The organism is Flavobacterium sp. 270, assembly GCF_004368785.1.
Taxonomy (GTDB): Bacteria; Bacteroidota; Bacteroidia; order Flavobacteriales; family Flavobacteriaceae; genus Flavobacterium.
Genome location: NZ_SODM01000001.1, coordinates 1,268,771 through 1,730,143 on the forward strand (window position 1 = coordinate 1,268,771; position 461,373 = coordinate 1,730,143).

At 33.1% G+C, this 461,373-nt stretch carries 377 protein-coding genes, 2 tRNA genes and 1 pseudogene (2 of these 380 only partly in view); 198 read left to right on the plus strand and 182 right to left on the minus strand.

Annotation, left to right across the window (positions count from 1 at the left end):
* From EV144_RS05480 to EV144_RS05540, 13 genes are all read left to right on the plus strand, one after another.
* A protein-coding gene (locus EV144_RS05480; RefSeq protein WP_134146893.1) for a RidA family protein crosses the window boundary here: on the plus strand, window positions 1-144 show its final stretch. The gene continues 243 nt to the left of window position 1, outside the view; the window shows 144 of its 387 coding nt (coding positions 244-387); its start codon lies beyond the left edge, outside the window; its stop codon occupies window positions 142-144.
* A 187-nt stretch (window positions 145-331) separates the two neighbouring features.
* Window positions 332-1,561 carry a voltage-gated chloride channel family protein gene (locus EV144_RS05485; protein ID WP_134146895.1) on the plus strand — a complete coding sequence of 410 codons (1,230 nt, stop codon included), beginning with the start codon at window positions 332-334 and terminating at the stop codon, window positions 1,559-1,561.
* 291 nt (window positions 1,562-1,852) lie between these two features.
* Window positions 1,853-2,857 carry a DHH family phosphoesterase gene (locus EV144_RS05490; RefSeq protein ID WP_134146897.1) on the plus strand — a complete coding sequence of 335 codons (1,005 nt, stop codon included), beginning with the start codon at window positions 1,853-1,855 and terminating at the stop codon, window positions 2,855-2,857.
* Between the two features lie 6 nt (window positions 2,858-2,863).
* Complete coding sequence (gene gldI, locus EV144_RS05495; protein ID WP_134146899.1) at window positions 2,864-3,541, plus strand: gliding motility-associated peptidyl-prolyl isomerase GldI; 678 nt, start codon at window positions 2,864-2,866, stop codon at window positions 3,539-3,541.
* Between the two features lie 16 nt (window positions 3,542-3,557).
* A complete protein-coding gene (locus tag EV144_RS05500) occupies window positions 3,558-4,634 on the plus strand; it encodes a peptidylprolyl isomerase (RefSeq protein ID WP_134146901.1) in 1,077 nt (358 codons plus the stop codon).
* Window positions 4,635-4,673: 39 nt separating this feature from the next.
* A complete protein-coding gene (locus EV144_RS05505; protein WP_134146903.1) occupies window positions 4,674-5,813 on the plus strand; it encodes a peptidylprolyl isomerase in 1,140 nt (379 codons plus the stop codon).
* A gap of 210 nt (window positions 5,814-6,023) precedes the next feature.
* Entirely contained in the window at window positions 6,024-6,920 is an 897-nt protein-coding gene (locus tag EV144_RS05510) for an EamA family transporter (protein WP_134146905.1), read from the plus strand.
* Window positions 6,921-7,006: 86 nt separating this feature from the next.
* A complete protein-coding gene (locus EV144_RS05515; protein WP_134146907.1) occupies window positions 7,007-7,363 on the plus strand; it encodes a DoxX family membrane protein in 357 nt (118 codons plus the stop codon).
* Between the two features lie 29 nt (window positions 7,364-7,392).
* On the plus strand, window positions 7,393-8,100 hold the full coding sequence (gene aqpZ, locus EV144_RS05520) for an aquaporin Z (protein ID WP_134146909.1): 708 nt from the start codon (window positions 7,393-7,395) through the stop codon (window positions 8,098-8,100).
* Between the two features lie 54 nt (window positions 8,101-8,154).
* Window positions 8,155-8,397, plus strand: a complete 243-nt coding sequence (locus EV144_RS05525) for a GlsB/YeaQ/YmgE family stress response membrane protein (protein ID WP_134146911.1) — start codon at window positions 8,155-8,157, stop codon at window positions 8,395-8,397.
* A gap of 198 nt (window positions 8,398-8,595) precedes the next feature.
* Window positions 8,596-9,423, plus strand: coding sequence for a sterol desaturase family protein (locus tag EV144_RS05530; protein ID WP_134146913.1), 828 nt, complete (start codon window positions 8,596-8,598; stop codon window positions 9,421-9,423).
* A 121-nt stretch (window positions 9,424-9,544) separates the two neighbouring features.
* A complete protein-coding gene (locus EV144_RS05535) occupies window positions 9,545-9,823 on the plus strand; it encodes a DUF2805 domain-containing protein (protein ID WP_047775685.1) in 279 nt (92 codons plus the stop codon).
* Window positions 9,824-9,924: 101 nt separating this feature from the next.
* Complete coding sequence (locus EV144_RS05540; RefSeq protein WP_134146915.1) at window positions 9,925-11,778, plus strand: PDZ domain-containing protein; 1,854 nt, start codon at window positions 9,925-9,927, stop codon at window positions 11,776-11,778.
* A gap of 221 nt (window positions 11,779-11,999) precedes the next feature.
* Here EV144_RS05540 and EV144_RS05545 read toward each other — a convergent pair whose 3' ends face one another.
* The 3 genes from EV144_RS05545 to EV144_RS05550 form a co-directional block, all read right to left on the minus strand.
* Entirely contained in the window at window positions 12,000-12,443 is a 444-nt protein-coding gene (locus EV144_RS05545) for a hypothetical protein (protein ID WP_134146917.1), read from the minus strand.
* A gap of 425 nt (window positions 12,444-12,868) precedes the next feature.
* A complete protein-coding gene (locus tag EV144_RS24105; protein WP_166670540.1) occupies window positions 12,869-13,042 on the minus strand; it encodes a hypothetical protein in 174 nt (57 codons plus the stop codon).
* 13 nt (window positions 13,043-13,055) lie between these two features.
* Complete coding sequence (locus EV144_RS05550; protein ID WP_134146918.1) at window positions 13,056-15,410, minus strand: GH92 family glycosyl hydrolase; 2,355 nt, start codon at window positions 15,408-15,410, stop codon at window positions 13,056-13,058.
* Between the two features lie 158 nt (window positions 15,411-15,568).
* Here EV144_RS05550 and EV144_RS05555 point away from each other — a divergent pair, with 158 nt between their 5' ends.
* Window positions 15,569-16,189 carry a M949_RS01915 family surface polysaccharide biosynthesis protein gene (locus EV144_RS05555; RefSeq protein ID WP_134146920.1) on the plus strand — a complete coding sequence of 207 codons (621 nt, stop codon included), beginning with the start codon at window positions 15,569-15,571 and terminating at the stop codon, window positions 16,187-16,189.
* Window position 16,190: 1 nt separating this feature from the next.
* Here the strand turns inward: EV144_RS05555 and EV144_RS05560 are convergent, their stop codons facing one another.
* From EV144_RS05560 to EV144_RS05605, 10 genes are all read right to left on the minus strand, one after another.
* Window positions 16,191-16,787, minus strand: a complete 597-nt coding sequence (locus EV144_RS05560) for a GNAT family N-acetyltransferase (RefSeq protein ID WP_134146922.1) — start codon at window positions 16,785-16,787, stop codon at window positions 16,191-16,193.
* 36 nt (window positions 16,788-16,823) lie between these two features.
* Window positions 16,824-17,180: a hypothetical protein gene (locus tag EV144_RS05565; RefSeq protein ID WP_134146924.1), complete on the minus strand. Its 357-nt coding sequence runs from the start codon at window positions 17,178-17,180 to the stop codon at window positions 16,824-16,826.
* 100 nt (window positions 17,181-17,280) lie between these two features.
* Complete coding sequence (locus tag EV144_RS05570) at window positions 17,281-18,459, minus strand: AIR synthase related protein (RefSeq protein WP_134146925.1); 1,179 nt, start codon at window positions 18,457-18,459, stop codon at window positions 17,281-17,283.
* Window positions 18,460-18,612: 153 nt separating this feature from the next.
* Window positions 18,613-20,091: a carboxypeptidase regulatory-like domain-containing protein gene (locus EV144_RS05575; RefSeq protein ID WP_243854619.1), complete on the minus strand. Its 1,479-nt coding sequence runs from the start codon at window positions 20,089-20,091 to the stop codon at window positions 18,613-18,615.
* 79 nt (window positions 20,092-20,170) lie between these two features.
* Window positions 20,171-21,544 carry a CsgG/HfaB family protein gene (locus tag EV144_RS05580; RefSeq protein WP_134146927.1) on the minus strand — a complete coding sequence of 458 codons (1,374 nt, stop codon included), beginning with the start codon at window positions 21,542-21,544 and terminating at the stop codon, window positions 20,171-20,173.
* 63 nt (window positions 21,545-21,607) lie between these two features.
* Window positions 21,608-22,057 (minus strand): curli assembly protein CsgF, encoded by a 450-nt coding sequence (locus EV144_RS05585; protein WP_134146929.1) that lies wholly within the window; start codon window positions 22,055-22,057, stop codon window positions 21,608-21,610.
* Between the two features lie 66 nt (window positions 22,058-22,123).
* Window positions 22,124-22,858: a CsgE family curli-type amyloid fiber assembly protein gene (locus EV144_RS05590; RefSeq protein ID WP_134146930.1), complete on the minus strand. Its 735-nt coding sequence runs from the start codon at window positions 22,856-22,858 to the stop codon at window positions 22,124-22,126.
* 4 nt (window positions 22,859-22,862) lie between these two features.
* Window positions 22,863-23,348 carry a hypothetical protein gene (locus EV144_RS05595; RefSeq protein WP_134146932.1) on the minus strand — a complete coding sequence of 162 codons (486 nt, stop codon included), beginning with the start codon at window positions 23,346-23,348 and terminating at the stop codon, window positions 22,863-22,865.
* Between the two features lie 63 nt (window positions 23,349-23,411).
* Entirely contained in the window at window positions 23,412-24,035 is a 624-nt protein-coding gene (locus EV144_RS05600) for a hypothetical protein (RefSeq protein WP_166670541.1), read from the minus strand.
* A gap of 410 nt (window positions 24,036-24,445) precedes the next feature.
* Complete coding sequence (locus EV144_RS05605) at window positions 24,446-26,635, minus strand: glutamine synthetase III (protein WP_134146936.1); 2,190 nt, start codon at window positions 26,633-26,635, stop codon at window positions 24,446-24,448.
* A 428-nt stretch (window positions 26,636-27,063) separates the two neighbouring features.
* Here EV144_RS05605 and EV144_RS05610 point away from each other — a divergent pair, with 428 nt between their 5' ends.
* Together EV144_RS05610 and EV144_RS05615 are read left to right on the plus strand one after the other, a co-directional pair.
* Window positions 27,064-28,080, plus strand: coding sequence for a glutamine synthetase beta-grasp domain-containing protein (locus EV144_RS05610; protein WP_134146938.1), 1,017 nt, complete (start codon window positions 27,064-27,066; stop codon window positions 28,078-28,080).
* Window positions 28,081-28,367: 287 nt separating this feature from the next.
* Window positions 28,368-29,336, plus strand: coding sequence for a TerC family protein (locus EV144_RS05615; protein WP_134146940.1), 969 nt, complete (start codon window positions 28,368-28,370; stop codon window positions 29,334-29,336).
* A 72-nt stretch (window positions 29,337-29,408) separates the two neighbouring features.
* Here EV144_RS05615 and EV144_RS05620 read toward each other — a convergent pair whose 3' ends face one another.
* The 4 genes from EV144_RS05620 to EV144_RS05635 all read right to left on the minus strand — a co-directional run bounded on the left by EV144_RS05620 (window position 29,409) and on the right by EV144_RS05635 (window position 33,974).
* Window positions 29,409-29,918: a hypothetical protein gene (locus EV144_RS05620; RefSeq protein WP_134146942.1), complete on the minus strand. Its 510-nt coding sequence runs from the start codon at window positions 29,916-29,918 to the stop codon at window positions 29,409-29,411.
* A gap of 88 nt (window positions 29,919-30,006) precedes the next feature.
* Window positions 30,007-30,876, minus strand: coding sequence for an alpha/beta hydrolase (locus EV144_RS05625; RefSeq protein ID WP_134146944.1), 870 nt, complete (start codon window positions 30,874-30,876; stop codon window positions 30,007-30,009).
* A 112-nt stretch (window positions 30,877-30,988) separates the two neighbouring features.
* Window positions 30,989-33,022, minus strand: coding sequence for a M13 family metallopeptidase (locus EV144_RS05630; protein WP_134146946.1), 2,034 nt, complete (start codon window positions 33,020-33,022; stop codon window positions 30,989-30,991).
* 79 nt (window positions 33,023-33,101) lie between these two features.
* On the minus strand, window positions 33,102-33,974 hold the full coding sequence (locus EV144_RS05635; RefSeq protein ID WP_134146947.1) for an AraC family transcriptional regulator: 873 nt from the start codon (window positions 33,972-33,974) through the stop codon (window positions 33,102-33,104).
* A 450-nt stretch (window positions 33,975-34,424) separates the two neighbouring features.
* On the opposite strand from EV144_RS05635, the gene EV144_RS05640 reads away from it, so the two are divergent.
* The 4 genes from EV144_RS05640 to EV144_RS05655 all read left to right on the plus strand — a co-directional run bounded on the left by EV144_RS05640 (window position 34,425) and on the right by EV144_RS05655 (window position 37,358).
* Entirely contained in the window at window positions 34,425-34,826 is a 402-nt protein-coding gene (locus tag EV144_RS05640; protein WP_134146949.1) for a T9SS type A sorting domain-containing protein, read from the plus strand.
* 492 nt (window positions 34,827-35,318) lie between these two features.
* Entirely contained in the window at window positions 35,319-35,723 is a 405-nt protein-coding gene (locus EV144_RS05645) for a T9SS type A sorting domain-containing protein (RefSeq protein WP_134146950.1), read from the plus strand.
* A gap of 485 nt (window positions 35,724-36,208) precedes the next feature.
* Window positions 36,209-36,616 (plus strand): secretion protein, encoded by a 408-nt coding sequence (locus EV144_RS05650; RefSeq protein ID WP_134146952.1) that lies wholly within the window; start codon window positions 36,209-36,211, stop codon window positions 36,614-36,616.
* A gap of 358 nt (window positions 36,617-36,974) precedes the next feature.
* The gene (locus tag EV144_RS05655) at window positions 36,975-37,358 is read left to right on the plus strand and encodes a secretion protein (RefSeq protein WP_134146954.1); all 384 of its coding nucleotides are present in this window, start codon (window positions 36,975-36,977) and stop codon (window positions 37,356-37,358) included.
* Between the two features lie 96 nt (window positions 37,359-37,454).
* Here the strand turns inward: EV144_RS05655 and EV144_RS05660 are convergent, their stop codons facing one another.
* The 13 genes from EV144_RS05660 to EV144_RS05720 all read right to left on the minus strand — a co-directional run bounded on the left by EV144_RS05660 (window position 37,455) and on the right by EV144_RS05720 (window position 48,901).
* Window positions 37,455-38,081 carry a murein L,D-transpeptidase catalytic domain-containing protein gene (locus EV144_RS05660; protein WP_134146956.1) on the minus strand — a complete coding sequence of 209 codons (627 nt, stop codon included), beginning with the start codon at window positions 38,079-38,081 and terminating at the stop codon, window positions 37,455-37,457.
* A gap of 208 nt (window positions 38,082-38,289) precedes the next feature.
* Window positions 38,290-38,670, minus strand: a complete 381-nt coding sequence (locus EV144_RS05665) for a hypothetical protein (protein WP_134146958.1) — start codon at window positions 38,668-38,670, stop codon at window positions 38,290-38,292.
* 190 nt (window positions 38,671-38,860) lie between these two features.
* Complete coding sequence (locus EV144_RS05670; protein WP_134146960.1) at window positions 38,861-39,259, minus strand: SMI1/KNR4 family protein; 399 nt, start codon at window positions 39,257-39,259, stop codon at window positions 38,861-38,863.
* Window positions 39,260-39,420: 161 nt separating this feature from the next.
* Entirely contained in the window at window positions 39,421-41,004 is a 1,584-nt protein-coding gene (locus tag EV144_RS05675) for a T9SS type A sorting domain-containing protein (RefSeq protein WP_134146962.1), read from the minus strand.
* Window positions 41,005-41,296: 292 nt separating this feature from the next.
* A complete protein-coding gene (locus EV144_RS05680) occupies window positions 41,297-42,220 on the minus strand; it encodes a hypothetical protein (RefSeq protein ID WP_134146963.1) in 924 nt (307 codons plus the stop codon).
* Window positions 42,221-42,275: 55 nt separating this feature from the next.
* The gene (locus EV144_RS05685) at window positions 42,276-42,977 is read right to left on the minus strand and encodes a hypothetical protein (RefSeq protein ID WP_134146965.1); all 702 of its coding nucleotides are present in this window, start codon (window positions 42,975-42,977) and stop codon (window positions 42,276-42,278) included.
* A 51-nt stretch (window positions 42,978-43,028) separates the two neighbouring features.
* Window positions 43,029-43,787, minus strand: a complete 759-nt coding sequence (locus EV144_RS05690) for a hypothetical protein (RefSeq protein WP_134146967.1) — start codon at window positions 43,785-43,787, stop codon at window positions 43,029-43,031.
* A 29-nt stretch (window positions 43,788-43,816) separates the two neighbouring features.
* Window positions 43,817-44,023, minus strand: a complete 207-nt coding sequence (locus tag EV144_RS05695; RefSeq protein ID WP_134146968.1) for a hypothetical protein — start codon at window positions 44,021-44,023, stop codon at window positions 43,817-43,819.
* A 19-nt stretch (window positions 44,024-44,042) separates the two neighbouring features.
* Window positions 44,043-45,962, minus strand: a complete 1,920-nt coding sequence (locus EV144_RS05700; RefSeq protein ID WP_134146970.1) for a hypothetical protein — start codon at window positions 45,960-45,962, stop codon at window positions 44,043-44,045.
* 56 nt (window positions 45,963-46,018) lie between these two features.
* A complete protein-coding gene (locus EV144_RS05705; protein ID WP_134146971.1) occupies window positions 46,019-46,906 on the minus strand; it encodes a hypothetical protein in 888 nt (295 codons plus the stop codon).
* 241 nt (window positions 46,907-47,147) lie between these two features.
* Window positions 47,148-48,182, minus strand: a complete 1,035-nt coding sequence (locus tag EV144_RS05710; protein WP_243854620.1) for an AAA family ATPase — start codon at window positions 48,180-48,182, stop codon at window positions 47,148-47,150.
* Between the two features lie 3 nt (window positions 48,183-48,185).
* Window positions 48,186-48,452: a helix-turn-helix domain-containing protein gene (locus EV144_RS05715; RefSeq protein WP_243854621.1), complete on the minus strand. Its 267-nt coding sequence runs from the start codon at window positions 48,450-48,452 to the stop codon at window positions 48,186-48,188.
* 176 nt (window positions 48,453-48,628) lie between these two features.
* Window positions 48,629-48,901, minus strand: a complete 273-nt coding sequence (locus EV144_RS05720) for a helix-turn-helix transcriptional regulator (RefSeq protein WP_134146974.1) — start codon at window positions 48,899-48,901, stop codon at window positions 48,629-48,631.
* A gap of 110 nt (window positions 48,902-49,011) precedes the next feature.
* Here EV144_RS05720 and EV144_RS05725 point away from each other — a divergent pair, with 110 nt between their 5' ends.
* From EV144_RS05725 to EV144_RS05740, 5 genes are all read left to right on the plus strand, one after another.
* Window positions 49,012-49,590: a hypothetical protein gene (locus EV144_RS05725; RefSeq protein WP_134146975.1), complete on the plus strand. Its 579-nt coding sequence runs from the start codon at window positions 49,012-49,014 to the stop codon at window positions 49,588-49,590.
* Window positions 49,591-50,077: 487 nt separating this feature from the next.
* A complete protein-coding gene (locus EV144_RS05730; RefSeq protein ID WP_134146977.1) occupies window positions 50,078-50,704 on the plus strand; it encodes a hypothetical protein in 627 nt (208 codons plus the stop codon).
* A gap of 6 nt (window positions 50,705-50,710) precedes the next feature.
* A complete protein-coding gene (locus EV144_RS24110; RefSeq protein ID WP_166670542.1) occupies window positions 50,711-50,857 on the plus strand; it encodes a hypothetical protein in 147 nt (48 codons plus the stop codon).
* 260 nt (window positions 50,858-51,117) lie between these two features.
* Window positions 51,118-51,681 (plus strand): tyrosine-type recombinase/integrase, encoded by a 564-nt coding sequence (locus EV144_RS05735; RefSeq protein ID WP_134146978.1) that lies wholly within the window; start codon window positions 51,118-51,120, stop codon window positions 51,679-51,681.
* A gap of 96 nt (window positions 51,682-51,777) precedes the next feature.
* Entirely contained in the window at window positions 51,778-52,524 is a 747-nt protein-coding gene (locus EV144_RS05740) for a hypothetical protein (RefSeq protein WP_134146980.1), read from the plus strand.
* 50 nt (window positions 52,525-52,574) lie between these two features.
* Here EV144_RS05740 and EV144_RS05745 read toward each other — a convergent pair whose 3' ends face one another.
* From EV144_RS05745 to EV144_RS05755, 3 genes are all read right to left on the minus strand, one after another.
* A complete protein-coding gene (locus EV144_RS05745; RefSeq protein WP_134146981.1) occupies window positions 52,575-53,351 on the minus strand; it encodes a hypothetical protein in 777 nt (258 codons plus the stop codon).
* A 28-nt stretch (window positions 53,352-53,379) separates the two neighbouring features.
* The gene (locus EV144_RS05750) at window positions 53,380-54,609 is read right to left on the minus strand and encodes a phage integrase SAM-like domain-containing protein (RefSeq protein WP_134146983.1); all 1,230 of its coding nucleotides are present in this window, start codon (window positions 54,607-54,609) and stop codon (window positions 53,380-53,382) included.
* Window positions 54,610-54,774: 165 nt separating this feature from the next.
* The gene (locus tag EV144_RS05755; RefSeq protein WP_134146984.1) at window positions 54,775-58,215 is read right to left on the minus strand and encodes a methylmalonyl-CoA mutase family protein; all 3,441 of its coding nucleotides are present in this window, start codon (window positions 58,213-58,215) and stop codon (window positions 54,775-54,777) included.
* A gap of 293 nt (window positions 58,216-58,508) precedes the next feature.
* On the opposite strand from EV144_RS05755, the gene EV144_RS05760 reads away from it, so the two are divergent.
* The 7 genes from EV144_RS05760 (at window position 58,509) to purU (ending at window position 64,547) form a co-directional block, all read left to right on the plus strand.
* Window positions 58,509-60,071, plus strand: coding sequence for a murein L,D-transpeptidase (locus tag EV144_RS05760; RefSeq protein ID WP_134146985.1), 1,563 nt, complete (start codon window positions 58,509-58,511; stop codon window positions 60,069-60,071).
* 176 nt (window positions 60,072-60,247) lie between these two features.
* A complete protein-coding gene (locus EV144_RS05765; RefSeq protein ID WP_134146987.1) occupies window positions 60,248-60,604 on the plus strand; it encodes a hypothetical protein in 357 nt (118 codons plus the stop codon).
* Window positions 60,605-60,739: 135 nt separating this feature from the next.
* On the plus strand, window positions 60,740-61,612 hold the full coding sequence (locus EV144_RS05770) for a hypothetical protein (RefSeq protein WP_134146988.1): 873 nt from the start codon (window positions 60,740-60,742) through the stop codon (window positions 61,610-61,612).
* Window positions 61,613-61,734: 122 nt separating this feature from the next.
* On the plus strand, window positions 61,735-62,154 hold the full coding sequence (locus tag EV144_RS05775; protein WP_134146990.1) for a cytochrome c oxidase assembly factor Coa1 family protein: 420 nt from the start codon (window positions 61,735-61,737) through the stop codon (window positions 62,152-62,154).
* Between the two features lie 8 nt (window positions 62,155-62,162).
* A complete protein-coding gene (locus EV144_RS05780; RefSeq protein WP_134146991.1) occupies window positions 62,163-62,741 on the plus strand; it encodes a hypothetical protein in 579 nt (192 codons plus the stop codon).
* 121 nt (window positions 62,742-62,862) lie between these two features.
* Window positions 62,863-63,582, plus strand: a complete 720-nt coding sequence (locus EV144_RS05785; protein WP_134146993.1) for a DUF4197 domain-containing protein — start codon at window positions 62,863-62,865, stop codon at window positions 63,580-63,582.
* A 110-nt stretch (window positions 63,583-63,692) separates the two neighbouring features.
* Window positions 63,693-64,547: a formyltetrahydrofolate deformylase gene (gene purU, locus EV144_RS05790; RefSeq protein WP_134146995.1), complete on the plus strand. Its 855-nt coding sequence runs from the start codon at window positions 63,693-63,695 to the stop codon at window positions 64,545-64,547.
* 238 nt (window positions 64,548-64,785) lie between these two features.
* On the opposite strand, the gene EV144_RS05795 is transcribed toward purU, so the two are convergent.
* The 3 genes from EV144_RS05795 to pyrF form a co-directional block, all read right to left on the minus strand.
* Window positions 64,786-66,279 carry a catalase gene (locus EV144_RS05795; RefSeq protein ID WP_134146996.1) on the minus strand — a complete coding sequence of 498 codons (1,494 nt, stop codon included), beginning with the start codon at window positions 66,277-66,279 and terminating at the stop codon, window positions 64,786-64,788.
* 512 nt (window positions 66,280-66,791) lie between these two features.
* Window positions 66,792-67,592 carry an ABC transporter substrate-binding protein gene (locus tag EV144_RS05800; protein WP_134146998.1) on the minus strand — a complete coding sequence of 267 codons (801 nt, stop codon included), beginning with the start codon at window positions 67,590-67,592 and terminating at the stop codon, window positions 66,792-66,794.
* Between the two features lie 174 nt (window positions 67,593-67,766).
* Entirely contained in the window at window positions 67,767-68,594 is an 828-nt protein-coding gene (pyrF, locus tag EV144_RS05805) for an orotidine-5'-phosphate decarboxylase (protein WP_134147000.1), read from the minus strand.
* Between the two features lie 195 nt (window positions 68,595-68,789).
* On the opposite strand from pyrF, the gene EV144_RS05810 reads away from it, so the two are divergent.
* The 11 genes from EV144_RS05810 to EV144_RS05860 all read left to right on the plus strand — a co-directional run bounded on the left by EV144_RS05810 (window position 68,790) and on the right by EV144_RS05860 (window position 75,219).
* Window positions 68,790-69,263, plus strand: a complete 474-nt coding sequence (locus EV144_RS05810; RefSeq protein ID WP_134147002.1) for a Dps family protein — start codon at window positions 68,790-68,792, stop codon at window positions 69,261-69,263.
* A gap of 107 nt (window positions 69,264-69,370) precedes the next feature.
* Complete coding sequence (locus EV144_RS05815) at window positions 69,371-69,556, plus strand: CsbD family protein (RefSeq protein WP_134147004.1); 186 nt, start codon at window positions 69,371-69,373, stop codon at window positions 69,554-69,556.
* 145 nt (window positions 69,557-69,701) lie between these two features.
* Complete coding sequence (locus EV144_RS05820; RefSeq protein WP_134147006.1) at window positions 69,702-70,253, plus strand: helix-turn-helix domain-containing protein; 552 nt, start codon at window positions 69,702-69,704, stop codon at window positions 70,251-70,253.
* Window positions 70,254-70,274: 21 nt separating this feature from the next.
* Window positions 70,275-70,724 carry a response regulator gene (locus EV144_RS05825; protein ID WP_134147008.1) on the plus strand — a complete coding sequence of 150 codons (450 nt, stop codon included), beginning with the start codon at window positions 70,275-70,277 and terminating at the stop codon, window positions 70,722-70,724.
* A gap of 10 nt (window positions 70,725-70,734) precedes the next feature.
* Window positions 70,735-72,519 carry a CHASE3 domain-containing protein gene (locus EV144_RS05830; RefSeq protein ID WP_134147010.1) on the plus strand — a complete coding sequence of 595 codons (1,785 nt, stop codon included), beginning with the start codon at window positions 70,735-70,737 and terminating at the stop codon, window positions 72,517-72,519.
* A gap of 303 nt (window positions 72,520-72,822) precedes the next feature.
* Entirely contained in the window at window positions 72,823-73,221 is a 399-nt protein-coding gene (locus EV144_RS05835; protein ID WP_243854622.1) for a DUF4142 domain-containing protein, read from the plus strand.
* 39 nt (window positions 73,222-73,260) lie between these two features.
* Window positions 73,261-73,908, plus strand: a complete 648-nt coding sequence (locus tag EV144_RS05840; RefSeq protein ID WP_134147013.1) for a porin family protein — start codon at window positions 73,261-73,263, stop codon at window positions 73,906-73,908.
* A 41-nt stretch (window positions 73,909-73,949) separates the two neighbouring features.
* Window positions 73,950-74,102 carry a lmo0937 family membrane protein gene (locus tag EV144_RS05845; RefSeq protein WP_134147015.1) on the plus strand — a complete coding sequence of 51 codons (153 nt, stop codon included), beginning with the start codon at window positions 73,950-73,952 and terminating at the stop codon, window positions 74,100-74,102.
* A gap of 41 nt (window positions 74,103-74,143) precedes the next feature.
* On the plus strand, window positions 74,144-74,428 hold the full coding sequence (locus EV144_RS05850; RefSeq protein WP_134147017.1) for a YtxH domain-containing protein: 285 nt from the start codon (window positions 74,144-74,146) through the stop codon (window positions 74,426-74,428).
* A 34-nt stretch (window positions 74,429-74,462) separates the two neighbouring features.
* Window positions 74,463-74,825 (plus strand): hypothetical protein, encoded by a 363-nt coding sequence (locus tag EV144_RS05855; protein WP_134147018.1) that lies wholly within the window; start codon window positions 74,463-74,465, stop codon window positions 74,823-74,825.
* A gap of 22 nt (window positions 74,826-74,847) precedes the next feature.
* Window positions 74,848-75,219, plus strand: a complete 372-nt coding sequence (locus EV144_RS05860) for a hypothetical protein (RefSeq protein WP_134147020.1) — start codon at window positions 74,848-74,850, stop codon at window positions 75,217-75,219.
* Between the two features lie 422 nt (window positions 75,220-75,641).
* Here the strand turns inward: EV144_RS05860 and EV144_RS05865 are convergent, their stop codons facing one another.
* Both EV144_RS05865 and prfA read right to left on the minus strand, forming a co-directional pair.
* Window positions 75,642-76,973, minus strand: coding sequence for a DUF5723 family protein (locus EV144_RS05865; protein WP_134147021.1), 1,332 nt, complete (start codon window positions 76,971-76,973; stop codon window positions 75,642-75,644).
* A 319-nt stretch (window positions 76,974-77,292) separates the two neighbouring features.
* Window positions 77,293-78,369 (minus strand): peptide chain release factor 1, encoded by a 1,077-nt coding sequence (prfA, locus tag EV144_RS05870; RefSeq protein ID WP_134147023.1) that lies wholly within the window; start codon window positions 78,367-78,369, stop codon window positions 77,293-77,295.
* Between the two features lie 383 nt (window positions 78,370-78,752).
* Here prfA and EV144_RS05875 point away from each other — a divergent pair, with 383 nt between their 5' ends.
* From EV144_RS05875 to EV144_RS05885, 3 genes are all read left to right on the plus strand, one after another.
* Window positions 78,753-79,724 carry a hypothetical protein gene (locus EV144_RS05875; protein WP_134147025.1) on the plus strand — a complete coding sequence of 324 codons (972 nt, stop codon included), beginning with the start codon at window positions 78,753-78,755 and terminating at the stop codon, window positions 79,722-79,724.
* A gap of 454 nt (window positions 79,725-80,178) precedes the next feature.
* Window positions 80,179-81,273, plus strand: coding sequence for a PIN domain-containing protein (locus EV144_RS05880; protein WP_134147027.1), 1,095 nt, complete (start codon window positions 80,179-80,181; stop codon window positions 81,271-81,273).
* Between the two features lie 425 nt (window positions 81,274-81,698).
* Window positions 81,699-82,358, plus strand: a complete 660-nt coding sequence (locus EV144_RS05885) for a hypothetical protein (RefSeq protein WP_134147029.1) — start codon at window positions 81,699-81,701, stop codon at window positions 82,356-82,358.
* A 491-nt stretch (window positions 82,359-82,849) separates the two neighbouring features.
* Here the strand turns inward: EV144_RS05885 and EV144_RS05890 are convergent, their stop codons facing one another.
* Window positions 82,850-83,119 (minus strand): helix-turn-helix domain-containing protein, encoded by a 270-nt coding sequence (locus EV144_RS05890; protein ID WP_243854623.1) that lies wholly within the window; start codon window positions 83,117-83,119, stop codon window positions 82,850-82,852.
* A 99-nt stretch (window positions 83,120-83,218) separates the two neighbouring features.
* Between EV144_RS05890 and EV144_RS05895 the strand changes: the two genes are divergently transcribed.
* From EV144_RS05895 to EV144_RS05920, 6 genes are all read left to right on the plus strand, one after another.
* Window positions 83,219-83,518: a hypothetical protein gene (locus EV144_RS05895; protein WP_134147030.1), complete on the plus strand. Its 300-nt coding sequence runs from the start codon at window positions 83,219-83,221 to the stop codon at window positions 83,516-83,518.
* Window positions 83,519-83,698: 180 nt separating this feature from the next.
* On the plus strand, window positions 83,699-84,298 hold the full coding sequence (locus EV144_RS05900; protein WP_134147032.1) for an REP-associated tyrosine transposase: 600 nt from the start codon (window positions 83,699-83,701) through the stop codon (window positions 84,296-84,298).
* Window positions 84,299-84,410: 112 nt separating this feature from the next.
* Window positions 84,411-84,854 (plus strand): hypothetical protein, encoded by a 444-nt coding sequence (locus EV144_RS05905; RefSeq protein WP_134147033.1) that lies wholly within the window; start codon window positions 84,411-84,413, stop codon window positions 84,852-84,854.
* A gap of 19 nt (window positions 84,855-84,873) precedes the next feature.
* Window positions 84,874-85,353, plus strand: a complete 480-nt coding sequence (locus EV144_RS05910; protein ID WP_134147035.1) for a DUF3592 domain-containing protein — start codon at window positions 84,874-84,876, stop codon at window positions 85,351-85,353.
* 112 nt (window positions 85,354-85,465) lie between these two features.
* Window positions 85,466-87,775 carry a type IA DNA topoisomerase gene (locus EV144_RS05915; RefSeq protein WP_134147037.1) on the plus strand — a complete coding sequence of 770 codons (2,310 nt, stop codon included), beginning with the start codon at window positions 85,466-85,468 and terminating at the stop codon, window positions 87,773-87,775.
* A 228-nt stretch (window positions 87,776-88,003) separates the two neighbouring features.
* The gene (locus EV144_RS05920; protein ID WP_134147039.1) at window positions 88,004-88,480 is read left to right on the plus strand and encodes a DUF6265 family protein; all 477 of its coding nucleotides are present in this window, start codon (window positions 88,004-88,006) and stop codon (window positions 88,478-88,480) included.
* A gap of 370 nt (window positions 88,481-88,850) precedes the next feature.
* Here the strand turns inward: EV144_RS05920 and EV144_RS05925 are convergent, their stop codons facing one another.
* Window positions 88,851-90,011, minus strand: coding sequence for an MFS transporter (locus EV144_RS05925; RefSeq protein ID WP_134147041.1), 1,161 nt, complete (start codon window positions 90,009-90,011; stop codon window positions 88,851-88,853).
* A 254-nt stretch (window positions 90,012-90,265) separates the two neighbouring features.
* Here EV144_RS05925 and EV144_RS05930 point away from each other — a divergent pair, with 254 nt between their 5' ends.
* Together EV144_RS05930 and EV144_RS05935 are read left to right on the plus strand one after the other, a co-directional pair.
* Complete coding sequence (locus EV144_RS05930) at window positions 90,266-92,584, plus strand: TonB-dependent receptor (RefSeq protein ID WP_134147042.1); 2,319 nt, start codon at window positions 90,266-90,268, stop codon at window positions 92,582-92,584.
* Window positions 92,585-92,783: 199 nt separating this feature from the next.
* Entirely contained in the window at window positions 92,784-95,213 is a 2,430-nt protein-coding gene (locus EV144_RS05935; RefSeq protein WP_134147555.1) for a TonB-dependent receptor, read from the plus strand.
* Window positions 95,214-95,359: 146 nt separating this feature from the next.
* Here EV144_RS05935 and EV144_RS05940 read toward each other — a convergent pair whose 3' ends face one another.
* Window positions 95,360-96,346 carry a helix-turn-helix domain-containing protein gene (locus tag EV144_RS05940; protein ID WP_134147044.1) on the minus strand — a complete coding sequence of 329 codons (987 nt, stop codon included), beginning with the start codon at window positions 96,344-96,346 and terminating at the stop codon, window positions 95,360-95,362.
* Between the two features lie 215 nt (window positions 96,347-96,561).
* Here EV144_RS05940 and EV144_RS05945 point away from each other — a divergent pair, with 215 nt between their 5' ends.
* The 7 genes from EV144_RS05945 (at window position 96,562) to EV144_RS05975 (ending at window position 106,868) form a co-directional block, all read left to right on the plus strand.
* Window positions 96,562-98,934 carry a TonB-dependent receptor gene (locus tag EV144_RS05945; RefSeq protein ID WP_134147046.1) on the plus strand — a complete coding sequence of 791 codons (2,373 nt, stop codon included), beginning with the start codon at window positions 96,562-96,564 and terminating at the stop codon, window positions 98,932-98,934.
* Window positions 98,935-99,009: 75 nt separating this feature from the next.
* Entirely contained in the window at window positions 99,010-100,173 is a 1,164-nt protein-coding gene (locus EV144_RS05950; RefSeq protein WP_134147048.1) for a PepSY-associated TM helix domain-containing protein, read from the plus strand.
* 1 nt (window position 100,174) lies between these two features.
* The gene (locus EV144_RS05955) at window positions 100,175-101,308 is read left to right on the plus strand and encodes an alpha/beta hydrolase (protein ID WP_134147049.1); all 1,134 of its coding nucleotides are present in this window, start codon (window positions 100,175-100,177) and stop codon (window positions 101,306-101,308) included.
* 74 nt (window positions 101,309-101,382) lie between these two features.
* Window positions 101,383-102,108, plus strand: a complete 726-nt coding sequence (locus EV144_RS05960; protein ID WP_134147051.1) for a DUF4198 domain-containing protein — start codon at window positions 101,383-101,385, stop codon at window positions 102,106-102,108.
* Between the two features lie 344 nt (window positions 102,109-102,452).
* A complete protein-coding gene (locus EV144_RS05965) occupies window positions 102,453-104,675 on the plus strand; it encodes a TonB-dependent siderophore receptor (RefSeq protein ID WP_134147053.1) in 2,223 nt (740 codons plus the stop codon).
* A 184-nt stretch (window positions 104,676-104,859) separates the two neighbouring features.
* Window positions 104,860-106,182, plus strand: a complete 1,323-nt coding sequence (locus EV144_RS05970; RefSeq protein ID WP_134147055.1) for an APC family permease — start codon at window positions 104,860-104,862, stop codon at window positions 106,180-106,182.
* Between the two features lie 59 nt (window positions 106,183-106,241).
* A complete protein-coding gene (locus EV144_RS05975; protein ID WP_134147057.1) occupies window positions 106,242-106,868 on the plus strand; it encodes a hypothetical protein in 627 nt (208 codons plus the stop codon).
* Window positions 106,869-106,918: 50 nt separating this feature from the next.
* Here the strand turns inward: EV144_RS05975 and EV144_RS05980 are convergent, their stop codons facing one another.
* Window positions 106,919-109,552 (minus strand): valine--tRNA ligase, encoded by a 2,634-nt coding sequence (locus tag EV144_RS05980; protein WP_134147058.1) that lies wholly within the window; start codon window positions 109,550-109,552, stop codon window positions 106,919-106,921.
* Between the two features lie 256 nt (window positions 109,553-109,808).
* Between EV144_RS05980 and EV144_RS05985 the strand changes: the two genes are divergently transcribed.
* Window positions 109,809-110,189 carry a DUF1573 domain-containing protein gene (locus tag EV144_RS05985; protein ID WP_134147060.1) on the plus strand — a complete coding sequence of 127 codons (381 nt, stop codon included), beginning with the start codon at window positions 109,809-109,811 and terminating at the stop codon, window positions 110,187-110,189.
* A 99-nt stretch (window positions 110,190-110,288) separates the two neighbouring features.
* Here EV144_RS05985 and EV144_RS05990 read toward each other — a convergent pair whose 3' ends face one another.
* From EV144_RS05990 to EV144_RS06010, 5 genes are all read right to left on the minus strand, one after another.
* On the minus strand, window positions 110,289-110,768 hold the full coding sequence (locus EV144_RS05990) for a hypothetical protein (protein WP_134147062.1): 480 nt from the start codon (window positions 110,766-110,768) through the stop codon (window positions 110,289-110,291).
* Window positions 110,769-110,885: 117 nt separating this feature from the next.
* Entirely contained in the window at window positions 110,886-112,982 is a 2,097-nt protein-coding gene (locus tag EV144_RS05995; RefSeq protein ID WP_134147064.1) for an OmpA family protein, read from the minus strand.
* Window positions 112,983-112,992: 10 nt separating this feature from the next.
* The gene (locus EV144_RS06000) at window positions 112,993-113,928 is read right to left on the minus strand and encodes a type IX secretion system membrane protein PorP/SprF (RefSeq protein WP_134147066.1); all 936 of its coding nucleotides are present in this window, start codon (window positions 113,926-113,928) and stop codon (window positions 112,993-112,995) included.
* A gap of 30 nt (window positions 113,929-113,958) precedes the next feature.
* A complete protein-coding gene (locus tag EV144_RS06005; protein ID WP_134147557.1) occupies window positions 113,959-116,604 on the minus strand; it encodes a gliding motility-associated C-terminal domain-containing protein in 2,646 nt (881 codons plus the stop codon).
* A 161-nt stretch (window positions 116,605-116,765) separates the two neighbouring features.
* A complete protein-coding gene (locus EV144_RS06010) occupies window positions 116,766-118,091 on the minus strand; it encodes a PDZ domain-containing protein (protein ID WP_134147068.1) in 1,326 nt (441 codons plus the stop codon).
* A 122-nt stretch (window positions 118,092-118,213) separates the two neighbouring features.
* Here EV144_RS06010 and EV144_RS06015 point away from each other — a divergent pair, with 122 nt between their 5' ends.
* From EV144_RS06015 to lgt, 5 genes are all read left to right on the plus strand, one after another.
* Window positions 118,214-119,410 carry a pyridoxal phosphate-dependent aminotransferase gene (locus tag EV144_RS06015; RefSeq protein WP_134147070.1) on the plus strand — a complete coding sequence of 399 codons (1,197 nt, stop codon included), beginning with the start codon at window positions 118,214-118,216 and terminating at the stop codon, window positions 119,408-119,410.
* A gap of 203 nt (window positions 119,411-119,613) precedes the next feature.
* Complete coding sequence (gene folE, locus EV144_RS06020) at window positions 119,614-120,285, plus strand: GTP cyclohydrolase I FolE (protein ID WP_134147072.1); 672 nt, start codon at window positions 119,614-119,616, stop codon at window positions 120,283-120,285.
* A 91-nt stretch (window positions 120,286-120,376) separates the two neighbouring features.
* Window positions 120,377-121,855 carry a cysteine--tRNA ligase gene (gene cysS / locus EV144_RS06025; protein ID WP_134147074.1) on the plus strand — a complete coding sequence of 493 codons (1,479 nt, stop codon included), beginning with the start codon at window positions 120,377-120,379 and terminating at the stop codon, window positions 121,853-121,855.
* Window positions 121,856-121,876: 21 nt separating this feature from the next.
* Entirely contained in the window at window positions 121,877-122,116 is a 240-nt protein-coding gene (gene yidD, locus EV144_RS06030; RefSeq protein WP_134147076.1) for a membrane protein insertion efficiency factor YidD, read from the plus strand.
* 66 nt (window positions 122,117-122,182) lie between these two features.
* Entirely contained in the window at window positions 122,183-123,115 is a 933-nt protein-coding gene (lgt, locus tag EV144_RS06035; protein ID WP_134147078.1) for a prolipoprotein diacylglyceryl transferase, read from the plus strand.
* Between the two features lie 58 nt (window positions 123,116-123,173).
* Here lgt and EV144_RS06040 read toward each other — a convergent pair whose 3' ends face one another.
* The 11 genes from EV144_RS06040 to EV144_RS06090 all read right to left on the minus strand — a co-directional run bounded on the left by EV144_RS06040 (window position 123,174) and on the right by EV144_RS06090 (window position 144,089).
* On the minus strand, window positions 123,174-123,788 hold the full coding sequence (locus EV144_RS06040; RefSeq protein WP_134147080.1) for an acyloxyacyl hydrolase: 615 nt from the start codon (window positions 123,786-123,788) through the stop codon (window positions 123,174-123,176).
* A gap of 84 nt (window positions 123,789-123,872) precedes the next feature.
* Entirely contained in the window at window positions 123,873-126,845 is a 2,973-nt protein-coding gene (gene secDF / locus EV144_RS06045; protein ID WP_134147082.1) for a protein translocase subunit SecDF, read from the minus strand.
* 227 nt (window positions 126,846-127,072) lie between these two features.
* On the minus strand, window positions 127,073-128,008 hold the full coding sequence (mdh, locus tag EV144_RS06050; RefSeq protein ID WP_134147084.1) for a malate dehydrogenase: 936 nt from the start codon (window positions 128,006-128,008) through the stop codon (window positions 127,073-127,075).
* A gap of 114 nt (window positions 128,009-128,122) precedes the next feature.
* On the minus strand, window positions 128,123-130,063 hold the full coding sequence (gene gyrB / locus EV144_RS06055) for a DNA topoisomerase (ATP-hydrolyzing) subunit B (RefSeq protein ID WP_134147086.1): 1,941 nt from the start codon (window positions 130,061-130,063) through the stop codon (window positions 128,123-128,125).
* Window positions 130,064-130,340: 277 nt separating this feature from the next.
* The gene (locus EV144_RS06060) at window positions 130,341-133,073 is read right to left on the minus strand and encodes a M16 family metallopeptidase (RefSeq protein WP_134147088.1); all 2,733 of its coding nucleotides are present in this window, start codon (window positions 133,071-133,073) and stop codon (window positions 130,341-130,343) included.
* Between the two features lie 192 nt (window positions 133,074-133,265).
* The gene (gene asnB / locus EV144_RS06065) at window positions 133,266-134,882 is read right to left on the minus strand and encodes an asparagine synthase B (protein WP_134147089.1); all 1,617 of its coding nucleotides are present in this window, start codon (window positions 134,880-134,882) and stop codon (window positions 133,266-133,268) included.
* A 313-nt stretch (window positions 134,883-135,195) separates the two neighbouring features.
* Window positions 135,196-136,872, minus strand: coding sequence for an asparagine synthase B (asnB, locus tag EV144_RS06070; RefSeq protein WP_134147091.1), 1,677 nt, complete (start codon window positions 136,870-136,872; stop codon window positions 135,196-135,198).
* A gap of 539 nt (window positions 136,873-137,411) precedes the next feature.
* Entirely contained in the window at window positions 137,412-137,861 is a 450-nt protein-coding gene (locus tag EV144_RS06075) for a hypothetical protein (RefSeq protein ID WP_134147093.1), read from the minus strand.
* A 269-nt stretch (window positions 137,862-138,130) separates the two neighbouring features.
* Window positions 138,131-139,885 carry a TonB-dependent receptor gene (locus EV144_RS06080; RefSeq protein ID WP_134147095.1) on the minus strand — a complete coding sequence of 585 codons (1,755 nt, stop codon included), beginning with the start codon at window positions 139,883-139,885 and terminating at the stop codon, window positions 138,131-138,133.
* A gap of 225 nt (window positions 139,886-140,110) precedes the next feature.
* Entirely contained in the window at window positions 140,111-140,974 is an 864-nt protein-coding gene (locus EV144_RS06085; RefSeq protein ID WP_134147097.1) for a PhzF family phenazine biosynthesis protein, read from the minus strand.
* Between the two features lie 100 nt (window positions 140,975-141,074).
* Window positions 141,075-144,089: a tetratricopeptide repeat protein gene (locus EV144_RS06090; RefSeq protein ID WP_134147099.1), complete on the minus strand. Its 3,015-nt coding sequence runs from the start codon at window positions 144,087-144,089 to the stop codon at window positions 141,075-141,077.
* Window positions 144,090-144,444: 355 nt separating this feature from the next.
* On the opposite strand from EV144_RS06090, the gene EV144_RS06095 reads away from it, so the two are divergent.
* Together EV144_RS06095 and EV144_RS06100 are read left to right on the plus strand one after the other, a co-directional pair.
* Entirely contained in the window at window positions 144,445-145,128 is a 684-nt protein-coding gene (locus tag EV144_RS06095; RefSeq protein WP_134147101.1) for a cell division ATP-binding protein FtsE, read from the plus strand.
* A complete protein-coding gene (locus EV144_RS06100) occupies window positions 145,128-146,051 on the plus strand; it encodes a glycosyltransferase family 2 protein (RefSeq protein ID WP_134147103.1) in 924 nt (307 codons plus the stop codon). The genes EV144_RS06095 and EV144_RS06100 overlap by 1 nt, the downstream gene beginning before the upstream one ends.
* Window positions 146,052-146,135: 84 nt before the next feature.
* On the opposite strand, the gene EV144_RS06105 is transcribed toward EV144_RS06100, so the two are convergent.
* The 3 genes from EV144_RS06105 to EV144_RS06115 form a co-directional block, all read right to left on the minus strand.
* A complete protein-coding gene (locus EV144_RS06105; protein WP_134147105.1) occupies window positions 146,136-147,218 on the minus strand; it encodes a glycosyltransferase family 4 protein in 1,083 nt (360 codons plus the stop codon).
* Entirely contained in the window at window positions 147,215-147,619 is a 405-nt protein-coding gene (locus tag EV144_RS06110) for a sugar 3,4-ketoisomerase (protein ID WP_134147106.1), read from the minus strand. Before EV144_RS06110 ends, EV144_RS06105 begins: the two co-directional genes overlap by 4 nt.
* Before the next feature lie 177 nt (window positions 147,620-147,796).
* Complete coding sequence (locus EV144_RS06115; RefSeq protein ID WP_134147108.1) at window positions 147,797-148,900, minus strand: glycosyltransferase; 1,104 nt, start codon at window positions 148,898-148,900, stop codon at window positions 147,797-147,799.
* 48 nt (window positions 148,901-148,948) lie between these two features.
* Between EV144_RS06115 and EV144_RS06120 the strand changes: the two genes are divergently transcribed.
* The gene (locus EV144_RS06120) at window positions 148,949-149,848 is read left to right on the plus strand and encodes a glycosyltransferase (protein ID WP_134147110.1); all 900 of its coding nucleotides are present in this window, start codon (window positions 148,949-148,951) and stop codon (window positions 149,846-149,848) included.
* A 119-nt stretch (window positions 149,849-149,967) separates the two neighbouring features.
* Here the strand turns inward: EV144_RS06120 and EV144_RS06125 are convergent, their stop codons facing one another.
* The 7 genes from EV144_RS06125 to EV144_RS06155 form a co-directional block, all read right to left on the minus strand.
* Window positions 149,968-150,714, minus strand: coding sequence for an acyltransferase (locus tag EV144_RS06125; protein ID WP_243854624.1), 747 nt, complete (start codon window positions 150,712-150,714; stop codon window positions 149,968-149,970).
* Window positions 150,701-152,200: an oligosaccharide flippase family protein gene (locus tag EV144_RS06130; RefSeq protein ID WP_166670543.1), complete on the minus strand. Its 1,500-nt coding sequence runs from the start codon at window positions 152,198-152,200 to the stop codon at window positions 150,701-150,703. The genes EV144_RS06125 and EV144_RS06130 overlap by 14 nt, the downstream gene beginning before the upstream one ends.
* Window positions 152,201-152,204: 4 nt before the next feature.
* Window positions 152,205-153,350 carry a DegT/DnrJ/EryC1/StrS family aminotransferase gene (locus tag EV144_RS06135; protein WP_134147114.1) on the minus strand — a complete coding sequence of 382 codons (1,146 nt, stop codon included), beginning with the start codon at window positions 153,348-153,350 and terminating at the stop codon, window positions 152,205-152,207.
* Window positions 153,350-154,297, minus strand: coding sequence for a GNAT family N-acetyltransferase (locus tag EV144_RS06140; protein ID WP_243854625.1), 948 nt, complete (start codon window positions 154,295-154,297; stop codon window positions 153,350-153,352). The genes EV144_RS06135 and EV144_RS06140 overlap by 1 nt, the downstream gene beginning before the upstream one ends.
* 149 nt (window positions 154,298-154,446) lie before the next feature.
* Window positions 154,447-155,049, minus strand: coding sequence for a trimeric intracellular cation channel family protein (locus EV144_RS06145; protein ID WP_134147116.1), 603 nt, complete (start codon window positions 155,047-155,049; stop codon window positions 154,447-154,449).
* A gap of 182 nt (window positions 155,050-155,231) precedes the next feature.
* Entirely contained in the window at window positions 155,232-156,074 is an 843-nt protein-coding gene (locus EV144_RS06150) for a hypothetical protein (protein ID WP_134147118.1), read from the minus strand.
* 111 nt (window positions 156,075-156,185) lie between these two features.
* A complete protein-coding gene (locus EV144_RS06155) occupies window positions 156,186-156,935 on the minus strand; it encodes an RDD family protein (RefSeq protein WP_134147120.1) in 750 nt (249 codons plus the stop codon).
* Between the two features lie 20 nt (window positions 156,936-156,955).
* Here EV144_RS06155 and EV144_RS06160 point away from each other — a divergent pair, with 20 nt between their 5' ends.
* The 17 genes from EV144_RS06160 to EV144_RS06240 all read left to right on the plus strand — a co-directional run bounded on the left by EV144_RS06160 (window position 156,956) and on the right by EV144_RS06240 (window position 175,736).
* Window positions 156,956-157,921, plus strand: coding sequence for a stage II sporulation protein M (locus EV144_RS06160; RefSeq protein WP_134147121.1), 966 nt, complete (start codon window positions 156,956-156,958; stop codon window positions 157,919-157,921).
* A complete protein-coding gene (locus EV144_RS06165) occupies window positions 157,921-158,874 on the plus strand; it encodes a hypothetical protein (RefSeq protein WP_134147122.1) in 954 nt (317 codons plus the stop codon). Before EV144_RS06160 ends, EV144_RS06165 begins: the two co-directional genes overlap by 1 nt.
* The gene (locus EV144_RS06170) at window positions 158,867-159,640 is read left to right on the plus strand and encodes a DUF4129 domain-containing protein (protein ID WP_134147123.1); all 774 of its coding nucleotides are present in this window, start codon (window positions 158,867-158,869) and stop codon (window positions 159,638-159,640) included. The genes EV144_RS06165 and EV144_RS06170 overlap by 8 nt, the downstream gene beginning before the upstream one ends.
* Window positions 159,633-160,841, plus strand: coding sequence for a DUF4350 domain-containing protein (locus EV144_RS06175; protein ID WP_134147125.1), 1,209 nt, complete (start codon window positions 159,633-159,635; stop codon window positions 160,839-160,841). Before EV144_RS06170 ends, EV144_RS06175 begins: the two co-directional genes overlap by 8 nt.
* Window positions 160,842-160,877: 36 nt before the next feature.
* Entirely contained in the window at window positions 160,878-161,891 is a 1,014-nt protein-coding gene (locus EV144_RS06180; RefSeq protein WP_134147126.1) for an AAA family ATPase, read from the plus strand.
* Between the two features lie 193 nt (window positions 161,892-162,084).
* On the plus strand, window positions 162,085-163,416 hold the full coding sequence (locus EV144_RS06185) for a DUF58 domain-containing protein (protein WP_134147127.1): 1,332 nt from the start codon (window positions 162,085-162,087) through the stop codon (window positions 163,414-163,416).
* A 203-nt stretch (window positions 163,417-163,619) separates the two neighbouring features.
* On the plus strand, window positions 163,620-164,702 hold the full coding sequence (locus EV144_RS06190) for a phosphoglyceromutase (RefSeq protein ID WP_134147128.1): 1,083 nt from the start codon (window positions 163,620-163,622) through the stop codon (window positions 164,700-164,702).
* A 44-nt stretch (window positions 164,703-164,746) separates the two neighbouring features.
* Complete coding sequence (locus EV144_RS06195) at window positions 164,747-165,673, plus strand: DUF2167 domain-containing protein (RefSeq protein WP_134147130.1); 927 nt, start codon at window positions 164,747-164,749, stop codon at window positions 165,671-165,673.
* Window positions 165,674-165,849: 176 nt separating this feature from the next.
* Window positions 165,850-166,638 (plus strand): TrmH family RNA methyltransferase, encoded by a 789-nt coding sequence (locus EV144_RS06200; protein ID WP_134147132.1) that lies wholly within the window; start codon window positions 165,850-165,852, stop codon window positions 166,636-166,638.
* A 211-nt stretch (window positions 166,639-166,849) separates the two neighbouring features.
* On the plus strand, window positions 166,850-169,072 hold the full coding sequence (locus EV144_RS06205) for a RelA/SpoT family protein (RefSeq protein ID WP_134147134.1): 2,223 nt from the start codon (window positions 166,850-166,852) through the stop codon (window positions 169,070-169,072).
* 19 nt (window positions 169,073-169,091) lie between these two features.
* Entirely contained in the window at window positions 169,092-169,634 is a 543-nt protein-coding gene (locus EV144_RS06210) for a hypothetical protein (RefSeq protein WP_134147136.1), read from the plus strand.
* A 182-nt stretch (window positions 169,635-169,816) separates the two neighbouring features.
* Window positions 169,817-170,275: a Fur family transcriptional regulator gene (locus EV144_RS06215; protein WP_026981862.1), complete on the plus strand. Its 459-nt coding sequence runs from the start codon at window positions 169,817-169,819 to the stop codon at window positions 170,273-170,275.
* A gap of 89 nt (window positions 170,276-170,364) precedes the next feature.
* The gene (locus tag EV144_RS06220; RefSeq protein WP_134147138.1) at window positions 170,365-171,636 is read left to right on the plus strand and encodes an adenylosuccinate synthase; all 1,272 of its coding nucleotides are present in this window, start codon (window positions 170,365-170,367) and stop codon (window positions 171,634-171,636) included.
* Between the two features lie 54 nt (window positions 171,637-171,690).
* Window positions 171,691-172,275 carry an NUDIX domain-containing protein gene (locus tag EV144_RS06225; RefSeq protein ID WP_134147140.1) on the plus strand — a complete coding sequence of 195 codons (585 nt, stop codon included), beginning with the start codon at window positions 171,691-171,693 and terminating at the stop codon, window positions 172,273-172,275.
* A 60-nt stretch (window positions 172,276-172,335) separates the two neighbouring features.
* On the plus strand, window positions 172,336-173,814 hold the full coding sequence (locus tag EV144_RS06230; protein ID WP_243854626.1) for a S41 family peptidase: 1,479 nt from the start codon (window positions 172,336-172,338) through the stop codon (window positions 173,812-173,814).
* Between the two features lies 1 nt (window position 173,815).
* Complete coding sequence (locus EV144_RS06235) at window positions 173,816-174,751, plus strand: alpha/beta hydrolase (protein WP_134147142.1); 936 nt, start codon at window positions 173,816-173,818, stop codon at window positions 174,749-174,751.
* Window positions 174,752-174,848: 97 nt separating this feature from the next.
* Window positions 174,849-175,736, plus strand: coding sequence for a L,D-transpeptidase (locus EV144_RS06240; protein WP_134147144.1), 888 nt, complete (start codon window positions 174,849-174,851; stop codon window positions 175,734-175,736).
* A 210-nt stretch (window positions 175,737-175,946) separates the two neighbouring features.
* Here EV144_RS06240 and guaB read toward each other — a convergent pair whose 3' ends face one another.
* The 5 genes from guaB to EV144_RS06265 all read right to left on the minus strand — a co-directional run bounded on the left by guaB (window position 175,947) and on the right by EV144_RS06265 (window position 180,881).
* The gene (guaB, locus tag EV144_RS06245) at window positions 175,947-177,419 is read right to left on the minus strand and encodes an IMP dehydrogenase (protein ID WP_134147145.1); all 1,473 of its coding nucleotides are present in this window, start codon (window positions 177,417-177,419) and stop codon (window positions 175,947-175,949) included.
* Between the two features lie 209 nt (window positions 177,420-177,628).
* A complete protein-coding gene (locus EV144_RS06250) occupies window positions 177,629-179,029 on the minus strand; it encodes a DUF5723 family protein (protein WP_134147147.1) in 1,401 nt (466 codons plus the stop codon).
* The gene (locus EV144_RS06255; RefSeq protein WP_134147149.1) at window positions 179,026-179,574 is read right to left on the minus strand and encodes a hypothetical protein; all 549 of its coding nucleotides are present in this window, start codon (window positions 179,572-179,574) and stop codon (window positions 179,026-179,028) included. Before EV144_RS06255 ends, EV144_RS06250 begins: the two co-directional genes overlap by 4 nt.
* Before the next feature lie 103 nt (window positions 179,575-179,677).
* The gene (locus EV144_RS06260) at window positions 179,678-180,004 is read right to left on the minus strand and encodes a hypothetical protein (RefSeq protein ID WP_134147151.1); all 327 of its coding nucleotides are present in this window, start codon (window positions 180,002-180,004) and stop codon (window positions 179,678-179,680) included.
* 10 nt (window positions 180,005-180,014) lie between these two features.
* Window positions 180,015-180,881, minus strand: a complete 867-nt coding sequence (locus tag EV144_RS06265) for a hydroxymethylglutaryl-CoA lyase (protein WP_134147152.1) — start codon at window positions 180,879-180,881, stop codon at window positions 180,015-180,017.
* 267 nt (window positions 180,882-181,148) lie between these two features.
* On the opposite strand from EV144_RS06265, the gene EV144_RS06270 reads away from it, so the two are divergent.
* Window positions 181,149-181,763: a hypothetical protein gene (locus EV144_RS06270; protein WP_134147154.1), complete on the plus strand. Its 615-nt coding sequence runs from the start codon at window positions 181,149-181,151 to the stop codon at window positions 181,761-181,763.
* Window positions 181,760-182,476, plus strand: coding sequence for a DUF3307 domain-containing protein (locus tag EV144_RS06275; protein WP_134147155.1), 717 nt, complete (start codon window positions 181,760-181,762; stop codon window positions 182,474-182,476). The genes EV144_RS06270 and EV144_RS06275 overlap by 4 nt, the downstream gene beginning before the upstream one ends.
* Here EV144_RS06275 and EV144_RS06280 read toward each other — a convergent pair.
* Window positions 182,462-183,496 (minus strand): quinone-dependent dihydroorotate dehydrogenase, encoded by a 1,035-nt coding sequence (locus tag EV144_RS06280; RefSeq protein ID WP_134147157.1) that lies wholly within the window; start codon window positions 183,494-183,496, stop codon window positions 182,462-182,464. The two genes, EV144_RS06275 and EV144_RS06280, sit on opposite strands and share 15 nt — an antisense overlap.
* Before the next feature lie 188 nt (window positions 183,497-183,684).
* On the opposite strand from EV144_RS06280, the gene EV144_RS06285 reads away from it, so the two are divergent.
* The 4 genes from EV144_RS06285 (at window position 183,685) to EV144_RS06300 (ending at window position 187,851) form a co-directional block, all read left to right on the plus strand.
* Window positions 183,685-184,623, plus strand: coding sequence for a DUF6515 family protein (locus tag EV144_RS06285; RefSeq protein ID WP_134147159.1), 939 nt, complete (start codon window positions 183,685-183,687; stop codon window positions 184,621-184,623).
* A 104-nt stretch (window positions 184,624-184,727) separates the two neighbouring features.
* Window positions 184,728-185,864 (plus strand): formylglycine-generating enzyme family protein, encoded by a 1,137-nt coding sequence (locus EV144_RS06290; protein ID WP_134147160.1) that lies wholly within the window; start codon window positions 184,728-184,730, stop codon window positions 185,862-185,864.
* 124 nt (window positions 185,865-185,988) lie between these two features.
* A complete protein-coding gene (gene pepT, locus EV144_RS06295) occupies window positions 185,989-187,266 on the plus strand; it encodes a peptidase T (protein ID WP_134147161.1) in 1,278 nt (425 codons plus the stop codon).
* The gene (locus EV144_RS06300) at window positions 187,267-187,851 is read left to right on the plus strand and encodes a YdeI/OmpD-associated family protein (protein WP_134147163.1); all 585 of its coding nucleotides are present in this window, start codon (window positions 187,267-187,269) and stop codon (window positions 187,849-187,851) included.
* 291 nt (window positions 187,852-188,142) lie between these two features.
* Here the strand turns inward: EV144_RS06300 and yajC are convergent, their stop codons facing one another.
* The 3 genes from yajC to EV144_RS06315 all read right to left on the minus strand — a co-directional run bounded on the left by yajC (window position 188,143) and on the right by EV144_RS06315 (window position 190,799).
* Window positions 188,143-188,418 carry a preprotein translocase subunit YajC gene (gene yajC / locus EV144_RS06305; RefSeq protein WP_047775458.1) on the minus strand — a complete coding sequence of 92 codons (276 nt, stop codon included), beginning with the start codon at window positions 188,416-188,418 and terminating at the stop codon, window positions 188,143-188,145.
* Between the two features lie 130 nt (window positions 188,419-188,548).
* Window positions 188,549-189,460 (minus strand): transcription antitermination factor NusB, encoded by a 912-nt coding sequence (gene nusB, locus EV144_RS06310; protein ID WP_134147565.1) that lies wholly within the window; start codon window positions 189,458-189,460, stop codon window positions 188,549-188,551.
* 232 nt (window positions 189,461-189,692) lie between these two features.
* Window positions 189,693-190,799 (minus strand): Glu/Leu/Phe/Val family dehydrogenase, encoded by a 1,107-nt coding sequence (locus EV144_RS06315; protein WP_134147164.1) that lies wholly within the window; start codon window positions 190,797-190,799, stop codon window positions 189,693-189,695.
* A 203-nt stretch (window positions 190,800-191,002) separates the two neighbouring features.
* On the opposite strand from EV144_RS06315, the gene EV144_RS06320 reads away from it, so the two are divergent.
* From EV144_RS06320 to EV144_RS06335, 4 genes are all read left to right on the plus strand, one after another.
* Window positions 191,003-192,781: an ABC transporter ATP-binding protein gene (locus EV144_RS06320; RefSeq protein ID WP_134147165.1), complete on the plus strand. Its 1,779-nt coding sequence runs from the start codon at window positions 191,003-191,005 to the stop codon at window positions 192,779-192,781.
* A 68-nt stretch (window positions 192,782-192,849) separates the two neighbouring features.
* Window positions 192,850-193,218, plus strand: coding sequence for a PUR family DNA/RNA-binding protein (locus EV144_RS06325; protein WP_017495419.1), 369 nt, complete (start codon window positions 192,850-192,852; stop codon window positions 193,216-193,218).
* A 139-nt stretch (window positions 193,219-193,357) separates the two neighbouring features.
* Window positions 193,358-194,182, plus strand: coding sequence for an alpha/beta hydrolase (locus EV144_RS06330; RefSeq protein WP_134147167.1), 825 nt, complete (start codon window positions 193,358-193,360; stop codon window positions 194,180-194,182).
* A gap of 20 nt (window positions 194,183-194,202) precedes the next feature.
* Entirely contained in the window at window positions 194,203-194,748 is a 546-nt protein-coding gene (locus EV144_RS06335; RefSeq protein ID WP_134147168.1) for an RBBP9/YdeN family alpha/beta hydrolase, read from the plus strand.
* Window positions 194,749-194,864: 116 nt separating this feature from the next.
* On the opposite strand, the gene EV144_RS06340 is transcribed toward EV144_RS06335, so the two are convergent.
* On the minus strand, window positions 194,865-195,200 hold the full coding sequence (locus EV144_RS06340) for a tRNA-binding protein (RefSeq protein ID WP_134147567.1): 336 nt from the start codon (window positions 195,198-195,200) through the stop codon (window positions 194,865-194,867).
* A 134-nt stretch (window positions 195,201-195,334) separates the two neighbouring features.
* On the opposite strand from EV144_RS06340, the gene EV144_RS06345 reads away from it, so the two are divergent.
* Complete coding sequence (locus EV144_RS06345) at window positions 195,335-196,228, plus strand: alpha/beta fold hydrolase (protein WP_134147169.1); 894 nt, start codon at window positions 195,335-195,337, stop codon at window positions 196,226-196,228.
* A 597-nt stretch (window positions 196,229-196,825) separates the two neighbouring features.
* Complete coding sequence (locus EV144_RS06350; protein ID WP_134147171.1) at window positions 196,826-197,215, plus strand: GreA/GreB family elongation factor; 390 nt, start codon at window positions 196,826-196,828, stop codon at window positions 197,213-197,215.
* A 93-nt stretch (window positions 197,216-197,308) separates the two neighbouring features.
* On the opposite strand, the gene EV144_RS06355 is transcribed toward EV144_RS06350, so the two are convergent.
* From EV144_RS06355 to EV144_RS06400, 10 genes are all read right to left on the minus strand, one after another.
* Entirely contained in the window at window positions 197,309-197,617 is a 309-nt protein-coding gene (locus tag EV144_RS06355) for a c-type cytochrome (RefSeq protein ID WP_134147172.1), read from the minus strand.
* A 94-nt stretch (window positions 197,618-197,711) separates the two neighbouring features.
* Entirely contained in the window at window positions 197,712-198,644 is a 933-nt protein-coding gene (locus EV144_RS06360) for a peptidylprolyl isomerase (protein ID WP_134147173.1), read from the minus strand.
* A gap of 68 nt (window positions 198,645-198,712) precedes the next feature.
* The gene (locus EV144_RS06365) at window positions 198,713-199,855 is read right to left on the minus strand and encodes an MFS transporter (RefSeq protein WP_243854627.1); all 1,143 of its coding nucleotides are present in this window, start codon (window positions 199,853-199,855) and stop codon (window positions 198,713-198,715) included.
* A 153-nt stretch (window positions 199,856-200,008) separates the two neighbouring features.
* Window positions 200,009-200,347 (minus strand): cupin domain-containing protein, encoded by a 339-nt coding sequence (locus EV144_RS06370; protein ID WP_134147176.1) that lies wholly within the window; start codon window positions 200,345-200,347, stop codon window positions 200,009-200,011.
* Window positions 200,347-200,892 (minus strand): NADPH-dependent FMN reductase, encoded by a 546-nt coding sequence (locus EV144_RS06375; protein ID WP_134147177.1) that lies wholly within the window; start codon window positions 200,890-200,892, stop codon window positions 200,347-200,349. Before EV144_RS06375 ends, EV144_RS06370 begins: the two co-directional genes overlap by 1 nt.
* An 11-nt stretch (window positions 200,893-200,903) precedes the next feature.
* Window positions 200,904-201,596, minus strand: a complete 693-nt coding sequence (locus EV144_RS06380) for an aspartate/glutamate racemase family protein (protein ID WP_134147179.1) — start codon at window positions 201,594-201,596, stop codon at window positions 200,904-200,906.
* Between the two features lie 47 nt (window positions 201,597-201,643).
* A complete protein-coding gene (locus EV144_RS06385) occupies window positions 201,644-202,567 on the minus strand; it encodes a Zn-dependent protease (protein WP_134147181.1) in 924 nt (307 codons plus the stop codon).
* A gap of 12 nt (window positions 202,568-202,579) precedes the next feature.
* Window positions 202,580-203,452: a sugar phosphate isomerase/epimerase family protein gene (locus tag EV144_RS06390; protein WP_134147183.1), complete on the minus strand. Its 873-nt coding sequence runs from the start codon at window positions 203,450-203,452 to the stop codon at window positions 202,580-202,582.
* A gap of 36 nt (window positions 203,453-203,488) precedes the next feature.
* On the minus strand, window positions 203,489-203,953 hold the full coding sequence (locus EV144_RS06395) for a nuclear transport factor 2 family protein (RefSeq protein ID WP_134147185.1): 465 nt from the start codon (window positions 203,951-203,953) through the stop codon (window positions 203,489-203,491).
* Between the two features lie 110 nt (window positions 203,954-204,063).
* On the minus strand, window positions 204,064-204,426 hold the full coding sequence (locus tag EV144_RS06400) for a hypothetical protein (RefSeq protein ID WP_134147186.1): 363 nt from the start codon (window positions 204,424-204,426) through the stop codon (window positions 204,064-204,066).
* A gap of 247 nt (window positions 204,427-204,673) precedes the next feature.
* On the opposite strand from EV144_RS06400, the gene trmD reads away from it, so the two are divergent.
* From trmD to uvrB, 12 genes are all read left to right on the plus strand, one after another.
* Window positions 204,674-205,354 carry a tRNA (guanosine(37)-N1)-methyltransferase TrmD gene (gene trmD, locus EV144_RS06405; RefSeq protein WP_134147187.1) on the plus strand — a complete coding sequence of 227 codons (681 nt, stop codon included), beginning with the start codon at window positions 204,674-204,676 and terminating at the stop codon, window positions 205,352-205,354.
* 430 nt (window positions 205,355-205,784) lie between these two features.
* Window positions 205,785-206,135, plus strand: a complete 351-nt coding sequence (gene rplS / locus EV144_RS06410; RefSeq protein WP_134147189.1) for a 50S ribosomal protein L19 — start codon at window positions 205,785-205,787, stop codon at window positions 206,133-206,135.
* Between the two features lie 277 nt (window positions 206,136-206,412).
* The gene (locus EV144_RS06415; protein ID WP_134147190.1) at window positions 206,413-208,635 is read left to right on the plus strand and encodes an NADP-dependent isocitrate dehydrogenase; all 2,223 of its coding nucleotides are present in this window, start codon (window positions 206,413-206,415) and stop codon (window positions 208,633-208,635) included.
* A gap of 136 nt (window positions 208,636-208,771) precedes the next feature.
* Window positions 208,772-211,153, plus strand: a complete 2,382-nt coding sequence (locus EV144_RS06420; RefSeq protein ID WP_134147191.1) for a TonB-dependent receptor — start codon at window positions 208,772-208,774, stop codon at window positions 211,151-211,153.
* Window positions 211,154-211,180: 27 nt separating this feature from the next.
* Window positions 211,181-212,002 carry a DUF4249 domain-containing protein gene (locus tag EV144_RS06425; RefSeq protein ID WP_134147193.1) on the plus strand — a complete coding sequence of 274 codons (822 nt, stop codon included), beginning with the start codon at window positions 211,181-211,183 and terminating at the stop codon, window positions 212,000-212,002.
* A 9-nt stretch (window positions 212,003-212,011) separates the two neighbouring features.
* A complete protein-coding gene (locus EV144_RS06430; RefSeq protein WP_134147194.1) occupies window positions 212,012-212,494 on the plus strand; it encodes a GyrI-like domain-containing protein in 483 nt (160 codons plus the stop codon).
* A gap of 4 nt (window positions 212,495-212,498) precedes the next feature.
* Window positions 212,499-212,942 carry a DUF1572 family protein gene (locus EV144_RS06435; RefSeq protein WP_134147195.1) on the plus strand — a complete coding sequence of 148 codons (444 nt, stop codon included), beginning with the start codon at window positions 212,499-212,501 and terminating at the stop codon, window positions 212,940-212,942.
* Between the two features lie 102 nt (window positions 212,943-213,044).
* Window positions 213,045-213,707 carry a thiamine diphosphokinase gene (locus EV144_RS06440; RefSeq protein WP_134147196.1) on the plus strand — a complete coding sequence of 221 codons (663 nt, stop codon included), beginning with the start codon at window positions 213,045-213,047 and terminating at the stop codon, window positions 213,705-213,707.
* A 147-nt stretch (window positions 213,708-213,854) separates the two neighbouring features.
* On the plus strand, window positions 213,855-214,805 hold the full coding sequence (gene rlmF / locus EV144_RS06445; RefSeq protein WP_134147198.1) for a 23S rRNA (adenine(1618)-N(6))-methyltransferase RlmF: 951 nt from the start codon (window positions 213,855-213,857) through the stop codon (window positions 214,803-214,805).
* Between the two features lie 58 nt (window positions 214,806-214,863).
* Complete coding sequence (locus EV144_RS06450; RefSeq protein WP_134147199.1) at window positions 214,864-215,094, plus strand: hypothetical protein; 231 nt, start codon at window positions 214,864-214,866, stop codon at window positions 215,092-215,094.
* Between the two features lie 113 nt (window positions 215,095-215,207).
* Window positions 215,208-216,143: an alpha/beta fold hydrolase gene (locus EV144_RS06455; protein ID WP_134147201.1), complete on the plus strand. Its 936-nt coding sequence runs from the start codon at window positions 215,208-215,210 to the stop codon at window positions 216,141-216,143.
* A gap of 178 nt (window positions 216,144-216,321) precedes the next feature.
* Complete coding sequence (gene uvrB / locus EV144_RS06460) at window positions 216,322-218,313, plus strand: excinuclease ABC subunit UvrB (protein ID WP_134147203.1); 1,992 nt, start codon at window positions 216,322-216,324, stop codon at window positions 218,311-218,313.
* Here uvrB and EV144_RS06465 read toward each other — a convergent pair.
* Complete coding sequence (locus EV144_RS06465) at window positions 218,310-218,711, minus strand: excinuclease ABC subunit B (protein WP_134147205.1); 402 nt, start codon at window positions 218,709-218,711, stop codon at window positions 218,310-218,312. The two genes, uvrB and EV144_RS06465, sit on opposite strands and share 4 nt — an antisense overlap.
* A 55-nt stretch (window positions 218,712-218,766) precedes the next feature.
* Between EV144_RS06465 and EV144_RS06470 the strand changes: the two genes are divergently transcribed.
* The 4 genes from EV144_RS06470 to EV144_RS06485 all read left to right on the plus strand — a co-directional run bounded on the left by EV144_RS06470 (window position 218,767) and on the right by EV144_RS06485 (window position 222,430).
* The gene (locus EV144_RS06470) at window positions 218,767-219,567 is read left to right on the plus strand and encodes an alpha/beta hydrolase (RefSeq protein WP_134147207.1); all 801 of its coding nucleotides are present in this window, start codon (window positions 218,767-218,769) and stop codon (window positions 219,565-219,567) included.
* 13 nt (window positions 219,568-219,580) lie between these two features.
* Window positions 219,581-220,591 carry a dipeptide epimerase gene (locus EV144_RS06475; RefSeq protein ID WP_134147208.1) on the plus strand — a complete coding sequence of 337 codons (1,011 nt, stop codon included), beginning with the start codon at window positions 219,581-219,583 and terminating at the stop codon, window positions 220,589-220,591.
* Window positions 220,592-220,787: 196 nt separating this feature from the next.
* Entirely contained in the window at window positions 220,788-221,825 is a 1,038-nt protein-coding gene (locus tag EV144_RS06480; protein ID WP_134147210.1) for an aminotransferase class I/II-fold pyridoxal phosphate-dependent enzyme, read from the plus strand.
* 143 nt (window positions 221,826-221,968) lie between these two features.
* Window positions 221,969-222,430, plus strand: a complete 462-nt coding sequence (locus EV144_RS06485; RefSeq protein WP_134147211.1) for a DUF1456 family protein — start codon at window positions 221,969-221,971, stop codon at window positions 222,428-222,430.
* Window positions 222,431-222,574: 144 nt separating this feature from the next.
* Here EV144_RS06485 and EV144_RS06490 read toward each other — a convergent pair whose 3' ends face one another.
* Together EV144_RS06490 and EV144_RS06495 are read right to left on the minus strand one after the other, a co-directional pair.
* Entirely contained in the window at window positions 222,575-223,279 is a 705-nt protein-coding gene (locus EV144_RS06490) for a LytR/AlgR family response regulator transcription factor (protein ID WP_134147212.1), read from the minus strand.
* A 2-nt stretch (window positions 223,280-223,281) separates the two neighbouring features.
* On the minus strand, window positions 223,282-224,322 hold the full coding sequence (locus EV144_RS06495; protein ID WP_134147214.1) for a sensor histidine kinase: 1,041 nt from the start codon (window positions 224,320-224,322) through the stop codon (window positions 223,282-223,284).
* A 223-nt stretch (window positions 224,323-224,545) separates the two neighbouring features.
* On the opposite strand from EV144_RS06495, the gene EV144_RS06500 reads away from it, so the two are divergent.
* The gene (locus EV144_RS06500) at window positions 224,546-225,349 is read left to right on the plus strand and encodes a DUF5694 domain-containing protein (protein WP_134147215.1); all 804 of its coding nucleotides are present in this window, start codon (window positions 224,546-224,548) and stop codon (window positions 225,347-225,349) included.
* A gap of 228 nt (window positions 225,350-225,577) precedes the next feature.
* On the opposite strand, the gene sucC is transcribed toward EV144_RS06500, so the two are convergent.
* Window positions 225,578-226,771 carry an ADP-forming succinate--CoA ligase subunit beta gene (sucC, locus tag EV144_RS06505; protein ID WP_031453708.1) on the minus strand — a complete coding sequence of 398 codons (1,194 nt, stop codon included), beginning with the start codon at window positions 226,769-226,771 and terminating at the stop codon, window positions 225,578-225,580.
* Window positions 226,772-227,185: 414 nt separating this feature from the next.
* On the opposite strand from sucC, the gene gltB reads away from it, so the two are divergent.
* The 14 genes from gltB (at window position 227,186) to EV144_RS06575 (ending at window position 242,245) form a co-directional block, all read left to right on the plus strand.
* Complete coding sequence (gene gltB, locus EV144_RS06510; RefSeq protein WP_134147216.1) at window positions 227,186-231,703, plus strand: glutamate synthase large subunit; 4,518 nt, start codon at window positions 227,186-227,188, stop codon at window positions 231,701-231,703.
* 112 nt (window positions 231,704-231,815) lie between these two features.
* The gene (locus EV144_RS06515; protein ID WP_134147218.1) at window positions 231,816-233,270 is read left to right on the plus strand and encodes a glutamate synthase subunit beta; all 1,455 of its coding nucleotides are present in this window, start codon (window positions 231,816-231,818) and stop codon (window positions 233,268-233,270) included.
* 436 nt (window positions 233,271-233,706) lie between these two features.
* Window positions 233,707-234,927 carry a diaminopimelate decarboxylase gene (gene lysA, locus EV144_RS06520; protein WP_134147219.1) on the plus strand — a complete coding sequence of 407 codons (1,221 nt, stop codon included), beginning with the start codon at window positions 233,707-233,709 and terminating at the stop codon, window positions 234,925-234,927.
* A 345-nt stretch (window positions 234,928-235,272) separates the two neighbouring features.
* Window positions 235,273-236,061 carry a HipA family kinase gene (locus tag EV144_RS06525; RefSeq protein WP_134147220.1) on the plus strand — a complete coding sequence of 263 codons (789 nt, stop codon included), beginning with the start codon at window positions 235,273-235,275 and terminating at the stop codon, window positions 236,059-236,061.
* Window positions 236,058-236,918, plus strand: a complete 861-nt coding sequence (locus EV144_RS06530; protein ID WP_134147221.1) for a hypothetical protein — start codon at window positions 236,058-236,060, stop codon at window positions 236,916-236,918. The genes EV144_RS06525 and EV144_RS06530 overlap by 4 nt, the downstream gene beginning before the upstream one ends.
* A 203-nt stretch (window positions 236,919-237,121) precedes the next feature.
* On the plus strand, window positions 237,122-237,517 hold the full coding sequence (locus EV144_RS06535) for a helix-turn-helix domain-containing protein (protein WP_134147222.1): 396 nt from the start codon (window positions 237,122-237,124) through the stop codon (window positions 237,515-237,517).
* A 110-nt stretch (window positions 237,518-237,627) separates the two neighbouring features.
* Window positions 237,628-238,116, plus strand: coding sequence for a hypothetical protein (locus EV144_RS06540; protein ID WP_134147223.1), 489 nt, complete (start codon window positions 237,628-237,630; stop codon window positions 238,114-238,116).
* Window positions 238,117-238,207: 91 nt separating this feature from the next.
* Window positions 238,208-238,657 carry a hypothetical protein gene (locus EV144_RS06545; RefSeq protein WP_134147224.1) on the plus strand — a complete coding sequence of 150 codons (450 nt, stop codon included), beginning with the start codon at window positions 238,208-238,210 and terminating at the stop codon, window positions 238,655-238,657.
* A gap of 91 nt (window positions 238,658-238,748) precedes the next feature.
* Window positions 238,749-239,111, plus strand: a complete 363-nt coding sequence (locus tag EV144_RS06550) for a hypothetical protein (protein ID WP_134147226.1) — start codon at window positions 238,749-238,751, stop codon at window positions 239,109-239,111.
* A gap of 198 nt (window positions 239,112-239,309) precedes the next feature.
* The gene (locus EV144_RS06555; RefSeq protein ID WP_134147227.1) at window positions 239,310-239,777 is read left to right on the plus strand and encodes a DUF1572 domain-containing protein; all 468 of its coding nucleotides are present in this window, start codon (window positions 239,310-239,312) and stop codon (window positions 239,775-239,777) included.
* 85 nt (window positions 239,778-239,862) lie between these two features.
* The gene (locus EV144_RS06560; RefSeq protein WP_134147228.1) at window positions 239,863-240,189 is read left to right on the plus strand and encodes an ArsR/SmtB family transcription factor; all 327 of its coding nucleotides are present in this window, start codon (window positions 239,863-239,865) and stop codon (window positions 240,187-240,189) included.
* Entirely contained in the window at window positions 240,179-240,679 is a 501-nt protein-coding gene (locus tag EV144_RS06565) for an SRPBCC family protein (protein WP_134147230.1), read from the plus strand. The genes EV144_RS06560 and EV144_RS06565 overlap by 11 nt, the downstream gene beginning before the upstream one ends.
* Before the next feature lie 27 nt (window positions 240,680-240,706).
* A complete protein-coding gene (locus EV144_RS06570) occupies window positions 240,707-241,210 on the plus strand; it encodes an SRPBCC domain-containing protein (protein ID WP_134147231.1) in 504 nt (167 codons plus the stop codon).
* Window positions 241,211-241,375: 165 nt separating this feature from the next.
* Window positions 241,376-242,245, plus strand: a complete 870-nt coding sequence (locus EV144_RS06575) for an alpha/beta hydrolase (protein ID WP_134147232.1) — start codon at window positions 241,376-241,378, stop codon at window positions 242,243-242,245.
* A gap of 132 nt (window positions 242,246-242,377) precedes the next feature.
* Here the strand turns inward: EV144_RS06575 and EV144_RS06580 are convergent, their stop codons facing one another.
* Complete coding sequence (locus tag EV144_RS06580) at window positions 242,378-243,913, minus strand: YifB family Mg chelatase-like AAA ATPase (RefSeq protein WP_134147234.1); 1,536 nt, start codon at window positions 243,911-243,913, stop codon at window positions 242,378-242,380.
* Window positions 243,914-243,992: 79 nt separating this feature from the next.
* Window positions 243,993-244,967 carry a Gfo/Idh/MocA family protein gene (locus tag EV144_RS06585; protein WP_134147235.1) on the minus strand — a complete coding sequence of 325 codons (975 nt, stop codon included), beginning with the start codon at window positions 244,965-244,967 and terminating at the stop codon, window positions 243,993-243,995.
* Between the two features lie 132 nt (window positions 244,968-245,099).
* Here EV144_RS06585 and EV144_RS06590 point away from each other — a divergent pair, with 132 nt between their 5' ends.
* The 3 genes from EV144_RS06590 to EV144_RS06600 all read left to right on the plus strand — a co-directional run bounded on the left by EV144_RS06590 (window position 245,100) and on the right by EV144_RS06600 (window position 251,098).
* Window positions 245,100-248,090, plus strand: coding sequence for an amidohydrolase family protein (locus EV144_RS06590; RefSeq protein ID WP_134147236.1), 2,991 nt, complete (start codon window positions 245,100-245,102; stop codon window positions 248,088-248,090).
* Window positions 248,091-248,134: 44 nt separating this feature from the next.
* Complete coding sequence (locus tag EV144_RS06595) at window positions 248,135-249,442, plus strand: amidohydrolase family protein (protein WP_134147238.1); 1,308 nt, start codon at window positions 248,135-248,137, stop codon at window positions 249,440-249,442.
* A gap of 339 nt (window positions 249,443-249,781) precedes the next feature.
* Window positions 249,782-251,098: an ammonium transporter gene (locus EV144_RS06600; RefSeq protein WP_134147239.1), complete on the plus strand. Its 1,317-nt coding sequence runs from the start codon at window positions 249,782-249,784 to the stop codon at window positions 251,096-251,098.
* A 146-nt stretch (window positions 251,099-251,244) separates the two neighbouring features.
* Here the strand turns inward: EV144_RS06600 and EV144_RS06605 are convergent, their stop codons facing one another.
* The 3 genes from EV144_RS06605 to EV144_RS06615 form a co-directional block, all read right to left on the minus strand.
* On the minus strand, window positions 251,245-253,344 hold the full coding sequence (locus EV144_RS06605) for a protein-disulfide reductase DsbD family protein (RefSeq protein ID WP_134147240.1): 2,100 nt from the start codon (window positions 253,342-253,344) through the stop codon (window positions 251,245-251,247).
* Window positions 253,344-254,654 (minus strand): tRNA lysidine(34) synthetase TilS, encoded by a 1,311-nt coding sequence (tilS, locus tag EV144_RS06610; protein WP_134147242.1) that lies wholly within the window; start codon window positions 254,652-254,654, stop codon window positions 253,344-253,346. The genes EV144_RS06605 and tilS overlap by 1 nt, the downstream gene beginning before the upstream one ends.
* A gap of 227 nt (window positions 254,655-254,881) precedes the next feature.
* Complete coding sequence (locus tag EV144_RS06615; RefSeq protein ID WP_134147243.1) at window positions 254,882-256,168, minus strand: anthranilate synthase component I family protein; 1,287 nt, start codon at window positions 256,166-256,168, stop codon at window positions 254,882-254,884.
* A gap of 208 nt (window positions 256,169-256,376) precedes the next feature.
* Between EV144_RS06615 and EV144_RS06620 the strand changes: the two genes are divergently transcribed.
* The gene (locus EV144_RS06620) at window positions 256,377-257,279 is read left to right on the plus strand and encodes a DUF4349 domain-containing protein (protein ID WP_134147244.1); all 903 of its coding nucleotides are present in this window, start codon (window positions 256,377-256,379) and stop codon (window positions 257,277-257,279) included.
* Between the two features lie 208 nt (window positions 257,280-257,487).
* Window positions 257,488-257,862 (plus strand): DoxX family membrane protein, encoded by a 375-nt coding sequence (locus EV144_RS06625; RefSeq protein ID WP_134147246.1) that lies wholly within the window; start codon window positions 257,488-257,490, stop codon window positions 257,860-257,862.
* A 60-nt stretch (window positions 257,863-257,922) separates the two neighbouring features.
* Here the strand turns inward: EV144_RS06625 and EV144_RS06630 are convergent, their stop codons facing one another.
* The 6 genes from EV144_RS06630 to EV144_RS06655 all read right to left on the minus strand — a co-directional run bounded on the left by EV144_RS06630 (window position 257,923) and on the right by EV144_RS06655 (window position 261,827).
* Window positions 257,923-258,462 (minus strand): lipocalin family protein, encoded by a 540-nt coding sequence (locus EV144_RS06630; protein ID WP_134147247.1) that lies wholly within the window; start codon window positions 258,460-258,462, stop codon window positions 257,923-257,925.
* A gap of 166 nt (window positions 258,463-258,628) precedes the next feature.
* The gene (gene lpdA, locus EV144_RS06635; RefSeq protein ID WP_134147249.1) at window positions 258,629-260,032 is read right to left on the minus strand and encodes a dihydrolipoyl dehydrogenase; all 1,404 of its coding nucleotides are present in this window, start codon (window positions 260,030-260,032) and stop codon (window positions 258,629-258,631) included.
* Between the two features lie 189 nt (window positions 260,033-260,221).
* Window positions 260,222-260,596 carry a hypothetical protein gene (locus tag EV144_RS06640; protein ID WP_134147250.1) on the minus strand — a complete coding sequence of 125 codons (375 nt, stop codon included), beginning with the start codon at window positions 260,594-260,596 and terminating at the stop codon, window positions 260,222-260,224.
* On the minus strand, window positions 260,596-260,910 hold the full coding sequence (locus tag EV144_RS06645; protein WP_134147251.1) for a type II toxin-antitoxin system RelE/ParE family toxin: 315 nt from the start codon (window positions 260,908-260,910) through the stop codon (window positions 260,596-260,598). The genes EV144_RS06640 and EV144_RS06645 overlap by 1 nt, the downstream gene beginning before the upstream one ends.
* The gene (locus EV144_RS06650; protein ID WP_134147253.1) at window positions 260,900-261,145 is read right to left on the minus strand and encodes an addiction module protein; all 246 of its coding nucleotides are present in this window, start codon (window positions 261,143-261,145) and stop codon (window positions 260,900-260,902) included. The genes EV144_RS06645 and EV144_RS06650 overlap by 11 nt, the downstream gene beginning before the upstream one ends.
* A gap of 223 nt (window positions 261,146-261,368) precedes the next feature.
* Entirely contained in the window at window positions 261,369-261,827 is a 459-nt protein-coding gene (locus EV144_RS06655; protein ID WP_134147254.1) for an Lrp/AsnC family transcriptional regulator, read from the minus strand.
* A gap of 349 nt (window positions 261,828-262,176) precedes the next feature.
* Between EV144_RS06655 and EV144_RS06660 the strand changes: the two genes are divergently transcribed.
* Complete coding sequence (locus EV144_RS06660) at window positions 262,177-263,379, plus strand: aminotransferase class I/II-fold pyridoxal phosphate-dependent enzyme (protein WP_134147255.1); 1,203 nt, start codon at window positions 262,177-262,179, stop codon at window positions 263,377-263,379.
* A gap of 169 nt (window positions 263,380-263,548) precedes the next feature.
* On the opposite strand, the gene EV144_RS06665 is transcribed toward EV144_RS06660, so the two are convergent.
* The 6 genes from EV144_RS06665 to EV144_RS06690 all read right to left on the minus strand — a co-directional run bounded on the left by EV144_RS06665 (window position 263,549) and on the right by EV144_RS06690 (window position 272,117).
* Window positions 263,549-265,483 (minus strand): amino acid permease, encoded by a 1,935-nt coding sequence (locus EV144_RS06665; RefSeq protein ID WP_134147257.1) that lies wholly within the window; start codon window positions 265,481-265,483, stop codon window positions 263,549-263,551.
* A 300-nt stretch (window positions 265,484-265,783) separates the two neighbouring features.
* A complete protein-coding gene (locus tag EV144_RS06670) occupies window positions 265,784-268,690 on the minus strand; it encodes an FAD-binding and (Fe-S)-binding domain-containing protein (RefSeq protein WP_134147258.1) in 2,907 nt (968 codons plus the stop codon).
* An 807-nt stretch (window positions 268,691-269,497) separates the two neighbouring features.
* A complete protein-coding gene (locus EV144_RS06675) occupies window positions 269,498-269,782 on the minus strand; it encodes a hypothetical protein (RefSeq protein WP_134147259.1) in 285 nt (94 codons plus the stop codon).
* Between the two features lie 209 nt (window positions 269,783-269,991).
* Complete coding sequence (locus EV144_RS06680; RefSeq protein WP_134147261.1) at window positions 269,992-270,405, minus strand: hypothetical protein; 414 nt, start codon at window positions 270,403-270,405, stop codon at window positions 269,992-269,994.
* Between the two features lie 12 nt (window positions 270,406-270,417).
* The gene (locus EV144_RS06685) at window positions 270,418-270,678 is read right to left on the minus strand and encodes a hypothetical protein (RefSeq protein ID WP_134147262.1); all 261 of its coding nucleotides are present in this window, start codon (window positions 270,676-270,678) and stop codon (window positions 270,418-270,420) included.
* 2 nt (window positions 270,679-270,680) lie between these two features.
* Window positions 270,681-272,117 (minus strand): hypothetical protein, encoded by a 1,437-nt coding sequence (locus EV144_RS06690; protein WP_134147264.1) that lies wholly within the window; start codon window positions 272,115-272,117, stop codon window positions 270,681-270,683.
* Between the two features lie 239 nt (window positions 272,118-272,356).
* Here EV144_RS06690 and EV144_RS06695 point away from each other — a divergent pair, with 239 nt between their 5' ends.
* The 19 genes from EV144_RS06695 (at window position 272,357) to EV144_RS24330 (ending at window position 290,323) form a co-directional block, all read left to right on the plus strand.
* The gene (locus EV144_RS06695; protein WP_134147266.1) at window positions 272,357-273,562 is read left to right on the plus strand and encodes an anhydro-N-acetylmuramic acid kinase; all 1,206 of its coding nucleotides are present in this window, start codon (window positions 272,357-272,359) and stop codon (window positions 273,560-273,562) included.
* 507 nt (window positions 273,563-274,069) lie between these two features.
* A complete protein-coding gene (locus EV144_RS06700; RefSeq protein WP_134147268.1) occupies window positions 274,070-275,641 on the plus strand; it encodes a glycoside hydrolase family 10 protein in 1,572 nt (523 codons plus the stop codon).
* Window positions 275,628-276,947, plus strand: a complete 1,320-nt coding sequence (locus tag EV144_RS06705; protein WP_134147270.1) for an MFS transporter — start codon at window positions 275,628-275,630, stop codon at window positions 276,945-276,947. The genes EV144_RS06700 and EV144_RS06705 overlap by 14 nt, the downstream gene beginning before the upstream one ends.
* Before the next feature lie 22 nt (window positions 276,948-276,969).
* Window positions 276,970-277,311 carry a hypothetical protein gene (locus EV144_RS06710; RefSeq protein ID WP_134147271.1) on the plus strand — a complete coding sequence of 114 codons (342 nt, stop codon included), beginning with the start codon at window positions 276,970-276,972 and terminating at the stop codon, window positions 277,309-277,311.
* 165 nt (window positions 277,312-277,476) lie between these two features.
* Window positions 277,477-277,926, plus strand: a complete 450-nt coding sequence (locus tag EV144_RS06715; protein ID WP_134147272.1) for a GNAT family N-acetyltransferase — start codon at window positions 277,477-277,479, stop codon at window positions 277,924-277,926.
* Between the two features lie 2 nt (window positions 277,927-277,928).
* A complete protein-coding gene (locus EV144_RS06720) occupies window positions 277,929-279,542 on the plus strand; it encodes a glycoside hydrolase family 3 protein (RefSeq protein WP_134147274.1) in 1,614 nt (537 codons plus the stop codon).
* Window positions 279,543-279,665: 123 nt separating this feature from the next.
* The gene (locus EV144_RS06725) at window positions 279,666-280,304 is read left to right on the plus strand and encodes a peroxiredoxin (RefSeq protein ID WP_134147275.1); all 639 of its coding nucleotides are present in this window, start codon (window positions 279,666-279,668) and stop codon (window positions 280,302-280,304) included.
* 226 nt (window positions 280,305-280,530) lie between these two features.
* Window positions 280,531-280,839 (plus strand): thioredoxin family protein, encoded by a 309-nt coding sequence (locus tag EV144_RS06730; protein WP_134147277.1) that lies wholly within the window; start codon window positions 280,531-280,533, stop codon window positions 280,837-280,839.
* Window positions 280,840-280,949: 110 nt separating this feature from the next.
* A complete protein-coding gene (locus tag EV144_RS06735; RefSeq protein WP_017495510.1) occupies window positions 280,950-281,207 on the plus strand; it encodes a DUF6952 family protein in 258 nt (85 codons plus the stop codon).
* Between the two features lie 513 nt (window positions 281,208-281,720).
* Window positions 281,721-282,218 (plus strand): thiol peroxidase, encoded by a 498-nt coding sequence (gene tpx / locus EV144_RS06740; RefSeq protein ID WP_134147279.1) that lies wholly within the window; start codon window positions 281,721-281,723, stop codon window positions 282,216-282,218.
* Window positions 282,219-282,226: 8 nt separating this feature from the next.
* Window positions 282,227-282,601, plus strand: coding sequence for a diacylglycerol kinase family protein (locus EV144_RS06745; protein WP_134147281.1), 375 nt, complete (start codon window positions 282,227-282,229; stop codon window positions 282,599-282,601).
* An 18-nt stretch (window positions 282,602-282,619) separates the two neighbouring features.
* Entirely contained in the window at window positions 282,620-285,070 is a 2,451-nt protein-coding gene (locus EV144_RS06750) for an FtsK/SpoIIIE family DNA translocase (RefSeq protein WP_134147283.1), read from the plus strand.
* Between the two features lie 6 nt (window positions 285,071-285,076).
* Window positions 285,077-285,769 carry a LolA family protein gene (locus EV144_RS06755; protein WP_410501170.1) on the plus strand — a complete coding sequence of 231 codons (693 nt, stop codon included), beginning with the start codon at window positions 285,077-285,079 and terminating at the stop codon, window positions 285,767-285,769.
* A 6-nt stretch (window positions 285,770-285,775) separates the two neighbouring features.
* Window positions 285,776-287,236 carry an LptF/LptG family permease gene (locus tag EV144_RS06760; protein ID WP_134147285.1) on the plus strand — a complete coding sequence of 487 codons (1,461 nt, stop codon included), beginning with the start codon at window positions 285,776-285,778 and terminating at the stop codon, window positions 287,234-287,236.
* 2 nt (window positions 287,237-287,238) lie between these two features.
* On the plus strand, window positions 287,239-288,372 hold the full coding sequence (gene ribB, locus EV144_RS06765) for a 3,4-dihydroxy-2-butanone-4-phosphate synthase (protein WP_166670544.1): 1,134 nt from the start codon (window positions 287,239-287,241) through the stop codon (window positions 288,370-288,372).
* 1 nt (window position 288,373) lies between these two features.
* Window positions 288,374-288,772: an acyl-CoA thioesterase gene (locus EV144_RS06770; protein WP_134147289.1), complete on the plus strand. Its 399-nt coding sequence runs from the start codon at window positions 288,374-288,376 to the stop codon at window positions 288,770-288,772.
* Window positions 288,773-288,911: 139 nt separating this feature from the next.
* Window positions 288,912-288,999, plus strand: a tRNA-Ser gene (locus tag EV144_RS06775).
* A gap of 260 nt (window positions 289,000-289,259) precedes the next feature.
* Complete coding sequence (locus EV144_RS24325; protein WP_243854628.1) at window positions 289,260-289,631, plus strand: hypothetical protein; 372 nt, start codon at window positions 289,260-289,262, stop codon at window positions 289,629-289,631.
* Window positions 289,632-289,753: 122 nt separating this feature from the next.
* Window positions 289,754-290,323, plus strand: coding sequence for a site-specific integrase (locus tag EV144_RS24330; protein WP_243854629.1), 570 nt, complete (start codon window positions 289,754-289,756; stop codon window positions 290,321-290,323).
* Window positions 290,324-290,812: 489 nt separating this feature from the next.
* Here EV144_RS24330 and EV144_RS06785 read toward each other — a convergent pair.
* The 17 genes and pseudogenes from EV144_RS06785 to EV144_RS06860 form a co-directional block, all read right to left on the minus strand.
* Window positions 290,813-291,441 (minus strand): annotated as a pseudogene (locus EV144_RS06785) (IS6 family transposase).
* A 103-nt stretch (window positions 291,442-291,544) separates the two neighbouring features.
* Complete coding sequence (locus tag EV144_RS06790) at window positions 291,545-292,744, minus strand: M28 family metallopeptidase (RefSeq protein ID WP_134147290.1); 1,200 nt, start codon at window positions 292,742-292,744, stop codon at window positions 291,545-291,547.
* Between the two features lie 8 nt (window positions 292,745-292,752).
* Window positions 292,753-294,363 (minus strand): thiamine pyrophosphate-binding protein, encoded by a 1,611-nt coding sequence (locus tag EV144_RS06795; protein WP_134147292.1) that lies wholly within the window; start codon window positions 294,361-294,363, stop codon window positions 292,753-292,755.
* On the minus strand, window positions 294,360-295,874 hold the full coding sequence (locus EV144_RS06800) for a flavin monoamine oxidase family protein (protein WP_134147294.1): 1,515 nt from the start codon (window positions 295,872-295,874) through the stop codon (window positions 294,360-294,362). Before EV144_RS06800 ends, EV144_RS06795 begins: the two co-directional genes overlap by 4 nt.
* On the minus strand, window positions 295,871-296,710 hold the full coding sequence (locus EV144_RS06805; RefSeq protein ID WP_134147296.1) for a zinc metalloprotease: 840 nt from the start codon (window positions 296,708-296,710) through the stop codon (window positions 295,871-295,873). The genes EV144_RS06800 and EV144_RS06805 overlap by 4 nt, the downstream gene beginning before the upstream one ends.
* A 562-nt stretch (window positions 296,711-297,272) precedes the next feature.
* Complete coding sequence (locus EV144_RS06810; protein ID WP_134147298.1) at window positions 297,273-297,605, minus strand: hypothetical protein; 333 nt, start codon at window positions 297,603-297,605, stop codon at window positions 297,273-297,275.
* Between the two features lie 550 nt (window positions 297,606-298,155).
* Window positions 298,156-298,305, minus strand: a complete 150-nt coding sequence (locus EV144_RS24115; RefSeq protein WP_166670545.1) for a hypothetical protein — start codon at window positions 298,303-298,305, stop codon at window positions 298,156-298,158.
* An 858-nt stretch (window positions 298,306-299,163) separates the two neighbouring features.
* The gene (locus EV144_RS06815; RefSeq protein ID WP_134147300.1) at window positions 299,164-299,583 is read right to left on the minus strand and encodes a hypothetical protein; all 420 of its coding nucleotides are present in this window, start codon (window positions 299,581-299,583) and stop codon (window positions 299,164-299,166) included.
* A 429-nt stretch (window positions 299,584-300,012) separates the two neighbouring features.
* Window positions 300,013-300,594 (minus strand): hypothetical protein, encoded by a 582-nt coding sequence (locus tag EV144_RS06820; protein ID WP_134147302.1) that lies wholly within the window; start codon window positions 300,592-300,594, stop codon window positions 300,013-300,015.
* 80 nt (window positions 300,595-300,674) lie between these two features.
* Window positions 300,675-301,421 carry a hypothetical protein gene (locus EV144_RS06825; protein ID WP_134147304.1) on the minus strand — a complete coding sequence of 249 codons (747 nt, stop codon included), beginning with the start codon at window positions 301,419-301,421 and terminating at the stop codon, window positions 300,675-300,677.
* A gap of 42 nt (window positions 301,422-301,463) precedes the next feature.
* Window positions 301,464-301,952: a hypothetical protein gene (locus EV144_RS06830; RefSeq protein WP_134147306.1), complete on the minus strand. Its 489-nt coding sequence runs from the start codon at window positions 301,950-301,952 to the stop codon at window positions 301,464-301,466.
* Between the two features lie 149 nt (window positions 301,953-302,101).
* The gene (locus tag EV144_RS06835) at window positions 302,102-302,719 is read right to left on the minus strand and encodes a hypothetical protein (protein ID WP_134147308.1); all 618 of its coding nucleotides are present in this window, start codon (window positions 302,717-302,719) and stop codon (window positions 302,102-302,104) included.
* A 61-nt stretch (window positions 302,720-302,780) separates the two neighbouring features.
* Window positions 302,781-303,848 (minus strand): HNH endonuclease signature motif containing protein, encoded by a 1,068-nt coding sequence (locus tag EV144_RS06840; protein ID WP_208326835.1) that lies wholly within the window; start codon window positions 303,846-303,848, stop codon window positions 302,781-302,783.
* Between the two features lie 309 nt (window positions 303,849-304,157).
* Window positions 304,158-304,703 carry a hypothetical protein gene (locus tag EV144_RS06845; protein ID WP_134147310.1) on the minus strand — a complete coding sequence of 182 codons (546 nt, stop codon included), beginning with the start codon at window positions 304,701-304,703 and terminating at the stop codon, window positions 304,158-304,160.
* On the minus strand, window positions 304,681-305,103 hold the full coding sequence (locus tag EV144_RS06850; RefSeq protein WP_134147312.1) for a type I restriction enzyme HsdR N-terminal domain-containing protein: 423 nt from the start codon (window positions 305,101-305,103) through the stop codon (window positions 304,681-304,683). Before EV144_RS06850 ends, EV144_RS06845 begins: the two co-directional genes overlap by 23 nt.
* A gap of 213 nt (window positions 305,104-305,316) precedes the next feature.
* Complete coding sequence (locus tag EV144_RS06855) at window positions 305,317-306,594, minus strand: hypothetical protein (protein ID WP_134147314.1); 1,278 nt, start codon at window positions 306,592-306,594, stop codon at window positions 305,317-305,319.
* Window positions 306,594-307,607, minus strand: a complete 1,014-nt coding sequence (locus EV144_RS06860; protein WP_134147315.1) for a nucleoid-associated protein — start codon at window positions 307,605-307,607, stop codon at window positions 306,594-306,596. The genes EV144_RS06855 and EV144_RS06860 overlap by 1 nt, the downstream gene beginning before the upstream one ends.
* A gap of 627 nt (window positions 307,608-308,234) precedes the next feature.
* Between EV144_RS06860 and EV144_RS06865 the strand changes: the two genes are divergently transcribed.
* The 5 genes from EV144_RS06865 to EV144_RS06885 all read left to right on the plus strand — a co-directional run bounded on the left by EV144_RS06865 (window position 308,235) and on the right by EV144_RS06885 (window position 313,047).
* A tRNA-Ser gene (locus EV144_RS06865) sits at window positions 308,235-308,319 on the plus strand.
* Window positions 308,320-308,837: 518 nt separating this feature from the next.
* Window positions 308,838-311,120: an Eco57I restriction-modification methylase domain-containing protein gene (locus EV144_RS06870; RefSeq protein ID WP_134147316.1), complete on the plus strand. Its 2,283-nt coding sequence runs from the start codon at window positions 308,838-308,840 to the stop codon at window positions 311,118-311,120.
* Window positions 311,121-311,231: 111 nt separating this feature from the next.
* Window positions 311,232-311,447, plus strand: coding sequence for an AAA family ATPase (locus tag EV144_RS06875; protein WP_134147317.1), 216 nt, complete (start codon window positions 311,232-311,234; stop codon window positions 311,445-311,447).
* Window positions 311,448-311,582: 135 nt separating this feature from the next.
* Window positions 311,583-311,855 carry a hypothetical protein gene (locus EV144_RS06880; RefSeq protein WP_134147318.1) on the plus strand — a complete coding sequence of 91 codons (273 nt, stop codon included), beginning with the start codon at window positions 311,583-311,585 and terminating at the stop codon, window positions 311,853-311,855.
* Entirely contained in the window at window positions 311,845-313,047 is a 1,203-nt protein-coding gene (locus EV144_RS06885; RefSeq protein WP_134147320.1) for a hypothetical protein, read from the plus strand. The genes EV144_RS06880 and EV144_RS06885 overlap by 11 nt, the downstream gene beginning before the upstream one ends.
* A 416-nt stretch (window positions 313,048-313,463) precedes the next feature.
* Here EV144_RS06885 and EV144_RS06890 read toward each other — a convergent pair whose 3' ends face one another.
* Entirely contained in the window at window positions 313,464-314,360 is an 897-nt protein-coding gene (locus tag EV144_RS06890) for a helix-turn-helix transcriptional regulator (protein ID WP_134147322.1), read from the minus strand.
* 241 nt (window positions 314,361-314,601) lie between these two features.
* Here EV144_RS06890 and EV144_RS06895 point away from each other — a divergent pair, with 241 nt between their 5' ends.
* The 9 genes from EV144_RS06895 to EV144_RS06940 all read left to right on the plus strand — a co-directional run bounded on the left by EV144_RS06895 (window position 314,602) and on the right by EV144_RS06940 (window position 324,707).
* Window positions 314,602-315,585, plus strand: coding sequence for a hypothetical protein (locus EV144_RS06895; protein ID WP_134147324.1), 984 nt, complete (start codon window positions 314,602-314,604; stop codon window positions 315,583-315,585).
* A 27-nt stretch (window positions 315,586-315,612) separates the two neighbouring features.
* Entirely contained in the window at window positions 315,613-316,362 is a 750-nt protein-coding gene (locus EV144_RS24275; RefSeq protein ID WP_208326836.1) for a hypothetical protein, read from the plus strand.
* Window positions 316,363-316,406: 44 nt separating this feature from the next.
* Complete coding sequence (locus EV144_RS06905) at window positions 316,407-316,709, plus strand: hypothetical protein (RefSeq protein ID WP_134147326.1); 303 nt, start codon at window positions 316,407-316,409, stop codon at window positions 316,707-316,709.
* Between the two features lie 103 nt (window positions 316,710-316,812).
* On the plus strand, window positions 316,813-317,376 hold the full coding sequence (locus tag EV144_RS06910) for a hypothetical protein (protein ID WP_134147328.1): 564 nt from the start codon (window positions 316,813-316,815) through the stop codon (window positions 317,374-317,376).
* A 120-nt stretch (window positions 317,377-317,496) separates the two neighbouring features.
* Window positions 317,497-318,357, plus strand: a complete 861-nt coding sequence (locus EV144_RS06915; RefSeq protein ID WP_134147330.1) for a DnaB-like helicase C-terminal domain-containing protein — start codon at window positions 317,497-317,499, stop codon at window positions 318,355-318,357.
* A 441-nt stretch (window positions 318,358-318,798) separates the two neighbouring features.
* Entirely contained in the window at window positions 318,799-319,269 is a 471-nt protein-coding gene (locus EV144_RS06920; protein WP_134147332.1) for an exonuclease domain-containing protein, read from the plus strand.
* Between the two features lie 99 nt (window positions 319,270-319,368).
* Window positions 319,369-321,108, plus strand: a complete 1,740-nt coding sequence (locus EV144_RS06925) for a DUF262 domain-containing protein (protein WP_134147334.1) — start codon at window positions 319,369-319,371, stop codon at window positions 321,106-321,108.
* Window positions 321,098-323,305 carry a DUF262 domain-containing protein gene (locus tag EV144_RS06930; RefSeq protein WP_134147336.1) on the plus strand — a complete coding sequence of 736 codons (2,208 nt, stop codon included), beginning with the start codon at window positions 321,098-321,100 and terminating at the stop codon, window positions 323,303-323,305. The genes EV144_RS06925 and EV144_RS06930 overlap by 11 nt, the downstream gene beginning before the upstream one ends.
* Window positions 323,306-323,963: 658 nt before the next feature.
* On the plus strand, window positions 323,964-324,707 hold the full coding sequence (locus tag EV144_RS06940) for a hypothetical protein (protein WP_134147341.1): 744 nt from the start codon (window positions 323,964-323,966) through the stop codon (window positions 324,705-324,707).
* Window positions 324,708-324,774: 67 nt separating this feature from the next.
* Here the strand turns inward: EV144_RS06940 and EV144_RS24120 are convergent, their stop codons facing one another.
* Window positions 324,775-324,921: a hypothetical protein gene (locus EV144_RS24120; protein WP_165571323.1), complete on the minus strand. Its 147-nt coding sequence runs from the start codon at window positions 324,919-324,921 to the stop codon at window positions 324,775-324,777.
* Between the two features lie 154 nt (window positions 324,922-325,075).
* Entirely contained in the window at window positions 325,076-325,288 is a 213-nt protein-coding gene (locus EV144_RS06945) for a hypothetical protein (RefSeq protein ID WP_134147343.1), read from the minus strand.
* A gap of 122 nt (window positions 325,289-325,410) precedes the next feature.
* Between EV144_RS06945 and EV144_RS06950 the strand changes: the two genes are divergently transcribed.
* The 9 genes from EV144_RS06950 to EV144_RS06990 all read left to right on the plus strand — a co-directional run bounded on the left by EV144_RS06950 (window position 325,411) and on the right by EV144_RS06990 (window position 339,996).
* Window positions 325,411-326,331, plus strand: a complete 921-nt coding sequence (locus tag EV144_RS06950; RefSeq protein ID WP_134147345.1) for a helix-turn-helix transcriptional regulator — start codon at window positions 325,411-325,413, stop codon at window positions 326,329-326,331.
* A gap of 416 nt (window positions 326,332-326,747) precedes the next feature.
* Window positions 326,748-329,057 carry a dynamin family protein gene (locus EV144_RS06955; RefSeq protein WP_134147347.1) on the plus strand — a complete coding sequence of 770 codons (2,310 nt, stop codon included), beginning with the start codon at window positions 326,748-326,750 and terminating at the stop codon, window positions 329,055-329,057.
* Window positions 329,050-329,469: a hypothetical protein gene (locus tag EV144_RS06960; RefSeq protein WP_134147349.1), complete on the plus strand. Its 420-nt coding sequence runs from the start codon at window positions 329,050-329,052 to the stop codon at window positions 329,467-329,469. Before EV144_RS06955 ends, EV144_RS06960 begins: the two co-directional genes overlap by 8 nt.
* Before the next feature lies 1 nt (window position 329,470).
* Complete coding sequence (locus tag EV144_RS06965; RefSeq protein ID WP_134147351.1) at window positions 329,471-332,476, plus strand: ATP-binding protein; 3,006 nt, start codon at window positions 329,471-329,473, stop codon at window positions 332,474-332,476.
* A gap of 4 nt (window positions 332,477-332,480) precedes the next feature.
* Window positions 332,481-332,993, plus strand: a complete 513-nt coding sequence (locus EV144_RS06970) for a hypothetical protein (RefSeq protein WP_134147353.1) — start codon at window positions 332,481-332,483, stop codon at window positions 332,991-332,993.
* Between the two features lie 914 nt (window positions 332,994-333,907).
* Entirely contained in the window at window positions 333,908-335,638 is a 1,731-nt protein-coding gene (locus EV144_RS06975) for a sensor histidine kinase (protein WP_134147355.1), read from the plus strand.
* Window positions 335,631-336,281 (plus strand): response regulator transcription factor, encoded by a 651-nt coding sequence (locus EV144_RS06980; RefSeq protein WP_134147357.1) that lies wholly within the window; start codon window positions 335,631-335,633, stop codon window positions 336,279-336,281. Before EV144_RS06975 ends, EV144_RS06980 begins: the two co-directional genes overlap by 8 nt.
* A gap of 108 nt (window positions 336,282-336,389) precedes the next feature.
* Window positions 336,390-337,649, plus strand: a complete 1,260-nt coding sequence (locus EV144_RS06985) for a Ca2+-dependent phosphoinositide-specific phospholipase C (protein ID WP_134147359.1) — start codon at window positions 336,390-336,392, stop codon at window positions 337,647-337,649.
* A 112-nt stretch (window positions 337,650-337,761) separates the two neighbouring features.
* Window positions 337,762-339,996, plus strand: coding sequence for a T9SS type A sorting domain-containing protein (locus EV144_RS06990; RefSeq protein ID WP_134147360.1), 2,235 nt, complete (start codon window positions 337,762-337,764; stop codon window positions 339,994-339,996).
* Between the two features lie 98 nt (window positions 339,997-340,094).
* Here the strand turns inward: EV144_RS06990 and EV144_RS06995 are convergent, their stop codons facing one another.
* From EV144_RS06995 to EV144_RS07010, 4 genes are all read right to left on the minus strand, one after another.
* On the minus strand, window positions 340,095-341,048 hold the full coding sequence (locus EV144_RS06995) for an aldo/keto reductase (RefSeq protein ID WP_134147362.1): 954 nt from the start codon (window positions 341,046-341,048) through the stop codon (window positions 340,095-340,097).
* 199 nt (window positions 341,049-341,247) lie between these two features.
* A complete protein-coding gene (locus EV144_RS07000) occupies window positions 341,248-342,684 on the minus strand; it encodes a gluconokinase (protein ID WP_134147364.1) in 1,437 nt (478 codons plus the stop codon).
* On the minus strand, window positions 342,672-343,991 hold the full coding sequence (locus tag EV144_RS07005) for a gluconate:H+ symporter (protein ID WP_134147366.1): 1,320 nt from the start codon (window positions 343,989-343,991) through the stop codon (window positions 342,672-342,674). Before EV144_RS07005 ends, EV144_RS07000 begins: the two co-directional genes overlap by 13 nt.
* A gap of 129 nt (window positions 343,992-344,120) precedes the next feature.
* Window positions 344,121-345,236, minus strand: a complete 1,116-nt coding sequence (locus tag EV144_RS07010; RefSeq protein WP_134147368.1) for a PepSY-associated TM helix domain-containing protein — start codon at window positions 345,234-345,236, stop codon at window positions 344,121-344,123.
* Between the two features lie 379 nt (window positions 345,237-345,615).
* Between EV144_RS07010 and EV144_RS07015 the strand changes: the two genes are divergently transcribed.
* Complete coding sequence (locus tag EV144_RS07015; RefSeq protein WP_134147370.1) at window positions 345,616-346,020, plus strand: helix-turn-helix domain-containing protein; 405 nt, start codon at window positions 345,616-345,618, stop codon at window positions 346,018-346,020.
* Window positions 346,021-346,386: 366 nt separating this feature from the next.
* On the plus strand, window positions 346,387-346,965 hold the full coding sequence (locus tag EV144_RS07020) for a hypothetical protein (protein WP_134147372.1): 579 nt from the start codon (window positions 346,387-346,389) through the stop codon (window positions 346,963-346,965).
* Window positions 346,966-347,091: 126 nt separating this feature from the next.
* Here EV144_RS07020 and EV144_RS07025 read toward each other — a convergent pair whose 3' ends face one another.
* Together EV144_RS07025 and EV144_RS07030 are read right to left on the minus strand one after the other, a co-directional pair.
* Window positions 347,092-347,640, minus strand: a complete 549-nt coding sequence (locus EV144_RS07025) for an REP-associated tyrosine transposase (RefSeq protein ID WP_134147373.1) — start codon at window positions 347,638-347,640, stop codon at window positions 347,092-347,094.
* 189 nt (window positions 347,641-347,829) lie between these two features.
* Window positions 347,830-348,942, minus strand: a complete 1,113-nt coding sequence (locus tag EV144_RS07030) for a taurine catabolism dioxygenase TauD (RefSeq protein WP_134147375.1) — start codon at window positions 348,940-348,942, stop codon at window positions 347,830-347,832.
* 269 nt (window positions 348,943-349,211) lie between these two features.
* Here EV144_RS07030 and EV144_RS07035 point away from each other — a divergent pair, with 269 nt between their 5' ends.
* The 11 genes from EV144_RS07035 (at window position 349,212) to EV144_RS07085 (ending at window position 365,000) form a co-directional block, all read left to right on the plus strand.
* Entirely contained in the window at window positions 349,212-349,847 is a 636-nt protein-coding gene (locus EV144_RS07035) for a nitroreductase (protein WP_134147377.1), read from the plus strand.
* A gap of 24 nt (window positions 349,848-349,871) precedes the next feature.
* Window positions 349,872-351,389, plus strand: coding sequence for a pyridoxal phosphate-dependent decarboxylase family protein (locus EV144_RS07040; RefSeq protein WP_134147378.1), 1,518 nt, complete (start codon window positions 349,872-349,874; stop codon window positions 351,387-351,389).
* The gene (locus EV144_RS07045) at window positions 351,370-353,826 is read left to right on the plus strand and encodes a GNAT family N-acetyltransferase (RefSeq protein WP_134147380.1); all 2,457 of its coding nucleotides are present in this window, start codon (window positions 351,370-351,372) and stop codon (window positions 353,824-353,826) included. The genes EV144_RS07040 and EV144_RS07045 overlap by 20 nt, the downstream gene beginning before the upstream one ends.
* Before the next feature lies 1 nt (window position 353,827).
* A complete protein-coding gene (locus EV144_RS07050; protein WP_134147382.1) occupies window positions 353,828-355,150 on the plus strand; it encodes a lysine N(6)-hydroxylase/L-ornithine N(5)-oxygenase family protein in 1,323 nt (440 codons plus the stop codon).
* A 12-nt stretch (window positions 355,151-355,162) separates the two neighbouring features.
* The gene (locus EV144_RS07055; RefSeq protein ID WP_134147384.1) at window positions 355,163-357,016 is read left to right on the plus strand and encodes an IucA/IucC family protein; all 1,854 of its coding nucleotides are present in this window, start codon (window positions 355,163-355,165) and stop codon (window positions 357,014-357,016) included.
* Window positions 357,013-358,419 carry an MATE family efflux transporter gene (locus tag EV144_RS07060; protein WP_134147386.1) on the plus strand — a complete coding sequence of 469 codons (1,407 nt, stop codon included), beginning with the start codon at window positions 357,013-357,015 and terminating at the stop codon, window positions 358,417-358,419. The genes EV144_RS07055 and EV144_RS07060 overlap by 4 nt, the downstream gene beginning before the upstream one ends.
* Window positions 358,420-358,456: 37 nt before the next feature.
* On the plus strand, window positions 358,457-358,699 hold the full coding sequence (locus EV144_RS07065) for an acyl carrier protein (protein WP_134147388.1): 243 nt from the start codon (window positions 358,457-358,459) through the stop codon (window positions 358,697-358,699).
* Between the two features lie 17 nt (window positions 358,700-358,716).
* Window positions 358,717-360,132: an AMP-binding protein gene (locus EV144_RS07070; RefSeq protein ID WP_134147390.1), complete on the plus strand. Its 1,416-nt coding sequence runs from the start codon at window positions 358,717-358,719 to the stop codon at window positions 360,130-360,132.
* Window positions 360,133-360,190: 58 nt separating this feature from the next.
* The gene (locus EV144_RS07075) at window positions 360,191-361,282 is read left to right on the plus strand and encodes a heparan-alpha-glucosaminide N-acetyltransferase domain-containing protein (protein WP_134147392.1); all 1,092 of its coding nucleotides are present in this window, start codon (window positions 360,191-360,193) and stop codon (window positions 361,280-361,282) included.
* A gap of 108 nt (window positions 361,283-361,390) precedes the next feature.
* Window positions 361,391-363,760, plus strand: coding sequence for a TonB-dependent receptor domain-containing protein (locus EV144_RS07080; RefSeq protein WP_134147394.1), 2,370 nt, complete (start codon window positions 361,391-361,393; stop codon window positions 363,758-363,760).
* A 25-nt stretch (window positions 363,761-363,785) separates the two neighbouring features.
* Window positions 363,786-365,000 (plus strand): hypothetical protein, encoded by a 1,215-nt coding sequence (locus tag EV144_RS07085; protein WP_134147396.1) that lies wholly within the window; start codon window positions 363,786-363,788, stop codon window positions 364,998-365,000.
* Window positions 365,001-365,147: 147 nt separating this feature from the next.
* Here the strand turns inward: EV144_RS07085 and EV144_RS07090 are convergent, their stop codons facing one another.
* The 4 genes from EV144_RS07090 to EV144_RS07100 form a co-directional block, all read right to left on the minus strand.
* Window positions 365,148-365,657 carry a PRC-barrel domain-containing protein gene (locus tag EV144_RS07090; protein ID WP_134147398.1) on the minus strand — a complete coding sequence of 170 codons (510 nt, stop codon included), beginning with the start codon at window positions 365,655-365,657 and terminating at the stop codon, window positions 365,148-365,150.
* A 46-nt stretch (window positions 365,658-365,703) separates the two neighbouring features.
* Complete coding sequence (locus EV144_RS24125) at window positions 365,704-365,871, minus strand: hypothetical protein (RefSeq protein WP_166670546.1); 168 nt, start codon at window positions 365,869-365,871, stop codon at window positions 365,704-365,706.
* A 284-nt stretch (window positions 365,872-366,155) separates the two neighbouring features.
* Window positions 366,156-368,084 carry a glycoside hydrolase family 97 protein gene (locus EV144_RS07095; RefSeq protein WP_134147400.1) on the minus strand — a complete coding sequence of 643 codons (1,929 nt, stop codon included), beginning with the start codon at window positions 368,082-368,084 and terminating at the stop codon, window positions 366,156-366,158.
* 11 nt (window positions 368,085-368,095) lie between these two features.
* Window positions 368,096-369,124 (minus strand): aldose epimerase family protein, encoded by a 1,029-nt coding sequence (locus EV144_RS07100; RefSeq protein ID WP_134147402.1) that lies wholly within the window; start codon window positions 369,122-369,124, stop codon window positions 368,096-368,098.
* A gap of 138 nt (window positions 369,125-369,262) precedes the next feature.
* On the opposite strand from EV144_RS07100, the gene EV144_RS07105 reads away from it, so the two are divergent.
* The 3 genes from EV144_RS07105 to EV144_RS07115 all read left to right on the plus strand — a co-directional run bounded on the left by EV144_RS07105 (window position 369,263) and on the right by EV144_RS07115 (window position 375,035).
* Window positions 369,263-370,171, plus strand: coding sequence for an AraC family transcriptional regulator (locus tag EV144_RS07105; protein ID WP_134147404.1), 909 nt, complete (start codon window positions 369,263-369,265; stop codon window positions 370,169-370,171).
* 127 nt (window positions 370,172-370,298) lie between these two features.
* Complete coding sequence (locus EV144_RS07110; RefSeq protein WP_134147406.1) at window positions 370,299-371,702, plus strand: sugar porter family MFS transporter; 1,404 nt, start codon at window positions 370,299-370,301, stop codon at window positions 371,700-371,702.
* A gap of 18 nt (window positions 371,703-371,720) precedes the next feature.
* Window positions 371,721-375,035, plus strand: a complete 3,315-nt coding sequence (locus tag EV144_RS07115; RefSeq protein WP_134147408.1) for a DUF5107 domain-containing protein — start codon at window positions 371,721-371,723, stop codon at window positions 375,033-375,035.
* A 182-nt stretch (window positions 375,036-375,217) separates the two neighbouring features.
* Here the strand turns inward: EV144_RS07115 and EV144_RS07120 are convergent, their stop codons facing one another.
* The 10 genes from EV144_RS07120 to EV144_RS07165 all read right to left on the minus strand — a co-directional run bounded on the left by EV144_RS07120 (window position 375,218) and on the right by EV144_RS07165 (window position 397,122).
* Window positions 375,218-377,485: a GH92 family glycosyl hydrolase gene (locus EV144_RS07120; protein ID WP_208326837.1), complete on the minus strand. Its 2,268-nt coding sequence runs from the start codon at window positions 377,483-377,485 to the stop codon at window positions 375,218-375,220.
* A 67-nt stretch (window positions 377,486-377,552) separates the two neighbouring features.
* Window positions 377,553-379,892 (minus strand): glycosyl hydrolase family 95 catalytic domain-containing protein, encoded by a 2,340-nt coding sequence (locus EV144_RS07125; protein WP_134147412.1) that lies wholly within the window; start codon window positions 379,890-379,892, stop codon window positions 377,553-377,555.
* 51 nt (window positions 379,893-379,943) lie between these two features.
* On the minus strand, window positions 379,944-382,883 hold the full coding sequence (locus tag EV144_RS07130) for a discoidin domain-containing protein (RefSeq protein WP_134147413.1): 2,940 nt from the start codon (window positions 382,881-382,883) through the stop codon (window positions 379,944-379,946).
* A 197-nt stretch (window positions 382,884-383,080) separates the two neighbouring features.
* Entirely contained in the window at window positions 383,081-384,610 is a 1,530-nt protein-coding gene (locus EV144_RS07135; RefSeq protein WP_208326838.1) for a RagB/SusD family nutrient uptake outer membrane protein, read from the minus strand.
* 33 nt (window positions 384,611-384,643) lie between these two features.
* Window positions 384,644-387,667 (minus strand): SusC/RagA family TonB-linked outer membrane protein, encoded by a 3,024-nt coding sequence (locus EV144_RS07140; protein ID WP_134147417.1) that lies wholly within the window; start codon window positions 387,665-387,667, stop codon window positions 384,644-384,646.
* A gap of 529 nt (window positions 387,668-388,196) precedes the next feature.
* Window positions 388,197-389,789, minus strand: a complete 1,593-nt coding sequence (locus EV144_RS07145) for a solute:sodium symporter family transporter (RefSeq protein ID WP_134147419.1) — start codon at window positions 389,787-389,789, stop codon at window positions 388,197-388,199.
* Between the two features lie 3 nt (window positions 389,790-389,792).
* Complete coding sequence (locus tag EV144_RS07150) at window positions 389,793-390,809, minus strand: GntR family transcriptional regulator (protein ID WP_134147421.1); 1,017 nt, start codon at window positions 390,807-390,809, stop codon at window positions 389,793-389,795.
* A 59-nt stretch (window positions 390,810-390,868) separates the two neighbouring features.
* Window positions 390,869-393,073 carry an alpha-galactosidase gene (locus EV144_RS07155; protein WP_134147423.1) on the minus strand — a complete coding sequence of 735 codons (2,205 nt, stop codon included), beginning with the start codon at window positions 393,071-393,073 and terminating at the stop codon, window positions 390,869-390,871.
* An 18-nt stretch (window positions 393,074-393,091) separates the two neighbouring features.
* Window positions 393,092-395,065, minus strand: coding sequence for a sialate O-acetylesterase (locus EV144_RS07160; protein WP_134147425.1), 1,974 nt, complete (start codon window positions 395,063-395,065; stop codon window positions 393,092-393,094).
* 5 nt (window positions 395,066-395,070) lie between these two features.
* Entirely contained in the window at window positions 395,071-397,122 is a 2,052-nt protein-coding gene (locus EV144_RS07165) for an alpha-galactosidase (protein ID WP_243854630.1), read from the minus strand.
* Between the two features lie 456 nt (window positions 397,123-397,578).
* Here EV144_RS07165 and EV144_RS07170 point away from each other — a divergent pair, with 456 nt between their 5' ends.
* Window positions 397,579-400,260 (plus strand): T9SS type A sorting domain-containing protein, encoded by a 2,682-nt coding sequence (locus tag EV144_RS07170; protein WP_134147427.1) that lies wholly within the window; start codon window positions 397,579-397,581, stop codon window positions 400,258-400,260.
* Window positions 400,261-400,334: 74 nt separating this feature from the next.
* On the opposite strand, the gene EV144_RS07175 is transcribed toward EV144_RS07170, so the two are convergent.
* The 11 genes from EV144_RS07175 to EV144_RS07225 form a co-directional block, all read right to left on the minus strand.
* Entirely contained in the window at window positions 400,335-405,047 is a 4,713-nt protein-coding gene (locus tag EV144_RS07175; RefSeq protein ID WP_243854631.1) for a hypothetical protein, read from the minus strand.
* Window positions 405,047-406,753 (minus strand): hypothetical protein, encoded by a 1,707-nt coding sequence (locus EV144_RS07180; RefSeq protein ID WP_134147429.1) that lies wholly within the window; start codon window positions 406,751-406,753, stop codon window positions 405,047-405,049. Before EV144_RS07180 ends, EV144_RS07175 begins: the two co-directional genes overlap by 1 nt.
* Window positions 406,754-406,766: 13 nt before the next feature.
* Window positions 406,767-408,110 (minus strand): PKD domain-containing protein, encoded by a 1,344-nt coding sequence (locus EV144_RS07185; RefSeq protein WP_134147431.1) that lies wholly within the window; start codon window positions 408,108-408,110, stop codon window positions 406,767-406,769.
* Window positions 408,111-408,169: 59 nt separating this feature from the next.
* Entirely contained in the window at window positions 408,170-409,225 is a 1,056-nt protein-coding gene (locus tag EV144_RS07190; RefSeq protein WP_134147433.1) for a hypothetical protein, read from the minus strand.
* A 75-nt stretch (window positions 409,226-409,300) separates the two neighbouring features.
* Complete coding sequence (locus tag EV144_RS07195; RefSeq protein WP_134147435.1) at window positions 409,301-409,582, minus strand: hypothetical protein; 282 nt, start codon at window positions 409,580-409,582, stop codon at window positions 409,301-409,303.
* Between the two features lie 107 nt (window positions 409,583-409,689).
* Window positions 409,690-409,923 carry a hypothetical protein gene (locus EV144_RS07200; RefSeq protein WP_134147437.1) on the minus strand — a complete coding sequence of 78 codons (234 nt, stop codon included), beginning with the start codon at window positions 409,921-409,923 and terminating at the stop codon, window positions 409,690-409,692.
* A 108-nt stretch (window positions 409,924-410,031) separates the two neighbouring features.
* A complete protein-coding gene (locus EV144_RS07205) occupies window positions 410,032-410,367 on the minus strand; it encodes a hypothetical protein (RefSeq protein ID WP_134147439.1) in 336 nt (111 codons plus the stop codon).
* Between the two features lie 90 nt (window positions 410,368-410,457).
* On the minus strand, window positions 410,458-411,207 hold the full coding sequence (locus tag EV144_RS07210; RefSeq protein WP_134147441.1) for a hypothetical protein: 750 nt from the start codon (window positions 411,205-411,207) through the stop codon (window positions 410,458-410,460).
* Window positions 411,207-414,938, minus strand: coding sequence for a fibronectin type III domain-containing protein (locus EV144_RS07215; protein ID WP_134147443.1), 3,732 nt, complete (start codon window positions 414,936-414,938; stop codon window positions 411,207-411,209). Before EV144_RS07215 ends, EV144_RS07210 begins: the two co-directional genes overlap by 1 nt.
* A 2-nt stretch (window positions 414,939-414,940) precedes the next feature.
* Window positions 414,941-420,058: a T9SS type A sorting domain-containing protein gene (locus tag EV144_RS07220; protein ID WP_134147444.1), complete on the minus strand. Its 5,118-nt coding sequence runs from the start codon at window positions 420,056-420,058 to the stop codon at window positions 414,941-414,943.
* Window positions 420,059-420,062: 4 nt separating this feature from the next.
* Window positions 420,063-422,126 carry a fibronectin type III gene (locus EV144_RS07225; RefSeq protein ID WP_134147446.1) on the minus strand — a complete coding sequence of 688 codons (2,064 nt, stop codon included), beginning with the start codon at window positions 422,124-422,126 and terminating at the stop codon, window positions 420,063-420,065.
* Between the two features lie 573 nt (window positions 422,127-422,699).
* On the opposite strand from EV144_RS07225, the gene EV144_RS07230 reads away from it, so the two are divergent.
* Window positions 422,700-425,048 (plus strand): mechanosensitive ion channel family protein, encoded by a 2,349-nt coding sequence (locus EV144_RS07230; RefSeq protein WP_134147447.1) that lies wholly within the window; start codon window positions 422,700-422,702, stop codon window positions 425,046-425,048.
* Window positions 425,049-425,277: 229 nt separating this feature from the next.
* Here the strand turns inward: EV144_RS07230 and EV144_RS07235 are convergent, their stop codons facing one another.
* From EV144_RS07235 to EV144_RS07330, 20 genes are all read right to left on the minus strand, one after another.
* Entirely contained in the window at window positions 425,278-427,197 is a 1,920-nt protein-coding gene (locus EV144_RS07235; protein WP_134147449.1) for a sialate O-acetylesterase, read from the minus strand.
* Between the two features lie 238 nt (window positions 427,198-427,435).
* Window positions 427,436-429,640 carry an endo-1,4-beta-xylanase gene (locus tag EV144_RS07240; protein ID WP_134147451.1) on the minus strand — a complete coding sequence of 735 codons (2,205 nt, stop codon included), beginning with the start codon at window positions 429,638-429,640 and terminating at the stop codon, window positions 427,436-427,438.
* A 12-nt stretch (window positions 429,641-429,652) separates the two neighbouring features.
* Complete coding sequence (locus EV144_RS07245; protein ID WP_134147453.1) at window positions 429,653-431,020, minus strand: glycan-binding surface protein; 1,368 nt, start codon at window positions 431,018-431,020, stop codon at window positions 429,653-429,655.
* 35 nt (window positions 431,021-431,055) lie between these two features.
* Complete coding sequence (locus EV144_RS07250; protein ID WP_134147454.1) at window positions 431,056-432,687, minus strand: RagB/SusD family nutrient uptake outer membrane protein; 1,632 nt, start codon at window positions 432,685-432,687, stop codon at window positions 431,056-431,058.
* A 13-nt stretch (window positions 432,688-432,700) separates the two neighbouring features.
* Window positions 432,701-435,868 (minus strand): SusC/RagA family TonB-linked outer membrane protein, encoded by a 3,168-nt coding sequence (locus tag EV144_RS07255; RefSeq protein WP_134147456.1) that lies wholly within the window; start codon window positions 435,866-435,868, stop codon window positions 432,701-432,703.
* Window positions 435,869-436,442: 574 nt separating this feature from the next.
* The gene (gene fsa, locus EV144_RS07260; protein WP_134147458.1) at window positions 436,443-437,099 is read right to left on the minus strand and encodes a fructose-6-phosphate aldolase; all 657 of its coding nucleotides are present in this window, start codon (window positions 437,097-437,099) and stop codon (window positions 436,443-436,445) included.
* Window positions 437,100-437,831: 732 nt separating this feature from the next.
* Window positions 437,832-439,157 (minus strand): xylose isomerase, encoded by a 1,326-nt coding sequence (gene xylA, locus EV144_RS07265; protein WP_134147460.1) that lies wholly within the window; start codon window positions 439,155-439,157, stop codon window positions 437,832-437,834.
* Window positions 439,158-439,165: 8 nt separating this feature from the next.
* A complete protein-coding gene (locus EV144_RS07270; RefSeq protein WP_134147462.1) occupies window positions 439,166-440,650 on the minus strand; it encodes a xylulokinase in 1,485 nt (494 codons plus the stop codon).
* Between the two features lie 3 nt (window positions 440,651-440,653).
* Complete coding sequence (locus EV144_RS07275) at window positions 440,654-441,664, minus strand: GntR family transcriptional regulator (protein WP_134147464.1); 1,011 nt, start codon at window positions 441,662-441,664, stop codon at window positions 440,654-440,656.
* Window positions 441,665-441,882: 218 nt separating this feature from the next.
* Window positions 441,883-442,917, minus strand: a complete 1,035-nt coding sequence (locus EV144_RS07280) for a glycoside hydrolase family 43 protein (RefSeq protein ID WP_134147466.1) — start codon at window positions 442,915-442,917, stop codon at window positions 441,883-441,885.
* Window positions 442,918-442,946: 29 nt separating this feature from the next.
* Entirely contained in the window at window positions 442,947-444,380 is a 1,434-nt protein-coding gene (locus EV144_RS07285) for an MFS transporter (RefSeq protein WP_134147468.1), read from the minus strand.
* A gap of 318 nt (window positions 444,381-444,698) precedes the next feature.
* On the minus strand, window positions 444,699-445,859 hold the full coding sequence (locus EV144_RS07290) for an endo-1,4-beta-xylanase (protein ID WP_134147470.1): 1,161 nt from the start codon (window positions 445,857-445,859) through the stop codon (window positions 444,699-444,701).
* 112 nt (window positions 445,860-445,971) lie between these two features.
* Window positions 445,972-448,809 carry a glycosyl hydrolase 115 family protein gene (locus EV144_RS07295; RefSeq protein ID WP_243854632.1) on the minus strand — a complete coding sequence of 946 codons (2,838 nt, stop codon included), beginning with the start codon at window positions 448,807-448,809 and terminating at the stop codon, window positions 445,972-445,974.
* A gap of 176 nt (window positions 448,810-448,985) precedes the next feature.
* Window positions 448,986-450,149, minus strand: a complete 1,164-nt coding sequence (uxuA, locus tag EV144_RS07300) for a mannonate dehydratase (protein WP_134147580.1) — start codon at window positions 450,147-450,149, stop codon at window positions 448,986-448,988.
* A 129-nt stretch (window positions 450,150-450,278) separates the two neighbouring features.
* Entirely contained in the window at window positions 450,279-451,016 is a 738-nt protein-coding gene (locus EV144_RS07305) for an SDR family NAD(P)-dependent oxidoreductase (protein ID WP_134147471.1), read from the minus strand.
* 16 nt (window positions 451,017-451,032) lie between these two features.
* Window positions 451,033-453,195: an alpha-glucuronidase family glycosyl hydrolase gene (locus tag EV144_RS07310; RefSeq protein WP_134147473.1), complete on the minus strand. Its 2,163-nt coding sequence runs from the start codon at window positions 453,193-453,195 to the stop codon at window positions 451,033-451,035.
* Window positions 453,196-453,451: 256 nt separating this feature from the next.
* The gene (locus tag EV144_RS07315) at window positions 453,452-454,000 is read right to left on the minus strand and encodes a YbhB/YbcL family Raf kinase inhibitor-like protein (RefSeq protein ID WP_134147475.1); all 549 of its coding nucleotides are present in this window, start codon (window positions 453,998-454,000) and stop codon (window positions 453,452-453,454) included.
* 79 nt (window positions 454,001-454,079) lie between these two features.
* On the minus strand, window positions 454,080-454,925 hold the full coding sequence (locus EV144_RS07320; protein ID WP_134147477.1) for a helix-turn-helix domain-containing protein: 846 nt from the start codon (window positions 454,923-454,925) through the stop codon (window positions 454,080-454,082).
* A gap of 60 nt (window positions 454,926-454,985) precedes the next feature.
* Window positions 454,986-456,014: a LacI family DNA-binding transcriptional regulator gene (locus EV144_RS07325; RefSeq protein WP_134147479.1), complete on the minus strand. Its 1,029-nt coding sequence runs from the start codon at window positions 456,012-456,014 to the stop codon at window positions 454,986-454,988.
* 69 nt (window positions 456,015-456,083) lie between these two features.
* Window positions 456,084-456,521 (minus strand): PepSY-like domain-containing protein, encoded by a 438-nt coding sequence (locus EV144_RS07330; protein ID WP_134147481.1) that lies wholly within the window; start codon window positions 456,519-456,521, stop codon window positions 456,084-456,086.
* 294 nt (window positions 456,522-456,815) lie between these two features.
* Here EV144_RS07330 and EV144_RS07335 point away from each other — a divergent pair, with 294 nt between their 5' ends.
* Both EV144_RS07335 and EV144_RS07340 read left to right on the plus strand, forming a co-directional pair.
* Entirely contained in the window at window positions 456,816-459,014 is a 2,199-nt protein-coding gene (locus EV144_RS07335; protein WP_134147483.1) for a sensor histidine kinase, read from the plus strand.
* Window positions 459,015-459,036: 22 nt separating this feature from the next.
* Window positions 459,037-459,681: a response regulator gene (locus tag EV144_RS07340; protein ID WP_243854633.1), complete on the plus strand. Its 645-nt coding sequence runs from the start codon at window positions 459,037-459,039 to the stop codon at window positions 459,679-459,681.
* Between the two features lies 1 nt (window position 459,682).
* Here EV144_RS07340 and EV144_RS07345 read toward each other — a convergent pair whose 3' ends face one another.
* Together EV144_RS07345 and EV144_RS07350 are read right to left on the minus strand one after the other, a co-directional pair.
* Window positions 459,683-460,597, minus strand: a complete 915-nt coding sequence (locus EV144_RS07345) for a type IX secretion system membrane protein PorP/SprF (RefSeq protein ID WP_134147485.1) — start codon at window positions 460,595-460,597, stop codon at window positions 459,683-459,685.
* A 3-nt stretch (window positions 460,598-460,600) separates the two neighbouring features.
* Window positions 460,601-461,373 carry the 3' portion of an HYR domain-containing protein gene (locus EV144_RS07350; protein ID WP_134147487.1) on the minus strand. Its footprint extends 5,839 nt past the window's final position, so only the last 773 of its 6,612 coding nucleotides appear in the window; its start codon lies off the right edge, out of view; it ends in the stop codon at window positions 460,601-460,603.

Sequence of the window (461,373 nt, forward strand, 5' to 3'; positions counted from 1 at the left end):
ATTACTTCTTTTGAAGAGGTTGCAAGAGCGCACGCTTCTTTTTTTAAAGATGTAAAACCTACAACTGGTTTTTATGAAATCAGCAAACTGGTTGCTCCTGAGTATTTAGTTGAAATTGAATTTACTGCTGTGGTGCAGGAATAATATTTTTTTTTGCCACGAATTGCACGAATTGTTTTTCGGTTGTCAGCCTGAGCGGAGTCGAAGGCTCATGCTGGATCGGGCTTCGACTCCGTTCAGCCTGACAAAAGATTTTTTATTCTTATCAATTAAAGCAAATCAAATTCGTGTAAATTTGTGCAATTCGAGGCAAACCATTTTAAAATCATTAATGACAATTCCAGACTCAAAACAATTAGTGTTAGACCTATTCAAATGGATTATCATTTGTGTTTTGATTGGCTTTTTTTCTGGTTCTGCGTCGGCATTTTTTTTGGTTTCTTTAGAATGGGTTACACAATTTAGAATTCATCACGACTGGATTATCTGGCTTTTGCCAATTGGCGGATTTCTCGTTGGTTTAAGTTATTATTATTGGGGCGAATCTGTTGTAAAAGGCAATAACTTATTGCTTGAAGAATACGAAAATCCCAAGAAAGTAATTCCGTTTAAAATGGCTCCTTTAGTTCTTTTAGGAACCTTACTTACACATTTATTTGGAGGTTCTGCAGGACGCGAAGGTACAGCAGTACAGATGGGAGGCGCAATTGCAGATCAGTTTACGAAGCTTTTTAAACTTGATAATTCAGAACGCAAGATTTTAATTATTTTGGGAATAAGCGCTGGTTTTGCATCCGTTTTTGGAACGCCTTTGGCCGGAGCTGTTTTTGCTTTAGAGGTTTTATATTTTAGTAAAATCAATTTCAAAAGTATTGTCTTAAGTTTTCTTACCGCTTATGCCGCTTATTTTACCGTAGAATTTTGGCAGGTTAAACACACGCATTACAGCATTCCAAATGTTCCGGAAATTACGCTGACCAATTTATTTTATACCCTTATAATCAGCATTTTGTTCGGACTTGCTGCTTTATTATTTTCCAGAAGTACTCATTTTTGGAGTTCACTTTTTTCAAAAATAAAATATCCGCCGCTAAGACCTTTTATTGGCGGTATCTTTTTAGCCGTTGCAATTGCTGGTTTTGGCTTTACAAAATTCTCGGGATTAGGAGTTCCGGAAATTGTAGATTCATTTTCAAATCCAAATCAATGGTACGATTTTCTACTTAAAATTTTATTCACAGGATTTACGCTTGGATGCGGTTTTAAGGGTGGCGAAGTAACACCTTTATTCTTTGTTGGCGCCACTTTAGGAAGCGCTTTATCTCTTATTGTTCCGATGCCAATTGCACTTCTGGCCGGAATTGGTTTTGTTGCCGTATTTTCGGGCGCAACCCACACTCCTATTGCCTGCACGATCATGGGAATGGAATTATTTGGCATTGCTCCGGGAATTTTCATCGCCATTGCCTGCACAATTGCTTATTTTTCTTCAGGTTCTGTAGGGATTTATAAATCGCAGATTGTCAAAGGGGCTAAGTATAAGTTGTACCAATATTTTTAAAATTCCAAAAATTTTAAATTCCAAATTCCAATTGGAATGACAATGCCAATGGCAATATCAATATCAATTGCAATATCAACTCAAAACTTATACTTCCAACTTTCAACTCATAACTTTAACTCATAACTTTTAACTCATAACTTTTAACTCATAACTTTCAACCTGAAACCTGAAACCTGAAACTTTAAACTTTAAACCTAAAACTTCAAACAAAAACCTCAATTCCCTAAAAGTGTGTTAATCTGTAAAATGATTTCAACATTACATTAAAAAAATGTAAATTCGCACACTATGAAAATACAAGATATTCAAGCGATACAATTACTGCTTGCCAGCCCAAAGAAAATCGCCATAATTCCGCATAGAGGTCCAGATGGCGATGCCATGGGTTCTACGTTAGGTTTATACCATTTTTTATTAAAAAACAATCACCAGCCTACGGTAATTGCTCCTAATGATTTTCCTGATTTTTTAGCTTGGTTACCAGGTTCTGAAACAGTAAAAATATTTGAAAAAGACACCGAAAACTGCACCAAAATATTAGAAGAAGCCGAGATAATCTTTACACTAGATTTTAACGCTTTTCATCGTACAGGCGAAATGGAACATACGTTAGCTAAACTAACTGCTCCGTTTATCATGATCGATCATCATCAAAAACCTGATGATTACGCTGCATACATGTACTCCGATACTACTTTTGGCTCTACCTGTGAAATGGTTTATAATTTCATTTCCTTTTTAGGCAAAAAACAAGATATCGATAAAACAATTGCAACTTGTATTTATACCGGAATTTTAACCGATTCTGGTTCGTTCCGTTTTCCGGGAACTACAGGAAACACACACCGTATTATTGCAGAATTAATTGATTTAGGAGTTGAAAACACTGAGATTCCGGTGCTATTGTTTGATAATAGTTCTTACAGCCGTCTGCAATTATTAGGGCGTGCTTTGCAGAACATGAAAATATTTCCAGATCATAAAACTTCGTACAGTTACCTTACACAAGACGAATTGGATTCTTTTGATTATGTAAAAGGAGATACAGAAGGAATTGTAAATTACGGTTTGAGCATACAAGGTATTAATTTTACTGCTATTTTTATTGAAAATAAAGACGAGAAGATTATCAAAATTTCTTTCCGTTCGCAAGGTGGTTTTGATGTAAATCAATTTGCAAGAGATCATTTTAACGGCGGAGGACATAGCAACGCTGCCGGCGGAAGATCGGAAGTTTCGATGGAAGAAACTTTGAAAAAGTTTGAAGATTTAGTAACTAAACTAAAAATATAACCCCAAATGAACTACCTAAAACTAAGCATTTACAGTCTGCTTTTTGCTGTTTTACTGGTTGGCTGTAAACACCACGAAGAAGCTAGGAAACCTATTTCCAGAAGCTCTGGCTCGTTTATGAAAAAATCGGCCGACCGCAACAAAAAATTAGTAGCCAACGAAGAAGATGTTATTAAAAAAATAATAAAAAGTAATCCTAAAACGAAGTATTATGCAACGAGAAAAGGATACTGGCTTTATTATGACGAAAAAAACACTACCGATCTTTCGTCACCAAAAAAAGGAGATATTGCTTATTATAATTTAGAAGTTAAAGATATTAACGGAAAAATTATTTATTCAGAATCAGATCTTGGGCCTCAGACTTATTATGTAGACAAACAAGATATCATGATGGGATTGCGTGATGGTATTAAATTGATGCATAAAAATGAAACTGTTACTTTCTTATTTCCTTCGCATATTGCTTACGGATATCATGGTGATAACAAAAAAATTGGACCTAATCAGTCTTTAATCTGCACGGTTACGCTTCGTAATTTTGTTCCGGATACAGCGCAGCCAACAACTGCGGTACCTGCTACGACTGCAAATGCAACAGGACAGACACCAAAACCTGCAGCGCCGAAACCTGCAGCCGTAAAACCAGCTTCACCAATTAAAAAAGACACAATAAACAATTAAACAAACGTTTTAAAAAATGAAAAAAAGTATTTTATTATTACTATTAGCCGTTACCTCATTTTATTCTTGTAAGGACGAACACAGTAATTTACCAGACGGTTTATATGCTGATATTGAAACCAATAAAGGACATATTATTGTAGAACTTGATTATAAAAAAGCACCTATCACTGTCGCTAACTTTGTAACTTTAGCTGAAGGTAAAAATGAATTTGTAACTCAGGAAAACCTTAAAAACAAACCATTTTATGATGGATTGAAATTTCACAGAGTTATTGAAGATTTTATGATTCAGTCTGGTGATCCGTTAGGAACTGGTTCTGGTGATACTGGATACAAATTTAAAGATGAATTCTCTGATTTGAAATTTGACAAAGCTGGTGTTTTAGCAATGGCTAACAATGGTCCTGGAACAAACAGCAGCCAATTTTTTATTACACACGTAGAAACGCCTTGGTTAGACGGCAAACATACTATTTTTGGACACGTTGTTGAAAAAGGACAAGAAGTAGTAAACAAAGTAATTCAGGGAGATAATATTATTGCTGTAACTATTGTTAGAAATGGTGAAGCAGCTAAAAAGTTTGATGCTGTAAAAGTATTTCACGATTATTTTGCAGAAATCGCAAAAGAGCAAAGCAAATATGCTGGTGTTCAAAAAGAAAAAGTAGCGTATTATGCTTCTATCAGACCTAAAGCTACAAAAACAAGCAGCGGTTTAGAATTTGTAATCACAGAAAAAGGAACTGGCAAAAAACCAGCTGCCGGAGCTAATGTTTACATTCACTATGCAGGTTTTCTAGAAGACGGAACTTTATTTGACTCAAGTATTGCAGACGTTAATAAAACTTTTGGAAAATTTGATGAGCAGAGAGCAGCTCAAAACGGTTATCAGCCAATTCCATTTCAGGCAGGCAAAAAAGACGGTTTGATTCCCGGATTTATTGAAGGAATTGAGCAGTTGTCATTTGGAGACAAAGCTGTTCTTTTTATTCCGTCGCATTTAGCTTACGGAGAAACTGGAGCAGGAGGGGTTATTCCGCCAAATGCTAACATCATTTTCGAAATTCAATTATTAGAAAAACCACAATAAATTCATAAAAATAATCTGTAGACTTAAATTAGAAACACGATGAAATTTAAATTTCTATTTTTATTTTGCTTGGCAGTAGTAAACATTCAAGCGCAAGCGACTAAAAAACCTGCTGCTAAAAAAGCACCAGTAACTAAAACAGCTGTAAAAGCTAAAGCTGCCGTAAATCCAAACGAGGGAATTTTTGCCACAATCTCTACTACAAAAGGAGATATTGTAGTCTCTTTAGAATATGTAAAAGCACCTGTAACTGTGGCTAACTTTATCTCTTTGGCAGAAGGTAAAAATCCTTATGTAAAAGTGGAAAAACTAAAAGGTAAACCATTTTATGACGGATTAAAATTTCACAGAGTTATCAATGATTTTATGATTCAGGGAGGAGATCCAGATGGAAACGGTTCTGGTGGTCCCGGATATTCTTTTAAAGATGAATTTGTAGAAGAATTAAAATTCGAAAAAGGTGGTGTTCTGGCAATGGCAAACTCTGGTCCTGCTACAAACGGAAGCCAGTTCTTTATCACTCATAAAGATACGCCTTGGTTGAACGGAAAACATACTATTTTTGGACATGTAGTTTCTGGTATGGACAATGTAAATAAAATTGTTCAGGATGATATTATGACCAAAATTACGATTACCCGCAAAGGTGCAGCAGCAAAGAAATTTGATGCCGTAAAAGTTTTTAGTGATGATGTAAAAAAACAAGACGCTAAGAAAGGCGAAAGCCAAAAAGTAGTGGCAGCAAAAGCAGCTTATTTTGCAGCTACAAAAGCCAAAGCTGTTACAACTGCTTCTGGTTTAAAATACGTAGTTACACAAAAAGGATCTGGAGCAAAATTGCCTGAAGGATCTACAATCTATTTTCATTACGCTGGTTACTTTGAAAACGGAGATCTTTTTGACAGCAGTATGTCTCAAGTTGCAAAAGCATACGGTAAATATGATGCCAACAGAGATGCTCAAAAAGGATATCAGGCTTTCCCTTTTACAGTTGGTAAAAAAGACGGAATGATTCCTGGTTTTATCGAAGCTTTGGATATGATGACAGATGGACAAAAAACGATTTTCTTTCTTCCTTCAAATCTTGCTTACGGAGAAAAAGGTGCTGGAGGTGTAATTCCGCCAAATACAACTTTGATATTTGAAATTGAAACTTACAACAATCAGCCTGCGAAATAATTATTTCAGATTAAAATAATAAAACTAAGCCGTCAAGATTCATTTTTTGACGGCTTTTTTTATTTCTTCTTTCTGTCAAATTCTTAATTTCAGCATCAATTTAAAACTTAAAATTACAGCAATAATAAGGTTTTTATAGATTTAATATTAAATCCTAAACAAAATAACTTACCTTTGCCGGCTTGATTTTTTTAAACTGAATAAGAAAAGATGTTACAAAATAACGTATTAAAGGGAGTGTTTTTAGTTGCATTAGGTGCTACAACTTACGGAATGTTAGCCACTTTTGTAAAAATGGCCTACTCAGAAGGTTATACAACTGCCGAAGTTACAACCTCTCAATTTGTATTGGGAATTATCGGAATTTTGCTTATTAATGCGTTTCAAAAAGCTAAAAACAAAGAAAAAGTTGTAAAAGCTACTTCAAGAAACATCATCAGTTTAATGACTGCCGGAACTTCTTTAGGAATGACGAGTTTGTTCTATTATCTGGCTGTAAAATATATTCCGGTTTCTATTGGTATCGTATTATTAATGCAGACGGTTTGGATGGGTGTTTTGCTTGAAATGATTTTAGAAAAAAAACTACCTTCTAAACAAAAAGTAATTGCTGTATTTATTGTTCTTATAGGAACAGTTTTAGCAACAAATATTCTTCACAATGAAATTCAGCTGGATTGGCGCGGTATCGCATGGGGAATTTTGGCTGCTGCTTCTTTTACTACTACGATGTTTACTGCCAATCGTGTAGCTACAGAAATTTCGTCTGCACAGCGTAGTCTATATATGCTTTTGGGTGGCGCTGTAATTGTATTTTCGTTTGCTTTTGCAACGCAGGTAACGCCTTTTAATCTTGAAATTTTCATGAAATGGGGAATTGTATTATCTCTTTTTGGTACTATTATACCGCCAATGCTTATGAACGCTGGTTTTCCTTTAACAGGAATTGGACTTGGCAGTATTGTTTCGGCATTAGAACTTCCGGTTTCTGTAACGATGGCTTACGTTTTATTAAACGAAAAAGTAGTCTTTACGCAATGGGTTGGAATTGTTTTGATCATTTTAGCTATTATTATCATGAATGTAAATTTTAAGCGTAAAAACTAGCCCTTTTTGCAGAGCATCAAAAAAACAGTCTTGTAATGTAATAATTGTTAATTTTTTTTATAATTTCGTGATAAAACAATCTTATCATGACTTTACCCTGGCATTTATATTTAATGGCTTTTCTTTATATAATTGCTGGAATCAACCACTTTAAAAATCCTGGAATGTACATCAGAATCATTCCTCCTTATCTGCCTAATCCCAAATTATTAAATAATTTAAGTGGAGCTGCCGAAATTATTTTAGGCATTCTCCTGCTCTTTCCTTCTCTTACACGTATTGCTGCATGGGGCATTATAGCACTATTAATTGCTGTATTTCCTGCAAATCTTTATATGTTTCAAAAGAAAAAAAGAGGTTTTTCTTTGTTAAATTTTATTTTATTAGTACGTTTGCCCTTACAAATTGTATTGATTTTATGGGCATACTTATATACCCTTTAACAATCAAATATTAATTAAATTTATTTACTATGAAAAAATTATTTGCTGAGTTCTTCGGAACTTTTTGGCTTGTTTTTGGAGGTTGTGGCAGCGCAATTTTTGCAGCCGGATATCCCGAATTGGGAATCGGATTTGTTGGAGTAGCACTTGCTTTTGGGCTTACTGTCCTGACAATGGCATATGCCGTAGGACATATTTCCGGGGGGCATTTTAATCCTGCTGTTTCTATTGGTTTATGGGCTGGAGGCAGATTTCCTGCTAAAGATCTTCTTCCGTATATTGTTTCACAATGTGTTGGAGCTATAGCTGCTGCAGGAACGTTGTACACAATTGCTTCTGGAAAAGCAGGTTTTGTCATCGATAATACAAGAGCAGGTGCTTTTGCATCAAACGGTTTTGGGGCTTTTTCACCAGATGGATACTCCATGATATCATGTTTTATAGCTGAATTTGTACTTACTTTATTTTTCTTATTAATAATTTTAGGAGCTACAGATAAATTTGCCAGCACTCCATTTTGCGGAGTAGCAATTGGTTTAGGTTTAACTCTAATACACTTAATTAGTATTCCGATTACCAATACCTCTGTTAATCCTGCAAGATCTTTATCTCAGGCAATTTTTACAGGTGGAGTACCCTTATCGCAAGTTTGGCTATTTTGGGCCGCTCCTATTTTAGGCGCTATAGTAGCTGGATTTATCTACAAGACATTATTACAAAATCATGCGGAAGCATAACATACAATTTTTCCCAAAAAAATAAATTAAATAATCATTTAAAAAAATAACATTATGGCATTTTTATATTTCTTACTTATTGGAGCAATTTCAGGTTGGTTAGCGGGTCAATTCTGGAAAGGTGCAGGTTTCGGACTTATTGGTAATATTGTAGTAGGTATTATTGGAGGTTTCTTTGGCGGATGGCTTGCAGGAAAACTTGGTATTGGCGGAGGAGGATTGCTTTGGCAAATCCTAATTGCTGCTGTAGGTGCCTGGATTTTGCTATTTATTATTAGTTTGATAAAAAAATCATAACAACACAATAGATATACTTTCAATAGTTATCTACTTTTATATTCGAGGAGAAAAAGATTTAAATCTTTTTCTCCTTTTTTTTCGCACAAAACTTCATATCTAAAATGTATCAATTAAGGTACAAAAATGAAAATTCAGCAATAAACCAATATTTATTTCATCAATTTAGTTAAATTTGAGGATATACATTATTAGATTATGAATGAGATTATAAATTATTTCGACACCATTCCGTCTTCTCATCGAAGCCTGATTTTAGTTGGAGGAATCACAATCTTCTGGCTGATAGAAAATACTTTTCCGTTGTTTCAAATGCAATACAGGAAATGGCATCATGCAGGAATTAATTTTTTTCTCACATTTACTACTATTATTGTCAATTTTATTTTGGCATTCATTTTAATTAAAACGGCTGCTTTTACTTCAGAAAATCATTTCGGAATTCTGCAATGGCTTCCTGAAATTCCCATTTGGCTTTACACCATTATCGGTTTGCTTTTATTAGACTTAATTGGAGCATATTTAGTGCATTTTATTCAGCATAAAGTAAAATTCTTATGGCGTTTTCATCTCATTCATCATACAGATACCTGGATTGACACCACAACGGCCAACAGACATCATCCTGGAGAAAGTGTAATGCGCTTTATATTTACCACTTTAGGAGTTCTAATAGTAGGAAGTCCGATGTGGATGGTATTTTTATATCAATCCTTATCCGTTGTGGCTTCGCAGTTTAATCATGCTAATATTTCACTTTCAAACAAATTAGATGTGTTTTTAAGTTACTTTATAGTTTCGCCCAATATGCACAAAGTACATCATCATTATGTACTGCCCTATACAGACAGTAATTATGGAAATATATTCTCTGTTTGGGATCGTCTTTTTGGCACTTTTACAACCTTGCCAAAAGAAGAATTAATTTACGGAGTAGATACGCATATGATGCCGGATGAAAACAATAAATTGAAAAATTTACTGCAAATTCCGTTTCAAAAATCAAGATCTGCAAAAAACAGTTAAAATCATTAAAAAAAGTATCCTAGATCGAACCAACTAATTATTTTTTTTATTAATATTGAATCATAAATTGAAAATCAATCTATTAATCATTAACCTCTACTTTTGAATTAATTTTCACGTGATGAAAAAGAGTAACCGCAAAGAATTGAATTGGGAACAAACTGAAAAACTTGTTTCACTGGCTTTAGAAGAAAAGAATCCATTTGAGATTATCAAAAAAGAATTTGGACTGGCAGAAAAGGAAGTATTGGAGATCTTGAAAAAGAAAATGCCACTTGAAAAATTTGAAATGTGGAAAAAGAAAGCGCTTGCAAATAAACCAAAACCAAAACCCGTTAAAATAGATGATTTTGATGAAGATTTGGATGGTAAGTATTATATAAAAAATAAACTAGACTAAAAAAAAACTCCTGATTTCAGGAGTTTTTTTTATATTTATAACAATATCATGTAACTTTTTTACATTTTGTAAGTCATATGCAAATAACTAAACATAATTAAATGAAAAAAATACTTTACACCTTAGCTCTGGCAGTAACGCTTTGGAGCTGTAAAACAGGTACAGGTGCAGCTAAAAGTAATGTTGTCGAGGTAAACATAAATCTTACCGATGTAAAAGACGATAAAGTCTTAGTAACAGTAACACCGCCCGCAATAAAAACAGACGAAGTTATTTACAGCATTCCAAAAACAGTTCCGGGAACTTATTCTACAGACAATTACGGAAAATATTCAGATGATTTTAAAGCTTTTGATGCTAAAGGAAATGCTTTAACTGTAAAAAGAATTGACGATAATTCGTGGTCAATTTCGAATGCAAAAACATTAAAAAAAGTTACTTATTTAACTGGTGATACTTTTGATACTGAAAAAGGCACTGGTTTTGGTAATGACGACGTTTTCTCACCAGCTGGAACTAATATCAACGCAGGAGTTAACTTCATGGTAAACACGCACGGTTTTGTGGGGTATTTTCAAGATAAATTAGATGTTCCGTATAAAGTTACCATTACACATCCTGAAACACTTTGGGGATCAACTTCAATGAATGATGAAGATGCAAGCAAAACTAGCGATGTTTTTACAACGCCTCGTTATGCCGTTTTGGTAGAAAATCCAATTATGTATTCTAAACCTGATTACACTACGTTTAACGTAAACGGAATGGATATTTTGATTGCTGTTTATTCTCCAACCGGAAAATTTACTGCAGAAAGCATTACTCCGGAAATGAAAACGATGATGACGGCGCAGAAAAACTTTTTAGGAAAAGTAAATTCTACTAAAAAATATACTGTGTTATTGTACTTATCAAGTATGGCAAAAGACGATGCGCACGGTTTTGGAGCTTTGGAGCACCCAACGGCAACGACAGTTGTTTTACCGGAATCTATGCCAAAAGAAAAATTGGTTGAGTCTATGAAAGATGTGGTTTCGCATGAATTTTTTCATATTGTAACACCTCTAACTATTCACTCTAAAGAAATTCAGTATTTTGATTATAATGCACCAAAAATGTCGGAGCATTTATGGATGTACGAAGGTGTAACGGAATATTTTGCAAATCTTTTCCAAATTAATCAAGGTTTGATTAATGAAGGCGAATTTTATACTCGTATTGCCGATAAAATTGAGCAGGCTAAAAGTTTAAACGATACAATGTCGTTTACTAAAATGAGTGCTAATGTATTAGAACAGCCATATAAAGATCAATACTTAAACGTGTATCAAAAAGGAGCCTTAATTGGTATGTGTATTGATATTATCATTAGAGAAAAAAGCAACGGAGAAAGAGGAATTTTGGATTTAATGCATAAATTATCGAATGAATATGGTATCGAAAAACCTTTTAACGATAATGAGCTTTTTGCTAAAATTACACAATTGACTTATCCTGAAGTTGGTGAATTCTTAAACAAATATGTTGCCGGAACTACTCCGATTCCTTACAATTTTTATTTGGCTAAAGTTGGTGTAACCAAAGCTTCTGAGAAAAAACCGGGAGCGGTTTTCTTAAAAGGACAAACACCATATATTAGAGTTGATAAAGCGACTAAAGAAATACTTGTTCGTTCTGATATCGAACAAAATGATTTCTTTAAGAATCTGAACTTAAAACCTAATGACGTTATCGTATCTGTAAACAACAAACCGTATTCTTTAGACAACATTTATGAGTTGATTACTGAAAGTGAAAACTGGAAAGAAAACGATGCTATCACGCTTAAAATAAAACGTGCTGGTAAAGAAGAAACGATAAAAGGTACTGTAAAATTACCATTTGAAGAAACTGAAACTTTTAAAGCTACTGATGCTTCAAAAGAGAAGCTTAAAAATGCATGGTTAAAAGGATAATTTCTTTTAACTCTTAAAATAAAAAAACCGACAAGTGATTGTCGGTTTTTTTGTTGTCAGGCTGAGCGTCCCGAGACTTCGGGAGAAGCCTCTGTTTGCTGAATCACGTTGTGTGAGCTATTTTGCGGGGCTTCTCCCGAAGTCTCGGGACGCTCAGCTTGACAAACTTTATGTGAAAATATCTTTGTCAAAGTTTTAAACTTTGACAAAGATTTATAATCTTATTTCTTCACTGGGAATTTCCAGTCAAATTCGTCTTTGGCATTGATTATGGCACCAACTTCAAATTTTACAACCTCATCAAATTCAGTTTGAAGAATAAACCAGTTGTCTTCGTTGAAGTAGTTTTCGAAAGTATCAAAAGTTTCCTGAGTGTATTTTGTTATTCCTTTTGTGGCTAAATCTTTCTTTACATCGGCAATTTTTCTTCCGATTAATTTGTATCCAAAAACTTCAAGATCATTGCTTGACGCGACTAAATAACCTAATTTCAAGTCTTCTTCCTGATAAAATGTCAATCTGATTTTTAATGCATTGTATACAAAAATCACATTATCATCTTCGTCTTTATAGTTTTTATCAGGTTTTCCTAAAGCAGCCGTTACATCGTTTTGCTTCATTCCGAAAAGCAATTTATCAATTCCTGATTTTAAGTTTATTTTCATGTTTCGTTTTCTTTATTTGAAATGCAAATTTCGTGAAGTTTTTTTGTTCCGCCACGAATTGCACAAATTTTCTCTATTTTTTTATTGTCAGGCTGAGCGTCCCGATACTTCGGGAGAAGCCCACGTGCCAATTGGAGCGCCCTTCTCCCGAAGTCTCGGGACGCTCAGGGTGACAACATTAAAATTTAATAAAGTTTATCATCTTTATCAATTGTCAATACTTGTTATAATTATTATTTAATGCGTCCTACTTTTTTTGCAATTGTTATGTAATCTTCAGATTCAACAAAATCTATAGCTTCCAAGATTGTTTTTTTCAAGGAATCTCTTTCCCTTTCTACAATATTTATCCCAAATTTAGCTATTCTAATTTCTAAAAGTATTTCTCTTTCTAATTTTGATCGAATTTCAACTTCTTTCCTATTTTACAAAAGACTTCCAGGAATTGGTTTATCTTCCGGATCTCTTATCCCTTTTTCTAACGACATTTTTTGAACAAATTCAACTTCATATAAAATTGATTCTTCTTTCGTCATTCTTAAAGTTATAGTTCCGCCATCCATCCAAAACATTACCTCTTCAATTATTATTTCTTCCATTCTAAAAACTCACTTAGTTTTGGTAATTCTTTTTATTAGGCTTCGCACTCATATAAAAAGTAATTTTCCCGCCATTAATAACATCAGAATGTTTTAAGAAAGGTTTAGAAAGTTGTTTTCCATTCAAAAGCACTTTACTCACAAAAACATTTTTATCCGATTGATTTACAGTTTCAACTTCAAAGTTTTTACCATTTTCTAAATTGAAAACAGCATTTTTAACCAACGGACTTCCTAATGCATATTCATCAGAACCTGGGGCAACAGGATAAAAACCTAAACTGCTAAAAATATACCAGGCACTCATTTGTCCGAAATCGTCATTTCCTCCCAAACCGTCGGCTCCGTTACGGTACATTTTTTTCAGAATCATTCTGATTTTATCTTGCGCTTTCCACGGCGAATTAGTCCAGTTGTATAAATACACAACGTGATGCGACGGCTCGTTTCCGTGAACGTAATTACCGATGATTCCTTCTCTGGTAATATCTTCTGTGTTTTCGAAATATTTATCCGGAAGATGCATATTAAACAACGAATCTAATCTTACGTTGAACTTTTCGTTTCCTCCCATCATTTTAATCATTTCGGCAGGATCTTGCGGCACGTATAAACTATAATTCCATGAATTTCCTTCTATAAAACCTTGTCCGTGTGTATCTAACGGATCAAATTCTTTTTTGAAAGTTCCGTCGTTTAATTTCGGACGCATGAAACCTGTTTTGGCATCATAAACGTTTTTATAGTTTTTAGATCTTTCGATAAATTCGTTATAAATATCGGTTTTACCTAATTTTTTAGCAGCTTGTGCAATAGCCCAATCATCATAAGCATATTCTAAAGTTTTAGAAACCGAAGAGCCGTTTTTGTCTTCTGGCACGTAACCCATTTTCATATAATATTCCAATCCATCATAATAAGGAACTTTGGCTGTATTTACACAAGCCTGAAGCGCCTTTTCGGGATCAAAACTCGTATTACCTTTTACAATTGCATCGGCCACTACAGAAACAGAATGATAGCCAATCATACACCAGTTTTCGTTGGCATAATGTGACCAGATCGGCAGCATTTTATGTACACTTTGATTTGCATGTGCCAGCATAGAACTTACCATATCTGTGTTTCGTTTTGGCTGTACAATGTTGAATAAAGGATGCAAAGCTCTATAAGTATCCCACAAAGAGTAACTCGTATAGTTAGTAAAGTTCTCGGCTTTGTGTACATTCATATCCAAACCTTTGTAATTTCCGTCAAGATCCATGTATTCTGTCGGACCTAAAAAGGCATGATACATTGCCGTATAAAAGTTAACTAAATCTTCTTTTTGAATGGTTTCTACCTGAATTTTATTCAGTTCTTTGTTCCAAACTTCCTGACTTTGTTTTTTTACTTTTTCAAAATCCCAGCCTGGAATTTCTTTTTTCATATTTTCTAGTGCACCAGCAGAACTTACGGGAGATAAAGCCATTTTTATTTTGATTTTCTCGCCTTCCTGCGTATCAAAATCAAAAAACAATTTTAGGTTTTGACCTGCCATTTCCGGAAAGTTTTTCGTCTGATCAAATCTCCCCCAAAAACCTCTGTAAACACTTTTTTCTAAAGCAGCTTGTCCGTAGCTTTTAATTGGTTTACTAAAAGACATGGCAAAATAAACCGTTCTGGTTCTTGCCCAGCCATTGGTCTGACGATAACCTGTAATTAATGTATCGTTTTCTACACGAACAAAAGTCCAAACGTTCTTCTTATCGTAATTATAAATTCCAGAGGTCAGGTCTAAAATAATATGCGCTTCGTCTGATTTCGGAAAGGTATATTGATGCATTCCTACACGCGTTGTTGCGGTAAGTTCTGCTTTAATTTTATGATCTTCCAGAAAAACGCTGTAATAAGCCGGTTCTGCTTTTTCTGTTGCATGCGAAAATGCAGATCGATATCCAGATAAAGGTTTTGAAGCAACTCCGGGATTTAATTGTAATTTTCCGGTTGTCGGCATGATTAGAAAATCTCCTAAATCTGAATGTCCTGTACCGCTAAAATGCGTATGGCTGAAGCCTACAATTGTTTTGTCTTCATATTGATAACCCGCACAGTATTTATAAACTTCGCCGTTGTATTTTCCGTTTAATCCGTAGGCAATTGTATCGGTTTCGGGACTTAGCTGCACGCTTCCAAACGGCACTGTTGCACCAGGATAAGTGTGTCCCATTTTGGCAGTTCCAATCATTGGATCTACATACTGAATAAGGTTTTTAAGATTATCGTTTTTTTTCTGTGCATTACTTGTGTAACCAAGTACCAGAATTAATGACCCAAAAAGAAAACTTTTACTTTTTATACTTTTAACCAAGTGTTTTTTTGCAACCATTCTGTGTATTTATATAATTATCAAATTATTATGAAGCAGTTTTGATGTCGAATTCTGCGATAGAAAATTACAATAAAATATGGGTTTTAAAAAATATAAAAATTCCTAAACTAAAATAGCTTTTGAATATCTTTGGTTTACAAAATGACAATTCCATCATGAAAAATTCTATTTTACTACTTTTCTTTTTTTATACAACATTCGGCTTTTCTCAAAAAATAAGCAGTTTTATATTGAATAAAGAACAAATAGTACAGCTAGAAGCTGATGGCTTGAGTGATTTCCCGATTTACAGGGCATATGAGTTTCAGAATAAAACGGGCGTTTGTGAATTGGTTTTATGCGAAAATCAGAAAAGCATTTCTAAAAAAGATACTTTGAATACTAAAATCCAAGCGATTTGTGCTATGAATGATCATGGCGGTTTTAGAGAAAGATGGAGAATTAACGATTTAATTGATACGGCTGAAGCTGAAAAAAATATTTGGTTCTGGACGAAATATTTCAGCGCGCAGGATCTTGACGGCGATGGCTATATGGATCCGGTTATTGTTTATGGAACGAGAGATGAAAATGACGAAATAAAACGCGTTAAAATCATTACGGTTTATAAAGATAAAAAGTATGCAATACGCGCAGTAGAATGCGATTTAGACGATTGCAGAAGTTTTAAAAAAGATGCGAATTGGAAATTGCTGCCACAAAAAATTCAAGTTTACATAAATCAATTGGTGGTAAAAATAAGAAAGGAACAAAATCTTCTTTTGAAAGATGGTTAGTCTATAATCTTTTCTTTAGATTTTCTTTTACGGCATCAAACCATTCGTCTCTTAAGATACTTAATACGATAGAATCGCGACGAACTTCGCTGTTTGCAGTTGGCATATGACTTCTTAAAACGCCCTCTACTTTACAACCGATGCTTTTCATGGCGGCAATACTGCGTTCGTTATTATTATCGGCACGAAATTCTACACGTACCATTCCGAGAGTTTCAAAAGCAAATTGAAGTAATAGAAACTTGCAGTGTTTGTTGAGTCCGGTTCCTCTAAAAGCAGAGCCGTACCAGGTATATCCTAATTGTAAGGTTTTGTATTCTAGATTGATGTCGTAAAAACGAGTGGAGCCAGCGTATTTCTGTGATTTTTTATCGAATACTATAAATGGAAATTCTTTTTTGCTTTCTCTGGCTTTGAGCGCTATATCAATGTAATTGATTAGGTTTTCTTTTCCGTCTGCTCCTACTAAGGAATATTTCCATGTTTCTGGTTCGTTAATAGAAATTTCTAATAAATTTTCGACATCTGATTCTTGCAAGGAACGCAATAAAACGGTTTCGTCTTCTAATATAATATTGGAGTTGAAATCTAATGTCATTTGCTTGAAATTTTTATTTGAAATTAATACTAAAATTTATTCACTCATTTCGTCATAACGTTCGGGAACCTGCGGATCGTACAGCGGACATTTGAATTCTTCCATAACACTCACTAACTGATTCATGGTTTTACCTTCAGTTCCATAGCAGTCAATTTTTACACTTTGTGGCGTGGTTATTACCTGAAATGCTCCTTTTCCGTTTGGGTTTTTCCAGCTGTTTTCATCGACTCTTTCCCATTGCGAAAAAATGGAATTGATTCTGTTTACAATTACTTCTACAGGAAGTTCCTGAAGCCCTTCTACTTCTTGTTTTTCTGCAAGAGCTTCGTAAACTTCATGATGATTTAAGTAAATCTCTTCTATATATCTCCAAAAAAGTAATTCGTACATAATGGGTGTGTTTTTGAAACCATATAAGTTATATAAGTTCATTTAAATAAAAGCACTGCATAACTTAATTAACTTATATAACTTATATGGTTTAATTTTTTTAATACTCGAAAGTTCCGTACTCGCTTTTTATCGTCAGTTTTTTACTTTCTGAAGCTTCTACTCTACCTACGATTTGTGCATCGACATTGAATGATTTTGAAATCGCAATAATGTCTTGTGCAATATTTTCTGGTACGTAAATTTCCATACGGTGACCGCAGTTGAAAACCTGGTACATTTCTTTCCAATCTGTTTTTGACTGTTCCTGAATTAACTTGAACAACGGCGGTACTGGAAATAAATTGTCTTTTATAACGTGTAAATCTTTTACGAAATGTAAAATCTTAGTCTGTGCTCCACCACTGCAATGCACCATTCCGTGAATTTCGTTTGGTGTGTAGGTATCTAAAATTTTCTTGATAATTGGTGCATAAGTTCTTGTTGGAGAAAGTACCAATTGTCCTGCATTGATTGGGCTGTTTTCTACTTCATCAGTTAAATTTACTTGTCCTGAATAAATTAATTCTTCCGGAACAAGAGCGTCGTAACTTTCTGGATATTTTTTAGCTAAATATTTTCCGAAAACATCGTGACGTGCAGAAGTAAGTCCGTTACTTCCCATTCCTCCATTATAACTTTTTTCGTAAGTTGCCTGACCAAAAGAAGTTAAACCAACAATTACATCGCCTGCTTTGATGTTTGCATTATCTACAACATCGCTGCGTTTCATACGTGCTGTTACGGTAGAATCCACAATAATAGTACGAACTACGTCTCCAACGTCTGCAGTTTCTCCTCCAGTTGAGTGAATGGTTACGCCAAAAGATTTTAATTCGTTGATTAATTCTTCGGTTCCGTTGATGATGGCAGAAATAACTTCGGCAGGAATTAAGTTTTTGTTTCTTCCAATTGTTGATGAAAGCAAAATATTATCTGTTGCTCCCACACATAATAAGTCATCAATATTCATGATTAAGGCATCTTGAGCAATTCCTTTCCAAACTGAAATATCGCCGGTTTCTTTCCAGTACATATAGGCCAAAGACGATTTTGTCCCTGCTCCGTCTGCGTGCATAATTAGGCAGTAATCTGAATCCTGAGTTAAATAATCAGGAACAATTTTGCAAAATGCTTGTGGAAATAAACCTTTATCAATATTTTTTATGGCGTTGTGTACGTCTTCTTTTGATGCTGAAACACCTCTTTGTGCGTACCTTTTGCTAGAATCTGAACTCATGAAAATTTGTTTGTGTTGATGTGTGGCAAAGATAATCCCTTTTTTTAATTCTTTGAATGATTCGGATACTTGATTCGCAAAAAAATTCGGCACGCTTTGAGCAATGCCGAATTCCTTCAATAAAATTGGTTATAAAAATTAAGGTTTTATCTTTTATCTCCAGTCGGGCATTGATGCGTTCTGGAATAATGTTGTTCTTGTTGTATTGTCACTTATGCTTGCGGTCTGAATGTTTTGTGCCGATAGTCCGTCGTTTGAGGTATTTACAAAGATAACTTTTGCTTCGTTTGGCGAGAATTTTACATCCAGATCATTAAAACCATTTTCTTTTTTGGTGTCTAATTCTGCTGCTGTATTTGTTGCAACTGTATAGATAAATATTCTGGAATCTAATCTTCTGTAAGTAGAATTTTCAAATCCTGATACATCTCTGGTGTAGGCAATTTTTTTATTATCCACAGAAATACTTATACCGCTTGCCGCTCCGGTTCCTCCAGAAAGTACTTGATAAAGTACATCTCCAGACATGTTTATTGCATATATTTCGACATTGTAACCTGATATATCATTTACTTTTAATACAATTTGAGATCCGTCCTGACTCCAGTCGCATTCTGATATAAATTTCCCATTTGGAGTTTTAAACAATTGTATTAAACCGCCTCCATCTGAATCGATACGGTATAATTTATCAAAATTTGGATAAATAATTTGTCTTCCGTTTGTGCTCCAACAGTAATTAACATGTTCCATATTGAATCCTGCTATTGGAATAAAATTCGTAATTTTTTTCACTTCGGTGCCATCCGGATTCATGGTGAAAATTTGGTTTAAAGATCCGTCAGAACTTATATAAGCGATTTTGTTGATGCTCAGATTTTTTCTGGGTCTGTAACTGTTTACCTCAGCAGAAGATAATTGGAGTTCGTTTCCTGCTTCGTCTGCGGTATATATAACGTTATTGTTTTTTACTTTTTTTACATATAAATATCTCGGATTTGGAAATGCCAAAGTGGTAAAGGAACTTGTTACACTATTTGTTGCTTTATTAATTCCATCATTTGCCGATACCTGCCAATAGTATTTTGTACTGTAACTTAAACCCGAAATGGTAAGTTTCATGTCTTTAAGATCGGCATAGGTTTTAATTTCGTCTGTTGTTCCGTTTTTTACCGTAACGGTATATGTCAGCGGATCTTTTTCCTGATCGGTTGCTGTCCAGGTTAAGTTTACGCTCAACGGCTGCGCTACAGCATTGTCAACCGGCGCGGTAAGTACCGGAATTTCTGGTGGTTTGTTATTGGCAGTTGAGACTTCTAACTCAAAAATAAGCTGCGCTGTCAAATCTTTTTCAACAGTTGCAGGTTCAAATCTGGCTGTAAAACCATCTTTTTGCGCCTGAAAAGAATACTTGCCCATTGGTACTTTTTCTATTACAAAATAGCCGTCTTTGTCTGAGAATACGGTGCTGGAAGTTGGACTAGAAGAAACACGGGCATTTTCTATTCCTTCGTATGTACGGGCATCTACTACTCTTCCTTTTATAGTTCCTGTTCCGTTGTCATCAATTTGCTCTTCACTACAAGAAATCAAAAGCATAAAACACATCAATATTTTTAATCCTATTTTCATTGCAGATTTGATTTTGTTAAACTTATATTGAATTTTTTCTGTAATCGTTTAAAAAACTGGCTCTTGTCTTATGGAGTCTTTATTTTTTCTTGTGCTTGTAATTTTTCGGGAAGTAATACGTCATTCCCATACCAAGTCTCCAGTAATAATCGTCTCTTGTTCCGTTTACGATATAATCAACATTATCACTAAAAGGCAGATTGTATTCGCCGTATAATTTTATTCCTAATCGTCTCGTGGCCATATATTCGACACCGCCTCCAAACTGAATTTTACTATGAAAGTTTTCGTAATCATTATTAAATTCAAAACCGTAGCCTCCATAAACAAAAGGACTCAGAATATCGCGCGGCAAAATGATACATTCGAGATTGAGATCCATAGAAAGATAACCTCTGTCTATTCTTCCTTTGTTTTGAATTTTGAATGCATTGGTTGAAGCACTTAAATTAAGAGCCGGAGTAAAGAAATATTTCAAGGCTCCTCTAATCATCTCCTTTGGCACCGGACTTTTGTAATCGCCTTGTATAATGGCTGTTCCTGCAGAGGCTTCTATTGCAAATCGGGCTCTTTTATCTTCTAAATTTCTGTCGTATAATTGTGCCAGATCGGCTTCGCTTTTTTCTTTATCGTATTCTGATACAAAAGCATCTATTTGGCTTTGAGGTGCATTTACTTCCCAAAGTTTCTCTTTTATTCCGTCTACTATAAGTCCCTGAACGGCTTTTTCTATAGCTTCTGTCACGGCCAACTGAATGGGTTCGTTTCTTGTAAAACCGGTTTCTACTTCTAAAAGTCGGTTTAGATTTACATATCGAAATAAACTAGCGTCTATACTTTGCGATAAAATTGTTTTAGAAACGTAAACGGTGTTTAGAATTTTTCCGTTTGAAGTTGAAACTAATCTTAAATATACCGTTACGCGATCTTGTCTGTATCTTGTAGAAGCGCCGGCGCCAAAATATCGAGCTCCAAAACCTCCGGTAATAATATTGGTATCATACGAAATAATACCGCCTTCTAATAAAACTCCCGCAAAAAGTAACGGTGACAATACGGTTTCATTAGGTTCTGCTTTTACTGCATATTCCTGACGTGTAGATCGAATAATATTTCGCTCGTTTAATAAATTACCCAGATTTTCACGTTCTATAGGAATAAACCATTTTGAGTCTCCTAAGGCTTTTATTAAAATAGAAGTTGCGCCTTGTGTAACTGCGGTACTAAACGTACTTCCCACATCTGTCGCTTTGTATTGCCCTGTCTGGTCTTTAAATTTATATACTCCTACTACGATCTGCTCTTTTGGTTTTGGCATATCTGTTAAATTGGTAGTGGCAGGAGTATTTTCTCCAAAAATAGCTTTCTGAACGCCTACTGGCTGATTAAAATAAGCGCCGCATCCTGAGAATAGGCAAGTTATTAAAAATAGAAAAAGGGGACTTTTATTCATAATTATATATTTTTTAATAATAAAACATGAACTTACTTTTTATATAAATCGAAAATATTGCAACTATTTACCGGGTATGATAACTTGTGTTTGTTCGCCGGTTTCTATATCCAAAATATTGACAACCATTCCTAAATTAGAATTATAAATATCTACAGACAGTGTCCCAAAAACATAATTCCCCGGAGTAAGTCCGGTGCCAGTTCCTGTGCCTGTACCCGTTCCAGTACCTGTGCTTGTTCCAAATTGATTATCAAATAATGAATTTGAAATTCTATTGAGCAATTGATTGTTTAAAGTGCTTTTAAAACGTTCTAAATCTGTCTGCTGTTTGTATCCGTTTGTGGTATCTTCTTTGTAATCATTTTGGGCTTGCGCCGAGCTGAGCATCCATTGATAATTGAAAGTTTCTCCGCCGCTAAAAGCCGGATTTATGGGTTTATAAGCAAGATCTTGTGCTGTAGAAACGGCACAGAAACCCAACACACATAATAGTGAAGCTAAATTTTTCATATTGCTGTTATTTGTTTTTCTACATTAAAAAAGCAGGCGCTTTAGGCAAAAATTCTTTCTCAATTATTAATATTGAGTTATTATTTTATTCTGTTTTTCGAGGTCTTTAAAATACTTAAACGCTTTTGATGCAGCAGATTCTGCCATGTATTTTAAAAAGTCTTCCTCTGGACGGGAAATAAATTCTTCTACTATTTCTCCATCTACCAGAATTGTAATTTTTGTTGTTCTGCCAAAAGTCAATTCTTCCTGAACGGTTACGATTTTTGTTGTATTAATTTTTAGCTTTGAATACTGCGCGTAAAAAAAATCATAAAAATCGTTTCCCAGTTTTGTCTTGGTATCATTGGCTACAATCCCTACCATTTCTATTCCATCTACAGGAATTGATTTTCCGGAATCTGATGCTGTATCTTCACCAAAAACAACACGGTCTTTGCCTATCAGTTCGTTTTTTTCATCATAAATCAATAACAATATTATAATCTCATCTTCTGGTGTAAAATTTACCTGTGTTTTAGAAAGTTCTACTTTTTGAATGGGTTCTAATGTGATTCTTCCGTCTTGTGCGTTATTTGATTTATTCGAGTTTTTTTTGTTTTTTTTGAATACAGTCAATTTGTATGATATATTTTTAAACTCTGATTTTAAGTTTTCTGCAGTTCCTGTAATGGCTAGTAAATTCTCGATTACTTTGGTTTCGATCTTCGCTTTTACTTCTATATGAACTTCCTGAGAAAATCCTAATTCAGAAAAAAAAATAGTAACAAGAGTAATTAGTAAGTTCAAATACTTTTTCATGATGCTATCGATTGAATATGTAAATGGTCCCCGAGTTTCCCGTTTGATTTATTATTAAATCTTTAGATATTGAATTTGAACCGGTACTGATTACCGATAAATTATTGCCATCCTGATTGATTGCCATTGAAGTGAGACCGCGAGAATACATCGAAAAATCACTTATATAATTGTTATTGCCTGTTTGTGTGTAGGACTGATTAATTTCATCAGCTTTTTTGTAGACATTCATGTAGTTGTTATTGCCTGTCTGTTGTGCAGTAACATAAGCGTTGTTGCTTATGATGTTTAAATTGGCCTGATTGTAGTTTCCAATTTGTGCAACAGTTACTATATTTCTGCTTTTAATATATTGATTTACTGTTTGATTTTGATTGCGATTGTAGGTTTCATTGATGTTAAATAAATAGTCACTCATACTCACATCAATTGCTTGAGAGAATATAATCCCGCTGATTAGTAAGGAAATAAAAGTGGCTAAATTTTTCATGATATTAGAATTAAAAAAAGGAAGAACTCAATAGATTAAGTTCTTCCTTTTCTTGGTTTTTTCTTAGTTAGATTGAATCACTATGCTTCCGTTTAAGAAACCAGTCTGAGTAACTGTACTCATATGATCGTTTCCAAATTGTGCAGTAGCAGCAAAGTTACCAGCTCCGTATTGTTGGATGCTAGAAGTGTTGTCCCAGCCCATTTGTAATGTAGCGGCATTGTTAAACAATCCGATCTGATCTGTAGATGCAGTATTGTCGTTTCCGAATTGAATTGTTGTAGAGCCATTAGCAAGACCAAATTGGTTGGTTGTAGCAGTATTAAAGTTACCAACTTGTAATACATCAGAGTTGTTGTAAGCTCCGATTTGAGTAGTTACAGCAAGGTTTCCGAACCAAATTCCCTGAGCAATACTAGAATCGTTATTGTCTCCAATTTGAGTTACTACCGCAACATTTCCTCCTCCTAACTGTCCAACAGTAGATGCGTTGTCATCTCCATATTGTCCTACAATTGCAACGTTAGCAATTCCGACTTGGTCAACATCTGAATGATTAGCAGCTCCTACCTGAACCACTAGTGCTCCGTTTAATAAACCTAATTGGTCTACATCACTTACATTTCCTTGAGCGAATGCTGCACCTACAAATAGCATCGCGGAGATGCTTAAAATTACTTTTTTCATAATAAATATATTTAATTGGTTATTAATACAAATTATTATGTAGGTCATTCAATTTGGGAGGAGCAATTTGGGAGTAATCTGGAGCATTTTTAAACCTCATTTGAAAATAAAATTCTGTGCTTATTTTCTCAATCTCATATTCAAAATTAGAAAACTTCCCCGAAAATTAAATCAGGTATAAATACCTATTTTACAATATCTTAGTATGTTTTCGATGAAATGTAAAACTATCTCGATGAACTACTAAAACGTAAAAAAATATAAGTCAGAATTTAGCTGCTTATTGAAATTTAGCTGCATTTTAACGTAAAGAATTATCAAATACAGGACTTCAAAACCATTATTTTAGCATAATCACAAAAAAAAGCCTGTCTTTTGAGACAGGCTTTTTTAGAAATGTTAAATTATAGTTACTTGGTAAACAATAATTCTCTGTATTTTGTTAGCGTCCAGCTTTCATCATCAACCAATAATTCTAATTTATCACAGTGATTACGAATGTCCTCAAAATAAGGTTTTACTTTATTGCAATATGCTTCTGCCATTTTTTGAGCATCTGTTAATTGATTGGCTGTTCTTCTTTCGTTTGTCATTGCCAATACTTTAGAATTGATTCCTTCTATATGACCAGAAATTTCTTTGATAAGTACAATCTGCTCTTTTGCAATAGTTTCAAATTCTTTTCCGAAGATTTCTTTTAATCCTTTTACATTTTCTATTAATGTATTTTGATAACGAATTGCTGTCGGAATTACATGATTTCTTGAAATATCTCCTAAAACTCTTCCTTCAATCTGGATTTTTTTAGTGTATTCTTCCAATTCAATTTCGTAGCGCGCCTCTGCTTCTACATGATTAAAGATTCCTAATTCGGCAAATAGATCCAAAGCTTGTTTAGAAACTTTAGCTTTAATTGCTTCTGGCGTAGTTTTAAAATTACTTAAACCTCTTTTTGCTGCTTCTTTTTCCCAAGCTTCACTGTAACCGTCACCTTCAAAAAGAATTTTCTTAGATTGTTTAATGTATTCTCTTAGGACATTAAAGATGGCATCATCTTTTTTCATGTCTTTAGAATCTATTAATGTATCTACTTCTGCTTTAAAGTCTTTTAACTGTTTTGCCACAATTGCATTCAAAGTTGTCATTGCGTTGGAGCAGTTTGCGTTTGAACCTACAGCTCTAAACTCAAATTTATTTCCTGTAAAAGCAAAAGGCGAAGTTCTGTTTCTGTCTGTATTGTCTAAAAGTACGTCTGGAATTTTACCCACAACATTCAGTTTTAGATCTGTTTTTTCTTCTGGCGAAAGTTTTCCTGTTGTTACGCTTTCTAATTCTAATAAAACTTTTGACAATTGTGCTCCAATAAATACCGAAATAATGGCTGGCGGTGCTTCATTTGCTCCAAGTCTGTGGTCGTTACTTGCCGTTGCGATAGACGCTCTTAGTAGAGTTTCGTAATCGTTTACCGCTTTTATAGTATTAATAAAGAAAGTTAAAAACTGTAAATTACTCATTGGTGTTTTACTCGGACTCAATAAGTTAACTCCTGTATCTGTCGCCAGCGACCAGTTGTTGTGTTTTCCAGAACCGTTTACACCTTTGAATGGTTTTTCGTGAAATAAAACTTTAAAATCATGACGTTCTGCTACTCTTTGCATTACATCCATTAATAAAGAGTTATGATCCACTGCAAGATTGGTTTCTTCAAAAATTGGCGCTAACTCAAACTGGTTTGGCGCAACTTCGTTATGACGCGTTTTTACCGGAATTCCTAACAACATACATTCTTGTTCTAAATCACGCATGTACGTTAAAGCACGTGTTGGAATTGATCCAAAATAATGATCATCAAGTTGTTGTCCTTTTGCAGAAGTGTGTCCTAATAAAGTTCTTCCTGTCATCATTAAATCTGGACGAGAATTGGCTAAAGCTTTATCAATAAGGAAATATTCTTGCTCCCAGCCTAAAGTAGCCGTTACTTTTTTTACGTTTTTGTCAAAATATTTACATACTTCTGTCGCTGCTTCGTCCATTGCAGATAAAGCTCTCAATAACGGAATTTTATTGTCTAATGCTTCACCTGTATAAGCAATAAATACAGTTGGGATACATAAAGTTGTACCGTATATAAAAGCAGGCGAAGTTGGATCCCAGGCGGTGTAACCTCTGGCTTCGAATGTATTTCTAATTCCTCCGTTAGGAAAACTAGAAGCATCTGGCTCTTGTTGTACCAATTGTGCGCCGCCAAATTTTTCTACCGGATCACTTCCGTCATACGATATATCAAAAAAGGCGTCGTGTTTTTCTGCTGTTGTTCCTGTAAGCGGCTGAAACCAGTGTGTATAATGTGTAACACCTTTTGCTAAAGCCCATTCTTTCATTCCCATAGCAATATAATCTGCCAGTTTTCTGTCTATTTTAGTTCCATGCTGAATGGCATCCCTAACTCCTTTTAAAGCATCCGAAGTTAAATACTGCTTCATTGCTTTTTCATTAAATACATTTGAACCAAAAAGATTAGATTTTCTATCTATTTCTTCAAAATGAACCGGCTTTCTTGTAGCAGCTTCTTGTAAAGCTTGGAAACGTAATGTTGACATGTATATAATTTTTAAAATTCGTACTATTTTTCTATAAAAAAACAGCAACAAATATAAGGAATAAAAAAGCCTGTTTTGAACTTAAATTTTAGATTTTTATGCGAAGATTTTTCAACAGAAGATGCTTTTTATAAAGAATAATGAATTTGTTTTCAAGAAATGTAACATTTTATAGTACTATTCTTCATTAAACAAACAATTTTTCGTAATATACTCTTTAAGAAAAGCATAAAAGTTACCAAATTATTACGAATTTATTTTTTTAAGGTTATAAAAATTGCTTTTTTTGAAATATACCCCTGTCAAAATTGCGCTTATCTAAAAAATAATATGTCGCTAAACAAAATAGCCCCCTATTTTTTACCGCTAGAAAAATTAAATCTATATTTGACCCAACGAAAAAAACAAAAAAATTAATTTATATTATTATGGCTAAAATTAAGTTAGAGTACATTTGGTTAGATGGATATGAACCAACTCAAAATCTTAGAAGTAAAACTAAAGTTGAAGAGCACGAAAATTTCAAAGGAACATTAGAAGAACTTGGTAACTGGTCATTTGATGGTTCGTCAACTAAACAAGCAGAAGGTGGTTCTTCAGATTGTCTTTTAGTTCCAGTTGCAATCTACCCTGATCCAACTCGTATTAACGGATACTTAGTAATGTCAGAAGTAATGTATGCTGACGGAACTCCACACCCTTCTAACGGAAGAGCTACAATTGATGATGATAATGATGATTTTTGGTTTGGTTTCGAACAAGAGTATTTCATCATGGATACTAAAACACAGCTTCCACTTGGATTTCCAGTTGGAGGATACCCTGCACCACAAGGTATGTACTACTGTTCTGTAGGTGGAAAAAACACTCACGGAAGAAAATTAGTAGAAGAGCATGCTGATTTATGTATCGCTGCAGGAATTAACTTTGAAGGTATTAACCAAGAGGTTGCTTGCGGACAATGGGAATTCCAATTATTCGCTCAAGGTGCTAAAAAAGCTGGAGACGAAATTTGGGTTGCTAGATACTTATTAGATCGTTTGACTGAAAAATATGGTTACTATATCGAATATCACCCTAAACCTCTAGGAGATACAGACTGGAATGGTTCTGGTATGCACGCTAACTTCTCTAACAATGTATTGAGAACATGTGGAGACCAAGCTACTTACGAAAAAATTTGTGAGGCTTTCCGTCCTGTTACTGCTGAGCACATCGCGGTTTACGGAGCTTACAATGACCAACGTTTAACTGGTAAACACGAAACTGCTTCTATTCACGATTTCTCTTACGGAGTATCTGACAGAGGTTGTTCAATCAGAATTCCTTTGATGACTGTTCAAAAAGGATGGAAAGGTTGGTTGGAAGACAGAAGACCAGCTTCAAACGGAGATCCATACAAAATTGCTGCTAGAATTATCAAAACTGTTAACTCAGCGCTATAATTTTAAGCTTACAATATATTCAAAAAGTGCTTTCTTAATTGAAAGCACTTTTTTTTTGACATCTCAGTTCGAGCGGAGTCGAGAACTTGCGTGCATTTCGACTTCGCTCAATGTGACAGACTTTGGAAGTTTCGATTAAGTATGAAAGTTTATCAGTTTGATCAGAGTCGATAACTTATGTATATTTTCACTTCGTTCAATTTAAAAATTAGAGAACTTTTTCCTAATAATTAATTTTTAAGTTGAACTTCAAAACCTATCTTTGTAAATCACTAAAAAATTATATCATGATTGTCTGGGGTTTATTTTTATTAGCCGTGTTTTTTATTCTTGCATTAGATTTAGGTGTTTTTAATAAAACGCCGCATATTATTAGTACTAAAGAAGCCAGCAAATGGACATTGATCTGGGTTACATTATCCTTTCTTTTTTCAGGCGTAATTTATTGGCTTTATACTACAGATTATATTGCAAATCCAGATCAATTGAAACCTGCCGTAGCTTCTATGAAGTTTATTACAGGTTATTTAATCGAATTATCTTTGAGTGTTGATAATATATTTGTCATTGCTATCATTTTTGCTTCTTTCAAAATACCTCAAAAATACCAGCATCGTGTTTTATTCTGGGGAATTTTAGGCGCTATTATTTTCCGTGGCTTAATGATTTTCTTTGGAGTTATGCTGATTAATAAATTTACTTGGACGACTTATGTGTTTGGAATCTTCTTAGTTTTTACAGCGGTAAAAATGTTATTTTCTGGAGAAGAAGAAGATTTTCACCCAAAAGATTCCTTTATATACAAAGCACTTGGAAAAGTAATTCCAATTACTTCTGAGACAGATGGTGAGAAATTTTTCATTTCTACCAAAACAGCAAAAAAAGCGGCAACTCCTTTATTTGTTGCTTTAATTGTAATTGAGGTTATGGATGTTCTTTTTGCAGTAGATAGTGTTCCCGCTATTCTTGCTATTACATCAGATCCGTTTTTGGTATTTAGTTCTAATATTTTTGCTATTCTGGGTTTACGTTCTATGTATTTCTTCCTGGCAAATATGCTGGCAAAATTCAGTTACTTAGAGTACAGTTTAGTTGCTATTTTAGCTTTCGTTGGACTAAAAATGTTATTGCATGATTTTATCCAAGTTCCAGAATGGGGCTCACTATTGTTTATAGCCGTATCTCTTTTAGTAGGAGTTCTGGTTTCCCTAAAATTCGGAAAAGAAAAAGAACTTACAGATTTAGATCAGGAATAATTTTCTTGAAATATATAAGCATAAAAAAGGAGATCTAATGATCTCCTTTTTTTTATACTTCTTGAGTAATTATTATAGTTTTACTCTTTTAACTTTACTGTCATCAATATTGTATTTTTTGATAACTGCATTATAATCTGAATAATCAGCTTTAATGCTAGATTTTGCAGTTCCTGAAAAAGCAGCTGGAACAATTACAATTCTAAAAACCTGATCTTGTGTCCAGTCTGAAGATAGAGTATTTAAATTAAAATCTGCTCCTAGAAAAACATTAACTCTATTGATTGTAAAATCATAGTTAAAATCTAGAGCACCACCATCATTCATGTAATATGTTTGAGGCATTAATCTCCAAACATCAGTTCCGCCAGATACAGCATATAAATGATATACCAAAACCACATCTGAAGTATAAATTGCAGGACTTAGAGGAATTGAAACAGCATAACCATTAGCTGAATTAAAATCTACTTCTCTCTCTAGAACTTCACCTATTGTGTCGCCATCGCCACCATCATCATTTGAACAACTAGAAAATGCCATCAATCCAACTACGGCGAATAATGTAAGTATCTTTTTCATAATATATTTTTTTAAGATTTGTATTATAAAGGTATTCCAAAAACCAAACCAAAAAAAGTTTTTGACCGTTCTTTCTTAATTATTTTCTTTATTTTTTAACAACTACCTGATTCTTAAGCAATATTTTGCTAAAAAAAAGTACATGATAAGGCAGTGAATTTTCCCAATATTCCCAAGTGTGAGCTCCTGGACGTTCTGTGTAATCGTGATCTACTTTATTATAAACCAATCTTCTGTGCAATTCTCTGTTAGGTTCAATTAAAAAATCATCAACTCCGCAGTCAATTATTAAAGGAAGTTTGTTTGCTTTTAATTTGTCAAGCATTCCTAAAACTGCATTTTGCTCGTACAGTTCCGTATTACTGCTTTTATCACCAAAAACAGGCTGCATTAATTTTACAACCTGAGCAGATGAATCTCTGTTAAGCATTACTGCCATATCTACTGCACCACTCATACTTCCGGCAGCACAGAATAAATCCGGATGTCTTGCCGACAAATACAACGCACCGTGACCTCCCATAGAAAGTCCAGTTATTACTCTTCCGGTTCTATTGCTTATGGTTCGATACGTTTTATCTACTTTCTGGATTACTTCTTGTGTAATAAAGGTTTCGAACTGACTTTCTTTATTTACCGGACTGTCTAAGTAAAAACTGAACGTTTCGCCTTCTGGCATCACAATAATAATATTGTATTGATCTGATAAGGTTTGAACTAATTTTTTGTTTGGCGTATTTTTTAACCAATCGCTAAAATGTCCGTATGCGCCGTGTAATAAATACAGCACTGGAAATGTGGTTTTACTTTTAGCATACGAATTTGGTAAAACAACCGCAGCTTTATAGGTTTTTCCCATAGCTGTACTTGCCACTTGCAAAGTATCTACTTTTGCTGCGTATGACATTGAGGAAATGCATAAGAAGAAAGCAAATACTAAAATTTTAAAGGTTTTCATATTTTGATTTTTTTTCGATTAAGGAATGTAAATATATTCAAAATAAATTATATGAAAAATCCGACTGCCTAAAGAAAAAAGCAGTCGGATTATATTTCAACCTAAATCGATATTACCAAATTACAACTCTCTCGTTTTCTTTCTGGTACATTTTATCACCTTCTTTTACATTAAAAGCTTTGTAAAATTCAGGAACATTTGCCAAAGGTCCGTTGATTCTAAATTGTTCTGGAGCATGTACATCTGTCGTTATTTGTGTAATCTTAGATTCATCTCTTCTGTTGATCATCCAAGAATAAGCATACGCCAAAAAGTAACGTTGATCTGGCGTTAATCCGCTGATTTTTTCGTTGTTTTTAAATTGCTTCGTTTTCTTAAAAGCTTCGTAGCCCACAACAACTCCGCCTAAATCTGCAATGTTTTCTCCTTGAGTAGCATCTCCGTTTACATGTTTTCCAAGAACTTCAAACTTATTATACTGCGATACAATTAGTTTTGTTTTTGCTTTAAATTTTTTCAAATCTTCAGGAGTCCACCAATTATTAAGATTTCCATTTTCATCATATTGACTTCCCTGATCGTCAAAACCATGCGTAATTTCATGTCCAAAAAATGAACCTCCAATAATACCGTACAATACTGCATCGTCTGGCATACGGCCTTCATAACCTGGCACAATAATATTACAAGCCGGAATTACAATTTCGTTGTTACTTGGGTTATAATATGCATTGTACGTTTGAGGATACATGTGCCATTCTGTTCTGTCAACTGGTTTTCCAAATTTATGAATCATATCTTGATAGTCCCAGCTGTTGGCACTCATTACATTGGCACAGTACGATTTACGATCAATTGTAAGACTGCTCATATCTTTCCATTTATCAGGATAACCTAATTTCATTACAATTTTGCTTAATTTTTTGAGTGCTTTTTCTTTTGTAGCATCACTCATCCAATCCAATTTTTTAATGTGCTCTGCAAATACATCGCGAACATTTGTACCAATTTCTTCTAGTTTTTCTTTTACACCTTTTGGCATATATTCCGCTACATAAACCTGACCTACTAATTCGCCTAAAGAAGTATCGGTTTGGTTAACAACTCTTTTCCAACGTGGTTTTTGTGTACTCACACCATTCATTACGGTAGAGAAGAATTTAAAATCTGCTTTTTCGATATCTTTATTTAAAAAAGAAGCATATGAATTTATTAGGTTCCATTTAAGATACGTTTTCCATTCTTCTGTAGTGTAGCTTTTTAATAAAGTATTAAATGCTGCAAAAAATTCAGGCTGTCCTACAATAACAGTATCGGCTTTAGGAACGCCTAAAACTGCCAGTGTTTTTTTCCAATCTATATTTGGAGTTTGTTTATTAAATTGATCTACGGTAAGTTTATTATAATTTTTTAAAGGATCACGCAGCGCTTCTAACTTTCTTGAAGCATTTGCAAGCTCCGTTTCTAGTTTTAAAATTCCCGCAGCATTTTTTGAAGCTGTCGCTTCATCTTCTCCCATCGATCTCATAATGGTTTTTAAATGAGTCGAATATGCATCTCTGATAGTGACATTTCTTTTGTCTTTTTCAAGGTAAAAATCCCTTTGCCCCATTCCTAAACCGCCTTGAGTAAAGAACACAGCATATTTGGTACTAATTTTATCGTCTTGGGTTACGTAAAAAGAATAAGCAGGACTTGCGCCAACAGTTTGTAAATGTGCAATACCAGCTACAAGACTTTGAACATCTTTTATTTCTTCAATCTTTTTTAATTCTGCATTAAGAGGAGAAAGACCCGCTTTTTCTATCGCGATTGTGTCCATACCAGACGCGTAAAAATCACCGATTTTTTGTTTATTAGTGCCTTTTGCAGCATCTTTATCTAAAGCAGATTTTTCGCAGATATTTTTTATTTGAGAATTAATAGTATCTGTAATAATTCGCATGATACCATTACTGCTGTCGGTATTTAAAATTGGGTTTTTCTTAAACCAGCCGCCATTGGCATAATTAAAAAAATCTTGCGCCGGGCTTACAGTTGTATCACGATTAGTGATTAAAGGATCTGAAAATGCAGTTTCTTTTTTACTACAGCTTGTAAAAGCTGTAATTGAAAGAACCAGAACAGTGGTTTTTATTAAATTCATATGTTTTGTTTGGTTTTGTTAAATCTGGATTAAAAATAATCAATAAAACGAAACAAAACATATAAATTTAGAACTCACATTACTTAATAGTAATCTTGTGTTCGTGACGGTATTGCGAAGCGCTTTTACCGGTATATTGTTTAAAGGATTTACTAAAGTGGCTAAAATTATTAAAACCACTTTCAAAGCAAACTTCATTTATGCTTATTGGTTTTTCTGCCAAAAGTTTTGAGGCGTGAACCAAACGATATTCGTTTACAAATTCAGTAAAAGTCTTATTAGAGATTTTCTTAAAATAACGGCAGAACGACGGCGTAGTCATACTCACCAGATTCGAAACCTCATCTAAAGCTATCGATTCCTGAAAATGATCCTTAACATAATTAAAAATGACATTTATTCTATCGTTGTCTTGTGTCTGTAATTCTAACGAAAAACCATCCGCATTTAGAAGCGTATACTCTTCTGAGGAATCTAATTCGTCAAGAATACTCAACAAGGTCATCAAACGTTCAAACGGAAGTTGGTTTTCCATCATCTCGATTTTCTTTCCGATTTTCTTTTTAGTTTCGCCTCCAAAAGCAATTCCTGCTTTTGCCTGACTCAAAACATTTTGAACCTTTTTCATTTCGGGAACTACTAAAAAATCGTTTCCTAAAAATTCAGGTTTAATATGAATAACAATTTCATTTTTATTTCCTGTTTGTTCATTTGTAAAACCACAATGGGGTAAATTAGAACCTATCAAAAGCAAACTTCCGTTGGTGTAATAAGAAACATGGCTTCCTATTTGTCTTTTTCCTGCCCCGCCATTTATATAAACCAGCTCAATTTCAGGATGATAATGCCATAAATGAGCTTTACTATTGGTTTTTTCTGCGTGTTTAGTGTAGGTAAAAGAACTTCCGTATGAATTAGATATCACTTCAAGAGCAGGGGCAATAGTCTTCATGATAAAATCTTTAAAATATAATAGCAAATTTAACAAAAACACCTAAAATAATTTAAATTTTAACCTATAACGGTTTCGTAAATGAGAATAAATCATTAAAACTGAGATTTTATTTCTGTGAAATTAACACCAAAACCGAGGTTTTTTTTGAGTATCATTTTTTTATCCTGTATTTTTTTTATTAATCGTATTTAATCTGCAGTTTTTATACATATACCCCATTTTTTGTAAGAAAGAAAGACTTTTTAACAGAATCTCATTTTCTGCAAAACATTGAAAAATAGTATCTCAATTAACAAAAACACCTCAAATAATTCAAATTTTAACCTATAACGGTTTCGTAAATGAGAATATAGCACATAAATTGGAAAATTGAGTTGTGCTGAAAAATGGATTTCCGAAGTAATTTTACATCAGAAAAATGAACTAAAAATTTAAACATAGAGAATTATGAAAAAGATTATAAAATTAAGTTTAGTATGCGCGGTGCTTTTATCAGGATTAAGTACTTATGCAATTGATGGTGGCAACGATTTTAACCTTCATGTATTAAAAGGTGAAGGCAGAATAATTACGTTTGCTCTTAATCAAACTCAAAAAGCAAGTTTAAGCATTTATGACAGCAAAGGAAATTTGATTTATTCTGAAAATGCTACTGGTAAAGACGGAATCTTAAGAACTTTTAGTTTAGAAGAATTTCCAGAAGGAACTTATTTCTTAGAAGTTACTGATGCTACTAAAAAAGTAAAATACGAAATCACTGTTGACGAAAACAATTCTGTGTTATCAAGACAAGCTGTATCATCTGTTTATACAGATGCTGCTAAAAATACTGGCGTAGCAGTACGCTAAAAAAGTTTATACTCGTAATACAGTATAAAAGTGAGGTTAGATAGTTAGTAAGTTTAAAAACTTTTAAAGTTTTAAAAACAGCTCTTTGTGGTTATTGAGCTGTTTTTTTTTGCTCTATACTGAACGTATTTATTTAACCGCAAAGAGCGCAAGGAAAAAACATAAAGGTTCGGCAAAGCTTTTATAAACTTTGCGAACCTTTCTGAAAATCTTAGCGCTCTTTGTGGTTAAATAATACATTTTACTTTTCTAAATCTTTAACAAATTGTAAGAAATACGGAAGATTTTACAATACATTAAACTAGAAGAAACATTAAATAATAATAGGTGAATTTAACAAAAACGATTAATTATATTTAAATTTTAACCTATAACGGTTTCGTAAATGAGAATATAGCACACAAATTGGAAAATTGTGTTGTGCAGAAATATCCATTTCAGAAGTAATTTAGCATCAGAGAATTAGAACTATTAATTTAAAAACTGAATGCCATGAAAAAGATTGTTAGATTGAGTTTAGTATGTGCTGTACTTTTTTCAGGAATAAGTACTTATGCAATTGATGGAAATGAAGATTTTAATCTTCATGTAATTAAAATGGATGGAAAAGTGATCACTTTCGCACTTAACAAATTGCAAAAAGCAGACCTATCTATTTATGATAAAGACGGATCTCTAATTTATTCTGAAAAAGCTTCGGGTAAAGATGGAATTTTAAGAACTTTTAATTTAGAAGAATTTCCAGAAGGAACTTATTATTTAGAAGTTGAAGACAATACAAAAACAGTAAGACACGAAATTACAATTTCTGATGATGCTTCTGTTTTATCAAGAAAAGCGGTTTCATCTGTTTATAAAGCAGGTTTTGCTGGAAATACTGGCGTAGCAGTACGCTAAAAAAGTTATACTGCATACAGTATAAAAGTGAGGTTAGATAGTTAGTAAGTTTAAAAACTTTTAAAGTTTTAAAAACAGCTCTTTGTGGTTATTGAGCTGTTTTTTTTGCTCTATACTCAATGTATTATTTAACCGCAAAGCGCAAATGAAAAACGCAAAGGTTTGCAAAGCTTTTATAAACTTTGCGAATCTTGTGAAACCTTAGCGCTCTTTGTAGTAAAAAAAACTATTCGAGTCACTTTTCTAAATCTTTAACAAATTGTAAGAAATATAGAATATTTTACAAATACTTAAACTACACGAAACATTAAAATATAATTACCATTTTAACCAAAACGATAGATATAATTTAAATTTTAACCTATAACGGTTTCGTAAATGAGAATATAGCATCGAAATAAGAAAATAGAGATGTGTAGAAAATTCAACTTCTGAAGTAATTTAGCATCAGAGAATTAGAACAATTAATTTAAAAACTGAATGCCATGAAAAAGAATTTAAAATTAAGTTTAGTATGTGCTGTACTTTTTTCAGGAATGAGTACTTATGCAATTGGCGGGAACGGAGATTTTAACGTTCAAGTGTTACAAGAAGGAAATGGTAAGCTGATAACTTTTGCTTTAAACCAAGTTAAAAAAGCAAACTTAGCAATTTACGACAAAGACGGAGTTTTACTTTACTCTGAAAGTGCAACTGGTAAAGATGGAATCCTGAGAACTTTTAGCTTAGAAGAATTTCCAGAAGGAACTTACTTCTTAGAAGTTGAAGATAATGTAAAAAAAGTGAGACACGAAATTACAGTTACTGATAATGCTACAGTTTTATCAAGAAAAGCAATTTCTTCTGTTTACAAATCTGATTTTGCAAAAAATTCAAGCGTAGCAGTTCGCTAAAAAGTTTAAAAAGTCGAAAAAAAATGTCATTAAGAACAGCTCTTTTACGGTTATAGAGCTGTTTTTTTATGCCCAATTTTAAGTTAAAATTGTTAGAAAATTAATTTATCGAAAATTATTCTTAATAAATTTTAAAGTGGTGATTTTATTGCAAAAAAAAATGTTTCAAAAAAAAACATCCACCAGCCCAGTATTTACGTACATAGCACAAATAAAGCACCGAAAGAGTTTCATTTCAGCAACTTATAGGTTTAAAAAACCTGTTTTTTTGCACAAAATTTAAATTTCTATTTGTAGTTTTACGCGTTCCACTTTAATAAATAACACTTAAAAACAATTAAAAACAATTTAAAAAAACATGACAAAATTCACCAAATTGGGCTTAGTAGCCGCCGTATTTTTGACTACTATTTTAACCTACGCAATGGATGGAAAAGGGGATTATATTTTGAATATAAAAACCGGAAATGGAAAAGTAATGACTTTTACATTGAACAACATCGAAAAATCTATTTTTTCTATTTATGATGAAAACAATAATTTGTTGTACACAGGCGATGCGTCTAACAAATTAGAGATTTCAAAAACTATAAGTTTAGAAGGTTTTCCAGCCGGAACTTATACATTAGAAGTAAAAGAAAATGACAAAGTAGTAAAACATGAAATTAATGTTGCTGCTAAAAAAGTTAAAACAGTAAAACTAGACGAGTCAGTGAACGAGAGTCCAGGTTTTCGTCGCTAACCGCCTTTTTTGCCCAAAAAAGTAAAAGACAGCCTATTTTCTTAGTGCTGTCTTTTTTTATTTAAGATATTATAGTTTAAACAGGGATTTGGTACATTAATAATAAATATCCAAAACAATCTTTTTATTCGAATTATCAATTATTTTTTCGATTCTCGCATAATATTTTTCATTTACCATCGGACAACCATAACTTAAACAAATCGGATTGATTTGTTCTTCGTACGGAACTTTACTGTATTTATGCAAAACAATATTCCTCAAAAAAGCATTATCATTTGTTTTGTCTAAACCATAGAGTTTATAAGCTTTTCCAAATTGTCCGTTATAACTATAACCTATGTAATATTTTCCTAATGAAGTACATTTGGAGTCATTAACATTACTAAATTTTAATTCTCCTTCAAATTTAGTTTCCGAACCAAAACCATGAGCAACCAAACCTTCGTCTATAATTTTATCTTTTTGCAAATCATAAACAAAAAATCGATTTCTTCCGGACATAATTTTCATGTCTATAAAAAAAGCAATTTTCTTATCGTAACCAGAACCACTTGCAATTAGCTTTTTTATTTCTTGAACTCTTTTTGAAAGTTTTAATGCTGTTTCTTTATCCTCTTTCTTGGATTTAATTATTTCTATTTTTTTAGAATTATCTAAAAGTATTTTTAAACTAAAAAGTATAATAATGAGAAGCAGAAAGTAGAGAATTGTTTTTTTCATTTTATTGATTGTCTTAATTGTACAAGTGTTTCCAATAATCTATTTTCTCATGCTAGCGCTCGTGAACGCAATCTAAATCAAATATTTATTTCTAATCTTTTTAACCACTATTCTACTTAATTATTCACATAAGCCAATCTTTGCGTGCACGAGCGGGACGCTCGCGCCAGCGACGCAAACTAGACATATTAAAATTTGTTTGTAATTACTATATTTTGTTAACAAACGTAAGCGCTTCCATATTACTCATATTGGTCATGGACAAAATTCCGTTCTTATTTTCATCAATTCCATTTATTTTAAAACAGAATTCATCTCCATCTTTGTCCATTAAAGTTAAGTATTCAATAGTATCATCAGAATTATTTCCACAGCTATGTGAGATCGTATATTTATACGTTACTGCAAAAATATCCTTGTTATAACTGTAAACCTTTCCATCCTGAGTAAACATCCATTTTATACTTCGGTTTGCATTATTATACCATGTTCCAATAATTTTTTTTGAAGAAGGATCTACACTTTGGCTGTATCCAAAAGTAGTGTGGATTTGAAACAGTAAAATCAAAATTAAAGATAGCTTTTTCATACTTTTTAGTGTTTAATTGTGTGTTTGAATTAACTACATATTTCAGAAATTATTTTCTCTTACAATGAAAAATATTTGAGTATTAAAGGTATAAAATATTTAAACTACTTTTCTGTAACATATAAGACTAAAATATTTTCATGCTAGCGGGACGCTAGCCCCAGCATGAGAATATTTATAAATACATAGCTTATTTATAAGCCCATTCAAAAAAATCTTCAATAGTATCATATGCCTTATAATACTCACCATATAATAAACTACCCTCATAAAAGAATATTCCTTCTCTATTTCTAATAAAGCCAACATAATCGCATCCAAAAGCATAATCGACTATTGGAATGAAGTCATTTTTATCTAAAGAAATATAGATTTCTTTAATTTCATTCATAGGAAGTAAATAACATAAATGTTGATTTGTGTATTCTCTTGTATTTTGTCCATTCATCAATAAATACAATTGAATTAATTCTTCTGAAAAGCCAAAATTAATTATTCTCTCTACCTCCTTAATTTCTTTTATAGAACTTGGTAAATTAATTCCAAATTCTAGATTTTTAAATTTATTGAACCATTTTAAATTATTCATTTTCGCAGCTGGCGTGAGCGTCCCGCTCGTGAACGCAATCTAAATCGATTATTTATTTTTATTTTATTTTTCAAAAGGTAAGTCAATCTTTGCGTGCACGAGCGGGACGCTCGCGCTAGCGGGCAGATCAATTATAAAGTTTTTTATATTCTTGTTGGGTATTATTTTTTTATAATCTTTTTATTTACGGAATAACTTCCATTAACCTTAATTTGCATATTATAAATACCATTTGGTAAGCGTGATATATCAACTTTATTATTTTTGTAATCTGATATATTACTTACAAGCTTTCCGTTTAAATCAAAAACCTGAGCGCTTTCAATAGTGTAATCATTATTTGTATTAATGTTTACAAAATCAGAAGAAGGATTCGGATATACTGATAAAAGGGGTTGTTTATCAATTGATACTGTGCTCAAATTGTTTGCATATTTCCAAAAAACATTATCTTTTCCATAATACAAATTATTTTTATAAACAATTGCATCCCATACATTGTTGAGCGCGCTAATATTTTCTGCTGTGTGCTTATCTTTATTAAATATCCATCCTTTCCTTTCATATTTTTCATCTACTGCCGAAGTAATAAAATAATCATTATTATTAATTGGATAAATAGTTGCAACATTAAAGTCTTCAAAAAATATAAAAGGTCTTGGTGCTGCTGGAGAAAGTTCTTGTAAAGCAGCTATCGAATAATTATTTAAATCCATAGAAAGCAAAGAAGTACCTCCAGTATTATTTGGACCACAGAAAAGTAATGAATTATCCGATTTTACTGCATTTGAAGGGAAAAAATATTTAGAACCAAAACCAGAATAGACTACTGAGGTATTTTTATTTTCTAAATTATATCTCCAAATTTCGATTCTATAGTTATCTGCCGCAAAAAATAAAAAATAGAGATTATTATCTACTTTTATAACAGTACTATAATTCACCAAAGTAGCTTGTGCATTCCATAAACTTGAAATAGCTTTTGTGTTATTTAAAGTTCCATCTGTCTCAAATAAAGAATACCTGCTTACAAAATACAACTTATCTCCATTTTCAATATACTGAGATAATGCTGATGTACCTCCTGGCCCTGATCCATTTCCATCTATTTCTCCAGTTATAGCAAATGTTCCATCAGCTGTTCCGTCACTTCTCCAGACCCTTGAGTTGTTACTAAGATAAGGTTGGAATGTAAAAATAAAAGTATTATTACATTTTCCTTCAAAAGTTACCTCGTTCCATATTGGTAAATTATCTTTTACTAATACAGTACCTTCCGAACTTCCGTCGGTTTTCCAAACTTGTAATATATTTTCTGTTTTAAGTAAAAAATAAATTGAATTTCCTACAGCAGTAATCGTCCAAACCCTTCCTTTTAGAAAATTTGTTACTTTTATCGTTCCGCTTGCTGTACCATCTGTTTTCCATATTTCACCATCAGAGGTTTCATCTTTTCCGATAAAAAATAATTTATCATTTAAAATTGCAGAACGTTTTTTTAGTAAATCCTGACCGCCATTCTCTTTTCCGGGATATATATCTTTAACAAGAGAAGTACCTCCCGTGGTTCCGTCACTTTTCCATAACTCACGCCCTGTATCATCGTTGCCGCTTAAAAAGAAAATATTATCCTTATATTCAATAAATCTTAGAGGAGTAAGGCTATTAAAGGAATAAATCTGCTGTTGGGCATCAGTTTTTGCAATTACAAATATTAAAAGTAATAAGAGTAGTTTTGTTTTCATTCAGGTTGTGGTTAATTATTTATTGGTTTACGAAAGTAAATATATAAGGATTTAAGATATTATTATATTCAAATAGAAGAATTTAAAAATAATTAAATTAAAAAACGCATTCAATTAACTTTAAAAGCTAATTGAATGCGTTTCAAAAAATTATAAAAATAAATATTACATATTCCTTCTATACTGATTAATCCTTATTTTACTAGATATTATAAATATTTTAGTCAACATATAGTCAATATATTCAAAAAAAAATTAAACTTTCAGACCTAACTACATTTTGAATATAAAACTAAATTACCAATAGAAATTCCTTGATTTTAGTGCTAGTATTTTTTAAATTATGCAAGTACGAATGGATTACAGTAAAATGTTTTTCCGTGACTAATTCCATGTCTAGCAATGCTGAATTAACTTCATTTCCAATTTCATTTACTTGTATGGCATCTAAATCTTCTGGCACGTATTCGTAAGCTATCTTAATGAGCGGAACAACAAATTCACTATTTAATTTAGCTCTATCTTTTAGACCTGAACTATCCATAATCGAATTGTCATTTGAAATCTTATCTATTAATTCTGAGTATCTAATAATGAATTCATCATCACCATTAAACTTCCATTTTTTCCTATCTCCTTCCTCAGAAAGTTCGACCTCAGCTCGATGATGACAAATTGAATAATATTTAGTGTATAAAAGTTGACGATATTGATAAAACTTAGCCTCATGATAATTATATTTTTTCATATAGGTTCTAAATTCATCTCGTAAAGATTCCCTGAAATCATAAAGCGTATATAACAATGTCATTAAATTGTTTATTTTCTTTATAGCTTCAATATTAGAAAATCCAATCTTTTTGTACAGGTACTTTATGTCTATAAACTGCAAAAAATCTACCTGAATATCAGGATGAAATACTAATTTAAAATCTCTGTTAGCATTATACGTTTCTAAATCTGTAATTTGCTTTTCAATTGAGCTATTTAATTCAATTAGACTATTTTTAAAAAGTGCCACTTCAGAGTTTTGAATTTCTGAATCTTCAAAATTTTTATCTGACTTTTCTTTTTGATAAACTTTTTCAGCAAGTTTAAAAGCAAAAAAAATGCTTAACCCACTTACTAATAAGGAACTTATTAATGAGAACCAATCAAACCAGTTAGGTGTGCTTTGACTAAAATTTCCAAATTGTAAATTAAAAAAAGAGTTCATAATTCTATTTTATAAATGTAAATTCAAGCTTTTTGAAATAAATCTGGATAATTCTTTAAGCAATTTGATTTGATTTTAACCAATCTACTAACTCTTCATAAAAACTAGTGGAAATATCTCTGTAAGAAACAAATATATCTTTATTTTCTAAGTCATATTTCTTTGTTCTCTCAACTAAGCTTAAAACAATATTAAACAAATTATTATCGAGCTCTTGCAAAGTTTTTAAAACAAAAGTATAGTTATGCTTTTTATTTGTATCACATAAAATAGCTACTAATTTACCAATATAAAAATCAACAACGCTAAAATTTATCGTTCCTCCGATTCGATAATACTTTTTTAATTCATTCAATTCGTTATCGTTACATTTAAAATCATCATAATCTAGCAAAAATTTATCCTCAATAAAACCTAAAGAATTATAAATTTCAAACATCTTTAAATGTTCAAGACAGTTTCCGATATGCTCTAATAGATTGTATGATAATAATCTTCCTAATGTTGCGTTTTGCGCAATAGTTAATTTTAGTGATGATGATAGATAAAATTCTTTATGACTCAAATAAATATGTAATAATTCATGAGTAAATGAATTGGAGCAAATATTTTTATAATCAATATAAATTATTGCTTTATTCCCTTTTACATAAACACCGTACTCCCTATTATCAGATTTATCAATAGATATATCAAATTTATCATTTAACAAATTCCATAAATCAGAATTTCTTTCATCAACTAATTTTTCAATCATAAATTATTTTATTAATAGTTCTAAACAGTATATTTTTACATTCACAATGAATTACCTTTGCCCTTTAGAAGAAATTGCTTGAGTTTTTATATCAAAAACGTGAAAAGCAACATTTGCTTTATTTCTTGTGCGTTTATCATCTGAAATAAAATAATCACAAAATGAACTAAAGTAAGCATGGTTGGAATCCCATAATCTCGCATAATTAGATTTTTCATTGTATTTATCTTTCCAGTACCCGATTAAATCCAACAATTCAAAAACTCCCCCAAATTTATTATGCAAGCCAAAGTTGTCATTATTTGGAAATTGGGCAACTGCATGGTCAATTAATCCTAGTAGTGAGAAACCTCCAAATGCTTCTTTTTTCTCATTAATCTGTTCAACAACTTCAGCTGGATTATAATTATTTAATTTTGTTACATCTATGCCTAATTGATTTCTGAAAACATTTTTTTGCTCTTCACTAATGTTATTTACCATTACTTTCATCATGTCTTGAGCAAATTCTACATCTTTGATAGTTTGATAAACTACAGAAGGTTTTTCAACTTGTTTATACACAATTTTAGAATCCAATTCATGAAATAAATAGTTATTGTTAGTTATCTCAGTAATTGTTCTAAAACGTTGTTGCAGCCTGCTTTTAATTTCTTCAGTACTTCCTTTAATTTCATTCGCCTCCTGTAAATGAGCATGTGAATAAAAAATTTTATTAATATTAGCGTCTACATTATTAATTAAAATTTCTGTAGTAATATTATTCTGTTCAATGTCAATTATAATATTATTATCAAGATAAGCGTTCATATTATCAAAAGTTAGAGTGTTACAAGTTCTTAAATGTTATAATATGTTTCTAATTGAAAACTTTCTATTAATTCTAAATGAGAATTAAGATTTTGTTCGTCAATTTCAATGGTTAAAAGCAAACCATTTTCTTTACTCCTATTCATTTTCGAAAAAACAATATAATCTGTTTTTATTTCTCTAATTACAGGAACTGCCAAATCATAATTTTTAAAATGAATCTGTATTTTTATCATATTTAAATCTTTAAATGTGTCATTTTTTTCTTTTAGGTTTAGTCCCTCCTTTTTGAAAATAGAGGTCTATTTCTTGCGATGCTTTATTTAATCTAAAAGAAGAAACCTTTTTCAGTGCTTTTCTGTCAACTAGGTCTCCTGTATCAAGAAAATATCCTAAAAAATCTATTTCATCGTCTACATCAATGTTTGGATTATTATAAAGAGGTATACGTTTTTCAAGATATTCAATAAAATCATCTTCATTTTCAATTATTTCTGAGAAAATCATTAAATCGAATAAACTACATGTCCATGCAAACTCAATATCCTTTTCAATCACCCCCATAATTTTTAATTCATGGATATTTGCAATATATCCAGAAAGATGCTCCAAAGTAATCGTTATTCTGAAGGTCTTCTTTAATTTATCGACTACAATTATGTTTTTTTTGTCATCATAAAATTCAGGATTAGAATCATCTTGAATATATTTATAAGCTCTGTGACTTTGATATGCACCATATCCTACTGTTTCTGATAATTGTCCACTTAAACTCTTTAAAGCACCACGTTTTGACGGAGCTGATAATCCACCTGCTTTCATTTCTATTATATAGTTCGCTTTATCCGAAACTATTAACAAATCCAGTTCTGTTTCAATTTTATTACCAATCTTATCAACTTGACCAGGTCTGTATTTAAGATTAAGATAAGATAACGAGTTGGGTATAAATTTTGAAAACAATTTAAAAGTCTTGTTTTCCAAGTAATTATCACGTGATTTAGAATATTTATTACCTAAAAACTTTTGTTCATAATACACTTTGTCAGCGTCTAAAATCAATTTTTCAGTAATAGAAAATAAATTATTTGTAAGAACATTAAAGCCAAATAGATAATGACTTCCACCATAAGAAATCACTGGTTTTAAATTAGACTGACTGTCATTCAAAGGCAAACCAGAAAATTTTGGATTTAGAAAATCCAAATTATCTCCAAATTCAATACTAAGAGATTCTACAATTTTTTTATGAATCGGTTTTCGATATCTTATTTTATACAATTCTTCAAATTGAGCTATGTCGTTAATTCCATATCCGCTTGGTTTATTTTGAGTACTAACAAAATCTGGATTGTCTACTAAAAAATTAATCATTGGCTTATCATCCCCCATTAAAAAAGAAGCTATACCCTGAGCTTTTTGCCATTCTTTAAATCTCTCATATGCTTTCCAATGTGGTATGCCATTTTCAAGAATTACACGACAATAATATGAATCCTCTAATTGCAATATAGTTTCTAATATATCCGCTGTGTTAAAACCATAATGTTTATGTAAAAAATCATCATGTCCAGAAAAAAGTTCTTCAAATATGGTATATATGTGTTGCATGTAACCATTTCCACGCATAAATAGAGATTCTAAAATTGTTTTGTAGCGTAGATGATTTTCAATTTCCGAATTTTTAGAATCTACAAACTCCGTCATCACATAGTGATTATATGTTTGTCTTGTACTTAATAACAACTCGATTAATTCATTTAATATTTCAGATGTTGGAGAAACTTTAGGGTTATTTTTTAATGCAGTCGAAAAACTTAGTCCATATTCCACCGCTAATTGTGAAGCTCCATCATCTTCAGAATTATCATGATTAACAAATAAATTATAGCATAATCCACCTAGTAATTGAAAATTGTCATAATTTGAAAAGATTTCAGTAATTCTATCAATTGATACTTTCAGTGTATCCAACAATTGAGGGCGATTTTTTTTTATGCTCTCAATTAGTTCGTTCTGTTGTTCCTGAGTCCTATTTGTTTGTAAAAATACGTTTTTTCCTTGCCTATATACTTTAACTCCATTTGTATTAAACTCTTCATAATTAGAATTAGTTCTTTTTTTCTTAGGAGTTTTCTTTTTATTCTTTGATTTTCTACCACGACTTAAAGGCATACTTTTATAATTTATTATGTTCAAAAAATCTTAACTATCAAAAAAACAAAAACTTTCTATTCGTAATCTTTTTTAAGTTTTGAATATTCAAAAAACTCTACGTGCGCATCATTGTAAATACTCTTAACAAATGTTGTGAATTGAGCTCCATTTACATTACGCAACGAGTCAAAAACTAATACCACAACTAACTTTAAATTTAGGTTAGTTTTAAATAGTTTTTCAAGTTTCTCACTTTGTAATAAAAAATCTTGAATCGATAGTTTTAATTTTTTATCTGATTTATTTGTTTCCCAGTATTTAATTTCTAAAATATATACAGTTTCTTTATTTTTTCCCATAGCATCAAGTTGCAATTTACCATAAGCAGTTGAAACGGAAATGTTTGATTGGAATACTATATTATATTTTAAGCTTAACTCTTGAACAGCCCAGCTTTCTGCATTTTTATGTATTTTCACCAAATCATCCTTAATCATTAGATTATTTTCATTTTGTGACTCAACTATCTTGGGCAATTCTAAATCTGGCGTTATAGGCTCTATACTTTCATTCTGTTCGTTTAAATTATCCTCTAAATCTATAATTTCTTCCTTAATTGGTGCTGTCTCTAAAGTTATGACCTCATCTAACTGCTTTTCATATATACTTTTATTATCTAAAACTTTTATAAAAGAATCATCACCTCTAAAATCACTAGGAGCATACAATTTAGTATGATGAAATATTACAAGTAGAACAAATGCCAAAAGGATAATTACGGGGAATAAAATTATAAACCATATTAAAGGTAATCTTTCTTCTGGCGTTATAAGGTTTGCTATACTTGAACTCAATACGAGACAAGCAAACCCGTAAATGAGCGATACAAATAAAGCTATTATCCCTAATGGGTTCTTTGTTAAACCTTTTGAATTATTCAAGAAATCTCCAATATTATTCATTTTTAATTTTTACAGTTATTATCAAAATAGCTACATTTAGTTGTTAGTTCACACATAGTAAATGTAAGTTTTATCGTAATGCTAATATATAGTATTTTTTAACACTTATAAAGTTTTCGCTTATTGTGTTCATTTTTTAAAAGTGTAAACATTATAAATATGAACAATCTTAATTCCAAACTTTATATTTATTCTGTTTATGGTGTTCATGCTAAAAACGTGAACAACGTGAACATGAACACTATTTTTTTAGATATTTGTTTACGACTCCTAGAGATATACATAATTCTGTAGCAATTTGTCTTTGTGTTTTACCAGATATTGATAATTCTTTAACTTTACCAATTATATTCTCTTTGTCCGTTTTCTTAAATTCTTTCAGATGAGTTCGTTCTTCAGCGTAATTTATAAACTCAAATTCCAGAAAATTTTCAGGTTTTGATATTTGGCAAACACATACATTTTCAGAATCATATATTTGTTCCGTGTTTCTCTGTTTTAGTTGTTTTAAGTATCTCAAACTAGAATCTGAAGAACTCTGTCCAATTGCAAATGCACTATCGCAAAAATTACTTAACATTTTACTTCCAGCTATATCATTAATACTTAAAGGTTTTGACAAATCTCTCTTAGGTGTATGCCCAAGAACCAATATTGATAATTCATGTTTGTTTTTTAATGCTTTCAATTGTTTCATTAATGGCAGTGCATCCTTAGCAGACTCATTTCCATTTTTAAGAAAAGTGATATTGTCTATAATAATTATTTTTGCACCTGTTGAAATAATTGAACGCTCTAAAGAATCACACAGATAATCTTCAAAATCCCTACCATCTGGCACTTCGGCATCACTATTAATTTCTATCCTTATAAAATTGTCATCGAAATCATAATGCTCGCTATAGTCTTTGGAATATCTATTTTCAAATTGCTTAATTGAAAGTTCAAAATCAAAATATAAAATAGCCTGTTTTGGTGAATCTAATTTGAAAGGTGCTATAGATTCATTCTTGGTAATACTATTTCCAATTTGGACAGCAAGAATAGATTTGCCTAAATTTGTATCTGCAAAAAGAATACACAATTCACCTTCGCACCAGAATTCGCCAAAAAGCATTTTGGGAATTGGTATATTCTTAGCCTCTTCAATCCATTGAGTAGCAGATTTAATAGTGAATAATCCAATATTATCATTTAGCCCTCTTGAAACCTTTTCTATCACAGCCACATCGCTTGTTTTAATGCTTAATTCCACTTCTTTACACATATCTACCATGACTTATGAATTAATAGGTTTAACAGCTTCTAATACTTCATGGCGCTTATAGTATACACGGTTTCCTATACCGTAACTTTTTAATTTTCCACTTTTAGTATGTTTCCATAAACTTGTCTTATTAAAAGAAAGAAGTTCACATACTTCATCTCTGGTCAATAACACATTTTCAGCGTTCATTTTTTCTGGAGCTTTTTCAAACATTAGTACTTTTAATGCTTCTGCTAATTGTTCAATTGTAATACCGTTTAATAAGATTTGATTATTCATTGTTATCATGTTTAAGATTATGATGCAAATGAAGATTAGGGTATTTTTAGGGATTCCCTAATTCGTATAATCAAAACAGATAAAATTAATAACCAATTGATTTACAAAACTTAAAACAATAAAAAAAAACCACTTCAAATTAAAGTGGCTTTGAGTTTATGTTTTAAATCAAAAAATTATTTATTTGAAAATGGTTGCAATTCAAAATTAAATAACTCCTGCAATGGTACTTCTAAAGTACGGGCAATTTTAAATATAGTACTAATAGTAGGATTTATTCTGACTGTCTCGATTCTAGCAATTTGAGATAATGTTAATTCGGAACGATAAGCAAGTTCTTCTTGTGAAATCCCCTTTTCAGAGCGTATTTCCTTAAGTCGCTTGGCAAGCAACTGTAAACCTTCTTGGTCGAAGATTAATTTTCGGGTTTTAGCTTCATCTTTTTTCACTTCATCAAAATGAAGATATAAATAACAAAATCATTATAGCACTTGTGCTATAATTTATATATTTGCCATACAATAACAAATAATGTTCACTTTAAAAACCAAAAACACAAATGAGAAAAGTATTTTTCCTAGAAAGAAATCTAAAACTAGATTACAAAATGTTTTATAGATTTTTATTGATACTGATAGTTTCAATTCTATCAGTTAGTTGTAATGACTATCCAGCTGACCTAAAACTCAAGAAAAAAGCAAATGATTTACGATATGATAAATTATCTGTTCAGGCAGACACATCAAAAACCACCAATGATTTTGAGAAATTATTAAATGATTATACCGAATTGAGTAACGATATAACAAGCTTTAACGGTGACTGTCAAAAAAGGGGAATTAGAAGTCGGGATAAACACATTCATGAGGTTCTAAAAGAAATAGCGCATTGCAAACAAGTATTGGCTACAGCCAGCCGATATGACTATGATTCATCATCAACATCATCAAACAGCAGTTCTTATTCGTCAAGCAAAACCTGCTCATGGTGCGGAAAATCTTTCAGTGGAGAGCACTATACTCATTTAGGCAAAATGTCAGATTGCTATAGAACAAATTCCACAACATCAATAGGATATTATTGCTCACAGAAATGTTGCAGTGAAGCCCGTAAGAGCTCATGTCCTACTTGCAGATAATCTTAAAAAGTTACATATTTGATATGATTAGACCATCCTGTTAGGATGGTTTTTGCTTTTAAGGCGTATTGTTTTATAGGAAAAATATTCATATTGCAATTTTAAAAGAGCACGTATCCTAATTATGAGACAATCCCTGCTATCCCAAGAACACCCCTGCATTATGCCCCCCCATGCCTTATCTTTTATGATAAAATAGTTAAGATTTGTAATCTGGTTACCTTTCTTATATTGCCCAAAATACATCTAATTTATATGCTATTATGATGCTGTGAACAGATTTTAATATATATTTTCAGGATTTCGGCATGATTGTATCACTTTGACACAGAAATTATCTAGTCCAAAAAAAATATTTTTCAAAAAAGTCCCAATAAGCTACACTTTGAAGAATTTGTTAGTATTTATTATACAGATGCTTGATTAAAACCCTTGTATGGAGTTCTTGCATCTAAATAACAAAAAATAAATAGGAACAGATTAAAATATGAAATATGAGAATATAATAGAATTTAAAAATACTACCAAAGCCAGTAAAAGTAAAATATATAGATTTTACAATAAGAATGAAGATTTATTTTCAGCTACTATGCTAAAAAATGGAAAGAGAATATTTCCAATAGACCACGCACGCTATTTTAACAGTGAGGTAATGTTTGATGAAAATAAGATTCTCAGACAGGAAAACCAGTCTATGAGAAATTTAATTGATTGTCTGGAAGATAAAGACAGCCTGCAATCTACTTTGTGGCAGATGAATTGGAGTTTCTTCTTTACTGTTGCCTACAAATTAGACCGTAAAAAGAACAGTTGTTTTAAGCAAATGCACGGGGTTTATGATTATTTAGTTGAAAAGTATGGTAACACAACAGATTTAAGAATCTTCTTCACTACTGAACCGTTTACCAACCGAACAGGATATCATAACCATTTTGTAATATATATTGAGGATAAGAAACTACATAAGGAAATTGTAACCGATATTCAAGCATATTTCAGCTACGATAGAATTGATGTGAGCCAATATGATAAATATAAAGCAGGATTGTTTTACATGTCAAAAGATGGTCTGAACGGGGAAGACTGGGATTTTATCAATACCATCAAAAAATAAGTAATCATGAAAATAAAATTAACCTTATCTCAACTAAAAAAGATTCTGGAAAAAGAAGACCTAAAATTTCCAATTATTTTTAAACAGTCAAATTTTACACCCAAACAATTTGGTGAACTTTCAAAATTACTGCAAAATAGAAATCGAAGCTAATTTAAAAAAGTTCATTTCTATATTTTATGTTCACAGTGTTCACGTTTCTATTTATAAACAACGTGAACAAAAAAATCCATAAATACTCAAAAGTTTCACTTCTAATAATAGTGAAACTTTTTAAGTTAACTGAACCCCTATAAATAAAGGGCTGACAAAGATTTGGTAATTCTTGTCAGTAAAAAAGTTTCACTTTTGAGTGTTTTTATTTGTTTTTGAAACTTTTTGTCTGTATTTTTACATTAATAAACAAGAAAGCCATGAGCCTAAAAAATTCTTCTACTACTAGCGATTATTTAAATTTTGATTCGACTTTGAACAAAGCAATAAAAATTATCAAAACCGATAAGAATTTCAAATTAGGCTTTTTGATTGTATTCGGAATAAATGCTGGATTAAGAATATCTGATATATTGGAATTGAAACATGAAGATTTACAAAACAATTCTATTTCTTTAGTCGAATCAAAAACGAATAAAAAAAGAGTAATCAGATTAAACGATAATATTAAAAATGCTTATTCTTTACTAAAAGAAAGATGTTCAGAAAATACAGGTTATGTATTCACCTCAAACCAAAATACAGTTTTTAGCTCTCAATATGTTAATCGTAAATTAAAAGAAATCTTAGGTTCTAAAAATCTAGCAATTTCTACTCACAGTCTTAGAAAAACTTTTGGTCGCCAAGTATGGTCAAACAACAATGAGACAGATAAAGCACTTTTATACCTTAGCGAGCTATTTAACCATTCTTCACCAGCAATTACAAAAAGATATCTAGGAATTAGACAAGAGGAACTAGATGATATTTACATGAATTTGTAAGGCTATTTAATAAAAATATTTATTTTTACTAACTGCAATTAACATAATTTAAAGTTGATTTATAACTTCAATAGTAACATTCCTAAAAAGTTAAACATGAGCACTAAACACGAAATAGACACTTATTCAAAATTAGAACTTGGAGGAACTTTTTTTCTTGAAGAATCATTTCGTTATTTACATACTGCTTTGAAGTCCGAACATAGTTCAATATTATTTTCTGAAGAGTTAAACCTTATTGAACCATCTAAAGAAGACCGTGAAATAATTAACAAAACACACTTACCCGATAATGCAGTTGGAATTTTACAATCAAACATACCTGATGTTCTGACAAATGAAACGATAAGTTTAATGTCAAACGCTTGGCAAAAATCTCAATTAAGAGCAGAAACTGAAAAACACAAATTCGGACTGAATCATAGAATAGACTCAATTGAAATATTAGGTCATTTAAATAATTTTGGTTTCTTTATAGAAACTCTTGTAAATAGACATTTACTCTTTTTAAATCAGACAGGTGTAATTGACGAGTTTAGCTATGCTAGAATTTCCATTTCTAAGATAATGGAACGTTTAATTTATATTTTTAAAGATGATTTAAACAACAATAAAGTTCATTTGAATGAAATCACCAACCTGTTCAGTTTAAGAAATAAGACAGTACATTTTACACCTGACAATGCCATTGCATTGAAACCAAAAATATCGGAGCTGATACAAATATGGAATCAAAGTGTAAAAATTATTAGTAAATTAGAAAAAAAAGAAAAATTTAATGAAGAAAGCTTTTCAAAAAGATTAGAAAAGCACATAGCCGAAATTAAAACTAATTGGACATAAACTCAAGTACACAATATTTTACAAAATTAAAATATTAGCACGAAACATTATCATTCAAATCTAAATCCAACTTTAGCGAGTTTAATCTCTACTAAATCAACTGCTTTCCTTGAATTCATAGGGTTATTCTTACCGCTTACATCATCACGTAGCATTGGATTTATCATTGATTGAATTGTGGATGCCTGTGCTCCTGTAATAGCACTCAGAATCGTAGCCATGCTATTAACCGATGTATTAAAGGGTTGCTTCGTTCTTAAAAAATCAATGATTCCAAGCTTTTCTAAAAAAACTATTTTTGCAGTACTTGTAGTATCACTTAAATCAATAATTTCATCACTTTGTTGTAATTCACCATCATTTTCATGTGAATACCAATCAAGGTTTTCTTCAACTGTTTCCTCATAAAACATTTGAAACATTGTATTGTTTCTTAGTCTTGAATCCTTTGGTAAATCACTTATTTTTCTAGTAAGTAAATCATTGAGAATTTTTGAAAATTTCTTGCTCTCATTCTCTACTTCTTCGACATCTGTTTCTTTATTTTCTTTCAAATGAATCTCAATATATTTATTCCTCCTTTGAACTATATCAGTCTTTTGCTCTCCACGATGATGATTTATATAATAAATATCAGGAACTTCAATTCCATTATCTAATTTTATTTTTTGTATTAATGAAGCCTTATATCTTGCATGCTCACTCATCAAATCGTACAATAACTCCACATCTAAATTATTAGTTAAATCATATATATTTCTTCTAATATCAAATTCAGTTAATTTACTGCTTTCGTTAAAAAATGCTATTAATTTTGAAATACTCATTTAAAATTGTGTTTTATTCTTTCTATTTTCAAAGTGCCAATTTATTAAAATATTCTAACATCTGCGAAGCATTATCATAAGTTGTTTTACCAATATAAGATAAGAACATTGTTTCAGTTCCATGTGCTGTTATATTCATCAATATAGAGGTTGGTATTCTACCGTAAAAATTCGTAGCAAATGACCTTCTACACACATGAGAACTTATAACTTGCCATTTTTCATATTTGCCAACGGTTAGAGTCCTTTTTTCATCAATACGCATTTTACCCTTTACAATTGTATTAATCTTTGCTTCCTTACAGACTTCTTTACAATAGCTATTAAAGTTTTCTAAGTTTATTCTATAAGGCAATCCACTTTCTATTATTTCGATTGCTGAAGGAATCAAAGGAATAGCAACCTTCTTACCAGTTTTCTTTTGCTTTAATTCTATAATTTTCATTCCATTTATATCTTTAATATTTTTTTCAGTAATATCAAGCAAATCACCTGCTCTTTGCCCAATTAAACATCCTAATAACAGCCATTTCCTTGCATTAATATAAGCCTCTCGCTCTAACTTAACATTTTTAATAAGTTCTTGCTCAGCTTCAGTTAAAATAATGATTTCGTCTGGCTCTTTGACTTGTTTGATTGCTTTGATTTGTTTAAACTGTGGATGTGTTGGAATTCCATTTATAGATGCTCTATTAACTACTGCCCTCAATATAGAGATATAAGTACCAATATAATTTATAGAACGTCCTTTAGCTCTATTATACTTTTTAAAGACATCAATAAAATTTAAATCTATATCTCTAATAAGTATCTGTTTTCCTTTTAAATTATCTATCTCATATTTAATTATAAACTTTTTAAGATTTTCTAAATTTTTAATTGACCCCGAACTTAAATTATCACCAGAATTAATATAGGCATCTATAGAATTAGTTAAAATATCTAAATCAACCACTACAACTTTATTATTAAAAAGGTCTATCTGATGTTGCAACCATTCACCAGAAAATATTTGTCCTTTATCAATCGAATTATTATAGGCATCATTAATAAAAACTGATAATTTTTCTAGTTTGAATTTAATTGCTTTCAATTCTTGACTCTTCTGCAACGGCTGTCCTTTATCTTTACTCCAATCATTGGGATTAATAACAAAACCAGTTTTACGCTTCCAAACTGATTCTCTATTTATTGAATAACGAATGTAAATGTTTGCATTTTCATTTTTACTTTGAATAAGATATTTTATAGTTGCCATCCTTTATATTTATTATCTGTCAAATGTAAACAAAAAAAATACACTTTTAGTCAACAATTAGTCAACCAAAAGTGTATTCCGATAAATTCATTAAAATCTAAAAAACAACTAAAGCATTGAAAATACTAGGATTTTATTCACTTTGATTTAGGCGAATTACTCATTTTACATATTCCTTCTATACTGTCCGCCCACTTCAAACAACGCCGAAGTAATCTGCCCCAAAGAACAAACCTTTGTAGCTTCCATTAAATAATCGAATAAGTTTTCGTTTTTAATTGCAGCTTCCTGAAGTTTATTTAAATGCTCGTTTACTTTTGCTTCGTGAAACTGATGTAAATTATCCAACATCGTAATTTGATATTGTTTTTCTTCTTCGGTTGCGCGGATAACTTCTGCCGGAATTACTGTTGGTGAACCTTTTGAACTTAAGAAAGTATTTACACCCACAATTGGGAAATCTCCGTTGTGTTTTAAGGTTTCGTAATACAAACTTTCTTCCTGAATTTTAGAACGTTGGTACATGGTTTCCATTGCACCAAGAACTCCGCCACGTTCTGTAATTCTGTCGAATTCTTGTAAAACGGCAGCTTCAACTAAATCCGTTAATTCTTCGATGATGAAAGAACCTTGAATTGGGTTTTCGTTTTTCGCTAAACCTAATTCTTTATTAATAATCAGCTGAATTGCCATTGCTCTACGAACCGATTCTTCTGTTGGTGTTGTAATCGCTTCGTCGTAAGCATTGGTGTGCAATGAATTACAGTTATCATAAATCGCGTACAAAGCTTGCAAAGTCGTACGGATATCATTAAAATCAATTTCCTGCGCGTGCAACGAACGCCCAGAAGTTTGAATATGGTATTTCAGCATTTGTGCTCTTTCGTTGGCGCCGTATTTGTTTTTCATGGCTTTTGCCCAAATCTTACGCGCCACACGACCAATTACTGAATATTCTGGATCGACTCCGTTTGAGAAGAAGAACGATAAATTTGGTCCAAAATCGTTGATATTCATTCCGCGACTCAAATAATATTCCACGTAAGTGAAACCATTCGAAAGCGTAAATGCCAATTGAGTAATTGGGTTTGCTCCCGCCTCTGCAATATGATATCCAGAAATTGAAACCGAATAAAAATTACGAACGTTTTTGGTAATAAAATATTCCTGAACGTCACCCATTAATCTCAACGCAAATTCAGTTGAGAAAATACAAGTATTCTGCGCCTGATCTTCTTTTAGAATATCGGCCTGAACGGTTCCACGAACTTGCGAAAGTGTTCTTACTTTGATTTCATTATAAACTTCTTGAGGTAAAACCTGATCTCCGGTTACACCCAAAAGCATTAAACCTAAACCATTATTTCCTTCTGGCAGATCGCCTTGATAATGTGGGCGTTCTGTTCCTTTTTCTTTGTATATTTTGTTGATTTTTGCCTCAACCTCTTTTTCTAAATCATTGGCTTTGATGTACAACTCGCATTGCTGATCAATCGCCGCATTCATAAAGAAACCTAACAACATTGGTGCTGGGCCGTTTATCGTCATACTTACCGAAGTTAAAGCATGAACCAAATCAAAACCAGAATATAATTTTTTGGCATCGTCTAAACAGCAGATAGAAACTCCGGCATTTCCAATTTTACCGTAAATATCTGGACGTACATCTGGATCATTTCCGTATAAAGTTACACTATCAAAAGCTGTAGAAAGACGTTTTGCAGGCATTCCCGCACTTACATAATGAAAACGTTTGTTGGTTCTTTCTGGTCCGCCCTCGCCCGCAAACATTCTCGACGGATCTTCGCCTTCACGTTTAAACGGATATAATCCCGACGCAAACGGAAATTCTCCAGGAACATTTTCCTGCAGATTCCATCGCAGAATATCACCCCAAGCTTCGTATTTCGGCAAAGCAATTTTCGGAATCTGTAAATGTGATAAACTTTCAGAATGCGTGGCAATTTTGATTTCTTTATCACGAACTTTAAACGAGTAAACCGGATTTTTGTATTTGTTTACTTTTTCATCCCAATTCAGAATAATTTCCCAATTGTAAGGATCTAAATCCATTTTTACTTTATCAAACTGATTTAGTAAAAGATTTAAAAAAATTCTGTTTTCGTCATGTTCTGCAATTCCGCTTGGCAAAACAGTAGAATCGTCGATACCTGCTTTTATTATTTGAGGAACTTTTCCAGAAACAGATTCTATCGTTTTAAAGATTCCGTATAATTTCTGAGCTACTTTTTGCTGTAAAAGTGCCGTTTCATCATAACTTCTATTATTCTCTGCAATTTCAGACAAATAACGCGTTCTGTGTGGCGGAATCACGAAGATTTTCTCGCTCATTTCTTTTGTGATTTCAAAAGTCGATTTCAAATCAGAATCAGTCTTTTCTACCACTTTATCCATAATCGCTTTATAAAGCGTATTCATTCCCGGATCGTTAAACTGCGAAGCAATCGTTCCAAAAACCGGCATTTCGTCTGGGTTTTTATCCCAAAGATTATGGTTTCTTTGATATTGTTTTTTTACATCGCGAATTGCGTCTAATGCACCGCGTTTATCAAATTTATTTAAAGCCACTAAATCGGCAAAATCAAGCATGTCGATTTTCTCCAATTGTGTTGCAGCACCAAACTCTGGTGTCATTACATATAATGATACATCAGAATGGTCCATAATTTCGGTATCTGATTGTCCGATTCCCGAAGTTTCCAGAATAATCAAATCGTATTTTGCTGCTTTTAGAACCTGAATCGCTTCTGCAACATATTTAGACAAAGCCAAATTCGACTGACGTGTCGCCAGCGAACGCATATATACACGCGGATTATTAATCGCATTCATACGGATTCTGTCTCCTAAAAGCGCTCCGCCCGTTTTTCTTTTCGAAGGATCGACAGAAACCAATCCGATTGTTTTTTCTGGAAAATCTATTAAAAATCGACGTACTAATTCGTCTACCAAAGATGATTTTCCTGCTCCTCCCGTTCCGGTAATTCCTAAAACAGGAATTTTAGAATTCGTATTATTTTGATGAATCTGATCAAAAACCGGTTTTGCAATTTCCGGGAAATTTTCTGCAGCCGAAATCAAACGTGCAATTGCCGTTGGATTTTTATCTTCTATATGATCAATTTCTCCGTTTAATTTATCTCCAATCGGGAAATCAGCCTTTTCAACCAAATCGTTTATCATTCCCTGAAGTCCCAAAGAACGTCCGTCATCTGGCGCGTAAATTCGGGTAATACCATATTCATGCAACTCCGAAATTTCACTCGGAAGAATTACACCACCGCCGCCGCCAAAAATTTTGATATGCCCCGCTCCTTTTTCATGAAGCAAGTCATACATATATTTAAAGTATTCATTATGTCCACCTTGATATGAAGTCATTGCAATTGCATTCGCATCTTCCTGAATCGCGGTATTTACCACTTCTTCAACACTTCTATCATGACCCAAGTGAATTACCTCAACTCCGGTTGACTGAATAATACGACGCATGATATTAATTGCGGCATCATGCCCGTCAAACAAAGATGCTGCGGTAACAATTCTTACTTTATTTTTAGGAATATATGTTTTTTGTTGTTCCATTTTATGAATATGATAATTTTATGAGGGCAATTTACAAAATATTTTAATATTTGAATACTACTCTAACTTTATGTTAGCAAAAAAATAATTGTTTTTTTCTCAATATATAGGTAACAATTTTGATTTGAGATTGATTTAGTTAAAGAAAGCTTAAAGACATGGCAATTTCGCAACATTTAAACAAAATCTAAAAACATGTCTCTCAGCCTACTAAAGTAATTTAGCATTGTAGAAATGTCCCAAATTTTTACCAAAATCTACGTAACCTAAATAGTAACGTAATATTAAAAAAAATGAAAACTTTATCTTCAATCACCGCAATAATTATTTTGAGCTTTTTTATTTCTTCTTTCACCAAAACAGAGAATAATACAAATAAAAAAACTTTAAAAACTACCGTTTACCTTAATGATTCCAATAAAGTAGACGATGAAGTAATCAATGATTTCTTTAGAAGATACTCTGATTTAAAAAAATACAAATCTGACGTTTTGTCTTTGTACAAAAGCAGATCTTTTGGAACAATTTGGTATGACGAAGATCAAATCAACGAATTTGGTACTGTATTGTATGAAAAAGCTAAAAAAACAAATGATTTATCAATCCCTTACCAAAAAGAAATAGATCAGCTTTTTGATTCTTCATCTGAAACCATTTCTAAAACAGATGCAGATATGCTTTTAAGTTCATTATATATAATATATGCTAAAAACAGCATTTCAGAATCTAAGAAAAAAGTTTCTTATGATGCTATGCTTAAAGATTTTATGAATTATAGCACAATCGAAGCATCTACTGAAAAAGAAGATAACTCTTCTAAAGTTACATTTGAGCAATACTACAAATTACAAGATGCTTTAAAACAATATAAAAAATTAGAGAAATCAAATAAATGGAAACCTATTGTGGCAGAAACACCATACAAAGATTTACGTCCAGATGCTGTTTCAAATACAATTGCGCAAGTTAGAACCCGTTTGTATTTATTAGGAGATTTAAAAAATGATTCTAAAAGTGATGTTTATGATCGTGAATTAATGGACGCTGTAATGAAATACAAAGTTCGTAACGGATTTAAACCTAATTACATCCTTGCAGAAGAACACATTAAAGAAATGAATATTCCGGTTTCAGAAAAGATTGCTACTTTGAAGCTGAACATGGAAAGATGTCGTGAAATAGCAGCGCAAATGGCTAATAGTGATGAATATGTTCTGGTTAATGTTCCGTCATACGAAATGATTTATGTTAAAAATGGAAAAGTTCAATTGAAATCCCCTGTTTTTGTTGGAGCACCTTTAACCAAAACAACCATTTTTAATGGCGAAATTGACAGAATTGTTTTTAGCCCATATTGGACAGTTCCACAAAGTATTGTACAAAACGAATTAAGATCTAAAATCGCTGCAGATCCAAATTATCTTGCCGAACATAATATGGAAATGGTAAATGGCCAGGTGAGACAAAAACCAGGACCAGAAAACTCTTTAGGTTTGGTAAAATTCATGTTTCCTAATCCAGATGATATTTATATGCACGATACTCCATCAAAAACTTTGTTTGATTTTGAGAAAAGAACCTTCAGCCACGGTTGCGTAAATTTAAAATTAGCAAAAGAATTAGCGTATGCAATGCTTAAAGATTATCCGGAATGGACTCCTGAAAAAATTGATAAAGCTATGGCAGGAAAAACAGAAAATAGTTTTAAACTAACTAAAAAAGTACCAATCTATATTACCTATTTTACTTCATTAGTAAATGAAAACGGTGAAATTGGTTTCTTCCAAGATGTGTACAATCAAGATAGTGATTTAGATAAAGTTACGCCTCAGCAATCGGTTTCACTTACAGAATAAAATAAAACTATATACATATAAAATGAGAACTTTCTAACTTTTGAAAGTTCTCATTTTTTTGTTTTAAAAAACCTTAAGTTATTGATAAAAAGACTTTTGAAGGTAATTTCATTTTCATGAAAGCTGGAATTTTGCATTATAATTTATACCACTTAATAATTCCAAATTTAATTATCATGAAAACATTGAATATCGATGGATTAACCATTTTTGAAATTAAAGTATTAGTACAACAAGGCGGCAAATTTGTGGCTTTTCCTAATACGGTTTCTGTATTATTAAAAAAAATCAAAAAGACTTCTACTGTCTATTTTATAAGACCTGAAGAAAGTACTTTTAAATATTCGGCTTATTTTTTATTTCTAAATTTAATTATTGGCTGGTGGTATCTTCCCTGGGGGCCAATTTCCCTTATCAAATCTTTATTTTATCTTTTTAAAGGCGGAAAAGATGTTACACTTGATATCTTAGAAATTTTAAACGAAAATTTACCGTTATATAATCCCGATATTCATTATTTACAGACCGCATAATTAATTTCAGTCTTTAAAATATGTCTTAAAATGTGATTTTTAAATCGTTTTTAGACAATTATTTACATCATTTAAAAAGAAGTTTGCAAGTATTTTCAAGTAAGATATTTGAAAATTCTTTTTAATGAATATCAAATGAAAAAACAAATTTTGCTTTTTAGTATTGCCGTAATTTTGCTTACTGCTTGTAAAAACAAACCTTCTTCTGCTCAAAATTTTACCTCTACAAAAAACCTTATCCGGCCTACGCCTCCAAAAAATCAAGGTCCGCCCCGCATTTTATTTATAGGAAACGATCATACCGAATATTTGGTAAGTGCTCCTATTTTGTTTGCAGAATTTTGCAATATCAATAATCAGCCTATGAATGTTGAACAATTGGTAACGATGGGCGTATCACTTCAAAAAGTGTATGATACCAACAAAACAGAAGCAAATCAAAATTTTTCTAATATTGATAAAGATGGAAATTATTACGATTATGTAGTTATTCAGGAATCTACTCCAATAGCATTAGGAGAACTGGAGAATTACAAAGAAAATGTAAAAATGATCGTCGAAAAAATACATAAAAACAGCCCCGACGCAGCCGTATATATTTATGAAGGAATGTCGCCTGTACCATACACCGATTCTGGTTATACCGAAAATTATGAAACAATGCGCAAAAACGCACTTTTGGTAATGGGCTTTATAAAAAATGCCGGTTTATTAAGAGTTGGTGATGCTGTAAAAGATGCTTACGACGGTAAAAATGGCTATAACTATTTGGCAGGAAACAAAGACAATCTGCGTTACGGAAAAAACACACTTCACTTATTAAACGATGGCGGATTTATGCAGGCTATTTTACTTTACGCTACTATTTTTGATAAAAAACCTATTATTCCAAAAAAGCTTTTATTAATTAACGGCACCGACGATAAAGCCGAGATGAGAAAGCAAGAAGTTGCAAAAGCAATCAGTAATCCAAAAGCGTTAGAAGAAATAGCATTTAGCAATCGTTAGAATTACATTCTATTATATTTTAAAATCATCATCGTTTTTATGATGATTTTTTGTTTATAATCTTAATTGTAAATTAGAAGAATAACATTAACTTTCTAAAGTTTAATATTACATTTTTTATTATGCTCGACGATTATTATGAACCTGCAAACAGCTGGTGGGACAAAAACTGGAAATGGTTTGTGCCAACGGGATGTGTAACTATTATAATGCTTTTAGTTTTATTTGCTGCTGAAATTTTACTTGGTGTTGCTTCTATATTGACTGAATCTGATGCTTATAAAGAAGCAATGGATAAAGTACAACATAACGAATTGGTTGTAAAACAATTGGGCAATCCGATTGAAAAAGACGGAATGATCTCAGGAAATATTGATGCGGACGATGATAGTGGAAACTGCGATTTAGAAATTCCGATAAAAGGCCCAAAAGGTGCTGGAGTTTTGTTTGTTACAGCGCATAAAAACGGAAAATGGATATTTGATGAATTGTCTGTTTATGTAAATAAAACGAATACGGAAATTAATTTGCTTAAGAAATAAACTTTCTCATGAATCACTTCTTAAAACTTTGCACTTCTAAAGTTCTATTTTTATTCCTGTTTTTATTTTTAAATTTAAATACAGAAGCCCAAAATAAATACGCTGCTTATACAGATAAAATAACTCAATTTTCAAAACCTTGCAGGATTTTATACCACAATGTTGACAAACAAGGAAACGGTTCTATAGAATTTACAAATCAAAAAAATCAAGTTTTACGTTGTCGCTTTTTTAATCATAAACCGCAAGTTTTGCATGGCGGTATTGTGTATCAGCTTTTTTATTATGAGAAAAATTTACTGCAACGCATTGACTCTTATGATATATCTGGAAAGCCTGCCGGCGAAAGGGAATCTGAAAACGAAGCTGTGACTATTTTTATTATTGAGAAACCAGATCTCTACCACAAAAAGAAGCAAATTATCGATCAGGCCGAAGGTAATATTGATATGAAAGATGACAGTGCCGAAAAAATCATCAGAGTCCAATTTTTAGGTTCTGACAATTTACCGATTAAAGAAGAAAAGCCTTTTTACATTTCAAGTAAAACCTATTGGAATTATAACGATAGAATGTATTGGCCTTAATAAATAATTAAAATGATAACGGCATAATTGTTATTTAACAAAATGTTTATGCTCCCAAAATAAAATTGTGGCTTTGTTTTTGAATAAGTAGTATTTTTGAAACTTATAAAACCCCCAATAAATGAAAAAGATTATAATTTTAGTATTAGCATTTTCGCTTAATTCGTGTGCGCAAGTGCCACAGATTTTAAATCAATTGCCACAAATTGCCTCACAGATTCCGGGAGTTGGCGGTGTAGATATTGCTTCTGGATTAAAAGAAGCCTTAAATAAAGGAATTACACAACAAGTGAGTAAATTGACAGCAGTTGATGGTTTTTATAAAAATGAAGCCGTAAAAATTCTTATGCCTGCAGAATTACAAAAAGTAGATGCTACTTTACGTAAAATCGGATTGAGTTCACTGGCAGATGAAGGTATTAAGGTTTTGAATCGTGCTGCAGAAGATGCTGTTAAAGAAGCAACTCCAATATTTGTATCGGCTGTAAAAAATATGTCGTTTACAGATGCTAAAAATATCTTATTAGGAAATGACAGTGCTGCAACCAGCTATTTACAAGGAACTACAACTACTGCGTTGTACGGAAAATTTAATCCTGTTATTAAGACCTCATTCGAAAAAGTGGGTGCCGATGTAGTTTGGAAAAATATTATAACAAAATACAATACTATTCCGCTAGTGAAAAAAGTAAATCCTGATTTGACTGATTACACAACAAATCAAGCACTTGCAGGAGTTTTTAAAATGATTGCTGTTGAAGAAAAAGACATCCGTAATAACATCAGTGCAAGAACAACACCGCTATTAAAAAGTGTTTTTGCAATGCAGGATGGAAAGTAAGCTCTAAGGTTCTGAGATGCTAAGTTCTAAGATTAAAAACCTTGTCAACTTTGCGTAAATCTTTACGAACTTTGCGCTTAAAAACTAAACCAAAAAAACTAAACCAAAAAATGCAAAAAATAACGATTCTCATTCATTGCAAAGACCAAAAAGGAATTATTGCCGCAGTGACCACTTTTATTGCCAAAGTAGAAGGAAATATTACTTATATCGACCAACATGTTGATGTAGAGCAAAATGTTTTTTTTATGCGTCTGGAATGTGAATTTAGCAATCAGAATAGTAGTCTGGATGTTATAAAAGAAGAGTTTAATCAAACTTTAGCTGTTGATTTTAATATGTCCTGGGATGTATACAATCAGGAACAAAAACCAAAAATGGCTTTGTTTGTGTCTAAATATGATCATTGTTTGTTTGATATTTTGGGTCGTTACAGCGCTGGAGAATTAAGTGTCGAAATTCCGGTAATCATTAGTAATCATAATGATTTACGTTCTATTGCCGAGCGTTTTGATATTCCGTTTCATTGTGTTCCTTTTACAAAAGACAACAAAGAAGAAGGTGAAGCAAAACAAATTGAACTGCTTAATAAATATCAGATCAATTTTATTGTTTTAGCGCGTTATATGCAGATTGTGACACCAAAATTGATTTCGCTATACGAGAATAAAATCATCAATATTCACCATTCGTTTTTACCGGCTTTTCCGGGTGCAAAACCGTATCATTCGGCTTTTAAACGTGGTGTAAAAATTATTGGTGCTACAAGTCATTACGTGACAGAAGAATTAGATGAAGGTCCGATTATCGAACAGGATATTGCACGAGTTTCTCACATTCATTCTGTAGAAGACTTTATTATGAAAGGCCGTGATTTAGAGCGAATTGTTCTGGCGCGCGCTATAAAACTTCATGCAGAACGTAAGACTATGGTTTATAGTAATAAGACAGTGGTTTTTTCTTAAGGTTCTAAGTTGCTAAGGTTCTAAGATACTGAGCTTTTAAATCTTTGAACTTATTTCTTTTGCTCGCAGATTTAGCAGATTAAACGGATTTACACTGATTATATAAATAACAAACCCGACAGATTTAAATCTGTCGGGTTTTATTTTGTTTTAAACTTGAAGCTTTGCAACTCTGAACCTTTGCCTCTTAAAAGAAAAACCTTAGAAACTCAGTATCTCAGAACCTTCAAAAAAACCTTTATCTCGCAGTAATCAATAATCTTGGATCACTGAAGTTATTTACTTCATCCATTGTCATTCCTAAAGCATTTGCAACTCCTTCTCCGTATGCCGGATCGGCTTTGTAGCAATTTCTAATGTGACGAACCTGAATAAATTTCTGTGCTCCTCCTACTTGTCCGGCAGTGTTTTTAAAAAGCAGTTGTTTTTTCTCATCCGTTAATAAACGGAATAAAAGTCCTGGTTGTGTAAAATAATCGTTGTCATCTTCTCTAAAGTTATACGCGTATGCATCACCGTAAATTGCCAATGGCGGTTCTTTTATTTCTGGTGAATCCTGCCATTCTCCAAAACTATTTGGTTCATAATGTTTTCTACCTCCATTATTTCCATCAACACGCATTGCTCCATCTCTGTGGAAAGTATTGTAAGGACATCTTGAAGCATTTACCGGAATTTGGTAATTGTTTACACCTAAACGATAACGGTGCGCATCTCCGTAAGAGAATAAACGTCCCTGAAGCATTTTGTCTGGTGAGAAACCAATTCCGGGAGGAACATGCGCCGGATTAAACGCAGCTTGTTCTACTTCTGCAAAATAGTTTTCCGGATTTTTATTCAATTCGAATTCTCCAACAGGAATTAAAGGGAAATCACCTTTCAACCAAACTTTCGTTAAATCAAAAGGATGGAAACGGTATGTTTTTGCCTGTTCTTCTGACATGATCTGAACAAACATTTTCCATTTTGGAAAATTACCTTCTTCAATAGCACTGAACAAATCTCTTTGGTGGCTTTCTCTGTCGCCTCCAACAAGTTTTGCTGCTTCTTCATCAGATAAATTTTCGATTCCCTGTTGTGAAACTAAATGAAATTTTACCCAATGTCTTTCGTTTTGTGCATTTATGAAACTAAAAGTATGAGAACCAAATCCGTGCATTTGTCTGTACGTTTTCGGAATTCCTCTATCGCTCATTACAATCGTAACCTGATGCAATGCTTCGGGTAATAATGTCCAAAAATCCCAATTGTTATCAGCACTTCTTAAATTGGTTTTTGGATCACGTTTTACAGCGTGGTTCAGATCAGGAAATTTCATTGGATCTCTAAAAAAGAATACAGGTGTATTATTTCCTACCAAATCCCAATTTCCTTCATTAGTATAAAATTTCATGGCAAAACCACGAATATCTCTTTCGGCATCGGCAGCACCTCTTTCTCCTGCAACAGTTGAGAAACGTACAAACATTTCTGTTTTTTTACCAATTTCCGAAAACAAGTCAGCTTTTGTATATTGTGTAATATCATTAGTGACTGTAAAAGTTCCGTAAGCTCCTGATCCTTTGGCATGCATTCTTCGTTCCGGAATCACCTCACGATCAAAATGTGCCATCTTTTCTAAAAACCAAAAATCCTGTAATAAAACGGGGCCGCGAGGTCCTGCAGTTTGAATGTTTTGATTGTCTGGAACGGGAGTTCCTGTTGCAGTTGTTAATTTTTTGTTCGAATCCATATTGCTGATGTTTAATGTTTTATCAAATATACAAACTTATCGTTATCACATTAATAAACAAAATTGATTGTTATTATATTTTAATAATCAAAACTTATTTAACACTGCAGAAAGCTCAAAAAAGGTCTTAATAAATCTTAACTTATGTCCAACAAAGTAATAACAAAACCTTAACATCAAAAGATTCATATATATCTGATCTTTGTAGTGTAATAAACTGGTTATTTATTATTTTGGTTTTGGTTAGTTAAATGATGCCGGCGTCTTCGAGATGCCGGCATTCTTTTTTATATTAAGTTTGTTTTTTGTTTCAAGTTTCAGGTTTCAAGTTTGATATACTTTGAGTTTATTTAACCGCAAAGTCGCAAGGTTTTTATGCAAGAGATTTGAATAAACGCAAAGGTTCGCAAAGCTGTAAATAAAACTTTGCGAACCTTTGCGTAAATCTTAGCGAACCTTGCGGTTGAATACAAGCTCAAACAACTTGAAACCTGAAACCTGAAACAAAAAAACTAATTTCTAAGTCTTTCGTGAAGTAATTTAAAATAAGTAAAGGCTTTAAGAAGTCTGCTTCCGTGCCAGGAGAACATTTCGCCGTCTACAAAAACAGTTTTGGCGTGATGTGTAAAACGTCCGATTTCAAAAGCGTCTTCTTCTTTAAAAGGATAAGGTTCTGATGAAAGGAAAACCAAATCGGGATCGCCTTCTAAACGCATTTTTTTAAGTTCAATTTCTGGATATCGCCCTTTGTCTTCGTAAATATTTTTGAAATGATTTAGTTTTAATAGCTCATTTATATACGTATCATTTCCTGCAGCCATATATGGGTCTTTCCAAATAAAATAAGCTGCTTTTTTAATTTCGATATCCTGAATGTATTTTTTGAATTCGCTTAAAGCGAAAGCCAATTTATCGTTCCATTTTTGGGCTTCGGTTCTGCAATTAAAAATTTGACCGAAATCTGAAATCATCTGAAAATTATCTTCAATAGTTACAATATTGGTTACCCAAACCGGACAAATTGTACTTAACTGATTGACAATTTCTTCTGTGTTTTCTTCTTTATTACAAATGATAATATCGGGCTGTAGTAATTTTATTTTTTCGAAATGAATCTTCTTTGTACCGCCAACAATTTTCTTTGTCGATTTAAGATGATACGGATGTACGCAGAACTTCGTAATTCCGATTATTTTTTCTTCTAAACCTAAATCATACAATAATTCGGTTTGAGAAGGAACTAGCGAAATGATACGTTTTGGAGCTGTTTCAAAAGAATGTATCGTACCAAGTTGATCTGAGATTTGTTTCATTGGGTTTGTTTCAGGTTTTCTTTGTTTCAGGTTTCAGGTTGGATTGTGGTTCAACTGCAAAGTTCGCAAAGGTTTACACTAAGAGCGCAAAGATATTTTCTTTGTGAACCTTGCGAAAACCTTTGCGAACTTTGCGGTTAAATTTTAGTTCAAAGTAAGGCAAAACTTGAAACCTTAAACCTGAAACTTTAAACTAATAATCGAAGCCATTTCTTCCTGCACTTTCAAAGCTTCTTCTCTAGCTTTTTCAGCAAAATCAGTTCCTTTTGAAGCGTAAATAATTGCTCTTGCAGAATTAACCAAAAGACCAATTTTATCATTCATCCCGTATTTACAAACTTCAGATAAGCTTCCGCCTTGAGCGCCAATTCCTGGAACTAGCAAGAAACTGTCTGGAACAATTTTTCTAATTTCTGTAAAATATTCTGCTTTTGTAGCGCCAACAACGTACATTAGATTTTCACTGTTTTTCCATGTTTTAGAAGTTTCTAAAACTTGTTTGTACAATTCTTTTCCGTTTGTGGTTAAAGTCTGAAAATCAAAAGCACCTTCGTTAGAAGTCAGTGCCAGCATAATGGTGTGTTTATTTTCGAAAGCAAGAAAAGGCTCTACAGAATCTTTTCCCATATAAGGTGCAACGGTTACACTATCAAAATTCAAATCTTCAAAAAAAGCTTTTGCATACATACTCGAAGTGTTTCCGATATCGCCGCGTTTTGCATCGGCAATGGTAAATATCTCCGGATAATTTTCGTTGATGTAGTTTATTGTTTTTTGAAGCGAAAGCCAGCCTTTTATTCCATAAGCTTCAAAGAAAGCTGTATTGGGTTTATATCCTACCGTTAAATCGTGTGTAGCATCGATTATCGCTTTATTAAATTCGAAAATTGGATCTTCTGTTTCTAATAAATGTTGTGGCATTTTGGTTAAATCAGGATCTAAGCCAACGCATAAAAATGATTTTTTTTGAAGAATTTGTTCGTGTAGTTGCTGTGTTGTCATATTGTATTTGCTAGTGCGGCAAAATTACAAATAATATTATTGGTTTGCGAATGATTCTTTTTTGCCACGAATTACATAATTAACATCAATTCATTTACTATCACATTGAAGTCCTGTAACATCTGATGATAATTATGTAAGAAAAAACAAAAGCTGTTCTTATATCTTTGAAAAGAACCCTAAAATCAAACAATTATGAGCCTAAATATTGGAATTTCACCTCAGAACTTAAAGAAAAGCACGAGTATATTAGCTACAATTTTATCTAACGAGATGACTTTGTATGTAAAAACCAGAAAGTTTCACTGGAATATTTCGGGAAACAGTTTTATGGAATTACATAAATTGTTTGAAGATCAATATCGAATTCTTGAAGCTAATATAGATGAAGTTGCAGAGCGCATAAGCCAGCTTGGCGAAAAAACAATTGGAACGATGAAGGAGTTTATCGAAAATTCTACGCTTAAGGAATCTCCAAAAGAATATGCTTCGCAAAAACATATGCTGGAAGAACTTTTAGAAAACCACGAACAACTAGTGGTAGAATTTAGAGATTATATTCCTGTTTTTGAGGAAGGTAATAATGATTTTGGGTCTGCTGATTTTATTACAGGATTACTACAGGAACATGAAAAAATGGCTTGGGTTTTACGCCGTTATCAGCATTAAGGAATAAAAAGGTGTGAATTATGCAGCGTTGAATGAAATAAATGTAACAGGAATCCAAGCCATAATTTGCAATTTTACAATACAATTAATATACAAAACAAAACGTCATGAATACTACAGAAATAAAAGGAAATTGGAATGAGTTAAAAGGAAAACTTAAACAAAAGTATGCCGCTCTTACAGATGATGATCTAATGTACGCAGAAGGAAAAGAAGACGAAATGTACGGAAAACTTCAGCAGAAATTAGGTAAAACAAAAGAAGAATTTCATCAAATTCTGTCTGATTTGTAAAACCTTACAACTCAATCAGGAAATACCGTCTAGTACATATTATTAGACGGTATTTTTTTAATAACTTTATTCTAAAATACAATTCTACTCTTTAAAAACACTGTAACCACAAATAAAATAAGTATCTTTAACCAAATTAAAAAAAATGAAACTATTCATAAAGTTCGATATAAATACTATCTGTTCCCTTTATTTAAAACACAATCTGGAACAGCATAATATAAACTTTACTTCTCTTGGCTTTGGAGAAATCGAAATTAATGATAACCTTGACGCAGATGCACTAGAAGATTTAAAAACCAAATTGAGTCCGTGTGGTTTTGAAATCGTTGAAAATCAAAAAAGCGTATTAGTACAAAAAATTAAAGATGCTATTATTGAGCTTGTCTTTATGGATGACAGTAACAATTACAAAAGTTCTGTTTTTCTGGCCGAAAAGCTTAATCACAGCTATGGATATCTGTCAAATGTTTTCTCTGAAGTTACCTATTCTTCTATAGAAAATTTTATAATTTTGCAGAAAATCGAAAGAGCAAAACAATTAATTATTATAAATGAGATGAGTCTTACAGAAATTGCTTTTTTACTAAATTACTCGAGTGTTGCGCATTTGAGTACGCAGTTTAAAAACACAACTGGAATTACGCCGTCTGCTTTTCAGCGAATAATTAAGAAACGAAGAGAAAATTTAAAATAAAAACCCAAATACCATACTAAAATGCAGAAAAACGCATTATATATTTTATTAGCCGATGATGATGAAGATGACCGTCTTTTTTTTAAAGATGCGTTTGAGGAAATCAAAATACAAACTAATGTTGACTTTGTTCATGACGGAATGCAATTAATGGATCATTTACTGAATCCCGATAATAAACTTCCGGATATTTTGTTTCTGGATTTGAACATGCCTAAAAAAACGGGTAAAGAATGTTTGATCGAAATAAAAAAAACAGAGCATTTAAAAGATATAATCATTGCGATTTACTCTACCTCTTCGTCTGAAGAAGATATCGAAGATACTTTTATTCAAGGTGCTAATATTTACATTAAAAAACCAAGCGACTTTAATACACTTAAAAAAATAATTAACGAAGTAGTGACCGTAAATTGGCACTATCATACTTCTGGGTTAAATCGTGATAATTTCCTGCTGCGCCTAAAATAAGAATACCACAATGAAATGGATACCAAATTTTAATTCTTCAAACTCATTGAGAGTTATTTTTGTGATCGCAGTTTTCATTCTGTTATTTCTCTCTTCTATTGCTTACAAACATAACCAGGAATTGAATGAATCAAGCAAACTGGCTATGCATACGTATGAAATAAACATACAGCTGGAAAAATTAATGTCGGCAATAAAAGACGCCGAAACAGGGCAGCGCGGTTATATTATTACTCGTAATGCCCGTTTTTTAACGCCCTATATTTATTCTAGAGATAAAGTAAATACGTCGTTTATTACTTTAAAAAAACTAACTGCTGATAATCCGAAACAGCAGGAAAATCTCAAAAAGTTATTCAAAATAATTATTCAGCGTTTTGTTTCATTTGAGAATTGTCTAAAATACAGCGATCCTAAAACATATGATAAAAGAAAACTCGACAATCATATGTTTGGGGGTCGAATCCTGATGGAAAATATTCGTTTTAAAGTTGACGAAATGATCGATCTTGAGAAAACGTATTTAAAAAACAGACTTAAGATTTATGATGCAGAGATTTCTCTAAGTCCAATTTTCTCTATCTCCTTATTTTTAGTTGCCTTATGTTTTATTTTATTAGCATACAGACAAATCAGCCGTGATTTTCAGCGCTTAAAAATGTTCAACAAAAAACTTTTGATTTCGTCTGGATTGATGGCCGAATCTGAAATTATTGGTAAATTCAGTACTTGGCAATGGGATTTGGATTCTAATAAAATAGATTATTCCGACAATCAATATCGATTGTTAGGCGTTGCACCCAATTCTTTTGTACCTCAAAAAGATTCTTTTCTTCAGTTTGTACATCCGGATGACAAAGAAGCAATTGCTGCTTCTATGGACGGGATTCTTAAAAACAAACAACTTCCTTTTGTTTATTACAAAACTTTGCTTCCAAATCATGAAATCAGGTATTTTAAATCGACAGGAAAATTATTGACGGACCAGCAGGGAAGCAAAATTTTATTGGGAATTAATTTTGATATTACTGATGAGCATTTACTTAATATAGAACTTCAGGAGCGTAACAGAGAATTAGAAAAAAGCAATAAAGAACTGGCTTCTTTTAATCATGTTGCTAGTCACGATTTACAGGAACCGCTTAGAAAAATTCAGACTTTTATTTCTAGGGTTTCAGATGCTGATAAAGCGGTACTTTCTGAAAGCGCAAAAGACTATATTCATAAAATTGAAGTTTCGGCCAAAAGAATGCGTGTATTGATTGACGATTTACTTTTGTTTTCAAGAACCAATACTACCAAAAAAGAATTTATAAAAACTGACTTACAGGAATTGCTAGAAAGTGCAGAATCTGAACTGGGAGAAATTATCACCGAAAAAGGTGCTGTTATTGTAGCTTCAAAACTGCCTAAACTTGCCGTTATTCCCTATCAGATCGAACAGCTTTTTATTAACCTAATCGGAAATTCTTTAAAATACAGTCGTCCGGATATAATTCCAGAAATTACAATTGTAAGCGAAAAAGTAAATTCGGCAGATTATCCAGAACTTTTAGAAAACTCTAATAAGAAATTCAATAAAATTACTTTTACTGATAACGGAATGGGTTTTGATCCTTTATTTAAGGAGACGATTTTTGTTCTTTTTCAGCGTCTGCATTCTAAGACAGATTATCCCGGAACCGGAATTGGTCTTGCCATTTGTAAAAAGATTGTAGAAAATCATAAAGGCCATATTACGGCCGACAGCGTACCGAATAATGGTTCGGTTTTTACTGTATTTCTTCCCGAATAAATCCTCTAAAAAAACACATAAAAAGCGTTATATAAATCCATTATGGGAATTATATAACGTTTATTTTTTATGCTGTAAAGTAAAATCTTTCTTTCATTAGCATCTTTGTAATGTAATACTTAGGAAGTAATAATGACACTAGCGCCCCAATTGAAAGCGACAATTTTTAGACTATTTTTTTTAGGAATTATATTTTTTTTCAGCGCAGCGTGCAAGAAAAATAATCCGATAGAAAGTTCTTTAAAAGCGGAAACTTTTAATAAAAATGAAACCGAAGAAATTGAAGCTTTTTTTCTTATTTCGATGGCAAATGCAAGTAAATCTATTATTTCTAAAAGTAAAATTGCAAAACAAAAATGTTCAGAAATTAAAATACTGGAATTAAGTAATAAAGTTGAAGATCATCAAAATCAACTGTTGCAGGAAGTAACAAATTTGGCCGATAAAAGGCTGGTAATAATTACAGAAATAAACGCAACACACAAAAGAGATTTATACGCTCTTATTGATGCAAGTGGTCCCAATTTTAAAAATACTTATCTGAATTCTATCATCGCTTCTTTAGAAGAACAAATTCAACTTTTTGAATCCATATCTAAAGATACAAATGACAAAGCAATTCTAAAACTAGTACTGCAATATTTACCTGAACAATACAAGCTCTTACGGGAAACGGAGAGAATTAAAAAACAAATATTTTAAAAGCCTTTTAATACATTCAATTAACTAAAATTTTTTACTATGAAAATGCAATCAAATTTTTTATGCGCCTTAACACTTTTTTTAACAGCTTCGTTTGGAATGCTGCACGCTCAGGACACTAATGTAACTACCGAGTTCGGTGTAAAAGGAGGATTCAACATGTCTAATCTTACCGATAATCAAGGTGATGTTGACGACAATAATGTTTTATACGGTTTTAACGCTGGGGTTTACGCAACATTACCTATTTCAGATTTTGTTGCAATTCAGCCAGAGCTTTTATTTACTACAAAGGGTGCCAAATTAGAGTACGATAATGCTTTTGCGAATGGAGACGTAAAATTTAGATTAAACTATATCGAACTTCCTTTATTAGTAAGAGTAAACGTTACCAAAAACTTTAATATTCACGCTGGTGGTTATGCTTCTTATTTAGTAAGTTCTAAAGTAACAGGAGACGGAGCTACAGATGTTAACGAAGATATTGACACCGACAATTTTAACAAATTTGACGCTGGTATAGCTGCAGGTGTTGGTGTAGATTTTAACCCAATCAGCATTGGATTACGTTATAACTATGGTCTTACAACAGTTGGTAAAGAAAGAACAGTTTTAGGAACTACTTATACAGTTCCAGACGCAAAAAACAGCAATTTGACTTTATACTTATCGTATAAATTAAATTAAGAAATACGTAATTAATTATAAACCATATAAAAATAAAAACCATGTCAAACTTATTATACACAATCGCAGTTATTTTGGTTATACTTTGGGCTCTAGGGTTCTTTGTTTACAGCTTTGGAAGCATTATCCACATATTATTAGTTATTGCAATTATTGCAGTTCTATTTAGACTTATCAAAGGTCGCGAAATTTAAATCAACAAATTATTAAATATTAATCCATTAAATCAATTATTATGAAAACTAGCACAACAGTATTAGGAATTTTAGGAGCCGCAGCGGCGGGAGCATTTTTAGGAGTTTTGTTTGCACCAGACAAAGGAGCAAATACAAGAAAAAAAATCTCTGATAAATCTAAAGATTACAAAGATAATCTAAAAGGAAAAGTAGATGAAATTTTGAGCACTATTACTTCAAACGGTAAAGAAATTATCGAAGAAGGAAAATCAAAATTCAATGCTGCTAAAGAAGACTTTAATGCTATTAAAGACGAAGCAAAAACGGTAAAAACGAACTACTAAAAAGTGAATTTTTCAAACCATAAAACCCTATATCATGGAATCAAATGCAACAACACCTGAGAATCTTAATCTTTATGAAAAGGCAGAAGACTATACTAAAACAAGTTTAGAATTAATTAAACTTAAAACTATAGCAGCTGCTGCCGATGCACTGTCTACAGTAACATCAAGAATTGCGGTTGGCGCTGTTGTTGCATTTTTTACCTTGTTCCTTAATATAGGGATTAGTTTATGGCTTGGTAAATTGCTTGGAGAATACTATTACGGTTTTTTTGCCATGGCACTTTTCTACTTAATTGTAGCCGTGGTTATGCACAAAACACAGCATAAATTAATTAAAACTCCTATTGGTAACATGATTGTTTCCAGTATTTTAAAAGAAGAAACTAAAAACTGATTTAAATATTAAAAAGACTCTTATGGGAACTATTTATGACATTAATACCTTAAATCAGAGGATTCAGTTACTAGAAAATCGACAGGACGAAGAATGGTGCGCAATAAAAGATGAGATCGATGATATCAAAGAAAATTTGAAACCTCTAAATCTTATCCGCCATACGGTTGAAGAAATCAACGAAACTGTTGGATTTAAAAGTAACCTGGCACAATCGGCAATGAGCATCGGAATTGGATATCTCGCCAAAAGATTTATAGTCGGGAAAAGCGACTCTGTCTTTAAAGGCATTCTAGGATCTGTTTTACAGCTCGCTGTTACCAAATTAGTTTCTAAACCACATGAATCTTCAAAAGATGAAGAATCATCTCACTACGAATCATCGCAAGAGTAATTGTCTAACTTAAATACCTATTATCATGGAAAAGTTAAATACAATAATTATAAAAAATGGTGTGACCATCTACTCTAACCTATATAAATGTTTTGAATTTACGAGAGTATTTCTAGGAATCTAACTTCTATCATACGTTCTGGAAAAACGGTTGGTAGAGAAAAGACCATTCACTATACATATTTTTTTTAGAGGGACAAAGGTTCAGAGGCACATAGGTGCAAAGGTTCTAGCTCTCTTTTTAAAAATGAAAAAGACTATTTCGCGATTGTGAAATAGTCTTTTTTTTTTAAAGCTACAAAGGGTCAAAGGTTCTGAGGTACTAAGATTCTTTTTGCATATAAGCAAAATAAACCTTAGAAGCTTTCGTACCTTAGACCCTAAAAACCTTTGAACCTTTGTGCCTCTGAACCTTTGTACCTCTAATTAAAATTCTGATATATCGGAATTTTCAAACCCATATAAACATTAAAAGCTTTTGAATTATTCGATAAGAAATTCGTAACAATCGTACCAGAACCAACAAACAACGGACCAGCTCTAAAACCCGCTCCTATCTGCGTACCGCTGTATTGCATATAAGTTATGGGAACATAAAAACTGAATTGTCTTGTTTCATATCTTGGTGTAAGCGAAACTGAATTTGGAAGTATTGCTGCATTTACTTTTTCGGCATTTACCAATCCTAAATCACTGCTTAAATTCAGGTAGAATTTATTATCGATATTCCAGTCAAAGTTGGCATGAAAAGCGGTTGGCAAACTTACCTCTGCCCCTTTCTTTGAAGCAGTTTTGGTGTAGTTTTTATCAAAAAACTCGAAGATATCATCTGCATCATCAATATCAGCCTGAGTAACGCGTCCGTTTAAGTTATAGGTATTTTGTATGGCATCTTTGTAATTAATTTTACCGATATCAGTAACAGAAGCAGCAAATTTAATTTTATATCTGTTTCCTATACAAGTATGGCAGTTGGTACGATATTCATACGTAAAACCCAAATCTACGCCTACGCCTGCAGAACCCGTATCAAATTTTGGATCTTTCCCGTTTTCATAATCATAACTTGCTGCTGTGGTTAAAGTTCCTGTAGAATAATACTCACTCAAAGCCGGATTAACATTGTTTTTATTAAAAGCTACACTTATGTTATTACCGCTGATATATCCGTTTACACCCGACATTAAATATTTTACAGAAATCCCGCCTTTTAAAAAATGATCGTCACGGTCTAATAATACCGTTCCGTAGCTTGCGCCAATTTCTGCCCACGAATTAGTCGCTCCGTTAGGATTTCCGCCCGAAATCATAAAACTATTAGACACATCTATGTCTTTGTTTACCTGATCAAATAATTCTCCGTTTACGTTTACCATATTGGTTACACTTCGTACTCGCGTAAAAACAGCAATACTATGCGCAGGCGTAATATTAAGCATAAACGAAGGGCCTAAAATATCTACAGCAAAATTTCCGTTGTTATTGGCTTTAATGTGTTTATTTGATTCCTTATCAAAATCGTAATCACTGCTTAAAGATTCAAAAAAATTAACGCCGTACAAATCATTTTGTCCTGTGGCACTAATGGAAGAAATAGTGACATCGGCTCTGTACTTTGAATCTACAACGCTTGATGGATTAAATAATACACTCTGAATTCCGGCATAATTGTCGTCCCGAAATCCAAAATACGATTGACTGTTGGCATAAAAAAAGCCGCCTAAAAAGCAGCAAAATAGTAAAGTTCTTTTCATAAAATAATTGGTTGGTTGGTCTTTTTTTAGTTTGAAAGGTTCTAAGATACTAAGGTGGAAAGGTTTTTTCTATATTATAATTCGCTTATTTTTAAATATTTATAAAGTCTAAGAAAATACTTAATTGATAGTCTTGAGACGTGAGAAACTACGTTAAAGGAACTAAGGAACTAAGGAACTAAGCTTCTGAGGCACTAAGGTTTCTATTTTGTGAATATCTATTTTCAAGCAATAAAAAAGCCGAACTTTGTTCGGCTTTTTTATATCGTCAAGGTTAAAAGCTTAGCAACTTACAAACTTACAAACTTAGTACCTCAGATTAGAATACCTCTGACGCTTCCTTCAATTTCTCCATATTGTTTACCAGCTGTAATTCGGCAACAATTTTCTGAATGTCACCATTCATGATATTTCCAAGATCGTACAGCGTAAGACCAACTCTGTGATCTGTTACACGACCTTGTGCGTAGTTGTAAGTACGAATCTTAGCAGAACGGTCACCAGAACTTACCTGAGAAGTACGTTTAGACGCATCTTCAGCTTCTTTCTTAGCCAATTCTTGTTCGTACAAACGAGAACGTAAAACCGTTAACGCTTTATCTTTATTTTTATGCTGTGATTTCTGATCCTGACACTGCGCCACCAATCCTGTCGGAATGTGCGTTAAACGTACAGCAGATTTCGTAGTATTTACAGATTGTCCTCCAGGTCCAGACGAACAGAAGAAATCAACACGAACGTCATTCATATCAATCTGTACATCAAACTCTTCTGCTTCTGGTAAAACCATAACAGTCGCTGCAGATGTATGTACACGTCCTTGAGTTTCTGTCTGCGGAACACGTTGTACACGGTGAACTCCAGCTTCAAATTTTAAAGTTCCGTAAACATCCTCTCCGGTAACTTCAAAAATAACCTCTTTAAAACCACCAGAAGTTCCTTCGTTCATATCTACAACCGAAGCTCTCCAACCGCGGTTTTCGCAATATTTGGTGTACATTCTATACAAATCTCCTGCAAAAATACTCGCTTCGTCTCCACCCGTTCCCGCGCGAATCTCCACCATAACATTTTTAGCATCTTCAGGATCTTTTGGAATCAACATAAATTTGATTTCTTCCTCAAGTTGTGGCAAACGCTCTTTAGCTTCGTCTAATTGCATTTTTGCCATTTCGGTCATATCTGCATCACTTCCGTCGGCAATAATTTCGTTTGCCTCGTCAATGTTTGCAAGAACAAGAATGTATTCTTCTCTTTTGTCAACCAGAGCTTTAATACTTTTATACTCTTGGTTAAGCTGCACATAACGCTTTTGATCTGCAATAACATCGGGCTGAATAATCAAATCCGAAATCTCGTCAAAACGCTGCTTTACATATTGAAGTTTATCTAACATTGTATAATCCCTTTTATTTGGAGTGCAAAATTACGAAATTTTTCTTTATTGTTGATTGTTTGTGGGTTTATGTTTTTTGGGTGATGGTTTTGGATGAAATTTTGTGGAATTATGGTTTTTATTTGGAGCTGTTTTCTGTTATCCGTTACAATCTTTTGTGCCGAACCCCTGCACAAAAGGATTTTCACTTTTATCAGGCTAGGCATTTTGGTTTAATAGGCTTTTTATGATTTCCGCAAAAGTATTGAAATTGAAAGGAATTAGATTTGAGAATTATTTTTAATGCTTTTTTAGTTTATTTATATATTTGAAGAAACAAAGAACGAAATACTTCTTAAAATTTTTATTGACGTGAATTACTAATATAAAATTATTTTAATTTTATGAAATCAATATTTTTAGAAAATAATATAAATAGTGAAATTCTATTTACTCAAAATTTGAGTTCTCAAAATGGAAACGATTGCGAGGTAATTTCAGCCGCAAATCTAGTACAAGCCTTTAGCGGAGAGGTTCGTTGGGGCAGTAGAAATGAAGATAATTCAAAAATAGATTTATTGCTCTCTTTTGATCATCCTTGGAATAGTGGCCAAAGAACATTTCTTCTTACACAAGTAAAATCTGGGAAGTCATATGGCAAGGCCAATACTAAATTTATTAAAATTTATAAAAGAGGAATTCGAGAAGTCAAAGAATCATTAAATAACATTTGTTTAATTTGGTATGATCATGTTACAAAAGAAAACTATTGGGCATATATCCACTATAATACCATCTCAAAAAAAGCTGAGCTAGGCAAAAACCATATACTTACACCTGCAACAAAATTTGAAATTGCAAGATGTATAAACAAAAATATAGCCTTCAATAAATTCAACTCTAGAGGACTAATATTAAACTTTAAAAATAATCTTTTAAACAATATTTCTGAATATAGAAAATACACCAAGCAATTATATAGAAAAAATAAAAAAGTTTTGAATCCTCTTTTTGGGAATATCGAATTCACCAATTACGGTTGGAAACATATGTTTCGAAAAAGTAGATTAAAAAATTATAAAAAGGACTCTCTAACTATAATTCCATATCTCAAACAATTATTACTTCTCCAGCCAGATAGACATTGGATAATTTCTTTTAAAAAACACAAACACAAAGAGAATTTTATTCATTTTTATGAACATATATTAAGATATGAAAACATAAAAAATAATTTAAATGACGATAAATATGAAATTGTGATAAAACTTATTGAAGAAATTGCTTATCCAATTGAATGGAAGAAAGAAAATGTACTTTCCCAAAAAATTTCAAGAAAAGTAGTTTTTAAAAGCTGTAGTTTGAAAAAAGCCTAGCTTGGTGCATATGTGTTCATATAAGTTTAAATTTTGCAACATATAAGTCTTATAAACCAAAAAATGGTACCATTAAGCACCTTCTTTAAAAATGATACAATAGTACCAAACTTATAGAAATTTACTAAGCTTTGTGCAAATATAGATAAAAAACAATAAAATTAAAATTTATAAAACGTTGTGTAATTAAATAGACCCGTTAACGTAGATATTGTCCGTACTAATAGCGTGAATTTATAATCTGTCACCGCAATAATAAGTAAATATCAAATAAAAAAAATAAAGAAAAGTAAATAATAACTTCTTTCTAATAGAGTCTATCTTTGTAGGCATAGATTACAAATCCGGGGCATTAGGTTTGTGATTTATTGTCATGAATCGCTATAAGCAAGTTTCAATTTTAACTAAAAACTCTTAATTAGACCCCATCTTAACAACTAAAACTAGAAATTTTATGAAGATACTTATAGATAGTACTGAATATAAAAAAGATAGAAATTTTAATAAAAAAGACTTGTCTTTAATAAAAGATTTAGGAGATAGAAAACTGATAATCAATCATATTCCTTGGTTTGTTTTTAAAGAATGTACTTCTTCAAGTATATCGGAATCTACTCAAAAAGTTCAAGAAGCTATGTCAGCTTTAAATTCGTTGCCAAGATTGGGACTAGGTAGAAACGAAATAAGTGATTCTGAAACTGTTATTAATCAGTTATCAATCCTAGAAAATAAGATTGCTATTTCAGTTTCAAATCAATGGAGTAATTTTATCAAAACCTCAAATTCTATATTACACAAATTTGACAAAGATGATTCTGAGCCCGTTTTCGAAGATTATTTTTTAGGTAACAAACCTTTTTCATCTTTAAAAAATCGTAATGATATTCCAGATGCATTTATATATCAGACAATAAAAAAAATTAGTAAAAAAGAAAAATTATACATTGTAACAAATGATATAAAATTTAAAGAATCTATTGAAAACTCGATACCAAATACAACTGTTTATTTAAATTTCAAAAATTTGTATGAAGATAAAATATTTAAAAAAGTCTTAGAAACTTATGACAAATTAATTGATAATGAGAAAAAACTAGACTTCATTAATAGATATTTAAACAAATTTAAAACTGAAATTGAAGAAGAGGTTGCTGAATTTATTAATGATATTAACTATTTAGAGTTTTATGATGACAAATTAAAATCAGATGATAATTCAGCAATAATTCATTATATGACTGATCCAAAATTAGAAATTAATTTTACCGAAATAAAAATTATTGGAGAAGAAGCATTTGTACCAATATCAATAGAATGTAATGCTGATATAGAGTATGCGATGTTTAAAGCTGATTATTGGGTTTATAATGATTTACCTAAATATTCCGAAGAAATAAATAAACACTATTTTCGAATAGAAGATTCAGTAAAACTAAAATTAAATCAAATAGTTGCAATTGATTTAGATCATGTTAAAGTTGAAGAAGATGAAGATCAAGGTTTTGTACCTTTTGTATTATATAAATTTGATGAGATTGAAATAGTATAAAAAATCTTGGATATCAAATAGTCAGAATCGCGCAGACATTCCCCCGCTCTACGAAGTGTTTTCTTAGTCATCATCACGATCGCTGTGCAAAGTCTCCCGACTTCGTACCCGTTCCAATATTCGACAACGCAAATCAAATTTTTAATAAATTAAACACTTATAAATATTTTTCAATAATTTGTTTGAATTGAAAATTGAAACGGATTATAGTTGCGGGTACGAAGTCGGGAGACTTCGCACAGCGATGCAATTGTTGCCCACTCTAGCGCGACGCAACTTCATATAGAATTTGATACTTTACTTTGCAAATAATTCCCCTGCCACCAGACCCTAACACATTATCCTTTAATCCTTTTCTCTATATTTGCAAGAAAGGTCAACACTTTATCCTTAGAAATTAAAAAAGCAAACAAAGTGATAAAAATATGGATTGGACAGATAATAAGACATTATTAGAATATACAAAACGCACTAAATGTCAGGAAATATTTCAAGCTGTGTGTGATGAACTTGGTAAACATTATGAAGAAAAAGGATTTAAATATTCGCGTTCACGACCAAAACTAACATTTGAAAAAGGCGATATAAAACTTGTAATTTCATTTTGGTCGAGCAAAAGAAATACACCAGGCAACTCGGTTTCGTTTGAAATTTTACCAGATTTCTACTCCAAACAGGTGGCTAAAACGAGCAATATAAAAGGGTACTTATTTGGGCATACCGGTATTTTCTATCATAAATATACCGACAACCCAAAACAAATATTAGTAAAGCAAATATTTGGAGACGAATTGGAACGCATTGACGAATATAGTACTGAGTCACAAATAATTGAAAACAACTACTGCAACGTTTATGGAATTGACAAAGAAAAGTTTGATGCTATCGTAAAATTTATTGATGATAAAATTATTCCTTGGGTTTCAAAACTTGCAACCAAAGAAGGAATTTTGGAATTAATTACAAATGCAAGCCCTACAAGAATTTGGTCTTTAAACGGAAAAAGCACTAATTCTGACTTTGTAAAATACGTTGAGCTCAATTTTTCAGATATCGATATTAAAAAGAAATTTGATCTGTTATAAATCCGCTCTACGAAGCATCTTTTTATAATTACTACGATCGCTGTGCGAAGTTTCCTGACTTTCGTTACCCGTTCCAATATTCAACAACGCAAATCAAATTTTTAATAAATTAAACACTTCTAAATATTTTTCAATAATTTGTTTGAATTGAAAATTGAAACGGATTATAGTTGCGCGTACGAAGTCGGGAGACTTCGCACAGCGATGCATTCTGAATCGAAAAAACGCATAAAACCTCATTCTGAAAAGAGTTATGACAACAAAAAAGAAAAACTGGCTTAAAATTTTTATAGACAATTTACTTGATTTTATTTTAAATTAAAAAACAAAAAAATACGCAAAAGCCTTAAAACTTTTGCGTATTTCCTTTATATCAAAAAAGAGAAAAACTCTTACTTCCCTCCCAAAAATTTCTCCAAAATATTCAACCTTATCTTTTTCAGCCTGAACCAAACGTTTATAAAGTTCTACAACTTTATCAAACAATATATTTATTCCTCATTTTTAAGATGCAAATCTTTCAAAAGTTCACTTGAAGTTGTATCAAGTGCATCTGCCATTCTAACTAGAAGATTTATAGTAATACCTTGTTCATTTCTTAGAATTCTTCGTATAGTAGTTTCAGAGCAGTTACTTGCTTTAGCAAAACTGCTTTTGTTTCCTGCGTATTTATCTAGGAAAAGTTTATAAATCCTATCGACTACTTCTGCTTCTAATTTATCAATCGCCTTCATAAAACAAAGAAAAAGAAGTAACCTCATCAATTTTAAAAACAAATTCGACTTATAAGTCGAATTTTCTTATATTTGCGTGACATTGTTAAAACAACAAATATTACATTAATTCTAAAACTACAAGCCATGACAGAAAAACTAGAAGAACCAATAAATGATTTTTTAAAATTTGCAACCAATATCAATTATTTCACAAAGTTAAAACCCAATCTTAAAAATCATAATTTGCTTAAAACCGACGTAAACATAACATCTTATAATGAATTAATGCAATCGATTTTTTCTCTGCTCAGGACTAGCATTGCAATTCTAAAAGATGAAAAATCTCAAACCGCTATTGATGCCATGCTTTTACTCGAAATCGCCGTACAGCTTCTGCCAAATGATGAAATGGAATTGTTGGATGAATTGTATAAAATTCTTTGAGGTTAAACCTGACAGGTTTTTAAAACCTGTCAGGTTTGTAACATGGAAAACACTTAACTCTACAAAGTGTTTTAAATATCGCAATCGCTGTGCGAAGTCTCCCGACTTCGTACCCGTTCCAATATTCTACAATGCTTATAATAATTTGTAAGAATTTTTACTATATTCGAACAAAAAAATATGCAAGGCGGATATCAAATAAGAAATAATACTTTACCACATTTTATAACAGCAACCGTTGTAGATTGGGTTGACGTATTTACAAGAAAGAATTACAAAGATGTAGTTATTGAGTCTTTAAATTTTTGCATTCAAAATAAATCAATGCTTTTATATGGCTATGTGATTATGAGCAATCATATTCATATGATTGTACAATCTGAAAAAGGTGAATTATCAGATTTACTTCGTGATTTTAAAAAATTTACTGCTTCAAAAATTTTAGAAAAAATAAAATCTGAGCCTGAAAGCAGAAGAGAATGGATGTTAGAACGTTTTAAACTTGCAACAGAAACACATTCGAGAAACAAAAACTATCAATTTTGGCAATATGGCAATCATCCCGAAGAAATTTACAGCAATAAATTTATGTGGTCAAAATTAGATTATATTCATCTTAATCCTGTTCGTGCAGGAATTGTCGAAAAAGCGTCACACTATATATATTCAAGCGCTAGTAATTATGTTTCAGATATTGGATTAATAAAAATTGAAAAAGCTGATATCCCTACGGTTGATATATTAAATTTAAATAATTTTACAAAATACAATCAATATTAAAGCTAGAAAGTTGTAACGGAATATTGGAGCGGGTACGAAGTCGGGAGACTTCGCACAGCGAAAGTCACGCATCTAATCTCAATTTCTTGATCACAAATTGAAGCAAACCTTTATGGATATCAAAAAAATAAAAATTCAGCCAGAGGAAAACTTTGATAATTTTAGAATTAGTCTTTTGCATTCTTTAAAATTGTTTGACTATAATAAAGACTGTTTGATAGATTTTGATTCCAGAATTAAAAACTACTTTGATAGAAACAAAAATTTAAAAGTCGAAATTGAAGTCGACAAAACTAAATTATACCAAACAATTTACAATAAAAAGTTTTGGAATCTGCCGGATTACAAACAAGAAATTCCAGAAAATTACCCAATGCACGGATCAAATATGGAATGTCAGGCCTATTATGATCCGATTGTTATTGACCCAAAAAAGCACCAGGAAAATATCGAACAAACGCAAAAACAAACGCAATTGCAAGTAAATATTATTCTTGCTGAACTTGATTTTTTGAATCGGATGGAGAATATTGAAATAAAGATAAAAAACAAATAAAAAACAAACCGACATCAGAATGGAATTAAATAAAAATCATGGTATAATTATCTTTATTCCATTTGTTTTCTTTATGTTTTACAAGCCTGCAGTTTGTTTCTTAATTCTCGGAACTGTAGCCTTATATTTTCTATTAAGTAGTATTTTATTCTTAAATAAAATTAAAAAAAGCGGAATTGAAAGTGTTGGAAAAATTGTTTCCTATGAATCAGATAATGAAGGTTACAAAACTCCAATTATCGAGTTTGAAACCGCTGACGGGCAAAACCTTGCCGGCAAACCTTTTTTGCATACTTCAACAGACTTAGATAAATTTCAATCTTATAAAGAAAGAATTGACAAGAACATTAAAATAATTTACGATTCAGAAAACCCTGAAAAATTTATTTTAAAACACAATTCTGTAGGTTGTGGAATGGTATTAATGGGTATCGTTGGTTTGGTTTTTATTTTTCTTTCGATTGGAAGCTTACTGGGATATTTTGATATATTTAATTAGTAATAATTCACTTTGCCTTTTTGTTCTTAACAACCTTGTCCCTTTGTCCCTAAGAACCTTTGCCCCTTTCCTAGAAAATCCTTAATTTCGCTTACTAATCAAGAAAGAGAAAATGAAGGTCTGTATTGCCGAGAAACCAAGTGTAGCACGTGAAATCGCATCCGTTTTGGGTGCCAATACTAAACACGATGGCTATTACGAAGGCAACGGTTATGCTGTGACTTACACTTTTGGGCATTTATGTACCTTAAAAGAACCCAACGATTATAAACCACACTGGAAAAGCTGGGATTTGAACAATCTGCCCATGCTTCCGGAAAAATTCGAAACCAAAGTCGTTCAGAATGCGGGAATCGAAAAACAGTTTAAAATTATAAAAAGTCTTTTCGACAAAGCCGAAGTCGTGATAAACTGCGGGGATGCCGGGCAAGAAGGAGAATTGATTCAGCGCTGGGTCATGAACGAAGCCAATTATAAAGGTGAAATTCAGCGTTTATGGATTTCGTCGCTTACTACAGAAGCGATAAAAGAAGGTTTCGAAAACTTAAAACCTTCCGCCAATTACGATAATTTATATTACGCCGGATTTTCGAGAGCGATTGGCGATTGGCTTCTCGGAATGAATGCCACACGCTTGTACACCGTAAAACATGGCGGTTACAAACAAGTTTTGTCTATCGGACGTGTGCAAACGCCAACTTTGGCAATGGTTGTAGACCGATTTAAAGAAATCGAAAATTTTAAACCGCAGCCGTATTGGGAATTGCAGACTTTATACCGTGAAGTACTTTTTAGTTATGAAGACGGTCGTTTTCTGAAAAAAGAAGACGGGGAAATTCTGGCTGAAAAAGTTAAAGAAAGTGATTTTGAAATTGTTTCGATCGACAAAAAAAACGGAAACGAATACGCACCAAAGCTTTTTGATTTAACAGGTTTACAAGTGTATTGCAACCAGAAATTTGGATTTTCGGCAGACGAAACGCTTAAGATTGCGCAGACACTTTACGAACAAAAAGTAATCACGTATCCAAGAGTTGATACGACTTTTTTACCCAATGATATTTACCCGAAAGTAACAGGAATTCTGCAAAATCTAACCAATTATGCCGAATTAACACAGCCTATTTTAGCCAAAAAAATAAAGAAATCACCAAAGGTTTTTAACGATAAAAAAGTTACGGATCACCACGCGATTATTCCGACTGGCGTACAAAACAATCTGGCTTACAATCAGCAGCAGGTTTATGATATTATTACCAAACGTTTTATTGCTGTTTTTTATGATGATTGTCTCGTTGCCAATACTACAGTAATCGGAAAAGCGGCCGATGTAACTTTTAAAGCCACAGGAAAAGAAATTTTAAAGAAAGGTTTCCGCGTTGTATTTGAAGATCCAAACGCCAAAGAAAAAGAAGCCGATTTGCTTCCGACTTTTGTAGTCGGCGAAAAAGGGCCACACGAACCTTCATTTCTTCAAAAAGAAACCAAACCACCGAATCAATTTACCGAGGCAACTTTACTGCGCGCTATGGAAACCGCAGGCAAACAAGTTGATGATGAAGATTTACGTGAATTGATGAAAGAAAACGGAATCGGGCGTCCGTCTACGCGCGCGAATATTATAGAAACGCTTTTTAAACGTCAGTATATTGTTCGAAACAAAAAGCAGGTTTTACCGACATTGACGGGGATTCAGCTTATTGATACGATTCAGAACGAATTGGTAAAATCGGCAGAACTTACCGGTTCCTGGGAAAAACAGTTGAAAGATATTGAAAAAGGAACTTTTACCGCCAGTGCATTCATAACAAACATGAAACGTATGGTGGAAGCTTTGGTTTATGAAGTCCGCATGGAAACCAAACACGCTAATATTTCGCATGCGGCAACGATGCAGCAACCTGTTGTAAAAGCAGAGAAAAAGAAAACTTCTGGAATTTTGGCAGAAACGTGTCCAAAATGTCAAAAAGGAAATTTAATACAAGGAAAGTCTGCTTACGGTTGTTCTGAATATAAATCGGGATGCGATTTTGTACTTCCTTTTATTTTTTCAGACAAAAAAATTACGGAAAGCCAATATTTAAGATTGCTTCAAAAAGGTTCGACTGTAAATATAAAAGGTTTTAAAACCGAAACCGGAACTGTTGAAGGTTTGATTCGTTTTGAAGAGAATTACAAACTAAAATTAGAATCGAAAAAGACTGAACCAAAGAAAAAAACACAAGAAACATCGGCATCGGATTCTTTAACTTGTCCGAAATGTAAAAAAGGTACAATTCTAAAAGGCAAAACGGCTTACGGTTGCGGCGATTATAAATTAGGATGTAATTTTAAAGTTACTTTTGATGATGTAAGAGCGAAATTAAAAGATCAAAAACCTACTAAGGAATTGGTTTATTCTATTTTGAGTGCTAGTATTTAAGTATTGTTTTTTGCCACAGATTTAAAGGATTAAAATGATTTTTTGTTTCACGCAGATTCTGCAGATTCAAGCAGATTTATTTGATTTTTATATTAAAGAAATCTGCTTGATCTGCTTAAATCTATTTAAATCTGCGTGAAACAAATTCGTGAATATTCGTGCAATTCGTGGCAAACAAAATTTTTCATACTTTAGTACCTCAATACAACATCAAAAAATTCAAAATATATGTTTCAGAAAATTACTCTTTTAGCGCTTTTAATTGCTTTTGTTTCCTGTCAGAAAAAAGAAACTGTAGAAAAAGACAGAATCAAAAAAGCAGATTGGCTTATCGGAAATTGGGAAAATAAATCACCAGACGGATTACTTATAGAAAATTGGCAGAAACTGAATGACAGTACTTTTAGCGCTGCTTCTTACTTTATAAAAGGAAAAGATACTTTGCATTTTGAAAGTATTATTTTGGCTCAATTGGGCGAAACATTAACGTATAAAGCAACTGTAAAAGGTCAAAATGACGACAAACCGGTTGAATTTCCGTCTACAATTTCAAACGATAAACAATTGGTTTTTGAAAATTCAAAACACGATTATCCGCAAAAAATCACTTATACAAAAGGTGCAAATAATACTTTGACAGCTGAAATTTCTGGAAAAATGGATGGAAAAGTGACTACAGAAAAGTTTGTAATGACTAAAAAGTGATTCTTTAAGGGGCAAAGGTTCAAAGCTTCAAAGGTTCAAAGGAAAATAAAATTATATTAATCTCGCAAAGTCGCGAAGCCGCGAAGAAAACTTTACAAACTTTGCGACTTCCAATCGCTAGCGCGAGCGTCCCGCTCGTGAACGGAATCTTGTCTCGTACTGAAAAAAGTTTACATATTTATACCTTAAACAATAAAAAGTAAATCAGATTGCTTCATCTTTTTTTAATCTCGAAAAGTCGCAGAGACGCAAAGAAAAAATTTTAAAGATTTTTAATATCTATGCATCTACGAGCTGGACACTCGCACTAGCACAAAGCTATGCAAAATAAAACTTAGAACCTCAGCATCTCAGAACCTTAGCTAAAAAGCTACTCATTTTCCCCTATCTTATTGACCATAAAGATCATAAGAATACCTAAAACGGCCATTACCAGAAAAGCCCATTTCATGCTTAGGTATTCGGAGATAAAACCCACCATTGGCGGTACTAATAAAAATCCGAGATAACCAATTGTAGATATAGAAGTTAAGGCAGAACCGCTGCTTAATTTTGATGATCTTCCGGCGATGCTAAATACTAGCGGCACCACACAAGAAACTCCAAATCCGATTAAAACATAACCAAAAATTGTTGGATAAGCATAAGGTAAAATAAAACAGATTCCGAAACCTATCGTAATCAAAATGCCGCTGTAAAGAAGGATTTTTTTCGTGCCAAATTTCATTACACCATAATCTCCAAATATACGGCCCAAAGTTACCGCCGTGGCGAAAAAGACAAATGCTGCACTGGTTAATTTTGGAGAAGCTTTTAATATATTTTCAAAATAAATACCGCTCCAGTCGTACATGGTATTTTCGCAAGCCATTGATACAAAACAAATCAGAGCAAATTTGATCAGGTTTTTTTCTGGCATTGAGAAGAACTTCTTTTTTACCGGAACTGGCTCGTTATGAATACTCATTGGATAAAAACAAAACGTAAGCGCCATCATAAAAACGCTTACTCCCAACAAGTGATAGGATGGTGCAATATTTTGTGTTACCATTACATACCCTAAACCTGCTCCCGAAAAAACGGCAATACTCCAAACGGCGTGAAAACGTGTAATAATTGATTTTGGATATAATTTTTGAACTTCGAGAGATTGTGCATTAATGGATAAATTGAAAATATTTCGAGAAGCTCCAAAGATCAACAATACGATAACCAACTGCCAGACAAAAGCAACTAAACCAGGCAAAGAGAGTACAATATTAAACATAATGGCACCTAATAACATAATGTAACGGCTGCTGTATTTGTTTAATAATTTTCCTGTAAAGGGCATTGTAAGCATTAAACCAATCGGAAAAGCAAATAAAACGGCTCCAAATTGGGCTTCGGATAAATGTAATTGGGCTTGTATGTGCGGAATTCGCGATACCCAAGAAGAATATCCAAATCCGGAAAGGAAGAAAAATACAGTATTAGCGATACGAAATCCTCGGGGTGTATTTTGAATTTTTTTAAAGAAAGGTAAAATCATGAAGTGTGTTTCAGTTTACGACTGCAAAAGTAAGACATTTTGAGCGGTAAGTAAGCCCAAATAGGCAAAGAACGTTCTTTAAATGTGCATTTAACATTTTAAAAAAAATACAACATTAAAATAATATTAAAAATTGCATGAAAAATTAATTGTTAAAGCAATATTAAAATTTATATTTGCACTGTTTTTATTAAGTCTAAATAATAATACACTCGAAAGAACAATTTAATAATATCTAAGCCAATTAAAAACCCATGAAATTTAAAACCTTAAAAAATCCAAAGTATTTGTTTTTAGCCAGTATGCTTCTTACTGTCTTTACAATGTTTGGTCAACAAAACAACGGAAAAATAAAAGGAACAATTACAACGTCTGACGGAAAACCAGCTTCTGACGTAAACGTAATCCTTAAAAATTCAAAATATGGCACAACTGCCAACGAATATGGTGCTTTTGAATTTAGTAAAGTAAAAGCTTCTTCTTATACGCTGCAGGTTTCACTAATGGGTTACGAAACTTTGGAACAAGAAGTAACGGTTACAGAAAATGAAACAACTTCACTTAATCTGCAATTAAAAGTTTCGAATAAAGAACTTCAGGAAGTGATCATCAACAACAATAAAATGATCAACAAAAAAACAGATTACGCGGCGAGAATGCCTTTGACTAATCTGGAAAATCCTCAGGTTTATAATGTTGTAAGCAAAGAACTTCTTAAAGAACAAATTGTGGTCGATATTAGAAATGCAGTTCAGAATTCTCCTGGTGTAACTACTAAAATTTATCCTTCGGGCGGACTTGAAATTTCATTTAGAGGTTTCAGTACGGGAGTTAATGCCAGAAACGGAATGGAAAACATGACGGGAAGAAGTTCTATTTCTATTGATAATGCAGAACGTATCGAAGTATTAAAAGGACCTTCCGGAACTTTATTCGGATCTTCTGTTTCTTCTTTTGGTGGTGTTGTAAACTTGGTTACCAAAAAACCTTTTGAAGCCAAAAAAACCGAAATATCATATACTGGCGGCAGTTTTGGATTAAACCGTATTGCTGTTGATATTAATACGCCGCTTACTGCAGATAATAAAGTACTATTTAGATTAAATGCTTCTGCAAACACAGAGAAAAGTTTCTTAGATTATGGTTTTAATAAAACATTCTTAGTTGCGCCAAGCCTTCTTTACAAAGCATCAGACCGATTAACTTTTACTTTAGATACCGAAATTTACAATACAAATAATACGCGTCCGACTTACGGAATTTCGTATGCTGCCGGAATTACAAACCCAACTGATCTTCAGATTGATTACAGGAAAAGTTTATTTCATGATGATTTAGATGCTAAAACCTCATCGGCTAAAGTTTTTGTTCAGGCAGAATATAAATTATCAGACAATTGGAAATCTACAACGCTTTACTCTTACATAGACGAAAATGTAGATCATAGTTACCAATATTATACTTTATGGAATTCACCGACTGAAGTAAAAAGAAGAGTTTCTCGTTTTGGACCAATTGCCAATCAGTTTACTAATATTCAAGAAAATATTAATGGTGAATTTTCTACAGGAAGCATCAAACATAAATTATTAGTGGGTGCCAATTACAGATTTACAAAAGGAACTTTTACTTATGGTACCACCGGCGATATTGATGTTATTGATGTAACGCAGCCTTTTGAACCGATTAGAAAAAGCCAAGCTGATGGGTTAATGTCTCAAATGATGTTTGGCGTTCCAGACGAACAAACGTTTAGTATCTATGCTTCAGACGTAATTAATTTTACAGATCGTTTGTCTGCTATGCTAAGTCTTCGTATGGATAACTTTGTACAGAAAAGGCTGCCAGATACAGAGGGTTATAACCAAACGGCTTTATCCCCAAAATTAGGTTTGGTTTATCAGGTGGTAAAAGATCAGGTTTCTTTATTTGGAAATTATATGAATGGTTTTCAAAATTCTGGCCCGGTAAATCAGCCTGACGGAACTTTATTAGTTTTAAAACCAATTTACGCCAATCAGTACGAAGGCGGTGTAAAAGTAGAAGCTTTTGATAAAAAATTAAGCACAACAATTAGTTATTATAACATTACTATTGATAATGCGACCAGAACAGATACAGACGGTTTTAGCATTCAGGATGGTAAACAAGTAAGTAAAGGAATTGATTTTGAATTAATTGCTAATCCTGTAGCAGGTTTAAACATTATGGCAGGTTATGCTTATAATGACAATCGTATTGTAAAATCATCAGATGCAACAATCGAAGGAAATAAAGCAAGCGGTGCGCCAGAGAACGTATTGAATTTTTGGATTTCTTATAAATTCCAAAATGTATTAAAAGATTTCGGACTTGGTTTTGGAGGAAATTATGTAGACAAACAATATAAGTTTGAAGACGAAAGTTTCTATAGCCCGTCTTATTCTGTTTACAATGCGACTGTATTTTACGATCAGCCAAATTGGAGAGTTGGTGTTAAGTTTAACAACTTAAACAATAAAAAATATTGGGACTCTTACGGAATGGCCCAAACACCTTCTAACGCTGCGGTAAATTTGACGATTAAATTTTAATCCCTATTTTTTTTGTTTTTTTTTGATCCTTATTCTTAACGGAATAAGGATTTTTTTTTGCTTTTTACACACCATTATTTAACAATTTTACGACGGAATTTTCAAAAATAGTGACTGTTAAAATAATATTAATTTCTACATTTGCAATTATTTTTATTTATTCTAAATAACAACAATGAAATTAATTAAAATAAACACCATGAATTATCTTAATCCAAGATTACAGCATTTTGCATACGCAATTTGTTTTTTCTTAATTTTTACCAGCAGCATTTTTGCACAACAAAACTCAGGAAAAATAAAGGGATCGGTAACTACTTCTGACGGAGAACCAGCTTCTGAAGTAAATGTAATTTTAAAAAATTCAAAACATTCTGCTATAACCAACGAAGATGGAGCTTTTGAATTTAACCGCGTTAAAGCGGACACATATACATTGGAAATTTCGCTGACAGGTTACGAAACTTTGGTACAACAGATTATTGTAAATCAAGATGCTACCACTACTTTAAATTTACAATTAACTGTTTCAGACAAACAATTAAAAGAAGTAATTGTTACCAATAATAGAGGAAAAAAATTCCCGAAACAAAGCACTTATGTTTCTAAAATGCCTTTAAAAAATCTTGAAAATCCTCAGGTTTATAATATTGTTTCTTCAGAATTACTAAAAGAACAAGCGATTACAAATTATGAAGATGCTTTAAAAAATGTACCGGGAATTCAGAAATTATGGGAATCTACAGGTCGTGGCGGCGATGGTGGTTCTTATTACAGCTTACGTGGTTTTGAAACTCAGGCCAATGTTGTAAACGGATTACCTGGCCTTACCAACGGAAGTCTTGATCCGGCAAACGTAGAAAGAATTGAAGTAATTAAAGGCCCTTCCGGAACTTTGTTCGGAAGCAGTGTCGTAAGTTATGGTGGTCTTATTAATACCGTAACCAAAAAACCTTACAACGGTTTTGGAGGTGAGATTTCTTATCTTACAGGAAGTTTTGGTCTTAACAGAGTTACGGCAGATGTAAATACGTCTTTGGACGATAATGATAATATTGCTTTTAGAGTAAATGCGGCATACCAGACAGAAAACAGTTTTCAGGATGCAGGATTTCGTACTTCGCTTTTTGTAGCTCCTTCTCTATCCTATAAAGTAAACGATAAACTTTCGTTTCTTATCAATACAGAATTTATGCAGGAAGAAAAAACAACGCCTTCTATGTTGTTTTTAGGAAGAGATGCTCTGTTGCAATATGCCAACTTAGCCGAATTAAATTATAACACAAATCTTTCTTTTAACAGCAATGATTTGGCTATGAAAAATCCGAGATTTAGTCTTCAGGGTCAGATGATTTATAAAATTTCAGACCAATGGACTTCTCAAACCGTATTATCAAGAGGTTCATCTAAATCTCAAGGTTTCTATTCTTATATCTATGATAATGAAGACGGAAATAAAGATTTTGGATTCTGGATTACAAAAGAGCAGTCTCAAACCGTTACGACAGATATTCAGCAAAACTTTATCGGAGATTTTAAATTAGGCAATATGCGTAATCGCGTTGTTGCCGGTCTTGATTATTTTGAAAGAAATGTAATGTACGGTGGTTCTGGATACGGATTATTATACAATCTTACTGCTCAAGGCGAAGTAAGACAACTTGATCCTGATGCTCCAAATTTCCTGACTCAGACTTCTGTTGACAGACTTTTGGCTAATGAACCAGCCGGAAATTACAATCCGCAGGATAAAACATATAGCGCTTATGCTTCTGATGTCTTAAATATTACGCCATCTTTATTAGCAATGGCAAGTTTAAGAGTAGATTATTTTGATACAGAAGGTGATGCAAATGCAGATGGCGACGAATATACGCAAACGACATTTTCTCCAAAATTCGGCTTAATCTATCAACCTGTTTTAGACAAATTATCATTGTTTGCTAATTATATGAATGGTTTTAGAAACATTGCTCCGGGCGCAACTTATGATACTGACGGAAACTTAATCGGATCTCAAACTTTTGAACCAGAACACGCCAATCAATTTGAAGCCGGAATTAAAGCTAATATTTTCTCTGATAAACTTACAGGAACAATTAGTTATTATGATATCAGCGTGGCCAATTTGGTAACAAGTAATCCAATGTTCAGCGCACAAGGCGGTGAAGCAAGAAGTAAAGGTTTTGAATTTGATATGAATGCTAATCCAATTCCTGGTTTGAGCATTATTGCCGGATACAGTTATAATGACAGTAAAATTACAAAAGGAGACGAAGGAAATGTTTGGTTAGATCAAGGAAAAAGACCGTTTTGGGCCGGACCAAAAAACTTGGTAAATCTTTGGGCAACGTACAAATTTGAGTACGGAACTCTTGAAGGTTTCGGATTAGGTTTTGGAGGAAATTATGCCAGCGATAATGCCATTTTGGATAGTAACGTAACTGGTAAATTTGTACTTCCTTCTTATACTGTAATCAACGGATCTGTTTTTTATAATTCGAATAAATTCCGTGTTGCTTTAAATGTAAATAATATCGGAAACAAAGATTACTTCAATGGTGGCTGGTCTACTTTAAACCCTCAAAAACCTAGAAACGTTGTAGCTAGTTTTGCTTATAAATTCTAAGATAATTTGAATTGTCAGGCTAAACAAAGTCGAAGCATTGTCAGGCTGAGATAAGTCGAAGTCCCCGCAAAGCACTTCGACTTATCTCAGGAAAACAAAACAAAAAAAGGGACTAATATAAATTAGTCCCTTTTTTATTAATCTTTTTAGTTTTTCAATTTACTTGGCAGATAGCCTAATGTCTTTTTGAAAGCTACTGTAAAATGATGCGGATTTTTGTATCCTAATTCCTCAGAAACAACACAAATCGGCATGTCTTTTTCTAGTATTAATTGTTTGGCGTATTCCATTCTAACCTCTGTGAGATAATTAAAAACCGTTGTATGAAATACAATTTTAAAGTATTTTTTAATTTTAAAATTATTCAGACCAACCTCCGCAGCGATACTTGCAAGCGTGTGTTTTTCTTTAAATCTGGTTTTTAAGATACTTTCAACTTTCAGAATTTTTACATAATCGCAGGCGCTTAATTCAACATTAGCCGGCAGATTTTCTTCTTCATTAATAATCGTAAATAAATACGAAAGAATCTCTACCATTTTTGATTCTAAAAACGCTTTCTTGATTGCTCCAGAATACGAACACTGCAAAATATCTTCGATTAAAATAGTAAGTTTTGGAGTAATGCTTTTGCTTTTTTCCCACATTACATAAGTCGTATGGTTTGCTATAGCCTCTGCCAATAAAGGAATCGTTGTTTTTAGATTCGGATAAAATAACTTTTCCAGATATTCTCCTGTAAATGTAATTTCGAGTGTTCTTCTCCTTTTGGTTCTATAATTTAAAACCCCTTTTATCTTCGGTAGATAAAATAAATTATAATGTCCCTGCGGAATATAAATTCCTCTTTCCTCTACATTTTCAGGACAATATTCGTTATCGCCTTCCATTTCGATGTGCAGTTTTACAAAAGAAAAATCATGCTCTACTTCTATCGAATATGGGTTTTCTATCGTCAAATCTCTTGCCACAACATGCACTCCATTGAGCATAATATCGGTTATTATGCCTTTTATACCTTTATTATCAAAGTTAATTTTCTTCTCAATAAGATCTTCTTTATTAAACCGGATCGGGTCGTTTACTACAACCGTTTCCTTTTTAAAGATGTCACTCTTCATCATTGTTTTCATCTCTTCCACTTTGTTTTGCGGTATTTTTCATCACACTCAACAACATCATAACTAACTGAATTTACGATAGTTTCACTTAATACCTTTTGCGTTTATAAAAATCCTTTTTGCGTTTATTGTGTTTTTATTAACATATTACTTTTGCGTAAAATTATCAATTTATAACTAATCTAAATAAAAACAACGTGTTTTTTATTAAAACCAATCCAAGAAAAATGTTAAACAAGCCATTATTAGTGATATTATTATTTTGCTTTTCTCTTACACAAGTAACAGCACAGCAAAATACGGGTTCTGTAAAAGGAACCGTAATTACGGCAGATGATCAAAATGCTGCTGCAGTAAATGTTGCCATACCAGAATTAAAAAAATCTGCCATCACAGATGAAAACGGGGTTTTTATCCTGCACAAAATCCCAGCCGGAACCTATCAAATAGAAATAAATATGATGGGACACGCACCGGCAAAACAACAAGTTACAATAAATGCAAACGAAACTGCCGCTGTTTCTTTTCAATTAGAATCTTCTTTAAAACAGCTTCAGGAAGTTGTAGTAGTTTCTGGTGCTAAAAAATTCGCAGAAAAGAAAAGCGAATATGTAGCCAGACTTCCTATAAGCAATCTTGAAAATCCACAAGTTTATACTGTTGTTCCAAAAGAACTTTTTCAGGAACAAATTGCAGTAGATTTTAGAAGCGCCTTAACAACTGCGCCAGGTTTAAGTAACGTTACACAAAGTGTAGGTTCTGGCGGTGTTGGATTAAGTTTAAGAATGCGCGGTTTTAGCGGCGCATCTGCAGCGGGTTCTATTCGTAACGGAATGAGTACAAACTGGGTAACCATGAGTGATCCTGTAAACTTAGAAAGCATTGAAGTTATCAAAGGACCGTCTGCAACATTATTTGGTTCTACATTAACTACTTATGGCGGACTTGTAAACAGAGTTACCAAAAAACCTTTTAATGTAACCAAAGGAGAAGTAAGTTATACTACCGGAAGCTGGGCTCTAAGCCGTACAACAATAGATTACAATACGCCAATTGACGAAGACAAAACGATGCTTTTTAGAATCAATGCTGCCTTAGACAATCAAAAAACATGGCAGGATTATGGCAAAAGCCGCACTTTTATAATTGCCCCATCTTTTACTTATTTAGTAAACGACAGATTAACTCTTGATCTGGATGTAGAAATGTATAATGGAAGCCGTAATTCGACTTACATTGGTTTAGGAAATTTAAATACCGAAACCTCGGGTTATAAAAGTTTTAATGATTTGAATTTTGATTTCAAAAAATCATATTCTACAGACGATTTGCAATCTGAAGCAAAAACTACAAATGTTTACGCTAAAGCAACTTATAAACTTTCTGAGCAATGGATTTCGCAAACCAATTTCTCGAATGCATTTACAAATAATAAAGCCAACTATTTATTTCTTCTAATAAATAACAATCCTGATGCAGCTGGAGCACCTTTATTGCAACGCCGATTAATGAACATCAACAGTGTCTTTAAAACCAGCGAAATACAACAGAATTTCATCGGAACTTTTAATATCGGAAACATCAAAAACCGCTTGTTAGTAGGATTAGATTATACTTATATCGGTACGAATGACAGCAGATGGTTCATCAATTCTTATGATGCTGCAGTAGGAAATCCGTTGACTCCGATAAATGGTAATGCACCTTTTATCAATCCAGAAAAATACCATCAATTAATCGCCGATCAGGATGAACCTTGGGTATTGAACAACAGAGATATGAGAACAACAAGTGTTTATGCATCTGATGTAGTTAATGTTACCGATAAATTGATTGCAATGGTAAGCGCGCGCTTTGATCATTATGAAGATAAAATTGATACTTACAATCAAAATGCGCTTTCTCCAAAAATGGGTTTGATTTATCAAATTGTAAAAGGTAAAGTTTCTGTTTTTGGAAATTACATGAACGGTTTTACCAATGTTGGTCCGTCTGAAACAGATCAAAGTCCAACTAACCCAGTTGATTTTAAATTAGAACAAGCCAACCAATTAGAAGGTGGTGTAAAAGTAGAATTATTAGGCGGAAAACTAAACGGAACTTTAAGCTATTATGATATTAAAGTAAAAGACAAAGTGCGTTATACCGATACTTTTCCGGTACAAGACGGAACCCAGAGCAGTAAAGGTTTTGAAGCAGATTTGATTGCTAATCCGTTTAGAGGTTTTCATGTTATTATGGGTTACGGCTATAACGAAAGCGAATATACTTCTGGAGAAATGAAAGGAAATACGCCTTATGCAGCGCCAAAAAATGTAGCCAATCTTTGGATGAGTTATAAAATATTAGACGGAAAAGCAAAAGGAATTGGCTTTGGTTTTGGAGGAAATACACAAAGTGACAGTTATGCCAACGACGAAAATACATTTACCGTAAACGGATACGCTGTAATGGATGCCACTGTTTTTTATGAAAAACAAAAATTCAGAATCGGTTTAAAATTAAACAACATTGCCAACAAAGAATATTGGACTTCTGATTATTGGTCTAATATGATGCCAACAAGACAATTAGTAGCCAACGTTACTTTAAAATTCTAATACACTATACAATTAGTTGTTGCCAAGCTGGCGTATCTTCATGGGGCGCCGGCTTGGTTTTTATCGTTTTACAATATGTTTGAAAATTCAAAAAAAACTAAAAAAAATTCAAAGCAAAAAAACAACTGGAGCAAACTCAACCACTGGCTTCATTTATGGCTGGGGCTTAGCTCCGGCATTATTGTGTTTATCGTTTCGCTTACAGGTGTATTGTTTGTTTTCTGCGATGATATTATTGATGAATTAGCCTATAATTCCCTTTATGTCCAGGAATTAAAAGAACAAAAATTGACTCCCGAAGAAATTTTAAAAGCTTTTAAAAAACAATTTCCAGATCGTAAAGCAAGTTATTTTATTACCTACCGCGATCCTAAACGAACTATAAAACTAGCTTCTTCTACTAAAGAAAGAGATTTGCAGTTTTCGTGGATTGATCCTTACACAGGAAAAGTCCTGACTTCTGGCAAAGCTTACGATTTCTTTTATGTAATTGCACATATTCATAGCGGACACATTCCGTTTGGAGATACCGGAAATCTTATTGTAGAAATTTCGGTCTGGATATTTCTTATCGAACTTATTACTGGACTTATTCTATGGTGGCCAAAAAAATGGAACCGCTCTACACGACAGCAGAGTTTTAAAATAAAAACAAATGCCAGATTTAAACGTCTCAATTACGATTTACATAATGTTCCTGGTTTTTATAATCTGCTTCCTGCGTTGTTGATTACTATTACAGGATTAATTATCGTAAACAAAACTTTAAACAAAACCACACACAAAATTTTTGATGGTATGCCTCGCGCTTATGCAGCCATTCGCGACATTAAACCAGAATACGACAGTACCAAAACATTTGCGCCTTTAAGTCCAATTATAGAAAAAATGTTTAAAGACAAAGCCGTTGAACAGGTAAAACTTTCTGTTGCAGCAAAAGACAGCATTACAAGTTTATTTGCGGTCGCAGCCGAAGATATTGGCTTAAAAGGTCTCCAGAACGGAAAGACGTTTTCGATTAACAGATATACCGGAAAAGAAATTGAAATTCCAGTAAAAGTCATGAACGGGCTCGATATAGACGACACAACAATGAACCTTCATATCGGATTTTGGGCGGGCTGGATCGGGAAAACATTAACCTTATTTGTTGGTTTAATATGCATGTTCCTGCCCGTAACCGGATTTTTAATTTGGTACGGAAGGCGTAATAAAAAGAAAAAAACTCAATCTGTTTAATATGAAAAAGATCTTCTTACTTCTACTCTGCTTTTACTTTAATACTGCATTCTCTCAGGACAGCATAACTATTGGCAGTAAACATCATATTTTTTCGAAAGCATTAAATGAAGAACGCAATTTCTGGATTTATCTCCCGCCCGATTACAACAATACCAAATTTGCTCCGGCAAAATATCCAGTTGTTTATTTACTCGATGCCGAAAGTAATTTTCATTCCTTTACCGGATTACAGCAGTCTTTGGCAAAAGGCCCGTACGCCATGATTCCGCAAATGATTGTGGTTGGCATTACCAATACCAACCGCACCAGAGATTTAACGCCAACGGAAGCCAATCGACAAGCCTTTTTTGATAAAAGCAAAAAGATGTTCAACCAAAGCGGCGGTAATAAAAATTTCATCACTTTTTTAGAAAAAGAACTTCACCCGTATATAGATTCCAATTACAGAACTTCGGGCTATAATATTTTAAACGGACATTCTTTTGGCGGATTAACGGCAACGAATATTTTATTACATCATACCAAATTATTCAATTCTTACATAATTATCGATCCGAGTCTTTGGTGGGATAACGAAATTATGATCAAAAAAGCAGATTCTATTTTCAATAAAAAAGATTTTGAAAAAAGAAGTATTTATGTCGCCATGGCCAATAAAATTAATATACCGCAGGACACTATGACCGATATGGCGAGAGGAATTAGAAAATTTGAAAATTTATTGAAAGCCAATAAAGCAAAAAATCTTCGCTGGAGTTTTAAATATTACGAAAATGAAGATCACGGCACGATTCCGATTCCGGCAGAATATGATGGCTTGCGTTTTATTTTTAAAGAACATTTGGTTCAGGTAAAACAAGCCGTACAAAATCCTTCATTAGTAGAAAAACAATATAATAAACTATCTCAAGAAACTGGTTTTACATTTTATCCTTCTGAAAGTTATCTGGATTGGATGGGAAATTATTGTTTGGATATCGAAAAACCAGATCAGGCGATTGTCTTTTTTAAATGGGCAGAAAAATATTATCCGTCAAGCAAAAATGTTTTAATTTCTTTAGAAAAAGCAAATCTTAAAGCTCAAAACAAATTAAAAGAAGCCGAAACTCCAAAAGAAGCCAAATTTAAATAGTTTTATTTTTAATTATTCTAAATAAGACTTATGTTTGTAGAAAATATCATTCCAACCATTTAAAACTTGATCTTATGAAATCAAACACTTTAAAAACAATAACATTTTTACTTTTAATGTTTGTTGCCGCACCTCAATTATTTGCTCACGCACTTTGGATCGAAACCAAAGCTACCGGAACAAAAGGAAAAGCTCAGGAAATTTCTATATACTTTGGAGAATTCTCTGAAAACGATATTACAAAAGCAGACAAATGGTTTTCTGATTTAAAAGATTTCTCTTTGGTTTTGGTTAGTCCATCAAAAAAAGAAACTAAACTTTCTACAAAAGCTTTAGATAATAAATACCAGGCTTTTTTTACTCCAGATGAAGATGGCGTTTACACAATCGTAATGCACCACACTGTTGGTGATGTTTACGGAACAATGAAACTAGATTACAACTCTAGCGCAACTGTAGTGGTTGGAAACAAAACAGCTGGAAATTATGCGACTGCAAACAACAATAAAGTGGTTGTGTTTTCTGAAAATGCTGATGTTGCTAAAAAGAACCAAAAAATTTCTGGATTTGCATTGTACGAAGGTGCTGCTGCAAAAGAGACAAAAATTAAAGTTATCGCTCCAAACGGATGGGAAAAAGAATTATGGACAAATGATAAAGGTGAATTTTCATTCACTCCTATCTGGTCTGGAAATTACATGGTTGAATATGCACAAACTGACAAAGCTGAAGGCGAGCATAACGGAAAAAAATATAATGAAATCTGGAAAATGGCTACTTACCAGATTGCAGTAAAATAATATTTTTTTGGATTTATATCTTTAAAAATTAATTTTCAATGGAAAGAAAACCTTGCTTTATCGGCAAGGTTTTTTTATGCCGTTTTATAATTTAGTTTTTAGTTGTTTCAGGTTTCAAGTTTAGTAAATAACCTCTTAATTTGTTATTTCGAGGAATAATAACAAAACCCTACTACACCTATATGCTAATAAGCAAATCAATTAAAAATTCCAAAATCTTAAGACAATCTTAAGACAAAACTAATAGAGTTTTAATGAAGAAAATACGTCTATAAATTTTGTTAAACCCTTTATGTGAATGTATATTTGCAAAAAATTATTTTTATTGAATCTAAATAAATACCATGAAATATACTTTACTAGTTACATTAGGATTAATAAGTTTTGCATCGTACAGCCAGCAATATTCAGGTAGTGAAACTACAGGAACTGTGAGCGATACTGTAAAAAACAAAAAAGGAGAATTACTTGATGAAGTTTTAATTACAAAAGGTAAAGAACCAAAACCTGTAACCGCAGTTCGTTCTGGTTTAAAACCAATGGATAACCCGCAAAGCATACAAGTTATCGGTTCTGAAGTAATTGAGCAGCAACAAGCAGTTCGTTTAAGTGAAGTAATAAAAAATGCAAATGGTGTTTATGTAGGTTCTGCTCGTGGCGGCGCTCAGGAATCATTTTTCTCAAGAGGATATGATATGTCTGCCAATAATATGTTTAAAAATGGTTTTCGTTACAATGCCGGTTCTATTCCAGACGTTTCTGGTTTAGAAAAAGTGGAGTTCCTAAAAGGAGGTTCTGCTTTATTATTCGGAAACGTAGCGCCAGGAGGTGTATTAAATCTGGTAACTAAAACACCATCATTTAAAAGTGGCGGCGAAGTTTCGATGCAATTCGGAAGTTATGCTTTCTACAAACCTTCATTCGATTTTTACGGACCACTTAATAAATCAATTGCTTTTAGAATTAACGGTTCTTACGAAAACTCTGAAAGCTTTAGAGATGTTGTAAAAAATGAGCGTGTATACGTTAATCCGTCTTTACTTTTTGCTGTTAGTTCAAAAACACAGATTACACTTCAGGGAGATTATTTAAGTGCAGACTGGACACCAGATTTTGGAACAGGAATCGTAGGAAAAAATATTCTGGACTTGCCTCGTGAAACTTTCTACGGATCGCTTTGGTCTAATGGTACTACAAAATCTGCCAGTGCTTCGGGATTATTAAATCATGATTTTAATAAAAACTGGAAACTTAACTTTAATAGTTCTTATCAAGCTTATAACAGACAATCAAAATCTACAGCTCAATTATCAACTGTAAAAGATAACGGAGACTGGACAAGACCTTTGGTACAAAACAAAAACTTAGAACAAATAGTTGGAGATCAATTAAGTTTACAAGGAAACTTTAATACAGGTTCTGTAAAACACCAAATCTTTACGGGTGCAGATTGGGAAAATTCATTTGCAACAGCTTATACTTTTGCTTTTAACCCAGCAAATTACGATACTATCAATCTTTATAATTTTGATCCGTCAACACAAAGAAATGATATTCCGAATGCAAGAGAAACTCAAATTGCAAAAACAGAAACCAATCGTTTTGGAGCTTATTTTCAGGACTTAATTTCTATTACAGAAAAAATCAAAGTATTAGCTGGCGTTCGTTGGTCTTGGCAGGAAGCAGAAGTTACTACGTACAAAGAAACGCTTGCAGGAACGGTTCAAACTGTAACTCCAGAAAATGCAGTACCTACAGTTGGTGCTAAAAAATTAGACAATGCTTTTTCTCCAAAATTTGGATTGATTTATCAGCCAAAAAAAGAAGTCTCTTTATTTGCCAGCTACTCTAGCTCATTTACGCCAAATACAGGAACAACTGCTGATTTAAAACCAATTGAACCTTCTATTATTGATCAATACGAAGCAGGTATCAAAACAGATTTCTTACAAGGAGTTTTGAGTACAAACGTTACAGTTTATCAAATTACAAATAGCAATTTAGCACAAACAGCTGAATTTAAAGCTGACGGAGTTACTCCAAATACCGATACTAACGTAAAAACTTTAAACGGAGAAACTAAAAGTAAAGGTGTTGAAGTTGATGTTACAGCAAGACCAGTTGAAGGTTTAAGCATTATTGCAGGTTACAGTTATAATGACATGCGTTACACTAAAACTTCTGGATTAAACGGAAGTACTATTGTAGGAGATCGTTTGGTAAGAACGCCTGCGAATACAGCTAATTTAAGTTTCTTTTACACTGTACAATCTGGATTATTAAAAGGAATTGCTGTTGGAGCAATCGGAAATTATATCGGAGACAGAACTGGAGGATGGAACAATCAATACGATGTTACTAAACCAGGAGGAATCTGGGACAGAGAAATTCCATTAAAAGGTTATACTACAATCGATGCATCAGCAGGATATACCTGGAAAAAGATTTCGATTTTATTTAAAGTATCCAACATTACAAACGAATTAAACTATACCGTTCACGAAAATTATAGTGTAAACCCGATCGCGCCTCGTCAGTTTATGACAAGCCTTCGTTACAAATTCTAAAAGATTGAATTAGATTTTATTTTTCCAAAGCTTTTTCTGCATTTTCATTTTTTGAGAAACAGAAAGAGTTTTGGTTTTTAAATATAAAACCTCATTTAGCCATAAATGAGGTTTTTGCTTTTAATAAAAGAAAGTGTTTTAATTCTTTTTACTTTTGGTGCACTAATAAATATAAAATTCAAACATGTCAGATTACACAAAAAACCAATTAAAAAAAAGTCTAGGATTAAGTTTTAATATCGCGGTATTAATTGGAGGAACAATTGGCGTTGGAATTTTACGAACTCCGGGGGCAATTGCCGGATTATTAGACAATTACTGGCTCATTATAGCTTCCTGGCTTTTTGGCGGTTTATTTGTTTTAATCGGCGCAAATTCTTATGCAGAATTGGCTACAATGCTCCCAAAAGCCGGAGGATCTTACAATTATATCAAAAGAGCATTTGGCGATTATGCCGGCTTTTTATCTGGCTGGTTTGATTATATTACCAATGCAATTCCGCCTGCTTTTTACTGCATCGTAATCAGCGAATACATTATTATCCTCTTTCCAAATCTGGCGAGTTTTTCTACTGTAATTGCAATTTCCTTATTACTTGCTTTTGTGCTCCTGCATTTAAGCGGGGTAAAAAACGGAAGCGCCTTTCAGCAGATTACCAGTTTCTTAAAAGTAATTTGTTTTGTTTGTTTGGTTGTGGCTTGTTTTATGTATTCTGGCGTAAAAGTGCCGGTTATTCAAAAAGACAATTCTTTCTTTCAGATTGGTTTATTGTTTGGATTTTTTAAATCGCTTCAATTAATAATCGGAACTTATAACGGCTGGAACAGCGTTTGCTTTTTTGCTGAAGAAAATGATGATCCGAGTAAAAATATTCCGAAATCATTATTCAGCGGTGTTTTACTGGTTGTTTCTATTTATGTTTTAGTCAATCTCGCATTCTTTCATGTACTTCCAATAAAAGAAATAGCCAAAACCAACCTTCCAGCTGCAGAAGTGGCAAAAGTTCTTTTTGGAGAAAATGGAGCTGTTATCGTTATTGTAATTTCTATTTTTTCATTAATAAGTATTCTAAATGCCTTTATGATGATTCCGCCAAGAATTTTATTCGGATTAAGTCGAGACGGCTTTTTTATCGAAAAAGGAACAAGCGTAAACAAAGGCGGAACACCAATTGTGGCGCTTTTGGTTTCATCCCTTTTTAGTTTATTATTAATCTGTTTTGTCGGTTCTTTCGAAGTCTTATTTTCCTTTGCAGCCTTTACCTCTGTTATCGTTTGGGGACTGGCTTATTTTTCTCTTTTAAGATTAAGAACTACAGAACCAGATTTACCAAGACCTTATCGTTCTAAATTCCATCCGTGGCTGACAATTTTGGCCATTTTGGTTTCAATCGCATTACTTCTTGGTTTTATTTACAGCGATCCAAAAGGGTTTGTAATTATTGTTTTAATTACTTTGGTTTCTTATCCTTTGTTTTTGGTTTTAAGAAAAAAGAAAATCAAATAATACCGATTATATAATGAATTTGAATATTTAATAAAAAACGATACTTTTGTATTTTATATATGAAATATGAACTACAACTTATCATTTCAGGAAAGAGCCAAGTTAAGCATGGAACAATTATCCAAGCAGCAACCAGTTACATTAGCCGAGGCCAAAGCTCAAGCGAAATGGCTCCAGACTTCAAGCACTTCAAAAAACAAGAAACAGAAATTCTAGAAAAATTTGTTTCAGAAAATAACCTTTGGATATTAAACATAGATATTAGTAGTTATGTTTCTGAAGGTGCGGAACAAAAAGTCTATTTAAAAGACGGAAAAAATGTACTTAAATTAAACGACTCTATATATTATACTTCTTGGGTTGATTATTTTAATAATTTATTATTAAACAATTATTTCTTTCCAGATACTGCCTACAATCTTTTAGGTTTTTATAAAGAGAAAGATATATTATATGCTGTTGTAGAGCAGCCTTTTGTAAAAGCAACACAAAAAACTGACCTCAGTTTAGTTAAAGAATTCTTATCTAATAATGGTTTCTTAAATACGAAGAATAATGATTATTTTAATCCTGAACTAGGAATTATTCTTGAAGACCTTCATGATGAAAATGTACTAACTGAAAATGGTATTCTTCAATTTATAGATACTGTATTTTATATTAAAAATACTTTTTATGAAAAATAAAACCCTACAGGTTCTAAACTGTAGGGTTTTAAAATATCTATTACTATATCTTATTTCAATCCAGCCAAACTCTGCTCGATTGTAGCAATTTTTGCTAAAGCATCGGCTTCTTTTTGTTTTTCGTTTGCCAAAACTTTTTCTGGTGCACCGGCAACAAATTTCTCGTTTGCCAACTTAGATTGTACCGATTTTAAGAAACCTTGTGTGTAAACTAATTCTGCATTTAATTTTGCAATTTCAGCTTCAACATCAATATTTCCGGTAATCGGAATAAAATACTCATTTGATTTTACACGGAAAGACAATGCGCCGTCTACTTTATCAGAAACGTATTCTAATGAAGTGATGTTTCCTAATTTGGTTACAACCGAATCAAAATAAGTTGAAGCTTTGTCGTTGTTCACTACTCTCAACTCAATTGTATCTTTAAACGGAATATTTTTGTCTTTACGAATTGTTCTAATTCCGGAAATCACTTCGATTGAATTTTCAAAATCAGCAATTAATTTTGCATCGAAAGATTTTAATTCCGGCCATGTTGAAACTATTAAAGCTTCTTCCGGCGTTCTATCATCGATTAAATGCCAAATTTCTTCCGTAAGGAAAGGCATAAACGGATGAAGCAATTTCAAGTTATTTTCTAACATTTCGATCGCTTTTGCGAAAGTTACGCTGTCAATTGGCTGTTGGTATGCTGGTTTGATCATTTCAAGGAACCAAGAACAGAAATCATCCCAAACCAATTTGTAAATTGCCATTAATGAATCTGAAATTCTGTATTTTTCGAAATTATCTTCGATATCAACCAAAGTCTGCTGCAACTTCGCTTCAAACCATTCGATTGCTACTTTTGAAGATTCTGGCTGCGGGATCGTTTCTGAAACTTCCCACCCTTTTATCAATTTAAAGGCGTTCCAAATTTTGTTTGAGAATGCTTTTCCTTGATTACAAAGTTCTTCATCAAACATAATATCGTTTCCTGCAGAAGCGCTTAAAAGCAATCCTACACGAACTCCATCTGCACCAAATGCATCGATCAAATCTAAAGGGTCAGGAGAATTTCCTAATGATTTAGACATTTTACGACGTTGTTTATCACGTACTAGACCAGTCAAATATACATTTGTAAATGGTTTTTCACCTGCATATTCGTAACCTGCAATAATCATTCTCGCAACCCAGAAAAATAAGATATCCGGACCTGTTACCAAGTCATTTGTTGGATAGTAATATTTAAAATCTGCACTTTCAGGGTCCATGATTCCACCAAAAACTGACATTGGCCAAAGCCAAGATGAAAACCAAGTATCTAAAGCATCAACATCTTGTTTTAAATCTTTTGTTTCAAGTTTAAGGTTTGAAGTTTTTTGTTGTGCTAATTTTAGCGCCTCTTCAATGTTTTCTGCTACAACAAAATCTTCTTTTCCGTCTCCGTAATAATAAGCAGGAATTTGTTGTCCCCACCATAACTGGCGAGAGATATTCCAATCACGAATATTGTTTAACCAATGCGCGTATGTATTTTCAAAACGTTTTGGGTGTAATTTAATATCACCATCTTCTAAAACAGATTTTATAGCTGGCTTAACTAAGTCTTCCATTTTCAAAAACCATTGATCTGATAATCTTGGTTCGATTACGGCTTTTGTTCTTTCAGAAGTTCCAACTTTATTTAAGTGGATTTCGGTTTTAGCCAAAGATCCATTTTCTTCTAATTCTTTTGCAATTTCGGTACGAACAACAAAACGGTCTTTTCCTTGATAATGTAATCCGAAGCTGTTTAAAGTTGCATCTTCATTAAAAATATCAATGATCTCTAAGTTATGTTTTTCACCTAAAGTCTTATCATTCATATCGTGTGCCGGTGTTACTTTCAAACATCCAGTTCCGAATTCTACATCAACATATTCATCTTCAATAATCGGGATTACTCTTCCGCAAATTGGAACGATGGCTTTTTTACCTTTTAAATGTGTAAAACGCTCATCGTTTGGATTGATGCAAATTGCAGTATCTCCAAAAATAGTTTCCGGACGTGTTGTAGCAATCGTCAAAAATTCCTCAGTTCCTTCGATTTTATATTTTAAGAAAAATAATTTTCCTTGTTGCTCTTCGTATATAACTTCTTCGTCAGAAAGAGTTGTTTTAGCTTCAGGATCCCAGTTTACCATTCTGTAACCTCTGTAGATTAATCCTTTGTTGTATAAGTCAACAAACGACCTAATTACAGATGCAGACATATCTGGATCCATAGTAAATTTGGTACGTTCCCAATCGCAGGAAGCACCTAATTTTTTAAGTTGTTCTAAGATTGTCCCACCGTATTTATCCGTCCATTCCCAAGCGTGTTTTAGGAATTCTTCGCGTGTTAAATCGTTTTTATTGATTCCTTCTGCTTTTAATTTCGCTACAACTTTTGCTTCTGTCGCAATAGAGGCGTGATCCGTTCCCGGAACCCAGCAAGCGTTGAAGCCTTTTAGACGTGCTCTACGAATTAAAACGTCCTGAATTGTATTGTTTAACATATGCCCCATGTGAAGGACACCAGTGACATTTGGCGGCGGAATTACAATTGTATAAGGTGTTCTATGATCTGGTTCTGAATGAAAATAATTGTTTTTCATCCAGTAATCATACCATTTATTCTCGATCGTTTTAGCGTCAAATTGTGCTGGAATTGTCATTTACTGTAGATATGTTTAATCGTTAATTTGTTTATTTGTTAATCGCGATTTCAGTTAATTGTTTATTTGTTTATAGTAATTCTAAAGAAAATTTATAATCAATTAAACAGTAACAAAATAACCACAAAAAACTTTGGTTTAATTTTTGTTATTGTTTACAAAAGTAAATAATTAAGTACACTATAAAAAGCGAATTAATAATTTGTGTGTTAATTAAAAGAATGTATATTTACTTACAACTTAAAAACAATTTCAAATGAAAAATGCAGCCTCTTTTATTGCAGTCTTATTGTTTAGTGCAATAGGTTTTGCTCAAAATGGCCCAAAAATTGAATTTGCAGCCCAAGACAACACAATTGATTATGGAAAAATTTCCAAAAGTGATAATGGAGTTCGCTCCTTTGAATTCACCAACACTGGAGACTCACCCTTATTAATTACTGGCGCGGAATCTACGGTTAGTTCTATAATTGTTACAAAACCTGCCGCAGCCGTTATGCCTGGTAAAAAAGGGAAAATCGATGTAAAATACAACATGGCTTCAGGACCAATTCGTAAAACAATTACTGTTGAAACTAATGCTGTTAACTATCCTGACGGAAGAGTTGCCTTAAAAATTAAAGGCGAAGTTTTATAAAAAAATTAAAATCTAAAAAATAGTAAAAGCCGTTTCTTTAAGCAGAAACGGCTTTTTTTATATTAAGTCCTTTTTTCCAAAACTTAAAAGGCTGCATAATTATTTAGATTCACAGTCAACCGTCGAAAATTTATATTTTACGTTATCGAAATCAATTGGTTTATCTTTAACTAAATAGGTTACGCCCATTGTTGTCTGCATTGTTCCGTTTCCTAAAATAAGCTGGCTTTCTCGTTTTAAAAATGCCATCGGATTTTTAAACTTTACACTTTTATTGGTTGCTTCTACAAAGGTGTAATCTGCAAATAATGTATCGCCATGAAATTCTCCGGTAATTTCGCCAATCTTTTGTGATGAAGTAACTTTCATTACCATGTTCCCTGTTAATTTTCCATTTTTTAAAGTATTCAATTTTAAATCAATGGTATCTTTTTCATAGATAGCTTTATAACATTGTGTACTCACCACTTTTTCAGCTTCGGCTTTGGCAGCGTCAGCTTGTTTTGTATTTTCATTTTTTTTACAGCTTTGTAAACTAATGCAGGCTAAAAGCAAACAAGATAAGGCTAGATTTCTCATAATTGATGTTTTAATTCGTTTGTTATTTTTATAAAATTAAAGAAAAAAGAAGGTAAAAAAAAGACTTCTAAATTAAATCTCAATTTAGAAGCCTTTTTTATTTTATTCAAAAGTGTTTTATAAATTCTTAATTACAAATTCACTTCTTCTGTTTAATTCATGCTCTTCTTCTGAGCAAGCATCATCGGTTTTACATTTTATAATTGGCACTGATTCTCCGTACCCTTTTGCTACAACTCTTTTGGCATCGATTCCAGATTCTAATATAAAATCTCTGGTTGAAGAAGCTCTTTTTTGAGACAGGTTTTCATTAAATTTTGCATCTCCCCTAGAATCGGTATGTGATCCTATTTCGATCACCATTTCTGGATATTTTTTCATCAAAGCCACTACTCTGCCCAAAACTACTTTAGATTCTTTACGGATGTACCACATATTGTAATCAAAATAAATAGGATCTGTTTTGATTATCAGACGGTCTTTATCTCTTACAACATCTTTTTCCTGTTTAAGGATTTGTTCTACTTTTTCTTTTTTCTTGATTTCAGCATTTACGATTTGATCTTTTTTAGCCTGAATTTCAGCTTCTTTTAATGCTATAGCATCCAAAGCTTCTTTCTTCTTTTTCTCTTCTGTCAAACGCTGTTCTTCTAATTTTATAGATTCTAAAGATCTAAGTGCCAAAGAACCATCATTTGTTTCGTATCTTATTTTTCCAGAAGTTATTGATTTTGATTCGTTGGTATATTTTTCTTTAAAAGCTACGATTATATATGAGCTTTCGCAGGCAACTGTAAAACTAAATTTTCCATCGGCAAGAGTCGCAACTGTTTCTAATGTCTTTTTATTCCCATCCTGAAGTATTACAGTAGCATTTTCTAAAACTAAATGTGTATCAAAATCTGTAATGGCTCCAGCAATATATTGTTTACAATCTTCAACAATTAAATCTTTCGTTTCTTTAAATTGATAGATATCATCTTTCCCTTTTCCGCCATCTCTGTTGGATGCAAAATATCCTTCTTTTGTATCAGAATCAATATTGAATGCAAAATCATCTAAATTTGAGTTTAACGGAAGACCAATATTTACTGCTTTAGAATATTCTGAACCGTTAATTTCTGAAACAAAAACATCCAGAGAGCCATATCCTAAATGTCCGTCTGATGAAAAATAAAGTTTATTATCTGCAGATGCAAAAGGAAACTGTTCTCTTTTATTGGTATTTACATTTGGACCCAAATTTTTTGGCGTATCAAATGCTCCTTTATTAACATTGACCGAAAAAATATCAAAAGAACCTAGAGTTCCCGGCATATCAGAAGCAAAATACAGTACTCTTTCGTCTGCGCTTAAAGCTGGATGTTCTACAGAATAATTTGGGCTGTTAAACGGAAGTGACGTAACATTTGTCCATTTTCCATTTACTAATTCGGCTTTAAAAATTTGAAGATTCGAAACTTTTTGATCGTTTCTTTTCTTCGTTCCATTTTTAGAATTATTTCTTGTAAAATAAATCGTTTTACCATCTTTTGTAAAAATGGCATTTGATTCGTGCATTCCTGTTTTTAATTCATCAGCAAAATAATGAACAATTGCATCTCCGGAATTTATGTCTTTTAAAGGAATAGTAACTATGTTTAAATATGTTTCATTGTCCCATTTATACTTTTTATCAAGAAAGTTTGGCTTTAACTTTACTCCTGCAAAAACCAAATTATCTTTATATTTTACTGCTCCAAACTCAGAATTTGGGGTATTTATGGCTAAATTTTTAATATCAAAACGTTTCCCGATTGCTGAAACATTTTCTAAAATTTTAATATCATTTTCGAAATTAGCAACATCTTCACTATTGCCAGATTTAGAATAATATTCTTTTAAAGCAGCGTTTGCATCTTCTACACTTCCCGTTGCTTTTAAGGTCTGAGCATATCTAAAATAAATTTCCCTGTCTAAATCTTTATTATAATTTTGAATCAAGAGTCTGTAGTAGCGCTGTGCTTTTACCAGATTATTGGTGTAGTAATAAGAATCTGCAAGATTTTTGATCACTTCTTGTGATGGTTTTTCTTCGGCTAGTTTTTCGTATAATGTAATGGCTTCGCTGTAATACGTCTTATCAAAGAACCTTTTAGCTCTGACCAAATCTTTATCTTGGGCGTTTATAAACTGTATTGAAAATACGAATATAATAACGAGTAGTTTTTTCATATTTTTCATTTTAAAAGAATCTTGGAGATTTATCAAAACCTTTACCTAATAAATCTAAATCAAAAAGCAGCATAATTTCGTGTGTTCCAGAATTAAACTGTCCTAAATTTGAAAGCGTATAATCGTAAGCATAACCTACTCTAAGTGTAGGTGTAACATTGATATTAAATAATGCACTCATTGAATCATCTACTCTGTATGCTGCACCAATTTCAAATTTTTCGTTGTATAAAACATTTGCTGTCAGGTCTACAGAAACTGGAGCACCTTTTACAAATTTTGCCATTACGGCTGGCTTCAGTTTCCACATATTATTAAGCTGAAAAACATATCCTGCAGTTGCGAAAGTGTGTATTTCTTCAGATCCGAATGCATTTACTCCAGAATTCTCTTCAATATGTTTTGATTTTAATAAGTTTGGAGCCGAAATTCCAACATATAAATTATCTCTAAAATAATACGCACCAATTCCGATATTAGGTTTTGTAACATTAATATCCTGAGCAAAAGCGGCATCTGTAGCAGGATCACCACTTTGTAAAACGAACCCGTTAAAATTGGTCTGCATAGATGAAAATCCAGCTTTTAACCCTAATGAAAGTCTATTTTGGCCTCCTAATTTTAATACGTAAGCAAAATCTGCATAGAAGTTATTCTCTTTTTTAGCGCCGTCTCCAATATCATCCGACTGCAGCGATAAGCCGACTTCGACTTTATCGGTTATAGCACTGTGTCCAAAAAATGAATAAGTCTTTGGCGCTCCAACGGCTCCAACCCACTGCGTTCTATACAGTCCACCAAAATTCATCATTGCAGGAACTCCGGTAGCATATGCAGGATTTACAATACTCATATTATACATATAATGTGTGTACTCAGGATCTTGCTGCGCTGCGGCGGGAAGTATATAAAAGAGAAAAGTTATAAAAAATATTATTTTTTTCATTTGAAAAATATATTAGAATGAGGTAAAAGATTATCGATTTAAATAAATACGTCCTTGTTTAGGAGGCTTATTGTCTTTATTAAAATTGATAATATAAAAATAGACTCCGTTTGGAGCTATTCCATGGCTAATACCTTCCGTTTCATAATTTAATCCGTCCCATCCTGGTTTATTTTTATGTCCTTTATACATTCCGTTTCCATATCTATTAAAGATTTCGATTGTATAATCCGGGTATAAAAAGTCAATATTTGGAATTATATAAACATCATTTACCCCATCTCCGTTTGGAGAAAATCCATCTGGAATAAAGAACGGATATTCTGGAGAATTACAATCTGTGAGCGAAATTGTTACTGGAAGTGCTTCAAAAGAAATACAATTTGTAGTTGTTGAAATATCAAATCCATAATAGGTTGCTTTATCAATCAAAGGAGTTGATGATGCCAATAAAGTTCCATTATTTTGAGCATTATACCAAACTACAGTAGATGGTGAATTTGTTTTATTAGACAAATCTAAAATCGTTGGATTGTCTGATCCACAGAACTTTTCTCCATCTATATTTAATTCCGGAGCATCTGTATCATTTGTAACAACCGAAACCATAGATGGTTCTGATGGACAACCTAGTGTAGTCACTCTTACATAATAATTCTCTGCTTGTAATGCTTGTGTATCCGCAAGTGGCGTCGTTGACGTTGCCGATGCATACCATTTATATTGAGCTCCATGTGGCTGTAGGTTTGCAATTGTTGCATTATCTACTTTACAAAACGGTTGTGGACTTACAACTGTTGGAGCAGCAGGAATAGGATATAATGTAAATGGTGTAAATATACCGGTTACACCAATAGCACAGGTCGTGGTATTGTTTTTTAAATTGGTAACAGTAATTGTGGTAGATCCGCTGTTTATGAGTAATTCTGTAGGGAGTTGAAAAGTAGCATTTCCATTTGTTACAGGAGATAAAACAACGGTTTGTGCAACTGCAGTATTACTTCCTGAAAGAATATATGATAAGGTAACATCTGTTAAAGTTCCCAACCCTGAAACTGCTGCCGAAACAGGAGACCCCAGACAAACATTAGAGATTTGCAATCTTAAACCAACTGCGCTAGGCAAAGGATCTATTAAAATTTCTCCGGATAAATTCGCAGCATTTACACAACCTGGTCCACCAACTTGTGTAATCGCTGTAATATTAATAGTTGAAGTTCCACTTTTTGAATTTAATATTCCCGGAACTACAAAATCATTTATTACACCTCCTATAGCTGTTACTCTGGCTATTTGAGAATTAGCGATATTCGCCCCTCTAACATTATAAATAATATCATAAGTACCATCAACAAGTTTGGCAGCATTTGTAATTTTAAGTGTTGCATCTTCATTCTGACAAGTTCTACCTGGTGTAATAACAGCACCTGATAAATCTGGAAGTGGAAATACATTTAAATTATCAGATAGATTATTGATAATATTTTGACAGGCTCTTTGACTATCGGATTTATAAATATTTAAAATCGTTACCGTAAAGACTCCTACTCGTTGAAAATATTCTGACTTAATAGGAAACCTAAGTACCCCATTTACAAAAGTAGCATCTATTATTTCTGTTGCTGCACGAGGTCCATTAACTCTAAAAGTTACTCGATAGTCCCCATCTGGTATAAGAGTTGGACCTCTGGTAATTGTTGCTGAATAATTTGCTGTTGCAATTTCTGTCTCGCATATATCTGACGTAACCTCAAGTCTACTTCCTGTAAAATCAAGTTTTTCTTCAATGCCTATTCTAAAACTTGTAACAGCAATAGGACAAATAGGATTTGTTGAAGGAACTCTATAGCTAAACACATAACTTCCAGTTCCCAATGTATTGTATATTTTTTCTAAGTTCACAAAATGATCTCCTTCATATGTTAGCTCTCCTGTACCAGAAAGCTCAACCCATGTTCCGCCAGAATCTTGTCCGGAAATCGAATTAAATAAATCATAATTTTTATAGTCCGACAGCCCATCACTGGCGCATACCTCAAATGGTTTGGCAACTCCTGATTCGGGAGCTCTAAAAACTGTAACTATTGCAGTTGATGACATAGCAGGGCAAGAGCCTATTGCTCGCATTGTATAAGTAAATTGAAAAGTTCCTTCTAAATTCTTAACATAAAGATTAGAACCTACATTACGATTGAGAATATCATCATGCCATTGTCCATTGGATTGTGGGCTTACAGCAACTCCATTAAAAGCCTGAAAAAGACTAAAATTTTCAACAGCACTACAGACAGATACATTAGGAGAAGTAACTCCTGAATATCCTCCAATAATAACCGTTACTGTAGATTCATTGTCTGTACATCCAGGAATTCCGGCAACGGTATAAGTATAGTTATAAGTACCACTTGCATGAATTAATTGGGCATTTAAAATTCCTGTCGCTGCATCCAAACCTCCGGATTTAAAATCATCTGTCCAAACACCGCCGGCAACTGGTGTTCCGCCTAACAAATTAAATAAATTAATCGTTCTACTGCTTGCTGCAGGAATATCACAAACATCAAAAGGAGTAAAATTATCATTACCTGCACACTGTGCATAAATATTGGATGAAGCAAAAGAGAAAAAAACAAAAAACAAAATTATTCGTAAGAAATTATTGTATTTTTTGACCATAAACTGTAATTTTTCTATAAACATACTAAAATATTAGCGCTATATAAGCAAAAATATGATTTTAACAGTTATTTTTTCACAAATTTCAATCAAATTCTAAAAACAATAATCAAATTCCTCATTTAAATGCAAAAAAAATTAATTATTTCAAATATTCATTTTTAAAGTTCATCTTGTAGTTTAAATCTGAATTTTAGAACCACACTATTTCGTTCTACTTCTAAATTTATCCAAACATCTTCTTCAGATTTTAAAAGATGATTTATTTGTTCTAAGGAATATTTATAAGGTGTTACATTATTAATACTTACAATAATATCTCCTTTCAGCAATCCGCATTTTTCTGCTGCCGAGTTTTTACGAATATTTACAATTTCGTAAATCGGCTTCAACATAAATTTATACTTAAAATCATTACTATTTTTATCATTATAGCCCGCTTCACGCATAGATGTAGCTACCTGTACAGTTTCTAAATGAACGGTTTCCTGAACCCATTGCAATCCATTATGCTGAATAGTTATACCACTTTTATTATAAGTAAAAGGCTCATAGTATTTATTGTTTTTTTTGAGATATAATTTTTGATCTGCATAGTCAAAAATTAAAGTAAAACGTTTTAAAACCTCTCCCCCTACAGATCCTATACGCCCGGGAACCATTTTCACATTTCGCACTGATGCTGAATCAGGAAAAGAAACAATTGGTTTTTTAAAGTCAAATTGATCAATCGAAAACTTATCTATTTTAGCACGATGTCCTTCAATATCACCACTGAATCCTTTTCCTAAAAAATCTGCGAAATTTTTTGCCGGCAATTTAATTTTATCGTTCTTAAAAATCCAAAAAGCATCACTGTTACCAATGTCTATTAGTAATTTTGCAGGCATACTTACAGTATCAACAATGGCAGTTGTACTAATATAAGGTTTTGATCTTTCTATTGTTATTGGAACTGATTTAAATTTCGTATCTATCTTTTTTCTGATATTTTCATTGTTAGAATGTACAATAACTTTCTTTTTTTGATAATTTATTTCGACTAAATTATTTTTAAAAAACTTATAGCCAATAATCCCATTTACTGGAATTCCAATCTGAGAAGACAAATTAAAACTCTGATCTAAAATAATATAAACCAAATGATTATTTGATTTAAGACCATGAGTTTCTAAAATATTGTTAGTCGATTTTAATCCTTCTACCTCTTCTTCACTGCCCAAACCTCTGAGTTTTATTTTTACCACATTATTAAAACTAACTTCTTGTTTTTCTTCCATACTAAACAAAATAGTTTCTTCAACACCAGAATCTAAGAGAAAATTTAATTCAATTCCGTTTACTTTTATTGGAATAAAAATAAGGTTATTGATCATTTTAAATGGTATAACAACCTTATTACTCTTATTTGCAATCAAAAAATCACCTTGTGCAGTAAGAGTAAAAGATAGGAATAACCCAAAAAACAATATGATATATTTTTTCATTGACAATATTTTAATATAAAATTAGTAAATATATTTATAATTGTTAGATTTTTGTAAGTACCCGTATTGTTTACGTTAAATTCGAAAAAAAAATGCAAATTTGCACTTCAATAATAAAGCTCATGCCAACAATTTCACAAAAAGGCAGAAACATGCCCGAATCACCGATACGTAAACTTGCTCCTTATGCAGATAATGCAAAGAAAAAAGGACTTAAAGTGTATCATTTAAACATTGGTCAACCGGATATCAAGACACCCGAAGTGGCCATCGAGGCGGTAAAAAACATTGAGCTGAATATTATAGAGTACAGTCCATCTGCTGGATATGAAAGTTATAGAAAAAAATTAGCGCAGTTTTACCAACGTCAAAATGTAAATGTCAACCCCGAAGATATCATTGTCACTACTGGTGGCTCTGAAGCCTTATTGTTTGCATTGGCCACAATTACAGATCCAGGAGATGAAATCATTATTCCGGAACCTTTTTATGCCAATTATCATGCATTTGCATCATCTACAAGTGCCACTGTAATTCCTGTCATTTCTACAATTGACAGCGGATTTGCTTTACCAAGTATTGAAGATGTTGAAAAATTAATTACACCAAAAACAAAAGCCATATTAATTTGTAATCCTGGAAATCCAACAGGATATTTATATTCAGAAGCTGAGATCAAACAATTAGCAAGTTTGATTAAAAAACATGATTTGTATCTAATTGCAGACGAGGTTTATCGTGAGTTTTTGTATGATGGAGACGATGTTCATTATTCTGTAATGAATCTGGAAGATGTACAGCAAAATGTAATCATGGTAGATTCTGTTTCTAAACGATACAGCATGTGTGGCGCAAGAATTGGTTGTTTAGTTACTAAAAACAAAGCCGTTCTTTCTACGGTAATGAAATTTGCCCAAGCACGTTTGAGTCCGCCAACAATCGAACAAATTGCCTGCGAAGCTGCTATTGATACACCTCAAAGTTATTTTGACGAGGTCATTGCAGAATACAAAAGCCGACGCGATACTTTAATTAATGAATTAAATAAAATCGAAGGCGTTATTGTAACAAAACCAAAAGGAGCTTTTTACTGCATAGCACAATTGCCGATCAAAGATTCTGATGATTTTGCGCAATGGCTTTTAGAAAGCTACAATCTTAATGGTGAAACTGTAATGATTGCTCCCGCTAAAGGTTTTTATTCGACTCCGGGAATGGGATTAAACCAGGTTAGAATCGCCTATGTTTTAAATCAAAAAGATTTAATTACTGCTGTAAACATTCTTAAAGAAGCTCTTTTAGTTTACAACAGTAAATAATAAATAACAAAATACCAAATTGTAAAAGGCAATAACTCATTGAAGTTATTGCCTTTTGTTTTAAAAAAAACACCTAATTAGTTCTATTTTAAATTATATCCAAAAAGTAACCACTAAATAGTAAAAACGATAGAAATGTTTTCCTTTTTATTAATTATCTTTACCTCCTTAAAAAGATATACCCATTATAATTGTAGTTTTTAATGATAAATAACGAAGATTTTTTAGACGAAATAGGAGACAATCACTTTAGCAGCAATGCACAAAACCCTTTAAGAAAGGATGCTTTTGATCTAAGTGATGAAGAAAAAATAGAAAAAATAAAAAAAGATGTCGAAAACATTCTACAAACTCTTGGAATGGATTTGACAGATGACAGTATAAAAGGAACTCCAAACAGAGTTGCTAAAATGTTTGTAAAAGAAATTTTTGGCGGTCTTAATCCTGCAAAACAACCAAAAGCTTCTACTTTTGACAATAATTACAAGTACGGTGAAATGTTGGTTGAAAAAAACATTACCGTATATTCTACTTGCGAACACCATCTTTTGCCAATTATAGGGCGTGCTCACGTGGCTTATATTTCAAGCGGACGCGTTATCGGTCTTTCTAAAATGAACCGTATTGTTGAGTATTATGCAAAAAGACCTCAGGTTCAGGAACGTTTGACAATGCAGATTGTTCAGGAACTTCAAAAAGCTTTAGGTACTGAAGATGTTGCCTGCGTTATCGATGCAAAACACCTTTGTGTAAACTCAAGAGGAATTAAAGACATTGAAAGCAGTACAGTAACGTCTGAATTTGGTGGTAAGTTTAAAGATCCTCAAACCAAAAGAGAATTTCTTGATTACATTAAATTAGAAACACAATTTTAATTTAAATAGATTTCGAAAATAAATCTCGAAAAATACTATCTTTCAAATAACAAATCGATTAATCATAATTAAGATTAAACAATAACATATCATGCCATTATATACAACGCAGTCTCTAAAAATATACAATTCACTTTCGGGTGAAAAAGAAAATTTCAAACCAATCCATGAAGGAAATGTTGGAATGTATGTTTGTGGACCTACAGTTTATAGTAATGTACATTTAGGAAATGTTAGGACTTTTATGTCTTTTGATGTTATTTTTAGGTATTTCCTGCATTTAGATTATAAAGTACGCTACGTTAGAAATATTACTGATGTTGGACATATTGTGGATGATGTTGATGAAGGAGAAGATAAAATCGCTAAAAAAGCACGTTTAGAGCAATTAGAACCTATGGAGGTTGTACAGCGCTATACGGTAGACTTTCATGATATTTTAAAGTCTTTCAACTTTTTACCACCAAGTATTGAGCCAACTGCAACAGGGCATATTATTGAACAAATCGAAATCATCAAAAAAATTATCGATACCGGAATTGGTTATGAAGCCAACGGATCTGTTTATTTTGATGTGGTTAAATATAACGAAACCAATAATTACGGCGTTTTAAGCGGCAGAAATATCGAAGATATGCTTGCTAATACACGTGATCTTGATGGACAATCAGATAAAAGGAATCCACAGGATTTTGCACTTTGGAAAAAAGCAGAACCAGAACACATTATGAGATGGCCGTCTCCTTGGAGCGATGGTTTTCCAGGCTGGCATCTTGAATGTACTGCAATGAGTACCAAATATCTTGGAAATCATTTTGACATTCACGGAGGTGGAATGGATTTAAAATTCCCACACCACGAATGCGAAATTGCACAAAACGAAGCGTGCACAGGTCAATCGCCGGTAAATTACTGGATGCATGCTAATATGCTTACTTTAAACGGTAAGAAAATGGCAAAATCAACTGGAAATAATATTTTACCAGGCGAAATTTTAAGTGGAGACAACAACATCTTAAGTAAAGCTTTTTCTGCTTCTGTAACTCGTTTCTTTATGTTACAGGCACATTACAGAAGTATTTTAGATTTTTCTGATGATGCCATTGTTGCTGCAGAAAAAGGATATAAAAGATTGATGGAAGCTGTTGATGCTTTACCAAATATTACAGCCGGCGCTTCTAGTTCGATTGATTTTTCTTCTTGGAAACAATTGTGCTACGATGCCATGAACGACGATTTTAATACACCCATTTTAATCGCTCAATTGTTTGAAGCTGTTCGTTACATCAATTTATTAAAAGAAGGAAAAGAAACTATTTCTACAGAAGACCTAAATACTTTTACAACAGCAATTAATGCATTTGTATTTGATGTTTTAGGTTTGAGCGACGAGAAAGCAGCAGACAGCAATAATGATAAATTAGAAGGTGTCGTAAATATGCTTATCGGAATGAGAAATCAAGCGCGTGCAGATAAAAACTTTGCACTTTCTGACCAAATTCGTGATCAATTGATTGCTTTAGGCATTCAGTTGAAAGACGGAAAAGAAGGAACCAGTTTTTCGATATAAATTTTCAATTTCTAATAAACCATGAAACTCACAACTCCATTTGTTTTATTAGTCAGGTTTTATCAAACAGCCATTTCGCCATTCACACCAGCGTCATGCAGATTTGAACCAACGTGTTCAAGTTATATGATTGAAGCCTTGCAGATTCATGGATTGTTTTATGGAGGATACTTAGGATTGAAACGCATTTTAAGTTGTCATCCTTGGGGAAAAACAGGATACGATCCCGTTCCAGAGAAGAAATGTTCACACAAACATTAACTTATTATAAAGACGAACTCTACTTTAAATATTTATTTTTACAATACACATAAAATACAAAAACATATGACACACGCCTTAAATATCATTTGGAATCCTTCAGAAGGAATTAATTTAGGATTTTTCATGATTCGTTATTACAGCTTAATGTTCGTAATTGCTTTCGGTTTAGGATGGTACATTATGAAAAAGATTTTCGAACGCGAAAATGAATCTATTGATAAACTAGATTCTTTATTTGTTTGGACTGTTTTAGCAACTTTGGCGGGCGCTCGTTTAGGACACGTTTTCTTTTATGATTGGGAATATTTTAGAAATCATTTACTTGAAATCATTCTGCCTGTTAAATTTGAACCAAAATTTGAGTTTACAGGATATCAAGGATTAGCAAGTCATGGTGCTGCAATTGCCATTATTATTGCGATGTATTATTACAGCAAAATGATTTTAAAACGTCCATTATTATGGATTTTAGATCGTGTAGTTATTCCTGTTGCAAGTGGCGCTATTTTTGTTCGTTTAGGAAATTTTTTCAATTCTGAAATTATCGGACACGAAACAGCTTCTCCATTCGGGATTCGTTTTTTACACGATCAATTTAGTAAAGCTGAAGCCGTAAATGCTACACAAATTCCCAATCCAAAAGACGCATATACTGCAATTGCAACCGATCCAAAATTTGCAGATTTGTTAGCTCAGGTTCCCGCAAAACATCCAACACAACTATACGAAGCATTCTGTTATATTTTTGTATTTGCGATCTTATTTTTCTTGTATTGGAAAACAAATGCAAGACTTAAAACAGGATATTTATTCGGATTGTTTTTAGTTCTTTTGTTTGTAGTACGTTTTATTGTAGAATTTGTAAAAGAAAGCCAAGGTGGATTTGAAAATGAATTAGGCATATTTTCAACAGGACAATGGCTAAGTATTCCATTTATAATTATTGGACTTTTCTTTGTCATTAGAGCTCAAAGAAATCCTTTAGCAACTTCTTAGTTAAGAAAAAGACTAAATATACAAACGCCCAATATTTTAAAAATATTGGGCGTTTTCTTTATAAGAAATACGAAACTCCAAATTCAATATTTTTAGTATTATAACCAGCATTTGTACTGGTAAATCCTGCATTTGAAACATGCCTAAAACTTGGACGCACATCAAATTGTATTCTTTCTATTTTAAAAGAAAGACCTAAAGCCAGAACATCCGCAAAAGCAAAACCATCAGACATTCTTTCTGTTTCTGTATCTGTAATCATTGGCCCGACACTTCCTAATACATATAAAGAAAAACTTTCATTTATCGGTTTTCTGATTAAAAATCCAAGATTAAGCACATATTCATGAATATCTTTTAATTGTGTATATAAAGCCCTCTTTTCAATAAAATTCGGGGTATCTGGTTTAACAAAATAAAGGTTTAGCAATTGATGTTTGGCGAAATTAATTTCTGGTTGTACCAAAATTTCAAATTGAAAATGTTTGGTTTCTTTTAATTTATAATAAAATTGAGCTTTATAAAAATGATTCACAAAAGTGTAATCTTTATTATTGAACTCACTTCCAAATCCGGAATTAAATCCAACGGCAAAATTACGTTCTTTTACTTGTCCATTCATCTGGAATGTTACTAGGAGAAATAATAAACTTAATTTTAGAATTCTAATCATACATCTGTTTTAGAGCATTAAATATAGCACAAAAAAAAGATCCAGTTTTCACTGGATCTTTCTATTATATAAACTAAGGTTTAATTATGCCTTATTGTGTTTGTCTTCGATTATATGTTTATCATCTGCAGAAATTGAATCTACCAATACTGGCGTTGCAATAAATAATGATGAATAAGTTCCTACAACGATACCAACTAACATTGCGAAGATAAATCCTCTAATTGATTCTCCTCCGAAGATAAACATTGTTAATAATACAATGATCATCATTAATGAAGTATTTAATGTTCTTGATAATGTAGTGTTAATAGAAGCATTTACGATATCTTCAAAAGTTCCTTTACGATTTCCGATGATGAACTCTCTAATTCTATCAAATACAATTACAGTATCATTCATCGAGTAACCAATTACGGTAAGAATCGCAGCAATAAAGTGCTGATCCATTTCCATGTGAAAAGGCATGAATTTATAACATAAAGAGTAAATTCCTAATACAAAGATTACGTCATGCGCTACCGCTGCAATCGCACCTAATGAATATTGCCATTTACGGAAAGATACCATTAAGTATAAGAAGATCGCTGCCATTGCACCAAGTACAGCCCAGTAAGAGTTTGTTTTAATATCTTCAGAGATAGAAGCTCCTACTTTAGAAGATTGTAAAACTCCAACTTTTTTACCGTCGAATGTATTCGTAAATTTATCATAAGAAACATTTGGGAAATATTTCGCCAATGCTTTGTATAATTTTTGATTTACTTCTTCATCCACAGCTACACCGTCTTCTTTAATTTTATATTTAGTAGTGATTTTCAATTGATCATCATCACCTAAAATTTTAGCTTCAACCGGAGTGCCAAATGCAGCAGATAATTCGTCTGAAACTGTAGTTGCATCAACTGGTTTTTCAAATTTAACCTGGAATGTTCTTCCTCCAACAAAATCAACACCTTCATCTAATCCGTTTACGAAGAAGATAGAAATTAAACTTACTACAACTACAATAGAAGAGAAGATATAAGTGAATTTTTTGATTTTGATAAAATCAAAGTGGAAGTTAGTAAACCAGTTTTTAGTAATGTTTGTAGAGAAAGTTAAATCTCCTTTTCCAGCAATATTTCTATCAATAAAGATTCTTGCGATAAAGATTGATGTAAACATTGAAGTTACGATACCAATAAGTAAAGTTAAAGCGAAACCTTTAATTGGTCCAGTTCCAAAAATAAACAAGATAGCTCCAGTTAAAACGTGAGTAACGTTTGCATCAATAATAGAACGCATTGCACCGTGCCATCCGTAAGATGTTACTACAGCTTCAGATAATGATTTACCTTCACGTAATTCCTCTTTTGCCCTTTCAAATATAATAATGTTTGCATCTACCGCAGTACCTAAAGTTAATACGATACCTGCAATACCTGGCAATGTTAGCACGAAACCAAAACTTGCCATAATTCCGAATAAGAAAAGTAAGTTTAATAATAAAGCAAGATTAGCGTATAAACCAGCTTTACCATAATAGAACACCATCCATCCGCAAACTAATAAGAATCCAATGATAGAAGAAATTGTTCCTGCATCAATTGCAGCTTGTCCTAAAGATGGTCCAACAACAGTTGATTGAATAATATCTGCTGCAGCTGGTAATTTACCTGCATTTAAGATGTTTGCTAAATCTTTTGTTTCTGCTACATCAAAAGAACCTGTAATTTCAGATCTTCCTCCAGCAATTGGTCCGCTAGTTACACCTGGAGCAGAATATACAATATCATCTAATACGATAGCGATATAACTTTTTTGAGCAAAAGCTCTACCTGTTAATTCTTCCCAAACTTTAGCACCTTGACTGTTCATTTGCATAGAAACAGCTGGTTTACCCATTTGGTCAAAAGTATCTTTTGCATCAGTTACAACACCACCACTCATAGCAGGATTATTGTCTCTGTTACCTTTTAAAGCGTATAATTCTACCGCTTCAATTTCTTTTCCTTTAGCATCTTTTAAAGTTGTTGGTTTACTCCAAACAAATTTAGCATAATGCTGATCAGCAGCTAATAAAACTCTAATTTCTGGTCTTTTAAAATACGCATTGATTACTGCAGTATCTTTTGGAGCAAAATAACCTAAAACTGGTCCGTTACCATTATTGATAATTTTATCAAATAATGGGTTGTTTCCTTTTTTAGTTTCAGTAGAATCTTTAGCATCTGTTAATAAAGCATTCAATGAATCTTTAACAACAGCTTTAGTTTCTGTTTTTTTGATTTCAGTCTTTTTTAAAGCTTCGTTAGTTGCTACTAAAAAGTTTCCGATTTCTTCTATTTTATAAGTTTCCCAGAACTCTAATTGAGCTTTTCCACCTAATAATTTTTTAATTCTATCAACATCCTTAGCACCTGGAAGCTCTACTAAGATTCTTCCTGTTTCTCCTAATTTCTGGATGTTTGGTTGTGTTACACCAAATTTGTCGATACGCTCTCTAAGTACTTTGTAAGCACTTTCTACAGACTCATCAACTTTTCTTTTGATCACTTTTTGAACTTGTGAATCAGACATTTGAAAATCGATTCCGCCTTCTCCTTGTAAACTTCTGTTTGCAAAGATATCTGGTGAAGCTAATTTTGTTGTTCCGCCTGAGTTTGCTTCAAAAGCTTCAAAAAACTTATTTAAATATGTTTTGTTTCCTTCTAAATTTGCCGTAGCATCTGCTAAAGATTTATTAAATACTGGATTTTTAGAATTGTTTGCTAATCCTTTTAAAACGTCTTTAATAGAAATTTGAAGAATTACGTTAATTCCTCCTTCTAAGTCAAGACCTTTGTTTAGTTGTTTGTTTTTTACTTCGTTGTAAGTAAAATCCGTAAAACCAAGATTCAGTACTTTTTCTTTACCAATAGAATCTAAATATTTTAATTCTTTATCAGGATTATCTCCTGCAAAAGCTTTGGCTTCACTTTTGACATTATTAGCCACATAGGTGAAGGAAAGTTGGTAAATACTTACCAATGCAAATAGAATTGCAAAAAATTTAATAAGTCCTTTATTCTGCATTATTACTAAAAATTAATTATGTTTTATTGTTTGTTTTTGTTTTAAAGTCCCATAAAATAAGCCCTGCCTTGATTTTTCTTAACTAAAAAACTAGATCACGAATTACAACATTTTTCTTAAACCGAGCAAATATATAATTTACGAAAAGATTAACCAATTTATTTATTAATTAAATCTCAAAAAAAAGACTGCAAAAGTGCAGCCTTATCTTTTTTTTACCAATTTCATTATACTAAAATCGATTTTAGGGCATCATTCATACCTCTAACCGCATCTGCACTTTTAGCAAATAAAGCTTTTTCCTGCTCGTTTAGCTGAATATCCAGAATTTCTTCTACTCCGTTTTTACCAATTATACAAGGTACTCCGATGCATATATCGTTTTGACCATATTCTCCTTCTACAAAAACAGAACATGCAATCATTTTCTTTTGATCGTTTAAAATACTATCTACTAAATAAGCAACTGAAGCTCCTGGCGCATACCAAGCTGAAGTTCCAAGCAGACCTGTAAGGGTTGCTCCTCCTACCATAGTATCTGCAGCTACTTTTTGCAATACTTCTTCTGAAAGAAATTCTGTAACCGGAATTCCATTATAAGAAGCTAAACGTGTTAATGGAATCATAGTTGTATCTCCATGACCGCCAATAACCATTGCCGAAATATCATTTTGTGGTTTATCTAAAGCTAAAGAAAGATAGGTTCTAAAACGAGAACTATCTAAAGCTCCTCCCATACCAATAATTCTGTTTTTTGGTATTCCGGTAGCTTTTAGAGCCAGATAAGTCATAGTATCCATAGGATTTGAAACTACAACAATTATTGTATTTGGTGAATGTTTTAGTACATTTTCGGCAACTGTTTTTACAATTCCTGCATTTATACCTATTAATTCTTCGCGAGTCATTCCTGGTTTTCTTGGAATTCCTGAGGTAATAACTACTACATCACTTCCAGCAGTTTTAGAATAGTCGTTGGTAACGCCGGAAACTTTGGTATTAAAACCTGTATTTGTGGCACATTGCATAATATCCAACGCTTTACCTTCGGCAAAACCTTCTTTAATATCCAACAATACTACTTCGCTTGCAATTCCTCTATAAGAAATAACATCTGCACATGTAGCTCCAACATTTCCTGCTCCTACAATGGTAACTTTCATATTTTATACTTTATCGGTTATTAATTTATTTGTCTATTCTTTAAAAAGACAATTCGTTTAATTGTCTAGTAAATTTAAACAATTAAACGAATTGGAAATTATTAATCTGATATTTTATGCGTCAATATTTGCATAAACCGCATTTTTCTCGATAAATTCTCTACGAGGCGGTACTTCGTCACCCATTAACATAGAGAAAACTCGATCTGCTTCTGCAAGGCTGTCAATAGTTACCTGACGTAAAGTTCTAAAGTTCGGATCCATTGTAGTTTCCCACAATTGCTCTGCGTTCATCTCTCCAAGACCTTTATAACGTTGAATAGCAGCACTTCCTCCCATTCTTTCGTTGGCTTGATCACGCTGAACGTCATTCCATGCATATTCTTTTTTATTTCCTTTTTTAACTAAGTATAAAGGTGGTGCAGCGATATATACGTGACCTTCTTCGATCAATTCTTTCATGAAACGGAAGAAGAACGTTAATATTAAGGTAGAAATGTGACTACCATCGACATCGGCATCACACATGATGATTACTTTGTGATATCTTAGTTTTTCAAGGTTTAATGCTTTACTGTCTTCTGCTGTACCAACAGTAACACCTAAAGCCGTAAATATATTTCTAATCTCTTCGTTTTCGAATACTTTGTGGTGCATCGCTTTCTCTACATTCAGAATCTTACCACGTAATGGTAAAATTGCCTGAAAGTTACGGTCACGACCTTGTTTTGCAGTTCCACCTGCCGAATCTCCCTCGACCAGGTAAACCTCACATCTTGCAGGATCCTGCTCAGAACAATCTGATAATTTTCCTGGCAATCCACCGCCACCCATAACGGTTTTACGCTGTACCATTTCACGCGCTTTTTTAGCAGCGTGACGTGCCTGAGCAGCTAAGATTACTTTTTGGATAATTACTCTTGCATCGTTTGGATTTTCTTCCAAATAATTTTCAAGCATTTCTCCAACTGCCTGAGAAACCGGAGAAACTACTTCTCTGTTTCCAAGTTTGGTTTTAGTTTGTCCTTCAAATTGTGGTTCTGCAACTTTTACCGAAATAATAGCTGTTAATCCTTCACGGAAGTCATCCCCTGCAATTTCGAATTTCAATTTATCCAACATTCCAGAAGCATCTGCATATTTTTTAAGTGTTCTCGTAAGTCCACTTCTAAAACCCTGCAGGTGAGTTCCTCCTTCGTGTGTATTGATATTATTTACATAAGAAAATATATTCTCTGTATAACTTGTATTATAAATCAAAGCAACCTCAACTGGAATTTCTCCTTTGTCGTGATCCATGCTGATTACGTGAGAAACAATTGGCTCACGGTTACCATCAAGGTAACGAATGTATTCTTTTAGTCCTTCTGTAGAATGAAAAACTTCGCTTTTAAATTCTCCTTTTTCGTCTACTTCTCTTTTGTCTGTAAAAGTAATTGTGATTCCTTTGTTCAAGTAAGAAAGCTCACGCATACGAGCTGACAAAGTATCATAAGAGAACTCTGTAGTTTGAGTAAAAATGGTGTCGTCTGGGTAAAATGTCTGACGTGTACCTCTTTTATCTGTTTCTCCGATTTGTTTTACCGGATATAATGATTTTCCTCTTTCGTATTCTTGTTCGTAGATTTTTCCTTCTCTAAAAACAGTAGATTTCATGTGAACTGAAAGGGCATTTACAACCGAAACCCCAACACCGTGCAAACCTCCTGAAACTTTATAAGAATCTTTATCAAATTTACCTCCGGCACCAATTTTAGTCATTACTACCTCAAGTGCAGAAACTCCTTCTTTTTTATGTAAATCAACTGGAATACCACGACCGTTGTCTTCAACTGTTACAGAACCATCTTCGTTTATTGCAACACCAATAGTATCACAATGTCCTCCCATCGCCTCATCAATAGAGTTATCAACAACCTCATAAACAAGATGATGAAGTCCTCTAACTCCCACATCTCCAATATACATGGATGGACGCATTCTTACGTGCTCCATTCCTTCTAATGCCTGAATACTATCTGCTGAATAATTGTTCTTCTTGATTTCTTCGCTCATATAATTTATTCTAAAAAAATGTAATTATTGTCTAACACGCAAATATATAAAAACGCGGTCTATATAACCACTAAAATACGACTTAAAGCACTTAAGTTATTAACAGAAAACACAATTTAAATTTGAAAAGTTTAAAATTCCAAATTCCAAAATGAGAAAAACGCAAAAAGGAATCTGTTTAATGTAAAAAAATCCGAAACAGTAAAAACCGTTTCGGATTCCTATATTTCCAAAATTGGAATTTGGAGTTTAAAGAAATTGTGATTTTCTTTATTTATTATTTTTTATTAAAATCTCCCGCATAAACAGAAGTCATTTTATCCAGACTTATGTATTTTTTCAAGACTGCATTTACTTCTTCTACTTTTAAGGCTTTTACTTTAGTTTCTAAAGTATCATAATCTTCTAAAACAATTCCATATTGAAGATAAGTATTTACTAAATCCATCAAAGTATAATCACTTCCTAATCTTGTTTTTCTTTCGTTTTGCCAGCTCAATAAATTCGATTTTAATTCATCTGCCGTAAATCCATCTTTTAATGCTTTCGCAACTTCTTCTTTTGTAGCGGTTTCTACAGCATTCTTTTTAGTCGGATTTAGAAAAGCATAATATTGCCAATACGCTACATCATTAGTAATTGGAATATTTACAAAAGATCCTGCTCCATAACTAATTCCTTCTTTTTCTCTTAATCTCATCGGAATTCTTGCAGTCAAAAAACCTCCGCTTCCTAAAATTTCATTCGCAATAAGTAATGCTGGATAATCTGGACTTTTTGTATTCATTTTAAAAGTGATTTTTCCAGTTGCAACAGCATTTTCTTTATCAGGCGTAATATAATCTTTATCTAGTTTTTTAGTATCAAAAAAAGTAGGCTGTACATGTTCGAATTTTGATTTAGAATTCCATTTTCCGAAAGTAGTTTCTAAAATTTCACCCGTTGATTTCGCATCCAAATCACCTACCACAGTTCCTACACCATTATTTCCGCCAAGAATATTGTGATAAAAATCAACAATTTCTGATTGTTTTATGCTCTTGTAAGCATTTATTTGCTCTTGAATTGTTGATGTATAAAAGATACTTCCTTTTGGATATCTTTCAGTCTGCTTTGCTATTTCGGTAAAAGCTATAGATCGAGGATCGTTAAGCTGCGATTCTAAATAGGTATTGTACTCTGCGATTGTTTTTGTCAATTCATTTTCCGGGAAAGTTGAATTTACCAATAGATCATTCAAAATTTCCATTACTTCTTTAAAATTCTCTTTGTAAGTAGAAATTCTAACCGATAAAGTTTGTTCGCTATAATAAAAATCTACACTTGATTTTAACTGATCTAAACGATCCTGAATTTGTTCTTTGGTTCTGTTTTTAGTTCCGGTTTTCAGCAGTTGGGCAAGAATGCCTCCAATATCGGTTTTGCCTTCCAGTTCCTTTTCATTACTTACAGGAAATTTAAAACTTGCCTCTACTTTACCGCCTTTGATTTCTTTTTTAATAAATCCATATTTTACACCGTTGCTCAATTTACCTTCTGTAAGATTCTGTTTCAGATTTTTAATCGATGCTTCAAACGGAGCTGCTTCTTTTTCTAAAGCTTTTCCTTTATACTCTTTGGTTAAAGCAGCAAGTTGTTCATCTGTATATTCTACAGGTTTAACTCTTTGTTCGTCTTTAGAAGGAATAAATATTCCAACTGTTCTATTATTACTTCTAAAATATTTCTCGGCAACTCTCTGAATATCTTCTTTTGTAAGCTTTTCTACTGCATCTCTATACAAATAACCCAGTCTGTAATCTCCAGCTCCAATAATTTCGGTAAGGTTTATAGTGTATGAAATCGTATTGTTTTTTACACTTTCAATTTGTTTAATCAGTTTTGCTTTGGCTCTGCTTACATCTTCATCTGTGTATTTAGTAGAACCTATTTTATCCAATTCTGTTTTTACGATTTCTTTTGTTGCTTTAACATCTTTATCATTTGGAATTGAAACTCCAAAATACATAAAAGCAGCATCTCTTAATGTTGGCTGCCAAGCATAAATACTTGTTACTTTTTGTGTTTCTACCAATGCTTTATACAAATACCCGGAAGGATCTGAAGTTAAAATTTCTCCCAAAGCATCAATTGCAGCGCCATCTTTGTCTGCATAAGGAACTGTATGATATAAAACACCAATATTTTTACTGTCACCCGCCCTGTTAAGCTCTACATATTTCTCTCCGTCTTGTGCCGGTTCAATGGTATAGGTTTTGTCCAAAACTCTCTTAGGTTTTGCAATAGCTCCAAAATACTGTCCTACATATTGAAGCGCTTTTTGCTCATCAAACTTTCCCGCAATAATCAAAGTAGCATTATCTGGCTGATAATATTTTTCGTAAAAAACGCGCAGTCTGTTTGCTTTTACTCTTTCAATATCTTCTTTACTTCCAATGGTACTATTTCCGTAATTGTGCCATAAATAAGCCGTAGAAAGTATTCTTTCCTGCAATACACTTTCTGGATTATTTTCTCCTATTTCAAATTCATTTCGTACTACCGAAAATTCCTTGTCTAAGTCTGTCTGCAAAATAGTAGCATTCACCATTCGGTCCGCTTCCATTTCAACACTCCATTTTAGATTTTCATCATTTGATGGAAAAATTTCATAGTAATTAGTTCGGTCGTACCAAGTTGTACCATTTGCATTTCCTCCTCTGTCAGAAAGCATTTTCTTGATGTCGCCTAAATTTTTAGTACTTTTAAAAAGCATGTGCTCTAATAAATGCGCCATACCTTTTTCACCATAACCTTCATTTCTAGAACCCACACTGTAAACAATGTTTACCACCATATTGCTTTGGGAAGCATCTGGAATAAAAAGGACTTTTAATCCATTATTTAACGAATATTCCTTAACGCCTTCGACATTCTTGATGTATTTTGGTGCTTCGGTTTTTTGTGCATAAACTGAACTCACAGCAACCAATGAGCAGCATAAAATCCCTTTAAGTAATAGGTTCCTCATAAATTATTTTTGGTATTAAATTGTTATTAGCAAACCAAATATAGTATTTTTCCTAATAGAGCAATTGGAGGCAGTAAAGTTTTATAATTTATTTCACACTTTTAAAAAAAAATCCGAAACAGCTAAAAACTGTTTCGGATTATATGAATTTCCAAAATTAGAATTTGGAATTTATTTTTTTGAAATTTAATTCTAAACTGCTATTCCAGATTTAGAAAATTCAACTCCTGCTTTTACGTGAGCCGCATTTGCTCTTCCGCTCGGATCAAGATTTTCCTGCCATTTCGGAATCCATTTACGAACGGTCTGTGCAGCGCTGACTTGTGGATAATATCTATGAAAAATAGAACGATACAAATACGCTTCTTTTGTTGTAGGCGAATTGTATGGAAACTCTGCACTTGCTCTTGCTAATTGCTCGTCTGTAACCTGAGTTGCACAATATTCTATTAATTCGTCCACCCAATTGTATCCAACTCCATCAGAAAACTGTTCTTTTTGTCTCCATAAAATTTCAGAAGGCAAATATGGATTTTCTGGTGTATCAAAAGCTTTTCTTAAAATGTATTTTTCAATACCATCATAAGTTTTAGGCTGCTTTTCTTCTGTTTTAATTCGAATCGTAGCATCCAAGAAATCTTTATCCAAAAACGGAATCCTTGCTTCTAATCCGTGTGCCATTGTTGTTTTATCAGCACGCAATAAATCTGCCGTAAACAATTTCTGAACTCTTTCTATAGTTTCATCTTGAAATTCTTCTTTAGACGGTGCATTTCTAAAATACAAATGTCCTCCAAAAACTTCATCGGCGCCTTCTCCAGAAAGAATAACTTTTACTCCTTTTTCAGCAATTGCTTTCGACAATAAATACGTCGGAACTCCTGCTCTTACTGAAATGATATCGTAAGTTTCTATATGATAAATAACTTTTTCTAAAATCTCAACTCCTTCTTCTACAGAAAAATGAATTTCGTGATGTTCTGTTCCTAAAAATGCTGCCGCTTTTCTTGCTGCAATATTATCTGGCGAATCTGCATGTAATCCTATAGAAAAAGACTGTAGTTTTTGACCGCTTTCAGCATATAATCGAGCTGCAATTGCCGAAGTCAAAGACGAGTCTAAACCACCCGAAAGTAAAACACCAACAGGTACATTACCCAATAAACGTTTGCGTGTAGCTTCAACCAATGTTTCGCGAATTACATCTAAATCTAAAGATTGATTTGCTTTTGAGTGATCTTCGTATTCAGGCTGATAGTATTTTACAAAACCCGTTTTTCCTGTATAATAATGTCCCGGAGGAAAAGTAGAAAATGATTTGCATTGATCTGCAATAGATTTCATTTCAGAAGAAAAATAAATTCTTCCTCTTTCGTCCAATCCATAATACAATGGTTTTATACCAATCGGGTCACGACCAGCAATATAATTGTCTCCGTCTATAACCACAAAAGCAAAATCCCCGTCAAGCAGATTACAAAAATCATATCCAAATTCTTCGTACAAATGCACAATAACTTCAGAATCTGATTTTGTTCTAAAAGTATGTTCTTTTAAAACCGTATTTTTTAATTCCTGATAATTATAAATTTCACCATCATGAACCATCCATGCTTTGTTTGTTCCCTGAATAGGCTGTTTACCAGTTTCCATGTCAATAATAGACAAACTTTCGTGGCAGATAATACTGCCATTTTCCATAATATGTAAATCACGTTCATCAGGACCACGATGCGCCATTCTGTTAGAAAGCTCATTTACGAGTTGCGGGTCTTTTCCTTTACCAATAACGGCCAATATTCCAGACATACTATTCTATTTTTTTATTTTATTTTAATTTTCTTAATACAACCACAAAGAAATGAACCAGTTATAAATTGACTCTATAACTATCATTTAATAAAAACCAAAAAGTATATGGTTATTTTATGTATTCTAATCTTAGTAATGTAACTTGTATTTGGGGAATGCCAAATATAAAAAAGTTAAGTTAAATAATTGCTTAAAATCATTTTTAAGTAATTGAAATAATAGAATTTAACAATTTAAGACAAGAAAAACGTCCCCGAGTAGAGAACGTTTTTCTGAAAATAAATATATACTAATTCTAAAAATTTAATTTTTATGCTTTCGCGTAAGCGTCGTCGTGAACACTTGCAACTGCTCTTCCAGAAGGATCATTCATGTTTTTGAAAGCTTCATCCCACTCTAAAGCAATTTTTGTACTACAAGCTACACTTGCTTCCTGAGGCACACATAATGCTGCTGCATCACTTGGGAAATGTTCTGCAAAAATAGAACGGTAATAATATTCTTCTTTTGAAGTTGGCGTTTGAAGCGGGAATTTAAATCTCGCGTTTGCCAATTGTTCGTCTGAAACTTCTTTAGCTACCACTTCTTTCAAAGTATCAATCCAGCTGTATCCTACTCCATCAGAAAATTGCTCTTTTTGTCTCCATGCCACACTTTCCGGAAGCATATCTTCAAAAGCTTTACGAACAACCCATTTTTCCATCGGGTGTTCTTTGTTGATCATTTTATCTTGTGGGTTGATGCGCATCGCAACATCCATAAATTCTTTATCTAAGAACGGTACACGACCTTCGATTCCCCAAGCAGCTAAACTTTTGTTGGCACGTAAACAGTCGTACATGTGAAGTTTACCTAATTTACGAACGTTTTCTTCGTGAAATTCTCTTGCATTTGGCGCTTTGTGGAAATATAAATATCCTCCAAATAACTCATCTGCACCTTCACCAGACAGCACCATTTTGATTCCCATAGATTTAATAACTCTCGCCATCAACCACATCGGAGTTGAAGCTCTTACCGTAGTTACATCATAAGTTTCTAAGTTATAAATTACATCACGAACAGCATCTAAACCTTCCTGAATTGTAAATTTAATTTCGTGGTGAATCGTTCCAATATGTTTTGCCACAACCTGCGCTGCCGCTAAATCCGGAGAACCATCTAATCCTACAGAGAAAGAGTGCAATTGCGGATACCAAGCATCTGTTGTATCATCAGATTCAATACGTTTTTGTGCAAATTTTTTAGCTACAGCCGAAGTAATAGACGAATCTAAACCTCCTGAAAGTAAAACTCCGTAAGGAACATCACTCATTAATTGTCTGTGAACCGCAGCTTCTAATGCTTCTTTAATAGCAGGAATACTTGTTTCGTTGTCTTTTACAGCATCATAATCTGTCCAGTCTCTTTTGTACCATTGTACAAATTCACCGTCTTTACTTGTCATATAATGTCCTGGAGGAAACAATTCAATTTTTGTACAATATCCTTCAAGAGCTTTTAACTCTGAAGCAACATAAAAAGTTCCGTGCTGATCCCATCCAATATACAATGGAATAATTCCCATATGGTCACGAGCAATAAAATACTCATCTTTATCAACATCATAAATTGCAAATCCGAAGATTCCGTTCATTTCGTCTACAAAATGAGGCCCTTTTTCTTTGTATAAAGCCAAGATTACTTCACAGTCACTTTCAGTCTGAAAGTTATATTTTCCTTCAAATTGTTTACGCAATTCTCTGTGGTTGTAGATTTCACCATTTGCTGCAAGAACTAATTTTTTATCTTCTGTAAACAAAGGCTGCTTTCCTGAAGCCGGATCTACAATTGCCAAACGCTCGTGAGAAAGAATCGCTTTATCATTGCTGTAAATACCGCTCCAGTCTGGTCCGCGGTGGCGAATGATTTTAGACATTTCTAATACTTGAGGTCTTAATGTTTCGGCTTTTTGTTTTAGATCAAAGGCACATACGATTCCACACATAACTAATATATTTTTTTATTATAATTTTTATTTTGATAAGGCAAAGATGCGGTAATGGTTATAATTGAAAAACACAAAACACAATATCAGTTACAAATTAAAACCATAAAATCAATTTTACATATAAAATGTAAAATTTTAACATCAAAAAAAGGCTGAAACTTATAATTTTCAATTCTAACCAATAAAACAAGAGAAAACACAACGTTTACGAGATAAGTTTGAAGTATTTTCTAAGTAATTCAATTTTCATTGAAAAATTATTAGCGAGCCGAGTTTATACTGTACATAAAATGAAGTTTATTTATGTAAGTTGCTTTTTGAATGAAATGTGTTCTCGCAGATTTGGCAGATTTAGGAGATTTTTCTCTTGCTGTTTTCTCGCGATCTTGTCATTGCGAGGAACGAAGCAATCACATTTGCAAAGTCAAGGTATGTGTTATTTTTAGTGAGATTGCTTCGTTCCTCGCAATGACACAAAATGAGAATAAAAATCTAAATCTGCCAAATCTGCGAGCAACAAACCCTATTAAATAAGTTTACAAAACACTTTCAATAGTATAATGTGTCTTATTAATCTCAAAAGTAAACCCAACTTTATTCCCCATTAAATGAGAACCAAGCGGAGACTGCGGCGAAAGCGCAATAACATTTATTCCATCAATTGCAATTTTAGGAAGTGCAACACTTACGTACAGATAAATACCGTTGGCTTTTACTAAACTTCCAGAGATAATATTTTCAGTAGTTTTTGAAGCATCAATTTTATCCAGAATTGCTTTTTGAGCAATAGCTTCTTTCAGTTTATTGGTTAGTTTTTCCTGTTCGATATGCATCATCGACAAAGCCGTTTCGTGTTTATCGCCAGCAGAACCTTTTGCATCGTTTTTAGAATCTTCGGTCAAATTCGTAATCATGTCTCTAAAAACATCAATTCGATCCTGAACCATTTGTAGATAATGTGTATGTATTTTTTGTTTGAATTCCATTTTTTAAAGATACTAAGATTCTAGGCTACAAAGGTGCAAAGGTTTTTTTCCTAGTGCAAAAAAGTCAGCCACGAATTACACCAGTTTTCACGAATTTAAATTGTATTTATTATCTAATATCAAAAAATCTTTTTTAATCCTATAATCGCTGGTAAAAAAATTAGTGGAAATTAGTGTGTAATTCGTGGCCAAAAAAAATAGCCGTTAATTCTAAAATTAACGGCTATAAACCTTAGTAACTTAGTAGCTTAAAATCTTAGTCCCTTAGATTAAAAATCGAATTTATAATTAGCACCTCCTAAAACCTGAAATCCTTGTACCGGATAATTCAGCCATTTTTCATAAGCTTGATTTCCGATATTATTAAGTTTCAGGAAAAAAGTTAAACGCTCACTGTATTTGTAACCTAAATGCGCATTGGCATCAAAATAGCTTTTTAAAGTAATTGGCTCAGCAATTGCACCTAAGTTAAGATTAGACTGCATGTCTTTTCTTTCTCCCACATAAAATACATTTAAACCTGCGTACCATTGTTTCGTAATATTAACATCTAAAGTCGAACTCAATTTCATCGTTGGCAAATTCCAAGCTTCAACACCATTATCTGTATTATAACTGTTGAAAGTTCCGTTGATTCCGAAAGTTACATTTTGCGAAAAATCAGCTTTTAATTCTCCGTAAAAACGAAACGTTCTAATATCCTCATAAACAACTCCAAAAGAGTTTCCGTAAGCATAATTTTCGTTTATTATATCCTCTGTATAATCATTGGCTTTAAACAACGCTTTGTCTTTTTCATTTAGATAAGAACCTGTCAAATTATAATTTACATTGTTTGCTAATTTCCCTTTTAAACCAGCAAAAACAGTATATTGATTATTAGTTGGTCTAATATTTAAAGTCGGCGATAAAAATGGATTTTCAGTCACTAAATCAGCATAAGAATTCTGATTTATACTTCCGTTTACACCTGTATAAAAAATCATCAAATCACCAACCAATTTATACGAAGCGTTTACTTTAGGATAAACATAAAATTTATTCCCACTGTTTTCAGAATCTGCACTGTAAAATAATCCAGCTCCTAATTCAAGAGTCCAGTCATTTTCATGAATTACAAAAGTCGGCTCAATTCCAACATTGGTAAAACTGTATTTTACAGGTTCAATATTATCATGAGCATAATTATTTTCAAACGAACCGCTTACATGATCTACAATAACGTTTGTGCTGATAGCCTGATCCATTACATCAACTTTAAAAGTTGGCTTTACATAAAAGCGATTTTCCGATGAAGAAGAATTATCAGAGAAATGCGTAAATTTTGCTCCAATTTTATTCACGATACTTTCAGTAAATTCAACATTTCCGCCAAAAGTAATTGTGTTATAAGAATGGTTTGGATTAATTCCGTTTACCAAATCAAAACGCTGATCCGGAATAGTCGCTCCAAAATCTACTGGTAAACCATACCAGTTGTATATTTGATTTTGATAACCTAAATCTACATTCCAGGTAATATCACGGCTGTTTACGCCGTAACCCACATTCAGTGCAGTATCGTAAAATTCATCATTCAATTCTACATCTTTAATACCGCCTTGTGATGAATGATGACGAAACATTCCTGCCACATAATCGTTGTTTCCTAAATCCTGATTTACAAACAATTCTGCATTCAGCGTGCTGTAATTTCCAACTCCAACAGTTGCATAATTATTAAACAATCTTTCTTTCTTAGATTTCTCTACACCTTCTGCTTTTCCTTTAGACGGCGTAAAAGTCGACGCTACAGGAACAGACAAAATACTGTATTTAATCGTTTCTTTCGGCTGATTTCCAGTATCGTCAAGCGAAGGAGATTCTTTAACTTTAAAAGCATCAGAAACAGTCGGCGAATATGGTTTTACAACATTTACAGTTTCTGTCCCGATAGTTTCGTCCTTTTTTACCTGCGAAAATGAAAGCTGAAAAACAAACAGCAAAATCAAAATGATGGTTTTATTCTGGAAATTAATTTTCATATTTATTTTTTTTAAAGAGAAAAGAAAATAGAGTATAGAAAATAGATTTCTAAACTATGTGTATATTTTTTCTCTTATTCTATTGTCAATATTTTATTCTATTCTTAAAATCTTTATTCTATTCTTAAAATCTTTATTCTATTCTCTATGTTCTATATTCTAAAATCTGTATTCTATGTTCTGTATTCTTAAATCTAAAATCTACATTCTAAAATTTAAAATCCCTTAGGCTTCCCACTCGCCTTTAGCAACAAATTGTGCTTTTCCTCCAATATTGATATCAAATACATCATTAGTTAATTTTCCATTAAAATAAATTTCAGATGGACGACCGATGTAATCTCCCTGATGATTTGTTAATGCTATTTCCGGCAAATGATACTTTAAAAGATAGGCCTGTAAACACGTACTTGCGCTTCTTGTCGCAGCATCTTCCACTAATTGATTATGCTCAATACACAACATTCTGCTTGTAAGTTTAGAATTTTCTAAACTATAAAAATACAGACCTCTATGCTCTGTTTTGCAATGCTGTTTCAGCCATTTATCTGTCTTATCTTTATCTAAAACTAGATTTTCTAAAGCTCTTTTACTGTTTAAAGGAACAATTACAAAAGCACTTCCTGTGGTAACTTCTTGTATCAGATATTGATTGTCAAAATCATCAATTGTTAGATTGCTGAAAGACGGAAAATCTTCTTTAGCAAAAACATCCCAAAATTTAGGCTGTGCCGCTTTTAACCAAATCACATCTTCTGATTTCTGAATTTGAATGGGTCCAATCGGAACTTCTAATGTCATTTTTTCCGGAGCATTTTCGAATATTTTATTCATCAAAACCCAAGAAGTCCCAATTATTGGATGCCCTGCAAACTGCATTTCCTGAGCAGGAGTAAAAATTCTAATCGCTGCTTTATTATTTTCTTCGTCAAGTTTTGTAATAAATGTGCTTTCTGCGAAATTAATTTCGCGTGCAATTTGCTGCATTTCTTCTGAACTCAAATTTCCTGCATCCTGAAAAACAGCTAACTGATTTCCAGCGTATTTTTTATCAGCAAAAACATCAACTATATAAAAAGGTAAACTCATTTTTTTCTTTTTTTGATAAGAGAGAATAGAATATAGAAAATAGACTTCATGAATTGTCTATAATCTTTATTCTATATTCTTTTCTCTATACTCTATTTTCTTATTTATTAATCGACGAATTCGTTTTTGACTCTTCCGCTTTAATCGCACTTAATTCTTTTTTAGCTTCTTCAACAACATCTGGATAATCAGTAAAATTGTTAATTACGTTATCTAAAATGTACGTTGCCTGATAACTGTCTTTTAATCCGTAGAAGTTTTTCGCCATCAAAACCAAACTTTTTGCTCCGTAATATTTATAAGCAGAATAGTTTTTTGCCAGTTTCTGAACCGAAACATTTGATGCATCAAATTTGCCTTCTTTGGTTTTAAAATACGCATCGTAATACAGCGCTTCTGCAGCTAATTCGCCTTTAGAAGTTGTCGATAATTTCGCGTAAGCCTGTTTTCCTTTTTCTTCATCACCGGTCTGCATAGCGGCGCGCGCTACAATAATCTGTGCGTCTGATTTTACGTTTGCGTCTGCTTTAGGATTTTCTAAAACTTTATCCGCATACACTACAGAATTGTTATAATCTTTTTTATCGTAATAACATTTCATCAGGTTTGCCTGAGCAAAAGTTTTATTTTGCGGAGAATCAGCTTCGTTTTCTAAACGGCTTAAAACCGGAATTGATTTATCACAATCTTTCGCTTTCAAATAAATCTGTGCCAATTTTGATAAAGACTGCTCTGTAAACTCGCTTCTAGACTGACTGATAACGTATTGATAATTGGTACTCGCTTTAGTTTCAGAACCTTCTGCATAATACAATTGAGCCAAATAATAATTAGCCTCAAGTGCATGCATTCCCGATGGAAATTTGCTGATATAACCGCTAAATCCTACAATTGCCTGTTTACTGTTATTTTGACTGTATTGTTTAAATGCACCTTCGTAAGTATCATTATCCAATTCTACATCGGTAACGGCAACGAAATCTAATGTACGAACCCAAGAAGCATATTCATCAACTTTTCCAGAATCAACATAAATTAATCTCGCAGTTGCAACCGCTTCAAGAGCTTCGGGTGTTTTTGGAAATTCTGCCGCTACTTTTTTAAACTTTACCAAAGCCTGTTCATCACGATCTGAATTGTAATAAATCAAACCTTGTTTTAAGATCGATTTTGAAGTAAACGAACCATTTTTAAATTCAGAAATTAATTGATCGTAGGTTTTTATAGCCTGATCATTCTTTTTCTCCGCCACATACGTATTTCCTAATTCGTATAAAACATCATCACGATATTCTGATTTTTTATACATAGCCAGAAAGTTATTAAGCTCTTCTACTTTCTTGCTGTTATTCGACATAAATCCGTATGAAATCGCTTTTTGGTATTGCGCATAATCGGCGTCAACACCTTTTGCCGCAATTGCTTTCGCGTAAGCTTCATTCGCCGCACTGTATTTTGAATTTACAAATCTTGAATCTCCAAGACGTAAATACGAATCATTCAAACGAACTTTATCACTTGGCGAATTAGCAATCTGAGCTTCAAAAGAATTAGCTGCCTGATCGTATTGCTTCAGTTTAAAATACGTGTAACCAATATTATAATTGATGTTTTTGTATTCGTCTGTCGTTTTTGCCGCAGCTAATCCGGCAAATTGTTTGTAGCTTAATAAAGCATTCTGAAAATCGTCTGTAACATATTCAGTTTCTGCTTTCCAGAACGTGGCGCGTGCTGTATACTCAGGTGTTTTTTGTTCGCTTATGGCACTTTTAAACATTTTTCCGGCTTCGGTATAATTCGATTCATTATACAACTCTAAACCTCTGTAAAAAAGTACTTTTTGGTATGCTGCTTTGTTTTCTTGAGTTCTATTTTTTTCTAATAAAACCAATGCTTCTTTGTAGTTTTTAGTCGAAATATAAGAATCAACCAATAATTTTTCAATATCAGATCTGCTGGAATTGTTTGGGTATTTTTTTAAGAAATCAAGCAAAATTCCCGGAACGGTTTGGTACGCATTTCCGATATCGTAACTTACTTTAGCATAATTTAAAGCTGCATCTTCTTGAATTTCTGCATTAAAATCCATTTCAGAAGCGTTTTTGAATGCGTTCAAAGCTTCTTGTTTTTTGCCTGTATTTAAATAACTTAAACCTAAATGATAATAAGCATTTTGTGCAACGAAATCTTTTCCTTCAATAATTTTATTGAATTGAGAAATCGCTTTTTCGTAGTTTTTCTGCTCATAATAAGCATAACCTAATTGGTAAAAATCAGTATTGCTCCATTTTCCTTTTTTACCCGCATACTGCTCTAAATAAGGAATTGCTTTGTCGTATTGTTTTAAATTGAAATAACTTTCTCCGATAATTTTATTCAATTCTGATTTTTCGATTTCGTTTGATTTAGACATTGCTTTTTGTCCCAAATCAATCGCTTTTTGAAAATTTCCAAGTTTGAAATTCATATCAGCCTGATAATACGAAAGTTTCTCTTTGTATTTTTCTTCGCCGGAAACTTCGTCAAAATATTTAGTAGCCTCTTTATAATCGTCTCCTTCGTAAGCCATAAATCCTAAATAATATTTGGCCTGAGAACCAAATTCTGGAGAATTTACTACTTTATTAAAATACGTTGTAGCTTCATTTTTCTTTTTAGCGTTAAAATAACTGTACCCTTTTTGGAAATTAAATTTATCAGATTCCGTTTTGCTCATGTAGCTTTCATCCACTCTATCAAACCATTGCAAAGCTTTTGGATAATTTCCCTGCTCAAAAAAGTATTGCGCAACTTCTATATACGCCTGATTTTGTTTGGTACTTGTTGGATAATCGTCTACAAATCTTTCCATCAAATCATCGGCATTAGACTGATTGGTTCTGATGGCGCAGTTTGCGATGTAATAAGCGCAGTCTGACTTCACTTCTTCGGTCGTGGCTTTGTTTTTTACCGCTTCAAAAATAAGTTGTGCCGAAGCGTATTGTTTGTCATTATATAAAGCCAGTGCTTTGTCAAAATCCTTTAAGTCGTAAGTATATATAGCTGATTTTTGTGCCGAAACTGTGGTCGAAAAAAGGACAATTTGTAATAAAAAGAACCAGAAGAGTTTACGCATTTTAATGTTATTTAGTATTCAAATTTATCATTTTATACCGTTTATAACGAAACGTTTTGAGGTTTTATTATCAACAAATATTTAAAAATGGCAAATTTTACCGCACTTTAAACCTGAAAATATCGGTTCTCAAACTTTATAAACGCATATTTACTTAATTCATACTTTTACAGATTATGAGTCTTAATTCTTTTTGGCTCAAAAACTTACGCGATTTCTTAAAATGAACTTACATCGCTAAATTGGTTTAATTTAAAAAGCCTTTATTTTTTAAAGCTTTTCTTAAGAAATCATTCAAATTTATTTTGAATCCAACCGTTATCTTATTACTTTTACCATTCAAATCAATTTTATTATGTCGCAAACCGTACTATCTCTTAAAGAAGTCACTATATATCAAGAAGGAAGAAAAATTTTATCTCACATCAATTTAGATGTTAATCACGGTGAATTTATCTACATAATCGGTAAAACCGGTTCTGGAAAAAGCAGCTTCATGAAAACCTTATACGCTGATTTACCATTAACAGAAGGCGAAGGACATATAGTTGAGTTTGATTTGGCTACGATAAAAGAAAATGATATTCCGTTTTTGAGACGTAAAATTGGTATTGTTTTTCAAGACTTTAAACTTCTTCCAGACCGTTCTGTAAAAGATAATATGCTTTTTGTTCTAAAAGCTACTGGCTGGCACGAAAAAGATGCAATGGAGCACAAAATTGATGAAGTTTTGGACAAAGTTGGTATGAAAGATTTCGTAAACAAAATGCCTCACCAGCTTTCTGGCGGTGAACAACAGCGTGTTGCGATTGCAAGAGCTTTGCTAAATGACCCAGAATTTATCCTTGCCGATGAACCTACAGGAAATCTTGACCCACAGACTAGTTCTGAAGTTCTTGAAGTTTTAAAAGCGATTAATGCTGCCGGAAAAACCATTATCATGGCAACACACGATTATGCTCTGTTGATGAAATTCCCGTCTAAAACATTAAAATGTGAAGATGAAAGAATCTTTGAAGTAGTTCAGAGAAGCGTGTAATGCTTTCTATTTTAATTCCGGTTTACAATTACAACGCCGTTTCTCTTGTAAAAGAGTTATGGGAACAATGTAATTTTAGTGGAATTAATTTTGAAATTCTTTGTCAGGACGACGCTTCAAATTCTGTAATAAACACTTTAAATCAAGAAATTAATTCTATTTCTAATGGTTCGTTTTTTATAAATGAAACCAATTTAGGAAGAGGAAAAAACATCAATACATTAGCCCAAAAAGCACAATATGATTGGCTGTTAATTTTAGACTGCGATACTTTTCCGGTTCATAAAAGCTTTATTCAAAAATACTGTCATTCCATTTTAAATCAAAAAATGAATATTGTTTTTGGTGGTATTGTTTATGAAGATCCAAAACCTCAAAAAGAACAGCTTTTACGCTGGGTTTACGGACATCAAAGAGAAGCTTTATCTCTAAACCAAAGAAATCAAAATCCAGATTTTACCGCTTTGACTTCTAATCTTTTAATTAATAAAGAAGTTTTTTTAGCACATTCATTTGATGCATCTATTACTAAATATGGCTACGAAGATTTGTGCTTTTTTGCTGTTTTAAAAGCAAATCACTTTGAGATTTCTCATATCGAAAATCCAACTTTTCATCTCAATTTAGAAACTTCAATTCTGTTTTTAAACAAAACCAAAACAGCTCTGGAAAATCTTGTATTGCTTTATAATACGAATAAAATTTCTGAAGAAGAAAGCAAAATAATCAAAGCTTTTGAATTATTACAAAACCTAAAATTGTTACGGTTTACGAATTTTCTTTTTATAAAAAATAAAGATAAAATCGAACGAAATCTACTTTCTCAAAAACCATCTTTATTTTTATTCGACCTTTATAAATTGGCTTATTTCTCTAATCTAATTCAAGATTCTCACTCCTGCAAGGTTTCCAAAACCTTGTAGGTGTAAATACATTTTTTAAGTCCGTACAAACAAATACCTACAAGGTTTTGGAAACCTTGCAGGAAAGAAGAATCTTTATTAAAATTAGGCAATTAGATTTTCCAGAAACAGCTTCCACTGCTCCATTATTTTTGGTGTAGAAAATTTCTTTGTTGTTTCTTTTGCATTGATTCCTAAACGTATTCTTTCTTCTTCATTATCCATTAAAAAAGAAAGTTTTTCGACAAATATTTCTATATTTCCATCTGGAATTAAAAACCCATTTTTGTCATTTTCTATAATAGCTCTTGGGCCAATCGGACAATCAAAAGCGATGCACGGCAAACCAAAAGCCATTGCTTCGAGTAAAACCATCGGGAAACCTTCTGTTCTGGAAGTCATTAAATAAAGAGAAGATTCTAAATATTTCTGCTCAATGTTTTTTACAAAATCAAAGTAATTTATGGTTGAAGTAATACCAAGATTTTGAGCTTCTTTTTCTAAAAAATCAATATCGTCTGAGTAAATATCCAAAGTCCAATCGGGGTGTTTTTGGGCAATTTCTTTCCAAATCAACAATAATCTGTCTAAACCTTTTTCATACGAATTTCGTGCAATAACAAAAGCTTTTTTAGATTGCAAAGAAGAAGTAAATTCTGTTTCTATCCAAGCCGGATTTGGTATTACTTCAATGTTTTTAAGATTCCATTCTTTCAGACTTTCATCAGATAAAGCGACCATTTTGGTAAATTTTCCAGCCGCATAATTTTTAAACCAATATTTCAATTTTAAAAATAAACCAACCTGATGTCTTTTCTCTTCGATAAATTTAGATCCGTGGCATTCAAAAACTATTGGTATTTTAGTTTTAATAATAAATGGATATAAAAAGGCTTTTAACCCATTGTCTGCAACCAAAATTACATCTGGATTTATCTCTTTTACTTTTTGATTTACCGCTTTTTTAAGCGACATAAAAAAACGAAAAGCATTGCCGTTTAAGTTCATATTATGAAAAACTATTTTCTCATTAAACTTATAAAAAGGTAATTTATCCGAAGATTCGTTTTGAGATAAAACATGAACATCATAACCAAAATGTTCAACAAAATAGTTGGCTTTTACAGCCAAAACCCGCGCAACACCACCAGGATTTTTTATTTTGGGAACAATGTACAGCAGTCTCATTTCTTTGAATTTAGAAAAACATCATAATCCCGAATATAATCTGATTCTTCAAAAACATCTGAAGCAAAAACCAGACAAACTGCGCCAGAAGAAAAGTTTTCTAATTCTCTCCAAATTCCTTTCGGAAGATGCAAACCAACATTGGGTTTATTCAATAGAAAGCTTTTTTTATCAGTTCCGTCATTTACCGTAACTTCAAAACTTCCGCTTAAAGCGATCAAAACCTCGTGTTGCTCAATGTGTGAATGTCCACCACGAAAAGCAGAACTTGGAACATCAAAAAGATAATAAACACGCTTGAATTCAAACGGAAGAATTTCGTTTTGAATAAAAGCCAAATTACCGCTTAAGTCTTCTACAACCGGAATTTTGATTAACGATATATCTTGAATTGTAGTCATAATTTTATTTTCCTAATTCTATATTTAACACATAGAAACATAGTCACTGTATGTTAAAAAAAGGCGTTTCACTTGTATACAAACACATAGCTATGTGTGAGAAACGAGTTTCTTTTTACTACCTTTCAAAATCTAAAAAACCTATGTTTCTATGTGTTAAACATTTTTAAGCCTTAATTATTCAATATGTTTTTGCAATAAATCCATCCATAAATCACCTATTTTTTCTAATGAAAAAGGTTTTATGCTTTCGAATGTGTTTTCTTTAATTTCATGGTATAAAACTTCATCTAAAACCAATAAATTCATTGCTTCAGTCAGCTTTTCCCAATTTTGATTTTCGACTAAAATACCATTTTTTAGATTTTGAATCATATCTCTCGGGCCAAAATCACAATCAAAAGAAACAACCGGAGTTTTACATGCTAAAGATTCTAAAATAACATTCGGAAATCCTTCATTTTTACTGCATAAAACCAAAAAACGAGCTCTTTTCATAAATTGAAATGGATTGTTTTGATAACCCAATAAATGTACAAACTCAGAAACTTCGTTTTCTAAAATAATTGTTTTTAGTTTTGATTGATCGCCTTCGCCAATAATCACTAAATGTATATTTTTTTGCGATAAAATAGATTTTCCGTAACTGGAAATTAATTTATCAAACTGTTTAATCTCATTTTCGTATTGTCCGACCGCGAGAATAAAATCGAAATTTAGTTCTATTTCTTCATCCTGTTTTTCGAGAATTTCTTCTAGATAAACGGGATTCGGAATTGTGACTACATTTTTTAATTGATGTTTCTTTTCTATCAGTGATTTCATTTCTTCGCCAAGCGCAACATTTGCCAGACAATGATTATACATTAATCGCGTAAGCCACGAATTATTAGGCATATAATGATCGATCAGAAAACTGTGAATGGTAAAAATTGTCGGCGCATTATAAATAAACCGTGCCAAAATAAGTTCCTGAAGAATCTTGGTTCGAAATCTAAAATCAATAATAAAATCGAATTTATTACTTTGCAAATAATCGTTTAAAGCTTTGAGGCGCTTTGCTTTATTAAATAATCCGTTGCTGTTATTTTTGAGTAAACCGAGATTGACCAATTTTCCTGTGTAGGGAAAACTGACTTCGTTTAAAACAATAATAATATCAATTTCGAAACCTTGTTTTGCTAAGAAAAGAGACAAATTTGCCATTACTTTATCGCTCCCGCCTCCGCTTAAGCGATAACCTATTAAAGCAATTTTCTTCTTTTCGTTCGACAATATCATACTTGATTTCTTATTTTCGTATCAAATATATAACTCTTTAAAAACAATATGCAAGATAATTCATTGGTAACCATTATTTGTTTGTGTTATAATCACGAGAAATATGTTGTCGAAAGTTTACTTTCGGTGATCCATCAGAATTATCCTTTTGTTGAATTGATTATCGTGGATGACTTTAGCAAAGATCAATCTGTGGCAACGATTTTGAAATGGATTAAAGATTATCCGCAAGTTCAATTTATTGCTAATGAAACGAATTTAGGAAGTACAAAATCGTTTAATAAAGCTTTAAAATTAGCCAAAGGTGATTTTATAATTGATTTGGCTACTGATGATGTTTTACTACCAAATTGTGTTTCTTTACAGCTAAAAGCTTTCAAAGAAAGCCCATATAAAAACCTCGGAATTGTTTACGGAAACGCCGAATTAATTACCGAAAACAGCGCATTTGATTCTTATTATTTTCCTGTTGATTCTCAGAAAAAGACAATTGAAAAACGAGAAACGGGCGATATTTATTTAAGTGTTATTTCTGGCGGAAATAGTATTTGTTCGGTTTCTTCGATGGTAAAAAAAGCAGTTTTTGATGATCTGAATGGTTATGACGAAAATCTGGCTTATGAAGATTTAGATCTTTGGATTCGGGCTTCACGAAAATATGAAGTTGATTTTATTGATGAAATTTTGATTCAGAAAAGGATTTCGACTGATTCTTTGGGAACGCATTTTTTCATTAAAAATGATGCAAGATCTAAGAAAATTAATTTCTCTACTTATTTGATTATCAAAAAAGCTATTACTTTAAATAAATCAAAAATAGAACACAAAGCTATTTTAAAAAGAATGCATTTTGAAATGATTTTGGCTTATAAAACAGCTGATTATAAATTGTTATTGAAGTATGTTTTATTGGAAATCAAACAGCGTTTTAAAATATTTTTTGCTTGATTTTTTGTTATTTTTTGTCCCAAGTTTATCATTGCGAGGAACGAAGCAATCTCATTTGCAAGATCAACTTTGTGCTATTATTAGTGAGATTGCTTCGTTGCTCGCAATGACATACTTCACTAAATCGTCAGAAAATCATCTAATTGTTGCTTTTCTCCATGCCAGTCTCTCGTAATATTATTACGGATTAATTTTGCGGGAACACCGCCAATCAAGATATTTTCGCCTAAATTTTTATAATCTTTTGTGCATAAACTATTTGATGCAATCGTACAGAAATTTGGCGTTTGAGTTCCTTTTAAAATGGAAACTCTATTACTTACAAAATTATAGTTTCCGATAAAAATCGGAGCTGATTTCTGAAGTTTTTCACCTGTTTTAGTGTCAATTAAATCATGAAAATTAGTGTCGATAATTTGACATTCGGCACCGAAACGCGCATAATCGCCAAGAATAATTTTTTCGGTACAAATTAGTTTTGCATTTGAGGCCATCGAAGCCATATTTCCTAAAACACAAAGTGCATTTTCGCCCACAAAAACAAAATAATCTTTCCCGAATTGAAACTTTCCTTTAAAAACTAATTTTCCCTGAATTACAATTTCGGCAATTCCTTTGTGAACTGTATTTAATTCGTAAGGCTGTCCAAAACCAATCATTCCTTTCTGAATGTTTCCGTCTATTTGGATTTCACCAATTATAGATGTGAATTTTACTTTTCCGTAAAAGAAAACGGGCAGTTTTTTTGCTGTCGCGAATGGAAACTTTTTGAAATTAAAATACAGTGTTTTGGTCCAGTTTACCGAATAGTAAAATTGGAGTTTGTGATAAAAAGACCGGCATTGTCTGTAACTATTTCGAATCATTTTGATCGCTTTTTTTCTGAATTATGAACATCAGCATTTCTTTTAAATTCATCTTTTTATTGATTTGAGACAAACTAAAACCCAAAGAAACGAAAATCATTACTGTCAGCAAACTGTATTTTACGATTGGATTTTCTATTAACCGAATAAAAAAAGTAAGCAGACAAATGATAAAGCAAAGGAAATACAGTAAATAAAAATCTGCATCAAAATAAAAATCATATCGTTTTTTGGTGATGATTTTTAATCCGATAAAATGAAATAAAAAGTACAGACAAAAACTAAAACCTAAGCCTTCTAAATCGTAAAAATAATATCCTAAAACATTCATTACTAAAGATAAAACATTAAATCCGACGGCAGTTTTTATAAACATTTTAGAATCTCCTTTGGCAATTAAAATAAATCCCATTGACCAGGAAACGGCTCTGAAAAGCATTCCTAAAATCCCGAAACAAACCATTGGGATTATTTCGTTGAATTTCGGCGTATAAATTACTTTGATCAAAACTGGAATCAACGTTAAAAACAGCACAATGATAGGCGTTATAATCAATATTGAAATAAAAGCTTGTTGTTGCACACTTGACCTAATTTTCTCGTTATCAATATTAATAGACGCTAATTTCGGAAAATAATCGGTACTCATTACGGTAAAAATAATTCCGACATAAGAATTGAGCAATGTAAAACCTGCGTTGTAAAATCCGACTTGATCTAAACCTCCGTTTTTGCCAATGTAAATCTGAATTAGATACGTTGATAAAAGCGTTAAAACACTGCTTATAGTCAGCATAAAACCCAATTTTACAATCGATTTACTTTCAAATAAAAAATCTGATTTTGAAATTTCTTCTCGTTCCGTATTTATTTTATTTGAATAATAAAACGAGAAAATTAAAGATGCTAAAGATGCAATTATTATGGTTGGAAGTATGGCATCAATCTTTAAAAACATATAAAACGGAATGGAAAAAAGCAATCCGAATAAATTGCCATACAAATTGGCTTTAGCTAAAAATTGTAATTGTCTTAAACCTTGCAAAACGGCTAATTGTCCGGAAGACAATTGTTTAAACAATACAATAATTGACAGGATAATAAAGGAATAAGTCTGACTTGAATCTCCGAAAGTAATGATGCTTAATAGTTTCGAGAAAAAAATCGTCAAAATCATGCCGAATAATCCGGTAAAAAAAACGATCCTTTTTACAATTTGAATGATTTTAGAAGCGCTTTTTAAATCTTCATTTTTATAGTTTTCCGAGATATTTTTTACTGCGCTGGTTTCGATTCCTAAACCCGAAATACTGCTTATTAATCCTAAAGTAGAATTCAATAAAGCAATTATTCCCATTCCGGCGGGACCGATAAAAACGGCAATTAATTTGGTTCTGATGACAGAAATAAGGATCGAGAAAAACTGAACGCCTCCAAAAAGTGAAGTCGTTTTTAGAATTTGCTGATATGATTTTTTATCAGACACGAAACTAATATTGATTTAAAATCCTGATGATAAAACTCACCTCATCATGCGTTAAAACAGGACTTATCGGCAGGCTTAAAACTTCGTTATGAATCTTTTCGGTAATTGGGAATGACAGCTTATTCCAATCTTTAAACGCTTTTTGTTGGTGTGGCGGAATTGGATAATGTATAATCGTTTGTATTTGATTGTCAGTTAAATATTGCTGTAAAGCTTCTCTATTTTCTGTTCGAATAACAAATAAATGAAACACATGATTTTCTAAAAAATCCCAAAATGGAAGTATTATTTTGTCGTTTTTTATTTCTGATAAATAGCGTTTTGCAATCTTTCTTCGTTTGTTATTATCACTGTCTAAATTCGGTAATTTTAGGTTTAAAAATCCGGCTTGAAGTTCGTCTAATCTTGAATTTACACCAATATATTCGTTATGATATTTTTGTTCTGAACCGTAATTTCGAAGTGAAAAAATTACTTTTGCTAATGCTGTATCGTTTGTTACTACTGCGCCGCCGTCGCCTAAACAGCCCAGATTTTTTCCTGGATAAAAACTGTATGCAATTGCAGATTTTAGATTGTAGATTTTAGATTTTTGATCATCTTTGTCATTTGGAATTTGGGATTTTAAAATATTGGAATTTCCCCCAACTGCTCCATGCGATTGTGCTGCGTCTTCTACAACCAATAAATTGTTTTCTAATGCAATTTTATTGATTTTATCCATTTCTGCCAATTGTCCGTATAAATGAACAGCCAAAATAGCTTTTGTTTTTGGCGTTATTTTTTCTTGAATTAAATCGGGATTTATGTTGTAGGTTTCTAGTTTTGGCTCGACCAAAACGGGAACTAAATCGGCTCGTAAAATGGCTAAAATACTCGCAATATACGTATTTGCAGGAACGATAACTTCATCGCCTTTCTGGAGTTTTCCTAACTCGATATAACCTTTAAAAACCAAAACTAAAGCATCAAATCCGTTTCCAACTCCGATGCAGTAATCGGCTTTGCAATATTTAGCGAAAGCTTTTTCGAATGTTTCCACTTCTTTTCCTAAAATATACCAGCCGTTGTTTAAAACCAATTTCAGTTTTTCTTGAAATGCGGTTTCATACGGTTCGTTTATTTTTTTTAGGTCTAAAAATGGTATCATTATAAACTTATTTTATAAAAATCCTGATTGTAAACGGTACAGCCTAATTCTTGTTTTTGCTTTAAAAGTCCCGTGTGATAGCCTTTTTCATTTTCGTCATTTACGATTCCCATATCAAAAAAGTGTTTTCCTTCGCGTTTGTATTTTTCAATCAAATTAATGAATAAAAAATCAAGTGCTCTTACTTTTTCTCCTTTTTCTGAAGTGGCGCCGTATTGTGATTTTATGACGTTTTCGGTTTCAAAAATGGTAATTCCGGCAATAATTTCATCGCTTTGATAAACAGAAAACTGTTTTATATTTTCGGGAAATTTATGTTGTAATAGAGTGATTTCTTCTTTTGTATGAACTGGTTTTGCTTCGAATTTTTCCAGAAGTCTTGGTGCTAAAATTATTTCCCAAAAGGGAGTAAAATCTTCTTCTTCAACAATATCCAAATCCAGATTTTCGATTCTTCTAAAATGTTTGAGTTTACTTTTTGATATTTCTAAAGGTAATTGAAGATTTACGGCCAGATTCATTTCTTTGTGATGGAGAACTGCATTTCTTTTAAACAGAAAAAAGTCCATTTCGTTATTCCCTTTGGGGAAATAAAAATGCGGAATTGGCTTGTAATAAAAGGTTTCTATTTTATTTTCTTTCAAAAAAAACAAAATCTGATCTAAAATATTCTCAACTTGTTCTGCTTTTAATTTATTTAAAAACACCAAACCTCCGTACGTTAAACCTTGATGAGAATGTACCGAATTTCCGTTTTTATTGGCTGGTAAAACAGCTTTTAATTTTTCATTTTCAAATATTAAAAGCGAAAAATCTTCGAATCGATCTTTATGATATTCCATAAAATCACGCTGAAACAAAAATGTTGCATTTTTGGCATGCGAAATAAAATCATTCCAGATTTCTGCATCGTTTTGATTGTATTTTTTTATGGTATATAATATCAATATGTTTATTTTTTTGCCACAAATTTCACGAATTACACCGATTAATTTGTCGCGTTAAAGTTTTTTCTGTTATTGATTTTTACTTAAAATTCTACTAACTTATTTGAATTAAAGTCTTGTAAATTAGTGAAATTCGTGGCATTCTTTTTCTATTTATGATCAAAGGCTTTTAAATGCCATTTGTATTTTACGGCCATTAATCGTATTGAAATGATTACCAAAGAAGTGGCTAAATATAAAACATCATTGTTTAAGTTTAGTTTTTTCAAAATAAAAAATACAATTCCTCCAAAAATACAAATTGTAGCATAGATTTCTCTTCTAAAAATGGTTGGAATTTCATTACACAAAATATCACGCGTAACACCTCCAAAACAAGCTGTCATGGTTCCTAAAGCGATACAAATTACAGGATGAAGTCCGATTGAAATTCCTTTTTCGAGACCTATTAAAGTGAAAACTCCAAGTCCGATGGTGTCAAACAAAAATAGCGAAGTTCGCAGTTTATCAAACTTCTTTCTGAAAAGAATTGCAAGTCCAAAACCTAGAATAATTACGTAAACATATTGCAGATTAAGCATCCATCCTACTGGCGTTCTGCCTATTAAAATATCGCGAAGTGTTCCGCCGCCAACTGCCGTAACAAATGCAATGATAAAAACACCAAACGGATCTAGTTTTTTATGCATTGCCGTTAAAGCGCCGGACATGGCAAACGCCATCGTTCCGATAATATCTAATAAGTGAAACATTCTTTTTTGAGTTACAAAGGTTCAGAGGTTCAAGGGTACAAAGTTGAACTAAATATGTTGAAAAATCAATTTCAATTTCAAAATTCAATTTCAAAAATCAATGGCAATTTCAAAAATCAATTTCAATGGCAATGTAAAAAATCAAATTTCAATTATAATTTATAACTCATAACTTAATCATTCTACTTTTTAGTATAAATCGGACTTCTCTTCAAAAGATAGGTGATAGAATCCATCCAGCTGTCTTTTAAATTTAGAAAGGGTTTTCTGGTTTGTGAGTAGATTTTATCTGCGTTTTTATACATATCAAAATAAACATTGTAATAGTAATACATTTGTGTATTTGCTGTTGTCGTAGAATAATCGTTTGTTGTTATTTTTTTATTATTGTTGCTCACTTTAGCGTTTCCGGTATCGTATGTTGTCGCTGTAGCGCTTGTAGACATTGTAAAAGAAACTTTTGCTGCGATAATATTATCAACACCAAGAATTTTTTCGAGATCTGCAATTGGTGTTTCATCAATATTATTATGATCAATTCCGGCTTTGTGCAGCAAACTATTTGTGGTTCTTAAATCCTGAACGGTGAGCGGAAAAATATTAGAAGATTTGTCTATTAATTTATTATAAAGATCATTTTGAGCCAATTTTGCCATGTCTTCAGAACTTTGCTGATTGTCTGAGTTTACATAAGGAACTGGCAATACTGCAATGGTATTGGGTTTCATTTCGGCATTGGCAATAACCTGATTTGGCGAAGAATCGGGACTGGTTGTGGCGGCGTCAAAAGTTTGAGAGCGTCCGCTGGCAAAATCAATTCTGGCAATCTGTGATACATCAAGCGAAATTTGTAATGTTTCTCCGGGCAGGGAATACTCAACAGTTTTATCAGACATTTTAGCAATTGTACAATCTATAATCTGATAATCTTTTTTTACTATTCTGTCTAGTTTTTTGGCTTGTGAAAATCCTAAAACAGAGATAAAAAATACGGATATAACGGCTAATACTTTGGTAATTCTCATACTATTTCTAATTAAGTTACACTACTCTTTTTGGCTTTTCGGTTATGCCTTAAACAAATATAAGTATTTAACTATCAATATTATGAGATAAAGAAACAAAAACTGACTTTATTACATATTCTGTGTATAGAAATTGTAATCTTTTAAAATCACGCGAAGAAAATCGCTATTGTTTCCGGATTGATTTTTTATGCCGGTAACGGTTTCAATTTTGGCGACCAATTTATAAATTACTTCCTGATCGTTTTTTGCTTCGGCTTTTAGAAATGTTTCTTTGATAATACGCATATCATTGTCTGATAATTTAATTACCAAAGGATAAGTCGGCACATACGCGTCTCCGATTTCTTCTAAAATCGTATGGCTGATATTAATTTTATTTTTTAAAGTAATAACAGCCGTTCCCGCCGCCATGTCGCCCAATCGTTGTGCTTTTTTACTTGTAATTACAGAAATCAAAGCTATGAGTCCGTATAACGGAATGAGGTTAAAATCAATTATTCTAAAAAACCAACGCGTTAAAAAATCTCCAAAACTAGCTTGATAACCGTCTATTTTAACCACTTTTATATTTACTATTTTTTTTCCGATGGTTTGTCCTTCAAAAATACTTTCCATAGTAATGGAATAGATTGAAATGGGAAAAAGAAGTATGATAATAACGGCTCTACTGGACCAATTGTCTAGATTATCGAATATTTTGCCAAAACTAAAAACATATACCAACAGCAAAATCACAGCCACGATATAGCAGATTTTGATGAACAAATCGATAAAATAAGAACCCATTCTTTCGCCCACAGTTGCGGCTACAAAATTAATTTTAACATTTTGTGTTGTATTTATAGATAATTCTGACATATTTTATATTTTAGCCTATAATGAGAGAGATCGCCTTTATAAAGCAAAATAAAGAAAAATGGCTTGAATTTGAGCAAGCTATTTTTGGTAAAGCTAAAAAAAATCCTGACGAGTTGGCTAATTTGTACATTCAAATGATGAATGACTTGGCTTACGCGCAAACTTATTACCCAAAAAGTAAAACGGTGGTGTACTTAAATCACCTTGCTTCTCAGATTTATCAGAAGATTTACAAAACAAAACGAACGGAAAAAAACAGAGTTTTAGATTTTTTTCTAACAGAAGTACCGCTTCTGGTTTACGAGTACAAAAGATATTTGATCTATGCTTTTGTTTTATTTTTTGCTGCTGTTGCAATTGGCGTAATTTCTGCAAAAAACGATCCCGATTTTGTTCGATTGATTTTGGGTGATGATTATGTAAACATGACGCTGGAAAACATCAAAAAAGGAAATCCAGTGGCAGTTTATGCTTCTGGTGCCAACTGGGGAAGTTTTATCGGCATTACCGAAAATAACCTCAAAGTGGGCGCTACATCTTACTTTTTTGGCATTTTTGGAGGTATTGGAACTTTTTATATCTTGTTGGAAAACTCTGTTATGTTAGGTTCATTTCAGTATTTTTATTTTGAACATAATGTTTTCTGGAAGAGTGTGCGCGGTATCTGGATTCACGGTTCTATGGAAGTTTTTGGAATTGTGATAGAAGCTATGGCTGGATTTATTTTGGGCGCTTCGATACTTTTTCCTAAAACTTTTTCGAGAATGAATTCTTTTAAAATAGGTTTTAAAAACAGTTTTAAAATCTTTTTAAGCACCTTTCCTTTTACTATTGCTGCAGGATTTTTAGAAGGTTTTATCACCCGATATTCGGTTGATATGCCCAATTGGCTCAGCAGTTTTATTATTTTGTTTACGCTGGCGTTAATTTCTTTTTACTATTTGGTTTATCCCTTTATTGTCCATAAAAAAACAACTTCATTATAATGTTCGAACTTCATAAAAAACGAGAATTAAGCGATAATCTGGGAAATTCTTTTACTTTTTTTAAAACTTACGGAAAACATTTTTTCAAGATTTTCTTTGTTGTAAACGGAGGATTTCTACTCTTTTTTGGCGCTTTTATTTATTTGTTCCTCAAAGTAAATTTTGATTCCGTTCGCGATGCTAACGTAAATAACGATCCGTTTAATGCGCTGTTATCTTATTTTAATAATAACGAAGCCGTTTTGATAAGCATGATAGCTGTTTTTGCAGTCGCAATTATCGTTTTATCTTTATTTAATTATGCTTATCCGGTTTTATATTTAAAATTAATTGGCGAAAAAAATAGCAATGATTTTACCATAAATGAGATCATGACAAGCTTTAGACAAAGCATCTGGAAACTGATTAAATTCACAATCGGGTGTGTTTTTATAATAATGCCGCTTTTACTAATCACGCTGATTGTATTAATTTTTCTGTGTTTTATTATCGTTGGTATTCCGCTTATAATGATTTCAATACCTGCATTTTTTAGTTTTCTGAATTTTAGTTTTTACGCATATATCACAGATGACAAACGATTTTTTGAATCCTTAAACCATGCTTATCATTTAGTAAAAGAAGATTTCTGGAACACAATCGGAGCGACTTTTATCATGATGATGATCTTGCAGCTTATACAAGTATCTATTACTTTCTTCTTTTATTTTGTGGGAATTTCTATTTTTATTGCATCACAAATAGGAGCTTCTGGATTTAATAATGTAGAACCTTTTGAACCTTCTCCGCTGATTATTATTTTTATTACGGCTATCGTTCTTTTTATTATGGTATTAAGCAGTGTTTTTAATAACATCCTGATAATCAACCAAGGGATGATTTATTATAGTTTAGAGGCAAAAAATAGAAGTTTAAATACTGAAATTGATTTAATTGGCGACTCTAATGAATAAGTTTTTTATCCTTTTCTTTTTTCTCTGCAGCATTGGTTTTTCTAATGCTCAGGATACTATTGTTAAGGAAGAACCGCCAAAAATTGCCACTGTAAAATATACCGAAAAAGATATTCAAATTGATTCTGAAGCAGTTGAAGCAAAACATTTTAAAACCAATTTTAAGAAAAAATATACCGGCCCAGATTTTACATACGAGTTTAAAACTCCCGAAAAAAACTGGTGGGATCTTTTTAAAGAATGGCTGGCGAGTCTTCTTAGAGATTTATTTAGTCTTGGCACAACCGAAGCTTCTTTAAATTTTGCATCAATTCTAATAAGGGTTGTTGCTGTTATCGTTATAATTCTTGTAATTTATTTTATTGTAAAAGCGCTGATTAACAAAGAAGGTCAATGGATTTTTGGAAAAAATGCCAACAAGAGAACTATTTATTATTCTGATATTGAAAAGAATATTCATCTTTTAGATTTTGATAAATTGATTAAAGAAAGCATTCAGGCTGGAGAAAAAAGAGCGGCAATACGCTATTATTATCTTTGGCTGTTAAAAGTTATGGCGCAAAACCGCTATATCGAATGGGATATCGAAAAAACAAATTCTGATTATTTATACGAACTTCAAAAACCGGAACACAAAGAAGAGTTTACCTATTTATCGTATTTGTACAACTACATTTGGTACGGCGAATTTGAAATCGACGAAACTACTTTTGCTAAAGCAGAAAATAGATTTAAAAATGCTCTAAAAATATTTGGCAATGAATAAGTCTATCAAAATATACATTGCTGTTTTAATCTTTGTTCTCGCATTGATTTTAATTACAGATCGAAACGCTCAAAAGCCAATCGACTGGAGGCCGACTTATTCTGTAAATGATAAAATTCCGTTTGGTTTACATGTTCTGGATCAGGAATCTAAAGGCCTTTTCAAAAATCAGAAAATAGAAAAAATTGCAGCCGTTACGCCGTATGAGTTTTTAGATTCAAAATATGACGAAGATACTTTGGTGCAAGATTACAAGATAAAAGGTACTTTTTTAAACATTTCAGAAGCCAATTCTATAGACGATCAGTCTATGACGGAAATCCTGTATTTTGTATCGCACGGAAATAATGCTTTCCTGAGCATGAGAGAACTTCCGCCAACGTTACTAGATAGTTTAAAAATCAAAGTGAAATCAGATTTTGTGCCCAACGACAGCACCGCACTTTGGATCGCAAATAAAAAACTGAGCACTAAAAAGTACGTTTATGCTTCTGGAGTAGAAGATTATTTTTCTAAAATAGACACGCTAAACACCACAGTTCTTGGATACCAAAACAACGGTAAAAAAGGAAAAAAATTCGTCAACTTTATAAAAGTTCCTTATAAAAATGGAAATTTATACCTGCATACACAGCCTGCGGTTTTTACCAATTATTTTCTGCTAAAAGCAAACCAACATCAATATGCAGAAAATGTATTGTCTTATCTGCCTAAAGGAAATATTTACTGGTACACCAAAAATCCGCAGAATGAGAAGATTTCACAGTCACGTCTGCGTTATATTTTCAGTCAGCCGGCGCTAAGATCAGCGTGGTATATCTTTTTATTTGGAATGCTTATTTTTATGTTTTTTAATGCAAAAAGAAAACAACGAATAGTTCCAATTTTAAAGCCTTTGTCTAATTTAACCGTTGATTTTACAAAAACAATCGGCAATTTGTATTATCAGGAAGGCGATCACAAGAATATAATTGATAAAAAAATCATTTACTTTTTAGAAAAAATCAGAAACGAATTTCTAATTGATACTTCTAAATTGGACGATGAATTTATAAAGAAACTGCATTATAAAACCGGAAAAAGTGAAACCGATATTCAGGAACTTGTATTTTTAATCAATGAACATCGAAACAGTTATCACGGAAGTCTTGAAGAAGATTTAATTCGGATTAACAATGCAATCGAAAAGATTTTACACTAATATTTTATATAGAAATTAAAAGAAAACATACCCATCATGGACGATATTAATACACCAGAAACCGAAATCACAAATGAAAATGTGAATTTTGAAACGAGAATAAACTTAACGCCGCTTTTAGACCACATCAATATCATCAAACAAGAATTGGAAACAGTGATTGTGGGACAGCATAAAATGATCGATCAGCTTTTGGTTGCGATTTTATCAAATGGCCACGTTTTGCTTGAAGGTGTTCCCGGAGTTGCCAAAACGATTACAGCAAAATTATTATCTAAAACACTGAATATTGGTTTTAGCCGAATTCAGTTTACACCCGATTTAATGCCGTCGGATATTTTAGGAACTTCAATTTTCAACCTAAAAAATTCAGAATTTGAATTTAAAAAAGGACCTATTTTCTCGAATCTAATTTTGATTGATGAAATAAACCGTGCTCCCGCCAAAACACAGGCCGCTCTTTTTGAAGTTATGGAAGAACGCCAGATTACAATTGACGGTTCGGCTTATGTATTAGAAACTCCATTTTTGGTAATTGCAACCCAAAACCCGATTGAGCAGGAAGGAACATATCGTTTGCCAGAAGCACAGTTAGACCGTTTTCTATTCAAAATTACAATTGATTATCCAAAATTAAACGAAGAAATCCTGATCATTCAAAGAGAGCATTTGTTGCAGGATCATGGTAAACTTGAAGCCGTTAAAACTGTACTTTCTTCAGAAGAAATAAAAGGTTATCAGGCTTTAATTAAACAAATTAGAGTAGAACAAAACCTATTAGAATACATTGCGAGAATTGTAGTCAATACGAGAGAAAATGCTTTGTTGTATTTAGGAGCTTCTCCCCGCGCCTCGATCGCGATCCTAAATGCTGCCAAAGGTTTTGCTGCAATTAGAGGTCGTGATTTCGTAACTCCGGAAGATATTAAAGAAGCTGCTATTCCTGTTTTACAACACCGCGTTATCGTAGCGCCAGAACGCGAAATGGAAGGAATTACAAGTTCTGAAATCATAAAACAGATTATCGAAACGGTTGAAATACCGAGATAAGTTATGAGTTATGAATTATGTGTTTCCTGCAAGGTTTCCAAAACCTTGTAGGTATCTAAGATTCATCGCAAAAAATAAAAAAACAAGCTGGAAGAATAATACCTACAAGGTTTTGGAAACCTTGCAGGAAACGAAAGATTGAAAAACCTGAAACCTGAAACTTGAAACCTAAAACAACAAAAAAGCAAAACCCTTGAAACTACTTAAAAGTCTATACCTAAATAACTTCTTTTTCTACTTGCTTTTGGGCATTATAGGATTGTTTGTTTGTGCTTTTATTTATCCGAATTTGTACAACGGCGTCTGGTTTATTGTTTTGGTTTTGAGTACATTTCTGGTTTTGGATTTTCTACTTTTATATCTTGCCAAAACCGGAATCGAAGCTTCTAGAATTGCTCCCGAAAAACTTTCAAACGGAGATTTAAATCCGATAAATATTGACATTAAAAACCATTACACATTTCCTATTTTGGTTAAAATTATTGATGAAATTCCGTATCAATTTCAAGTGCGAGATTTCAAAATGATAAAAAATATTAAAGCTTCTGAGCAAAAAGAATTCGGATATGACTTACGTCCGACAGAACGCGGCGAATATTATTTTGGCGCTTTAAATGTTTATGTTTCTTCACCTTTACGATTAATTTCAAGGAGATTTACTTTTGATAAAGACCAAATGGTGCCGACATATCCGTCTTATATTCAATTAAGAAAATATGATTTATTGGCCTTTTCGAATAATTTATATCAATACGGAATCAAGAGAATTCGCCGAATTGGCCACACAATGGAATTTGAACAAATTAAAGAATATGTGCAGGGCGATGATCTTCGAACTTTAAACTGGAAAGCCACGGCAAAGAAAAATGCATTGATGGTCAATCAGTTTCAGGACGAAAAATCGCAGTCGGTTTATATGGCGATTGATAAAGGACGCGTGATGCAAATGCCTTTCGACGGATTGAGTTTGTTAGATTATGCGATTAATTCTACATTGGTTTTATCGAATGTAATTCTTAAAAAACAAGATAAAGCCGGAATTTTTGGTTTTTCTAAAAAGGTAGAAAACAGAGTTTTTGCAGAGAAAAGAGCTTCGCAGATGCAAAAAATATTAGAAACTTTATACAACATCAAAACTGATTTTTTCGAAAGTGATTACAGTCGTTTGTATGTTGATATCAAGAAAAACATCAACCAGAGAAGTTTGATTATTTTGTACACCAATTTTGAAACCATGGACGGTTTAAACCGCCAATTACCTTATTTAAAAGGAATTGCAAAAAGTCATTTATTAGTGGTTGTTTTCTTTAATAATACCGAATTAAACGCCATCATCAACAAAAAAACAGATACCATTCAGGAAGTTTACGATAAAGTTATTGCCGAAAAATTTATGTTCGAAAAACGATTAATTGCCAACGAGCTTAAAAAATATGGAATTCATTCGGTGCTTACACAACCCGAGAATTTGACTTTGGACGCTATTAATAAATATTTGGAAATTAAAGCAAGAGGAATTTTGTAGAATTGTAAAATAACACTTTAACTTCTATTTCATTTAAACTCCAACTTCTCTTCAAAGTAAATTCTTTTAATGACACAGAATAAAAGCTTTCTTTTATGTCCTATTAATTTATAGTTACGATACGTTATCCCGTAAAAATTGATTAATTAAATTAAGTAGTTTTGAAAATTAAAATTAATCAATTTAATTTCAAACTATAAAAAATGAAAAAAGCAATCCTAATTCTGTTCATTTTATTATGCTGGAAATCTCAGGCACAAAAAACCGAAAACATAATTATCATAACTACAGACGGCTTGCGCTGGCAGGAAGTTTTTAAAGGTGTTGATACGGCAATTGCCAATGATAAAAAATTCAATCAAGGTGACAGTACTTATATTTACAAGAAATATTATAGTGCAAAAAGTGAAGAAAGCCGTAAAAAAATAATGCCTTTTTTATGGTCTGAAATTGTGGCAAAAGGCCAGATTTATGGCAATCGCGAGTACGGAAATAAAGTCGATGTTTCTAATCCGTATTGGTTTAGCTATCCGGGTTACAGCGAAATTATGACCGGAAATGTAGATTTACAAGTCAATTCTAATGCTTACAAAGCTAATCCGAATGTCAATGTTTTGGAATTTCTAAACCAACAGCCTAAACTAAAAGGTAAAACTGCAGCGTTTGGCGCGTGGGATGCTTTTGATCGCATTTTAAACGAAGAAAGAAGTGGTTTTCCTGTTATTTCTGCCTTTGACAAAGTAGGTGGAAATAGGCCGACAGCGGTTGAAAAATTATTAAACGAAATGCGTGATAACTCGTTTAAGCCTTTTCATGAAGATGAATGTCTGGACGTTTTTACGCATTACGAAGCTTTAAATGAACTAAAAACCAAAAAGCCAAAAGTACTTTATATCTCTTACGGAGAGACAGACGAATGGGCACATGCAGGACATTACAGATCGTACCTTGATGCTCAAAATCAAGTGGATAACTGGATCAAGGAAATCTGGAATTTTGTACAAAATGATCCTCAATACAAAAACAAAACTACTCTATTTATTACTGTAGATCACGGACGAGGCGACAAAACAAAAACACAATGGACAGATCACGGCGCCGATGTTGTGGGAGCATCGCAAATTTGGTTTGCGGCTATTGGTCCTGAAATTGTGGCTAAAGGCGAAATGAAAAATGAATCTCAATTGTATCAAAAACAATTTGCGCAGACTTTTGCTAAAATTATGGGCTACACTTTTACAGCTTCACATCCGGTGGCAGAAGAAATTCCCGGACTTCAAAAATAATTTTAAAACCAAAAATATAATCAACTAAAACCAACCAACCCAAAATGAAAAAAACCTTATTACTTATTTTGCTCAGCGTTATTTTTACATCAAAAATAGCCGCGCAAAAAGACACACTTACGGCATATTATGAGAAAATTGAAAAATCTTTTAAATATGAATCTGGAAAAATAAAACTTTCCGAAGGCGAAGGAACGCTGAATGTTCCTAAAGGATTTAAATTTTTAGACGGTGCACAGACGCAAAATATCTTAACCAATTTATGGGGAAATCCAGAAGATAAATCGATTTTAGGTTCGCTTGTTCCAGACGGAAAAGGCGTTACGCACAACAACAGCTGGCTATTTGTAATTAGCTATCAAGGTGATGGTTACGTAAAAGATGACGACGCTGATGATATCGATTACGACGATTTGCTTAAAACAATGAAAGAAGATGTCGCTGCAGAAAATACAGAAAGAAAAAAAGGCGGTTATTCTGAAGTACAACTAATTGGCTGGGCTTCAAAACCGTTTTATGATAAAGACACAAAAGTGCTGCATTGGGCAAAAGAACTGCAATTTGGTAAAGACGAAGAACATACTTTAAACTACGATTTAAGAGTTTTAGGAAGAAAAGGAATGTACAATATTTCGGCTGTTGCGGGAGTAAACCAGCTTGCAGAAGTAAAAGCAACTATTCCCGGAATCATCAAAAGTGTTGAATTTGCCGATGGTCATAAATATTTAGATTTTGATGCCGATACAGATACTGTTGCTGCCTGGACAATTGGCGGATTGGTAGCCGGAAAAGTATTAGCCAAAGTTGGATTTTTTGCCATTTTAGCAAAATTCGGAAAAGTGATTGTAATCTCCCTTTTAGCAGGATTTGCAGCAATTAAGAAATTCCTTTTCGGAAAAAAAGATCAGGTTGTAACCCGTCCTGAAGAAGAAACGGCACTTTTGGAAGATAAAAATTCTACTGAGGAATAATTTTTTTTTTTTGCCACGAATTACACGAATTTACACGAATTATTATATAAAATGAATTCGTGTAAATTCGTGTAATTCGTGGCAAACTTTTTCTATAAACCTACAAGGTTTTAAAAATCTTGCAGAAAGCAAAAAACTCTGTACCTTTGCCCCTTTGCAACTCTGTACCTTAAAAAATGAAACAAATCACTTCAATACAAAATCCGTTTATAAAATCACTTGTTTTATTGCAGGAAAAGGCAAAAGCCCGCAAACAAACCGGTACATTTTTAATTGAAGGTTTAAGAGAAATTTCATTAGCCATAAAAGGCGGTTACGAAATAGAAACCGTTTTATTTTTACCTGAATTGGTAACTGAAAGTCAGATTAACAAATTAGTTAATTCGCCAGTTCCATTAATAGAAATCAATAAAGAAGTTTATCAGAAATTAGCATATCGCGATACTACCGAAGGAATTTTGGCTGTAGCCAAAACAAAATCACTGCAATTATCGGATTTAAAATTATCTAAAAATCCGTTGATTTTAGTAGCAGAAGCTCCAGAAAAACCCGGAAATATTGGTGCACTTTTACGTACTGCCGATGCTGCAAATCTCGATGCTGTATTAATTGCAAATCCAAAAAGCGATTTATACAACCCAAATATCGTTCGCTCCAGCGTTGGCTGTTTGTTTACCAACCAGATAGCAACCGGAACAACAGCAGAAATTATTGCTTTTTTAAAAGAAAATAAAATCGATTTTTACTGCGCTACTTTACAAAATTCAACTTCATACCACACACAAAACTTCACAACACCAACTGCTTTGGTTGTTGGCACAGAAGCTACAGGACTAACGCAGGATTGGCGCGACGCTGCAACGCAAAATATCATTATCCCAATGCAGGGAGAAATTGACAGTATGAATGTTTCTGTTGCCGCTGCAATTTTAATTTTTGAAGCGAAAAGACAGAGAGGGTTTTAGATTTAAAGCTGCAAAGGCTCAAAGTCACAAAGTTGCAAAGCATATTGGGTTGAACGAAGCTTCATTTGGCATCTAACAAATCTAAATATTGATGCGTTTTCACCATCAAAAATCTAAAATCTATCCCGAGGCTTCGGGACTAAAATCAACAATCTAAACCCTTGCGTATGTTCTAACTTATTCTTATTTTTAGTACTTGAACTATGCCGTTATGATAGAAATAGATATAGAAAAAGAAAACAAAGCTATTGCGCAGGAATACAAGGAATTACTCCGAATTAGTTACCAAACTTTAACTCCGGCCGACAAAAAACTAATTCGTAAGGCTTTTGACGTTGCAGTGGATGCACACAAAGAACAAAGACGTAAATCTGGCGAAGCGTATATATTTCATCCTATTGCAGTTGCAAAAATTGTTGCTTCTGAAATTGGATTGGGAGCGACTTCTATTGCTGCAGCTTTATTGCACGATGTTGTAGAAGATACTCCTGTTACGGTAGAAGAAATTGAGCGTTTATTTAATCCAAAAGTAGCGCAATTGGTTGAAGGTCTGACTAAAATTTCATTAGTACAAAAAGATTTGAATGCCTCAATGCAGGCAGAGAATTTTAGAAAAATGATTCTGACTTTGAACGATGACGTACGCGTTATTCTGATCAAACTTGCAGATCGTTTGCACAATATGCAGACTATGGATTCGATGGCGGAATACAAACAGACCAAAATCGCATCTGAAACTTTATACATTTATGCTCCTCTCGCCCACCGTTTGGGACTTTATAATATTAAAACTAAACTAGAAGATTTAGGTTTAAAATATACGGAACCGGCTGTTTACAATGATATTGTAAGCAAAATTAGAGAGACAAAAGAAGAACAAGATGCTTATATCAAAGATATTTCGGATGTTTTAAAGAAATCTTTAGACAACGAAAATATCGATTATATCATAAAAGGACGTCCGAAATCTATTTATTCGATTCGTCGAAAAATGCGTGCGCAAAATGTAAGCTTCGATGAAGTTTACGACAAATTTGCGCTTAGAATTGTTTATAAATCAGATCCGCATGATGAAAAATTTGTGGCCTGGAAAATATATTCTATCGTAACCGATCATTACAGACCTAGCCCGAGTCGTTTGCGCGACTGGATTTCGTCACCAAAATCTACGGGTTATGAAGCGTTGCATATTACCGTTATGGGTCCAAAAGGACGCTGGGTTGAAGTTCAGGTTCGAAGCGAACGTATGGATGAAATCGCCGAAAAAGGTTACGCAGCACATTACAAATATAAAAATGGCGCTACAGAAGAAAGCGGTTTAGATGTTTGGCTGAATTTACTTCGTGAAGCATTAGAAAATCAGGAAACCAACGCGGTTGATTTTGTAGAGGATTTTAAAATGAATTTATATTCTAAAGAAATCTTTGTCTTTACACCAAAAGGTGAAATTAAATCGCTGCCAAAAGGGGCAACTTCTTTGGATTTTGCTTTTAGCATTCACTCCGAAATTGGAATTAAAACCAGAGGAACTCGTGTAAACGGACGTTTGGTGCCGCTGAATCACGAACTTAAAAGTGGGGATCAGGTCGAAGTTATTACGTCTGCAAACCAAAAACCAACAGTAAACTGGTTAGAATATGTAACGACTTCGAGAGCAAAAAATAAGATTAAAAACGTTCTTAACGAGAACACCAAAAAAATTGCAGAAGAAGGAAAAGAATTACTTACCAGAAAACTTAAGCATTTAAAAATCACTATAAATGAACAAGTTATCAATGAGTTGGTTAACTTTTTTAAACTTAAAACGAGTTTAGATTTATTTTTTAGAGTTGGAATTGGCGCAATTGAAAATCAGCAGTTAAAAGATTATGCTGCTCAAAAAAGCAATTCTTTTATCAATTTCTTTAAAAATAAAATTAAACGAAATAAAGATACTACTGCCGACGAGGATATTCATAAACCAGTCATCAGCAGTAATTATGATATGCTGGTTTTTGGAACTGAGCATGATAAATTGGATTATAAACTTTCTCAATGTTGTAATCCAATTCCAGGAGACGATGTTTTTGGATTTGTTACTATAAATGAAGGTATAAAAGTGCACAAAAAAGATTGTCCGAACGCAATCGGAATGCAGTCTAATTATGCGTATAGAATCATGAGCGCCAAATGGATAGATTCGTCTCAGGAAGAATTTAAAGCCATTATCAACATTACTGGAATGGACGTTTTAGGTCTTACGAACCAATTGACAAGAGTAATTTCTAACAATATGAGTGTTAATATTCAAAGTATTTCTTTGAGTACCGACGCTGGAATTTTTCACGGTCAAATTGCTGTTATTGTGAAGAATAATACGATTCTGAAGAAAATGATCAGCGCAATCAAAAAAATTGATGGTGTTGATAAGGTAACGCGAGAATACAGAACTTAAGTCTTTATAAAACAATCAAATGAGAAATGACCATTTAAAAATACCGGAAGTATTTTTTGACGAAAAAGGAGAACTTATCATCACGGCTTCTGATTCTTCTTCTAAAAATGATTTTGATTTTTTTAAAGGCAAATCGAACATTATCAATAAAAAACTAAAAACAAGACTTTCTAATTGTACAGAATGGATTGAATTTCCATCGACTCAGGAAATGTACACGATTCTAAACGGAATTGGCAACATCGATAATTTTCTCGCCACTTTTGACGGCGAACCTTTTGAGGGAATGACAGTTCGCTTGTTTAATCCTTTAACAAAATTATGGAGCATTTATTGGTCGGATTCTAATACTGGTGTTTTAGACAAACCTGTAATTGGTTCGTTTGAAAATAAAGTAGGCCATTTTTTCTCTAAAGACGTTTACGAAAACAAAGAGGTAATTCAGGTTTTTCGATGGGATGCAAGAGACGAAAATAATCCGGTCTGGAGTCAGGCCATGAGTGCAGACCAAGGAAAAAACTGGGAATGGAACTGGTATATGTTTATGACAAAAGTGAAATAATGAATTTGTTGGTTTTTTCATAAAAATACACAAATATGTTAAGATGCTTACCGAAACAAGAAAAACAATGGCCCTTAAAAGCCTAAAATAAGTGCATTAGAACTTACTTAATACAGAATTGAAAGTTAAACTTTGATCCTTAAACTTTTATTCATTAAAATAAAAAATTATCTTTGCAGGATATGACACTCATTTCAACTGACAACACTAAAAATCAAGAAATTGTAAAAAATGTTTTTACAATGTATCTTGAGCAAAAAGGGCATCGCAAAACTCCTGAGCGTTATGCTATACTTCAGGAAATTTACGATAGCGAAGAGCATTTTGATATTGAAAATCTTTATATCAAAATGAAAAACAAAAACTACCGTGTGAGTAGAGCAACTTTATACAACACGATTGAGTTATTGTTGGACTGCGCATTGGTTAGAAAACACCAATTTGGGCAAAATCAGGCTTACTACGAAAAATCGTATTTCGACAAACAGCACGATCATATTATCATGACTGATTCTGGCGAAGTTATTGAGTTTTGCGATCCAAGGATTCAAACCATCAAAAAAACTATCGAAGAAATATTTGATATTGAGATTACAAATCATTCTCTTTATTTCTACGGAAACAAAAAACAAAAACAATAGTCCAGGAAAGGCTTTATTTAGAAAAAAAAGAAAATTAACTACATAATCAGTAGGACAACTTAGATTGTCCCAACGCAAATTAAAAAAGAATGACCGTAGATTTATTACTAGGATTACAATGGGGAGATGAAGGTAAAGGAAAAATTGTTGACGTACTTACCTCAAATTATGATATTATTGCACGTTTTCAAGGAGGACCAAATGCAGGACATACATTAGAATTTGACGGAATTAAACATGTACTTAGAACGATTCCTTCTGGAATTTTTCATAAAAAATCAATAAACATCATCGGAAATGGTGTTGTAATAGATCCGGTAGTTTTTCAAAAAGAAATCGAAGGTTTAGAGAAATTCAATATTGATATTAAAGCTAAATTAATCATTTCCAGAAAAGCGCATTTAATTTTACCAACACACCGTTTGCTTGATGCTGCTTCTGAAGCTTCAAAAGGAAAAGCAAAAATTGGTTCTACTCTTAAAGGTATTGGCCCAACTTATATGGACAAAACGGGTAGAAATGGTTTACGTGTTGGAGATATTGAACTAGAAGATTTTAAAGAAAGATACAGAGCATTAGCAGACAAGCACGAAGCTATGATTGCTTTTTACGATGTAGCAATTCAATATAACTTAGACGAGCTTGAAAAAGAATTTTTTGAAGCTATCGAAGAATTAAAAAAATTAGATTTTATTGACAGTGAAGAATATATGTACCAAGCTCAAAAAGCGGGTAAATCTATTTTATGCGAAGGTGCTCAAGGATCTTTATTAGATGTTGATTTCGGAACTTATCCTTTTGTAACTTCATCAAACACTACTGCTGCTGGTGCTTGTACTGGTTTAGGAATTGCTCCTAATAAAATCAAAGAAGTTTACGGAATTTTTAAAGCGTATGTTACTCGTGTGGGCAGCGGACCTTTCCCAACTGAACTTTTTGACGAAGTTGGTGCTACAATGGCAAGAGTTGGTAACGAGTTTGGTTCTGTTACAGGAAGACAAAGACGTTGCGGATGGTTAGACTTAGTAGCTTTAAAATATGCTGTTCAGGTAAACGGAGTAACACAATTAATGATGATGAAAGGCGACGTTCTTTCTGGATTCGAAACTTTAAAAGTGTGTACAGAATACAACTACAAAGGACAAAATATTTCTCACTTTCCTTACAACATCGAACCAGAAAATGTAACTCCGGTTTACAAAGAGTTTAAAGGATGGAAAGCAGACTTAACAGGATTGACAACTTACGATCAATTACCAATTGAGCTAAAAGAATATATTGAATTTATTGAAGCTGAAGTTGGAGTGCCAATCAAAATTGTATCGGTTGGACCAGACAGAAAACAAACAATAACAAAATAATTCCACTAAACGCTCTGATAATCAGAGCGTTTTTTTTTATATAAAATATTTGCCATGAGAAAAAATCCGGAAATTAAAATTACAGATACCAAATTACTATCCGATAATTGGTATGTTTTAAACAAGGTTACTTTTGATTATAAAAAAGAGAATCAACCAGTTGAATCACATATTCGTGAAGTTTACGATCGTGGTAACGGCGCTGGAATCTTACTTTACAACAGTATTAAAAAAACCGTTATTCTAACAAGACAATTTCGTCTGCCGACTTTCCTTAACGGAAATAAAACCGGAATGATGATAGAAGTTTGTGCAGGACTTTTGGATAAGGATAATGCGGAGCAGGCGATTATTCGCGAGACTGAAGAAGAAACTGGTTATCGCTTAAAAAAAGTTCAGAAAGTAATTGAAACTTATATGTCTCCAGGTTCTGTAACCGAGATTTTGTATCTTTTTGTGGGTGAATACGAAGAAAACATGAAAGTTAGCGAAGGCGGCGGACTGGATGCTGAACAGGAAAACATCGAAGTGCTGGAATATACTTTTGATGAAGCTTATACCATGATTGAATCTGGCGAAATTACAGATGCCAAAACTATTTTATTATTACAGCATGCTAAAATAAAAGGTTTGGTGTAAGACAATTTTCATTATTTTAGATTTGAATTTAACTGCTTTATGATGTTCAAATCTAAAATAATGTTTTTTCTTTTTCTTCCATTTTTGATGGTTTCACAAAATAAGAAACTGACAATAAATGAATTAAAACAAGATCTTACTGTTTTTAAAGAAATAAGAGAACAAGCCAATTCTGGTCTTTATAAATACCGGACAAAAAAACAGATTGACAGTATTTATTTATGGGCATTTAATGAAATAAAACAGCCAAAATCCTTACTTGATTTTTATAAGATAATTTTAAAAATCACTGATTTTGAAGGAAGCACACACAATGATACTTCTCTGCCTGATGATTTTGAGAAAAATTACTTTTCCGGAAATGGATTTTTCCTGTATCCCATAAAACTTTTTAATAATAAAATTATTGTCAATTTTAAAAACGCAGCAATTCCTTTAGGTTCTGAAATACACAGCATTAACGGAAATAAAATTGACAAGATTATTCACGATTTTTATAAATATTATACCACAGACGGCTATAATATTACTGGTAAATCTATTGGAATAACTTCTTCTTTTGCTAAATATTTTGTTTTAGAATATGGATTGCAAAAAAGCTTTCTTGTTGAATATTCTCTTCCTCACGAATCTCAATTATTAAGTGCAATTATTGATGGAGTAAATAATGAAACAAGAAAAGAAAACTTCAAAAAACGTTACTCCTTGCCTATTGACAGTCTACAATTTAGCAGGGCTCAAAAAGACAAATATTCTTTTAAAATTCTAAACTCAAATACGGCATTGCTTTCTATACATACTTTTGTAATTGGCCGTAATGCAGAAGACAAAGAACATTTGGCGTATAAAAAATATCTCGACAGCTGTTTTGATATACTTTCTAAAAATACAGCTGTAAAAAATTTAATTGTTGACGTACGAGATAATGGCGGCGGGACTGACCCGAACGATATTTTGACTTTTTCTTATCTTTCACAAAACTCCTATCAGGAAAATGCATCGGCTTATGTAACTTTTCAAAATATTCCTTTTCCCAATTATTATGTTTACGAGGAAACAGAATCTAAAAAACAAAAAGAAGAAAGATTAGATTTTGAAAGTGAATTAAAAGAAGAATTTCCATATTTAAAAGACGGAAAATATTTTCAAAGCCCAAAATTCAATACAATATTACAGCCAGATAAAAATGCCTTTAAGGGGCAGGTTTATTTGCTTATAAGTCCGCGGATTGCTTCTGCGGGTTCCCTTTTTGCTTCATTAGTAAAAGGAAAAACAAACGCCATTATTATTGGCGAAGAAACGATGGGAGGCTATTTTGGGCATAACGGACATACTCCGGTTGAATATGAACTTCCAAATTCAAAAATAAAAACCCAGTTTTCTATAGTAAACTTAGAACAGGATGTTTCTAAAAAGCCAAATCAGATTTTTGGAAGAGGCGTAATTCCAGATTTTGAAGTTCCTCAGACTTTTGAGGATTTTATGCAAAATAAGGATACTCAGATGGATTATACTTTGAAATTAATAGATAAATTATAAAATGAAATTATTCAAAAAAAGATATCTCAAAATACTGCTCTTCGTTTTTGCAATTATGAATGCAATTGCATTTTTGCATGCTTATAAATTCACTCATTTTAAAGAAGATAATACCGAAAAGACAAAAAGCCCTGAAAAATTATCTTCTTTAGAGAAAGTGAAAACTTTATTTTTTGGAGTTAATAATCCCAAATCTAAAAACAGAAAATTTCCACCTCAAAAATACCAGACTTTAAAACTGAAAAGTAATAAAGAAATTGAATGCTGGCTTATTAAAAATGAAAACTCAAAAGGCACTGTTATTCTTTTTCATGGTTATGGCGGAGAAAAATCTTCAATGATTGACAAGTCAAATGAGTTTCAAAAACTTGGTTTCAGCACGATGCTTGTTGATTTTATGGGAAGCGGAAATTCAGAAGGAAATCAAACTACAATTGGTTATAAAGAAGCTGAGGAAGTCAAAACTTCATTTGATTATTTAAATCAAAAAGGAGAAAAAAATATCTACCTTTTTGGAACTTCAATGGGCGCAGTTGCTATAATGAAATGCATTAACGATTACAAAATACAACCTAAAGGAATTGTAATTGAATGTCCGTTTGGCTCTATGTATCAAACCGTTTGTGCGAGATTTAAAAAAATGAATGCTCCAACGTTTCCTATGGCTGGAATTTTATTATTTTGGGGCGGTATTCAAAATGGTTTTTGGGGATTTAATCATAATCCAACTGAATACGCAAAAAACATTAAATGCCCCGTTCTACTGCTTTATGGAGAAAAAGATAAAAGTGTAAGCCGTAAAGAGATAGACGAAATTTATGCTAATTTAGAAGGTGCAAAAACATTAAAAGTTTATAAAAACACGGGACACGAGAATTATTTAAAGAGAAATAAAACGCAATGGATCGAGGATATTAGAGCTTTTATGACATTTTGAAAATAATCAAATGAAAATCAAATAAACAATCCAAAAAATTGTATAACGCTTTTTAAGTACAAAAAAGTGAACTTTATCATAATTAAAACGACCAGTTATGAAAAAGTTATATTACATCTCAAATGCCCTTCTTTTAGTAGTTTTATCTTTATTGATTTCTTGTAATCAATCTAAAACGACTCGTAATGAAAAAGAAACAAAAACTCCAGAACATAAAAAAATTGAATACAAAAAACCAAGTTCTGTTGAATATCATTTTGAAAAAACCAAAGAATGGCTTAAAACAAACGGAGCCGACAGCAGTAAAGTAAGCATTGCTTATGCGGTGAACAGAACAGACAAAAATGGTGTAGCCAAAATGGATTCTATTGTGGTTCCTGCAGATTTTAGCGGTGATTTGGTTTACTATCTTCCTTTTCCGTTACACGTTAGTTCTTTAGAAGAAGTTTCTAAAGTTTTGATATTCTCTTACCCTACACAAACATTTGCTGCTTACGAAAACGGCGAATTAGTATATACCGGCCCAACTAATATGGGAAGAAAAAAAGATCCTACACCAACAGGATTATTTTTTACCAATTGGAAAGCCGAAAAAACAACGAGTACTTTTAATGACGAATGGGATTTAAAATGGAATTTTAACATCGAAAATAAACTTGGTGTTGGTTTTCATCAATATGAATTGCCCGGATATCCAGCATCACATTCATGTTTAAGACTGCTTGAAAAAGATGCCAAATACTTATACAAATGGGCTGATGAATGGATCTTGAAGGACAAAGAAAATGTAAAAGTAAAAGGTACGCCGGTAATTGTTTTTGGAAGTTATAATTTTGACGGTCCAAAACCTTGGTACGATTTAGTAAAAGATGCTAAAGCTTTGAACATTTCAGAAGCTGATATTGATTCACAGGTAAAATCTTTTATAACACAGATTTTAGAAAATCAGAAACTTAGAGAAGCTGAGCAGACTGAAGCATTATAATATTTTTTTTCCTGCCGCGAATTTTACCAATATATCCGAATTACTAGCATTGGGGTAAATTTATGGAATTCGTGGCTTTTTTTATTGTTGTTTTTAATGTCTCGCAGATTTTGCAGATTTAGGAGATTCATTCTACTATTATTGAGTTTAGAAATAAAAAAGGCGTAAGAATTAAATCTTACGCCTTTTGTTTTATAATGAAAGCTTAAATTATCTTGAATAATTTGGAGCTTCTTTTGTAATAGTAACATTATGAGGATGACTTTCTGTAATTCCGCTTGAAGTGATTCTCACAAAACGTCCAGATTCTTGTAAAGTCGGAATATCTTTAGAACCGCAGTATCCCATTCCGGCACGAAGACCTCCAATAAATTGAAGCATACTTTCGTTTAATTCTCCTTTGTAAGGAACACGACCAACAATTCCTTCCGGAACTAATTTTTTAACGTCGTCTTCAACATCTTGGAAATAACGGTCTTTTGATCCTGTTTGCATTGCTTCAACAGAACCCATTCCACGGTAAGATTTGAATTTTCTTCCTTCAAAAATGATAGTTTCTCCCGGAGATTCTTTTGTTCCTGCCAATAATGAACCTAACATTACACAGTCAGCACCCGCAGCAATTGCTTTAGGAATATCTCCAGTGTAACGAATTCCACCATCTGCAATTACCGGAACTCCAGTTCCTTTGATCGCTGCAGCAACTTCAAGAACTGCAGAAAATTGAGGAAAACCAACACCTGCAACGATACGAGTTGTACAGATAGAACCAGGTCCGATTCCAACTTTTACACCATCTGCACCATTTTCAACTAAATATTTAGCTGCTTCCGGAGTGGCAATGTTTCCAACAATTACATCAATTTCAGGGAATTTTGATTTTACTTCTTTTAATGTGTTTACCACACCTTCTGTATGTCCGTGAGCTGTATCGATAATAATAGCATCTACACCAGCAGCAACTAAAGCTTCTGCTCTTTGTACTGCATCACCTGTAACACCAATTGCAGCAGCAACTCTTAAGCGTCCTAAGCTGTCTTTGTTTGCGATTGGTTTTTGAGTTAGTTTGGTAATATCCCTAAAAGTGATTAAACCAACTAATTCATATTTATCATTTACAACCGGTAATTTTTCGATTTTGTGGCCTTGTAAAACTACTTCGGCTTGTTCTAGTGAAGTTCCTTCTGCAACGGTAACTAAGTTTTTACTTGTCATTACCTCAACAATGGCTCTTGAACCATTTTTCTCAAAACGTAAATCACGGTTTGTTACGATTCCTTTTAGGATTTTATTTTCGTCAACGATAGGAATTCCGCCAATTCCGAATTCTTTCATTGCGTTTTTTGCGTCTGCAATTGTAGAAGTCATTGGTAAAGTAACCGGATCAATGATCATTCCTGCTTCTGCACGTTTTACTTTTCTAACCTTCGCTGCTTGCTGCTCGATGGTCATGTTTTTATGTAAAACACCAATTCCGCCTTCCTGCGCCATAGCAATTGCCATTGCACTTTCTGTAACGGTATCCATAGCAGCTGATACTATCGGAACGTTTAGTGTTATGTTTCTTGAAAATTTTGATTTGATACTCACTTCGCGAGGAAGCACATTAGAGTAGTTAGGTACTAATAATACATCATCGTAAGTTAAACCTTCGCCGATGATCTTGGAGTTGTGTGCTATCATTGTTGCAATTTCTAGTTGAATTGCGTGCAAATATAGTGATAAAATTGGCAACTTGTTCACCTGCCTAATCATAAAATTGTATTTACAGGAAAGCGCTTACAAAATAAAAAACTCAATTGAAACCATATAAGTGATATAAGTTCATTTAAATACAGCTCGAAAATAACATGAACTTATATCACTTATATGGTAAAAAAAAATTCTATTGATTAGTCTTCTTTATTTTGAAATACGAAATTGAAACCAAATTGAAATGCTGCACTATTGGCTTTAGAAATATCTTTATATTCCAAAACATTATTAACGAGTGCATAAATATTAAAGCTTCCTAAAGTGCCGGAAAGTCCGAGTCCAATGTTTTTACTTGAAAAAGCGTCTAATGTATAAGTGGCTTTTACGTCTAATTTTTTGAAAATACTGCGTTTGTAAAAAGCGGTTAACGCTAGAATTGGTGATCTTGGTGCCGTCATGGCAAAAAACTGAAGTCCAACATCATTTAAATAACGCTTTTCTATATGACCTCTGCAATTGCAATCTTCATCTGAACGGTATTCTCCAAATGAATATTGAAGAGAAGAATATATTTTTGTGGGTCTCCAAGTGGTATATTTATTATAAAGTGTATCTCTTGGAATTGCTTTATCAAATTCATCGAAAACATTTTCAGGATCATCAGTTCCCAAAAAATCGGGATTTGCACCATTATATTGATACGTTCCTTTGTATTTTAATGTTTCAATATCTTTTGACTGTCTAATAAAACCAATATCAATTACACTGGCTGTAAACTGAAGATTATCTTTAAAATAGTAGGTAATTCCGGCATCAAAACCTAAACCATGACTTCCGTTAAAAAAAGTATTATGTACTACATCTTCGGCAATATTACCTTCGTATTCGTCTTTTGTAAATTTTGAAATACCTGACGTTTTCAACTCCATATCCGAAGATACAATCTGGTTATACAAATTAGGCGTTCCTGCATTCTGACCTGTAAAAACATATCCTGAATTCTTGGTTGAAGTAGCATTTGCACCGCTTTTATAAATTTTTACCCGACCGCCGTAAACAAATTTATCACTTACTTTTTTATGAAAACCTACATGAAATACAGAAAGTACTTCGGCTTTTAAACTAAGATCTCCCAGATTAAAGGATTTTCCGATGTAATTTTTGTTTCCATCTAATGCTAATATTGCAAGATCTTTGGGCATGAACATAAAAAAATCAAATTCCTGATACATTCCAAACGAAATATACGATTTGCTTTCTCTGCCTCCTACTCTAAAACCTCCAGAAAATAATTCTAATTGTTGGTTTGTTATTATTCTGTCTTTGCTGGATGATTTATTAACTACGTTTCGCACCTTATCGTTAAAATCAACGCCGTTATCTGCAAATAAATCGTAGGCAGAAAAACTGCTTGATCCCAAATTGGCTGAAACTCCGGATAAAATCGGAACACCAAAATAAAATTTATACGAAACATCGGCACCAGGATTTACAAGTGATGCCTGCGGAATTGAGGTAAAATTATATAGCACTTCTTTATTCTGAGAAAAAGAAGAAAGCTGGTAAAAGGCAAGTAATACTATTAATACTTTCTTCATTCGATTTCCAGATAGGCTGTTGCACTTGATTTTAATTTTATACGCCCCGTACTATTTTGATTTAACGGAGGACCCGAAGCAATAGTCAGGATAAAACCAATTTTAGCAGTTTGTTTTAATAAATCGAGTCTTTGATTTTCAAATACTTCAGTAGGATATTTTATAACATTAGAACTTCCTACATAAGCCGGAACAGGAAAAGAAATGGTTTCGAGAATATCATCATTTGCATTCAGTAATAATACATCGAGCCTAAATGTTCTGTTAATGGTATTTTCTACTTCAAAATTAAATTCGGCTTTTGTGAGTTCATCTCTAAAAAACCTATTTTTAAAAATATCAAAAGTACTTGTATCATAGATAATATGAGTTCCTCCATCATCCAAAAGCTGATTGGCAGCCACATCAAAATAAGCCAGATTTCCGACTACAACTGGCTCCAATTTTAAATCATTGACCTGATTAAAATCTAAGTCACTGGAACAAGAAAATAAAAATAGGGTGAGAAATAGTAAGCCAGTAGCTTTATTTATGAGGATTCTCATGATAAATTAAATTACTAATAATAATACAGAACTTCATTCTTATAGTATTATTATCCGTGAATAGTAAATTTAGTTAATTTTATTGGTAATAAAAAAAATAAGATTATTCTTTAATATCTATTATAACTATAGAAGGATTTAATATCTTTTCAAGATCATCGATTGTCAATAAATCTTGAATTGTTTTTTCTATACAGTTTCTGGTCAGTTCTTCTACTAATAGATCTGGAGGAATTAAATATAAACCATTAAGATTATTTCCAACATTCTTATCATATTCAGCAGCTGTCTTTACAAAATCATACGTCCAAACATTTAATCCATATTTTCTTCCGTCTTTCATGTAAACATGTATGTTGCAAAAATCACTATCAATTTTCCAATCATCTCCAACTTCTTCAAATTCTAGCCAAAGTTCAAAATCTTTCATAAATCTTTTTTTAATGAAACTTCCCAAACAATTTTGAAGCTTCATTATAAGCACTTTCAAAACTCAAAGAATTTAATCCTGTTGTCTTTTTATTGGCTGTAAAATAAGAGATTAGTTTCTCTGTCGGCATATTTCCGGTTAGTTTATCAGTTGCCATTGGGCATCCGCCAAAACCTTGTATTGCGCCGTCAAAGCGTGTACAGCCGGCTTTTGATGCAGCATCAATTTTCTCAAACCAGCTGTCGGGCGTAGTATGCAGGTGCGCGCCAAATTCTATTTGAGGATATTTCGGAATTAAATTAGAAAAAAGATACGTAATAACTTCTGGTGTTGAACTTCCTACGGTATCAGAAAGTGATAAAATTTTCACGCCCATTCCGGCCAGTTTTTCTGTCCATTGGCTTACAATTTCAACATTCCAAGGATCTCCGTACGGATTTCCAAAACCCATCGAAAGATACGTAACTACTTCTTTGTTTTTTTTATCGGCAATTTCCAGAATTTCTTCTAATGTGATTAAAGATTCTGCAATGGTTTTATGTGTATTTCTCATCTGAAAGTTCTCAGATATAGAAAATGGAAATCCTAAATATTGAATTGCTTCATATTCTGCCGCCAAAGCTGCGCCCTGCGTATTGGCAATTATAGAAAGTAATTTACTTGTTGTCTGCGAAAGATCAAGCTGTGCCAATAACTCGGCTGTGTCCTGCATCTGCGGAATTGCTTTTGGCGAAACAAAGCTTCCGAAATCAATTGTATCAAAGCCTACTCTAAGCAGAGCTTGTATATAAGCAGCCTTATTTTTTGTAGGAATAAAGGTTTTGATGCCTTGCATGGCATCCCGTGGACATTCGATAATTTTGATTTCTTTACTCAAAGCTTATTCTTTTGTAAAGGCTAAGTTAATTCCTTTTTTATAGAAATAAAAGTTATAATTTTCTTTAAATTATCGTATTACTAAATTCTGTAATAGTAAAGGATATTACAATATGAAGTAATAAATGAATGTATTACATATTTCTACAATAGATATAATTATTACCAAATTAAGTAATAACATTGAATATTACACAAAAACGTAATACAAAAAATAATTCCGTATATTTGTAATAGAAGTTTTATTTATTTTTAATTATATTTGAATATGACAAGCGTAATTACAGGCGATATAATCGACTCTAGAAAACAGAAAGAGACTAATTGGGTTGAAGGTTTAAAAAAAATCTTGTCTCCATTTGGAGAAACCCCAAGTCAATGGGAAGTTTATAGAGGCGATGAATTTCAAATCGAAATAAAAAATCCTGAAGATGCATTATGGTCTGCTATTTTGATAAAAGCACATTTAAGAGCTATAAAATTAGACGCGAGAATGAGTATTGGTTTTGGAGATAAAACGCACGATGCCGAAAAATTATCCGAAAGTTATGGCGGTGCATTTATTAATTCCGGAGAGCTTTTTGAAACTTTAAAAAAACAAAAAGTAACTTTAGCATTACGCACAGGCGATGCGCTTACAGATGAAAGATTAAATCTGATGCTACAGCTGGCTTTGACTTTTATGGACAATTGGCTGGTACAATCGGCAGAATTTGTTGCTCTTGCCATAGAAAATCCGGCTTTGTCGCAAGAAGAGTTAGGACAAAAATTAGGCATCAATCAGGCTGCGGTGAGCAGGAGACAAAAACGCGCTCAGTTTGATTTGATTATAAGTTTAGACCGTTATTTTAGAACACAAATAAAACAACTTACAGCCCCATGATTTTATTTATAAAACTACTTTTGGCACATTTATTAGGCGATTTTATCTGGCAGCCCAACTCTTGGGTAGCCGATAAGGAAGTTAAAAAACATAAAAGTATTTATTTGTACCTGCATATTTTACTGCATGGAATTTTGTCTGCCCTTCTGGTTGGAGAAATTCGGTTTATTCCTTATGCCGTTTTAATTGCTGTAATACACGGAATTATCGATTTGATCAAATTAAGTTTTCAAAAAAAGGAAAACAAACGCACTTGGTTTGTTGTAGATCAAATAGCGCATTTTTTGGTTTTAATTGGAATTGTTTTTCTCTATGAAAACAAAACAATAGATGTACTTTGGTTTGGCAGTCAGTTTTGGATTGTATTGACTGGAATTTTATTCATAACAAAACCGACTTCGATTTTTATTAAAATTATTATTTCTATCTGGAGTCCCGAAAACACAGAAAGTCACATTGACAATTCTCTTGCCAGCGCAGGGAATTATATCGGAATATTAGAACGTTTATTTGTATTCGGATTTATCCTGACGGGACATTTTGAAGCGATCGGATTTTTATTGGCCGCAAAATCTATTTTTAGATTCGGAGATTTACAAGAGGCCAAAGACAGAAAACTCACCGAGTATGTTTTAATTGGCACACTGATGAGTTTTGGTATTGCGATCGTTACAGGATTAGTCGTTCAGGCATTGCTTTTACAACTGCTGTAAAACTTTTTTGTTTATTGCTTTTATTAATGCCGGACCTTCGTAAATAAAACCAGTGTATAATTGTACTAAACTTGCACCGGCATTTAGTTTTTCGATTGCATCATCTGCAGAATGTATGCCTCCTACTCCAATAATTGGGAATGCTTTATTGCTTTTTTCAGAAAGAAAACGAATTACTTCTGTAGAACGTTTCGTTAATGGTTTTCCAGACAATCCTCCAGTTTCTGTTTGATTTGCAGATTGAAGACCGTCTCTGGAAATAGTAGTATTTGTTGCAATTACACCCGCAATCTGCGTTGTTTTTACAATATCAATAATATCCAATAATTGTTCGTCTGTTAAGTCTGGAGCAATTTTTAAAAGAATTGGTTTTACTTTTTGAGTACTTGTTTTTTGCTTTTCTACATTTCTGTTTTGCAAAGTCTGCAATAAAGCAGTTAAAGGCTCTTTATCCTGTAAAGCTCTTAAATTTGGTGTATTTGGCGAACTCACATTCACAACAAAATAATCAACGTGATCAAACAAAGCATCAAAACAAATGATATAGTCGTCAACCGCGTTTTCGTTTGGCGTTACTTTATTTTTTCCGATGTTTCCTCCTATCAAAACACCTGAATTCTTTTTTAAACGTTCTACAGCTTCAAGAACGCCACCATTATTAAATCCCATTCGGTTAATAATCGCCTGATCTGCTTTTAAACGAAATAAACGTTTTTTAGGATTTCCTTCTTGTCCAACCGGCGTAACAGTTCCTATTTCAATAAAACCAAAACCAAAATCAGAAAGCTCTTTGTATAGCTTGGCATCTTTATCAAATCCTGCTGCAAGTCCTACCGGGTTTTTAAATTTAATTCCGAAAACCTCACGCTCTAAACGACTGTCTTTTACTTCGTAAATTGCTTTAATAATTGATGAAACGCCTGGGATTTTTGAAATGAATTTTACAAATGAAAAAGTAAAATAGTGCACTTCTTCTGGATCAAAACAAAAAAGTATCGGACGAATTATCAATTTATACATAGTGAGTTGTTGTTATTTTTTCGGTTGCAAATTTAATTATAATACTTGAAAGTGTCCCTATATAGTTTAACACCATAATTAAATTTTATGTGATAAATATTCAAACACAATTACAGGCTCAAAATCACATCGTTTTTGTACGAATCTTACATTTTTTTTATAACTTTATTCTACTTAAAACTCTGACAATGAAAAATTTAAAAACATTACTCAAAAAATCAGCTTTATTCTGTTTGTCTGTGTCCTTTTTTTTAATTTCGACTGAAGGTTTTGGACAACGTAAATTAGGTGGTCACGGCGGCGGCATTCGCAAAAGCGGCAATGCTGCTCAAACAAGACCTGCAAGACAGACAAAGCCGGCAACACAAACCCGACCTGGTGCAAATGGTTCTGGCGTAAACAATAAAGCAACCAGACCTGCAAATTCTGGCAATAGAAACAACACAACTAATATTAATAGAAATAATAACACTATTAATAAAAACGGCAACCGAAATACCAATATTAGCGGTAGAACCCGAAACAACAATAACGTAAACATTAATGTAAACAACAATATCAATGTTCGTAATAATCGTAATACTGTTGTAAGAAGAAACAATACAATTGTTTATGTGCGTCCTCCTTATCGATACGGCGGTTATAGATACAATACTTTTCACCCTTATTATTACCATCCTTATCATCCCTATTATTGGGGGCCGGTTTGGCATCCGTGGGGATTCTTTGTTGCAACATTGGCAGTTACCGCTATTGTTGTTAGTGTAGAGAGCACGCAATATCATTATGATCAGGGAGTTTGGTATTCACCGTCAAGCGGAGGATATACGGCCGTACCCGCACCCGTAGGCGGAACTGTAAATAATATTCCGAGCGGGGCACAAACCGTCAATACCGGAACCGTCAACAATTATTATTACGGAGGAACTTATTATGAAAAAGACGGAAGTTCTTATAAAGTTGTTGCTCCAACAGCCGGAACTTTAGTCGAAAGTCTGCCAGAAGGCGGTGAAGAAGTTACTATAGGAGATGTAAAATACATCAAATTTGGAGAAACTTATTATCAGCCTGTTAAGGTTGATGGCAAAGACAAATATGAAGTTGCTCTTGTTGAGGAAGATAAATAAGTTCTTTCAAAATAATTTAGACAAAAAACTATATATCCTATAGAAATAGTAGAATTTTTATATCTTTGAAAATAAATTTATTTAAAATTTACAATCTAACCATAATGAAAAATAAAACCTACTGGATTATTGCAGTACTTGCCATTTTTATTATTTCTATCGCGTACAGTTTCACCAAACTAAAAACACCGAAAGAAAAAGTAACAGCAATGAATTGTGCCGAAACTCCAACTGTTTCTGGAGAATCTGAATTTAAACCTACAATCGTAAATAAAACTGCTTCCCCATCTAAAGCACCTAAAGGAATGGTTTGGATTCCGGGTGGAGAATTCTCTATGGGAAGTAATGTCGAAGATGAAAGTTTATGCAGTATCAAAGGCGTTACTAAAGATGCAGCTCCTATACACCGTGTATATGTAGACGGTTATTTTATGGATCAAACAGAAGTTACAAACGAAGAATATGCCGCATTTGTAAAAGCTACAGGCTATATTACAGTTGCCGAACAAAAACCCACAAAAGAAGAATTTCCGACTGCAAATGAAGAAGATTTAATAACAGGTTCGGTAATTTTTACTCCAACTGACAGTGCCGTAAATCTGAATAATTTTCTGCAATGGTGGAGTTACGTTGGAGGAACGGATTGGAAACATCCAGAAGGACCACAAAGCACTATAAAAGGAAGAGAAAAATATCCTGTTGTACAAATTGCTTATGAAGATGCTGCAGCTTACGCAAAATGGGCAGGCAAAAGATTACCAACAGAAGCAGAATGGGAATTTGCTGCTCGAGGCGGTAAAACCGGAAATCTTTATGCATGGGGAAATACACTTAAACCTAACGGAAAATTTCAGGCGAATATCTATCAAGGCAACTTCCCTGTCAAAGATGGTGATACTGGAGAAGATGGCTTTAAAGGAATTGCTCCTACTGGACAATTTGCTCCAAATCCTTACGGATTGTATGATATGGCCGGAAATGTATGGGAATGGGTAAATGATTGGTACAGCATTTCTTATTATAGCGAATTAGCCGAAAGCGGAAAAGTAGCTAAAAATCCACAGGGGCCGAATGCTTATAGCGATCCTAATGACCCAACTCAAATAAAAAGAGTTCATCGCGGTGGTTCTTTTTTATGTACCGATCAATATTGTACACGTTATATGGTTGGAACGCGAGGAAAAGGCGAAATACGATCTGCAGCAAACCATCTTGGTTTTAGATGTGTAAAAAGCATATAATTAAAAATAACATTTACCAAACGGATTCTATTTGCTTAGAATCCGTTTTTTATTTAAATTTAGATACGCAGACTTCAATAATCCTGCTAATAAAAATACTTATCTTTGCTAAAAAAACAATAAAATGCAACATATCATAGATCGTTTTATCAGTTATGTAACAATTGATACAGAATCTGATCCGAATTCTAAAACAACACCAAGTACAGAAAAACAATGGAATCTTGCCAATAAATTAGTCGAAGAACTAAAAGCAATTGGTCTCCAAGAGGTTACAATAGATGATAAAGCTTATATCATGGCGACTTTGCCAAGTAATGTAGATCACCAAGTGCCAACAATTGGTTTTATTTCGCATTTTGATACTTCTCCAGATTTTAGCGGTGCAAATGTAAAACCGCAAATTGTGAAGGATTATGATGGAAAAGATATTGTTTTGAATGCTGAAAAAAATATCATTTTATCTCCAAATTATTTCAAAGATTTACTTCAATATAAAGGTCAGACTATCATCACTACTGACGGAACCACACTTCTAGGCGCCGATGATAAAGCTGGAATTACAGAAATTGTTTCGGCAATGGAATATTTGGTTCAGCATCCTGAAATTAAACACGGAAAAATCAGAATTGGTTTTACTCCTGACGAAGAAATTGGCCGTGGCGCGCATCATTTTGATGTTGAGAAATTCGGTGCACAATGGGCGTATACTATGGACGGAAGTCAGATTGGTGAATTAGAATATGAAAATTTTAATGCTGCCGGAGCGAAAATTACTTTTAAAGGAAAAAGCGTTCATCCTGGTTATGCGAAAGGAAAAATGATCAATTCGATGTTGATTGCAAATGATTTTATCAATGAACTTCCAAAAGGAGAAACGCCTCAGGAAACTAAAGGTTATGAAGGTTTCTTTCACGTTCATCATATCAACGGAAGTATCGAAGAAACTGTTTTAGAACTTATTATTCGCGATCATAACAAAGTTAAATTCGAAAAACGTAAAAGTTTAATTGATAAAATCGCGAAGAAAATCAATAAAAAATTTGCAAAACAATTTGGTGAAGATATTGTAATTACAGAGATTAAAGACCAGTATTTCAATATGAAAGAAAAAGTACTTCCTGTAAAATATATTGTTGATATTGCCGAAAAAGCAATGCGCGAATTGAACATCAAACCGATTATTAAACCAATTCGCGGCGGTACAGACGGCTCACAATTATCGTATATGGGATTACCTTGTCCGAATATTTTTGCCGGTGGTCATAACTTCCACGGAAAATACGAATATGTTCCTGCAGAAAGCATCCAGAAAGCAACAGACGTTATTGTAAAAATTGCAGAACTAACTGCTGTTCCAGGAATTTTTGATGCACCCGAAACACCTAAAAGAAAAAGATAATTGGAACCATCCGATAATAAGCACGTTTGGAACAAAGTCAATGGCTGGGAAGAAGAATTACTTTTCCTAAAATCTATTATTGACAAAACTGAACTTACCGAAACCATTAAATGGGGCGGTCCGGTTTATGTTTACAATAAAAAGAATGTTATCGGAATTGGAGGTTTTAAAGATTATTTTACCATTTGGTTTTTTAATGGCGTTTTTCTAAAAGATGAAAAAAAGAACCTCATCAATGCACAGGAAGATGTAACCAAATCATTGCGTCAATGGCGCTTTACTTCTAAAGATCAGGTAAACGAAAAAGAAGTTCTGGAATACATTTACGAAGCGATCGAAAATGAAAAACAGGGAAAAATAATAAAACCGTCCAAAAAAGAAGCAATTGTTTCTGAGCTTTTAAATATAGAAAAGGCAAAGAATCCAGCTTTAGCGGAAGCGTTTCAAAAATTCTCTCCTTATAAGCAATATGAGTTTTTGGAATACATTGAAAGTGCCAAACAAGAAAAAACTAAAATTACCAGAATTGAAAAAGTGATTCCGATGATTTTAGGTAATATTGGTTTGAATGATAAATACAGATAGTAAATTTTAGAGTTTAGTCCCGAAGCTTCGGGATAGATTTTAGATTCAGTTATCCGACTCTTTTGTCATCCTGAGCGAAGTCGAAGGATCGCACAGAAACTCCTCAAAGGTTATTTACACGCTTTACGTCATTGCGAGGAACGAAGCAATCTCACGATCAAAATCCAACTTTAATTAACAAAGTGAGATTGCTTCGTTCCTCGCAATGACATACGTATCAAAAATAAAAAATCCCAAACTCCATTTTAAATTGGAATTTGGGATTTATATTTTATTGGAATTTCTAAAAAATTATGCCTTTTTATTCAAAGCTGCGCTCATTTCCATAGAAATTGCAGAACGCTCTAATTTTAATTTTCCAGACATTGTTTCAATGATTACAGTAGTTTCTGCAAGCTCAACCACTTTACCGTGAAAACCGCTTTTTGTAATTATTTTATCACCTACTTTTAGGCTGCTTTCAAATTCTTTTTCGTTTTTCGCTCTTTTTTGTTGTGGTCTGATCATGAAGAAATAGATTACCACAAACATTAGTAGAAAAGGTGCAAATTGAGTTAATTGTCCCATAAGTTAAATTCTGTTTTTTGATTTATATTAATATATTTTTTTAATTGCTCTTCGACTACGCTCAGAGTGACATCGTGATTGGCTCTTCGGCTTCGCTCAGAGTGACAAAGTAATTGAAATTTTAAAAATCTTACATCAATCCTCTTCCTACTTTTATCATCTTTTTATTGGCAGTCAATTCTTTAACTAAATTATCTAAAATTCCGTTGATAAAAATACTGCTTTTTGGTGTAGAATACTCTTTTGCAATTTCTAAATATTCGTTAAGAGTTACTTTTACCGGAATTGATGGGAATTTTAAAAATTCGCAGATTGCCATTTTCAAAATAATAGTATCAATTTCTGCAATACGATCGCTGTCCCAGTTTGGCGTTTTGTCTTCGTATTCTTTTGCCAAGACTGATTCGTTAAGAACTGTTCTTCTAAACAAGTCTTTTGCAAAATCTTTGTCTTCCACATCTTTATACAATTTTGGAACTCTAAAGTCGTCTGAATCTTCAGTCTTAATAGCTTTCAATTGTTTGATAATGTGTGTGTTTACAACCGGAATATCATCAACCCAAGTCAATTTATCATCTTCCAGATATTCGTATAATTTTTCGTTAGGAACAATTACATCTGCAAACAAATCAATTACAAATTGTCTGTCTTCTTCAAATGTATTCGTTGTAGTGCTCATGTATTTTGCATACAATTCGCTTGATTTAATATCATTCAAAAGCAATAAAATATAATCATCGTTTAATGACCAGTTATTGATTTTACGATTTTCTAAAGCGATACTAAGGGAATTGCTTTCGGCAAGAAGTTGAAAAATTTTGTTATTGATAAATTTTTCGTTTGGATTACGTTCTGCAGCTGTTGCAAGATGTTTTTTGCTTGAAAGATGTAAAAAAACAGATTCTTTTTTGCAAATTTCTATCAACGAAGAAAGCATTATAAGATATAAGTCCTGAATATTATCTATGCTGTAAAAAAGAAATTTTTCTTCTTTTTCCAGATTATCAGAACCGCTTTGATGCATTGCATAAATGGACTGCATTACTTTAACGCGTATGTGTCTTCTATTTACCACCTTGTAAGAACATTTTAAAATTAGGCTGCAAAAATAAGAATTAAAGAGTTTATATTAAAATTTAAACCTATAAAAAACACTATTCGTAATCAATTAAGTTTTATTATAAAAAAAAGTCTCAGTTTTCGGTTATAGTTTTCAGATAATACGAAAAACTATAACCAAAACTGAGACAGAGAATTAAACTATTTGTTTAAAATTATTTTTTGCTGTTCTCGATTTTTCTTTGATCGATACGATTTTGAGCAATCGTAAGCGCAGCTTTATGCGTAGTAATTCCGTTTTTAGCAGCGTAATCGATAATTTCTAAAGTTGTGTTATAGATATTTTCGGTTTTGCTCATAATTTCAGCTTTACCATAATGCTCTAATTCAGCATAAACATTGATAATTCCACCAGCGTTGATCAAGAAATCCGGAGCGTAAAGAATACCTCTTTCAGTCAATCTTGCACCGTGAACATTTTCGTCTGCTAGTTGGTTGTTGGCAGCACCAGCAATAACTTTAGCTTTAATTTTGTTTACCGTATCGTTATTAATTGTTGCTCCCATTGCACATGGCGCGTAAATATCTACATCTGCAGTATATAAATCTTCGCCAGTATAAATTGTAGCATTATATTTTGAAGCCGTTTGGTATAATTTTTCTTCGTTGATATCAGTAATCGTAACCAATGCTCCTTCTTTAGTCAAATATTCAACCAAAGCCTCACCTACGTGACCAATTCCTTGTACCAAAACTTTTTTTCCAGCTAGAGCATCAGAACCAAATTGGCTTTTTGCTGCTGCTTTCATTCCTAAGTAAACACCGTAAGCCGTTACAGGAGAAGGGTTTCCAGAACCACCTCTTTCTTCAGAAATACCCGTAACATAAGGTGTTACATCTCTTACAGTGTCCATGTCTTTAGTTTCCATACCAACATCTTCAGCTGTAATATATCTTCCGCTAAGCGAGTGAACAAATTCACCAAACTTGCGCATTAATTCAGGCGTTTTTTGTGTTTTAGCATCACCAATAATTACTGCTTTTCCACCACCAATATTAAGTCCAGTAATTGCAGATTTATAAGTCATACCTCTAGAAAGACGCAAAACATCGTTTAGAGCTTCCCATTCCGTATTATAATTCCACATTCTAGTACCTCCTAAAGCTGGACCCATAACCGAATTATGAATACCAATAATTGCTTTTAAACCTGTATCTTTGTCATTGCAAAATACAATTTGTTCGTGATCGTCAAAAGATAATTGACCAAAAACAGGATCCATTTTTTGAAGTTCCTTTCCAGTTGCGAAAGTTGCATCCATAGCGCTACTATTTATTTGTTAAAATTATGAATTTGTCAAAAAGACATCTCAAACTTAAACAAAAAATACACATGTGCTAATTTTTTATCCTTATTATAACAATTAAACAATAGATATGTTTTAAATAAATTGTGTTTTATATTACTTTTAATTTAAGGTAATTTATAAAATCGTTTCTTTTCAATATCTAATTTCTTAAAAAAATGAAAGAATTAAGCTATTTAAACAAATACTTCATTAAATATAAATACAGTTTCTCATTAGGAATTTTAATCACCATAATCGCACAAATATTCTTTTTATACACTCCAAAGCTGGTCAGTAAGTCTTTTGATACGATAGAGAGCTACCTTAAATTGTCTGAAAGTGATCAGAAACTGCAAATAATTAGAAATTTCCATAAAGACGAACTGCTTCATAATGTGTACTTAATTATTATAAGCGCTGTTGTTGGGGGAATTTTAACCTTTTTAATGCGCCAGACTTTAATCGTAATGTCGCGTCATATTGAGTTTGATTTAAAAAATGAAGTTTTTAGACAATACGAAAACCTTTCTCAGAATTTTTACAAGCAAAACCGTACCGGAGATTTAATGAACAGAATCAGCGAAGACGTTTCTAAAGTTCGTATGTACGTTGGGCCGGCCGTAATGTACACTATCAATACTTTTATTCGTTTTGCCATTGTTATATTATATATGTACAATGTCTCGCCTTTATTGACTTTGTATACTATTTTGCCATTGCCAATTTTATCGTATTGTATTTTTAAATTAAGTTCAGAAATCAACAAACGAAGCACCACATTTCAACAATATCTTTCTAAAGTTTCAAGTTTTACTCAGGAAATATTTTCAGGAATTAGAGTTATTAAAGCAAATTCACTAGAAGACCAGCATCAAAATAATATGATCGCTCTTGCGGATGAAAGCAAAAGAAAAAGTCTGGATTTGGCGAAAGTGCAATCTCTTTTCGGGCCATTAATGATTGCTTTAATCGGAATTAGTAATTTGGTGGTAATTTATTTTGGCGGTGTTATGTACATCAACGGAACGATCAAAAATATTGGTACAATTGCCGAGTTTATTTTATATGTAAATATGCTTACCTGGCCTGTAGCTTCTTTAGGATGGGTTTCTTCGATGGTGCAAGAGGCAGAGGCTTCTCAAAAACGCTTGAATGAATTTTTGAAAATTGAACCGGAAATAAAAAATAACAACGAAAGCTCGTCTGATATTCAAGGTTTAATTTCTTTTGAAAACGTGAGTTATGTTTATGAAGATACTAATATTGAGGCTTTAAAGAATGTTTCTTTTACGGTTAAAAAAGGAGAAACTTTAGCCATTTTAGGAAAAACAGGTTCCGGAAAATCTACTATTTTATCTTTAATTTCAAGATTATACGATGTTACCGATGGAAAAATTACAATTGATGAAAATGAAATCAGCTCTTTAAATTTAAACGATCTCCGTAATGCTATTGGTATTGTTCCTCAGGATGCTTTTTTGTTTTCGGATACCATTAAAAACAATATCAAATTTGGTAATCAAAACGCAACCGATGAAGAAGTAATTGAAGCGGCAAAAAATGCTGTAGTTCATGATAATATTATTGCTTTTAACAAACAATACGACACGATTTTAGGGGAAAGAGGAATTACGCTTTCTGGTGGGCAAAAACAGCGTGTATCTATCGCGAGAGCGATTATTAAGGATCCTGCAATTTTACTTTTTGATGACTGTTTATCAGCGGTTGACACGGAAACGGAGGAAACGATCCTGAATAATTTGTTTGAAATCTGCAAAAACAAAACGACTATTATTGTAAGCCATCGTGTTTCGTCTGCAAAGAATGCAGATAAAATTATTATTCTGGAAGACGGAAAAATAATTCAACAAGGCTCTCATAATCAATTAATAAATCAAGAAGGATATTATGCAGCGTTATATTTAAAACAACTTTCGGAAAAAGAATTACTTTAAATGTTGCGTAATAGATAAATTTTTATGATTTTTGATTACTATTAATTCCAAAAATGATAGAACGTATTATGAGAGAAAATGACATGTTAGAAAAAGAAGAAATTTTTTCTAAAGTATTACGAGCCGGAAGAAGAACCTATTTCTTTGATGTGAGAGCTACCAAAGCTGACGATTATTATATCACGATTACTGAGAGCAAAAAATTTACTGAAGAAGATGGTTCGTTTCATTTCAAAAAACATAAAATTTACTTATACAAAGAAGATTTTAGTGCTTTCGCCGAAATATTAGAAGAAATGACCTCTTATGTCTTGAACCACAAAGGAGAGGAAGTAATTTCTGAAAGACACCAAAAAGACTTTAAAAAAGAATACGGTTCTGATAAACCAGAAGGTCAGAGAACTAGCTTTACCGATATTGATTTTGACGATATTTAATCCTATCATAACTTTTTTAAAAAGTACGAGTCCAATTGTCCTGCAATTTGGACTTTTTTTATACATTTTCAATTTTAGATTTAATCCCGAAGTCTCGGGATAGATTTTAGATTGTAACTTACTTTCAAAATATTTTAAAATGAAAAAATTACTTCTCTTAATTGCCTTTCTTTCTATAGGATTTTCTGCTTTTGCACAAAAATTAGAATACGAAACAAAATCAAATATTCAATATTATAATGTTACTGCAAATAAAAACGACAGCTATATAAACGAACGTTGTATTCTGGATATTTATTATCCTAAAAACAGTAAAGGTTTTGCAACTATTGTCTGGTTTCACGGCGGTGGTTTAACTGGTGGCAGTAAGGAAATTCCGGAAGCGTTAAAAAATAAAGGCTTTGCAGTTATTGGTGTAAACTACAGATTATCTCCTAAAGTAAAAGCAGCAAAATGTATAGAAGATGCAGCAACGGCAATAGCCTGGGCTTTTAACAATATTGCAAATTATGGAGGCGATAGTTCTTTAATTTTTGTTTCTGGACATTCTGCCGGAGCTTATTTGGCTATGATGAATGGTTTGGATAAAAAATGGCTGCAAAAAGAAGGAATCGATGCGAATAAAATTGCTGGTTTGATTCCGTTTAGCGGACAATGCATTACTCATTTTGAGATAAGAAAAGAAAATGGAATTCCAGAAAAACAGCCTACAATAGATGCTTTTGCACCTCTATTTTATGTTCGTGCCGATGTTCCGCCATTATTATTAATAACGGGAGACCGAGAACTCGAAATGTTAGGCCGATATGAAGAAAACGCTTATATGGCGCGTATGATGAAACTTGTGGGGCATACTCAAACAAAACTTTACGAAATGGACGGCTACGGTCACGGTATGACCGAACCTGCTTTTCCGCTTTTGGTAAATGAAGTAAACAGAATTATAAAAGAACATAAAAATTAACCCTTAATAAATCCACGGCAATGGAACCAAATTTATTGATATTACCCGGACTCGGAAATTCCGGCGATAAACACTGGCAGACTTTCTGGCACGAAAAATTTAAAACTTCTAAAAGAATCGTTCAGGACAATTGGGACGAACCTGTTCGCGAAGAATGGCTGAAAAGGCTCGATGAAGAAATTTCTAAACTCGATTCTCCAACTATTTTAGTAGCGCATAGTTTAGCTGTTTCTTTAGTTTTGCATTGGGCAGAAAGCAATACAAATAAAAATATTGTCGGTGCCTTTTTAGTTGCGCCTGCAGATGTAGATTCACCTGAACATACACCAGAATCGGTTCGAAATTTTGCACCAATGCCAATTTACAAACTTCCGTTTCCTTCTGTAGTAGTGGCAAGCGAAAATGATCCGTACGCTACTTTTGAAAGAAAACAATATTTTGCTACACAATGGGGAAGCGATTTTGTAAATGTCGGTCAACAAGGACACATTAACTCTGATTCTGATTTAAAATATTGGGAAGAAGGACAGCTTATTTTAGAACAATTTATTGCTAAAATAAAATAGTTTTCAAAATTCTCTCTCAATTTATAGATTTGTCAGACTGAGCGAAGTCGAAGCAAGCGCCAATAGGAACGCCCTTCGACTTCGCTCAGGGTGACAATTGCATTTAAAACTGAAAACTAACCAATTCTCAATCCATTATCTATTTTAAAATCGGGAGCTAATAAAATTACGTCTCCATCCTCGCCTACAGCGCCAAGAACCAAACATTCGCTCATAAACTTTCCAATTTGTTTTTTAGGAAAATTAACAACAGCTACAATTTGTCGGTTTAGCAAATCTTGTTTTAAATAGCGTTTGGTTATTTGTGCCGATGATTTTCTGATGCCGATTTCTGAACCAAAATCTATTGTTAGTTGATATGCTGGTTTTCTCGCTTCGGGAAAATCGTTTACTTCTATTATTGTTCCAACACGCATGTCGGTTTTTTCAAATTCACTCCAGGTTAAATCCATTTTTTTTATCATTTTCTACCATTACAAACCTATTAATTTTGTAATTAATACTACTAATTCTATAACCTTTTTCTGCTGCTTAGCTTTTAATTTTACTAGAGAAAAATTTTAAACTAACGTAAAAAAGATATAACATGGAACATACTGAACCAAATGCCTGCATGACAATTAAGGATTTTGAATCGAATTTAAAACAGGTACATACAGATAAATATATAGAAACGGCACAGAATGTAAGACTATATGTAAAAGATTATGGTACAGGAAAACCAGTAATTCTTATTCATGGATGGCCGCTTTCTAACGAAATGTGGGAATATCAAATCGATTTTCTGGTACAAAGTGGTTTTAGGGTAATTGCTTACGACCGACGCGGATTTGGTAAATCTTCTCAGCCTTGGGATGGCTATGATTATGACACGCTGTCTGATGATTTACAAGAAATAATTGAGCAATTAGAATTAACAGATGCGACTTTAGTTGGATTTTCTATGGGTGGCGGTGAAGTAGTTCGTTATTTTAGCCGTCATGGCGGAAAAGGAGTTTCAAAAGCAGCTTTAATTTCTTCTGTTGTTCCTTTTTTATTAAAAACAAATGATAATCCAGACGGGCATCCGAAGGAAAAAAGCGATGCTACGGCATCAGCTTTAAAAGAAGACAGAATTGCATTTTTAGACAATTTCGGGAAAACTTTTTTTGGTATAAATATCATCAATAAACCTTTGAGTACACCACTTTTAGAATATTACAGAGCGCTTTGTTCTGTGGCTTCTCCGCGTGCAACTCTAAAATGTGCTGAATCTTTTTCTTATACTGATTTTAGAGACGAATTAGATTTTGTAAAAGTCCCAACATTAATTATTCATGGTGACGATGACAAAATTGTTCCGATTGATTTAACGTCTAAAAAAGCCGCAGAAGGAATTGCCAACAATAGATATATTGTTTATGAAGGAGCGCCACACGGCCTTTTTTATACCGAAAGAGAAAAATTAAACAATGATTTACTTGCCTTTTTAAATTCGTAAATACTACACATTTATATTTGGTATCCAAAGAACTGCACTTTTAACGAAGTGTGTTCTTTGGATATTTTTTTTACAACCTGCGAAGTTTTATTCCGGAAATTTAAGTCTGTTTTTCATGAAACAGCATGAACACTTTCCAATAGATTACACTTGGTACTGTTGCTCCAGATTTTAATTTAAAGAAGACTGCGTCATCAAATGGAAGTAAACTATTTCCTGCAATTCAAAAAGTTTGCCTATCTTTACCGATCAATTTAGTTATCCTTATGGGGAATATATTATCCTTTACAGCTTTTGGTTTTTCGTTTTCTTTTTCAAGAAAGCCAATTACTGCTGTAATTATTTCGCATAATAAGGCCTTTATTAATTAGGCCTCCGTCTATTCCATTTTTCTTCATTCGGGCGGAGGATTTTTCCAGATTTTAGTTTTTATTTTATTTGAAAGAGATCAATCTCTATCAAATCATGTCCTGTTTTATTGCTTTATGTTTTTCATAGAGAAAATAAATTATAGCTTTTATAAAATCTAAATTATTGGAACCAAACTCAGCGCTGTAAAAACTCAAACAAGCATTAATATTTTAAATAATAACAATTATGAATACAGTAAAACCAATCCCTACATTTTCTTCGGGAGATTATAATCTTCTGAGGGAATTGATTTTGAAAAGTAAAAATTCAACAAACGCTAAAGAAGCCGGACTGCTTTCGCAAGAATTAGACCGTGCTGTAATTAGCAAAGAAGACATTCTTGATGATTCTATTATCCGAATAAATTCTAATATTACAATTGAAGATGTAAAAGCAGGAAAACAAATGAAAATTCAGATCGTACTTCCATCTGCCGCAAATGTAAAAGAAGGAAAAATTTCTATCCTCGCGCCTTTAAGTGTTGCTATTATAGGATTTAAAGAAAATGACGTTGTTGATTGGGAATTGCCTGCCGGAATAAAAACTTTAAAAGTAATTGCTGTGAGCAATTCATAACTTTTTTAAACACCTCCTTGTGACGGTGTTTTTTTATGCTTTATATAAAAAGAAAAAAGCATCCCGATCAAAGAATGCTTTTTCAAATATTTTTTATAATTGCGAATGAATATAATTCGTAATTGATGCAATCTGTGTATCATCAAGTTTCGCTTTTTTCTGCATGCGAACTAAGATTGGCGCCCATTCTTCTTTTGTAAATTTAGTAGGTTCAAACAATTTGTGGCATTTTGCACAATTGTTAGCATACAAATTTTGGCCTTCTGCCAATTCTGGTGTCAATGTTGCAGCTTTTGGTGTTGCTTCAGGAGTTGGTGTTGCTGCAACTGGAGCCGTTTTTTGAGTGCTGCAAGAAACTAGAAATAACGTTATTGCCGCTAGAGTAAAAATTTTTGATTTCATTAGCTTTGTTTTTGAATAGTAAATATAAAAAAATCCCATTCGTGTTACGAATGGGATTTTTCATTTTAAGATAATTTAGAACCTGTCTAATTACTTATTTTACTTCCATTAATTCAACATCAAAAATCAAAGTTGCGTTTGGCGGAATTACTCCTCCTGCACCTGCAGATCCGTAAGCTAAATGAGAAGGAATAACAAAACGAGCTTTGTCTCCAACTTGCAATAAAGCAATACCTTCGTCCCATCCTTCGATAACTTGTCCTTGACCTAATCTAAATTCAATTGGTTTTTTACGTGGGTAAGAAGAATCAAAAACTTTTCCAGTTTCCAAAGATCCTTCGTAGTGAACTGCTACAGTTTTTCCTGCTTCAGCTCTTTTACCATCACCTTTTTGAATCATTTTGTAACGTAAACCACTTTCTGTTTTATCAAAACCAGCAGCAAGTTGTTCCATTTTAGCTTCAGCAGCAGCTTTTTCATTCGCTTCACGTTTTGCACGAGAACCTTCAAAAGTTCTGAAAGCTTCGATAGCATTCCATTTCTGAGCTTCTTCACCTACTCTTACGATTTCTACAGACTCTAAAGCATCACCTTGAGCAACTGCATCAACGATATCTTGTCCTTCTACAACATGACCAAAAACAGTATGTTTTCCGTCTAACCAAGAAGTTGGTACGTGAGTGATGTAAAACTGAGATCCGTTTGTTCCTACACCAGAGTTAGCCATTGCTAAAATTCCCGGACGATCGTGTTTTAGAGTTGGGTGAAATTCATCATCAAATTTGTAACCAGGACCACCTGTTCCAGTTCCAGAAGGACAACCTCCCTGAATCATGAAATCAGGAATTACACGGTGAAATTTTAATCCGTCGTAATATTTATTTCCTTGAGGTTTGATTTTATTTTCTAAGTTTCCTTCTGCCAATCCTACAAAGTTACCTACTGTCCCTGGTGTTAATTCGTGCTCCAATTTTACTAAAATTGAACCTTTGCTAGTATTAAATTTAGCGTATATTCCGTTTTCCATTGTCGTATTTTTTAATTTGAATGCAAATTTACAAATTAATTTTTTATCAATTTGTGGTTTCTATTTTTTTAGTCCCGACGTTTCGGGATTGATTTAGATGTAAGTCCGTGAACTAATAATGATAATAAGGCCAAAACTGCGCCACCAATTGTAACAGCGTGCCATCCTCCCATTTTCCACAATAATAACCCATAAGCAGATCCGGCAGCAGTTCCTAAAAAGCTAAACGACATATATACTGTATTTAGTCTGTTTCTGGCTTCTGGCAGCAACGAATATACTCGGGTTTGGTTTGAAATATGAACGCCTTGAATTCCAACATCTATAAAAACAATTCCGATAATAATTCCGATTACATTTTCTGCCGAGAAATAGAATACAACAAAGCTAATAAACAACAACAAACAGCCGTAACCAACTGCTGCTCTTGAATTTCCTTTATCTCCTAATCTTCCAACCAATGGCGCGGCCAAAGCTCCGGAAGCACCCACAATTCCGAAAAGTCCGATTGTAGCACTGTTAAAATGAAACGGCGCATCGGAAAGCAATAAAACCATTGTGGTCCAGAAAGCTCCAAATTGTGCAAAAGAAAAAGAGTTTATTAAAGTAGCTTCACGCAAAACCGGCTGTGTTTTTATCAGCGTAAAAAGCGATTGCAATAATTGTCCGTACGTACCTTCAAACTGAGGTTTATTAGATGGAAATGTTCTCTGAATAATAAAGAATATTAAAAGACAAATTCCGGCAGCGATATAAAACATTGATCTCCAGCCTAAAATCTGACCAATAAGGCCGCTTAAGGTTCTGGAAAGTAAGATACCCACAAGTAAACCGCTCATGATTGTTCCTACTACTTTACCGCGTTCTTCCTGCGCACTCAAAGACGCAGCCAAAGGAAGAATAAGCTGTGGCACTATCGAAGTTATTCCGATAAGCAGAGAAGCTATTTGTAAAATTAAAAAACTTTTGGCTGTTGCTGCAATAAGTAAAGCAATTACAGAAGCAAAAGTGGTCATTAAAATTTGTTTTTTTCGCTCTATTTTATCACCAAGCGGCGCCATAAAAAACAAACCAAGCGCATAACCTGCTTGTGTGAGATACGTTATCGTTCCGGCATTGGCTTCTGGAATTTTAAATTCGTTGGCGATTAATACAATTAGAGGCTGGCAGTAATAAAGGTTTGCAACTATAAGTCCAGTGCAAACTGCCATAAATAAGACATTCGTTTTGGATAAATTCATTTTGCAAAAATACTATCTATATTTAAAAGATCAGTGTAATCCGCGTTGAAATTTAAAACACGGATTACACTGATTTTTTTCTTTTTTTTATTGAAATTGATATTGTCATTGACATTTAAAATACTATTTCAAAAAATCTTCTCGCATTGGACTGAATACATCGGTAAGCATTCCAGTTTCCAGACAAACTACACCGTGAATTGCATGTGGCGGAATATAAAAACTATCTCCTTCTTTTAAAGTCTGAGTAACACCACTTATGGTTACATCAAATTTACCGCTTGCTACATATGTTACCTGCGAATGATAATGTTCGTGCAAAACGCCAATGCCTCCTTTTTCAAAATGAACATTTACGAGCATTACTTTATCATCAAAAGCCAGAATTTTGCGTTTAATCCCTTCGCCTACAACTTCCCACTCTATTTCGTCTCCTTTTATAAATTCTTTGCTTGTCTGCATTATTTCTTGTTTTTAATTTGATTTTCAAAATTACTAATAAATTCCAGAACGTTTTTCAACGTTTTTTCATCAATAATATTTCCCTGATCGTCTAGCTTTCCTCTTATCCCCTGAATTAAAAGTTCTGTTTCGTCTGTAAATTTAGCTTCGATAGTTTTCATAATTAAGCTTAATTGTTCCTGTCCTTTTTCTCCAGATGCAGAAGCAGTTATTAAACCTACATTTTTATTTGAAAAAACGGTTTTAGAAACGCACCATTCTAAGGCGTTTTTTAAACTTCCCGGCAGACTGAACACATATTCGGGCGTGCAGATTATAACTCCAATTGCATTTTCGATTTTATCTCTTAAAATATTTACCGTTTCCGGAGGATTTTCAGTATCTAAATCAGGATTGAAGTGCGGAATAGTTTCTAAATCTTCAAAAATTTCAACTTCAAAATCTTTATTGATATGTTCCGAAATAAATTTCAGGATTTTAAAATTACTCGAGTTTTTCCTAGTGCTTCCAGAAATGGCGAGGATTTTTTTCTTTTGATTGTTCATTTCAATTTTAATTATGAAACTGCAAAGTTTACCGCAGCTTCAGAATGTATTTTTGTCGTATCAAAAACAGGAACCGAAACGTCTTCCTGACTAATTAACATCGGAATTTCGGTACAGCCCAAAATAATTCCTTCGGCACCATTTTCGATTAATTTTTCAATGATATTCAGATACGCTCTTTTGGTTTGTTCTTTAATTATACCGCGGCCTAATTCTTCTTTTAAAGTCTGTTGAATAAAATCACGTTCGTCTTGCAGAAAAGGAACAATAGCTTCAATGTTATTTTCTGCTAGCTTTTTGAAATAAAAATCCATTTCCATTGTGAATTTTGTTCCCAGCAAACCTACTTTTTTCAACCCTTTTTTATTGATTGCATCTGCAGTTGCGGTTGCCACGTGTATAATAGGAAGATGAATTTCTTTTTCTAATCGATCTGAAACTGCATGTGCTGTATTGGCACATAAAACTATGGCATCGGCGCCGCTTTTTTCTAAGCTTTTGCAGGCATTTAGAAGTAATTCAAAAGTTGCGTCCCAATCGCCGTTGGTATTATTTCGCTGAAAATCATCAAAATTTAGAGAATAAATAATACACTCAGCAAAATTAAGTCCGCCCAGTTTTTCGTTAATTCCTTCGTTTATAAATCGGTAATAATCAATTGTCGAAACCCAGCTGATACCGCCAACAAGTCCTAATTTTTTCATATTCTGTTTCTCTAATTGAGTGTTTATTATGGTTTAAGTTTATTTTTTTATTGAATGCTTTTAAGGTCTTTTTCCATTAATTGCAATTCATCTTTCAAATTATTTCTTTGAAAAAATGCAGCAAGTTCAGTAAGCCTTTTATTGTTATCGTAGTTTATTCCTGAATTTAATTTTCTTTGGCAGACAGAACATAATCGAATCACTTTTGTATCTGTTTCTACCAAACTATTTGTTCCGTTCATGGCGCAGTTTACTTCAACACAATGATGCAGACCAAACATATGTCCGATTTCGTGTGAGCAGATTTTTAGCAGTCGGGACAGGCACAGGTTAAAATTCTCTTCGGTTAATTTTCCATCCTGCAATCTATAAATAGAACTTACACCTATTTTTTGACTATAAGATGCTAATCCGAAAACGTAATTCCATTCGGGTTTAGGATATAAATCTACTTCCGTCAATCCCATTAAAGCAATTCTTTTTTCTGGTTTTTCTTCTTTTAGAATGTCATCCAAAATATATCCTGCTAAAAATTGTTCGTGACCTTCAGTACTAATTCTTCTGGCATTATTAGGAATAATATCATTTGAAGCTTTTTCTGCAATTTTGGTTTCCAATTGAAAAAAGATCGCCAAATATTCTCTAAGTAATTTTATTTGTTTCTTTTGCAAATCGGTAAAATTACCAATTGGTTTTACATAAATAATATTAGAATCTTTGGTTGGAACAATATGTTTTGAATTCATGAATTGCTCAAAACTCTGCCCTTTTTCTTTATGCATATCCAGCCATTGGCCTGCAGTTGGTTTACCTAGCGCAACATCATTATTTTTTACAGCCTTAAAATAAGGAGCTTCTATATAGACTACTTTTTCTTTACGAGGTTGTTTCTTAAGAGGCTGCTTGTCTTCTTTTTTAGAAGAATGACAAGAATAAAAAAGTACGATTGCTAAAAGAAAAAGTTTCCTCATAAATGGTTTTGTTTAGATTAAATTCTTCGAAATAAAATCACAGCTTGTTTTTATAGATTCAATAGCATTTTGAGCAAAATTATTTTCCTGTTCCACAAAAATGTGCTGCATTCCCGATAGTTTTGCTTCTTTAAAAATAGGTTTAAAATCTATAGTGCCTGAACCAATTTCTGTGTTTAAGGTTCGTTTTAATTTGTCCATATCTTTTATGTGCCACATTTTAAAACGGCCCGGATTTTCTTTAAACAATCGCAGCGGATCATTTCCGGAAAATACTACCCAATACAAATCCAATTCAAAAAAGACTAAATCCTTATGAGTTTCTTTGAGCAAAATTTCATATCCAGTAACGCCGTCATGTTTTAAAAACTCAAAATCATGATTATGATACGCTAATTTTAAACCTGCATCTTTACATAATTGTGCGGCTTGATTTAATCTTGAAGCAATTGTTTTATAATCCTGAATGTTTTTTCTTAAAGGCTCATCTACCCACGGAATTGTAAAATATTCATTTTTTAAAATCTTTGCGGCTTCAATTGCTGCCATTAATTCTGTTGTATTTCCATCAGCGAGAAAACTTCCCGAATTATAATGTCCGCTTATCGCTTTCAGGTTATTATTATCTAATATTTTTTTCAGTTCAGACGGAGTCAAACCCCAAAACTGATCTTTGATAGAAAAACCATAAGTTTCGACAGTGGTATATCCCGCCGCCGCTACTTTTTCTAAAACTCCTTTTACATTTTTAGGAAGTTCTTCTCTTAAGGTGTACAATTGTAACCCAATTTCTTTTTTATTCATAGTAAAGGCTAATGATGGTAAAGTTAAAACAGCGACAGCTGCCAAACTGCTATTTTTTATAAAGGTTCGTCTGCTAGTCATTGTGTGGTTTTGAAAGTTTATAAAGTAAATCTAACTTTATTTATGAGATTCTGAATCATCAAAATTATCAAAATAAGTAAAATCTTTGGTGATTTTTCCTTTTTCAATGGTGAAGATGGTGCAAATAGGAAGTTTAAATTTTGTGCTGTCTTTTGCAGTTCCAGTCGAAACAAATTCTACAATAATATGTTTTTCGTCTGACGGATAGATATTTACAATTTCATCATGCAAATCTGGAAAAATAGCATTTAGTGCCGTGTATTTATCAATGGTCTGTTTTCTGGTTTGGGTAATCATTTCTTTTCCGAAAGAAGGATCTTTAAAATCAGATATCGGAGCGTACATAGCGGCCAGCTCTTTCCATTGATGATTGTTGAAGTATTCAAAGTATTGTTTTACTATTTTTTCTTTTGCCGTGGGATCAAGATTCGGGTCTTTTGGCTCTTTGTTACAGGAAGCAAATAGTATTAAAGATAAGAATGCTAAAAATGTTGTTTTCATTACAATTCGTTTTTAGATTATCGAAAGTATTTCGACAGCTAAATTTAGTAAAAAAACAGTAATCAAAAAAAGGCCGAATTTTATTTGTTTAATAAAATTCGGCCTTTTTCTTATTTTGCACTTATGGAATTTTTTCCTAGTAAATCGACTGCGTTAATCTGCTGGGGCGGAAATACTTGTTTTTCTTTTCTCAGAGAAGCTATTTTTCCTTCCTTATTTACATATACATAGGTATAATTCCAATAATTGGAATCGCTTGATTCAGAACTACTATGACGGTTATTATTCGCATAAACCTGATCGGCATATATTAATATCTCGCCGCTTTTTTCATCATCTAAAGTGCGAATCGCTGGTCCCCAGTTTTTGATGAAATTCTGTTTTGTTTTTCCAACCCAATTTTCAGAGGAATTTTGTGTAGTTGAGCAGGATAAGCCCATTAATATGACGGTTAATAAAAGTATTTTTTTCATGATGAATACAATTAGGGGTGAATCTTTTTAATTTTACATTAAAAGTAAATCATTTTTTACAAAAAAATCATACTTCTTTCTTTATCAATATGTTAATAATGAGAATTATGTAACATAATCCGAAAATTGTATAAACTTTTGGTTCGGTTAAAATGAAAATTCTTTTGAACCTGATTCTCATTTTGCAAAATTTTAAGTTCTCAACTATTACTTTGTATCTTTGCGCCAGAACTATTGAAGAAAAAAAATGCGAATTGACATTATAACGATTTTGCCAGAATTATTAAGAAGTCCGTTTGAGGCTTCGATTATGAAACGTGCTATAGACAAAGGTTTGGTCGAAGTTCATTTTCATAATTTGAGAGATTATACAACAAACAGACAAAAAAGTGTAGATGATTATCCGTTTGGCGGTGGTGCCGGAATGGTTATGACGGTACAGCCAATAGATGACTGCATAACGCATCTAAAAAGTCAACGCGAATACGACGAGATTATATATATGTCTCCTGATGGAGAAACTTTGAACCAAAAAATGGCTAACAAAATGTCGATGTATGAAAACATTATCATTTTGTGCGGTCATTATAAAGGTGTAGATCAAAGAGTTCGTGATCATTTTATTACTAAAGAAATTTCGATTGGCGATTACGTTTTATCTGGCGGAGAATTAGGCGCTTTGGTTTTGTCTGATGCTTTAATTCGATTAATTCCAGGCGTTTTAAGTGACGAAACTTCGGCATTGACAGATAGTTTTCAGGATAATTTACTTTCTGGACCTATATATACACGTCCAGCAGATTATAAAGGATGGAAAGTTCCTGAAATTCTTACCAGCGGTCATTTTGCCAAAATTGACAAATGGAGAGAAGATATGGCGTACGAACATACAAAGAATAGAAGACCTGATTTATTAGAAGGGAATTAAATTTGTTTCAGGTTTCAAGTTTCAGGTTTCAAGTTTCAAGTTTTAGGTTTCAAGTTTGAAATACTGGATGATTTAACCGCAAAGCTCGTTAAGGTTTATTATTAAAGCCTTTTAAAAACACAAAGTTCACAAAGCTGAACTTATCTCGCTTTGTGAACTTTGCGAAAACCCTTGCAAACTTTGCGGTTAAACAGACAAACTAAATCGAACTGCATTTCAAACTTGAAACTTGAAACCTAAAACTTGAAACCTAAAACTTGAAACCTGAAACAATTTTAAACCTCATAAAATCAGTCAATTAAAAAATAGAAATTTGAAATTTATTTTGTTTGGAATTTTATTTTTTTTACCTACATTTGCACCCGAATTAGACTAACCTCTGGCGAGATCCGTGAATGTTGCTCTATATAAAAACCATAATTAAATTATCATGGCAGATTTATTAAAATTCGTTCAAACCGAATTAGTTGCTAAAAAAGATTTCCCTGTTTTCGGAGCTGGAGATACTATCACAGTTTTCTACGAAATTAAAGAGGGTGAAAAAACAAGAACTCAGTTTTTTAAAGGAGTTGTTATTCAAAGAAGAGGTTCTGGTAACACAGAAACTTTTACTATTCGTAAAATGTCTGGAGCTATTGGAGTTGAGCGTATCTTCCCAGTAAACTTACCAGCTTTACAAAAAATTGAAATCAACAAAAAAGGAGCTGTTCGTAGAGCTAGAATTTTCTACTTCAGAGAACTTACTGGTAAAAAAGCTAAGATTAAAGATAAAAGAAGATAATCATTTATCTCTTTGTTATAAAAAACTCGTTTCATATCAATTGAAACGAGTTTTTTTTTGTGCTTATTTTTCAAACTAATAAAACTGTAATTTTTTAATATTAAAATCGTCAATTTGACAATTATTTGAGCTCGAAATAACAATCTGTTAATTTGAGTTTTTCTAAATAAAACTCAACCGTTTTCGCTGCTATTTTATTATATTTGCTCCGCTCGTTTTGAGCCGAATACACCTTTACATCGCTGTATCTTGCGATACGACAATAAAAAAAAAAGAAATGACACAGAATTCAAAAATTTATTACACCTTAACTGATGAGGCGCCATTATTAGCGACTTATTCTTTTTTACCAATTGTTCAGGCATTTACTGCTACTGCAGGTATTGCAATTGAAACTAGAGACATTTCGTTAGCAGGTAGAATTTTATCTAATTTCCCTGAAGTCCTGACAGATGCTCAAAAAACTGGCGATGCATTGGCTGAACTTGGTCAATTGGCTACACAACCAGAAGCCAACATCATCAAATTACCAAACATTTCTGCTTCAGTACCGCAATTAAAAGCTGCAATTGCTGAATTACAATCTCACGGTTATAAAATACCTAATTATCCTGAAGAGCCTCAAAACGATGCTGAAAAGGAAATTAAAGCAAAATATGCTAAAGTTTTAGGTTCTGCTGTAAATCCTGTTTTACGTGAAGGAAATTCTGACCGTAGAGCGCCAAGAGCGGTAAAAAACTTTGCAAAAGCAAATCCACACTCTATGGGTGCTTGGTCTGCTGACTCAAAAACTAAAGTAGCTTCTATGTCAAATGGTGATTTCTACGGAAGCGAAAAATCACTTACTGTTGCAGAAGCTAATGATGTAAAAATCGAATTCGTTGGAAAAGACGGCACAACAACTGTTCTTAAAGCAAGTACTCCGCTAAAAGCAGGAGAAATTATTGATAGTTCAGTTTTAAGTGTAATTAAATTAAAAGCTTTTACTGCTGATGCAATAGCTGAAGCTAAAGCGGCAGGTGTTTTACTTTCTGTTCACTTAAAAGCTACAATGATGAAAGTTTCAGATCCAATTATCTTTGGCGCTATCGTTGAAGTTTACTTTGCTGATGTTTTCAAAAAATACGAAACTTTATTTGCTGCATTAAACATCGATACCAGAAATGGTTTAGGTGATATTTATGCTAAAATTGCAGGAAAACCTGAGCAGGCAGAAGTAGAAGCTGCTATTGATCAGGCAATCGCAAACGGACCTGCATTGGCAATGGTAAATTCTGATAAAGGAATTACAAACTTACACGTTCCGTCTGACGTTATTGTTGATGCATCTATGCCGGCAATGATTCGTACTTCTGGACAGATGTATAATAAAGAAGGAAAACAACAAGATACAATTGCAATTATTCCAGACCGTTCTTACGCTGGAATTTATACTGCAACAATCGATTTCTGTAAAAAACATGGTGCTTTTGATCCTAAAACAATGGGAAGTGTTCCTAACGTTGGATTAATGGCTCAAAAAGCAGAAGAATACGGATCTCACGACAAAACTTTCCAAATGAAAGGCGACGGTGTTGTACGTGTTGTTGATAATAAAGGAACTGTTTTAATGGAGCAAAACGTTGAAACTAATGACATTTTCAGAATGTGTCAGGCAAAAGACGCTCCTATTCAGGACTGGGTTAAATTGGCTGTAAACAGAGCTCGTTTATCTGATACTCCTGCTGTTTTTTGGTTAGACGAAAACAGAGCACACGATAGAGAATTGATTGCTAAAGTTGAAAAATACCTTAAAGATTACAATACTGTAAACCTTGATATTCGTATTTTAAATCCTGTTGCTGCAACAGAATTTACTTTAGACAGAATCATCAAAGGTTTAGATACTATTTCTGTAACAGGAAACGTTTTACGTGATTACTTAACAGATTTATTCCCAATTTTAGAATTAGGAACTTCTGCAAAAATGTTATCTATCGTTCCATTAATGAATGGTGGTGGATTGTTTGAAACTGGTGCTGGAGGTTCTGCTCCAAAACACGTTGAACAATTTACAGAAGAAGGATACTTACGTTGGGATTCTCTTGGAGAATTTTTAGCGCTTGGTGCTTCTTTAGAGCATTTAGGACAAACTTTAGACAATTCTAAAGCGATTGTTTTATCTGAAACTTTAGATCAGGCAAACGATAAATTCCTTGCAAACGATAAATCTCCAGCTCGTAAAGTTGGACAAATCGATAACCGTGGTTCTCACTTTTATTTAGCTTTCTACTGGGCTCAGGCTTTGGCTGCTCAAACTAAAGATGCTGAATTAAAAGCGATCTTCACTCCAATTGCTGCTGAATTTGAAGCTAACGAAGCTAAAATTGATGCTGAATTAATTGGTGCACAAGGAAAACCACAAACTCTTGGCGGTTACTACCAGCCAACTCCAGAGTTAGTAAGTAAAGCAATGCGTCCTAGTGAAACATTCAACGCTATTATCGCTCAGATAAAATAGTAAATATTACATTTACTTTATAATACTAAAAGACAGCTTAATCGGCTGTCTTTTTTTATCTTAACTAATGTTTAACAAACGTCGCGCAGTTATATTTAGTAAGAATTCTTAACTATGTAAATTCAAAACCAAGACAATGATTCCAAAAAATATAACCATATTTCTTCTAATTATTTTATCTTCTTTTACGGCCTTTTCTCAGGAAAAATTTACATTAAGCGGCACCATAACCGACAACAAAAATAACGAGACTTTAATTGGTGTAAATATTTATATCCCCTCTCTAAAAATCGGAACTACAACCAACGAATATGGCTTTTATTCGCTAACAATTCCGAGCGGAGAACATCAAATCGAAATTACTTATGTTGGGTATCAAACCATTCAAAAAACAATTACTTTAAATCAAAATACTAAAAATAATTTCGCTTTAAGCGAAGGTGGCGAAGAACTTCAGGAAGTGGTTATTACCGATAATAAAGGTAAAGTCAATATAAAATCGCCAGAAATGAGTACCAACAAACTCTCTATTTCTACCATCAAAAGAATGCCTGTGGTTTTGGGCGAAGTCGATGTTTTAAAATCAATTTTACTTCTTCCGGGAGTTACAAATGCAGGTGAAGGCGCTTCTGGATTTAACGTTCGAGGCGGCGGTGCAGATCAAAACTTAATATTATTAGACGAAGCCACGATATTTAATTCTTCGCACGTATTTGGGTTTTTCTCTGTATTTAATCCTGATGCTATCAAAGATTTAAAATTATACAAAGGCGGAATCCCCGCACGTTACGGCGGAAGAGCTTCTTCTGTTTTAGACATTTACCAAAAAGACGGAAGCAGTAAAGATTTTCACATGAATGGAGGAATTGGATTAATCTCGAGCCGACTTCTTGCCGAAGGACCATTAGTAAAAGATAAAGGTTCTTTTTTAATTGGCGGAAGAGCTTCTTACGCACATTTATTTTTAAAACTCTCAGAAAAAAACAAAGATAATGCGGCTTATTTTTATGATTTAAATACAAAGCTGAGTTACAAACTAAACGATAACAACAGTTTATATCTGTCGGGATATTTTGGTCGTGATGTTTTTAGTTTAAATAAAAGATTTACGAATACTTACGGAAACTCGACCTTAAATCTTCGCTGGAATCATTTGTATTCTGATAAATTATTTTCGAATTTATCGTTGATTTACAGTGATTATTATTACGGACTTGATCTTGATTTTGTAGGCTTTAAATGGGATTCCGGAATTAAAAACTACGATATTAAGTATGATTTTAAACATTATATTTCAGATAAATTCAAACTAAATTATGGCTTAAGCGGTATTTATTATGAATTTAATCCCGGAACGATTAAACCAACTGGAGATGATTCTGGAATTAATCCAGACCAATTGGATAAAAAATATGCTTTTGAGCCGTCTGTTTATTTGGATGCCGAAAGTCAGCTTTCTAAAAAATTAACCGTTTCATACGGATTGCGTTATAGTTTATTTTATCGTTTAGGCTCATCTACAATTAATTATTATAACAATAATAATCCTGTCGTTTTTAATACTGATTTGCAGATTTACGAAAAAGGCACACCGTCTTCAACACAATATTTTGGCAAAAATAAAGTCGTTCAGGATTTTAATAATTTAGAACCAAGATTTGCAATATCCTATCAATTAAATGACGATCAGGCTGTAAAAGCAAGCTACAACAGAATGGCTCAATATCTTCAGTTAATTTCGAACACCTCATCGCCTACTCCGCTTGATGTCTGGATGCCGAGTGACAATTACATCAAACCTCAAATTGCAGATCAGGTGGCTTTAGGTTATTTTAGAAATATCAAAAATGGCACTTATTCACTTGAAGTAGAGACTTATTACAAAAAAATCCAAAACAGATTGGATTATATAGATGGTGCCGATTTAATTGCGAACGACGCTATTGAACAGGTAATTTTAAACGGACGAATGAGATCGTACGGACTTGAAGTTATGTTTAAGAAAAACGAAGGCAAATTTAATGGATGGATTTCTTATACGCTTTCAAAATCAGAACAACAAACGCCGGGAAGAACTCCAGAAGAAACAGGAATTAACAACGGGCAATGGTACAGTTCCGCGTACGACAAAAGACATAATCTAGCGGTTACATCTGCTTATAATTTGAATGAAAAATGGTCTTTTGGTGCTAATTTCGCTTTACAATCCGGACAGCCTGTTACGTATCCAAACGGACAATACGAATATTTAGGCATTACAGTTCCAAGTTACGGATTAAGAAATGAAGATCGTCTTCCTGCCTATCACCATTTAGATGTCTCGGCTACCTTAACACCAAGAAAAAATAAAGACAGAAACTGGAAAGGCGAATGGGTTTTTAGTATTTATAATTTGTACAATCGTCATAACGCCGCTTCAATAAACTTTCAGCAAAATGTAGATACGGGAGCAAATGAAGCTGTAAAAACTTCCATTTTCGGATTGGTTCCGGCGGTGAGTTATAATTTCAAATTTTAAAAATCACTTTCTGTAAAAAGATATATCATGAAAAAAATAAGCTTTTTAATCGTATTTTTTATATCGTTCTTCTTCATAAGTTGTGAAGAAGTGGTTGATGTTGATTTAGATACAGCGCCTCCAAAATTAGTCATTGAAGCTGCTATAAACTGGAAAAAAGGAACAGCCGGAAACCAGCAGACTATTAAATTATCTACCACAACGGGCTATTTTGAAAATGTAATTCCGGTTGTGTCTGGTGCCGTCGTATACATAAAAAACATTAAAAACCAGCAATTTAACTTTACAGAAGTACCTAAAACCGGGCGTTACGTCTGTAATAATTTTAAACCAGAAATTGAAGGACAATATACTTTGACTGTTATCTCTCGCGGCAATACTTATACAGCCAGCGAAACTTTAAAATCTGTTGCGCCTATTACCAGAATGGAGCAAAATAATGAAGGCGGTATTACCGGAACTGATATAGAAGTTCGAGCGTTTTATACTGATCCGGGTGATGAGGATAATTTTTATTTGTTTAAATATACTTATTCTAACAAAGTTACTTCAAGCTATTATGTTTCTGAAGACAAGTTTTATCAGGGAAACGAAATTTTCAGCAGTTCTGACGATGAAGATTTAAAAACGGGCGATAACATCGAAATCACGCATTACGGAATCTCAAAACAATATTACAATTATATGACTATCTTAGTAAGTATTGCAGGCAGTAATGTTGGCGGTCCATTTCAGTCACCTCCGGCAACCGTAAAAGGAAACATTATCAATACCACCGATAAAACAAATTATCCGCTTGGTTATTTTTCTCTTAGCGAAATTGACACAAAACAATATAAAATTGAATAATTTTGTAAGATGAAAAACCGAATTGAGTATTTAACCGAAAAAAAACTGATTGGTAAACACATCGAGATGTCGTTTATCGAAAATAAGACTTTTCAATTATGGAAAGGTTTTATGCCAAAACGCAGATATATTAGAAATTCGGTTGATTCTAATTTATATTCTCTTGAAGTTTTTCCTGATGGACATTTTGATAATTTTGACCCAAATAATATTTTTCAAAAATGGGCCGCAGTCGAAGTCATCGATTTTGAACATATTCCAGCTGAAATGGAGACCTTAATAATCCCAAGTGGTTTATATGCGGTTTTTATTCATAAAGGACCGCAGACAGAAGGGCACAAAACCTATCATTCTATTTTTGTTGAATGGCTTCCAAACTCAGAATACACTGTAGACAACAGACCGCATTTTGCTGTAATGGACGAAAAATATAAAAAAGACGATCCCGATTCTGAAGAAGAAATCTGGATTCCGATAAAAAATAAAATATAACATTATGTTAATCGAAACACTAAAATCGCTTTTTGATCGAGATTTAAACAAATTAAAAGTAGAAATTGAATCTTATCAAGATGAAACTCAACTTTGGATAATTGACAAAAACATTTCTAATTCTGCCGGAAATTTATGTCTGCATCTTATTGGAAACATCAATCATTTTATAGGAGTACAAATCGGAAAAACAGATTACGTTAGAAATCGTGAACTCGAATTTTCATTAAAAAATGTTCCAAGAACAGAATTAATCCAAAAAATCGAAGATACAATTGTAGTCGTTAATAACGCGCTTGATTCTGTGACACAAAGTGACTTAGAAGCAATTTATCCTTTAGTTGTTTTTGAGAAAGAAATGAAAACCGAATATTTCTTAGTGCATCTTGCTATGCATTTATCTTATCATTTGGGACAGATTAATTATCACCGTAGATTAGTTTTTTAAAGGTGCAAAGGTTCTGAGGTGCAAAGGCGCAAAGGTAGCAAGCGTTAAAAGCAAATCTAAAATCTAAAATCTAAAATCTACATTCTAAAATCAAAAATCAAAATGTCTTCACACCATATCGTACGCGACGACCAGGAACCTGCATTAATTATTGCCAACGGCGCAGCTTGTAATCCAGAATTATTAGGGCAATTGCTTGAATGGTCTCCACTTGTTGTTGTGCTCGATTCTGCTATGGAACGAGTTATAGATTTAGGCATAAAAGTAGATGTACTTTTGGGGGATTTCGACCGCGGTTTTGATCCCGAAATCTACAAAACCACACAATTTCCGATCGAAATTATTCGCGCTCCAGACCAAAACAAAACTGATCTCGAAAAAGCTTTTGATTATTTAATAGAAAGAAAAATTCCTGCTGTAAACGTAATTTGGGCAACCGGAAGACGTGCCGATCATACAATTACAAATCTTACCAATATTGTTCGTTATAGAAATCTGCTTAAAATTGTAATTCTGGACGACCATTCTAAAATATTTTTACTGCCTAATAAATTCGAAAAATGGTACACCGAGAAAACGCCAATCTCTCTAATACCAATTGGAATTGTAAACGGAATTAATTCTATTAATTTAGAATATCCGCTCGAAAACGACACCTTAACAATGGGGTACAGAACCGGAAGCAGTAATTCTGTCGCTCAGGACGGAATTGTTACCATTACACATTCTGATGGTGATTTGCTTTTAATGGAATGTTTTGATTGATTTTGTCACTCTGACCGAAGTCGAAAGGCAACAATCACAAGATTTTAATCGATTGGGATTTGGAATTTAAAACTTGGAATTTCTTCCAGATTCATAACAATCTTTTTTCCAAAAAAGGAATGACTATCTTTGCAGCAAATACACCAAATGAAAGCAATAGACAATTCTGAAAAAAACAATTTACATCCTCGAAATCTTCACCGTTCGCGTTATGATTTTGAGTTACTTACTACCAATTGTCCAGAATTAAAAAATTATGTTTCTATCAATAAACATCAAATAGAAACTATTGATTTCAGCGATCCAAAAGCCGTAAAAGTGCTTAATAAAGCTTTACTGCAAACCTATTATAATTTTGGTTTTTGGAATATTCCTGCTAATTATCTGTGTCCGCCAATTCCTGGCCGTGCAGATTACATTCATTATATCGCCGATTTATTAGCAGAAACCAATAACGGAGAAATTCCAACAGGAAATTCAGTTTTAGGTTTAGATATCGGAACAGGTGCGAATTTAATCTATCCGATATTAGGACACGCCATTTACGACTGGAGTTTTGTTGGAACCGACATTGATAAAAAAGCAATTGAAAATTGCAGTAAAATTATCGAAGCCAACCCAAAATTAATCGATGCAATAAGTTTACAGCAACAAACCGAAGCACGTTTTATTTTCAAAAATATTATAACTCCCGAAGATCGTTTTACGTTTACAATTTGTAATCCGCCCTTTCATGCGTCTGCTGCAGAAGCCAATAAAGCAACGAGCAGAAAAGTCGGAAACTTAAATCCAAAGGACAAGAAAACCTCAAATCCTGTCTTAAATTTTGGCGGTCAAAATGCAGAATTGTGGTGCGACGGCGGCGAAATTGGTTTTGTAACTCAAATGATTTACGAAAGTGCCAAATATTCAAGACAATGCCTTTGGTTTACTACTTTGGTTTCAAAAAAAGAAAACCTAAAAAGTATTTACAACATACTTAAAAAAGTAAACGCATTGAATGTCAAAACAATCGACATGTCGCAAGGTCAGAAAAACAGCCGAATTATTGCGTGGAGTTTTTTAACAGAAACGGAACAAAAAACCTGGAAAATTTAAAATTTTTCATTGCTTTTTATTCATTAAGTTTCGTAACTTAGAGATAAAACATCTCTATATGAACACACTTACACTTAAAAATACGTTGATTTCTGAAATCAATCAAATTGATGATGCCACTTTTTTATCTGCTTTAAAAACAATTGTAGACAGCAGAAAAGCATCTTCAGAAAATTTATCTGAGACATATAATTACGATTATACTTTATCTGAACAAGATAGTACAGAGAATAATTTTTACTCTCAATCTGAAATTATGACTGAGATTGAAAAATGGAAAAACGCATAAAATTTAAACTTAAAGTATATTTTAAGACCTTATAATTTTGATATTTTAAACCAAAATTATATTACGCAGTCCAGGTCTTTTTCAAGTACATTTAGTGTATCTAATTCACTATTATGCTTAAAAATTCACTACAAATTGTGGTCTTATTTCTTTTGGTCGGTTGTTCTGCTACAAAAGCAAAATTTGAAGATTACAGCTTTAAAACTAAAAAAGACAAAGACTCTTACACTCAATCTTACAACAAAGCTTTAAAACTTTGGGACATTCCCTATTCTGAAGAAGATATTAAAACTTCTTACGGAACGGCTCATGTCGTAATTGCCGGCCCAAAAAACGGTAAAGATCTAGTATTACTTCACGGTATGGATGCCAGTTCTACAATGTGGTATCCAAATATTAAAGTTCTTGCCAAAAATCATCGCGTTTATGCCATCGATTTTTTAATGGAACCCAATAAATCAACTTTAACAGCAAAACCGCTTTCAATAGAAGAAATTGCGATTTGGTACAATGAGATTTTTAAACATTATAAATTAAAAGATTTCGATATTGTGGCGGCTTCACGTGGTGGCTGGATCGCAACATTATTAGCGACTCAAAAATCAAATTCGATTGATAAAATTGTTTTGTTAAGTCCGGCGCAAACTTTTAAATTCATTGACAAAATCGGGAAAACATCTTCGGCATTAATGCTTAAACTTTTTCCAAACGAAAAAAAATTCGGAAAGACATTAAGTGCATTCTCAACCCATCCAGAAAAAATAAGTCCGATATATAAACGACAATTTTATCTTGCCAATAAATACGCAAAATCAAATTCGAGTATGCTCAAAATGCATCCTTTTTCGGATAAAGAATTAGAATCAATCCAAAATCCTGTTTTGGTTTTAATCGGCGACCACGATATTATTAACGGTAAAGAAAGTGCAGAACGTGCACAAAAATATTTAGCCAACAGCAAGATAAAAATCATAAAAGATGCAGGACATTTTTTAAGCATCGATCAATCTAAAATAGTAAATGATGCTATGATCGATTTCTTGAAATGATTTTTTTAGCCACGAATTATTTTTTTGCCACGAATTACACTAATTACACTAATTTTTTTGTGTAGGATTTGACCAAATTTCTGTACTCAATTTAATTCGTGTAATTCGTGTAATTCGTGGCAAAAAAACTAAAAACAATCTTTGTATCTTTACAAAACTAAATTTTCAGCCTCTAAAAATGAAATTCCAAGTCTCTTCAGAATACAGTCCAAAAGGTGATCAGCCGCAAGCCATTCAAAAATTGGCACAAGGCGTAGTTGATGGCGAAAAATATCAAACATTATTAGGAGTTACAGGTTCTGGTAAAACTTTTACCGTTGCCAATGTTATTGAAGAAGTACAAAGACCAACTTTGGTTTTAGCACACAACAAAACTTTGGCGGCACAATTGTATTCAGAATTCAAACAATTTTTCCCAAATAATGCCGTAGAATATTTCGTTTCTTACTACGATTATTATCAGCCAGAAGCTTTTATGCCCGTTACAGGAGTATTTATCGAGAAAGATTTATCTATCAACGAAGAGCTTGAAAAAATGCGTTTAAGCACCACTTCTTCCCTACTTTCGGGTCGTCGTGATATTTTGGTTGTAGCTTCTGTTTCTTGTTTGTATGGTATTGGAAATCCCGTAGAATTTAAGAAAAACGTAATTGAAGTTTTTAGAGATCAGGTAATTTCGAGAACCAAATTACTGCACAGTTTAGTTCAGAGTTTATACGCCAGAACCGAAGCCGATTTTAATCCCGGAACCTTCAGAATTAAAGGCGATACTGTAGAAGTTTATCCAAGTTATGCGGATGATGCTTTTAGAATTCACTTTTTTGGAGACGAAATCGAAGAAATAGAATCTTTTGATGCCAAGACTTCTCAAGTAATAGAAAAATTTAAAAGACTCACGATTTACCCAGCCAATATGTTTGTGACTTCTCCAGAAGTTCTGCAAGGCGCAATTTGGGAAATTCAGCAGGATTTAGTTAAACAAGTTGATTATTTTAAAGAAACAGGAAAACATCTTGAAGCAAAACGTCTGGAAGAACGAACTAATTTTGATTTGGAAATGATTCGCGAATTAGGATACTGTTCTGGAATTGAGAACTATTCGCGTTATCTTGACGGAAGACAAGCCGGTACTAGACCTTTCTGTTTATTAGATTATTTTCCGAATGATTTTTTAATGGTTGTTGACGAAAGTCACGTAACGGTTTCGCAGGTTCACGCCATGTACGGTGGCGATAGAAGCCGTAAAGAAAATCTGGTTGAATACGGTTTTAGACTTCCCGCAGCAATGGACAACCGTCCGTTGAAATTTGAAGAATTTGAAGCTTTACAAAACCAAGTAATTTACGTTTCTGCAACTCCTGCAGATTACGAATTGCAAAAATCAGATGGTATTTATGTTGAGCAGATTATTCGTCCGACAGGATTATTAGATCCAATAATTGAAGTTCGCCCGAGTTTAAATCAGATTGATGATTTAATTGAAGAAATTCAGGTAAGATGTGAATTAGACGAAAGAGTTTTGGTAACGACTTTAACCAAAAGAATGGCCGAAGAATTGGCAAAATATTTAACCAAAGTAAATGTTCGCTGTCGTTATATTCACTCTGAAGTGGATACTTTGGAACGTATCGAAATTATGCAGGATTTACGAAAAGGTATTTTTGATGTTCTTATTGGAGTAAACTTGCTTCGTGAAGGTTTGGATTTACCTGAAGTTTCGCTTGTTGCGATTTTGGATGCCGATAAAGAAGGTTTTCTTCGTAATCACAGATCGCTTACGCAAACTATTGGTCGTGCAGCGAGAAACTTAAACGGGAAAGCTATTTTGTATGCAGATAAAATTACGGCAAGTATGCAAAGAACAATTGACGAAACGGAATACAGAAGAACGAAACAAATCAACTTTAATACGGCAAATAATATTACGCCACAGGCTTTGAACAAAAAGATTGAAAGTGCTTTTACTAAAAATCCATTGGTTGAATATGAATTAGGTCATACGTTACCTGCTGCTGCCGAACCGGAAACAAAATATATGTCTAAAGGCGATTTGGAAAAAATGATTCGTGAAAAACGTAAATCTATGGAAAAAGCCGCTAAAGAATTAGACTTTTTACAGGCGGCAAAACTGCGTGATGATATTAAAAAATTACAGGAACAATTGGCTTAATTATGTTGTTCCTGAAATACTTTTAGTAAAATTTTCGGGTCAATAATGGCGTTTGGCGCATTTTTCATTAATCCTAAAATGCGTTTTACGGCTCCAGGATTTAGTCCCATTCCTAGCGCAATTTGTTGTATGGCCTGAGATTCTCTTTCGTGCAAAACTCCGTCGCAATACATAATCAATGCCAATCTGTAAAACTGCTGAATGCGTTGAAACTCTGATTTTAAAATAGAAGGATAACTTTCCTGATGAAATAAGTCAAGAAAAACATCTTTATTAATCTTTAATTCCTGAGCCACAATCCACAAAAATTCATATTCTCTTTTGTGCAATTCGCCATCTACAGTAGAAAAAGCAATCATTTCTAAAAGTAAACCCTTCTTTTCTATCTCGCTATTCATCTAATTTATTATTTTTAGCTAAATTATTGTTTTTAAATTAAAACACAAAAAATTGATGATTCGAGGATTTTTCTTTTTGATTGCATTATGCATGACCTCTCTTGGAAATGCACAGGAAAGTACGGCTTCTAAAAACGTCTCGACCTTTACTATTGAAGCGCCGCAACTCAAAACCACAAAAAAAATCTGGATTTATCTGCCCGAAAATTATTCAAAAAACATCCAAAAAAAATATACAGTAATGTATATGCATGATGCCCAAAATTTATTTGACGCTAAGACTTCTTTTGTTGGCGAATGGAATGTCGACGAAAAACTGGACAGCTTAAAAGCGCAGGTAATTGTGGTTGGAATTGAACACGGAAATGACAAACGAATTGAGGAATTAACGCCTTATAAAAACGAAAAATACGGCGGAGGAAATGCTGACAATTATCTTGAATTTATTGTAAAAACACTAAAACCTTATATCGATAAAAATTACAGAACCAAAACCAACGCAAAAAATACCATTATTATGGGAAGTTCGCTTGGCGGATTGGTTTCGTTTTATGCCGTATTAAAATATCCGGAAGTATTTGGAAAAGCGGCTGTTTTCTCGCCTTCATTTTGGTTTTCAAAAGATATTTTTGCTTTAGCCGAAAAAGCTCCAAAAATAAAGACCAAAATTTACTTTTTGTGTGGTGATAAAGAAGACGACGATATGGTAAAAGATATGACCAAAATGGAACGCTTACTAGACACAAAACGTTGTTATTGTCTGCATCTTACCAAATCAAAAATTGTAAAAGGCGGCGAGCATAACGAAAAACTCTGGCGCGATCATTTTGCAGAAGCTTATTTGTGGTTGAATTAAAAAAATAAAAGATATGGAATTGATTTTAAGAGAATACAATTTAAAACTAAAACACACTTTTACCATTTCCAGAGAATCGATTGATTTTCAGCCTTCGCTGATTGTTGAACTAAAAAGTGATGGTTTTTCTGGTTTTGGAGAAGCCACTTCAAATCCGTATTACAAAACTACGGTTCCGGTGATGATGCAGGATTTAGAAAAAATCAGAACCATTATTGAAGCTTCAGATAATGAAACTCCCGAAGTTTTTTGGGCAAAAATTTATCCGCATTTAGAACACGATATGTTTGCTTTGTGCGCTTTAGATTTGGCGTATAATGATTTATATGCGCGTAAAAAAGGCAAAAAATTATACGATTTATGGGACTATTCTATTGATAAAAACCCAATGACAGATTATACCATCGGGATTGCTTCTATAGAAAAAATGGTTTCTAAAATGCAGGAACTTCCGTGGCCGATTTATAAAATTAAATTAGGAACCAAAGAAGATATTGCGATTGTAAAAGAACTTAGAAAACATACTAATGCTGTTTTTAGAATTGATGCCAACTGCGATTGGGATGTTGACGAAACGATTAACAATTCGATTGAATTAAAAAAATTAGGCGTAGAATTTTTAGAACAACCTATAAAAGCTGATAATTGGGAAGGTCACGCGGCAATTTTTAAACATTCTGCTTTACCCATTATTGCCGATGAAAGTTGTATTATCGAAGAAGATGTTGCAAAATGTTTCAATCATTTTCATGGTGTAAATGTCAAATTGGTAAAATGCGGCGGACTGACTCCGGGGAAACGTATGATTGAACATGCCAAAAAATTAGGTTTAAAAACTATGGTTGGATGCATGACAGAATCTACGGTTGGTATTTCTGCAATTGCACATTTGTTACCACAATTAGATTATGTCGATATGGATGGTGCGCTGCTTTTAGCTCAAGACATTGCGACTGGCGTAACGATAAAAGATGGCGTAATCAGTTATTCTGAACTCAACGGAACTGGAGTAACTTTAATATAATAAGTATATTATTTTAACACATAGAGACATAGCTTTTCTTTGTCTATAAATAAAGGCATTTCACTTTTCATCAAAACACATAGCTATGTGTGAGAAACGAGTTTCTTTAAAAATTCTTTTATTGAATCTAAAAGAAATCTATGTTTCTATGTGTTTAAAAAACACAACATACCAAATTAACTTTAATTTAAATTGAATGAAAGTCAACCAATTTCCTGATCGAATTATCGAAATAGACCAAGAACAGTATTTGTATTTTGGTGGAACGGCTTATTTGGGTTTATCGACTCATAAAGCGTTTCAGGAATTGGTCATAAAAAATATTCAGAGATGGGGAACAACTTACGGAAGTTCCAGAAATGCGAATATAAAATTAACCGCTTATGATGATGGCGAAGCATTTTTAGCACAACATATAAAAGCCGAATCTGCCGTTACAGTTTCGTCTGGAATGCTGGCAGGAAAAATTGTTTTGGATGAATTGAATAAAGAAACGGATTGCTATTTTCATTTTCCGAACACGCATCCGGCGATAAAAACTTCTAATAGTTTACCTCTTTTTATTGAAGGCAAAATCAATTCACGATTATTAAGTATTGAAAAAGAAAAAATTACAATTCTTACCGATGGCGTTCCTTCTTATCAAACAAAAGCAATTGATTTATCGGTTTTAAAGGAGGTTTCAAAAAATAAAGAAATTACTCTGGTTGTTGATGAATCACACTCTCTTGGAATTCTAGGCGAAAATGGTTCTGGAATTTATTCGGAAATTGAACTTCCTATTAAACGAAAAATTCTGGTTTCTTCTCTGGGAAAAGCTTTTGGTTTAACGGGCGGCATAATTGCGAGTGATACTTCTTTTATCAATCAAATTAAAAAACTAGATACGTTTATTTCTGCTGCCGGAATGAATCCTGCTTTTGTGCAAACACTTGCTGAAGCCTCTGAAATATATAAGACACAGCATCAAAAACTCTTAGAAAATCTCATTTATATAGATTCAAAACTCATTAAAAATGAGAACATTAAATTTGACAAAACATATCCTTTAATTTATATTGAAATAGAAAGTATTACCGAAATTCTGAAAGCTAATAATATAATTATTGCCAATTTCAGATATCAGGAAAATTCAAAAGATATTAATAGAATTGTGATTACGGCCAATCATAAAAAAGAAGATTTAGACAAAATAATTAGTGTTTTGAATGAGTATAATTCTCGTTTGCAGTGATTTTTTGCCACTAATTTCACGAATTTACACGAATTATGATGCTTAAAAACGTACCTTTGTAAAAAATTTAGGCACAGTTTATAATTCCTGAAAAAGATTGCAGGAACTTGAAACGTGAAACAAAAAACCTGAAACAAAAAAAAATGACGAATAACGATATACTTAAAAAACTGCGCGTGGCTTTGATGCTCCGTGACGACCAAATAGTTGAAATTTTAGAATTAGTAGATTTTAGAATTTCAAAATCAGAATTGGGCGCTTTTTTTAGAGCCGAAGATCACGAAAATTATATGGAATGCGGCGATCAGGTTTTGCGTAATTTCCTAAACGGATTGGTGATTCATTTAAGAGGAACTAAGGAAAATCCGAAAAATCCAAATGATGTTTTAGCAAAACATAAAGCTGAAATTCCGAAGAAAGAAAATACTAAGGACAGACCAGAATTTAAAGCTGCACCAAAAGACAGCGAAAGAGCTCGAGGTGATCAGAAACCTTCGAAAACAGGTTCTGCTAACAGACCTAAGAAGAAAGAATTTCCAAAAGGTAACGGAAAGGTACAAGTTGTCGAAAAAGTAGTTTACAAAAACGGTAAGAATAAGAAATAATATACTTTGAGGTTTTTTACCACAAAGTTCACAAGGATTACGCAAAGTTCGCAAAGCCATATTGATAAAGCTTTGCGAACTTTGTGCTTTTAATCATAATCTAAGATAAAAATCTTTGCCTGCTTTGCGGTTAAAGAAAAAAAATTAGATCTTATTTTTATCAATCTGCTCAAAAAAAGCATCTTTATAAGTCGCACCAATCGGCAGTTCTTTTCCATTAATAAAAACAGAAAAACTATCTGTAGATTCTACATGTTTTAGCGCTATAACGTAAGATTTATGAATCTGAATAAAATCATTTTCAGGCAAAGATTCTATTACATTTTTAAGCGAAGAATGTGTAATAATTTGCTGTTTCTGAGTATGAATACAAACATAATTCTGCAGACTTTCTACATACAAAATATCATCTAAAATTACTTTCTGAAATTTGTTTTTCCCATCTGTTTTAATGAAAATAAATTCTGCTGTATTGTTAGTTACTACTTCGGTTTTAACCTCAGAATTCAGTTTTGAAACGGCTTGATAAAACCTTTCAAACGCAATCGGTTTTAATAAATAATCAACGGCATTGAGCTCAAAACCTTCTAAAGCAAAATCGGGATAAGCGGTCGTAAAAATCACTTTTACATCTTTAGAAATTATTCGCGAAAGCTGTAAACCCGTTAATTGTGGCATTTGAATATCCAGAAAAATAACATCCACTTTATTCGAATTCAGAAACTCTAAAGCTTTCAGCGAATCATTAAAAACGCCCACTTCTTCCAGAAAAGAAACTTTCTCGACATAGTTTTTCAGAATGCGAGTTGCAGGCGGTTCATCATCAATAATAATACATTTAAACTTCATGCTTATTTTTTTAATGGGATTTTCAGATACATTTTAAAGGTATTATTTTCTGCTGTTTTTTTAAGTATAAATTTATCTTTATACGTATATTCTAAACGTTTCATTAGGTTATCAAAACCAATTCCGGTTGAGTAATAATTTTCTCCTCCAATTGTATAATTAAAGGTAGAAATTTCTAAAAAATCGCCTTTAATATCAATTGAAATTATCGCTCTTTTTTCCGGATCATTTAGCTTTCCATGTTTAAAAACATTTTCTATAAAATGGATTAAAACCGATGGTAAAATCTTTTCAATCGTATAATCTCCTTCTATAGAAAAATCTAAATACAACTGATCTTCAAATCTTTTCTGCTGTAAATGTATGTAGTTTTTTATAAATTGAATTTCTTTAGAAAGCAAAGCTTCGTCTTTGTCTGTTTCTGTAATTACGTAACGAAGCAAGTCTGACAGCACTAAGACGTCGGCTGCTATTTCGTCATCTTTTCCAATTAACTGACTGTAAAACGAGTTTAAGGTATTGAATAAAAAATGCGGACTTACCTGTGATTTCAGCATTTGGAATTCGGCTTTTTTATTCTCTAAAAGTAATTCCTGATTTTGTTTTTGCGTTTCCTGAAAATGCCAGAATAAATAGCTTAAAGAACTTAAAACTACAGCCGGTAATCCGAAGAAAAAATTGTCTCTGACATAGAATGTTATTTCTCTGGATTTTTCTACATAATTATGAGTTCCAGTAATTTGAAATAGAATAATTTCCTGAAAAAGATATCTGACTCCTGCAAATAAAACTAACGAAACAGGAATCGTTAACAAATAAATAAAGATCTTTTTTTTGTTTAAAAACCAATTGCAGAATGTATAAAAATTGAAAACATAAATGGTGAAAATTGCCAGCAACTGCGTAAACGAAAACAGAAAAAATATTTTATTAAATATAAAAGTTCCGTCTTTTTGACCCACTCCGATGTCCCAAATATAAAAAACAATAAAAAGCCCAAAGAAAAGGACAATATGGTAGTAGAAAGGGATTTTTAGTCTCACGATTGTTTTAGAATATATTCAAAAGTACAATTATAGCTTTTAATGAAATCAATTTTTATATGAAACACGCATTTCTGTTGATGAACTATTAGAAATATTACATGAACTTTTTGAGATGGTAATTTCTATTGTTGATGAAATGAAACCTGGAGTTCATCAAAAATTAAAAAATGGGTTGTAAATCTCTTCTACTTTCGCATTGAATTTAAAACAAATCATCATCATGCAAAAAATCATTTTACTATTAGTACTTCTTACTTTAACTGCTGTTTCTGGTCAATCAAAGAAAAAGCAAATTTTAATTATTGGAACTTTTCATTTTGAAAATCCCGGACTTGATATCGCCAAAGTCAAAACTTTTAATGTTATGACAGACAAAAGCCAAAAGGAACTTGAAAATATTACGAATAAAATCAAGGATTTTGGCCCGGACAAAATTTTTGTAGAATGGAGTTTTGACAGACAAAATAAGCTGGATAAATTTTATGCTAAAAACACAGATAGTTTACTTCATAAAGATGCTGACGAAATTGTACAATTGGCTTTACGCTCTGCAAAGAAATTAGGTCATAAAAAATTGTATGGAATTGATTATAATGAAACTAATTTCCCATACGATAGTTTGACTAAAGGCATGAAAGAAGCCAATCAGTTGGATTTATTAAAAACCAATCTGGAAACAATGGCGTATTATGAGAATTCTTTTAATGAGAAAATTACAAAATACAGCTTAACTGAACTTCTTGTAGATACGAATACTAAAAAATCTAGTACAGATAATGTTTCATGGTATTTGGCAACGGCAAATCGAGGTGGAAAAACAGACAATTTTGTGGGTGCTTATTTGGTGTCTGAATGGTACAGAAGAAATCTTTATATGTATTCTTTAATTCAAAAACTTACAGAGAGTAAAGATGATAAAGTTATGCTGCTTTTGGGTGCGGGACATACTGCAATGCTGCGCGAGTTTATAAAATATGATCCTACTTTTGAAATTGTAGAATTGGAAACTATTTTGAAAAAATAAACTTTATGATTTAACTACAAAAGGTGCAAGTTTTTTTCACGCAGATTTGGCAGATTGAGCAGATTTATTCTTTTTGATAAAAATCTGCGTAAATCTTTAAACAAATAGAAAATCAGCTATATCTGCCAAATCTGCGTGAAACTAAAATACTGTAGTTATGCCGATTAAAAACAAAAAAATCCTAAGTTTTCACTTAGGATTTTTTATATAATTGAATTTCTTATTTAATTAAGAAAGTGCAGCTTTAACTTGATCAGCAGCTTCTTGGAATTGAACTGCAGATAAAATTGGCATTCCAGAATTATCAATTAATTCTTTTGCAATTTCAGCGTTTGTTCCTTGAAGACGTACAATGATTGGCACATTGATAGCGTCACCCATGTTTTTGTAAGCATCAACAACACCTTGAGCAACACGGTCACAACGAACGATTCCACCAAAGATGTTAATTAAGATCGCTTTTACGTTTGGATCTTTCAAGATAATTCTGAAAGCAGTTTCAACACGTTTAGCATCAGCAGTTCCACCAACGTCTAAGAAGTTAGCAGGCTCAAAACCAGCGTATTTAATTAAGTCCATAGTTGCCATTGCAAGACCAGCACCGTTTACCATACATCCAACTGTTCCGTCAAGATCTACGTAATTTAAACCTACTTCTTTAGCTTCTACTTCGATTGGATTCTCCTCACGGATATCACGCATTTCAGCGTATTTTGGTTGTCTGTATAAAGCATTATCATCGATATTTACTTTAGCATCAACAGCCATAATTTTGTTGTCAGATGTTTTTAACACAGGGTTGATTTCAAACATAGAAGCATCAGAACCAATGTAAGCATTGTATAATGCGTCGATGAATTTCACCATTTCTTTGAAAGCATTTCCAGAAAGACCTAAGTTAAAAGCAATTCTTCTTGCTTGAAAACCTTGTAATCCAACAGAAGGATCTACTTCTTCAGTAAAAATTAAGTGTGGTGTGTGCTCAGCAACTTCTTCAATATCCATTCCACCTTCAGTAGAATACATAATCATGTTGCGTCCTGTAGCTCTATTCAATAAAACAGAAACATAAAATTCAGAAGTTTCGCTTTCTCCAGGATAGTAAACATCTTCTGCTACTAAAACTTTGTTTACTTTTTTACCTTCAGCAGAAGTTTGAGGTGTAATCAATTGCATTCCGATAATTTGTCCTGCAATTTCTTCAACTTGTTGTAAATTTTTAGCAAGCTTAACTCCACCACCTTTTCCACGACCACCTGCGTGAATTTGTGCTTTAATTACGTGCCATCCTGTTCCAGTTTCGGCAGTTAATTGTTTTGCAGCAGCTACAGCTTCAACTGCATTGTTAGCCACAATTCCGCGTTGAATGCGTACTCCGTAACTCGCTAAAATTTCTTTTCCTTGATATTCGTGTATGTTCATAATATAGAATTTGTCTGGTTCTGAATTTATTTCAGAATAAAAGTGCGACAAAAATAGCAAAATTCAACTTAATAGTAAAATCTTTTTCAATTAAAAATAAGTCAAATCTATATTGACTGGATATTCCTTTTCAAAGAAAACAAATCGTTAAACAATTGCATACAAAAAGTTAACATTAAGCTGCTATAACGTTTGAGATTTAACAAAAAGATCAACGATTTCAATAGGTAAGAGACGATTTTTCTTAATATATTTTAAAGCCCATTATGATTTTGTCAATTCACAATGGTTATAATAATATTATTATCAATTAAGAACCCTTTTTCTAATATTACAACAAAAATGTAAGTGAATGTATAATTTCAATATAGAATGTTTAACGAAATCTTTATTTTTGTAGAAAAAATATCAAGAATGAGAGTTAAAGAACAAGGGCTTTATTTGCCTGAATTTGAACACGACAACTGTGGTGCAGGATTTATTTGTAATTTGAATGGTATTAAGTCAAATGATATTATTCACAAAGCATTGGATATCTTAATAAAATTGGAACATCGTGGTGCCGTTAGTTCTGATGGAAGAACCGGAGACGGAGCTGGAATTTTATTTGATATTCCACACGCTTTTTTTAAAAAAGTATGTGATTTTGAAATCCCTGAAACGCGTGAGTATGCAGTAGGAATGGTTTTTTTACCAAAAAGCAAAAACCAGGTTTCTTTTTGTATTAATGCTTTCGAATCTACAATCAAAGATCAGAATTTAAAGATCTTAGGTTGGAGAGATGTACCTGTTGACGTTGAAAATCTAGGGCAGATTGCCGCAGAAAAAGAACCAACAGTTAAACAAGTTTTTGTTAGCAAAAACGGTCAGGATTTAACTGAACAAGAATTTAATGCAAAACTTTTTGCAGCTAGAAAAATTGCAGAACACGCTATTAGAGGCTCTAAAACCTCTGAAAGCCATATGTTTTATTTTACTAGTTTATCGACAACTACTATTATATATAAAGGTCTATTGATGCCGGAAGACATCAGCAGATATTATATTGACTTGAAAGATCCAGACTTGGTAACGCGTCTTGCGCTTGTTCACCAACGTTTCTCTACTAATACTTTCCCTTCTTGGGATCTTGCACAGCCATTTAGATACATGTGTCATAATGGTGAGATCAATACGCTTCGTGGAAACGTAAGCCGTATGCGTGCTCGTGAAGAACTAATGGAAAGCAAAATTTTTGGTGACGATATCAAAAAATTATTCCCAATTATCTTAGAAGGAAAATCAGATTCTGCTTCTATGGATATGGTGGTTGAACTTTTATTGATGACGGGCCGTTCTTTACCAGAAGCGATGATGATGGTGGTTCCTGAAGCTTGGGAAAAACACCAGACTATGAGCGAGGAAAAGAAAGCATTCTACGAGTTTAACGCTTGTATTATGGAACCTTGGGATGGTCCAGCTTCTATTCCGTTTACAGACGGAAACGTAATTGGAGCTTTACTAGACAGAAATGGTTTACGTCCTTCTCGTTATACTTTAACACACAGTGGTTTCGTAATTATGTCGTCTGAAATTGGTGTTCTTGACATCGATCCAGAAGATGTAATTCAGCACGGTCGTTTGGAGCCGGGAAAAATGTTCCTTGTTGACATGAACGAAGGTCGTATCATCGAAGACGAAGAAGTTAAGAAAACAATTGTAACAAAACGTCCGTATAAAGAATGGGTTGATGCTAATTTGCTTCCTTTATCTAAAGTTCCTTACACGAACAACCCTACTCCTGTTGAAAAACTTGATTTTCAGACAAGACAACGTTTGTTTGGTTACACTATTGAAGATTTAAAAACAATCATAAACCCAATGGGATCTGATGGTGCAGAAGCTATTAGTTCTATGGGTAACGATACGCCATTGGCTGTTTTATCAGATCAGCCACAATTATTGTACAACTATTTCAAACAATTATTTGCTCAGGTAACTAACCCTCCTTTGGATGGTATTCGTGAGGAAATCATTACCGATATCAGTTTAGCAATTGGAGGCGATTTCAATATTTTTGAAATTGAATCAAAACAATGTAAAAAATTAAAAATCCAAAATCCGGTTATCTCAAACGAGGATTTAGATAAAATTAGAAACATTGATCACGAAGATTTTAAATCGGCTACAATTTCTACTTTATATAAAATAGAAAAAGGAGTTAACGGTTTAGAGCGTGCATTAGAAAAATGTGTTCAGGCAACTTTCAAAGCAGTTTCTGAAGGATGTAATATTATCATTCTTTCAGACAGAGGCGTGAGCGAAGAATTAGCGCCAATTCCTATGTTATTGGCTTGTTCTTACATTCACCACTCATTAAACATCTTGAAAGTTCGTTCTAAATTCGGAATCATAATCGAATCTGCAGAACCGCGTGAACCACATCATTTTGCTTTATTGTTTGGATACGGTGCAAGTGCAATTAATCCTTATATGGTTAACGAAATCATTCACGACCAGGTAAAAGAAGGATTTATTACTAAAGTTAAAGCTGATTACGCAATCATCAACTATAATAAAGCGACTGCAAAAGGAATCGTTAAAATCATGAACAAAATCGGTATCTCTACTTTACATTCGTACAGGGCTGCTCAGATTTTCGAGATTTTAGGTTTAAACAAAACATTCTCTTCTAAATATTTCCCTTACACACCTTCTAGAATTGAAGGAATTGGTTTGATGGAAATTGAAAAAGAAGTGAAGAAACGTTTCCAAAAAGCTTTCCCAAATTCAAAAATCGCCAACTTATTGCCTTTAGAAATTGGAGGTATTTACAGATGGAGACGTGGCGGAGAAAAACACATGTTTAACCCGACTACAATTTCTAAATTGCAACAAGCTGTTCGTTTAAACAGCCCAGAAAGTTATAAAGAATATTCTAATGCCGTTAACGAGCAAAGCTCAAACTTAATGACTATTAGAGGTTTATTCGAATTTAATAATTTGGATCCAATTTCTATTGATGAAGTAGAACCTTGGACAGAAATTGTGAAAAAATTCAAAACTGGTGCGATGTCTTACGGATCTATTTCGAGAGAAGCGCATGAGAATTTGGCTATCGCAATGAACAGAATTGGTGGAAAAAGTAATTCTGGAGAAGGTGGAGAAGATCCTAAACGTTTCCAGAAAGAAATTAACGGAGATTCTAGAAACAGTGCGATCAAACAAGTGGCTTCGGGACGTTTTGGTGTTTCGATCAACTATTTGACAAACGCTAAAGAAATCCAAATCAAAATGGCTCAGGGAGCGAAACCTGGAGAAGGTGGACAATTACCTGGAGAAAAAGTAGTGCCGTGGATTGCTGAAACTAGAAACTCTACACCTTATGTAGGTTTGATTTCGCCTCCGCCTCACCACGATATTTACTCTATTGAGGATTTATCTCAGTTGATTTATGATTTGAAAAATGCGAACCGTGAAGCTCGTGTAAACGTAAAATTAGTATCAGAAGTTGGAGTTGGAACTATTGCTGCCGGTGTTGCTAAAGCAAAAGCTGACGTTATCTTAATTTCTGGTTATGACGGAGGAACTGGTGCTGCACCACTAACTTCATTACAACACACTGGTATTCCGTGGGAACTTGGTTTAGCAGAAGCACAACAAACTTTGATTCTGAATGATTTAAGAAGCCGTGTAGTTTTAGAGTGTGACGGACAGTTGAAAACAGGTCGTGACGTTGCTATCGCTGCTTTACTTGGAGCTGAAGAATTTGGTTTTGCAACTGCACCGCTTGTAGCTTCTGGATGTATCATGATGAGAGCTTGTCACTTAAATACATGTCCAGTTGGTATTGCAACTCAGGATCCAGAATTGAGAAAAAATTTCAAAGGAACTCCAGAGCACGTAATTAACTTTATGTATTTTATTGCTGAGGAATTGAGAGAGATTATGGCTCAGTTAGGTTTCAGAACATTAAAAGAAATGGTAGGTCAGTCACAAAAATTAAATGTGAACAAAGCCATCAAACATTATAAAGCAAATGGTTTAGACTTGTCTCCTATTTTATACAAACCGGAAAAAGCGAAACATGTGCCAATTCACAATACAACACAGCAAGATCACGAACTTGACAATGTATTGGATTTTGATATCATTAAAGAAGCGATTCCATCTATCTATAGAAAAGAAAAAACAAGAGTTACCTTTAAGATTAAAAATACAGACCGTTCTGTAGGTGCTATTTTGAGTAATGAAATCTCAAAAATATATGGCGCACAAGGTTTACCTGATGACACTATTTTAGTTGATTTTGAAGGTTCTGCCGGACAAAGTTTTGGTGCTTTTGCAACAAACGGATTGTCGTTTAAAATTCACGGAAACTGTAATGATTATTTAGGAAAAGGACTTTCTGGAGGAAAATTAATTATCAAAGTACCTCCTACTGCAACTTTCAAACCTGAAGAAAACATCATTATCGGAAACGTTGCCCTTTACGGAGCTATTACCGGAGAGGCGTATATTAATGGAATGGCCGGAGAGCGTTTCTGTGTTAGAAATTCTGGAGCAACTGCGGTTGTTGAAGGAATTGGAGATCACGGTTGCGAGTACATGACCGGTGGTACAGTAGTTGTTTTAGGAAAAACAGGAAGAAACTTCGCAGCTGGTATGAGCGGTGGTGTTGCTTATGTTTACGACCCAAACAAGAAATTTGATGCTACAGTTTGTAATATGGAAATGGTTGCCTTTGATCCAATCGAGGAAGAAGACGTTACCAAACTAAGAAAACTGATCAAAAATCATTCATTGTACACCAGCAGTCCATTAGCAAAAAGAATTTTAGCAGACTGGGAAAATGAACAAAAGCACTTCGTAAAAGTAATGCCAACTGATTACAAAAAAGCATTACAAAGAATTGCAGAAGAGAAAAAAATAGAAGAATTAATTGCAGACTAAATTTTAGATTTTAGAGTTCAGATTTTAGATTTCTTCACTATGTCTTCCTGAGCGAAGTCGAAGGATTTGGAATTTGGAATTTCAGAAATTGAAATTTTTAATTAAAAATGTCATGGGTAAAATAGGCGGATTTAAAGAATATAGCAGAGCCGACGAAAGTAATTTAGCAGTAGCAGAACGTGTTTCTAACTACAACGAATTTACTATTCCGTTAGCAAAAGATAAAATAAAAGAACAAGGTTCAAGATGTATGGATTGTGGTATTCCTTTTTGCCACAGCAGCTGTCCGTTAGGAAATTTAATTCCTGACTTCAACGACATGGTACATCAGGAAGAATGGGAAAGCGCATTGAAGATTTTACAATCTACAAACAACTTCCCGGAATTTACAGGTCGCTTATGCCCTGCTCCATGTGAGAAATCATGTGTATTAGGAATCATTAAAGATCCTGTAGCTATCGAAAACATCGAGAAAAACATTGTTGAAAGAGGTTTTGCAGAAGGTTGGATTAAACCACAAACTCCTGCAAAAAGAACAGGAAAAACAGTTGCCGTTATTGGTTCTGGACCTGCAGGTCTTGCAGCTGCACAGCAATTAAACAGAGCCGGACACACGGTTACAGTTTTTGAAAGAGACAATGCAATTGGAGGTTTATTACGTTACGGAATTCCAAATTTTAAATTAGAAAAAGGAATTATCGACAGACGTGTGGCTATTCTTGAAGCTGAAGGAATCACTTTTAAAGTAAACGTAAATGTTGGAGTGAACTTTAGCGTAAGCGAATTAAATGCTTTCGATTCTATCGTTTTATGCGGTGGAGCAACAGAAAGAAGAGGTTTGCCAACTAAAGGTGCTGACAGCAAAGGAGTTGTTCAGGCAATGGATTTCTTGACACAACAAACTAAAGTTGTTTTTGGAGAATCTATTCCAGACCAAGTAAAAGCAACTGGTAAAAACGTAATTGTAATTGGTGGTGGAGATACAGGTTCAGATTGTATCGGAACTTCTAACAGACACGGCGCTAAATCGGTTACTAACTTTGAGATTTTGCCAAAACCTCCGGTTGGAAGAAGCGAGTCAACACCTTGGCCTTTCTGGCCTTTGCAGTTGAAAACTTCATCTTCTCACGAAGAAGGTTGCGACAGAAACTGGTTAATCAATACTAAAGAATTTATTGCTAATGATAAAGGGGAATTAACCGGATTAAAAACCGTTGAAGTACAATGGAAAATGACTCCGGGACAAAGACCTGAATTAATCGAAAAAGAAGGTTCTGAAAAAATCTGGCCTTGCGAATTGGCTTTATTAGCTTTAGGATTTACAGGTCCTGAAAAAACATTAAGCGAGCAATTAGGAATCGAAACGGATATGAGAAGCAATTACAAAGCTCATAATTATCAGACAAACGTTCCTCATATTTTCACTGCCGGAGATATGCGCCGTGGACAATCATTAATCGTGTGGGCTATTTCAGAAGGTCGCGAAGCTGCAAGAGAAGTAGATTTATTCCTTATGGGATCTACCAACTTGCCTACTAAAGGAAAAGGAGATTTACCGAGTTTGTAATTTTTTTTAAGGTTCAAAGGTGCTAAGGTTCTAAGGGACTAAGGTTTTCTCACTGGATCTTAAAACTGAAATTATAAAATCTCTATTCCGATAACAACATAACTACTAACAAACCCTTGAATTTATATTCAGGGGTTTTGTTTTTTACCACAGATTAGAAAGATTTAAAAGATTTTTTTGTTGCCACGAATTACACTAATTTTCACTAATTTCTTTTTGAAACTAAATAAAAAATCTGTGATAATCTGTAAAATTGTGGCAAAAAACCTTTGTAACTTTGAGCCTCTGCACCTTTGAACCTAAAAAAGATTTATAAAAATCTTTTTTAACCGACTTTTTGTTTAAAAACAAACAATTTGTTACAATTTGTTATTTTTCTACAATTTATTTGCTGATAGATAAAAGAGTAATAACTTTGCTCAAAATAAGTTTACAAATGCAAGCAAAAGATTTACTGCAGTTAGCAGACCAATTTGGAAGTCCATTATATGTTTATGATGCCGAAAAAATCCAATCACAGTACAACAGATTAACCAAAGCTTTCTCTAAGGTAGAAAACTTAAGAGTTAATTACGCCATGAAGGCATTGTCAAACGTTGCGATTCTTCAGTTATTAAAGAACATGGGGTCTGGTTTAGACACTGTATCAATTCAGGAAGTTCAGTTAGGGCTTCACGCTGGCTATGAACCTGAGAAAATTTTCTATACACCAAACGGAGTTTCTTTAGAAGAAATCGAAGAAGTTTCTGCAATGGGTGTACAAATCAATATCGACAATTTATCAATTCTGGAGCAATTCGGAACAAAACATCCACATATTCCGGTATGTATTCGTATCAATCCACACGTAATGGCGGGAGGAAATGCAAATATTTCTGTTGGACATATCGATAGTAAATTCGGAATTTCTGTACACCAGATTCCGCATATCTTGCGAATTGTTGAAAATACAAAAATGAGCATTGTTGGAATTCACATGCACACAGGATCTGATATTTTAGATATCGAAGTATTCTTGTATGCTGCTGAAATCTTGTTTGATACAGCAAAACATTTCAAAGATTTACAATTCTTAGATTTCGGAAGCGGCTTCAAAGTTCCTTACAAAAAAGACGATATCGAAACTGATATTGAAGAATTAGGTAAAAAATTATCAAAAAGATTCAACACATTCTGTACAGAATACGGCAGAGATTTAACTTTGATTTTCGAACCAGGAAAATTCCTTGTGAGCGAAGCAGGTTTCTTCTTAGCAAAAGTAAACGTAGTAAAACAAACAACGTCAACAGTTTTCGCTGGAATCGATAGTGGTTTCAACCATTTAATTCGTCCGATGTTTTACGGTTCACAACATTATATCGAAAATATCTCAAATCCAAAAGGAAAAGAGCGTTTTTACTCTGTTGTAGGTTACATCTGCGAGACAGATACTTTTGCAAGCAACCGCAGAATTCAGGAAATTAACGAAGGAGATGTTTTAGCTTTCCGTAACGCTGGAGCATATTGTTTCTCAATGTCTTCGAACTATAATTCAAGATACAAACCAGCCGAAGTGCTGTGGATGAACGGGCAAGGAATCTTAATTCGTGCTCACGAAACATTCGAAGATTTACTTAAAAATCAAATTCCGCTGCCACAAGAAGTTGCAGCAGTTTAAAAATAAAAAAAAAGAGAATATCAATGCTAAAAATCCTGTCTTTATGAGACGGGATTTTTTTTGCTGTGTGTTTTTAGCACGCAGATTTTGCAGATTAAGCGGATCTATTTTATATCGCAATGTCAGGCTGACCATAGTCGAAGCCCGCAAAGTTTAACTTCTTTAAGCTAAAACCTTTAATTTTCTGAACATTATCCTTCAGAAAAATCTCTTATCTTAAATTACACCATACAAAAGAATACCGCTTTTATTTATTACTGAAAAATACTATAGTTCTATTTTTTATACTATCACACAATTTATTTAAAAATATTTCCTACATTACCACTTCTTTAAAGGGTAAATATGCAGGAGTTACAATTAATTTCTACTGGTAAAGTTATGGCAGGCGGAACTACACAACCGTTTACTGCACTAGCATTAAATGAAAATGGAAATGTTGAAGAATATATTGTTAAAGCATTTACAAAAAAACAATTATTACAAAATGCCTCAGTTGCTAAAGAAATAATAGTATGTGAATTAGCAAAAATGTTTGATTTAACCATTCCAGAATACGGCATTATGAATTGCGCTCTTCAAGACCTACAAGGAGTTTATAAAGATGAGAGAATTGACACACTTGACTTAGGGGCTAAATTTTGCAGCAAATTCATGAGTCAGTATCCAATATTTACTAATGTAACTTCAAATATATTTTTAAAAGACTATGAAATATTAAACATATTTGCTTTTGATGTTTTTATATTTAATGTTGATAGAGGAGGATATAGAAATAAGCCAAACTTATTAATTAATGATAATGAGTTAATGATTATTGATCACGAATTAACTTTTCCTTTTATTAATAATAATTATCGGCAAATTGATTATGAACAAAACTTATCTTCATATCAATATTCAAAGCATGTTCTAATAAAATATATAAAATCACTCAATTTTAAGGATAGGGTTTTTAATGAATTTTTATTTAATTTAAACTCTTTAAATATTAATAGATTAGATTTAATTTTCGATAAATTAGAATATTACAATATACATTTTTTTGATAGAGAAAACTTTATGAATTATTTTGTATGGGCTAAAAATAATGTTAGTATTTTTGAACGATATTTGACTCTAATGACAAGATGAACAATAATTTATATACATACTGCCTTTTAAAATATAAACATTCTCCTTTTTTAGAGGAAAGTCTAAATATTGGTGTGCTTATATATTTCTATAACTCTAGAAGATTTGTGTTTAAATATTCCAAAACATTAAATAGAATTAAAAGTATCTATGAAAATGTTCCTGAAAAAACAGTAAAAGAATACACTAAACAAATTGACATAACACTTAAAAGATTTAAAGATACATATGACAATCTTTTTCCTTTAAATGATTCAAGCTTAAAGCATTTTTTATCCTCAACCATTTTACCTAAAGATGATAGTGTTCTTCAATTTTGTAATTTTAGAACCGATTCTTTAAGAGGGTTTACGGAAGAATTTATTGAAAGTATACTTATTGATAAATTATTTGTAGAGGATATTAAACAATATCATTATCAACCTCAAGAACCTAAGATTTTATCTAGATTATATAATAATTTGAAAAAATTAGGCTTTGATGAATATAAACACAATAACGATAGATTCAGAGAAGATTATATATTAACTAATGAAGCAGGAACAGAATTTAAATTTGATATTGCTTGGCAGAATGGAACTTTAAATTTAATAAAGCCTATTAGCTTTGATCTTAAAGAAAGTCGAAGTATTGCTGATAAAGCTCATAAAAATTTTGGTCAATTTTATGATCTACAACAAGAAGCTATTAATAATAAACTACGATATGATTTAATAGTTGGTGAGCCTAACGACTCAAGACTCTACAAAGAATTTGAACATGCAATTTCATTATTAGATAATCTTCCAAATGTAAAAATCATTCATGATAGTGAACTTGAACTTTATTCAGAGAAAATAGTTTCTGCAATCTTGTAAAATAAAAGAGATCTTTTTTATAATCTTCTACCACAAGCGCGAGCATCCCGTCCGTGAACACAAGTCAAATAAATTTACAATATCAACCTTTACGGGCACTAATGGCACAATCCTTCTAGCGATCAGTCGAATTAAATAAATAATAACTCTCGTCCGAAAAAACTATATATTTGTAATTCATAAAAATTAAATACCTTTGAATTATGAGCACAGCAACAAAACCAAAACATATTGGCAGAAATATCAGCCGAATCAGAGAGCTTAAAGGTATGAAGCAAGAAGCACTTGCTATGGCAATTGGCGTAACGCAACAAACTGTTTCTAATATTGAAGCAAGTGAAACTATTGATAAAGAGAAAATTGAAGAAATTGCAAAAGCTCTTGGCGTAACTGTTGAAGCAATAGAAAATTTCTCGGAAGAATCCATTTTTACTTTCTTTAATAACTTTTACGATAATAGTTCTATTAGTGGTGCTCAAGGAATTAATACTAACTGTACATTCAATCCTTTAGATAAAGTTATAGAACTTTACGAACGTTTGGTTCAGGCTGAAAAAGACAAAAACGAATATTTAGAAAAATTACTAAACGGGAAATAATATTCGCAAAATATAAATCTACTAAAGCACAAATATCTTTCGATTTTGTGCTTTTTTTGTAAGCGAAATCTTTACGGTTAAAAATTAATCAATATCAAAAAATGATATAAATGAACTTCAAACAAATCGATGTCCGTAAAATAGATTCTACAGGAAATTTCAAATTAAATCACGATTACATTCTTTCTTATGACCATTTTGATGGTTGGTCTGAAAGATTATTGGGTATAGGTATATATATTGATTTAATTTTTGAATGCAAAGTTGATATTCATTTTTACAAACTGAATCGCGATAGAACCAGGTATGAAAAACAATTAGAATGCGAAATACCTTCGGAGATTAAAAATATAATTTCGGAAATAATGAATCTAGATCACTTAACATTAAAACATTATTATGCCGATATTTTTCTGGAAGATTCCGGAAGGCAAGACTATGTTATTAATCATTGTGGCGTATCACACAATATTAGGAGAGGAACGATACTTAAAAAACTACAAGCAGAAAATCGATCCGAAGAATTGTTTTTCGATTTAATTGAACTTTTTGAAAAATGGCGAGAAGCTATTTATCAAGAATGTTTAAAAGAACTGTAATTACGTAGTATTTTTTTGCTTTGTACATCAAATTCAACAAAACTCAAATAAAAAAAGTATTTTAGCTTTACCAAATCAAAACCCAAATCTAATGAAACTTACGATTCCCTTATCGACACTACTCCTATTACTTACTACAAATTTATTCAGCCAGACAATCGCTGATTTAAAACTAAAAAATAAAGAAATTCCTAAAAGCTATACCTTTAGCGACAGTGATATTTGTATTACGCCTCAGGCTTGTACTTTTTATAATGATATTGCAACTTACAGCAACATTGTTGGAGTTGTAAAAAGTAAAGCAATCCAAAGTTTTAGAAGCAAAACAGATCGCGGTTCAATCATGTATTTTGAATTTGAACACACTTTTAAAGGCGATAGATTTCTACAAGGATTACTATGGGGAAAAGCCGGCGAACCAACTGAAGAACACCCGGAAGAATATCTTGCAAAAGGAAAATTTCTGATTATCTGGAGTTTCAAACCAGACAGCACTCTTAAAGAAAAATCAGAAGCTAAAATAGAAGCTCTTTTGCCTTAAGTTTAAACGGTCGCGCTGGCATTAGAATAAATTAAACTTCATCTAATCTTTAATTTTAATTCGTAATTTCGGCAAATTAAAAAACATAAAAATGAAACCACAAATACGCGTTCTACTTTATTCCCTATTATTTTTCACTTATAGTCTTTCCACTTCACTTTTGCTTTTATTAGGCGAAAAATTAAAAGATCATAAGTTTATCACTTTAGGCTGTGGTTTTTTCCTGATAAATCTTGCTTTTTCTTTTTTAGTTCTAAAATGGACCTATTTATTAAATATAGTTTGTTCTATAGTTATTGCTGTATTGGCTCTATTCTTAGCTTTAAGATTTGGAGATTTGCATCTGTTTTCTCAATATGACGCTTATGGCGTAAAAACTGCACTAATTGCTTATCCTGTTTTTTCTATTTTATTTTGGGAAATTGCTTATCAGATTAAAGCGAGAAAAAAATAATTTAAATTAATTTGATTTAAAATTTATCTCGCTAGCGCGAGCGTTCCGCTCGTGCCCGTAAAGCATTTTACATAGATTTTTCCTAGCTATCGGGCACGAGTGGGACGCTAGCATTTGGCAACAACTAATTATTCCACCAAAAAACGTATCTTAGTAAAACAAACAACTAACTATCAAATAGTTGAAAGTTTTAAAACTATGAAAAATACGGAAGAAATCGCATCACGTTTTAAAGAAATTATCCTAAACGGAACCTGGGTTGCCAATACCAACTACAAACAGCAGCTCGAAAATATAGATTGGAAAACAGCTACAACTCCGATAAAAAACCTAAATACCATTGCCATTTTAGCCCAGCATATTGATTATTACATTGATGGCATAAATAACGTCTTTAGAGGTGGTATGCTCGACATAAAAGATAAATTTAGTTTTGACTTTCCTCCTATTACTTCTTCGCAGCAATGGGAAACTTTCCTGGCAAAATTCTGGGACGATACCCAAGAATTTGCTTCTCATATTGAACAAATGACCGACGAAAAACTCAATGAAGGTTTTGTCGATGAAAAATACGGAACCTACCGCAGAAACATCGAAGCAATGATTGAACACAGCTATTACCATCTTGGTCAAATCGTTATGCTTCGAAAAATTTTAACTGAATAAATAAAAAAAATCATAAAAAAGTATTGCGCAACCAAAAAGTTGCATATATTTGCAACTGATTGATTGCGTATTTAAATAATTCAAAATGAAACGAGATATTTTTCAGGCGATTGCCGACCCAACCCGAAGAGCGATTTTAGTATTGATTTCTTCAACTGCATTAACTCCAAATGCAATTGCAGAACAATTTAATACAACGCGTCAGGCGGTTTCTAAACATATTAAGATTCTTAACGAATGTGAATTATTACAGGAAAAAAAATTGGGACGAGAAATCTATTATCAACTTAAAATTGACAAAATGAAAGAAATAGACAAATGGTTGGAACAATTTAAAGAAATCTGGGAAAACCGTTTCAATCAACTGGATCAAGTATTACTTAATTTAAAAGCTAAAGAAAATGAAAACTAATCTTTTAATGGATTTTATCGTAGACAAAGAAAATTGTTCGGTAAACGTAAAACGCGAATTTAATGCTCCGCTTGCCAATGTTTGGTCTGCTTGGACAGAAGCTGAAATCTTAGATCAATGGTGGGCGCCAGCTCCTTTTAAATCTAAGTCAAAAATTATGGATTTTAAAGAAGGCGGCAGAAGATTATACGCTATGATTGGTCCAGACGGACAAGAACGTTGGAGTACTTTTGATTATACATCTGTTTCTCCAAAAACAAATTTTAAACATACCACTACTTTCTCCGATGCTGACGGAAATCCAAATTCTGAATTTGGAAGTTCTTATTGGGATATTACATTTTTGGAACAAGGCGAATCTACTCTTGTTGACATTCATATTAAGCGCGATAGCTTTGAAGAATTAGAAAAAATTATCGAAATGGGCTTTAAACAAGGATTTACAAGCGCTATGGAAAGTTTGGATAAAATTTTTGAAGCTAAAAAATAAATTATATAATAATCTAAAATCAGAGATATGAAAAATAATCTTTTAATGGATTTTACCGTAGATAAAGAAAACAGTACAGTAAATGTAAAACGCGAATTTAATGCGTCAATTGCAAATGTTTGGTCGGCTTGGACAGAACCTGAAATCCTGGATTTGTGGTGGGCGCCTGCTCCGTGGAAATCCAAAACAAAAAGTATGGATTTTAAAGTTGGCGGAAGAAGAATTTATGCAATGGTCGGCCCGGAAGGCGAAGAACATTGGGCAATTGCAGATTATAGCGCAATTACGCCTAAAACAAATTTTAAATATTTGGATGCTTTTAGCGACAGCGAAGGAAATTTAAATACAGAATTTCCACGTTCAGACTGGAATGTAACTTTTTCTGATCAGGGAGATTTGACTGTTGTTGATGTTATCATTAAGCACAAAAATTTGGCTGATTTAGAAATGATTATTCAAATGGGCTTTAAAGAAGGATTTACTAGCTGCATGGAAGGTCTAGATAAAGTTTTTGAGGAAAGAGCGAAGTAGTTTAATACATAAAAGTGTCTTTTTATACAATGATAAATCTCCATTGAGCTATTGCTTTATGGAGATTTCTCTTTTTTGAAAAAACATAATTTTGAATTAATCAATTAAGGTTAAACTGATATTTTGTATTTTCGTTTAAATAAATAATACTACCCAAAAAACAAAATGAACAAATTTTTCACCCTTATCCTGTTGCTTTCTTTTTCAACATTTATTTTCGCTCAAAAAAATAAAACTAAAACCACAGAAACAAGCAAACCTTTTGTTTTGGGAGTTATAGATGAAATTGAATCCAAAGAATTAAACGAAAAAAGAACATTAAATGTATACCTTCCGGATGGTTACAAACCAGAGAACGCAACAAAATATCCGGTTATTTATTTGCTTGACGGATCTGCAGATGAGGATTTTATTCATGTTTCTGGTCTTGTACAATTCAATAGCTTCGAATGGATCAATCAGGTTCCGAAATCTATTGTAGTGGGAATTGCAACTGTTGATCGAAGAAGAGATTTTACATTTCCAACAACAATTGCTTTAGATCAAAAAAGATTTCCAACTACTGGACATTCGGATAAATTTATTGCTTTTATCGAAAAAGAATTACAGCCTTTTATCGAAAAGAAATACAAAACAACCGAATCTAAAACTATAATCGGACAATCTTTGGGTGGTTTATTGATTACCGAAATTTTATTTAAAAAGCCTTCTCTTTTTAATAAATACGTTATTACAAGTCCAAGTTTATGGTGGAATAATGGTTCGCTTTTAAATGAAGATTCTGTTATTTTTAAAGATACTTTTACTCAAAAAACCGAAATTTATATTGCAGTTGGAAAAGAAGGTTTAACGCCAACAGAAATTCCGAGAGTTATGGAAGTTGATGCCAATTTATTAGCCGAAAAAATCAAAGCTTCAAAAAGCAAAAATGTAAAAGTTTATTTTGATTATTTGCCTCTGGAAAATCATGGTTCCATTTTACATCCTGCGGTTTCAAACTCTTTTAAATTTTTCTATCCTTTAGCTAAAGAATAAAATAAGGAAATTTTACCGCAAAGAGCGCAAGTCATTTTTATCGTATAATAAGTTCGCTAAGCATTTTAAATTTTACTTTCACAAATTCACGAAAGTAAAATTTAAAATCTTAACTCTAAACATCTAAAATCTTTACCCCAACCATCCTTCTCTATCCAAACTTCTATATTGGATCGCTTCTGCAATATGCGATGAAATTATATTTTCTGAATTATCTAAGTCAGCGATACTTCTCGAAACTTTCAGAATCCTGTCGTAGGCTCGCGCAGAAAGGTTCAGTCTTTCCATTGCGGTTTTGAGTAAGTCTTTTGATTGTTGGTCTAAAACACAATATTCGCGGATCAATTTACTGCTCATTTGTGCGTTGTAATGTATGTTTTCTACTTCTTCAAATCTTTTAGTTTGAATTTCTCTTGCTGCAGTAACTCGTTTTCTGATTTCTACACTGCTTTCGGCTTTTCTCTCGTCGGCTAATTTTTCAAAAGGAACTGGCGTAACTTCTATATGAATATCAATTCGATCTAATAATGGACCCGAGATTTTGCTTAAATAACGCTGCATTTCGTGCGGTGAAGAAGTATTCGGCATACTCGGATCATTAAAAAATCCACTTGGGCTTGGATTCATACTTGCCACCAACATAAACGATGAAGGATAAGTAACTGTAAACTTGGCACGCGAAATTGTCACTTCGCGATCTTCCAGCGGCTGTCGCATTACTTCGAGTACATCACGTTTAAATTCTGGTAATTCATCCAAAAACAAAACTCCATTGTGCGCCATCGAGATTTCTCCCGGCTGCGGATAACTCCCTCCTCCTACTAATGCAACGTTCGAAATAGTATGATGGGGACTTCTAAACGGTCTTTGATTCATTAAGCCTACTTCTTTTAGTTTTCCGGCAACGCTATGAATTTTAGTGGTTTCAAGTGCTTCACGCAAAGTCATTGGTGGCAAAATACTGGGAACTCTTTTTGCCAGCATTGTTTTTCCCGCTCCGGGCGGACCAATCAAAATTATATTATGTCCTCCGGCAGCCGCAATTTCCATACAGCGTTTTATGCTTTCTTGCCCGCGGACGTCTGAGAAATCAAATTCGGGAAAGTCTAAGGTTTTATAAAACTCTGATCGAGTATCTATTACTGTTGGTTCTAATTTGTTTTTCCCAGAAAAAAAATCAAGTACTTCCTGCAGATTCGAAACTCCGTAAACGTCTAATCCGGCAACAATTGCTGCTTCTTTTACATTTTGAATCGGAAGAAAAAATCCTTTATAACCTTCTTCCTTGGCTTTTATGGCAATGGGCAAAGCACCGCGAATAGGCTGTAAAGTTCCGTCGAGAGAAAGTTCTCCCATTATAATATAATCTTCAATTTCGGGAGCATTTATTTGATTGGAAGCTATTAAAATTCCCATTGCTAAGGTTAAATCGTATGATGAACCTTCTTTTCGCAAATCGGCAGGCGCCATATTGATGGTTATTTTTTTACCCGGCATCGAAAGATTGTTATTTTTTAAAGCTGCTGCGATTCGGTAACTGCTTTCTTTTATAGCGTTGTCCGGCAATCCAACTAAATGATAACCAATCCCTTTATCCATGTGCACTTCAACAGTAATTGTTGTTGCTTCTACTCCAAAAACGGCACTTCCGTAAACTTTTACTAACATAAAATTATATTCATTAAATCGATTTTAAATCTAATGAAAATAATTAAATTGTAGTTATTTTATTACAAATAAAATATTTTTAAAACTCCAGCCCAATCTGATTCTTAATCTCCTCCACAATCGCACTCAAATCCAAACTATTCTGATGCGACCATTGTTTACTTTCTATCATATCGTTTTGAATACAATAATGACATTCGAGAGCTTCGTGTGCATAACCTTTTCCAAAAGTTGGGAGATTAAAAGCTGCTTCGTGATTGTCTTTAAAAATAGAATAACCATCGGCCATAAACCATGGAGAATTAAGTTCGATTCTGCCTTCCGTTCCACTTATTGAAGCTTTCATATTCGATTCTGACACAAAACCAGCGTGTAGAACTGCTTGTGCATTTTCGTAATGTAAAATCATAGTAGTCTGCAAATCGACACCCGATTTATGGTAGGTAGATTTTGCTATAATTTCTTTTGGTTTTCCTAATAGTATATAAGAGAGAAATAGCGGATAAACGCCAACATCAAAAAGAGCGCCTCCTCCCAATTTTTTATCGGTCATTCTGTTTCCTTCTAATTCCTTTACAAAAAAAGCAAAATCGGCATTGATGTATTTTAAATCTCCAATCACGCCGTTGTTTATTTTATACAAAACTTCCTGAACCGATGGAATAAAACGCGTCCAAAAAGCTTCCATAAAAAATTTATTGTGCTTTCTTGAAGCTTCAATCATTTTTTCAGCATCAGAATAAGATAATGCAATCGGCTTTTCGCACAGAACATGTTTGCCGTTTTCCAATGCTTTTATAGACAATTCGGCATGCGAATCGTGTGGCGTTGCAATATAAACGATGTCAACTTGTTCGTCTTGAAAAAGAGCGTCGTAAGAATCATATGCATTTTCAGCATTATATTTTTGGGCAAATTCATTTGCTTTATCAGTATTTCTAGAAGCAACAGCAACTAAAGATGCATTTTCTATCAACACTAAATCGGTTGCAAACTGATTGGCAATATTTCCAAGACCAATAATTCCCCATTTTATTTTGTTCGCGTTTTTCATAAGACTTCTATATATGCTTCAATTCAAAAGGTTTATCAAATATTTATCTAAAATAATCAAAAAACATTTAAAAAAAATAAAAGCCATATAACATATATTTCATATTTTTAGCAACAAATCAACAAATATCCAATGAAAAAAGCCCTACTAATGTTCTTTTTGACTGTTTTTTTAACAAAAATGCAGGCTCAAAGCTATTTCCCTGTAAACGAAAGTGTGCAGAACAAAAACAAAAACTACACTGTTTTTACCAATGCCACGATTTATGTTACTCCAACTCAAAAAATTGAAAAAGGAACTTTACTGATTCAAGATGGTAAAGTTACCGCGGTTGGAAATGCTGTTACTATCCCCAAAAACAGTATTGTTATTAATCTTGAAGGAAAAACAATCTATCCGTCTTTTATTGACATTTATACCAATTTTGGAATTGAAAAACCAAAAGGTAATTTTAATGGGAGAAACAATCCTTTGTACGATACCAAAAGAGCCGGTTATTATTGGAACGAAAGTATTCGCTCTGAACTGAATGGTTACGAGACTTTTAAGTATGATAATGTTAAGGCTGAAGAATTGCTAAAAGCAGGTTTTGGCGTTGTCGGCACTCATATTCCTGACGGTATTGCTCAGGGAACCGGAGTTTTGGTTGCTTTAAATAATACTGAAAACAGCAAGCAAATTATAGCAAGTAAAATTACAAACCACTTTGCTTTTACAAAAAGTGTTTTGACAAATCAAGCCTATCCAAGTTCTTTAATGGGTATGATGGCTTTGCTTCGCCAAATGTATCTGGATTTAGATTGGTACAAAAAAGGAAATTCTGAAACTAAAGATTTATCATTAGAAGCTTTGGCAGCGAATGAAAAATTGGTTCAGATTTTTGCGACCGAGGATAAACTGAATAGTTTAAGAGCGTCTAAAATTGCGAAAGAGTTTGGCTTAAACTATGTTTTAAAAGGAAGCGGCAACGAATTTGAAAGAATCGAAGAAATCAAAAATACAAACGCTAAATTTATTATTCCGATCAGTTTTCCTGAGGCTTATGATGTTTCTAACCCTTATTTATCTAATCAGGTAGAATTGGCAGATATGCGTTTTTGGAATCAGGCGCCTACAAACCTTAAGGTGCTTGCAGACAACGGAGTTACTTTTGCTTTGACTACTGATAAATTGAAAAAGATTGAAGATTTTAAACCTAATTTATTAAAAGCTATTAATTATGGTTTTGATAAAACGAAAGCTTTAGAAGCCTTAACTACAATTCCGGCCGCCATTTTAGGAAAAAGTAATGAAGTTGGAAGTTTAAAAGCGGGCAGTTATGCCAATTTTGTGATTACTTCTGGCGAAATATTTGACGAAAAAACGGTTTTATTTGAAAACTGGGCTCAGGGAACTAAATATATTGTAAATGATATTAACGCAAAAGATATTCGCGGTAATTACGATTTAACAATTGGAAATGATACTTATAAATGGAAGATTGACGGAACTGAAACGGCGCCAAAATCTGAAATCACTACTGTTGCAGACGCAAAAGTAACGAATACTTTTTCGGTTTCTAAAAACTGGATTTCTCTTGTTCTTAAACCGGCAGATACTATAAAATCTAATTTTACACGTTTGACTGGATTTGTAGAAAAACCAGAAATTTTATCTGGAAAAGCAGTTTTGGCTAACGGAAATGAATTGAATTGGTCTGCAAAAAGAACCAGCGCTTTTGTTGCTGTAAAAGATACAGCTAAAGCAGAAAAACCAAATGTTATTATGCCAACAACGTATCCGAATGTTGCTTTTGGTGATGCTAAAAAACTGACGGCTCAAACTTTGCTTTTTAAAAATGCTACAGTTTGGACGAATGAAAAAGACGGTATTTTGACGGAAACGGATGTTTTAATCAAAAACGGAAAAATTGCTGCTGTAGGCAAAAATCTTTCTGATGCCGGAGCAACCGTTATTGATGCAAAAGGCAAACATATTACCAGCGGTATTATTGATGAGCATTCGCATATCGCCATTTCAAAAGGTGTAAACGAAATGGGTCACAATTCGACTGCAGAAGTTACGATTCAGGATGTTGTTAATTCTGAAGACATTAATATTTACAGAGATTTAGCCGGAGGTGTAACTATTTCGCAATTATTACACGGTTCCGCAAACCCAATCGGAGGTCGTTCTGCTATTGTAAAATGGAAATGGGGAGCTGCACCAGAAGAGCTGTTGTACAAAAACCAGCCTAAGTTTATCAAATTTGCTTTGGGAGAAAACGTAAAACAAGCCAATTGGGGAATTCAAAATCCTACTCGTTTTCCGCAGACCAGAATGGGTGTAGAACAGGTTTTTACAGATTATTTTCAGCGTGCTAAAGAATATGACGAAAGCTGGAAAGCTTTTAATGCTGGTTCTAAAAAAGGAAAAGCGCCAAGAGTTGACTTAGAATTACAAACTATTGCCGAAATCATCAATAAAGAAAGATTTATTACATGTCACTCTTATGTAGAATCTGAAATTTTAATGCTGATGAATGTTACCGAAAAATTCAATTTTAGAGTAAACACTTTTACGCATATTCTTGAAGGTTATAAAGTTGCCGATAAAATGAAAGAACACGGCGTTGGAGCTTCTACATTCTCAGACTGGTGGGCTTACAAATTTGAAGTAAACGATGCAATTCCGTTTAACGGGCCAATTATGCACAATCAAGGTTTAGTTGTAGCTTACAATTCTGATGATGCAGAAATGTCAAGAAGATTAAATCAGGAAGCTGCAAAAGCAGTAAAATATGGTAATATTTCTGAAGAAGAAGCTTGGAAATTTGTGACTCTGAATCCTGCTAAACTTTTACATATTGATGATAAAGTTGGAAGTTTAAAAGTGGGCAAAGATGCCGATGTTGTTTTATGGAGTGATAATCCTTTGTCTATTTATGCTAAAGTGGAAAAAACAATTATTGATGGCGTTGTTTATTTTGATCTTGAAAAAGATGCTCAAAAACAATTGGCTAATGATAAGGAAAGAAGCATTTTAATTGGACAAATGCTTCAGGAAAAAAACAAAGGAATGAGCACGCAGAAGCCAGCCAGAAAAGAGAAAAAAGAATATCACTGCGATACTTTAGAACAATAATAACAGCGCTTTTTAAAGAATTTTCAAAGTAAAAAAAAGATAAAATGAAAAATAACCACCTCTATATATTGCTGCTATTGTTTTGTGCATCGCTTCAGATAAACGCACAACAAATACCAGCACCAAAACAATCCAAATCAATATTGATTTTAAATGCTACCGCACACTTGGGTAACGGAACCGTAATCCAGAATAGTGCAATTGGTTTTAAAGACGGTAAAATTACGCTAGTAGCAGATGCTTCGACTATAAGACTTGCAGCTGGTGCATACGACACTACGATTGATGCTGCCGGAAAACACGTTTACCCGGGATTTATTGCTCCAAATTCTACTTTAGGTTTAGTAGAAATTGATGCCGTAAAATCATCAGACGATCAGGAAGAAATCGGAAGTTTTAATCCAAACGTAAGAAGTATTATTGCTTACAATTCAGAATCAAAAGTTGTAGAAACTGTTCGCCCTAATGGAGTTTTAATCGCACAGGTTACACCACGCGGAGGCACAATATCAGGTACATCTTCTGTTGTACAATTAGACGCCTGGAGCTGGAAAGATGCCATTTTAAAAGAAAATGACGGAATTCATCTTAATTTTCCATCCAATTTTAGAAGATCAGGATCATGGTTTGAGCCGGGAATAATAGAACCTAATAAAGATTACCCCAAACAAGTAGAGGAAATAAATGCCTTTCTTGCCAATGCCAAAGCTTATAATTTAGATGCATCTAAAGAAAGAAATATAGTTCTGGAAGCTACAAAAGGGCTTTTTGATGGAGCAGAAATTCTTTACATTCATGCAGATGAAGAAAAGCAGATTATAGACGGGATTCAGCTTGCCGTTGACAATCAGATTAAAAAGATTGTAATCGTTGGCGGATTCGAAGCGTATAAATCTACCGATTTATTGCAAAAATATAATGTTGGCGTATTATTAAGACGTGTACACGATATGCCTACAAGCGCTGATCAGGATGTAAATCTGCCTTATAAAATGGCTAAAATGCTTACTGATAAAGGCATTGTTGTTGGATTAGAAAACAGTGGTGACCATGAGCGTATGAGCGAAAGAAACCTGGCTTTTTTGGCTGGAACTTGTGCTGCATTTGGTTTAGATAAAGAAAAAGCTTTACAATTGATTACTTCTAATACTGCTAAACTATTAGGAATTGAAACCATTTGCGGTACACTAGAAACGGGTAAAGACGCAACATTATTTATTTCCGAAGGTGATGCTTTAGACATGAGAACCAATAAATTGACTTCGGCTTTTATTCAGGGCAGAACGATAAATTTAGAAACTTTTCAAACTAAATTGAACGACAAATTCAAAGCAAAGTTTAATCAGAAATAGATAATCCATTCTCATAATAAGGGCGCCAATTGAAAATTCAGTTGGCGCCTTTTTTATTTCAAAAACATTGTATTTTCATCAAACTACTTATTATTTATGTGCAATTACTCTTAAATTATGCATTATTTTCTTGCTTTTGTGTTAACACAGCATCAAAATTTGAGAATTTCTAAACTTCAAGATTAGCAAATTGTAAATTTTACATAGATTTTAACGTATAGATAAAAAATTTAGGGGGTCAAAATGAAAAATTAACAAAAATTAAACATTAGACTCTATTTTTTATGGGGGTATGAAATGATTTTATACTTTTATCAAAAATTTTAAAACTAAATAACTATGCGAAAAATTATTTTAAGTGTGATTCTTATCACTATTTTGGTACTAACCTTTATTTCGAATTTTATCATCGCTGATAACCCAATTCCAGCCGAAGCCGTAAAATTTGATACTGGAGATACAGCTTGGATGGTCGTTGCAACTGCTTTTGTATTACTTATGACACCAGGTTTAGGATTTTTCTACGGAGGTATGGTAGGTAAGAAAAACGTTATCAGTACTATGCTTCAAAGTTTCATGGCAATGGTAATTGTTACTATTCTATGGGTTATTGTTGCATTTGGATTGGCTTTTGGCCCTACAATTGGCGGCATCATTGGAGATCCAACTAAAAACTTATTCTTTGAAGGTGTTGGTACCAGCACTGCCTGGAGCCTTGCACCAACTATTCCTTTCATGTTATTCGCATTATTTCAAGCTAAATTTGCTATCATCACGCCTGCTCTTATTACAGGTGCGTTTGCAGAACGTGTTCGTTTCTGGGCTTATTTACTATTTATGGTTTTATTTATATTAATTATATACGCTCCGCTAGCGCACATGACATGGCATCCTGATGGAGTATTCTTTAAAATGGGAGTATTAGATTTCGCCGGAGGAACAGTAGTACACATGAGTGCTGGATGGGCTGCTTTGGCTGGAGCAATGTTCTTAGGAAAAAGAAAAATCCAAAAAGTTAACCCTGCAAGAATTACTTACGTATTATTAGGTACAGGTTTATTATGGTTCGGATGGTTTGGTTTTAATGCAGGTTCTGCTTTAGGAGCAAACGGATTGGCTGTTCAGGCTTTAGGAACTACAACTGTTGCCGCTGCCGCTGCTGCCATGGCTTGGGTTTTCCTTGATAAAATCTTAGGACATAAATTATCTGCTCTTGGTGCTTGTATTGGAGCTGTTGTAGGTCTTGTTGCTATTACTCCTGCTGCTGGTTTTGTAAGTATCTCTCACGCTATTTTTATCGGAGCTTTTGCTGCAATTGTAAGTAATATTGTTGTAAGCAAATTCCCTAAAGGAAAAATTGATGACGCATTAGATGTTTTTGCTTGTCACGGTGTTGGTGGTATGGTAGGAATGTTGTTAACTGGAGTTTTTGCTTCTAAAGCTATTAATCCTGCAGTTGGTGATAATCAAGGTTTAATCTTCGGAACACCAACATTGTTCATCAACCAATTAACTGCATTAGTTGTAGTTTCAATCTTTGCTTTTGTTGGTTCTTACGCTTTATTCTTCATTGTAAACAAAATTACACCATTAAGAGTTACAGAAGAGAAAGAAGAACTTGGTTTAGATATTTCTCAACACGGAGAATTCTTATAAGAAATTAATCCCACAATTTGTTCTTGATAAAAAAAGCGCTCTAAATTTGACTTAGAGCGCTTTTTATTTATTGTAGATTTTAGATTTTAGAATGTAGATTCCAGTTGAAACTTGAAACTTGAAACCTGAAACTTGAAACAAAAACCTTATTTAAAATTAGCAATTCCTTCTTTCAACCAATTTAAATATTCATCTGCACTTACATAACTAATTATTGGTTTATCAGTGTGAAGATTTTTACCTTCTAAATCAGTTAAAACATAAAGAGGCTGTGTATTGGTTTTATATTTTGAGATCATAAAATCGGTCCATTTATCGCCAACTGTGATGATTTTATCTCCAGATTTTGTTACAAATTGCTCGCTTACCGGCAATTCGCGTTTATCATCAACATAAAGCGAAATCAAAACAACATCATTTTTTAAGATTGGTAAAATAGTTGGTTCAGACCAAACATTGTTTTCCATTTTACGACAATTTACGCACGCATAACCTGTAAAATCCAGCATAATTGGTTTGTTGATAGATTTTGCATACGCTAAACCATCTTCATAATCATGAAAAACCATAATTCCGTGCGGGCCTAACTCTGCGCCTTCCGGCAATCCTTTTATCGATTCGGCAGAAACGGCTCCGTTTCCAGATCCTCCTACTCCAAACGGACTTTCACTATATTGCGGTGGCGGCGGGAATGCGCTGATTAATTTTAAAGGTGCTCCCCAAAGTCCCGGAATTAAATAAACCGTAAACACTAAAGTAAGCAATCCTAAATACAATCTTCCAACCGAAATATGATGCAGCGGACTATCGTGCGGCAGTGTAATTTTTCCGAATAAATATAAAGTCAGCGCTCCGAAAATTGCAATCCAGATCGCGATAAAAACTTCTCTTTCTAAGAAATGCAATTGTAAAACTAAATCGGCATTTGATAAAAATTTGAAAGCCAAAGCCAATTCTAAAAATCCTAAAACAACTTTTACTGTATTCAACCATCCTCCAGATTTTGGCAATGAATTTAACCAGCCCGGAAACATGGCAAACAACATAAATGGCAATGCCAATGCAGACGAAAACCCAAGCATTCCGACAACGGGAGCAATTCCTCCATTTGAAGCTGCTTCAACCAATAAAGTACCTACAATTGGCCCTGTACAAGAAAAAGAAACAATTGCCAAAGCCAAAGCCATGAATAAAATTCCGATTAATCCGCCTTTATCAGCTTGTTGATCTGCTTTGTTTGCCCAGGAATTTGGAAGCATAATTTCAAAAGCCCCCAAGAATGAAGTAGCGAAAATCACTAAGATTATAAAGAATATTATATTAAACCAAACATCAGTAGACAAAGCATTTAGAGCATCTGCACCAAATATTTTAGTTACAATAAGACCTAAAATAACATAAATAGCAATAATAGAAATTCCGTAGAAAATTGCATTTCTAATTCCTTTTGCTCTGCTCTTACTTTGTTTTGTAAAGAAACTTACCGTCATTGGAATCATTGGGAAAACGCAAGGCGTTAGCAACGCTGCAAATCCTGATATAAACGCAATAAAAAAGATCGACCATAAGCTTCTTGATGGTGCTTTTACCGGAACCTCTTCTGCAGCAGAAATTCCTGCCGGAGCTTTATGAACATCAGTTTTAGCAGAATCTACAGCAACAGGTTTTATTGTATCAATAGCCAAACCAACTCTTTTCGTATCATCTTCTTTTACTTCAGAAACTGTAGTTGGAGCTTCCATTTTGAAAGTTGACGGAACCGGAATAGAGAATTTTTTATTAGAATTAATGCAAACTTCTTTACAAACCTGAAAATCAAAATCAACATCAACCGATTTTAAATTGGGATTCAGAATTGTGATTTCCTGCTCGATATGCGCTTTTCCTTCAAAGAAAGTTTCGTTTACGCCAAAAACATCATTAAATGCTGTTCTGGTTTTTCCTTCCTTTGCTTTTCCAACCAGATTATAATTTCCTTTTTGATTTTTAAACGCAATTTCCAAAGCAAGCGGACCGCCGTCTGGAGTAAATTGCGAGTACATATGCCAGTCTTTTTCAATCGTTCCATCAAAAATAAGTACAGCATTGTTACCGGATTTTTTTTCGATTTTAGCCGTCCATTTTACCGGTTCTAAAATTTGGGCATTACCTTTTGCAAAAGCAAAAATGAAAAATAACAAAAACAGTATGGATTTATTCCAAACCCTTTTTGATAATATCGTTTCAGAAGATTGAGTAAAGTTCATTATTGTAGTTCTATTTTAAGTATTTTATTTGTGGTATTTTCTATTTTAAAACGTTCGTCCTGACGCATTCCGACAACCCAGACAATCTGATTATCAGAACACAAAATCCATATTTTTTCCTTTTCTATTAAGGATAATTTTTCATCTTTAAAAAGCTTGCTCACTTTTTTAGACTTCCCATTCATTCCAAAAGGAAGAAAAACATCCCCTTCATTCCATTTACGTAAAACCAAAGGAAACTGGATTTTTTCAGCGTCCACAAAGATAACTCTATTTGAATCTATAGTAATGTCATCTACTTGACAAAGCTTTAAATTTAAGGGAAAATTAACGTCTGTGTCACTTTCGTGAATTTCATATTGCTCGTCTTCATTCGAGTCTGAAATCGGACTTAAAATCAACGTTTCTCTGTTCTTCAATAATCGAAAATCATCCGACAAAACTTGTTTACCAGACTGACTTTCAACCAAATCATAAATATCATTCCATGCCGAAAAACCAAATTCATTTAACCATTGGTACAAATACGATTTATAATTGGGTAATTTTTTAAGCTGTATTAAATCAAAATGAATATCATCACCCATTTCTTTTGCCACTTGCTGATAAATCATAATCGATGCATCTTCAACCATTTCCTGCGATTCTTGCAAATACGATTGTGTTTTCTGAAAAACATTCAAAAAATTAGGATTGATTTCCTTTAAAATCGGAATCAAATCATGACGAATTTTATTTCGCAAGTATTTGTTTGAAGCATTACTGCTGTCTTCGCGCCATTCGATATTATTTTCCTGAGCATATTTCAGGATTTCCTCTCTTGAAAAAGGCAAAAGCGGACGTATAATTTTATCGTTTTGTTCTGGAATTCCAGTTAAACCTTCAATTCCTGTACCTCTGGTTAAGTTAATAATAAAAGTTTCCAGATTATCATCTGCGTGATGTGCTGTTAGAATATAATCGAAGTTTTTAGTTTTCAGAAGCTCATAAAACCAGCTGTAACGCAATTCACGCGCCGCAACTTGTGTAGAAAGTTTGTAATCTTTCGCGAAAGCTTCAGTATCGAACTGCGTTATAAAAACGGGAATATTATTTTGATCGCAATAATTTTGAATAAAATCCTGATCGCCAAAACTTTCTAAACCTCGAAGTTGAAAATTGCAATGTAAAACAGCGATTTCATAAGGCAATTGATTTAATAAATGAAGTAAAACCATACTATCTAAACCTCCGCTAACGGCAAGAAATATTTTTTTGTTTTCTAAAAAAGAAAATCTGGACGAAATGTGATTTTTAAAATTTAAAAGCATTTTATAAAAGTAAAGAATTAAATTTTATCTATTTTTAAATGAAATGTTAAGCGTTATGTTTTTTTTTCAGCCACTAATTACACGAATTGCACTAATTTTTTCTCATAAATTGAGTAGCTTTTTGCCACAGCTTAAAGGATTAAAATGATTAAAAAATCTGTGAAAATCTTTTTAATCTGCGGCAAAAGAAAAAATTAGTGCAATTCGTGTAATTCGTGGCTAAAAAACTACCGTAAAACTTCATGCATTGCTTTTGCTTTCAATAAACATTCTTCGTATTCTTTTTCTGGAATTGATTGTGATGTAATGGCGCTTCCGACAGAAAAAGAAACGTATTGATTTTCCTGATTGTATAAAATACTTCTGATCACGACATTAAAATCAAAATCTCCCGAAGGCGTAAAATATCCCACAGCGCCACTATACAAGCCTCGCTTAGTTTCTTCCAGATTTTCGATGATTTTCATTACCGAAATTTTTGGCGCTCCTGTCATACTTCCCATTGGAAAAGTGGTTTTTAAAACATCAACCGGAGAATACTGCGGATCTAATTTTGAAGTAATCGTCGAAATCATTTGATGCACTTGCAGAAACGAATAAATCTTGCAAAGTTCTACAACTTCAACAGAACCTTTTTGTGCGGTATGCGATAAATCATTGCGGACCAAATCGGTAATCATGATATTTTCTGCACGTTCTTTCGCATCGTTTTCTAAAAATGATTTCGATTTTTCGTCTTCAACCAGATCAGAAAAACGTTTTGAAGTTCCTTTTATCGGCTGAGAAATCAATGTTTCTTCCACTTTTTTCAAATAACGTTCTGGCGAAGCAGAAAGCAAAAATTGTTTGTTATTTTTAAAAAAAACGGAAAAAGGCGCTTGTGAAATTTCGTTTAGTTTCTGAAATTTTTCTAACGGATTTATAATGGCATTTTCAGCATAAAATTCCATACAAAAATTGGCTTCGTACATATCACCTGCGTGAATGTGTTCCAGCATTTTTGTTATCTTTTCGATGTAAAATTCTTTTGAAATTCTTTGTTGAATTTCAATTTTATCTAATGTTTGAAAAGCATCAGAATCGGCTTGAATAATTTCTTCAAAATCATCTTCAACCTCATCATCACACAAAAATAAATATTGGATTTCGAGTTCATTTTCTTTCAATAAAAATATTTTTTTAGGTTGAAAGAAAAACAAATCCGGGAAATTTAATCCATCAAAATTGGATGATTTTAAATCTTCGACATTGTTTTTTAAATCGTATGCCAAATAACCTAAAAGCCAGTCTTTTGTGGTGGATTGATATTGTTTTAAATCGTCGAAAGCGTTATGAAAATCGGTTTTTATTGAAGTAAAAGCATCTACAGCAAGCAGACAATCAAAACTTGAGTATTCTTGCGGATAGGAATTGCTGTCTAAAAAAACAACCTCACGAAATTGTTGCGACCAACTTAAAAGCTGTTGTTTAAACTGCTCTGGATTTGCAATATGTTTATGAATTGAAACTCTCAAAAATGAATAAATTTTAGACTTCAAAATTACGACAAAAAAAATCCGTCTATAAAGAGAATCCATAAAAATATTTGGCACACTTTTTAGTACAGCAGAAATAGTTCGCTTTACATTTTTATTTTTTCACTGCAGGCAAATCTAAAATAGTATTAAGCAAAAATTACATTACAGCATTTAAAACATTTATTAATCAATTTAAAAAACACTTATGAAAACAATTGCCAAATTAAGTTTGTCTTCTTTAGTAATTATCGCGTTACTATTTTCTTGCAAAAAATCTGAAGCTACCTCGGGTTCAGAAACCGCAGATTATGCTGCTGCTGCTTCAGACAGCACTTCTGTAATTTCCTCTTCTGCTGCTGTAGAAAAAAAGGACAGCAAACAAAAATTTATTAGAACTGCTGATCTAAGATTTAAAGTCAAGAACGTCGCGAAGTCAACTTATGCAATTGAAAATGCTGTTCAGAAATTTGGAGGTTTTGTAACCTATACCAACTTACAAAGCACTATACAAGAACAAATTAAAACCAAAATAAGCCAAGACAGCACACTGGAAACTACTAAATATTCTGTAGAAAACAATATCACGATTCGAGTACCTAATACGCAGTTGGATACGGTTATTAAAACCATTGCCAAACAAATTGATTTTCTGGATTTTAGAGTAATCAAAGCCGATGATGTTTCGCTAAAAATATTAGCCAACCAGTTTTCTCAAAAAAGAAATACAGCAAATGAAAAAAGAGTAGAAAAAGCTATTGATACAAAAGGCAAAAAAATAAATGATGTTATGGAAGCCGAAAATACTTTGGCGAATCAGAAAGAAGCCAATGACAACGCTATAATTGATAATTTGTCTATGCAGGATCAAATTAATTTCAGCACAATTACATTGCAGTTATATCAAAACGAAACTATTAAACAGGAAATAAATGCAAGCGAAAAAAACAGCGACTCTTACAAACCTAATTTGGGTATTCAGATTGTTGATGCTCTAAAAAGCGGCTGGTATATTCTTGAGGCAATTTTTGTATTTTTCCTTAACCTTTGGCCTTTTATATTGATTAGTTTAGGAGGCTTTCTTTTATATAAAAAATACAGTAAGAAATAGCAAAAACTGTTAATAAAGTAACATTTTTATAAGAAAAAATTCGTTATATTTGACATAGTATTCCATTAATCCTAAATATGGATTGTATTGGTTGAAAAATTCTCAATAGAAACGACGTTTAAAATTGATTTTCATTTTATACGAGAAATCAGATTATAACATTTCAAGCACATAATTATTTTTTTAACCTCTTAAAATCCTAAGTATTATGAAAATTGCTACGATTATTGTCCGAGTTTTGATTGGTCTTTTGTTACTTTTTGCTTCTATCAGCTTTTTCTTTAAGCTTGCCCCAGAACCAGAAGTTACCGGAAATTTTAAAGCATTTAATATGGGCTTAGTGGCCTCTACTTATCTTTTACCACTTGCAAAATCTGTAGAATTACTTTGTGGTATTGCCTTTATAACGGGACGCTTTGTAACATTGGCTAATATTTTGATCTTACCAATTACAATCAATATTTTGTTTATTAATTATTTTATGGCTCCAGAAGGTTTGCCAATAGCCGGATTACTATTCTTGGCCAATTTATTTTTGATTTACAGATATTGGGATAATTATAAAACTGTTTTTACTCCTTAAATCCTATTTGAACGAAATAATAAACCCGATAGATTCAAAAATTTATCGGGTTTTCTTTTATTATTTTCTGTCGTGTTTTACCCAAACAAGTTCAGAAGTATCGTAACCAATCTCTTGTGCTTTTTTTAGGTAATCCATTTTTATATTTTCCGGAATACTGGTTTCTCTGGAAAGTATCCACATGTATTTTAGGCTTTCGCCGATAACCAATGCATATTTGTAATCTGGATCTATTGCAATAACATTATAACCTGCATAAAAAGGACCAAAAAATGAGACTTTTAGCATAGCAATGTTGTCCTTTTTGACAAATTTAGCTTTCCCGATGCTCTGTTCCCACTTGTCTTTTCTGACGTTATAGCCCTTATTATCAACTTTTATAGTGCCGTTATCTTTTAAAGAATATTCTGCGGTTACATTATTCAATCCTTTTTCATACTTAAAATCCAGTCTGGCAATTTCGTACCATTTACCAAGATATTTGGCCTTATCAAAATTTTTGACAGCCTCAGCATTTTTCGGAATTGTAGATCCGCAAGAATAAAGTACTAAAGCAATTCCTGCCCCGAGTAAGATTGGAGCTATATATTTATTTTTCATGATGATACTTTTTTATAGAGTTATAAAGTTACCATCAGAATTCATAAAATATTTTACAGAATTATCTCTGATTCTTATATTATAAAGTTAGGAATCAATCTGTTATAAAACAAAAAAACCGTCAGAAAAAACCCTGACGGTTTCTAAAATATATTTTACGTAAATATTATACGTGTATTGCTCTGTTTTCTGTTGCTGCCAAAGCTGCTTCTTTTACCGCTTCCGCGAAAGTTGGGTGCGCGTGGCTCATTCTTGAAATATCTTCAGCAGAAGCTTTAAATTCCATTGCAGTAACTGCTTCAGCAATTAAATCTGCTGTACGTGCTCCAATCATGTGAACTCCTAAAACTTCGTCTGTTTTTTCGTCAGCTAAGATTTTTACAAATCCATCTAAATCAGCACTTGCTCTTGCACGACCTAAAGCTTTAAATGGAAAACTTCCAGATTTATAAGCAATTCCTGCTGCTTTTAATTGCTCTTCAGTTTGTCCAACTGCAGCAACTTCTGGCCAAGTGTAAACTACACCAGGAATCAAGTTATAATCGATATGTGGTTTTTGACCTGCTAAGATTTCAGCAACCATAGTTCCTTCTTCTTCCGCTTTGTGTGCTAACATTGCACCACGAACAACATCTCCGATTGCATAGATATTTGGAACGCTAGTTTGTAAATGATCGTTTACCTCAACTTGTCCTCTATCAGAAATTTTTACTCCCGCTTTGTCAGCGTTTAATCCGTCTGTGTACGGACGACGACCAACAGAAACTAATGAATAATCTCCTTCAAGAGTGATTGTTTCTCCTTTTGCGTTTTCAGCTTGAACTGTTACAGCATCGCCGTTTCTTTCTACTGATTTTACTTTGTGAGAAACGTAGAATTTCATTCCTTGTTTTTTCAACACTTTAGTTAATTCTTTAGACAATGAACTGTCCATTCCTGGAATAATTCTATCCATGAATTCTACTACAGAAACCTGAGCACCAAGACGTAAATAAACTTGTCCTAGTTCGATTCCGATAACTCCTCCTCCAATAATTACCAAGTGCTTTGGAACTTCTTTTAAAGCTAAAGCTTCTGTAGAAGTGATGATTCTTTCTTTATCAATTTTGATGAATGGTAAAGATGATGGTTTTGAACCTGTTGCAATTACTGCATATTTTGTTTCGATAGTTTCTGATGTTCCGTCAGCTTTTACAACTGTAATGTGCGTTGCGTCAACGAAAGAACCTAAACCATTAAAAACCGTGATTTTATTTTTGTCCATTAAGTAGTTGATTCCACCTACGGTTTGATCTACAACTGCTTGTTTACGAGCAACCATTTTCTCTAAATTGATTTTTACATCACCAGAAACTTCGATTCCGTGATCTGCAAAATGTGCAATTTCCGAATAATGGTGTGAAGAAGCCAACATTGCTTTTGATGGAATACAACCTACGTTAAGGCAAGTTCCTCCTAAAGAGGTGTATTTTTCTACTATTGCTGTTTTGAAACCTAATTGTGCGCAACGAATTGCTGAAACATATCCTCCAGGACCTGAACCTATAATGACTACGTCAAATGAACTCATAGTATTTGTTTTTATTTTTAGCGGTTACAAAATTAAGGAATTAAGTTTTGTTTGAAGTTTAAATCTGAATGTTTTTTGTGTGAAATTTGGGGTGTGGGTTTTTACCGCAAAGAGCACTAAGAGTTACGCAAGGTTCGCTAAGTTTTTTCTCTAATCATGTACTTTTTGCTCACAAAGACGCAAAGTTTTTTAATCCAACATCATACTTTGTGGTCCACCTCTTCTGCCAAAAATTTCTTTCCCAGATTTTATAAAGTTAAATAATCTGGTAATTACCCAAAGAAGTTCATCTTGATTACAACAATAGTCTTCAATTTCTCCAGTTATACTATAATCTGAAACATTAAACCCCTCTTCAATATCATTATACCAAATTATTTGAGATCCAAAAATAGCTACAACCCAAAAACCACCTCCCATTTCCCCATATTCTTTTTCTTCCCATTTTATTGGATCAATTTTAATTAAATCCCAGAAATTTTTCAATTCATCAGTAAGGCCTTTTTCTGTACTTACAATTTCATTATTAAGTTCTTGTAAAGATATTGGTGTCCATTCTTGCATTACTTTTTTATTAAAGTTTTAAGTAAAGGTTTCTTTTCAGGATTTCTTGAAGTATGAAACACTGAATAAATAATTATTTCACTTTCAATAATTTCATAAATAATAACAAATGGAAATTTAACCAAAGTCATTTCACGGTAACCTGGCGCTTTTTTAATTTCGAATAATTCTGGATTTGTCTTTAAAACCTTAAGATAAGATTTCATATAATTTAGAAATTGCTTCCCTAAACCTTTACTTCTGTTTTCGTAAAATTCAATAGACTCATCAATCTCTTTTTCAGCTAATGGTAAAATTTTAATCTTAAAAACCATATTTGGTATTCAAACGTTTTTCTGCTTCCTCCCACGAACTTGCTTCAACTTCTCCAGACAAGTATTTTTCTCTTTCTTCTGCAACTATGTTATAATGAGAATCAGAAACTGTTGACTCTTTTTCATCATGATTTATGGCATCAAAAACACTTTCTAAAAGCTCTAATTTAGAATCGTCTTCAATGAATTTTCCAAAATCTTTTATCAGCTTGCGCCTTAATTCTTTTACTTCCATTTTGCTTGCATTTTACTTGCATTTGGAATCAAATTTAAGATTTTTAAGTTTTGGATTGTGTTAAGAACTTTATTTTTTGCTCGCAAAGGCGCTAAGACGCAAAGTTTTTTCATCAAAGTTGTCATTTCGACTGAAAGGAGAAATCGCACTAGTAGCTCCGTAATAAAAATCGACAATCTTTGTGGTTACGAGTGAGATTTGTCCCTCTGAACCTTTGAGTCTCTCAAAAAGCAATCACCGTAGAATTCTTCACCTCACTAATCATAAACATACTTTGAGTACTTCCAATATGTTGTAATGAAGTTAATTTAGTTACCAAAAATTCCCTGTAAGCTTCCATATCTTTTACGAGAACTTTCAGAATATAATCGTAATCACCGCTTACGTGATGACATTCTAAAACTTCTGGGAGTTTGATTACTTCACTTTCGAATTTCGTTAAAAATTCTTTGGTGTGCTGAATCAATTTTAAATGGCAGAAAACAACAAATCCTTTTTCGATTTTAGATTTATCTACCAATGCAACGTAGTTTTTGATAATTCCCTCGCGCTCTAATTTTTTGATTCTTTCATAAACCGCAGTTACCGAAAGATTCAGTTTTAGAGATAACTCTTTGTTTGTCTTTTTACTATCGGTTTGAAGTAAAACCAGGAGTTTTTTATCTATCGCGTCTAAAGTCATTTTTTATTGTCATTGCGAGGAACGAAGCAATCTCATCCTCAGTTTGGTATTTGGTTTGTTATCAAATGAAAGAAAATCTACTAAACTGGATTTTCATCATCAAATTTAGATTAAAAATCAACATAATTTAACTTTAATAGTTTAAAAATCTAATTTTATCTTCACTTATTGATTAATTTTCTAAATAGATCGTATTTTGAATGGAATTTATTTTAAAAATAAATGTTCTTAAAAAAAATAGTTTCAGGTTTCAGGTTTCAAGTTACAACAACCTGAAACTTGAAACCTGAAACAAAAAAACAATATTAATCAGAGGATGAGATTGCTTCGTTCCTCGCAATGACAAAAAATGAAAAACTTCAACCCAGCAGACAAAATCCAGGATTTACAATATTTCGGTGAATTTGGCGGTGTAAATCCGTCGATTTCAGATTCTTCTACTTACACTTTTTTATCGGCAAAAACCATGTTTGATACTTTTGAAGGCAACATGGAAGGCTGTTATTTGTATTCGCGCCATTCTTCGCCGAGTAATTTGTATTTAGACCAGGCTTTGGCGGCGATGGAAGGCACGGAAACAGCAAATGTTTCGGCTTCGGGAATGGGAGCGATTACGCCTACTCTACTGCAGTTATGTGGTGCGGGCGATCACATTGTTTCGAGCAGAACGATTTATGGAGGTACTTATGCTTTCCTTAAAAACTTTACACCACGTTTCGGAATTGAAACAAGTTTTGTTGACATCACAAAATTAGATGTTGTAGAAAAAGCAATTACTTCTAAAACCAAAGTTTTGTATTGTGAAACAGTAAGTAATCCGCTTTTAGAAGTTGCAGATATTACTGGTTTGGCTAAAATTGCCAAAAAACACAATCTGAAATTGGTTGTAGATAATACATTTTCGCCTTTATCGGTTTCTCCGGCAAAATTGGGGGCAGATATTGTAATTCATTCCTTGACGAAATATATTAACGGAAGCAGCGACACGGTTGGCGGCGTGACTTGTGCTTCTAAGGAATTTATTAATGCACTGAAAAATGTCAATTCTGGCGCAAGTATGCTTTTAGGGCCAACTATGGACAGTTTGCGTTCTGCAAGTGTAATGAAAAATCTTCGTACGCTTCATATCAGAATTAAACAGCACAGTTATAATGCCGCATACTTAGCCACTAAATTTGAAAATGACGGTTTAAAAACAGTTTATCCCGGATTAAAAAGTCACCCAAGTCATGAATTGTACAAAACGATGATTAATCCGGAATATGGTTTTGGCGGCATGATGACAATCGATGTTGGCACTTTAGCGAAAGCGAATGAATTAATGGAGCTAATGCAAACCAGAAATCTTGGTTATCTGGCGGTAAGTTTAGGTTTTTATAAAACACTATTCAGCGCGCCGGGAACTTCTACATCTAGTGAGATTCCGTTAGAAGAACAACACGAAATGGGATTGACAGATGGTTTGATTCGTTTTTCTATTGGATTGGATAATGATATTGAGCGTACTTACGAAATGATGAAGACTTGTATGGTTGAGCTTGGGGTTTTGTAGATTATTTGTCGAAGGCTAAACTTTTTTTCTCGCAGATTTAGCAGATTAGGCAGATCATTTAATTAACAAAGAAATCTCCTTAATCTGCAAAATCTGCGGGAAGCAAAAAATAAAAAAGCCGTTCTAAGATTAATTTCAGAACGGCTTTTTTATTTATAATTTATAACTCTTAACTTATAACCTGAGCATTAAGCTTACTATTTTTTCTACTATAAGTAAAGTAAATCAAAAGTCCGATAAGCAACCAGATTGTAAAATAAATCCAGTTCCAAACGCTTAATTCGGCCATCATATACAGACAGCAGATTAATCCTAAAAGCGGAATCAAAGATAAATTTTGTCTGAATGACCAAACCGCTAATCCAACCAAAACAAACAAGAAAATCCACATTGGAATTTTGTGTTTGAATAAGCTAAAACCTGTTTCGTATTTTAAGGAATCACTAATAGGAAGTCCTTTTACAACTTCTGCATATTTTACTTCGTCGTCTTGATATTGACTTAATAAATGCTCTAAATCTGATGTTTCGGCAGTTTTGTTACTAACGTCAATACTTTTTAAATAATTAAAAACTTTATCAGAATCTGTTTTATCTAAAGAAGTTACAATTGTTGTTGCATCAAAAGTTTGCGCTTCATTATTAATAAAAGCCATTGTAGCTTTGTTGTTGAAAGCAAATGCATAATAAATTCCGGCGATCATTAAAACCGGAAGAATATATTTTGAATTGATATAAGGCGTTTTGAATTTTCCGCGTGGAATTTCTGGTTTGTTCTGTAAAACCAAAACTCCGGCACAAACTAAAACGAAGGCAAATAAAGTTCCTATACTGCATAAATCAGTTACCATAGTAAGATTTAAAAACAAAGCCGGAATAGCAACCACAAATCCGGTTACGATTGTAGCAAAAGATGGCGTTTTGAATTTTGGGTGAACTGTAGAGAATTTCTTTGGCAATAAACCGTCACGGCTCATACTCATCCAGATACGAGGTTGTCCCATCTGGAAAACCAATAAAACGCTCGCCATAGCAATTACGGCACTTACGGCGATAATTCCTGACATCCATTTTAGGTTTAATTTTTCGAAAACAAATGCTAAAGGATCTCCAACATTTAATTCGTTATAACGCACCATTCCGGTTAAAACCAAGGCAATGGCAATATATAAAATAGTACAAATAATAATGGCCCACATCATACCACGAGGTAAATCGCGTTGTGGGTTTTTACATTCTTCTGCTGTTGTAGAAATGGCGTCAAAACCAATATAAGCAAAGAAAACTGCTGAAACTCCTTTAAGAACACCACTTACTCCATTTGGTGCAAACGGATCCCAATTGGCTGTATCTACATAAAAAACACCAACTGCAATTACCAAAAGAACGATACAAAGTTTTACCACAACCATTAAGTTACTCGCATTACGAGATTCTTTCATTCCTCTGTAAACCAAAGCCGTAATCAAAATAATGATAAATAAAGCTGGTAAATCGGCAACAAAATGAAATGATCCTATAGTTGGCGCTGTTGTCCAGGCCGTATGAGCAGCTTGTAATGCAACGCTAAGATTTTCGAAAGATTTTCCGCTTCTGATTAACGCTTCGGCATCTGCATAACCGTTTGACGCTGTTAGATAATCCATCTGAATCCATTGCGGGAGATGAATGCCGCCACTCTGGAGCAGTCCTGTAAAATAATCACTCCAAGATATCGCGACCGTTATATTCCCGACGGCGTATTCCATAATTAAAGCCCAGCCAATAATCCAGGCAATGATCTCTCCAAAAGCAACATAAGAATATGTATAAGCACTTCCTGAAACTGGAACCATCGAAGCAAATTCGGCGTAAGCAAAAGCCGCAAAACTACACGCTAATGCTGTAAATAAAAACAAGAAAATAACTGCCGGACCTCCGTCTGCACTTGCTTTTCCGATGGTACTAAAAATACCGGCACCAACAATTGCTGCAATTCCAAAAGCGGTTAAATCTCTAGTCGTTAAATGCTTTCCAAGCGCCTCATGACCGTCGGCTTCGTTTTTTGCTACTTGTCTTAATATATCTTGTACCGTCTTTTTTCGGAATAAACTTGAAAATGCCATATATTGGTTTGCGGTTAAAATTAATTTAATTTAGTCTTTAAGCTTTTATTTTGCAAATAATGCAAAAATTATCTTGATTTCAAATATATAAAACGATTTTGTTTTAGCTGCGATTTTTTTTTGCCACGAATTACACTAATTTCTCGAATTTATTTTTTCGCTCCCAATAACTATCAGAGTGCTATATATTTTTTCTCTCGCAGATTTGGCAGATTGAGCAGATTTTTTTTTATTTCCAAAATCCGCTAAATCTGCCAAATCTGCGTGAAACAAAAAATCCTTGCGAATTTTGTGGTTAAATCACTTTAGACAACTTCTCAAAATCGTAACCGGATGCTGTGCTTCTCTCTTCGTTCCGTCATAAATTTGGTGACGGCATGAAGTTCCTGCAGCGGCTATTTTTACGTTTTCGGCGGTGGCACGTACTTTTGGGAAAAGCGTATCTTCTCCCATTTGCATACTTACATTATAATGTTCTTTTTCGTAACCAAAAGATCCCGCCATGCCGCAACAGCCGGAATTATAAATTGTAACCGTATTATTTTTAGGAATATTCAGCATCGCGAAAGTCGCTTCAACAGAACTTAATGATTTCTGATGACAATGTCCGTGAATTTTAATTTCTTTCTTTTCTTCAGAAAATGAATCTGGCGTTATTTTTCCGTCGATGATTTCTTTTTTGAAAAATTCTTCGATTGTAAAAGCATTTCGGGATAATTTTTCTGCGTTTTCCTTATCATCCGCAAGGCGTAAATATTCATCTCTAAAAGTTAGAATTGCCGAAGGTTCAATTCCGATTAAAGGTGTATTTCCTGAAATGATATCTTTGAAAACGGTAACATTATGATTGGCAATTTTCTTGGCTTCTTCCAAAAATCCTTTCGAAAGATACGTTCTTCCGCTTTCTTCATGATCTACAATTAGAACTTCGTAACCTAATTTCGTCAATAATTCAAAAGCATCGATTCCGATATTTACATCGTAATAATTAGTGAATTCATCGTTAAACAAATACACTTTTCCGTTGTAAAAATCTGTGTTTTTTGGTTTTTGATTCGCGTACCATTTCTTAAAAGTCTTTTTCGCCAAAAGCGGCACTTGTCTTTCCGGCGCGATTCCCATTGTTTTTTTAACGAAAGACTGATTCGAAATGAAATTGGTTATCGACGGGAATTTGCTTCCCATTTTATTGAGTTTTGCGTTATTGGCAAAAATCTTATTTCGGGTCGAAAATCCGTTTGCTTTTTGGTATTGGTATAAAAATTCGGCTTTTAAAGTCGCAACATCCACATTACTCGGACATTCGCTTGCGCAGGCTTTACAGCTTACACACAACTCAAAAACTTCGTAAAGTTCTTTCTGGTCAAATTTATTTTCTTTTTCAGAATACGTCAAATATTCGCGTAAAGCATTTGCTCTGGCACGTGTCGTTTCTTTTTCGTTTTTTGTAGCACGATAACTCGGACACATCGCTCCTCCTGCCGATGGCAATTTTCTGCAATCTCCCGAACCGTTGCATTTTTCGGCCGCACGCAAAATTCCTAAACTGTCTGAGAAATCTTGAAACGTTTTAATATCCGGTTCTACTCTTCCCGAAATCACACGATGATTCTCGTCCATTTTCCATGCGTTGACAATCTTGCCGACATTCAAAACAGAATTAGGATCAAAAGCAAGTTTAATACGTTTCAGCAAATCGTAATTTTTCTCGCCAATCATGAACGGAATAAACTCCCCGCGTACGATTCCATCGCCGTGTTCACCGCTTAATGAACCTCTATATTTTTTTACCAAATGCGCAACATCGGTCGCAATGGTTCTAAATAATTTTAAATCTTCGGTTTTCTTCAAATTCAAAACCGGACGCAAATGCAGTTCTCCCGCTCCGGCATGCGCATAATAAATCGCTTCCTGACCGTGACGCAGCATCATTGCCGAAAATTCTGCAATATATTCTGGTAAATCATTTACTTCAACCGCTGTATCTTCAATAGAATCGGCAGCTTTGTTATCGCCAACGATACTTCCAAGAAGTCCAAGTCCGGCTTTTCTGAGTTCGTTTGCTTTATCAATATCAGCACCGTAAATCTTTACGCTGGCGTAACCAAAATTATGTTTCTCTAAATCAGCAATTAAAGCATCGGCTTGTTTTTCTGCATCTTCTAAAGAATGCGAAGCCACTTCAAACATCATAATTGCTTTAGGTTCTCCAACTAAAAAGAAACGATTTTTTACGTGTTCGCGATTGGTTTTCGTACAATCCAAAATCGTGTCGTCAATCATTTCGCAAGTGTACAAATGATGTTTCATAGCTATCACAACCGATTCTAAAGATTCCTGAATCGTATGATAATGCGCCACAACCATAATATTATGAGCCGGCGGTAAATCGTCTACTTTTAAAGTTGCTTCGGTCGTAAAAACTAAAGTTCCTTCGCTCCCGCAAAGCAGTTTTCCAAGATTTATGGTAGGTTCTGTTCCGCCAAATAATTCTGATTTTAAGAGAATATCAACCGCATAACCTGTATTTCTACGATGGATTTCAGGTTTCGGAAACTCTTTTATGATTTCTTTCTGAGTCGCTTCAACTGAAAGCTCATCGTAAATCGTTTTGTATATTTTATTTTCTAAAGTGTCACCTTTTGTTTTTTCGATAAATTCAGCCGAAGTCAAATCTTTAAAAACAACCTCAGAACCGTCGCTCAAAATTCCTTTTAGTTCTACAATTTTATCGCGCGTAACGCCGTATCGAATCGAAGTTGTTCCAGAAGAATTATTTCCAACCATTCCGCCAATCATAGCGCGGTTAGAAGTCGAAGTAATGGGTGCAAAAAATACACCGTGGGGTTTTAAGAATAAATTCAGTTCGTCGCGAATAACGCCCGGCTGCACCATAACCGTTTTTTTAATCGGATCAAAATCCAGAATCTTAGTAAAGTTTTTAGAAACATCAATTACAAGTCCGTCGCCAACCGCTTGTCCCGCCAAAGAAGTTCCCGCAGTTCTCGGCGTAACCGAAATCTCGTGACGCGCCGCAAACCGGATCAGTTTTGCAATATCTTCAATAGTTTTGGGTACTGCTACCGCTTTTGGTTTTATTCTGTACACCGAAGCATCGGTCGAATAAAGCGTTTTATGAAGTTCATCGTATAAAAGTGTTCCTTCTAATGATGCCGATAATTGCTGTAACTCCTCTTGTATTGACATTATATTCTTTTTTATTCTGAGTTACAAAAATAGGTTTTTTTTGAGGTTCTGAGGTACTGAGGCCCTAAGGTTCTAAGTTTTTTTATTCCTTTTTGCCACGAAGACGCTAAGGCACAAAAATTTCCTGAACAAACTACAATCTCAAATCGCTATTGCCTCTGAAAACAACAAAAAATACAACAAGCAAAATCACACACAAAACAAGAGAACCAGATCGTAAACGCTTATTTAACTCGCTCGAAATTTCAAGAGTGAGCGTAAATAAGAAAAGAAAAAGTCCCACAAAAAATAAACCTAAAGTAGAAATCAGCATAAAAAGTATTCTTTCACCTATTAAGATTTGGCTAAGCGTATAAATCTCATTTACGATATAAACGAAAAAATAGATAAACCAAACCCAATACAAAAAATGAAAAATATAAGCCGATGTTGATTTCATACAGTATTAAATAATTGAGATTTAAAGAAACGAACATACAAAACAATTCAGAATTTGGCTTGGAAACTTAGGGATAAAAAATTAGAATTTTATTTAGGTATTTCCCCAATCTTGTCATTGCGAGGAACGAAGCAATCTCACTAGAAACTCGACAAAGAATCCACACAGTTTGTCATTTCGACGGAGGAGACTCGAGCGATAGCGAACAGACGAAGTAAATCACACTAGAAATTCCGTAACAATTGGCGACAATCTTTGTGGTTATGAGTGCGATTTCTCCTTTCAGTCGAAATGACAAAATTGCGGATTCAAAACACAAAAAAAGCTCCGCAATCGCGAAGCTTTAAATAATATTCTAAAAACAAACCTTAAACAGCTTTAGCAACCACAACATTACTACAAGCCTTAAGAATCTGTTTATCTGAAAACGCAGACAAAGTTTCTGCCAGATTTCTGCTGGTTCTTAAACAGCTTAGCATTTTGAGTCTTAAATCCCGATCGTCGCCAAATTCTGTTGTGAGCATTAACTCAAAAATTTCCTGTAGGTACAAAGGCTGTTCTTTAAAATCGCCCTCAAACCAAAGGTCTGAAACGAAATTGGCCACGGAGGGCATAACATCGTGATGTGATGTTTTTTGATTTTCTTTTTGCATAATAGAAAATGTTAGATACACAAATACCTCGCTTTAGGTGTGCAAAACATTCAAAGGAATGATTTAGGACAGTTTCCCGTTCCTTCACCGTGGCGAGGTATTCGCTTATTTTTATTTTAAAAAAGTTTAGGATTTCTCCTTTGATTGTTTTGCGAAGTAAAGATAATACTTTTTTACAAAAAGAAAGAATTAACTTACTTTTTAATATTTTAACCTAGAGACTTAATGTAATTCTTTACAAGCAATAAATTATTATATTGATTTTGTAAAGAACTTGTCATACTCTCAATAATTGGTCTTGTGTAAATTTCGTTAGAAAGTGTTCTTTGATATATAGTTTCTGACAAACATTCCTCATAATTACTTTTAATAAATTCTAAATATTTCGCAAAAGTCAAATTCTGAAAAAACAATTGATTAGAGCAATTATTTTTTTCAATATATTTTTCCAATAAATCTTGAACTTCCAAAGAAGTTTTTTGATTTACTTTAAAATTTATTTTGAGGTTATCCATTTCCTCTTTTGGCTCAATAAATTTAATTTCTTGCGGTTTTTGACTTTGTACAAAAGTGATAATCGCTATTACGAGTCCTATTGATCCAATAATAATTTCAGTCGTCATAATTTTTTATTATTAGTTTTCTAATAAATATTTCTTTACTTCATTTTCAATTAATCTTGTACTAATAAAAAATGGTTTTTTATCAAGATTTATTGAAATTATATTGTTTTTATAAACATAAGTTCCTTTAAAAACTCCAATCGGAGAATTTACATTAAAATTCCCCATATTGTTAATGCAAGTAAGATGCCCATCCTCATTTTTCAAAAGAAGTTGGAGTTTCTCTATAAGTTTATCAAATGATTTTTCGTAATTTACAGAAATTTTAGACATACCTATTCATTTTCAAGAGTTTCTTCAACAATTTCGCCTAATGTAGCATCAACTTTATCAGCCTGTTCTTTTAATATTTTTTTAGATTTATTATCTAAAATTCTTGCAATTTTTGAAAGACCTGGGATTTTTTCTAACTTTTCAACTGCGTCTGATAAATTAGCACTTTTTTCAAGAGCATCCATCAAAGGATGATCCGATTTATTATAATCTGAAATTAATTTTCCTGGGTTTTCAGAACTAACACTTAAAATATTATAGAGCAATTTTATTTTCAAATCATTTGATAGTTCCTCGTCATCGATTGAGTTAATTTGATGTGACAGACCTTCAAATGTCTTACTCAATACTTCCTTATGCGTATATTCTTCAATAAGTCTTTTTGAAAGATTTAGTTTTTTATTTGCAGAATAAGCAATCCATAAAACCGGTATGTATAATGGTATAATAGCAAGCACAAATCTAGGACTATATTCTAGAACCTCAATTAAGGTCTTTTTCTCAAAAATAAAAAAGATACTTAAACAAAAAGGAATTAAAGAAACCCCAGCTAAACCTAAAGCGGCAATTCTAAAAGTAATGGCGAATTTTTTACTGTCTTCAATTTCTCTATCTTTCTTTTCAGAATATGCAAATGATAATCCTGTAGTTAAAGCATTAGGAAGAAGTTTATTTATTTTATTTAAAACAGAATTATAATCACTATTCCATTTCTTTTCAATTTTCTGATAATTTGCTTCTTTTTCTTTAATAAAATTATTATAGCCTTCCATTGTGTCACGTCTTATCAGTGAAATATCTTTTTCAAGATTAGCAAAATCTTCTTCTAATGATTCATATGTACTTTGAATCTGATCTTTTAATCCTTCTACTTTTGTCTCAATCTCTACACCTTCTTCATTTGTTTCAGTCTCAACATAACCAAATAGGTCTCGATATAAAGTGTCAATATCTCTTTTCTTAGATTGAATAGATTTTTGCAACGTTTCTATCTTACCACTTATCACCTCTCCATTTTCAAAATGACCTTCAAGTGTTTCAAGTTTTTCAATAAACGATTCATTTTCTTGAAAATTTTCTTCTAAAGCAATAAGATTCTCATTGATTTTTTTTGAGCGAGAATCTAAATCAATACTAAATTTATCAATTTTTTGAAAACTACTTTCTGATCTAGTTTCAATGGATTTAATATTTGTTAGGCAAGTTTTAGCTTCTCGCATTTTTTCAGCAGAAATTTCAGCATATTGAATAGCTAAATCTTTTGCTTCATTACTTTTATTTCTAAATTCTGAGGCTTTTCTAGAAGACTGCTTAGCATCTTTCTCAAAATCGGAAGTCTTTTTTTCAATTTCATTTTCTAAATAATTTAGTCTTTCCCAAAGTTTTTTTCTTTCTTCGTCTAAATAATAAATAGTATCTACAACGGCATTTTTATCCATATTAAGTTATTTTAAAATTATAATTAAATAATATTTATTTTTTTTCTAAATAAAAAAACAAACCAAAGCTAAAAAGTATAAATTATACTATTTTACGCAAAACCATAATTTCCAAAAATATAAATTAGATAATCTGTACAACCACGTAATTATACCTGTTTATTTAACAGAAAGATTTCAAAATAACAAATATTCATTATTTACTACATTTATATCAAAAACAAACCACTTCAAAAAAAATGAACAAAAACATATCAACCCTCTACCAAATCTCCCAAAAACAAACCCGAAAAATAATCGGTTTAATGTCTGGAACTTCGCTTGACGGGCTTGATGTGGCGCTTTGCGAAATTTCTGGAAGTGGCGAAACAACTCAGGTAAAAATTGCGGAGTTTGAAACTATTAGTTATTCGGAAGAAATTAAAACCGAAATCCGTAAAGTTTTTGCTCAAAAAACAATCGATTTTCAGCATTTGGTTTTGCTCAACGAATGGATTGCGCTTTTGCATGCGGGGTTGGTAAACGATCTTTTGCAGAAATGGAATATTCCCGCACACGAAGTCGACTTAATCGCTTCGCACGGACAAACGGTTTTGCATGCGCCTAAGTTTTTGCATCAGCAGGAAAAATTTCCGAATGCGACTTTGCAAATTGGCGATGGCGATCATATTGCGGTCAAAACCGGAATCATTACACTTTCTGATTTCAGACAGAAACATGTCGCTGCGGGTGGCGAAGGCGCGCCTCTGGCCGTGTACGGAGATTATATTTTGTTTGGCAAAAAAGACGAAAACCGAATTATGCTCAACATGGGCGGAATTGCCAATTATACCTATCTCCCCGCTTCTCTAAACGCCGAAGACGTTTTTGTTACCGATACCGGAACGGCAAATACCTTAATTGATATTTACACCAAACATTATTTCCCCGAAAAAAGTTATGATAAAGATGCTGAAATTGCGCAAAGCGGTACGGTAAATCAAACGCTTTTAGCAGAACTAAAAAAAGATGCGTTCTTCCAGAAAAGTTTCCCAAAATCGATTGGTCAGGAAGTTTTTAATTTTGAATTTGTACAAAAAGCGCTTTCAAAAACAGGTTTGCAAAACATTTCGGCATCAGATTTGCTTGCGACTCTTACACGCCTGAGTGCCGAAACTATTGCCGAAGGAATTCTTTTTACCATAAATAATACGAATATAGCGCCCGAAGATTTTCATATTTATATGTCGGGAGGCGGAACGAATAATCCGTTGTTGGTAAAATGGTTAAAGGAATTACTGCCGTGCGAGTTTCACACCAGCGACGATCTTGGAATTTTGAGCGATGCTAAAGAAGCGGTTTTATTTGCCATTTTGGCCAACGAAACTGTGGCTGGAGGAAATTACAATTTCGGAAACAGTAAAATTCCGTCTGTGACAATGGGGAAAATTTCGTTTCCTGATTAAAAGGGTTTTATTTCACGCAGATTTGACAGATTAAAGCAGATTTAATTGATTTTTTTAAATAATCTGTGCTTATCTGCTTAATTTTTTTTTAAATCTGCGTGAAATATTTTTTTGTTCTCGCAGATTTGGCAGATTGAGCGGATTTATTTTTGCTATATTTATAATAATCTGCGCTTATCTGCTTAAATCTTTTTAAATCTGCGTGAAATATTTTTTTGTTCTCGCAGATTTGGCAGATTAAGCAGATTTATTTTTGCTTTATTTATAAAAATCTGCAGTGATTTTTTCACCGCAATAAAATCTGCAATATCAGCCAAATCTGCGAGAGAAAAATTTTAGCCAAAGAATATCAAATAAAATCTATGTAAATTAGTCTAATCTGCGACAAAAAATAAAAACTTAACTTTATATGAAATCCTAAGAATTACCGTTCAAATTATAATTCTTTAAATATTTATTATAATCAGCTAAAAAAACTATTTTTGGTTTTTGTTAAAAAACATTGAAATGCATAAAAATCAGTACGTAATATTCTCTCTCCTATTTATATTTTTCTTGACATTAAATTCTAATGCGCAGGAAAGAACCATGTACCCAAAAAACGAATTTAGAGGAGTCTGGATTGCAACTGTTGTTAATATTGACTGGCCAAAAGCAAGCATAGACAACGTTGAGAAAGAAAAAGCTGATTATATCGAGATTTTAGATACTTACAAAAAACTAAACTTCAATGCCGTAATTGTACAAGTTCGAAGCGTTGGCGATGCTTTTTACCCGTCTGAATTGGCGCCTTGGTCACGTTTTCTGACCGGAAAAGAAGGTGTAACTCCAAATCCGTATTACGATGCATTGGCTTGGATGATTGAAGAAGCACACGTTAGAGGTTTTGAATTTCACGCCTGGCTGAATCCGTATCGCGCGACTTTCGATTTAAATAAAAATCTTTTAAGCCCAAATCACGACTTATTTAAACATCCGGAATGGATGATTGAATACGGCGGAAAATATTATTACGATCCTGCTTTGCCGGAAGTTCAGACGCATTTAACCAAAGTCGTAAAAGAAGTTGTCGATAAATACGATATCGATGCCATACATTTTGATGATTATTTTTATCCGTATGCCGTTCCCGGAAAAGTATTTAACGATACAGCATCTTTCAAAAAATACGGAGCCGGTTTAAGTCTTGCCGATTGGCGCCGAGCGAATGTGAGCAATTTTGTACACACGATTTCTACGACAATAAAAGCCAGCAAACCGTGGGTACAATTCGGAATCAGTCCGTTTGGAGTTTGGAGAAACAAATCGGTAGATCCAAAAGGTTCAGAAACACAATCGACAGCAAATTATGACGATTTGTACGCCGATCCTGTTTTGTGGATGGACCAAAAATGGATTGATTACATCATGCCTCAATTGTATTGGAGTATGAATAACCCGAGAGCTTCTTATTCTAAATTGGTAAAATGGTGGTCTGAAAACTCTAATAATACTGCGGTTTATATTGGTCACGCTTCATACAAAATTAGAGGCGATGGCGATAAAAGCTGGAATTTTGCTACCGAAATTCCTACTCAGGTTGATTATGCCCGAAGCTTTAAAAAAGTAGGCGGAAGTGCTTATTTCAGCGCTAAATGGTTTATCAACAAAAACTTTGATGTGGTTCGTCTTTTGGCCGATAATCAATATAAATATCCGGCGCTTCCGCCTGCAGTTCCGAATTTAAAACGAATTGTAATTGATATTCCGACCGTAAACGAATTTGTAAAAGACAGTTCGTTTTACACCTTTACAATCAAATCGCCGCTGAATACAAAAGTGCGTTATATGGTAGTTTACGGTGCAGATCATATTTCAAAAATCAACACAAACGACGCTACCCAGATTATTGAAAAAGTAAGAGTGCGCGATATTGATAACGAATTTACATTTTCGGTGCTTGCACAAAAAATGAATCAGTATAAAGCTTGCGCTGTAACTTTTATTGATTATTTTGCAAACGAAAGTACCCCAACTACGATCGACTTAAAAAAGACATTTAAAACCTATACTCCTGCGCAGCCAAATGAAAACAGATAATAAACCATGGTTCTGGATTCCGCTTCTTAATTTTGCATCTGGTTTACCATATGCCGTTATTATTTCAGTTTCGGTTATTATGTACAAAAACCTCGGAATTTCTAACGAAGATATCGGTGTCTATACCAGTTTATTATATCTGCCGTGGGTTATAAAACCGCTTTGGAGTCCGTTTATCGAATTGAACGGAACTAAAAGAAAATGGTTTTTATCAATGCAATTGCTGATTTCCCTCGCGTTTTTAGCCGTCGGATTTACGATTCCGCAAAACGGATTTTTCATAATGTCTTTGGCGATATTTTGGGTTGCCGCGTTTGCTTCGGCTTCCAACGATATTGCTAGTGATGGTTTTTATTTATTGGTTTTACCAGAGAATCAGCAGTCTTTTTTCTTAGGAATCAGAAGCACATTTTATAGGCTTTCACTTCTTGCCGGAAATGGTTTAATTGTGCTTTTAGCCGGTTATCTGGAGCATAAATATGGAGACAATACCAAAGCTTGGTCGTATACTATGATTGGTGTTGGTTTGTTAATGACGTTTATTACGGTTTACAATTTTATATTCACACCAAAAACTGAAATTAATCTTGTCGAAAAAAACAAAGATCATCATCAAAATTTCGGTGACATTTTTGTGAGTTTCTTTAAGAAAAAACAAATTGGTATTGTATTGGCTTTTATTCTGGTTTTCAGATTGGGAGAATCGCAATTGCTCAAAATGCTGAGTCCGTTTTTATTAGATACAAAAGAATTGGGCGGAATGGCTTTAGAAACCGAATCTGTCGGAATCATTTATGGAACTTTAGGAATTTTAGCTTTAACCATTGGAGGAATTTTGGGCGGAATAGCCATTTCTAAACACGGACTTACAAAATGGATGCTTCCAATGTTTTTGGCGATGCACCTGCCAATTCTCGGATTTATTGGTTTAGCGCATTTTCAGCCCGCTGCACTTTTTCACCTTCACATCGATTTATATTTTTTCGAAATAAATTCTAATCTTAATCTTTATACTTGCCTAACCGTTATACTAGAGCAGTTTGGTTATGGTTTTGGATTTACAGGTTTTATGATGTTTTTAATTCATGTTGCCGAAGGAGAATCAAAAACAGCACATTATGCACTTGCAACCGGTTTTATGGCATTAGGAATGATGCTTCCGGGAATGCTGAGCGGTTATATACAACAATTTTTAGGCTATCAAAACTTCTTTATTTGGGTTTTTATTGCCACAATTCCAAGTCTTATATTATCACGTTTTTTAATTTTCCCGAAAGATTTTGGGAAAAAATCAGAAGAAGTTTAACCCCAAATCAAACATCTTACCTATGGAAATCAATGAGAATTTACAGAACGAACGCAACCTAAAAGGCGCCGAGTTCGAAAAAACCGGAAATCTAGAGAAAGCAATTGAATTGTATGAGGAAAATGTAACGGAAGGCTTTAAAGGAAATCACCCTTACGATCGTTTAGCCACGATTTACAAAAACCAGCTTGATCTCGAAAACGAAATTCGGGTTTTAGAAAAAGCGATTGTTGTTTTTGAAGAAATTACAATTGAAGACCGATTAGAAGGGCTTCCGAAGTTATTTCGTTTTAAAAACAGATTAGAAAAAGCAATTGAAACTAAGAAACAATTGGCGAAACAAAAGAAAGCTAAACTGAAATAAAAATACAAGAAGAAAATTTGCCACAAAGTCACAAAGACGCAAAGTTTATTAAAAACTAACAAAAGAAAAACTTTGCGTCTTTGCGAGATTAAATTAACAATAGAACAAAAAATCTGTGATTTACTTCTATGTTAGAAAAAAATCACACAAATAAAGCAATAAATCATGATTAATATTAAACGAACCAACTCAGACGATGTCGATTTTATAAATCTGGTTGCTTTATTAGATCAGGATTTGGCAATTAGGGATGGCGAAGATCATGCGTTTTACAATCAGTTTAATAAAACTGATAAAATAAAACATACGATTGTTTATTATGAAAATGATATTCCGGTGGGATGCGGTGCTTTCCGCGAAAAAGAAACAGGAAAAACAGAAATAAAACGTATGTATGTGCATCCTGATCATCGCAAAAAAGGAATTGCTTCTGCAATTTTAAAAGAACTCGAAATCTGGGCCAAAGAAGTGGGTTATACTTACACCATTTTAGAAACTGGGAAAAACCAGCCCGAAGCGATTAACTTATACCAAAAATTAGATTATACCATAATTCCAAATTATCCGCCTTACGAAAAAATGGATAATAGTGTCTGCATGCAAAAGACTTTATAATAATGAAAATGACAGCCGAAGCTTTAAAACAACGCGTGGGACAATTCTTTTTTCCCGCTGTTTTTATAAACGATACCGAAGAAAATATTCAGGAAACCGAACGTTTAATCAGAAAACATAATATTGGCGGACTGACGTTTTTTCACAGTCGTGCGAGCGCGGCGACCAATTACGAAAGCAAGAAAAAAGTTGTTTTCAACGACGACAGCTACGAAAAAATCAAAGCCTTAATTGTTCGTTATCAAAAATGCGCTTCAACACCGCTTTTAATTAGTATTGATGCCGAATGGGGTTTAGCAATGCGCATCGAAAAAACACCTCAATATCCGTACGCGATTACGCTTGGCGCTTTGCCTGAAAGTAAATCAGATTTGGTTTATGAAGTTGGAAAACAAATTGGTTTAGACTTAAAAGCGGCCGGAATTCATTACAATTTATCGCCTTTGGCAGACATTAATAACAATCCAAATAATCCCGTTATTGGTTATCGTTCTTTTGGCGAAAACAAAGAAAAAGTCGCAGATTTTGCTGTCGAATATTTAAAAGGAATGTCTGAAGTTGGGATTTTAGGATGTCTAAAACATTTTCCCGGACATGGAAATACCAATGTAGATTCGCATTTAGGCTTGCCGGTTTTAAAAGAAACTTTAGAAGAATTATTAGAAAACGAATTATATCCGTTTATAAAAGGAATCGAAAATAACGTCGATTCTATTATGATTGGGCATTTGGCTGTTCCGAGTTTAAACGACGGAAAAGATACTTCTGCAACATTATCAAAAGTAATAATTCAAGATCTTTTAAGAAAAAAATTAGGTTACGACGGTTTGGTAATTTCTGATGCTTTAAACATGCACAGCGTTTCTAAATTGTATGAAACAAAAGGTGAATTAGAATGGGAAGCTTTTAATGCCGGAAACGACGTTTTATGTTTCGCCGAAAATGTTCCCGAAGGAATTGAATTTATTCTGAAAAATGCTTCGCCAGACCGCATTTTCGAAAGCTACGATCGTATCATGAAAGCCAAAGAAAAAGTTGGCATTCTAAAAAATAGTGATTTTGCTTCGGGCGAATTAAACTTTCAAAATGCTTCTGTTTTAAATACTAAAATTGCAGAAAACTGTATTACAAAAATCATCGATAATTCAAGTAGAGAATTGGTTTTTGAAGCTCAGAAAAACAATCAATTAGCCAAATTGAGTTTGTATAAAAATACAGATAATACATTTTTTAAAACTTTAAATTCAAAACTAGCTTCTCCAGAATTTGCTTTTGAAAATTTAGAAGGTTCCAGTATTTCTGAAATAAAAAAATCACTTGAGAATTTCGAAACAATCTTAATTTCATTATTTATTCCGAAAGCAAAACCTGCGAATAATTTCGAAGTAAATAAAGAAGTTTTGGATTTACTTTCAGAATTGCTTCAAACCAAAAAATGCGTGATTTACGTTTTTGGAAATCCTTATGTTTTGCCAATAATTCCGAATCTTAAAAAGGCTTTTGGACTTATTCAGGCGTATCAGGATTTTGAAGAATTTCAAGAAATTGCCGGAATTCAATTTTTGCAAAATAATTCTTTCAGCGGAGTTTTACCCGTAAATATTGATCTTCAGTAAGTTAAAAAGTTAAATAGTCAAAATTTATCAACTTATAAATTTTTATAATCACAATTTATTGCAATCAACTTGGCTTATACCCTACTTTTGCATCAAATAAATTTTTAACGTAAAACGAAAAATATGTCTTTAGTAGGAAAAAAATTCCCAAGTATTGCAGTAGATGCTATCTCAGAAATGGGTGATAATTTAAAAATCAACGTTTTTGAAGAAGCAGTAAACAACAACAAAAAAGTACTATTGTTCTGGTATCCAAAAGATTTTACTTTTGTATGTCCAACAGAATTACACGCCTTTCAAGCTGCATTACCAGAATTCGAGAAAAGAAATACTATCGTAATCGGAGCTTCTTGCGACACAAACGAAGTACACTTTGCTTGGTTAAACACTCCAAAAAACAATGGTGGTATCGAAGGTGTAACTTACCCAATCCTTGCTGATACAAACCGTAACTTATCTAACATTTTAGGAATTTTAGATATCGATTCTACAGAATACAGCGAAGAAACAGATTCAGTTATCATCGAAGGTTCTAACGTAACTTACAGAGCTACTTACCTAATTGACGAAACTGGAAAAATCTTCCACGAAAGTGTAAACGATATGCCATTAGGACGTAACGTAAACGAATACTTAAGAATGGTTGATGCTTACACTCACATTCAGGAAAAAGGAGAAGTTTGTCCTGCAAACTGGGAAGCTGGTAAAGAAGCTATGTCTGCAGACAGAGTTAGTACAGCTGAGTACTTAAGTGCGAACTAAATTAAGCTTCTGAGGTTCTGAGTTGCTAAGCTTCTAAGCTTTTCACTGAACTTTTAGATCTTAAACACAATTCTACAATACAGTCACTGGGTTCTAAGATTAAAACTTAGATCTTAGAACCTAGTAACTTATATTAAATCAAAACAATTTTACTAAAGTTATTCGGTTCCAGAAGAAAGCTTAGCCTCTCAGAACCTTAGCAACTTAGTACCTTAAAAAAAACAATATGTTAATCGACTTAAACGAAGATACGTTAGCAGATTTAGTTACTAAAAACGAAAAAGTAGTAGTACAATATTCTGCTTCATGGTGTGGAAACTGCCGTATTATGAAACCAAAATTCAAAAAATTAGCAACAGAAAATGAAGCTATCACTTTTGTTTTGGTTGATGCAGAAAATTCTCCGGAATCAAGAAAATTGGCTAATGTGAGCAACTTACCAACCTTTGCGACTTTTGTAAACGGACAATTGGTTGGCGAAACACAAACCAACAAACAAGAAGTTTTAATTGATCTTGTTAATGCAATTGCTTAATAAGATTCGTTAGACTGGCTTAGATTTTTAGACATTTTAGATTATTTAATTTATCTAATATCTAAAAAGTCTAAGAAGTCTAAAATGTCAAACAATCTAAGAAATCCAACATGAAATTACCCGTAATAAAACAATTAACGCAGTTTATAGAAGAAAACGATCAGGATTACATCATCGAAACGATCGAAGTTTTAGAAGCCATGACCGAAATTCCGTCCCTAAAAGACGAAGAATTAGACGTAATCGGCGAATTAATCTCAAACATGTACGGTGCGTTAGAAGTGCATAAAATGGTAGTTCAGGGAACCGATAAAAAAGAAGCTTTAAATGCGTTTATGAAACGTGTTCTGGGTTCAATCGATAAATAATCGACCTCTTTTTCAAAATAAAAAACAAAAAAACATGACTGAAGAAAGCGTTTCTGTAAAGAGGCGCTTTTTTTTTATGTGCAAAGTCATTGCGAGGAACGAAGCAATCTCATGCAGATTAGACATTTCATGTTTATCGATTTACTTTAATAGTGAGATTGCTTCGTTCCTCGCAATGACAAATCAAACCGTTTGTCATCCTGAGCAAAGTAGAAGGACCGCAAAGTATATCGACAAACATTAATAATTTTAGATTAATTAGTTTCTTACGTGGACTTCGACTCCGATCAGCTTGACAGACAAAAACAAGATTCAATGTCACCCTGAGCGAAGTCGAAGGACGCTTCAACAAAAGGTCTTCGACTGCGCTCAGACAGACATGGTAAAACCATCAAATTCCATAAAAAATAATTCTCTTAAGACTCTCCTAATTGTTACCAGAAGCAACAACAAATTCTTTTAGATTCAAATATTAATCCTTACTTTTGAACCTCATTAATTTAAACAAAAAACATGGCTTCAATAACATTAGGAGGAAATCCAGTTCATACATCAGGCGAATTACCAGCAGTTGGTTCACAATTAGCTGATTTCAAATTAGTACAAAACGATTTATCAGTTGCTTCATTGAGTAATTTTGCTGGTAAAAAATTAGTTTTAAATATTTTCCCAAGTGTAGATACAGGAACTTGTGCAACTTCTGTTAGAACATTCAATGCAAGTGCAGGCAATTTAGAAAACACAACTGTTTTATGTATTTCCAGAGATTTACCATTTGCTCAAAAACGTTTCTGCGGGGCTGAAGGATTAGAAAATGTAGTGAATCTATCTGATTTTCAAACTGGTTCTTTTGGTAAAGCAAACGGTTTAGAAATTGTTGACGGACCATTGGCAGGTTTACACTCAAGAGCTATTATTGTTGTTGACGAAAACGGAAAAATCACTCATACAGAACAGGTTGCAGAAATTGCAAACGAACCAAATTACGAAGCGGCTTTAGCAGCACTATAATTTACAAAATGGAATTCCAAAAAGACAATACTTTTGTTAAAGGCAGACTTAAAAGCGTTACTTACGCTTTTAAGGGTGCTGTAAAACTAATCAGTACCGAACATAGTGTTATGGTACAATTTTCGTTAGGAATAATAATGACTATTGCTGGTTTTTATTTTCATATTTCTCATGAAGAATGGCTTTTTCAAACCCTTGCAATTGGTCTTGTACTAAGTATTGAAGGTCTGAATACCGCTGTAGAAAAAGTAGCAGATTTTATTCATCCTAATTATCACGAAAGAATTGGATTTATTAAAGATATTGCTGCAGGAGCGGTATTTTTTGCCGCATTGACAGCAATAGCTATAGGCTTGATTATTTATATCCCCAAATTTATATAGGCAACAGGAAACGCAAGAATGGCAAAAACAACCAAAAAAGAAACTGTAAACAAAAAAAACGATTCCAAAACTGAGACTAAAAAATCTTGGAAGCTTACCAAACAACAAAAATTTGTTTTGGGCTGTCTTTTGGTACTATTTTCTGTAGCATTATTAGTTGCATTTATTTCTTTTTACGTAAACGGACAATGGCAGTTTGATCAAAGTGCTGTAAGCGAACTCGGAGATCGTACAGAAATAGTAGACAACTGGCTTGGAAAATTCGGAGCTTATCTTTCGGACTTGATTGTATATAAAGGTTTCGGACTTGCTTCTTTTGTATTTGTGCGTTTGTTTTTCCTTACGGGAATGTTTTTCGCGCTGGAACTTTCTACTTATAAATTAAAAAATATCTGGTTCTGGGATTTATTTGCCATTATCATTGTTTCTATTTTATTCGGATTTTTTGCTACTTCAGCACCAGAATTGGGAGGAACAATTGGCTATGAATTAAATTTATTCCTGCAGGATTATATCGGGAAAACAGGAACTTTGCTAACACTGCTTTTCGGGTTAATCGTTTATTTGATTTTTAAAATTAAATTATCCCCAGAAAAAATTCAATCGTATTTTGATTCTACTAAAAACGAATTTAAATCAGAATTAAATACTTTAAAACCTGTACCTCAACCAGAAAGCGCTTATAATCTTGAAGAATTTGCAGTTGAGGAAGTAGATGAAGAATTAGATAATATTCATCTAAAAACTGTTGATTCTCAATTTGAAATCAACAAAGAAGCTTTAAAACCAACGATTAATAATGCCTCAGAAATTGATTTGAATCCTATTTTAAAACCGGTTCAGATGAATATTAATCCAATTTCAGAAACTCCTGTTCATAATGAAGAGTTTGTAGTTGAAAAACCTGAGGAAGAAGATATTATCGAAGAAAATCTGGCATCACGTCTGGTTGCCGATTTCGGTTTATTTGACCCAACTTTAGATTTATCAAATTACAAATTCCCAACCATCGATTTATTAAAAGAATATTCGACTGGGGGCATTACAATTAATCAGGAGGAATTAGAAGAAAACAAAAACAAAATTGTAGATACCCTTAGAAACTACAAAATTGAAATTGCTCAAATTAAAGCTACCGTTGGTCCATCGGTAACTTTATACGAAATTGTACCAGAAGCAGGAATCAGAATTTCTAAAATCAAGAGTTTAGAAGATGATATTGCTTTGTCACTTTCGGCATTAGGAATTCGTATTATTGCGCCAATTCCAGGAAAAGGAACTATCGGTATTGAGGTTCCGAACAAAAACCCAACTATGGTTTCTATGAAAAGTGTAATTGGTTCTGCTAAATTTCAGGAAGCTGAAATGGAGCTGCCAATTGCTTTAGGAAAAACCATTTCTAACGAGACTTTTGTTGTCGATCTTGCTAAAATGCCTCACTTACTGATGGCTGGAGCAACCGGACAAGGAAAATCTGTTGGTTTGAATGCAGTATTGACTTCACTTTTATACAAAAAACATCCAGCTGAAGTAAAATTTGTTTTGGTGGATCCTAAAAAAGTAGAGCTTACTTTATTCAACAAAATCGAAAGACATTATTTAGCCAAACTTCCTGATACCGAAGATGCTATTATTACAGACAATGCAAAAGTTGTGAATACTTTAAACTCACTTTGTGTTGAAATGGATAATCGTTATTCCTTATTGAAAGATGCGATGGTTCGTAATATTAAAGAATACAACGATAAATTTAAAGCCAGAAAATTAAATCCAGAAGCCGGTCATCGTTTTTTACCTTACATCGTTTTGGTTGTCGATGAGTTTGCCGATTTGATTATGACGGCTGGAAAAGAAGTCGAAATTCCGATTGCTCGTCTGGCTCAGTTGGCGCGTGCTATTGGTATTCACTTAATTATTGCAACACAAAGACCATCTGTAAACGTAATTACAGGTTTGATTAAAGCGAATTTCCCCGCGAGAATTGCATTTAGGGTAACTTCAAAAATTGACTCAAGAACAATTTTAGATACTCAAGGTGCCGATCAGCTGATTGGACGCGGAGATTTACTATATACGAACGGAAATGATGTTGTGCGTGTTCAGTGCGCGTTTATTGATACTCCTGAGGTTGAAAAAATTACTGATTTTATTGGTGGACAAAAAGCATATGCCACGGCTTATTTGCTTCCGGAGTTCGTTGGAGAAGAAAATGGCATCAATCTTGATATAGACATTTCCGAAAGAGACACGCTATTTAGAGAAGCCGCAGAAATTATTGTAAACGCACAACAAGGTTCTGCATCTTTATTACAAAGAAAATTAAAGTTAGGCTACAATAGAGCCGGTCGATTAATCGATCAGCTTGAAGCTGCAGGAATTGTTGGTCCGTTTGAGGGCAGCAAAGCACGCAGCGTAAATATCTCCGATTTAAGTGCTCTGGATCAATTTTTTAATAATGAACAAAATTAACCCATCATGAAAACGAAAATTCAGGAAATCACAAACAATTCTATCACAAACATGACTAAAAAGTGTTTTCAATTGGCATTTTTAATGCTTTTGAGCTTCACTTCTATTCAGGCTCAAGATAAAAAAGCCAAAGATTTATTGAACGAAGTAACTTCAAAAATAAAGAGCTACGATAATATCGTTATCGATTTTAAATATTCTTTAAACAACGCTAAAGAAAACATCAATCAGGACAGTAAAGGAAATGTAACGATGAAAGGCAATCAATATGTATTGAATTTTATGGGCGTTACTAAAATATTCGACGGACAAAAAACATATACTATTGTTCCTGAAGACGAAGAAGTTACTGTTTCTAAAGTAAATGAGAAAGATGACGCTGCGATTACGCCGTCTAAAATGCTTACTTTCTTTAATTCTGGTTATAAATACAATATGGACATTGTTCAAAATGTAAAAGGAAGAAAAATCCAATACATTAAATTAGTTCCTACAAGCGGAAAAGATCAAAGAAAAGAAATTCTTTTAGGTATTGATGTACAGACAAAACACATCTATAATTTGATTGAAACTGGAAAAAACGGAACAAAAACAACTTTAACCGTTAATTCTTTTAAAACCAATCAGCCATTATCAAAAAATCAATTTACCTTTGTAGCGAGCAAATATCCAAAGTACTACATCAATAAATTAGATTAATTACGGTTGAAAATTTTAGACAAATACTTATTAAAAACATTCCTGGTTACATTTACTACGGTATTTGTAATCCTTTTTTTTATATTCATTCTTCAGACTGTATGGCTCTTTATTTCTGAGCTTGCTGGTAAAGATCTGGATTTAATATTGGTTGTAAAATTCCTTCTTTTCTCCATGCCGAGAATCATTCCGCTGGTTTTACCGTTATCGGTTTTACTGGCTTCTATTATGTCTTTCGGAAATCTGGCAGAAAACTATGAATTTGCAGCTATGAAATCTTCTGGAATATCATTGCAGAGAGCAATGCGCGTTCTGATTGTTTTTATATGTGTATTAAGTATTGTTGCCTTTTGGTTTGCCAACAATGTGATTCCGTATGCGGAGTATAAATTTGTCAACTTTAGAAAAAATATTGCTCAGGCTAAACCAGCAATGGCAATTGCCGAAGGTCAGTTTAATGATGTTGGCTTTTATAATATTAAAGTGAATAAAAAATCTGGAGAGAATGGAAACATTTTAACCGGAGTTACGATTCATGAAAAAGCAAATAATGTTGGCGAAAACAAAACTGTTATAAAGGCTAAGGACGGAAAATTGATTAGTAACGAAAATTCTAGTATTTTAAAACTAGTATTAAATGATGGTTATTATTATCAAGATGTTACACCAAAAAAATATGAAGATCGTGCTAAACTACCTTTTATAAAAGGCGTATTTAAAAAACACATCATCAATATTGATTTATCTGAATTGAATAAAGTTGATGACAGTAAAGAAAGCATAAGTAGTACAAACGGAATGTTAAACGTAAATGAACTGCGTTACACTTTGGATTCTTTGAATAAAAATCTTGATAATGAAATCATTTCATTTTCAGAAAATATAAATCAGCGTGTTGGAATTCGAAAATCTCCAATCGCTACGCCAGCAGAAAAGATTAAAAAGAAAAAAAGCTTACCTGCCAATCTTTTATCTTTATATACCAACAAACAAAAGGCCGATATTTTAAGAATGGCCAGCAGTAATGTTACCAGCAATGTTTATTCTATTGAATCTACTCAAAAAGATTTAAAAGATAAACAACGAGAAATCAACAAACATTTAAGTGCTTTGTACGAGAAATTTGTTATTGCTTTTGCTTGCTTTTTAATGTTCTTTATTGGTGCTCCACTGGGTGCTATTATTAGAAAAGGCGGATTGGGTTTACCAATTGTATTTGCGGTTTTAATTTTTATTACTTTCCATTTCATCAATACTTTTGGAAAAAGATTATCCCAAGAAGGTGGAATGACTCCATTTATGGGTTCATGGATGTCTTCTTTTATATTGTCACCACTGGCTGTATTACTTACATATCGTGCTACAAACGATAATGGATTAATCAACTTTGATGCAATTACAACTCCAATATTCCAATTATTTCAAAAAATTGCTGAACGGTTTTCCCCTGTTCAAAACAAACAATAATTATGTCAACAACAAAAATACAGCTAAATACCATTGAAGAAGCTATAGAAGATATTCGTCAAGGTAAAGTAATCATCGTAGTTGATGATGAAGATCGTGAAAACGAAGGTGATTTTTTGGCTGCAGCCGAAAAAGTTACTCCAGAAATGATCAACTTTATGGCGACTCACGGGCGCGGACTAATCTGTACACCACTTACTGAAAGCCGTTGTAAAGAACTTGATCTTCGTGCTATGGTAACTAATAATACAGATCACATGGAAACTGCTTTTACTGTTTCTGTTGATTTAAAAGGTCAGGGAGTTACTACTGGAATTTCTGCTGCTGACCGATCTAAAACAGTTCAAGCTTTAGTTGATGGCAATACAAAACCACACGATTTAGCGCGTCCTGGACATATTTTTCCTCTCATTGCGAAGCAAGGTGGTGTTTTAAGAAGAACTGGCCATACGGAAGCTGCTATTGATTTTGCAAGATTAGCCGGTTTTAAACCTGCAGGTGTTATCTGTGAAATCCTGAACGAAGACGGAACTATGTCGCGTTTGCCGGAATTGATAAAAGTGGCTAAAAAGTTTAATTTAAAATTAGTTTCTATTGAAGATTTAGTAGCTTATAGAATGCAGCACGACAGTTTGATTGTTAAAAAAGAAGATTTTGATATCGAAACTCGTTTTGGAACTTTTAGATTGAGAGCTTACGAACAAACTACAAATAAACAAATTCATATTGCATTAACGAAAGGAACATGGAATCTTGGCGAACCTATTCTAACCAGAATTCACTCTTCTCAAGTAAACAATGATTTACTTGGTACTTTGACAAACAATGCAGAACAACAACTGGATGATATGTTTAAAGTAATTAATGAGAATGGTAAAGGTGCCGTGATTTTCATTAATCAGGATATGACAGCTGTAAATCTTTTAAATAGAATTTCTGAGCTTAAATCTTTACAATCTGAAGGCACATTAAAAGCACCAAAAGTAATCATTGACAGTAAAGATTACGGAATTGGAGCTCAAATCCTGCACGATATTGATATTTCTAAAATCAGATTAGTTTCGAATACTGAGCAAACTAAACGTGTTGGAATGATTGGTTATGGACTTGAAATAATTGAATACGTACGTTATTAATATGGGAACATTAGAAGAAAGAATTTTAAAATCTGAAACTCATATTTTTAAAGCGGTTTTTCCGAGTACAACAAATCATTATGATACTTTATTTGGAGGTACAGCGCTTCATTTAATGGACGAAGTAGCTTTTATCTGCGCTACTCGTTTTAGCCGTAAAAAAGTAGTTACGATTTCTACCGGTCAAATTGATTTTAAAAAAGCGATTCCGGCCGGAACTTTAATTGAATTAGTGGCAAAAGTTATAAATGTTGGAAGAACAAGCTGTAAAATTCACGTCGATATTTTCATGGAACAAATGTATTCTGAACTCCGCGAAACGGTAGTTTCTGGAACTTTTTCGTTTGTTGCGGTAGACGAAAATAAAAAACCAACACCAATTTTAGACAATTTGGATTAATTTTTTCCAAAATACCTTTTCGGAAATACTGATAATTAGATACTTGAAAATTAAGTTAAAAAAATCACCGAAAAAGTTTTGAGAACCAAAAAAGCGTCTTATATTTGCACTCGCAATCAGAAAATGGTAGCAACATACTGGAGAAATGGCAGAGCGGTCGAATGCGGCAGTCTTGAAAACTGTTGACTGTAACAGGTCCGGGGGTTCGAATCCCTCTTTCTCCGCCAGTAAGAGTTTCAAAAGAAATTTTAAAAATCAAAAGCCTTTAAACACTAGTGTTTAAAGGCTTTTTCGTTTTTGCAAACTTTTCAAAAAGCACATGTTTTATCAAAGAATGGTGGCACAATTAGTGTCCCACTTTTTTTGAGATGTTTTTTCTCAAAATTGGACCACTAAAACAAAAGAATTTCCCGGGAATTCCCTGCTGTTAATGGGCTCTCTTAAAATTTTTAATTCAATTTGATTATTAATTTTAAAACTAGATAACATGCTAAAATCTGAGAGGGTTAACCGAGACGGAGAAAGTTCTATTATTCTAAGACTTTCTTATAAAAACAAAAGAATTACAATTAGTTCTGGAAAATTCATCTCAAAAGAAAGATGGATCCAGACAAACCACCTGAAGAATACACTGAAGGCGGAAAAAGAAAAGGTAATCAAAAGTTTTCTCGATCTCATGCAGCTTAATGCCGAAAAGAAGTTTACAGAACTCTTCAGAATTGATCCTGACGTTGATCTGGAATTGCTAAAAGCTGAACTTACAGGGAAAGCCAAAATCGGCCAGCATCAAGGTTCTTCCATAATTGAAATTATGGAAACATACAATATATTCTTCACCAAAAGAGTCAATTCTGGATAACGCGCAGTGGCTTCACTGCAGAAGTACAAAAGAGCGAAGGATTTACTTCTGGATTTCATCACCAATAGCTACAAAAAGGAAGATATGCCGCATCTGAAATATCAAGCTCGTTTGTCTTTAAATTGGAGCAGTTCCTTAAATACGAAAGCAGTTTTAAAGACCAGACAGGCATCAAAAACAATTCGGTGGTAAAATATATGAAAATGCACAAAACTGCCTGTAATTATGCCGTTAAAATGGATTTGATCATAAAAAACCCATTCAACGTTTACGACGGAAGGCTTAACGTAAAAGATGCTGTTTTCCTGACCCAGCAGGAACTTAATACGATCGAGAATAAAACATTTCCAACGCCCCGTCTGGAAAAGGTAAAGGACATATTTCTTTTCAGCTGCTATACAGGATATGCGCCTGTCGATGCCATGGATCTGGCCGAAAGAAACTTATCTAAAGATTCAACTGGAAATTTATGGATTATGACAAGCAGAGCCACAACTGCCATTAGAGCAAATGTGCCTGTATTACCGACCGTTGAGAAAATTATTTCTAAATATAAAAACCAGCAGAAAGGTCTTATTCCCAAAATTTCCAATCAGAAAATGAATGCGTATCTTAAAGAAATCGCCGATGTCTGCGACATAGACAAACATCTTACCTGGTATGTTGCAAGACACACATTTGCAACCACGTAACCTTAGGAAACGGAGTAAGACTCGAGAATGTTTCTGCAATGATGGGACATACCAATACCAAGCAGACGCAGCACTATGCAAAAGTTTTGGATGTAAACATTATGGAAGATATGGAGAAACTTAAATCTAAATTTATGTGACATTCGCCTATCAAAAAGACTTCTGAATTTGAAGACTCTTAAAGAACTTCAATTCATTTAGAGTAGAAAAGCAAGTTGAAGGATAACAAAAATTTTGCAATACATTTCCAATTGCGTCCGCAGTGCGAACGCAATTGATATGGAAAGAAAAAAGTATTTTTTTTAGCTTTTAAAACTGATCTAATTAATATAAATAGCCCTAAAAGATCAAATACCTTTAACTTCTAAAAAATAAAAACATATAATGATGTTTGTTATTATGAACATAAATATGGCTCTGTCGCATCTGTCAGAATCAAATATAAGAATTTAAGTAATGTAAAATTTAGACAGCCAATTTACAGAAAGATCAAAACATAGTTACACCTGGTCTAACCATCTGATTCTTCCTCAGCATATGCACCTCAAGGTTCGTCTGGCCGATTCAAAACTCTTAAAGCCTAATCCGTTTTGTATGAGCCACTTGATAAAACGATGATCTTGTTTTACAATATTGTTGAGATATTTACACTGTCGGATTTTAATATTTGAGAACGAACACTTGTTATAGACTTTGATAGCAGCAGTATTAGAACCGCTTTTATCAATATTTATTACTCTTGGCCTGTAATTATTACTAATTGCTTTAATTAGAAATGACTGCGCGCTCATTATCTTCCTTTTTCTGGTCTAAAGAAAGTCTACTGGATTGCCTAATTTATCTACCGCTAGATATAAATAACACCAAATACCTTTTACTTTGATATAGGACTCATCAAATCTCCAACTCGACCCCACTCTGCCTTTTCTCTTCTTCATCCCTCACTCAATCAAAGGTGTAAACTTATAAACCCAACGCTGAATCGTGGCATGATCCACAATCACCCCTCTAATTTTCATTATTTCTTCAACATCCCGATAACTAAGTGTAAATCTTAATTTGAAATATACCGCCTGAAGAATTATGTATTTTGGATAACAATGACCTTTAGTATTCATTTTTTAATCGGTGTAAAGTTCTAAAGATAAAAGTTATTCCCAGACGCGACAAAACCAAGTCAGCTAACATTACATCAATTCCTTATTCGTTGTCTATCTTTAATTAGTCAGCGGATAGAAATTCATTAACGCAAATCAAATTAGCTTTTAATATTTCACTCATTAGTTCATAATCAATATTAGTAAGCACATCTCTATCTGTATGAATATCTATATTCGATGAGTCGCTGCCTTCAATGGTTAATAAAGCTGGATAATTAGCATTAATAAATGGAACATGGTCACTTGCATATGGGGTATATGATACATCAACCTTTAAGTTAGTATAGTCTGAAGCAATTTGACTCAAAGCCTTTACTAATTCTTTTGAAACTTCATGCCCTTCCACTAGAACGCCATAGTTATCTCCGTTTTTACGGGCAATCATATCCATATTTATGATGCCAAGGATCGTTTCCTTAGGCATCGTATTAGAGACATAATGCTTACTACCATAAAGACCTAATTCTTCTGCACCAAACAAAATAAAAATCAGGTTGTTTGGGTACTCAATATGAATTAGTTGCTCTGCCATTTCAAGAACACCAGCTGAACCTGATGCATTATCATCAGCACCAGGAGCTAATAGATCATATCCATCTTTATTAATTGAGTCAAGGTGAGCACCAACAATAAATGTTTTAGGTTGGTTTGATACACCAGATTTTGTAGCAATTACATTAACAGTAGATTTATACTCACCTTTATTAAGAACCTTGAATTCTTGTAAATTCACGTCATATCCCAAATCTTTCAAATAGTTTTTACAATAATCTACGGCATTGAGATATTGTTTACTGAATGCAAATCTCGATTGTTCTTTACACAAATTATCTAAATGTTCTTTTAATCGCTCTTTGCTTACTGAAAACGTATGTGGTAATACTTTTCTACGTGAAATATCTTTATGAACTCGAAAAAACACCTCTTTATATTTACTCAATTCCTCGATTTCCCAACAAACGTGTTTGTGTTGTATTATTTGCTCATATTCTTCACTATCTAATTCAACAAAGAGATATCGTCCAAAATTCATGAGTGGAACTATATCAGGTTGTTCATTTTCAAATGAACCTCCTTTTTGAATAACAAAATAAATTGTCTTTGTTGCAGTTATGGATTCTATTATCCGAATATTTGATTTAATAAAATCAATCTCTCTAGAGGTTATAAAAACATAAAGTTCATCGAACCGATAAATATATTCAAGTTCATTGCTAAAAGAGAGCAATGAATCTTCAATTTTTATTTTGTGTAATTTCATAATATAAATTAATTTGACGGTAAATTTTTCTTTGGGATTTCACAGGATATTATCCACGGTTGATTCTTATTGTCTCTATTTTTCCACTTATTTAATTCTTCTGCAAGTTCCTTTTCGGAACGAACACGTTTCCCATATCCGCCATTAAAAACTAAAGGGAAATTTTCATAAGACCATCGATTAAGTTCAACATATTTAAGTGGCGGTTTATTTTCATTAAAATAGGAACCATCAATAAGGTACTGCTCAATAGCATAAAGACTGTTATCAAGAATAATAATCAATGCAGGTACACAATACTTTACCATAGTTGAATATGATTGGGCAACCATTTGGAAGCCCCCATCTCCTGAAATTATTATTGGATGTTTCCCATTTTTAAGGTATGCACCAATAGCCGCTGGCGTACCTTGCCCAATTGACAACCATACCGGATTGGCTAAATACATATCTGTATTTGGCATTTGAAGGTCTGCTCCTGAAAAACTACCCAAGCAAGTATCTAACACCACTTGAATATTTTCTGTTGATTTCAAAAAGTTATTTACAGTTGAAAATATTTGGTCATGACTGAATTCATCAGAAGTATTAAAGGCTACTGTTTTTTGGGGTATTTGAACATTTGATTTGATTGACCATTGGATAAAAGCATCAATTACAGATTCTATAGCGATTGGTGAAAAATATTTGGTAGATACACGGGCTTTATTGAAAGCAACATCAATCATAAAGTTATATTTTCGTTTAATATATTGTCTATGGTCTATACCCCAAATACAACCAAAACTAATTGGACAGTCAGAATCATCAATTATTTGAAACAACTCCTTTTTATGAAATAAATCGCTATCATAAGTTCCAATAAAATTTGGATGCGATTCTGGTAAATAAGATTTTGCTAAAACAGTAGTAACAAACGGAATATTCCAATTATCAATTAAGATTAGTATTTTATCTCTTAATTGTTTTCTAACAATTTCAACCCCAATAAAAAGTATTGGGGACTTTGCTGCCGATATTTTTATTTCAGCCTCACGAATAAAATCAGCACTGGCATTATGGGTTTCTTGAGGCAAATTAATTGTCTCTTCTGGCAATTTTTCATCCCAGCAATCTTGAGGTATTTCAATATATACAGGTCTTTGTTCTATTTTAGCTGTAAAAAAAGCGACATCAATATATTCTTTCGTTTTTGCTAAATCATTTAAAATTTCTGAATAGACAGTAATCTGTCGGAAAATATTCAAATCTGTTTGGTCTGCTCCTGTAGAATGTGAAAATAGACTACCCAACTCTCGTTCAATTCGCACATCCTCTTGTGTCGGCCCTCCATTTATTATTATCACTGGTACGCGCTCAGTAAATGCACTTGCAATCGCATTTACTAAACTTAATGTACCAACTCCATAAGAAACACAGACTGCTCCAAAACCACCACTACGTCCATAACCATCAGCAATGTAACCGGCTTCAAGTTCGTTTGTTGTTACAACATATTCTACTTCATTATCTTGGTCAATTGATTCAAAAAATCCTGCACACGAAGTGCCTGGAATGCCAATTACATGATAACATCCGTTTTCCTTTAACTTTTGAAGGATATATTCTGCAATTGTCATATTTTATGTTTTAGAATGTGAATACAAACATTTACCGCAGATTCTAAAGCACCTTGTATCCACGAATGGGTTAACGAACAATGTTCTCCCGCAAGAAGGACTCTTTTTTCTGGCCTTACAAGTTCTTTATGCAAATCAGTTTGGTCGCCAGGATTAAAAAATGCAAATGCGCCAGAACTCCATTCATGATTATCCCAGCTCCAACGTACAGAGTCTACCACATCATCCATATTAGAATCGGAATGAATTTTTTTCAGTTCGCCACGAACATAATCATTTATACTTTCTTCTGGAATACTATCAATTCTCCTAGCATGCATCCCCCATGTATAAGATGATAACAGTAGGGTTTGAGACGCAGATTTTGTTTCATTCTTCTCTATTGCATTATCTGAAGGATACCAAGTATGTCCTAATCCTCCATCCCAAATGCTACCTCCACCAAAAATCTTATCGTCTTGTTCCCAAAATCTTTTTTTACAAAGGCTAATAATTTTTGAAGATGAATCGTAATTAACATTCTTTATAGCATTGATTTTTTCTTTGGAAAATGCATTTTCAATTTCTACCCTTGAAAGCACACCTAACGGAATAGTGCATATAACCCAGTCGGCTTTAATACTTTTTTTCTCACCGTTATTAATATAAATTACCTCACCATACTCATCTGAATTAATAATTTTTGTGACAATTGAGTCCGCAGAAATTTTAGTCTTTATTGAAGAAACGAACTTTTCTACGAGCAAATCCATTCCTCCTTCAATTTCTTTAAATCCGTTAATCCACACACCTTCATTTTCTTCTCTTAAATGTTCCAGAATTGCAGTGTTTAAATAAGTGGTTACACCGTAAACAGAGCATACATATTCCATAGCTGCTTTACTAATTTTAGACTGGCTAAGATTATTATAAAGTGAGTTTTGATCTAAGTCAACTAATTTCTTATCGTTAAGAATATCTTCTGAAATTAGCTGTAGCTCTAACGGGGATAAAGATTTTAATGTTTGAATAACGGATTTCATCCAAAAATCATCTTTGCTCATTAATTGTTCTTGACCAGTTAAAGGAAATAGAGGCTTTAAAGATTCATATCCTGATTCATTCCTTTTTACTCGCATTCCACGTATGTAGGCGAATGCTTCTTCATTTTCCTGAACAAATTCTCTGGTCTTTAATTCAAAGTGATTCACATACTGTAACGTTAAGTAGTGCCCTTCTGGGATACGCATTGCTCCAAATTCTGCATAAGTATCACCTTTTCGATAAGTTCTGATACGGCCTCCTATGTGATCTTTCTGGGCTTCTAAAATCGTAACACTGTACCCTTTTTTCTCTAATTCATACGCGCAACAAAGTCCTGCAATACCTGCGCCAATAACAACAACGTTACTTTTGGAGACAACGGAGGAAAAATCATGAAGGTTTGCTCTTGTAGTAACAGTCTTTCTTACTTCTTTTTGAGAAATAACTTCTCCAATTAATTCCTTAGTTTTTGAACTGTAATGTCTCATATGTTAGCTGTAATTAAACCTGTTCTGTACATTAAAATATGCTCTTTAACTCTGTGCTCTTGTCCAACAGTTATTTCTTTCATCCAATCATCATCAACATAGTTCATATAATTATGAATAGGCGCATATTCGCCTATTATACAAGCATTATGAGGTAGACCAACTTCGGGTTTTTCATAATTTGCGTCACTGTGGGCTGGAGTGTCATGTACATGATCTCCTACACTATTACAACCTCCTTGAAAAGTATGAAACAAACCCAACCAATGACCGACTTCATGCACACCTGTCATTCCTAAATTATATGGTGCTGCCTTACCCTCTGGTAAAGATTCATCTAAAACTACCACACCATCAAGCATAGGATCCCCTGCTAAATCAAATGGAAATGTAGCCCATCCCAACAAACCTTTCCCAAGTCCACCTGTATAAAAATTCAGATATTTTCTAGCATCTGCTCCCAAAGAACTTTTAGCTTCTCTCTCAGATGCAGAACCATGTCCCATATAGTACCAATTCTTATTATCAATGTATTGAACATGTTCTTCTTTATAAGAAAACACCAACCCAGTTCCTATAAATGCATCATTTAATAGAGTGATTTGTTTTTCTCTTTGCTGTTTTTTAATTAGACCACTAGCACCATAAGTTATGTGGTGGAATCTAACTTCTATATCCAGTTTAACAAACAATACTCTTCTCAATTTATTTGCAAAAATTTCTCTATCCACTCGCAGGATATCAATAGGGGTTGGGTTTTTTGTCGCACATCCTCGACCGTATTTTACAAATTCCTCTTGATTTGCAAATTCCATGTTGTTTATTGTAAATGCCATGATTTTAAATTTAATTTTTGTTCTAGATTATATACCACGTGTAAATTATAGTTTAGTTCCAAGTATATTGATTTACTTGGTCACAAAAATGGCCATCCACGTTTTACAGCCATCTTAAGAACAGGACTCTTACCACAAAACTTGATTTAAAAAATTAAAGTTCGTTAAAAACGCAAAAAACATCTTTGGAACTCCAAAAGCTCCTACTATTGGAAGTTAAAGCATAGCGTTAAAGATTATTTATAGGAACAAAAAGAATCAAATTATAAATGCTATTTACCTTCCTATGGTGTTTTACATTATGCTGTTAGTCAATTTAAGTATTTCTGTTACTGTTACAGCTACAAGAAGTTTGCAATTTCGAAATAGTATACTGTCTGAGTGCACTTAATTTGATATAAAATCACAAAACTTACTACTCTCACTCTAAGCACCGTAAGAAAAAATTCCTTGCAGACACTTTGAATGACTGTTTTCTAATTCCTACAAATTTCTTAATTGATTAAAGCAGCGATTAAGAGCTACATTTTTAATCACTATTATATAATACAGTTAAACAAGTTTAATCTGTTATAGTTAATCTTACACCTGGTGCATTGCTAGCCGCACCACCTCCATAAAATGTTTCACCAACTACTGGAATAATTTTCCATGCACACCACTCAATACCACCCGGCAATTGAACTGTTGTGTGCGCTTCACCGCCACTTGGAATGTCTTTTAGTATACCTGTCGCTACTCGGTTTGAATCGTTGTCTTTAACAGCAACTTCTGCAACTCTAAAGTCAACAGATGATTCATTGATTACTGAGATACTAATTGGATAAAATACCACATCGCTCTTCTTAGCATTTTTTGCTAATGAGAATTTAATTTCTGCTGATTGTTTTTCCATTTTTTATTTGTTTTTTATTTATTTGACACTTCGCCTAATCTCTTCAGTTTAGACTTACCCACACTTGTCCATAGAAGTCTTGTCAATATCTTTTCAAACTTGCTCATAAGGTTTCTATCCTTTTATTTGGCAAGACCTTCTATGCGAAAACATTCTATAAGTTCAATAAAAAAATACATTTTGATTTTGCACTTAAGTTCCTTAATGCAAAATCTTTGTTTACAGTAGTTTTCTTTGTTGTTTGATTTACTTTTTTGTATGCTATAAAAAAAGTACACACAGTCAACAATAAGTATTCTTCTTCATGTAGTAAAACACTTTCAACCTTGATAGTTACCTAAAAAATACCATTTTTACCATCTGGGCAATTATCTTTATGGATAATATATTTACACCAATTCTTGCCAGCTTCCCAAGTTTCTGATGTTCCGCATCCGTAGTTTGAAGTCCTCTTAGCATTTTGCTTCCACTTACAAAGATCACGTTCAAACCAATAAGAATTACCATAAGTGCCTCAGTTATCTAAAACAGACACATCTCCTTTCGGGTCTCAATCTCTTTTAGTTAAGATTCTTACATCATTATTAAATTCAGATATGAATTTAGATGTAATGTATTCCAAATCTTCAATGGAAATCTGGAGTTCTCTAGCAGTCAGACTTTTGATTTTCTCAATTCTTCCATTTAAATCTTGTTTCATTTTGTTTATATTTTTGAATTGCTTACTCTAGTCATTTCAGCTTGCTTGTTGCATACTCATTTATATTGTGTCGGTTTATGCTTGTCCTACTTTAGATGGCAATTAATTAATCATCTTTTTTTAATAAATTTGATATTATAATTGTCTTGTAAGGTTATAGCCAATCTGTTTATATTTTTGATAATATCATAAAGCCATATAACCTATTCACTACCCTTTTGCCAGTAAAGGCAATAAAATAAGAAACACACTAGGCAAAAAAAATGCTAAAAACATAAAATATATTGATCATATCATGTCAGTAAATAAACCTAACCTATACAAACAAGACATATAAAACACTGCAAAACAACAACTTAAAATATATTCACATGTTAAAAGTATAAAATATAGTTTTACTTATAACAAGTAGATATACCTGTTTTATATAAAGCAATCAAAAAATAAACATTTTACAGAAATGAAATTATAAGATTGGATATAATTGCAATTAATAAAATTCATTTAAGTTCAATACTTAAACCGTATGACAACGATAAATTAAAAACTCGCGAAACAACAATATTACATGAAAAGCATTGGAGGATTTACTTAATATCTTATTGTTAGATTAATTACTTATCGTAATTTTGAAGAAAATAAGCGCATTGGAAAAGTCGCGCAAATAAGAGAGATTTGCCTTTACTTTGGAATTAGATAAAAAACTTTAATTTTATTCAAAGTAAACCAGAATTGAATTTTAGACGTTTAACTTGATGTAAATCAACTATACTCATGGGAATATTCTTTTATTTAATTTGGCTATAAAAAAATCAGTCCCCAATTGTGACTTTAGAACTATTCTAGCATCCTTGAAATTTATGCTTTAATATCGGCACGCAGATTAATTAACGATTGAAAAACTTTAATCATGTTTACACCAAATTTTAAAAGGTCAAATTTACTTCTCAACTTTATAAGCATTATATGCAATCTGTCCCCGTATGTAACCTTTCCAACAAATGATGTTATGTACATAAACTTAAAATAAAACCTTATTATTCTTTTGAGTTTTTTTGATGTTATTTTATTTGGTGAAGAATAGATTCCATATATTATAAACTCATCTTCAAAATTATAAACTTCAGATTTACAAGAATACAATATTATCATTACTTCGCCCTGCGGTCTTTGGGAAAATGAAAGAGTTCCGCCTTTTTCACTTAATAATTCAGTACCACTAAGATTTGTGTTTTCGTCTTTTATTTTATTTATAATCCCCATGGGATGTTTTCCCATGGGGATTATAAATAAAATTTTGATTTACATATTCTGTTTTATCAAAGTAATCTTCACTAAATGACAAATAAAAAAACTCAAATTTGAAATTTTTTTCAATTCTTCCAGTAAAGGGTCATAAACATTTTTAATGTTTGTTTTTAAATTTTCCCAATCCTTCCGATTATCAATGACACGCTGCAATCCAGATTTGAATTTTTTATTCTGCTGTATAGAAAATTTATTATAGTTCATTTCAAATTATAGTTAGTATCTCTTTTTTATATTGTTTTCAAATCTTTTAGATCCTGTACTTTTTATAAGTGATTATTAAATTGCAGTAAAAAAATTATAATGATTATTGAATTGCTATATTTCTTTTTTAGTACTAAAAAGAGCATTATACTCATGTAAAAAATCATCAATCTAATCTCCATCGAAATATCATTGCTATCTGTTAGCTATAATTTTTTTCAAATTAATTTTCCTCCACCAACTTATATTCAGATTTATTATAACAGTGTAAATAATTTTATCTCGTTTCTGCTTCCTCTTTTCACGGTCGCTTTCATTCTCAATTGAAATTTGAGCTATTTCGAAATCAATTTCCCCATGCATTTGAATTGCTTTACGAATTCTCGGGTAATCGCGAAGAAGTCGAATTGCTTGCTCTTGACTTTTTAATGAGTCCAAGCGGTTACTTTTGACAAAAACTTTATTTTTATCGTAAAAAGGCAAATAATCAATCATTCCGTCGATCCATTCAATACTAACTTCCAAAGGTAAATAACCATTTTCAAAATAAAAAAACTCTTCACTAACAAATTCAATATATGCAGGAGATATATCACTTTGCAGGCCACTCCATTTTGTAATTTCCTTAAAATTCGAAACACACTTTTCCATCGTTGCAAAATGAATTTGTTTCTGAGAAAAAATGTATGTAGCCCACAATCCTAACAAAGAAATTGCTGTTACACAATAAGAAATAATTTCCGCTAGATCTTTAAAGTTATTGACTCCTGATTCCATTTTAATTAGTTATTTTAGCTTACTAAAATAAGGGCATTTTTTTTCAACTTACAATTGTTTTTTAAACTCTAATATTTTTTTTACATTCCTTCACACAGACTAACTCTAGTCATTATGTGAATTCCGTGGAAATACGAAGCTACCTCAAATAAAGCATCTCTAACTTCTGGAAGAACATTATCCACTTTGTGAAAAGCTTCAATTATATTATCTTGATCATCAAAAACAATCATTGTTACATTACTTTTTTTTTCGACCTTTTTTTCCTCTATCTCTTTTATTATTCCCTCAATATTTTCCTTTTCGTTAAATTTTTGCATTGTATTTTTTTCAATATCAAGTGCTGAATTTTTGGTTATTGGATACCGGAAATAAGAACTGTCCTGATCATATTTTGAAATTATTCTAAATAAAGTTGCAATTTTCTTGTACTCCTGCCAATCACCTTTTGGCGCCAAATCAGTCAGTTTTTGAATGTTTGGAAGAAGTAGAGAGTTTAACCAATAGTCATAAAGCTTGTCAATGAAGTGAGAAGAATACAATTTCCTCCATTTCCCATCGACAAAAGCTTCCGGCTCATCACTATCAAAAGCGACGCTACCATAATCAATTTTAAGCTCTCTATGGAAAATTATTATCAGAGATTTTAGATATAATTCAATAGCATGTCTAAAAAGAAAATTTTGAGGCATTTCTGCTTGCTGTGTTAAATCATAATGTTCGAAATGATTATTCATTAAATGTTCTGCGCTATGATAATATGAGTCAGCTGTCACTCCAAATCCTAAATCAGGATGCAATTCTATCCCTGTAAGCAAATATTCCATATTTTCAATTTTAAGATTATAATCTGAGTATATTAGTTTAAACTATGAATATATTTTAAGTTTAGGAAAAAAATCAAGAATTCGAAAAAAACAAATCATAATTAATAAGGAAACCATACTAACTGGCAATAGATTTCGAATAAAATAATTAAAGCTGCATTCGTCTTGTCCTTTAATTTTGATAATTTCAAGGCCGTTTACTACATATTCGATTTCTATCTTATCTGAGATAGAATACTTTTTCCAATAAGTTTTAATGCCGTTTTTGATTTTTTTCCCATCTACATTATAAAAATATTCTATATAATTAACATTATAAACATTCGTTTTTCTGCCTTCATACAACTCCTCTACAACTTCCTCACTTCCTACATAAAAAACAGTCCCATAAGTTGTCTTTTTTTTACTAAATTCCAGATCAAATTTATTTTTGTCATACGAAAAAATAAAGTATATCCATGTTATAATGAAAGAGATTATGTAAACAATTATAAAAAAATTATTTTTCTTTTGAGCTTCTGGTCTTGTCATAAATGTCTAGTAAAATTAATTCCTTTAAAATGATACATGGCCAATTCCTACCAAAACTACGTTTCTATTAAACATTAAACTTTTATTTAATTTTAATTATTTTTATTTTATATTGCTCATATAATGCTATATTTGAACCCCACTTTGTTTTAATTTAAAACATCTGATTCAATTTTTACTCTGTTTCCTGTTCCTATTATTTTTGCAGTATACTGATTTTTCAATTTGTCTAAATAAACTACATCTATTTCATATTCACAATCTTTAATATGTTTTTCTGTTGACGCTCGACCAAAAATATATCTGCTTTTACCTTTATCTAAATCACTGGGCAAATGTTCATTGTGGAGTACAATGTCATTTGATATCAAGTTAAAGGCAATCAGCTTAGCATCTTCCCCTTTATTGTTTAAATCTATTTTAAGTTCTCCAGTAAAACCAGTATAACCAGCACCATTCAACCATAGATTAGGTCTAACACTTAGTTTGAGTTTCTGTTCTTCAATATCACGCAATTGCTCAAACGCATCATTATTACCTCCTGTTAATAATGATGTATTTCTAAAAATTTCAACTTGTTGTGCTACGAGGTCGTTGTGGTTTCTCATAGTTTGATTTTGAGCTTCCAAAAGTTCTATATGGGCTTCTTTATCTTTATCCCGTCTGAAGAGAAAAAGGAAAGCAAAGAATGTTGCAAGTGATCCTAAAGCACTAAAAATTCCAAAAATGAAATTTGCTAATTTAAAATCTATCACATAATTATTCATAAATATATTATCTTGTTTTTAAAAATACATCTAAAATGTTCTGTTACTACAAAATTGTGGACTAATTTTTTAAGTCTTGAGTTAATTTGGTGAATATTTCTTCCAACTCTTCTGTAGGATGAAACCCAAAATCCATTTTTGAATGTACAAATAAACCATCTTCATAAGTAACTTCATTAAGTGAATGAGGTAAATCCTCAATAGAATTTTTATCCGAAAGTTCAGAAATTGGTACAGAGATATGATCTCCATTTTCTTGTTCTCTCCATACATAAGCAGACTTTGTCATTACATATAGAGTTTGCTTATCTTTTGAAAATCCCCTTTTCACAACTATATAATCTCCATTATGGTTTCTAAAGAACGGCGCTCTCTCTATCAAATTATTATAATATGCCTTCAATGGATGACCTTCAAACATCTGTGGTGTACTTGGATATTCGTTTGGTTTATCATTAAAATGGTTAATACGTTGAGCTGCATTAGGGGTTTTAGACATCATGTAATTTGGCTGGCTGCCAGACGGAGTTTCAACAATTTCTCGATTAAATATCCATTCTCCTAATGAACCTCCTTTTAATGGTTTGTCACTATTTGCCCAAGACAACATTCGTTCTAAGCTTATTTGCGCCTCTCCAATTGATACCGTACACATCCATTCATAATTTGGATCTGCAAATTTGTCTCTAAATTTTGAAGGGTTGGCAAGAAATGCTTCAATGCTTCCACAAATAATTTCAATACGCTTTGCTGTAATTGGGTTAAGTAAAATATTTTCTAATCTTGTTACCCAACGTAAATTGGTTGGCCTGTTATTTTGTTTGTTAGTATCAATATGGTCAACAACATGTTCTTTAGTTGGCGCTTCGTTATGAAATGCTGTTGCAACTATGCGGTGAATTCGAACAGAAGCAATTTCCAAATAGCCTGTTCGAATGTTTAGTTTGCCAAAAGTCCAATTGTTGTCCGTTGGTCTTGGTCTTTTTCCCTCAAGTGGGTAACGTAATACTGCTCCATTATCACGAACAGAATAACGCTCATTTTTGTAAATACATTCACTTTCTTGTTTGAAGTCTTTCAAGTCAACCATAGTAAGTTTCTTTATCAATTTGATGCTCTTTAACAGCAACTCCTCAAATGCTGACCATGAACGCTCTCGCGTTTATCTTCTTTTTTTAATTGTAACTAAAGTAGAAACAAACATATATTTTTCTAGAGGAGTTCCTTGAATTCTTTTATATATCTGTTCATTGCAATAACCATTTTCATTTTTTTATTATAAATATCAGCACCTAAGTAAATTTCATAATTTACTTCTCCAATATTTATATTTAAATCGGATATGATTTTTTATATTTACTTTTCAATACATTGAACTTTAAAAGTACAAACCTAACTTTAAATTAAGCCTAAAACCCACAATCTTTACAAACCTATGTTATGGACTTTTATTTTCATTCAAAGTATTGAACTTCCAATGGTAGATAGCTTTCGTCGTCATATGATGAATATTTATACTAAGCACCGCATACATATTGAAATCAAATCTTTCCGTAGGAATGTCTACATATCGAAAAGGTTGTCTTTTTAAAGAGTCTGAAATTTTAGTTTTTAATTGTTGAGGTAAAATTTGTAATAACTCTTGATATTTCACTTCATCAAAATCAAATGATCCTGCAAGTTTTTGAATACCCCCTTCAGTAATGTAAGTTCCAAAATTACAGTTGATTGAATATAGGTTATCTTCTAATTTAGCAATAAAAGCAATTCCTTCCATTGGAAAACATATAGGTTCATAAAAGTTTTCCTCTATTCCAAACCTCATAATGAATAATCCCATATCCCATTTGAAATCTTTTAAATGGGGGTTCTTGACAAATTCTGGATTTAAATGTTTCTCTAATTCTTTCCAATTCTCTTTTAAATCTTTGATGTGAAATTGTAAAATAGGATCTGTTTTTTTACATTGAAAATTCATTTCCATTACATAAACAAAAAATTTCACTTCTTATTTCTTGATGTACAGCATAACTATATGCCTGAGCAACATTCTTTCCTTCAAAAATATTTTCAGAAGGACGCTTAGCATCTAGAATCCATTTATTTTCTCCATCAATTTCAAATGTGTAATCTGGTATTATATTCACATTATGTTTTTTTGTTCCGAAATAGCAAAATGGGTGTTTTAAATTTTTACTTCGAATTATCTTGTTTTTAGATGACGCACTATATCCTAGCTTTTTTAAAATTGGTAATACTATTTCTTCTCTTACGGCATCCTCTTTGAAATCTTTTGAATCCAATAGATTAAAGTCGAAATCTTTAAATAAATCTTCAAATTCATTATCTTCTCCAAAAAGTTGATTTAAATAATCATATTTCATGTCTTAACTATATTTAATTGTTTTTCTTTAATTTTCTATAACTTATCCGCTTGAAATGTTTCGGACTTCGAAGACGAGTACTTTCTTCTAAATTAAAATACGGCTTAAAACGATAATTCCCGAATATTTGTTAGTGCTTATTCTTTGAATTTTCAAAATCATCTCAAATACAAAATCAACTCCGTGGTAAGACAATTAACTAATCAATTCTATTTATGCTACGCTTTTATTTTCCACATTGTTTAATACTGAATTTCTTGAGATTGCTAATATAAAAAGTAAAGCAAATGAAATTATGAATATCTGGGTCAAGTTTAAGTTTAAATAGCTGAAAATAAAACCTATCATTATAATATTTGTAATTCCTAAAATCCAAAAATAAGATTCAGTGATTAATTCTAAATGATTAACTCTTGCTGTTATTCTTGATTTTATTTTTGTGAAAATTTCTAATTCTTTCGGGTATTTAGTGAAAAAATTATTTTCTTTTAGCCCTTTGAAATCTTGATTTGAAATTGCATCGATATAAGATAAATCATTAAAGTTGATTTTTAGTAATAAGATTAAATATATATTTGTAATAATTATTACAATAATTAAAAGTATAAGAAAGATTGAATTTTCTTTTACTTTTTCTACGGCAAATAATGTTGTTGCAATGAGTATGGGCAGTCCAATAATTTTTTGAGTGAGATTATTTAAAATTTCAGAAACGTCTTTAAAATATTTAGATTTATATTCATCATACTCTTTTCTAATTTTATCGATAGATAAGTTGTTTAAATAAATCTCAAAATTTATTTTCGCATTATTTGTAATGTCGTTTAATTCCCCAAAAACATTGTTAATTCTATTATTAGCATCATATCTACTAGCATATTCAATAATTGAACTTTTTAAAAATTTTGGTAAATGATGATTCTGCTCAACAAAACAATTTTTGAAATTCTCCAGATAGTTATTTAAATTTATTTTCTCATTAAAGTGAAATATTTCGTTATAATATTTAATAATTAATCTGCCTTTGTCAGTTAAACTAGTAAAAACTATTTTCCGTGAGATATCATTCAAATAATCTACAAAATGAAAAGCTTCTTCAGTATCAACTTCTTGACTTTTTAAAAATTCGATGAATTCTTTAAACGAAATAGTATTTTGGAAAAAATAGTTTTCAGGTTCTTCTTCAAAATTTACAAATGTTATATTGTTTATTAATGAATAGGGTAAATTACCTATGTTCAATATTAAAACCTCATCATTACTTTTTATTTCTGTCAATCTTAAGTAAGAATTGAATTCTGAATAAATTTTAATTGGTAAATTTTCTTTTTCAACACTAATAGTTTTATATCGAATATTTTCATATTCAATTCTTAACGCAATTAATTGATCTTCCATATTTTCAGAATATTGAAAATCAATTACATCTGCTTTAATTTCAAATACAGATCCTTTAAAAATTTTAAATATTTTTTTATGAATATCAATCATTATGTATTTGTAATTTCATTTCTCAATGCCTTAGCAAAATTTTCTGATTCAATTATTACAAGATTTGGGTTATCATTTGATAATCTAACTTTTTCATTCAATACGCCACGTGAAAATTTCAAGTTTATTCCATCTCTATTGACTTCAAGTTTAATGAATTTTTTTAATTGTATTTTATTAAATCTAAATTCGGTATCAATAGAAATATTTTCCTGCTCAGCATAATTTGTTATTGTATTTTCATTTTGATAAAAATGTTTGCTCAACTCCCGTACGTTTATCGTGTCGTTTGAACTACTAGAAGCAAAGCTATAAACCAAATTTCGGAATTCTTCAATATCAAATGCAGTGTTCGTGTTTGGATTTATTGGAGGTTCAATTTGTGTAATTATTTTGTAAAGTGATTTTGTATAATCAATACTTGATTCAAGTTGTTGAATTGAAATCCAACTTTTAAAATATTCGGATACTTCTTTTTGCCTTAATTGCGTGAATGAAAGGTAGTTTATTTCCTTATTTTCAATTCTATTTTCATTTATACGACAGGCCATCGCTAAATTTTTTGTATCAACATATTCAATTGTTTGTATTGAATATGAATTTGTTGTTTTTTTTAAAATTTTGCCTTCTACATCACGAATTAAAAATACTCCAAAAAAATTATAACCATTATCTGTGTACTCAGTGAAAACAAAATATCCACCAGTTGCAAAAAAGACAGGTTTAATCAATTCAACTAAATTTCCTATAACTTGTCTTGTAAAACTTATGAAGTCGTGCATAGTTCTTGTAGAAGTTCTGTAATCTGTGAACTTTTCAGGAAAATATTTACCTTCTGAATCATCAAATATTGCATATAAAATTCTATCACTTCTAAAACTATCAGAAAGTGCAGTTACTAATGCGGTAGATTCATCACTAATTGGTATTAATTCTTCGGAAAGTATCAAATCTACTTTTTTACTCTCACTTTCTTTTTTTAATTCGTGAATAATAATCTTATTTAATATCATACTTTGTCATTTGGTTGTTGAATTCTCCTGTTTTTGTGGTAAGTTTAGCATAACTGAATTATTCATGCTACAGAATGTCTTAATACCGTAATTTTTCAGATAGCGTTATACCATTTATTAGCTTTAAATACCAAACTTATAGAACCTGTTTTATTCTCATTTACGGATTTCCATAATTTCTAATGAAAGAAGCAAATTAGTTTTTTAATATGGAGAAAAACCAAGTATAAATACGTGTTTTGTAATTTTAACTAAATAAAAAAGATGGCTAAGCATCTTTTTATGAATATCTATTTTTCTTTAAATCGAAGTCAAAATCTAATAATTCTTATGGAATACTAAGACCTGTGGTTGGCTTTGTGGAGCAGGAAATATTTCAGGATTAAAAAAGGGGAACAAATTTGTGGATATTGCGCAAAAAATTTTTAACCTCTGGCTATTTATTGAAAATATAAATATGTGCATGAATTCTATTTTAAATATGGATACTTTTAGTTATTGCTCTGGTTTCACTTGGATTTAGTATCTAATTTTATTTTCTTTACAAATAATGTCAAAAAATTTTCTGCAATAAAAAAAACATTCTATATTTGCACCCGCAAACAAGCGAAATGTTCGCGTCTTATTGGAGGAATGGCAGAGCGGTCGAATGCGGCAGTCTTGAAAACTGTTGACTGTAACAGGTCCGGGGGTTCGAATCCCTCTTCCTCCGCTGAAGGCTTAAAACTTAAAGATAGCAAGTTTTTCAAAAAAGCCTAAAACAAGCGGTAAACCCTGCAAATCAAAAGATTTGCAGGGTTTTGTCTTTTATACTCATTTTCAAAATTTTCAAAAATGCTCAAAAGTTTAGTGCGACAATCATGGCACAGTCAGAAATGGACTTCATACTTTTTCTCGCACAAAAGTTAAGGCGAATTTTACGGATGTTTCACTGGTTTAACTTTTGTGTTAAAATCGTGGCGTATTACATTTTACAAAAAATAAAAATTCAGTAAAATAAAGTTTGCCGTGTTTAGGTTCGAATCGGCAAACATCCATCTTCACATATAGAAACATGTAAAACATAAAAGAATATGCTGATGAACTTCTTATGAAATTGCTGTTCTACTGAGGTAAAAAAATGGTTTATTTCTAAGTGAACGTACTGGAATCTTAGATGTTTTCGGACGTTATAATTTCACAATTAAGGAAGACGAACCGCTAGACAAAGAGGTTGCCGTTGATCCTGAAATGCTCGGTAAAGTCTTTGAAAACATGTTAGAGGTCACTGAGCGGAAGAGCAAAGGTGCATTCTACACACCTAGAGAGATTGTGCATTTTATGTGTCAAGAAAGTTTAATAAATTATTTGCATAATGCCTTTAATGATCATAGAGACTATACTTCAGACAAAAAAAACATCATAATTACAAAATCTGATATTGAAGATTATATTCATCACGGACATTTTGCTATTGAAAACAACTTTTTTCTTAACAATGATAATGAAACAATAAATAATCAATATCAACTTCCCGAAAGCATACGCAATAATGCTGAAGTAATAGATAAAAAACTAAGTAACATTCTTATTTGCGACCCAGCAATTGGATCTGGTGCTTTTCCGGTAGGATTATTACATGAGTTGGTTAATGCACAATTGGTATTAAAACCATATTTTGGATTAAAATACTTAAAAGAAAAATTCCATCAATTCGGATTTGATGAGAACGAAAATATAAACGAAAGTCGATACGTATACAGATTAAAACGTCATATTATTCAAGAAAGTATTTATGGAGTAGATATAGATGCAAGTGCTATTGATATCGCCCGTTTAAGATTGTGGCTATCACTTGTAGTAGATGAAGATGACTTAGAACCAATTGAAACATTGCCAAATCTAGATTATAAAATTGTATGTGGTAATTCCTTAATAGGAATGCCAGAAGAAATTTTTTGGAACCTGCAGGTATTAGAAGAGATCGAGACCTTAAAACCCTTATTTTATGATGAAACTGATGAAAAGAAGAAGAAAGAATTACGAAAAAAAATAAGTTCAAAAATAAAGGAGCTTTTGGATGAAGCTGAAAATTTTTCGGGATATAAAATTGATTTTGACTTTAAATTGCATTTTTCTGAAGTGTGGCACAAAAAAGGAGGATTTGACATTGTTATAGGAAACCCTCCATATGGCTTATTAAATAAAAAACAAAATCAAAATTTTGCAATTACAGTTAACTCTGAACATTTAGATTATTTTAAAACTTCAAAAAAATTCGAATCAGCAAAAGGAGGGATTATAAACGTTTTTCGATTGTTTATTACACAATCTGGAATACTTCTCAATGATAATGGAATTTTTGCGGAGATATTTCCACTTGCGTATACTGGTGACGTTACGTCAAAAAATATTCGTGAGCATAATTTAAAGAATTTTAGCATCATCGGAATAGAGGCGTTTCCAGAGAGGGACAATGAAAGTAAACGCGTATTTAAACATGCAAAAATGTCTGTCGCGATTTTGTTTTTTACTAACAAAAACAAACCTACAGATGAATTTTATTTAAGAATTCATTCAGATAAATATATTGATTATTCAAATGATAAAGTATTATTAACTAAATCTGATATTACGAAACTAGATCCAAATTATTTTACTATTCCTGTCTTATCCAAATCGGATTTACAAATTCTACGTAAGGTATATTTTAATCAAAAAAGAATTTCAGAAGTTACAAACTGCTACACAGGTGAAATCGATTTATCTCTCGATAAAAAATACCTACAGGAATCAAGTAAATTTTCGACTTTACTGAAGGGTGCTATAATAGGAAGGTATGAGATAAGACTTAAAATGAGTCAGGGAGAGATAATGTATTTAGATTCAGAAGAATATTTGCAAAATAATAAAGGCAGCAGATCTACACATTATAAATTTGACAGAATCGGAATGCAGGGAATAACAGGAGTTAATGAAAAAATGCGCTTAAAAATGACCTTAATTCCTAAGGGAGTTTTTTTGGCAAATTCTGTAAATTATATTTTGATGCCTGAGGGTTTATATCAAAATAAACTAGCTTTATTACAACTAAATAGTGAACTACATAATTACATATTTAAACTGACAAGTACAAATAGTAATGTTAATGGTTACGAAGTTAACAATTTGCCAATTATTATAAATTCAGTACACAAAGACATTGTCAATATCGTTGTTGATTACATGCTTTTTATTACAAAAATAAATACAAACCAGAATAATATTTTACAATACAAATTTTTTGATTCTCTGGCTTCAGCGATTACTTATGAACTTTATTTTCCTGAGGAATTTAAAAAAGCCAATAAGGAAATTTTAATCAATTTGATTAATTTAAGTCCAATCTATGATATAATGACTGATGAAGAAAAATTAGCAGTTATCCAATCTGAATTTGAACGTTTATATGATGATAGACACCCTGTTAAATTCGCTATTGAAACACTTGACAGTATAGAAGAAATTAGAATAATTAAAGAGACTCTCAAGTAAAATATAAACAAAGATCATAATTAATATATTCCACTCAAATTAAAGTTGCACAAAGCACTCATGTTGAAATAGTATTTCTTTTATCTACGTTATATATCAAAACTGTTAAAAATGAAAATTAAGACAATCACTATAAATAAGTATAAAGCTTTTACAAAAGAAGAAAAAATTCCAATTAATGAAAAAAATGTTTTTATTTATGGTGAAAATGGCAGTGGTAAAAGTTCATTATACTACGCGTTAAAAGATTTTTTTCAGTCAAGTGTTGAACCCATTGATATGATCTCATTACGAAATTATACGCTTTCTGATGGCTTAACCGATTGAAATGATTTAACTAAAGACACTAATACAATTCCAATTACTGATGCAAATAGATTAAAAAGTTTTTTAACATATAAACATTTATTAGGAATCCACAACGTTAAAGTTTCGCAAGAAATTGATGTATTTGAATTAATAGTGAATGGGGTTTTAAAACATTTTAAATCCGCTACCATTACTGGTAGTGTTGAATTAGGAATTCTTTGGAATGACTTACATAAAGAACATGCCAAAGAATATGGAAGTGGTAAAGAGTTTTATTATGCTCGTCAAAAAAAAGCATCTGTAGAACGTAAAGCATTAGCCTTTAATAATGCAATAAATAAACTTTTTTTAACAGGTAATCCTGATTATTTGGCACCAAGCGTAAACAAAATATTAAACGAATTATCACCTAGGTTTGAAAATTGATTTTAATCGGCACACGGTAACTATTAATGAATGGGGCAATATTTCGATACCGAAAATTATATTAGAAGTCGAATCTCAAGGTGTTTTATTAAATACTAAAGCACCACATTTTTCTTTAAACGAGGCTAAATTATCAGCTATTGCCATAAGTATTTTTTTAGGTGCGATTCTTAGACAAAGTTCTTTTTCAAAAGACATTAAGCCACTTTTTTTAGATGATATACTAATAGGTTTGGATAATGAAAATCGATTAAAACTATTAAATTTATTACAAGAAAAAGATGTACCAGTTGCAGATAAAGTTTTTAAAGATTTTCAAATTTTCATTACAACTTATGATAGACATTGGTATGAAGTAGCAAAACTTAATTTACCTAATTGGAAGTTTATTGAATTTTATAAGGGTTCTAATGGTCCAGAGATATTTCATAATCAAAAAACAAATATTGAAAAGGCTAAAAGTTATTTTAATGCTTTTGATTTTCCTGCCAGTGCAAACTGCCTTAGAAAAGAATGCGAAAATATATTAAAAGCCAAACTTCTAGAAACCTATACGGTTGAAAAAGGAATTAAAGGACTTGTAAAATCACCAGATTTAGAAACCTTGATAAATCGATTAAAAGAATATTATGAACATCTTAGTATTCAACCTCCAAACGATTTAGTACAAAGTCTGCAGAACTATAAAAGCATTTTATTCAATCCCATGTCACATAGTGATTTAGAAAGTCCAATTTATAAAAATGATCTTGAGCTAGCTTTTAAAACAATTGACGATTTGCAGAAGATAGTTTTACCAATAAGAAAAGTAATAATAGAAAAGGACAGTCTATTTAATCTTGAGCTACCTACAATAAATTATACCGCCGAAATTGTTATCGCAAAAGATGCTTATCTAGTTGAACACAATTCAACTAAGAGTATTAGCCCAATAGAGTTCTTTTTTAAAACTTGGACTAGAGAAGGAATTGAATTTGCAGTTCCTACTGGAAGCCCGCCAAATGCATTAACTAATAATGATAGATTAGAAAAAATAAAAACAAGTATTTTTACTATCAAGAAGGCCGTTGGCGGTTTGAATGTCACTTGTATTGATCGTGGACAAGCTGAAATTAGCGAGGAAGATATATTAAAAGCATTAGTTTTTGCTGGGGAGACAGCATTTGATATTATCGAAAATTCGAAAAAATAATTATATAATTTTAACAAAATGATTCAGATAGTGAACATATATAATGAAGATAATGCATTTGCATAGGTAATAAACCCAAACTTTTTAATAATGCCCTTTAGTACCCTGCTTTTTTTGAAATATCTTTCATCACTTTTTTCCACAATTTCAATTTCTGAAAATTGAGTTTCAAATAAAGCGTCTAAAAATAAACATTTTAGCTTATGCTTTTCTCGGCCTAAAATAAAACGCTAGTAAATTTGCGAACGGAATCCCCCTATTGTTAACTTTCAATAGTTGTTGTTTTTTTTAGGATCTTTAAAGAGAATTTCTTCCTGTTCAAATTGCTTTTCCATGTTTTTTCTTTAATATTTTCTGGATAATATATCAACTTCACTGCGCACAGTTTCTTAGTTTTTTTATCACTTAACTTTTAATTATTGGTATTTTTTCATCATTTCTGAAATTCTCTTCCTTAATGTATTTTGCAGAGCAATAGGCTCAAGCACTTTGACCTCAGCACCATACTTTAAAAGTTCCATTACAACCTCATTTGTTGGATGAATAAACAATTCTATCAATAGACCTTTTTCAGTATCTGAGACGACTTTTTGAGAAGCATGAAGCGGAAACGATTTTATATAATTGCCTTGCTGCCAAGAAAATTCTAAAAGTAGCTTTTGTGCCGGTTCATACTTTTCAATGCCGAAGGAGTGCCGGTAAATTTTATCCACATTGCAATTTACCTGCTTGAATTTAGTTTCCAAAATTCTAAAATCCGTAATGCGGTCAAAACCAAAATTTCTGACTTCTCCATTCTTAGTATCAACGGCGATCAGATACCAGCGATGCTGGGCTTCCTTTATGGCAATAGGCTTAACAGTCCTTTGCGTTATTTCCATATCCCAAAATTTGGTATGGGTAAATGATACCATATAATAATTCTGTATGGCATATAATATTCCATTTAAAAGATGGGTGCCAGAAGATTTTCGGCATTCTAAATAAACACTCGGCGTAATTTTATTTCCGCCTTTTAATGCCTGGTGGATGGAAAAAGATTCAATCATCCGTGAGACTGAAGCATTTTCAATTCTATCCTCAATATAATATACCTTGTCCTTTCTATCATATTGAATTAAGATTCCAAACAAATCATAGATATCAGTTTTGTCTCTGTCAAATGTCCTGTTGGAGTATTCAAATTTACCGCCTAAATCATCGCTTTCCAGTTTAGTCATTACGTACTTATGTATCTCCTGAAAACTGCTAGGAACCGAAGTCAATTTCTCAACTATATATAAGTAACGTTTGTAAAATCCAACTTTTGCCATAATCCTTAAAATTTAGAAGTGCTAAAATACCTATTTACTCCGTCATAAAATGTCGCTTAAATTTTAATCTATTTTAAATCTAAGTGACACACTTTGTCGCTGTGGTGGTATACCTTTGAAAATTAAAGATAAAAAGACATAAATTCAAAAGCAATTAGCTCTAAACATTGTCTTTCTGGTTTTATTTAATAGATTTATAAAAAACTAATGAAGCCAAATTAATTACAAAAAAGCAAAAAAAATGAAAAATCGTTTCTTTGAGGAAGATGAATTTAAAAAATGGCTTGTTACAAATCAGATTACCAGTGAGGACTCGGCATATAGCTATTGCTCTTACGTAAATTCTGTTGAAAAAAATTTTCATTTTAATTCTAAAGTAGAAGATATTGCATCCGGAAAATTAAATAAAACATATCCTGACTTAATTATTGAAATACTTCAGGCGCTGTCCGAAAAAAATATTGCTGAAAAAATAAACAAATCTTCTAAAACATTACGCAACTGGAAAAGCGGATTTATCGCATACGGCGAGTATTTGGCGACGAATTTTGAGAACAGCACTGAAACAGGTTCTGAAGAAATCAGCAAGGACAATTATACATCATTTGATTCGGAATATTCCAAAGAAGACATATACAAGAATTTTACTTTTAGATTAATCACACAGGATCGCTTTTATGAAAATTTGTATTTCCCTGTAAGTTTTATTAAACGAATTTTTTACAGAAATAAGGAAAAGCTTTTCTTTGATAATTGGATCAATTCTATATTAGATGATACTGTTTTACATTTTAAAGATTCCGAAAATTTGTTGAAAAACATAAGCCACATTTTCTTTGACAATCAGGGCATCAAGGCAAAAATCCTTAACAATGTTTCGAATTTATATACCAAACTTCCTAATAATATTGATAAGGAGCCGTTCATCTCTAACGAGATGAAAAAAATAGCATTGGATCACTGCAAACCGATGCTTACGATAATCAGGGATAATCATCATCAATTGATCGAATTGCAAAAAATAACAAATGATATTAATAGAATAATTGGAAAAGGCAAAATTAATCGAACTGCATTAAGTCAAGCCAGCAGACAGCTGTTTGAGCAAAGCTATCTTGATACAATCAATCTAAACCAGCTGAAAGCAGAATTAAATATTATTGCAGACGAAACCTCATTACAATTAATGGATGCTAAATTTAACTCAAGCAAGGGAGCTAATTAGCTTTTCAGCTTACTTAAAAAAGGCGCTATGGATAAAATTAAAGTCATTAATGAAATTATAAACAATTATTTTAAGCAAAATAAGGATATCGACATTATTAATGCAAAAGATTTGATGCCGGACTTTATCCGCTTAAAAGTCTTTGCCACAGATCAAAAGAATGGTCTTCCAATTCGAAAAATCCTGAGAAAGCTCGATAAGGATAACCAACTGCATTTGATTCCACATGTTTATTTCGAAAGAAAGTCTAAAAACACAAATTGGTTCTTCAGAAGAGCAACCGATTCTGTAATAGAAATAAAATCTATAGAAAGAACTAGGTCAAATAAATCTGAAAAAACAACCGGGAAGACATCCAAAAATCGCGATGAAGATTATATCTTAGATTTGTGTGATAGAATTTTGAAAAAGAAAGGATTAAGACAGTACAGGTTTGATTTTTTAACTGGAGATTCCGGCAGAAAACTTCCTGTAGATGTTTATTACGAGAACTTATCACTTGTAATTGAATACAGAGAATATCAACATACAAATACGGTTGATTTTTTCGACAAACCAGACAAACAAACCGTTAGCGGGGTCTGCAGAGGGGAACAGCGTAAAATTTACGACCAAAGAAGACGCAATATATTACCTGAAAACAATGTGAGGCTACTTGAAATCGATTATTCTGAATTTGATAATACTAAGAATAAAAAGATTTTAAGAAATGAAGAGAATGATTTGAAATATATTCAGAAGAGGCTGACTAAATACATAAAGACTATAGATAAATAATATAAAAACCAACAAACTATTTTTTAATCAAACCAAATAAAAAAATGAATAAAATAGAAAAATTCACAGCAGAATATTCAAGATTATATCAGGAGTTAGAGAATGGCAATTTTGAAGTAGAGCATGATGTATATTCCCTGGAGCATTCCTTACAGGAAGAATTAACATATTCATTCGGAAATGAAGGAGAAAAATTCCAAAAACTACTAAACAAAATAAAAAAGATGAAAAAAGAATTTGATTTTTATGACCAGGAAGTAGAACTCGACAGAATGTTCCCTGACCGCCACGATGACGATTTTGATGAGGAAAGCATGAATTATGACAGTGTATTTGGTGACGATTAAAAAGTTCAAACATAATACTGCGGTTTTCTAAATTTAAATTATATGTCCGCCATAATATGGCACTAACCAATGATAATTTTACTTTTCAAAAAGATCATTTTAGATGCATAAATTAAAAATCAATCTTCACGGAGAAAGCTGGATGCTAAAAAAATTCAGCTGTTCAAAAGAAGATTTTGTTCTTTGCACAAAAGCTGCAGAAAATATGAACCTTATAATAACTGAGGCGCTTCTCGATCCTTTTTTTTATTACTACCTAAAAAGTAATGTGATTCCATCTCTTGAAAACTTACCCGGAATAAAAATAAACGGGCTACTAAACACGCCCAAAAATCAGATTGAAATAGTACTGGACGGAAAAAGACTAAAGAAATTAAATATTGAAAATTTGACAAATCAGCTGTCTCTTTTCCCACTATACAATATTCAAACCAAAAACTCATCAGAAATGGATGAAACCGGAATTTACATTGAACAAACAGCTATTGGTTTCGTCGGGAGTTATGAAGCAGAAATTGATTATTTCAACATAGAAGACCTTACTTTTAATCTGATTAAACACGGTGAAAAACTTTTATTCCATTATCCATCCTATAAGACGAAAAGCTTTAAATTAAAAAAGAAATCAACTTTACTAACCTATCAAAACTGTTTTGAAATCAGATAAGTTTATATCAGCACTTCATAATTGTAAAAAATTCCATAATTTAAAAAAATACTTTCTCTACATTAAATTAAAAATTCTGCGACAAGTATTGGCATATCAAATTATTTTCTTTGTTTAAAAATGATGATATTTATAGAAAGGACGACCTTAAGTTCATTTAGCGAAGAGTTAGCAAAAAGAACAGAAAATATTTCCAAAGGTCACAGTAAAATTGATGGTATTTCAACTGGTTTTGATGAACTTGATAATTTAACAATGGGATTTAAACCTGGTGATTTAACTTTAATTACAGGAGTCGACGGAATGGGGAAAACTCATTTTTTACTGAGTTTAATTCAAAAAATAGTTTTTGAGAAAAAATATAATGCCGTTTTCTTTTCTCTGCAGATGAGCAAGCAGCAGGTCCTTTCAAAAATTTTATGTCAACAAAAGAATATATCTGAAAACATTGTCGGGATCACAAATATAAATGAAATGGAAAATTTCCCTTTGTATTTAAATGATTTCCCTGCTCTTACAGTCTCAGATATTGAAGAAACCTTATCATGCGTTCCTCCTGACTTTGCCAAAATTATAATGTTAGACTCTTTAGAGTTATTAAGTATAAATAAAAAAGATAAAGTTGGCAAAATTTTAAACAAACGAGAATTAACTAAAATAGTTTTTAAACTAAAAAATTTAGCTTTAAAATTAAATATACCGATTGTACTGCTTTCAAATCTTAAGCTAGCGCAGAAAGAAATTGGAAAAAATCTATCTAGGCGGCCAACTTTATTGGATTTAAGAACCTATGCGCCTATAGATACTTATGCAGATTTAATTTTACTGTTATACAGACCCGAATATTATAAAATTAAAGATTGGGATGATGAGGAGAACAAATCAACAGATGGCGAAGCAGAAATTATCATAGCTAAAAGCAATTATGGAAAACTTGCTAATGTCAGGATAAAATGGAATGTTTTCAAAGACTTCATATAAAGTGAAAAATAAAAAATCAAACAAAATAAAAGCATTGTTCACAGCAGTTCTTCTATTGTCTTCCCAGTAAATTAAAACTAAAAAACAAGCCATTTCAATAGTTTTTAGATAATTACCCTTCAAAATTATTTTCAACTCAAACTAATTAACAACAAACCGTCCTGTCTGGCTTATTTTTTTACATCATAATTTAAAATCAGGTAGTTTTACTTGAAAATCAAGATAGCGAAATTCCGAAATTTACAGTCATATAATATTACAGGATCCTTAATGATAGAAAAAAAATACTGTATTACGGAAAACCGTTTTTTACTCAGTTTCTTATTTTTTATTTTCACATTTATTTTACTCCGCCATAAAATGGCAGACAAGGGATTTACTTTTGAAAAATAAAACTATGTTCAATTTAATATATTTCAAAATGACTAATCTCTACATTTAATGAACACCTTTACTGCAGTAGATTTTGAGACGGCAACCGGTTATAGAAACGGTTGTCAAATCGGATTGGTTAGGGTTGAAAATGGAATCACTGCCAAAGAAATAAATTTATCAGTGCAGCCACCTGGGAATTTCTACTGGAGTCGATTTACAGAAATTCATGGAATCTCATCAAAGCAGACAATTAATGCTCCAAGTTTTGATCAAATCTGGCAGATCATAGAACCCTATATATCAAATCAAAATGTTGTGGCTCATAATAGTTTTGGATTTGATTTTCCTGTTCTGGAAAAAACACTTGATCATTCCAATTTACCAATTCCTAACTATAATAAAATCTGTACTTATAAAATTTACGGATCAAAATTATCTAACTTGTGCAGGCAACATAATATCCTGCTCAACCATCACGATGAACTGAGCGATGCGAAAGATTGTGCTGAGTTGTATTTGCGTTCTCTTTCATTATAATGAATAGGTAATTTTAAAAATTTAATTCAACTAAAAAAATAGCTCATAAAATATTAAGATCAAATCAAAAAAGTCAAATCCTTAATAGAAATAATCTGCATGAATAATCCATTAATTTCATTAAAAAAATACTTAGAAAAAGAAAAAACTTTTCTAATACCAAATTATCAAAGGGGATATGTCTGGGGAAAATCCAGAGATTCTCAGAAAAATTCCGTCCAATTCTTAATTGAGAGCATAATAAATTGCTATAAAAATAAAACCGAATTATTTCTTCAAGGAGTAACAGTGTCTGAAACTGAATCAGAATCCAACATAGAGTTAATAGATGGCCAACAAAGAACGACTGCTTTATACTTAATGCTGCTTTATCTAAAATATGATGGGAGATTTTCAATCAATTACACGGTAAGAACACAATCTCAAGAATTTCTAAACTCTTTAAAAACCAAAAGTACGGAGGAAATTATTGAGTGTTGCGCAGAAAATTCAGAGGAAGAATTTCAAGATATTTTTTATTTCAAAAAAACAATAAGAATTATTCATCAAGAACTCAAAGATTTTGACAAAACGGATCTTATTAAATTTTTAATAGATGATGAAAAAGTAAAATTCCTTTATATTAATATCCCAAAAGAAAGAGCCACTACTGTTTTTAAAATGATGAATGGCAATAAAGCTGTCATGCTAACAGAAGAAATAATAAAGGCGGAAATGCTTCGCCTGGTCTCAAATCGTAAGATTGACAAAGAAAATTTAAACGAAGAAGCACTTGAGGCTGTAAGGTGGAATGAAAATCTTACTAGAAGTAAATATGCAAGGGAATGGGATAAATGGCTATATTGGTGGAATAAGGACGATGTAAAAAAATTCTACCATACGGAAAATGTTATGGGCCTTCTGATAGAAACTTTCTACAATACAAGCAATTCAAAGGAGAATTATAATTTCGAAAACTTTAGAGATAATTTCTTACGTGGCAATGACAATACTTTTCTTTCCAAAGATGTATTTTATAAACTGCGTCAACTTCAGAAAAAGTTTGAAGATGTTTTCTATAGTTTTGATGAGCAAGAGCATCAAAAGAAACTTCATAATAAAATTGGGGCAATATTGACCTTATATAGCATTGAGGATCGTAAAAAGTTTGTTCAACGCTATTTTGCAATGCATGAGCCGATTAATATTGATGAATACTTGAAACTAGTTTATTTAGGTCTAAATTTTTCACAAGTCGATAAAGTATTAAATAAAAATGACAATTCAGATGAAATTCTTACAGAAAAGAAAGAGGATTTACTAAAAACTTTAAACAGTAACAACTTATACCAAGAAGATAACTATCAAGCATTTACTCAATTATTACGATTAAACATTGAAGAAGATACAAAACTTGGAAGGAAATTCGATTTTTCTATATGGAATGAAAAATCCTTGGAGCACATTCATCCCAAATCTAAAGTGTATCGCATTGAAGATGGCCTTATAAAGAATGGAAATAATGAAATAATTGATAAGGACATTAAAGATCTCGAAAATGATTCTACCTACCTGAATAGAGAAAACTTTAATAAAAATGGAACCGAACACTGTATTGGAAATCTAGTTCTTCTTTATAAAAATGAAAATTCTAGTTTTGGTGCTAAAGATTTCAATGATAAAAAGGCTTTATATTTCAATTTAAATAGAATCAATACTTTTCGAAGTCGACATCTGTTACATACTATTTCTGTATTTGCTCAGCAAAAATGGGGTGTCGAAGAAATTCTACAGAAAAAAGAAGATTTTATTGATGAAATAAAAAAATATTATGAAATAAAAGAATATTATGAAATATAACAGATTGACTACCGGAGAAAAATACACCTTATATAATTTATTTTCTAATGACAATGTCGTGATTATTCCAGATCTTCAACGAGACTACTGCTGGGGGAATATATCAAATGACAGGGATTTAGTTCATGACTTCGTTAAAAATATAATTGATAATAGTAACTCAGAATTGAATTTAGGCCTGATTTATGGCTATGAATCACCTATAGGTCATATTCAACTTTGTGATGGACAACAACGCATTACAACACTGTTTTTATTGTTGGGTTTAATAAACAAAAAAAGCAGAAATGCATTCCAGAATCAATTGATATCACTTTTTGAGTTGGAGCATGATGATAAAGATCCTTATCTTCAATATTCCATCCGTGAAAGTTCTCTCTACTTTATAAGTGATTTAGTATGTCATTTTTTCATCGCTGAAAATACTTTAACAGTAAGTGATATTAAATTACAGTCTTGGTATTTCAAAGACTATGATCTTGACCCCAGTATTCAAAGCATGCTTAGCGCCTTACTAACAATTGAGCAGCAAATCATAAATATAAATGCTCTTGAATTAGGCGATTGTGTAGTTAATCGTCTGTCATTTATTTATTACGATATGGGAACCAAAAGAAATGGAGAAGAAACATTTGTGATCATCAATACTACCGGAGAACCTCTTACCGCCACAGAAAATTTAAAACCCCTTTTTATTGGCGCTCAAAAAGCAGAAAAGGCAGAGTACTGTAGCCGAAAGTGGGAAGAATGGGAAACTTGGTTTTGGAAAATGAGAAGAGGAGCAGGAAATAAGGAAAATGATACAGCGGACAATGGTTTTAGAGAGTTTTTGCGATGGATCACTCTGTTAAATACAAATGATACTGAATTCAAAAGAATACAGGAAACAAGCCTTTTCGATTTTGATCTTAACTTTGATGTTGATGAGATAAATGAATATTTTAATATTGTAAAATATCTATTTGAAGATTCTGATTTATTTAATAATAATTTAGACTGGCTAGCTCCAAATGAGGTAAATAATCAGATCGTTTGGTTCAGACTTCTACCCATAATAGAGTATATAAAAAAGTTTGGCAAAAGTAATATACGAAATACCATTAGAGTAAAGACATTCTTTAAAAATCTTTCAAGAGTTGATAACATTTCAAAAGCAGTTGGTATTTTACTTCCTGAAGCAATAAACATTATCAAAAAAATGGATTCTGATGATATTGCCGAAATCATAAATTTGTATGGATTATCTACACAGATTCTTACTGAAGAGGAACGCAGAAAATTTACTATTTACATCGAAAATCATGGATCAAGGGTAGAGATGGAAAATGCCTTATGGAAGGCTGAGGAACATCCAATATGGAAAGGAGAAATTCTTACACTGGTAAATTGGACAACAATTGATGGTAATTTTAATTTTACATTATTTAACGAATTCAACAAGGTGTTCTGCAAATTATTTTACGATACTCTCAAATATCCGGAATTAGATATTACGAGAAGAGCACTGCTTACAAGAAATTTAAAGGAATATCCCAGAAAATTTAAAGGATACACCAACACTTCATTTTGCTGGGAATACTCAGATTGGCAAACTTTGATCAATGAAAATGAATTAGAAATCGGCAAGTTTCTGCATGAATTAATTCATGCTTCAGACATAGATTTAGAATTGCAGTCTATGATTAACAATAATCTTCCAGAAAAAGAATTTGATGAGTTTGTAAAAATTCCCGAATTATTAGAATATTGTACTCAAAAAAATATTCAATATTCTCATAAAGATGGCTGGCTCCTGGTGAGTGGTCAAAAAACAAGTGGTGATTATGCTATTCTCAAGTTTTATAGAACTTATCTAGACATGAAATCTGTTCCTTTTTGGGATATTGAGGCTTGGAAAGTTAATTTTTATGGAACTTATGGCAGATGCATTTACTTTGACAATAAAGAAGCGGATATCGCGATTGACTTAATTTTTGTCGATGAAAGTAATTATAAAGTGGAAGTTTTCAGACGAAAATCGAATTCTGACAGTATTAAAAATGATTTATTGTTTTTAGAACAGGATTTAAATTGGAACGGCGTTAGATATGAATCCAACTTAATTAATATTCAAGACAGCATAGAACTGATAAAGAGAATACAGCACACTAATTTTAGCAATATTGTGAATGACTCTTCTGTAAAATATTCAATTTAATTGTGACGTACCAGATATACAACTATTCTAAAATAAAAAGTTTCTTTAACATAAATACAAGTGAAAAATCAAATTTAAAATTTGACAAGAAACTCATAAAACAATAACTGAATTGTTTTATCATAAAAAAGGGAGACAATATTGTCTCCCTTTTTTATGATAAATAGTTTTAAAAATTTGACCATCCGCAAAAGGTGTAACTAATCGGTCACTTCAGTAAACAATGAGTTTAAATCTGTTAATTAAAATTTAGCGTCACATTATGGCATAGTGGTCTGTTTTCTTTGTTTAATGGGAAAGCCGAAAACCATATACAGAGTAAGCATAAACTAAAAAAACAAACTATGTCACAAATGATTACCAAAGACAATGAATTGATCAGAATCAATCCAAGCAACACTAACAAGATTGAATACTCAACAACTTCCGGCAGGTCATGGCATGTAAGGTATTCGGGATCTTCATACGGAAATTTTCAAGATTTGACTGACAATGGCAAAGAAATATTAGCAACTACCTCCAAAGGTCTTTACTGCTCTACTACCAACGGAAGAAGCTGGCATAAAAGAAACAAACTTTTTAGTAAATTATTACAAACGACACACTTTGACAGTGTGTCGTTTTATTTTTGATGACAGCAAACCAAACATTTTAACCCATGATTCGAAATTATGATGAGCTAGTGATTTACATTGCAAAAATTGAAAAGCAGATTCCAAAACTTAAAGCTGAACAGCAAAAGCACATTTATAATCTAAATTTTAGAAATGCAAAAACAACTCTAGCAAAACGACAGTTTATAGAATTGCAAATTTTAAATTACATTGGATATTATCAAGAGAAAATCAAAAACCACCATCTTGAAAATAAATTGTATGGTTCCAAACTAAGTTGCATAAAAATGTCTTATCAAACCAAAACTATGACAAATGATCTAATTTATTGTCTGCAGCAGCTTATGATCGAATGTGATGAACTTAAAAACGACCTTTGGATATTTTCAGTGCTAGATTCCTATTATTGTCTTGCAATAAAAGATAAAAGAAAAAAAATAATTTTTAAAATGGAAGAAATTTATTTTGAGTTAGCAAATACTATACTGTTTTCAGATGAAAAAGTTAATGCAAAACAAATCTATAATTATAATTTGATAGTAGACTTTTTTAGTAATTATTACATCTCAGCTATTGAAAATTTGGAAGAAAAATTTAGGCATAAAAAATCAGACTCGAATTTCATTCAGTCACTTGCAAAACTTTTCAATGCACCTACAATAAAAATGAAACAATTCAAATCAGAAATTGAAAAAGAAACAGAAGAAACCACAAATCAGCTCAACTCTCTAGTAAAAACAAAAGAACGTTTTGAGCAACTGAACAGAATCGTTCTCAATCACTTTTAAGCTAGTCCATAATTTAAATACTTTATAAAACAAGGTTTCAGTTTTAAAACTGAAACCTTGTTGGAAACTAGGCTCCTGCTCCTAATGTTTGAATAATTCCAACAGTCCAGATTATAGGTTTCCACAATATAACAAAACCAATAATCGATAATATTGAAAATACTGCCCAAAAAGAAAAATCATACGCTAATGTAAACTCTGGAAAATAACTCATGAGAAAATAATAAACCCCAAATGGAATTGCCAAAAAAGCTACAACTATCCAAGCTATGCATTTTATAAGGAATGCTATAATGTTTAATAAAAATTGAAATAACATAGGTTTGATTTTTATGACGTTAGTCGAGTTGAAAATTTAAATTATTGTTTTACCTTGCATGCTTATTGTCAGGATTATCGTCGGCAGCAATTATCAACCCGGTTGCTAATAAAGATAATCCCGCAGTAATCATTCCAATCGTCTTGGGACTTTTATTCGAATAATTTGCAATTGCTACTCCTGCAGCAACACCAGTGTTTAGAATCGAACTTAAATTGCTGAAGTCAAGTTCTGATTTCGATTTTTTGAATAATTTTTTCATAATACAGTTTTAAAATTTGGTGGCTAAAGTATCCCTTCATCACGACAATTCTTGTCGCTCTTTTTTTAAGTAAAAAAACATTTGCGACACGCATTGTCGTTTTAGATTTATACTTTTGAAATATGAAAGAAAACAACCAAACACATTTAAATGCAACTCAGGTTTATCGCACCAAAATTTTAGTGGAGACTTTAAAAAAATACTCGTCGGTACATCGTAATGCATTAATAAAAGAGATATGTGCGAAGGAAACTTCCAAAATATCTATACGCACATTACAACGAGATATAAAGTTGCTGAATGAAAAATACGGTATCATTATTAAACTCAACAGGACCACTTCAAGTTATTGGTTAGATGATGAGAAATCCGCCACTATTGATTCTTTTCTAAGTCATGTCGAAATTCTTGCGACAGCTGAATTAATCAGGTCTAATTTTAACGAGACCAATAATGCTTTGGCATATATTGAATTCGAAAATAAAGCTACAATTTCAGCCACGCCAAATTTCAAGACGATTTTAGAAGCTATCCATCAAGCATTGCCCATTACTTTTAAACATTTTAGTTTTTATCATTTAAAGGAAGAAAATTATACTCTAAAGCCTTACTTTTTGAAACAATATCAAAATCGCTGGTATGTTGTTGGAGAGACTGAAAAAGGGTACCGTACTTTTGGGATTGATCGATTGAAAGATATTACAATCGGTAACAAAAAATTTAAGCAAAAGACTGAGGAAGCAATGGACAAGTTTAGGAATGTTGTCGGACTTAACTATGTTGATCATGAATTGCAAAAAGTTATTCTTTCATTTGATATTTCACAGAGACCTTACGTTGAGTCACTGCCTTTGCATCATTCTCAAAAACAAATCAAAATTGATAATGAAAAAACTTTTGATATTGAATTACATATTCATCCCAATTTTGAATTTAACCAGCAGGTTTTGAAGTATGGAAGTTTAGTAAAAGTTATTGAACCAAAATGGTTAGCTGAGAAGGTCAAAAAAGAGATAAAAAAAGCCTTGGAAAACTATAAATAATTTAACAAGAAAAATTTATATTTGAAAATAATACCAAAATCAAAATGATAACTATTGACAGATCCTACTGCAGTACCGAAATTGATATAATGTTCAGAAAAGAACCTTAATGGAATTATAAATCTTAAAACGAGGATTTAATGATTTTCCTTGGTTACCACGATTGCTATAATGAGAAACACTTTATAGAAGAAAGTCTTAAGGTTTAGAGCAAATACGCTCTTCCGAAGCCATTTTTATGACCTATAGACAACTTCTCAGCAATGAGTAAATTGCCGAAGTAGTAAATTGTGGTAAAATCACTTCAGAACGCTCTAAACTATCAAATGATCTAAAAGAAAAGGAATTGTGGAAAATTGGTTACTTTAAAAAAGCTGATGCGGACATTTTGAATAATTTAAAAAATAAAAATAAAAATGAATATAAATACTGACTCTATCAATTCTAACCAAAATAATATAGGATTAACTAAAAGCGAAAATTGTATAAAAATCATATATAAAAATGATACCCAAGAAGTTAAAATTGAAAACGAATTGTATGAAGAAGTTGGTGTAGCATCCCAATGCAAAAATTTAATTTTTGAAAATAATTCTAAAAATAGTATTGAAACTTGGTTTGCAGTTTTTTTATTAAAACTTCACGAAGAATTGAACGATGATTTTACTATATATTTTGAAGGTTCAGATAAAAATGTTATTTTAATAAAAAATATAATCGAAGAGTTCAATTATGACTATAAAAGAAACTTCTCTTTTAGAACGAAAGATCAGCTTGAGGATATTAAAAGAATAATAAAATTACTTGAAAAAAATGAAAGTGAATTAATTCAAAATACGATTCGAAATTATGATCTTACTTCTTTTTCCAATATACTTGAAAATAACGAAGTACCAATTGTGGTTATAGCTACAATGAGTGCGGGTAAATCCACCTTATTAAATACATTTATTGGACAAAATTTAATGCCCTCAAAAAATGAGGCCTGTACTGCAACCATTTGCGAGGTTAAAAAGAGTGAATTCGATATTATCACAGGAGAGGTGATAGATGAAAACAATGAAATTATACAAAAAAAAGGAGAAATAAATTCTCAAATAATTTCTGAATTTAATGACAAAGGTAACAATCGGTATTTGAAAATAAAGATTGAGAGCCCCATTGAGAATATTAATGTGGAGGGCATGAGTGTGGTTTTGATTGACACTCCAGGCCCAAACAATTCTTCAAACCACAAACACAAGGAAATCACTTACGATTTAATTAAAAATAAAAATAAAAATGCCTTAATTCTTTATGTTTTAAATGCAACGAGTTTAGGAATACATGACGATAAAAATTTACTAAGTGAAATAAAAAATACTTTAGAAAATCAAGGCAAAAATGCATTGGATAGAATCTTATTCGTTTTAAATAAGATCGATGGATTAGACCCTGAAAAAGAAAAAATAGAAGAAGTCTTAAATAACTGTAGAAAATACTTGGAAAGTAATGGAATAAAAAATGCAAAAATATTTCCTGTTTCTTCAAAATTTGCATATTTGGCTACAAGAGACTTTGAAAATTTAAGCCGATCAGAAAAAAGTGATTTAAGAAATTTTAGAGAAAAAATGCTTCCTGATCCTGCTGATGATTACATTGGGTGTAACACTATTAAGGACGCACCTATTCCTGAATATATTAAAGAAAAATTTTACAACGATGCACTTAAAAGTGATAAGTTGGCTTCATTTCACTACTCTGGTTTTTCCTCACTAAAATATTATTTAGAACAACATATTAAATACAATCATAAATCTTATTTAATAAATCAATTATTAGAAATATTAACTCCTTTATTAGATCATGTAATTTCTATCAATAAAAGGGAATTAAAAAACTCTAATGCAGAAATAAATAAGCAATATGAAGAATTAATCCAATTTCAAGATTTTTTAGATAAGAAATATGATGATCAAAAAAAAAATCTTCATGAAGAAATTACAAATTTAAAATTTAACGAAACTTTTTTTATCAAATTAAAGCTCCAAACTGATAAAGAATTTGACAAAATAAATATGTTGCTTAAATCGAATCAAATAAGAAAGGAAATTTTTTTGGATTTAAAAAACCAATCAGAAGATATATTTACGAACTTAAAAATTAGTTTAGAAACCTCAATAAAAGCAGATTGTGAAGATTCTATTAATGAGTCCTCAAAAAATATGAATGAAATTATCAGAAAAACTTTTTCAAAATTAATCCAAGAAGCTCCAATATCTGAAAATAATACTGATAATTTTATTAGTGAAATAAAATTATTGATAAATCAAAGAAAGTATGAACAACAATCATCAGTATTAAAAGGATATAAAGATGAATCATCTATTTGGTTTAGATGGTTCGGATTTGGAACAGAGAAAAAAACTCCTATTTATGAGAATGTAGCATACATTAATGGTACAAAAGTATATAATGAAATTTTCTCACCTCTTCAAAACGAAATTCAAAACAAAATAAATGAAGCAAAGTTATCATTGCGAAACAATGTTAAAAAAATTAAAGAAAACGGTTTTAGGACAATAATACTAATCGAAGAAAAACTTCAAGAAAAGAGGAATCAATATGGCCAAAAACTCCAAGTAAAAGCAATGAGCGAGAAAAAAAGGAATGAAATTCAGCAACAACTGTTTGATTTAGAATTAAACAAAAAAATAATTTTAAATATTGAAACGAATAATGGTTAATTATAAAGATTTTTCAAACTTCATAAATGAGGTAAATTTAAACAATGTATTTAACATAAAATCAGAATTGAGTAGACTTATCATGTTTCTTAATGGAGAAAAGAAACTTATAAATGAAGCAATTGATTATGCTACTGAGAATAGCGATTTTAAGTTTGAAGAGCATATTTATTTTCCATTAGAAATTGAACTTACAACTGTTGAGGATTATTATTCTTATGAAAAAGCTCTTCTTTTAGATAATTTTTCTGAGCAAAGACTCCATAAAGTAATTGAATTATACCATCAGCTTTCGAAATCAAAAATCGCTGAAGAAACTAATACAGAAGCTACAGTAAATAAAAAGCAAATTGTCATGGTAACTATAGTGGTTGTTGTTTTAGCGGCGGTTGCATATAAATGTTTAAAATAATATGGAAAATATATCTACCACAATACCTGAAGAAATCTCCACTTATTTATCCAATTTACTATCTAAAAGTTATTTAATAAAAAATGATTATCAGATTTTACCGAAAGACTCAAAAGCTAAAGAAATAAATCTTAACACCTCTATTCGGTTATTACATTTAACCAAATTTGTTTATGAAAACGATATTAGCATTGTAGATAAGTTTGCCTCAGTATACTCTTCTTTACATTCATTAGAATCAACTATCATTATTAAATTAATTTCAGATGGAAAAAAATGCGATCTATATTATGGAATTAAAAAAGACAGTGATGCAGCAAAAAGCCTAAAAGTATTGAAAGGTTCTATTGAAGGAAATTTCCCAGGTACAACTTTTAAAAATGATGAAACCTTAAAAACTCCAGAAATAGAAATTTTACGAAATAAACTATTCGAAGAAATTACCGAGATTTCAACAGTATTAGGAGTGCCTTCATTAAAAAATAGTGAGGATGAGAATTTTATCCAAGGAATTGAAAATCTAGTAAAAGGAATGCACGGAAAACCATTTTCTGCACTTTTTATCGCCGATCCAATTAGCTCAAAAGAAAATGAAGTTGCCAAAGCTATTTTTGAAAATATCTACACCGAGCTTTCTAGCTTGAAAGAACAAACTTTTAACATCGGAGAAAATGAATCCGATGCTTTTACAGAAGGAATAACTGATACAATTGGTGAAACAATTGGTTCATCAATATCATATACAAAATCCAAAGGAACTAATAATTCAAAAAACGAAACCGTAAATCCCCATATCCTAAAATCCATTTTGAATACATTGAAAGGATATAAATCTATTAATAATACTAGCGGAAGTTCTGAAACCGAATCTGAAACAACAAGTAAAAATAATTCTGAAAATAAGAGTACAAGTAAAAATAATTCTGCATCAAAAACTACTGGAAAATCCAGAAGCTTTCAATTTACAAGAGAAAGCAAAACCATAAGCAATTTGTTAGAGAATTTAGATTTAAAATTTGAAAGACTTAACAAAGGAGAAAATATTGGTTTGTGGAATGTAGGGATTTATTTTCTATCAACTGAACCTCAAAACAGTGTTGTAGCTGCTAATATTTACAGTGGAATTATTAAAGGAGAAGATTCAAGAGTAGAGAAATCAGCTATCAAAACTTTTATAAAAAAAGAAGACGAAATCGACTTGGTTTCTAATTATTTAAAAAACTATGAACTCCCTTTTATCCAAATTAATAATTCTGACTACGGAAATTCGTTAGGAACAATTGTAACAAGTGATGAACTAACCATACAGTTATGTCCTGCTCAAAAATCTATTATTGGATTGGATGTTATAGAAGTAGCTGCTTTTGGAAACAATTTAAAAAATTCTAACCTTGACTCTGCAATTAAAATTGGAAATTTATTTAATTATGAAAAAGAATACAAAGTCAATTTCAATTTAGATATCGACAAACTAACAGGGCATCTATTTGTAACCGGAAGCACAGGTTCTGGAAAATCTAATCTAACCTATCAGATACTTGACGAATTATTAAAAAAGAAAATCAAGTTTATGGTAATTGAGCCTGCAAAAGGCGAATATAAAGATGTTTTTGGGAATAGAAACGATGTCAATGTATTTAGCACTAATTCATATTATAGTCAGTTATTAAAAATAAATCCTTTTAGTTTTCCATCAGAAATTCATATTTATGAACATATAGATCGATTTATAGAAATCCTTAATGCATGTTGGTCTATGGAAGCAGCTATGCCTGCTTTTCTAAAAGAAGCTATTGAATTAGTCTATCAAAAAAAAGGCTGGGACTTAGATGCATCCAAAAATTTAATTAAAGAAAATAGCTTTCCCAATTTTAGCGATTTATTAGATGTCTTACCTAAATTAATTGAAGAAAGCAATTATGGTCAGGAAATTAAAAATAATTATACAGGAGCGTTAGTTACTCGTATAAGAAGTATGACAAACGGTTTATTAAGACCTGTTTTTACTAATACTGAAATTACCTCTGAAAAATTATTTGATAAAAATACAATTATTGATTTGTCAAGAGTTGCTTCCTCAGAAACGAAATCGCTTCTAATGGGAATTATATTTATGAAATTGCAAGAGTATAGAATTGCCAAAAGATCAGGGAACAATAGTGCTTTAAAACATGTTACCATCATTGAAGAAGCACATAATCTATTAAAGAGAACCAATTCTGAACAATCTCAAGGAAGTTCAAATTTACAAGGAAAATCCGTTGAAATGATTTCGAACGCTATTGCCGAAATGAGAACTTTCGGGCAAGGTTTTATACTGGCAGATCAAGCTCCTGGCCTATTAGACCCTTCAGCTATTAGAAATACAAATACAAAAATATGTTTACGATTACCATCGCAAGAAGACCGTGAATTGGTTGGAAAAGCAATGAATTTAAATGAATTACAAATTAATGAATTAGCAAAATTAAAAACAGGCGTTGGAGCTGTTTATCAAAATGATTGGCAAGAAGCAATGTTATGTAAGTTTAGTCATTTTAAAGATACTGAACAGAAATTTGACTACCAATCAACATCCGAAAATTTACAAAATGCTAAAATATTTATTTCAAAGCAACTTGTTTCTAAAAGATTAGGAAAAGAATTAGACATTGAAAAGTTAAGTTTACTTTCAAAAAATCCAATTTTCAAAGAAATTGTGTTTTACGTTAAACATAATTCTTTTACAGAAAATGAAATTGCTAAAAAACTATATGAATTGCTCGAAATAAAAATGATTTTAAAAATCATTAATTGCAATATTGATGTTGAAAAACAGGAAAAATGGCTTCAATTATTCACAAATGTACTAGAGAAAAAATGGTTTAAATTTGACAGTATTGAGACTTTGGAAATTAAACACCTTGTACTAAAACACCTTGCAAATATAAATAGATCTGTTTACGAAAACATCTATGTTTTCAATTATAAAAAGTCAAAAATTGATATTCAAATAATAAACAAATAAAATTATGGCCATAGAACCGATAACAACATTAGCTACTGAAGTTGGGAAAGAGACAATCAAAGAATCTGTAAAAGAAGTAACGAACGAAGTAGTTAAAGAAGGATTAACCGATACCGCAGAACTTGGATTAGGTGCTGAAGCAGTTGAGGCTACAGAATTATTAGAAGCAGAAACGGCTGCATTAAATGAAGCAAAAGTTGAAGTCTCTGCAGAATTTGCAGAAGTAAGGGAACAAATTCAAGCAATTGTTGATTTAATAAAAAGTTTTGAATTCGATTTTGAAAATTTTATTTCTGACCCAGAATATATGCTTTCTAAAATTGGAGATGCTAATGTATTTTTAAAAGATTTAAGTACAAGAATCACTGATGTTTTAGAATCCGATTATGTAAAAGATTTAATAGATACATTAGATAAAATTGATAAGGTTTTAAAACAAATACAATCCTCTGGATCAATTGATCTTGATGATTTAGATGATAATGAAGGTTTAGATGGTTTTGGTGATGGTGAATAAAAATCATCAATTCAAATTTTAATTTAGGATATCATGCTTGAATTTACCCAAAAATTGAATTGTGAAACAGTAAAATACTCTATAATGTCGTACTAAATCAAATTAGTAATATCGATTATTTTAGCAATTTAACCTCTCAGCTCAAGTGAGGAAAGCACAAAAACAATATAAAACCAAAATTCAAAAAAATCTCAAGTTAAAAATAATAAACATATTAAAAATCAACAAATAGAATTCATAACCCTGAGGTCACCGGTTCAAATTTCGTGCTAGCTAATATAAAAACTAAGAAAACAGTTTTCACGATACTCAAAAAAGAAAAAAACATAAGATCCATATTGTTTGAAATTTTTACTTAAACATAGATAACTATGAATGCCGGTTATCTTATCAATGATACATTGGGAATTAATAAAAAAACTAACTTTCAGAATCAGGTCTATTTTTCGAAATTCTCCGCCTATTTCTCGATTTTTTTTCCTACATTTACAGAGGTTAATAGACCCAAGAATCTTAAGAGTGCCCTATTAGTGCCCTTGTTTTTTTGACATAACATGATCCCCAGTGTTTGCTGGTGCTTACGATACAGGTGGCGGAGCCTCTTTCTCCGCTGAGAGCCTTAAAAACAACCTTTTCAAGTTATAAAAAAAGCCTAAAACAAGCAGTAAGTCCTGAAAATCAAACGATTTTCAGGACTTTTCTTTTATACAGCTGTACATGATGAATTTCTTATTTTAAAAAGTCTAATAAAGTAAAAAGTTTTTCAATATCTTACTTAAATGAATGATGTTGGTTTAAATATATATATATCAACTCAGAACAAACAATGCGTAATTCAGAACATTTCTCGTATAGAAATTAGGTGAAACCACTATATTTGAAATGTAAAAAATAATCTGCTTAACAGATTAAATATGAATTTTATCCAAACTCAATTAACGGTGAGAATTTATTTTAGCTTAGTTCTGATATTAATACAGTTTTTATCTTTTGGTCAAAATTCTTTTCAATCGTTGAAGCAGGATCTTGAACACAAAATAGTTTATTCTGATTTCAGAAAAGCTTTAGAAATCATTAATAAAAACAGGGAACGCTATAATGACGCAGAAAAAAATGACCTGGATGTCATAAAGGTTAAAATTCTAACTGAATTTGGACTTTATGATGAAGCTTTTAAACTTTCTCAGCATCTTATAGCTAACTCTCAGATTACAGAAGAGCAAAAACTGAAAATTCATGTTGAAAGGGCGCTTATATATGAAATTAATGAAGAGAATAAATCATGCTTATCAGAATTACAAAAAGCCGAAGCTCTACTTTTAAAACACCCGGAACTTAAAGTTAAGAATTATACCAATTTCCTTATTAGAAAATCTTCATATTATAGAGTAAATGGTTTTTCTAATAAAGCATATGAACTCGCTATTCAAGCAAAAAAGTATGCCGAATCTGTAGATGATAAAGTAAATATGCCAGTTGTAGAACTGATTTTAGGACTTGGTAATAGAAAAACAAATCCCGAAGCTGAATTACTGCATTACCATCGTTCACTTTATTTATACAAGAAACTGAATCATTTTGAAGCGGTTATTTCAATGTATTGCAATTTCAGCCATTTTTATTTTTCCAGGGATAATTATAAAATGGCTAATGTTTATGTGGATTCTGCTATCGCTATTTCATCAAAATCAAATGTTTTGGATTATAAGGCGGATGTTTTTCAGATGAAAAGCAATATTTTGGAAAAACAGAACAAAGCAGATTCTGCATTGTATTATTATAAAATTGCTTCAGAATTATTCAGAAAATACAATGGTGAGCAAAGGGATCTTAAAGTTAAAGAACTTGAAATAGCCTATAATTTTGAGAAGCAAAAAACTGAAAAACAATTGCTTCAAAAAGATATTAAAACCACAAGATTTCTCAATGTCATACTTTTTATATTGATTATTATTTTAGCTTTTTTTACATGGCAGATTGCAAAAAACAAAAGAAAAATTGAAATCCAAAAACAAAAAATCGCTGAGAATAATATAACACTAAAAAATAATGTGGAAGAGAAACAGTTCCTTGTTCAGGAATTGAATCACCGCGTTAAAAATAATCTGGCCGTTATTTTAAGCTTGATTGATTTTCAAAAAGATCAGGCAAAAAATGAAAATTACAAAAATAGGTTTGATGATTTGTATCAGCGTATTAAAACAATAAATATTGCACATGAGCTTTATTCTTACAATGTTAATTATAATGACAATGCTTTAATTGAAGCCCCTGATTATATAAATAAAATACTCGAATACCATCAAAACAGTACATTAAGAACGTTCAATTATATAAATGATATTGAACTAATTTATTTTAATGTTGATAAAGTTTTATCTCTTGGACTTCTTGTAAATGAATTGGTTACAAATTCTATAAAACATGCTGACTCAGGAACTAAGAACCTTGTTGTACATCTCGCGCTTAGAAAAACGGATAAAAATACAGTTGAATTAAATTATTCTGATAACGGTACCGTTTTTAATTTTGAAAATAACAAAGATTCTTTAGGACTTTTTATTATTGAAGGGATGGTTAAACAATTAAAAGGCAGTTATACAAGAGAAAAAGCGAGTTATAATATACTATTTCCAAATGAGTGAACATAATAGCAGAATATTAATTGTAGAAGACGAAGTTTTAATTGCATTCTCATTAAAAAAAATGCTGGATAAATTTTTCGTTTCCCAAATCGCGCATGACTTTGAAGAAGCAAAAATTCTCTTGTCTCATAAATTGTTTGATCTTGTTCTGATTGATATTTCCCTTTCCGGTGATAAAACGGGCCTTGACTTAGCAGACTTTATCAATACTACGATTTCCATTCCTTTTATTTTTACTACAGCATTGACAGATTCAGTTACTCTTGAAAAAATAACGAATCTCAGACCGTCAGCTTATCTCTCTAAACCAGTAGATAGTGTTAATCTGATTACTGCAATAAAACTTGCTTTGGCCAATGAGGACACTATTTTTAAAATTGAACTGGGAAAACAGGTTTATTATTTTCAGTCGAAAGATTTTCTCTTTGCTGAAGCTGATCATGTTTATGTTGAGATACATTTGAGATCGGGTAAAAATCAGATTCTGAGAACAACGATGACTTATCTTGAAGAAGTTTTTCCATCTAAATATTTTAAAAGAATTAACCGCAGTGTTGCTGTAAATCCGTATCATATTTCAAAAATTGTAAACGACAAATTATATTTAGAAGATAGGGTTTTTAAAATCTCTAAAAAGTTTTGATTGTGTTTTAGAACAAAAAAATGGCGTTTCAGAACATTTATTTTAAGTTTAGATTAGAAAGCAATAGTTTTAAAACTACAAATAAAACTAACCTAATACTTAAGACAGATGAAAACTTCTACTTCTTTAACTTTTGGTGAAATTTCTTTTAAAGCTTCACATAACTCTTATGAGCGTAATGAGACCATTTCCGATCAATTAGATTTTGATCCGAACGAGCCTTATCAAAGTGGTTGTATGGCTATAGAACTTGATATCATAAGGCAATCGAAGGATTATGAAAATGGTGAAATTACCAGCGGGTATTTTAAGGTATCTCATACGTTAGGGAATACTACTGCACCTCATCTTGATGAATGGTTAGGTTACATATTTGGCTGGCATAACACAAATCCAAATCATTTGCCTATTGTTGTATATATAGATATCAAAAGCAGTGAAGGCGGTTATTTGGATTTTGGCGACAGAATAGATCAGTATTTGACTAAATATTTTGATAAATCAATCATATATACACCTGGAATATTATATTCATCTCAACCAAAAGAAAACGGAGATACTTTCAATGATTTATGCTCATTTGTAGTTCAGAAAGGCTGGCCTCAAATTGACCAAATGTCCGGAAAAATTATTTTCTGCCTGACAGGTAATCCGGATTGGAAAAAAACTTATGCTGATTCATCTGATTTATTGACTAACAGACTTTGTTTTAGTGATAATGGTGCGGAAGAAGAAGCTCCTCCAACAACTGGTAACCGTATATTTTTCAATTTTGATATAAAAAAGAAAGATAAATGGAACGATATGATAAAAAAATACAGCACTAACAATTTAATTACACGCGTTTACGAAGTAAACAATCCAGATCTTTGGGAAAAAGCCCTGACTTGTACATTTAGTGCAATTGCTACAAACAAAATCAGAAATAATAAATGGGCATACGTTAGTAATCAAGGTCATCCATATCTTAAAAAGCTGATTAATCTGCCCCCGTTACCTCCTTCTCAACTTAAGTCTATAAAAAATATAGCCAATAATGAATACAGGACAGATCATGCAACAAAAATGAGCAGCGATTATAAAAAGTCGAATTGTGATTTTTACTTTGAAAGCCAATATGACGGCATTGATATTTTCGCAATAAAAAACAAAAAGAATAATCAATATTTTTCTGATCATATCATCACTATGAAGAGTGAGGTTAAAAGTATTAACCAAAAATGGAAATTAATCAAAGTTGAAGGAAAGGTAAATCAATATTATATTCAAAATTTAGGAAATCTAAAATACATGACAAAAAGAGCATCTCAATTATCTGATAACAATGGGTCCAACGAAATTTACGAATTAGAGGAAAGGCAATTGTAAGCAAAATAAAATAATCTTATATGAAAAAACACTACTCTTGTATCTTAATACTTTTCTTTTTTGTATTTTCTGCTAACAAAGTTTATACACAACCCTATTACACCCTTCCACAATGGAACACTCCAGGACATATACTATAGGGAATGTCAAGGTTGGATTTAATTATTCTGGGACTACAGGTTTAGGCGGTTGTTGGGGAATAAACTGGACAGAAAAGGATAATGGCTATTTTACCTTTACTTTTGATGTTCCTGTTGCCGGCGTACGCATTTATGGTGTCGATTGGGATAGATCTTCATCAATTACACAAAATATCGCAGTGTCAGTCAATGACAATCCTTATAATCTACAGGCTTCTAACCTGTCCTCCTATTCTTATGGTAATTCCTGCAATCAGGGCAGCAGAACCGCACAAGGCAGTATATCTGGTGGTAATTTTATAAATGGCTCCGGTACGTTAACCATTACACAACCCAGAATCACTACTTTAAAAATACAAAATTCAGGTAATGGTAATTGGGGCTTTGCTGTAGAAATACTACCACTTTTTGTGACAGCCAATACTCCATGTACAGGGAGCGCATTAAATCTGACGTCAGATTTTGCAGGCTTAACCAGCGGTGCTTCCTACAACTGGACAGGCCCGAATGGTTTCACCTCATCACTTAAAAATCCAAGTATCGGTAACGCTACTGAGGTTAATTCAGGTGTTTATACCGTAACAGCAAGTAATGGGAGTGTAACAGCTTCACAAACAAAAAATGTTTATGTAAATCCCATACCTAGTGTTAATGTTATTAATAACCAAATACTTTGTAATGGTTCTTCAGTAAATGCAGTTAATTTTAGCAGTCCTGTTAATAAAGGGATAATGTGCGGGAATGTCAATGAAGGAGACATCTTAAACCTCACTGCTCCTCCAGGTTCTATATTTAATGATATACTATTTGCCAGTTATGGAAATCCTGTTGGAAGTTGCGGTAATTTTGTTTTAGGCACTTGTAATTCACCCAACAGCACTACCGTAGTATCGAATGCTGCTTTGGGCAAAAATTCTTTTAATCTTGCAGCTACCAACAATAATTTTGGAGATCCTTGCAACGGTATGGCAAAAAGTCTAAAAATACAGTTGGGTTACGATATCCCCGTAACCTATTCCTGGACAAATAACAATACATTAATAGGTCTTGCAGCTTCCGGCACTGGGAATATTCTATCTTTTATAGCTACTAACACTACCAATACACCTATTACGGCCACTATAACTGTTACACCGAAATATACCAATGGAGGCAGTTCTTGCCAGGGTACTTCAAAAACATTTACAATTACCGTAAATCCTACGCCTAAAATTACGACTCAACCAATTTCCAAATCAATTTGTAGTGGAGAAAGCGCCACTTTTACTGCCGTTGCAAATAATGCTTCAACTTATCAATGGCAGGTAAATACGGGATCAGGTTTCATTGATATATCAGACGCCGCACAATACTCAGGAGCAACTACAAATACGCTGACTATTAAAGTTTCAACATTGTTAAATGACTACAAATATCGGTTATTAGCCTCCGGAAGCTGTGGTCCTGCAGCGATTTCCAATACTGCAACAATAACAGTTCCAACAATAAGCGGTACTGTAATTGTAAATAATGTGAGCTGCAATGGCGAATCTGACGGAAGCATCAACCTTACACCATCGGGAGGAACTTCTCCATACACATTCAACTGGAATGGAGCTGCAAACACAGAAGACAGAACAAATCTTCCTCAGGGAACTTACAATGTAACAATAACTGATTCTAAAGGCTGTATTGGAACAGTTTCTGCGACAATTACAGAGCCAAATATAGTTGATTCTCCGACTGGTGATGCTATCCAGAGTTTTAACGCCGGAAATGATCTGAATGCCTTACTAGTTACCGGTCAAAATGTTAAATGGTATGCCACGGCAGTAAATGCATCCAATCATGTTAATGAGCTTCCGTTAAGCACAATAATCATAAATGATACAACATATTATGCTACTCAAACCTCAGGCAGTTGTGAATCGCCAACCTCATTGGCTGTCAAAGCGTATAATCCGCTCTTGTCTCTTAATGATACTATAAAACCTGATTTAGCATTGAGATTATACCCAAATCCTGCGAAAGATATGCTGTATTTAAATTCGGAAATTGAAATTGACAAAATTGTTATTTTTGATATAAACGGAAGAATATTGCTAGAAAAGACATTGAATGGAGATCATAAAATTAACATTCAGGCTTTGGCTAAAAATGTATATTTTATTAAAATTTTTACCCAAAATAAAGGAGAAGAAAAAACTATTAAATTTATTAAAGATTAGATAATGAATTAAAATTTGCCCCAAGTCCCAAAATAAAAATCCATTTCTTTCGAAATGGATTTTTTAATTTTAAATAGATTGGACTTGTATTTTATGTTTTAACTCCATTCCGGAAACTGAGTTTTATTTAAGTCAAGCTTTTCAATTTTACTCATATCTTCCTGATCGAGTTTGAAATCAAATATATTAAGATTCTCTACAATGTGTGCTTTTTGTGAAGATCTTGGAATGGCAACAATACCACGCTGATAATGCCATCTAAGATTTACCTGGGCAACAGTCTTGCCGTGCTTTTTAGCAATTTGAGAAAATATTTCGTTTGTAAAAAGTCCATTACGGCCTTCTGCAAAAGGTGCCCAAGCTTCCATCTGGATATTATGCTTTTTTAGCACTTTATATGCACTGCCCTGTTGATAATAAGCATGTGTCTCAATCTGGTTTACAGCTGGTTTTACCTGAGCATAAGACAAAAGATCTGCTAATTGGTATGAATCAAAGTTGCTTATACCAATTGCCCTGATTTTTCCTGCTTTGTAAAGTTCTTCCATTGCCTTCCATGATCCTTTCACATCACCTCTTGGACGATGTATAAGGTAAAGATCCAGATATTCAAGTCCCAATTTTGACAGTGTCTCTTCAAAACCTTTTTTAGCATTTTCATAACCGGCATCATCAACCCATAATTTTGAGGTAACAAAAAGATCTTTTCTGTTAACTCCGCTTTGTTTTATTCCTTTGCCTACCGCTTCTTCGTTACCATAGACTTTTGCGGTATCAATAAGACGGTAACCAACTGATAAAGCATCGGCTACAGATTGCTGGCATACGTCCCCTTTAAGTCCATAAGTTCCAAATCCGAGCATGGGCATTTTTATGCCGTTATTAAGCTTAACATTCGTAATTTCCGCAACAACATCGTTATCCATTAGGGTATTGCCAAATAATTGAGGCATTCCAAACAGGTTTATGTAAATTCCAGCAGCTGCCAGTTTTGCGCTGTTTTGTAAAAATCTGCGTCGGCTTATTTCGTTTTTGTGGTCTTGAGAATTCATATTATTTGTCTATTAGTCAATTCATATCAGTTCATAAAAATATATATAATATTTTAAATAGAATGTTTAATTTTCCAATACAAAGTAATATTTAGAAGAGGTCAGGAAAAAATCGATTTTTTAAAAAAGACATTTTTAACTTCATAAGTTAGAACAGATATCTTTTCTAAAATTAAAGCCTTTTTGATTCAATTCATTCTTAAAATTCTTTTAGCAAATTATACACTTTACTGAATTTATTAAAAGAATCCGCATATACTTTTGTATTAGCAGTATTTGGGAAATACGTTTTTTCTATTTTATTTTGATTTTTGACAATAATTCCTGTCGATTGCATGCCTATTAAAACAGAACCCCACGCAGAACCTTCAATAGTTTGCGATGTCTGTACTTTCATCTGAAAAATATCTGCTACAATTTGCAGCCATAATTCACTTTTTCCGAATCCGCCACTCGCCATAATTATTGTTTCTTCTCTTTTTTGAGAATCAGGCAATAAAATTTCTGTAATTTGAAATAGCCCAAATAAAATACCCTCTAAAGTTGCCCTTACTAAGTGTGCCTGCGTATGAATAATCTGCATTCCCAAAAGAGAACCTTGTGCAGATGCATCCCAAATTGGAGCTCTTTCTCCCAGCAAATAAGGCACAAAAAGCAAACCTTCAGAACCTGCAGGGATTTTTTCTGCTTCTTCAAAAAGTTGTTCGTAAGAAACATTTGTTTTTAAAATAGTCTCTTTCAGCCATTGCAGCACAATAGCACCGTTATTTACAGCTCCTAATGAAAGATATTGATTTCCATGCAAATGGTAACATTGCGTTCGCATATGCTCGTCTACAAAAGGTTGGTCTATAGGTAACCGTACTGCTCCGCTTGTGCCAATTGTTAAAGCTATAAATCCCTCATTCATCGCTCCGGTACCCAGATTAGCCAAAGGGCCGTCTCCACCGCCTATTATATATAACAAACCATCTAAAATACCTTTAGCCTGATGCGTAACCTCATATATTGTTGAAAGTTGTTCTGATTTTACTTGCAATAAATCAAGAATTTCTTCATCCCATCTTAAAGTATGGATATTCAATAATCCAGTACCCGAAGCCATTGAAGTATCAATACCATACTCTCCGGTAAGATGATGCCATACATATTCCTTTATACTAATAAATTTATATGTTTTGAAAAAAATTTCAAGATCAAATTCTTTAAACCAAGCAATTTTCGTCATGGGCGAAAAAGGATGAATCGGAATTCCTGTTTTTTTATAGAAACTTTTTCCTTGTTCAGCATTTTTAATTTTTTCGGCTATTGCGGTTGCTCTGTTATCTGCCCATAAAATAGCATCTGTAAGCGGTTTTCCGGTTTTGTCAATTGCAATAATACTTTGCATTGCTGCGCTAAAACTGATAAATTGAGGCTGTATATCCTTTGTAATTTCGCTGATACACTTTAAAACCGTCTCTAAAATCTCCTGCGGATTTTGTACGCTCCAATCCGGTTTTGGATGATACATGGGATAAGAATGCGAAAGCTGTTTTACTACATTTCCATTTAAGTCAAAACATACCGCTTTTGTTGCCGTTGTTCCAATGTCAATTCCGATGTAAAATGATTTATTATTTTTTATTTGATCCATATATTCAGTATCAATACTCCAATTAATCCCATAATTCCAATAATTGTTTCCATAACCGTCCAGGTTTTAAAAGTCTCCGAAACGCTGATACCAAAATATTCTTTAAACATCCAAAATCCAGTATCATTAACATGAGAGCACATTAAACTTCCGGCACCAATAGAAAGCACCATCAATTCGGGACTTACACCCGAAGCTATTACTAAAGGCTGAACAATTCCTGCTGCAGTTAATCCGGCAACTGTGGCAGATCCCAAAGCAATTCGGATAATAGTCGCAATAAGCCATCCTAAAAACAAAGGAGAAAGCGAAGAATTCTCAAACACTTTCGTTAAATCTGTTCCTATTCCGCTATCAATCAATACTTGTTTGAATGCACCGCCTGCGCCAATTATTAAAATTATCATTGTCGCAGCACTCAATGCAGTACCAGACTTATCCATTATGTCCTGCATTTTTCTTCCGCGAAAAATACCTAATGTAAACAAGGCGAAAAGTACCGCTATTAACATTGCCGTTAAAGGGTTTCCTATAAATAATAAAACAGGACGGAAAGAACTTTGTTCCGGCAATGCTAATTCGCTAAATGTTGCTGTTGCCATTAAAAAAACCGGAACCAATGCCGTTAGAATACTAATTCCAAAAGAAGGCATTTCGTTCTCTGTAAATGTTTTACTTTCAAATAAACCTTTTGGCGGAAAAGCATTGATTTTTTTTATAAACTCGGGAAAAATAATTCCTGCTGCTAAAAGTGCCGGGATTGCGACCAATAGCCCATAAAGAAGTGTTTTGCCAATATTTGCTTTAAAAATAACTGCAATTGCTGTTGGACCTGGATGTGGAGGCAAAAAACCATGTGTTATAGAAAGTGCCGAAGCCATTGCAATACCCAGATAAATTACAGACTGTTTTGTTGTATTAGCTACTGCAAAAACCATCGGAATCAAAATAATAAAACCGGCGTTGTAAAACATGGAAATTCCAACAGAAAAACCCGTAATTACCATTGCCCATTTGATGTATTTAATACCAAAAGCGTTAATCAATACTGAGCTGATTCGTTGGGCAGCACCACTATCAGAAAGCAAATTTCCTAAAATAACGCCAAATGAAATTATTAAGATCAAAGATCCTAAAGTACTCCCTACTCCAACTTGAATGGAATTAATTAAATCGGTAAAAGGCATTCCTTTTAAAATTCCGACAAAAAAAGAACTGATAATTAAGGCCAGAAAAGCGTTGATTTTTGCACCCGAAATTAAAACCAGCAATAAAAGAATACTTGCAATCAGAATCAGTAAAGACATGAATTATAATTTTAAAGATGATAACGTTATCAGTTTAATATCTGATTCGTAAAAATATCACTTTAAATTAAGTACTGATTATAATTTGAATTTAATTTTAATACTTCATCTGCCTACTTTATCCTTAGATCAAACTTTAGATTTTTTTTTCTTCCTTCCCAGCCAGATAATCAATCCTGTTATGGGTAGTGTTAAGGCAAAAAGTGTAACTAAAAAGGCAATTATTTTAGTTGGATAACCAAAAACACTTCCTGTATGAATAGGATATACAAGACGTTTTACCTTATCTCCATTACTGAAAGCTGCATAAGGTCTTGTTTCAATATTTTTGCCGGTATATTTATCAAAATACACAGCACTTGACTGATCTGGAATTGCAATATCCAAATGCTCCTTTAATACTTGTATGCTGTTAATGGTATCTGATGGAATCCTGATTTGAATATTTCCTTTGTAAGGAAAAATGCTATCTGTGCTGTTATAAATATTTTGATAAAAAGCAGTATGATCAAGTTTTGGGTCTGTTTTAGTTGGATTTTCTACTTTTAACGATACCTTTTTTACAGCTCCGTCGGCCATAAAATAAACTCCTTTTTCAAACCATTTAAAAGACCACACTAAGCCTGTCAAAGAAATAATCAATAAAAATATAAAACTGTAAAAACCAAAAGTCGAATGAAAATCCCAATTGATTCTTTTAAATGAACCGCTCCATTTTACGCTCAACCGCTGTTTTAGGTTTTTTATTTTTTTTGGCCACCATAATATAAGGCCGGAAATTAACATAAATACAAAAATCAAACAGGAAATTCCGGTAATAATTTCTCCTACATCCCCAAGTAACAACTGTCTGTGCAGTGATAAAACAATTGAAAAAAATCTTTCCCTTTGTAAAACAGTACCTAATACTTTTCCCGTGTAGGGATCCATAGAGAAAATCTGTGATTCCTTATCCTTGTTTTTTCCAGAAATAACTATCGTACGGGCAGGATCATTGAAGGTGCTTATTCTGCTTATTTTTTTGATGGAATAGTCTTTTTCCAAAACATTAATACAATAATCTAAACTTTTTTTAGAAGTCCCAATTGAAGTTACAGTGTAAAATTCGGGGTTTATAAATTGGTCAATTTCTTTTTCAAAAACCATAAGGCTTCCCGTTAAAGCCACTATAAACACAATTAAACCTGAGCCAAGACCTAACCAAAGATGAAGCCAGCCAATACTTTTTTTCAATTTTTTATTCATTTTCTAAAAGAGTTCTTACCTATATTATTTTACTTAGCAAAAAAACTTTAGAAGAAACTATAAATTTGACTTTTACTTAATTCATTTGCTATTGGTCAAATTTACTTTTTATTTAGAATAATTATAATTAGTAGTGAAGAAAAATTAAATATTTTTTTTGATTGGCTAAAGTCTGCGTCTGTTATGATTTGCTTTTTATCAATTACGAGCCATTAATTTTTATTGTTATAACTATAACCAATATCAATCTTAGTATTTTTCGGATATAATATCTGACAAATGGAATACTGTTTTTTAGGATATTTTTCTATCTTTGAAACTCAGGATTTTTAAGCCAAATGGCTTTATCTTTGAGCTTTTAGAAAAATTGATATTCATTATGGAACAGAAAATACATCAGGGAAGAAACGTAAAACGTTTTAGAGAAATGCTTAACATAAAGCAGGAAGCATTAGCTTATAATCTGGGCGAAGACTGGAACCAAAAGAAAATTTCTATGCTAGAGCAGAAAGATGTAATTGAAGACAGTTTGCTGAAACAAATTTCAGCTGTATTGAAAATTCCTGTGGAAGCTTTTCAGAATTTTGATGAAGAACAAGCGGTGAATGTTATTTCTAATACTTTTGGAGATAATGCTTGCGTTGGAAATCCAAATTCTACATTTAACTTCAATCCTATCGAAGAGTTGAAAAAACTTCACGAAGAGAAAATTGTTTTGTTTGAGCGTATGTTGAAAGAGAAAGATGAAATGATTGTTAGACTTGAGAAATTGATTGCTAAATAATTATTTTTAAAGATATATTGATTTTGGAAAGAGACTTTTAGGTCTCTTTTTCTATTTTTGACAGTATCCCTGCTAGCTAGCGCGAGCGTCTCGCTCGTGCCCGCAAAGAATTGTCGTAAATTTAATTCTGAATTCATCGTTGCGGGCACGAGCGAGACGCTCGCGCTAGCGGGGGAATTCTTCACTGTACTTAGACTGCCATTTTGATGATGCTCTTTTTGAATATCTTTCCATATTTTTACACTTTTGTGTAAACCTATTTTAGGACAAGACACGCTAGTGGGAGGCAACGTTTAAATATTTCAATAATTATTAAGGATAGCAATTTTGATATCCCACCATATATAAAATTATAATAAAAATAATATGAGCACATCTATTAAATACAGTAACTATCTTGGTAATGAGATAAGTTATTCACAGGTAAATAATCTTCAAGAATATTATAAAGTATTCTTAGAAAATAATTTACCTTTTAAAGAAGAAAGATATCAAAATGGATTATTGATCAATACTTCTTTTTATGTTACTTCTCAATCTCAAATAGATACTATTTTGTTGGCAAACCCTGGAGTTTCATTTGAATATGAGCATTTAGTTAATGGCCATAAGGTTAAGGAATATTTAAGTTATAATAATAGTATATTGGCATATAAAAGAATTTTAGTATATAATTCAATTGACAAAACTATTTGCTATTGTAGATATAAATTAGAAAGAAATGTTTTTATCCCAGAGGAAACAGAAAAATACTATTATGAAAATGGAGAACTTAAATATAAATTTGACTATATCAATAATGATGGAACCTTATATATGATATATGATGAGATATTTTATCAATCCGATATTTCTCCTGAAGATATAGGTAATCCAGATAAGACTGATTTCACATGGGTTGGTTTTGAATATTATCAAAATGCTGAACCAATAATTCCGTTATAACATTAGCCTCGCTAGCTCGATCTTGGAAATTAAATCTGTCTGTTTTAGTAAAAAAGAACAAAAGCAAAACCTAAAAATATTTATTTATTACGTGCATGAGCGAGACGCTCGTGTCCGCAACGATTATCAATTAATATCAATTTCTAAAACAGTTTGATCATTATCGCCATAATTTCTTGCTGAGCTGTATTTCCAATCTACAGGATTAGTAACAAAACCTGTTTCCAGAGGATTATTATGAATATATTTTAATTTCTGTTCAAAGACTTTTAAAGACCAAATTTCGATGGGTTGGTTATTCTGCTGCCAAAATTGCCTAAATTTTACATTACTGCTTTTTTTGCCTGCTCTTTCAAACATCCAAAGCATCCATTCTTTTCTACTTTCTTGCGGATTTTCTTCAATTGTTTTAAGCATTTTTCGAGAAGTAAATCCTTTAAAATCTCTTATGAGACCTGAAGGATCTCCATTTGATGATCTGAAAATTAAATGAATATGACTCGGCATAATGCAATAACCATAAAGTTCCATAGATTTATTTTTACGACAATAATCTAATGATTCAATTATATTTCCAAAATATTCTTCTCTTGTAAATACATCTATCCAATAAACAGTAGCAAAGCTTATGAAGTAAGCTCCTGTTTTTTCTCCAAACTTATATTTTCTGCTCATTTATTTTTTCGCAATAATATAAGAAATAATTTACATTAACAAGCATCTCGTTCGTTCCCTGACTTTGCGTTCACGAGCGGGACGCTCGCGCTAGCTTAGGAGATTTAGAAAACAATAACAAGTCTATATAAATAAAAAAAGAGACATCAAATACAGTTTGACATCTCTCTTTAATACAGCTTTCACGAATTAATCCTGATCGAAAACTTTTCCCAAATGTTCTTCCATAATAAAATAAGGGTCATCAGTGTGTGTCATCGACCTCATATGAATTAAACTGGTTTTACTCATCATTCTGAGCATTTGTCTTCTCTCGCAAGGGACAATTTTTCCATTTTCCACCCTCTGGCCTGCCGTAAAAGCACTTCTTCCGTGTGCGCATAAGTGATTATTAACGAATATAACATCTCCAGAATCTGGAATATAATCGCTATTAATCAACTCTTTGACCTCGTTCCAGAATTCAGTTAAATTGTAAAGCGCTTCTGGAGTCTGTCCGGCCTTTTCATTAAATATCTGCTCTGCTGCATCAAATCTGATAAAAGGCAATTCCTTATTTCCGTATAAAACAGAAGCCAGCGGGCCACTATTTGTTTCCTCCTCATAATTAGCGTCTTTGGGACATTGGTAAATAGGATCGAAAAGTTTTTCCATTATTTTATTCACCTTGCCATGAGATCGTACCGAGTAAAGTGTCGAAGGAACTCGCTCTTCATTTCGCAGATAAAGAAAGCTTAAAAAATCAGCCTGATGCATAAGAAACGCATCTTCGGTATGAACATACAAATTTGTTTTTGACCCCGATCCGGTCTGTGTAACCGCCATTTTTTCGTCTGGAATAACAGCATGAAGAATACCGCCGCCTTTTCGCTGCGCATAATACTGCACAGGTTTTGAGGGAACTGCTCCATGCAGCAGCGAACAAATAAAGCCGTATTTATTGAGTTTAGAATAATCGGCACTCTGCCAGTTAGCGGGGGTCGGCCCTAGATGGTCCTGATCTACTTCTAAAAGTCCTTTAAAGACAATTGCTCCATACTGGTCTGCCGAAAAATCTGTTCCAAAACGGCTTAAAATTCTGGCTATTCTTTCTGGAAGAAGCTGAAAAGAATGCAAATGGAGCGCTGCTATATAATCTGGATTTTCATAGCTCTTAAACGCTTTCTCCAAAAGAGCACCCACATGAGATAAAATATTTCTTTCCTGAGGCGTAACCTCCACTATAAGCGGGCTTGTAGGAATCTGATAAGCATAATTTTCTTTTACAGGTATTTCATCATCAATTAAGAATTCTGATTTCATTTTATTAGTTTATTTAATAGTTAATAAAAATTGGACAAATAAAAAACACAAACTACTAAAACCAACCTTTATACAATAAAACATTGTCCCGATACATTTCAAAAACGTAGAGAATTTCGTATAATTTTTTTTCTGTTTTATTTTTTTTATAAAGATTAATTTCTACATTTGCTCCTACTGTTTTTATTCAATCTAAATAAAATCTACTTACAAATATATTTGTTTTATAATTTAAAAAAGAATTTTCTTAGAAAATTTATTAAAAAAATATGAATATTAGTACTAAACCCAGTAAAATCAAGGCATCAGATTTTACAGCTAGTCGAAATAAAATTTCAAAAATCATTCGGAACAGACGAAGCATTTATGCTGATGAGTTTTTAAAACAGAATATTTCTGATGAATTATTAAATGAAATTTTAATCAACGCGACTTATGCCCCAACGCATAAAATGACAGAACCGTGGCGATTTATGGTCTTTAAAGATGATTATTTAAAACAGCTGGGTTCGTTTTTGGCTGCTTATTACAAGGATTTTTATTTTGAAAAATTTCCTGCCGAAGTTGCACTGGAGAAATACAATCTTCTTAAAGAATACCCGCTTAATTCGGCGTGTGTTATTGGAGTTGTTATGGTTCGCAATTACAAAATAAACTTACCCGAATGGGAAGAAATTGCCGCCGTTTCATCTGCCGTTCAAAACATGGCGCTCACCTGCACTGCCCATAATATTGGGAGTTACTGGAGTACATCTGCGGGTGCCATTGACTATTTAAAGCAATTTGATCTCGCCGAAAATGAAAAATCTCTGGGTTTAATTTATGTTGGATATTATCCTGCAGATCTTGAACCTTCAAGAAAAAAGAGAACGCCTGTTGCTAACAAAGTAACTTATTTTAAATAACCTCAATTCTAAAATTTAATCATTATGCAAAACCTATTAGACAACGATCAGGATGTCATTGTTAAAAGTGTTACAGACCATTTTTATCAGGATATTTTTCATGAAAATTCCGGAACTGAATATAACAACGCAATAGCATCCGTACAAAAACGTGTGGCCGGTTTTCTAGAAAATACTAAAATTCCATTCAGCGGTATCAAACCAGATGAAATAAGAAATAAAGTCGAAGCTGTAAACTTAGAGCAGCCTCTAAAAGATTACGAAAGCCTTTGGGATGAGATCGATGAAATTTATGTAAATCACGCAACTGCTTATCATTTACCAGAATATATAGCACATTTAAACTGCCCTGTTGTAATTCCTGCTTTGGCAGCCGATGTATTGATAAGTGCAATTAATTCATCGCAAGACACTTACGATCAAAGTGCCGGAGGAACATTTATAGAAAGAAAACTGATTGCCTGGACAGGTGAACAGATTGGATATAACGAAGATTGTGATGGAATTTTTACAGGCGGCGGGTCTCAAAGTAACCTTATGGGTTTGCTTTTGGCAAGAGATTACTTTGCCTTGAAATACCTGAATTGGAATATCAAATTGAATGGATGCCCTCCTGAATCTAGTAAATTCCGAATTTTTGTTTCTGAGAAATCGCACTTCAGTAATCAAAAAAATGCTTCTATTCTGGGTCTTGGCGAGCAGTCTATTGTTCAGGTTGTTACCGATAGCCGATACAGAATGGATGCTGCAAAATTAAAACAAGCCATTATTGAAGAAAAGGAAAAAGGCAACATTCCGATTGCCATTGTAGCTACAGCGGGCACAACAGATTTCGGTAATATTGACCCATTAACAAAAATAGCAATTCTGGCAAAAGAGCATGAATTATGGATGCATGTAGATGCTGCTTATGGCTGCGGTTTATTGCTGACTGATAAATACAAACCTTTGCTAAACGGCATCGAACAAGCTGATTCTGTAACTATTGATTATCATAAATCGTTCTTTCAGCCTATTTGCAGCAGTGCTTTTATGGTGAAAAACAAACAGCATCTTCATATCATAAAACATCATGCTGATTATCTAAATCCTAAAGAACAGGATTATGATGAATTGCCAGCTCAAATCAATAAGTCTTTGGTACAAAGCACACGCCGTTTTGATGCTTTAAAACTATGGTGTACACTACGCTATATGGGTAGAACCAAACTGGGTCAATACACGGAAACCATTATTGAAACTACACAAGAAACTGCTGAAATATTAGATAATGATAAAGATTTTGAACTTTTAACTGATTCTGATTTAAGTGTTTTGGTTTTTAGATATAAACTAGCCGGCTGGCCTGGAGATACCTGCAAAATGAATTTGTACATCAAAAAGAAAATGTTTTTTAGTGGCGAAGTTTTAGTGGCAAGCACAAAAGTGGATGGCATTTTTTACCTAAAATTTACTATTCTGAACCCATTAACGACTATTGCACACATTAACAATATTCTTTCAATCATAAAAAAACACGGAAATGAATACATCTTCTCCTAAAGAAATTGCTCAGGAAGCAGTCGATATTACGTTTACTATTTTACTTAATTGCTGCTTACGCGAACTGGACAACAGCAGTTTTTACGAAGGGATTCCGAAATACGATCCTGCATTAAAATCTTTTATGTCTAAGTCTAATCATGAACTTCATTTAAAATTAGATTTTCCTGTTGATAAAGTTGAGGTGTATGCACCGATACGCTACAGATCTGAAACCTTTAGACATTTGTATGATTTTCCGGTGATGGAGCGTGACCTTACAACTGAAACTGTAAAAGAAATAGATGCAAACCGTCTTCTGGAATTAATTACAACTCATGTAAAACAGCAATATCCGACAGCTGATTCTAAAAATGTAAAAAACAGAATGCAGTTGAGTACGGAAAAAATAACGCAGTTTTTAGAACATTTTAAATCGACAGGGCAGCAATTTAATAAACCTGATATGTCATTTATCGAGGCGGAACAATTATTTCCGGCAGGACATTTACTTCATCCGCTTACTAAAGGACGCGAAGGTTTTACGGAAGCAGAAGTTTTAAAATATGCTCCCGAAACCGGAGGTTATTTTCAGTTGTATTATTTTTTAGTACATCCTGATCTGGTTAACGAGAAATCTGTAGAAGCTATTTTGCCTTCCGATTTTGCAAAAACAGCAGTTTTAGAAGCAAGTAAAGGAGATAAAAAAGTACACGATTTACTAGAGAAAAATAGTGATTGGAAAGTGATTCCCATTCATCCGTGGGAAGCTGCACATTTTAAAAACCAAATCTTATTTGATACGCTGGTAAAAGAAAATCTGCTTATTGATTTAGGTGAATTTGGAAAAGAATTTACAGCTACCTCATCAGTAAGAACGGTATATAACAATGAAAGTGATTATATGTATAAGTTTTCCCTTCACGTGAAAATCACAGGAGCGGAACGTATTAATCATTATCATGAACTTCACAGAGGTTATGATGTATCGCGACTCATGCAGACCGCTTGGGGAGATAATGTAAGAGAAACATATCCAGACATTGAATTGATTTGTGATCCGGGTTTTATATCTGTTTCTTATGATGGAAATATTATCGACAGTTTTTCTACCAGTGTACGTCACAATCCGTTTAAAACTAGTGCAACAGAAAAAGAAAAGAATGTAAGTTTAGTGGCTTCTTTATGTCAGGATTCTGTATTAGGAGAATCTTCCAGAATACAGGAAGTAATTGAAAAAGCTGCTGAACAAACGGGCTTATCAACAGAAAAAACGAGTGAACTTTGGTTCAAACAATACATAGATATTATACTTGGCGGTGTAGTAAAAATGTTTAATGAGCAAGGAATGGTTTGCGAGTGGCACCAACAAAATACTCTTGTACAACTGAATGATGCTTACCTGCCTGAAAAATTATTTTTCCGTGATAATCAAAGTTTTTTATTCCGAAAATCTTTTGAAGAGCAATTAAATACTATCGTACCCGGATTATCTGAAAATGGGAAAATGTTTATTCCAGACGATCGTTTATTCAATTTATTACTTCATTATTTCTGGGTAGGAAATATTTTGGCAGTTGTAAATACTTTTGGCGCCAGCGGACTTGCAACCGAAAAAAATCTCTTAAATATTCTCTATGACAAATTAGAGGATTTACAAAAAGAAGACGAAAGCGGTCTGGTTACGTTTATTCTCGAAAGCAGACATTGGAAAGTAAAAGGCAATTTACTTACGGCGCTAAATGATATTGATTGCGGCGGGAATCCTGCCGGTGTGACCCGTATCAATTTTCCGAATGTTTTACACAAACGCTTTTTCTCAGAACAATTGATAAATCCAAAAGGAAAAGAATTGGTGTACAACCGCTATTTCCCTAAAGAAGATGTAACGATTAGTTTACGTCCTGTTGATATAGATAATGATCTGGAAATGATGCATGAATGGTTTCATCGTGACCATGCAAAAGCAGCTTGGAAAATGGACTGGTCGCTGAAAGAACTTGAAACGTATTACAGAACATTGCTTCCGAGTGACAGTTTGTACAGTTATATAGGAATGGCAAACGGTGAACCGACTTTTAATATCGAAGTATACTGGCCGACCCGTGATGTTCTAGGAGATTATTATGACGTTCTGCCGACGGATTATGGAACGCATCAATTTATTGCGCCGACAGATCCAAAGCAAAAATTTGTTTCACCATCTACACAATGCATGATCGATTATGTGTTTGCGCAGCCGGAAGTCGGAAAAATGGTTGGCGAAGGTGCTGTAGATTCCAGAGCTTCGATGATGAACAAAGCTTTTCATGGTTTTAAAATCGATAAAGTCATTGAAATGCCGCATAAAACATCCAATCTTAATTTTTGCTATCGCGAATGGTATTGGGACAAATTCCCTCAAAACAAAGACATTGTAATCAACGCTGAAGCAGAGCATAATCTTATAAACCAATAATATGGAAGATCGTAAAGTATATTCATTAATAGGCATTGGCATCGGACCTTTTAATTTGGGTTTGGCCGCTTTGTTAGAACCGGTTGATGACGTTTCATCACTTTTCTTTGACCAAAAAGAACAATTTAACTGGCATCCGGGACTGCTTTTTGACCATGTTACCTTGCAGACTCCATTTTTATGTGACTGTGTTTCAATGGCTGATCCTACAAGTAAGTTTAGTTTTTTGAATTTTCTTAAAAAGACAGATCGTTTGTATAAATTCTTTATCCGCGAAAATTTCTTTGTATTGCGTAAAGAGTATAATATGTACTGTCAATGGGTGATTAAACAATTGAAAAATTGTCGCTTTTCATCGAGTGTAAAGGAAATTTATTATAAAGACGGTCTTTATGAACTGCACGTTTTTCATAAAGACGAAGATCAGACCAAAATTTATTATTGTGAAAAATTAGTATTAGGAACTGGTACTGTACCTATACTTCCTGATTTTGTTGATTTACAAGAAATGGAAAAAGTTTGTCATACGTCAAGCTATCTTTTTAGAAAAGAAGAAATATTAGAACAGGATACCGTTACTGTAATTGGTTCCGGACAAAGTGCTGCTGAGGTTTTCTTTGATCTGCTTCAAAACAGACCTAAAAACTTAAAACTGAATTGGTATTCCCGTCCCGATCGCTTTTTTGCAATGGAATATTCTAAACTAATTTTAGAACATACATCCCCGGATTACATCGACTATTTTCATCAAATGCCGGCTTCGACTCGTAAAGCCATGCTGGATCGTCAGAAATCACAATTCAAAGGCGTAAATTTTGATTTACTCAACGAGATTTATGATCATATGTATGCGCTGAGCGTAGATAATGATGACATTGGCGTAAAGATCAGACCGAATATTCAATTGGATGATATTACTGTGGGAATTCATGGAAATTATGAATTGCATCTGGAGCAGATCGAGCAGCATAAAAAGTTTACAGACCCTGCTGACTATGTAATTTTAGGTACCGGATATCATTATCAGGAACCTCAATTTCTTAAAGATATACAGCATCGCATCAGCAGGACTTCAACAGGCAGTTATGATGTAAAAAGAAACTACAGCATTGATACTAACGGAAGCGAAATTTTTGTACAAAACGCAGAAATTCATACGCACAGCTACATTTCTTCTGATTTAGGAATGGGCGCTTACCGCAATTCTTATATCATTAATGAAGTAGCAAAACGTGAAGTATATAAACTAGAAAAGAGAATTGCTTTTCAGGATTTTGACCTTTCGCATATTGCTGCAGAAAAAGCGGAGGAAATTAGTATTTAACACACATCTAAAATGAATATAGAAACAATACCGCACTTAGAAGTTTTTACCGCTCCGGTTTGGGAAAAGGTAAATCTTAATCTGCTGGCCAAGAGTTTAGCCGAATTAATGCATGAAGATGTTGCCAAACCTACGATTACGGGCAGTGAAAAAGATGGGGCTAAACATTTTAAACTGACTACTGATTTACCAGAGGTTTACTATACTTTTTCAGCTTATCCGAGACTTTTGGAATATTGGCATATTGAAAAGGAAAGTATTCAAAGATGGGAAAACGGAATAGCCGCGCCTGCTAAAGATGTTCTTTGTTTTTTTATGGAATTACAAAAAACCTTTGGCATTGATTCTTTTACATTGGCAAAATACACCGAAGAACTTCTCAATACCTTATATGCTGATGCACATTTGTTCACCAGAGAAAAAATTAGTGTTTCCGATCTTGTTGAAGCCGATTATCAGACTATTGAGCACCAAATGGAAGGTCATCCGTGGGTGATTGCAAATAAAGGCCGCGTTGGTTTCAACAATACCGATTATCATAATTATGCTCCCGAAGCCAATAAAAATACAGATTTATATTGGCTGGCAGCGCATAAAAAAAGAGCTTCATTCAACTCTTTGGAAACGATCAATTTTAGTGATTTTTATACTGAAGAATTAGGTATAGAACTTTATAAAAGATTTCAGGAAAAGCTTCGTAATATGAAACTTGCGGTTGAAGATTACGTTTTTATTCCCGTACATCCGTGGCAGTTAAACAATAAAATTTTACTGCAATTTCATCAGGATCTTGCCAATCAATATTTAGTGATTTTGGGCAAAAGTGACGATATCTATTCGCCTCAGCAAAGTATTCGAACTTTCTTTAATTTAAGTTATCCGTCAAAACATTATGTAAAAACGGCGATCTCAATTTTGAGCACAGGAAATATCCGCGGCTTATCTCCAAAGCAAATGGATATTGCGCCAAGAGTTACAAAATGGGTAAAAGAAATGCTGGATAAAGACCCGTATTTTCAGGAAAAAGAAGTAGTGCTTTTAGGCGAAGTTGCTACCGTTTCTTATCGCCATCCGCAGTATAATGCAATAGCCGACAGTCCGTATCATTACCGCGAAATGTTAGGTGCATTGTGGCGAGAAAGTGCAGAGAAATATCGAAAACCTGAAGAAAAATTAATGACAATGGCCTCTTTATTATATGTTGATGATAGTGGCTGTCCTTTTCTACAGGAATTAATAAATGCCTCAGGATTGAGCATCCAAAGCTGGCTGGAGCAATATTTAGAAGTGTATTTAAAGCCTTTGCTGCACATTTATTATCAGCATTCTTTATGCGTAACACCTCATGGCGAGAACATTATTTTAGTCATGAAAAACGGTTTGCCACAACGTATCATTATCAAAGATTTCGTTGATGATATTGTTTTGACTGAAGAAGCCAAAGCAAAATTACCGGCAGAACTTAAAGACGGTCTTATACAATCTTCTAATAAAGAAAACACGCCTTTATTTATTTTAATCGGTGTTTTTGATGCCTTTTTTAGATACCTGTCTGATATTCTGCATACGCACATGGATTATGATGAACATCTTTTTTGGAAAACCGTAATTGGATCAATTGAAGAATATCAGCAAGACAATCCACATTTGACAGACCGATTTGAAAAATACAATCTTTTTGAGCCGGAGTTTAAACGATTTTATATCAATAGTTTGAAATTGCTAAATAATGGATATGCTGAGCAAACAGGTTTTGCCGTGCCGAAAAAAGGAAGTAAACTTCCAAATCCGCTTTATGTTATTAAGCAATACGAGATGAAAGAGTTTACAGCCATTAGTAATGAAACAATACAACATCAATCATGAAAGTAGTTGTTCTTCGATTGCAATCTTATACAGATTTGTTTCTTACTGCGGTATTAGGCCGCGAAAAAAAGTTTACCTCAGGCAGTATTAATAGGGCAATTGTATTGCTTGCCGTACCAATGGTGCTGGAGCTGGTTATGGAATCTATTTTTGTTTGTGCCAGTTTATTTTTTGTGAGTAAACTTGGCGCAGCAGCAGTTTCTATTGTAGGTTCTACAGAATCTGTTATCAGTTTTTCATATTCGATTTCTATTGGTCTCAGCATTGCGGCCTCAACTTTAATTGCCCGTCGCGTTGGCGAGCAGAACTTTAAGGAAGCGAGCGTTACAGCTGTACAGGTAATAAGTATAACCGTAATTGCTGCTATTCTAATAAGCATAATCTGTTTTATATGGAGCGATGAAATATTGGGATTAGTAGGCCTTTCTCCGGCAATGATACAACAAGGGAGTTTGTATGCAAAAGTAATGTTTGCTACTTGCGGTTTTATTATTATCCGTATTGCGCTAAATGGTATTTTTCGAGGTGCTGGTTACGCTTCTATTGCCATGCGCACACTATGGCTTTCTAATGCATTAAACATAATCTTGTGTCCGCTCCTTATTTTCGGATGGGGTCCTGTACCCGCATACGGACTCTTAGGAGTCGCTATAGCGACAGGCGCAGCTCGTTTTATCGGAGTTTGTTATCAGGCATTTCATTTGATTAAAGGATCAACCATTATTCAAATTGGAAAACAACAATTGGTACTTCATCTTGAAACTTTTAATAAAGTATTGAGACTTGCTTTTGGAGGTATGTTGCAGTATTTGATTCCTGCATCAAGCTGGCTGTTTATGATAAAAATTGTTTCTCATTTTGGAGGAAATGCCCTTGCAGGTTATATCATAGCGCAACGCGTTGCTTCTATCGTTACTACACCGGCTTGGGGTATCGGAAATGCTGCAGGAATTTTAACCGGACAAAATCTGGGCGCACAACAACCTGAAAGAGCCGAAAAATCAGTTTGGAGAGCAGGTATGATTAATATGTGTTTTTTGATTACGGTAGCAATTGGATGGATTTTTATGGCAAATCCCGTTGTCAGGATTTTTTCTGATGTTCCCGAAGTGATTGATCACAGCACAACCTACATTCATATTATTTCTATTGCCTATGTATTATTAGGATATACAATGGTTATTTCCAGAGCGCTCAATGCAGCCGGAAAAGTTATGATTGTTACTCTGCTTTACATTCTCATGTTTTACGTGATACAAATACCGCTTTCATTCGCCTTTGGCGTAGTAATGGGTTTTGGTCCCAAAGGTATTTTTGCCGCCATATTAATTTCAGAGCTTGTATTGGCTTTTGGCTGTATCACCATATTCAGAACTGGAAAATGGAAGCTAGCTAAAGTTTAAAAATAATAAAATATAAATAAATTAAAATAAGATCATTATGAGTACAACACAAGAATTACATCAAGTATTTGCAAATGCGTTTGAAATACCTGTAGAATCCGTTACAGCAGATTTAGAATATCAGGGTATTGTAGAATGGGATTCTATGAGTCATTTGCTTTTGGTTGAGGAACTAGAGAGCTTTTACAATGTTTCAATTCCTATGGAAGATATTCTGGAAATGGGAAGCGTTGATAAAATAAAGGCAATACTGAAGAAAAACGGTGTAGAAATCCAATAATTTCAAAAGAAAAAAGTATGGGACTTTATGATTTAATTCAAAAAAACAAAAAATTAAATTTTATAGATGCAAAAACCAAAGTTGTAAAAACGTTCAACGAAATACATGAATCTTTAGATATTGAAGATTTGCGTGCCGTTGTTTTCATTTACAATGACAATCAATTGCCGGCAATAGAAACGTTCCTGAATTTTTATCAAAAAAAGTACACGGTGGCTTTGCTTAATTCGGGTTTACATCCTACGTTTAAACAAAATCTGGAAGATGAATATAAACCTGCTTATATCTACGATCCGTCAAGAGCCGCAGTTGAAGATTATGATTTAAAACAAGTGTCTGAAAGTATTTCTTTATTTAAAAAAAGAGAAATTCGCCTCTACCCTATTCATGGAGATGTAAAGCTTTTAATGAGCACATCAGGAACTACCGGGTCGCCTAAATTTGTTAAGATTTCAGATCAAAATCTGGTTCAGAATGCCTTATCTATTATGGAGTACATGCCAATAACGGAACACGATGTTGTTCCGTTAAATGTGCCTATTAATTTCGTGTATGGTTTCTCGATTTTTACAACAAACTGCATAAAAGCAAATACAATTGTATGTACAGACAGAGATGTACTTCAAAAAGAATTCTGGTCAGATCTTGCTCATTATGGCTATTCTACACTAAGCGGTGTTCCTTATTTTTATGAGTTACTGCATCGCTTTGGTTTCTTCAAAAAAGACACTCCTTCTGTACGTTATTTTACCCATACGGGCGGCATGCTGAATAAAGAACTGGCGAACGTAATTTCAGATTATACTCAAACTTATAACAAACAGTTTTTTGCACAATATGGACAAACGGAAGCCAGCGGCAGAATGGCTGTTTTACCGCCAAAAGATTTTCAGAATAAAGGAACATCTATAGGATTTGCTGTAAAAAACGGAAGGTTTGAAATTGATGAAAGTACGGGAGAACTTATTTATTACGGTCCCAATGTTTCCGGAGGTTATGCCAATAACATTTTTGATTTACAGCATTATGATTATACCGACAAACTTTATACAGGCGATTTAGCAGAAAAGGATGAGTTTGGTTATTATCATATCAAAGGACGTATTAAACGTATTATAAAATTATTTGGAGTCCGTTTAAACCTTGATGAAGTTGAGGTTTTACTCAAAAATGAATTAGGCGGACAAACCTTTATCTGTATCAGTGTTCAGGACAAATATCTGGGTATCATACATCAGGATGAATTTTTACAACGAGAAACAATAACTCAGGTGATAAAAGAAAAAATGGGATTACATGCCAGTTCATTAAAAACCTATTATTTCGATCAAGTGCCCTTAACCGTTAACGGTAAAGTAGATTATCCTACTATAAATAGAAATATCAACGAAAACGAAAATTCATTTTTAGCTGCAAAAGCAGTTATAGGATAATTTTAAATATTTAATAAACAATAGGTTGTACAGACCGAAATAGTAAACATAAAAACTTATGGAACAGCAAAGTAAAAGAATTGTAGCACTGGATCTTATAAAAGGAATGAGTGTTATAGGAATGATTATCATACATACACTACTAACATTTGCCGATGTCAAATCGCAGTCGGAAACCTTTATTGGCAATTTTATTGTTTTTCTGGGCAGAGGAACTTCTATTTTCCTGATCTGTATGGGAGTTACATTTATGACTTCTCGCCATCAAAGTCTTAAAAGCTCGATAACGCGTGGCGGACTGCTTTTAGGCGCTGCTCTTTTAATGAATTTTTTAAAGTTCATTTTTCCTGTAATTTTTGGTTTTGCACCCGATAATTTTATCCAAAGATACGGATGGCACGGGCCAATAGAGCAACAGTATTTGTATTTAATGTTATTGGGCGATATTTTGCAATTAGCAGGAATGTCTTTGCTGTTCATTGGTTTTATTAGAAAATACGTTACCAATAAATACGGAATTTTAGCTATCGGTATGTTAATCGCATTAGTTTCCAGAGAAGTAAGCGGGATCAATTTGGATATTCCTGTAGTTAATTATGTCTTAGACCTTCTTTTCAATAATGATTTTCCGGCATACGTTTATTTTCCTGTTTTTCCGTGGATGTCTTTTATTATCATTGGAATGTTTTTTGGCAAATGGTATCAGGAACTTAATTATAACAGACCGCAATTGTTTAAAAACATGTTGTTTACCGGAATTTTGTTTGTTGCTCTGGGTGCGCCTTTAGTCTTCATTTACGGAGATTACAATTATAATGGTTTTTACCATATGGGTCCGGGCGGTGTTGTTTATTTTGCAGGCTGGACATTAATTTTTCTATGGATTCTTTTTAAAATTTCCGAAAATATTAAAGAAAATAAATTTATAAAACTTCTAAAATATTGCAGTAAGAACCTGACTTCTATGTATATGACACAATGGATATTGATTTCCTGGGGAAAAGGTATTTTTGGTTTTAGATCGAATGGAATAACAACTGTATTAGCACTTATAGGACTTTATATTATACTAACTTTTTCGGTTCAGATACTTATAGATTCTTTGAGAAAAAGAAAGCAGAAAGCTAAGGTTATTGAAGTTGCAAATTAAAATTTAACATATTTTATTACCATTAAGGATATTATTAATAGATAATTTCATACTTTTGATCTTTTATTTATTCTAAATAAGAATAGTGTATAATCCTAAGTATATTTCATGAAGCTCAAAATAGCATTGCTCTTTTTATTATCGTCGACATTTTTAATGGCTCAAAACACCATCTCTGGTAAAGTAAATGATGAATTTGGAAATCCATTGGCAGGAGTTCACATTCAGCTTTTAGGTACACAAATAAAAGCAGAAACAAATGCTGGTGGACTTTATCAGATTGAGAATCTAGCAACTGGACGATATACAATTGAAGTGAGTTCAGATGGATATATTTTAAAAAAACAGACGATTGTTTTAGAAAGTTCTTCCAATACTTTGGTAAATATAACTTTAGAAAAAACGGAGAAACCATTAAAAGATGCAGAGAAATTAAATGATGTTCTTGTAAAAGGTGTATCTGAAAAGCAAAAAAAAGAGGAAACAGCACAAGCGGTTTCAGTAATAGAAATGCGTGAAGCTAAGTTTAAAACTGCTGATTTGGGCGAAGTTCTTGCTCAAACGCAAGGTATAAGTGTAAGACGCAGCGGCGGTTTAGGCTCCAGAACTAATTTTTCGATGAACGGTCTAACAGGAAATCAAATTCGTTTTTTCTTAGACGGAATTCCTTTGGAATATCACGGTTATACTTTCGGAATTTCAACAGTTCCGGTAAACTTAATCGATCGTGTTGAGGTTTATAAAGGAGTCGTTCCTATCGAATTTGGTGCAGATGCTCTTGGCGGCGCTGTCAATTTAATAACTCCGAAAATAAAGTCTGGTTTCAGTGGCTCTTTTTCGGCTCAGGCGGGATCGTTTGGAACTTACAGAACATCGCTAATCCTTAATAATTACAATGAAAAAACCGGATTTTTTATAAAGGCAAACGGATTCTACGACACTTCTCAAAACAATTATAAAGTAGATGTTGATGTTGCAGATGATGCCGGTAAAATTAAAAAAGTAACCGTACCAAGATTTCATGATGCGTACAAAGGCTACGGAATGCAGTTAACAACAGGTGTAAAAGACAGAACTTGGGCAAAGGAATTAAGCATCGAAGGATTTTTTACCGATTACACAAAAGAAATTCAGCACAATCAATTAATGGTTGGAGTTCCTTATGGAGAAGTAATGACCTACAGAAAATCGGCTGGATCTGTCCTTACCTATCGCAATGACTTTGGCGAAAATGTTGCCTTAGATGTTATTTTTGGATATAATTACCGTGAACGTCAATTTACAGATGTATCTGATTTTGTCTACAACTGGTATGGCGAGCGTATTCCTGGTTCTGCAGGAAATGTTAGTGGAGAGATTTCAGAATCTACCGGCCCAAGTGATACTTATACTTGGAATAATGATGCTTTTTCACGTTTAAAAGCTTCATGGAAAATTAATAATCAATATGCTTTAAGTTTTACTTCGGCTCCTACTTATTCTAAACAAACCGGAGACGACAGACTTATTACTGGCTATGACCCGGCCAGCGCTATACGAGATTTGTTTACATGGGTAAATGGTGCAGATTTTAAAATAAATGCTTTTGATGAAAAATTAGAGAATATACTTTTTGTTAAACATTATTTACAAAAAATCAATTCAGAAGAAAAGATTCCGTCTAATAATACTGTAATAAAAGAAGACAGAAGCGTAAACTATTTTGGTTTTGGAAATGGATTCCGTTACAAATTTACAGAACAATTTTCTACCAGACTTACTTACGAATACGCTACACGTCTGCCTCAGACAGACGAATTATTTGGAGACGGCCAATTTGTACAAGGCAATTTAAATTTAAAACCCGAACGCAGTCATAACGTCAATTTTGAGCTTTTCTTTAAATCAAAAACAAATTATGAAACCAGCAATTGGCAAGTACAAACCAATTTATTTTTAAGAAAAATAGACAACCAAATCTTATTTGTTCCAGCTCTGGACCGTAATAATATTTATCAAAATGTATTTGCCGCAACTTCTAAAGGAGTTGAGGTTTCCGGCAGCTGGACTTCAAAAAATGACAGATTTTCATTTCACGCAAACAGCACTTATCAGCACTTTTATAACGACTCAAACGAAGGAATATTTGCAGCTTATAAAGGTGACAGAGTACCAAATCAACCCTATTTTTTTGCTAACGGCGGTGTAAACTATTCTTTTCTTAATCTAATGGGAAAAGCAGATAAATTATCACTTTTTCTTGATGCGAGATATGTTTATGAATTCTTTAGAAGCTGGGAAAGCGCATCTGTAAATCCATTTGTGATTCCGAGTCAGCAGACTTTTGATTTTGGCACAACTTACCATAATAGTATAAATGGAATTAAATATTCCATAACCGGGGAAATACAAAACTTAAGCAACGAAAAAAATTATGACTTTTTTGGTGTACAAAAACCAGGAAGATCATTTAATATCAAACTAGTAACTCAATTTTAATTATAATTATATATAACCAACAGGTATGAAAACAAATCGATTTTTTAAAAAATATGCTGTATTAGCAATAATGTGTTCTGTATTTGCATTAACATCATGTAGTTCTGATGATTCTAAAACAGACGGAGGTCAAGGAGATAATCCAGCAGTTATAGCGTCAGTTCGTGTAAATACTCCGGCAGGTAGAGTTTTTTATTTAGGAGCATACGCTAAATTCCCTTCAACTCTAGATTATAAAACGATGACAGAGATAGGCCCAAATGCAACAATATATTCTTACGGTGAACATCCTTATGTTTGGAATGGCACGGCTTCTACTTTAACCAAATACAATGTAAGTAATGATATGAAAATTTCTAGTGCAGATGCAGTAAGTCTTGCAGGTACTGGAGTTAGCGGTACTTTTGGTCCTCCTGCTTTTGTGTCTGAAACGGAAGCATATTTTTTCGCCTTAAATGATGGAAAAATTATCAAGTTCAATCCAACAACTATGACGATAACAGAAACGATAGCAGTGACTCCATTACCATTTAGTAATGATGCTGGTATTAAAACAGCTACTTATATGAGTTATGTTACTTCTGCAAAAAAAATCATTTTGCCTGTTGCAAATACGCCTACTGATTATAATAAGTTTCTGCAATACGGGCAGATTGCCGTTTTTGATATTGCATCAAAAGCAGTTACTTATGTTAATGATTCTCGTGTTTCAATGGGGTATCATACGTTTGCAAAAGGAAGTGATGGCTCATTATATTACAGACCATCTCGTGAGACTAACATTGCATTAGATTACAGCACTGTAACGGGTAATCCATCTGCAAGCGCATTATTAAAGGTAAATCCTAATGGAACATTTGATGCTAACTTTTTTGTTGATTTAAAAAAAGCTCTAAATGCGCATTCTGTAAATGTAGTGGCGTATGTTAACGGAGATAAAGCGCTTGCTCAATATTTAGATAATACTTTTACGCCGCCAGCAAAACCTGCTGACTGGTACAATGCTCCAACAAAATTTGCACTTGTAGATTTAAAAACATTAAAAGTGGAACCTTTTACTTCTTTTGAAAAATACGGAACAGTTTATACTGTAGGTACAATTGATGGTATCGAATATTATGGTAATATCACGGCTCCTGATGGTAAATTCAGTCTTTTAAAACAAAATGGAGCTGCTGATTTTGAAGCCATTTCTGAAGCACTTGGCGGTAGTTTAATTTTTGTTGGGAAATTAAGATAATATCCTATATTATTTTTTATAATAATGATTTCTAAATATACAATTCTAAATTAGACTTGTATCACTTACAAACAAAAGGCTGTCTTTGTCGGACAGCCTTTTGTTTATTTTTTATTACCATAAAACATCCTATGAGAATGAGCAGCATTAATGATTATCAAATTCCCTGCGGTTGTAAAAAGTATCATCATCGCTTGACCCAAAGCGGGACTCGTCATCAGGGTAATAGGAATTCATTACTCTTCTTTCATAGTTTCTGTCAAAATTATGCTGCTGGTTGTATCTGCTTGTTTTTCTAAATGTATTATACCCTATACTATTAGCCATCACAATTTTGGTATCTTTATTTATGCTGACAGATCCAATCGGTATGATAATATGGCTATCTCCATCCTTATACACAAACTCCTTTCCATTATCATTTGCTATAGCATCATGAATCTCATTTTTGCTGTCGTCAATTAATGCTTTATCTACGTTTACATCGAGATAGACAACGCGCTGCATATCTTTATTGACCCAAAGATTATCGATTTTACCTATAGTTCGGTTGTCAGCATCTACTATTTTCCATCCTCTTATATCAGAGTAGTTTGAAGCAATTTTATAATCAGAAAGTTCGTCCAGTCTGTATAAATTTCTATCTTTATTTTCCATACATTCTTTTTTATATTATAATTTTTTATTCCGGCCTGATTCCTACTTAATTTCCAGTGCTGTCTGCACTTGTAGTGTTTTCGATTTGCATTCTGTTTTCTACTTGCGCCTCGTTATCTCTAACAAAGATGAAATATATAAGTGCTGCGATTAACAGGACTGCTAAAACCCATGGCCATATAGGCTTCTTTTTCTCAATTTTGATTTCTGCCATAACTTATCTTTTTTATTATTAACATTTTAACTTATATTAAAGGTACAAATGAGTATGGCGTAAAAAGTATTTAATTTCATCCAGAAGTTATACAATTCCCAGTAAACTAAAAATCAACAAGCATCTTATAAAAAATGAGGTTAAGAATTTAAATCACAGCCGATAGATTTGATTATAAAAAATACCCTGATGATTTTTTGGAAAAAATCATCAGGGTAAATCAATTCTAGACTTTATTATCTAAATCAAAGAAAATCCATATTTCTATTAAAAAAGCAAATTTATTACTTTACAAACTCAATAATAAATCCTCCTTTTGGAGCTAAATTATACTGCCATTTGGCCGTTACAGGATAAGTCTCAATCTTAAAATCCATTAACGGATCGCTTCCCTCAGAAATAATTCTGAACTTAGAAAAACCTTTGCTGTATTTAGTAAGATCAATAGAAACGGGTGTCGCAGCATTAGTTCCATTTATTCCGATAATATAAGAAAGCGTATCTTTTTTACGGGATAATATTATCGCCTTGCCAGGTTCTGCAATTACACATTCTGTTTTGTCCCAAGTTGCCGGCATTTCTTTTAATAAGTTCTTAAGTTCATTAGGAAGTGAATTAAACACTTCTTCTGAATCGGCAAAATGAATAATTCCAGATGTATAAATCATTGCCATTGCCAGTTCATGCACCGCTGTGTTTAAGCGCGTATATTTTCTAAAAGTAAGCGCAAACGGTGTGTAATCTGCTGGTCCGGCAACGTTTCTTGTAAAAGGCAGTACCGTATTTTGTTCGGCCGCTTTTTCAGGAAACTTTGGTTCGTAAAAATAACTTTCTGTTCCTAAAATAGCTTCTGCTGTTACAAAATTGGGCCATGTTCTGTGCCAGCCTCTTGGCATTGTAGTACCATGCAGGTTTACAAGCAGATGTTCTTTGGCAGCATCTTCAAAAACAGATTGTAAAGTTCCCATTATTTCTTGTCTGTCAGAGCACCAAAAATCTATTTTAACGCCTTTTACTCCCATCTCAGCCAGTTCTTTAAATCTCTTTTTTCGTTTTACCGGATCAAAATATTCTGCTGAATATCCCCAAACTAAAGGCTGCACTCCTTTTGACAAGGCATGATCAATAATTTTTCCTTCTTTGTTGGCTTTTTCCCATCCGGCATCAAAAAGCGTATATCTAAATCCAAATGAAGCAGAAACATCAGTGAATTTATTATAAATTTCAGGGGTAAAATCATCTGGATGCGACCACCATGACCAGGCCGCTTTTCCCGGTACTATCCATGAAGTATCTTCAATTTTAGATGCCGGAGCCAAATCAGTAATCAATGTTGACAATAATATATCTCCTGCTTTATCTCCAATTATAATAACTCTCCAAGGCATTACCCACGGCAAATTCGATTCTGGATAAGCATTTGCTTTTTCTGCTAAAGGCAAAGTAAATTTTTCGTCTCCTTTTGCAAAAGCAATTTTATAAATTCCAGCTGCAGAGTCTGGCTCGAAATGACAGCCGGGAAATGAACCATCTGTTCCTGATTCTGCAATTAAAACCCAATTTTTAGTATCATTTACATTAAAAAGTGCCGGCATACACCATCCAACCGATTCATTTCGGGCACCGCTTATTGGATCTCCTGACTTCACATTCACATAAAAATCCTCATAACCCGGAGTATAATCTCCTGCTTTGTTATAAGGCTGCAACCAGCCTTTTGCATTTTGATCGATATGAAATCCCGTTATTTCATTTTTAAGAACTTGAGTCTGTTTACCATTATTATCGAATTTGTATCTAAAAGCAACACCTTGTTCGCCGGCAATTAAATCTATGGTCATTAAAGCTCCAAGCTTGTTTTTAAAAGTGATACTTTTAGTTTTAAAAACATGATCTGCTATTTTATTATTGGACACTTTAAGTTCGTATTTTTCACGTTTTTCTCCGATAGCTGAATTTTTTACAACGGATAATCCAGCCGTAAAATCATCATTTTCAAAACGCAGTCCAAGCGGAGAATCCAAAATAATAGCTTTATCCCGACGCGTTACTTTATAGGATAATTTTCCATCTTGAGTTAAAGACAAGGATATTTTATTTAGATTGTCCTTAGACTTTAAAGAAAGTTCATTTTGTGCTTTACAGTTGGTCAATACAAAAAGCATCGCGGACAGCAGTAAACTTAAAGATCGATGAATAAACATTTTTTTCATTTATATAATTTTTAGAGGTGATAGTCAATTTTGTTATCTGCTAAGTCAAAAGCGTACGTAATGGTTTCATTATAAACTTGTCCCGTTTTAAATATTGTATTAGGAAAATGCAAATGATTTGGGCTGTCAGGATAATATTGGCATTCTAAACAAAGTCCGTCAAAAGGCTCGTAAAGTTTAGAATGTTCGCCGATAACTTCACTTTTTAAGTAATCGCCTGTGTACAATTGTATGCCTGGATAAGAGGTAAAAACCCGCATTATTCTTCCTGATTTTTCTTCTGTCAATTCGCAAACTTTATCTTTATCCAAAATATAATAGGTATTCAAGCCTTTACTTTTCATTACATCTCCTAATAAGTCATTCTGAAAAATATAGTTATTGGCAGAAATAATTTTTCCTGTCGGAATATAATCGGGAGTATTTTCTAAGATTTTATCAGCCTGAATCGTGAGGCGATGCTGTTGTATTTTTTCGGCACAAGCCGATAAATTAAAATAAGAATGATTCGTAAAATTTAGTGGTGTTGGTTCATCGGCTACAGCCAAAAATTCAATTTTAAGCTCGTTTTTATCTGTCCATTTGTAAATCACTTTAATGTCTAAATTGCCCGGAAAACCGCCACTTCCATTTTTACTTTCAAGACTAAAAATTACTGTATTCTCTTTTATGATAAAATCAAAAACTTTGTTGTTAAATCCAGCCGAACCACTATGATTGTTGTGTTTCCCATCATTTTTATCCAAAAAAAAAGTTTTATCTTCAATAGAGAATTCAGCATTATTAATTCGGTTTGCAAACCTTCCAACAGTTGCTCCTATATAACAGGAATCTTCTAAATAACCTTCCAGAGTTGGAAATCCTAAAACTACATTTTCTTTAATTCCGTTTTTGTCCGGAACTACTATGGACTTTACTACGGCTCCATAATTAAGCAGTTCAACGTAATTTTCGTGAACATTCGTAAGTCGAAATTTAAAAATTTCTTTTCCATTACAAACCCCAAAAGGCTCGTATGTAATCTTATTAATAGGATTCATAATTTATTAAAAAAAGGATTTGAAAACACTATCCTTAAATAGTATTTCAAATGTAACTTCGATTATTAGCTTAAAAATGGACATTATTTTTAAAAGCATGGATTAAATTACGATATTTGAAAAATAAGTTTTGACAAAATGAAGAATTCATCACAAAAAGAAAAGATAAAAGTCAAAGAAGGTTTTTTAGGACAGCGCATGATCGTGATTCCTAAAAATATACTTTCGGGCATTAAAAAGAATGCATTGATTTCTGGTTTGTATTTTACAGACATTGGTGTTTTCCCTAATGCAAGTCATCATTCAATGAAACGTAAACACGGAAGCAAACAATATATCCTTATTTATTGTTATAAAGGTGAAGGTGTTATTACTAAAGAAAATAAAACCATACCGCTTAAAGCGAATACTTTTTATATTATACCACCAGAAACAGCGCATGATTATCATGCTTTAAAACAAAATCCGTGGAGTATTTACTGGATCCATTTTACCGGCCCGCAGGCACCTCATTTTTATGAAAAATTCATCACCGAACATCCCGATACTGCACCGCAATTGTCATTGGAAGAACGACGCATCGAACTTTTTGAAAACATACTGGATGTTATGGAAGACGGTTACAGTCTTAGTAATCTTGAATATGCTAATCTTTCATTGTGGCAATTATTAAATGCCTTTTTATACGAACGCTATTTCATCAAAAAAAATAGAAAATTTTCAGAGGATAATACTATTGAGTCGGCAATAGATTATATGAAAGAGCATTTGGATTTATCTTTAAAAATCAATGAGGTTGCTGCTTATTTTAATTACTCTTCTTCTCATTTTTTTACCTTATTCAAAAAACAGACGGGTTATTCTCCTATCCATTATTTCAATTATTTAAAAATGCAGAAAGCCTGTCAATATCTTAGTTTTACTACTATGAGTATAAAAGAAATAAGTTTTGCGCTGGGGTTTAATGATCCGTTGTATTTCTCCCGTCTTTTCAAAAAAGTAATGAGTACTTCGCCAATACAATACCGCACCGAATATAAACAGTAACGCAATTGTTTTCGTATTTTAGTTTATCATCTTAAAAAATCAGATTATAATCCATCTATTCAAAAAAAATATCCATAAATCAAAGGTTACCATTCTGCTAATTTTACAAAAGCTATAAAACCTTTTTATGAAAAATTATAATTATACCTTTTTATTATCAATTAGCCTTGTTGCAGCATTGGGTGGCTTACTCTTTGGCTACGACTGGGTTGTAATTGGTGGTGCAAAACCATTTTACGAAATTTATTTTGGCATTTCAGATTCTCCTGCTTTACAAGGCTGGGCTATGAGCAGCGCTCTTGTTGGCTGTGTAGCTGGTGCAGCCGTTGCGGGCAAACTTGCAGATACTTATGGCAGACGTCCAATGTTAATTGCTGCGGCCGTATTATTCTCCTTATGTGCGTTGGGCACCGGAGCATCAGAAACTTTTACAATATTTATTATATGGCGTATTATTGGCGGTATCGGGATTGGGATTGCATCGACAATTTCGCCTTTGTACATTGCCGAAATCGCTCCACAGGAAACCCGCGGTCTTTTTGTATCTATAAATCAGCTTACCGTAGTTATCGGGATTTTAGCAGCACAAATAACCAATATGGTCATTACTGAGGTTATTCCTGCAGGCTATTCTCATGCTCAAATTCTGGCTTCTTGGAACGGACAAACGGGATGGAGATGGATGTTTTGGGCAGGATTTTTTCCGGCTGTTCTCTTTTTTATTCTAATGTTTTTAATTCCCGAAAGCCCAAGATATCTGGCTAAAAAAGGAAAAAATACTACTGCAGAAGAAACGCTTACTAAAATTGGAGGATTGGCTTACGGCAAAGAAGAGATCTCAAAAATAAAAGAAACTTTTACACACGAATCAGAGAAAACCGATTTTAAAATACTGCTTGATAAAAAAGCTTTGCCAATTCTAATAATCGGAATTGTATTAGCCGCTTTTCAACAATGGTGCGGTATTAATATTATTTTTAATTATGCGCAGGAAATCTTTGTTTCTGCAGGTTACAGCATAAACGATTTGTTTATGAATATTGTAATTACCGGTAGTATAAACCTGGTTTTTACTTTGGTTGCTATGGGAACTGTAGATAAACTGGGACGCAAAAAATTAATGCTTTTTGGGTCGGCAGCATTAGCTGTAATTTATGCTTTACTGGGTTATTTTTATTACACGAATGTTACCGGTTTTCCTTTATTAATGCTGGTATTATTAGCCATTGCCATCTATGCAATGTCTCTTGCTCCTATTGTCTGGGTTATTTTATCTGAAATATTCCCTAACAGAATTAGAGGTGTAGCGATGTCTATTGCAACTTTTGCACTCTGGATTGCTTCTGCTCTATTGGTACAAACATTTCCAATTTTCAACAATTACCTGGGTACGTCGGGAACTTTCTGGCTGTACGGTATTATCTGTGCCTTAGGATTTTTGTTTGTATTAAAAAAACTTCCCGAAACCAAAAACAAAAGTCTTGAAGAAATTGAAGAACTGATGGTTTCTGATTCAAAGAATATTCAATAATTTAAATTTCATTACATCATGCAAAAAGTAAATGTTTGGAAGGAAAAAATAATCCTGCCAACTTATGAGGTGGGCAAACCTGAAAAAAATCCTGTATTTATTGAGAAAAGAGTGTATCAGGGAAGTAACGGATCTGTATATCCATATCCTGTTATTGAAAAAATCGCAGACGAAAAAACAGACAAAGAATACCAAGCTGTATATCTTGAAAATGAATTTGTTAAAATAATGATTTTGCCAGAACTCGGCGGACGTGTTCATATGGCTTATGATAAAACCAAAGAACGTCATTTTGTCTATTATAATCAGGTTGTAAAACCGGCTTTGGTTGGACTTACAGGCCCGTGGATTTCTGGCGGAATTGAGTTTAACTGGCCGCAACACCACAGACCAACAACTTTTGATCCTGTTGATTTTACGATTGAGGAACATGAGGACGGCAGCGCAACAGTTTGGTGCAGTGAGGTTGAACGTATGTTTAGAACCAAAGGAATGGCGGGTTTCAGATTATATCCTGACAAAGCTTATTTAGAAATTAAAGCGCAATTGTACAACAGAACATCGTTTCCGCAGACTTTTTTATGGTGGGCAAATCCGGCTGTAAAGGTAAATGACGATTATCAATCGGTGTTTCCGCCAGACGTAAATGCGGTTTTTGATCACGGAAAACGTGATGTTTCTTCTTTTCCGATTGCAAAAGGAACATATTACAAAGTAGATTATTCTCCGGGAACAGATATTTCCCGTTATAAAAATATTCCGGTTCCTACGTCTTATATGGCGATTGCTTCAAAATATAATTTTGTGGGCGGTTACGAAAATGATTCTAAAGGCGGTTTACTTCACGTAGCAAACCACCATGTTTCTCCTGGGAAAAAACAATGGACTTGGGGACATGGCGATTTCGGCCGTGCCTGGGACCGCAATCTTACGGATGAAGATGGCCCGTATATCGAATTAATGTGTGGTGTTTATACGGATAATCAGCCTGATTTCACCTGGATTATGCCGGGCGAACAAAAGGATTTTACGCAGTATTTTATGCCGTATCGTGATTTGGGTATTGTAAAAAATGCTACCAAAAATGCGATGGTCAATTTAGAAAGCATCGATAATAAATTAGTTATTAAAGCTTATACAACAGGAGTTTATCCCAACACAACGGTTACTTTAAAAAATAATGAAACTGTTCTATTTCAAAAACAATATGATGCTTCACCGTACAATTCGTTTGAAGAAACAATTGATTTTAAAAACAATGAATCTTTAGAAGGATTATCAATTTCTGTAACAGATGCCGACAATAAAGTTTTGGTAGATTGGATGTACGAAGGCCCAAATGAAGCTGAAATTCCCGAAGCTGCAAAACCTGCTCTTGCACCAGAAGATATTCAAAATAACGAGCAATTATTCCTGACTGCACAACATTTAGAACAATACCGACACGCAACTTACAGTCCGATTCCGTATTATGAAGAAGCTATTAAGCGCGATGCTGGCGATATTCGCTCAAATAATGCGATGGGATTATGGTTGATGCGAAGAGCAAAATTTGAAGAAAGTGAACCTTATTTTAGAGCTGCGATAAAAACATTGACGCAGCGAAATCCAAATCCGTATGAAGGCGAAGCTTATTTTAATCTTGGTTTATGTCTTAAATATCAAGACAGATTTAAAGAAGCGTATGATGCATTTTACAAAGCTACCTGGAATGCTGCCTGGCAAAATCAGGGTTATTTTTATGTTGCGCAAATTAATGCCTTAAATAATGATTACGAATTAGCACTTACACATATTCAAAAGGCAATTTCTAAAAATACCGAAGATCATAAAGCGTTGCATTTGCAAGTTGTTTTACTTAGAAAATTAGGACAGGAGCAAAAAGCATTACAGCTCGTAAATACCTATTTGGAAAGCGATTGTTTTAATTTTGGATTGCTTTACGAAAAATATCTTTTGAGCAATGACAAAAAAGAGCTTGCTTATTTCAACGGATTGATAAGAAACAACATTCATACGTATATAGAATATGCATTAGATTATGCGGGCGCTGGTTTTTATAAAGAAGCTGCAGCATTGTTGTCTGAAGGCTTAAAAGATGAAAATACGTATCCGATGGCTTGGTATTATGCGGGTTCTTTTTATCAAAAATTAAATGATTTCGGTCAAGCCGAAAAATGCTTCAAAATGGCCTCTGAGGCAAAACCAGATTATTGTTTCCCAAATCAGATTGAGGCTGCTTTACTGCTTCAAAACGTGATTAAGAAACAAACTAATGATGCAAAAGCTTTGTATTATTTGGGTAACTTTTGGTACGCCTCCAAGTTTTATGACGATGCTGTTTCTTGTTGGGAAAAATCGGTTGCTATTGATGACAGCTTCCCTACCGTTCATCGCAATTTGGCTTTGGCTTATTATAATAAATTAGAAGATGAACAAAAAGCTTTAAGCAGCTTAGAAAAAGCCTTTTCGTTGGATTTACAAGATTCCAGAATTTTGATGGAACTGGATCAATTGTACAAACGTTTAAATAGAGATTTAGTTTTTAGACTTGCTTTCTTAGAGAAACATTTAGAATTGGTAATTCAAAGGGATGATGTTTATTTAGAAAGAGTGGCTTTGTACAATCTTTTAGGCAAACACGACAAAGCGCTTACCTTGTTACAAAACCGAATTTTTCATCCGTGGGAAGGCGGCGAAGGAAAAGTAAGCGGACAATATCTTATCAGCCTGACTGAAATTGCGAAACAACAAATCACGGCAGGAAATTATGATTACGCTATTGAACTTCTGGAACAAGCTCAATTTTATCCTGATAATTTAGGCGAAGGAAAACTGCCGGGCGCTCAGGAAAACGATATTTATTATTGGCTTGGTGTCGCTTTTGAGAAAAAAAATAACATAGAAGAAGCTAATAATTGGTGGCAAAAAGCAACGCAAGGATTAGAAGAACCAACTGCAGCTATTTTTTATAATGATCAACAGCCGGATAAAATTTTCTATCAAGGTTTGGCTTTTCTAAAATTGAATCAACAATCGGAAGCGGATAAACGTTTTGAAAAATTAGTTGCTTACGCTCAAAAGCATTTAAACGATCATGTTACTATTGATTATTTTGCAGTATCACTGCCAGATCTTATGATTTGGGAAGATGATCTGGATAAACGTAATAAAATTCACTGTTTGTATATGCTTGGATTAGGTCTTTTAGGATTGGATAAAAAAGCTGCATCCGAAGAGACTTTCGAAGCTGTACTTTCTGAAGAAAAGAGTCATTCAGGAGTTACGATACATTTGTCATTATTAAAAAATGAAGTATCGGTTTCTGTTTAAGTTTGGTGTTTAAATGTTAGTTAGCCCCGATAGTTTAAAAAACTGTCGGGGCTTGTGGTTTAATCCGGTGCTTATCCTGCAAGGTTTCCAAAACCTTGTAGGTATAAAACTGTAGATGAGAAGATTACCAAACTATACCTACAAGGTTTTGGAAACCTTGCAGGAAAATCAAAATAAATGATTTAGTTAGCCGGCCTGTTTTCTAATTTGGTTCCCCAATTTTTATTGGGATTAGGTCCCATAATAAATTCTAAAGTACCGCCAGCATCTAAATCAGATTGATTAATAAAGGTTTTGGTATAGTTTTTACCATTTAATTTTGCACTTTGAATGTAAATATCTTTACCAGAAACGTTTTTGGCTGTAACTTTAAAAGTCTTGTTATTTTTTAATTGAATAACAGATTCTTTAAGTATTGGAGAACCAATAACATATTGACCACTTGCAGGATTTACAGGATAAAATCCCATTGCACTAAAAATATACCAAGCCGAAAGTTCGCCACAATCATCATTACCAGAATAACCCGATGATGTGGTATTGTACATTTTCTTTAATATGGCTGATGCATATTGCTGCGTCTTCCAGGGCTGGCCTGCATAATTGTATAAATAAGCAATATGATGACTTGGCTCATTACCGTGTGCATACTGCCCAATAAAACCCGAAGCATTATCATTTACTTCTTCTGGTTTGTCTTCTAATGTAAAAAAAGTATCTAATTTTTGAGTAAATAAACGATCACCGCCTACTAAACTCACCAATCCTTTTACATCTTGAGGAACATACCAAAAGTATTGCCAGCCGTTGCCTTCTGTAAACGGGTATCCTCCATTTGCGCCATATTTTAACGGATCAAATGGACTAATCCATTCGCCTTTATCATCTTTGGCTCGAAAAAAACCTATCTCTTTATCGTAAAGATTTTTATAGAATTGTGACCGTTTCGTAAAATGGTTGTAATCATCTGTTATACCTATCTTTTTTGCCAGTTGTGCTACACACCAATCGTCGTAAGCCATTTCTAATGTTAAGGAAACAGATTGTGATTTTAGGTTTTCCGGAATATATCCGTACTTTTCCCAAATACCAAACGGTGATCCCGGATGTTCTCGTTCTGCGGAATTTTTTACGGCTTCAAACGCAGTTGCGGCATCTATACCCGGCAAATTTTTAAGTACAGCATCTACCACTACCGGAATCGCATGATTGCCAATCATGCAATAATTTTCCTGTCCCCATAACTGCCATATTGGTAAATAACCAAATACTTTATAGTACTCCAGCATACTGTTTATAAAATCTGCAGAACGCTCTGGTTGTACTAATGTGTACAAAGGATGTGCGGCACGATACGTATCCCACAAAGAGAATGTTGAGTAATAGGGTTTGGATGATTTTCTAACCGTAAAATCAGCTGATGGGTAATCACCGCTAACGTCTGATAAAGTATTCGGTTGTATAAAAGTATGATACAAAGCTGTATAAAAAATCTGCTTTTGCTCTGGCGTTCCGTCAATTTTTATTTTCCCTAGTTCTTTTTCCCAAACGGTATCAGCGGTATTTTTTATCCCTTCAAAATCCCAATCCGGAATTTCAGATTCTACATTCAAACGTGCATTTTCTATGCTTGTGGCAGAAATTCCTATTTTAACCAAAACCTCTTGTTGCATTGAGGTATCAAAATCTAATAGGACACGTATTGCGTTACCGTTTACAATTTTAGGATTATCATAGTTATTATTGCCGTCAACAACATGACTATGAATTACAGGTTGTGAAAATTCAGCATGAAAAAACACTTTTCGCATTGGTGCCCAGCCTGTAATAAGGCGATAACCTTCGATAGTACGATCGTTTGGAAATGATAATTGCGATGCAATAATACGCGTATTCCAATCTGATTTTTTCATCGAATGATCTAAATCAATTACGATATGTGCTTCTTTATTTTTGGGAAAACTGTATTTATGAAATCCGGCATGTGTAGTTGCCGTAAGTTCGGCTTTTATCTGATAATCTAAGAGCTCTACGCTATAATATCCCGGTCTGGCGGTTTCTTTTTTATGAGAGAATTTTGACTGATATGCATTTTGTCCCACTTCTTCTTTCATTACGGGACCGCTAAACGGCATCAACATTACATCAAACAATTCGGCTACACCTGTACCGCTTAAATGGGTGTGGCTGAAACCCACAATTGTGGTGTCATTGTAATTGTAACCGCTCGCCACACTCCAATCTGGGGTATTTCGGGTGTCTGGACTAAGCTGCACCATACCAAACGGCACAGTAGCTCCCGGATAATTATTACCAGAAAGCGGCGATCCATGTGCAGCTCCTGTACCTATAAACGGATTTACGTGTGTGGTGATTTTTTCGATATGCTGTGCACTAAGAATTATTGAACTTAATAAAGCACCGCAGAGTATTATTTTATTTATAGTCATTATGAAAATTGATAAAAAATAATCCTGTAAGCTTCAAAACGACTTACAGGATTATTGTTATTATTGTTTACAATTTAGAAGATGTGATTTCTTTCAGTTCTCCGTTTACCTTAACTTTTACTTTTGCTGGTACTGCAGATTGTATTTGGTACTGCGTTACTTTACCTTTTTCCCATTTCATATTTATGGTAAAATTTCCTTCGGCTTTGAGTCCTTTTACTTCCCCTTGATTCAACCAAACGTCTGGCATTGCAGGCAGTAATTCGATAAATCCGGCATGGCTTTGAATGAGCATTTCGCCAATTCCGGCTGCTGCGCCAAAATTACCATCAATCTGAAATGGCGGGCCTGCCGAAAGCAAATTAGGATAAACGCCTCCTCCTGCTCCATAATTAATATTCGTTGCCAAGGTTGGTCTCAATATTGTTTTTAATAATTTGTAAGCTCGGTTTCCGTCTTTCAATCGAGACCAAAATAACATTTTGTACGCTATAGACCAGCTTGGTCCATCATCGCCTCTTACCTCCAGCGTTTTCTTTGCTGCAGCTGCAAGTTCTGGTGTTCCTTCTGGCGTGATCAACGGCGCAGGATATAATCCGTATAAATGAGAAATATGACGGTGCTGTGCGTCTGGTTCTTTATAAGGTTTTAACCATTCCTGAATTCTTCCGTCCGGACTTACAACTCCCGGCGGCGGTAATAGTTGTAATCTTTTTTCAAGATCATTTCTTAAATCATTATCTAATCCTAATTTTTTAGAGGCTGTTATTACATTATCAAATAATTCACGAACAATTTGATTGTCTATTGTCGGCCCCATGCAAACGTGCGCATCTTGCCCGTTTGGTAAAAAAAATGAATTTTCTGGTGATACAGATGGCGAGGTTACGAGCCAGCCTGTTTCTGGATCTTTTACTAACATGCTGTTGTAAAACTGAGCTGCGCCTTTGATAATTGGATAAATTTCGGCTAAATAAGCCTGATCGTTTGTGTACAAATAATGGTTCCATAAATTGTTGCACAACCAGCCGGAACCAGCTTTTGCAATTCCCCACGAAGCACTTTCTCCTGGTTCTGTAAAACCCCAAACGTTGGTTATTACGTGTGCGACCCATCCATCGGCATTGTAATAGGCTTTTGCTGTTTTTTCGCCGAAAGGCACCATCTTTTTTACCAAATCTTTTAACGGAAGGTTTAATTCTGATAAATTACCGGTTTCTAATGCCCAGTGATTCATTTGCACATTTACATCAAGATGATAATCTCCGTTCCAAGGTGTTTGTACTTGATGCGCCCATAAGCCTTGCAAATTTGGCGGAAGCAGTCCCACTCTTGTGCTGCTGATACTTAAATAGCGTCCGTATTGGTAAAACAAAACCGGAAGTCCTGTATCTGAATCCGAATCTTTCATAAAAGCATCTAAACGCTCGTTTGTCGGAAGTATATTTTTTGTTGATTTCCCAAAATTCAAAGCCACACGATTAAATAACTTTTGATAATTTTGGATGTGTATTTTCTTCTGATCCTGATATTTTTTCTGCATTGCTGCATCCAAAATTTTATCTACCAAAACTTCAAAAGCTTTGTCTTTAAAATCTGTTCCTGCACTTATAAACAATACTACTTCTGTTGCATTTTTGATTTCAATTTGATTATTATGGAATGATGCAGAACCGTCTTTTAATTGCGCTTTTACTTTTGCTTTATAGCGCATTCCTTTTCCGTCAATTCCATTGTTGAGCTGACCTGTCATAACAAGGGAATTGTCATTGCCGTTTTCTGTTTTAAAATGTTCCGGCCTGTCTAATTGAACAGTAAAATTCAGTTTTCCTTTTTTACTTGATGTCAATCTGACAAAAGCTGCATCATCACCAAAACCAGCAAAATATTCTCTTTTATACGTTACGCCGTCAATTGTAAATTGGGCAGCTGCAACTGCGGTTTGTATGTTAAGATTTCTAGTGTAATTGGCAGGCTGTGATTTGGTTTTGTAATCAAAATTAAGGATCATATTTCCTAAAACCTGATAACAGCCAAATTGTACATTGGCTCCGTCCCCGCTTCCTGAGCCCGGGCCTGTGCATACAAAATTCTCATTGATGAGTTTTTCTGCATCGCTATTTTTATTTGCCAATAGCAACTCTCTTATTTGGGGCAGAAAGGTATATGCTTTATAATTGTTGGCATCCTGCGGTGAGCCACTCCATAGGGTAATATCATTAAGAACCAATTTTTCTGTTGTGATGCCGCCATCGGGCATAATTCCTAAACGACCGTTTCCTAATGGCAGTGTTTCTTCCCATTGCGATGCGGGTTTGGTGTACCACAACTCCAACGGATTACTTTGTGAATACCCTAAAAAAGGTAACAATAGGAAAAGTAAAGCTTTGTGTTTTTTGATATTCATAATTGTATTTTTTTGGTTAGATTAAACCTAACAGGTTTACTTCCGAAACCATTATTTATTATAAGGAACAGCTTTTACAATTGGTTTTTCTCCATTTTTTAAAGCCGATTCATCAAATTCTATTGTAATTTCTCTACTTTCTCCTTTTAGCAAAGTAAAATAACTATCGCTCACAATTGCCGGTAAAATCTGAGTTCCTGTTTTATCATTTAAAGCTTGGATATGGATTCCAAAAGCAATTCCTGACGGACTTGAAATTTTTGATTTTACAATGTATTTTCCGTTTTGTTTTACAACTTTACTGGACACATTTACATTTACTTTTGGCAGTTTATTCAGTTCGGTAAAATCTTTCATATTAATACCTCTCCAATAAAAATTCTCACTGATTAGTTTATTTTGAGCGTCTTTTAATTTTAATCGAATAAAATGTACCGGACTCAAATCTGATGTGTTGGCATCGGCTCCAAAAACTTTAAAATCATAAAGTGAATATCCCCATCCAGAACCGCGTTTTATGCCTAACATTCTAACATAACGTGCTTTTATTTCATCAAAAGAAATAGTTTGAATTCCTTGTTTTCCGTCTTTTATAACACTCGCATCTGTCCAGTTTTGAGCGTCTGTACTTACTTGAATTTTATATTCTTTTCCGTATGCATTCTCCCAGTTTAATTCTACTCTGTTGATTGTAAATTCTTTTTCAAGATCTACATAAATCCATTCGTTGTCTGTCGCATTGCTTGCCCATCGGCTGTTAGCATCTCCGTCTGTAACTTGTTTGGCATTTCCGCCTTCTGTTGAAGATACAACAACATTTTTTTGAAATGCTAAATCTTTTTGATTGGAATAAAAAGGAAGTACAAAACTCTCTGTTGATGTGTTGGAATAGGAATCTATAACGGCATTTTGGCTGAATTTAGTCACTGGTTTGCCATCTATATTGTAAACAACGGCTTCAGCATTCAGGTTTTTAAAATCTGTTCCTGTAGAATTGATTACTTTGACTGAATTGTTTACCGGATTCCATTGAATGTGCATGGGTTCACAAGCCGATTTTACGCCCCAATACGCTCCTGTTAAATCGTAATAATAATCATAAGTCTGCCAAACCATGCTTGGATAAGACGACTGGCTCATCCAGATCATAATTCCTGAGGCATCTTCCCACATATGATCCAGCCAGCCTTCGTACATGGCTTTGTTGGTTTCTATATTTAAAAGCTGTGCTTTTGTGGTATATTCTTCCAGATTATTTGGTGTTCCATAACGTTCAGATATACTTTTATCATAATTATCTGGACTTGCGTTAAAGGCTTTTTGTCCAAAAAAATGTTTGTCCCACATATCATTTCTTGGCCACCAGTCTTTTTCGGGAATAAATTTCTTAAAGCTTTCTATGTTCGGAAAAACGGCTGTTCCTATTTCAGATCGTAAACCCCAGCTTGGGCCGTCTCCCGTGCCCACATAGGGTTCCGGATATTTGGTAAAATAAAACCTCGGATCTTTATTTCCCCAAAGTCCGCTTCCGCTAAGATTTCCTGTGTTTGAGCAAGGCTGATAATAACGATCGTTATTATCAAAAGTTTTGATGTTTTCTGCTATCCAGCCGTTCAACGGCGGTTGAGGAACGCCTTCGTTATTACCACACCAAAGTGCTATGCTGGCATGATTTCTAACGCGTTTTATTTTTTCGATTACGTTACTATTAAAAACATGAATGTCTAATGGCAGATTCGGATTTGCATTTAGCCAAAAGTCATCCCAAACCATAATTCCATATTTATCGCAGGCTTCGTAAAACTCGTTATCTGTTGTAGAACCTAACCAGTTACGAATGATATTGTAATTCATTTCTTTGTGAAGTTTGACTTTTAGATCATATTCTTCACCACGGCATCGAAGCATATATTCGCTCATTCCCCAATTTCCTCCTTTTAGAAAAACTCTTTTTCCGTTGATGGAAAGATGCAGCACGCCACCGTCTGTATCATAAGTATATTTTCGAATTCCGAAAGTTACTTTTTGAAGGTCTGAAACTATATCGCCAACTTTAAGTGTAAATTGACAGGTATATAAATTAGGATTTCCGTAACCGTTTGGCCACCATAATTTAGGATTTGAAATGGCTAATTCCGGAAACTGTTCTTTATTAATTTTTACATTGGTGAGTCGGTTTGCGTCGAGACTGATTTTTTTAGAAAAAGTGATGTTTCCGGGCATTATTACACCTGTCAAAACTCCTTCCTGATTTTGTGCCGAAGAATTTTTAATATCCAGTTTTATCTGAAGATCTGCACGCGCATTAGAAACTAAATCACTATGTATCCACGGATCTACAATGGTAATTTTGTTGGTATTGGTTAGATAAACATCATCTGTAATTCCCGAATTTAATCCGGGTACATACGGCATCCAATCCCAGCCTGCGCTCGAAATATAAGTTGGACTTCCGTAATTGTTTAAAGGCTGCTTTGGAATGCTTACCAATATTGCGAGAACGTTTTTCTCTTTGCGATGCACTAATTTGGTAATGTCAAATTTCCCTCTTTGCATCATACCGCTTAATACGGCTATTTTTTTTCCGTTAAGGTAAACTTCACCTTCGCGATTGATTCCTTCAAAATTTAGCCAGATTATATCTTTTGTAAAATTTTCGGGTACAGTAAATTCTGAGCGGTACCAAAAACTGCGATCGTATTTTGCCTTATCAACCTGATAAATATTGTCTCCAAAATTGGGATCTTTTTCTAATCCTGCAGCTACGTAAGAATTAAAAACCGTTCCGGGAACAACGGCATTTACCCAATTTACAGTAGCATAATCCGGAGTAAATATTTTTAGGCTGTCTTGTCCTACTTCTGCTTGCGGTTTAATTTTCCAAACGATATCAGAAGAGTTTAGACTTACTTTGTTTTGAGAATAAATACTTAATGATAAAGCGTTTAAAACCAGTAAACATATAAAAACGGGAATGTTATTAAACTTCATATTGTTATTTTTCTTGATTTACAAATTGTAAAATATTAAATGATGAATGCCATTTTGGAATAAGTTTTTTTTAACAGAAGACGTACTAAGTACTGTTATTACCTAAATCCAAAATGGCATTACAAATCAAAACTGTGATATTAACCAAATCACAAGAACAATAAATAAAAATTACTTTAAAACTATCTTAATCGATATTAATATCCTGGGTTTTGATCTTCTGGATTAATATCTTCATTTTGTAAAATTTCTGTCAACGGAATTGGATATCTGTTATTAAAATCAGCTATTGTACCGCTTTGTGCAGCCCATTTGTTACGTGCTTTTACATATTGTACCAGTTTGCCTGTACGAATAAGATCCATTCTTCTCCAGCCTTCAAAAGCAAGTTCACGCATACGTTCGTCCAGAATACGCTCTCTAAAATCAGCCTGAGAAAGTCCGCTCCAGTTCATTCCAGCTGGCAAAGTTCCGCCAAAAGCACGTGTACGAACCTGATTTACATATCCTTCAGCATCACCAGTACTTCCTAATTCGTTTAAACATTCTGCATAGCAAAGCAATACATCAGAATAACGCATATAAAGTTTGTTTTTTCCTGAGTTCCAGAAAGATTGTTTTCCGTCGATACGAATATCTTCATACTTTTTTACGTGTGGATCTAATTCGTCGCCGCCAAAACCAGAAGGAATTGTTGGCACTTTTCCTTTATAAGTAAAATCATAACGAATACTTGCATCTTTACGAGTATCTCCAGCTTCCCAAATACCGCCGTCTACTTTGTTTTGGTAACAATATTTTGTTGGTACTAATAAATCGTATCCTCCAAAATAAGCGTATTGATATATGTTTGCAATTGCTCTAGATCCTGTCTGCCATTGTATTTGGTTGTTGTCCGGGTAATTGTTGTTGAATTGAAATTCGTAAAGCGATTCTGGAGAATTAGCATGATCCGGGCTAAAAACATCAGCATAATTAGATAATAAACTGTATTTTCCAGAAGTTATAACTTTACCAAACCATTCTTTTGCTGTAGTATAATTACGAACACCTGATGCTTCTGGTGCGTATAAATATACTTTACCAAGTAAGGCCTGAGCAAGATATTTTACAGGAAAAGCTTTATTGGTTTGTGTCGTTGGTAAATTAGCTTCGGCTACAGTAAGATCGTTTATGATGTAAGTATAAACATCTTTTAGCGGTTGTCTTTTATACCCTAATTCTTTGGTATGTGCTTTGTCCAAAATCGGGATTTCTCCCCAATACTGCGCCAATTCAAACATTAAACTTGCTCTGATAAAGCTAGCTTCACCAAGCAGGATATTTTTACGGGCAACATCTGCTTCTGTATTATTGTTTAGTGCAAATATTGCTTGCGCCGCACTGTTTACAACCGGCCAGCGTGACTCCCATTGTTCTGCCAATGCTGTGTTTTCTTCAGAAAGATATCCGTTGTAATAATCTAATCCCGCTTGTCCCGGAGTTGTCATTACCTGAAATGCACCTTGCTGCGTTTCGTCTGTTCCTAATTGAAACATTAATCCTCCTCTGTCTTTTTGTACGTTTCTCCAAGAAGAATACATTCCTAAAAGAAGCGGTTCTATATTATCCAATTTCGAAAAAGCCTGCTCTTCGGTAAGAGAAGTATTTGGATCCTGCTCTAAAAAATCACTGCAGGAAGCAAAAAGCATTAGTAATGCCATTGCTGATAAAATTTTTACTTTCATAATTATATTTTTAATTATTATCGAAATTTATTTTTATAATGAAACATTTAAACCTAAGACAAACATTCTTGAGTTAGGATATCCATCTCCTCCTTCTGGGTCGTATCCTTTGTATTTTGTGATCGTAAATAAATTAGATCCTGTAACATAAAGGCGAAGATTTTGAAGGTAAACTTTTTCTAAAAGCTGGCTTGGCAGATTGTATGATAATGTAAGCGCATTTAAACGTAAGAATGATGCATTCTGAATCGCTAATGATGTTTCATAACTGTTGAATCTTCCACCGCCATAATAAGCTCTTGGTACATTTGTATCCGTATGCTCTGGTGTCCAACGATCTAATAAATCGGTGTGTGCAGCGCTCATTCCGCCAGAACTCATGTAACTTTCGTAAGCAGAACTAATTCTTCTTCCTCCAATAGAGTAAGCAAAAACAGCGTTTAATCCGAAACCTTTATAAGTGAAATCTGTTGCAAAACCTCCGTATAAATCAGGATCTGTATTTCCTACTACATAACGGTCTTGGTCATCAATTTTACCATCTTTGTTTCTGTCTACAGGAAGAATATCTCCTGGCTGAACGCTTCTTCCTCCAAAATTAATTTTACTGATTTCGGCCATATCTGCCGTTTGAGCAATTTTATCGAATTCAAAAACATAAATTGAGTTGATCGATTTACCTACGAATAAATTTCCTGTTCTCTGAATTTCAACTCCAGTGTAACCGCCTTTGTTGTAAATTGCATCGGTATCTCCGTATAAAGCTGTAATCTTATTTTTGGCAGATGAAATGTTTCCGGAAATATCCCAATTCAAATCATTTGTTTTTAAGATTTTATAATTGGCACTAAACTCAAAACCTTTGTTTACCATTGTTCCTACGTTGTCTACCATATTTTTAAATCCAGTTATAGTAGAAAGTGTACGAACCATTAATAAATTTTCGTTTTTGATATTGAAATAATCTAAGGTTACAGAAAATCTGTTATCTGAAGTTGCAAAGTCTATACCGCCATTAAATTGCTTTTGTCTTTCCCATTGTAAATCAGGATTCCCTAATCTTCCGTCTGAGTTATACGTTACAGTTCCGTTTGTAACTGTTGGTCTGTATTGGCTCACATAACCATAATTTGGAATGTTTTGATTTCCTGCAATACCGTAACTTCCACGAAGTTTTAATAATTTAATGGATTCTACAGATTGTAAAAATTCTTTAGCAATATCCCAGCCTAAAGCTACAGATGGGAAAGTTCCCCATTTGTTATTGGCTCCAAAACGAGAAGAACCATCTAAACGAGTTGTAACTGTTGCAAAGTATTTTTTATCGTACGAATAATTTAATCTTCCTGTATAAGATAATAATGTTGTTGTGATAAAATCTGAACCTAGCGTGAAGTTTGGTTTTTGCGAAGCTCCATTTAAGTACATATAAGTAAAATCATCTGAGGCAAAACCTCTTGCATCTACTTGTGTGTAATTGTTTGTGTTTTTTTGAACAGAAAAAGCTCCAAGTGCACTAAAATCGTGTTTACCAATTACTTTACTATACGTTGCTGTATTATCCCATTGGTAATTCAGTTCGCTATATCTGTAATGATTTGCATCTCCGTTTGCAGCATTTCTAATAGATTGTCCTGTATCAATTGGCTGATAAGAGAAGTTTGCCTGATCTGTAATATCTACAGAAAAAGTAGTTCTTAAATTTAATCCGTCTGTAGGTTTGATGTTTACAAAGTTACTAGACATTAAACGATTCTTAGAACTTGTATTGTCGATTGTCAAACTTTTTATAGGGTTGTAAGCGTCTGTATTTAATACATCTCCGTATTTTAAATACGTTGCATTTGGGTCAATTGGCAATAATGGATTTGCTCCTAATGCATTACCAAAAGCACTTCCGTCAATGTAACTTGCAATACTTCTTGAAAAAGTAGTATTTGTACCTATTTGAAGCCATTTTTTAACGTCTTGCGTCAGGTTGATTTTTCCGTTGTATCTTTTGAAAGATGAATTTTGAAGAAGTCCGTCCTGATCTGCGTAGTTAAAACTCACAAAGTACGAACCTTTTTCACCACCTCCGGAAAAAGAAAGATTGTAGTTTTTCTGAACTCCTGTACGAGCTACTTCGTCTAACCAATTATAACTTTTTCCTGTTCTGTAAGACTCTAATTCGTATGGGGCAAATACTGTAGAACCGTCAGATTTTATTTGATTGATGTAAGCATTACGATCAGCATTAGGATTTTGGTCCATATATTGATTGGCAAAAGCATCTACTCTAAGATCAAATAATTGCTGACCATTCATTAATGGCAGTGTTTTACTAAACTCAGACATTCCTACCCAAGTATCAAAGTTTACTTTACCTTCTCCTTTTGTACCTTTTTTGGTTGTAATTACAACAACTCCATTGGCACCTCTGGCTCCGTAAATCGCTGTAGAAGAAGCATCTTTTAAGATATCGATATTAGCAATATCGTTTGGATTTATAGACTCGAATCCTCCGTCTATAATAAGTCCGTCAACAACAAATATTGGGTTTGTACCAAATTGTATCGAGTTATTTCCTCTAATTTTGATAGAACCACTTCCTCCAGGTGTTGTATTTTGTTGTACATAAACACCTGCCGCACGTCCCTGCAACGCCTGAACAGCATTGGCAGTAGGTGTTTCGAGTAATTTTTCTCCCGAAACATTGGATACAGCTCCCGTTAGGTCACTTCTTTTTACTTTGGCTCCTACTACAATAATCTCGTTTAATTCCTGAGTGTTTGGAACCAGGGAAACATTTAGAACGGAACTATTAGCAGCAGCACTTTTTGGCGTGAATCCGATGAAACTAAATTCTAAAGATGATCCGGGTTTAACATTGGTTATTTTGTAACTACCGTCTATATCTGTTGAGGTAGAGTTTTGTGTGCCTTTTACTAAAACTGTTGCACCAGGCAGTGGTAAATTTTCATTATCTGTAACTTTACCGGTGATGGTTTGGGAATAAAGTGTACCGGCGGACATCATAACTACTAAGAAGCATAAGTATCTTATTGCAATTCTCATAATGATTTGGTTTTTTAGTTAATAAATATTGAGTTAGTTTTTTTGAATATTGAGCATTGAAATAAAGAAAAGCAAGTTGACTTATACTATACTATACTACAACAATACAAACATACAAATATTTTCATAACATCCAAATTTATGTTTTAAGAATTTGTTATTTTTTTTGGGTATTTTTTTCTGCTTTACCATAAATACATGTTCTAAAAAATGAAAAAAGAAATAAAGGCAGAAATAAAATAAAGAAATCTCAGACAAAAAAGATATAGCAAACTTTAGTTTGTCATTTCGACGTAAGGAGAAATCGCACTCGGGATTCGGCAAAGATTGGATAATTCACTTTGAGGAGTTTCTAGTGTGATTTCTCCTTACGTCAAAATAACAAGATTAAGGAAAGGCTAGAGAATTGTTACGGAGTTTCTTGCGGAGATTTCTCCTTACGTCGAAATGACAAAATTGTCGATATATCTTGTGTTATACGTACGGCAAGTGCATCACTACATAAAACCTTAGAATCTTAGAACCTTCCCTAAGCTATTCCCCATTTTGAGAATAAAACAAAAATACCAACCATACCAATTAAGAGAGCGGTAAAATACCAATAACGGTTTTTCCAAGGCGATAATTCAACAGATTCTAATTTGATTTCGGTGTAGTGATAATTAGGATAAAACTTCGAAACAAACAACATGCATCCTACTGTAAAAAGGAATAATATTGCCAGCATGTGCAAATAATGAAGTTGAATATCTAGTATATAATTAAAGATTACATAACTTAAAATAAAGAATATCATTCCGATTTTGGCAGCTTGAGGCGGTACTTTTTTAGATATAAAACCAATTAGAATTATGGTAAAAATTGGCAGGCAGAACATTCCCGCAAGTTGTTGCAAATAGGTATAAAAACCAGCTTTGCTAAACAATATAAACGGTGCAGAAAACATGGCTAAACCAGAAACAATTATTTCAAATTTACGTCCTGTATAGACCAAATGTTTTTCTGTAACTTCTTTATTTCTTTTTTCTAACCACGGCTTATAAAGATTAAGTACAAACAGTGTACTGCTGCTGTTTAATCCTGCATTAAAGGTACTTATAGCTGCCCCAAGAACAACGGCCGCTGTTAAACCAATCATGATTGAAGGCAGTGTATCTTTTACTACCAGAGGAAAAACCTCAGCTGTATTTTCAAGATTTTTATACAAATGAACTCCCAGTAATCCCGGAATATTAATAATAAAAGGACATAAAAGTTTTCCTAAACAAGCCAGTCCCATACCTTTTTGACTGTGAGATAAACTTTTTGCCGAAAGTGCCTGCTGCACAATAAATTGTTCCATTCCCCAATAGTACAGGTTCATGATAAACATACCTGTGAAAATAGTACTAAAAGGTATCTCATCGCTTTGGGTTCCAATGGAATTTAAATGTTCTGTATGCTGAGAAAGTAATACATGAAGTCCTTTTGACCAATCGCCATTACCTAAAAATTTAAATCCGAAGTACGGAAAAGCAATACCAATAGTTAAAAATCCGATACTCAAAATAGTATCACTAATAGATATAGCTCTTAAACCTCCCAAAACCGAATAAGCGCAGCCTGTTAATCCGATTAGCCAAACCATGATCCAGATGTTCTGCCAATACGTTAATTGTAAAGGCTGTAAAAAATTGAACATTCCCGTAAGGGCAACTGCTCCTCCATACAATACTGCAGGAAGCAAGTTTACGATATAACTGCACAAAAATACAATTGACACTAATTTTTTGGTAGAATCGTCGTAGCGTTTTCCTAAATAATCCGGAATTGTCATGGCTCCGGTACGAAAGTAAATAGGCAGAAAAAACTCTGCAACAAGCAGCATGGCAAGCACAGAACTAACGCCCCATGCTATCACGCTCATGTTGTTGGTATAAATAGATTCGTTTTCGCCTATAAATTGATTTGCACTAATGTTGCTTAACAATAATGCTCCTCCGACTATAAGAAAATTGTTGTTGTGATCTGCAAAAAAAAGCCCTTTTGTGGTTTGTACCTTTTTTGTTCTGGTTTTTATTCCCGATATTAAAGCAATCAGACCTGTAATTAGTAAAAAACTAATAATGGACAAAATACTCATAAATTACAACGAATTTCTATCAACGAGAACTGTTGGTATAATTTCCTGAATCTTTTTACGGTCTAAAACAAAATTGGCCGCTTTTTTTCCCATTTCAGAGAAATCTGTAGAGAATGTTGTTACGCCGTCAAAGATGATTTCTTTTACGATATCATCATTATGCGAAATAAATCCGATGTCGGTGCCAATCTTAAGTCCTTTAACTTTAGAATCTTTAAGCATTTCCCAAAGTTCGAGATTGTGAATTGTAAAATATACTTTTCCTTTTTCCAGAGAACCCGATACGTATTCTTCTTTAATAACGCCTTTGATATTGTAATCTTTCATGAATCTTTTAAATGAATTTAAAATTTCATCAGGTTCTGCAGACGATGGTTTAAAAAAGAAAATGATCTCGTCGTATTTTTTAATTTTATCTTTTAGCTGCACAAAAGCATTGTAAGACGAATCTCCAAACTCTTGTGCAACATAATTATAATCTTCTTCTGTTTGTATATAACGGTCAACCAAAAGTACTCTGTTGGTTGGCAGTTGTTTTAAAACCGCAGGCGTTTTTTTACTCGGAATTGGTGCAATTACAAACATTCCGTATTTGCCTTTTATACTTTGAATAATGTTTTCGAAAGTATCAAAATTATTGTGGTGAAAGAAAATATCGAGCTGAATATTTTTACCCAAACCTTTTCTGAAATTCTCGTAAAACGTTTCCTGAAAAATATCAAAAGCAAAGATAAGCAGTGCTACTTTTAGCTCCTGTTTTACATCATTGGTCGCGACAAAATAACCCAATCGGTTTTTTGATTCGATAATTCCTCTGTGAACAAGTTCTTTGTAAGCCTTTGCAATTGTTTCTCTGGCAAAACCTAATTCACTTATAAAAGTATTGACAGATGGTAGTAAATCACCTTTTGAAACTAATTTTTCTTCAATGGCGTTTATTATTCCCTGAACCAACTGCTCGTGCTTTGATAACGAATTTACAGTTTCAAGGTTCTTTATCTGTTGAATAATTTGCTTCATAAACGTTTTAATAGGTATTTATTTAGAATATAATACAAATATATACTAATGTTTGATATTTAAGCCTTTGTAATTTTTAAAACAACACTGCTATTATTTGAATTCACATTTGGGTTAATTCCAACCTGCATTAAGAAATCTCCCGAATAAACTGCAGTTTCTACCGCCGCTTTTTTATCTGGATAAATATTGATTTCTTCTACTTTATAATTTTGACCCGCTTGTAATCCTTTTAGTTTAATAGGTAAATGTGTCCCTGCTTCGTATCTTGAATTTACCAAATAAGTAAAGACTACAGCTTCGTTACCATTTTTATTGACAAACATTACCGATGCAGCTTCATTTCCCCATGGATTTTGCAAACGGTATTGATCGCCCTGCCAGATTGTACTGCTCAATTCGCCATAATTTTTGATGGCTTTTTGGGTATAGGCTAAATCTTTTTCGTTTAGATCTTTTACTACAATATCAAAACCAAGTCTGCCCATCATGGCAACATCGATACGGTATTTTATAGGTTGTTTTCCCCAATCGGTAACGTGTGCAGCGATGGTTAATGCTGGATAAAAATACGAGTATTCCCATTGCATGTACACGCGCTCTAAAGGATCTGTATTGTCACTTGGCCAGAATTCTGTAAAATATTTAAGCGCTGCATAATCTACTCTTCCGCCGCCACCAGAACAAAGCATCATTGGTACTTTTGGATATTTTACTCGAATACGCTCCAGAACTTTGTAAAGTCCCGTTACATAATCCGTATAAAAATTAGATTGTTTGTCTTTTAAATTAGACGAATACGCATTGTAAATCACCGCATTACAATCCCATTTGATATAAGCCAATTCTGGATTTTCTGTAAAAAGATTATCTACAACTCCATAAACAAAGTCCTGAACTTTTGGATTTGATAAATCTAAAACCAATTGATTACGGAAATAATGTTCTGTTCTTCCTGGTTGTTTTACAATCCATTCCGGATGTTTTTTGTATAAATCACTCGCTGGATTTACCATTTCCGGCTCAATCCAGATTCCAAATTTTACCTGATTGTCTTTGGCTGTTTTTACTAAAGTCCCGATTCCGTTTGGAAGTTTCTTTTTGTTTACGTCCCAGTCTCCCAAAGCAGCATCGTCATTATTACGAGGATACGTATTTCCAAACCATCCGTCATCCAATAAAAACATATCTACGCCTAGTTTTTTAGTATCGGCGATAAGCACTTTTAGTTTGTCTTCATCAAAATTAAAATAAGTTGCTTCCCAGTTGTTTAATAAGGTTAAACGGCTTCCTTTTCCGTCTAATATTTTATAATTTCTAGACCAGTCGTGCAAGTTTCTGCTCGCATTTCCTTTTCCTTTTGATGATAAAGTGTACCAAAATTTAGGTGTTGTAAATACCGTATTTTTAGCCAGTGAATAATTTGCAGCTGCATTATTAATACCCGAAATAACACGAAGATTATTTAACGGATCCAGTTCTAAATCGGTACGGAAATTTCCTGACCATTCTAAACCTGCAAACAAAACTTTCCCTTCGTCTTCTGTTGCTGGTTTGTCCAGCGATACCATAAATACTGAAGGCTGGAATAAATTGGCACGAGATCCTAATTTGGTATCTAATACTTTTATACCGTGAGTTAATTTTGTTTCTTCGGGTTGCATTTCTTTTGCCCAATCGCCATGATATTGATTCAGCCAAAAGTTGCTGTATCCTTTCAAATATAAATTTGCCGAAGCGTATTTATTTAAAGTAATATTTGCTTTTTCATTATGGGTAATAGTTGTCCATTGCTCGATAACATCTGTATCGTAATAAGCCTGAATAAACAGGTGAACTTCAATTGGATAAACTGGATCTTTTAGCGTAATTTCTGTTTGAGAAATTCCTGTTTCAATAGTAGTTGTTTTATGGCTTACATATAATAAATCCAATGATGTATTTCCGTCGGCATGTGTTACTGCAATTGCAGGTTCTAACAAGTTTTTAGAACCAGAAGGCGTATAAGCAGCATTGTAAATACCGGAATAATCGGTTCCCTGACGAAACTGATTTTGTATTTTTACATACTCTAAATCATTTGCTAATTTTTCTCCTAAATAAATAGTATTCACTTCTTTTCCTGGAGTTACTTGTAAAACGAGCGCATTGCTTTTTGTTTTAACTGCAATAATTTGCTGCGCCATAACAGGACTGCAATAACTCGCCAGAATAAAAAATGCTATCGTAAATGACTGCCTTAAAGTTGTAATGGATTTTTTCATTTTATTATATTTTTATGTCTATTTCTTTTTTTGTGTTATGCCCGGCCAAAGATCTGTTCTAAAAGAAGATGCCGGCAATCCAGATATATTGGTTAAATTCCCGTTTGGATTATCTGCCCAATTGTATCTTACGGCTGCTGGATTTGGAACTTCTTTTGAAGAAACCTCAACTTTACCGTTTACTATTTTTGCTTCTGCCCAATAAAATTTTTGATCTGTTCCTGCAACAGAAAAACCTTTAAGAACGTTGTCTTTGGCTTTTATACTTTCATTAAAATCAAAATCTATTATAACTACATTTCCTTTTATAGTATAGGTTTTATAAAGCGGTCCTGAATAATTAATTTTGGTATTGTACAGTTTTGCCAAAGCAATATTCGCTAAACGATCTCCTACATCTTGTTTATTTTTTGGATGAATATCTTCTGCATTTCCAATATCGGTAATAACGGCCATTCCGGTATTGGGAACTGCTTTTAAAGTCTTGAATTGCGCTTCTCTCAACTCTGCCCAATCTGAATCTCCCGGCTGTTCTTTTTGTTGTTTGTAATTGGCCAATTGAACAAAGAAAAACGGCAGGTTTTGATCTTTAAACTGGTTTCTCCAATCGTTTATCAACAGCGGAAATAGGGTTTGATACTGATACGCTCTTTCTGCATTACTTTCTCCCTGATACCAGATTACGCCTTTTATTTTATAATCTACCGAAGGTGCAATCATCGCGTTGTAAATTGCGCTTGGTCTGTTTTGGCCTTGAGCCAAATATGGTTTTGCCGGAAGGTCTTTACTATCTGCGCCAATATTATATTTCCAGTCTCCGGCTAAAGAAATTGTTTCTTTGTCTGATTGTAATGCGATTTTTTCATCGCCATAAACTCCCCCATTTCCTGCTCCGTCATAAACTTTTATGGCAATGGTATTTTCTCCTTTCTTAAGAAATTGAGATGGAATCGTATAATGGCGTTCTACATTATAACCTTTAGTTTCGCCTATATAATTGCCATTCACCCAAATAACATCATCATCATCTGCGAAATAACTCAGGCTGAAATCTTTACTATTATCAGAAATAGTAAACTTTTTTCTGAACCAGACGATTCCATCAAAATTCGACATTCCGTTACTGTCAAAAAAAGAAGGCAGTTTCATTGTTTTCCATGATGAATCATCAAAATTGGGTGTTGCCCAAATTGCTTTTTCATGCTGAAATCCTTTATCTGTACTCGTAAGATATTTTTCCCACGCTGCTATTTCAGTATTGTATTTTTGTTGTAAAGCTTGTCTGCTTGTTTCCGATTTCATGGCTTCAATCTCAGCATCAAAATCGTGAATTGTGGTTAACGCTCCAGAACTTGTCCACGCTTCTATAAGCGTTCCGCCCCAGGAAGAATGTATTAAACCGATGGGAATATTTTTTTCTTTATAAATCTTTCTGGCAAAAAAATATGCTGTTGCACTAAAATCGGCTATCGTTTTAGGACTGCAGACATTCCATCCGTCGTGTTGTACTTTTAGTATATTTTGCGGTAAAGTATTTTCTATATGTTCTGCCTGTAATAATCTTATTTGCGGATAATTGGCGTTTGCTATTTCTTCTTTATAATTATTAATTTTTCCCCAGCCTTCTAACGGCATTTCCATATTACTTTGGCCGGAACACAGCCATACTTCGCCAATTAAAATATTGGTTAACGTTTTAGTTGTTCCGTCGTTAATCGTAATCGTATAAGGTCCGCCATAAACAGGTGTTTTTAAAACCACCTTCCATTTGCCGTTTTCAACATTTGTTTGGTATGTTTTTTTATCCCACGAACTTGTAACTGATACGGATTTCTGATCGCTTTCTCCCCAAAACGGAACTGCACTTTTTTGCTGCAAAACCATATTATCGGTAAAAAAAGACGGTAATTTTACCACAGCATTAGCGCTATTAGATACACTAATAAAGAAAATTAAAAGAACAATTCCGTTTTTAAAAAGATGCTTTTTCATGCTGATTAACGATTTACAATTTTAAACAAACGAGCATCTTTGGCACCAAGATTTAAATTAATGGTGTTGTTTTTTACCTCAACATTTTCCGCTGTAAAAACATCCTGCAATTTATAATTGCCATTTTTTACACCTAATCTTTCCAGAGGAAGTGCGTAATTTTTATTCGTTTTTCCGAAATTTAAAATACTGATATACCAGTCATTGCCTATTTTTTGTTCAAACACTTCGGTTGTTAGCTTTCCTGTATTTCCTTCTAATGGACGAAATGCCACACCATTTGCAACAATTTTAAGTAATTCTTTATTCTGAAGCCATTCTTTTGCGCGTACACTCCAAATACCCTCTTTACTGTAATCGTCTCCTGTGATTAATGTTCCTGTAATTACGGCTGAGATCAATCTTGCCCGATTTTCCTCTTCGGTTACATCGGCAAAAACTACATGATCGGCATCAATATAGTCATACGAATAGGTTTGCCACCAGCCATAATTTACACTATTTAGTGTGTATTGTGTATGCTCAATAGTTTTCCAAGCATCGCACGCAATACGACGAACGTGAGCGTAACGTGACGTTGCCATGTTTGGCGAAATTGCAGCATAAATAAGCATTTGCCCGTCTAAGGCATTTACCAAATGTTCCATTCCTACTTTATAAGCCTGCATTCCGGTTGTGACATTTTTATCGTAAAAAGAAGTAGATTCTGCTGCAGCATGTCCCAGAAAATCAATTTTAATCATTTTGAAGCCGCACGCTTTGAGTTTATTTATCACGTAATCAACACGTTTTTGCGTACCAGGATGTGTTGGATCAATTGCGCGTGCGCCATCAAAATCAAAATAAGTATTTCCGGTTTTAGTCCACATTTCACCAAAAGTATAATCGCTTCCTTCCGCTTTTCGGTTTGGTCCGCCTTTCCATCCCCAATCTGTAAAAGGTGCCCAGTATGCTCCCGGTTCTAATCCTTTGCTTTTACAATAATCTGCAAATTCTTTTAATTTGCTAAAATCTCCTGTAAATCCTCCTTTTACCATATTATCCCAAAAAGAATCGAGATCTATGTAAGCAGTATTTCCAACACGAAATTGCGGAATTGAGTTTGCAAAGAAATCAGCAACTTTTGTGGTATTTTCATAATTGATTTTTTCCATCAAAACTCCCCAGCTATTCCAGCCTACCGGAGTTGGTTTGTTCCATTCAAATACATACGGTTTTTCGATAATGCGGTTGGTTTTTGCATATTCTTCCATTCCATTTCTCCAATCAGAATAATAGCCTACGAAGAATTTTGGAGATGCTATTTTATTTCCTTTCAGCATTCCGTGTGCAATACTGTCACGTGTAATTTCTTTTTCTGAATATCCTGCCCATGCAGAAAATAATGATTCTTTATTTTTATTGATCGATTTTACAGCGCTTTTCCAAACAGTATGTTCTAAAGAACCAATTACAAAACCATTTCTGGATGTATTATTAAATAAGACTCCAACTTCTGAACTTGTATTATCTGAAATCGTGTCTAATTTTTTTGAATTATAACTAATGAAAGCATCATTATCATAAGGAACAAAAACAGTCTGCAGGTTTTCTGTTTTATCAAAAGTGATTTGTCCTAAATCTAATGGCGAAATATAATTTGTTGCCATTTGCTCGCCCTCATTCTGAATTTCTAATTGCGTAATAAAATAAGAATGCTGCTTATAAGTATAAAAACTTTGTTTAAGAGTTGGCAGGTTATTCTTTTTATAAACAAGTGTATATTTTATTCCTTTACCCAAATCGTCGGTGATTGGTTCTTTTTCTAAAGAAGCTGTTGTATAATCATCAGTAGAAATTGTTTTGCCATTTACTTTAATCGAAGCTTTTGCATTTGTAAAAATGTTTTTTCCAGATTGAATTACACTAATTGTTTTTTGCTTTCCATCATAAAGTATTGATCCATTTTTACCAAAATCTATTTTAATATTTTTTTGCGCCACAATTGGTACACAAAAAATAACCATTAATAAAAGTGATAAAAATAATTTTCTAACCGACAGAAAGTGTTGTTTCATTATATAATGTTTTAAATTCATTATCCTATTCTATACTACAATGATACAAATTAAAATTAATTTGACAAGGACTTCAAAAAAAAATGTTTGAGAACGCTTCCAAAAACTGATTTAAACATCAGTAAATCAAATTATTATTGCATTTAAAATATTTTTATTTTTTTTCTTCATAATTAAACCGATGCTAAACATTTTACTGTTAAGAAGCATTTTTCCACTCTTTTAGAAGCTTTTTGTTTTAAAATTTCATCTTTTAGTATAGAAAGTGATTTTGATTTATGATAAAAATGTAATTTTTTAATCCTCATCTAATAGCTGAAAATATAAACAAAACACAAATTAAGCTTTAAAAAAAAATAAAATCAATTAATATTTAACAATATACTAATATTTTTCTTATCATTGTAGCACAGTATAGTATAGTACTGCATTTTAACTAACTAAAAATGAAATATTATGCACGAAAAAATTACAAAACAGCGAACAGCAGGTAAAAAACTCCTGACAGTTCTATTTTTATTATTGACAATTTACAGTCAGGCTCAGACATATGAGTTTGAAAACGGAACTCGTACCAACAATGCAGATATACAAAACTGTGATTCCTGTTCGGGAAAAATAGTAGGTAACCTAGGAGGCAACAGCAGTGTTTCTGTAAATGTTACTACGACAGCTGCAGGCTGGTATAATTTACAGTTGTTTTATTGTACAGGCGATCCGCGTACCATTCGTTTAACAGCTGGTTCGGCTGCTGCAATTTCAATTCCATGCGACCCGAGCGGAGGCTGGAGCACAGCGGCTTCAAAAAATATAAGTGTTTATTTAAACAACGGAACAACTGCTCTTTTGTGGGACAATACAAATTCCTGGGCTCCCAATTTGGATAAATTTGTTCTTACACCTATCGCTGCCGGAAGTAATCAGACTATTAATTTTGGGGCAAACAATAGTATCGTTTATAATCTAACTTCTAAGACTTACAGTATAAAATTTAATGGAGCAACTGTAATTACCAACGCATCTGCTTCTGCAAATAGTGATCAGCAATATATAAGCGGTAATTTTGCTTCGGCAGTGTACACTTCAGAATCTTTTACGGATAATATTGGCAGCGGAACTAAGCATATTTTTACCTTAAGTGGGAATTATACTTTAGGTATGCAGCAGATTTTTTATACTTATATGAATAAAAATTATCTGGCGCTGCAGGTAGTTTTAACTGGAAATGGATCGAACTGCTATAGAATGTCGCCATTAACAAGTTATCAGGTAACTCCAAATTTTGGTACTGGAGATACAAGAGCTGTTTTTGTACCTTATGATAATGATGCATGGATAAGATACAATGCTTATCCATTGAATGCTGCTGATTTTACGGCATCTGAGGTTACCAATATTTATAACAATACCAACAGAAAAGGTTTGGTAATTGGTTCTTTGGAACATACTAAATGGAAAACCGGAGTTACGGTAAATGGTGGCGGTTCTTCATCGGCTTATGTTTCGGTTATTGCAGGATGGACAAAACAGGACATAACAAGAGATACCCGCGGACATGGCTGGGTAAACGTAGGGCAGACAAGTTGTCCTTCGCCAAAAATAATGATAAATGCCAACGATGACTGGAGAACTGGATTTGAAGAATTTGCACAAGCCAATGCTGCATTGCAACCCAAATATATTTTTGACTGGACGGCTCCAAAACCTATTGGATGGAACAGCTGGGGCGCTATGCAGACCAGCATTAATCTAACGAAAGCCAAAGCTGTAGTAGATTTTTTTCACGATGACTGTCCGGCTTACAAGACACAAGACAATACTTTATTTATTGATCTTGATTCTTATTGGGATAATATGACGGATGCTCAGCTGGCGCAATTTGTTACTTATGCAAAAAGCAAAGGTTATAAAGCCGGTATTTACTGGGCTCCATTTGTGGATTGGGGCAAATACAATCGTCAGGTAGAAGGCAGTTCATATAATTACAACCAATGCTGGACAACTGTTAATGGAGCTCCATTTGAGCTGGACGGCGCGTATGCTATGGATCCTACAAGCCCTGGAACTAAGGCTAGAATAAAATATTTTATAAATCGTTTTAAAACTGCGGGATTTGAAATGGTAAAAATAGATTTTCTTACCCACGCCAGCATTGAAGCCGACAGTTTTGTTAATTATCAAATTCATACTGGTATGGAAGCGTATCAGGAAGGTATGAAGTATTTAGTTGATGAAATTAACGGAACCATGCTGGTTCAGGCTGCAATATCTCCGAATCTTGCAACTGGTCCTTTTGTACACATGCGACGTATTGCTTGTGATGCCTACAGCACAATAAGCGATACCGATTATACGCTTAACAGCACTACTTACGGCTGGTGGCAAAATCAGATTTATGATTATCTGGATGCTGATCATGTGGTTTTCGGAAATTCTTCTATCGGGCAGAATCGCGCGAGATTATTAAGCAGTGTAGTAACGGGAACAGTTACAAATGGTGATGATTTTTCTGTTTCCGGACAATGGAAAGCTACGGCGCAGAACCTTTTACAAAATAATGATGTTATGGACGTTGCCCGTGCCGACATGCACTTTATTCCTGCTGATGGAAATACCGGATACAACGCAGCCAATATTTTTTCGGCTGCACATAATAACATTACTTATGTTGCGGTATTTAACTATGGTAATACTTCAACAACTAATACTATTAATCTAAGTCGTCTGGGTTTGGGTTCTGGAAATTATACGGTTAAAGAATTGTATTCTGGTACTACAAGTACAACACAAAGTACATTAAGTGTTCAATTACCGCAGGCTGATGCTGCTTTGTACGCCATTTATCAAGGACCTATATTGAATACTCCTTCTTATAACTGGGGAGTTGCTTCTACCAATTATGTTTTTCCTAATCCGGCATCAACAAATTTTAGAATAAAATTTGATCACGCTATTAGTGGTCCGGCTGCACTCTCTGTATATGATCTGTCAGGCAAAGAGGTTTGGAAAACTTCTATCATTGCTGAGGATATGATTAGTTCAGAAATACCTGTGAGCGGTCTTACTAATGGGGTTTACTTGATAAAAGTTGTAACGCAAGGAAGTCCTGTTCAGAATTTTAAGTTTGTGAAGAAATAGGCAATTGTATTTTAAAACCTGATTTTTCATAAATAAAAAAAGACAACCAATTGGTTGTCTTTTTTTATTTATTTCTATCTAAATTTATTGTTGTTTTTAAACTTATACGTAAATTCTTTAGATTGTTTATTTCCTGGTAAATCATATTTCATTACAATTTCGTAATCGCCATAACGCATAAATAAATAATCACTGTTTAAGAAACGCTTTCCGATTGATAAACTGGCTGTAACTCCATCAACATAATCATTTATAATTTGATTATTTAAATCAATCCAATCTTCTTTATAAATCAAAGGTAAGTTATACTTGTATGGAAAATTACTTTTTGTCCAAGACTGGTTGACATCATTTTCAATACTTGTTATGTAATAAGCATTCAGCGGAATTGCCTTAGCAGGAATTATTCCCAATTCACTGGTATCTCTATTTGTAATAGAATAACTTCCATTTAACGGATAATCTCTATACAAATAAGGATATATATCTGTCATGTAATATTCGTCATTAAGTTTAGACTGAGCACTAATAATTGGCTTATTATCACTGTAATTTACTCCCTGCAACTCGACAATATCAAAAGCTTCCTGACTTGTGATTGTATTAGTTAAATAAATAACATCTGAATATAATACTCCAAAATTGTAATTTTTTGTTGATATCGCATCCATTTTAGAGTTAAACGTTTTGTATTTACTTGTTGTAAAGGCATAAGTCAAACGCTCAATATCACCTTCTGATTTTGAAACTGCATCTGCTTGATTTTCCCTTATTGATATATCATTTCCGCTATCGCTAATTGTATTTGTTTTTTCTGCTGCAACAGCATTATTCTGCTGTCCGGCTTTTAAATTACTAGCAATTAAAAAATTATATTTTTTCTCCTGATCTATATTTGGCAAATCATATGAAATCTCGTTGGAATTTGTATCATATTTAAATGCTGTAGTTTTCATATCAGAAGTGCCATTTTCATTTAATTTTACTTTAGTTTCCCATTTTGTGTCTTCAAATAAATAATCCTGACCTCGTTTAAGCTGAATGTAACCTTTAGGGTATTCATCTTCAAGAAAATATTTTTGTTCGACTACCGGATAAGAATATTTTACATTTGTGAGCGGAATATAATTTGGGGCTCCTCCTGTTGTAAAATCTCTTTCTTCTACTTCTTTCGCTACTTGTCCATCAACTTTTATCGGCTGAAAAACGCCGTTTATCATTTTTTGGAAACTTACCTCAACCTGAACTTTAAGCGGTTTGTTTGGAGGTAAAATATCCGTCGAAACAAAATTTGCTTTGTCTTTCATTGAACTCCATTCTATAGTTCCTGGAATTTCTGTTGTGCCGTCTAAAACCTTAAATTTCTCTAATATTACTTTATAAGTAACATCGCCTGCATCTTCAGGAATCACAAAAGCTTCGTTTACTTTCATAGAAAATGCTGCTTGTGGAACCGCAAAAACATCAATATCTGTTGAGCTCTGTTTTGGAGTTACATCTGTTATTAGTTTTATTCCTCCTAATGGCGACGCATTCTCAAATTGACATTCTTGTCCTATTTCTAGTTTGAATCTGAATTTTCCTTTAATTAATCCTCCCAAAATATTCATATTTCCACCTACATAACCACGCATCCAAAATGGGTTTGGCAATTTTGCTTGTAATAAAACCGCTGCTCCTCCTGAAATAATTGGCACTTTAAACTTTAAGAAAGATAATTTGACTCTTATTCCTAGTTCTCCTTGCAGGTACGCATAAGATTGTCCATTTGCATACCAGCCATTTATCCCCACTCGATCACCAGTATTAGAGCATCTGGCTTCCTGATAATCTTTTAGCATAATATCAAATCCCATTCCTGCCTGAAAACGGGCGTAGAACAATAAGAAACTTAAATCTCCGGTATCAAAATCTAAACTTGCTCCAAAGGCTAAACCTCCACCATTTGCCAATGAATTTTCGTCTCGCATATAATCTAATTCTTTGGCATCTACGCCCAGAATTTGTGCAACGATAGCCGGTGGCGGCGGACTTCCCGGAAGCAGTGTACCTGCCATAAAATAACTTGTTGTTTTTAGGTACATTCCTGCAACTCCTAGTTTTACGCCACATCTATCATCTGGAGTTCCCATATACATATACCAGTCTTGCGGGTCTTTATGAAAAATTCCCCAAACTGCTCTTCCGCCTGGTCCTGTTCCCGAAAGAAAATTTCCTGGTGTATTAATATAAACATCTGTTGTAGCATGCATAGAGTGATTCTGGAAATCAAACTCTACCGCAGCTGCCATTTTTATACCTACTGCAGCGGATAAATCACCTGGAATTGCTTCTTTTGCTTGTGGTATATATTTGCTTGCAAAGGATCCTGAAATATCGCTTTCTGTTACCCCCAAGAAACTTGTTTTTGAAGTAACATTTGAAGCTACTTTTCCCATCAAATCACCAACGTTTTTTAAGCCCGGTATTTTGGCCATAACATTGGCTTTTCCAAAAATAGCTAATCTGTTTACTCCTCCTTTTGAGTTAAACGCAATTTCAAAACCTGCTTCGCCATCACAAACGGATTCTGAACCAATACTAAAATAAATCAAAGCTTTAATTCCTAAATTTATTTTTTCATCAGGAGTATAACTTAATCCTGATGGAGAGAAATCTCCAATTGCTATATCTTGATTTCGATGCATTTTATAATAGGCACCTCCACCAAAACCATTAATCATAAAAGGGGATGGAACTGGAGGCCATTTTACTGCGGCATCAAAATACCAATATCTAAAAGTTTTACGCCCAAAAATTGCTTTAGCTTTTACATTGATCATATCTGCGATACCTACTTCCAGATCAGCATTAAAACCGTCTCCATATACAGGATCATCATCCATTAGGATAAGACCTCCTTTTATTGTTAACGAACTGAATTGACAATCAATATTAATCGCAGATAAATCTAATCCGTCATATTTACATCGCTGCCTAAAACCGTCATCATACATTTTGCCTTTTATCCCTATTCGGGCTGTGGCTCCTGCTCCAATAGCATCCATTAAATTAATACCTAAATCAAAATCGATCCGGGTATTATCTCCTTGTATCGCAACATTGATATTCCCAATGGAAACAGGAAAATTACTAAAACCAACAGTACCTTTGTAACCAAAATTCCTAACTGCAATTACTGGTGAAACGGTTTGCAATTGCAAGTCTTCAAACGTTAGACCTTTAAAATCTATCGTTTTTTTACCTTCTACTTCTGTTTCATCGGTAGCTTTTTTATTTGTTCCAAAAGATATTGAACCATTTAAATTTGCTTTGGGTAAAAATTTCCCGTTCACTAACTTTAATTCGATAGAACTATTGGGCAGCAGAACTGCTTTAGCTTTCCAAATATCAAATGCTATTGAATCTTTGGTAACAACAGTCAATCTCTGTTCTTCCATCGAAATAAAACCATTATACGCTAAGCCAAATTTCTTCTGTTTTGCTGTTGCTGAATCTTCTGTAGTCGCTTCCTTTTTTTCTGTTGGCTGTTTACTAATAGGCAACAGAATCTGGCCATTTAAATTTGCTTTTACAAATGTATTGGCCGCGATTGTAACATCAATATGATCTAAAGAATATGCCCATGATTTCTCTTGACTGGTAATTCCTTTATCAAGCGGAAAGACGTTGTCTGCATAAAAAGTTCCCGAAACCCCAAACTTATCAATAATAAGATTCTGTGCTCCAACCCTAATTCTTTGTTTATTTGATGCTGTATCTGATGTTTGAAATTCTTTTGGAAGCCCGACTTCAAAAGTTTGTATAAAAACGCCTTTCCAAGCTTCCTGACTTGGCATCAGCAAACCATTTTTTGTGTAATAATCCGGAAAAGAAACCGTTGGGTCATTTCTTAAATCACTTAAATCAAGTACGGCATTATTGACCAAAAATTGAAAATTACCTTCAAAATCTTTTCCGTTTCTTTTATCTTTTAAAACAAAAGGCTGTAAACTTACATTAACCAAAATATCGTTCCATCCGCCCGCAGTAAAACTAAATTCACCTCTTACTCTATTAGGAATTGATGCTGTAGCTCCGTTTGGATATGTAAAACCAATAGTTGTCTGGCTTTCATTAACAGTGTTTGACCCCGAATCAATTGGTAAAATTAAATCTCTTGAAAACTCAACAGCTCCAGAAATTTTCATTTCCTTAAACCCGTCGCAATCTATAGTAACGTAGGTAAGATCCTTAACATTTCCTGTTTCCATGTTAAAGCCACCGTAAAGTGAAACCTGCCATTTGTTTTCACTAAATGGAATGTCAACATTACCAAGCAGTACCAATTTTGCCTCACCAATAATCCCTCCCTGATGTGATAATTTTACATTATCTGCACCAAAAAACAAATGCATTGGCTCTCCATTATTATTTTTCTGAGGAATATCTACTCTACAAAAAACTGTTAGTGTTGTATATTCAGGTGAAAAAACAGCTTTTGTAATTCCGATCGAATATTGAACATTATTGATCGTATGACGTATCCCAACTGGCAATTCTACCAAATCTGCATTTGAGAATTGATCTACCCAATGCTTAGATTCTTCTATTTTAGTGATAGACCCCGAAGCTGCTGCAACTTCCTTTGAAGCAGTTAAATCTTGTGCATAAGAAAACTGAATTGAAAGTAAAACAAATAAAAAGTACAACCGTAATTTGATAGATCTTTTCATAGACAAATAATCCGTATTTTTAATAGAATTGAGCATGGCAATTTCTTTTTTATATTTTGATTCTAATTTCATTAGAAACTATATCCGTAATTAAAATTCAGCATTATATCGTTGTTTCCTGGTTTATTTGTTGAACTCCTAAACATGGAAATCATTCCTAATGTAAAATTGTGTTTTTTGAGTAACGTATAACTGTTGTTAAGTTTGACACCAAAAACAGAACTTGTGCTAATATCACTTTGGGTATTATTGTATAATAATCCAAAATTGGCATTCATTTTTTCTTTCAATAATTTCTTAGAAACACCAACAGAAGCTCCTAAAGATGAATTATCAAATTGACCAACTTGGTTATTAGTATAATTTAGAGAGCTATTTAAGGCTGTTTTAATTCCTAAAAAATTAATAGTATGTGCCAAATTATAGTTCTGAACAGTACTTGCCTGACCTTTTCTTATTATTCCTCCCTGTTCATTGGCCTGACCTGCAATACTATAATTAAAATTCATGTTTTGGTTTTTCTTTTTTCCAAAAGCGTAGGTTAGATTAAAGTTGGCATTTTGAGATAATTGTCTGTAATCTAATGTGTCTGACGCTACAACATTCGGATTATTTATAAGTTCAAATTGATCCAATTTTCTATTGGTATATGTTGAAAAATTAGAATAACTTCCAGTGAAATTAATCTGATCGGTAACTTTATAATTCATGTTTATTGAGCCTACAACTCGCTTAGAATCTTGCTTTTTTTCTTGTGCTAAATTGTCTCTTTGAAATCCTAAACTAGCATTTACTGTAATATTGTCTTTATAAAAAGGACGTGAAAACCGCATAGCAATATTTTCTAGATCATTATTAAAATACATTGCTCCGAGCGTATTGTAGTTAGGGTCTATACGTTCGTAAGTTAATCCAACAATACTTTTTTGAATCGAATAATCGAAATTAACATTTACGGCATTCAAATAATTTGTACTTTCTTTAGACGAAAAAAGCTTGTCTCTGTAATTTCCTCCTGAAATTGTTTTTGCTCGCGTATCATCTGTTAAAACAGATAAAGCATATTCAACATTAAAAGTCAAATCTTTCATTAAAGAAGTATTAAAACTCAAACTGTTTACCCAGTTTTCTTTTGGAGTAACGCTATTTTCATTTCCAGTAAATGTTATAGAATTTTCGTTGTCTTTAGCATAAAAACCAATCCAGCCAATTTTGTACTTTTCTTTTTCAAAGCTTGTTTTAATTCCATAACCAAAACGCTCATAAACCGGTACTGCTCCTATTCCCTCATCTTCATTTACAGCCTTTAATAATTGCCCTGCCATTAAACTAATTTTAAAAGGATTTCTTGGTGTAAGTTCCAGCCCAATTCCTCTAAAAGGGTGACCGCTCAAAGTATAAGGCGAAAATGTCATACTCACATTTCCGATATAAGCTTTAACCCATTTGTATTTGGGCATTATACAAATCCTGTTAAAATCAAAAGGAGCGGTATAACCCAAGTTATTTCCCTGATTGGTAATGCTGTAAAACACAGGAATATTAAAACTAAAAGCACTAATATTTAAGTTACCCGAAAGTAGATAAGTAAAAGGCTCACGAGAGTTTTGCTGATTTGAATTGTAAAATATAGTATTGGCATTAATACCACCAGTAACTTTAAAGTTCGGCTTATAAAATGTCTCTAAATCTACATCCTGCGCATAGGTATTTCTACTTACAAGACAAGCAAAAACAAGCAATAGCCGTAACAAATTCTTTTTATTTTTTATCGTCATTTGTCAGTCAGCGTTATTGTTTTTGCACTTTGATGTCACACAAAATATAGGAACTTGTTCCGTTTTTAACCATTTCTTTTATTTTAATAGCACCTTTTCTTCCATCTTGTGTTTTAAACAAAATTATTCTTGGATAGGTAAAACCAAATTCTTGTGCTCCAGATGCACTGTAACTTATATTCAGTGATTTTATAGTTGTATCATCTACCATTGCATCAAATTGTGTTTCTGTAAAATTCAAACCACAATTGCATAAGTTTTGAGAGTTTATAAAGATGGTGCTCTGTGCATTTTTCAATCCCAAGAAACCATAATTATTAACCTGATCTGGAGATATAAATTTATTGCTCGTAAAATTGCTGTTTAGACCTTGAAAAACAATGTCGATTAAACTGCTGTTTTGGTCATTAATTTCATTAGCCTTATACACTTGTCTTGTCGAAGTCGAGAACATTGCCCCAATATTATTATTGTTGTGAGCCGTATTTATTCCTAATTTAATATTAGAAAAAACACGCAGATTGGTATCTGATTCTACAGTAATTGCTGTAGAATATTTTTGACTTGTCTTATCGTTAGAAGCTTCTAAAGTAACCTGATGTAATCCTGCACTTGTAAAAGTAACTGTTGGATTTTCTTCCGTAGAAACAGCAGGTGATCCTCCTTCAAATGTCCATTTATAATTGGTTGCACTCACCGATTTATTGGCAAATTTAATAGTTACCGGCAACTGATAATCATCATCATTAAAATCAGGTTCATAAGCAAACAAACTCACTAAATATGGAGCAACATTTACAGTTTGAATCTGTTTTCGGGATTCAAATCCATTAGAAACTGTTAGTGTTATATTGTGATCTCCGGGTGTTGTAAAAACAACATTTGGAGGAGTTTTTCCTGAAAAAGAAGCTGGCATTCCATCCTGAAAATCCCAGGCAAAAGTCAATCCTTCGCCAGCCGTTGTATTTGTTAAAACTACTTCTACAGGCGAATAGGTACTTTTTAATACTTCATTTTTAAACTGTATATTAATTCCCTCTTTTATTACTACTGCTTTACTGATTTCTGTAAACTCTCCGTCTGCATTACTTGCACGCAATTTTATGGTATAAGTACCCTGTTTTGCATACAATATTTCGCCGGGATTTTTTAAAGATGAGGTACTTGGACTCCCGCCTTCAAATTCCCATTGATACGTATCTGCACCGGTAATTTTACTGTCGATATTGATAATAACAGGAACAGATTCATCTCCGCTTACATACGAGGTCGTAAAATCACCTTCTACAGCTATAACTGTTTCCTGATAACAAGAAGTAATAACAATAAATAAAAATAAGAGTAAAGTTTTTTTCATTCTGGTTGTTTTGAAACCACTGCACTTTTTGGGGTTGCAGTGGTTTTTAAGTATTTTATTTATTTGGTTGCCGCGTCCAATTTGGCTTGGTAATCAGAAATTTTGATTATGCTGTTGCTCGTTAACAAATACAGGTCATTGTTTTTAAATTTAAAGCTATAAATAAACTTCAAATCAATTTCTGAATGGTATGATAATTTGGTAGTTCCTGTGAAGATTTTTAATTGTGCATCTGCAAAAAGTGACAAGGTATTATCAGCAAGATTAAATTTATAAATTCCTTTTCCCGAAACCGAAACATACATATCATTCTTTGAGTCAAAAGCAATATTGTTATAAAAATTATCCGTATTTGTTGTCGAAGACAATGTTGTAACTTTCCATTGATTATTAACATACTCTAATTTTCTAATATTTGAACTAACGAAAGTAGTTCCAGAATATAAATTATCTATAAGGTATATAATATTATTGTTCGATACTAATTTAGATACACCTCCAAAACTAGCATTTAAGCCCGTACCGTCTACTATTGCATTTTTACCAGAACCAGCAACAAAAACATCTCCTCCTGATTCAGGCAAAACGCGTTTGATATTCTTTGCATTATAATCACTGACAAAATAGGTGTTGTCATTGTTTCCTGTGATTGCTATAAGCCTGATTTTATCTGCAAGCGGAGAACTAATTGGTTTCATTGTATAAAATGGATTCAGTTCCGTAAAGTTATTTTCGAAACGAAATATTTTGTCAGTCTCACTTTTCAAGCCATCTCCTATTAATAAAAATTCTCCTGCATTACTTACTGCCATTCTGCCTGAAAAAGGAATGTCATTGTTTATCCCTTTTAATAATGTTAATTTTCCATCCTTATCAATTTTTTGAAATTTCCAGATGTAATCTTTGTCATTTGGTGTTTGCCCTATAAAAAAGACGTTGTCATCTTTATCGATTACAAAATCATCAGCGCCATAAAATGAATCAAAATCAGCTTTAATTTCCCCCTTTTTCAACTCTACCGGCTTTTCCGCGTCGTTATTCCCTGAATCTGAACTGCAACTCCCCAATACCATAAAAATCTGCAAAACTGCCGCTAATAAAATTCTCTTTTTCATTTAATCTTTCTTTATAATTTATATTTATTTAACTTAATTTATTTCTCTTAGTCTAATTTTAATTATCATTTTGCACTAACTGATATCTAATCTTAAAATATTTAAGGCAAGATCAATTCCTTTTAATTGATCTAAATTTTGTTTACATTCAAATGCCCTTTCATCAATAGATATTATCTTTTTTTCAATAAAAAATTCACTCACTAATGATATATTTATAAGGAATCTATTATTTAATAACATTGGATATTCTAACTTATTTAGGGTGTATTTTTTATCAAGTCCTTTAATTATTAAAATATTTTTGTCTTCAATGAAAAAAATATTTGTTATTAATAGGTATTTCTCGTTTACCATTATTCTAAAAATTAAAAACCTGATTCTATTAATTGTTTAATATTTATATACTCTCATCACTTAACACGAATAATTTTTGAATATGTTTAAAATTAATTACTAATACATTATATATTTTTTAAATACCAATTTTCAGGTGGCTTCCTATATAATACAATTTCAAATTTGCCACATATTAGGCATTCAATAAATCTTTCTCCTACTTTATTAATCTCATTATCATTAAAAGCAACATCTTTAATTACGAGATCTTCTTTTTTACAATGCGGACAATTAACAATTACATTTATATCATTTCTGAATTTTTCAACAATATCTATCCATTTTTTTCTTTCTTCCATTTATTCAAAATAGATTAAATGTTTTCTAAATTTGTTATGTGATTTTATGTTTAATATTTAAATAAATCTGTTTATTTATACCGAAATTTATCAATTTTATCAAAAAAACTACAAACCATCATAAATTATTTCAAATGATTGATATGCAATTCTTATCTGATTTTGGTAATGTTCATTTCCTTCTTCTCCTTTTAGCATAAAATATCTATAATCATCTACATCCAATTTCATTTCTCTAAAAACAAGTACAAAACTCATTTCCCCTCTATATTGTTCAGCTACTTTTACTTTTTTGCCTATTATACCAGAGTCAAAAACCAAAGGACAATTATTAAATTGTATTCTTATATTCGAATTTTCAAAACTCATGGATATTTTTTTTTGATTGTAATAATGAATTATAGCGTGTATTTGTAACCCTAAAATTTCTGTAATTCTCTCCATATATTAATTAGTCACTACATTTGAAATACTCTTGATTCTTTTTTTCAATTTTATATAGTACATCATAAAAACCAACCCATTCCAATGATATTATTTAACTATTTTTTGATGCGGTTCTAATATTTCTACGATATTTTCATAATATAAAACTTCACCATTAAATAGAACACCATTTTCTGAAAAGTCTTCTAAACCTAAATTCTCAAACTTAAAATCATCTGCTCCGTATTCAAAACAAAGTTTTTTCAAATCTCTCAAAAAACTATTTAGCCTTGGAGTATTTAAATAAGCTAAATCAGAGTTGTCTATAGGATATTCAAATTCATAACATTTTTTATTTTCTAACCTTAAATTAAATATATCATTATCTAAATAATAATATAATTGAATACCTTTTGTACCAATGTCTAAAACTACTTTTATTGGTGCACAAGTGTATCTGCTGTTCAATTCTTCAAATCTTAGAATAGGGTCAATAGATACTATTTGCTCTGGTTGCTGTTCATTATTAATGAACAAAATACTAGGAAATACCCATGAATCATTATAGGTATGAATAAATAACAAAGGATTATGATATCGAATATCATCGAACATATTTTTATATATCAGAAATTTGCTTTCAAAATCACTAATGTTTTCAAAATGTTTTGTTGATGTTGCTATACCAAATCTATTTGACAAACGTATGTAGTCCCATGCAAAAGAAATTTTTGATTTTAAAAAAAAATCTATAGATTCTTGTTTCTCCCACCTAAGAAAACCGTAAACACTATGCTCTGCTTCAAAATCACACCAATAATCTGAAGAATTATTTACTTTAATATCATTTTTTTTCATTACCAATCAGTGTTTTTAATAATAAATCTACCATTTGCATTTTCAATATACAGCTCTTTTACTTTCTTTAAATCTATTAAAGGAATTTGATTGCTCTCATTACCAATAATACTCAACTGTCCATTAGCCAGATCTCCATTTTTTATTTTAGATATGAAATCAGCTTTTGTAGAATTGTAAAACGGATTATTTGAAGAACTAATATTTAACTTCCCATAATGATTTGGATATTGATTTTTAAACGATGTACTTAACTTACTCTCTACTGTATATTTATCAACAATTGCTTTCAAATTGCTTTCAACAGATTTAAAGTTTTCACCACTTACATTTTTACATTCGACTAAAGCATTTTTAGTAGTTATAGTCACATCCACCTCATCAGCATTTCCACTCCATTTTTTAGATATATAGACTTCATCACCCTGATTCATCCAATACATACCTTCGTTATATTCATTCAACAAATCAGTTGAAGCAGATGAATTTACATTGCCTGCATTTACGGGTTTTCTAAATACACTATTTAAATTTTCTAATAAGTCTTCAGGATTTTTAAACTTAGGATTTTTTGCCAAATCATCTATCATTCTCAACATTTGGTTGTTTCCAATAGCATCATCTACATACATTGCTCGTATAATAATATCATCTACAACAGATTCTGGAATTTTTAACTTAGTCAAATTTTTTGTAACTGACTTAACAATCTCATTAGTACTTTGTATGATCTCATCAGAACTTTGTACCGCTTCATCCAACCACTTTAATTTTTTCAACGAAAGTCTTTCAAATTCAGGTAATACAACTGAAAGTGCATTATTTATCGCAATGTTTCTGTCATCTGTTACAGCTTCGTTTGTTAAGATATAAGCTATAAAAGCCGGCATTAAATAATCGTTCTCTCCAAGACGTATATGAACAGGATCATTTTTTTCTATTGTCCCTAAATCTACTATTTTTTTATCTGATGAAGTTAGATTACCTGTTTCAAAATTATGAACTGTATATCCAATCTCATATTTTGTTTTAGATGTATTATCACCACACCAGCTTATTATTTTAGTATAATTTCCAGGTTTAAGCCCATCAATTTGATAGGGCTCCATCAAATAAAACTGACTTTTGTTTATTTCATCTGCTGTCCAATTTTTTAATCCAATTTGTGATAGAACTCTGATATATTGTGGTCTATAATCTAAATTTAATTTAGTAAACAGATCAGCAAAAAAAACAATATTACTTTCTTGTTTGCCAAAAATCCATTTACTATCAATATTATTTAAAATATTTAATACACTATTATTTTCATTAGTTCCTAAATAGTGTATAGAACATTTTGAGAGTATTTGCAAATCTTCCCATAATTTGTCATTCCCTCGAGCTCCAATAATAAAATTTGGAGCTTCTGCGTATAAAAAGTCAATTTTATTACAATCATTTCCTGCTATTTGAAATGCCTTAGTAAAATTATTTACAACATATTCTTTTGCTTTTGATCCTGTTTCCCCAATTGAATAACTTAAAAATCCGAGTAAAGCATCATAATCTGAGATTTGAGTTGTAGTTAATTTAATTGCCGTCTTGTCTTGTCCTTCGACAATTTTATCGTATAAATAATTAAAATCATACGTAATTTTAGACTTTCCAAAATCAATATTTAGACCAATTGGAGAGTTATTAGCAGAAAGCGTAATGTTTTCTTTTCGAGTGCTCAAAAGACCTATAAATTTCAAACTTTTCTTTATACCGTTAGTTTCAAATTCAAAATCTTTATTGATCTTTATTGTCTGTGGCATTCCAAGACCAGAACCTGTAAGTTCAAAATCTTTCGTTAAAAATTGAGTATAATCAAACAAAACTGTTTTACCCGAATTGTCCCGCATCCAAGTAATTAATTTTTCAAAATCAATACCTTTGCTGATCTTTTCAAATAATGCTTCTTGTTCTTTTTTGTAATTATCAAGCTCTGTGAACGCATCATTTACTTTAGCGATATTTTTGGAATTTTGATTTCCTTTAGTGGTAAAATTATTAGAAGCCAATTCAATAAAAACAGGATCTAAATCGGCAATTTTTTTCTTTAAATTCTCTGGGACGTCAGGAGCGCTAACTAATTCTTTGTATTCTTTATCAGCTTTTTCTAATCCTTCATAAATTTCTTTCCAATTCTTGTTATATTCATTTTCAGTAATTGTACCAGCGACTTTTTGTTTTTCTAATTCATTTGCCCTTTTAAATAAATCTGCAATTCCCGATATTAGATCTTTTGCGTCACTAATAATTCCGTCAAGACCTACAACATTTTTCCAATCAGAATCATAAGAAGTTTCAACAACACCATTAATCAATTTATAATCTGTATTGATCGTAATGTTATTAAACTGAACCGCAATTTTAGTTTCGTTTAAGTAAGGCACAATGATATAACCTTTACCAGAATAAGGTCCATGACCTTGCAGTTCTAATACTGTTACTGGGAAATCTCCTGCTGTAAAAGTTTCACTCTCAATTAAATTTGTAAGCGGTTTTTGGTTCTGGATATTAATTTGTGGTATAATTCCACAATTGTAAGCAGGCACTCCATTGGTCTGCGTAGGGGTTGTAAAAGTACTGATTCCAGAATACGTAAACGACTGGACTCCATCTGTTGCAGGATCACAGCTGGAACCTACTCTAAACTGATAGGTTACTCCAGGCTCCAGATTGGTGAGCAGACTTTGTGTATTTAAACTATAAGACGAAAACCATTCTGCATTGCGAACATCTTGTTTTTTATATTGTATTTGGTAACGGGTATGTTCTGGAATCCCCTGCCAGCTTAACCTAACAGTGTTGGTGCCTTGAGCTTCGCTTAGTAAAAAAGTCGGAGCTGCACAGCTGCTGGTGTATTTAAACGCATATATCTCGCTGTAACCATCGTTTTTAAATACCGAATTTTCTGAAAGTCCCGTTGTAGATATTGCTCTTACACGCCATGCATAACGCATACCCGGAGTAAGAATAGGCATGCTTAAATTGTATAATAATGCAGTACCAAACAAGGTTTCTTCGTACAATAGAGACGCCATCTGAAATGCAAACTGCGGATCTAATGTGGGATCTATAAGTTGTTTTAATTCAAATTTATACGAAATATTAGTTGCATTAGTTTGCCTTGGTGTCCAGGTAAAAACAATATTCGGGAATTCGCTTGCAGCAATTTGTTCGTTTCGCTGCGGTGTATTGAGCAGCGGAGGATCGTTTAAAATTAGGTATAAACTGGCACAGCTTTTTTGCGATATTTTTTGGTTGGTTACAAAATCATATAGTTCAAAGCAAAAATTGTACATTCCTTCCGGCAACGGATTTGCATATTGTGCTGCTGTAATACCTTGCAGATTTTCTAGCCTAAAAAGTGCTGCAATATCTGTATTAGTAAGCGTTTGCAATTCACCTCCATTAATAAATATAGGTCTTTGCCCTTGTATAAAATCACTGCTCTGTATGTTGAGTCCGTTACCTTGAATATAAAGTTTTAAACGCACCTGCCTTTGTGATATCGAAATATCAGTTGGATTAATCAGCAGCTGCATTTTAGTATCCATACTATTCGCATAATCTGAAATCTTTACGCTGTACGGACTATTAAAAACAGGCGTTAACTGAACAGGATACAACTGGGCATAGCCACTTAAACCTGAAAGTACTAACAGAACAAATAGATATATATTTTTAAGAAGGTTCTTCATTTTTAAAAGATGATAATTTTTTTAACAAGAGTCTGTTGTTCTGTTTCTAATACAATAATGTATATTCCAGCTGCAAGTGAGGTATTAAAATCTACTTCGTAATTTTTCTTACCTGATTCTTTTTTCTGAATCATAGTATTTTGTCCTGCAGCAGAAAACAATCTTAAATTTATCGGATTGTTATTTTCTAAGTTAACAATCGCTTTAAAATTACCATCATTAGGATTTGGTGTTATAATAAAGTCAATAATAGATTTAGAGGCATTACCCGAATTTGGCATTGTACCGCGTTCTTCTACCATGATGTTTTTATTGTAAGAAGCATAACATTCGCCCTGAGTTTGAAGCAATCCGATGGTGTAAGATCCAGTGGCATCAAATTTTAGAGTGATGTATTTTTCTTTCTGCTCTACAATTTTCACACCTTTAGGAATTACCCATTCTGTACTTTCTCCAAAAGGATTACTTGTATTTATTAAAATAACTTCTTCGTCAAGATAGGCTTGTGAACTCAATAAAAATTCAGCACTAATAGCAGCCTGACTTATTTTTATTACAATTTCATCTTCTGCAATACAACCTAACCCAGAAGTAACTTTTGCATGATATGTTCCTGCTTTTGTTAAACTCACTTTTGCTTCGTTTGAAGAAAATCCGTTGGTAGAAGTCCATGCGTATTGTGCTTTATCATCGTTGATTGCAGCATTTAATTCTAAAGTCTGATCAATGCATAAAGTTCTGTCTGGCCCTAAATCGATCACGATTTGGTCTGGATTTTTAAGAACAAATCTATTTTTATACACGCAGCAATCTGGACAAGATATAGTAACTTCATAATTACCTGCTTTTAGATTGTTCAGATCTTTTGTAGTTGCTCCTGTATTCCATAAATACGAATAAGGTAAATTCCCTCCCGTTACGTTTAGCACAATAGATCCATCATTACCATTAAAACAAGCAGGATCTTTAGTGATTTCTGTGCTTCTGATTCCGTTAGGATTTCCAACAAAAATACTTCCCTGAACACTGCAGCCTTTGGCATCTGTAACTCTTAAAAAATAATTATTTGTGGTTAAATTTTCTATTCGTGGCGTAATTGCTTCATTTGTCCATTGATAAGTATAAGGCGGCGTTCCTCCTGAAACATGTGCTTCTGCCCAGCCATCATCTCCGGTTGTACAGCCTACATCAAATTTGGTAAAAGTTAAATTTAATTTTGAAGGCTCTGGCATATCCTGCGTTACATCTATTTCTTTGGTTAAAATATTGTTTACATAAGTTCCCAATTTTATACCGTTGGCATCTTCAATATTTAGTGCATAAATACCATTTGATACATTTTCGAGTGTTTCATCATGATCATTCCAAGCTGTCCAGGAGTTGTCTTTTTGCCTTTTCTTCCAAGTATAAAAATAGTTTAAGCCGTTGTTTTGTTCCGCTTTTAACGGAATCCCGCCTGTTACATGAGCCACAAGAATTCCGTCTTGAGATTCGTCTCTTTGGCCGTCTACCGGATTTGAATCTGTTTCGTTTCCAAATTCATTATTCGCATTACAAGAAATGGTTCTTATAACCTCAAAAACAACTTTAAGCGGCGCTGGTTCTTCTAGTGTAACACTAGAATCTGTTACGTTACAGCCATTTTTATTTACTGCATCTTTGTATTGTGCATCACGAACAGTTAAGAAATATGTATCTTCTGAAACACCATTTAATGTGATTTCATAAACATTATTATTAAATTTCGCTGTTGTAGATTTCTGAATTACTCCTTTACTGTTTTTCCATTCGTATTCATACGTATTGTCTTTAAAAATCTTACCACCGGTAACTTCAGCTACAATTTTTCCATTTGTAGCCTGATAAAAACTCGGGTTTAAAACTTGTGTATATTTTACAGCAAGCGGTGCATCTGGTTCTGTTATAGTCACACTTTTCTGCGTTATACATCCTCTTCCGTCTGTAACATACACCAAATATTCCCCTGCTTTTAAAATAGTATTCTCTTCAATTTTAACATCATTAGACCATACATAATGATAGGGCAATATACCTCCTGTTGCTGTTGCTGTAGCCCAGCCATCATTTCCTCCATTACAAAAGACATTCCCTTTTGTTATTGTTACTGATAATATGGATGGCTGTTCTAAGAACTGTGTTACATCAATTGGTGTTTTCAATTGATTATCGACATAAGTTCCCAACATGATTCCGTTTCTGTCTTTTATATTTAAAGCATAAGTACCATGCGAAAGGTTAGATGCAATAGCTCCTTTAATTGCTGGTAAGTCTTCCCAAGTGTTATCTTCCCTTTGTTTTTTCCAATAAAAATAATAAGGCTCTCCATTATTATCGGAATCGAATAATGTTACACCTCCTGTTACGTGTGCCACTAAAACACCATCTTGTGACTCATCACGCTGTCCGTCATTTGGTGTAGTGTCTACATCACTGCCAAATGCATTTTTTGCATTACAAGAAATTGGATGCGTTATTTCAAATAACACTTTCAACGGCGCTGGATCTGTCAATTCTCTTATAGAATTTAGAATAGAACAATACACTATTTTACCAGGTGTATCTTCATAATTTTCATCAGTAATGGTCAAATAATAATTACCGGCAGGAACTCCATTCAACGTTATTATAAATTTTCCATTAATCACCTCAGGAGTGGTTTTCAGACTAGCCCCTGCCTCATTTTTCCATACATAATTATAAGACTTGTCACTTTTTGGAGTTCCTCCCGTTACTTCGGCAACAATACGTCCGTTTGTTGCTCCAAAAAAAGCTGGAGGTGTAGTTTCCAGATATTTCAAAGCTAACATTGCTTTTGGCTCTTCTATTACTTGACTCCCTTTTATATAACAACCATTTTTATCTGTTACCAAAACGAAATATGTTCCTGCAATTAATTGCGTTAAAATAGCAGTATCACCTACTTTTACTCCGTCACTATCACTCCAAACATAATCATAAGGAAACTTTTCATTTCCTCCTTTAACCACTGCTTCTAATGAGCCATTGTTTCCTTTAAAACAAGAAACATTTACAGTTTTGAATGTTAATTCTAATTTAACCGGTTCTGTTATAGTAATGAGATCAGGTATTGCCTCTGTTAACTTTACTGTATTATAAGTTCCCTGAGACATTCCATTAGCATCTATAATATTAAGGGAATATTCTCCTGCAGAAAGACCTGTCGCTACGGCTGTTTTTTGATCGTCTAATTTATCCCAATTCTTTGTATCTGGATCCTGTTTTGACCAGATATAGGTATAAGGCTTAACTCCTCCAACGACTGTAGCTGTTATAACTGCATCCGAAAGTTTATTTTTATTTCCTATTATAGGTTCTAAATTTTCTGTGTTACAAGAAATAGGAGTTGTTTCTTGTAGTGTAATATCTATTTTCTCTGGTTGAGTTAATATTTTAGAAGATTCGATAATAGAACAAGCTGTTTTATTTGTAGCAGCATTGTAATTTTTATCTTTTACAGTTAATTTGTACTCTCCATCTGGAGCATCGCTTAATGTTATATTATAGGTTTTATCTGCGGAATTATATGCTGCAGATGCAGGCATTACATCGCCGTTATCATTCTTCCATTCATAGCTATATGTTTTATCATCATTAATTGTTCCTCCGGTTATTGAGGCTACAATTTTTCCGTTAAATGCTCCATAAAAAGTGGGGTCACTTGTAAAAGTGTAGTTTACAACTAAAGGTCCATCAGGCTGCGATATTGTTTCTGTTAAAATTTTATCTTTATCATTTTCCTGTGCAATACATCCTTTTTTATCTCTGACTTTTATGCTGTATGCAATGGGAACATTTGATATAGGATATAATCCTTTCAAAATCTGTGTTGTGCTTTTTGTATCAGTAAAAGGTATCCAATTAACGCCATTATCTAACGAATATTCGTATCCCTCTTTACTTCCTCCAGATGCTGTTATGGTTAAAGTTCCATCTTTACTTCCGTTGCAATTTACGTTGGTTTTACTTAAACTAAAATCTACTGGTGCAGGTGCCGTTATATTAAAAACAAAAGGATGATCTGCATCAATTGGAGGATTTGTATTGAATCCATTAATAAATCCAATAAAATCAAGACCGTATTTTCCTGTAGCAAAATCACACGGAAATGTATAACTATTATTACTATCAAGAGTTATTTCACTACTTTGTGATGAACATATTACTCCTTTCCACTTTTGCGTAATTTCATCAAATTCTCTAATAGAGAAAGTAAAATGTTCTCCTTGAAACAAAGGTCTGTCAAACTTCATAACCAACTTACCATCCTGAGTATTAAAACAAGTGGTTTCAATCTCATTGTGTGAAGCAATTAGTGGGGCAGATTGACGCACTACATAATAAACTGGATCAGAAAAAGTATTACTGCAAGCTTTCTGTCTAAAGTAAATTTGTCTTCCGTGATATTTTCCTGCATCAGCACCTAAAATTGATTTGGCATTTATTGTAATACTTGATTTAGTATTAAACTGTGGTAAATCAATCCAATCTCTGGGATTAGAAGTTGGATTAAATGTATATTGCCAGTTATATTCTGATGGAAAAAAACCTGTATTAGAGTTTATTGTGATATTTGTTTCTGTTGGTAAATCTCTATTGGCTCCAGGATCAACAATAACTAGAATCGGACGAACTTTTACATTAAAAAGCGAGCTTCCTAATCCATCTCCTGAATTTTCTACATTCTTAAATTGCTTAAATTCAAAATCATAATCAAAACAATTAAATTTATTTGTAGAATAAATTCTTCCACTATTATGCGGTCTGTTCCCGTTACAAGATTGTCTATCGTATCTGGATGCAGAAAAAAACATTGATACTGGAGTTTTATCTGCTGTAAATGTATTTGACACATTAGGATAACTTGTGGTTTTCCTATCATCTGTATAACTCACACTTAGAACCTTCAAATTATCTTTAGGCGTACTAAATTCAAGAGTTACAGATGCGTCTCCACAATTGTGATGTTCATCTCCATAAGCCCAGCCATTAAAAACAATTTGGTAGGAACCTACTACAGGACCTTGCGCAAAACCAAGTCCTGAAACCAATAAAATTATCAATAAGTAAATCTTTTTCATAGGTTTAATAAACAATGTTTAAAATTTCCTGTTTTGCAGGGCTGTTGCTTTGCAAATTGGGTATTAAATGGTATTCGTATTCTGTATTTATTTTTAGGCTGCGATCTTCTAACGTAAAGACATCACCATTTAATTCCTTCCATAATGTTGGCGGAGTTCCTTTTACATTTTTATAAATACTTAAGCCAATCACCTTGTCTTTATTTTTGATGTAATCCCAAGTCAGGGTTATTTTTTTTCCCTCCCTGTCTGGAAGTCCCTGTAAAAAATTTATTGTTTTAACAGGAGTAAAATCAAAAACCGTAACGGTTATGGTAGAATGATCTATAGAAGACCAGTTGGTTTTATCCTTGGCTAAAATGGCATATTGGTAGATTTTTTTGTTCTCTACCCTATCATCTGTATATTCTTGAATGGTATCGTTTATCTGTTTGATTTCAATCCATTTTTCCTGTCCTTTCTCTCTCCTTCTTAGGCTATAACTTACTACATCTTCGCTATAACTTCTAATCCATTTTAGAGTAACTTTTCCGTCTTTGCTTTCATAATCTTTAAAAATAGGCGCTGCAGGAGGAATTTTATCTGGTTTTTCTAAAATCAAAACGTCTGATGGATCTGAAATATTAAATCGCATGTCTTCAGCTGCAATTTTATAATAGACTTTGCTATTGGTCATTTTTAAACTCACGCTGTCTTCGTATTCATTACCTACAAAAGATTTATGATAAATATCGATAAACTCTTCATCCGGATTATTTGCTTTTAGAATTCGATAACCCCTTAAATCTTTTTCAATATTTGGTTTCCATTTTATTCTTACTACCCCCAAAGTGTCAATTGCACCTTCCAGGCCTATAGGTTTAGCTGGCGGAATCGAATCTACAGGCTGCACCAATATACTTTGAGAAGTAAGTCGCTGGTTATTTTTACCAATTGTAGTAATCGTAAAATAATTGGAAGGATAAAGACTTTGCTTATAATTTAATTTTCTTTCGGCTGGAGGGATAATTTTTGAAACAACCGCATACGGTCCTTTATCTTTATCTGCCAAATTAATTTCGTAACCCTGAATAAAGTTTTCCGATTCTTTTGGATAATCCCAAACCAGATTTACTTCATTTGAATTTATGATCTGATAATCTACTAATCTTGCCGTCACTACTACTCCAGAAGCTCCTGTTGCCGTAATCGGTTTGGTTATTTCTCCTTTTTCTCCAAATGAGGTAATACCAAATAGCCTGTAATGATACATTTTATCATTTACGCTAAGTGTATCAACATAATACATGTTCTTAGACGGGTGATCTTCTTTATCATTTAAGTTTACCAGAGGAGTGTTTGATATCGGAGTAAAATTGATTCCATCAGAAGATTTCTCAACCATGAAGGAAGTGTATATTCTTTTAAAAGTTTGATAATCCCAGGAAAGCATCACTTTTTTATCATCGCCAACAGCTATAAAATCTGTTGGAGCAGGCAATGCACTATAATCTTTTAAACCCACCATATAAGAAGCTTTTTTAACCTTTGGAGTTTCAAAAACACTTATTTGATAGGCATAAACTTCATTAGCTTTCACATCAGTATCAACAAAACCCCAGCCGGCTTTTTCTGCAGCTGCAAAATTCATATCGGCTGCATACAGCGCAAATGTATAGCGTTGGTCTAATTCGTCTGCAGTGTTTATTATTCGGGATAAATCTCCATCTTTAGCACCCGAAACATCAAAGCTTTCTCCATAAATTGCCTGCGCAATAATGGCTGCGTTATTGTCTTTTTGAACTAAATCAATCCAGGAATCTAAACCGTCAGGTTTTAAAGGTGCAGGGGTTAGAAGTTTTTTTTCTGGTTTCGGTACTATTTTACCATCACGCAAAACCGTAATTCTATTAATTACAAATCCTTTTTTATTTGCTTTCTGCCATTCTATTGGTGAATTTATTGCCCAGCGCAGTAAGATTTTATCTTTTTGAGCTCTAGCATTTACCATAATAGAAATTTCTTTGTTTTGTGCATTACCTAATATGCTTAACAAAGTGAATAAAAACAGCAATCTGAATTTCAACATTCTAGTAATCTTTTTTGTGTTAAAAAAGTGCAAAAGTATTATTTAAAACTTGATAAACAATTTTTATATGTTAAATAATAATACTTAAAACTTATTAAATAAATATTTTTTATTTATAAAAAACTTTAATAACCCACCATTTTTACTACAACTATAATCTTTTAATTGACATTTTGTTTTATTTAAACCTATAAGTACAGTTTTAAAAAAAGAAATTCAAATTGATCAGTTTAGTATTACTTTCATGTAAAATTTTTTTTGCGAATATATGTATTAATCTTCTATAAATAAGTTCTGAAATTCGTCAAAACGATAAATAAATCAGTTGAAATGCCATTTTTTCGGTTAAACTACAAAAAACCCTATAAAATTACGTATTTGATATTTTTATAATTTTATGCTTGTAATAGTGGAATATAATCCGTTAAAAAACAAAAGATTAATCTTTTATATCTTTGATAATAAAAATCTGCATGAAGCTTTAAACAAAATCTCTCTTAAATTTAACCTTGAATCACAACTCCTATTTAAAAAAAAATTAAATTTGGCTACCCTAAATCCTCGACTTCAATTATGATTCAAAAAAGAAATTTAATTAGTTTATTGGCTTTGTTAATGGTACTGTTTTTTTCACCACTTGCCTACTCTCAAACTTCACAGCCTAAAAAAGAAAACCGTTCAAAATTATTTGAAGAAACAACAACCGACAGTGACTATCTTACGGCTATCGAAAAAGCTTCTGCTGCAATGGAAACTGCTTTTAACGATGCTGATTTTGATGGAGAAAGCCGTCATTTGTTTGGTGAAATTAAAAGAACTCAGGGCAAATTAGATCTTCTTTTAACGAATTTAAAAGGTGCAAATCCTAATGTGCGTAACCAGCAGATGTATCGCGTTGTCCTAAAAGAACTTTTACAAAATCTGGAAGAACAGAATACGGCAATTAACCTGCGTAACACTAATCTTGAAAAAATTAAAGGACGCCTTATTGCACTTCGTCAGGATAAAACTTTAATGTCGCTTATAAAAGATACCATTCGCAGAAAACAATTCAAGAATGAATTTGGCAATCTTAGAAAAAAATATCGAAGTACTGATAGTTTAATGACCAAAAACCAAGGTATATTAAACGATAAAAAAAGACTTACGGTACAGCGAAAAATTGCTGTTTCGAATGCATTGGTTACGGTAGAAAATACTCTTGAAAAATCTGGAATCAGTATTCTTAAGAAAGAATATCCGTCTTTATGGAGTATTAATGATTCTGTTTCTAAAAAAGGAACGTCTCAAAATATTAAAGCTAAAATAATAATCGAAAACAATGTTGCCGCTTATTATTTAAGTTACCGCGCAGGAGGATTGATTACTTTGTGCTTTCTTATGGGACTGCTGGCTTGGTACATTTCCAGAAATCTAAAATATCTAAAGGAGAATGGCTATATCGAAAATCTTGAACTTTTAGAATTTAAATATTTAAACAGAGGCATTTTACTGCCAATTGTCGTAATTGCCCTTAATATTGCTGTGGTGAGTAATTTGTATGCTCCTGCGCTGTTTTTAGAAATATTGCAATTGCTTTTATTGGCTGCTCTTACCATATTATTCAAAAATAAATGGTCTGGAGTGGCAATGCGCAACTGGCTTTTGCTGATTGTTCTTTTTGTTGCACTTTGCTTTTTAGATCTCTTTATTGGTGTTGGATTCTTACAGCGCTGTATTTTTATTGTGATCAATATTTTAGGAATTCGCTATGGTCTTGTTCAAATTAAAAGTCTTAAACATGAATTGTATATTAAAGGATTTTTTAAATGGGCGAGCATTCTTTTTATTGGCTTGAATGGTTTATCCATTTTGTATAATCTTTTTGGAAGGGTTACGCTTTCAAATATGCTAACGCTTACTTCGTTTATCTCTCTTACTCAAATTGTTGCGCTTAGTGTGCTTCTGAAAATTATTTTAGAAATCATTCTTTTACAAATTTATACCACTCGTGTAAAACGCGGTATTGAGAAAATTTTTGATTATGAGGTTTTATCTGAAACCTTAAAAAAACCTTTTATCATCGTAATAAGCTATATGTGGCTTATCGTAATTACTTCTAATCTAAATATTTGGGAATCATTACGAACTTCTCTAGCAACATTATTAAGTTATCCGAATACTATCGGAAGCATTACGTTTACTTTAGGAAATGTTGTTCTGTTTTTTATTATTATTTGGGCGGCGCATTTACTTCAAAATTATGTGGCTTACTTTTTTGGCGAAATTGAAGATGAAAATGAAGAAAACGTCAATAAAAGACAGCATTCTAAATTATTAATTACCAGACTTGTGGTTTTAATTGTTGGGTATCTTCTGGCGGTTGCCGCTTCTGGAATGCCTTTGGATAAACTGAGTATTCTTTTGGGTGCTTTAGGTGTCGGTGTTGGTCTTGGATTGCAGAGTGTAGTCAATAATTTTGTTTCGGGTATTATTTTAATTTTTGATAAACCAATTCAGATTGGTGACGTTATTCAGATTAGTTCTGATTCTGGACGCGTAAAAGCGATGGGACTTAGAACGACTAAAATTAATGCGCCAAATGGTGCAGAAATTATTATTCCGAATGGTAATTTATTGTCTCAAAATATTACAAACTGGACGTATACTGATAATTTTAAATTAGTAGAAATTAATATTGAAATTACTGGTGAAGTTGATCCTGAAGTTATTAATACAACAATATTAGAAACTCTTGAAGGTATTCAGTTAATAAATAATGATAAAGCACCGCAAATTTATTACACGGCAATTTCTGATGGAAAATTCCAATTATTGGTAAAATTCTGGTGCAGTATTTATCGTACTGAAGAAACAATAAGCAGCGCAAGACAAATTCTTTACACTAATTTTAAAGCTAAAGGACTTAACTTTTCTTCTTAGAAATTTCAAATAAAAAAATCAAAAGCCTTTAAATAGTATTATTTAAAGGCTTTTGATTTTTATAAATATGCTGAATAAATTTTAACACATAGAAACATAGATTTATGCAAATTTCATTGAGATTGAAAAGATAAATTTATTTATCACACATAGCTATGTGTTTTTCTGCAAGTGAAACGCCTTTATTTTATAAACAAAGAAAAACTATGTCTCTATGTGTTTAAATTATTTAATCTTTTAATGAAGCTTCAAAAGGCGAGGCTGGTAAATTTTCTTTGTTATAAAAATTAGCATTGTCTGGATTGTCTGCCCAAGCGTATCTCACTTTTACAGGATTTGTAACAGCATCACTCGAAACGATAACTTTATCACCTTCTATAACTGCATTTGCCCAAACAAATTTTCCGTCGGTTCCTGCAATGGCAAAACCTTTTAAAGTGGTATTGTCTTTTGCCATTAAACCTGATCCTGTGTCTGTAAAACTTAAGATTAGTTTGTTTTCTTTTTGTTCAATAGATTTAAAAAGCGGACCTGATGCAACTAAGTTTTTCTCGCCATAAACCAGTTTTCTTGCTTGAAGCGAAAGCCTTTTACCGACATCATATTTATTTAAAGGGTGAATATCGTTCCATTCTCCTAAATCTATTGTGACCGCCAATCCTGTATTTGGAAGTTGCAATGTATTTAATTGCTGCTGTCTCAATGCTGCCCAATTACTTTCTCCCGGTTCTGGTTTTGGATCCATAAAGTTGGTTAGCTGTACAAGTAAAAATGGCAGCTTTTCCTGATGAAATTCTGCTCTCCAATTATTAATTAGAGTTTCCATTAATGAAAAATATTCAGACGGGATTCTTGTACTCGATTCGCCTTGATACCAAAGCACACCTTTTATCGGATAATTTTTTAACGGCGCAATCATAGCGTTATAAAGTCCAACTGGTTTCCATCTTACAAAAGTCTGTCCTGGTAATGGCAGCATTTGGGCACCTAATTTATATTTCCATGATCCTTTTAAATCAATTGTCTCGTTTCCAAATGTCAATTCGTATGGTTTATCGGTTACAAATCCGCCTCTTCCCGTATTGTTTATTACTCGGATTGCAATTTCGTTTTTACCTTCTTTTAAAATATTGGCATCAAAATTATAAATCCTTGGCGGATACATGTACGATGTTGTACCAACGAAATGTCCGTTTACGTAAACAGAATCTGCATCTACAATTCGCCCTAAAACCAGTCTTGCCGTTGTCGCATTTACTTTAGAAATGGTAAATTCTTTTCTAAACCAAACTACACCATTTACATTTCCAAGTTCGGTTTCTGCCCAATAACCCGGAATATTCATGGTTTTCCAATCTGAATCTTCTAGTTCTGGTTCTGACCATTTATTTTTTAATCCGATATCGGTCGAATTTACTAATTGATACCAATTATTACTGACTTGTTTGTCGCCGTCTTCAATCTGTTTTTCTAAAGTTCCGTCTTTAAATTTTAGATATTCCTGATAATATTGCGGGAATTTTTTAATGCCTTCTTCGTTTATCCACGATTCTGCCGGAGAACCGCCCAAAGCACTGTTTATTAATCCGATTGGGATTTTATATTTCTCGTAGATTTCGCTCGCAAAAAAATAACCAACCCCTGTAAACTGCAAAACGCTAGTTGGGGTTGCTGCTATCCATTCGCCTGACGAAAAATCTGAATTTTCATTTTTAAAATAATATTGATCGGGAACTAAAAATTGTCTGATATTGGTATTTTCAGATTTTGCGATTACGTCTTTGTATTTATCTTTTAGACGATCCATAGGAAGTTCCATGTTTGACTGTCCCGAACAAAGCCAGACATCTCCAAAGAGAATATTTTTCAACACAATTGTATTGCTGGCTTTTAAAGTCATTTCGTAAGGACCGCCGGCTTTTTGTGACGGAAGAACAATTGTCCATTTTCCGTCTTCTGAAGTTGTGGTTTTGTATGTTTTGTGATTAAAGTCTAGTTCGACTTTTTCTTTTGGCGACGCCCAGCCCCAAATATTGACTTTTGTATCGCGTTGTAAGATCATATTATCACTTATAAGACGAGGGAGTTTTATTTGAGAAAATGTACTTGCCGTTATCAGGATTGCGATTAGCAGTTTTATTTTTTTCATTTTGATGTTTTAATTTTTTGCCACAGATTTTACAGATTAAAAATGTTGCCACGAATTACACGAATTGCACGAATTATATTTTAATTTATTTTTAATTTATTTTTAATTTCTCGAATGCACTCATTTAAAATTAGTGAAATTGGTGCAATTCGTGGCAAACTTATATTGTTAAGAAAAAAATAATCCATAATATAAAATCCTTTCAGATCTATACTATGGATTATAACCAAACTCAATATTAAGGTTTTACTAACTCTCCTGAGAATCCCAAACTCACATCTTTTCCTGCAAGTCCGTCGGCTGTGCCTTTGTACGCATGTTTACGAACGTAATTTGCATCCCAAAGATTTGGTGATTCGTCAGGAAGCCAGAATTCGTGTTCTTTCGAATTATCTGAAACTCCCCAAATTGTAATACCGTATTGTTGCGGCACCGGAATGTATTTTTTGTACATATCGATAACATATTGATACATTTCTGCCTGAGAAGCTTGTTGTGCTACTGTTGGTGCATTGGTTCCTAATCTGATGTCTAATTCTGAGATTTTGATTAGTTTTCCAGATGCTGCCAGTTTTTGGAACATTTGAACAATTTTAGCTTTGTCTGTTGTCAAAGAAATGTGCATTTGAGTTCCGATTCCGTCAACGGTTGCTCCTTTTCCTTCGATATATTTCACATAATCAATTAATCCATCACATTTTGCAAGACTCGATTCTAAGTTATAATCGTTTATGAAAAGTTTGTCTGTCGCATTTCCGTACTGACGGGCTAATTTGAATGCTGTTACGGCATAATCTTTTCCTAAGTATTTTACCCACGAGAAATAATCTGTTGCAGTATCGCCTTCGTTTCCAGATCTCATTGTTCCGTCTTCTTTCATAGGTTCGTTTACAACATCCCAAGAAAAAACGCTTGTTTTATAATGTGTCATCATTTTAGAAATCCAATCTGTCATGGCATCGTTAATGATTTTTGCTTTTTCAACATCTGTTTTTTCAATAGTAACTGGTGGTGTTGCACCTCCGCCTCCAGCAGATCCGTCTGTTACTAAAACATTATCAATGTAATACGTTCCGGCAGTTCCGCCTAAATCAAAGTTTAATCCTGTTTCGGTTCCGTTTCCGGTAAATTTCCATTCTACTAATTTCCAAGTTGTAGAAGTTGCCTGATCACCTTGATAATGCGCTGTTGTTCCGGTTGTTGAACATCTTACAGAACCAGTAGCTTCTGAGCGGATCATATAAGAAACCGTGTATTCTTTGTTTAAAACCAACATAGAACTAAAATCTGCATGAATCTGAGTTTTCCATTGGTTAGCAGCATCACTAGTTGCATTTACTACTTTCATTGCTCCGTTGCCTTCGTACGCATTTGCTGCAGCTGCTAAACTTAATGCATTATCTGCACCGTTAAATTTTGACCATCCACTGATATCTGTATTAAATTTACCATTGGCAACCATATTGATTACTGCTCCTGCAGCATCCAGATCTACAACTGCAAAGGTATTTACATCAATCAAATACGTAACATTCGGAAGATATCCTAAATCCAGATTGAACTGAAAACTGGTGCTTGCTGCTTTAAAATCTCCCGGCGCTAATTTAATTTTAACTTGCTGCCATTGTGACGTAGTTGCAAAAGCTTCTGTCTGACTTGCTCCTGTATTGTACCAGTCTTTATATGGGTAAGAATTGTTTAATGATGCATTAAAAGAAATACGTCCTTTTCCTGCTACATCAGATTTGACGTAAAATGAAATTTCATAATTATGTCCTGTAACTATTGGAACATTTGGAGATGTCAATTGCAAGTTGTAGGCTGCAGAAGAACTTGCGCTCGACATTAACTGAATCGCTTTTGTATTGCTGGCTAGTCCTGCATTATCAATTACTGTAATTCCTTTTCCTGGGTTATTTCTCGCCCAGTTTGTAAATGTCCCGTTTTTTAAACCTGCGTTGTCTAGAATATTAGTTCCGCTTGAACCTGGAATTACTGTTGGGGCAATAATACTGTTTAGATAATTTGCATTTTGGTTGGAATGCCAAACTAAAGTATGTCCAAAAACTCTCAAACCTGCTTTTTTTGTTTCGGCAATAAAAGCATCAACGTTTGTAAAGTTAATTTCTCCTTTTACGTTTACCATCGCGGCGTGTTTCATTTCGTAACCCGGCGTAACCTCATCAAAATTTTCATTTACAATTTTTCTATAGGTAGCATCGGTCATGTATAAACTCATTCCAATTCCATTTCCGATTCCAAAATCAGCGTAATTTTTTAATGGTTCGTAACGGCTTATTTTTTCAACTAATGCCAGTGGCAATTCAGCACCAGTTACTTCACCATGAGTTGGGTCTTTTTCCCATTCCATCAGATTATCATCACAAGATGAAAAAATCAATAAGGAAGAGGCTAATATAGGTAGTATCTTTTTATATTTCATTTTGATGTTTTTTTAGTTAGCGAAATCATTGTAAACCGGTGTATCTAAGGAAACTATTCTCCAGTTGTCTGTGTAAACTTTTACCGAAGTTGCTTTTGCAGGAAACTCAACTTCGCTTGTGTTTCCTAAAACATCTTTTAATTTTACATCAGAATTTTCAAAATAAATACCGAAGTTTTGATACGTTGCTGCTTCACGAAATGCCAAAACAGTTTCGAAAGTAAAGGCTTCTTTAGACCAAGCGTAGAATTTGTTTAGCGGAATTGTTACCGTTACCCATCCGGTAGTCTGGAAAGCAACTGATTTTCCATCTATCAGCCAAGGCACATAATTGTAAACTGCACCTGCCCATTCTCCTCCGTTGAAGTTGTTAACTGTACATATCTTTAAAAATCCTGAATCTTTCCAAGCATCCGGAACATAGATATCAAACTGAAAAGCGACTTTATCAAGCGGTGTACTTGCCGGAATAGAAGCTGCAAATTGTGTTCTCCAATTATCTACTCCAGTTCCTGCTGTCCAAACTTCTGACTGGCGATTTGCACCAGCTGTAAATGATGCAATTTTTGCCGGACGATGTGGTGCGTATTTTCCTTGAGAAACATTTCCTGTTCCAATCGCTGCAGATTCTAGATCTGCCGGAAGAATCATACTTGCTCTATCCCAAGAACCTTGAGTTCCTATTCCGTCAAAATTTATTAATATTCCTTTTTTACAGTTGAAATAAGCTGGTGAATAAGCACCTCCGTTTGATCCCTGAACAAAGATTGAACCTCCAATATCTGAAACGCCGCTTGGTACTTTTACTGTAAAAGATTCTCCGTCTTCGTCTGAAACTATTCCTGATGTTACTTCTACATTACCAGGAAAAACTACTTTGCTTATTTCTGTTAAACCTGTTCCTGTAACGGTGATGGTTTCACCAGCATTAGGCATTGTGTTTGAAATATTGGTGATAGCCGGTTTCCCTGAACGGATATCAAATTTAAAAATGGTTTCGCCGCTGTCTTTTACAAAACGAATTGTATTACGATCTGCAGGATCTGCTTCTATTGTTGGTGTATCTGCCGAAACGTTTATCAACATTGAATTATCGGATACAAAAACTACATTAAAATAAGTTGAATATCCGTTGATATAAACTCTTTTTAGACCTGTAAATCCTGAACCTTCTATACGTAATGCTTGTCCTAATCGGGCAAAAGTAACTTCTCTGTCCTGCACTGTAGAGTTTACATCTTCCAGAAACACTTTGCTGATTACGATTGTGCCGCCATCAGAATCGCTGTTATCACAAGCTGTAAATAACATACTAGAGATCATCATCACTGCAAGAAGTGCGATAGATGTCCAATGCTTTTTATTTAAAATATATTTCATATAATCTTCTTTTTAGCTTTATTATTTTTTCAATACTAGAATAAGTCTTTTATTCTTTCTTCTGTAAACTGATACGGAACGGCACTTTCTCTCAACAATGGATTTTGTACCAATTCTGATTCTGGATAAGGCATAAGAAAAATAGATTCATCAACATTGCCTATAGATCGCTGACTGCTGCTTCCTGCCGGATCTATACTTACTGCATTGGTTGCTGCATCGTAAAGAATTGGCTGTATAGTTCCTCTATTTTGTCCCGTTATGTAGTTTACAACTTCTTGTTGTTTGTAATACGATCTGCGAACTAAATCGTACCAATATTGTCCTTCCATACATAATTCTACTCTTCTTTCGTGAATGATATCAGCGTAAGTAAGTGTTGTTTTTGGATCTAAACCTGCACGTACACGCAGTTTGTTTACTCCTGCCAAAGCTACTGCATCTGCCGTTGAAGCGTTGTTTCCTAAAGCCGCTTCTGCATAGTTTAGATAAACTTCTCCTAAACGAAGCATATAAGTATTTAATGCAGAGTTCATACGAGTAATTTTTGAGTTGTCTTTTGTTGACCCAACTACTCCTTTTTTAACGTTTACAAAATTATTCGCGTGATCTACCGTGTAACCTCCGTTTGATTTGCTGATTTCTGCATAAAAATCATTGTCTGCCATCCAGGTTGCTTTACGGCGTACATCTTTAGACTCATATTCTTTTAGAACATCATAAGAAGCTCTTGTCCAATATCCCCAAGCCGCATCGTCTCCTGTAATATCAGATCCTAATGCAAAATAAGCTTGTTGTGTATTGTTTACTCCATAATCTCCATTTGGAACCCATTGTAAGGCAAACATAGATTCTGAATTGTTGTTATTGTCTACCATAAACAGGTCTGCATAATTGGTCATTAGGCTGTATGGCCCAGAAGTCATTACTTTTTCTGCTGCTTTTTTAGCCAGATCCAAATATTCCTGATTACGTGTACCGCTATTTGGATTACTGCTTAATCCTGAATAAGAAAGGTAAACACGAGACAACATTCCAAACGCGCTGTATCTTGTTAAACGCCCTGCTTGTCCTGCTGTTTCCGGAAGATATTTTGCAGCATATTCTAAATCGCGAATGGCAAATTCGTAAACATCTTTTACCGGATTTTTGTTTACAATTGGATTTTTAACCAACTCTCTCGGATCTGTAGAAATAATTACATCTCCCCATAAAGAAGCCAAATACCAATAAGCCGTTCCTCTCATAAAACGTGCTTCGGCAATGTATTTGTTTTTTACTGTCGCACTTACTTCACTGTCTGTAATACCTATAATTACGTTGTTGGACTGCTGTACAACATTATACAAAGATCCCCAAGCCGAAACTAATGGTCCTGTTAATCCTGTTTCAGACAAATCTGTAAATGGATAAACATAATCAGAATAGGGTGCGTACAAGTTATCTGCGCGTCCGTCGCCTAAACCGTAATAAAATTTATCATTAAAATCAAACCAAACTTTATTGTATAATGGTCCTGTAGCAGCCTGAAAATCGGCTTCGGTTTTATAAAAATTTTCTTTTGTAATTAAATCTTCTGGTTCAACATCTAAAAGATCACTACAACTAGTCCAAACAAATGGCAATGCGATCAAAAGAACCGAGTATAATATTTTTTTTGTTTTCATCGTTAGTCGTATTTTAGAAATTAACATTTAATCCAAGAGTAGTAATAGTTGGCGATGGATAACGTCCGTTATCAATACCTGATAAAAGTGCATCTTGATTAAGAGATCCAACTTCCGGATCGTATCCTTTGTATTTTGTCCATGTTAATACATTCTGCATGTTCGAATATATTTTTATGTTTGAAATACCCCATTTTGCATATAATTTCTGAGGAAGATTATATCCGATAGAAATATTTTTTAATCTCACATAAGAACCGTCTTCTACAAATCGATCACTAAAACGGTAGTTTGAAGAGGAAGCTGCAGACGAAGCTGCGATTCTTGTCATGTTAGGGTCTCCTCCAACAATTTGAACGTTACGATAATCATTCGGACCATTTGGATCAATTAATCCTAATTGTGCGTATCCTAAAGCCGAACTCAATAAATTAGTGTTTTCACGTGGATTTTCTAACCAGCGTCTTTGGTAGTTTACCACATCATTTCCGTAAGAACCTGTGAATAAAATATTCACATCAAAACCAAGAAAAGAGAAAGAGTTACCAAGACCAAATGTAAAATCAGGCGCAGGGTTTCCGATGTATTCTCTATCTTTTTCATTGATAACCCCATCATTATTTACATCTTTAAAAATGTAATCTCCAATCCAAACACTATTTTCTCCAATCTGCATTCCTTCTGGAAGTGCTGTTGGTTTTACAACACCGCTTTGATCTTTATAATAGAAATCAGTAGCTTTTTCAAAACGTCCGATTACTTTATATCCATAAAATTGACCAATTGCTTCGTTAACCGCAGTACGCGTTACGATCGTAACATCAGAACCTTGCTGAATGGTTTTATTTAAGATTCCAGTTTCTGTATTAAGAGATAAAACTTTACTTCTATTCATAGAGAAAACAAAATTAGATTTCCATGAAAAATTGTTTCTCTCCAAATTCAAGGTATTCAAAGTAAGCTCAAGACCTTTATTTTCAAGCGATCCAACATTTACCCACGGCGCAGAAGTAGATCCCTGTCCAGTTGTACCTACATAAGCCGGAAGCGGTAAGGCAAGCAGTAAATTTTCTGTTTTCTTATAATAAACATCGGCAACAAGCTCTACTTTATTATTAAAAAGACCTAAATCTAATCCGGCATTGCTAGAATAAGTAGTTTCCCATTTTAAATCTTTGTTTGCCGTATTTGCTGCCAATAATCCTGTTCCCCAATTGGTTGCAGAAGCGCTGTAAGTTGAAGTAAAAGCATTATTTGGAACGTTTTGATTACCAACTGCTCCCCATCCTGCTCTTAATTTTAAATTATTAATGGTTGTATTCCCTTTTAAGAAATTTTCGTTTGAAATTTTCCAGGCAATTGCAGCAGATGGAAACCATCCCCAACGATTCTCGTCAGCAAATTTTGATGAACCGTCTCTTCTTATCGTTGCTGTCAATAAATATTTATCATTGTATGAGTAAAATAATCTTCCGAAATAAGAACTTATAGAACTTGTACTGCTTCCGTTTGAGTTTTTAGCCGTTGTAGCATCTCCGGCATTCAAATCTGTTGCACCGTTTGTTAAATATCCAGATCTGTATCCGTATAAACTTTCCCAGTGCGATTCTTGCATTTCTTCTCCAAGCATTACATTAATAGTATGCTCGTTAAATTTTTTATTGTACGTTAAAACGTTATTCCAGTTCCAATAATCGCTGTTAGATTTTGTTCTGCTTCCTTCTCTTACATCATTTACCAACGCCCCAAATTTGTATGACGGACTGAAGGTATACGAATTAGAAAAACCGTAATCTAAAGAGTATTGTGTTTTGAATTTAAGGTCTTTTGTAAAACCAATTTCTGCATACGTATTGGCTCTTATTCCGTAGCTTTCGTTATGATTGTCTCTGATAGAAGCTAAACCAATTGGATTGTTTTGAACGAATTCTGTAGTATCAGGACCGTCAAAAGTTCCGTCGGCATTGCGAACAGCAACGTTTGGTGTTTGTTTAAGTGCTGTTAAAATCAAAGAATCATCAGTAACTGTAGTTTTTTGATTGGTATTGCTTAAAGCTAAATTTACTCCAACTTTTAAGAAACTTTTTACCTGAGAATCTACAACCCCTCTAAGATTGAAACGATCAAACGAAGAACCAATTGCAATACCATCTTGGTCTAAATAACCAACTCCCATTGCATACGTTGTATTGTCTGTACCTCCGGAAGCAGATAAATTGTAACTCTGCATCATAGCTGTTGTAAACAATTCTTTTTGCCAGTCTGTTCCTTCTCCCAATAAATCTGGACGGATAAAAGTATTATCACGCTGTACAATTCCAAGATCAGAACGTGTGTTTTTTAATGTACCGTATTCTCTAAGATTAAGCATATCTAAATGCTTCGGGATTTCCTGCCATCCTACATAACCATCAAAAGTTAAAGAAAGATCGCCTTTTTTACCACGTTTAGTAGTAATAATAATAACACCATTTGCTGCTCTAGATCCGTAGATTGCTGTAGCAGAAGCATCTTTTAATACATCCATAGAAACAATATCGGATGGATTTATTGCTGCTAATGGATTTGTATTTACAGAACTTGTAGATCCGTCGATGATTACACCGTCTATTACAAATATTGGTTCGTTTGATCCGTTTAATGAACTTATACCACGAATACGGATTGATGAACTTGAACCTGGCGCTCCACTGTTTTGCTGAATCTGAACTCCCGCTGCACGACCTTGTAAAACCTGATCCAGCGTTGTTACTACAGATTGTTGTACCGCAGCACTGCTTACAGATGAAATGGCTCCGGTTAAATCTCCTTTTTTCATTGTACCGTAACCTACAACTACAACATTATTAAGTGTTGTAATGTCTGGTGCCAATGTAACATCTATTTTGCTTTTTGTACCAACGGCTACTTCTTTAGTCTGATAGCTTATAAAGCTGTAAACTAAAACTGCATTTGCAGGCAGTGATTTAATTTCATACGTTCCATCAAAATTAGAAACGGTATTGATCTTAGTTCCTTTAACGATAATGTTAACTCCCGGTATTGGTCCGTTACTGTCAGAAACAGTTCCTGATACAGTAGTTTGAGCATTTACCGCAGCAGAAAACACTAACATAAGGAACAAAAAGCCCAAATTTTTAAAGTATTTTGATTTGCTTTTAGTAAGTAAAAAGTTAGTCATAAATAATTGAATTTAATTAGTTAATAGTATGGTTTAGTTAGTTTTTTGTTGAGTGACCTTTTTAACATTCATTTGGTAGAATTAAATAACTAAACAGGTCATTGTTTGAACAAATATATATAAAAAACAATAATACACAATCGGTTGCGTTAATTATTTTTAGTAATTATAAAAAAATAGTATTAAAAAAAAGCATTATACGTATTTATAATATTATTTTGTTGAATATAATCTAAAAACAGCCATTTGTATTACGAAAACGTTAGAGATAATAAATCGTTTGGTTGAAAATCTTAAAAAAACCATAAAAAGAACAGAATCAAATATTTTTTTTAACAACTGCTTTTTTATGCCAAATTTGAAATATTAATATTACCAAAAAATTTGAATAAACGTTTAAATAAAGATCATATTTAAAGCTTTTACATACTCAATCACAATATTTTAGAAAGAAGTCGAACAAATTTTCAAAAAATGACAACAAAAAGCAATCGGTTGTTTTTATTGTAAAAAAAATCTCTCTTTAAAATAATTTAAAGAGAGATTAATGACAGCAAAAGTGTAAATAAGACGTTTATAAATTCATCTTTTTTGCATCTTCTACAAATTGTTTTAATCCAATGTCTGTTAGCGGATGTTTTAAAAGTCCTTTTATAGCAGACAAAGGCCCCGTCATAACATCAGATCCTATTTTTGCACAATTTACAATATGCATTGTATGTCTAATTGAAGCCGAAAGTATTTGAGTTTGATAATTGTAATTATCGTAGATTTCTCTGATTTCAGCAATCAAATGCATTCCGTCTGTAGAAACATCATCTAATCTTCCTAAAAAAGGAGAAACATAAGTGGCACCTGCTTTTGCGGCCAATAATGCCTGACCCGCAGAGAATACTAAAGTAACATTGGTTCTGATTCCTTTAGACGAAAAATATCGGCAAGCTTTTACTCCGTCTGCAATCATTGGCAACTTCACTACAATCTGCGGATGTAAAGCTGCAAGCTCTTCTCCTTCTCTTATCATTCCCTCAAAATCGGTAGAAATAACCTCAGCAGAAACATCACCTTCAACAATATTACAAATGTCTAAGTAATGTTTTAGTATATTGTCTTTTCCGGCAATTCCTTCTTTCGCCATTAAGGAAGGATTGGTTGTAACGCCATCTAAAACACCCATTGCCTGAGCCTCTGCGATGTCTGATAAATTGGCTGTATCCATAAAAAATTTCATAATTAGTTGGTTTAAGTGTGGTTTGAAAATATAAAAAGTAATCTTTTTTGTTGTATTATTTTGTTGTTTCAGTAATTATTGTATTCATTTTTCATACTGTAGAGACGCACAGCAGTGTGTCTACGCATGCAGAATCCGTAATATTCGTCATTTCGACTGAAGGAGAAATCACACGCGTAGCCACAATGCTGGATATCTAGTGTGATTTCTCCTTTCAGTCGAAATGACAAGATTGTGGTTACATTATGGAGTTACTTATCGAGGTCCTTTCTTCGTCAGGATGACAAAGATTGTGTAATATAATTTTGTGAATAGGATTGTAGATGCTGTATGTAGACGCACTGCTGTGCGTCTCTACAGCCAATAGGATTGAATAATCAATCTCAAAAAAATCTTTTACAGTGAACGAAAATGTGCATTCTGATAAGTTCAATCTTCAAAAAACATTTAATGAAAGAATTAATCCCTTAAATTTCATTAAACAGATTTCATTTTATCTTTTTCAGCAATCAAAAAATAGTAACTAAACCTTCAATCTATTTCTTTAAAAGCTTTAATTTCAAAAACTACTTTCATAATCTTCATACACATTCTCTTTATTTCACTTTTAGGTTTTACTGAAAAACAACTCAAAACACATTTTAACGTTTTACGACTATAACATTATAATGATTGTCGTTCCGTTTTTAAAATTTGGTTTGATTTGAATTGTTTTTCAGTTTTTACAATCAATTAAATATATTGATTGATGATATTTTCGAACAATTCTTGTTTACCGCTCTGTAATGTTAACTCGCCATTTTCGTGAGCGATATTGTAAAGATCTTTAAGGTCTAATTTTCCGTTTGCAAAATCTTTTCCTTTTCCAGAATCAAAAGAACTGTATCTTTCTGCTCTTAATTTTTCGTAAGAAGAAGAAGTAATAATTTTATCTGCAGTCAATAAAGCTCTTGCAAAAGTATCTGCTCCGCCAATGTGTGCTAAGAAAACATCTTCAAGATCTGTAGAATTTCTTCTGATTTTTGCATCAAAATTAACTCCTCCGCCTTGTAATCCGCCAGCTTTTAAGAATACCAACATCGCTTCTGTAGTTTCCTGAATGTTGTTCGGGAATTGGTCTGTATCCCAACCGTTTTGGTAATCTCCTCTGTTTGCATCAATACTTCCTAACATTCCAGCTTTTGCCGCAACTTCTAATTCATGTTGAAAAGTATGTTGTGCCAAAGTAGCGTGGTTTACTTCGATGTTGATTTTAAAATCTTTATCTAAACCATATTCACGTAAAAACCCAATTGCTGTTGCAGAGTCAAAATCGTATTGGTGTTTAGATGGTTCCATAGGTTTTGGTTCGATAAAGAAAGTTCCTTTAAAACCTTGTGCTCTTGCGTAGTCTCTAGACATTGCAAGGAATTGCGCCATGTGGTCTAATTCTCTTCCCATATCGGTGTTAAGCAAAGACATATAACCTTCACGTCCGCCCCAGAATACATAGTTTTCCCCGTCTAAAGCAATTGTTGCGTCAAGCGCCAATTTTACTTGTCCACCAGCACGAGCCACAACATTAAAATCTGGATTTGTAGCCGCTCCGTTCATAAATCTTGGGTTAGAGAAACAATTAGAAGTTCCCCAAAGCAATTTAATTCCAGACTCTGCTTTCTTTTGTTTTAAGTATTCTGTAATTGCAGCAATACGTTTTTCTGATTCTGCGAAAGTTGGTCCTTCAGCAATTAAATCGTAATCGTGAAAACAGAAATAATCAAATCCCATTTTGCTGATAAATTCAAAAGCAGCATCTGCTTTGTCTTTTGCAGCCTGCAACGGATCTGATGATTGATCCCAAGCAAAATTTTGAGTTCCTGGTCCAAACGGATCACTTCCTTGTCCGCAGAATGTATGCCAGTATGCAATGGCAAATCTAAAGTGCTCACGCATTGTTTTTCCAGCGACAATTTGGTCTGGATTGTAATATTTAAACGCTAACGGATTATCTGATTCCTTTCCTTCAAATTTAATTTGTCCGATACCTTTGTAGTATTCTTTATTTCCTAAAGTTATCATTTGTCTTTTTATTTATTTGTTAATATTAATTCTAATTCTTGTTTCCATTTTTGATACGCCTTTTCATAAGGTTCTTTGTTTTTAAGCGGTAAAAACGTCATTACGTGGTCGTTGGTCGTAATACTTGAACCAAATTTGTTGTAATCACCATCTTTTAAACCAACCGCTCTCGCTGCGCCGACTGCTCCGGTTGTATTGTAAATTTCGATTTCGTGGCCGATAAGCGTTGCAACAGTATTGGAGAAAATTTCTGAACGAAATAAATTATCATTTCCGGCTCTAATTACATCAATAACGGCATTGTCGTCTTTTAAACATTCCATTCCGTACACAAAAGAAAAAGCAATTCCTTCTAAAGAAGCTCTAAACAAATGCGCACTGTTGTGAATGTTTAAGTTTAAATTCAGGAAATGCGTACCGATGTTTTTATTGTTGAACATACGTTCTGCACCATTTCCAAACGGAATCACCACTACTCCATCAGATCCTACAGCGATTTTAGAGGCTTTACGATTCATTGTTTCGTAAGTTTCTGTTCCCATATTATTACGAAGCCATCTGTACTGAATTCCTGCTCCGTTTATATTTAAAAGCTTTCCAATTCTTGGTGCTTTTTCCTCGTAATTTACGTGTACAAAGTTGTTAACTCTGGTACTTTTGTTTCCAGCAGACATTTCGCTTACGGCATAAAAAACACCCGAAGTTCCGCCCGTTGCAGCAACTTCACCGGCTTTTAAAACATTCAATGCCAAAGCATTGTTAGGTTGATCTCCTGCTCTGTAAACCACTGAAATTCCGACTGGAAGACCTGATTCTTTTGACGCTTTTTCGTTTAAAAATCCTTGATTGGTAAAATTTTCTACAATATTTGGCGTCAAACTTTTATCGATTCCGTAGTACTCTAATAACCAATCTGCTACTTTATTTTCTTTGTAATCCCAAAGCATTCCTTCAGACAAACCGTTTTTAGTTGTCGTGATTTCGCCTGTCAGTTTATAAGCGATGTAATCGCCCGGAAGCATGTATTTGTAGATCTTATTGTAGATTTCCGGTTCGTTTTCTTTTACCCATTTTAGTTTAGAAGCAGTAAAATTTCCGGGAGAATTTAATAAATGACTCATGCATTTTTCTTTTCCCAACTCTTCGTAAGCTTTATTGCCAATTTCAACCGCACGGCTGTCACACCAAATAATGGAATTTCTTAACGGACTTCCTTCTTGATCTACAATTACCAATCCGTGCATTTGATACGAAATACCAACGCCCTGAATTTTTGAAGCTTCGATATTGGCTTCGCGAATGGCTCTTTTGGTTGCAGTGCAAATGTGCTGCCACCACATTTCAGGATCTTGTTCTGCCCAGTCTGAATGCAGGGAAACAATTTCCATTTCGTTTTGAGGTTCATTCAAAACAATTATTTTCTTTCCAGTTGCTGCTTCCACTAAGGCTACCTTAACCGAAGAACTTCCAATATCATATCCTATATAATACATAACTTATAATGATTCTCTTAATATTAAATTTGTTGGTACATAATGCTGCACAACCTCATCGTGCGTTATAAATGCTGCTGCTCTTGTTCCTAATTCTTTAAAATCAGTAGAAACAACTGAAATTCCTTTGTATATAAATTTCTTCATTGGCGTTTCGTTATACGACAAAAAACCAACGTCTGTTCCGGGCTCTAAATCTTTGTCTTTGCACTGCTCTAAAAAATGACCTAAAACCCTGTCGCTTACACTTATATAGGCAATTCCTTTTTCTATATTAAACTCTTTTGGGTCTGTTATAATTTTATATTCAAAATCATAATCGGCACAAAATTTCTTAAAATACTCCGCTGTTTCCTGTGGATGATTGGTATAGTTCGGATATACAAATTGTATATTTTTATACTTTCTAAACAAATCTACCGCTGGTATCAAAGACTCGTAAAACGCTTTTCCAAAATCCTGAAAAATGTAATTATTTTCTTTTTTTGAATGTGTGTTCCAATCGATCAAAAGCAATTTATCGTTTGATATTGCCGACAATGTTGGGATGATTTCTTTGTGGTCAAAATTCATGACCACATATTTGTAATACTTCCCAACGCTGTTATTGATGATGGTTTTAAAAACATCAATATTATAATGATGAAACTGCACATCTGTAATGACATTATCTGCTAAATTATTTACAAAAGAGTGGTACAAAACCTCTTTATAAGCCTTGAATGTATCTAATACCAAAAGCACTTTTCTGGTTTCGCCCGAAACATAATATCCTTTATTGGGTACAGAATCAATGACGTTCTGGTCTTTTAATATCGAATAAGCTTTAAAAACTGTATCTCTTGATAACTGATTTGTTTTACAAATACTATTTACCGACGGCAGTAATTCTCCTTTTTGTAATATGTTCTCTGCTATTGCATTAGTAATTCCATTTACCAATTGCTGGTATTTTGGAATGTCACTTTCATGGTTAATAACAAAGACAAATTTTTCCTGATTTTCGTTTTGCATACTGTTCTGTTCTGGTATGCTAAACTAGCCGCTTTTATCCAATAAAAAAAATAGTTTTGGTTAAATAATGTTATCTTTTTTGAATGTTATAATATGATTTTCGACAATCTTGTCATTTCGACGAAAGGAGAAATCGCATTCGTAACCACAAATGCCGGAATCCCGCGTGTGATTTCTCCTTTCGTCGAAATGACAAACTGGGTGTTCGTTTCCTCAAATCAATCGATCGCTCTTCTAATCCCGTAAGGATCAATAGTTACAATCGAACCGTCTGCTAAATGTTCGAGTCTCGTTACTTTCATGCTTCTTAAGTGCGTAACTCCTTTTGACAAACTTGAATCATGGTAAAATAAATACCATTCATTATCAACTTTACAAATTGAATGATGTGAAGTCCAGCCCACTACAGGATTTAAAATTCTGCCTTGATACACAAATGGTCCGTAAGGATTATCTCCAGTTGCATAACAAATAAAATGCGTGTCGCCTGTCGAATAAGAGAAATAATATTTTCCGTTGAATTTATGTACCCATGAAGCTTCAAAGAAACGACGATCATTATCTCCAGCTGTTATAACTTCGCCGTTTTCATCCAGAATTTTAATTTCTTTTGGCGCTTCGTCAAACTCTAACATGTTTTCTGTAAGTCTTGCCACAATTGGCCCCAATGCTGGTTCTTTTCCGGCAGGTTCTTCGTTGTCCTGATCGTATTTATTATTTCTATACTTCTGAAGCTGACCGCCCCAGATTCCTCCATAATAAATATAATGCTTTCCGTCTTCGTCTTCAAAAACAGCGGGATCTATACTATAACTTCCTTTTATTGCTTCTGCTTCTGGCTTAAAAGGCCCAACTGGAGAATTGCTTACGGCAACGCCAATCTGAAAAATTCCGTTGGCACGTTTTGCAGGGAAATACAAATAATACTTTCCGTTTTTGCAGGCTGCATCTGGCGCCCACATTTGCTTTTCTGCCCAGGCAACATCATCTACATGCAGCGCAACTCCGTTATCAACCGCGATTGAATCGATGCTTTCCATCGAAAAAACGTGATAATCTTCCATTCCGAAATGATCGCCATTATCGTTAAACGGAATTCCTGCATCTACATCGTGCGAAGGATAAATATATATTTTACCGTTGAATACATGCGCCGACGGATCTGCTGTGTATATGTGAGAAACTAAAGGCTGCGAAATCGCGTTTTCGTTTATCTGCTCAAAATTAATTTGTTCAATGCTATCTTCAGGCATACTGATAATTTTATGTTTTTAATTAATAATTAACTTCTTCTTTGTTTAAGCTCTGCTTCTATCTGTACTTCCATTTTCTTATCGATTTTATAGAAACACAACAAACCGCATCCTATTAAAAATGGAATTGCCGGAAAAACACTTACTAATAATTTGATTCCGTTTATGGCTGTATCAGTCTGTGTCAGCGAATTTGGAACGTAATGAAATGACCCTAAAAACAATGTTGTTAAGGCACCGCCAATACTTAAACCCGCTTTTAAACCCACCATCATAGCCGAAAATATAATAGCGGTAGCGCGGCGGTTATTCAACCATTCCGAATAATCGGCAACATCTGCAATCATGGCCCAAAGAATTGGAATTGTAATTCCGTAGAAAAATCCGTGAAGGATTTGAGAAAGAAATATGATAAGAATATCACCCGGAGGTAAGAAATAAAATCCAAGAATAAACAAGGTAGAAACAAATAGAAAAATCCCGAATATGTTTCTTTTTCCGTATTTATCGGCAAGGTTTTTAGACAACGTAATGCCGACAATCATAAAAATAATACCGCCTGCATTAAACAATCCGAAACCTGCAGAAACGGGATCATTACCAAAATGATTTAATCCGATATTGGACAAGAAATCTAAAATGGGCTGAATAAACAGCGCCAATTCTTCTTTGTTTACGTAATTTTCAAAATAATACACATAAGAACCGCCTTTCATTGCCAAAGTAATAAATACCAATGTTGTCAATGTAAGCATGATGATCCACGGTTTGTTTTTCATCAAATCTCTCAAATCTTCTTTGATGCTTGATTTTTGCTCTGGTTTTGGAATAATACGTTCTTTGGTAGTTAAAAATGTGATTAAAAGCATGATTGTTCCCACGATGGCCAAAACCGTCATTACTTTCTCTATACCAACTGCTTTGTCTCCGTTTCCGGCACTTTTGATAATGCCTAACATAAAAACCTGAACAAAAAACTGCGCAAACATAACCGCCACAAAACGGTAAGATGACATACTGTTTCTCTCGCCCATATCGCCCGTAATTACGCCGCTAAGCGCCGAATAGGGCAAATTGTTACTGGCATAAAAAAGCAATAATAAGGTGTAAGTTACTACAGCATAGATTACTTTGCCTTGATAAGAGAAGTCTGGCGTAGAAAAAGCCAATAACGCAACGCAGCCCAAAGGAACAGCTGTAACTAAAATCCAAGGTCTGAATTTTCCCCATTTGGTACTGGTTCTGTCTGCTAAAACCCCAATAATCGGATTAAAAATAAAAGCCGCAATTAAGCCAACAACTAACATTATTATGGAAGAATCTGTTGGAGATAATCCATAAATATCAGTATAAAAATAAGCCAGATATGTCATCAAAGTCTGGAAAACTAAATTTGCCGCTAAGTCGCCTAAGCTGTACCCAATTTTTTCTTTGATGGATAATTTTTGAGAAATGTCATTCATTGGTTGGTAGTTAATATTGGTTTATTTAAGCAAAAGTGGTTTTTATTTTTATATTTCGTGTTAGCTCCTGCAAGGTTTTCAAAACCTTGTAGGTTTATTTTTTATCTGTCTAATTTTTAAAATCTTTATGTTAAACTTATACCTACAAGGTTTTGAAAACCTTGCGGGAAAGCCAATTGCAAATCAAAACAATCGGTTGTGTAAAAGTATATAAAAAAACATATTACACAAATTTATATTACTTTATTTCAATAATAAATATAAAAACAACCGATTGTTGAATAGTTAATAAATTAGATTATTGTTTATGCTAAAATTTTATTGTTTTATTGAATTTAACTGTTCAATACTGTTCTTCGTTTTTTTAGATTTTGGCGCTTTTAGCTGCAAAACACTATCGTAAGCTTTCTTATGCTTTAGGTTTTTATCAAACAATAAAGGATAATTTGTTCTTCCTTTTATCGGCCAGTCGTTTAGCCAGGATTGTCCGTCATGAACTCCCCAAAAAGTTACGCGGCTAATTTTGTCTTTATGCTTTAGGAACAATTTAAAAATCGAAGCATAACGTTCTGCTAGTTTTACCTGAACAGCATCTGGAAGCGTTTCCGGATAAGGATTCATTGCAGCGCTTCCTTCAAAATTCTGGTTTACATCTGCTCCTTTTAAATCCCACGGATTTGGCAAAACTGTAATATCCAATTCTGTAAAAGCAACTTTAAGACCCAATGCAGAATATGCCAAAATACTTTTTTCGATTTCTTCTAATGTTGGACTTTCTAATCTCCAATGTCCCTGAATACCAACACCGTCAATCTTTCCGCCGCTTTCTTTGATTTTTTTGACTAATTTAATTACACCTTCTCTTTTTGCAGGTTCGCAAATGTTGTAATCGTTGTAATATAAATCGACTTTTGGATCTGCTTTTGCTGCCAATTTAAAAGCATCTGCAAGATAACTTTCGCCAAGCGTATTCAGGAAAACCGATTTACGTAAAGTTCCGTCTTCGTTTAAAGCTTCATTTACAACATCCCAAGAATTAATTCTGCCTTTGTATTTAGAAACAATCGTTGTAATATGATCTTTCATAAAGGCTTTCATTTCGGTGCTGTCTTTAATTTCTGCCATCCAAGGCGCGAGCTGACTGTGCCAAATTAAAGTATGTCCGTGAATGAACATTTTGTTTTTCTGACCGTACGCCACATATTTATCCGTTAGCGTAAAATCGTATTTGTCTTTTGCCGGATGCACAAACATGGATTTCATGATATTTTCTGCCGTAATTGCGTTAAATTCTTTTTTGATTAAAGAATCTTCTTTGGCATTTTTTTCTTCGATTTGGTCTGCATTTAAAGCCGTTCCGATATAGAAATCTTTTTTAAAGCTATTTTCTAAGGATGCTGTATTTTCTTTTTTCTGAGCATTACAACTGCTTATAACCACAATGGATAAGAGCAGTAGATATTGGTTTATTGATTTCATTACTTTATTATTTTTGGTTGATAGTTAATAGTTTTGTCATTGCGAGGAACGAAGCATTCTCACTAACATTGCGTGACAAACTTTGTGTCTCGCAATTACACTTTGCATTATATTATTTCTTAAAACTCTCCGGTGGTCCCAAATACGATTCCTTCAATTCACCTGTTTCCGTTTCGATTACAATTTTTTGAAGTACTAAAGCCGGATCAACGCCAAAGATTTTCAAAACATGATTTCCCGATTTTTCAATGGTATGCAAAGAGGTTGTAATTTTAATATTATCTGAAACTGATTTTCCCCAATTATTTTCACAATTATCAGCGTTGATATTCATAATCTGCGGTTTTTCTGCATCAAAAGCAACACCGTATTTTAATCCGTCTCCGATTGAAAAATTGATCGTTGGCGAAAAATAAGCATGAACTTTTACTTTTCCTGTGCTAAAGAAATGTACATCATATTCTAATCTTGGCGAACTTTCTGTTACTTCAATACTTTTATGATTGGAAGGTTTTAAAGTTACACCCGAATCTGTTTTTCCGAGATTTGGAATTACCGTCCATTGAATAATATCTCCATTTATAGCTTTAGAATAATTTTTAGCTTCTATAGAAATGCAGCCGTTATTTTCTACAAAACCTTGTACTTTACTTGGATCAATATTATTAGCATTTACCTCAACATTAAACTTTTGGTCTTCTGCAAAAACTGTAAAATGGCTTTTTGTTATTCCTTTCGGCGCTTTTTTCCAATCAATATTTACACTAATTCTTTCTTGAGCATGTATTGTTCCTTTAGTTATAGAAAGTAAAATCCAATTATTTTCAGGAGTAATTTTAAAACTAAAATTTTTTACACCGCGATTAATCAAATCAATGTAAGATGCTTTATTTTCAAGAGAATTAAAACTTGACAATACAATTGTTTTTTTATTATTTGAATCAAAAATTTCTTCAGTTCCATCAATAGCAATTGCCGGATTTACTGCGGTATCATAAAAAACACGCTTCGTATTCGGAATTACATTTGTTTTTGGTTCCTGCCAATTGGTGTAACCAATATGCGTCTGCGCCATCATATGGTTCCACTTTCCGCCAGACAATTTGGTGTGAAAATCATTCGTAAGAAGACTGTCTTTTACAAATAATTCTTTTACTTTTTCTGCATATACATTTGCTTCATTTCTTCCCTGTTTTGCGTAAAGCTGGTTTTTTGCTGTTGCTGCGTAAAGTTCATTTAAGTTTGAACTCGCCAAAACCGGAAACAAAACCAATTGATAATAAGCATCTTTATACTCTGGTTTTAATTTTTCATTGACTGAATTCGCTTTTTCAACCAATTTTTTATAATCAGCAATGACATTATCCCATTCGTTATAATTAACTAAACTGTATGTTTTTGCATCCAGCAATTCTGGTTTTCTTCGTGCATTGTATTTGGTGTAGAATTTTATGATTTGAGCAATTTCTGGTGCATTTTCTTTATCAAAATTCTCCGTTGCCCATTGTGTGTAATATTGCTCTAAATTATTGGCATTCCATTTTTCCGGATTCCAAGCCAAATCCAGAAAAAATTCCGTTGGAAATTCCATTGGTTTGATGTCGCCAACATTTACAATCCAGATTTTATCTACACCGTGTTGATACGCCAAATCCATTTGTTCCCAAGTACGCTCAATTTGGTTGGTGTTTATCCATTTATAATTTCGCGGACCACCCACATAATCGTAATGGTAATAAATTCCGTAACCGCCTTTTCTTGGTTTTGCATCGAGTTCTGGCAGTTTACGGATATTCCCCCAATTGTCATCGCACAATAACAGCGTTATATCGTCCGGAACACGCATTCCTTTGTCGTAATAATCCTGAACTTCTTTGTAAAGCGCCCACATTTGAGGCGTTTCTTCGGCAGGTTTTTTGGTTACTTCTGCAATTATATTTCGTTGCGTTTTTACAATATTTTCCAGAAGCTCAATTGCAGTGCCCTGCGTCATAGGTTCGTCGCCATCGCCGCGCATTCCTACGGTTACGAGGGTTTCTTTGTTCCCCATTCTTTCAATACCTTGTTTCCAGAACGCTTTTAGATTTTCTGCATTGGTATTAAAATCCCATTTTCCTTTACCAAAATTTGCCCATTCGGCGTGCGCTCTGGCTAGCGGTTCATGATGCGAAGTTCCCATTACAATTCCGTATTCGTCTGCTAAATCTGCATTTTTTGGATCATCAACATAAAACATTCTTCCCCACATTGACGGCCACAAATAATTGCCTTTCATTCTTAAGATTAACTCAAAAACGGTATCGTAAAATTTAGCATTAAATCCGCCGTATTTTTCAAATGCCCAACCTGACAAAGCCGGCGCTTCGTCATTGATAAAAATGCCGCGGTATTTTACTTTTGGTTCTCCCTGCGAATGAATTCCGGGTAAAACATGCAATTCTGATTGTTTTTTAACGGGAACATCGGCCCAGAAGTACCAAGGCGAAACCCCAATTTGATTAGACAAATCATAGATACCGTAAATCGTTCCTCTTTTATCTGAACCTGCAATTACCAAAGCTTTTTTGATTCCTTTTGATGGATTATTGACAATTTGTGTGGTAAATTTTTCCCATTTCCCTTTTAGTTCGTTTCCGTCAATTTTACCTTCTTTGGCCAATTGATCGATGATTTTACTTTTTCCTAAAGTTCCTATAATTACAACAAAATCTGCTGTATCAGAAATTTTGTTTACTCGGTTTAGATGTAAATTGGTTACTTTAAAAAGATCATTTTCTAAATGTCCTACAACTTTTAAAACTCCGGAAAAATCATTATTATCAACTAAAATCGAAGCTATTTTTCCTTTTGATGCCAAAGGAAAATTTTCGGCAGAAGCTTCATTTACTACATATTTATCTGGATTTATGGCGTACGATTTTGTACTTAATCCAATTAGAAAAAGCGACAAAATTGTGTGGGTTATTTTATTTTTTAAATACATCAATAAAATGATAACGTTTTTATTTAATCTCGCAAAGTCGCTGAGTCGCAAAGCTGTTTTTCTTAAGTCTTTTTAATTAAACTTTGCATCTCTGCGTCTTTGCGAGAAACTTTCGTCAGATTAAAAAACTTTAAACAAATGCTTTACAAATTCAATTTATAAGCAATTCCCATTTCTAAACCTCTTAATTCGGCGAGACCTTTTAATCTTCCAACAAGAGAATATCCGGGATAGGTTTCTTTTTCTTCATCAACTGCATGCAGAAATCCGTGATCCGGGCGCATTGGCAGGCTAACTTTTGTTTTATTCATCAATAAAAGCAATTTTTCTACAATCGCTCCCATATTGGCGTCTCCATTTAAATGTTCTGATTCCCTAAAAATGGTTTCGCTTTCGCGGAAGGTATTTCTAAGGTGCAAAAAATGAATTCTGTCATCGCAATCCTCAATAATTTTCTCCAGATTATTGTTTGGATCTGCGCTTAACGAACCGGTGCAATAACAAAGTCCATTTGCTTTTAACGGAACAGCTTCAAAAATCGCCTTAATATCTTCTTCTGTCGAAACAATTCGCGGTAATCCTAAAACCGAAAACGGCGGATCGTCTGGATGAATCGCCAACTTAGAACCCAATCTTTCTGCAACCGGAGCTACTTCTGCTAAAAAATAAATCAGGTTTTCTCTTAGTTTTACATTGTCTATTTCGGCATAATTATCTAATAGAGAAAGAATTTGTTCTGCCGTAAAATTTATTTTACTTCCCGGAAGTCCTAATAATACATTTTTAAAAAGCAGTTCTTTTTCTGAAGCCGAAAGTGTATTGCCAAATTCCAGTGCTTTTTGTTTCTCAATTTCAGAATAATCATTTTCTGAGTTGGGTCTCTTCAATAAAAAAACATCAAAAAAAGTAAACGCTTCCTGATTGTATAACAGTGCTTTGCTCCCGTCTGGATTGATAAAATTATGATCGGTTCGAACCCAGTCTAAAATGGGCATAAAATTATATGTGATAATTTTGAGCCCGCATTCGGCTAGGTTTTTTAAACTTATTTTATAATTTTCAATGTACTGCAGATAATTTCCGGCTGCTCTTTTTATTTCTTCGTGTACGGGAAGACTTTCTACAACTGTCCATTCTAAACCTGCATTTTTTATAGTTTCCTGTCTGGTTTTTATTTCTTCAATCGTCCAGATTTCTCCAACGGGAATATGGTGCAAAGCGGTTACAATTCCTGTTGCTCCTGCTTGTTTGATATCGATTAAATTTACGCTGTCGTTTGGGCCGAACCAACGCATTGTTTGCTGCATTTTTATCATACTCACTCTTTTTTTAATCTCGCAAAGGCGCAGAGTCGCAAAGTTTTCTTTTAAGTCTTTATAAATAAAACTTTGCGCCTTCGCTACTTTACGGGCAATTTTCTTCGTTAATTTTTACAATTAAAAACCGATGCTGTTTCCTCCATCAACAGGTAAAACCGTACCTGTAGTATATTTTGATTCCCTTAACGCAAAATAATAAACTGCATCTGCAATATCCGAAGGTTCTCCCAGAAAACCCATTGGCGTTCTCGAAAGTACTTTATTTTTTCTTTCGGGATCGTTATCCAAAGCTGCCGCCGACATTTTGGTTTTGATAAAACCCGGAGCAACACAATTTACTCTAATTCCGGCTGGTGCTAATTCTGTTGCCATTGCGCGCGTCATAGATTCGATAGCGCCTTTGCTCGCAGAATACGCAATTACTTTTGGGATTCCGTATTGTGAAGCCATCGAGCTGATGTTTACAATACTGCCTCTCCCGTTTTCTTTCATGTTTTTAATCACTTCTCTGCTTACTGCAAAAACGCTTAATAAATTGGTATGAATTATCGAAAGAAAATCTTCATCGGTTACGTCCGGAATTTCTTTTTTCATGTTGATTCCAGCATTGTTTACCAAAATATCAATGGGTCCTTTTTGAGTTAAGTTTGCAATCATAGCCGGAATTCCCGCCAAATCATTCAAATCAAATATCACCGGAATTGCATTTGCTCCAATTTCTTTACAAGCATCTTCTGTTTTATCTTTTGATCTTCCTATAATGTAAGTTGTGATTCCGTTATCACAAAATTTTTTTGCTGTTGCAAAACCCAAACCTGAGTTTCCTCCTGTTACAATTGCGGTTTTTGTACTCATAATTTTATTTGTATAATTAATTTCCCGGTGCAAATGGAAATTTTAAAGATTGAAAATATTCTAAAGTCTGCGTTGGTTTTTCTACTCCTGAGGGTAATTCTTTACCTGAAAATTGTTGAAAATAAAGCAAACACGCATCACGCCACCATTTTGCTTCTTGATATTGAATATTCAGCAGCATCTTCACTTCTTTAAAACGCTCGCTGTCAACATATTTTTCGGTTTTGTTCCAAGTTTCCTGCATCGCTTTTACTTGGTTTACCCCTTCTTGGTATTTTAGCGCCATTCCGTCCCAAAGGTTATGTCCGTTTTTAAGTTTATAATCCCAGGAAACATGATGAAACCACAATAAATCTTTTTCTGGACAAGTTTCTAAGTTATCAAAAATATGGGCTGCTTCGGGCGCATATTGTGCCACGGCATTTGTTCCCGTTTTAGATCTGTCGAAACCAATTCCGTTTTTATCCGCTTTATGATAATATACCGGATTCCATTCTGGTCTTGATAAATTGCTTACCCACGGTCCCGGGCCGTAATGATGTCCGGTATCCATAATATGATGCAAACCCAAAGGTGTCATGTAGTTAACGACTGCTTCGCGTGAATCGATCATCATTTGTTTTATTGGTCGAATAAAATTTTCATCAGTAGAAAAAGTACATTTTAACCATTCATCTGCGATGGTTTCTGCGTCTAAATACGGATTCCATGCCAGTCTTCCGAAACCGTACCAATTGGCTTGCGCAAAAGGATGTCCCGTCCAGTTTATGTCATTTCCAATGTTAGCAACACCTGCAATTCCGGTGATTTTATTTTTATATAAAGAACCGTCAATAACTTTTGCAACGGTAGAACCTTTTCCTCTTTGAAATGTATCTGATTCTAAAACTTCCTGAAATAATTTTGGAAGAAAAACCAAATGCGTGCTAAAACCTAAATATTCCTGCGTAATCTGAAATTCCATCATTAAAGGCGTTTTTGGCATTGCTCCAAATAACGGATGAAATGGTTCTCTTGGCTGAAAATCAATCGCTCCATTTTTTACCTGAACGATTACATTTTCTTTAAATTTTCCGTCATACGGCTGAAATTCTGCGTAAGCTTGTTTCGCGCGGTCGTTGGCATCGTGTTCAGAATATACAAACGCTCTCCACATGATTACGCCACCAAAAGGCGCTACAGCATCTGCAAGCATATTGGCTCCGTCTACGTGATCTCTGTTGTAATTCTGCGGGCCGGGCTGCCCTTCAGAATTTGCTTTTACCAAGAAACCTCCAAAATCTGGGATTCTTTTGTAGATTGCTGCCGTTTTTTCTTTCCACCAATTTATTACGTCTGCGTCTTTTGGATCTGCGGTTTTTAAACCTCCAATTTCTATTGGCGCAGAAAATCTTGCTGTTAGATAAACTTTTATTCCGTAAGGTCTAAAAACATTCGCTAAAGCCTCAACTTTTTCTAAATATTGTGGTGTCAGGATCAGCGCGTTTGCATTTACGTTTGTTAAAACAGTTCCGTTAATTCCAATTGAAGCGTTTGCTCTGGCGTAATCAATATAACGCTGGTCTATAAAATCCGGAAGTTTCTGCCAGTTCCATAACGAAAATCCCGCGTAACCTCTTTCTACGGTTCTGTCCAGATTATCCCAATGATTTAATATTCTGATGTTCGTTTTTGGCGAATCGATTGTATTTAAATTTTCAATGGATTTATTGGTCTGGATCAATCTTAAAAAACTATAAACGCCGTACAAAACCCCAACGTCTTTTTTCCCACTGATTAAAATGTGTTTTCTGTTTTTTATTGAAATGGATTTAAGAATAAAACCTTCGTCATTTATTTGATTAAAATCTATTTGTGCCGCTTTTAAAATTTCTGAATTTAAAGAAGTCTGCGAACCAATAATTATGGAAGATTGATCTAATTTTGATTTAACCGATATTGTAGTTCCAACCATATCAGTCAAAGCTGTTTGTAATTCTTTAGATGAAATAGCTGTAGTTTCAGAATTTCCAAAAGAAACGATTCCCTGAATTTCAGAAAGGTATTTTGTTCTTAAATTATGGTCTGTAATTTTATCGTATTGAAGCCATAATTTATAATCCTTTTGAGCCGATGCCGTAAGGGAAATTATAAACATTAAAAGCGTCAATGATAAAAAATTCTTTCTTTTATTCTTCATACTTAATTTAAATCAATCAGAAATATTTTCATTCTCTTATCTTCATAAGTTTTAGATTTAGACAAAACTATTTAATAAAATTCTATCTAAAAAATTGCATTATTCAAAATAAAACAACAATTGCAATCGGTTGCGTAAAAATATAGTATTGTATTAGAAGAAAAAAATTTTAGCTCATTTATTTTTATAAAAAAAGCAGGATACATTAAAATGCATCCTGCTTTTTATTCCAACAATTAAAAAATAATTATGTGTTTTATCTTTTGTAATAGGCAACAATACTGGCTTTTGCCAAAGTCTGGTTCCACAAATTAAAACCAACAATTGCCGGATTTGTATTTTCATCAACTCCTAACTTATCGGTTTTTAAAGCGTAAACGGTTATTAGATATTGATGAAATCCGTGTCCTTGTGGCGGACATGGGCCTCCGTAACCTTTTATTCCGTAATCTGTAATACTTTGTACTGCACCTTTGGGAATCAAATTGCTTTTTACCGTTCCTGCATTTGCAACTAACTCGTTTACGTTTGCCGGAATATCAAAAACTACCCAGTGCCAGAATCCGCTTCCTGTTGGGGCATCTGGATCGTACATGGTTATGGCAAAACTTTTTGTTCCTTCGGGAACGTTTTTCCACAATAATTCTGGGGATTGATTGTCTCCAGAACAGCCAAATCCGCCAAATTCATTAATTTTAGAAGCTTCTCCTCCTAAATCTTTACTGGTTAGTGTAAATGTTTTTTGTCCAAAAATTGAAGTTGAAAAAATCAAGGACACGATCAAAATTAAACTTACATTTTTCATTTTATCTGGTTTTAAATTTAAAGCAAATTTAAATTTGAGACCAAAAAAATAAGTTTAGATAAAGGATCAAAAAGTGTTGCTAAAAGTTCAAATCTTTTACGTGCTGCTTTGGCGTAACGCCGTATTTGGTTTTGTAGGCCTGACTAAAGCTGGATAAGTTTTCGTAACCAATTTCAAAATAAACTTCAGAAGGTTTCATTTCCTGATTTAATAGATAATGAGCGTGTTCCAGTCTTTTGTTTTGAAACCATTTTATCGGCGATTCTGAATAGTGTTTTTCAAATTCTCTTTTAAATGTCGACACACTCATATTGCACAAAAACGCGAGTTCTTTTAAAGTTAACTTGCTCAGACTACTGTTTTTTTCAATTGTCCGAATGAATTTTTGCGCTGTATTGTCGTTTTTTTCAATTAAAGAATACAGAAAATCAGTTCCCCATTTATCTGTTAGATACAGCATTAATTCATCAAACTTAACTTCTAAAAGTTTTCTTTGAGTCTCTTTTGAAAGTTTAGAAATATCAACGAGACTGTTTACAAAACGCGTTAGAAATTCATCATAATCAAAAGCGTGTACCGATTTATATTCTGCAGTTTCGGTTTTTTGTGGTTCCATTTTTCTAATGAAATTCAAAACCATTTCATTGGTAAAAAACAAAAGCACACTTCTGTAATTTGATGTTTCAGAGAATCTTTCTGTCATAAGACTGTTTCCTGATCTCATCATTACAAAACTGGACGCATTTATAGACACGACGTTATTATCAAAAATAACTTCTTTTTTTCCTTCGATAAGAAAGCTGATTATGTTTTGATTTAGAACAATCTGCTGTTTCAGAATTTCTTTAGAACTGTAGTAATCTACAACCTGAACATGGTGTGATTTTTCTAAATTTAGTTCGTCTGGAAGTGTAATTATTCTCATAAGTATTTATTCTTCAAACATTAAAAATGATAAAGAATATATTTGTTGTGTTATACTATTTTACTTTTTTGAAGATTCGCGTGCGAGTACTTCTGTATTTAAAAAAGTAATTTCTTTGGCATCATCATTTTTAGCCGATTTCAGATTTTTGATGATAATTTCTGCCGCCGCTTTTCCCATTTTTTCGGCTGGGTGTGTTATTGTAGAAAGATTTGGATCTATGATTTGCGAAATCGGGTCGTTATTAAAACCAATTACTTTTAATTCTTCAGGTACTTTTATACCGCGTTTTTTTGCTGTTTGTACGGCACTTACTGCGATAATATCTCCAGGCGCAAAAAGTCCGTCCGGAATAGGATCTAAATCAAATAATTGATTGCTTGCTATTACACCGTCTTCGTATGTAACTGATTTTAAGTTGATGATTAATTCTTCGTCTTCCGGAAGATTATGATCTTTTAAGGCTTGAACGTAACCTCTTTTTCTTTCGCTGTACAAATTTCCTAATTCAGATCCGGCGGTAAGGTGTGCAATTCTAATACAACCTTGTTCGATAAGGTGTTTCGTCGCTTTATAACCTGCTGAATAATTATCAATAACAACTCTAAACGTGTTGTAATCTTTTGGAACCCTGTCTACAAATACAAGCGGAATATTATTATTTGAAAACTGATGAAAATGCGCCGTATCTCTGGTCTCCATTGCCAGTGAACAAATTACGCCACTTACACGATTGCTGTATAAGGACTTAGCCATATTTACTTCTTCAAAATACGAGTCATGCGACTGCATAATAATGACAGTGTAATCCGATTTTTGAGCTGTAATTTCGATACCGCTAATTAAGGAAGATAAAAAAGGCTGTGTTACGGTTGGAATTAAAACACCAATGGTTTTGGTTTTGTTACCGCGCAGACCGGCTGCTAAAGTGTTGGGAACAAATCCCATTTCTTCGGCAGTTTTTTTTACTTTTTTTATCGTTTTATCACTTATCGTGTGATGATCTTTTAAGGCTCTCGAAATCGTAGATGTAGCCAAATTCAGCCTTTCTGCAATATCGTAAATCGTTACGTGTTTATTTTCTTCCATTGCAATAGATAATAGGAACTGTAAATATAAACTTTTTTGCGACAAGATGATATTTGGCTTCTTTTTTCCTTATTTGTCTTTCTTGTCTTTTAGGATTTTCCCATCTTTAGTAAACTCTAAATCAATATTATTGGTTAGGTCAACATCCAGATCTTTATGCCCGTAATCAATATGTATAATTTTTTCTTTTGGATGATTTTTGGCTACATAATCTTTTATCTCCTGCGGAATAAATGCCGTGGGAATTGGCTTGTCTCCGCCATCAACTTCACGGTACGAACCGTCTTTCCAGAATTCAACTTCGGTGCCGTCTTTTAGTTTTACTTCGTATCCTTTTTCGCCGTGTTCTGCATCTTTTTTTACGGTTTCTACTGCCACATTATTAAAATGTTTTTTTAGAAAATCTTGTGCGGGTTGTGGCAATTCTGTAATTGCAATTTTCTTTTGCGCGTTTGTCGTTATTGCAAATCCGAGCAATAAAGCGACTAGTATTATTTTTGTTTTCATGATTCCTTTGATTTAATTTATCTAACTAATTTACAGCTAGTTAAAATCATTTCAAATCAATTTAAGAAATCTTTAATTTTTATGAGGTATATTTTGACAATTTAGAAACCTGAAATTGTTTTATCGAAATCGTTATATCACAACTTCTTTCAAAAAACTTAATTAAAAACACATCACTTTAACACTTTTGTAGTATTTTTAACCCCTCAAGCTAAAAAACTTGATTCTTTTAAATCCCAAATTTACAAGACTTTAACTTTGCTCAGCTTTTTATTTGAGTACAAAAACAAACTTATGGCAGGCAGTTTTAGAACGCTTCTTTTATTGATGTTCTTATTTTTATCTTTTGGTATGCAGGCGCAGATTGAAAATAAAAAGAAGGTTCTTATTGCCAAAAATCCTGCAGAAATCAGGGAAGAAAAAAACATTAAAACGCTGTATTCTTTATATAATAACGGCGACGAAAAAACGGCGTATAAAAAAGCGCATTCTCTATTAAAATCTACCAAAAATAATCGTTCTATTGCTTGTGCCGATTTGCTTCTGGCGTATTATTTTAATAAAAGATCGGTTATTGATTCTTCGATTTATTTTACCAATCAGGCTTTACGTTTCAATACGGTTGTCAACGATTCGCTAAAAAACAGGCTTTTTTCTTTGGGGTACAATATTCTTGCGATTAATTATAAGAAAAAAGGTTTGCTGAATGAAAGCAAAAAATGGCATATTAAAGGGATTCAGGTTTCTCAAAAATACAACGAAAAAAATCTTTTTTATACGCATACGCATGGTCTGGCTGTTGCTTACAGCGGATTGGGCGATTATGCTAATGCTTTAAAATTATTTAAACAATGTCTTGAATATAAAGAAGATGAAGAAATTGTTTTGGGAAGCTGCATTAATATTGGTGATATTTATTCTGAATTGAAGGAATATGATAATGCCAATTTATATTATAAAAAAGGAAAAATACTTTGCGATAAATCAAATAATTATCAAGGAAAAACGGCTATTTTAATGGGGCTTGGCGCGAATTATCAACTTCAAAATAAAAATCAGGAAGCGCTGAAAGCATATCAGGAAGCGGTTGTGATTGCTGATAAATATGAATTGAACCAAAACGCGATTATTGCACGCGGGAATATTGGCGATGTTTATATTGATCTTAAAAAATATAATGAAGCGAAAGTTATTTTGTCTGAGGCTTTGCAGAAAGCGGTAAGTTTTGGTCTACTGCAGAATCAGGTTTATCTTTATGATGAATTAAAAAAGATAGCTGTAGCGCAGGAGGATTATAAAAACGCGTATTCTTATTTTGGAAAGGCTTCTAAGCTTAAAGATTCTATCAATAAACTTCAGAAAATAAAGGAAATTAATGAGCTTGAAGTGAAATATCAAACGGCTCAAAAACAAAAGGAAATTGAGGTTTTGCAGTTTGAAAATGCGGCTAGAAAACTGACTTTGGAGAATCAGGAAGAGGCGATAAAAAATATGCTTCTTCAGGAGGAAATTTCGAAGAAAACGAATGAAAATACGATTTTGTCGTTTCAGAATGCTTCGAATAAAAAACGAAATGAAATTTCTCTTTTAAAGAAAGATCAGCAGTTAAAAGCGTTAGAAATCAATCAACAGAAGAAAACGAGAATGTTTACAATTCTTGGTTTCTTGATTTTTCTGATTCCGATAATTGGGCTTCTTTTTCAATATTACAAACGTCTTAAGGCGCAGCGTCTATTGAATATAAAACAAGTCGAGATCAGTTCTCAAAAAATTGACGGGATTCTGAAAGATCAGGAATTAATGCTTATTAAGGCTTCTGTAGACGGTCAGGATAAGGAACGTGAACGTATTTCGCAGGAATTGCATGATAGTATTGGCGGTAATCTGGCGGCGATAAAATTGCAGTTAAATCATTTGGCGGATTCTAAATTTCCGAATATCCACAAGATTAGTTTACAACTTGACGAAACGTATCAGCAGGTTCGAAATTTATCGCATACTTTGCTTCCGAAGAAATTCAGCCACAATAAATTTTCTGAGGTTTTAGAATCATATTTGAATAATATTAGTGAAGCGAGCCGTCTTAAAATTACTTTTTTAACTTATCCTAAAAAGGAAATTAATGAGATGGATGAAGATATTCAAATTGAAACTTTTAAGGTTATTCAGGAACTGCTTACGAATACTATTAAGCACGCAAAGGCATCGGAAATTGAGGTTCAATTAAACCTGATTGACAATATTTTGAATGTTTTATTTGAAGATAACGGCGTTGGTTTTGATGCTGATAATCAGACCAAAGGAATTGGCTTTATTAATCTGGAAACAAGAATTAATAAACTGAATGGTTCTTTTTTAATTGATTCTAAACTGGGAAGAGGAACGATTGCCAATATTGAAATTCCTGTTGAAGAGAAAGCCCCAAAATCTAAACATAATAGAAAAGGAATTGATTTGAAAGAACAGCTTGATGAATTGAAAAGCAGTTTTTAAATTTGTTCTTTAATGAATATAAATGATGAATAAAATAAATCTTCTTATTGCCGACGATCATACGATGTTTCTTCAGGGGCTTATTTCGCTGTTGGAACAGGAACCTAATATTACGATTGTTGACAAGGCAGTAAACGGAATTGAGGCGCTTGAAATTGTAAAAAAAGGGGTTGTTGATTTTATTATTCTGGATATCAGCATGCCGGAAATGGATGGTATTGAGCTGAGTAAAATTCTAAAAAAACAATATCCGAATGTCAAAATACTTGTGGTGAGCACGCACAGCAACGTGATGCTTATTTCGAGATTGATCCGAATTGGTGTAAATGGCTATTTACTTAAAAATGCCGAAAAATCAGAATTGTTGAAAGCGATAAATACGATTGCTGCGGGCGAGAATTATTTTGCTGAAGAATTGGAAGAAAAGCATATTCTGAATAGTTCTAAAATTGAAAAACAGGTTTCGAATTTAACGGAATTGAGTTCGCGCGAAAAGGAGATTTTGGTTTTGATTGCGCTTGAATTTAATACTGCTGAAATTGCCGAAAAAACTTTCATCAGTCTGAATACGGTAAACACGCACCGCCGTAATTTATTGTCTAAACTGAATGCAAAAAATACGGCAGGCCTTGTAAAATATGCTGTTGAAAATGGTTTGGTCGATTGATTTATTCGAATCCATTTCCTAATCTGTAATTTAAAACTAACCCAACAGTGTCTGGAATTACGACATTGTCTAAGGATTTATTGTAAGTGCAGATTACTCTTAAATTGTTTGATAAATGAAATCCGGCTAAAAAATTTATCGTTTTTGAAGTTCTGTAACCGCCTCCAAATTCGAGTATGTTTTTATAATTTACTAAGAGATTAAAATCGGCCTGAAATGGCGCGCCTTCTGTATATTTTAATAATATACTTGGGTTTATGAGAACATCTTCAAACCGATCTGTAAATACACGATATCCGAAATAGCTGTAATAAACGTTTTCTAAATTGGTATTGTTTTTTTTATTGAATGTTGTGCTCAATACATTTGGCGCTGATAATCCAAAGTATATTTTGTCACGGTTGTATAAAAATCCCAATCCAAAAGTAGGTGTAAAACTGTGAACATTTTCTTGAAATTCGGGATCGTTTTCGAGACTCAATTGTGTTAAGTTTTCATTGTAAATCATGGCTCCGGCGGTTACCCCAAACGAAATAACATTAGGATCGTATGCCCACCATTTTCCGTATTTGTATTCTGAATCGTAAAAGATTTTATACGAATAGGAAGCGAAGAAATTTGTTGTATTGGTTACTCCTATTTCGTCATGAGAAATTCCGGCTGCCAAACCTACATTTTCTGACCAGGTTAAAGTATTTAGAGATATATCAAAGTTTTTCGGACTTCCTTCTACTGAATTAAAATATCCATTTGTTGTAAGTGCAATATCTGTGTCTGCGTAATAGCCTGCGTGTGCGGGATTTATTAATACTGCATTGTAATTGTAACTGGAAAAAACGGGTGTCTGCTGTCCGTAAACTCCATCGATAAAAATGATTATAATGAGAGCTGTCAGGATATTTATTTTATTTTTCATGAATTAACGTTTTAAAACAAGGTATCCCTTGAGTTTTTTAAAATGATGAGGCTGATTTACACGGATTTCAAAGAAATAAGTTCCTTCCGGAAGCTGATTTGCTCCAAGATTTCTGCTTCTGTTGGCAGTTCCGTTAAATACATTGGTTGTATTATTGTAACCTTGAGTTTGGTAAACCAAATCTCCCCAACGGCTGTAAATCAACACTTCATTGTTTGGATATTGGGTAATATCATCTATTTCCCAGACATCGTTTATGCCATCATTATTGGGCGAAAAACCGTATTTGGTTTCGTCTTTGTCTAATGGCAATACGTTAATTGTAACTGAATCTTCGGTTTCGCAGCCGTCTTCATTTTTAAAAATTACGGTGTATGTTGTGGTTTCTAAAGGCGATGCAATTGGGTTTGAGATTTTACTATTGTTTAATCCTAAAATTGGCATCCATTTGTATGAGCCTTTTTCTAATGAAATTGCCTCAAGTTGTACCGTTTGTCCTTCTGTTATTTGTTCATCATCGCCAGCATCGACCATTACTGGATTTGTATTAAGCTGAAAATTGCAAAAGGTACTGTTGTTGTATTTATCTGAAACGGTAATTTTTATTGTCATTCCTTCCTGATACGTACTTCCTGCAACTGGATTTTGAATGATTTTTGGGTTTGGATCTGTATTGTCTGTCGCAAAAATCATTTTGGTATAATCTGGAATTACTTTGGTATTACAAGAAAGTAATTGATCTGTTATACAGGTAAATGCAGGCGCTTGTGTATCTG

Bases quoted from the DNA above. Each gene is read 5' to 3' on its own strand.
- EV144_RS05485 (WP_134146895.1), top strand. From the start codon at position 332: ATGACAATTCCAGACTCAAAACAATTAGTGTTAGACCTATTCAAATGG.
- EV144_RS05490 (WP_134146897.1), top strand. From the start codon at position 1,853: ATGAAAATACAAGATATTCAAGCGATACAATTACTGCTTGCCAGCCCA.
- gldI (WP_134146899.1), top strand. From the start codon at position 2,864: ATGAACTACCTAAAACTAAGCATTTACAGTCTGCTTTTTGCTGTTTTA.
- EV144_RS05500 (WP_134146901.1), top strand. From the start codon at position 3,558: ATGAAAAAAAGTATTTTATTATTACTATTAGCCGTTACCTCATTTTAT.
- EV144_RS05505 (WP_134146903.1), top strand. From the start codon at position 4,674: ATGAAATTTAAATTTCTATTTTTATTTTGCTTGGCAGTAGTAAACATT.
- EV144_RS05510 (WP_134146905.1), top strand. From the start codon at position 6,024: ATGTTACAAAATAACGTATTAAAGGGAGTGTTTTTAGTTGCATTAGGT.
- EV144_RS05515 (WP_134146907.1), top strand. From the start codon at position 7,007: ATGACTTTACCCTGGCATTTATATTTAATGGCTTTTCTTTATATAATT.
- aqpZ (WP_134146909.1), top strand. From the start codon at position 7,393: ATGAAAAAATTATTTGCTGAGTTCTTCGGAACTTTTTGGCTTGTTTTT.
- EV144_RS05525 (WP_134146911.1), top strand. From the start codon at position 8,155: ATGGCATTTTTATATTTCTTACTTATTGGAGCAATTTCAGGTTGGTTA.
- EV144_RS05530 (WP_134146913.1), top strand. From the start codon at position 8,596: ATGAATGAGATTATAAATTATTTCGACACCATTCCGTCTTCTCATCGA.
- EV144_RS05535 (WP_047775685.1), top strand. From the start codon at position 9,545: ATGAAAAAGAGTAACCGCAAAGAATTGAATTGGGAACAAACTGAAAAA.
- EV144_RS05540 (WP_134146915.1), top strand. From the start codon at position 9,925: ATGAAAAAAATACTTTACACCTTAGCTCTGGCAGTAACGCTTTGGAGC.
- EV144_RS05545 (WP_134146917.1), bottom strand. From the start codon at position 12,443: ATGAAAATAAACTTAAAATCAGGAATTGATAAATTGCTTTTCGGAATG.
- EV144_RS24105 (WP_166670540.1), bottom strand. From the start codon at position 13,042: ATGGAAGAAATAATAATTGAAGAGGTAATGTTTTGGATGGATGGCGGA.
- EV144_RS05550 (WP_134146918.1), bottom strand. From the start codon at position 15,410: ATGGTTGCAAAAAAACACTTGGTTAAAAGTATAAAAAGTAAAAGTTTT.
- EV144_RS05555 (WP_134146920.1), top strand. From the start codon at position 15,569: ATGAAAAATTCTATTTTACTACTTTTCTTTTTTTATACAACATTCGGC.
- EV144_RS05560 (WP_134146922.1), bottom strand. From the start codon at position 16,787: ATGACATTAGATTTCAACTCCAATATTATATTAGAAGACGAAACCGTT.
- EV144_RS05565 (WP_134146924.1), bottom strand. From the start codon at position 17,180: ATGTACGAATTACTTTTTTGGAGATATATAGAAGAGATTTACTTAAAT.
- EV144_RS05570 (WP_134146925.1), bottom strand. From the start codon at position 18,459: ATGAGTTCAGATTCTAGCAAAAGGTACGCACAAAGAGGTGTTTCAGCA.
- EV144_RS05575 (WP_243854619.1), bottom strand. From the start codon at position 20,091: ATGAAAATAGGATTAAAAATATTGATGTGTTTTATGCTTTTGATTTCT.
- EV144_RS05580 (WP_134146927.1), bottom strand. From the start codon at position 21,544: ATGAATAAAAGTCCCCTTTTTCTATTTTTAATAACTTGCCTATTCTCA.
- EV144_RS05585 (WP_134146929.1), bottom strand. From the start codon at position 22,057: ATGAAAAATTTAGCTTCACTATTATGTGTGTTGGGTTTCTGTGCCGTT.
- EV144_RS05590 (WP_134146930.1), bottom strand. From the start codon at position 22,858: ATGAAAAAGTATTTGAACTTACTAATTACTCTTGTTACTATTTTTTTT.
- EV144_RS05595 (WP_134146932.1), bottom strand. From the start codon at position 23,348: ATGAAAAATTTAGCCACTTTTATTTCCTTACTAATCAGCGGGATTATA.
- EV144_RS05600 (WP_166670541.1), bottom strand. From the start codon at position 24,035: ATGAAAAAAGTAATTTTAAGCATCTCCGCGATGCTATTTGTAGGTGCA.
- EV144_RS05605 (WP_134146936.1), bottom strand. From the start codon at position 26,635: ATGTCAACATTACGTTTCCAAGCTTTACAAGAAGCTGCTACAAGAAAG.
- EV144_RS05610 (WP_134146938.1), top strand. From the start codon at position 27,064: ATGGCTAAAATTAAGTTAGAGTACATTTGGTTAGATGGATATGAACCA.
- EV144_RS05615 (WP_134146940.1), top strand. From the start codon at position 28,368: ATGATTGTCTGGGGTTTATTTTTATTAGCCGTGTTTTTTATTCTTGCA.
- EV144_RS05620 (WP_134146942.1), bottom strand. From the start codon at position 29,918: ATGAAAAAGATACTTACATTATTCGCCGTAGTTGGATTGATGGCATTT.
- EV144_RS05625 (WP_134146944.1), bottom strand. From the start codon at position 30,876: ATGAAAACCTTTAAAATTTTAGTATTTGCTTTCTTCTTATGCATTTCC.
- EV144_RS05630 (WP_134146946.1), bottom strand. From the start codon at position 33,022: ATGAATTTAATAAAAACCACTGTTCTGGTTCTTTCAATTACAGCTTTT.
- EV144_RS05635 (WP_134146947.1), bottom strand. From the start codon at position 33,974: ATGAAGACTATTGCCCCTGCTCTTGAAGTGATATCTAATTCATACGGA.
- EV144_RS05640 (WP_134146949.1), top strand. From the start codon at position 34,425: ATGAAAAAGATTATAAAATTAAGTTTAGTATGCGCGGTGCTTTTATCA.
- EV144_RS05645 (WP_134146950.1), top strand. From the start codon at position 35,319: ATGAAAAAGATTGTTAGATTGAGTTTAGTATGTGCTGTACTTTTTTCA.
- EV144_RS05650 (WP_134146952.1), top strand. From the start codon at position 36,209: ATGAAAAAGAATTTAAAATTAAGTTTAGTATGTGCTGTACTTTTTTCA.
- EV144_RS05655 (WP_134146954.1), top strand. From the start codon at position 36,975: ATGACAAAATTCACCAAATTGGGCTTAGTAGCCGCCGTATTTTTGACT.
- EV144_RS05660 (WP_134146956.1), bottom strand. From the start codon at position 38,081: ATGAAAAAAACAATTCTCTACTTTCTGCTTCTCATTATTATACTTTTT.
- EV144_RS05665 (WP_134146958.1), bottom strand. From the start codon at position 38,670: ATGAAAAAGCTATCTTTAATTTTGATTTTACTGTTTCAAATCCACACT.
- EV144_RS05670 (WP_134146960.1), bottom strand. From the start codon at position 39,259: ATGAATAATTTAAAATGGTTCAATAAATTTAAAAATCTAGAATTTGGA.
- EV144_RS05675 (WP_134146962.1), bottom strand. From the start codon at position 41,004: ATGAAAACAAAACTACTCTTATTACTTTTAATATTTGTAATTGCAAAA.
- EV144_RS05680 (WP_134146963.1), bottom strand. From the start codon at position 42,220: ATGAACTCTTTTTTTAATTTACAATTTGGAAATTTTAGTCAAAGCACA.
- EV144_RS05685 (WP_134146965.1), bottom strand. From the start codon at position 42,977: ATGATTGAAAAATTAGTTGATGAAAGAAATTCTGATTTATGGAATTTG.
- EV144_RS05690 (WP_134146967.1), bottom strand. From the start codon at position 43,787: ATGAACGCTTATCTTGATAATAATATTATAATTGACATTGAACAGAAT.
- EV144_RS05695 (WP_134146968.1), bottom strand. From the start codon at position 44,023: ATGATAAAAATACAGATTCATTTTAAAAATTATGATTTGGCAGTTCCT.
- EV144_RS05700 (WP_134146970.1), bottom strand. From the start codon at position 45,962: ATGCCTTTAAGTCGTGGTAGAAAATCAAAGAATAAAAAGAAAACTCCT.
- EV144_RS05705 (WP_134146971.1), bottom strand. From the start codon at position 46,906: ATGAATAATATTGGAGATTTCTTGAATAATTCAAAAGGTTTAACAAAG.
- EV144_RS05710 (WP_243854620.1), bottom strand. From the start codon at position 48,182: ATGGTAGATATGTGTAAAGAAGTGGAATTAAGCATTAAAACAAGCGAT.
- EV144_RS05715 (WP_243854621.1), bottom strand. From the start codon at position 48,452: ATGAATAATCAAATCTTATTAAACGGTATTACAATTGAACAATTAGCA.
- EV144_RS05725 (WP_134146975.1), top strand. From the start codon at position 49,012: ATGAGAAAAGTATTTTTCCTAGAAAGAAATCTAAAACTAGATTACAAA.
- EV144_RS05730 (WP_134146977.1), top strand. From the start codon at position 50,078: ATGAAATATGAGAATATAATAGAATTTAAAAATACTACCAAAGCCAGT.
- EV144_RS24110 (WP_166670542.1), top strand. From the start codon at position 50,711: ATGAAAATAAAATTAACCTTATCTCAACTAAAAAAGATTCTGGAAAAA.
- EV144_RS05735 (WP_134146978.1), top strand. From the start codon at position 51,118: ATGAGCCTAAAAAATTCTTCTACTACTAGCGATTATTTAAATTTTGAT.
- EV144_RS05740 (WP_134146980.1), top strand. From the start codon at position 51,778: ATGAGCACTAAACACGAAATAGACACTTATTCAAAATTAGAACTTGGA.
- EV144_RS05745 (WP_134146981.1), bottom strand. From the start codon at position 53,351: ATGAGTATTTCAAAATTAATAGCATTTTTTAACGAAAGCAGTAAATTA.
- EV144_RS05750 (WP_134146983.1), bottom strand. From the start codon at position 54,609: ATGGCAACTATAAAATATCTTATTCAAAGTAAAAATGAAAATGCAAAC.
- EV144_RS05755 (WP_134146984.1), bottom strand. From the start codon at position 58,215: ATGGAACAACAAAAAACATATATTCCTAAAAATAAAGTAAGAATTGTT.
- EV144_RS05760 (WP_134146985.1), top strand. From the start codon at position 58,509: ATGAAAACTTTATCTTCAATCACCGCAATAATTATTTTGAGCTTTTTT.
- EV144_RS05765 (WP_134146987.1), top strand. From the start codon at position 60,248: ATGAAAACATTGAATATCGATGGATTAACCATTTTTGAAATTAAAGTA.
- EV144_RS05770 (WP_134146988.1), top strand. From the start codon at position 60,740: ATGAAAAAACAAATTTTGCTTTTTAGTATTGCCGTAATTTTGCTTACT.
- EV144_RS05775 (WP_134146990.1), top strand. From the start codon at position 61,735: ATGCTCGACGATTATTATGAACCTGCAAACAGCTGGTGGGACAAAAAC.
- EV144_RS05780 (WP_134146991.1), top strand. From the start codon at position 62,163: ATGAATCACTTCTTAAAACTTTGCACTTCTAAAGTTCTATTTTTATTC.
- EV144_RS05785 (WP_134146993.1), top strand. From the start codon at position 62,863: ATGAAAAAGATTATAATTTTAGTATTAGCATTTTCGCTTAATTCGTGT.
- purU (WP_134146995.1), top strand. From the start codon at position 63,693: ATGCAAAAAATAACGATTCTCATTCATTGCAAAGACCAAAAAGGAATT.
- EV144_RS05795 (WP_134146996.1), bottom strand. From the start codon at position 66,279: ATGGATTCGAACAAAAAATTAACAACTGCAACAGGAACTCCCGTTCCA.
- EV144_RS05800 (WP_134146998.1), bottom strand. From the start codon at position 67,592: ATGAAACAAATCTCAGATCAACTTGGTACGATACATTCTTTTGAAACA.
- pyrF (WP_134147000.1), bottom strand. From the start codon at position 68,594: ATGACAACACAGCAACTACACGAACAAATTCTTCAAAAAAAATCATTT.
- EV144_RS05810 (WP_134147002.1), top strand. From the start codon at position 68,790: ATGAGCCTAAATATTGGAATTTCACCTCAGAACTTAAAGAAAAGCACG.
- EV144_RS05815 (WP_134147004.1), top strand. From the start codon at position 69,371: ATGAATACTACAGAAATAAAAGGAAATTGGAATGAGTTAAAAGGAAAA.
- EV144_RS05820 (WP_134147006.1), top strand. From the start codon at position 69,702: ATGAAACTATTCATAAAGTTCGATATAAATACTATCTGTTCCCTTTAT.
- EV144_RS05825 (WP_134147008.1), top strand. From the start codon at position 70,275: ATGCAGAAAAACGCATTATATATTTTATTAGCCGATGATGATGAAGAT.
- EV144_RS05830 (WP_134147010.1), top strand. From the start codon at position 70,735: ATGAAATGGATACCAAATTTTAATTCTTCAAACTCATTGAGAGTTATT.
- EV144_RS05835 (WP_243854622.1), top strand. From the start codon at position 72,823: ATGGCAAATGCAAGTAAATCTATTATTTCTAAAAGTAAAATTGCAAAA.
- EV144_RS05840 (WP_134147013.1), top strand. From the start codon at position 73,261: ATGAAAATGCAATCAAATTTTTTATGCGCCTTAACACTTTTTTTAACA.
- EV144_RS05845 (WP_134147015.1), top strand. From the start codon at position 73,950: ATGTCAAACTTATTATACACAATCGCAGTTATTTTGGTTATACTTTGG.
- EV144_RS05850 (WP_134147017.1), top strand. From the start codon at position 74,144: ATGAAAACTAGCACAACAGTATTAGGAATTTTAGGAGCCGCAGCGGCG.
- EV144_RS05855 (WP_134147018.1), top strand. From the start codon at position 74,463: ATGGAATCAAATGCAACAACACCTGAGAATCTTAATCTTTATGAAAAG.
- EV144_RS05860 (WP_134147020.1), top strand. From the start codon at position 74,848: ATGGGAACTATTTATGACATTAATACCTTAAATCAGAGGATTCAGTTA.
- EV144_RS05865 (WP_134147021.1), bottom strand. From the start codon at position 76,973: ATGAAAAGAACTTTACTATTTTGCTGCTTTTTAGGCGGCTTTTTTTAT.
- prfA (WP_134147023.1), bottom strand. From the start codon at position 78,369: ATGTTAGATAAACTTCAATATGTAAAGCAGCGTTTTGACGAGATTTCG.
- EV144_RS05875 (WP_134147025.1), top strand. From the start codon at position 78,753: ATGAAATCAATATTTTTAGAAAATAATATAAATAGTGAAATTCTATTT.
- EV144_RS05880 (WP_134147027.1), top strand. From the start codon at position 80,179: ATGAAGATACTTATAGATAGTACTGAATATAAAAAAGATAGAAATTTT.
- EV144_RS05885 (WP_134147029.1), top strand. From the start codon at position 81,699: ATGGATTGGACAGATAATAAGACATTATTAGAATATACAAAACGCACT.
- EV144_RS05890 (WP_243854623.1), bottom strand. From the start codon at position 83,119: ATGAGGTTACTTCTTTTTCTTTGTTTTATGAAGGCGATTGATAAATTA.
- EV144_RS05895 (WP_134147030.1), top strand. From the start codon at position 83,219: ATGACAGAAAAACTAGAAGAACCAATAAATGATTTTTTAAAATTTGCA.
- EV144_RS05900 (WP_134147032.1), top strand. From the start codon at position 83,699: ATGCAAGGCGGATATCAAATAAGAAATAATACTTTACCACATTTTATA.
- EV144_RS05905 (WP_134147033.1), top strand. From the start codon at position 84,411: ATGGATATCAAAAAAATAAAAATTCAGCCAGAGGAAAACTTTGATAAT.
- EV144_RS05910 (WP_134147035.1), top strand. From the start codon at position 84,874: ATGGAATTAAATAAAAATCATGGTATAATTATCTTTATTCCATTTGTT.
- EV144_RS05915 (WP_134147037.1), top strand. From the start codon at position 85,466: ATGAAGGTCTGTATTGCCGAGAAACCAAGTGTAGCACGTGAAATCGCA.
- EV144_RS05920 (WP_134147039.1), top strand. From the start codon at position 88,004: ATGTTTCAGAAAATTACTCTTTTAGCGCTTTTAATTGCTTTTGTTTCC.
- EV144_RS05925 (WP_134147041.1), bottom strand. From the start codon at position 90,011: ATGATTTTACCTTTCTTTAAAAAAATTCAAAATACACCCCGAGGATTT.
- EV144_RS05930 (WP_134147042.1), top strand. From the start codon at position 90,266: ATGAAATTTAAAACCTTAAAAAATCCAAAGTATTTGTTTTTAGCCAGT.
- EV144_RS05935 (WP_134147555.1), top strand. From the start codon at position 92,784: ATGAATTATCTTAATCCAAGATTACAGCATTTTGCATACGCAATTTGT.
- EV144_RS05940 (WP_134147044.1), bottom strand. From the start codon at position 96,346: ATGAAAACAATGATGAAGAGTGACATCTTTAAAAAGGAAACGGTTGTA.
- EV144_RS05945 (WP_134147046.1), top strand. From the start codon at position 96,562: ATGTTAAACAAGCCATTATTAGTGATATTATTATTTTGCTTTTCTCTT.
- EV144_RS05950 (WP_134147048.1), top strand. From the start codon at position 99,010: ATGTTTGAAAATTCAAAAAAAACTAAAAAAAATTCAAAGCAAAAAAAC.
- EV144_RS05955 (WP_134147049.1), top strand. From the start codon at position 100,175: ATGAAAAAGATCTTCTTACTTCTACTCTGCTTTTACTTTAATACTGCA.
- EV144_RS05960 (WP_134147051.1), top strand. From the start codon at position 101,383: ATGAAATCAAACACTTTAAAAACAATAACATTTTTACTTTTAATGTTT.
- EV144_RS05965 (WP_134147053.1), top strand. From the start codon at position 102,453: ATGAAATATACTTTACTAGTTACATTAGGATTAATAAGTTTTGCATCG.
- EV144_RS05970 (WP_134147055.1), top strand. From the start codon at position 104,860: ATGTCAGATTACACAAAAAACCAATTAAAAAAAAGTCTAGGATTAAGT.
- EV144_RS05975 (WP_134147057.1), top strand. From the start codon at position 106,242: ATGAAATATGAACTACAACTTATCATTTCAGGAAAGAGCCAAGTTAAG.
- EV144_RS05980 (WP_134147058.1), bottom strand. From the start codon at position 109,552: ATGACAATTCCAGCACAATTTGACGCTAAAACGATCGAGAATAAATGG.
- EV144_RS05985 (WP_134147060.1), top strand. From the start codon at position 109,809: ATGAAAAATGCAGCCTCTTTTATTGCAGTCTTATTGTTTAGTGCAATA.
- EV144_RS05990 (WP_134147062.1), bottom strand. From the start codon at position 110,768: ATGAGAAATCTAGCCTTATCTTGTTTGCTTTTAGCCTGCATTAGTTTA.
- EV144_RS05995 (WP_134147064.1), bottom strand. From the start codon at position 112,982: ATGAAAAAACTACTCGTTATTATATTCGTATTTTCAATACAGTTTATA.
- EV144_RS06000 (WP_134147066.1), bottom strand. From the start codon at position 113,928: ATGAAAAAAATAATATTTTTTATAACTTTTCTCTTTTATATACTTCCC.
- EV144_RS06005 (WP_134147557.1), bottom strand. From the start codon at position 116,604: ATGGTCAAAAAATACAATAATTTCTTACGAATAATTTTGTTTTTTGTT.
- EV144_RS06010 (WP_134147068.1), bottom strand. From the start codon at position 118,091: ATGAAAAAATATATCATATTGTTTTTTGGGTTATTCCTATCTTTTACT.
- EV144_RS06015 (WP_134147070.1), top strand. From the start codon at position 118,214: ATGCCAACAATTTCACAAAAAGGCAGAAACATGCCCGAATCACCGATA.
- folE (WP_134147072.1), top strand. From the start codon at position 119,614: ATGATAAATAACGAAGATTTTTTAGACGAAATAGGAGACAATCACTTT.
- cysS (WP_134147074.1), top strand. From the start codon at position 120,377: ATGCCATTATATACAACGCAGTCTCTAAAAATATACAATTCACTTTCG.
- yidD (WP_134147076.1), top strand. From the start codon at position 121,877: ATGAAACTCACAACTCCATTTGTTTTATTAGTCAGGTTTTATCAAACA.
- lgt (WP_134147078.1), top strand. From the start codon at position 122,183: ATGACACACGCCTTAAATATCATTTGGAATCCTTCAGAAGGAATTAAT.
- EV144_RS06040 (WP_134147080.1), bottom strand. From the start codon at position 123,788: ATGATTAGAATTCTAAAATTAAGTTTATTATTTCTCCTAGTAACATTC.
- secDF (WP_134147082.1), bottom strand. From the start codon at position 126,845: ATGCAGAATAAAGGACTTATTAAATTTTTTGCAATTCTATTTGCATTG.
- mdh (WP_134147084.1), bottom strand. From the start codon at position 128,008: ATGAAAGTTACCATTGTAGGAGCAGGAAATGTTGGAGCTACATGTGCA.
- gyrB (WP_134147086.1), bottom strand. From the start codon at position 130,063: ATGAGCGAAGAAATCAAGAAGAACAATTATTCAGCAGATAGTATTCAG.
- EV144_RS06060 (WP_134147088.1), bottom strand. From the start codon at position 133,073: ATGAGGAACCTATTACTTAAAGGGATTTTATGCTGCTCATTGGTTGCT.
- asnB (WP_134147089.1), bottom strand. From the start codon at position 134,882: ATGTCTGGAATATTGGCCGTTATTGGTAAAGGAAAAGACCCGCAACTC.
- asnB (WP_134147091.1), bottom strand. From the start codon at position 136,872: ATGTGTGGAATCGTATGTGCCTTTGATCTAAAACAAAAAGCCGAAACA.
- EV144_RS06075 (WP_134147093.1), bottom strand. From the start codon at position 137,861: ATGGAATTCAAACAAAAAATACATACACATTATCTACAAATGGTTCAG.
- EV144_RS06080 (WP_134147095.1), bottom strand. From the start codon at position 139,885: ATGAAAATTAATTTCCAGAATAAAACCATCATTTTGATTTTGCTGTTT.
- EV144_RS06085 (WP_134147097.1), bottom strand. From the start codon at position 140,974: ATGAGTTTACCTTTTTATATAGTTGATGTTTTTGCTGATAAAAAATAC.
- EV144_RS06090 (WP_134147099.1), bottom strand. From the start codon at position 144,089: ATGCGTAAACTCTTCTGGTTCTTTTTATTACAAATTGTCCTTTTTTCG.
- EV144_RS06095 (WP_134147101.1), top strand. From the start codon at position 144,445: ATGTCGCAAACCGTACTATCTCTTAAAGAAGTCACTATATATCAAGAA.
- EV144_RS06100 (WP_134147103.1), top strand. From the start codon at position 145,128: ATGCTTTCTATTTTAATTCCGGTTTACAATTACAACGCCGTTTCTCTT.
- EV144_RS06105 (WP_134147105.1), bottom strand. From the start codon at position 147,218: ATGAGACTGCTGTACATTGTTCCCAAAATAAAAAATCCTGGTGGTGTT.
- EV144_RS06110 (WP_134147106.1), bottom strand. From the start codon at position 147,619: ATGACTACAATTCAAGATATATCGTTAATCAAAATTCCGGTTGTAGAA.
- EV144_RS06115 (WP_134147108.1), bottom strand. From the start codon at position 148,900: ATGATATTGTCGAACGAAAAGAAGAAAATTGCTTTAATAGGTTATCGC.
- EV144_RS06120 (WP_134147110.1), top strand. From the start codon at position 148,949: ATGCAAGATAATTCATTGGTAACCATTATTTGTTTGTGTTATAATCAC.
- EV144_RS06125 (WP_243854624.1), bottom strand. From the start codon at position 150,714: ATGATTCGAAATAGTTACAGACAATGCCGGTCTTTTTATCACAAACTC.
- EV144_RS06135 (WP_134147114.1), bottom strand. From the start codon at position 153,350: ATGATACCATTTTTAGACCTAAAAAAAATAAACGAACCGTATGAAACC.
- EV144_RS06145 (WP_134147116.1), bottom strand. From the start codon at position 155,049: ATGTTTCACTTATTAGATATTATCGGAACGATGGCGTTTGCCATGTCC.
- EV144_RS06150 (WP_134147118.1), bottom strand. From the start codon at position 156,074: ATGAGAATTACCAAAGTATTAGCCGTTATATCCGTATTTTTTATCTCT.
- EV144_RS06155 (WP_134147120.1), bottom strand. From the start codon at position 156,935: ATGTCAGAATTATCTATAAATACAACACAAAATGTTAAAATTAATTTT.
- EV144_RS06160 (WP_134147121.1), top strand. From the start codon at position 156,956: ATGAGAGAGATCGCCTTTATAAAGCAAAATAAAGAAAAATGGCTTGAA.
- EV144_RS06165 (WP_134147122.1), top strand. From the start codon at position 157,921: ATGTTCGAACTTCATAAAAAACGAGAATTAAGCGATAATCTGGGAAAT.
- EV144_RS06170 (WP_134147123.1), top strand. From the start codon at position 158,867: ATGAATAAGTTTTTTATCCTTTTCTTTTTTCTCTGCAGCATTGGTTTT.
- EV144_RS06175 (WP_134147125.1), top strand. From the start codon at position 159,633: ATGAATAAGTCTATCAAAATATACATTGCTGTTTTAATCTTTGTTCTC.
- EV144_RS06180 (WP_134147126.1), top strand. From the start codon at position 160,878: ATGGACGATATTAATACACCAGAAACCGAAATCACAAATGAAAATGTG.
- EV144_RS06190 (WP_134147128.1), top strand. From the start codon at position 163,620: ATGAAAAAAGCAATCCTAATTCTGTTCATTTTATTATGCTGGAAATCT.
- EV144_RS06195 (WP_134147130.1), top strand. From the start codon at position 164,747: ATGAAAAAAACCTTATTACTTATTTTGCTCAGCGTTATTTTTACATCA.
- EV144_RS06200 (WP_134147132.1), top strand. From the start codon at position 165,850: ATGAAACAAATCACTTCAATACAAAATCCGTTTATAAAATCACTTGTT.
- EV144_RS06205 (WP_134147134.1), top strand. From the start codon at position 166,850: ATGATAGAAATAGATATAGAAAAAGAAAACAAAGCTATTGCGCAGGAA.
- EV144_RS06210 (WP_134147136.1), top strand. From the start codon at position 169,092: ATGAGAAATGACCATTTAAAAATACCGGAAGTATTTTTTGACGAAAAA.
- EV144_RS06215 (WP_026981862.1), top strand. From the start codon at position 169,817: ATGACACTCATTTCAACTGACAACACTAAAAATCAAGAAATTGTAAAA.
- EV144_RS06220 (WP_134147138.1), top strand. From the start codon at position 170,365: ATGACCGTAGATTTATTACTAGGATTACAATGGGGAGATGAAGGTAAA.
- EV144_RS06225 (WP_134147140.1), top strand. From the start codon at position 171,691: ATGAGAAAAAATCCGGAAATTAAAATTACAGATACCAAATTACTATCC.
- EV144_RS06230 (WP_243854626.1), top strand. From the start codon at position 172,336: ATGTTTTTTCTTTTTCTTCCATTTTTGATGGTTTCACAAAATAAGAAA.
- EV144_RS06235 (WP_134147142.1), top strand. From the start codon at position 173,816: ATGAAATTATTCAAAAAAAGATATCTCAAAATACTGCTCTTCGTTTTT.
- EV144_RS06240 (WP_134147144.1), top strand. From the start codon at position 174,849: ATGAAAAAGTTATATTACATCTCAAATGCCCTTCTTTTAGTAGTTTTA.
- guaB (WP_134147145.1), bottom strand. From the start codon at position 177,419: ATGATAGCACACAACTCCAAGATCATCGGCGAAGGTTTAACTTACGAT.
- EV144_RS06250 (WP_134147147.1), bottom strand. From the start codon at position 179,029: ATGAAGAAAGTATTAATAGTATTACTTGCCTTTTACCAGCTTTCTTCT.
- EV144_RS06255 (WP_134147149.1), bottom strand. From the start codon at position 179,574: ATGAGAATCCTCATAAATAAAGCTACTGGCTTACTATTTCTCACCCTA.
- EV144_RS06260 (WP_134147151.1), bottom strand. From the start codon at position 180,004: ATGAAAGATTTTGAACTTTGGCTAGAATTTGAAGAAGTTGGAGATGAT.
- EV144_RS06270 (WP_134147154.1), top strand. From the start codon at position 181,149: ATGACAAGCGTAATTACAGGCGATATAATCGACTCTAGAAAACAGAAA.
- EV144_RS06275 (WP_134147155.1), top strand. From the start codon at position 181,760: ATGATTTTATTTATAAAACTACTTTTGGCACATTTATTAGGCGATTTT.
- EV144_RS06280 (WP_134147157.1), bottom strand. From the start codon at position 183,496: ATGTATAAATTGATAATTCGTCCGATACTTTTTTGTTTTGATCCAGAA.
- EV144_RS06285 (WP_134147159.1), top strand. From the start codon at position 183,685: ATGAAAAATTTAAAAACATTACTCAAAAAATCAGCTTTATTCTGTTTG.
- EV144_RS06290 (WP_134147160.1), top strand. From the start codon at position 184,728: ATGAAAAATAAAACCTACTGGATTATTGCAGTACTTGCCATTTTTATT.
- pepT (WP_134147161.1), top strand. From the start codon at position 185,989: ATGCAACATATCATAGATCGTTTTATCAGTTATGTAACAATTGATACA.
- yajC (WP_047775458.1), bottom strand. From the start codon at position 188,418: ATGGGACAATTAACTCAATTTGCACCTTTTCTACTAATGTTTGTGGTA.
- nusB (WP_134147565.1), bottom strand. From the start codon at position 189,460: ATGCAGTCCATTTATGCAATGCATCAAAGCGGTTCTGATAATCTGGAA.
- EV144_RS06315 (WP_134147164.1), bottom strand. From the start codon at position 190,799: ATGGATGCAACTTTCGCAACTGGAAAGGAACTTCAAAAAATGGATCCT.
- EV144_RS06320 (WP_134147165.1), top strand. From the start codon at position 191,003: ATGAAAGAATTAAGCTATTTAAACAAATACTTCATTAAATATAAATAC.
- EV144_RS06325 (WP_017495419.1), top strand. From the start codon at position 192,850: ATGAGAGAAAATGACATGTTAGAAAAAGAAGAAATTTTTTCTAAAGTA.
- EV144_RS06330 (WP_134147167.1), top strand. From the start codon at position 193,358: ATGAAAAAATTACTTCTCTTAATTGCCTTTCTTTCTATAGGATTTTCT.
- EV144_RS06335 (WP_134147168.1), top strand. From the start codon at position 194,203: ATGGAACCAAATTTATTGATATTACCCGGACTCGGAAATTCCGGCGAT.
- EV144_RS06340 (WP_134147567.1), bottom strand. From the start codon at position 195,200: ATGGATTTAACCTGGAGTGAATTTGAAAAAACCGACATGCGTGTTGGA.
- EV144_RS06345 (WP_134147169.1), top strand. From the start codon at position 195,335: ATGGAACATACTGAACCAAATGCCTGCATGACAATTAAGGATTTTGAA.
- EV144_RS06350 (WP_134147171.1), top strand. From the start codon at position 196,826: ATGAATACAGTAAAACCAATCCCTACATTTTCTTCGGGAGATTATAAT.
- EV144_RS06355 (WP_134147172.1), bottom strand. From the start codon at position 197,617: ATGAAATCAAAAATTTTTACTCTAGCGGCAATAACGTTATTTCTAGTT.
- EV144_RS06360 (WP_134147173.1), bottom strand. From the start codon at position 198,644: ATGGAAAACGGAATATACGCTAAATTTAATACTAGCAAAGGTTCAATT.
- EV144_RS06365 (WP_243854627.1), bottom strand. From the start codon at position 199,855: ATGGCAGTTTGCACTGGACTTATAGTTGCAAACCTTTATTACTGCCAG.
- EV144_RS06370 (WP_134147176.1), bottom strand. From the start codon at position 200,347: ATGCAGACAAGCAAAGAATTTATAAAAGGAGACGAAATAGAGTGGGAA.
- EV144_RS06375 (WP_134147177.1), bottom strand. From the start codon at position 200,892: ATGAACAATCAAAAGAAAAAAATCCTCGCCATTTCTGGAAGCACTAGG.
- EV144_RS06380 (WP_134147179.1), bottom strand. From the start codon at position 201,596: ATGAAAAAATTAGGACTTGTTGGCGGTATCAGCTGGGTTTCGACAATT.
- EV144_RS06385 (WP_134147181.1), bottom strand. From the start codon at position 202,567: ATGAGGAAACTTTTTCTTTTAGCAATCGTACTTTTTTATTCTTGTCAT.
- EV144_RS06390 (WP_134147183.1), bottom strand. From the start codon at position 203,452: ATGACTAGCAGACGAACCTTTATAAAAAATAGCAGTTTGGCAGCTGTC.
- EV144_RS06395 (WP_134147185.1), bottom strand. From the start codon at position 203,953: ATGAAAACAACATTTTTAGCATTCTTATCTTTAATACTATTTGCTTCC.
- EV144_RS06400 (WP_134147186.1), bottom strand. From the start codon at position 204,426: ATGAAAAAAATACTTTTATTAACCGTCATATTAATGGGCTTATCCTGC.
- trmD (WP_134147187.1), top strand. From the start codon at position 204,674: ATGCGAATTGACATTATAACGATTTTGCCAGAATTATTAAGAAGTCCG.
- rplS (WP_134147189.1), top strand. From the start codon at position 205,785: ATGGCAGATTTATTAAAATTCGTTCAAACCGAATTAGTTGCTAAAAAA.
- EV144_RS06415 (WP_134147190.1), top strand. From the start codon at position 206,413: ATGACACAGAATTCAAAAATTTATTACACCTTAACTGATGAGGCGCCA.
- EV144_RS06420 (WP_134147191.1), top strand. From the start codon at position 208,772: ATGATTCCAAAAAATATAACCATATTTCTTCTAATTATTTTATCTTCT.
- EV144_RS06425 (WP_134147193.1), top strand. From the start codon at position 211,181: ATGAAAAAAATAAGCTTTTTAATCGTATTTTTTATATCGTTCTTCTTC.
- EV144_RS06430 (WP_134147194.1), top strand. From the start codon at position 212,012: ATGAAAAACCGAATTGAGTATTTAACCGAAAAAAAACTGATTGGTAAA.
- EV144_RS06435 (WP_134147195.1), top strand. From the start codon at position 212,499: ATGTTAATCGAAACACTAAAATCGCTTTTTGATCGAGATTTAAACAAA.
- EV144_RS06440 (WP_134147196.1), top strand. From the start codon at position 213,045: ATGTCTTCACACCATATCGTACGCGACGACCAGGAACCTGCATTAATT.
- rlmF (WP_134147198.1), top strand. From the start codon at position 213,855: ATGAAAGCAATAGACAATTCTGAAAAAAACAATTTACATCCTCGAAAT.
- EV144_RS06450 (WP_134147199.1), top strand. From the start codon at position 214,864: ATGAACACACTTACACTTAAAAATACGTTGATTTCTGAAATCAATCAA.
- EV144_RS06455 (WP_134147201.1), top strand. From the start codon at position 215,208: ATGCTTAAAAATTCACTACAAATTGTGGTCTTATTTCTTTTGGTCGGT.
- uvrB (WP_134147203.1), top strand. From the start codon at position 216,322: ATGAAATTCCAAGTCTCTTCAGAATACAGTCCAAAAGGTGATCAGCCG.
- EV144_RS06465 (WP_134147205.1), bottom strand. From the start codon at position 218,711: ATGAATAGCGAGATAGAAAAGAAGGGTTTACTTTTAGAAATGATTGCT.
- EV144_RS06470 (WP_134147207.1), top strand. From the start codon at position 218,767: ATGATTCGAGGATTTTTCTTTTTGATTGCATTATGCATGACCTCTCTT.
- EV144_RS06475 (WP_134147208.1), top strand. From the start codon at position 219,581: ATGGAATTGATTTTAAGAGAATACAATTTAAAACTAAAACACACTTTT.
- EV144_RS06480 (WP_134147210.1), top strand. From the start codon at position 220,788: ATGAAAGTCAACCAATTTCCTGATCGAATTATCGAAATAGACCAAGAA.
- EV144_RS06485 (WP_134147211.1), top strand. From the start codon at position 221,969: ATGACGAATAACGATATACTTAAAAAACTGCGCGTGGCTTTGATGCTC.
- EV144_RS06490 (WP_134147212.1), bottom strand. From the start codon at position 223,279: ATGAAGTTTAAATGTATTATTATTGATGATGAACCGCCTGCAACTCGC.
- EV144_RS06500 (WP_134147215.1), top strand. From the start codon at position 224,546: ATGCAAAAAATCATTTTACTATTAGTACTTCTTACTTTAACTGCTGTT.
- sucC (WP_031453708.1), bottom strand. From the start codon at position 226,771: ATGAACATACACGAATATCAAGGAAAAGAAATTTTAGCGAGTTACGGA.
- gltB (WP_134147216.1), top strand. From the start codon at position 227,186: ATGAGAGTTAAAGAACAAGGGCTTTATTTGCCTGAATTTGAACACGAC.
- EV144_RS06515 (WP_134147218.1), top strand. From the start codon at position 231,816: ATGGGTAAAATAGGCGGATTTAAAGAATATAGCAGAGCCGACGAAAGT.
- lysA (WP_134147219.1), top strand. From the start codon at position 233,707: ATGCAAGCAAAAGATTTACTGCAGTTAGCAGACCAATTTGGAAGTCCA.
- EV144_RS06525 (WP_134147220.1), top strand. From the start codon at position 235,273: ATGCAGGAGTTACAATTAATTTCTACTGGTAAAGTTATGGCAGGCGGA.
- EV144_RS06530 (WP_134147221.1), top strand. From the start codon at position 236,058: ATGAACAATAATTTATATACATACTGCCTTTTAAAATATAAACATTCT.
- EV144_RS06535 (WP_134147222.1), top strand. From the start codon at position 237,122: ATGAGCACAGCAACAAAACCAAAACATATTGGCAGAAATATCAGCCGA.
- EV144_RS06540 (WP_134147223.1), top strand. From the start codon at position 237,628: ATGAACTTCAAACAAATCGATGTCCGTAAAATAGATTCTACAGGAAAT.
- EV144_RS06545 (WP_134147224.1), top strand. From the start codon at position 238,208: ATGAAACTTACGATTCCCTTATCGACACTACTCCTATTACTTACTACA.
- EV144_RS06550 (WP_134147226.1), top strand. From the start codon at position 238,749: ATGAAACCACAAATACGCGTTCTACTTTATTCCCTATTATTTTTCACT.
- EV144_RS06555 (WP_134147227.1), top strand. From the start codon at position 239,310: ATGAAAAATACGGAAGAAATCGCATCACGTTTTAAAGAAATTATCCTA.
- EV144_RS06560 (WP_134147228.1), top strand. From the start codon at position 239,863: ATGAAACGAGATATTTTTCAGGCGATTGCCGACCCAACCCGAAGAGCG.
- EV144_RS06565 (WP_134147230.1), top strand. From the start codon at position 240,179: ATGAAAACTAATCTTTTAATGGATTTTATCGTAGACAAAGAAAATTGT.
- EV144_RS06570 (WP_134147231.1), top strand. From the start codon at position 240,707: ATGAAAAATAATCTTTTAATGGATTTTACCGTAGATAAAGAAAACAGT.
- EV144_RS06575 (WP_134147232.1), top strand. From the start codon at position 241,376: ATGAACAAATTTTTCACCCTTATCCTGTTGCTTTCTTTTTCAACATTT.
- EV144_RS06580 (WP_134147234.1), bottom strand. From the start codon at position 243,913: ATGTTAGTAAAAGTTTACGGAAGTGCCGTTTTTGGAGTAGAAGCAACA.
- EV144_RS06585 (WP_134147235.1), bottom strand. From the start codon at position 244,967: ATGAAAAACGCGAACAAAATAAAATGGGGAATTATTGGTCTTGGAAAT.
- EV144_RS06590 (WP_134147236.1), top strand. From the start codon at position 245,100: ATGAAAAAAGCCCTACTAATGTTCTTTTTGACTGTTTTTTTAACAAAA.
- EV144_RS06595 (WP_134147238.1), top strand. From the start codon at position 248,135: ATGAAAAATAACCACCTCTATATATTGCTGCTATTGTTTTGTGCATCG.
- EV144_RS06600 (WP_134147239.1), top strand. From the start codon at position 249,782: ATGCGAAAAATTATTTTAAGTGTGATTCTTATCACTATTTTGGTACTA.
- EV144_RS06605 (WP_134147240.1), bottom strand. From the start codon at position 253,344: ATGAACTTTACTCAATCTTCTGAAACGATATTATCAAAAAGGGTTTGG.
- tilS (WP_134147242.1), bottom strand. From the start codon at position 254,654: ATGCTTTTAAATTTTAAAAATCACATTTCGTCCAGATTTTCTTTTTTA.
- EV144_RS06620 (WP_134147244.1), top strand. From the start codon at position 256,377: ATGAAAACAATTGCCAAATTAAGTTTGTCTTCTTTAGTAATTATCGCG.
- EV144_RS06625 (WP_134147246.1), top strand. From the start codon at position 257,488: ATGAAAATTGCTACGATTATTGTCCGAGTTTTGATTGGTCTTTTGTTA.
- EV144_RS06630 (WP_134147247.1), bottom strand. From the start codon at position 258,462: ATGAAAAATAAATATATAGCTCCAATCTTACTCGGGGCAGGAATTGCT.
- lpdA (WP_134147249.1), bottom strand. From the start codon at position 260,032: ATGAGTTCATTTGACGTAGTCATTATAGGTTCAGGTCCTGGAGGATAT.
- EV144_RS06640 (WP_134147250.1), bottom strand. From the start codon at position 260,596: ATGCAAGAATGGACACCAATATCTTTACAAGAACTTAATAATGAAATT.
- EV144_RS06645 (WP_134147251.1), bottom strand. From the start codon at position 260,910: ATGGTTTTTAAGATTAAAATTTTACCATTAGCTGAAAAAGAGATTGAT.
- EV144_RS06650 (WP_134147253.1), bottom strand. From the start codon at position 261,145: ATGGAAGTAAAAGAATTAAGGCGCAAGCTGATAAAAGATTTTGGAAAA.
- EV144_RS06655 (WP_134147254.1), bottom strand. From the start codon at position 261,827: ATGACTTTAGACGCGATAGATAAAAAACTCCTGGTTTTACTTCAAACC.
- EV144_RS06660 (WP_134147255.1), top strand. From the start codon at position 262,177: ATGAAAAACTTCAACCCAGCAGACAAAATCCAGGATTTACAATATTTC.
- EV144_RS06665 (WP_134147257.1), bottom strand. From the start codon at position 265,483: ATGGCATTTTCAAGTTTATTCCGAAAAAAGACGGTACAAGATATATTA.
- EV144_RS06670 (WP_134147258.1), bottom strand. From the start codon at position 268,690: ATGTCAATACAAGAGGAGTTACAGCAATTATCGGCATCATTAGAAGGA.
- EV144_RS06675 (WP_134147259.1), bottom strand. From the start codon at position 269,782: ATGCAAAAAGAAAATCAAAAAACATCACATCACGATGTTATGCCCTCC.
- EV144_RS06680 (WP_134147261.1), bottom strand. From the start codon at position 270,405: ATGACGACTGAAATTATTATTGGATCAATAGGACTCGTAATAGCGATT.
- EV144_RS06685 (WP_134147262.1), bottom strand. From the start codon at position 270,678: ATGTCTAAAATTTCTGTAAATTACGAAAAATCATTTGATAAACTTATA.
- EV144_RS06690 (WP_134147264.1), bottom strand. From the start codon at position 272,117: ATGGATAAAAATGCCGTTGTAGATACTATTTATTATTTAGACGAAGAA.
- EV144_RS06695 (WP_134147266.1), top strand. From the start codon at position 272,357: ATGAACAAAAACATATCAACCCTCTACCAAATCTCCCAAAAACAAACC.
- EV144_RS06700 (WP_134147268.1), top strand. From the start codon at position 274,070: ATGCATAAAAATCAGTACGTAATATTCTCTCTCCTATTTATATTTTTC.
- EV144_RS06705 (WP_134147270.1), top strand. From the start codon at position 275,628: ATGAAAACAGATAATAAACCATGGTTCTGGATTCCGCTTCTTAATTTT.
- EV144_RS06710 (WP_134147271.1), top strand. From the start codon at position 276,970: ATGGAAATCAATGAGAATTTACAGAACGAACGCAACCTAAAAGGCGCC.
- EV144_RS06715 (WP_134147272.1), top strand. From the start codon at position 277,477: ATGATTAATATTAAACGAACCAACTCAGACGATGTCGATTTTATAAAT.
- EV144_RS06720 (WP_134147274.1), top strand. From the start codon at position 277,929: ATGAAAATGACAGCCGAAGCTTTAAAACAACGCGTGGGACAATTCTTT.
- EV144_RS06725 (WP_134147275.1), top strand. From the start codon at position 279,666: ATGTCTTTAGTAGGAAAAAAATTCCCAAGTATTGCAGTAGATGCTATC.
- EV144_RS06730 (WP_134147277.1), top strand. From the start codon at position 280,531: ATGTTAATCGACTTAAACGAAGATACGTTAGCAGATTTAGTTACTAAA.
- EV144_RS06735 (WP_017495510.1), top strand. From the start codon at position 280,950: ATGAAATTACCCGTAATAAAACAATTAACGCAGTTTATAGAAGAAAAC.
- tpx (WP_134147279.1), top strand. From the start codon at position 281,721: ATGGCTTCAATAACATTAGGAGGAAATCCAGTTCATACATCAGGCGAA.
- EV144_RS06745 (WP_134147281.1), top strand. From the start codon at position 282,227: ATGGAATTCCAAAAAGACAATACTTTTGTTAAAGGCAGACTTAAAAGC.
- EV144_RS06750 (WP_134147283.1), top strand. From the start codon at position 282,620: ATGGCAAAAACAACCAAAAAAGAAACTGTAAACAAAAAAAACGATTCC.
- EV144_RS06755 (WP_410501170.1), top strand. From the start codon at position 285,077: ATGAAAACGAAAATTCAGGAAATCACAAACAATTCTATCACAAACATG.
- ribB (WP_166670544.1), top strand. From the start codon at position 287,239: ATGTCAACAACAAAAATACAGCTAAATACCATTGAAGAAGCTATAGAA.
- EV144_RS06770 (WP_134147289.1), top strand. From the start codon at position 288,374: ATGGGAACATTAGAAGAAAGAATTTTAAAATCTGAAACTCATATTTTT.
- EV144_RS24325 (WP_243854628.1), top strand. From the start codon at position 289,260: ATGCTAAAATCTGAGAGGGTTAACCGAGACGGAGAAAGTTCTATTATT.
- EV144_RS06790 (WP_134147290.1), bottom strand. From the start codon at position 292,744: ATGAAATTACACAAAATAAAAATTGAAGATTCATTGCTCTCTTTTAGC.
- EV144_RS06795 (WP_134147292.1), bottom strand. From the start codon at position 294,363: ATGACAATTGCAGAATATATCCTTCAAAAGTTAAAGGAAAACGGATGT.
- EV144_RS06800 (WP_134147294.1), bottom strand. From the start codon at position 295,874: ATGAGACATTACAGTTCAAAAACTAAGGAATTAATTGGAGAAGTTATT.
- EV144_RS06805 (WP_134147296.1), bottom strand. From the start codon at position 296,710: ATGGCATTTACAATAAACAACATGGAATTTGCAAATCAAGAGGAATTT.
- EV144_RS06810 (WP_134147298.1), bottom strand. From the start codon at position 297,605: ATGGAAAAACAATCAGCAGAAATTAAATTCTCATTAGCAAAAAATGCT.
- EV144_RS24115 (WP_166670545.1), bottom strand. From the start codon at position 298,305: ATGAAACAAGATTTAAATGGAAGAATTGAGAAAATCAAAAGTCTGACT.
- EV144_RS06815 (WP_134147300.1), bottom strand. From the start codon at position 299,583: ATGGGAAAACATCCCATGGGGATTATAAATAAAATAAAAGACGAAAAC.
- EV144_RS06820 (WP_134147302.1), bottom strand. From the start codon at position 300,594: ATGGAATCAGGAGTCAATAACTTTAAAGATCTAGCGGAAATTATTTCT.
- EV144_RS06825 (WP_134147304.1), bottom strand. From the start codon at position 301,421: ATGGAATATTTGCTTACAGGGATAGAATTGCATCCTGATTTAGGATTT.
- EV144_RS06830 (WP_134147306.1), bottom strand. From the start codon at position 301,952: ATGACAAGACCAGAAGCTCAAAAGAAAAATAATTTTTTTATAATTGTT.
- EV144_RS06835 (WP_134147308.1), bottom strand. From the start codon at position 302,719: ATGAATAATTATGTGATAGATTTTAAATTAGCAAATTTCATTTTTGGA.
- EV144_RS06845 (WP_134147310.1), bottom strand. From the start codon at position 304,703: ATGGAAATGAATTTTCAATGTAAAAAAACAGATCCTATTTTACAATTT.
- EV144_RS06850 (WP_134147312.1), bottom strand. From the start codon at position 305,103: ATGAAATATGATTATTTAAATCAACTTTTTGGAGAAGATAATGAATTT.
- EV144_RS06855 (WP_134147314.1), bottom strand. From the start codon at position 306,594: ATGATTGATATTCATAAAAAAATATTTAAAATTTTTAAAGGATCTGTA.
- EV144_RS06860 (WP_134147315.1), bottom strand. From the start codon at position 307,607: ATGATATTAAATAAGATTATTATTCACGAATTAAAAAAAGAAAGTGAG.
- EV144_RS06870 (WP_134147316.1), top strand. From the start codon at position 308,838: ATGCTCGGTAAAGTCTTTGAAAACATGTTAGAGGTCACTGAGCGGAAG.
- EV144_RS06875 (WP_134147317.1), top strand. From the start codon at position 311,232: ATGAAAATTAAGACAATCACTATAAATAAGTATAAAGCTTTTACAAAA.
- EV144_RS06890 (WP_134147322.1), bottom strand. From the start codon at position 314,360: ATGGCAAAAGTTGGATTTTACAAACGTTACTTATATATAGTTGAGAAA.
- EV144_RS06895 (WP_134147324.1), top strand. From the start codon at position 314,602: ATGAAAAATCGTTTCTTTGAGGAAGATGAATTTAAAAAATGGCTTGTT.
- EV144_RS24275 (WP_208326836.1), top strand. From the start codon at position 315,613: ATGGATAAAATTAAAGTCATTAATGAAATTATAAACAATTATTTTAAG.
- EV144_RS06905 (WP_134147326.1), top strand. From the start codon at position 316,407: ATGAATAAAATAGAAAAATTCACAGCAGAATATTCAAGATTATATCAG.
- EV144_RS06910 (WP_134147328.1), top strand. From the start codon at position 316,813: ATGCATAAATTAAAAATCAATCTTCACGGAGAAAGCTGGATGCTAAAA.
- EV144_RS06915 (WP_134147330.1), top strand. From the start codon at position 317,497: ATGATGATATTTATAGAAAGGACGACCTTAAGTTCATTTAGCGAAGAG.
- EV144_RS06920 (WP_134147332.1), top strand. From the start codon at position 318,799: ATGAACACCTTTACTGCAGTAGATTTTGAGACGGCAACCGGTTATAGA.
- EV144_RS06925 (WP_134147334.1), top strand. From the start codon at position 319,369: ATGAATAATCCATTAATTTCATTAAAAAAATACTTAGAAAAAGAAAAA.
- EV144_RS06930 (WP_134147336.1), top strand. From the start codon at position 321,098: ATGAAATATAACAGATTGACTACCGGAGAAAAATACACCTTATATAAT.
- EV144_RS06940 (WP_134147341.1), top strand. From the start codon at position 323,964: ATGATTCGAAATTATGATGAGCTAGTGATTTACATTGCAAAAATTGAA.
- EV144_RS24120 (WP_165571323.1), bottom strand. From the start codon at position 324,921: ATGAGTTATTTTCCAGAGTTTACATTAGCGTATGATTTTTCTTTTTGG.
- EV144_RS06945 (WP_134147343.1), bottom strand. From the start codon at position 325,288: ATGAAAAAATTATTCAAAAAATCGAAATCAGAACTTGACTTCAGCAAT.
- EV144_RS06950 (WP_134147345.1), top strand. From the start codon at position 325,411: ATGAAAGAAAACAACCAAACACATTTAAATGCAACTCAGGTTTATCGC.
- EV144_RS06955 (WP_134147347.1), top strand. From the start codon at position 326,748: ATGAATATAAATACTGACTCTATCAATTCTAACCAAAATAATATAGGA.
- EV144_RS06960 (WP_134147349.1), top strand. From the start codon at position 329,050: ATGGTTAATTATAAAGATTTTTCAAACTTCATAAATGAGGTAAATTTA.
- EV144_RS06965 (WP_134147351.1), top strand. From the start codon at position 329,471: ATGGAAAATATATCTACCACAATACCTGAAGAAATCTCCACTTATTTA.
- EV144_RS06970 (WP_134147353.1), top strand. From the start codon at position 332,481: ATGGCCATAGAACCGATAACAACATTAGCTACTGAAGTTGGGAAAGAG.
- EV144_RS06975 (WP_134147355.1), top strand. From the start codon at position 333,908: ATGAATTTTATCCAAACTCAATTAACGGTGAGAATTTATTTTAGCTTA.
- EV144_RS06980 (WP_134147357.1), top strand. From the start codon at position 335,631: ATGAGTGAACATAATAGCAGAATATTAATTGTAGAAGACGAAGTTTTA.
- EV144_RS06985 (WP_134147359.1), top strand. From the start codon at position 336,390: ATGAAAACTTCTACTTCTTTAACTTTTGGTGAAATTTCTTTTAAAGCT.
- EV144_RS06990 (WP_134147360.1), top strand. From the start codon at position 337,762: ATGGAACACTCCAGGACATATACTATAGGGAATGTCAAGGTTGGATTT.
- EV144_RS06995 (WP_134147362.1), bottom strand. From the start codon at position 341,048: ATGAATTCTCAAGACCACAAAAACGAAATAAGCCGACGCAGATTTTTA.
- EV144_RS07000 (WP_134147364.1), bottom strand. From the start codon at position 342,684: ATGGATCAAATAAAAAATAATAAATCATTTTACATCGGAATTGACATT.
- EV144_RS07005 (WP_134147366.1), bottom strand. From the start codon at position 343,991: ATGTCTTTACTGATTCTGATTGCAAGTATTCTTTTATTGCTGGTTTTA.
- EV144_RS07010 (WP_134147368.1), bottom strand. From the start codon at position 345,236: ATGAATAAAAAATTGAAAAAAAGTATTGGCTGGCTTCATCTTTGGTTA.
- EV144_RS07015 (WP_134147370.1), top strand. From the start codon at position 345,616: ATGGAACAGAAAATACATCAGGGAAGAAACGTAAAACGTTTTAGAGAA.
- EV144_RS07020 (WP_134147372.1), top strand. From the start codon at position 346,387: ATGAGCACATCTATTAAATACAGTAACTATCTTGGTAATGAGATAAGT.
- EV144_RS07025 (WP_134147373.1), bottom strand. From the start codon at position 347,640: ATGAGCAGAAAATATAAGTTTGGAGAAAAAACAGGAGCTTACTTCATA.
- EV144_RS07030 (WP_134147375.1), bottom strand. From the start codon at position 348,942: ATGAAATCAGAATTCTTAATTGATGATGAAATACCTGTAAAAGAAAAT.
- EV144_RS07035 (WP_134147377.1), top strand. From the start codon at position 349,212: ATGAATATTAGTACTAAACCCAGTAAAATCAAGGCATCAGATTTTACA.
- EV144_RS07040 (WP_134147378.1), top strand. From the start codon at position 349,872: ATGCAAAACCTATTAGACAACGATCAGGATGTCATTGTTAAAAGTGTT.
- EV144_RS07045 (WP_134147380.1), top strand. From the start codon at position 351,370: ATGAATACATCTTCTCCTAAAGAAATTGCTCAGGAAGCAGTCGATATT.
- EV144_RS07050 (WP_134147382.1), top strand. From the start codon at position 353,828: ATGGAAGATCGTAAAGTATATTCATTAATAGGCATTGGCATCGGACCT.
- EV144_RS07055 (WP_134147384.1), top strand. From the start codon at position 355,163: ATGAATATAGAAACAATACCGCACTTAGAAGTTTTTACCGCTCCGGTT.
- EV144_RS07060 (WP_134147386.1), top strand. From the start codon at position 357,013: ATGAAAGTAGTTGTTCTTCGATTGCAATCTTATACAGATTTGTTTCTT.
- EV144_RS07065 (WP_134147388.1), top strand. From the start codon at position 358,457: ATGAGTACAACACAAGAATTACATCAAGTATTTGCAAATGCGTTTGAA.
- EV144_RS07070 (WP_134147390.1), top strand. From the start codon at position 358,717: ATGGGACTTTATGATTTAATTCAAAAAAACAAAAAATTAAATTTTATA.
- EV144_RS07075 (WP_134147392.1), top strand. From the start codon at position 360,191: ATGGAACAGCAAAGTAAAAGAATTGTAGCACTGGATCTTATAAAAGGA.
- EV144_RS07080 (WP_134147394.1), top strand. From the start codon at position 361,391: ATGAAGCTCAAAATAGCATTGCTCTTTTTATTATCGTCGACATTTTTA.
- EV144_RS07085 (WP_134147396.1), top strand. From the start codon at position 363,786: ATGAAAACAAATCGATTTTTTAAAAAATATGCTGTATTAGCAATAATG.
- EV144_RS07090 (WP_134147398.1), bottom strand. From the start codon at position 365,657: ATGGAAAATAAAGATAGAAATTTATACAGACTGGACGAACTTTCTGAT.
- EV144_RS24125 (WP_166670546.1), bottom strand. From the start codon at position 365,871: ATGGCAGAAATCAAAATTGAGAAAAAGAAGCCTATATGGCCATGGGTT.
- EV144_RS07095 (WP_134147400.1), bottom strand. From the start codon at position 368,084: ATGAAAAAAATGTTTATTCATCGATCTTTAAGTTTACTGCTGTCCGCG.
- EV144_RS07100 (WP_134147402.1), bottom strand. From the start codon at position 369,124: ATGAATCCTATTAATAAGATTACATACGAGCCTTTTGGGGTTTGTAAT.
- EV144_RS07105 (WP_134147404.1), top strand. From the start codon at position 369,263: ATGAAGAATTCATCACAAAAAGAAAAGATAAAAGTCAAAGAAGGTTTT.
- EV144_RS07110 (WP_134147406.1), top strand. From the start codon at position 370,299: ATGAAAAATTATAATTATACCTTTTTATTATCAATTAGCCTTGTTGCA.
- EV144_RS07115 (WP_134147408.1), top strand. From the start codon at position 371,721: ATGCAAAAAGTAAATGTTTGGAAGGAAAAAATAATCCTGCCAACTTAT.
- EV144_RS07120 (WP_208326837.1), bottom strand. From the start codon at position 377,485: ATGACTATAAATAAAATAATACTCTGCGGTGCTTTATTAAGTTCAATA.
- EV144_RS07125 (WP_134147412.1), bottom strand. From the start codon at position 379,892: ATGAATATCAAAAAACACAAAGCTTTACTTTTCCTATTGTTACCTTTT.
- EV144_RS07130 (WP_134147413.1), bottom strand. From the start codon at position 382,883: ATGAAGTTTAATAACATTCCCGTTTTTATATGTTTACTGGTTTTAAAC.
- EV144_RS07135 (WP_208326838.1), bottom strand. From the start codon at position 384,610: ATGAAAGTAAAAATTTTATCAGCAATGGCATTACTAATGCTTTTTGCT.
- EV144_RS07140 (WP_134147417.1), bottom strand. From the start codon at position 387,667: ATGAGAATTGCAATAAGATACTTATGCTTCTTAGTAGTTATGATGTCC.
- EV144_RS07145 (WP_134147419.1), bottom strand. From the start codon at position 389,789: ATGAGTATTTTGTCCATTATTAGTTTTTTACTAATTACAGGTCTGATT.
- EV144_RS07150 (WP_134147421.1), bottom strand. From the start codon at position 390,809: ATGAAGCAAATTATTCAACAGATAAAGAACCTTGAAACTGTAAATTCG.
- EV144_RS07155 (WP_134147423.1), bottom strand. From the start codon at position 393,073: ATGAAAAAATCCATTACAACTTTAAGGCAGTCATTTACGATAGCATTT.
- EV144_RS07160 (WP_134147425.1), bottom strand. From the start codon at position 395,065: ATGAAAAAGCATCTTTTTAAAAACGGAATTGTTCTTTTAATTTTCTTT.
- EV144_RS07165 (WP_243854630.1), bottom strand. From the start codon at position 397,122: ATGAAACAACACTTTCTGTCGGTTAGAAAATTATTTTTATCACTTTTA.
- EV144_RS07170 (WP_134147427.1), top strand. From the start codon at position 397,579: ATGCACGAAAAAATTACAAAACAGCGAACAGCAGGTAAAAAACTCCTG.
- EV144_RS07175 (WP_243854631.1), bottom strand. From the start codon at position 405,047: ATGAAATTAGAATCAAAATATAAAAAAGAAATTGCCATGCTCAATTCT.
- EV144_RS07180 (WP_134147429.1), bottom strand. From the start codon at position 406,753: ATGACGATAAAAAATAAAAAGAATTTGTTACGGCTATTGCTTGTTTTT.
- EV144_RS07185 (WP_134147431.1), bottom strand. From the start codon at position 408,110: ATGAAAAAAACTTTACTCTTATTTTTATTTATTGTTATTACTTCTTGT.
- EV144_RS07190 (WP_134147433.1), bottom strand. From the start codon at position 409,225: ATGAAAAAGAGAATTTTATTAGCGGCAGTTTTGCAGATTTTTATGGTA.
- EV144_RS07195 (WP_134147435.1), bottom strand. From the start codon at position 409,582: ATGGTAAACGAGAAATACCTATTAATAACAAATATTTTTTTCATTGAA.
- EV144_RS07200 (WP_134147437.1), bottom strand. From the start codon at position 409,923: ATGGAAGAAAGAAAAAAATGGATAGATATTGTTGAAAAATTCAGAAAT.
- EV144_RS07205 (WP_134147439.1), bottom strand. From the start codon at position 410,367: ATGGAGAGAATTACAGAAATTTTAGGGTTACAAATACACGCTATAATT.
- EV144_RS07210 (WP_134147441.1), bottom strand. From the start codon at position 411,207: ATGAAAAAAAATGATATTAAAGTAAATAATTCTTCAGATTATTGGTGT.
- EV144_RS07215 (WP_134147443.1), bottom strand. From the start codon at position 414,938: ATGAAGAACCTTCTTAAAAATATATATCTATTTGTTCTGTTAGTACTT.
- EV144_RS07220 (WP_134147444.1), bottom strand. From the start codon at position 420,058: ATGAAAAAGATTTACTTATTGATAATTTTATTGGTTTCAGGACTTGGT.
- EV144_RS07225 (WP_134147446.1), bottom strand. From the start codon at position 422,126: ATGTTGAAATTCAGATTGCTGTTTTTATTCACTTTGTTAAGCATATTA.
- EV144_RS07230 (WP_134147447.1), top strand. From the start codon at position 422,700: ATGATTCAAAAAAGAAATTTAATTAGTTTATTGGCTTTGTTAATGGTA.
- EV144_RS07235 (WP_134147449.1), bottom strand. From the start codon at position 427,197: ATGAAAAAAATAAAACTGCTAATCGCAATCCTGATAACGGCAAGTACA.
- EV144_RS07240 (WP_134147451.1), bottom strand. From the start codon at position 429,640: ATGAAATATAAAAAGATACTACCTATATTAGCCTCTTCCTTATTGATT.
- EV144_RS07245 (WP_134147453.1), bottom strand. From the start codon at position 431,020: ATGAAATATATTTTAAATAAAAAGCATTGGACATCTATCGCACTTCTT.
- EV144_RS07250 (WP_134147454.1), bottom strand. From the start codon at position 432,687: ATGAAAACAAAAAAAATATTATACTCGGTTCTTTTGATCGCATTGCCA.
- EV144_RS07255 (WP_134147456.1), bottom strand. From the start codon at position 435,868: ATGACTAACTTTTTACTTACTAAAAGCAAATCAAAATACTTTAAAAAT.
- fsa (WP_134147458.1), bottom strand. From the start codon at position 437,099: ATGAAATTTTTTATGGATACAGCCAATTTATCAGACATCGCAGAGGCT.
- xylA (WP_134147460.1), bottom strand. From the start codon at position 439,157: ATGATAACTTTAGGAAATAAAGAATACTACAAAGGTATCGGACAAATT.
- EV144_RS07270 (WP_134147462.1), bottom strand. From the start codon at position 440,650: ATGTATTATATAGGATATGATATTGGAAGTTCTTCGGTTAAGGTAGCC.
- EV144_RS07275 (WP_134147464.1), bottom strand. From the start codon at position 441,664: ATGCAAAACGAAAATCAGGAAAAATTTGTCTTTGTTATTAACCATGAA.
- EV144_RS07280 (WP_134147466.1), bottom strand. From the start codon at position 442,917: ATGCCTGAAGATAGCATTGAACAAATTAATTTTGAGCAGATAAACGAA.
- EV144_RS07285 (WP_134147468.1), bottom strand. From the start codon at position 444,380: ATGAATGACATTTCTCAAAAATTATCCATCAAAGAAAAAATTGGGTAC.
- EV144_RS07290 (WP_134147470.1), bottom strand. From the start codon at position 445,859: ATGAAATCAATAAACCAATATCTACTGCTCTTATCCATTGTGGTTATA.
- uxuA (WP_134147580.1), bottom strand. From the start codon at position 450,149: ATGCAGCAAACAATGCGTTGGTTCGGCCCAAACGACAGCGTAAATTTA.
- EV144_RS07305 (WP_134147471.1), bottom strand. From the start codon at position 451,016: ATGAGTACAAAAACCGCAATTGTAACAGGAGGAAACTCAGGTTTGGGT.
- EV144_RS07310 (WP_134147473.1), bottom strand. From the start codon at position 453,195: ATGAAGAATAAAAGAAAGAATTTTTTATCATTGACGCTTTTAATGTTT.
- EV144_RS07315 (WP_134147475.1), bottom strand. From the start codon at position 454,000: ATGAAAAATGTAAGTTTAATTTTGATCGTGTCCTTGATTTTTTCAACT.
- EV144_RS07320 (WP_134147477.1), bottom strand. From the start codon at position 454,925: ATGAGAATAATTACACTTCCAGACGAACTAAATTTAGAAAAATCACAC.
- EV144_RS07325 (WP_134147479.1), bottom strand. From the start codon at position 456,014: ATGGAAGAAAATAAACACGTAACGATTTACGATATTGCAGAAAGGCTG.
- EV144_RS07330 (WP_134147481.1), bottom strand. From the start codon at position 456,521: ATGAAAACAAAAATAATACTAGTCGCTTTATTGCTCGGATTTGCAATA.
- EV144_RS07335 (WP_134147483.1), top strand. From the start codon at position 456,816: ATGGCAGGCAGTTTTAGAACGCTTCTTTTATTGATGTTCTTATTTTTA.
- EV144_RS07340 (WP_243854633.1), top strand. From the start codon at position 459,037: ATGATGAATAAAATAAATCTTCTTATTGCCGACGATCATACGATGTTT.
- EV144_RS07345 (WP_134147485.1), bottom strand. From the start codon at position 460,597: ATGAAAAATAAAATAAATATCCTGACAGCTCTCATTATAATCATTTTT.